Here is a 461,373-nt window from a genome sequence, read left to right as displayed (position 1 = left end):
CCGTGGCCGCCATGAAAAAGGTGTATAAAGACCACCAGTACCTGATGGACCCGCACGGGGCCGTAGGGTATCTTGGATTGAAAAAATATTTGCAGCAGCATCCCGGCGCAACCGGCATTTTCCTTGAAACAGCCCACCCGGTGAAGTTTGCCAACACCATGCCGCAGGAATTGCAGGAAGCCATTGCCGTGCCTGAACGCGTGCAGCAAATGAACGGCCACCGCAAAGAGTCCGTGCTGATGGACGCCGATTACGCGGACATGAAGGCCTGGCTGATGCAATAAAAATTCCCTATGTTTGGGACTATGAAACTTTTATATGTGTTATGCATACCGGTGTTTTTTGCCGCCTGCCAGCAAAGCGGCACGGAGCAGAAAACACCGGCGGTAACAGATTCCATCAGCGTGGCAATAGACAATATGCGGAAGGATCTGCAGATAAGACCAGGAGACGCCGCCACCCGTATCTACCTCGCCAACGCCCTCATCCAGCAGGGGAATTACAATGCGGCAGACAGCCAGGCCGCCGTTCTCGAAAAGCACCCGGCCACTCTTCCCAACGCCCTTTACATTTACGGCCTTACGTCCCTCAACAGGAAAGACACTGCCGCCGCCATTTCACATCTCACCAAAGCCATCGGCATAAGAAAAGACAGCAGCGAATATGAAGCCGTGATGCTCACGGCTGACCTTCTTCTTGGTAAAAAGGACTACCCCCGGGCGCTTTCATTATACACACTCGCCTCATCGATAGATTCACTTTCCGCGGAAGCCAGTTACGCCGCCGGCGAAGTGTACAACCTCCAGGGAAAAGAAGCGCAGGCCAGGCAGAAATATGTGTATGCCCTTCAGCTGGACCCGGCGTACAGCCAGGCTTACATTGGCCTGGGCAATTTATTGTCGAGGTACGGGAAGTGGAAAGAGGCCCTGCCGCATTATAATATGGCGGCCAAGGCAGACCCTACCAATGCCGATGCGTTCTACCTCCGCGGGCGCGCGCTGCTCACACTGGGCAACAGGCCCGCCGGTATAGACGATCTCACCAAAGCCCTCTCCTTCCGGAAGAACTTCCCGGAAGCCAGGCAGCTCCTCGATTCCGTTAAAAATCAGTAGGTTTGTAATCTTTAAAAATCATCCCGCTTGGAAAAGAAAACACCGCTCATCGCTCCCTCCTTACTGGCCGCCAATTTCCTGGAAATAGGAAAAGACGTGAACATGATCAATCACAGCGAGGCCGACTGGCTTCACCTGGACGTGATGGACGGGCGTTTTGTGCCCAATATCAGCTTTGGCCTGCCGGTGATAGCCGCTGTTGCCAAAGTGAGCACCAAAATAAACGATGTGCACCTGATGATCGAAGAGCCGGAGAAATATGCGGAAGCCTTTGCCAAGGCGGGCGCCGAAATACTGACCGTTCACATCGAGGCCTGCCGCCACCTGCACCGGAACATCCAGCAGATCAAAGGCCTGGGCATGAAGGCGGGCGTGGCCCTTAACCCGCACACTTCCGTGAGCCAGCTCGAAAATATCATTACAGAGGTTGACGTGGTATTGATCATGAGCGTGAACCCCGGCTTCGGCGGCCAGCATTTTATTGAGCATACCTACGAAAAGATCAGGCAGGCGAAAGAAATGATCACGCGTTCGGGATCGGAAGCGTTGATTGAAGTGGATGGCGGCGTAGCGCTGAATAATTGCGAAGCGATCGTGGCAGCTGGTGCGGACGTGCTGGTGGCCGGCAACACCGTGTTCTCGGCGAAAGACCCCGTGGAAATGATCCGCGCGCTGAAGCATAATGCCTGAGCGCAGCCACTGTGGGACATTTCAAAGCAAAAAAACGTACTTCCAGGCAAGGCTTGCCTGGAATTTTCATGTAGAAAAACACCTAACGCGCCAGCCCCAGGATGATATCGTTGGTAAGCGGCTTGGTGAGGTACCCCGCCACAAAATCGAAACTACTCACCCGCTGGCGGTCCCTTTCGTCGATGGAAGAAGTCAGCACATAAACTTTCACAGGCTTGGGCAGCGTGCCGCGTAAAACGGAGAAGGCTTCCAGGAATTCCCACCCGTCCATCACAGGCATGTTCAGGTCCAGCAGGATGATATCCGGCAGGGAAGCGGGCTCGGCAATGTTCAGGCGGATGTGATCCAGTACGTCCTGCGCATCGGAGAATTTTTTTACGTCGTTGGTAACACGTAAACGATCCAGCATGATCTCGGTGATCTGCTGGTGTATAGGATCATCGTCTACTATAAAGATCGATCGTAGCGGCTCCATAGATTAGCTATTCGGGGCTGAAGGTAATGATAAATTTGGTTCCTGCGCCAGGCTGGCTCTCAGCGTGTATGCTTCCACCCATCGCTTCGATCTGGCTCTTTGTTATAAATAGTCCTATTCCTTTGGCATCCTTGTTCTTATGAAATGTCTTCCTGAACCCGAAAAGTTTCGCTCCGTACCGTTCCATGTCTATCCCTATCCCGTTATCTTCCGCCGTGAGCATCACCCCGCCGTCTACCAGCCGGCTTTGCAGCATGAGCCTCGGCCTCCGGTCTGCCGCCCTGTATTTGATCGCATTCGTGAGCAGGTTCTGCAAAATGCTGTCCAGGTAAATGCGCGGGTACTCAATGTACGGCGCTTCACTGAAGTCTGTGATCAGTTCTATACCGCTGGTCTCGATATCCACGAACAGGATATCCTTCACCTTCTGCAGCCGTTCGGAAAACACCAGCCGTTCCCGTTCCACGTTCAGATCTTTCCTGATCTGCACTACTTCAATGAGGTCGTTCAGCGTTTCGTCTATATTCCGGATCACTTCCTGGAACATGCCGCGGTACAGCGCTTTTTCCTGCTCTTCGTCCGTATCGTTCATGATCTGCATCAGCGCCTTCAGGTTGGCGATGGGCGCGCGCAGGTTATGGGAGGTAATGTGCGCGAAGTCTTCCAGCTGCTTGTTCTGGTTCACGAGGTATTTGTTGAGCGAGGAAAGCTGCTCGTTGGCCTTCCGCAGTTCCCGCTGCATCTTTTTGCTGTCGGTAATATTGCGGGTGAAGATGGAGATATTGCCGTCCTGCATGGGGGCCAGCAGGAACTCGTACCACTTGTCCGTGGCCGGCAGGTAGTTGGAGAAGGAAACCGGGGCCTGCAGGGCCATGCACTGCTGAACGCGGGCATGAAAGGTGGAACCCACGAGGGTGGGGAATACTTCGAAGATATTCCGCCCGATCACTTTCCCATGATCCACGATCTCCTGCGCCTTCCGGTTGATGAAGTTCACCTTGCCTTCTTTATCCATGACGGCGTAACCCATGTCTATCGTGTCAAAGAAAAGCCGCATCAGCTCAGCGTTCCGCGTCAGCTGGTTGCGTATCTTGAATTGTTCGGTCACATCCTGTATCACGCCGTAGATGCGCACGATCCGGCCGTTGCGGTATTCGGGCTTGCCGATGATGCGGCATTGCAGCACGTTGTTCCGCGCGGTATGCACGGTGATCTGCAGGTCGAAGGCCTTACCCCGCTGCATGCAGGCGCTCACCGCCAGCTCCACCCGGCTGCGGGAGTCTTCCGTAAAAAAGGACATGGACTTTTCATACGTCATATGCGTGAAAGGCGGCAGTTCGTGGATCTTATAGGTCTGGGCGCCCCAGCGCATCTGCCGGGTGGTCATGTCCACCTCCCAGCCGCCGATCTTGCCGATCTCGCCGGTTTGTATGAGGAACTCGTGCGTCTTGATGTTCTCCAGCTCCTGGCGTTTCTTCCCGGTGATGTCGTTCACCAGCGCCACCACGATCTGGTCCTTATCCACCGGGTCTTCCACCGGGAACATGGTAAGGTCGAGGAACACTTCGCGGTCGGTTTTACCGCCGTTGCTGTGCACCTGGAACTCCAGCTTCTTTTCCAGCCTGAGCATTTTGCCTTTCTGCAGTACCTGCATAAAAAGCTTGTCGAGTTCGAAGAGCTTGGCGAAGGGGTCCTGGACGAGGTTGCCGTCCGGCCGTTCTTCCAGGCCGGTGCCGGCAAAGAAGCGCCGCTGCGTCTGGTTCACCCGGCGGATGAACCCGAAGCTGTCGAACTGGATATACCCCACCGGCAGGTGCTCCACGATGGTGTGCAGCAGGCGCTCGCTTTTTTCGAGGCTGAGCACGGCGAGTTTCTTTTCCGTGATCTCGCTGAGGATGATGAACAGGTAGGCGATCTTCCCTTCCAGGTCCAGCACGGGAAAGCCCGTTACGTCGTAATACAGCGGCTGGATGCGGGTCACGTTCCCGTCATGCTGTTCGCTGTATTGCAGCAGCATTTCTTTTTTGACGGGGCCTTTGCGGTGCTTCACTTCGTTCAGCAGGGCGGCAAGGCCGTTGAGACGGTTGAAGTCGTCGCTGAACACATTGTAAGGTTCGTGGTTGGCCGGGTGGTCTTCGCCGAGTATCTGCTTTTGGGCGGTGTTCATATTGCGGTGCCAGCCGTCGGGCGTAAATTCCTGAAGGCCTACGGGCAGGTTTTCCAGCACGCTGCGGAAGAAACGTTCGTTGCGGCGGGCTTCGCTTTCCTGTTCCACATTGCGGATCACCATCATTACCTGCACCGTATTGTTGTTATCGCTGTAAAGGGGGCTGTAGCTGATCTTGAAATGAACGGGGGGCTGCCCGAAGGGCACGACGTAGCTGAAGCGTTCGCCGCTGAGGGCGCGCTGCCAGTGCTCGATCGCGTCGTCTTTGATGTGCGGAGCGGCATCACAAAGGCGCAACATACTGTCCCCTGCCTTGAGCGTTACAGCCAGGTATTTTTCAGTCTCCCCGATAAAGGCACCATTCATGGTAACCAGCCGCAATTGTGCGTCAAACACCGCTACGGGGTCCGGCAGTGCCTCCACTACCTGGCTCAGCAGGGCAATGTTCATGGAATTGTTCAATTTGGCATAGGCGGTTGGGATGGGCCAAATGTAGGGATTATATTATACAAATTCATGCTATTAATATGTGATAAAGGCAGTTACGCGTGTTTTCAAAAAATTCACAGGGAGTTTCTACGGTGGGCTCCTTACTTTTAAATATCTTTGGGCAGGAAACAATAGTTCCGATTTTACGTTAAACTATAGCAGATTAATATTCAAACATCAGGATGAAAGTTTTAATTATCATGGGCTCTGAAAGCGATAAGCCTGTAATGCAGGAATCGCAGAATTATCTCCAGTATTTTGGCATTGAAAGTGAAATGATCGTGGCATCGGCCCACCGGAATCCGGACAAGGTGCGCGAAATAGTCATCAATGCCCAGCCACAGGGTTATGGTGTGATTATTGCAGCAGCTGGCATGGCGGCTGCTTTGCCGGGTGTGGTATCAGCGTATACTTCCCTCCCGGTGCTGGGGGTTCCCCTGGAAGGCGGCCTGCCCGGCGGTGTGGACGCCCTGTATTCCATTGTGCAGATGCCCGCGGGGCTGCCGGTAGGCACCCTGGCGGTAGGTAAAGCAGGCGCAAGGAATGCGGCGGTACTGGCAGCAAGGATCATCGCCCTGAGCGACAAAAAAACAGCCGAACGCGTAGAAGCGTTCAAACAGAACGGATACCGGGTCTAGCTCAGTTATTGCAGGATGCGCAGGCCCCATGGCTTACGCATCCTGTTCTTCCAGTCCAGATCCGAAATGCAGACATCTAAATTGAACCGCACTTGACAGAATCGATCATTAACCTGGACAGCGTAAATCCCATTGAGTTTTTCGGAGTGAATAACGGAAAGCTGGACTTATTAAAAAAGAAGTTCCCCTTATTGAAGATCCTTAGCCGCGGCACACAGCTCAAGCTATCCGGCGCGCCGGAAGAAGTGGCCACCGCGAAGGAAAAGATCGGGCAGATCGTGAGCTACCTTGAACGTAACGGGCACCTGAGCGAGAATTATTTCGAGCAGATACTGGGCGAAGAGGAAGGCACCGGCGTCGATCACTTTAAGGACCGGAACCCTAACGAAGTGCTGGTATTCGGCCCCAACGGGCGCACGATCCGCGCTAAGACCGCCAACCAGAAGAAAATGGTGGCGCTGGCAGACAAGAACGACATCGTGTTTGCCATCGGCCCGGCGGGTACCGGGAAAACCTATACTGCTGTAGCCCTCGCCGTAAGAGCGCTGAAGAACAAGGCGGTACGCAAGATCATCCTCACCCGCCCTGCCGTGGAAGCAGGGGAAAGCCTGGGTTTCCTGCCCGGCGACCTGAAGGAAAAGATCGACCCATACCTGCGCCCGCTGTACGATGCGCTGGACGATATGATCCCGCCGGATAAGCTCAGTTATTTCATGACCAACAGGATCATCGAGATCGCACCCCTGGCCTACATGCGCGGCCGTACGCTGGACAATGCCTTTATCCTCCTCGATGAAGCGCAGAACTCCACGGACCTGCAGATGAAAATGTTCCTTACCCGTATCGGTTCCTCCGCCAAGGCGATCATCACGGGCGACCTTACCCAGATAGACCTTCCCAAGAACCAGAAGAGCGGTCTTGGCAGGGCTACCCGCATCCTCCGTAATATAGACGGCATCGGGTACCTAGAACTGGATGAGGAAGACGTGGTTCGTCACAGGCTGGTGAAGGCCATCATCAAGGCTTACGACGCGGCAAGCGATGAGCATGGCTTTGAGAAACGGGTGGACAATTAACACGGTTTTAACAGCCATTTATCGTAGTTTGCGCAATTGAATGATTCCTGTTAATTTTGTTAATGACATTATAACTTTAACCTATCAACCACATGAGCTATTACAGGCGAATTGTTTATTTGATGTGTGTCTCGGGAATATTTTTAACTAGCTGTAAAAAAAGACCTGAACCGCAGGAGGTTGCCCTGGAATTTATGCACGCCATACAGGAATCCAACTTCGAGCGCGCTAAAGAATTTGCTACCAAAGAATCACAACAGGTAATACTGCTCTACTCCATTTTTGACGGGAAACGCAATGAGAACGAGCGTGAAAAGATCAAAAATGCCAAGCTGGAAGTAGTGAACCACCAGGAAGACGGAGATAAAGCAACGGTCACCATCCTCAATTCTTCCGCCAGCCAGCAGGAAACCCTGCAGCTGGTAAAGGAAAGCGGTCAATGGAAAATATCCCTGACACTTGAAAGCATCCTCCCTACCTACGTAGCTCCCGGCACCATGGATATGAACTCAATGGCCCCGCAGACAACGGATTCTTCTACAGCACACTGATTCCTTCCATTATTTTATAGTATTTCGCGGTTTGTTCCTTAATTTTGCGCCCACAAACCGGCAGATCACTGATATTCAGGCTCCTGGAACGCTTAACGCTCCACCGGGCCGCCCGGGTATCAGGGATACCTGTTTCAGGCCATAATGGCCGCAGAAAACCCCTGCCGGCATTAGACGCACATACTAATTTTTTAAAAGAATCATTGAATGACGACAACGAATCCATGGCACAGCGTAAGCCCCGGCGATAAGGTGCCCCACACAGTAACCGGAATTATTGAGATCCCGAAAGGCTCCCGCGCCAAATACGAACTGGATAAGGAAAGCGGCCTGCTGAAGTTGGACCGCGTGCTGTACTCTTCCGTATATTACCCGGCCAATTACGGCTTCATCCCTAAAACATATTGTGACGATAATGACCCGCTGGACATCCTCATCCTCTCCCAGATCGACTGCGTGCCCCTATGCATCGTAGACGCGAAGGTGATAGGCGTGATGCAGATGATAGACGGCGGCGAGGCGGACGATAAGATCATTGCCGTGGCCGCGCACGATATGAGCGTGAACCACATCAACGATATCAGCGAGCTTCCCCCGCACCTGCTGGAGGAGATCCGCCACTTCTTCGAAGAATACAAGAAGCTGGAGAACAAGACCGTGAAAGTGGAAGAATTCCAGAACAAAGAGAAAGCAGAACAGATCATCAACGACGCGTTTGACCTGTACAATAAAACGTTCGGACAACAAAACTAAACACATATGCCGTTACCCCTCGTCTTCGGTTTGATCCTGCTGGGCCTTGTGGCCGGTATTTTCTCCGGCGTGGTGGGCATTGGTGGTGGCATCATCCTTATTCCCGCGCTGGTGTATTTCTTTGGCCTCAGCCAGCACGAAGCGCAAGGCACCTCGCTGGGTATGCTGATGCTGCCCGTAGGTTTCCTGGCGGTGCTCCAGTATTACAAGCAGGGCTTCGTGGATTACAAGCTGGTCCTGTTCATCGCCCTGGGCTTTGTAGCAGGTGGGTTTATCGGCGGCAGGCTGGCAGTGACCCTCCCTGAAACGCTGGTAAAAAAGGTGTTCGCGCTGTTTATGATCGCGGTAGCGGTGAAGATGTTGTTTTTTGATAAGGCCTGAATAAAGGCATTCATCTGAAAGGTGACTGAAAGGCAGGCTTTGCTTTTCAGTCACTTTTTTATTTAACGCCGGTCAAAGAAAAAACCTGTCAATTCTGGCGCCATCGTAATGCAATGGCACGTTCACAGTATGGATGCCGTATAGTAAAAGCGTTCATGACCCGGGGTAAAGGCGTCGAACGGAATGTATCTCCGTCAGAACATCCTCCTGATCAGCCTGAGCTTATGCGTCCTCACCCCTGTATCCGCATTTACGATCCCCTGGTGGTCGATAGGATCGATGCGCACCTTGCCGGAAGCGTGGATGATCTCCTGGTCGCTGAGCAGCAGGCCCACATGGGTGATCTTACCGGCTTCGTTATCGAAAAAAGCGAGATCGCCGGGCTTTGCCTCCTGGATAAGCGACACCGTCTCCCCTTCCGTTGCCTGCTGGTAAGCGTCCCTCAGCAGGGGAATACCGAGGATTTTATACACGGTTTGTGTAAACCCGGAGCAATCCGTTCCGAAAACCGTTTTTCCGCCCCATAAATAAGCCGTATTCAGGAAAGTGTGGGCAATGGGCCGCCATGCAAGGTGAGGTAATTTAGCAGGCGCAAAAGGCTCGATCCCGGACTCTGCGGATACTTTCACATTTCCCCATTGCGATGCGCTCAGTTTCAGCAAACTGCCGTAAGGAATGTATACCGGCTGGCCATTCAGGCTGAGGCGGGCTGCCCACTGCGTGGCAATATGCGTGTAAGGCGCGTTGTAGAGGTCTAACGTAATGGTTTCCAAATGTGATTGCGTTACCCAGCCCTCGTACCCGTCGTACTGTAAACGCACTTTCACCCAACCATCTGCATTAACTGTTTCTGTTTCAACACATTCCCCGAAAATTGCCTGGGAGATCATTTCGCTTTTGTGAGAGGGTTCGGCGCGCAGCGGCATCACCGGCACGATAGTAATGGCAAGTGGCATGTTAATTGTTTAAAATATGTGGGCTGGGTGAACTTTTGACCCGGTTTTGCGTAAATATAATAATAAGCATATGCACCTTCAGCTAAATAACCTGAACGACAAGGAATTGCTGCTTCGCATGCGAAAGTTGCAGGACCGGGAAGCCGCCGGTGTTCTGCTGGACCGATACAGTCACCTCCTGGTGGCGGTGTGCCTTCCGAAGCTTTCACAGGAGAAGCCGGCTGAAACCGTATTTCCCGCATTGATCCGCCAACTGTCCACTCAACTCTCCTCCTCATTCGGTAAATTAAACGAAACAGTATATGCAATAGTTCAAAGTTATTTCGTGAGGGGCAACAAAACAACAGCCCATTATATCGCCCCGCACACCCAACCCATACAGCGGCTGGAAACCCAGGTGGAACACGCCGGCAATAACCCGATAGCGAGAACAACGCTCACTGCCCGCATAGAACAGGCGCTGAGCGGGCTGAACAAAGAAGAAGAAGCGCTCATCACCGGTTTTTACCTCGAACACCAGACGCTGCAGGAACTTGCACAACAGCACCGCACAACGGCGGACAAAGTAAGGAACTCCCTGAAAGGCATCAGGAAGAAAATAGCAACACAACTGAAGGACGTGGCTTATGAATAACGACTCTCCAAGGCAAGAACGGATCCTTAAGATCTTCACCCCTGTACGCTGCATCAACAGGGACCAATTGCTCCGTTACCACCGCGGCAGTATGACAGCTGTGGAAAAACATCTGATCGAGCAACATATTGTAGACTGCGATCTTTGCCATGACGCGCTGCTCGCCATGAGCGATCATCATCTGCATGAACAATACGGGCATCTCACCCATGAGCTGAGCCAGTTCATCCACCGCGAGTTCAGCCCGCCGCCGCAACCCGATAAAAAGCAGCAACAGCGCCAGATCCGGCAGCACAGGACTGCAGAAAGCCTGCTGTCTTATTTCTGGGCCATCATGTTCGTCGCCATAGGCGGCGGCAGCGTATTCCTGCTGCAACAGCACCTGAAGAACAGGCCCGCCCTCGCTGCATTGCCCGCCCGTACGGCGAACGCACTGGTCATCCCCGCGCCCGCGGCGCCCGCGGCCGCCGTCGACCCCAATTATCCATCCACACAAACAGGCGCCGGGAAACCGCTGGTGATACATACCCAATACAACTCCAGCGCCCGCGATTCCATCAATAAAACCGGCAACGCCATCAGCGCCGCCAGTATCACGCCCGTAAAACCAGCGCCCAAAGATTCCGCTTCCCTCAAAAGGAAAGCACTAAAAGACAGCACGCCCAAAACGGCCACCGCAGATACAAACGCCCGCCTGGCAGTCAATACACCGGCAACACTGAAAGAAGATCCGAAAAAACAGGAATCAAAAGAAGCAAAAGACCAGAAGTATACTGCTGACGAAAGCGAAAAAACACCCGCACAATCTGAAGCTGAAAAGAACAGCCCTGCCAACAATACCACCACCGCAGCTCCCAACAGCTCGAACAAATCCAACAAAGAAGAATCCAAAGCGCCCGCCTCCGGCGACGAATCCCTCTTCCGCGCCGCTATGCAATACCAGCAGCAGGGCGACATGAACGAAGCGATCAACCAGTTCAAAAAACTTTCCGGTAACGAAAGATACTCCGAAAGAGCCAAGTACCAGCTGGCCATGATCTACAAGAACAAAGGCCAGAACGGCAAAGCCAGAAGGCTTTTCAAAGAAATCATCAAAATGGAAGGGAATATGAAGTCGCTGGCACAAGCGCAACTCAACAACATGAACTAGCTCAGGGGGCCCCGGATTTTTACCTAAAAAAATTTATAAAAAGAACTGGGGCTTGGTTGTTCCGGGGCTGCGGGCTCAGCTTTTTATAAATTTTTTTAGGTAAAAATCCTCCCCTTCGTAACCCGTAAAAATATAGTGAGGGATAGCTGATCACGGTTTGTCGGTGCATGTTAACGGTGCCGGGCATACGTACTTTTTTTTTCTTTGTCTGGTGCTCGTTCTTTTTCTTCGTCTGCGCTTTCGTTTGTTTATCTGGCTTATGCATTTCTCCGCTCGCTTTCTCTACGCTGCCCTCTATGCCTTCGCTATTCTTCTCTATTCTGCTTTACTCTATTCCTTTACTCTACTCTGCTTTACTTTACTCTGCTTTACTTACTCTGCTTTACTTTACTCCGCTTCCCTCTACGCTGCTCTGCATCACATTTTTAAAACCAATGCCCGGGGTAGCGCTGTGGGGGAAGGATTTTACCTTTTTATTTTTTTAAATGACTGAGCCCACAGCCCCGGAACAACTCTGCCCAGTTTCATTTAAAAAAATAAAAAGGTAAAATCCGGTAAAATTTTATGGAAATGGGAGAAGACGTTATCTTAAGGGGGTGAATCCCTCCGAACAACATCAGAACCTGGGCGATCAGGAATTGTTACAGCGGTACAAAGCCGATGGGAATGGCGACTGGATAGGCATTCTGTTCGACCGCTATGCCCTGCTGCTGCTTGGCCTTTGTATGAAGTACCTGAAAAATGAAGAAGACGCCCGGGACAGCGTGCAGCAGATCTTTTTGAAAGTGCTGTCAGACATCCATAAGCACGACGTGGTCTACTTCAAGGCCTGGATCTACCAGGTGGCTCGGAATCATTGCCTGATGCAGCTGCGGCATCATAAGGAACTGGAGCTGAAGGAAGATTATATGCCCGGGGCCGCACAGCAGGAGGATATTTCCACGGAGGTATACGTACAGAAAGATACCATGCTGGAACATATGGGACGGGCGCTGGGTGAACTGAACAAAGAACAGGCCACCTGCGTGAGAATGTTTTACCTTGAAAAGAAATCGTACCAGGAAATAACAGACGAGACGGGATTCAGCCTGCTGCAGGTTAAAAGTTACATACAGAATGGAAAAAGGAACCTCAAAATATTATTGGAAAAGTACAGTAAAAATAAACGCTAACTTGCAATTAAATGCAGTAGCGATCATCTGCCTTATATGAACGAACATTTTGCCGACATATTCACTCAAACCGCTTGTCCCAGCCAGGACCAGCTGTTGGCGTACGTTAAGGGGGAACTGAGTGCGGAAGAACGTCATGAAGTGGAACTTCACCTGCAGGACTGCGAAATGTGCAGCGAAGCGGTAGAAGGTTTGACGGCGATCTCCCGGAAAGACCAGATCCCCGGATGGCTGCGGCAGGCCAAATACAACGTGCTGCAAAAGCTCCGCAAAAGAACACATCGGAGAAGAAAGACCGATTTTTACCTTTATATCGCCATCGTTACGCTGGTAGTAATATTCCTGCTGCTGGGCTTCTACTGGATCTTCCACTTCGTAACGGCCCGCTGATCAGTATAATTTTTTATTCTCCAGACGGTCCCACTCACGGAATACTTCCCTGGCGGCTTCATGCGGGAAAGGAATGAAAGGAATTTTTTTCTGCCCGTGCGGCAAATCAATTTCCCTGTAAATAAAAGAATCATCGAAGTGGATAGCCGCGGCTTCTTCTTTGGTATTGGCGAAGAACACCCTTTGCGGGCGTGCCCAGTAAATGGCGCCCAGGCACATGGGGCAGGGTTCGCAGGAAGTGTAGATCTCACAGTCGGTCAGCTGGAATGTGCCAAGGTTGTGGCAGGCGTTGCGAATCGCTACCACTTCGGCATGCGCGGTTGGATCGTTGTGGGTTAACACCTGGTTCCAGCCCTCTCCCACCACTTCATCGCCCCTCACTACAATGGAACCGAAAGGCCCGCCGTCACCGTTCCGCATGCCTTTCCGGGACAATTCTATGGCCAGTGCCATGAATTTCTTTTCTCTTTCTCCGATCTGGTACATATACGTTCTGTTTTCCGGGTTAATAACCCAAATGTACGGAAAATCAAGGCGTTCCGTAAACCGTACAGGGGAAGGCGCAGGGCTCTGCGCCCTTCCTGTAGGCCTTTTAACCCTCATCATCCTAACAACACGTTCTTGTTACGCCGGCCCGGCCGTGCGTAAAGTTCTTGCCGAATGAATGCGGGCAGTAACGTATGCGTACTTCACACAATATAGTCATGTATGTTAGATTAAACAAATTTTTAATTTGATGTATTTACTAATGTATTCGCCCTGATATCATTGGGGCATAAAAAAAACCCGGGCGAAGATTCACCCGGGTATTACCTGTAACTGTATATCGTCGTATTAGAATAGACTTTTTAAGTATTCCTGATCACTACCACTCCGTCGAACACATCCACAAGTACCGGTCTGCTCTTATCGATCTCGCCGGCGAGGATCTTTTTACTGAGGAGATTGACGATCTCCTTCTGGATCAGGCGTTTCAGTGGCCTGGCGCCGAACTGCGGGTCGAAGCCCTGTTCTGCCAGGTAGTCAAGCGCATACTCAGAGAATTCCAATATCATGCCATTTTTACTTACCAGCTCGCGCAGTTGTTGTAATTGTATGTTAATAATACCTCTTACTTCAGAGCGCAGCAGCGGCTGGAACATGATCACTTCATCCACACGGTTCAGGAACTCGGGCCTGATGGTCTGTTTCAGCAGGCCCATCACCTCATCTTTCGTTTTATCCACTATCTCGTCGCGGTTGCCTTCGTTGATCTTTTCGAAGTTCTCCTGGATGATGTGGCTGCCCATGTTGCTGGTCATGATAATGATTGTGTTCTTGAAATTCACCAACCGGCCTTTGTTATCCGTCAGGCGGCCGTCGTCCAGCACCTGGAGCAGGATGTTGAAGGTATCGGGATGGGCTTTTTCGATCTCGTCGAGCAGCACCACGCTATATGGTTTACGTCGAACGGCCTCAGTTAGTTGCCCGCCCTCGTCATAACCGACATAACCCGGAGGCGCGCCCACCAGCCTGCTCACGGCATGTTTTTCCTGGTATTCGCTCATGTCTATGCGCGTCATCATGCTTTCATCGTCGAACAGGAAATCTGCCAGCGCCTTGGCCAGCTCCGTTTTACCGACGCCGGTGGTGCCCAGGAAAATAAAGGAACCGATCGGCCGCTTCGGGTCGTTCAGGCCGGCGCGGCTCCTGCGGATGGCGTCCGCCACGGCCACGATCGCTTCGTCCTGCCCTACTACCCTTTTATGCAACTCGTCTTCTAGCTGAAGGAGCTTGTCTTTTTCGCTTTGCAGCATTCTGGTGACGGGAATGCCGGTGGCTTTCGCAACGTTCTCGGCGATGTCTTCCGCATCCACCTCTTCCTTCAGCAGTCTTTTATGGTTGGTAGATAACTCGTTCAGTTCCCGGGTAAGATCGGCGGCCAATTTTTCCTGATCTTTGATCTTCCCGTAGCGGATCTCGGCCACTTTACCGAAGTCGCCGTTCCTTTCTGCCTGCTCGGCTTCCAGCTTCAGGTCTTCGATGGCGGCTTTGGCATTCTGCACTTTGTCTACCAGCTCTTTTTCCTGCTGCCATTTGGACTTGAAGGTATTACGCTCTTCGCTCAGGCGCGCTATTTCAGCGCCCAGCTCGTTCAGCTTTTCTTTGTCGTTCTCGCGTTTGATCGCTTCGCGCTCGATCTCCAGCTGGCGGATGCGGCGTTCCAGCTCGTCCAGCTCTTCGGGCATGGAATTCATTTCCAGCCGAAGCTTGGCCGCGCTTTCATCTATCAGGTCGATCGCCTTGTCCGGCAAAAAGCGGTCTGTTACATACCGGTGCGAAAGCTCAACCGCGGCGATGATCGCTTCGTCTTTAATCAGCACATGGTGGTGGTTTTCGTACCTTTCTTTCAGGCCGCGGAGGATGGAGATCGCGTCTTCCACGCTGGGCTCGTCTATGAGCACTTTCTGGAAGCGGCGTTCGAGCGCTTTATCTTTTTCGAAATATTTCTGGTATTCGTTCAGCGTGGTAGCGCCGATGGCCCTGAGCTCGCCGCGGGCAAGCGCGGGTTTCAGGATGTTGGCAGCGTCCATCGCACCTTCCATGGCGCCTGCGCCAATGAGGGTATGAATTTCGTCGATGAACAGGATAATGCCGCCGTTGCTTTCCGCCACTTCTTTTACCACTGCTTTTAGCCTTTCTTCAAATTCGCCGCGGTATTTGGCGCCGGCCATCAGCGCGCCCATGTCCAGCGCGTAGATGATCTTGTTGTGCAGGTTATCCGGCACGTCGCCGTTGATGATCCGGTGCGCGAGCCCTTCCGCGATGGCGGTTTTACCAACGCCGGGCTCGCCCACGAGTATCGGGTTGTTCTTGGAGCGGCGGGAAAGGATATGCAGCGTTCTGCGGATCTCTTCATCGCGGCCGATCACAGGATCCAGCTTACCGGCGCGGGCCAGTTCGTTGAGGTTCTTGGCGTATTTTTCGAGACTGTTATATTGTGCGTCCGCCGTTTGGGAGTTCACGGTGCCTCCTTTACGGAGCTCCGTGATGGCGGATTTCAGGCCCTTCTCGGTGAGGCCCGCGTCTTTTAATAGTTTGGACGTATCGTCGCTGCCGCCAAGAAGGCCCAGCAGCAAATGTTCCACGCTCACGAATTCATCTTTGAATTCCTTAATGCTGGAACCCGCACGGAGAATGGCGTTGTTGGCATCCCTGCTCAGCACCTGCCCGCCTTCGCCGTTGCCGATCACGGCGTATTTCTGGACCTGCTCGTTGAGCTTCGTATCCAGGAACCCCGTATTCACGTCGTTCTTTTTCAGCAGGTATTCAATACTGTTATCTTCATCCTGCAGCAACGCCTTCAGGATGTGGCCGGTTTCAATCGCCGAATTGCGGTGATTGAAGGCCAGCTGTTGCGCAGCCTGCAGCGTTTCCTGCGATTTGATGGTAAAGTTATTTAAGTTCATATCTGTTATATCTACTTTAAGGTTAACGGTTGGTTTGAATGATTTGTTTATGCCTGATCAAATGTTGATCCAAGGTATTTTCACCGGTTATTTTGACAGCATCCGGATGTTTAAACTGCTTTAATTTCAGTTTATCCGCATATGGACTGTTATTTTGTCTATCCCCTTCATTATTAACTCCTTACAGCAATACCTGCATTAAATCAACCTTTATATTGAACTGTATGGAATTTAACCTGTTATAGAACAGTTACCACGTACTAACCCTAAGGACCGCGAGCATCTATTTCGTTCACCACCAAAACTTTTATTTTATGGCTTTCGATCTCATTGACACCCTGAAAAACCTTTTCAACAATGATTTTAGTAATAAAGCCGCCGCACAGTTAGGCGAAAATGAATCCAGCGTACAGAAGGCCCTTGGGGGCATCATCCCGGCCGTATTGACCGGTTTGCTCAATAAAGCCGGCTCCGGCGACACGGGCGGGCTGATCGGTATGATCAAAGACGCCGCGGGAGCGAACCTTTCCCAGCTGGGCAACCTCGGCAGCGGGCTGCCGGCGGGATTGCTGGCAAAGGGGGCAGACATCCTGCGGTCCTTGTTCGGCAGCAAAGCCGGTGACCTTACCGGCGCAATTGCCAGTTATGCGGGCATTAAAGTACAGTCCGCCGAAACCCTTCTTCAAACAGCCGCGCCTGCGTCGCTGGGCGTAATCGGGCAGCAGGCCGCCGCGCAGAACCTCAGCCCCTCCGGCATCCTGGATATACTCAACAGCCAGAAAGACAAGATACTGGCAGCCATTCCCCCGGGCCTGGGCCTTGCCAGCCTGCTGGGCGTAAGCAGCCTGGGCGATATCGGCAACAAGCTCACGGGCATTACCAACTCCCTGAAACATACCACGGACAGTGTGGGCCACTCCGTTACCAACACCGGCGGCAACCGCTGGGTTACCTGGCTCATTATTGCCATTGCGCTGATATTATTGCTCTGGTGGCTGCTGAAAGGCTGCGGCGGGCAGCATACCACTCCCGTTACCGATTCTGTGGCCGTTTCGCATATGGAAGATACCGCAGTGGGCGCCGTTAGCACCGCTCCTGTTGCGACCCGCGAGGCGATCAAGGTGACCCTGCCGGACGGCGTTGTGCTGGAAGCGTATAAAGGCGGTATTGAAGACCAGCTGGTGGCCTTCCTGCAAGATCCGAACACCAAAGGCGGCAAAGACCAGTGGTTCGATTTCGATAACCTGAACTTCAAGACCGGCAGCGCGGAGCTTACGGAAGAAAGCAATGTGCAGATCAGCAACCTGGCGGCCATCCTTAATGCTTTCCCCAAGGCGAAGATCAAGATCGGCGGGTATACGGACGCTACCGGCGACGCCAAAGCCAACCAGAAGCTGTCGCAGGAACGTGCGGAAGCCGTGCACCACGCCCTCAGCGGGAAGAATGTAAAACCGGTGCAGTTGATGGGCGCGGAAGGTTATGGCTCAGCGTTCGCAAAAGCCGCGGCGGACGCGCCGGATGAAGAACGTAAGAAAGACAGGAGAATATCTGTAGGGGTACGTGAGAAATAATTCCATTCAAACTGCGATATCAATACAATGAAAGAGAGGGCTTTTTGCGGCCCTCTCTTTTTTATGCTTCCTTTTTTACCAGGATGACCCGGTTCCTGTCAGTTTTGTAGATCGTGCTGAAGAACTCCTCCAGTGCCTTGTAGTCCTTTGCAGGGTATTGCCCCGCCTTCAGCTCGCAGGTCCGGATGTAAGTGATCCTGTTGCCTTCCACTTTCACGCTGGCCTGGTATTTCCCGAACGGTGTTTCCAGCATTACCGGCGGAAACATGGCTTCGGGCGTATAGCCGTCAGGGATAGTGATCTCTACTGTGTCCACATCGCGGGAGGACGTGCGCAGCCAGATGTCGGACCTGCGCGCATCGTCCTGCGTGAGCTTGGTCGTGTTGCGATTGAGCACATTGGGTACGATGAAGAGCCTTTTGCCGCTCAGCACCGCGTAATTGGTTACGGTAAGCTCCAGGTCTTCCGTCATTTCCGGAACGGGCCTGGCCCGTGGATGCGGCGTGTATTGAAATTTACGGATATCATAACTGGGGAGGTTCAGTTTTTCCTTGAGTATTTCCAGCTGCTTTTCCGCCGAAACGCTGGTAACGAGGGCATGATACCAGTCCTGCTGCAGGCCGGTGAGCCTGGTGGCAGAGGTGGCGCTTAGGTTGCCATCCACGTCAAGCACGGCTTTGAGGTGGCGCAGCTGGAGGTTCTGCTCCAGGGTGTAAGATGGGGTACGCACCAGCTTGCCGCCGCTCTCGGTAACCAGCAGCACGGGGCGGTCGTTCGTAAAGTCGCCGAGGTAGCCGGCCGGCATGGTCTGGTTGGTACATTCCAGCCATACGGTATCTTTCGCCATGGGCACGCAAAGGATGATGTGGTTGAACTGGTCCACCGCGAAATCCTCTATCAGGTCCGTTTCTCCTTCGCCGGCTTTCACCAGCGTGTAATGCGAGCGGATGCCGGCTTCTTTCAGTAGGGAATACATGTAGTTCGATAAGGCTTTACAGTCCCCGTAACGTTTGGTGGCCACGTACGCCGCATCGAAAGGCTGCCAGCCGCCAATGCCCAGCTGGATGCTGATGTAGCGGGTGTTCTGCTGCATGTATTCGTAGAGCAGGCGGACCTTTTCGCGCGGGTCCTGCACATTGTCCGTAAGCTGGTGAACGGTGGCTTTGATATTGTCCGGCAGCACATCGCGGCCTTCGTTGAGCGTGCGCTGGAACTTACCGAAGTCGTCCCAGGAGGACATTTTACCGGTATAGTCGCCGAAAGCGAAATCGCTGGGAGCGAGATATACCATTACGGAACGCATTCTCCAGGGCCCCGCGAGCGGCTCTTCTTTTTGCGCGGCGATGTTCTTCACTTCCCATACAAAGGTCTTATCTCCTTTTCCGGGTATTTTAACGGGCTCGCCATTGTAGTTGAACTGTTTGTAACGCAGGTCGTATTCAGCAGGCACGGTCACGGATAAACGGCTTTGCTCCACTGCGTAATTATCCGTGCCCTGGGGCGTCCAGGAGCGGAAGCCGGCGGTGCTGCGGAAGCGTGTTTCCACTTCGTATTCGATGGTGTAAGGATATACTTTATAGTAGAAGTCGTGCGACTTGATGCGGCTGTCGTCTATCAGGTTGTTGTCGCTCACGCCGCTGCGGTCGCTCACCTCGCTTTGTTTGAGCTTGCGGAGCTGCTTGCCGGACGCGTCGTACAGGGCGCCGCGGAAGCCGGTGATCTCGCGGTATTTGTCGTACCAGGAGCTGAAACCGGAATATCTATCGCCTTTTTCATTCAGGATGGTGAGCACGATCTTATGCGTCACCCGCATGTCCCTGAGGTCATTCAGCTTCATGGTCACTTCTTCCACGCGCTGCACCACATCCGCATTTTTCAGCAGGGCTTCGGGGATAGCGCTCACGGGGTACTGCGGGTCCGCGGCAAAGGCCGTGATGCTGCACAGTAATAAAAATGCGGTCAGTCTCATGATTTTTTCTTTAAAACGATCTGTTCGCCGTGTTTTTTCACCACGAAATCAAAAAACTCCCGGAGGCCGTCATATTCGTCCGGCGCATACAGGGCGCGGCTGAGCCTGATGCGGGAGCGCAGCTGGATCAGGTTGCCCTGCTGCTGCGCGACGTACTGGAACACGCCTTCGCCGTCGTTGTATTTCACGATGGCGGATTTCGGTATTTCTTCCACGGTGTAGCTATCAGGCACCTGGAAGCTGAGGGTAAAGTTGACGTCGCTTACAGACGGCATTTCCACGGGATAGGTACGCACAGCGGATTTGAAAGGATTGCTGCGCAGCGATTCGGAGAACATGGGGTGCAGGTAAAGCATGCCGCCCTCGTCTGTTCCCTTCAGCTTAAAATCATATTCCACCACCGCCTGTTCGCTGTAATCTTTCAGGTTCCTGATCGTGCCGTTCTTCAGCTCAATGTCTGTCATAAAACCTTTCGCCACTTCCTTAAAATATTCGTCCTCTCCTTTTTCCTTGATGCGCGAGCGCAGGTCGTACGATTCAAAATAAGTGAGCTGGCGCTGGTAATGGCCGGTGAATTCGCCTTTTTCGTCCGGTGAAATGAAGATGCCTGTTACCGTGGCTTCCCGCAGCGAATCCGCTTCAAAGCTGAGCGGCGTGGCTTCCGGGTTTATTTTGCGGGCATGGCCGTTGTATACGGACGCATGCAGCTTGCCGAAGCCCAGGTACGGGCGGGTGGCGTCCATAAAATATTCTGCGCCGTCCACATCCAGGCAAACCACGGTATAGTTCAGCTTGGAATGGATGGGATAGATCGGGTAGGTTTTGCCGTGAGAGCGTGTGCTGAGCATCACCGGCGCCGCATTCAGCCCGGCTTTGAGCAGCATGGCGGTGAGCAGGAGATTGATGTCCGCCACATTCCCGTTCCGTTTGGTGAACGTGGTTTTCAGCCCCTGTGTGCCAACGATGGAAGAGTAATCTGTGCAGGTATAGTTGTCACGCACGAAACTGTATATCTTTTCCGCTTTTTCTTTCGGCCCGGCCGCGCCTTTCGTCAATTCCTCCACCTGGTCTGACAGGAAGCCGTTGTTTTTGCTGAGGTCTTCGCCATAATAAGGGTGCTTCAACAACTCTTCCGTGAATTTCGGCCAGGTGCTCATGATCTGGCGCACCGGCGATTCGGGGAAGCGGATGGCGGAGAGCTGGAATTCTATTGAGGCAACGTGGTTACTGAGCGTGGTCACGTAATTCTCTTCTTTCAACGCCGGCACATCCTTCATCACCCAGCGGTGGCGGGTAATGCCGGGGCTGACGGTAACGTTCTGCGAACGCGTGCCGCTGTTGCCGCCGTAGCCATCGTTTTCAGGCACCCGGAAGCTGAAGGTCTTGCGGGAATTCTCGCTGTCTTTGATATGAAAAGGATGATACCCCTGGCTGAGGAAGATGTATTCATAATATTCCGGCAGCGTTACTTCGTATTCGCTCCAGAGCACGGGCGCTTCGGTAGACTGGAACGACCAGGACCGCAGGTCGCGCGGGAATTCCGAGTTGATCGTATAAGTGTATTCGATGATAGAGCCTTCTTTCACCGCGGGCAGCGTGAATTTTTTGAGGCTGTAGGTTTTATCCAGCTTTTCGGTGAACACGGATTTGCTTTCCAGCTTCGTTTCCACGACTTTGCCGTTTTCCAGGTTGTAGGTCACCGCTCTGAGGTTCACCACCCTTTCTTCCTTGGTTCCTTCCGTGCGGATCGGGATGGTGATATTGGCGCGGTCGTACCCGTTCTTATTGAGGATATGAATGCGCTGGTAGATCTTAAATACCTGCATAAAGTCTTCCTGCCCCGATTCGAATGAGCTGGAGCCCACGTCCGCTATCACGACCGCGCTGGCGGATGAATCGATCTGGTAGGGTGCTTTGCTGAAGTCTTCCGGTTTGATCTTCCCGAAAGAAGCGGGTGGTTTGTCCTGCGCGCTGGTTGAACAAACGGCAAGGAACATTCCAAATAGCAATAGGATGGGTTTAGGAGACATTACTAAGATTGATTAGGTAAAGGGTGTATATACAGCCGTAAAAGTATATATTTTTTTGATTTGGCCATAATTCACGCGGGCGGGGCGAATATTGTAACTTGCGGCAGAAATGCGCACACCGGAGCAAAATACCCTGCTGATCAAGCAGAAAGCCCGTTCCCTCGGGTTTGACCATTGCGGCATTGCCAAAGCAGAGCAGCTTACCGAAGATGCTTACCGGCTGGAGCAGTGGCTGCAACGGGGTATGCACGGCAGTATGCAGTATATGGAAAATTACTTCGACAAGCGGATCGACCCGCGTTTGCTGGTAGACGGGGCGCAGTCTGTGATCACGCTGCTGCTGAACTATTTCCCCGGGCAAATGCAGCAGCCCGAAGCCCCGAAAGTCGCCAAATACGCATATGGCAGGGATTACCATGATGTGATCAGGGAGAAGCTGAACACCCTGCTGGCGGAGCTGCGGGCGGAGATCGGGGATATACAGGGCCGCGGGTTCGTGGATTCCGCGCCAGTGCTGGAGCGGAGCTGGGCGCAGCGGAGCGGGCTGGGCTGGATCGGCAAGAACGGCAACCTGATCCATAAGCAGGCCGGCAGCTTTTTCTTTATTGCCACCCTGATCGTGGACATCCCGCTGGTGTACGACGGCCCCACGGGTGACTACTGCGGCAGCTGCACCCGCTGCCTGGACGCCTGCCCCACCGGGGCGTTGGTTTCGCCTACCGTGGTAGACGGGAGCCGGTGTATTTCCTATTATACCATCGAGCTGAAGGACATGCTCATTCCTTCCGATATGCAGGGCAAATTTGAGAACTGGATGTTCGGCTGCGACATCTGCCAGGACGTATGCCCCTGGAACCGTTTTTCCCGGCCCAATACTGAGTTTACGCCCATTCCCGAGATACTGAACTTCAGCACCGCGCAGTGGGAGGAGATGACCGAGGAAGAGTTCCGGCGGGTATTTGCCAAATCGCCCCTGAAACGCAGGAAATACGCGGGGATACGCAGGAACCTGAAGTTCCTCAAGTCCTGACCCCTCTGTATTTGTCATACAATTGTATCAAACCGCTTCCCGCTTTCGTTTCATTCCTTCCTGCCTGACACGCCAATGTCATATTAAAACGGCGCGCAATACGAATAATACCGGGAAATGTTAGCTTAACGGGACGTGTGATAAGCAACCGTGTAATTCGTTTTACCACCAAAATCAACCCAATGCGTACTTATTTGCTACTCTTCCTGGCAACAGCTTGCTGTTGCCTGCTGGCGCCGCCGTTGAAGGCGCAGACCAGCAATGCCGCTCCTTCCCAGCATCTTGTTTTTAGTTTCCCGGCAGATGCTTCGCTGAAAATGATGAAAGTGAAGATCACCCAGACGGCGTATACGTCGTATTTCTCCGTTTTCAACTGGACAGGTGGTTATGCCGGCCTGCAACACACGCCGGACAGCTCGTCCGGCTCTTCCAAGATCCTCATCGCCTCCCAGTGGGACCCGAACACCGCGGGCGGCGTATTCGCCCGGCAGGCATACCTCGGGGCCGGCACTATCTACAGCCGCTTCGGTGGCGAGGGTGATGGCGCCAAGACCATCAATCCCTACAACTGGACGCTCAACACCTGGTACAATTTCGTGATCAGGGCCTGGAAGCTGAACGGCGAGCTGTTCATCGGCACTTTCGTGCAGAATCTGAGCAACAATCAATGGTTTCACACTTCCACCCTGGCCATTCCCACCCGCACTACCTTCCTGGGTTCCGGTTCCGGCGCTTTCCTGGAGAACTGGCATGGCAGCGATCCCCGCTTCGACGGGCGTTTTGTGCGGAAAGCGTATTTCAAGGACTGCTGGAACCGCACTGATGCCGGCGTATGGCAGAAATCCACCAACCGCTATTTCAGCTGCAATGCCAATGATGCTAACCGCAATGGTATTTACGACTGGGCTTTCAACGCCGGTTTTGACGCCGGGGAAGATGCCTACTTCATGGAGCATGGCGGTAATGTAACGCCGAGCGCGGCTTTCAACGGAGGGCGTGTGCTGGACCTGCCTGTTCAAACCAACCAGGCCAGCAGCCCGTCGCTTACCACCGGCGAGGTGAGCACTGTGAGTGCCTCGTACAGCGCGGGCACGGTGACCGTAAACTGGACAAATAATAACACAAGGAGCCCGCAGTTTTCTTCTACCGTGGAGATATTGAACGCTTCCAATACCGTGGTGGGCACGGTGACGGAAACGCTGCCCCAGAAGCGCAGCGCCGTGATCTCCGGCACGCTGGCAGCGGGCACTTATACTGCACGTGTAACCATTACCGATATATTCGGCGGTGTGTCCGCCGCCAAAACCGTGGCGTTTACAGCGGGTTCCGGCGGTGTGAGCGGCAACTGGTATAAGATCAAAAACGTTTATAGCGGGAAGTACCTGGGGATAGAGAACAGCAGCACGGCCAACCTGGCCTACATTGCCCAGTATACGAACGGCAGCAGCAACAACCTGCAATGGAAGCTGGTGGCCCAGGGAGGGAACTATGTGCTGGTGAACCGCAACAGCGGCAAGGCGATAGACATTGCCAACAGCGATCAGAGCGCCGGCGTGCAGCTCATCCAGTACAGCGTTACAAACGGCCTGAACCAGCAATGGCAGCTTGTTTCAGCCGGTTCCGGCGCTTACCTTATCCGCACCGCCATGAGCAGCGGGAATATTATTGACAATCCCGGCAGCAGCACGGCAGACGGTACGAAGATGATCCTGTACGGAGCTAACGGCGCTACGGGCACGCCCAACCAGCAATGGGTGCTGGAAGACCAGGGCGTGCCGGCTACTTTGCAGGGGCTTTCTTATGCTTCACCTTCTTCGCCGTTAGAAGAAAGCGGCGTTTTGCGCGTTTCTCCCAACCCTGCGTCTTCCTACGTTTACGTGGATCTGCCGGTGAAAGGCACTGAGATCAGGGTATTCAACATGAGCGGGGCGCAGGTGAAGGCAGTGAAGGGTGATTTGTCCGGGAAGGTGCGGGTGGATATTTCCGGGTTGGGGGTTGGGATGTATGTGGTGCGGTTCGAGGGAAGGCAGGCGCGGTTTATTAAGCAGTGAGGCGGCTTTCTTTGTTTATGGGCTTGGGATTGGGACGCCCGGATAAAATTTATTTTTGATTTTTGACGGCAAAGAGTAAATTTGCAGCCCATTCGGGATGTAGCGCAGCCCGGTAGCGCGCTTCGTTCGGGACGAAGAGGCCGCTGGTTCGAATCCAGTCATCCCGACGAAATTTAAAACCGCCTTTAATTGGTAATTAGAGGCGGTTTTTTTATGCCTGGCATTGACGTCTATTTGCTTCGCCCGGGCAACCGTCATTTTTTTCATAACCGCACATTTTATCTTGCCGCATAATAATCTTGCCAAGGGGTATAATCTATATAAATGCCGGATATAAGAGTTGAAGTTTTTTTGCTCGTTTACCAAATGCGGGGGATATCACCATAAAGCAGCAATTTCAGTACATCCGAATCTCTCAGATGCCAGCTACCCCAGGACATGGGGGAATCGCCATTGGCATCCTTTACAGATCGATCAGCTCCTGCTTCTATCAGTAACTTAATAATGCGCTCGTTGCCATAAGCAGCTGCCCGGTGAAGCGGCGTTTCAGCTTTTAAGAAAGCATCTCTCATGAAACAAAGGGTTTCTGCCCCCTTAATTGTTTTTTTATTTACATCGGTACCAGCGTCCACCAACGACTTTACGATTTCAGTTCTTTCATCTATTTCACTGGATTTGCAAATAGTATAATGCAAGGCATTCTCACCGGTTTTCTTAAAACTAAAATTGGGATCCGCTCCTTTTTCTAATAACCATTTTACAGACGCCACTTGCCCATTAAAAGCAGCATTGCAAAGTGGGTTATTGTCTTCCAATTCTATCAAAGCGCCTAAACTGTAATACAGATCCAAGGCTTTAATATTGCCTTCCCAGGCCGCAGAAAACACCGCGCAATTTCCCCGGGGATCAGTATAATTAATGTCCGCTCCCTGCCAAACCAGTTTTTCTACCGCGTCCAGATCATTTTTTATCGCTGCGTTAAGCAATAGTTGGTTTAAACTTTCCATACGCTTTACAACCTTTACAAATTGTACCTAATAAAAGTAACGATTATCAAATGAATTTCCTAATAGCATATACGGACAGTAATTACAATTTAATAAACTGTCTTACAATTAGATACGATTGTAAGACTTTTAAAATATTCCAGAAAATAGTTCGAAAATTGTACAGCCAGGGCGACAAAAAGACGCTATCACAAAGCGTATTTTCAGTCCATTCATTGAGATGCCTTTGAGATAGCCTCTTTTTATTTTGAGGGATTTAATACCGGTAACCGCTGGATAGCTCCAATCCGGAAGGGTCCGTTAAAATCCCCGCTTCTGACAAAAAATAAATAATGTTGAAATCTTACATCTATATTGCCCTGATTAAACAAGGCTACTTTCATCCCTGAAATCTCAATAAAAAAAGCAACAAAAAAGCGGATCCCATCTACCAAATCATACTGGACCACTGATAGTTTCCAGAAAGAATTGAAACAATTCTGCACCGAAAATAAAAATGCACTGGAGAAACATTCACTTACAACACTTCTAATTGAAAAGAACAGATCGGAACTATATCATGCCTCACAAAAATTTGGAGGATTAAATAAACTGAATGAACAATTTGACCTGGGATTAAAGCTACGACGGAAAAACTATTGGAATGAAGAAAAAATACTGGAAGAGCTATGGTTCCTTTACAATGCAGGAAATAAAATAACGGATCAAACATTAAGGGTACTCAGCCGGAATGACCTGTCCTGTGCAATATCTGCGAGGGGTTCAATAGCCTACTTCAAAAAAAGATGGGACTCGTCAAAGAGAAAGAGAACTGCACAGTTATCTAAACACGGACCTCTACACAGTTAAGTTAACAGTTTCAAAAGGTTATCAGCAACGCTGGTCGTTTTAAGTTCGAAGTATTCTTGATTAAAGCTCTGCATTTTTACATAATGCCGTGTTCTTCCCTTGTATGAAAAAGTCTAGCGGCCAACAGTTTTTGCGTTTAGATGAATCGTCTTGCTACTAAGGATTTTGTGCTCAACAGATCATCAACAACCTATTCTCCCCCGGTTTTTCATCCGGCGCACGGTGAAGGCAGGGAGGCACCTGACTCCCAGGATGATCAACCGCCAACCGCCACAGGTTACCAAGACCTAAGCTTACCGGACGTGCATCAGGTGCAGCCTGGTAATGCAGATCAAAGAAATGTTCACTTAAGAATGATTCAAAACCCTCATCTGGTCCATCATATAGTTTTTTGAGCTTTTCACGTATTTCCGGAATGAGTACTTTCTTTGTGCCTTGTGCATTTGGCAATATTTCACTCGCCTCGCCATAGTAGGTACATAAAAAAGTGTCGGTTGGTATGGGAGAGCGGTCTACATGAAAAGAATAAACATCGGTTGGAAAAAACGGGTAGGTATCGTCCCGGTCATAGTGTTTGATCACATTCAGGACGGGCGATGCGCCGTAAGCTTTTAATATCTCCAGGTCATTTAAAAGGATTTCACGGGCAAGTTGTCCTTGTTCACTCAACTGAAGTTCACAAAGTTCCTCTTGTTCAATTACCGTTATATTCCCGCTTAACGCTACCTTTTTAACAATCTCGGAAAAATCTCCCGCTAGTGTACGGGTCCAGCAAATTGCATTCATTTCTCCAACAAATGGCGTAGAAACCAGGTCCTGAAAATTCGTAACGCAATGAATATGTTTCTCAGCATGAGATAAATCTATCATGATGTAAAATATAATAAAGTACGGGAATGTAAGGATGTTATAACAGATCGCCATAAATCAGACCGGTGAAATGGGAAGAATTTGCCCCTCCGCCCAGGCAGAGTATTGGCCGACCTGCACTTATTGCCTATATTTAGATAACTCAAAGAAAATACCATGAAATGTTTGCTAATGGTTGGTTATCTGTTTGTGTCCATGCATTCAGTAGCTCAAACCGCCCCTAATTTTTATCTCCATGGTGCGATGGATGCTGATTATACAGGTAAAATATTCCTTAGTTATGCTCAAAATGATAGCAGCCATGTTTTGGATAGTATGGTGGTCAAAAATGGAGGGTTCAGGTTCAATGGATTTATTGACGGCCCGCGGGAAGCCATGCTGTATTTGGGCGAAGGCACCGCCACGGGGTGGGTTTACCTCGATACCGGAACCATCGTGCTAACCGCTAAGCGGTTTTCTGCCGTACAAAACGGCAAAACTATTACCGGGCTGGAGGTAATGCATGTAACAGGCTCTTTTAGCGACAGCCTGAAAAAAGCCTTCAGTAAAAGGTGGCAGGCAATAATGGGGGCTGCCATTACCGACTCGATAAAGGCCCAACAGCTTTTCAAGGCGATGAGTGATTTTGTAAATAAATACCCGGAACACGACTTGTCGTCTTCTTTTTTGAGTGAGGCAGCCATGCTTGGCCAGTTCAACTATCAGCAGGCCCTGGGGATATTTGAATTACTGGGTCAACGGCAGCGGGCAAAAGCAGGAATGAACGGCGTGGAAACAGGCCTTGCGATGCGTAATAAAACAGGTATCGGAGTTCCCTATGCCTTCATTCCGCAGCCCGATACATTGGGCAAAATGATAAGTGGCCGGGAATTGACCTACGACTATCTCTTAATTGACTTTTGGGCGAGTTGGTGCAAGCCATGCCGGGCAGAGCATCCTAAGCTGGTATTGTTATATGATAAATATAGAGACCGCAAGCTGGAGATTATGAGTGTTTCCCTCGATGATAACAGGATTGAATGGCTAAAAGCCATCAAAAAGGATAAGCTTACCTGGGTACAGGTTTCTGATCTTAAGGGCGCAGCACAGAATGAGCTGGCGAAATACTATAATATCGGGTTTATTCCTTTTAATATCCTCATCAATAAAGAAGGAAAGATACTGGGCACCAATATAAAGAGCGACGCATTACCAGGTTATTTACAATAATTAAATTCCTTCCAGGTTCCGGCAACAATATAAATGTCTTTACAATGCCTGTTCCCATAGCAAATAACCCCTGATGCACCGCCGAACCGTCGCATTATTACCTGCCCTTATAATCCCCCGAAAGCCCGTCCACACACAATAATTCCCCTTTTTCAAAAAAAAGTATAAAAATCCGAAATACCATATTACATTTGTCTACAAATCCTGTAGACTATATAGCCTATTAGATTAAAACTCAACCAATATTGTAATGATCATGAAAAAAGTACTACCTCTCCTTTTCTTCTCCGTCCTCCTGGGCACCGCCGCGTTTGCGCAAAAAGTGATCACAGGCGTGGTCAAAGGGGAAAAAGGATCTCCTGTACCCGGCGCCACCATTAGCTTAAGAGGCTCCACTAACCACGCCATTGCAGATGGCAGAGGCCAGTTCAGCCTGCGCACCTATGCCCCCTTTCCCCTCACCCTTGCCGTTAGCTCCGTCGGCTTTGCCACCCGCGAAGTGGAAGTGACCGAACAAAACCAGAATTCCGTGGAAGTTGTGCTGACCGTAGACAACCGCCAGCTCAATGAAATATCCGTTACCGCACGCCGCCGTAACGAAAAGATCCAGAACGTGCCCATCGCCATTTCCGTTGTGCGCGGCAGCGTTATCGAAGACGCCGGCGCTTTCAACGTAAACCGCGTGAAAGAACTGATCCCCACCGTTCAGCTCTATTCATCCAACCCGCGTAACACCACCCTCAATATCCGCGGCCTCGGCTCCACCTTTGGCCTTACCAACGACGGTATCGATCCTGGTGTTGGTTTTTACCTGGATGGTGTATACTACGCCCGCCCCGCCGCTACCACGCTCGATTTTGTGGACATAGAGCAGATCGAAGTGCTGCGCGGCCCCCAGGGTACGCTGTTCGGCAAGAACACGACCGCGGGCGCGCTGAATATCACCACCCGTAAACCTTCCTTCTCTCCCGGCGCCTCCGCTGAAGTGAGCTATGGTAACTATGGCTACATCCAGGCGAAAGCGTCCGTTACCGGCGCCATCACCAGCAAGCTCGCGGGCAGGATCGCCTTTTCCGGCACCCAGCGCGACGGCACCATTTATAACATTTCTTCTGAAAAATATGTGAACGATATCAATAACATCGGCGGAAGGGCCCAGCTGCTGTACAAACCCAGCGAAAATGTGAGCATCACGCTCACCGGCGACGCGTCCAAACAACGCCCTGAAGGTTATGCCCAGGTGGTTGCCGGCGTGGTGCAAACCAAACGCGCGGCCTACAGGCAGTTTGAGAGCATCATCGCGGACCTCAACTACCAGCTGCCCAGCCGTAATGCTTTCGACCGCCGGATCGACCATAACACCACCTGGCGCTCCGGCAACGATCTCGGCGGCGTATCGCTGAACGTGGACGCCAAGATCGGTAACGGCACGCTTACCTCCACCTCGGCCTGGCGTTACTGGAACTGGGATCCGTCCAACGACCGCGATTTTACAGGACTGGCGGTACTTTCGCTGTCGCAGGCCACTTCCAAACACCAGCAATGGTCGCAGGAAGTAAGGTATGCCGGTAACTTTTCTTCCAAGCTGAGCGGCGTGATCGGCGCTTTTGTGATCGGGCAGGACCTGAAAACCGATCCCGTGCATATCGAAGAATCCGGCGACGCGCAATGGCGTTTTTCACAAAGCACCACCAGCGAATTATGGAAAACGCCCGGCCTGCTAGACGGTTACGGCATCCGCACCACTTCCCGCCTGCAAACGCTGAGCGCCGCGGTGTTCGGCCAGCTGGACTGGGCCATCACCGACCGCCTGCACGTATTGCCCGGCCTGCGTTACAACTACGATGATAAAAAAGTGGACTTCAACCGTAAAACATACGGCGGCCTCGAAACCACCGACCCCGCGCTGCTGGCGCTGAAAGCCATTGTGTATACAGACCAGGTGTTCAACACGAAGACGGACGACACCAATTTCTCCGGTCAGCTGACCGTTTCATTCAAAGCCAGCAACAACATCAATACCTACGCCACCTTTTCTTCCAGCTACAAACCCGTAGGCCTCAACCTGGGAGGCCTTCCCACTGCCAGCGGCCAGCCGATGCTTGAACTGGCGGTGATCAAACCGGAAAAAGTGCAGCACTACGAAGTAGGCATCAAAACCACGCCCACAGCATCTTCCACCCTCAACCTGGCCGTTTATAACACGGACATCAGGGATTTCCAGACGCAGGTGCAAACCGCTGAGCTGGGCGTGAACCGCGGCTACCTTGCTAATGCGGAAAAAGTGCAGGTGCGCGGGGCTGAGCTGGACGGCAACATCCGGTTCAACAACAACTTCTCCCTCTTTGGCGCAGTAGCATATACAGACGGCAAATACAAATCCTTCAAAAACGCGCCTGTACCGCTGGAAGAAACCGGCGGCCCCAGCGCGTTCAAAGACATTTCAGGCGGCAGGCTGCCCGGCATCTCCAAATGGACGGCCACCCTGGGCGGCGAAGCATCCACCGGCGGCAAATTCCTCGGCCAGGGCGGAAGGTACTTCCTCGCACTGGACGGCTACTACCGCTCGGAATTCTCATCCAGCCCCTCTCCTTCTCCCTACCTGAACGTAGACGGCTACGCGCTGTTCAACGGCAGGCTGGGCTTCCGCGCCACAAAAGGCGTGTCTGTATTCGTATGGGGACGGAACCTCTTCAACAAAGATTATTACGAACAATTACTGGTAGCCGCGGGCAACGCCGGGCACTATGCCGCGGTACTCGGCGATCCCAGGACGTATGGGATCACGCTGCGGTATGTTTTCGCTCCTGCTAATTAAGGGAAACTATATTATGATAGCCGGCGTATGCTCATGAAGCGTGCGCCGGCTTTTTATTTTATTTTTCAACCGTAACACCCACAAAAAACACCACAAACCCCTTTAAAACCTCCATCATCCACCGCAGGCAATTCCGTACCTTTACAAAAAATACAACCATGGACACCCGGCAAACCCTCCCTCCCAAAGGTTCTTTCCAGGGCATACTGGAAGAGCTCTTCCGGAATAAACAGGAAGCAGGCATCCTGTACGAAGACAATGGCGTAACCCGCGCCAACGGCCTCATTACATCGCTGTATGAGAAAGACGGCAAACAATGGATGCAGCTGGATGCTAAAGAAGGGAAGATCGACATCTCCATAGACAAACTGTACGCAGTGAACGGCACCTTCACGTCTGATTATTCAGAATGCTGAGAACAGTTTTCCCATTAATATGGACCTAAAAAAAACGGCCCTGCAATGCAGGACCGTCTTACTATAAAAAATTGAGAGCTTCTCAGAACTTAAATGTCGCGTTGGCTGAAAACCTGCGCGGCATTTGTTTTTCCACGGTGGTCCAGCCGCCGAAGTATTCCTTGTCGGCGATGTTATCCAGCTTCAGGGCGAGCCTGAATGCCTTCACCTGGTAGAAAACCGTAGCGTTGAACACTGTGTAGGAAGGCAGCGTAAAGATGCCGGTACGCTCATCGTTGGTGATCACGTTGTCGCTGGCGTAGTTGCCGCCCGCGCCGGCGCCGAGGCCGCGCAGGTTGCCGCCCTGCAGGGTGTAGCTGATCCAGAAGTTGGCCAGGTGCTCAGGACCCGCGCTCACAGGCCGTCTGCCTTTGGTGAACCGGTCGGCCTCTTCCATTTTGCTGTCGTTGTAAGCATAGCCCGCCACAATATTCAGCCCGCTAACGGGAGAAGCGTTCAGGTCGGCTTCAATGCCTTTACTGCGCTGGGTACCGTTCTGCACGGAATAGTTATAGGTCGTGCCTTCTTTTTCGATGGAAGCGGGCATGGTCATGTTATCCACTTTCAGGTCGTAGTAGCTGAGGGTAAAGTTGAGGCGGTTCTTCAGTACGTTCAGCTTCACACCGCCTTCGTACTGGTTGGCATGCTGGGGCTTGAAGTTGCCGTCCAGCTCCGGCAGCGGCTGCGTTACAGGCGCCACGTTCTTGAAACCGTTCATGTAGTTGGCAAACACGCCCACTTTGTCTTTCACCACCTGGTACACCAGCCCGAACTTGGGCGATACCGAAGTCTGGTTATAGTTGCCGGTCTTGGTGCCGTTCAGGTAATTGAAAGTGCCTTTGTTATCAAAATAATCCACCCGCACACTGGCCATCGCGATCAATTGCCCGGTGATGTTGAGCACATCGGAGATGTATGCGCTGTAGGAATAGTTTTTGGTAGCGTTTCTCGTTTGCCCGGTTGTAAGCTGCGCCAGTCGGGCATCTACAGCCGCACGGTTGAGCTGTGAATACCGCGGGTCCTTTACGTTCACGGAGCTTACGGAATCGAAACGGAGATAAGGCGAATGATTGTTGGTGGTTTCCATGCCCAGGAAGTCCAGGCCGATCACCACCCTGTTGCGCAGGGAACCGATCTTGAAGTCGCCGATGAAGTTCTGCTGGATGCCCGTGGTATTGGAAATACTGTTCTGCGTATAAGCAAAGCGGCTCAGCAAAGTGTCGTTGGGCTTAGTGGCGCCCTGGTCCAGGAACATTACGTAGCTGTAATATCCTTCACTCTTGCGGTTGCTGCGGGTGAGGTTCGTCTGGGAGGTCCATTTATCCGAGATCTTATAGTTCACCTGGCCATACAGGTTCACCGTGGGTGTACGGTTGGTGAGGTCGTTGCTGGTAAAGGAACGGTTGAAATCGATACCCAGCTCTGCCGGTGTGCGGTAGATCAGCTGGCGGCCCCTGTTGAGGAATACCATCAGCGGGTTGGTGCCTTCGCCGTTGTAGAATTCAGCGTTGATATTAAAGGAAAGGCGGCTGTTCACCTGGTAAGAGAAACTGGGCGCAAGGAATACTGATTTGCGGAACCCGGCATCCTGGAAGGAATTTTCGTTGTGGTAAGCGCCGTTCACACGGAGCAGGGCGGTTTTATCTTCATTCAGGGGCGCGTTGAGGTCCGCCGTGATGCGGGTAAGGCCAAAGCCGCCGCCGGTATAGGACAGTTCGCCGCCGAAGTGCTCGTACGGTTTTTTGGTCACGATATTGATCAGCCCGCCGAAAGAGATCAGGCTGCTGCCGAACAATGTGCCGGAAGGGCCTTTGATGGTTTCGATGTGTTCGATATTGGCAGGGTCTATGGAACCATTGGTAAGACCCGCAATACCGTTGATCATGGAGGGCTGTACGGCAAACCCGCGCATGGCGAAGAAACCCGCGCCATCGCCGGGGCGGCCGGTGGAGGTCCAGAGTTTGGCAACACCTGGCGCATTCCTCATCGCATCATCGAAGGTGGAGATCACCTGTTCCTTCATCAGCTCCTGCCCTACCGTGTTATATACCTGGGGATTCTCCAGGTTCCTGATGGGCAGGCGGGCGATATAGTCGCTTTCCCTTTTGCCTTTCAGTTGGGTGCCTTTGATGGTCACTTCTTCCAGCTGCGTGTTGGACAGCTTTAAGCTGATAGCGATCTCCGCGGTACTGTTAGCTGAAACCTCCACTGTCTGCTCAGTGGTTTCGAAGCCCAGCAGGGATACCTGGAGTGTATAGGAGCCTGGTTGCAGGCGGCGGATGCTGAATTCGCCTTTCACATCGGTCACCGCGCCGCGGTTCTTGTTTTTGATCTGTACGCTTACCATAGGGGCGGGCTGGCCGTCGTTGGTAGACACAGCGCCTTTAATATTCCCTGTATTGGCCTGGGCATGCGCAGCGCCGGAGAAAGCTGCGATCATGGCCATCATCATCAGTAAATGTTTCATCTTATGAGTTTAAATACAAGCATTATCGTATCCCGACACAAAAAAAGGCCCTTGCGGGAAACAAAGGGCCAATACCGGGTGCGGGAATCCGCCGCAAAGTTCCGGCGCGGAGAACGGTAATTCATGTCGGAACGGGAAAACCATTTACGCAATCGGGAAAAAATACGGGCATGGAGACGTCATACGTTTCCGCTTACACTTCTTCATAAATAAATAATTTTCAGTAATTTAGAAAGATAATGGCCTGCCCCGGCTGTATCGTTCATCATCATTGTCAGTACTCCTATGAGGCATCTTTACACATTCCTGGTAACACTCCTGGCCTTACCCGCCAGCCTCTCCGCACAGGACGCGAATTACTGGTCTTCCAGCTACGGCCCCGCCGGTTTTTTTATGCCGGGCTCCGTGATCGCCCAGAACAGGGACACCGGCGTGATGTTCTACAACCCCGCGCTGCTCGTGAACACGCAAGGCAGTACCACTTCGCTGAGCGGCACCGTTTACCAGTGGCAGTCCATCCTGTTCAAAAACGGACTGGGTACCGGGCTGAACCTCCGCTCGCAGGGCGCCAGCATTGTTCCCATGGTGGCTTCGCATGCGGTTCCTATCCTCAAAAAAAGGCTGCCCTTCACGCTCGCCTACGCGATCGTACATACTCCTGTCATAGATTACGGCGTTACGCAGCAGAAAGACGTCACGCAGGATGTGCTGGACAACTCGTACAGCCCCGGCGCCGAAACTTTTATCGGGCAGTACAAAGCGGCGAACAGGATCGACCAGACCTCCCTTCAGCTGGCAGCAGGCATGCGGCTGGGAAAAAAGACGGCCCTCGGCGTTACGGCGGAAGGCATTCTTCAAAAACAATCCATGACGGTAGACTTCACTGCCCGGGCCATGATGAACCCGGCCGGACCGGACACCATACTGGCGCCCATCACCACCGTATCGGAAGATTATACCGCCAGCTTCAGGCAGGCAGGCGTACGGGCGAAGATCGGGATGGCGTGGGAGCTGACGGACAATCATCATATGGGCCTTTTGGTCACAACGCCCGTTTTGAGGCTGGGAGGAAAAGGCACCGTGTTTTCCAATATCGAGGTCAGCAACTTATACCTTGGCGGAGCAGCCATCAACCTGCTGGCAAGCAGCCGGCAAACCGGCCTGCGGTCCGCCTGGAAAAACCCGCTGAGCATTGCTGCCGGTTACACTTATCTCCATAAAAGAGGCCAGGTATATATCGTAGCTGAATATTTTGCGCCCGTCAAAGCATATGATATCCTCACCCCGAAACCCACGGCCTTCATCAGGCCTGACACGGGCAGCAACAGCGCTTCCTCCGGCTTCCTGCGGCTTAGCGACGAGCGGCGCGGCGTGTTGAACGCAGGCATCGGCGCCAGTTACAGGATGTCGTCCTCCCTGATGCTATTCGCTTCTTTCCGGACGGATTTTACGTACGATAAAGGAGAAGGCCGTTCCCTCACTGAAGGATATAAGGTCAACATTACAGACTGGAACCTGTACCACGCACAATTTGGTGTGAACATGCGGCAGCGGCGGTACAACATCCGTACGGGGCTGCTGCTGGCTTACGGCGGCACGAACGACTATCCGCAAAGCATCAATCTCGACCATCCGGACGAGAGCAATTATCTTCTCGGCGATACCGGCACCAGCAAAGGGCGTACCCTGCATGCGGGTTTGCTGGTTTCGTATATCCATAACTTTTAGAGGAAAGGCATTGCCATTGAATTCCAGTCCATGAACCCGCTATTTTTAAAGCCCGGCTGATAGCGGCGGCAGAAAATACTGTTGGCGGTATCTGTTGTATTTCTTCCGGTAAGCGCGGTTCCGTTTTAAACCTATTGCAGACATCACGCCGCTTTTTTGCGTAATGATCCAGTAATTAAAAATGAATTTTTCGCGGTTCCGTTCCGTAAAAATGAACGACGGGCGGGTGATGCGCGAAGGAAGCAGCAGATTGGCCAGCCAGGTTTCCAACGCGGGCAGCGGGCGCCATTTGCCGGGGTGATATTTGTCGCTGATGCGCAGCCGCAGGTTGCTGTAATAGAAGTGCATCTGGCCGTAAGCCGCGTAGGTATTGCCTTTCCAGGTGCTGAAAACGGTATCGATATCCCCTTCCGTGATCCGGATATGCCCCTGCGGCATGGCATTGCGGCCCAGCTCGGGCAGGTGAAGGGGCGATACATCCAGGCGGGCGGTAAAGCCGGAAAGACTGTCGCCATACGATTCCCGGTATGCGAGCCGGCGGATGCTGCCGTTGAACACGTTGCCGGAAGCGAATACCAGCAGAGAATCTTCTTTGTTGAAACGATTGCCAAGGTTCAGGATGGTGCCTTCCACATTTTTCACCGGTATCTCATTCCAGTGGTCCGTTTTGGCAGGGCGCTCCGCATAGGTGACCGTGCTGTTCGAAATGGATACCGTATCGATCCGGAACGGAACTGAAATATTCTTTAGCAGCGCTGTCGGCATTTCCTTCGTGACGCCGTGCTGCAAAGGCATGTGTTTGTCCCGCGAAACGGTCATTGCCAGGCCGTTGAGCATTACTTTAGCGGCATGCGGTATGGTGTCGCCCATGCGGGCAGGGTCAAAGCCGGTGAGTGTTATCGTTCCGCCGTTGACAGTGATGTAATCCTGTTGCCATTTTTCTTTCCGGAAGGTTTCCTCGCGGCTGAGCCGGGGTTGCATGAATATGTCCCCGATGCGGAGCGCGTTACCGGTCCAATGAAAACTGCCGGCGCCGGCGTGGAGTTGTTCATTGCTGAAATTCATCTTCCCTCCTTCCGTGGTCATGAGGGCCAGCAGGCTTTTCCAATTGAATTTTTCATTGTGATGGAGCTTGATAGCGGTGGAAGGCAGGCTCCCGGCAAACTGTTCCACCGAAACCACCGCCGCGTCTTTCTCCCGCTTAAACCTGCCGCCCTTCCAGGAAAGCGCGGCCAGTGCAGAAACCGTCCTGTTATTTATTTCGGCTACCGATAATTGGAACCGGGTGTATGGCAATGCCATGCTTAATCCTGGCCGGCTAAACCGGCTATCCTCCAGCAAAATATCTGCATCGGCGAATCCCAGGCCTTCATCCCGCGTCCTCACATCTTTTACTTTCACCTGTAAACGGGTTTGAAGCCGCATGCTATCCTCCGGTCCAATGCCTGTGTAAGCAATATTTGCATTCTTCATATTCACTTCCCCGATATGCAGGGCCAGCGGTGTCTTCATGACGGGAGGCGAAGATCTTTTCGCCGTATTCCCGGTTTTCGAAAGCAGTTCCACCTCCGCATCATTTGCATCCAGGTATGGTATTTCAATCCTGCTGACATCAGTAGAATAAACCGGTAGCCTGAAATGCAAAGCCGGCAAGGCGAGCTTCGTTGAACCCGAAACCAGCCGGACGTTAGTGATCTCACTTTCTTTCCCGCTGAAAATCGCCGCAGCGTCAGTTTCCAGCGAAAAACCGGGCTTCTTCACCTGTACAGAGGAAAGCTTCAGCTGTGCATCTTTCCAGGCGAAGAAATGTTCCCGTGTATGCAACTGCCCGATCAGCAACCCGCCTCCTCTTGCCTGCACATTGCCGCCTGGCGCTGTTTGGAAGAATGTGAACTGATCCGCTTCCAGCTTCGCCACACGGATAACAGGCAGCGGATGTCTGGGGTTATGCTGTTCTTCTTTTTTATTTTTCCCGGGTAAATTCAGGCTGATGCTGCCCGCCCTGAAATAATCCACCTGTATGGCATGCGTTTGCTGGAACACGTCCCAGTCGAACACTTCCCAATAAATATTATCCGCCCGCAATTGTGCGCCATTGGGCAGCTGCATGTCCAGCCGCTCGTTCCAGCTGCGCCGCATTACGCCATCGAAGCGGTAATTGTGGGCGGTTATTTTTGTTCCTTTCGACAAAAGGTGCAAGCTGCCGACGCGCAGGTCGGGAATAGCATGCTTAATGTCCACCAGCGAATCGCTCAGGAAAAGCTTATCCAGTAAAATATGCGCTTCGATCGATCCCGCTTTCAGCTCCGAGCCATGCTCCCCGCCCGCCTTATAGTTCAGCTCGCCGTTGCGCAGGCGGAAATGCTCCACATGCACCATTTCCCTGATACCATGCAGCGTCTCGTAAAAAACGTCCAGGTTTTTGGGAAGCCCTTTAACCGAAGCAGTACGTGCTGGCTGGCTGTGTTGCCGGTGCACCGTGATCACGGGATGGATCAGCTCGGCTTCACCGGCCCTGAGATGCTTGCGCATCAGCGATTCCAGGTCTACATTCTTCAGCCGCAGCGCCGGCGCGGTGGCCGTCACCGTCTTCCCGGCATGATTTTTTTCCGTGGGCATATAGGTAACACCTTTGAATAAAATGCCGTCCCGTTCAATGGCGAACTCGTCGATGCGCATCTGGTAAAGGCTGTCCCGCGAATAAAATACCATCTCCCGGAGATCCATGCGCACGCTGTCTATACTCAGCGGGCGTTGTGCCTGCGGGTTCACCTTAAGATTATAAATGCGGAGGTTACTGTTGCGGCTTGCAGCCTGGCGTCCCTGGAGGTGCACATCCGCGCTCACCACGTTGATGAACCCGACCTGCAAAAAACCGAAAGGCATGCGGTTGCCCGCCAGCAGTGTATCCTGCCTTCCGCCGCTTCGCCGCCCGGGCGGGATGGTCAATACGGGGTTCAGGCAGGTGAGCGTGTCTATCAGCAGCCGGTTGTGCTGGTATACCGCGGGCAGGTGGCGGGAGTTGAAAAATATTTTATACGCCTGGAAACTAAGCCCGGCGCGGCCTGCCGAATCCTGCTCCGTATAATTGACGCTGTCCACTTCCAGCCGCTGCCCCCGGCTGTCGAACCGCAGGGCGCTAAAACTTATATCCTGCTTGCGTTTGGGCAATATCCAGCGCTGGCGGCCCAAGGAAAACACTACCCTGTCCGATCCGAAAAGATGATCATCTTTATTATTGATCTCTGTAAAGTTCTGTACGTAAAGGTTGATATCGTTCACATGCAACATCATACTATCTTCCACGAGGTAATCATACGAACCGTTGCGCATGCTGAAGGAATGCGCATTAAAATGCGTGAGGGTCTTTTGCAGGATGTCCAGGATGTCCGTTCCCTTGAAGCGGGCGCGTTGCTTTGCCGAAGACTGCAGCCTGGCGTTCATTTTCACGTGCGGGGATATAAAGGCCAGGCTGTCTACGATGATCTTCCGGTTCATCAGCAGGTCTTTCCAGGAAGCGAGCGAGAAATACATTTCCGGCATCTCGATACTATAAGCTGTAGGCGAATGCTGCCGGTCCATGCAGTGTACCGAGGAATGCCGCAGGATAATGGCCCTTTTTCCGAAAGACACTTCGGCGCTGCCCGCATCAAACGCGTACTGCCCTTTGGTCTGCATTTTCACCGCATACCGCAGGCTTTCCTTGAACCGGTAAGTGATAAGGTAATACAGCAGGGCCATGCATACCAGCACAGCCGCCACCAGGAAGATCAGTATCCGTTTGAAGGCTTTTTTCAAAACATATGATTTACATGAACTCACCCGCGCCCGGTTCCGGGGACAGTTTGGGCTGATCTTTCCGTGCCAGCCAGGAGTTGAAGACCGTATAGAAAACAGCAAGGATAATAGCGCCTTTGAACATGCCCGTAAAACCCCAGGCCGCAAGCCCGCCGATCACGCCGATGAACAGCACGAGAAAAGGAAGCCGTCCCCCGCTTTTAGCGATCAGCACAGGTTTCAGCACCGCATCGATCAGCAGCACGAAGAGCCCGTACGCCGCGGCAAAAACCGCTGTGCCGGTATGACCCTGCACGGCGAGGATCACCACCAGCGGCAGCCATACCAGCAAAGGCCCGACTTGTATGAGCACGAGGAAGAACACCAGCGCGCACAGCAATATCTTAAAATGCAATCCCGCGATCACGAACCCGATCCATGAAATAAAGGCCGCGATAAAAGCCGTGCCCATCACCCCGATGGAAACGCCTTTGATGGCGTGAGTGGTGGCGTCCAGCAGGGCCAGGCCATCGCGGCGGCCCAGCAGGTGCTGCAGGGTGGTTTTGACCGGTCTCATCACCTTTTCCCCGCCTGCCAGCAGGATGGCCGAGATGATAATGCCAAGCACGAACTGCAGCGCGGTGCCCAATACGCCCGCCCCGCCGGTCAGAACACGGTGCAGCACATGGCGGATCTGATGTTCGTATCCCATGAGGGCCTCCCGCGGGTTCTGCTGCAAATGCTGCCAGAACGAAGCCACCGGATCTCCCACAAAGGGCATCTGCGTGACCTGCTGCGGCAAAGGGGGCAGGCCGTTGGCCTGGATGTCCGCATAAAATTTCAGGATATCCTTCATGTGCCTGCCCATGGCGCTCACAATGTACACGACCGGCAGCGCCACGATGAAGATGAGGATCACTGCGTACAGTGTGGAAGCGAGCTTCCGTCTTGCTCCCATTACGTTTACCAGCCTTTCGTAAGGCGCGGCGAAAGACACGGAAAAGATCAATGCGAACGTGAATACGCCGAAGAACACCTTCAATACGTCGTACAACGCGAAGAGCAGGGCCAGCAGGAGCAGCAGCACCAGGATCGTTTCGATGATGCCGCGGGAATTGGGGAGGGTAATGCGCATGCGGTAAGGATTCTTAACTAAATATAATGAATTTTGGGGGACACACTGCGAAGACGAGGCCCGTTATCCGGCATTAAGGAATAAAAAAAGCTTCCCGGGAATAACTTCCGGGAAGCTTTCCATGAGAGATACTTCTCTATAATTTTGCAATCAGCGTTTGCAGCGCTTCTTTCACTGTTGGGATAGATGTGCATACCCGTGGGTCCATGATGTTTCCCCCGAAACTGTTCTGTTCTTCAGAAGCGGAGGTTTCCGTTTTCCGCAGCAGGTCTTTCAATTCCGCCGGGTGATATTCCGCCAGCGTCCAAACGCATATGACCTGCAGAAATGTATTCTGCCCGGGAGTGTTGATGATCTTCAACAGTGCCTGTTTGCTGGTTGGGGTACCGGATGCGGCTAAGGCCCTGGCTGCTGAAATATTATTATGGAAATTTTCCGGGTCGTTGAGGAACGGCAGCAGCAGGTTTTCGTCTACCTTCAGGCGGAGATGGTAAACGCATTCCATGGCCACGTGCTGCAAAAAGAAAGTGTCGATCTCTTCTTCATCGAAGCCAGCGGGTGCTTTGCTTAATTGTTCATTGATGAATTTCGAGAGGTATTCTTTATCGTAAGGTAAGCTATGGTAATGGTTAAAGACGGCCGTCATGGATTTTTCGTAAACGTCGAAAGGTACCAGAGCCTGGTGGTAGCTGTGCCTGTAGGTGGCTTTCACTTTCCCTTGGTGCACGTAATCGAAGCCGGTAGAAGGTGTGGCGATACAATATTTCCCGTCTTTATCCTGGCTGATGAAAAAGAAACAGCTATCTGCCTCGTTCACGCGGAACTCCGGGCCGTGGCCGCCTGAAGTGCTGCAAACTTCCAGCAAAGAGAAACCGGTGATCTCCAGGCTGTCTTTTAATTCTTTCCCGCTGATGGTGCGGATCACCCTGATCTTTACGCCTTCTTCCGGTTCCGAGGAAATAACTTTGGCAAGCACGAAGGAGGTGGATGATCGGATCACTTTATCCGCCCATGGTTCATTCCAGGTGGTGGCATAAGCGCGGGCAACGGTGAAGGTAATAGAGAGCAGTAGTAGGGATAATGACTTTCTCATGAAGTATTTTATTTATATAAATATACATTTTTCCGGTGGCGGTCATTGTATATTCACTAAATCTCCTCCTCACTTACAGGAAAGATGCGCGAAATAATTCATCACGCTAGTCAATTCCGTTTCTGCAAAGCGCGCCCGCTCCATCGTTCCACCAGCAGGAATCCTTTGATGCTGATATAGATCGCCGGGGCGAATAAGAGCGCTATCAAAATATGCTGCCAGAAATGCGGGAAAAGGCGGAATAAATAGAACAGCCCGCCTACCATTGCGAGACTAACCGCGCCCCAGGCGTAATTCATGGCTTTAAAGCGGCCGGGCGTTTTCACCAGGCCGATGTTGCCGGGTTGCATGCGGGCTTCCGGAAAATTGCGGTAGAACAAGGAGGAGGCAGCAAACAATCTGCCGCTGGTCCCATCCCAGCCCGATGTTTCGGGAATGTTCCTTTCAAATGCAGGCCGGAGTTGCGCCACGTCATCATAAAACGCTGCCAGGCGGTTCAGGAACTCGTCGGGCGTTTCATAAAAACCGGCTAGCTGTATGAGGTCAATGAAAAGTGTATCGTCTTCGCTGGGCTGCCTTTTCAGATAAGCCAGCCATTCATCATAATAATCCAGCAGATCAGGGTATACCTGCGCGATGTAATCCCTTCTTCCCCGGGCATTTTCAATAGCCTGGGCCTGGCCGACCCTGATGTCCGTATCTATTTCCGCATCCTCGTTTTCCGGCTGGTAAATTTCCCGGTACACGCTGCGCACGCTTTCGACATCATCTTTTTGCAGCAACAGCAGCCAGAAATGCGCCAGGGAGTTATTTCCTTCGAAAAGGACTTGCCACCGTTCGCCCGGTTTATTGATGCTGAGATATGATCTGTTTCCCATGTAAAAGGCCGAAATATTTTTTGCTTAAAACTGCCACCATTTTTTCTTCTGCACCGGTGCAGGCTCTTCTTTCCGGCTATCCGGCGAAGGCGGCGGTTCCACAGGGCGTTCAGGCGTGCCGGGAGGGTCGCCATGGAGCATGTCGTAAGGATAGTAGGGGTTGCCTTTCAGCTTTGCATCGTCCAGGTTCATCACTTTGGCGATAGCAGCGCTTTCAAAGCTCCAGTAACCTGTATACGACCTGTCCGCTCTTTTGTGGGCGTTGTAATCATCTTCCAGGTTATCGCGGGTATAATAGGTCTTCTGAAGATATTCATACAACCCGGCAGCGGCTTCAGCTTTGCCGGATTTCGTTATTTCCATGAGCTTCCGGCAGCTTTCGTCCTCCGGCCAGAGCAGGGTTTCGGGCAATTCATAATTGGGATCGGCATAACGGAGCAGGTAATTCATAAGGTAATCCTTATACCCTACGCGTGCCAGCTTATTGCCAAGATTGCGCAATTCTGCTTTGGTATCCAGCAGCACACCCATGGCAACCATGCTAAGAAGCTGTGAATAGATGAGGCCGCCGCCGTCGGAATAGTCAGTATCTGTGTCAATGCAATTGGTATATGCATCCAGCATTTCCCGGCAGGGCGCTACCAGGCTTTTTACACTGAGGCCCAGTGAATAGGCCAGTGAAATATATACACTCAGCCCGTCGGCAAATGTATAATATTCATTGCGGTATGGCTGGGGCTTGGAAAGCAGTTCCTGCCTAACCCTGTCTAATGTTGCTTTTAACCTGCCCGCAGATTCCCCGAAATACTGTTCATTTTTGAAATGATCCCTGAACATATCCTGATTTTTATTTAAAACAAGCTTCCGATCCATCCTCCAACACTACTGCCCGCAATACCGCCGATAATCCCGCCTACAACCCCTCCGACGATTATCCCGACCGGGCCTCCCAACGCACCTACGGCGGCGCCTATCTTCGCGCCGACCAAAGCCCCGCCCAGTGCGCCCACAGCCGAACCGGTGGCCTCTTTTGTCTTTTCCCCGAAATGCCCTTCTTCCTGGTAAGCGGAATAAACATTGTACCCTTCCATCACGATCCCCACCACGATGGCCCCGCGCCCCACTACCTTGCCCACTTTGCTGACGGTGGAAGCATTCCGCACCAGGAAATCGTTCGCGGCGCTCACCGCCTTATTTCCCTGGATGCTGGCGGAAATACCGTTGATAGCGTTGGCAGCTTTGGAGCTGCCTCTTACCACGTTCGCGGGTTCCAGCGTTACCTTGTTGCCCACTTTGCCATTCCGATCCACCTCATGATACGCAATTTTTCCTTCCGGGTCAACCCCTGCCGCCAACCGTTTCAGGCTCGGGTCGTTGGAATTGACTTTATTCAGCACACGGGCCGCATCGTCTGGCGGCAGCGATCTTTGCACCCTGCTGTCGCCGGTATGCTGACCTTTGGACAGCCATTGATCGCTTAACTGTGTGCCGCTTCTTTTGGTGCCTGCCAGCTTGGGTTTCCCGCCGCGGCTGGCGAATTTTCCGTCTGAAACAATGTCTGTATTGCCTTTTACATCCTTCGCGCTGATGTCCAGCCCATTCTGGCCACGGCCCATATCCGTGGAGTTGATCACATATCCTTTGGCCTTCAGGTCCATCTTCACCCGTTCTTCCCCGTATACGCGCTTGGATTCGTAGTTCCTGTCTGCGGCGATCTCATCGACCGTCTTTCCCCTGAAAGATTCTCTTTCGATGTCTTTCAGGGTTTTTGAAGCTTCCGCAAAATTCTCTCCAAGATAATTACCAGCGTTGTTCATCCCGAAACCCAGCCCTGTAAGGGCAGCAGCGCTTGTCCCCCCGCCTGAAGGCGCGTCAAAATCCACCTTCACCTTGCCGCCCTGCTTGCAAAGCAGGCATGCATCCTCAAACACCAGCTTGTAGCCGTTAACCTTCACGCCTTCATTGCATTTATCCCAGTAAATGGGATCCGGCCGGCAGGAGCCGCCGGTTACGGAGCAGGAGCCCATCGGGAAAATGTTCTCTCCCGGTACCATGTCCATTTCACTGGCCAGGTTCTCCCCGTAGATGCGGGTATTGTTATGATGGGTCACCAGCAGGCGGGAAGGGGCGCTCCCTTTGTCGCAGGTGAGCCAGCTGTTTGCAGGAATGTATTTTTTTGAGCCCATGTTTGAAAATTTTGATCAGGTCAGGCTTCAGCCTCCGCCTGGAATAATTTTTCCGGATGCCGCGCTTCCGCCTCCGATACCTGTGCCAGGGTATGCGCGCCGATGATGCCGTACCAGTCAGACACTTTCGTTTCCAGGAACATCTCCGCATGCGTAAGCCAATGCGCGCCGTTATAGTGGAACTGCTCTTCCATGGACACTTCCAGGTCTGCACTGATATTAAACACCCCCGTAAGGTCTTTCAGCATCCGGGCGAAAGCCTTCCGGTCGAACTGCGCGGCATCCAGCATTGCATTGTTCTCCAGGCTGTAGCGGTGATGGTGGAGCTCATATTCTTCCTCCCACCGCGATTCCATCAGCAGGGGCAGATCCACCGTCCCGAAGTATTGTTTAAGCACAAACGGCTTTCGTTCCAATGGTTTCTTTTCCGCGTAATTGTCCCGGAAAAAGAAACGCCATGCGCTATAGCCTTCAAATGCCTGCATAAACCGCTGCTTGTCTTTCAGCAGCTTCGCCGTCTCGGCGATCATATTATCCGCCGCCTCTTTGAGGTGTTTGTATTTTTTCTGCATCCTGGCCGCGAAAAAATCGGCCCATTTCTGCTGCAGGGTGGCGAAGTTGCGGATGTCCTTCAGCTGCCCGCTATTATCCAGCGCCAGTATGAGCGGCGATTGCAGCTCATCCATATCCGCCGCCCATTCGTGGATCTGTATGGTGCCCTGCATCTGCTGGGCCAGCAGCGTGTATTCCAGCAGCAGCTCCTCCCCGTCCCTTTCCAGCGCCCGCAGCTTCACGAGCTTATGCTGCACGAACTGCATCACATGCGAACCGATCGCCGTTTTGTTGGCGCTGGTGATATGATAATGAACATACGAACCGGGCGAAGGCCTGTCTGCGTTGAATTGCATGGCGTTTAACATTGATTGATCTCCACTTCGTTCGCGATGATATTGGCAATGGCTCCGCCGTTTGCCGTGAATTTGTCCGCCGCCGTAAAAGTGATCTCTTTTGAATCCAGCGTACAGGTACCTGCTGAGGATTTGATCTCCACATTTTTCGCGGTAGCGGTAAGGGAAATGCTTTCCGTGTCCGCCGTGCCTGAAATACTTTTCTTCGCGCTGATGGCCACCGTTCCTTCGCCGCCTCCCTGTTCGCCCGGCTGGGCATTGATAGCGATGCTGTTGCTGGAATTCACGATAAAGTCTTTCGTATTGATCGTAAAGCTCTTCGGCGCACTCAGTGTGATAGAACCATCGCCATGCATGGTGAGCACATTACCGCTGGGGTCTTTCACCACCACGCTGCCCTTGCTGTCGTCCAGCATAACGGTGGCCCCGCTGCGGGTGCTCAGGCTTTTCACGGCATTGGATGCCCCGCCGCCACCACCGCTCATGCCATGGTATACGCTGCCCAGCACAAGGGGCCGCGCGATATTCCCTTCCTCGAAGGCCACCACCACCTGGTCGCCTTTTTCAGGCACAAAGGTGAAGCCCCGGTTCTTGCTCACTTTATCCGAACTGCCCGCATTCGGCGATACGACGCGCAGCCATTCGCTCACATCGTTGCAGTTGCATTCCCATTTGAATTTCACTTTCACACGCCCCTGCCCTTTCGGGTCTTCATTATCCTCCACCATTGCCAGCTGCATGTCTGCCAGCGGCTTGTCGTATTCCTTCACGGGTATGCGTTCTGAATCGGCCAGTATGGCTTCGAAAGTGTGATAATAATGTCCCACGCCGTCCAGGTGATGATAGATGCCCGTTACCAGGAAGCGGCCCAGCTGCTGAAGCGTAAAGTTGAGCGATTCTTTCACGCTCATGCTCACATCCACGATCTTCCCCAGCCCCACCTGCGGATTGTCGCCGCTGGCCGTTACCTGCAGCAGGTCCGCCATATTGGCTTTCTCCTCGTTCTGCACATAGGAATCGATTTCTTTTTTTGAATCGATGCGTACCTGCAGCGGCTGCGAATAGATCTTGCTGTATAATTCGTTGGAAGCGTTCACTGCATGCGCCAGGTCCGGCTGGCCGCCAGGGGCTGCTTTTGCTTCGGATTTGAAAAGCTGGTCTTCTTTCGGGTTGTAGGCGAACTTACGGCTCCTGAGGGGCGCCACCTGCATAGCGTATTGCAGGCTGTGCAGGTCGCGGCCGTATACCAGCTTTACCTCTTCCTGTTCGTCCGGCTTGCCGAAATGCAGCTTTACGCCGTCGTAAAAAAACCATTCATGGTATTCGGCAGACAGGCGGTTGAGGAATTCATAATCGCTTTCGCGGTATTGAATAAGGTAATCCACCGGCTCTTTGCGGGAAGGGTTGAGCTGGATATTGAGGTCGTTCTCCGGCGCGTCTTCCGTAGCTTTCCGGATCACGGCGGTAAGGTCCTTATTGAGATAGGATCCCAGGTCCGGTCCGCGGTCTATCAATATGCTGGGACTATAACCGCTCACGATCAGCGTGCCGTGGTAGCCATGACTTTGAGAGAGCTCCACACGCGTCACTTTGCCGGTGAAAAGCTGCTCCTGCCCGGCGGTTTTACCGAACTGCACGGTAATGCTCTTGCCCATAAAACTGCGCGATTTCTCCAGCGATATAATGCCGGGCGCGCCCATTTCATCGTGGTTGAAGCGCAGCTCGAAGTAATGATGTGCGTTGAAACGCTGTTCGAGCGTGAAGGATGAAAAATGAAGGATAGGTGTATCCTCTATATTGATCTGTACATTCAGTTTTCCTTCCATCGGTTAACTTATTAGCTTGATTGTAAAATATCAGCCTTTCGCGGGCCATTTGGCGTAATAGCCAATTACTTTGTATTGTCCTTTTACCCGGCCGAACACGAAGGCGAAATAACTCTCCGCCGTCCCGTTCTTCTCCGGGTACTGCATATATACTTCATACATTTTCGTGGCTTTGTCCGTACACCTGCGCAAAACCCTGTAGTAGTCTTCCGGGCTCTGTGCGTCGATCTCAGACAGCTCTTCCTCCTTTGCCTTCGGCAACAGGCGGATCACATCCGGGGTGAAGATATTTTTATGGTAGCTGCTGAATTCGTTGCGGCTCACCTTGCCGGACTCCTTGTCCACATCCATATTTTTAAGGTCTTCGTTGGTCCATTGCTGCGCCGTTTGCAGCGGGAAGTACAGTAATGTTGCCAGCTGGCCGGGGTTATCCTGCTGCACTGCTTTCTGGAAAACGGCGAAGAAACGGCGGAACGCTTGTTCCTCGGGGTCGGTGGATAATTGTTTTACTGCCAGGGCAGCCGCTGCCAGCTGCCGGCCGGTTGCAGATACGGGAGCCGTTGCACCGCCCGATGATGGCGAGGAAGCCGGTGCGGCGGTGGACGGCGCAGCGGAATTGACTGCTGCGGCCGGTGTGTCTGTTCTTGCGGAAGCAGCCGCGGCGCCTTGCGGGCTGCCGGCGTTATGGCAGGCTTGCGTGCCGGTAACAAGGCAGCAACATAAGAATGTGATATATAGCCGGTATGGTCCCATACTAAAACCTTGAAATATAGATCAGCCCTCTCTCCTCCATCCTTTTCAGGATCACGGCGGCGCCCATTTGCTGGGAAACCGCCTCCGCGTCGAACTTCCCGTCCTTCACATACTTCCCTTTGGTATAGTGGCCGGAGAAGCTCCAGAGATAAGGCGAATTGATCTTCTTATATTTAAAATAGCCGAAGCCGTTATAGGCTTCCAGCTTGCGAAGCACGAAAGGCAATATCCAGTTCCGCACTTTGTCGAAATTCATGTACCGCAGCGCGTCTACCGCGCTTTCTTCGAAAGTGAACGGCGGCGGATGCCCTACCTTGGGCCTTCCTGACGGCACCTGCACCGTATACCCGGTGAGCGGGTCGCCGTTATGCAAATGTTTATTAAAGCTGAAGCTGCACTCCAGGTAATGCACGCAGGCGATAAAAAACCAGGGGATGCGGCCGGAGTTCATCGAAAGGAAATCCGGCAAACCGTCGTTAAAACCCAGGTTAAAAGGATTGACCCTGCCCCCCTGTGCCGCGTTGCTGCCCAACAGGCCGGGCAGCCGGAAAGGCTTAAAGGAAAGGTCAGGCAGCTGTATATCTTCCGGCTGCATCAGGCTCCGGGCATACCGGAGCGGCTGGAATGCCGGCGCTTTACTGTTGAACGCCCCGCCGGGCAGACCGAAATTTACGGCCGGCCCCTGCACCAGGTGCGATATCTGTTCATAACGCGAACGGTTGGCCAGCACCTTTTCGTCGATCACCCTGTCCACCTGTGCCACTTTTTCTTTCGCGATCACGCAGGTATCGAACAGGTTGAGATATTCGAGGTCCGAGGGAGTGGAAGGCACAGCAGCCTTCGCGGCCCGGGACTTCGTTTTGATCTTCGGTTTGGCCTTGGGTTGAACAGTGGCTGAAATATGTGTTTTCTTCTTCATTTCCTCCTGATGCTGGAATATAGTGAGGTGTGCTGCCCGCATGGAGCAACACACCTGCTTAGTGTATTACAGATAGTGATTTACTTCGGCCAGTCGTTCACATGCTCCGCATTGCCCAGCTTCAGGCTTTGCGCAGAGATCACGAAACTGAGCGTCATCGGGTGGTTACCCACCACGTTGATGCCTTCATTGTACTGGATGATGTACCCGTTGCTGAAGAACAGCTCCTTCATCTTGGCGTCTTCCTCGGTCTTTTTGATGATAACCTTACCGGAGAAGGGCTTGAACTGGCTGTTCACCATCGACTCGATCACGGATGTATCTTCTGTTGATTCCACTTCCACGTGAATGGTGCCTCCGTAAACGCCGGATGAAGGACGGCCTTTGGCGTCCACATCGCGGTTGAGCGAAAAACTGCATTGCAGTACATCATATTCCTTGCTGCCCAGTTGCAGCGTTGCTTTAAATGCCATAGTGTTTCAGAATTTAAATACTGGTGAAAAAGATAGGTTTCACCGGCCTTTATGCATAACCGGGCATCACATGCAATGATGTGAACGCGGCGGATGATACATACAGGTAACGGGAAAATTCAGATAGGAGGACTAGGCTTTTGCGTCCGGCCAGTCGTTCACGTGCTCTGCATTGCCCAGCTTCATCTTGCGGGCGGAGATCGTGAATTTGAGTTTCATCGGATCAGAACCGATCACGTTGATGCCTTCCGTGTATTTGACGATGTAAGCACCTTCAAATGTCACTTCTTTCATCTTGGCGTCTTCTTCTGTCTTTTTGATGAGCACAGTGCCGGAGAATGGCTTGAACTGGCTGTTTACCATCGCTTCGATGATAGACGTGTCTTCAGTGGATTCCACTTCGACGTCGATAGTGCCGCCGTAAACGCCTGAGGAAGGGCGGCCCTTGTGGTCAACATCCCTGTTGAGGGTGTAGCTGCAGCTCAGTACATCGTACTGCTTACCTGCCATGTTTAATCTTGCATTGAATGCCATGTTAATTAAAATTTATAGGTCAACGAAAAAAAATGAATATGGTTACTATTGATGGTTTCCGATGATTTCCATGGTTTCTTCCGGCAGTTGTTGAGCTACAATTCAGGAGGTTCTTCCGAGTTTCAAACAATTTATCTGTTGGCTAAAAATAAGCTAAAATATCACAGCACGAGTTTTAAAGGCGTTAAATTTTACATGAATTTTTGACCGAACGCATGCATCTTTCCTATCCATTTCTTTGCATATTCATTCTCCGGCGAATGCACATACCCGATCGTGCACGTACGCACCGGCATGATCCTGCAACGCTCCATCACATTGCGTTTGATGGAATGGTACGTAGGCTGCTTGTTCAGCTGCCATTCCCGCCAGCTTTCTTCATCGAGCACAGAAACGATCCGTGCCGACTTGCCCGGGTACCATCCCGGCCCTGAAGAATTTCCAGCGCTCATTCCCTGCGGCGGCAGAAAAAGCCGGTCGAAGAATCCGGACAACTTTGCCGGTATCGAATCATGATTCACCGTGCAGAAAAGCACCAGGTGCGTAGCCCATCGTATCTTTTCCAGCGCAGCCTGCAGATCTGGTTCCAGCGGTGTGATCTGGTTGGAGAATTGTTTATTGCTGTTGAACTTGAGGTCCATAATATACAACTCCTTCACCATCGCCCCCGCCTCTTCAGCACCCTGCCGGTATGCTTTGGCAAATTCATGGTTGATGCCTGCCTTGTCCGTATCGCCGTGTAAAATTAACAGTTGCTTCATGTTATACCTTGCAAATATAACATTCAGCGGTTCATATCAAAGCAGGCCTACGCCTGGGCCGCATACTCCGTATTCCAGGTCGTATGCTCGTCTTCCCCTTTATGCCCGTCCAGCTTTACCACAAAGCTTTTTGCCGGGAAATAAGGCGTGATATGTATATCCAGGTGAATACGGTCTTTCTGTATCTCGTCCCGCTCAAAACGCATGATCTTGAACCGTTCGATCAACCGGTCCGGCCCCTGGATGCTGTCCAGGAAACGTACGATCTGCTGGCGCAGGTCGCTCTCGGTCTTCGTATTCCAGTTCTCAAAAGCGCGGCGGTTCAGGAAATCGAACAACACTTTCGTGATGTAATCGAACACACGCACCACTGAATAGGTCTGCAACCCGATATTATCCCCGTTGAACAGGGTTTTCGCCGAGAAGGCCATCACCTTTCCATACTCATTCACCATCGGCACCAGGCCCAGCCTTTCCAGCTGGGAGATCTCGCTTTTCTTCAGGTCGAACCGCACCCCGTCCGCCTCGTTCATGCCGCCGTGTTTTTTACCTGCGGTTACCTGGCTCATGAGCGTGTAATACATTTTACCCGCCAGCGCCGCGGAACCGGGCACATGCAGATCGTCCTCCTCTCCCGCTTCGTCCACCTTACCACGGCCTACCAGCCAGTTGCAGGTCATGATCACGTTGGAACGGAAGGCGTCGCCGCCGGTAAGATTAGCGGCTGTAAAGAGATCGATCACATCATCCGGCTGGTCCAGGTTCACGAAATCCGTTACCAGCATGGTTTTGTTGGCATGCGCGATTTTCCCCCAACGCTCCAGCACCTTGTTGGAACCAAGATAGCCGGGGATCACCAGCAGCGAATAGTTGTCCCGCAGGTCCAGCCGGTCGTAATTCTGTTTCAGCTCCGCCGCCACATGCTCAATGAAGCGCGGATTGTCCAGATCCGCCAGCTGATCCATGGATGCGTTCAGGATGGCTACATTGACCAGCTTATCGCTTTCCGTGTTCTTGTAAAAAAGATGCACGGTGCGGTAAGCCTGCTCCAGGTTGCGCGTAGCATCCAAAGCCCGGCCGATGTTCTTTTTCAGCAGACTGTCCGACTCATCCGCCTTTTGCTGGCATTCATCTTTCAGCTCGCTGAGGGAACCCTGCTTTTGCAGCAGCTCCTGCCATATTTGAATTTTTTTAAGCAACTCTTTTCTTTCCGCGGCCTTGTCCTGGTCCGTCAGGAATATCTTTTTCCGGGCCTTGCGTTCGGGGTTGAGGTTCTGCAAACCGTCAAGAATGGCTTCCAGGAAGTCGAACCCTCCTGCCTTGACCAGCTTCTGCAAACTGTCGTCGAGCGATAATGCGGTGGTTTCCGTGGGAACGGCATGCTGCAGCGCGGGCTGGTCCTGCCTGGTTTCCTGCGTTCTTTCGTTAGATGCTGACATGAAGTACGGTTTAAGCTGTCCAGCAGCGGAGCAGCGGGTATTAATTATTGAAAGCAAATCACAACTATATGGTCCTTTCCTGAAAGGTCAAAAACAATCGTCGTTCTGTATCAGGTATGCTGCTGTAGTTCTTTAGCAAGGTTTTCCAGCGCTGCCGCGAATGCCTGGCGGGTTTCCGGGTTTTCGAGCGTTGCTTTCAGCGTTTTATTGGTTTTCAGCTGGCGTATGATGTTCAGGTACATATCACTTTCCACTTTGAGATTGCGAAGCGTATCGCTTTGCTGCACCAGGTTCTTCACGGAAAAATCACCGAGGTGCTCAAACCGTAAAGTTTCATCTTTTGCTGAACCGTCGTTACTCTCAAAATTTACGCCCACACTGGGTTTGAAGTGCCTGAACACTTCATCTTCCGTTTTGAGCCCCTCCACTATTTCGGGCTTTACAGGGTCGTTGTCGGTTAACTGCTGAATAAATAAAGTCTTGTTGGGGGATATGTCTACGAATGCTTCCGATGCATCCACTTTGCGTTCGTTTCCGCCGATTTCATAATTGAACATATCTGAACTTTTTTGAGATAATAGATTAACAAAATTTACGGGTCTATATAAAAATAAGTTTTTTGTTTCAAAACATTTTCAAAACGGCATTAATTTTTTAAGATGACTCGATCTTCCATTCCAGCTCCTCACTTCCTTCCATCAACCCTACTTTTATTTTTTTCCCCGCACCCAGTTCGCCTGCGATAATATGCCGCGAAATAGGTCTTCTCAGCTTATTCCTGATCACGCCGGATATCTGCCGCGCACCGTACCGGGGCGTGAAACCGCTTAATGCCAGGGCTTTCCCGGCCTCTTCGGTGATCTCCAGGGAAATGTGCTGCCGCGCCAATGCGTCCAGCAGGCTCTTCAACTGTATATGAAAAATTTTCACCACGTTTTCTTCGGTGATCGGGCTGAATGGAACGATCTCCGATAACCTCGCCAGGAATTCAGGCCTGAAATGACGTGTCATTAATTCCATTAATTGCGTACCAGTGGGAATGTTATTGTTGTTAAACTGTTCTGTTACCCACTCGCTGCCGATGTTGGATGTGAACAGGATCAGCGCATTGCTGAAGTCGCCTTCCTTCCCCAAACGGTCATGGATAATGCCTTCGTCCATGATCTGCAGGAAAATATCGAATACGGAAGGATGGGCCTTTTCAATTTCATCAAACAACAGTACGGCGTACGGCTGTTGACGGATCTTGTTCACCAGCAGGCCGCCTTCCTCATATCCTACGTAACCTGGCGGCGCGCCATACAGCAACGCGGCGGAATGTTCTTCCTTGAACTCGCTCATATCGAACCGGATCATTGCTTTTTCATCGTTGAACAAAAACTCCGCGATAGACTTGGCCAGTTCCGTTTTGCCGGTACCGGTAGGCCCCAGTAAAAAGAAGGAACCGATAGGCTGGCCTTTCTTTCCTAACCCGCTGCGCGATTCGAGGATAGCGGCAGACAGCGCTTTGAGCGCATGGTCCTGCCCCACGACCCGTTGTTTCAGATGGGTCTCCATGTTCATCAGCTTCTCTTTTTCTCCTGCCTGTATCTTGCCGATGGGAATACCCGTCTTAAAAGCCACCACTGCTGCAACGTCCTGTGGACCGGTACTCTCAGTAGGGGTAGCCGCAAAGCCGTCCAAAGCATCCAGCATTTCAGCGAGGTAGTGCTTATCAGGCTCCCCATCCGGGGGCACCGCATCATGGCGGCCCAGCAGCACGGGACTGAGGCGGCGGCGTATATCCGTATATACTTTCGCCGTGTCAGCCTCTTCCTCCAGCAACAGCCGTAGTTGTTCCAGTTCCTGCCCGGATGTTTCGTTCATCATCTTGATGGCAGCCATCGTTCTGTCCAGCAGATCGAACGCAGCGTCCGGCAGGCGGCGGTCTTTCATATACCTGCGCGCCAGGCGCACGCATTCCGCTACGGTCCCTTCATCCACCTTTAGCTGGTGGTGCTGCTCATAGAGTGGCAGCTGGCATTCCAGCATACGCATGGCTGTGGCGTCGTCAGGCTCAGCCACCTGCACGATCTCGAAGCGGCGGCTGAAAGCTTTTTCAGGCTCTATCAGTTTCCTGAACTCCTCGATCGTGGTAGCGCCGATCACCGTGATTTCCCCGCGCGCCAGTTCAGGCTTGAGCAGGTTGCCCGCCCCGCTGCCGATGGAACCTTTCGGGTCCAGCAGGCTGTGTATCTCGTCGATGAAGAGGATCACTTTGCCGGAGCGTTTGATCTCCGCGATGATGCTCTTCAGCCGGTCTTCTATTTCTCCTTTGTAAGCCGCTCCTGCGATCAGGCTGCCGGTATCCAGCTCCATGACGGTGGCTTCTTTCAGCGCTTCCGGCACATGGCCGTTCACGATCTGCTGCGCAAGGCCGTCCACCAGCGCGGTTTTGCCAACACCTGCGTCGCCGGTGATGATCATATTGGGTTTGGTACGGCGGCATAATATTTCCATCACCATACGCAGTTCCGCATCACGGCCGATGATCGGGTCGCGGTGACCGCGGCGGGCCTCCGCTGTTCTGTCTATACAATATTTGGCCAGCGCGCCGGCGGGAGCTGCTTCGGGTTCAGGCATCGCGGTCCCGTTCACGGCCGGAGCGGCATCGTCCAGGTAATTGCTGATCAGCTCGCGTTCTTTGAGCGGGTACGATTTCATCTGTTCCGCCGGGAAGCCGGTGTTGGGCTTGCTGATAGCGGCCAGCACGCAAATGGGCGTGATCAGGTCCAACCCCATGCGGAGCCTTACATCGTCCGCCTCTTCCAGCACATTGGACACTTCCGGCGTGCCTTTTACGTCGGAGGAAAGCGTTTGTGCGTTCGGATATTCGTCCATGCGCACTTCCGCCCATTCCTGCAGGTAACCCGCATCTTTATTGATAGCCTGCAGGAAAGGCCGCAGTCCGGTTTCCCGGTGCAGCAGCCCTGCCAGCAGGTGTGGCGGGCCATAGCTGGCATGCTTCCTTTCCCGGGCCAGGCTCTGGGCCACATGCACGGCATGTTTCACGGATTCGCTGAGGTTCAGAAAGTTCATGGTCATTCGTTTTCTTTTGCGGCGGCCACAGACACCGGTTCTTTGCTGCCATATTTCCAATCCTGCTGCACTACGTAGAAGTAAGGCCTTCCATTGGAAATAAAATAATCGCCGGTTTGCAGCTGCACTTTCAGCACCTGGTTGCATTTGCGGAGGTAGGTCACCAGCTGCTCGAACTCTTCGCTACTCATACCGTTCTTAATGCTCTTCACGGTGAAGCCGCTCAATGCGCCTGCATCCACCGGCATGCCGGTCGCTTTTTCTATATATACCGGCAGCTTCATATTCCTTACCAGCGACCTGGTGGTGTTTCCTTTCCACTGGCTGCTGCCGTAGCCAACGTAGGTACGGTACAGCATCTTGCGGAACGCCTTGCTGTCCTGCTCCAGGTTATCGCCGGCCAGCCGCGAAAGCAGGTCCGTCAGCTGCAGCATTTCATCGTGGCTCAGCAGGATGGCGAACTGCACGGGCGCATTTTTCGCCACGATCCCTTCTTTTGCCTTCACGTCAAAATAATATTTGAAGGCGTTATGCGGCAGCTGTTCCCCGAAATCCCGCGGCAGGTTTAAGCCCGGCTGGTTGATGCTGTTCATCACGGGTTCCGGTATCTTTTCACGGAGGCGGCCGGAGGTCATGAACACACTGTCCAGCGAAGTGATGATCTGCCGGTTGTCTGTATATACTTCTCCCAGGAAACGGTCGAGCGCGATCATCATTTCACGGTTCGTTTTCACTTCGCCCCTGGCGGGGAACACGATGGCGCCGGGAATGAGGCTGCCTTCGGGATAATTGAGGTAATAAGACACGGAATCGGTGTAGGAAGTATTGAACTGTTGGGTCACCGCTAAGCCCTCGCCTTTCACCATGCGCAGCTTTTTATTATCCGCCTGCTGCTGGGCGGCCCTTTCCAGCAACTGCCGCGATTCCAGCACGAAGTTGTTAAACGAGGGATCGAACTTGTTATATACCTGGAAAATAAGCATGCGCGCGTCTGTTTCTGCGAGCCCGCGCACCAGCTGCTCTTCCGTGCTCACGCCTTTGAGGTTTCCGGTGCTGCCCGCCACGATGATCAGGTTCGTTTGCATCGGGTATTTCTTCAGCACGTTGATGGCCTGTTGCAGGCCTTCATAATAAGGCTGGTCGGTAATGGTGCTGCTGCACTGCTGTGTGATCGCGGCCTGCTGGTTGATGAAGTCCACGATCCTGCTGTAATTGCCGGTGGGCTCGAAGGTGTTCATCCCTTTACCCTGGTAACAGCCTTCACTGCCGCGGTACACCACCGCGCCGAAGCGGTATTCGTAGCCGGCGTATGCCTTTTTGCCGAAGATGTCCGCAAAGTTCTGGATGGTATTGGTGATGCCGGGAAGGTAATTTTTCATGCTGCTGCCGCCGTCCACTACAAACATCACGTTCACGCGGTTGCCGAACCGGCGCAGGCGGAGGTAATTGTTGTAATCGATGCGCGTGCCTTTGATATTGATCACGGTGTTGCTGGATTTGTCGAACACATTGCCGGCGACGGAGGATGGAAAAGCATGGCTCGTAACGCCCAGCCCCTTGTGCTGCATAACAGGAATGGAGCGGAAGATGGGGTTGCCGGGCGGCAGCAGCGGATCGTATTCAAAATTGCCGCCGCTGGGTTTGACGGGCGTAAGCCGGCTGCTGAAATACCGCGCCGCGGTGGAGTCTTCGTCGTAGGTGGACACGCGTTCGTTGCCCACATACAACCTGCTGCCCCAGAGGTGCACCACGTCCGCGGAAACCCAGCCTGCCACGGAAGCGGCCGCACTGTCTGCCGTCAGCTGGCTGGTATGCCCTACCAGTGCCTTGCGCCCGTCTTCGGAAAATTTATAGATATACACGAGGTCGTGCAGTTTGAGTTTTTCCGATGCTTTCGCCTGCAATTCAGGCGAGTTGAACACGATCACGGAATCGTGCGCGAAGTAGAACTTCGGGCGGGCGATGGGGTCGCCGCTGCTGATGATGGTAACGGCTTTGATGGGGAACCCGCTGCGTTCGTCCGTGAGCGCTTTTTGCCACATCAGCACTTTATGCCGCGGGATCCAGCCGAAACTCACGGCTTTGCGTTTATCTTTCAGCTTGGTGCCTTTCAGCACGGAAGGGTCGTATTTCACCAGGCGCAGGTATCCTTCTTTTTCATCGCTGACAAAAAAAGGCTGCATAAAGGCGAGCTTCTTGAACACCAGCGAGCCGCCGGGCGTGGTGGTGGTGTAATTGTCTTCACGGTCCGAAAACACGATCCAGGCGGTGGGCGCCGCTTTGCCCGACGGGTCCTTTGTTTCGGGCGTGGGGTTGCGGAAATTCCCCGGCATGCGCGTGATCCGTTTGCCGGCGTAGAACTGTGCCTGCACGTCAAGGCAGCATATAACGGTTAATACAAAAAGGATACCTCTCATTGCTTACTGGCAGTTTTTATACAATCTGAAATATCATGACCGGCGATGTTGTTTCACCTGCACCAGGCTCACGCATTTGGAAGGCGAAAGGGTGAGGCTTACTTCATCTATCACCACGTTCTTGCTGAACGTGAGGCCGATGCAATAGGAATAAAAATCCGTGTTCTTTTTTCCTGTTTCGTCCTGCGCCTGTGCGGTCGTCTTTTCCCCGTTGCACAGGTATTTGCGGACGAGATAATAATAATGCGTATTAAAATTGGCGCCGTTGGCAATAGCCTGGAGCCTTGTTTTAAAATCGTCGTTGAGCGCCTGCCCGCCTGCATTCGGATCTACCAGGCCAATGTCCGTAAGCGGCTCGGTGATGGTGAGCACGGTGTATACGGGAACGGGACTTTTATCTGTCTGCAGCGCCACCGTATACCTGCCGGGTGAGCGGTAGGTGTAATAAGCGTTGCGGCCTTTTGCATCCACGCGGCCGGTTTCCCCGAAAGACCATTCGAAGATATTGGCGTCGCCTTCCGCTTCCAGCCGCAGCTGCATGCCGGTAACGCCCGCGGTGGGCCCTGATATCCGGATGCTGTCCGTAAGCGCCAGCGGCACGGTATCTTTTACGACCACGGCGAACTGCTGCTGCAATTTCCCGTCTACCGTGAGCCGCACGAGGTAAGTGCCTGATTCCTGGAAGCGGTAATACCCGCTCTGTTCCTTCGATTTGCTGCCATCGCCGAACTCCCATTTCCATTCGGATGCGCCGGGCGTATTGTCTGTATACACGAGGTTTTCGTTCAGGAAGATCTCGTTGCGCAGCAGGTGCGCATTGATCTCCCGGTTGCCCATCAGCAGTTTGATAAGCAGGAAAACGACGGCCAGCAGCAGCACTGCGAGGATGATATAAAGATAGATCCGGTTCCGGTTGTCTGTTTGTACGGCCTTATGCTTCGTAGTTCCTTCCATTGCGTTGTATCAGTTGGGTTGTTGGCGGTTTCGGTTGATGAACGCTTCCTGGAGGCCGCGCTGGGAGAGCTTGCACTGCTCCAGGTCCTGCTCCAGCTTTTGGATATTCCGGTAGTTGCCTCTCAGTTCTTTTTTGTCGTAGAAGAGGATCTCCAGCAGCTGCGCTTCCTGGTGGAAGGTCTTGTATTTCAGGTCGTGCGCCTTCCGCTGGTAAGCCGCTTTGATGCCCGCGATGGAATTGAGGATATCCGATTCGAGGAACAGCGCGGTAACGGCCGGATCGAACTCCATGATCCTTTTGTAGGTGGAATCCACGGCCGGCTGCACTTCGGCTACTGCCCGGGCAAATTGTTCTTCTTCCTGTATGCGTTGCGACAATTTTTCTTTCATGGCGCCGCCGCTGTGCGCGCCGGTGCCGAACAGGAGCCAGGCCAGCAGCCCGGTGGTCAGGATGGTAAGGATGAGCAGGAAGATGAATTGTTCCTGTCTTTCTTTGATGCTCAGATGCGCCATTTCGGACGATGCTTAGGGTAATGAATGAAGATCAATAACGGTTTAATTTCTTAATGGCGCTTTTCGTGGCTGCGCCGCATGCATCCAGCTGCTGCCGCAGGCTTTCGGAGCTGAAGCGGGTTTGCGAAAGAGAGTCCTTCAGGCTTGCAAGCACCACCACCTGCCGGGTCATTTTCCCATACAGCTCATAACCCGGCGCGCCCGCTTCGTGGTTAGCTTCCAGCAGCCCGCGCACGCGGTTGTTCTCCACCTGCATGCCGTTGATCAGCAGCGCCTGGTTGCTCAGCTCGCGGGCGTCGGCATTTACATACTGGCTGAGCGCGCGGAGCTTATGCAACACCTGGTCGAAGCGGGCGGTGAGCTCTTCACGCTGATAAGCCTGCTGGTCGTACATCCGCGCCTGCGCCGAAAGCAGCTTCAGCTCCTGGCGGGCGGTGATGAAATAACAGGCGGTGCAGGCCACTACAAACAGGATCAGTACTACAAAATGAATGATGAAGTTGAAATATCCCTTATTCAGTTCATGCTGATTGACAGGTTTCATAATTCATGGTTTCAGGCTTTCGGATTACGGCCAATGTTTGGGTAACCGGGTTATACACTATTGACGCTGGCGCTTGGCTCTATTCTTATATGGTCTGTTTCGCTTGGTCTTTCTTCGCGCGTAACGGGATTCTCATATTAAGGTTAACTAATATGCAATGATTCCCCGTGTGTCCGAAGATACAAACAAATATTATGCTGGAAAATGAATTTATCGCGAATTTATTTAGATTTGAATGAAGTAAGCTGTTAACCGCATGAGTGCCATATTTTATAAAAGACCTTTCGATCTCCGCCGGCTGTATACCCATCAGCCCCTCGAAACCTGCGATGCCGGCGTATCCATCAGCCAGCATATAGAACTGATCATTTTCTCCCGCTTTGGCGAGCACCGTTTCAATCCTGATTTCGGCTGCGAGATATGGGAACTTGATTTTGAGCTGATCGTAAACGAATCCATGTGGGAAGAGAAAATGGCGCAAAGCATCAAACGCAGCGTACGCGAGCAGGAGAAGCGCCTCACCGGCGTTGACGCATTTTTGAAAGTAGAAGATGTGGAAAAGGTATTCCCTTTGCGGCGCATCACCGAGATCAAGAAAAAGGCGGAAGTGACGGTTACAGGGAAGCTGGTTGACACGGGGGAAAATTACGTATTCACCACGGCTCTTTTTTTGAGCCCGCTCTCATCTGAATAAACATGCAGTTCCCATTACATTATACATCCAGGGAAGACATCCGGGCCCGCATGCTGCAAAGCGCGGCGGAGTTCTGGGGCATCCGCTCGGCGGCCGAGCTGGACCCGATGGTGCGCCTCCTCATTGAAGCGCTCAGCGCGGAGCTGTACAATCTCGCCAACGACCTCCGCAATACCGAGCAGCGGCTGCTGGGCAAGCTGGCTTCGCTGCTCACGCCGGACCTGCTCACCGCACCCCTGCCCGCACATGCGCTGATGCAGGCCGTTCCGCCCGATGCTTCCGAAACCCTGCCCGATCATACGCATTTCGTGTACGGCCCGCGCAAACAGGGCACAGTCAGCCCGCAGGATGTGTATTTCACGCCGGCGGTACCCGCGCGCATATACGACGCACAGGTGCAGTACCTGGCAACAGGCAACCGGTTGTACCAATACGACCTCAAAAAGGGGAAAATATTGCAGGCCGCTGGTTCCGGTTTTCTCCCCGCCCGCACCATCTGGCTGGGCATCCGCGCCAATAGTGGCATCACGGGGGAAGAAGCGTTCCCGCTTTATTTCAACTGGCCGCATTTTTCATTCGATCACGAATATTATAAACTGCTGGCGCTCAGCGAATGTTCCGTTAACGGGGCGGCGCTGCGGCAGGAAGCAGGCTTTCCTCATAACGAGGAAGAGCTGTTCAACGCCCGCGGCCTGCTGAATAAAACCATCGCGTTCGATACCATGCCCGTGATCATCCGCGATGTGCTGGAATATTACAAAGACCATTTCCTCACCCTTCATATCAATTTCCAGGAACACGAACCGCTGAAATACCCCGCCGCATTTGAGCAGGTGTTCAACGGCAACGACCTTGGCAAGCTGCAGGACCCGCTTACCTGGCTGTGCATCGCCGTGCCCGCCGCCCTGCAGCAACCGCTGCTGGATAACATGGACGTGTCGCTGAACACCTTTCCCGTGCTGAACCGCAGGCTGCATAAGATCAAGCACCGCTTCCGGGGCGTTGGCAGCATCATTCCCATCAAGCCGGAGCCGAATGAATATTTTTTCAGCGTCCGCCAGCTGACGGACAGCCGGGGCAAACAATACCATCCCGTTTCGTACAACGACGGTGCAACGCAGGAAGAAGATTCCTACTCCGTGCGGTTAGGCGGCGCCGAGCGCTTCGACAGCCGGAATGCCCGCGAAATGATCGATTACCTGTTCGAGCTGCTGCGCGACGAAAGCGCCGCGTTCTCCGCCTATGGCTATGATTTCCTGACGGATGTGCTCCGCAACCTGCGGCAGAACATTGCCCTCGTGGAACAGAAGGCTAAGCACAGCTTGACGGATATGACGGAATCTACCCGTTACGTGATCGTAAAACCGCAGCAGGCGGTGGAAGTGATGTACCTGGAATACTGGACCACCCAGAGCGAAGCGGCGCACCAGCTGAGAAGCGGCCTGCCTTTGATACAGTTTGAAGGAGCGGGCACCCGCGCCGATTCCCTGCAGCTTATCAGCCGGCCCACGGGCGGGCGGAAAGCGGCGGACCAGGGTAATTTGCTGCAGGCTTACAAATATGCGCTGATGACGCGGGACAGGATCGTTACTGAAGACGATATCCGCAATTTCTGCCGGCATGAGCTGGGCCAGCGGATGGCTTCGGTGCAGGTTAAACGTGGCGTGATGGTATCCGTTCACCCTAAAGAAGGCCTCAAAAAAACAACGGACATCCACATCACCCAGGCGCCCAACCATCCGTATACACAGGAGGAATGGGACCTTGCGGGCAAGCAGCTTTTGCACAAGCTGAACACCCGCAGCGGGATACATACCAGTTACCGTATTTTTCTGGATTAATCCAGCAACGTCCAGGAGCTGCGCACGCGGGTTTGCTCTACCTGCTTCTGTTCCGCCACCACGATATTTTCTTTCCGCTGGCCGATGAATTCCAGACTGGCCAGTTTGTTCCAAAGCGCCGCCAGCACCTGCATGCAGCCGTTCACCTGTTCCATGGACTGGCGGATGTTATAATGATCATACACCACATCGATGGTACGCATGAGCAGGTCTTCGAAGTTGCCGGGCGTCACGTCTTTCCATTCGTAGAAATATTTCAGCATCTCCTCCTTTTCCCTGCCCCCGGGGTAGTGTAACGACGTGTGGAAGATATGCGCGAGATTGGAAAAGCAGTTCACCAGCATAATAGGCGGCTGCTGATGCACCATATTACGGTAAGAGAAAAATACCTGTGCAACGTAATCCAGCAAACGCTCCGCCAGCATTTTGATGTTCACGGCCAGTGGCGTCCGGCTGTCGCGCGCGGAAACTTTTTCGATGATGCGCAGGCTGCTGATCTGTATTTCGTTGAGCAGGATGCTGAAGCGTTCATAATATTGAATAAGCCCAGGATGGCTGATGATAGCGGCTGAGGGCGGGATGTAGAGATCATTTACCGTCGTGCGGCCGTTCTGCCTTATAAGCTGCCCGATCACCAGGTGATGCAGGCCCATTTCCGCCGCTTCCACCTGCGCCACCGGCAGCATATTCAGCTCGTATTGATGCACGGCATACGGGTGGCGGGGAGGCGTTTCTTCCGGGTCCGGCACGCCCGCCGGCACACGTTCGTAAGGATTCATGGCCAGCACGATGCTGTATTGAACGGCCACGCCTTCCGCTTCATCTTCCCCGGAAAAAGTGAATTGTTTCACCAGCTGGTGATCATATTCTTCCGGCATAAAATGGAACCGCACACCGCCGGATGTGATGGCGTTGCAATGCCGAAGGCGCACTTCCACCTGGCCGGCCATCCGCTCCGTGATCTCGAAATCGCAGGACAGGCGCCGGCCGCGGTAAGGCGGCAGCAAACCGAAATCGTAGCTGCGGAGAAAAACGGACGCCTGGTCGCGCAGGGAATCCGTAACGTGGTTCCCGGTATCAACAAACTGGCGGCGTGAGATCTTCATTCCGTCCACCCAGTTTACAGCATGGTGCTTAACAGGATATAACATAACAATTCGGTCTTAATCTTTATCGGTAAATGCGTTTAGAGTATCACCACGCGGTCTTCCCCCGCCGCCTCGTGCTGCAGGCGGGTCACCCTCCTCGCGAAAATCGTGTACTTCTCTTTCACCAGGTTCTTCTCCATGGTGAGCGACGGGTCTATGAACTGTTTCCTTTTAAAGAAGGAAGGCTTCAGGTAAAAGATCCACCCGTAGGCTTCGCCTTCTTCCGAACGGTAATGGATGCCGTTGCGGGGAAACTTCAGGTTATAATCGTCTATGAATTTTTTGAACCATACACCGAAATTCATATCGGGCGGGGCTTTTACTTTCACTTTCAGCGGCGAGGGGTCCGCCGCCCCTTTGAACAGTTCCACCTCCAGCACCTTCAGCTTGTCCAGGTCCACGTCGTACATGTCCAGCTGGGGCGCTTTTTCAGGGTAATACCATACAGAGTAGATCTCCGAAGGAATGTCCGTCATAGCGATATACGCCCACCAGAACACCGGCGGAACGAAGAACACGAGCACGGAAGTGCCGGCCAGCCAGCCGTAATCCAGTCCGTTGAAGATCCTGAACACCAGCTGGAACAGGTAAACGCCCAGCAGTCCGACGATCAGCCCGAGCAGTATCAGCATGCCCTTGCGTTCGGTGAGCGCTTCGGGCATGTGCCGGCTGAGCAGGATAACAGCAGTAATACCCAGCAACAGGTATGCCATTTGCGCGAGAATGTAACCCCAGGGCATAAATTGCAGGCCCAGGGCGCCTAAAAAACCGGGGAGGCCCAGTACCAGGCCGGTTAATAACAGGGTAACCACCAGCCGGCGGCTGCCCATGATACGGTTTTTCCTGTTCAGCACCACCATTACCGCAGCCATGATAACAGCAATAAGCGGGAACAAAATGTAGCTGACGAAGGTCGATTTTACATCCATAAGATTGGTCAACAAATTATAACAGGAAAATACGGAATAAAAGCAAACATATTCCTGTAAAGGGTTAATTTTCCGGTAAGTTTACCGGCAGCATCTACCGATGCAGACTACAAATGTAAGGTTATGGAGAACAAAACGGCGTTTAATCTCAATAATTTTGAAACGGATTATAAAGCGTCCGTACTCGCTGCGGAGCTGGTGGAAGCGGGTTACAGCCTGGAAGACATCTTTATCTGGCCCTCAGGCAACAGCCGCCGCAACTTTGCGAAAGATGTGCTGAGCGTGGACTGGTTCACGCCCGCCGGCGGCAACAAACAATTGCTCTGCATCAGGAGCAGCCGCGAAGGATTGTACGACATGCTGCCCGAAGGACTCTTCCACAAACAGGTTCCCTACTCCTCCACGCGCACCACCGATGAGATCATCGACCAGATCAAAAGGCATAAGCAGGAAGAAAAGGACGCGCGTAAATTCTTCCTCCCGCTGGAAGCAGAGATCAACCTGTTCCGCATCCTCATTGAGCTGCGCGAGAACAAGATCGACAAGAAAAATATCTACGACGACCTCATCCGCATATTCCAGCCCGCCTGGGAGGTATTTGACCTGCTGGACCAGCAGCAGGCCAACATTTTCCTGCACATGATCCCCTACCTGCAAAACACCCGCGGCGATATCAGCAAGCTGGCGAATATCACTTCCCTCCTGCTCCAGATGCCTGCGGAGGTGCAGGTACAACCCGCCCGTTCCCGTAATGCCGCGGCTTACCTGGCAGGCAACCGCGCGGGCGAATGCACGCTTGGCGTGGATATGATCTGCGGCGATTCATTCCTGGAAGGAGACGAGGAAATACTGATCACCGTAGGTCCCGTTTCAGCGCTGGAAGCGCTCCAGCTGCTGCCCGGCAGCCGCCTCGATAAGATCGTGCAATGGCTGGTGGCCTATTTTGTACCGGCGGACATGGAGGTACGGCTCGAATCAGTGATCAGGGAAGAAGAAAGAACGATGGTGCTGGGAAGCGAAAACCCGCTTGGATATGCCATGCACCTGGCCGGGTAAACTATTCCACCGAAATGATCGTAGCCTGCCTCGCCGTCATTTTCCAGCTTCCTTCGCCGAACACCCACACATTCATATACCGCCTGGTTACCCGTTTGCCCGCATGATCGCTCTGACCTTGCGGCGCCAGCACCTCTTTACCCATAGCCACGGCCATATTCCCATCCAGCTTAATCAGTTCGGTGATGCGCTCAAAAGAGGCGTAGTTCAGCTTGCCGCCGCGGAGCGCGGCCTTGGTGCCTTCCACCGTACCAACGCGGTTGGCGGGGGTGTTCACCACCATTCCCGGGGACCAGTAGCGGTTGAACAATGCGTTGGAATCCGCCTGCAGCACCGCCTGTCTTTCCAGGTCTTCCAGTTTCCTGATATCATCTTCTGTGTGCTGCGCCGAAAGTATGTTGCAGGAAAAAAGCATTACAAAAAGCAGGAGCCATTTCATGATGAGGGGGTTTAAAGGGGAACAAATATTATCCTGCAATTTACATACAAAGAGACATATCTTTAACTACATCAAATCCGTTGCCCGTTATGGCCCTCTCCCGCAGAAATTTCCTCACACTGCTGCCCGCTGCATTGGGCGCCGGCACCTGGCTCAAAGCCGCTGCGTACGGCGAATTCACGGTCATGACCGTTACCGGGCCGGTAAACCCGTTCGGGCTCGGACCTGTATTGCCGCATGAGCATGTAATGGTGGACTTTATCGGGGCGGATAAGATACAGCCCGGCAGGTACAACCAGGACGAAGTATTCAACACCGTGCTCCCCTATCTGAAAAACCTGAAAGCAGCCGGCTGCAATGCGATGGGCGAATGCACCCCGGACTTCCTGGGCCGCGACCCTTTGCTGCTGAAGCGCCTTTCCGAAACAACGGGCCTGAAGATCATCACCAATACCGGGCTCTACGGAGCCGCCGCACATAAGTATCTCCCTGCCTACGTGGAAACCTCCGGCCCGGAACAGCTGGCCGAAAGATGGATCGGGGAATTCAGGAACGGCATCGGCGATACCGGCATCAGGCCGGGGTTCATCAAAAGCGGTGTGGATAAGGGGCCGCTCAGCAACCTGCAAAAAAAGATCGTGCGGGCTGCGGCATTGACCAGCAAAGAAACCGGCCTGCCTGTGTGGATCCATACCGGCGACGGCGCGGCCGCGCTTGAAGAAGCGGCGATACTAAAATCGGAAGGCGTTTTTCTCGGGAAATATACCTGGGTGCATGCGCAGAATGAAAAAGATCTTTCTATCCATGAACAGCTTGCAAAAGCGGGCGCTTTCATTTCGCTGGACGGGCTCAATAAAAATTCCGCGGAGGATTATATTTCGCGGCTGACCTTTTTAAAGGAAAAAGGCCTGCTGCAACAGGTGCTGCTCTCCCACGATGCAGGCTGGTATCACGTTGGCGAGCCGGGCGGCGGCAATTTCCGGGATTATAATTTCCTCTGGACCACCTTCATTCCCATGCTGAAAGAAAAAGGATTCACGGAGCAGGATATACGAAAATTAACAGTGAGCAATCCCGCCCGGGCGCTTACCATTTCTCCGCCCAATCCCAGGCGGCTGACCTGATGCAGTTACTTAACCACCACCAGCTCCTTCCCCGGGATATCCACGGTAATGCGCGAGCCCAGCCAGTTGATCCACATAATGCCGTCATAGATCAGCCCGTCCACAAACTGCGCGCGGAAATTGGTGATCTGTACCGAAGGCACATTGGCTACGGCCAGCTTTGCTACGTTTGCACGGTACGTTTTGGAGGCAAACGCCGTATTGATCTCGCTTTTACGCACGGTGGAATCCAGCGCTTTCAGGCCCAGCCTTTTCAGGTATTTTGAATTGAAACGGTATACGTCTTTGCCTGCGCCACTGTCCAGGCAAAGCTGCAGCGTCAGCGAATCGTTCACCCGGAAATACGCAAAGATATCCAGCGCTTTGCCGTGGGATTGCGCCAGCTGAAGGGGAATGCGCTCGCCGGCCATGCGGGCGTTGGAAAGGGAACGTTCCGTTTCCAGCACCAGTTCTTTTTTTACGAGGTCTATCGTGAAAGGCTGCTGCTCGAAGAGTTTCAGCGACAGGATGCCATCCAGCCCGCCGAGATCGATATCGAGGAAACTTACTTCATCCTCCGACTTGTGCAGGGCGTCCAGCTGGAAATTATACACTTTATACAGGTCGATATCCAGCCGCTCGCCCGTGGCGCGGAAAGCGGTAAAACCTCCGTCTACCGCAACCTTATGCGGGATCTTTTCAAAGAAGGATTTGGTGAACACCGTGAGGCCGGCGCCCGTGTCCAATATAAAATTCCCTTCCACACCGTCTACCTTCGCTTTTACGGTGATATGGCCCGATTCCATCACCTGGATAGGCACCTGGCTGTGAGCCGCCAGCATGGCGATGATCATGAAGCTGGCAAGGATAATGATCTTTTGAAGCATGGTTTGATCCGTTTCAATAAAGATAAATAACAAAATAATAACCTGCGCTTCACACAATGTTCATATCCCTTTTCTACTCTTGCCCCATCTAAAAACCTATATGAATCGCGTATGAAATTAAAATTCATGTTACCGCTCGTGGCGATGACCGCATTTGCCGCCTGTTCCAAAGACGATACCAAGAACCCCGAAAACAAGGAAGACGCTTCCACCTTTGAAGAGATCGGCAGTATAGACATCGGCGACAAGGGCGCGGCCGAGATCAGCGCTTACGACGCCAGCACAAAACGCCTTTTCGTTGTAAAAAACGACGGCGTCAACATGATCAAGGTGCTGGACCTTTCCGATCCCGCAAAAATAGTTGCCGTACATGAGATACCCACCAACAGCGGCGCAGTGAATAGCCTCTCCGTTTTTGACGGCAAACTTGCCGCGGCCATTGAAGCGACCAATAAAACATTACCTGGCCGGGTGGATGTATACAACACCAGTACCTATACCCTCATCAAAACCATTCCCACCGGCGCTTTGCCGGACATGGTAACGTTCTCGCCTGATGGAAAATTCATCCTCACCGCCAACGAAGGCGAACCGGCTGCCGATTATTCCGCAGACCCCGTAGGTTCTGTTTCCGTGATCAGCGTGGACAACAACTACAGCGTGACGAACATCGATTTCGGCAGCTTTGAAGGCCAGAAAGACGCCCTCCTGCAGAAAGGTTTCCGCATATTTGGTCCCAACGCCAGCTTCGCGCAGGACATAGAGCCGGAATACATCACTATTTCCCCCGATTCCAAAACGGCCTGGGTCACCCTCCAGGAAAACAATGCCATCGCGAAGATCGACCTGGCCACCAAGACCGCTACCGACATCTTTCCCCTCGGTTTCAAGGATTATAATACCGACGCCAATGCCGTGGACCTTTCCGATAAAGACAATGGCATTACTTTTTCAAAATCCCCGGTGAAAGGCATGTACCAGCCTGACGGTATTGCCGTGCTGCAAAACGGCGGTGGCATCCCCCACCTGTTTACCGTGAACGAAGGCGATGTGCGCGAGTGGGACGCCTATAAAGAAAACGTGCGCGTCAAAGACCTCCAGCTGGACCCCACCGCGTTCCCGAACGCCGCCGCGCTGAAGGCAGAGGCAGCCCTGGGCCGCCTCACCGTCACCAAGACCCTTGGTGACCTCAATGCCGACGGTCTTTACGAATCACTGTACTCCTTCGGCGCCCGCTCCTTCTCCGTTTGGAACGGCAGCACCGGCGCCCTGCTGTTCGACAGCAAAAACGAGCTGGACGTCAAAGCCAAAGAAGCCGGTATTTACGACGACGGCCGCAGTGACGACAAGAGCGTTGAACCCGAAGGCATCGCCCTCGGTACAGTGGGCGGCAAAACCATCGTATTTGTAGGCCTGGAAAGAGTGGACGCCGTTGCTCTCTACGACGTGACCAATCCCACCGCTCCCGTTTTCCTGAAGCTCCTGAAATGCGGCGACGCGCCTGAAGGCGTGCTGTTCGTGGATGCAAAGAACAGTCCCAATAAAAAGAGCCTGCTGATCGTGAGCAGCGAAGACGATGGTGTGGTGAAGATCTATGCACCGAAAAATTAATGATCCGTATATTTATTGATTAAACCGGCTTCGCGTAGCTGCGAAGCCGGTTTTTCTTTTGGATTTTTGATTACTTTAGCGGCACACCCGTTCAGCATGCAAAAACTGTTTTTCATCTTACTGCTTGCCTTTTCGACGGCCGTTTCCGCACAATACAACGTCCGCCCGCTGGATTCGCTCATCAACAAAGAAGAGCCGGCCTGGCCTGTTATAAAGGGCTGGATAGATTCCGCCACCAACAAGGTGCAGGTGCTGCCGGTGGATACCGCCAAAGCGAAAACAGCGCTGTACGACACGCAGGTAACTACCCGTTCACCCATGGGCGCCGTTATTTATGAAACCGGCGGCATCCTGGTGGATAACGGCTGGATACGCATACTGGGATCCGGCCATGCGAAGCTCAACCGCTCCGTGCCGGCCTGGAACAAAGGCAAATCGTTCCGCGAGATCGGGGAAAGGCCCTTGTTCCTGCTGGTGGCAGACGATGCCATCGGTGGCTTCTTCGCTATCAACGGCGGCAAATTCGGCTTCAACCAGGGCAATGTATTTTATCTTGCGCCGGATAACCTGCAATGGGAAGACCTGGAGATCAACTACACCGACTTCCTCCTGTTCTGCTTCAGCGGCGACGTGGAAGGGTTCTATGAAGGCCAGCGCTGGAAAGGCTGGGAAAAGGACGTGCCGAAACTCAGCGCAGACAAGTCGTTCCTGTTCACGCCCGCCCTGTGGGTAAGGCCGGAGCGCGCGGAAGGGCAACGCGCCAGGAAGGCTATTCCTGTAGAGGAACAATATAAGGTGATGATGGATATGCGGAAACAATTAAAACTGGAGTAAGCTTCTCCGGAAATATTTTTTTTCAACCCAACATTTACTGCTGACATACCGCTGTCACTCCCCCATATTTTCTTTGTACCATTAAAACCTACAACATGCAACATGCAACCTCTCAATCTATGGTCTATTTAATGCAGAATTATGTGAATTACAACCTCTGGGCCAATGAACGCCTGGTAAACTGGCTGCGTACCAAGCCCGAAGAGGTGGTGAAGCGGGAAGTGCCGTCCAGCTTTCCCAGCATCCAGAAAACGCTGGTACATATCTGGCAGACGCAGCGTTACTGGCTCTCCATCCTCCGCAAAGAAGAAATGCCGCAATCCAATGATGAATACACCGGTGACCTGGAAGATACCTACGCCGGCATACTGGCGCAATCCAAAGAGCTGGCGGATTTTGTAAGCGCCATGACCGATAAGGACGTTCACGACACCACGCTCATCGTGAGCCCCTGGTTCCAGTCTGATTTCCAGAATTTCGAGTACATCATTCACGCGGTTACCCACAGCACCTACCACCGCGGCCAGATCACGACGATCGGGCGGAATCTTGGGTTTACGGATGCGCCTATGACGGATTATAACTTCTACAATGTGAATGGAAAAGTAAATGCTTAACTAATTGTCACCTTAAAAAAAAGGGATAACTGCAATGTTAATTCTTGATAATTATTCAAAACAAATAGAAGATTTCATTACAACCTCGATAATGAAATTTACCGCTGAAAACAGCTTACCGGTGTCAACCGGCATTTATTGCTGCCCCTGGGCCGGATGGATGACCACCAACTTCAATCTCGTTAAAACAGCGGGCGAAGTGAACTACAATTGCCCCGATTTTGAATTTGTTGAATTTGATTTTCTCGATCTGGAACCATGGAAGGAAGAATACGAAACAGACTCACCGGCATATAAAATTTCAGAAACGGTTATCATCCATCGTCATGAGCTTGGCGATGAAAAAATAAATGAACCTTTTTTTTCATTCCTGGAACAGATTGCAGCTAAAATAAAACAGTCACACCAGCAGGAAATTCTTTTGCAGATGCTGGATAGCGCCTGCTTCAAGGTTATTTAAGCGAAGCGGCCTTCGCCGCCTGGCCGTTCATCGGGAAGTGATGGCGTACGGACAAATCCTTTTCATCATTTTCCAATACCTATCGGCATCTCCCTTCATTTCAACCCGGATCAAATCCCGAACTTGCGGCCATGAATATCACGCGGTACACATCTGCCCACCGCCAGGCCTGCCTGGAAATTTTCGAAAGCAACCAGCCCCGTTACTTTGCGGAAGAAGAGAAATCCGGCTTCCTGGAATGGCTGGACGATCACACGGACGAGAATCCTTACTTCGTGGTGAAGGACAACGATGAGACAGTAGCCTGCGGCGGCATTTTCCTGGATGCGGAACGCAACGAAGCCGGGCTCGCCTGGGGCATGGTGCATGGCCGCCATCATAAAAAGGGGTATGGAAAACAATTTACTTTATACCGGCTGGCGCTGCTCCGCGAAACCTGGCCGGACGTGATACATAAGATCGAGACCTCGCAGCATACAGAAGGGTTCTACGCAAAGATGGGCTTCCACACCATTAAAATGGACAAGGACGGCTTTGCAGACGGCATTGATAAATACACTATGCACTTGCCTCCAAAGCCTTTGTAGATAATTCAGGTATAAATACGCGGGCCCGTCCGGGATAATTGAGGGAAATTTGGATAAACGTTAATCCCAGGTTATGATATCCCTCCAATCGATCAAGTTCAACCACAACAGTGGTTCCTGCAGCACGGATGCGCTCACGATCCGCAGGAATGCCTCCCAGACGGTGAATGTACCGGAATGGGTGGACGGGGTAAGCGTAAACCCCGAAGACAGTCCCGCCGCATACAGCATTGCGGACACGAACGGGAACACCATCACTATCCAGGCAAGGCTCCGGAGCACCAACCCTGAAATAACGCGCATACAGGTACGCGCGCTGGACCCCGTTACAGACCCGCCCGGCGAAACCGGCTGTGCAGGCTTCATTGCGAAGCTCATCCGTCGTTTCATTAAAGCCGTTGCCGGCAACGTGCTCGGGGAAGTGCAGGAACGCTGGGTAGACCTGGCGGCAGGCGATTCAGGCTTCGTTTCCTTCAACCTTATCAACACCAACCTCGCCAACGCACGCGTCAGTAAACGTACTACCGAATGGCGCTGGCAATACCGGCTGAACGCCGGTGATCCCTGGCAGGAACTGCGCCACACCCTCCACCGCATTTACGTGGTACTGGGCACGCCCACCCTGCCTTGGGTACAAACCGCCGGCAGCACCCAACTACCCTGGACCGAAGTGCTGGACTATGCCTGCGACTGGGGTATATTGGCCAACACAACAGACGAGGCCGGCGCCAAAGTGACCGAACGTGTTTACGCGCTGGGGCCCGGCACCATGGCTTATGATTGTCCCGGCGGCGGCGCCACGCATTATGCGCTGGGCAGCTTCGACTGCACCAAGTTCCTGGAGCTGCTTCGCGGAGGGCCCGGCAATGGCGACCTTGTGAACTGCACCGATTGTGCCACCATTCTTTCTACCTTCGCCAATATACTCGGCTGCGACCTTTGGCAAAGCCGCATGCAATCCGGTTTTAAGCTCAACCCGTTCATCGCCATCGGCTACAACGCCTGGTATCCCGGGTGCAGCAACTGGCTGGGCACATCCTTCTCCTACCACGAAGTGGCCTGGAAAGGCGGCTGCACCGCCTCGGACGCTGTGTTCGACGCATGCCTGCAACTGGATGCGGACGCCACGCCCGACAGTGCGCCGCATACGCCCATGCTGGCCACCAACATGGTATTCGGCGACTGCAGCAGCCTGGGATACCGGCTGCGCCTCTCGCCCAACGTGGCGGGCGGATGCAGCAATTGCAACCCCGCGCCGGGATCACGGCAGAGAAGAGCGCTCATTTAATTTCTAAACCCGTACATCATGGCACAAACATATCAACCCGAAAAATGGGACGTCTCCAAAAACCTTTTTATCTGGCAGTTCAGGCTGAGCGGCAAAGAGCTGCCCGGATGGACGCTGGCTGAAATGAAAGCCAACCAGCATTTCCGGGACCATGCCGTCCAGGAATATTACTGGCATCAGCAGGAGAAAAACATAATGATCAAAACAGACGTGATCGCCGCTGCTTCCTGGAAAGAAGCGCAGGCCATTTTCCGGAGTCTGCTGGAGGAGCACATGATCGTGCAGCTGCCCACCGTTCCCGATAAGCTGGCCCTGCTGGGCGACGTGGCTTACACCGGGCCCGCGGAAGACATCCGCAATATGCTTTTTTTACGCGCCAACATGATCGTGCGGCTGAACAGCATCGGCCGCGAAACCGTGAAGGTGGACCGGTTTGCTTTTGACATAGACGGTCTCTTCACACGCGGCGGCGAACCCGGGGAAAGAAAGACCAGGCCGGAGATCAGGAGCTTTGAAGCCGAAAAAGGAGAAGCGCGGGCCGGGGAAACCATAACGCTGAACCTCCGCGCGGAAGACCCGCTGCAGCGGCCCCTGTGGTACCGGTTCACGACAGACAACGGGGAAATTTCACAGCAGCAGGACCGTATCCTGTTCACCGGCGAAAAACCAGGGGATTCGAAAGTGACCGTGCAGGCGGTGAATGCAGAAGGAGATACGGAGGAGAAAAGTGTCAGTATCAAAATAAACTGATAACCGAAACTTATCGGACAGCGCATAAAAAAAGGCCGGCATACGCCCGGCCTTTTCGTTTATCGCAATACAGCAAATGAACCCGTGTATCTGTTAATGCGTGCACTCATGGAAACCGTCGCTGGCCGGGTAGCTGAACAGGTTCACCAGTCGCCAGCGCGCTTTGTACAGGCCCAGCGAAGTGTTTTTGTAGACCACTGCACCGGCAATGCTGATGACCTGGTCTGTTCTCCAGGTTTCACCGCCAACGCCGGTTGCGCGGGCAAGAATGGTTGCGTAGCCTGAAGGCCCGGAAGAAACGGACTTCACCGCGGTCTGGGTTTTCTGCAAAGTGAACGCCCCGGTCACCACGTTGAATTTGTAAATATGTCCGGAGTTCGTCAGCCAGAGATCCGTGGTGCTGCCGTGCACGGGGAAAAGATCGTGCGCATTGCCTTCGGGCATGGTCCAGGTTTTTTTGAGCGTGAGGGCCGGGCTTCGGCAGCTGTTGTTGTAGGAATACACACGAATGATGTTTTTACCCGCGGCATATAGCTGCTGCCGCGCATGGTCCCATACTACATTGTGCACGTCCGGGAAAGCGATGGGGCCGGTCTGGGCCGACTCGTCGTTGATATAAGTATCCGTTACGAATATTTTCAGGAAACCGCCGGTGCTCGAAGCAGTCACGATATTGCCGTTGGGCAGCAGTTCGGCCGAGTGGGTATTGCCGCCGGCATAATCATACCAGATCGCTTTTTTGGAGCTGATATTGATAAGGGCAACCCCGCCGCCGGATGCGGTGGCGAGGATGTAATTGTTATTGTACACGAGTTTGGCTTCGCTGAGGTTTGAAAACCAGCCCTGCGCGCCGCTGCGGATCATGGCGTAGGCAGCGGTGGCCTTCCATTCCCAGGTAATGGCATTGCCATTGGCAACGTCTACCATAATAATGCGGGCATTTTTCTGGTCGCAGATAATGATCTCCTGCTTAGCCGCGGCTTCGGCTTCAACAACTGCTTTTGTATCAATCTTTTCAGTGGAGGGTGTTACTGGCTGGCTGTCCCTTTTACAGGATAACGCCATCAAAAGAGCGGTAACAACAAATAGTGATCTCATGGGTGGAATGGTTTAGGGTGGAAACATTTAATGGTAAAAATTGAGGCGGTCTGCTGCATTACGGGAACAAGTGAATTTACAGAATTTAATCTAATGAAATCAAATATTAATTAATTGTAACCTTATTTGAAATATTTTATAATTCGATTTGTTTCATTTCAGCAAGATCCGCCTCCGTAGAAAAAAATAGCTTCCGTTGGTGATTACCAGTATTTCCGTTAAAAAAAGCCCTACAGCGAACGACAAATCATCGAATAAAAAAAGGCCATCCCTTACAGGACAGCCTTTGGATATATCAATGCAATAAAACTACTTCTCCAATACCTTCTTCAGGTTCTGTAAACTTTCATCAAAATCCTTTCCGATCATTTTGTCCATGTTCATGAACAGCAGCATGAGGTTCATCGGGTATTTCATGCGGCTGGCGGCCGTCCAGGTCACTTTTGTACTGTCTGCCCCGGCAGCGTTCGTATACAGGCTGGAATGCAGTACGCCTTCGAAAGGTTTGATGAACACCACTTCGTAATCGATCCTTTCGTTGTTCACGATCTGTTTGATCTCCTGGCTGCCTTTGCCGACGCTTTTATGCTCGCTGTCCCAGTGATATTTGAAACCCGGCGTGGCGTCCGTACCCACGAATTCCTTTTTCATGCCCGGGTCCATCATCACGTACTTGAAATAATTTTCCTGGTTCTTCAGGTACTTCACATAATCAAATACAACAGGCACCGGTTTGTTGATAACCACTTCCCGGGAAATGGCATAATCCTTACGGGAAAAGAGGCCGATGACCAGCAGCAGGACAATAAGGCCCGCGAGGATGAGCAGGATGGTGATAAGGATATTCATTTGGTGTAACTGTTTTCATGAATGTACGAATTTGCTTTCACCTGCCCGTATCTCTTCCAGAAAAAATACGACACGGACATGATCGCCAGCACGATCAGCGGGAAGATGACAAAGAACGGCTCTGCTCCCACAAATGACCAGGAAACGGCAGCGCCGATGCACTGAAATGCAAAGCCCGCATACGCCCATTCTTTAACGGTATGGTATCTTGTTTGCAGGATGCCGATGGCGCCCAGCAATTTCGCCACGCCCCCGATCGTGAGGAAATAAACTGGATAGCCCAGCATGTTCATCGCATCAATGCCGGCCTGCTGGCGCGTTACGCCGCCAATGCCATCCGCAATGGCGAACAGGGCAAAAAATACAGTGGAGATCCAGTACGCAGTTTTAATTGTTTTCGGTTTCATAAGTTGAAGTGTTTTGTTACTGCAAGTTTAGGACGAATTCCGCTGGCAGGTGATGTGCGATTAAGACAAAAAGAGGGTTGAATACGACACCTTCCGGTTGCATTGCTATTAATCCGCCTGCGTATCCCCGGTAAAGATGAACATCCCGGCCAGTATCATCGCCGTAAGGATAGCCGCAATGGTACGCACGGTGTTGAGCATGTTCCATGGTTTTTCGAATGAAGCGCGCCAGCTGCTCAGCTGTTCCGCCGAAGCGCTATCCAGCTTCATCGCATCCAGCGCATTGTTCAGCGGTACGTTGCCTGCAACGGTCACGCCGAAAACGCCCGCAACATACATCACCGACGCTGCCAGCAACCACCAGAAACGCACATTGTTCCGGCTGTAATGCATCCAGGTGCTGGCCGGCAACAGGAACACCGCGCCCATGAAGCTCAGGAAAAACAAAGGGTTCAGGATGGCGCGGTTGATGGATTGCATAGACTGGAGATACACGGTGTCTGACAAACGGCCAAGCCCCGGGTTGACGGACACAGCATACGAGTAGAAAAGCCCTGCCGCGAGCACAGCGGCCATGGTAGCCAGGAAGAGAGTGATATTGACGATCATGGTGTGGATTGTTTACAGCAAAGCTAGGCTGCCTGGGCGCCGGAAAATAGAACAAAACCGCCAACACCTCAAAATCCTGCGGGTCGTAATGGCTTACCGGTTTATCGCGGCAAAATTCTCCATTACCTCGGGCGCTTTTTTACTGAACTGGAAAGGCGATACGCCGGCAAATTCCTTGAAGGAACGGATAAAATGGCTCTGGTCCGCATATTCGTTACCAAAAGCCACATCCGACAGTTTTTCATATTTCAGTTTGCGCAGCTGGCTCAATGAAGCCTGGAACTGCGAAATACGGGAGAACATTTTTGGCGGCAACCCTACGATCTGCTTGAATTTACGCTCGAAGCTCCTTTCAGACAGCTGCAGTTCGTCACGCAGGTCTTTAAGGGAAATAATGCCATCGGAATGCCAGATGCGGGAAAGTGCGTGCTCCATGCTTTTGTCCACCTCCTTCGCATTGCGGCTTACCAGGTTGGCCACATAATCGGTAAGCAATTGCACCCGCGCTTCCAGGCCGGGAGCTTCGATCAGCTGCTGCGTAAAGGAAGGGGCAATGTCCGCCAGGGGAAGGCAGCCATTGGTGAGCTCGTCCGCCCGCATGCCGAATACGGACCGGAGGCCGCTGGGACTGAAATAAATACCGATGGTGCTGAACATCCCCTCCACCCTCACTTCCGCATGAGAAGTGGCTTGCCCGTACAGCAAAGCGCCGGGCAACTCTTTGGCGTTCTTGAACATCACTCCCTTATCCGCATCCTGCAATATCAGGCCGGGGCAACCGTCCGTCATCGTCCTGAAAGTACGGTCACCGCTCGGGTGCTCGCTTTCCAGTATCCAGAAATGCCGGATATAATTTTGTAAATGCGGTGGAGGAACCAGTTGCCGGTATTTCATATACCAAAAGTTAGGTATAACAAATATACTATTTTTTGATGGCAGCAGGAGGTGTAAAAAAGCCATTCAAGGGGGTTGATCGCGACAAGGGCTTGCGGTAATTTTAGGGTATGAAACACATATCCATCCTCGTGCCCCAGGGCCATACCAGCGTAGTGAACATTGAAGGATCGCTCCAGATCCTCTCCGAAGTGAACGGCTTTTTGGCCCATCTCGGCAGGCCGCCGCTTTTTACCATCGAGCTGGTGGGCATCGCCAGGGATAACACCCAGCGCAACGGGCTCTTTTCCATCCGGCCTGACAAGCTGGTGAAGGAAGTTACAAAAACGGACCTGATCATTATCCCCGCCATGCATGGCGACCAGCACCAGGCCCTGGAGCAGAACAAGGATTTCATTCCCTGGATCGTGGACCAGTACAACCGCGGCGCCGAGCTGGCGGCCTTTTGCATTGGCGCGTTCTTCCTCGCCGGCACCGGTCTCATGAAAGGCAAACAATGCGCCACCCACTGGAAGCTGGCCAACGAATTCCGCAGCATGTTCCCGGATGTGAACCTGGTGGATGATAAGATCATGACCGGGGAAGACGGCATTTATACCAGCGGCGGCGCTTATTCCTGGCTGAACCTCACCCTTTACCTTATTGAAAAATACGCCGGGCGCGAAGTGGCCATCCTTGCATCCAAGGCTTACATGATCGATATAGACCGCACCAGCCAGAGCCCTTTCATTATGTTCGAAGGGCAGAAAACGCATGAGGACGAGCCCATCAAAAAAGCACAGGAATACATCGAACAGAACTTCGAGGAAAAGATCACTGTAGACCGGCTGGCGGCTATGTTCGCCCTGGGCCGGCGCAACCTCGAAAGGCGCTTCAAAAAAGCAACTTCCAACACCGTGGTGGAATACATCCAGCGGGTGAAGATAGAGGTCGCCAAAAAAGGACTGGAAACCAGCCGCAAAAGCGTGAACGAGCTCATGTACGATGTGGGCTACAACGACACCAAGGCTTTCCGCACCGTGTTCAAACGCGTAACAGGGCTCTCCCCCATCGAATACCGCAACAAATACAACAAGCATGCAATCTTGGCACAGGAGGCCTGAAATATGTCGTAATTACCCCTTTAATTTGTCGGGAAAGCATCCCGCCGTTTAGCGCAAACCCCTCTACCTTTACATGAGTAATCAGGCACGAATCACGGTGCGGCGCAAGCTGCCGGCGATTTCCTGCATCAAACCCAAACGAGCTCATGTCAAAACACTATAAACTCCTCCTCTATTCCCTCGGGATCAACGACAGGCAGCTGCACGCGCTCAACCGGCTGGTAGGCAAAGAGCCTGCCGCCATCAAGCTCGCTTTTATTGAGAACGCGGCAGACGTGATTCCGCAGTCTGAAGGCTGGGTAAAGGCCGTCCGTGATTCATTCAGGCGTAAAGGTTACCAGGTGGAACCCATAGATCTCAGGCTGTTCCGCAACCGGAGCCAGCAGCTGAGGGACAAGCTTTCCGGCAAGGACGTGATCTGGCTGGGTGGCGGCAACACCTTTTACCTCCGCTGGATACTGCGCGCCAGCGGCGCCGACGAGATCATCAGAACACTGGTCAGCCAGGGCAAAGTATTTTCCGGGTGGAGCGCCGGCGCTATCGTGGCCGGGCCCACCATCGAGTACTTCGACAGTATGGACGACCCGGACGATGCGCCCGAAGTGATCCTGGAAGGACTGAACCTCACCAATATCATCGTGATACCTCATATCGACAATGCCGATTTCATAGAAGGCGCGCATCATACCAACATGGCTTTACAGGCCGCCGGATATAATACGCTGCCGCTGGGAGACGAAGAAGTGCTGGTGATATCCGGCGATGATCAGCGGATCATCGAATAAGTCATATACAACACCTGCCGGCCGCCTATTTGAGAATTTTGCGGTAATTTCCCTTTTTATTCCAATCGGGGATGACCATTACTACCATGACAGATTCTATTCAACTCAGGCCGGTGAACGTGACCCGGTACGTGACCCCGCTGCGGGAAGGCGGAAGCCTGCCGGCCATTGCAGAGGCGGACGACGGATTTTTGTATGTGCTTAAGTTCCGGGGCGCCGGCCAGGGTATCAAAGCATTGATCGCAGAGCTGATCGGCGGGGAAACAGCGCGCCTGCTGGGCCTGAAAGTGCCTGAGCTGGTATTCGCCACGCTGGACGAAGCATTCGGCCGCACCGAACCCGACGAAGAGATACAGGACCTGCTGAAAGCCAGCACTGGTCTCAATCTCGGACTGCATTATCTTTCAGGCGCCATTACCTTCGACCCTACCACTGCCACCGTAGACCCGCTCACCGCTTCGCGCATCGTGTGGCTGGACAGCCTGCTGACCAATGTGGACCGGACCGCCCGCAATACCAATATGCTGCTCTGGAACAGGGAACTGTGGCTGATCGACCACGGCGCTGCCCTTTACTTCCATCACTCCTGGGACAATTGGGAAGAACAATCCAAAAAACCTTTCATCCAGGTGAAGGAACATGTGCTGCTGCCCTATGCCAGCGAGCTGGCCGCTGTGGACGAAGCATACCGCGCTCTCCTAACGCCAGCGCATATACGCAGCATTGTCAACCTGATTCCCGACGAATGGCTGGTTACCCATGGCGAATCGCCCGAAGCATCGAGGGATGTATATTATAACTTCCTCACCACACGTTTGCAGCATTCCCACATCTTTTTAAACGAAGCACAACATGCCAGACAATCACTTATATGAATATGCGGTGATCCGTGTTGTGCCGCGGGTGGAGAGGGAAGAATTCCTGAACATCGGCGTGATCGTTTTTTGCAAACAAAAAAAGTTCCTGCAAACCATGATCACCATCAACGAAGAGAAACTGCGGGCGTTCAGCCCCGGGCTGGATATTGAAGCGCTGAAAGAATATGCGGCCGCCTTCGAAAAGGTGGCCCGCGGCCAAGGCCCTATCGGCCAGCTGGACCTGGCCAGCCGCTTCCGCTGGCTCACGGCTATGCGCAGCTCCATCCTCCAAACTTCGCGGGTACACCCCGGCCTTTGCGGCCACCCGGAAGAAACGGTGAAAAGGCTGCACGCGGAGCTGGTACTTTAACCAAAATAAATAAGAGCGGAGAGCTTGCGCCGCTCCCCGCTCTTCCTAACGTCCACCTGGTTCCAAACTGTCTTTTGCATGCGTTCCCGTGCAATACGTTTCTTTTCCGTAACCATTATGTAGTTAAGCTGCGTCCCGCAAAGCTTTCACTTCGTCGTGCGAAGCACGGAGGGACTGCATCTGGGAAGTAAGCACTCCCTGGAGGTATGAAGGGATGCCCTCTTCCTTCAGGGCCATCCTGTAAGCGTTCTGCGCGGCGTCCTCCCCGGCTTCGCAATTGGCCAGTACCGTTTTGCGGTCGTTGCCGGTAAATGCCGCCCTTACATCCATCCAGGCGCGGTAGATCTTACCGCTGGTGGTGGTCCCTGTTTCAATTTCACCGCCTGCAGCGCGAACTTCGGCTGCCAGCGTTTCCCTGATGTCCTGGCTTTCACTGATCATCTCTGTAAACAATCTTTCGAGATCGGCATCTTCTGCTTTCAATTCCTTCAGGGCCGTCTGGTACCCTGCAATGCGATCATTATGAATAGCGATCAGGTCGTTCAGGATGCCTGCTGTTTCTTGTTGTTCCTTCATAAAAAATGGGTTTTAGCTATTAAAGAAGGTGCCATAAGTATGCCACCCGCCTAAACCGCCCGTTTCAGGCTTGTTTCGCCCTGTTTTGCCCACTATGTAGATATCCGTCCATGGCGCTCCCTACGCATTTCGGGGGCAATCTGCCAAATAATAGCTAGCTTTGCACGTTTTTATCTAGATAATCAATTCATGAAGACATATTTCAGGCTTTTATCATTTGCTAAACCGATTGGAAAATATGCGATTCCTTATATCTTCTTTACGCTGATTTCCGTGGTGTTCGGCACGCTGAACCTTGCGCTGGTAGCTCCTTTGCTGACCACGCTGTTCGGTATCAACCAGAACCCGGATGCCCCCGCTGCAGTGCCCGTTAAGCCGGACAGCTACTTCGACGTATTTAAGACCATGAATTATTACGCGGCAAAGGCCAATGCTACGGTCGGGCTGCAAACAACACTGCTGTGGGTATGCGGGGTCATCGTACTGTCTGTGCTGATCAGCAATATCTTTAAATATCTCTCTGAAAAGACCATGGAGAACCTCCGGATCCACACCCTGCTGAATCTCCGGAAATCCGTATTCGACAACGTGATGAACCTGGACCTGTCTTATTTCAACAATGAAAGGAAGGGGGACATTATGTCCAAGGTATCTTCGGACGTGCAAACCGTGCAATTTTCCGTGACCGGCACCCTCCAGGTAATTTTTAAGGAACCTTTAACATTGCTTACCTACCTGGTAATGTTGTTCCTGATCTCTTATAAGCTGACCCTGTTTTCCATGCTGGTGATCCCGGTTGCGGGCTGGCTGATATCCCGGATCGTGAAGCGCCTCAAACAGCAGGCCACCGAAAGCCATGAGACCTACGGGAATATGATCAGCTACCTGGACGAGGCCCTTTCCGGCATCCGCATCATCAAAGCATTCAACGCCACCCCGTATATCAAGGAGCGTTTTAATAGCGAGAACAAAACTTACAGCCGTATCATCCGCTCCATGGCCAAAAGGATACAGCTGGCCTCGCCGGTGTCCGAATTTATGGGCGTGCTGATGGTGGCCGGCATCGTTTATTATGGCGGTACCCTGATCGCCGGGGATCCCAAAAACGCGGAGCTGAACCCTGCCGAATTCATCGCCTATATTGCGATCTTTTCCCAGATCATGCGCCCGGCCAAGGCCATTTCACAGTCGTTCTCCAGCATCCACTCCGGTATTGCGGCCGGCGAACGCGTGCTGAACCTGATAGACACCAAACCCTCCATCGTGAACGCCCCCGATGCAAAGCCCATCAAAGAATTCAGGGACCAGATCGAATTCCGCGACGTGACCTTCGGATACCAGGAACGCACCGTGCTGGACCGGGTAAATTTCAGCATCCCGAAAGGCAAGAGCGTGGCGCTGGTAGGCCCTTCCGGCGGCGGCAAAAGCACGCTGATGGACCTCATCCCCCGGTTTATCGAGCCCCGGAGCGGGGAAATAAGGATAGACGGGCATAATATCAAGGAATACACCATGGAATCCGTCCGCGATCTTATGGGAATAGTCAACCAGGATACCATTTTATTCAACGATACAATTTTTAACAATATCGCATTCGGCAACCTGGCCGCCACGCAGGAAGAAGTAGAGGCGGCGGCCCGCATCGCCAACGCCCACGAGTTTATTTTAGCGTCGGACAATGGCTACCAGACCCGGATTGGCGACCGCGGGGTGAAACTTTCCGGCGGCCAGCGCCAGCGTATCTGCATCGCCCGGGCCGTATTGCGCAACCCGCCCCTAATGCTGTTGGATGAGGCTACTTCCGCGCTGGACACGGAATCCGAGCGCCTGGTACAGGACGCCCTCAACAACCTGATGAAAAACCGGACCTCCGTGATCATCGCCCACCGTTTAAGCACTATTCAGAGTGCTGATTTAATTATCGTCCTGGAGCAGGGCCGGATCGTGGAAACTGGCACCCATATTGAGTTATTGGCAAAGAATGGTCTATACAGGAAGTTGATAGAAATGCAGACTTTTAGCGGTAATTGAGAAAAAATAAATATATACTCTTTTTTCATAACTTATATTTTCATATTTTTAAGCGCGTGCTGTAACATTTCTGGTTTATCCCCGTTATAAAAGGAACAGGGGATGCCGAAATCCTGACTATCAACTATCGACCAAAGATGGTCTGCGAACGACCAATCTTTTGTAAAACCTGAATAATAATCCTTGAATGGAAAGAAAAACGTTCAAAGTAGGATTGCTGATTTCAACCTACAACTGGCCAAAAGCGCTCGAGACTATTTTTGCCAGCATCCAAGACCAAACGAGAATGCCGGACGAGATCATCGTAGCAGATGATGGTTCCGGACCCGCCACAGCGGAGGTGATCCGCCGTTGGGAAAATATTCTTCAGATCCCCTTCAAACATGCCTGGCATGAAGATGATGGGTTCAGGAAAAGCATTATCCTGAACAAGGCCGTTAAATTATCAGAAGTAGATTATATCATTGAAATAGACGGGGACATTTTGCTGCATCCCCGGTTCGTGGAAGACCATGTTCGCCATGCACGCCGCGGCCAGTTCATCCAGGGCGCGCGTACCATGATCAGCGAGAGCAGAACCGGCGACATCCTTTCACAGGGTTATTCAGGCCCGCTGCATTTCTTCAGCACGGGCATCGGCAGCAGGATCAATTCCCTGCGTTTGCCCTGGTTATCTTTCATCTTCAAGATCACCAAACAAAAATCCACCAACACCAAAGGCTGCAACCTTGCTTTCTGGAAAGAGGACTTCATTGCCATCAACGGGTACAACAATACCTTCAACGGCTGGGGCTCTGAAGACAATGAGTTTGCAGCGCGGCTGATCAATGCCGGCATCCTCAAAAAACGCCTCAAGATGGCCGCGGTGTGTTACCACCTTCACCACAAGTGCAATTCAAAATCCGAAGTGATTGCGAATGAGTACCGCTACATGGAAACGATCCGTTACAAGATCATTTCCTGCCTGAACGGCTACGCGGAAGTGTAACGCCAGATGAGGACGATCAGCAGGGGGTAAAGCACCCACTTCACCAGTTTGTAAGTATTGGAACGGTAGAACTGTACCTTCCTGGCAACGCCGTTGTAATTGAAACGCTCGGTGATGCCCTGGATGCGCCCCCTTGAGATATTCCCCCAGAACATCCCGGCTTCCTGGATCAGCCTGAGCGCCAGCAGGTAATAATACACAGCAACGTCGGGCTTGGCTTTTCTTTTGGCGGACTGCACAGCCCCGGCAATTACTTCTATCACCACCGCCCCTGCAATGAACCAGCCGATAGCCGGCAGCAGCGAAGGTTTTACGATGGCGGCCACGATGCCTGCCAGCAGCGCGAGGAATATGGTTTCGATCGTATTGGGAAAATCGTGGTAGGCGTACCGGGGATTGCGCTCCGGCAGCCGGCTGTTGCCAATGCCGTAACGGAAAGGCCGTTTAAAATTCACCGCTTCATTGTTCCACCAGGGATGCTCTACAGCTGCTTCCGGTAAAGAACGGAAGTCCGCATAATTATTCCGTTCGCGGATATTGATAAAAAAATCCACATCCTCTCCTCCTCCCGCTTTCGGGAATATTTCAGAGAAACGCACCTCTCCCATCGCTTTGCGGCTGATCATCATATTGGCGGTGGCGCCCCATGCAAAACCTTCCCTGTCTTTCGCGATCCTGAAAATATCCATGCTGCCGCTGGCCACAATGGCATGCGAAAATGCCTTCACAGGCGGCGGCATATTCACCAGCCCGATGAAACCGATCTCCCGCGGGTGTTTATGAATAGCGTCCGCATAAATTTCAAGAAGGTTGGGCGGAACAGTGATATCGTCGTCTAGGAATAATATCCATTCTGCGCTGCCCATTTCCATGGCTTTGTTGCGGGTGCGCGCGGCGCCGAGATTTTCAGGATTGATGGAGAGGAACACCCGCTTGTTGTCTACCAGCTGCTGAATGGCGGGCGATGGGACGATGGTGGGATTGTCTGCCACGAGGAAGAACCTGATCTCCGTATCCGCAGGTCTTTTCAGGGAAAGGATGGGCAGCAGGTAATGCTCTTCCAGCCTGAATGAAGGTATAACTACATCAATTTGAACGGACATGCGGATATGTTAAAATTTAGATCAGTAAAAATGCGGAAAGCCGCGCGCAAAGCTACTATTTATTGTGGTTTTTCTGATATATTTCAACCACCGGGCACAGGTTTTGTTATCTTCCTGTAACACGCTTCCCCATGCAAAAAATACTCGTACCGACAGACTTTTCAGACACGGCATTCAACGCCGCCCGATACGCCGTTCCTTTCGCGCGGCAGGCAAAGGCGACAGACATCGTGCTGTTCCACGCCTATGGCATTCCCGCCCAGGCCACCAGCACTGTGCTCGCCATGGTACCTACCGATACGCCTGAATTCCAGCAGGAGCTGGACCGGCAGATGGCGCAGATGAAGCAGGAACTGCAGAGCCTGCTGGTGGAGTATGTGAACATCGAAACACAGGTGAGCCCGCTTACTTTCCTCGAAGGGCTGCACGATGCGGTAAAGGATGTGAAGATATCGGCGGTAGTGATGGGCATTACCGGGAAGGGCCCTATGGGCCAGCGTTTCATCGGCAGCAACGCGCTCGATGCGGCGAATGCCGCTCCCCTTCCGCTGGTGATCGTACCGCATACGGTGGAATATGAAAAGATCCACCGCGTGCTGTTCGCCTGGAACAAAAAACAGCCTTTGCAGGAACACCAGGTAACCGCCATCCGGTCTTTCACAGCCGATCTTGACGCCACGCTGGAAGTGGTGCATGTATCCGCCGGCGAAAGCGGCGGCGAAGCGCCGGAGGAACTGCTGCGGGCATTCGACCTGCCGCACGGGGCCTATCACGAAGTACAGCATACGGACCATGCAACCGGCATACAGGAATATGCGGCAGACAGCAATGCGGACCTGCTGCTGGCCATCCCCGGCGAATATGGTTTCTTTGCTGATCTTTTCCATAAAAGCGTTACAAAAAGACTGGCTTTTAACGCCGACGTGCCGGTGGTGATCATCCGCTAAGCCTGCCTTTTATGGAATCAACGGCATCTTTACAAAAAATTCCGCATGCGCGTTCTTATCCTTCTTAGCTGCCTGTGCTGCGCACGACAGCTTTCCGCTCAAACATGGTGATCGTCATTTTAGCACAAGCGTGTAGTAAACAAATCCCTTGATTTGCAGTATCTTGCCCGGGATTAACATCCCTTACTTATGCGGAGAGCGCTGCTGCTGATCTGTTTTATAGCCTGGCATATCCCTTGCCTCAGGGCGCAATACAGCTTTCATGTATTGGAAGATACCGCGCGCACCCTCACCGCACAGCAGGCGCTGGATATGTACAAAAACGGCGGCTTCAGCAGGCTGGAATCCGCTTACCTCAATCCCGGCTTTACCACTTCCGTATTCTGGATCGCGGTGCCCGTGCAGGATACCGCCGCGGCGAAGGATCTTGTGCTGCTGGCGGACAATGCGCACATCAACCACCTGGAATGGTATGCGCTGAAAGACAGCCTGCGGCTGCTGTCCGTTACCGGCGATTTCCATCCTTTCCGGCAACGGCCCCTGGTGCACAACACCTTTGCTTTCCCGCTGGATGAAGGCGCGCAGCTCTACCTGCTGAAAGCGGATAAACATCACGAGTCCATCCAGGCCCCGCTGATCGTCCGCAGCAGGTCGCAATTGCAGGAGCAGCAGGCCGGCGAAGCCCTCGTGAACGGTATACTCACCGGCATTGTGCTGCTCATCGTACTTTTCGGCACATTCCTGTTCACCACTACCGGCGATAAGGTCTATGGCTGGTATGCACTGTATGTTTGCAGCGTGCTGCTGTGGATATGGGCGAATAAAGGATTAGGGTTCCATTACCTGTGGCCGGACTCTTATTTCTTTGCAAGCCGCTCCAGGCCTGTATTCGTATTGGCCAACCTGGTGCTCTCCCTGCAATTCCTGAAGGGCTTCACAGGTATCGGGAAAAGTCATTGGATGTATACGCCCTTCGCCGTTTTCCAGGCAATATGGCTGATCATGCTGGGCGCGACGCTCTGGCCGGTGGACTATACCAGGTTCGCACAGGCCAGCTTTTACCTGCAAAAATCGCTGCCGCTTTTTTCGCTGCTGGTCATCGGGTTTATTACGGCCGGCCTCATCGCCCAGGCGGTGAAAGGAAACCGCCCGGCCATCATTTACCTCGCCGGCACCAGCGTGTTCATCACTTGCATCATGCTCGAAAACCTGTACCACCTTGGCAAAATAAAGCTCCCCGAATTTTTTGCGCACTTCGGCATGTTCACCGGCGTGGTGCTGGAAATGATCATCATCACCTTCGGCCTGGCCGCCCGCTTCAACGCTTACCGCAAAGAAAAAGAAGCCATGCTGCTCGCCATGAACACCCAGCAGAAAGCTTTGACGGACACCATCGTGACCGTGGAAGAGAACGAGCGAAAAGCCCTGGCAGACCGTCTGCACGACGAGATCGGCTCCATGCTCTCCCTCGCCTCGCTGCAGCTGAGCGCCGTGCAGGAAAACCCGCTGGGCAGCGAAACAAAATTGCAGCATGCAGGCAATTTGCTGAAAGACATCAGTACCACCGTACGCAATATCAGCCACCAGCTCACGCCCGTAGCCATTGAAAAATACGGGCTGCTGCATGCCATCGAAGACATGGTGCAGCTGGCCAACGCTTCGGGTAAGATCCATATAGAATTGGTACTCGTGGGATTTTCCGGCGGAAACGAATACCCGCGCAACTTCCAGCATACGTTATACCGCATCGTACAGGAATTATTGCAGAATATCTTACGGCATGCAGGCGCCAGCCACGCGCTGATCCAGCTGATAGAGCACGAAGATGCCTGCTCCATCATCGTGGAAGATAACGGCAAAGGCATGGAGAACGGCGCAACGGCGCCCGGCTTCCTGCGCAGCATTCACTCCAAGGTCTCGTACCTCGAAGGCATTTTACAAATCGAGAGCGAACCCAACCAGGGCACGATGGTGAACATAGACCTTCCGTTGCCCCGCAAAAACTGAGCTTATGAAAACACTCCGCATCATTATTGCAGACGATCACCAGTTGCTGATAGACGGCCTCGTAGCCGTGTTGCAGGAAAATCATGAATGGGAGATACTGGCCCCCGTGAACAACGGCCGCCAGCTGCTGGAAAGATTGGAAAGCATGCCGGCGGACCTGGTGCTGCTGGACCTTAATATGCCGCAGCTGGACGGTATCCGCACGCTGGAGATCCTCCGGCGGCAATACCCGGCTTTGAAAATACTGGTGCTCACCAATTACAACCAGCCGCAACTGCTGAACGAGGTGCGGAAGCTGGGCGCGGACGGGTACCTGCTGAAGAATTCCCCTTCTTCGGTTTTAAAGACCGCTATCGCCACCATCGCGGAAGGCGGGTCTTTTTTTGAAGTATTGCAGCCGCAGGAAACCCATATCCCCTCTTATTTCCTGGATGAATTCATGAAAAAATACCAGCTCACCAAACGCGAAGTGGAGATCATCAGGATGGTAGGCAGCGAACTGACCAGCCGTGAGATCGGCACGCAATTATTCATCAGCGAGTTTACCGTAAATACCCACAGGAAAAATATCATGCGCAAGCTGGAACTGAAGAATACCGCTGGTTTGCTGAATTTTGCCAAACAGCATGGCATCCTATAGCCGCCGCATCACCTCAAGGCAGGCGCGGCCGTTATGATAAGGGCATTTCCAAAAGCCCACTTTGTCTTCGGGTAATTTCCGCCCATCCGCGTCTATCCCCCGGCACCATTCACCATGCTCCTTGTCCAGGATGCGGGACTGCACGAATTTCCAGGAATCTTCCGCCAGGCGGAGATATTTTTCATCATGGCTCACCTGCCAGGCGTTCACAAACCCGGCGATGGCTTCGGCCTGCGGCCACCAGTGCTTTTCAGCGGTCAATGCGTTGCCCGACGCATCCAGCTGCTGCCAGAGGCCGCCGTCGGTATCCAGTCCTTCAGCGGCGGCGTCCGCCATACGGATGGCCAGTGTACGGAATTTCTCTGTCAGCGGCTCTTCCCCTAAAGTTTCCGCCGCCAGCAGCAACAGCCAGCTTGCTGCTACATCGTGGCCGTAGCTCAGCACATCGCCCTGCGGGTTCCATTGTTCGTCAAAAAAAAGTTGCAGGTGGCCGGTCTTTTTATTTACGATCTTATCGTGGAAAATCAGCAGCAAGTCGCGCAGATGACCTTTGAGTCCCGCGTCCGGCCAAATGGAATACAGCGCCGTATAGGCTTCCAGGATATGCAGGTGCGTGCTCATGAATTTTTTAATGCCGGTATCCGTTCCGGCAGGAGGCTGCTCTTTCCAGTCGCGGGTAAACCCTTCCTGGTAGCCGCCGTAAATACAGTCGTACCCATACAGCTGGATCAGGCTGTACAGGCCAATAGCCTTTTCCCTGGCTTCTTCCAGGCCCGTTGCCTTGTAATATTCGCTGAACGCGTACAACGTGAAGGCGATGGCGTATACCTGCTTCTGCGTCTCAATAGGATGGCCGGAATAATCCACGCACCAGAGCACGCCGCCGAATTCTTTGTCTACCAGGAAAGTATTGATGTACGCGTAAGCGCGCTGCGCCATTTGCAGGTATGCAGGTTCGCGGGTGGCGTGGTAAGCAGCCGAGAAAGTCCAGAGGATGCGGGCGTTCAGCACCGATCCTTTCAATGCGAAACGGTCCGGCGTATTATCGTCCGCCAGCCGCCCGTAAAAGCCGCCGGACTGCTCATCCACGGTATGTTTCATCCAAAACTCCAGAATGTTGGCCAGTTCCTGCTGTAAAGCCGGTTTTAAATCAGTGTGCATATATATAAAAAACAAAACAACCGGCTCAATTGTTCCCGCAGGGACAGACAGCTTCCGGTGGCTGCCGTGCGGCAACCGTTACCCCAGGGAGAAGCAGCGGAGCTAAAGAGGGACGATGCAAATTTCAACAAAGCCCGTTATGGCGAGGAGCTGCAGAGCTAAAGCGGGAAGGGCGACGAAGCAACGAAAGTCGTCATTGCGAGGAGCTGCAAGGATCTCTAATGTATCCCTGGTTGCAGGCGCGTAATGGCCAGCTTGCGGTCCGTTTCCAGTTCTTTAATGAAAGGCAGCCCTCCCTGGATATACAGCCTGCTGCTCAGTTCCAGGTAATTGTCCAGCTGGAAGAACATGGCCGCGCGGTTGCTGCCCAGCAGCTTGATCATCCTGCGGTAGTAGCGGATCTGGAGCGACACGAACTCTTTATCGTTCCTGATCGTGCTTTTGGTCAGCTCGGTCATCATTTGCTCGTCTACCGTCTGGAATTTTTCGTTGTACAGCCGGAGGAGATAATTCCTTTTTTCCGTGAAAGGGGCTTTTTCAGTTTCGTATTGCGACAGTACATCGCCGAACTCCGTTTGTTCGCTTCGCGTGATGCGCAGGAAATTGGAGAAGAGGGTTTCACGCGTTTTGCCGAACAGCCGGAAAATGATATCGCCTTCCGACGTGGCGGTTTCTTCCGCCGGGGTTTCGTTCTGCGCCAAAAGGGGCGTTCCGGTTAGCTGTGCTCCTAACAAACAGATTAATAACAGATTTCTCATACTTCATATCGTTTATGGCAGTGCTTCCACCGCCTGTGGAGAGAGGCAGGTGCTGAAATATTTATGCCGGGGCGGGCGCTTCAAAGCTTTCAGGGTAATTAATTATGCCACGATGCTGGTTAAAGGTTCACCTGTTGATGCTGTTTTTTATATGCAAGAAGTCTGCCGTGTTTTACGGCCAGCCCCGCATTTAAGGGGGATCGGGCTGCGGGGGGATAACATTGTGAAAAAAGATCAACACCTGTGCCATATGCATGGTTTTTTACATGAACAGATGGGTGCTGATGCTTAAGGGCTTAATTGAAACGCCAGGGAAGCAGGAAATGTTGTGCGGGAATATTCCCTATTTTTGCTGTTGATTAAAAAAGACCAACAATGCGGAAAGGATTTATTATCAGTGCGGTCATCGGGATCATCGGCGCATTCCTTCTTGGGTATTTTGCCAGTCCCTGGTGGTACGTGCTGCTGGCACTGATCATCACGCTCTTTATTATGGGTATCAACGATATGCGGCAAACCAGCCACTCCATCATGCGCACCTACCCGGTGTTTGGCAGGATGCGGTACTGGATGGAAGCCCTCCGCCCCAAAATGTACCAGTATTTCGTAGAATCCGATATAGACGGGCGGCCTATCAACCGCATAGACCGCTCCACTATCTACCAGCGCGCCAAACGCGAAATGGACACCATGCCGTTCGGCACCCAGCTGGACGTGTATGAAGAAGGATATGAATGGATGAGCCACTCCATTTCCCCTAAAGATTTTCACAACCTGGACCATAAGCCCCGCGTGACCATCGGTAATAAAGACTGTAAGCAGCCTTATTCCGCCAGCATCTTCAACGTGTCTGCCATGAGCTTCGGCTCCCTCAGCAGCAACGCCATCGAGGCGCTGAACGCGGGCGCGAAGATCGGCAACTTCGCCCACAACACCGGCGAAGGCGGCCTGAGCCCTTATCACCTCAAACACAGCGGCGACATTATCTGGCAGATCGGCACCGGCTACTTCGGCTGCCGCGACGATGAAGGAAAATTCTCCGATGAGCTGTTCGCCAAAAACGTGGCCGCGCCGCAGATCAAAATGGTGGAACTGAAGCTGTCTCAGGGCGCCAAGCCCGGCCATGGCGGCATTCTTCCGGCCAAAAAGAACACGCCCGAGATCGCGGCCATCCGGCATGTAAAACCCGGCACCACCATTTATTCCCCGCCCTATCACAGCGCTTTCAGCAACCCGAAAGAGCTCGTGCTGTTCCTGCACCGCATGCGCCAGCTGTCCGGCGGCAAACCCGTTGGCTTCAAGCTGTGCATCGGCCGGAAAAGCGAATTCATCGGCATCTGCAAGGCCATGCTGGAGCTGGATATTTACCCGGACTTCATCACGGTAGACGGCGGCGAAGGCGGTACCGGCGCCGCTCCCCAGGAGTTCTCCAATCACGTGGGCGCCCCCCTGCTGGACGGGCTGGCATTCGTGCACAACATGCTCGTAGGTTTCAACATCCGCCAGCATATCAGGATCATCGCTTCCGGGAAGATATTGTCCGGTTTCCACCTGCTGCGCGCCATTGCCCTCGGGGCGGATGCCTGCAACAGCGCCCGCGCCATGATGATGGCCCTGGGCTGCATCCAGGCGCTGCAATGCAATTCCAACAAATGCCCAACCGGCGTAGCCACGCAGGACCCCGCGCTGTCTATCGGCCTCGTGGTAAGCGATAAAAAACAACGCGTGGCCAATTATCATGAAGACACCGTGAAAACCTTCGTGGAGCTTATGGGCGCCGCCGGCATCGACGATTATAAAAAGCTCACCCGCTCGCATATCTACCGCCGTGTATTCATGAACGAAGTGCGCACCTTCGAGGATATTTTTCCGTCGCTGGAGCCCAGCTGCATGATCAGCAACAAGATCCCGGAGAAATACAAACAGGATTACGAAATGGCCCATGCAGACCGCTGGTATTGATAAATCACCGCGCCCGCCTGCAAGCCCCCGGAGGAAGTGGTGCGAACCATGATCGCCATGCAGGCGCAGGATTATGCGCCTGCCCTGCTGAATATCAATCATTTCCCATCCTGCAAAATAACAGCAGCCCACTGCGGTAAGAATATCAAATTAAATTAATATATTTATATTAATAACGTTTGATTACGCATATGAAAGTGAACGAGCGATTCAACTGGGCAGTGGAAATGCTGCATGTGGACCCGGACGACAGGATACTGGAGATCGGGTGCGGGCATGGCATTGCAGTATCCCTCATTGCGCCGCGGTTAAAAAAAGGCTTTATTACGGCCATTGATGTTTCCCCGGCTATGATAGACAAGGCCGTCAAAAAGAACGAAGGATTAAAAGCTTCCTTCATCAACGGTTCATTGATCGATGCCCCGATAAAAGGCCGGCAGTTCGACAAGATCTTCGCCTTTAACGTGAACGTGTTCCACAAAGACGCCGAAAAAGAGCTGGATCTGATCCGGGAGTACCTGGCCCCGCTGGGCGCGCTGTACATTTTTCACCAGCCCCCGCCCACAGACGATATCGAAGTGGCCAGGTCGTTTGCCGACCGTATTGCCGGCGAACTTAAAAAAGGCGGTTACCTCGTGCGGGATGTGCTGTATAAACGTATTTCTCCCAGCCCCTGCGTTTGTATCATCTCCCAGCCCGCCGTTTTGCGGAAACAGGCATCCGCCGTAGCCTGAGACCATTCCCCTTGCTCCAGCGGGAATTTGCCTACCTTTGTACCCTTTAGTACAAGCAGCTGCGCATGAAATTTGAACAATACCGTATTTCGGAAGAATTAAAGAGAAGCCTGGAAGAACTGGGTTTTAAAAGGCCCACAGACATACAATACAAGGCCATTCCCTCCATCCTGAAGGGAGACGATGTGCTGGCCATTGCACAGACCGGCACCGGCAAAACCGCCGCTTTCGCCATTCCCGTTATCCAGCTTTTACAGCAGCAGAGCCGCTCACGCACCAAAGGCGAAGTGAAATGCCTCGTAATGGTGCCTACCCGCGAGCTTGCCATCCAGATATCCGATGTGTTCAGACAGCTCTCGAAATATACCCGCGTAGACATCATGGGCCTTTACGGCGGCGTGGAGCAGGAAGCCCAGATCAAAAAGCTGGATAAAGGCGTGGACGTGCTGATCGCTACGCCCGGCCGCATGTTCGACCTCATCAGCCAGGGCCACCTGGACCTCAGCCATGTGCAAACCCTCATCCTCGACGAAGCGGATCATATGCTGGACCTCGGCTTCATCCGCGATATCCGCGATGTGATCAAACACCTCCCCCGCCACCACCAGACCCTGTTCTTTTCCGCCACTATCGACGAAGAGATCAAGGACCTGGCTTATTCCATCGTGCGCAACGCCATCCGCATCCAGATATCGCCAGACGACCCGGTTTCCAGGAACGTGAACCACGCCGTGGCCTTCGTGGATATGGACGATAAAAGGTTCTTCCTCGAAAGGCTCGTACGCGAATTTCCCGAGAACAAGATACTCGTGTTCGTGCGCACCAAAGTAAGGGCGGAAAGGGTAGCCGCCGCCATGGAACGCGTGGAGATCAAAAGCCTGGTTATGCACGGCGGCAAAGAGCAAACAGACCGCCTGAGCGTGATGAACGAATTCAGGAAAGGCGACGTGCGCATACTGGTCACCACAGACGTGAATGCGCGCGGCATAGATATACCCAACGTGGATTACGTTGTGAATTACGACCTGCCCGAAGAACCCGAGAACTACGTTCACCGCGTGGGCCGCACCGGCCGCGGCGTACAGAAAGGCCAGGCCGTATCGTTCTGCGCCCCTGAAGAAAAACCGATGCTGGATGCGATACAGCAATACATCGGCAAAGAGATACAGGTGATGAAGATCAACAAATCCGATTACCGGGAAACCATCAGCTTCTCAGAAGAAGCGCCCAACGATAACTGGAAGCTGCTCATAGAACAGCATGAAAAAGCCATGAAAGAGGTAAAAAGAAAAAAGAAAAAGAAGTAAATGATTATTTTTATCGGAAGCTACTCCGGATAACATGATCAAAAAACTCTGGTGCTGCCTGCTGGCAGCCGCAACATTCTCCACGTATGCCAACGCACAGGAAAAAGGTACCTGGGTACCACTGTTCAACGGCACAGACATCAGCAACTGGTTCGTCAAGATCCACCATCACCCCGTCGGGGAAAATTACGGCAATACTTTCCGCGTGAAAGACAGCATGATACAGGTTCGTTATGACCAGTACGGCGATTTCAACGACCAGTTTGGCCACCTCTATTTTGAGCAGCCTTACTCCTACTACCATCTTCAGCTGGAATACCGCTTCGTGGGCGAATGGTACAAAAGCGCCCCTTCATACACCATCCTCAACAGCGGCGTGATGTTCCATTCGCAGGACCCGCGTACCATGCCGGTGGAGCAGGACTGGCCTATTTCCATCGAAATGCAGTTCCTGGCCGGCCTTGGCGACGGGCAGCCGCGGCCTACCGGCAACATGTGCTCCCCCGGCACGCACATCGTATACCAGGGCAAGCTGGACACCAGGCATTGCATCAATTCCACTTCCAAAACCTATGAAGGCGACCAGTGGGTAAAGGCGGAGCTGATCGTGCTCGGCGATTCGCTCATCACCCACATCATCAACGGTGATACGGTGCTGCAATACTCCAAACCGCAGATAGGCGGCCCGGTGGCGAACCGCTACGATCCCGCCCAGAAAAAGGACGGCAAGCTGCTCACCTCCGGCTTCATCGCCCTCCAGAGCGAAGGCCAGCCCATCGATTTCAGGAACATCAGGATCATGAACCTCGAAGGGATCGTGAATAAAAAGTAAAATTGATAACCCAGCGTTGACCATTAAAACCCGTCATTGCGAGAAGCGGCGGAGCCAAAGCGGGAGGGGCGACGAAGCAATCTCCTTCATTAAATTGATATACTCCAAATTATTGGCAGATGGCTTCGTCGTGCCTCCTGCACAAAATCCCCCGCTGCTCCTCGCAATGATGGGTCTTTGCAGTGCAAAGGGACGTAAAACGCCCGTCGCACCCGCCTTTTTGCTGTTCTTTTGGAAGCACTATTTATTTATTTTTGAAGACAGCATTCCTGCTGACATACCGCTGTCATAACCCGTTTGGAAATTTGTTTCATCAAACCTACAATTATGAAACACACCATCATTTTCCTGACTATCGCTGTTTTAACATTCACCGCAAACGCGCAACCCAAAAAACCTGACCATATGTTTAATGTAAAACCCTTTAAGATCGATGTGCAGCAACCCGTACTGGACGACCTCCAAAACCGGCTCCACCAGACCCGCTGGCCCGAAACCCCTGAAAACATCGGGTGGAAATACGGCACCGATCCCGTGTTCCTCAAAAGCCTCGTTGGTTACTGGCAAAACGGTTACGACTGGCGTAAGCAGGAAGCCGCCCTCAACAAATTCCCGCAGTTCACCGTGGAGATCGACGGCCTCACCATCCACTTCCAGCACATCAAAGGCAAAGGCTCCAACAACAAGCCCCTGCTGCTTTCTCACGGATGGCCCGATTGTTTTTACCGCTTTTATAAAGCCATTCCGTTATTGACCGAAGGAGAACAAAGTTATGACGTGGTGATCCCTTCCATTCCCGGTTTCGGCTTCTCCAGCCCGGTAGCCATGACCGATGACGGCAACGCGAAGATATTCGCTACGCTGATGAAAGATGTGCTCGGTTACAAGACCTTTTTGGCAGCCGGCGGAGACCTGGGCCAGGGCATTACCAAATCGCTCGCCAACCTTTATCCTGAAAACGTAACGGCCATCCACCTGACTGACGTGGGATATCCCGACGGATCCGAAGATTGGAGCACCATGTCTAAAGCCGAACAGGAATTCGGGCAGTTTATACAGCAATGGTGGTATAAGGAAGGCGCGTACTCCATGCTACATTCCACCAAGCCGCAAACGCAGGCCTATGGCCTGAATGATTCGCCCGCCGGCCTTGCCGCCTGGATCGTGGAAAAGTTCAATACCTGGCGCACGCAGGATGGCACTATCGAAGACCATTTCACGAAAGACGAATTGCTTACCAATATCATGATCTATTGGGTAAGCCAGACGATCAATTCCTCCATGCGCACTTACGCTGTAGATAACCCACAGCAGCTGGCTTCCAGCCGGAAGGTGAATACGCCCACCGGCGTGGCGATATTTCCCGGCGACGCGCCAACGCCGAAAGAATGGGCGGAAAGGAAAGTGAATCTGAAACGTTTTACCATGATGCAGAAAGGCGGGCATTTTGCCGCGCTGGAAGCACCTGAGCTGTGGGTAAACGAACTGAATGCGTTCTTCAGGAGCGATGCGGTAAAGTAAGCAGAACCGAACATAAATAAAAAAGGAAGGCCGTAACCAGACAGCCTTCCTTTTTTTATTCTGCGGACATTTTTATCATGCAACTTTATCCGCCACTTCCACCCGCTGCGCGGCAAAGAACTTCGCCACGTCTTCCCAGGTATCGTACCGGTTATAATCTTCGTAATTCATATTGTGCGGCGCGGTGAACAGCAGGCGTTCGCCTTCAAAATAGCGGAGGTTCTTATCATAGTCGTCGATCATGTAATCCGCTTTCACAATGGTCTTCAGGCCGCAGAATACAATATTCTTCCAGCTGATAAAGGGAAAATGCTCTTTCAGCCAGTCGATCTTTTCGGTAAGCGATTGCGGGAACTCCACTGCGGCAGACACAATGAACACTTCATAATCTTCCATCAGCGACAGGATCACTTCCTGGCTGCCGGGCATTACGGGCGCTGTTCTGAAAAAACCGGGAGTATGTAAAAAATGATGCACGATGCCTTCCTGCGGAAAACCGGTCGTTTCCGGAACACCGTTCAGCTGCTCCTTCATTACCCGTTCGCCGGTGCGTTCAAAATACCAGTCGCAGTAATGCTGGGTCAGGTCTGCCATCACACCGTCCATATCAATTGCGATTCTCTTTTTTGCCATATTCTGCTATTTGATGCAAAGTTATGCAACATTTACGAATATTCCAGCATTAAATCTGCGTTATTTTACCTAAGTTTGCAAGAAATTGCAAGATTATGCTGAAGGAAGAACGCCTGGATTATATCCTCAGGAAGCTGAAAACAGACCAGAAAGTGTTGCAAACGGAGCTGAGCACGGACCTCCAGGTGTCTGAAGATACCGTGCGCCGCGACCTGGAATCCCTCGCCCAAAACGGCCTGCTGATCAAGGTGCGGGGCGGCGCCATTCCCCATTCACCTAACCCGCTCAATTTCAAAGAACGCATCAACCTGCACTCCGACGATAAAGTGAATATGGCCCGCAAAGCGCTGTCGCTGCTGCACGACGGGCAGACCATCATACTGGACGGCGGCACATCCACTCTTTCGCTTGTGAAGCTTTTCCCGCCACAGTTGCGGCTGACCGTTATTACCAACAGCGTGCCCATCGTGATGCAATTGATAGAACATCCGGGAGTGGAAGTGATCTTCACTGGCGGGCGCATATTCAAGGAATCGCAGGTGGCCGGCGGGCTGGATACGATCCAGATGCTGAGGAGGGTACGGGCGGATATTTGTTTTCTCGGCGTATGCAGCCTGCATCCCCTGCTGGGCGTAACGGGTATGGACCTTGAAGAATCAGAGGTAAAAACGACGATGGTGGAATCGGCTCACCGCGTGGCGGCACTGGCCACCGGCGATAAAATGGGGACGGCGGAACCTTACAAAGTTTGCGGCATTACAGATATTGATATCATCGTAACAGACGATCCCACGCTGGATTCCCTGGAAACCTACCGTGAGCTGGGCTTACAGGTGTTATGATTTTTTTTCGACAACAGGCGCCTGTTTTTCAGGGATCACGCCCTTCGATTCCATCTCCACCTGTTCCACCCAAACGGCGTAATCGTTGGGATAGATACGTTCTCCTTTCTTTTGTACATACTGGCGCGTGAACTCCGCGCCGAAATAAAGAATGGCCGCGGAATAATATACCCATATCAGTAATATTACAATTGAACCCGCCGCGCCGTACGTAGTGCCGATACTGCTGTTGCCAAGATATAAGCCCATAGCGGCTTTCCCGAGCATAAACAGCACCGCGGTAGTAATAGCTCCTACCCATACATGTTTCCATCTTACTTTCGCATCCGGAAGCACTTTGAAGATCACCGCAAACAATCCCGCGATGGTGGCAAAGGTGATAACAAGATTTACGGCATATACGGCCACCACCGTCAGGTCAGGAAAGATCTCGCTTAGCCTGGAGAGCATCACTTCAATAACGCCGTGTATCACGAGGCTCACGACCAGCACGAAGCCCAGGCTCACCACCATGGAGAATGACAATAATCTCGTCAGCAATATTTTGATGAGCCCCCTTCCCTTCCGCGGCTTGGTTTTCAGCCGCCAGATGAGGTTGATGGAATCCTGTATTTCCGTGAACACGCCGGTAGCACCGATAAAAAGCGTGATAAAACCGATGATGGTGGACCAGCCCAGGTCCGATGAAAGCGCCGAGTTGCGTACGATCTCCTGCACCTGCGTGGCCGCTGCGGGCCCCAGCAATCCGTTCAGCTCGCCGTAGAGATTGCCTTCCAGCGCTTCCCTCCCCAGGAAAATATCGCTGAAGAACAGCACGATGATAAGCATCGGCGCAATGGAAAAAACGGTCGAATAAGCCAGGGAAGCACTTAATTTCAGCACCTTATCGTCGATAAAGTCCGATCCGGCGCATTTGAACAGCTCCCACCAGTGTTTCAGGAAGAACGGCTTTTTCATAGGGTAGTTAACACAAAAACGAGGCCATCCGCCTAAAAAAACAACCGTCCCCTGAAGAGGACGGTTTGTTTTTGTTCACTGTATATCAAATCAGGATTCAACTATAGATATGATCAGTTGCCCTGCCCGAAAGCCGGGCTGTTCTTATCGAACCATAAACGTTGTGTGCTGAGTGCGGGCACGCCCCTGTCTCCCGGGCTAAAACCCTGCGCCTGCTGCGCGCTCTGCCAGTTGGCATTGTTGGTGCCCAGCGGCGGTTCATCCAGCGGGTACCTGCGCGGGATGGGCTCGTTCCATGCATTGCGCGGGTAATAGGCTGAATTATTTTTCGGGTAACCGGTTCTGCGCACAAAGGTGAATGCCTCGTTCGCCAGCCGGTAGAAATTCAGGTACTGCTGGATATAAATGCGCTCCAGGTTGTTCACCCCGTTGAATTTCACGTTGGGATGCGCGAGGTAAGCCGCGATCTGCGCTTCGCCATCGCCGGTAAGCCCGACGGTGGATTCCGCTGCCAGCGCGATCTTGTTCATCGTGCGGATGGAGCTGGTAATGCCCTTGTTATACCATTGCTCGGCGGTGCCTTTTGTATCGAAACCAACGCCGTAACCTTTCTGGATAAACTCAGCGATGTAAAAGGCGGTCTCGGCTTCAGTCACCATATAATCAAGCATGCGGCCGGAAGTATTGGTGCCGTAACGCGGCGCGAAGAACTTTTTGTTGATGTTGCCGATGAGCCGCCATCTGCTCCAGTCGCTCACGTTGAAGCTGTTCTTGTACCAGTTGGCGGTGGCAGGGTCCGTCGTCCAGTCTGCCGGGCCTCCCTGGAACCTTACCAGCGGGTCGTTCGGGTTGATGAAAGCGGGAAGGGTTCTGCCATACTTCGTTAGCGTATCCCTGAAGGAGCCCACAAGATCGTTGGGACTGAAGTAGATGAGTAACCGCGGGTCGTTGGTGGATTTGAGGAAGTTGATGATGGACGATGTGCCGAAGCGCGGGCTGCGGTAATCGATATCATTCCCGATCGGGTTCCACTGTGGCCTGTCGTACACAAATTGGGCAAGATCGTTGTCGATGGGCCCGATGGGGTCTTCCATCACTTCCCTGAATACACGTTTGGCCACGTTCACGTCCGCTCTTTCGTAACGCACTGCTATACGCAGCTTGAGGGTATTGGCCAGCTTGATCCAGTTATTCCATTCGTTTCTGTAGTAGAAGTCCGCGCTGCCGAAATTCAGCTGCCCGGTGGGTGATTCGGCCAGGGAGTCGATAGCGTCGGTGAGTTCCGCCAGCCAGGTATCGAACAATACTTTCTGCTCGTCGTACACGGGCCTGAAGTTCTCTTCCGTTCTGCCTTTGATGGCTTCTGTGTACGGAATGGAACCGTTCATATCCGTGGTTTTGAGCGCTTGCAGGATGCCGGCAATATAGGTCACAGCGCGGATGTTGCGGTAACGCGGGCGTTCAGGCCGCATGTCCACCTGCCGGCGGATCTCCACGAGGTTGGGCAGTACGTTGTTGTACAACACGCGGTAGCGGGAATTGATGTTCGTGCTCAGCTCATACGGGTCTGTAGTGAGGTGCTGGCTGAAACGCAGCAGCTGCTCCAGGTTCTCCCATATCCATTCGGTGCCCTGGTAGGATTCGATATTGTCCATGGAGTAAGCGAACAGCGAATTCACATCCGGCACGGTCACCACGCTGGGATCGGTGTTCAGCTCGCCAAAATCCTTTTTACAGGAAACGGCGGCAAAAACTGTTGTGCAGATGAAGAGTGTATATATCGTTAACTTTTTCATGTTGCTTCGTTTAGTATGACCGTTAAAATCCTGCGCGGATCGTGAATACGAATGAGCGCATCATCGGCGGCACAAATCCTTCTTCTTTATTTACGCTGGTTCTGTTCGAATTATTGGAAGCCGGGTTGATGTTGTTCGGCAGTGAATTGTAGATGTAGAACAGGTCGCGGCCGATCAGGCTCACACCCAGGTTGTTCAGGTGCAGCTTTGATGCGATCGTGGAAGGCAGCGTATAATTCAGGGCCACCTGCCGCACGCTGATCCAGGAATTTTTAACGACCCAGTAATCGCCCACCGCAGTGGAGAAGGAACCGTAACGGTAATTGTACTGCGGAAGGTGCGTAGGTTCTACATATCCTTTTTCATAAGCTTCCCTGAAACTCATGCCGCTCACGTCCACATCGGTACCGTCCGGCTGCCTGATCATCTGGCCGTTGTCGAATACGCCGTCGGGAATAATGCCATCGTCGTAAGAACCGCCGTCGTCATTGTATTTGCTGGTCCATGAAATACCGCCGTGGGCTGCATCGCGGCCCTGCAGGGAAGATTTGAAGATGCCGGTGTGCGTGCCGTAGCGTAAAGTGTGCATCACCATATCCCCACCGATCTTGGCGTCTATCAATACATTCAGCGAAAGGCTCTTGTAACGGAAGGTATTGTCCCAGCTGCCACGGAAATCAGGGTTGATATCCCCCACGTCAGCCCATTCGTTGCTGCGTTTGGGGAAGGCCGCGCGTGCGTCGGAACGCCAGTCCAGCACCACTTTCCCGTTGTTCGGATGATCTACGGGTTTGCCGCTGCCGTCTACCGCCTGGTATTTTTTGGAGCTGATGCGCGTACGGATCACGCCGTAAGCGCCGCCTACCTTGGCATAAGGGATCTGGTCGTTGCCGCCGAGACCTTCTTCATCCAATGCATAATATTCAACATCACGGTAAAGTTCTATGATCTTATTACGGTTACGGGTATACGTGAAAACGGTATTCCAGTCGAAGTTCTTTCCTTTAACGGGAGTCGCGTTCAGCGCTATTTCCACACCTGAGTTCTGGATATTGCCGGCGTTGATCAGCTGGCTGTTCACACCGGATTCAGGCGCCGCGGGTATCTTGATGCCCTGGTTAAATGTATTGTCGCGGTAAATTGTCGCGTCGATGCCCAGGCGGTCGTTCAGGAAGCGGAGGTCAAGACCGCCTTCTATGGCCCGTTTCCGGAGGGGCTTGATGTCTTTGTCCACCACGAAGGTTTGCCCGTTCTCATCCACGAATGTCAGCATCGGGATGTTGCCGTTCAGCGCCTGTGTAAACCCTCTCAGCTTAAAGCCGGGGTTGATCAGGAAAGGATTGAGGCCGCCGCCCAGCCACGCGATGTTGCCGCGCAGCTTACCGAAGGAAATGAAGGACGGGAGCTTGAAGGATTCGGTGAATATCCAGGAAAGGCTCACGGCCGGGTAATTGTAGAAGTTGTTACCGGTCCCATCGGTATAAGTGAGTGCCGACGACCAGTCTCCGCGCCAGGTGGCCTGCATGAACAGCCTGTCCTTATAGGCAAGGTCCGCGCTGGCGTAAATGGAGTTGATGGTTTGTCTCGGACGCTCGCCCCCGTTCACTATCTGCGGTTTCTGCGAGTTCGCCAGGAAGTAGTTGTCAGGGAATATCAGGCCGCCATCGGTCTGCGACTGGTTGTAGCTCTGGTTATAACGCTGCGTTTCCCCGCCTACGTAGCCGTTCAGCGAAAGGTCCTTGGTCAGCTGTTTGGTCACCAGTCCCATCCACTTCAGGAAATAGCTTTTTTTGACGGCGTGGCTGAGCGAGTAGAAGCCGCCGGAAGTATTGTCTGAGCCGGTAAAGTTAAAGCCCTGCCCCAGCTCCTTGCTTTCGTTCTTGATGTTGATATTGCTGAAGTTCCCTTCCAGCTGCAGCCTCAGCCACTTGCTTAGTGTAGCCGTAACAGTAAGGCGGCCGCGGAACATCTGCTCATCCTGCAGGTAATCGTTCTCGAAAATGCGGAACCAGTAATCGGCACCGGGCACAAAGTTGGTCTCGTTTGCATCGTATACTTTCGGAACGCCTCCCAGCAGGCTGGTGTATTTGCTGCGCTGCATCCAGTATTTCGTGTCGTAGTTGCGCGGGAAGATCCAGATGAAGTTGTTCAGGCCCAGCTGCGGGGGATTTTCACCGTCAATGGACGTGTAGTCCGCTCCCGCATCCAGGGTGATAAAGCTGGTAAGGTTATGGGTGGCGCGCAGGGAGAAGGCGTTCTTCATCATCTTGTTGCGGAAGTTGATGCCTTCCGCGTCGTTGCGGGAATATGACAGGCGGAAGGTGGATTTATCCGTGGCCCCGTCTACAGACACATTGGTGAGGAAGCCCACACCGGTCTGGAACGCGTCCAGGTAGTTGTTCGGCGCGGCTTTGTATTCCGTCCAGGTGCCGTCGTAGTTCAGCACGCGCTGGTTGGCGAAGCGCGGGCCCCAGTTTTCCAGTTCTCGGTTCTTCTGGGGATCAATATATGGCTCGCCGTTGGCGTTGGTAGGAAATACCTTGGTCTGCCATCTTTCGTTGTCTTTATAGCCCGGGTCGCGGGTGTCCGTAAAAAACGCGCCCACGGTGCCGCCGCCGTATTCGTTCTGGAAATCGGGCCCGGCGTATGGTTGCTGGATGTTTACGGATTGGGAAACGGATACGCCCCATCCTTTACGGGTGCGGCCTTTTTTGGTGGTGATCAGCACTACGCCGTTGATGGCGCGGGAGCCGTACAACGCGGCGGCGGCGGAGCCTTTGAGCACGGAAACGCTTTCAAACTCTTCCATATTCAGGTTCTTCAGGTCGTTCCCGAAATCCCGGCCTTTGCCGTCGAATGCATCGTTGTCCAGGATCACCCCGTCTATCACGAAAATAGGCTGGTTGTTGGTGCTCAGCGTAGAGTTGCCGCGTATCAGGATGCGCGAGTTGCCGAAGAGGCCGCCTGAACCCTGGTCTATATTGATCCCCGCAGCCTTGCCCTGCAAAGCGTTGATCGGGTTCACCTCGTTGGTGGCCGCCAGTTCGGCGCCTTTCACTTCCGTCACAGAAAAGCCCAGCGAACGTTTTTCTTTCCGCACACCCAGCGCCGTTACCACCACTTCGGATAACTCTTTGCTGGATTCCTGCAGCACCACATCGTATACACTGCCGCTGCCTACCACCACTTCCTGCGTGGCGAAGCCAATGGCGGTGAACACAAGGGTGGCGCCTTCGTCGGCATCCAGCTCAAAACGCCCGTCCGCATTCGTAACGGCCCCTTTGGCGGTGCCTTTAACAGTTACGGTTACACCGGGAATGCTGGTACCGTCCGCCGCTTTCACCGCACCGGTCACCTTTTTGAAAAGGGCCTGGCCGATGGCGCGCGTGCTGATCACCATTTTCATCCCGTCCTTTTGGATGATGATCTGGTTGCCTACGGCTTCATAGCTCACCTGGTAAGGGGACAGCAGCACTTCCAGCACATCGCCAAGGCGTTTGTCCTTAACGTCGATGCTGACTTTGTTGTTGAGCGGGATGGTTTGCGTGGCATAGGCAAATTTGACTGCGGCGGCCTGTTCTATTTTTGCCAGCACATTCTTCAGTCCTTTGTTGGACATGGACAGCGATATTTTCTTGTCCAGCACCCCTGCTGCATAACGCCCGCCGGCGGAGGCTGGCATGCTTGCAACGAGGCATAGGAAGGACAACAACAGCGCTACCCTGATCTTTAACAAGAAGGTATTCATACGCGTACTATTTTGGTTGACAGTAAAGTAAATTCCCGAACTAAAGACCGGCCGAATTCCCACATCCCGGGCCGGTTATCCGCACAACATCTTCATCTACCTCGTATGTTGCGCTCAGCACTTTGGTCAATATGTCTAATTTATCGTACATCGATCCCTCGTCCAGGGCGATCGTGATCTTGCATTTTGAGAATTGTTCGCGGTTGTACTCAAACTCCACGCCATAGATGCGGGTGAGCACGCCGATGATCTCGTCCATGGAAGCTTCGTCGTAAAACATCGTTTCCCAGGCCGGAACGGGGTTTGCCAGCAATGCGGGCGCGGGTGCAGCGGTCTTTTCCAGCCGGTTCTGCTTCACGTTGTACACGGCCTGTTCGTTCATTTCCAGGATGCAGGTCTTCTCTTCTTTATCCTTTTCCAGTCTTACCACGGCCACTTTACCGGAGCGGACGGATACTACCACGTCGTCCTGCGCCGCCACCCTGAAGCTGGTGCCCAATACTTTTGTCACGATCCCGCCGCTCAGCACCGAAAAGGGCTTGGCTGCGTCGGGCGTTATTTCAAAGAAGGCTTCTCCTTCCAATGTTACTTCCCTTTTTCGTTTGCCCAGCAAGCTATGGTATTTTAGTTTGGCTCCCGGGTTGAGGGTGACGCGCGAACCGTCTACCAGGTAGACTGTTTTAAGCGTATTGCCCGTGTTCTGCACAGATATGTCTGCGTTCCCCGTCCGGGCCATCAGGAAGCCGTTCTCATTCACGATAGTGCTGGTTTTGTTGAGGCTGAGCGCATACCAGCCCCCGGCGAGGCCCAGCAGCACCAGAATGGCGGCTGCGGCGGCGTAACGCCTGTACCAGGGCAGGCGGGGCTGAAGCGCTTCCTGCATATCTTCCCATATCTGCTCAGCCAGGTCGTGGCTGCTCACGGCTTCATGCTCCGTTTCGTGGATCGTCCTGATCACCTCGCGGGAACGCTCTACCAGCGCCTGACGGTCAGGATGTTCGTTCATCCATTCCTGCCAGTAGGCATGGCCTTTTTCGTCTGGTTGCAGCACCCAGCGTACAAATTCATCATTCTGCAATAATGCTTCCAGTTCCTGTTGCGAATACGACATACGGACTTAAAATTATGCGCGGTTAATTACAAGTGTACCGGGGAGCGTTCCGATACTCACTTTTTGGAAATTTTTTTTCAGAATAAGCCAAACAATGTAAAGATGAGCCCGGGACCCAGCATTTCCCTTAGCTGAACAATGGCCCGGTGCAAAAGGTTCACGGCAGACTGGTAGTTCACGGCCATGATCTCCGCCGCTTCTTCCGTGGTGCAGCCGTGGTAAAACCGGAGGTTGATAATTTCCTGCTGGCGGCCGGGCAGGCGGCCGAGGGCATGGCGGATGCGTTCACGGCGCTGCTGTTCGCTTTCAGCTTCCAGGCGGTGCTGTTCGGCATTGTCAGGGTCCGCCTGGTCGGGTAGTTCGGAATAATAACGTGTTTTTACTTTGGCGTTCCGCAGCAGTTTATAACGGAGCGCCTTCAGGAGGTAGCCCCTCACTGACCGGACAGATTGTAGTTGCGTTCTGGAGCGCCATAGCTCCACGAATAGATCCTGGATCACATCTTTGACCACCTGCTGTTCGCCACTGACCCGCATTCCGTAGGCTATGAGCGGTTGTATATGCTGGTGGTACAACTGCGCAAATGCATCCCGGTCCCCTTTCCTGAAATCCTCCCAGGCCGGATCGCCGGCAGAAGGTGTTTTATCATGTTGCGGCATGCTTGTTCGGCTGCTTTCTTGCAGAAAGGTAGGGATATTTTCGCAGAACTTTAACAATAGAATGACCCGTGATAATTTGAACCTATTTAATTTTGCACAATCTAATTTACTACAATGGATCATTTAAAATTCGATCACCAGGTATGTTTCCCCCTGTACGTTCTTTCCCGGCAGGTGACCGCCCATTACAGGCCACTGCTGGAGAAACTGGACCTTACCTATCCGCAGTACCTCGTGCTGCTCCTGCTTTGGGAACACAAGCTGCAGACAGTAAAGGAACTGGGTGAAAAGCTTTGCCTGGACAGCGGTACGCTCACCCCCCTGCTGAAACGCCTGGAGAAAAAAGGCCTTCTCACCCGCTACCGTTGCAAGTCGGACGAGCGCGTGGTGGAGATCGTGGTGAGCCCCGAAGGCATGAACCTCCGCAAAAAAGCGCAGAAGATCCCCCAGCAGCTGCAAGCCAGCCTCAACCTGGACGATAAAGAACGGGAAAGCCTGCACAAACAGCTGCAACGCCTGATGGATAAAATAAAACCGCTCCAGGCGCCTGCCGGAGAAGAGTAATTTCTGATCAAATAACTAATCAAAATATCTTACCATGGTCAAAGTATTGTATACCGCCACAGCAACCGCCACCGGCGGGCGCGACGGGCAAGTGTCTACCAGCGACGGCATTCTGAATGTAAAGACCGCTACCCCCAAAGAGCTTGGCGGCCCCGGCGGAGCATTTACCAATCCCGAGCAACTGTTCGCCGCGGGCTACTCCGCCTGCTTCGACAGTGCGCTGAACCTCGTGATCCGGAAATCGAAAACAGCCACCGGCATTACCGCCGTAACCGCGCACGTGGGCCTTGGCACCAACGGCGAAGGCGGATACGGGCTCGCCGTAACGCTGGACGTACTGGTGCCCGGCACCGACCAGGCCACCGCCGAAGAGCTGGTAGCCAAAGCACACCAGGTGTGCCCATATTCCAATGCAACGAGAAATAATGTTGAAGTGACAATTAACACGCGCGTATCATGAAAAAAGTAAAACAGATCACACTGGCAGCCCGGCCCAAAGGCATGCCGGACGCATCCATTTTCCGCTTCGATGAAGTGAACCTGCCGGAAATCAAAGAAGGAGACCTGCACCTGAAAGGGCTTTATTATTCTGTAGACCCTTACATGCGCGGCAGGATGAACGATGTGAAGAGCTATGTTGCGCCCTTTAAAGTGGATCATGCGCTGGAAGGCGGCGTGGTGGCGGAAGTGCTGGAGAGTAAAGACGGCGCCTTCGCCCCCGGCGACCTGGTGCTGGGCCCATACATTCCCTGGGCTACGGAAATGGTGGTGCCCGCCTCCGCCGTTAAAAAGATAGATGCCGGCCTGGCCCCTCCCAGCTATTTCCTGGGTGTGCTGGGCATGCCGGGCTTAACGGCTTATTTCGGCCTGCTGGATATCGGTAAACCCAAACCAGGCGAAACCCTCGTCGTATCCGGCGCCGCGGGAGCGGTTGGCCTGGTGGTGGGCCAGCTGGGCAAGCAGCTGGGTTGCCGCGTGGTAGGCATTGCCGGCTCTGAAGAAAAAGTGAAGATGCTCCGGGAAGAATACGGCTTCGATGAAGCGCTCAATTACAACACCCCGGACCTTGCCGCACAGATCGCCAAAGCCTGTCCCGACGGCGTGGACATCTATTTTGACAATGTAGGCGGCGAAGTGACGGACGCGGTGGTGCCCAATCTCAACTTCTTTGCGAGGATACCGCTCTGCGGGCAGATATCGTCCTATAATAACACGGAACCGCCGGTGGGCCCGCGCATCCAGCCCACTATGCTCACGAGAAGCATCATCATGCAGGGTTTCATTGTGCGGAACTACGGCGGCCGTTACGCGGAAGGCATTCAGTACCTGGCGCCGCTGGTGAAAACAGGGAAGATCAAATTCACGGAAACCGTTACAGAAGGGTTTGAGAAGATACCCGAAGCCTTGCTGGGATTGTTTTCCGGGAAGAATACCGGGAAGATGATCGTGAAAGTATAAATAAACGAAGAGGAGGCTAAACGGCCTCCTCTTCGCTTTTAAATAGTATTCTGCCTTATTTATTTCACCCCGAACTGGTAGATCGTAGTTTGTGTATACTTCTCTCCCGGTTTCAGGATGGTGTTCGGGAACGTAGGCTGGTTGGGCGAATCAGGGAAGTGCTGGGCTTCCAGGCACAGGCCTGCATTTTTGCCGTAAACGGCTTTGTTCCGTGTGAACTGCAGCGAGCCGTCCAGGAAATTGCCGGTGTAGAACTGGATGCCGGGCTCGGAAGTGGAGACCGTCATGAGCCTGCCTGAAGCAGGATCGTATAACGTACCTACTTTCGCCAGGCCGCTTTCTTTGGCAAATACCCAGTTGTGGTCATAACCGCCTTTCACGGAGTCGATCCGGGCGCCGATGCGCGTAGGCGTGGTGAAGTCCATGGGCGTGCCTTTCACGGAGTCGATCCTTCCCAGCGGGATGAGCTGGTCATCTACGGGCGTGTAGCCCGGCGCGTCCAGCTGCAGCTCGTGATCCAGGATGGTCGGGCTTTTGCCGGCGGAAAGGTTGAAATAAGTGTGCTGGGTGAGGTTTACCGGCGTAGGCTTATCCGTAGTGGCCACGTATTCGATCTTCAGCGCGTTGTCGCTGGTGAGGGTGTAGATCACTTTGGCGTTCAGGTTGCCGGGGTAGCCTTCTTCCCCGTCTTTGCTCTGGTATTCAAGCAGCAGGCTGCTGTCTCCCGGGAGCGGCGTTACATTCCAAACCACTTTGTCGAACCCTTTCAGGCCGCCATGCAGCGCGTTGCCGTTGTTATTCACGGCAAGGTGATAAGTAGCAGTGTCGATCTTAAAGGTCGCTTTGGCGATGCGGTTGGCATAACGGCCCACCAGCGTGCCGAAGTACGGGTTGCCGGACTGGAGGTAGCCGGCCAGTGTGTCGTACGACAATACAACGTTACCGGGCGTACCATCCCGGTCCTGCGTGATGATATCCGTAATAACGCCGCCGTAATTCAGGATTTTTACCACCATCCCGTTGGCATTGGTGAGGGTGTACTGCACGATCTCCGTGCCTGAAAGATTGCCGTAAGGCTGTGATGTGAGCATAGTAGCGGTTTTCTTTTCCTCCGCCGCGTTGTTACAGGCTGAGAAAGCCAGCACTCCGCCAGCGGACAGGGCCATAAATGTGAAAAGCTTTTTCAACATGACGTGAAAATTTTTTAATGTGGGTGGATGTTGTTTTAAATATCCGGATTAAATCCCGAAAATTCCAGCTATTTTTCGGGAATGTTCTATAAATTGTCTGAGAGACATTTATTATAATTGATCCGCGTTAAACTGATACGACATTGAAAATTTCACAATATTCCGGCAAAAACAGGGTGCTGGTGGCTGTAGACTGCATCATATTTGGATTTGACGGCGTCGAAATGAAACTCCTGGTCATCAGGCGGAGCTTTGAGCCTGAAAAGGGCCGCTGGAGCCTGATGGGAGGCATTATCCGCCCCAACGAAACGCTCGATTTCGCCGCTGCCAGGGTATTAAAAGAATTGACTGGGCTGGAAAATGTATACATGGAGCAGTTGCACACTTTCGGGGAAGTGGAGCGGGACCCGGTGGAAAGAACGTTGTCTGTGGTGTATTTCAGCCTCATCGACGTCAACAAGTTCAAAAAGCAGATCAACCAGGATTATCATTCCGAATGGTTTCCCCTCAAAAAGCTTCCCTCCCTCATCTTCGATCATCGCGATATGGTGGAGCTGGCCAAGCAGAAACTCCGCTACAAAGCCGCCTTCCACCCTATTGTATTCGAAATGCTGCCGGAAAAATTCACCCTTCCCCAGCTGCAAAACCTCTATGAAGGCATATTTGACACGCTGATGGATAAACGGAACTTCTCGCGCAAAGTACTTTCCACAGGGCTGCTCATCAAACAAAAGGATAAGGAACGTTTAAGCTCCAAACGCGGTGCGTTCTATTACAAGCTGGATAAAAGGAAATACCAGACAAAGTTCAACGCTTTTCTCAATTTTATTCCGAATCCTACCAATCTCGGGTGACGGATGATCATCTTTTACAGTTCATAAAACCGCCAGCTGGTCTTGAAATCCTTCGTCAGTGGCTGCTTTAGCAATATTGCCCTTACCATTTCCACCGGCATGGCGTTTTCGGTGATGATCGCATCGTGAAACTCCTTGTAGCTCATCTTTCCACTCTCTACCAGCTCCTTTTTCAGCGCTTCAAACTGCAGCCCGCCGATCATGTAAGCCACCTGGTACAGCGGTCCGTAACCGCCGGTAAAGGAGCGCCTAACTTCGCCTTCGGCATTGGCCCGTTCAAAGTTCACGCGGTTCACCAGGAAATCGATGCATTGCTGCGGCGTCCATTTGTGGGTGTGGTAGCTTAGCGAAAAAATGATGCGGGCGCAGCGGTGCATCCGCCAGAACAGCATGCCGATGCGGTCTTCAGGGCTTTGCGGGAATTTCAGGTCCCACAGCAGCCGCTCCCAGTAAAGCGCCCAGCCTTCCGTCCAGAAAGGCGTGCCGAAGCGGCGGTAGGTACGGTAGCGGCTGTTCATGAATTGCTGCATGGCGTGGCCGGCCAGCAGCTCGTGGTGAACGGTGGCGCGGGAAAAGTGAGGGTTGTTGCCGCGCATGCTCATCATTTTGTCTTCATGCGCCATGGTATTGGTGGGGTAAGAAATAATGAACTCTTCCCCTCCGAGGAAGAACGGCGCCACCAGCTGCCTTTCCGGGCTCATCATGCTCATTCTCCAGGTCTCTTCCGCCAGTTCGGGAATAGTGATCAGCTGGTTCTTTTTTATGAATCCGAGGGATTCGTTGTATAATTTCATCATGGCTTCGGGCTGTTTGCCCACGGGCACATACGTGTTCTTCACCTTTTCCATGGCGGCTTTCCAATCGTCGCCAAAGCCCATTTCGCGGGAAGCCTTCAGCATTTCCACATCGCACCAGGCAAATTCCTTGTTGGCAATGGCAATCAGCTCGTCCGGCGTGTAGGCGATCATCTCTTCTTTTAATTGCCTGATCAGCTCTTCGTTCCCGATCGGGTTGCCAATGATGCCGCTGCCATCGTCCTTCTGGGAAACGGCATTTTTCCCTTTGCTTTGAAAGGCAGCCGCATAAATTTCCAACAGGCTGTCCAGCCGCTGGTAGGGCATTGGTATCCACCAGCTGAACAGGGGGTCGTAGCCATTATAAAAATCGTAAGCGCTTTTGAGGGAAGCCTGCAGCCCCCTTGCCACGCCCGCTGCACGGCGGCTGAGCGGCAGCGAAAGGGAACTGTCCTTTTGCAGGGCCGCTTTTTGGGCCAGCAGTTCTTTGGCAATGCTGTTCAGCTCGCCTGCCAGCTTTTCCGCGTCCGGGGCGGTACCGCGGCGGCGGTTGCGTTCTATGGCATAGATGCGCTCTGCAAACGGGAACCATTTTTCGACGGCCGCATATTCCTGTTTTTCTTCGTTCAGCCGGAACAGTTCGTCGTTCAGGTTACGGCGGAACAGGATGTAATCCACGCGGGAGCCGACAGGCAGCTTATCGAAGTTCAGCTGGCCGAGGCGCCGTAAGTAAGTATCCTGCAATACCTCCATCCTTTCGCGGCGCCCGGGCGTGTTGGGAATGGCATAGAAGCGGCCGAGCGTACCACGGTCTGCATTGTACTGCACCATGATGTTGTTCACTTCGCTGGATTGCCGGTAGAGGTCGGTATCGGGCGACTGTGCATAGGCGGCAGGCTGCAGCGCGATGAAACCGAGGCTGCAAAGAAGTTTTCTCATAAGTAAGTTTTAAAAACGTTCAGGTGCGAATGGCCGGATGTCCATACTCACCGGCTGCTCGTTGGCCAGCTCGCTCACCAGCCTGCCGGTTCCCGCGCCCAGGCTCAGGCCCAGCATGGAATGGCCGGTGGCCACGATACAATTTTCCAGGTGTTTTACCCTGCCGATGTACGGCAGGCCATCCGCCGAGCAGGGCCTGTAGCCAAACCACACCTGTTCGCGGGCGGGCATGGGAATATCGTAATCCGGCAGGAAATTTTTTACGGTGCGCAGGATGCCTTTCACACGGTTCATATTCGGCGGCGCGGTGAGCGAAGTGATCTCCATGGTGCCGCCAAAGCGGATCTTGTTGCCGTTCATGGGCGTTACGGCCACCCGCCCTTCCATCAGGATGGCGGGGTGGTTTATTTTGTACGGCCCGTCCTCGTAGGTAATGGAATACCCCCGCCCCGCCACCATGGGCAGGTTCACATGCAGGCGGGCGGCCATTTCCCGGCTCCAGGAGCCGGTGGCTACCACTACCAGGTCGGTTTCGTATATGCCTTTGCGTGTTTTTACTTTGGTGATCCTGCCGTTTGCCTGCTCCACGCCGGTCACTTCCTCGCCGGGCACCAGCTGCACGCCTTTGGAGGGCAGGTACTGACGCAGGTTATGCATCAGCTTGTTGGGGTACAGGTGCGCATCGCATTTAAAATATACGGCGCCCAGGATGTTGAGGCGGGTCTGCGGTTCCATGGCCTGCACCTGTTCCGCGCTGAGGTATTCCGTATCCAGACCAAGCTCCTGCGCCTTTTCGACGGTATGATGCGCATGCTCGGCGTTCTGTTGTGTCTGGAACATATCCAGCAGGCCTTTTTGTTCGTAGGCGAAATCGAAGCCAGGCAGCTGAAGCCATTCTTCATACATCCGTTTGCTCAGCACGGCAATATCTCGCAGGGGTATGGCGCTTCTTTCCACGTGCCTGGCGTTGGCGCTGCGGATGAATTTCATGCCCCAGTCTATCAGTTCCCTGCTCAGGCGGGGTTTGATGTAGAATGGGCTTTCAGCGTCCAGCATCCACTTAAAGCCCTGCCTGACAATGCCGGGCGTGGCCATTGGCACAAAATGGCTGGGACAAACGTACCCGGCATTGCCATAGGAACAGTTGTCCGAGAAATCCCCCTTATCCAGCACCGTTACCTCCCAGCCGCTCTGCCGGAGGTAAAGCGCGCTGGACAAGCCGATGATGCCGCCGCCGATGATTACACATTTCATCCTGTCTGTATTTAGCTTTTTGGTTGATCACAATACCTGGAAACCGTATGCATAGGGATCGTCTTCCGGGTCTATACTGATGGTGTTGTATCCGTAAACCCTTGCCCAGCCTTCAATACCGGGCCTGATGGCAGGTTTCCCCGCAACGGTCGTTTCTTCTTCTATCGTGCCGGTGAACCGCGAGCCGATGATGCTCTCGTGGAGGAAAGACTCTCCTTTCTTCAGTTTCCCTTTAGTATACCATTGTGCCATGCGCGCGGAAGTGCCGGTGCCGCAGGGCGAACGGTCTATTGCCTTATCCCCGTAAAACACCGCGTTGCGGGCGGTGGAAGCCGGGTCCAGCACGGCGCCCGTCCACATGATATGCGAGCAGCCTTTGATGGTAGCGTCGTGCGGGTGGGTGAAAGTGTACTTTTCGTTTATCCGGCTCCGTAATTCGCGCGCCCATGATATAAGCTTGTCCGCCGGGTAATGTTCCAGCCCCGCAAAATTTGCCTGCACATCCACGATCGCGTAAAAGTTGCCGCCGTAGGCCACATCGAAGGTAAGCGCTCCCAGCTCCGGGCATTCCACGGTAAGGTCCGCAGCTTCCAGCCAGGAGGGCACATTGGTGAGCTTTACCGTTTTTACTTTATTGCCGATGGTGCTGTATTTGATGTCCACCAGCCCTGCCGGGGCTTCCATCTTCACGGTGCCGTGCGTTTTGGGCAGCAGCAGCCCTTCTTCTATGGCGATGGTGATGGTGCCGATGGTGCCGTGCCCGCACATGGGCAGGCAGCCGCTGGTTTCGATGAACAGCACGGCCACATCGTTGTCCGGATTATGCGGCGGGTAAAGGATGCTGCCGCTCATCATATCGTGGCCGCGCGGTTCGAACATGAGGCCTTTGCGTATCCAGTCGAATTCTTCGAGGAAGTGAGCGCGTTTTTCGCTCATGTTATTCCCTTTCAGGGAAGGGCCGCCGCCCGCCACCAGGCGCACGGGATTGCCGCAGGTGTGGGCGTCTATACAAAAGAAGGTCTTTTTGGTGGCCTGTTTCATCAATACAAAATAAGAAAATTAACAAGATATCATGTATTTGTCCATTCATTGTTCACTGTGCGCCAGATGCGCAGCGGGTTGGCGTTTTGCAGGGCTTCGGGCAGCAGCTGGTCCGGGAAGTTCTGGTAACAAACTGGCCGTACCCAGCGCTGGATGGCGGATGTGCCCACGGAAGTAAAACGCGGATCGGATGTGGCCGGGAAAGGGCCGCCATGCACCATGCCGGCGCATACTTCCACGCCGGTGGGCACTTCGTTGATGATAACCCTCCCGGCAATACGCGTGCAGTTTTCCAGCAGGTCCGCATGCTGATGAAGATCTTCTCCAGTTGCCATGAGGGTGGCGGTGAGCTGTCCCTGCACGCTGTTCAGCACCTGCTGCATTTCTTCTGCGTCATGGCATTGCACGATCAGCGAGTAAGGGCCGAATATTTCTTCGCGAAGCAAAGTATCTTCCATGAAGTCTTTCGCTTCCACCGTTTGTATCATGGCTACATTCTCCACCACGGGGCGTACAGCGTCAAGAACGGCCACAGCGGCCGTGCGCGTTTCGTAGTTGCGCGTGATCCCTTCGTGCAGCATGGGCTGCGGTGCAAATTTCCTGATCTCGTCTGCAAGGCTGTCTTTAAACAATTCCAGCCCCTCTCCTTCCACCGCAATGATCAAACCGGGATTCGTGCAGAACTGGCCCATGCCGAGCGTAATGGAGGCCGCCAGCTTGCGGGCAAGCCCGGGCGCGTCTTCTTTCAGCTTACCGGGAAGCAATAAAACAGGATTGATGCTGCTCATTTCCGCGAACACCGGCACGGGGGCGGCTCTTTCGGACGCGTAACGCATCAGCGCGGTGCCGCCGCTGAGCGAACCTGTGAAGCCCACTGCAGCCGTGAGCGGGTGCGTCACCAGTTCTTTCCCGGTTTCGTTCCCCGGCGTTGTTACATGTTGTATGGTATGTGGAGGCAGGCCGCAGGTTTTCACGGCTTCCTGCATGGCCTCGAAAATAAGCGCTGAAGTGCGCGGATGCCCGAAATGCGCGCGCACCACTACCGTGCAGCCGGCCGCCAGTGCGCTCGCAGTGTCTCCCCCAGCGGTGGAAAAGGCGTATGGAAAATTGGACGCGCCGAATACCACCACCGGTCCCAGGGGAACGGACATTTTACGGGTATCGGGCTTGGGCGGCGTGCGCTGGGCATCGGCCGTATCTATCACTGCCGATACCCAGCTGCCTTCCCGCAGCAGGCCGGCAAACATCTTCAGCTGGCCGGTCGTGCGGGTAAGCTCTCCGTTCAGGCGCGCCGCGGGCAGGTTCGTTTCTTCATGAGTGATCGTTGTAAGCGCTTCACGCCGGGCTTCTATGGCGGCGGCAATTGTTTCCAGGAATACGGCACGCTGTGCGGCACTGGCTTTCCCATACGCTGCAAAGGCTTCGCCGGATTGCTGCATGACCTGGTGTATGTTCATAGTTCGTTTTTGTATGACTTAAGACTGTATCCGTTTCAACCGCTTCATTTCCTCGCTTAATGCCGGGTTCGAGGAAGGTACGGCATATTTGCTGAGGTCAGGGCGGGTGCTCAGCGCCTGCTCGATCGTTTGAGAAATCCGCTTCCTTTCTTCTCCCTCCAGCAAAAGCCTCGGCGCGCGCACATGCTCGGAACCCAGGCCGGTGTAGGCTTCCGCCAGCTTGATGTATTGCACCAGCTTGGGATGGATGTCCAGCTCCAGCAACGGCATGAACCAGCGGTAGAGTTCCAGCGCCTCTTTGATCTGGCCGGCTTTGATGAGGTTGTACAGCACCACCGTTTCTGCCGGGAAGGCGCAAACCAGTCCCGCTACGAGGCCATCAGCGCCGGTTACCAGCTCTTCCAGCGTCAGCGTGTCCACACCGCACAAAATGCTGAAGCGGTTACCGAAGCGGTTGCGCATGCGGATCACATTCGTGACGTCGCGCGTGGATTCCTTTACCGCCCTGATGTTTTCGCAGGCCGCCAGCTCTTCGAACATGGCGGGCGTGATCTCGATCTTATAATCCACCGGGTTGTTGTACAGCATCACAGGCAGGCTTGTTGAATCGGCCACCGTGCGGAAGTACTGCACCGTCTCCCGTTCGTCCGACTTATACCGCATGGGCGGCAGCAGCATCAGCCCTTCCGCTCCCCATTGTTCCGCCAGCGCCGTCTGTTTCACCGCTTCGCGGGTAGCGCCTTCAGCGATGTTCAATACCACCGGTATTTTGCCTTCAAGCCGCTGCACCGCAAATTGCACCAGCGCTGCTTTTTCTTCCAGGGCCAGCGTGCTGGCCTCGCCGAGCGAACCGCCGATGATAACGCCTGCCACGCCTGCGGCCAGCTGTGCGTCGAGATTTTTGCCGAACAGGTCCAGGTCCAGTTCATCCTTTGCGGTGAACTTGGTAGTGAGTGCGGGGAATACCCCTTTCCATTGTATGGCCATGGGAACTTTTTTTTTCAAAAGTAACAGGAAGCGCCGCGGCTCCCGCTACGTTTATTGATCAATATTCCTCACTTTTTAACCAGCGGATAAATTACCATTCACATAACGGTTAAATTTTGCATAATTTAAGGGCATGAAAGTTCTGCAGTTCACCATACCCGTAGCGCCGGACAAGAACATTATCGTGCAAAAGGAGCGGCTGCCCTATTTCTACCCCTACCTGCACCGCCACAGCGAAATACAGCTCACCTGGATACAGCAGGGCAGCGGCACGCTCGTTGCGGACAACAGCATGCATGCCTTCCGCCCCGGCGAGATCTACTGGCTGGCGGGCAACCAGCCGCATGTGTTCCGCAGCGACAAAGAGAAAGGCGCGTCCGCGGAATCTTTCACCCTTTTCTTCGACCCCAACGGCAAGCTCGCGCCGGTGTTTGAACTGGCAGAACTTAAGCCTATACAGGCTTTCATCGATAAATTCCCCCGCGGCTTCAAAGTGCCGGAACGCGCCGTGCCCACTGTGGCCAGCCTCATGCAGGAGCTGGACAGATCGAAGGGCGCGCTGCAATTCACCGCGTTCATCCACCTGCTGCATCATCTTCGCGGCATTGCGGATCCGGAACCGCTCGTAAGCGGTGCAATGCCCACGGCTGTTAACGAACAGGAAGGCCTGCGCATCGGCGCCATCTACGATTATATCATGAAACATTACGAGACAGACATCCCGCTGGACGACATCGCCCGCCACGCCAACATGACGCCGCAGGCATTCTGCCGTTATTTCAAGAAACATACGCGGCTCACTTTCGTGGAATTCCTGCATGAAGTGCGTGTGCACGAAGCCAGCAAGCTGCTGGCGGCCGGGACGGAAGAAAGTATCGCCGCTATCGCCTACCGCTGTGGCTTCAACAGCATCGCTACTTTCAACAGGGTGTTCAAAACCGTGACGGGCCTGGCGCCGAGGGAGTTTGCGCGGGAGATGGAGGAATAAAAAAAGAGCGTCCCAAATGGAACGCCCTCTTTCCTTTTTTATAAAAAACCTATTGTACGCTCAGTTGTTTGGATTCGGTCTTCTTTTCCACGCCAATTACGCCGGTGTTGCCGCCGCCTTTCAGCGTCAGTTCCACGGGGGCGTTGGTTTTCCAGGCGCCGCGGGTAAAGTCCGGGATGTCTACACTGGAAGAACGTTTGGAGATGGATTTTTCACTCAGCGGAACGATAGCGCTCCATGCCGCGCCGTCGTACACGTCCTGGTCCAGCGGGAGACCGTTGCGCAGGCAGTCTATCAGGCGCCAGTCCATCATAAAGTCCATACCGCCGTGGCCGCCCACCTGCTTGGCCAGCTCACCTATTTTGCGGATGATCTCGGGCGTGTATTCATCGTATAATTTCTTCAGCTCTTCAGGCTTGATCCAGCCGTGGCCGAACGCGATGCGCTCAGGGCTGGGGTATTTGGACGCGATGCCTTTGGTGCCGCTCACGAGGTGGATGCGGGAATAAGGGCGCGGCGTGGTAACGTCGTGCTGTATCATGAGGGTTTTGCCCTTGGCGGTGCGGATGGTGGTAGTGTTCATATTGCCGCGGTAGGGCTTGCCCACGAACTCGTTGTAGAAGGGATCGGAAGCGGCTTTTTCCTTCGCCATATCGCCCATCATAAAATCGTTGCTGGCCATGGATACGAGGTAATCCATTTTATCGCCGCGGTTGATATTCATGCACTGCGCAATGGGACCGAGGCCGTGCGTGGGATAGAGGTTGGCGTTGTGCGCTGCGTTCTGGCGGAGCCTCCACATGTTCTGGTAACCTTTCTTCGAGAAGTTCAGGTCACGCAGGTCGTGGATGTACGCGCCTTCGGCATGCACCAGCTCGCCGAACATGCCCTGGCGGGCCATGTTGAGGGTGAGCAGCTCAAAGAAATCATAGCAGCAGTTCTCCAGCATCATACAATGCTTTTTGGTGCGCTCTGATGCTTCCACCAGTTTCCAGCAATCTTCCAGCGTAAGCGCAATGGGCACTTCGGAGGCGGCGTGGCAGCCGTGTTCCATGGCATAAAGGGCCATGGGCGTGTGCAGGTGCCAGGGCGTGGTGATGTACACCAGGTCCAGCTTTTCCTTATCGATCATTTCCTTCCAGCCGTTTTCGCCGGAATACTCTTTAGCGGCGGGGCGGCCCGCTTTCACCACGGTGGCATTGGATTTTGACGCGCGCTCAGGGAGAAGGTCGCAGAGGGCAACGATCTCCACCCCGTCTATGAACGACATGCGCTGAACGGCGCCCGGCCCGCGCATACCCTGGCCGATGAAGCCGATACGCACTTTGTCGATCTTGGGGGCGGCATAACCGCTCATGTTGAAACGCTGCTGCTTGTTGGATTGTTCCAATGCTGCTTTAAGCTCGCGGTCGCTGGGCGCCGTGGGTTCGGTGGCAAAGGAAGGGATGCCCATTGCAAGGGCTCCGGAACCTACCGCCAGCTGGCGGAGGAAATTGCGTCGAGTAGCACTCATAATTTGTTGGTTGAGTTGTGGACTATGAAGTGGTTAAAATAGTAAAGTTTTGGGCTTTATTCATCATTTTTTGATGAACGTACGGATTCAGGTACAAAATTGCTAAATCAAGCGGGACGGGCATCTGCGCAAACGGTTGCGCAGATTTATTGCGTAAAAAAAATTCGTCATTGCGAGGAGCTGCGCGGAGATCTTGTGCGGGAGGCGCTGCTGCTCCTCGCAATGACAGGTCACGAAAATACCAGTTTCTCCCCTGCTGCCAGTTCATAAGGATCTTTACCGGGCAGGAAGATGCGCGCGCTGTGAGCGCCTTCGAGGGTTATTTCTTCCCCGTTCACCGCTATCCAGTTGCCTTCGCGCAGGCCTACCACCGGCGTATTGTTCTGCGTATGAAATTCCCTGATGCGGGTTTCCCTCGTTTCGCCCATATGTTCCAGGCCGGGCAGGGGGTCCAGGTAATGGGGATTGAGGTTGAAAGGCACGAGGCCCATGGTTCTGAAGCTGGACGGGTAAACGATGGGCATATCGTTGGTGGTTTGCATGCTCACCCCGCCGATGTTGCTGCCCGCGCTGCAACCGAGGTAAGGCTTGCCGCCGTTCACAGCCGCGGCGAGCGCATCCATGAGCCCCAGGTCGTGCAGCTGCTTCACCAGCAGGAACGTGTTGCCGCCGCCGGTAAAGAACGCCTGCGCGGTGCGGATGCCCTGCAACGGCTCGTCGAAAGTATGCAGCCCTTTTACGCGAATACCTTTCGTTTCAAACACGCCCGCGGCACGGCGGGTATAATCGTCATGGCTGATGCCGCCGGGGCGGGCATATGAGATAAAAACAATTTCGCTGATGCCGGCGAAAAGCTCCGCCATTACAGGCTCCAGGTATTCCAGGTATTGACCGTCGTACAGTGTGGATGTGCTGGCCAGTATGATCTTCTTTTGCATAGGCCAAAATTAAAGAAACTCTCCTTTTAAGGGGAGAGTTTCTGATCCACGTGTTACATCCCGGTTTCGAATGGCAGGGTTGATAAACATGGTTCCGTGGGGTTACGCTATATGAGGTAGCAACACTAAATAAACAACTCGTCATTTCCTTTTTCCGCCGCCAGCACAGCTTTTTCGAAGCGGGTAAAAAGAAGAGGTACAGGGATTTCGGACTTGCTTTCCAGCCGTTGCCGGATGGCCTGCTCCGCGAGCAGCGACACTCTGAATACCGGAACGCCCACCACCAGCACCGCCTGCTCCAGCGGATGGTACCAGCGGTACTCCAAAGGCCATTCCCGGAACCGTTCGGCGGCTACCTTAAAAAGATAAGCCCCTGCATGAACGGCCAGCCACTGCTTCCTGTCGTTGAGCAATGCGCTGTTCCGGGCTTCGGACAGCACCACGTCCAGTATTCCCAAGCTGCCCTGTTTACCATCAAGCCTGCGTCCAAATCTTTCTTCATAGAAGGCAACGAACGCTTCCGCCTGCCGGTTCACCTGGAGGGTTTGTTCGATGAAAGGCCGTTGTGTTTGCCGGAAAAAGCGGGAAAAGTGCATGCCTTCCGTTTGAATGATCAATATAACATGCTTAACAGCTCTCCTTTCTGGTTATAGGTCAGCGTAAAATCAGTTCCCCCGTTTTTCGGTTCCACATATACGGTGATCTTTAACCCGTCTTCAGGATCGTTGATGCGGCTGGGCATGGAGATAGATACCGTGTTGGCAACCAGGTCCGTCATCTTTTTTTCTTTCCCCACCTTTTCGATGGAAGCTTTTACCAGGTCAGGGATCTTTTTCAGGTCCTGCACCTGCGCCAGGGTGAACATAAAGTCTTTGGGCTTCGCGTCTCCGTCTATTTCCAGGGTCACCTCGGCTTTGTCCTGCCAGATGCCTTTTTGTTTCATTCTTTCCATCAGCTTGTTGGAATTGATGTCTCCCGTGCCCGTAGCCACGGTGCTGGTGCCGATCCCATCGTGGTAGCTCATGTTGATGCTGGTGTAGCCTGCATTTTCCCCGAATTTGTCTTTGAGTTCGCCAACGAGGGATGCGAGGTCATCGGCATTGTCGAAGGCGCGGCCGCCGCCGCCGAAATACTGGCAGGATGCCAGGAGCAGTGCTGCAAATGCTGCAACGCAAAGTTTTTTCATGTTTCCGGTTTTTAAAGGTTGTTCTTCAGGAGCGTATTCATTGCGGCACAAACATAATGGGAATACGGGGCGGGAAACGGCGGGAATACAAAAGCGCCCGGAGTTGTTTTAAATCCGGGCGCTTTTTACACAAATCCGCTTCCCAGCAAAAACCGTCATTGCGAGGAGCTGCAGGGAATTCTATGCAGCAGGAAGCGCGACGAAGCAATCTCCAAATATTGGGGATATCAATCCAATGCAGGAGATTGCTTCGTCGCCCCTCACGCTTTGGCCCTGCTGCTTCTCGCAATGACGTAAGCGGATAATTATTTTATTATGGATTGTCACGGCGGAAAGGGATATCCAGCTCCACGCGGATGCCTTCGCCATTCTCGGTCTTTTTGTCGATGATACGGAGGCTGGCCGGGCGTTTGGTCTGTTTGCTGAGCATGCTCAGCCTTTCCTGGGTGATGACGGTGGACAGGGAGGTCTTTTCTTCCTGTTTTTCGGGCTGAAGGCCGCGGCCATTGTCCTCGATCACACAATGCAGCACATGCGGGCCTCTTTCGATGCGGATGCTGATCACGCCTTTGCGTTCCAGCCGGCGCATGCCGTGCAGGATGGCGTTTTCAACGAAAGGCTGCAGTAACATGGGCGGTATCAGCAGCCCGTCTTCTTCGTATTGTTCGTATATGTCAAGACTGTATTCGAAGGAACCTTCAAAGCGCATGAGCTGCAGGCTGAGATAACTTTCCAGCGCGGTCACTTCATCTTTCAGCGGCACGAAGCTCTCACGGGCGTTTTCGAGGCTGATGCGCACCAGCTTGGCGAATTTATTGAGGTAGCGGATGGATTTTTCCCGCTCGTCGTTCCGGATAAAACTCTGCAGCACGCTGAGGGTGTTGAAAATGAAATGGGGCTCCATCTGGCTGCGCAGCAAACGCTGCCGCAGCGAGGTTTCCCGCAGCTGCTGCTCCAGCTTGCGCCTGCGGTACAGCAGGAACCCGATAGCCGCTATCAGTACCAGGCCCAGCACCATGCTGGCAATGATCACCTGCTGCTGCTGCCTGATCTTCCGGTTCACCTTGTTCTCGAATGCAAGCCGTTCTATCTCTTCATCCTTTGCTTTCACTGCGTATTGCGTTTCCAGTTCACGGGCCTGCACGGCGATGGAAGAATCCACTTCCGTTCCGAACGCGTCATAAGCGGAATCCATGAAGGTATAGGCGTCCCGGTACTGCCCGCGCGCGGCCTGGTTCTGCGCTCTTTTGCGCCAAACGGAGGTAATGGTAGCCTGATCTCCTGCTTCCTTCGCCATGGCGTAAGCGGTATCAAGATAAGCGGCTGCTTCGTTGTAGCGGCCCAGCAGGTAATAGGTATCGGCTATGCCGAATACGGACTGCCCGTCCAGCGTGCCCAGCTCTTTATTCAGCGCCAGGGCCTTCAGCTGGTACGGCAGGCCCTCGGCCGATTTGTTCTGCTTGCCCAGCAGGATGCCGAGGTTCTCATATTTCACCGCGTCGAAATAAGGATTGGAGAACAGCGTATCGTTCAGCATGGCCTTAAAAAAACTGATCGCCGAGTCCGGCTGGTTCTGGTCGTTGTAATATTTGGCGATGTTGTTGGCGAACACGGTCTTCAGTTTCGGTTGCTGCGTACGTTCGAAACCTTCGAAAAGATATTTGCGGATGGCGGCTTCGTCGCCTATTTCCATATAGATCTCCGAGAGGCGGAGGCAGATGATGGGCAGGCCGTTCGTATCGGATTTCTGGGCGAGATAATAGGCTTCACGGGCGTAGTGCAGGGCGCTGTCGTACCGGTGCTGCTCCTTCAGCAGGTCCGCCAGCTGTATTTTGGCCGCGATGATGTGTTTGCCGGTGCTGTCCTTTTCCCTGGCCAGCTGCATGGATTCATTGAGGAAGGCCCTGGCGCTGTCGTATTTTTCCTCCATAATGTACTGCACACCCCTGAAACGCAGGTAGGAACAGGTAAGCCCCACGTTGTTGAGCTTCTGAACGATGGGATAAAGACTGTCCAGCACACGGCCCGCCTCCGCGGGGCGGCGGTCATGGAAATAAGGATTGACGTCCGACTTCATGAAGGCCAGGATGGAATCGGCGCTGCCGGGGTCGCGAACGGCCCGCGGCTGCGTGCAGGCAGCCATGGCCAGCAACATCACCGCCAGCGCATAGCGGGCTGCCGCACAGGCAAAGTATTTCAGGAGGGATGAGTTCAGGCGCATAACGTGTTGTATTTTTTTACCGGTTGCCGGTGAGGTATTCAACCACATAGTCTTTCCGGCGGGTAGACACCGGTATTTCAGCATTGTTGCGGAGAATGAGGTACCCGTCTTTATGATAACGGTCAATAAAACGGTGGTTCACGAGGTACGACTGGTGGGGCCTGATGAACCAGGTTTCCGGCAGCAGCTCTTCATATTCCTTGATGGATTTGGATACCACGATCTTTCGCCCGTCTGCCAGGAAAAATGTCGTATACCCGGCATCGCTCTGGCAGTAGATGATCTCTTCAAAGGCCACAACCTGCAAATACTGCTGTGAGCGCAGCACGATGCGGTTCTGGAGGCCGCCCTGCTTCAGCTGCTGCTGCGCGAGCGAAAGCTGTTCCGGCGCGGCGGGCCTGCTGGTGGTTACACGGGCCAGCGCCTGTTGCAGCTCTTCTTCGTCCACCGGCTTCAGCAGGTAATCCAGTGCGCCGAACTTGATGGCTTTGATGGCATAATCCTGGTGGGCGGTGATGAAGATCACTTTGCAGCCTGCCGCCGCGGGCTCCCGCAGGATGTCGAAGCCGGTGCCGTCTCCCAGGGAGATGTCCAGCAGCAGAAGGTCCGGTTCGGTAGCGGGAATAATGGTGCGGGCTTCCTGTACGCTGCCGCAGGTGCCGGCAACGATAAAGCCGGGCTGCTGCTGTACAAGCGTCTGAAGGTCTTTCCGGATGGCGGGTTCATCGTCAATGATCACCACCCTCGTTACGGGAGATGGTCCGTTTTTCATACCGCTAAAGTATCGCTTTTTAGTTAACAGTGCCAGGTGAAAAGCCCCTGAAAATCCTTAACTTCGCGGGTATCATTAATACTAACGTACATGTCAATATCATCACAGGCTGAAATGCTGGGTATGCAGAAAGCCAGCGAAGCGGTGGCGCTCACGCTCAGAAGGATGCGCGAATATGCCAGATCCGGTATGAGCACGGCTGAGCTGGATGAATTCGGAAGGGATGTGCTCGCCGCTTTCGGCGCGCGTTCCGCCCCCAAGTTGACATACGGTTTCCCGGGCTGGACCTGCATCAGCGTGAACCATGAAATTGCCCACGGCATTCCCGCCAAAAAGACCATCCTCCAGGAAGGCGACCTGGTGAATGTGGACGTGAGCGCGGAGCTGGAAGGCTTCTGGGCGGACAATGGCGGGTCTTTTGTGCTGGGTGAGGACGTGCACAAGCACCAGCAGCTGGTGAATGCTTCGCGGGACATCCTGCGCATCGCCATTGCCAACATCCGCGACGGTGTGAAGATCGCGCAGGTAGGCGGTATTATCGAGGCCGAGGCCCGCAAGCGCGGCTACCGGGTGATCAAGAACCTGACAGGGCATGGCATCGGCCGCAGCCTGCACGAAGAGCCGCATTCCATTGCCAACTATTACGACAAATACAACCGGAATAAATTCAGGAAGAACTCCGTGATCGCGGTCGAAACGTTTATCTCCACCAAAGCCACCTGGGCGTACGAGAACGGCGACGGCTGGACGCTGGCTGCGCGCGACGGCAGCTATGTGGCGCAGCACGAACATACGATCGTGGTAACGGACGGCCTGCCGGTGATCCTGACCGGGGATAACGGTATCTGGAATTAAGTCTTTCTACTTACTTTTTATAAAAGCGCTCCGGCAGACGATGTCCGGAGCGCTTTGCATTTGCAGATGCCGTTTCAGCAAAGGTCCGGGCTCATATACAACATGGGGAAATAATTTATATATTGATAACAAATCCCTGACTATATATGACGCCAACGCAACGCATTGCCTCCATAGACATTACCCGGGCGCTCACCATGTTACTGATGATATTCGTAAATGACCTCTGGAGCCTTCAAAACATTCCCCGCTGGCTGGAACATACCGCCGCGCAGGAAGATGGCATGGGCCTGGCGGATGCAGTGTTTCCCGCCTTCCTGTTCATCGTGGGCATGAGCATTCCCTACGCCATCAGCAACCGCATCAAAAAAGGCGACAATACCCTGCAGCTGCTCCGCCATGTGGCGGAACGCTCCATTGCCCTGCTGGTGATGGGCCTGTTCCTCGTGAACGGCGAATACCTGAACGAGGAAGCCACCGGCATAAGCCGCGGTGTGTGGAACATCATCTGCTGTGTCTGCTTCATTTTCATATGGAACCAATATCCCGCCAAATGGCCTAAAAGCGCGCAATACATCCTGAAAGGAACCGGCATTGCCGTATTGCTGCTCATGGCGTGGATCTGCCGTGGCGGAGACGACGCGCAGCGTTTTTCCACTTACTGGTGGGGCATCCTGGGGCTGATAGGCTGGGCTTATTTAGCAAGCGCGCTCGTTTATGTGCTGGGTAAGGGGAAATTTCCGGTAGTGCTCACCGGCTGGATCGTGTTCAGCGGGCTGAGCATGGCCGCGCATGCGCATCTGCTGCCGCGCGGCACTTTTCTCTCCACCCTGCTGGGCCCGCTGGACAATGGGGCTATGCCATCGCTCGTAATGGGCGGCACGCTGGTGTCTATGATCTTCAGGAGTTATACGGCTGCCGGCAAATGGAAATCCGTGATCCCTTTGCTGCTGGGCATTGCTGTTGTGCTGGCCACCGCCGGCCTGCTCACCCGGCCCATCTGGGAAATTTCCAAGATACGCGCCACGCCCAGCTGGGTATTGATCTGCAGCGCGATCACCATCGGTTTGTTTGTTGTTACCTACTGGCTGGGCGACCTGCGGCAAAAAGCGCACTGGTTCAAAATCATCAAACCGGCGGGTACGGATACCCTTCTCTGTTACCTCATTCCTTATTTTGCATATGCTGTTCTTACCATGACAGGCGTTTTTGCGATGGAAGCGCTTTCAGGCTGGGTGGGCATTGTGAAGTCATTGTTATTTGCCGTTCTCATGATCCAGATCGCGGGGTTACTTAGTAAAGCAGGTATCCGGTTGAAACTGTAACTTTGCCGCATGATGGAAATTGCTAACGAATATATCCGGGTGCAGGTGAGCGCGCAGGGAGCAGAACTGCAAAGCATCGTACGGAAAGACAACCAGCTGGAATACCTCTGGAGCGGCGACCCCGCCTTCTGGGGCAAAAAGAGCCCCATCCTGTTTCCCATTGTGGGCGGGCTGAAAGACAATACCTACCGCCATAAAGGCCATGCCTACCAGCTCGGCCGCCACGGCTTCGCGCGCGAAATGGCGTTTAACGTGAACGAACAAACGCCGTCCGCCATTACCTTCAGCCTTTCAGACAACGATGATACCCTCGCTAAATATCCGTTCCCTTTTACCCTCGCTGTGCGTTACGCTATTCAGAATGCCACGCTCAGCGTAAAATATACTGTACAGAACACCGGCGATGAACCGATGTATTTTTCCATCGGCGCGCATCCCGCGTTTAAAGTACCGCTGGTGCAGGGCACTGCCTTCGACGATTATTCCCTGCATTTCAACCGCCCCGAAACCGCCGGCATATGGCCCTTATCCGCCGCAGGGCTCATCGAAACAGCCCCCGTTCCATACCTGGATGATGTTACGGAACTTCCCCTGCAAAAACCGATGTTCTACAAAGACGCCCTCGTTTTCAAGCACCTCGCGTCAGACGCCATTTCCATCCGCAGCAAAAAAACGCCGCACGGGCTGGAAGTGAGCTACCCGGGCTTTCCGTACATGGGCATCTGGAGCGCAAAGGACGCTGATTTTGTGTGTATCGAGCCTTGGTGCGGCATTGCCGATCATGTGGACGCCAGCGGCGAGCTCGCGGAAAAGGAAGGCAAACAAATGCTGCAGCCTGAGGCTATCTTCAAAAGAGAGTGGTCCGCGATCTTTTTCTGAGATGAATATTTTCAGTTCGTTTGTGCGTCAGCACTTCAGCGTCTTTTTCTTTTTGGGGCCGCGTTTGCGGGCGGCACCGATATATTCTTCCGCCACAGGCACTTTACAGGCCGTGTTGCCAACATTCACGGATACCAGTCCTATCCTGCGGGCCGCTTCCACGGCTTCTTCATGCAGGGCTTCAACATAGGTGCCCAGGTGGATCACGAAGTTGTTCATGGTATACCGCACCCAATTCGGGGCTTTGTGGATTTCCTTTTCAACTTTTTCAAGCAGCTTCCGCAGCTGCGGCACATCCAGCTCCGCTTCAGGTTTCAGGGAAGTAAGGCCACTGATAAGGTTCCAGCCGCTGCTGGCTACATCTTCGTTTTCATCCGCTATCCATTCCAGGCCCAGCTTCCAGGCTTCGGGGTGTTCGGCTGCCACCCACACCACGGTACTTTGGCTGATGCCGTGGGAGTTGGCTGTTCTTGCCCATTTATCCAGCTGCGCCGTGGTCATCTTCGACCCGTCCGCCATCAGGCCCGCCAGGTACTGCGCGTCGTACACACCACTATCGTAGAGCTGCAAAGCCAGTTGCTGGTCGTTCTTGATCTTTTTCAGGATCACTTTCAGGTCCGCCACCTTAGCGCCGTAAATCGGTTCTTTGGCTTCGTGGTTCATCAATATGCGCTTTATGCTATCGGTGCTTACGGCGGCGATGGCTTGGAGTGTTTCCTGCAAAGTCATGGTAGGAAGATTTATACGGAAATTACGGTTTAATCTTCAATCAGGATACCCATTTTGCCGATCTGGTAATCGCGCATGGCCTGCAATACTTCCGTTTCAGTATTCATCACGAAAGGCCCGTTGGCGGCGATCTTCTCGTTCAGCGGCCTGCCGGTCGCGATGAACAGCCGGGTGTTTTCCTCCGCGGTAAAACCGATCCCCTCCCCGTCTTCCCGGAACACCACGCAATGGAAACCGGTGTACACGCTGGCGCCTTCCACCTTCAGCTCCCCGTCCAGCAAATAAATAAAAGCGTGATGATCCTCCGGGACGGGCAGGTACATGCTGCCTCCTTTTCTGCATTCAGCGGTGAATGTATTCACCGGTGTGATGGCGGGCACGGGGCCTTTTACGCCGTTCAGCTCACCCGCCACCACGCGCACGTTCACCAGGCCGTCCGGGCTCGTCACCACGGGCGTGTCCGCTGCGTGCAGGGGGAAATAAGAAGGCTGGTCCATTTTATGGCCGGAAGGGGAATTCACCCAGACCTGGATCAGCTCCTGTATGCCGCCGGTATCATGTATATCTTCCGGCGGCCTTTCGCTGTGCACGATGCCCATGCCTGCATGCATCCACTGGGTGCCGCCCGCGCGTACCACGCTGTTGTTCCCCCGGCTGTCGCGGTGGTGAACGCCTCCTTCGAAAATGAAGGTAACGGGCGAAAAGCCCCTGTGGGGATGCGGGCCTACGCCGGCATGGCGCAGGGGAATGTCGTCGGGCACCTGCACGCGGATGTGGTGCAGCAGCAGGAACGGATCTATGCGGTCCGCATGGATGGAAGGGAACGGCTGCCGGAGAAGCATGCCGTCCATATCTTTCTGGTCTGCGTAAAGAACGTCTTTTACGCTTCGGTATTTGTTCATGGGATTGTCTCCTGCTTGTATAGGTTCATGGAGAGCCAGGGCTATTCGTCCTGTGCTTCCGGTGTTGGTTTATCTGCATTCATATAAAAGCTCAGCGCACCGGAAGGGCATTGTTTCACCTGGGCGATGATGGCTTCCGTGGCCGCGTTCTCCAGCTTTATCCAGGGGCGCTCCTTCGGCTGGAACACCATGGGCAGGCCTCTTGCGCAAATGCCCGTATGGCGGCAGATACGCGGCTGCCACACCACGGTCACTTCACCGTTGGTGTATTCTATTTTCGCTTCCATATCAGTTTGGTTTATTTGAGCAGGCTGCGTTTAAAGCCTTTGAACTCCTCGCGGAGATCGATAAAGAGCCGGTCGAAGGTATCCATATCGTCCTGCAGCTTGTTATGCAACATGTGCAGCTGCGCGTTGTCGCCGTTTTCTTCAGACATCATTTTGTCTCCCTTTATCACCTGCTGCAGCAGGTCGTTCACCACTTCCTTCTGGCGGATGAGCGAATTCTGGAAGTGCTCCACTTTCGCGGCCTGGTCGTGGCTCAGGGAATGAGCGGCCAGTTCCGTGAGCTCTTCCGTCAGGGATTTGATCTCCTTTTCATTCAATAACAGGTCTTTCTTCCATTCCTGGTGCAGGCGATGGAGCTGGTCGAAGTTTTCTACAGGCATAAAATAAAAAATGGATTAGTTACACATTGATGCCGTGCGCCAGGAGCTTTTTCCATTCCGGGTGCTTACGGATGTAGGTGGCCACGTAAGGGCAAAGGGGCACAAGCTTAAGACGGCGCTCTTCCAGGATGTTCAGTACTCTCTCCACTAGGGCGGAGGCAATTCCCTTGCCTTCCAGCGCGGGGGGAACTTCCGTATGGGTCAGGAAGATCTTGTTCCCGCCGAACATATATTCCACCTTCGCCAGATGCCCGTCTACCTTCGCCTCGAACTGGCGGGCATTCACATTATCAATAACTTCCAACAGCTTCGTTTCCATGATGTCCTTTTAGGGTTATGACCAAATCTTGTGCCGTAACAATAAAACACAAAGTTACGTAAATGGTTCCGTCCGCAAATCATTAGCATATTCATGTATGTTTTGAATTCCTCATTTCTGTTGTACGCACAATGGATTACTTTTGCCGGATGCAAAAAAGTTTAAGCGAGCGTGACCAGGCGGTGATCTGGCACCCGTATACGCAAATGCAGACCGCCCCCGCGCCGGTGGGCATTGTGCGGGGCGAAGGCGCCCTGCTGTACGACGAGCAGGGCAACAGTTACCTGGACGTAACCTCCAGCTGGTGGGTGAACATTCACGGCCACGCCCACCCGTATATCACGGAAAAACTGGCGGAACAGGCCGCCCGGCTGCATCATTCCATTTTCGCGGGTTATACGCACGAACCGGCCGTTGCCCTCGCGGAAAAACTGCTGCCCGTGCTGCCCGGCAGGCAGGCCCGGGTGTTTTATTCAGACAATGGGTCCACCGCCGTGGAAGTGGCCCTTAAAATGACGATCCAGTACTGGCAGAACAAAGGCATTGCCCGCAAAAAGATACTCGCGTTCAGGAACGCCTACCATGGGGACACGTTCGGCGCCATGAGCGTAAGCGCCCGCAGCGTGTTCACCCGCGCTTTCGACGATTACCTGTTCGAAGTCGTGTTTATTGACACGCCCACTGAAGAAAATATAGAAGGCCTGCTGGCCGAAGTCGCAGGCCTGGCGCCGGATGTGGCCGCTTTTATTTTCGAGCCGCTGGTGCAGGGCGCGGGCGGCATGCTCATGCATTCCCCCGGGCTGCTGGACAGGCTGCTGGACCTTTGCCGGGAAAGGGGCATTTTGCTGATCGCGGATGAGATCATGACCGGCTTCGGAAGGACCGGCACCAACTTCGCCATGGAGCAGGTAAAGACCGCGCCGGATATGATCACCTTGTCCAAGGGGCTGACGGGCGGCACCATGGCCATGGGCATCACTACCTGCACGCAGGAGATCTACGAGGCCTTTTTGAGCGACGACAAGCTGAAAACCCTTTTCCACGGCCACTCTTTCACCGCCAACCCGCTCACCTGCGCGGTAGCGCTGGCCAGCCTTGAGCTGTTCCTGCAACCGGAGTGCCGCGCCAACCGCGAGCGGATCAATGCGCTACACCGGCAGTTTGCGGTGGAGCTGGCGTATCACGATGATGTGAGGAATGTGCGCACACAGGGCACGATACTGGCTTTTGAGATCGAAACGGGAGAGGCGGACGGATATGTCAATAATCTCGCGGGGTTCCTTTTCCGCTTCTTCAGGGAGCGGCGCATCATGCTGCGCCCCCTGGGCAACACGCTCTATATCCTGCCCCCGTACTGCATTACAGACGAGCAGCTGGATACAGTGTACCGGTCTATCCTTGAGATGCTGGAGGAATACGGGAAGCAGTGGGCGGAATAACTATTTTAGGACGAGCCAAAGCCCGCCCAACAGCATAGCTCACCCGGGTCAAAGCCCACTCAAAGGCATGGATAAAGGAGGTACAGAAGTGATACAGGCATAACATCCCAGGCAAAGGCCAACGCTGGTTTATCCCTGGCAATACATCGATTTTACCACAAAAAAAGCCGGTCCGGCAGCGGTTGAATGCTGCCGGACCGGCGAATGATTTCTTTTGCGTATTCTTTCGTGATCCTTAGATCTTGATGGGCACTACCGCTTTGGCATCGTCCCACTCGAACACCAGTGAGCCTTTAGGCAGGCTGAAAGTCAGCTTTTCCACGGTGGAAGCCGTTTTCTGACGAGGCACCTTTACTTCTGCAACGTTCTTATCCTTGTTTTTGTCGTATTCAGAAGCGCCGGGTTGACCAGCTACGCTGTTGAGGATAAAGGTAAATTCGGTTTCACCGGGAATGATGAAGAGAGAATAAGTGCCGGCTTTAACGGGTGTTCCGCCGAAAGTTGCGTCTTTCTTAAAAGTGATGTCCGTGGATTTGTTGGCACCTGCGCGCCATACTTTTCCATAAGCTTCGAGGCCCGGGAAAATCTGGCGGCCTTTTTTAGACGGCTGGCCGTAAGCAATTTCAACGTTGTCGCCTGTGGCGGTTACCCGAGGGCTTTTGGGAGGATCCTGCGCCAGCACGGTGGTGGCGGTGAGCAGGAAGGCAAGGCCGAATAACATACTTTTCATAAAATAGGATTTGATTTGAATGAAATGGAAATTTACGCCGTTCCCCTCACAATTACCGTACCATTCAAATAAAATCATCTCCCTTCACATATATCGCGCAGCCTGTTCAGCCCTTCCTCCATGGAGGGGCCGTAGAGGCGGTCCATCAGGAAGCCGCGCAGCTTCCACCAGGGAGCGAGGCCCACTTTGGCTTCCAGGCGCCATAAAATGGCCGTGCCCTTGCCGTCTGTGGTCGGTTTCAGTTCTATATACCCTTTCACGGGTTTCATGGAAGGATCGGTCATGTTGAATGCAAGGCCTTTGGCGGGGTCGGCCGTTACGACCTCCACCCTCCCGGAAGCGGTGCTGCCGGCGGTATTGCTCCAGGTATACCATGCGCCCACGCCATTGGAAGGCTCTGAATATTGAAGGAGGATATTGCTGCGGCCGTTATAACCGGGGTTCCATGGGTTCCATTGCGGCCAGGTCTGCAGATCGCTGACCTGCGCGTATACCTTATCCAGCGGGGCATTGATGGAGCCCGAGCGTTCCATGCGGGCGGTGGAAGGGAAAGCCAGGGATAATAAAAAGACCAGTACGCCTAATACGGCCACTGCTGCCAGGAACATCTTTAAGAATCTCATAATTGTGCAAATGCGGGCCGGGGCCCAATAAAAAAGGGCTTTCCAGCCCTTTTTATAACAAAATTACCGGTTACGGGTTTTTATAATTCACTCAGTCTTTTCAGGTTGCTAAGGCCTTTTTCAAAGTCGCTGCCCACCCATTTGTCCATCAGCTTGCCCATCAGTTTGCGAACCGGGTTGTGGCCCATATCCGCTTCCATGCCCCATGTAACGAGCGTACCCGTTCCGGCCGGCCTGAACCTGAAGTAGCCTTTTGCCGGGCCCTGCTGCAGCAAGTTCATTTCATTGGCAATATACTCATTCATCCGCGATTCAGTGATCTTCAGGCTGCCCCTGCCGATGTTGCGGTTGCGGCTTTTCCAGGAGCAGGCGGCTCCGGGGCCGGTGTCTTCAGGCGAATATTCCTCTTTCATTTTCGGGTCCGCCCCATGCCACGGGCTCCATTGGGGCCAGTAGCGGAGCGTGTTCACGAAGCTGAATATCCTGCCTGCGGGGGCGCGGATGTGTAAGGATCGTTCCACTCTTACGCGGGAGGGCAAATACGTTGCAAATACAAATAATCCCAACACAATCACAGCCAAAGCCCCCAGGGTAATCATCAAGGCTTGTTGCATAACGCGTGTTTTAAGGATGGAGAAGAACGTAAAAGTTACGCAGTTTCCGTCAAAAAACCCACAATTATTCCCAGCGGAAAACTTTCACCGCCAACGCGTAAACAACAATACCCCAAATGGACAGGATCAGCACCTGCGGGCCCAGGTTCCAGAGGTGCAGCCCTTCGAAGGCCACCTTACGCAAAGCATCGTTCAGGTACGTGAGCGGCAATACTTTACATATTGGCTGCAACCAGCCCGGGAATACATCTATCGGGAAAAAGGTGCCCGCCAGCAGGAACTGCGGCAGCGTAACCATATTGGCCAGCGGCGGGATCGTACTTTCGGTTTTTGCAATGCCGCTCACCACGAACCCGAAACCCATGAACACGATGAGCCCGAAAAGGCAGAGCATCAGCATTTCCAGGAAAGTGAGGAAGCCGTGCACCAGCGTGAACCCGAAGAGGAAATACCCTACGCCGATGATGATGATGGAACCGAACGATTGGAACAGCAAACGGCTGATAGCCTCGCCCAGTATGATATACATCCTGCTTACCGGCGTGGCGAAAAAGCGCTTCAGCACGAGCGTTTGCCGCAGGCTGAAAAACAGGAAGGCCGTGCCGAACACCGCCGCGCTCAGCAGCGAAAAGCCCAGCTGGCCGGGAAGGATGAAGTCGATACGTTTATAAATGCGCCCCGGCACGGTCTCAGGAACGATCCTGGCTACGGAAGGGCGTGGAAACTCACGGTCGTTCGCGATGTTGATACCCGTGCCCAGCATATTCATCAGCATGCCGGTGTTTTCCGGCGTGCTGGCGGTGGAGGTCTTTACATGCACGGTGTAATGCGGCGCGGGGGCTTTGCCGCCCGTGTCTATCTTCAGGATGGCGGTGAGCCTGCCTTTGGAAAGATCGTCTTCCATCTGCTCCGCCGCTGCCTCCGTCACCAGCCGGATATTCCTGCTGAGCCGCAGGCCCTGGTACACAGGGTTCAATGTGTCCGACGCATGGTCCACCCCCACTTTCACGATACTTCCCCCGCCCCCGATGAAGCCGAACACCATCGTGAACATCAGGGGGAAACCAAGACTGAATACGATCGCGGAGGGGCTCCGGAACATTGCCCGGATACTTGCCCTCGTAATTGACCACATTGCCCGGCCCTGGTTATATTTCTCTGCCATGCGTTTTGCTTTTGATGGACGCAAAACTAGCAAACGCCCCGCAATTATTCACGGGAAATGGAAAGGCCCCCGCCGGGCGGGAGCCTTTCTGCTTAAAACCTGGTAAACCTCAGTGAAAAAAAGGTCGTCATTGCGAGGGGCAGCGGCGCTAAAGCGGGGGGCGACGAAGCAATCTCCTCCGCTCCCCGCAATGACCGCTTTTCTAAAATCCATCCAGCGCGGTGATCTCAGCCTGTATAGCGCTTTCCGTAGTTTCGGCCAGCGTAAGGGCCTCGTCCATGCCGTTGCTGATGGTGATATCTTTTTTCACGAAATAATATTTGCCGTCTTTAATGGAGAACGCAACCAGGCGGCCTTCCGCGCCAACGGGCATCATGTTGTCGTAGCTTTTCACGCGGTTGGCGCCGTCCGGCGTATAGAGCTGCGCTACCACGTTGGCGTTCTTTGCAATAAAAAACACAAAGGTTTCGCCGCTGAAGGCCCTGAAACTGGCCATGCTGCCGGGATTGTTGGGCACGGATACTTTCACGGTGGTTTTGGGGTTGGCCCATGACCAGAAAATGTCGCAGTTCACCCAGCCAAGCATCCCGAAATCGAAAGTGAATTTATTATTCTCCATTTTCACATCCACCTGTCCTGCGCCCTGGCGCGGCGGCTGCCATGCGAACTGGTTGCCCTGCACCGTGTCTGCCCCTACCCACAGCTGCGTGCCGCCGTCGCGTTTGGCGGGCACTTCCACCCTGATAGGTACTTTCAGCTGCTGGTCCACTTTTTCGCCATTGGCTTTTACATCGATCAGGAACGAACCGTCCGACTGCAGCGGCGCGCCGGAAATATGATTGGTATTGGCGCCGAACAGCACAATATCGCTGCGTTTGAGCAGCTCCACCGCTTCCACGCTGATGTTGCCGGTCACTGCAACGCCGTTCTTCGTGAGCGAGCCGGCGGGGAAGGTAACCTTCACGCCGCCTTTGAGGGATATTGTTTTGGGAAGATCGGATGCGGAAAAGGTGAAAGATTGCAGCTGCGGGCCGATCTTTTCCAGGAGGTCACGGGTATCCTGTACGGGATTGGCGGGCGGGGGCGCATCGTTCTTTTTACATGCGGCAAATAATGTAACGGCTATGAACAGGGCTGCTAAACTTTGCTTTTTCATGTGATATTGATTTTAGTGAGTAATAAGTTTTGTTTGTTTGGAAGGAGATCAACAACCGGGAAGGTTTGTTACCCCCGTTCGCAAAATTTTACCGGGAAAATCAATAACCGATAGTTAACAAATTTGGGGGAAAGGGGTTAGGGAACATTTGTTAAGTTGCGTGTGCATCATATCTAAACCGATCTATCAACCAACACCGGATAAAGCCGGCAGTAAATCCGACTGAGTTATGGCAGAACTAAAAAAACAACCGGCCGCCGCCGATCCCTCCATGGAGAAAATGTGCGAATGTTATGACGAGATACTGAGGCGCCTCCAGGAGTTTGAGCCTTTCAGCGCTTCGCAGATCCTTTGTAATGTGATCAACGAGCACATCAAGCGGCTCAGCAGCGTGATCCGCCATCACAACGAGATCGCGGAATCAGCGGAAAAAAGCATGGAAGCGCTGGCGGACGGGCTGCGCCGTCTGCGCATACAGGCGCAGAAAGTGGTGGACGATAATCATAACAACGTGATCAGGCTGAGCCCGGAGGAAAGGGACCCGATCTATTCACAGGAAAGCTGAGCAGGATTATTAACGGGGCACTAACATCACGAAACGGTCTGTTTCATTCATTTGCGCGTCGCGTTCCTGCAAATGGGCCACGAAAATACGCGCGTCCTTCCATTTGATCATTACCGGCCCCCAGCTTTCAGGCTGCCGCTCCTGCACAGGCGCGATCGTGTCGTTCACCATGCTGAACAGCTCGAAACCATTGGTGGTAAAGCCTGCAACAAGATCCGCATTGCTGCAGATAAACGATCTTTTGTCCGGCGACAGCTGGGGTATGCCTATCGTATGGGTTGTAACGCCATCGGATGCACGAACCAGCAGGTAATCGTAATATTCATATCCCTGCCCATACACCAGGTATGCTTTCAGCGAAGGAATGTAGTCGAGGAACACATACTCCGCATAATCGTCCCCATCCGAGTGATTCGTTCTCAATATCTCCGTTTTCCCGTTATCCAGCTTCAGTACCAGGGAATCGCCCTGGCGGGAAACCTTTTCAGCATAAGGCAGGATATTCTCTTTTTCCTTCTCCGGATCCGGCGTGTGGGCAGGCACCGCATCAAACTCAGCCCGGTCGATATCAGATATATTGTACAATACCTTCCCGATGGTAACGGTATCCCGCTCACCGATGGGCAGCGGCGGCGCGGAGGTCCACCCTTCCTTTATGGCGGCAGTATCTTGTGCGGCAGTTTGTTCTGTAACTTTTTGTGTTTGCTGGCAGGCGGTTAACATCAGCACGACCGGCAGGAACCATTGTTTCATAGGGGTATTCTTTGGAACGAATATAAAACAGAAAAGTGAGAAGCACATCGCTTCTCACTTTTCCAAATTGTTATATGATGCAGTGGAATTGGCTTATTCGATCACCATGCTGTAAGGCAGCTTCGCCTGCACTTCGCCGGTGCTAAGGGCCCGCAGCTTCTTCACCGTCTGGTAGAATGCATAATCGGCGCCCAGCTCTTCTTTCAGCATGCCGGCTTTTGTGCCGCCGATGCTTTTCATGAACCTGTCCAGGGTATTTTTCGGCCTGGGATAAGCAGAGATCTTCACCTCGGGAATGTTCGCCATTTTAGCGGCGCAATCCACGGCGGACTGTATACCGCCCAGCCTGTCTACCAGTCCCATTTTCTGCGCCTGTACGCCGGTCCATACACGGCCCTGGGAAATACTGTCCACCACGGCCTGGCTCAATTTGCGGCCGTCTACCACGCGTTGCTTGAAGGTTGCATAGATGGTATCCACCGAGCGCTGGAACAATGCTTTTTCTTTGTCCGTCAGCGGGCGGGTGGTGTTGCCGGCATCTGCAAATTCACCGGTCTTCACCCCGTCGAAAGTAATGCCGAGCTTATTGTTGAAGAAGCCCTGCATATTAGGCACGATCGCGAACACGCCGATGGAACCGGTGAGGGTATTGGGTTCTGCAAAAATGGAATCGGCCATGCAGGAAATATAATAACCGCCGGAAGCCGCGTAGTTGCCCATAGACACTACTACGGGCTTGGTTTTGCGCGCAAGGCTCAGCTCGCGCCAGATGCTCTCGGAAGCGAGCGCGCTGCCGCCGGGCGAGTTCACGCGGAACACGATGGCTTTAATGTCTTTATCCTGGCGTACTTCCCGGATCACTTTCACGTAATCTTCGCTGGCTATCTGGTCTTCGCCGTTGCTGCCGCTCACGATGTCGCCATCGGCATAAATGAGCGCGACGTTGCCGCTGCTTTCATAAAGCGGGTTGGCTGAAAAGTAGCGGTTGAGGGAAACGAAATTCACTTTCTCATCGCCGCTGAGGCCCAGGCTGCGTTTGATCTCGTCCATCACCTGGTCGTTATACTTCAGCCCGTCCACCAGCTTGTATTTATCCGCGTCTGAAGGTTCCATGATAAGGCCTTCGTTGGCATAACGGTGCAGCGTGGCAGTGTCTATCTTCCTGGCTTCGCTGATGCGCAGCAGGAAATCGGCATACAGGTCGCCCAGGAAAGCGGTGGTCTGGATGCGGTTGGCTTCCGTCATTTTGGTTTCGCGCAGCGGTTCGGTGGCGCTTTTGAATTTGCCGTTGTAGAATATCTGCGGCTGTATCTCCAGCTTTTCCAGCGTACCTTTCAGGTACATCATGGTAATGGAGAAACCGGCAAAATCGATGAAACCTTTCGGATGGAGATATACTTTATCTGCTGCGGAAGCAAGATAGTAGGCATTTTGCGTGAGGGTTTCCGCATACGCATATACGAATTTTTTGCTCTTCCTGAATTCCACGATCGCCCGGCGGATCTCCTCACTGGAAGCGTAACCGTTGCCATTGCCGTCAGCCTTCAGGTAAAGGCCTTTCACATTATCGTCGGTCGCGGCTTTGCGGATCAGGCGCACGGCGTCGAAAAGACCGGGTTCCTGTGAAGGATCGTCGCTCAGGAAAGTACGGAGCGGGTCTTCCACGCGCTGTTCACGGAGGCCCTGGCTGAGGTCCACCACCACTACGGCGTTGGAGCCCGTCACCACCTTATCGCCGGAAGAAGCCAGCCGGGCAAAGACCATGAGCATAAAGAAAAAGGCGAGAATGGAAAAAACGATCAGGGCTACAAAGGATGCCAGGAAGAATTTTAAAAAACTGCGCATGAGGATATTAGTTTAGACCTTGGTTCATTGGAGAAGCAAATATACCCTCTTCCACAGGCCCCAGGTTGCAAAAACGTCATTAATTTTCTCAAAAATAGGGAATATAGCTACTTTTGAGCCGTCAAAAATACATGAATACAGCAATATTACTTATAGGTGGCAATATGGGAGACCGCCCCGCGTACCTCCAGGAGGCAGTAAAGCTACTGCGGGAAAGGGCCGGTATGGTGACCATGGAATCCGCCATGTACGAAACCGCGCCCTGGGGCGATGTGCAGCAGCCGGACTACCTGAACCAGGCCCTGGTGCTGGAAACCCCGCTGAGCGCGCCACAGCTGCTGGAAGTGACCCTTCAGACGGAAAGGGAGATCGGGAGGATAAGAAGGGTGAAATGGGGATCGAGAGTGATCGATATCGATATTATTTTTTTCAACCAGGAGGTGATCACCCTCCCGCATCTGAAAATACCGCACCCGCAGATGCAGAACCGCCGGTTTGTGCTGGCGCCGCTCCAGGAAATACTCCCCGGCTGGATGCACCCTATTCTGCAACTGACGGTCAGCCAGCTGCTGGAAGTTTGCCCCGACCCGTTACCCGTGCATAAATACATCGCCGCCGCCCACTGAAACATGCAATACCGTTTTATAACCATAGAAGGCAATATCGGCGCCGGGAAGACCACCCTGGCGCTGAAGCTGGCAGAACACCTGCAGGCGCGCCTGATATTGGAGGAATTTGCGGACAACCCTTTCCTTCCCAAGTTCTACGCAGAGCCCGAACAATATGCTTTCCCGCTGGAACTGTTCTTCATGGCCGAACGGTATAAACAGCTGAAGGAAATGCTGGCTACCCGCGACCTGTTCACACAATATACCGTGAGCGATTACCTGTTCGTGAAAAGCCTGCTGTTCGCCAAAATGAACCTGAAAGAAGATGAATTCGGACTGTACCAGAAGTTGTTCGATATCACCAATCCGCAGCTGGCGCAGCCGGACCTGCTGATCTTCCTGAATGCGCCGGTGCCGAAGCTGCAGCAGAACATCCGCAAGCGCAACCGCAGTTACGAGCAGCAGATACCGGACAGTTACCTGCAGAACGTGCATAACATGTATATGCAGTACATCCGCCAGCACCCGATGCGCACCCTGATGGTGGACACTACGAAAATGGATTTCCTGCACCGGCCGGACGATTTCGCGGCATTGCTGCAGGCCCTGGAAAAGGATTATCCTCCCGGCGTCAGCTATCTATAATATAGCTAATATCTATAGCCTCATAAAAATAAAATAGTTTAAAACTATAGTTCGGCTTGTTATATTTGTTTAACAGCGATGTTTTTACCGCATGTTGACCAGACAGACACTATTTACAGGTTGTAATAAAGCAGAAGGGTGGCCCCATGGCCACCTTTTTCTTTTACGGGCACAAACATCCATACAGCAAAAAGGCGGCTTCCTGTCAAAGAGCCGCCCTTAAGCGATATTCACTTCCATTTGCAGTATGCTATGCAGCATCAATTACCGGGTCAACGAAAGAAGTGAGCAACCCGAAAGCCAGCGGGCCCACTAAAGGAGCCGTGGCCACAAAACCTTTTGTGAGGGAATAAAGGGCCTTGCCCAGGATGATAACATTACCGACGTAGCCACCACCGGTAATATCCTGCATAACTGCAGGGGTCAGTTCTTCGCAACCGAAAAGTCTGTTTTCCATAGACGACGTGTTTTGGTGAATAATAATAGGGGTAAAAACTAAAGTTAACCCTTCAACCCCTGTTCATTCTGTTCATTTTAAAACAGCTGTATTCAGTTTGTTCACTCCACTACAGCAGTGATACTTAAAAAAAATTGCAGGGCATATAGGGGGAGGACGCGTTTATCCGGTCATATTACCAGAAACACAAAATTCTGATATATGAAAACATTTACTTTAGCATGCGCCCTGGTCCTGACCACACTTTTTGCACAGGCGCAGCAGATGGAAACACTCTCTTCCAGCTTTAAGAACAAAGGCGGAGGGGGAAAGAAACTCAGCGCTTACGGAGCCCTCCTGGGTAAAATCTCCACCTTCGACGACCGCTTTGCCGTGCTCACCGGCGGTTATGGCGGCGTGTTCCTCAATAAAAAGATCATGATCGGCGCAGGCGCTTATTCAATGGCCAACAGCCTGAAAGTGGACAACTTTGATGACGGTCGCAAATGGAACCTCTGGTATACCGGCGGCGTGGTGGAATACGTGCATAATTCAGACAAGCTGTTCCATTGGAGCGCAGGCGCGCTGATAGGCGGCGGTGGCGTGTCGCAGCGCAGCAGTCACGACTGGGGCCGCGACCACGACCGCGACCATGTGTATGAATCCAACGGATTTTTTGTAGTGGAACCTTACATCAATGCCGAGCTGAACATTACCAGCTACCTGCGCATTGTGGCCGGCGGCACCTGGCGGCAGATCATGGGCGCGGGAGACCCAACGCTTTCGGACGGCAAAATGAGCGCTCCCGGCTTCCACCTGGGCGTGAAAGCCGGCGTGTTTTAACCGCTTATGTATTCCCCAGTTTAACCATTGTACTATTTACGCTAATTTTGGCCGCCGGGTTCTGAAAAGAAGACCCGGCGTTCGCCATGTATAAACCCTGCTCCACCTTGCTACGTGCCTGTATATTGCTGCTAGTGCTCCTCCCCTCTGGCCTCTTTGCCCAGCAACTGGGCAAAACCATTTCCGTCAGGGTGGTCCGTAAACCTGTGGACTCGGTGCTGGCCCGCATCAGCGAAGCCGGCAATTGTTCTTTTTCCTATATCGGCAAGCCTTTCCGGGCAGACAGCCTGGTGACCCTCACCGTTTCCAACAAAACCGTCCGCCAAACGCTGGACCAGCTGTTCCAGGGCCGCATGCAGTATATGGAAAGCGGCGAGCACATCATCCTCCAGCGCTCTGAGGCCGTGCGCGAACGGCATTATGTGATCAGCGGCTACATACGCGACCGAAACAACGGCCAGAGCATTGCCAATGCAAGCATCTACGACCGAACGGACCTGGCCTCCACTTTCTCCAACCAGGAGGGCTATTTCCAGCTGCGCCTCAGGGACAAAGGCCGCCAACCCTCCGTGCAGCTTACTGTCAGCAAAGAACTGTACACAGACACCAACATGTATGTAATGCCCGGCTTCGACCGGGAAGTGTCCGTTACCATCGCCCCGTCCAAACCCGTGCAGCTAAAGGAATTCATCGTCAACGACCAGGTGGAGAAAACCTGGCTGGGCAAACGCCTACTTTCCGAGGGCCTGCGCAGGCAAACAGACAATATCTCCCGCTTCTTTGCCAGCAAACCCGTGCAGTCGTCGCTGCTGCCGTCCATCGGCTCCCACGGCAAGATGTCGGGCCAGGTGGTGAACAAATTTTCCCTGAACATACTCGGCGGGTACTCGGCGGGTACTGACGGCCTGGAGATCGCCGGCGGCTTCAACATCAATAAAAAAGACGCGCAATACGTGCAGGTAGCGGGCATTTTCAATATCGTGGGTGGCAACATCAAAGGCGTGCAGGTGGGCGGCATTTTTAACCACAACCTGAAATCCGTACAAGGCGTGCAGATCGGCGGCATCGGCAATTATTCCGAAGGCTGGATGAAAGGCGCGCAGGTAGGCGGCATTTACAATATCATGGGCGATTCCGTAAGCGGGGTGCAGATCGCGGGCATCGCCAACCGTTCCAAGGGCAATGTGCGCGGCCTGCAGGTAGCGGGGATCGTGAACAGGGCCACGGGTAAAGCCTTGGGCGGGCAGATCGCGGGCCTGGCAAATGTATACGACGGCAATGTAAAAGGCATCCAGGTAGGCGGCATCGCCAATGTGAACAGGGATACGGCGGGAGGGGCACGCATCGCGGGCATTGCCAATTACGTGGAAAACGATGCATCCGGCATGCAGATCGGGGGCATAGCCAATTACACCGGGCGCAACGCCTCGGGCATGCAACTGGCCGGCATCAGCAACTTTGCAGGCCACGATGCATCGGGCATGCAGCTGGCGGGCATCACGAATATCACGATCGGCAGTTTCAAAGGCTTCCAGTTCTCTTCTCTTTTTAACTGGGCCGGGGGAAGCATGCAGGGCGCGCAATTGGGGCTGCTGGGGAATTTTACGCGCAGGCTGGAACGGGGTTTCCAGTTCGGCCTTGTGAACGTTGCAGACAGCTCAGGCGGCATCAGCATCGGCCTGCTGAATATTGTGCGGAAAAACGGGTATTACAAGCTCAGCATCTATTCCGGCGACCTGATGCCGGTGAATATATCTTTCAAAAGCGGCAGGAAACAATTCTATTCCATCCTTGCAGGCGGCATGGACGGAGACCTTCACAGCCTCGGCCTGGGTTTCGGCCGGGAATTTTCTCTCCGCAGCAGCCGATGGGCCATTACCACGGACCTGTTGCAACAGAACCTCTTCAACCGCGAATGGAAAAGCATGGGGCAGGCGTACCGTTTCATCCCGCAATTGCATTACAAGGTTACGCGATGGTTCTCCGTACAGGCGGGACCGGTAGTGTCGTATGCGGAATATGAAGAAGGGATTGCGGAGAAACCTGCGAAAGGGTATCCTTCTTTCACGTCAGGCAGCCGGAGCGCGGGCTGGCTGGGATGGCAGGCGGGGATTAGTTTCTTTTAGACCGTAGTTCCTTCCAGCTGCGCCGCGATCCACCCGCTCGTCCAGGCGTGCTGGAAGTTGAAACCGCCGGTAATGCCGTCTACATCCATAACTTCGCCTGCAAAATACAAACCTGGTAAAAGGCGGCTCTGCATGGTCTGCGGGTCTATTTCCGATAATTTTATACCTCCGCAGGTCACGAATTCCTCTTTGAAGGTGGTTTTCCCTTTTACGGGAAATTCCATGGCAGTCAGGCTGCGGATGAGCTTGTTTTGTTCTTTGGCAGGCAGTTCGGACCAGCGCACATTTTCGTGTATCCCTGCCTGTTGCAGCAGGAAATGCCAGAGGCGCTGCGGCAGGCCGAAGGGATTTTTCGCCCAGATCACCTGCCCGCCCATATCCAGCCGCCATTGCGGCCAGGCGTCGCGCAGGGAATTCTCGTTGAGATCAGGCAGCCAGTTCACCAGCAAAGTAAATGTGTATTGCTGTTCCTGCAGATATCTTGCGCCCCAGGCGGACAAGCGGAGGATGACCGGGCCGCTCATACCCCAGTGCGTGATCAGCAAAGGGCCGTTTTCCTGCAATTTGCTGCCGGCTATCTTTACCTGCGCCTGCGGCACCGACACGCCCATCAGCTCCGTGACCGGGTTTTGCGGCATATTGAAGGTGAACAACGAAGGGGCAGGCTCTTCCACGCTGTGGCCCAGCGCTGTGAGCCAGCCGAATTTCTGCGCCTGGGCAAAACCGCCGGCCGCCACGCATACATACCTGGCTTTCAGCGCAGGGCCTGAAGCCAGGTGCACCGTCCACTCCTCCCCTGTTCTTTCCAGCGAGGTAACGTCCGCATGCATACGCACATTCACCCGGTAGCGGTCCGCTTCGCGCAGCAGGCAGTCTATGATGGTCTGGGAATTATCGGTAACGGGAAACATCCGGCCATCGTCCTCCGCTTTCAGCTCCACGCCCCTGGCCGCATACCATTCGATCGTATCGGGCACGAAGAAGCGGGAGAAGGCCTTTTTCAGGAACCGTTCGCCGCGGGGGTACCGTTTGGTCATTTCCGCGATGGAATGCAGGTTGTGCGTCACATTACAGCGGCCGCCGCCGGAAACTTTTACTTTAGACAGCAGCTTGCCGGTTTTCTCCAGCACCGTCACTTCCAGCCCCGGATGCAGCCTGGCGGCATTCACCGCGCAAAAGAAACCAGCCGCGCCGCCGCCGATCACCACCAGTTTACCCGTTCCTTGTTTATCGTTTGCCATGTTATATTGATGCATCCCGCGGGCAGCCGGCGTTATACCGGCTGCGGCCGCTTCCCGCACATGCTTAAGCCCGGGCTTGTGCAGGATGGATTTGCTGCCGCGAATTTCCGCAATAATGCGCCAAAAACGAAATGTTAAAATATCCGTGGCCTTATCTACTAATTATTCGTAAATCACTATCTTGGATCATTAAACGATTAGCACTCCATGCAACGACCTTCCCTGAAAAAGCTGAGGATACTGCTTACCGCCGGCCTTATGGCCACGGCCGTGTGGGGTTCCCTGGGCTTTTCCCGACCCGATGACTGGACCGAAAGGATCATCAAGGCTTTAGAGAAATTCACCAACAACTACCCCCAGGAAAAAGTGTACCTGCATTTCGATAAAGATTATTATGCTTCCGGCGAGAACATCTGGTTTTCCGCTTACCTCACGCTGAACGACCTCCCCGCCCTCGGCGCCCGCAACCTCTACGCGGAGCTGCGCGATGCAAAAGGAGCCATTGTTCAGAAAGAGCTGCTGCTCGTGAACGAAGGAGGCGCGGCCGGCCAGTTTGCCCTCCCGGAGAACATGAAGCCCGGCCTTTACCAGATCAGGGCTTACACCGCGTGGATGCTCAACTACGACAGCACTTTCCTGTTTTATAAAAACATCCAGGTGCTGGATCCGAAAACCGGCAAAAGCGGCGATGATGCGCCGGCAGCGAAAGACTATGCCGTGCAGTTCTTCCCCGAAGGCGGCGACCTCGTTACCGATGTGAACAGCCTGGTGGCGTTCAAAGCCATCGACCAGAACGGCTACCCCATTAAAGTGGCCGGCGCTGTGCGCGACAGCAAAGACCAGCAGGTGGCCGTGATCGAAACCCTGCACGATGGCATGGGCACCTTTGAGCTGAAGCCTGTTGCAGGAGAAAGCTACAAAGCCGTGGTGGCCACCGCCGCCGGCCAGCAGAAGACCTTCAACCTTCCCGCGGTGAAATCCGGCGGCATCGCGCTGAAAGTGTATAACCGCGGCGCCAGGATATTCTATCTCACCGGCTTTAACGGGCTGGATACGAGCATGAACGAGCTGCTGCTGATCGCCACCATGCAGAACCAGGTGATCTACAAAGCCAACCTGAACATTTCCGAAGGCAAAGTGAGCGGGCTGATACCCGCCGCCAACATACCCACCGGCATTATCACCCTCACGCTGTTCGACCAGAAAGGCAATCCCCTTTCCGAGCGCCTGGTATACGTAAGGCAGAAGAACGACCAGATCGAATATTTCCTGGACCCGCAGGAACTGAACAAAGGCCCGCGCCAGCGCACCGAGCTGGTATTGCAGGTGCCCGATTCCATGCGCGGCCGCATCAGCGCGTCTGTTACCGATGCAGACCAGGTGGGCTTCGACCCCTGGGGCAACAACATCGTGAGCAATACCCTGCTCACTTCAGACATTCACGGCTACGTGCACAACCCCGCCTGGTATTTCCGGAACGACAGCGCCAGCACCTTGCAGGCGATCGATCTCGTGATGTTGACCAATGGCTGGAGAAGGTTCAGCTGGAAGCAGATATTGCAGGACAAGTACCCGCAGATCAGGTACCCTTACGAACAGGGCATCAACATCACCGGCAAAGCCCGCACCGCAGGCGGCCAGCCGGTTACAGACGGCAGTGTGAACTTCCTGATCAAGATACCGGTAGACAGCTCGTCCGCTTTCGCGTCCGCACCTGTAAGCCCCGACGGTTCGTTCCAGCTGAACAACCTGTTCTACAACGATACCGCCAATGTTTACTTCCAGGGCAGCATGACCAATAAAAAATGGAAAGATGTGGACGTGCAGTTCGACCGTCACTTCTTTGACGTATACGCCAGCGTAAAAACGCCCGTGCCCTTACTGCCTCCTCCCCCGCTGGACAACAGGATATTAAAGAACTATCTCGCCACCGTGGTGGAAAGCAATAACGTGAACCGCAGGATCAACAACCGCACCATCCAGCTGCAGGGCGTGGACATCACCGCCAAAAAACCGACAGAAGCTGAAACCACCGAAAAGAGATATGCCAATGGTATGTTCTCCGGCGGCAACGCGATGACCTTCGACCTGACGAACGAAAACGTGACATCGTTCAATGTATTCCAATATCTCCAGGCGCGGGTGCCCGGCCTCCAGATCACCGGCGACATCAGCAATCCCGTGCTCTCCTGGCGCGGCGGCGCTCCCGGCGTGTACCTGGACCAGATGCCTGTAGACATCGGCACCGTGGCCAATATCCCTATGGCGGACGTTGCGCTGATCAAAGTATTCCGTCCGCCGTTCATGGGCGGCATCGGCGGCGGCAACGGCGCCATTGCCATCTGGACGCGCCGCGGGGGCGACAGCCGGCCCGACCCCACCGTGAAAGGGCTGGAGCTGTTGAAAAAAGGCGGTTACAAGATCATCAAGGAATTCTACAGCCCTGATTATTCCGTGCGCAAACCCGTGCACGACCTGCCTGACAAACGCCTCACCCTCTACTGGAACCCCAGCCTGACGGTAGACAGCACCAACCACACCGCACGCCTGATCTTCTATAACAACGACAATACGAAGAACTTCAGGGTAGTGGTGGAAGGTATGGACCAGTACGGCAGAGTGGGCAGGATTGAGAAGAATTTTTAACAAATATTACTGCAATAAAAAAGCCCCGTCCTGGTTAAACCGGACGGGGCTTTTTCGTGCTATGACTGTTATTAATCCTTCAGTTTATTCAGGTAGTAGCTGAGCTTATACAACAGCTCATCCTGCAAACCGGCGCGCAGCTTGGCTTCCTCTTCGGTAATACCGAGCCTGCGCAGGCGCTGGTAATATACGTATGAGCCGCCGATCAGTTCCAGGCACTCCTGGATCTTCGTTTTCACTTCCGCTTCCTTGCTGCGCTTCTCGAATTCTTTTTTGGACAGGATCTTGTCCACGAAATAGAACGCGTCCTTATCTTCCGTCCATTTGCCGTTCTCCTGGTGCTGCGGCTTGTATACTTCCAGGTAGCAGTTGTCCAGCTTCAGCGGCTCGCCGAATTCCGCTTTGATGTCTATCACCAGCGGTTTGGCCACCGCGGGGTTGGAAAGGCGTTTTTTGACGGCGTTCGCAATTTCCACACCCAGTTCGCCACTACTCATGAGCAGCTGGTTCAGCTCCGAAAATTCGAGGCTGATAGTGATGCGGGTGTAACGGCTGCCGGATTTGATCTTGCCGAACAGGCTGGGCGTGGTCTTATCGTCGAACACGATGTCTTCCACCTGCACTTTCGAAATGGTTTTGTAATTGGGCTTATAGCCTTCCTCCGCCGGCGTGAGGCGTTTGTTCTGCGGGCGCGTCACTTCCTGGCGGTGCTGGTGCTGCACGAAGTCGTCCACGAAACGAAGCTCGAATTTCTTCAATTTCGTATACAGCTCATGGCTGGAATAATTACTGATCTTGCTGAGCATCAGCAGGTCTTCCCAGCTGTTGTGCTTATGTGCGCGCTGCAATTCGTCCAGCACATCCTGCGCGCTCATATTGCGTCGGTACAGCAGTTCCCCTATCAGGAAAACAGCATATTCATGCGCAGGATACCCGATCTCCGGCAATACGTCGAAGGGGTTCCGCTTTTGGTCGCGGGCCTGGGTGAGTTGTTCCAAATCGCTCATAACCGGTGCGAGTAAATATTTCCTGGCAGCGGTGCGCAATTTCTTGCTCACATAATCCAGCAACTGGTCGTTTACCTGGCCTTGATTGACAAAATCGTGCAATATCTGTACAAACCTTTTGGATACCGGGAGCCCGAACTGTGTAAGGATATCATTCTCCAGATCCTGAACCGAGTCCTTCCCCGTTTCCTGTGCCTCTTTCTTCGGCAGTTTGTCCTGCTTCCGGTACCGCTGATAATACTCCTGTAATTTCAATTTTAGCTGATCCATATGCATAGTTAGTTGTATGTCAACTTTTTATATAATTTTTTCCTGGTTAATAAAAACAAAAAGCCCAGCACTTCGCATGCTGGGCTAGTAAGTTTCGGGGGATTTGCGAATGGCAAAGATACGCGTTTTTTTGTGGAAATCATGTGCATAACCGGGTCCTGAAAACAGATTTCCATTCGCTATATGTTAGAGGCAACAACATCAGGCGGTTATCCGGAAACAGCAATTTTGATTTTTTGTAAAAGATTTCCGCCCCAACATTTGGAAATTGAATACGAAAAATATTACCTTTGCACTCCATAAAACACACATGGTGGTTGTAGCTCAGTTGGTTAGAGCATCAGATTGTGGTTCTGAGGGTCGGGGGTTCGAGCCCCCTCATCCACCCGTTACAAGTAAAAATGGCTTCTGAATTCCAGGAGCCATTTTTCATTTCAGCCGCTATTATTAAGCTATTATTACGCCATCTGTAGTGTTAATTAATGTTAATACCTTCCGGCCCTGTTTTCCCGTCATTCGTGTTGCAATTCCCTCCCTTTATCCCTTTCCGCCGGCCGCGCGCAGAATAGCCATTAATTTTGCAAAGGCTTTATTTTCCAATACCGTAAATGGCCGTCATAAAAACAACGTCTAAAATCCGAGTCCATTCAAAGTTCATTAAGATGAAAAAATTGTACGCATTGTTCCTGGGTCTGATCGTAATGCAATCGTATGCGGCAGCGCAGGTGAGCCCCCAGGGAGGCACACGACCCGCAGGAGCACCCAACGGCCAACGCCCCGGCGGCGGGCAAATGCCGCAGATCGGCCATATTTACGGCAAACTGGTAGACGCACAAACCCGCCAACCCGTAGAGTACGCTTCCGTAGCGCTGCTCCGCCAGAAAGATTCCAGCCTGGTGACCGGCATGCTGAGCCAGGGCAACGGGGATTTCAGCCTGGAGCAGCTGCCTTTCGGCCCCTTCCTTCTCCGCATCAATTTCATGGGTTATAAGACCATCTTCAAAAAAGTAACGGTAACACCCCAGGCTATGTCGCAGGACCTAGGCAACATCCGCCTGGAAGCCAATGCCAAAGCCCTTTCCGAAGTGGAAGTGACCGGTCAGCGCTCCGCCTTCCAGATGAACATCGACAAAAAAGTGTTCAATGTGGACCGTAACCTTACCAGCGCAGGCGGCACCGCGGCAGACGTGCTGAAAAGCGTTCCTTCCGTGAACGTGGACATAGACGGCAACGTCAAAGTGCGCAACTCCTCCCCCAATATTTTTGTGGACGGCAAACCCAGCACGCTGACCATCGACCAGATACCGGCAGACGCGATCGAGAGCGTGGAGCTGATCACCAACCCCTCCGCCAAATACGACGCGGAAGGCATGAGCGGCATCATCAACATCGTGCTGAAGAAAAATAAAAAAGCAGGTTTCAACGGTATGATACAGGGCGGCATCGGCACGGGCGACAAATACAACGCGGGCGGCAACATTGCCGTGCGCCAGGGTAAATGGAACGTGAGCGCCAACTATAACTACAACGCCAACCGCAACTGGGGCAACGGCACAACTGACCGTACCAATTTCGCCACCAGCGTAACGGACCAGAATTATATCTTCCAGGAAAGCGACAGCCGCAGCGGCGGCAACTTCCAGTTCGGCCGCATCGGCGTGGATTATTTCATGGATAACCGGAATACCATTTCGCTTTCACAAAATATCGTGAACGGCACTTTCAAGAACTACGAAGAGCTGGGAAGCACCTACAGCGACGCCAAGCTGGACGCATTCCGCCGCAACACCCGGTATACAGACAGCAAGTTCGGCTTCCGCAACTACTCTACCACGCTGGGTTTCAAGCACCTGTTTGCCGAGCCCAACAAAGAACTCACTGCCGATGTGTCCATGAACCTGAACAGCAACGACCGCAGCGGCGCCTTCCGCATGCAGCAGCAGTCGCTGGCAGGCCAGCCTTCCGGTGATCCCTACATCCAGAGCAACCGGGGCGACGGTAAAACAAACTTCTATTCCTTCCAGGCCGATTACGTGGACCCGATGGGTAAGACCGGTAAGTTCGAGACAGGTATCAAAGGCACCATCCGCAGCTTCAGCAGCACTTACGAAGTAGGCGAAGGGCTGAACGTGAATGTGCCGATAGACAGCCTGAGCAACGACTACAAATACAAAGAAGAGATCTACGCGGCATACGCCAACTATTCCAATACCATCAAGAACTTTGGTTACCAGGTAGGCCTGCGCGCGGAACAATACATTTACTCCGGCGAAATACCAAGCGAAGGCAAAACCTTCAAGCCCACCAAAGCCGTACCCGGCCTGTTTCCCAGCGTGTACCTGAGCTACAAGCTGCAAAAAGAACAGGAGCTGCAGCTGAACTATTCGCGCCGGGTGAACCGCCCGAACTTCTTCCAGCTGGTGCCCTACCGCGATTTCAGCGACCCGCTGAACCACCGCGAAGGCAACCCGAACCTCCGGCCTGAGTTCACCAACAGCCTGGAATTCTCTTACATGAAAACCTGGAAGAAACACAACTTCCTCGGTTCAATTTACTACCGCAATACCAACAACCTGATCAGCACGCTGAACACCCCGGTAGCTCCCGGCAGCGATACCCTGCTCACCACCTTCATCAACGCCAACAAGAGCTTTTCCTATGGCGCCGAACTAACGATGAAAAACCAGATCATCCAGGGCTGGGACATCACGACCAACGTGAACCTCTACCAGCAGGAGCTGCAGGTGCGCAACGACAAGGAAAACTTTACCAACCGCGGTTTCAGCTGGCTGGCGAAGATCAATTCCGAAACCAAGCTGCCCTGGAACATGACCTTCCAGGTAACCGCCAACTACCAGGCGCCTACCATCACTATTCCTACCGGAGGCGGAGGCGGCCGTGGCGGCGGAGGCGGCGGTTTCATGATGATACCCACTTCTGCACAGGGCCGCATCAAAGGCCTGAGCTCGGTAGACGTGGCGCTGCGGAAAGACTTCCTGAAGAGCAAAGCCCTCACCGCCACCCTCGGCCTCAGCGACGTGTTCAACACCCGCGAGTTCGGCATGGAACAGGAATCCGCTTTCTTCACGCAGGACATGGTGCGCAAGCGCGAAAGCCGCATCCTGCGCCTGAACCTCAGCTACCGCTTCGGCAAATTTGATTCGCAGCTCTTCAAGCGCAGGAACAACCGCTCCAGCTCAGAAGGCGTGCAGATGGAAGGCCAGGGCGGATTTTAAATACGAGATTAATCCCTATCTTAGTGAGAACAAGCCGCACCCGGACCCTCCGGGGCGGCTTTTCAAAGCAAAAAAGTATTGCTTCCCGGAAAATATCATAAAAAAAAGCGGCCGCCTTTTTACAAGACGGCCGCTTTTCTTTTAATGCGTTCTTATCCTTTCTTTCCCGCCAGCATGGGCACAAATGAAAAATCGTCGAAGATCTCCTGTTCATAATCATCTTCGCCGGTTTTGGTGATGCGCAGCATGCGCTGAACGTCGCCGCCGCCCACGGGTATCACCATTTTGCCACCCGGCTTCAGCTGCTTCAGCAGCTTTTCAGGAATTTGCGGCGCCGCTGCGGTCACCAGCACTTTGTCGAAAGGAGCATAGGTGGGCAGCCCCTCATACCCGTCTCCATAAAAGAACCGGATAGTGGGGTACTTTGCCTTGAAAGGGAATGATTTTACCTGGTCGAACAGCTTCTTCTGCCGCTCGATGGTGTAGACATTTGCTTTCAGCTCGCCGAGCACACAGGCCTGGTAGGCGCTTCCCGTGCCGATCTCAAGGACCTTCTCAAATGGTTTAACTTCCAGCAACTGCGTTTGGTATGCCACCGTATAGGGCTGCGAAATAGTTTGCCCCTCCCCGATCGGGAAAGCCCTGTCTTCATAGGCGATCCCTTCAAAAGCCGTGTCCAGGAAATAATGCCGGGGGATGTTGTTGATGGCTGCCAGTACGTTCTCGTCCGTAATACCTTTCTGCCTGATGTTGTCTACCAATTGTTTGCGTAATCCTTTTTGCTTATAATTATCTTCGTACCGCCTCATGGGCGCAAAAATAACCATTACGGGCGATTTTTATAGCAAAACGCGCGGAATGCGCCGCGGCGGGGAAATACGGCTTGAAATTTGCCGTCGCAGGCGGCAGTATTTCAAACCATTTTGACTGAAAACCTTTTTCTCATTATTTTACAGTCCATTTGATCACATCAAGGCCCTGTAAAAAGTAATTCAACACATGGACGCAAACATTCTCAGCAAAGCAGAGCAATGGCTCAACGGAGGCTATGACCCGGAAACCGTGGCAACAGTACAGCAACTCCTCAAAGAAAACCCTGACGAGATCACGGACGCATTTTACCGTAACCTGGAATTCGGCACCGGCGGCCTTCGCGGCGTGATGGGCGTGGGCACCAACCGTATGAACAAATACACGGTGGGCGTAGCCACGCAGGGTTTCGCCAACTACCTGAAGAAATCTTTCCAGGGTGAGATCAAAATAGCCATTGCGCACGACAGCCGGAACAATTCCCGCTTCTTTGCCGAGGTAGCCGCCAATGTAATGGCCGCCAACGGCATCAAAGTATTCCTTTTCGAAGCCCTCCGCCCCACTCCCGAGCTTTCTTTCGCGATCCGCCACCTGCAATGCCAGGGCGGCCTGGTGCTTACCGCCAGCCACAACCCCCGTGAATACAACGGCTACAAGGCCTACTGGGACGATGGCGCGCAGCTGGTGCCGCCGCACGACAAGAACGTGATCCTCGAAGTGGAAAAGATCGGCGGCATCGGGGAAGTGAAATGGACCGGCTGGGAACAGAACATCACCCTCATCGGGAAAGACATGGACGAGGCGTACCTCTCCATGCTCAAAAGCCTGAGCGTGTACCCCGAAGTGGTGGCCAAACAGCATGACCTGAAGATCGTATACACTCCTATTCACGGCACCGGCATTACCCTCGTGCCTGAAATACTCAAACGTTTCGGTTTCACCAATGTGCACATCGTGGAAGAACAGGCTACGCCCGACGGGAACTTCCCGACCGTGGTGTATCCCAACCCGGAGGAATCCGAAGCCATGAGCATCGGCCTGAAAAAGGCCGCTGCGCTGGATGCGGACATCCTGCTGGGAACAGACCCCGACTCCGATCGTGTAGGCATTGCCGTGAAAGACCATACCGGCAAATGGATATTGCTGAACGGCAACCAGACCGCCGTGCTGCTTTTCAACTACATCGTGGAAGCGCGCAAACGTAAAGGTCTTGCCCAGCCCAACGACTACATCTGCAAAACGGTGGTGACCAGCGACCTGATAGACGTGTTCGCCGCCAGCAACAATATTACCTGCTACAACACCCTCACCGGTTTCAAGTGGATCGCTGACCTGATACGCCGCAAGGAAGCCACCGAAAATTTCATCTGCGGCGGCGAGGAATCGTACGGTTATATGATCGGGGATAATGTGCGCGATAAGGACGCCATTGCTTCCGTAGCCATGATCTGCGAAATGGCGGCTTACGCCAAAAATGAAGGCAGAACGCTGTACGAGCAGCTGATCGACATCTATGTACGGTATGGTTTCTACAAGGAGTCCCTCATTTCCATCACCAAAAAAGGCATGAAAGGCGCCGAGGAAATTGCGGAGATGATGAGCAGCTACCGCCAGAACCCGCCGGCATCCATCAACGGTTCGCCCGTGGTGAAGATATTCGACTACCAGCTGTCTCACGTCACCACGCTGGCCACCGGCGAGCAAACGCCTATCGACCTTCCGAAATCCAATGTGCTGCAGTTCCTGACTGCGGACGGCAGCCGGATCTCCGCGCGCCCTTCCGGCACGGAACCCAAGATCAAGTTCTATTTCAGCGTGCATGAACCGCTGGAAAGCCCGGCCGACCTGGAAAGAGTGGAACAGGCGCTGGATGCGAAAGTGGCGGGTATTATTCACGACATGCAACTCGGATGATCCGATACATCAAGACCTTCTGTAAAAAGGCTGCGGGCAGTATCTGCTGTACCGGCAGCCTTTTTGCTTTATGGATGTTGCCCGTGAAAGTGAACGCCGTGCCTGTGCCCGCAGGCCATGAAATATCCTTTCCTGGTTTGCACATCAGCCGGTTGAACGATACCGCGTGCGGTGAAGCAGCTACACCCGTGCAGGACACCTCTTTCAAGCCGGCAGCCACTTCTGAACGCGTGAAGGACACTTTCCCCCATGTAAAAGACTCCGCTCCTTATATCGGCTTCTTCGACATTCCCGACAGGCCCGTGAAAGGCCGTGTATGGGCGCTCAGCGGCATCACTGTGGCTGCTTACGCCAATTCGCTGCTGGTGCTGAACCAGTTCTGGTACAGCGGTTACTCGCAGCGCAGCTTCCATACATTCAACGACAGCGGCGAATGGCTGCAGATGGATAAGGCCGGGCATATCTTCAGCGCCTACCTGCTCTCCAAATACAGCCGCGAGATCTGGCGCTGGACGGGCCTTCCGCGCAAGCAGCAGATATGGATCGGGGGTATGAGCGGGCTCGCTTACCAAAGCGTGATAGAACTGCTCGATGCGCATTCCGAGAACTGGGGCTGGTCGTGGAGCGACATGGCCGCCAACGCCCTCGGGGTGGCCGTGATGATGAGCCAGGAGCTGGCCTGGAACGAACAGCGCTTCCAGCTGAAGTTCTCCTCCTTCCCCGTCCGCTACAACGACCCCGTGCTGAAAGCCCGCGCCATCGACCAGTTCGGGCATACCTGGGCTGAAAGGACGCTCAAAGACTACAACTCCCAAACCTACTGGCTGAGCCTCAACCTCAAAAGCGTGATGCCCGAAAGCCGGCTGCCGCGATGGCTCAACATTGCCGTGGGTTACAGCGCGGACAATATGTTCGACGATTATTCCAACCACTGGACAGATGCCGGGGGCGTATACCGCAATTACACCTGGCTCAAACGCAAACGGCAACTGATCTTGTCGCCGGACCTTGACCTTACAAAGATCAGGACGAAGCACAAAGGCGTGAAGGTATTGTTCCAGGTGCTGAATATGATAAAAATCCCCGCGCCCGCGCTGGAACTGGACCTCAACGGACGGCTAAAGATGCACGCCCTTTATTTTTGATTTAATTGGTAAGATACGCGGAGGAGATCTTTTCGCCGGAAACGTCCACCATCACCATGTCCTGCAGGGTGGTGGCCAGGCTGTAGCCCACGAAGTCCACGGAGAGCGGGAAGGATTTATGCCGGCGGTCTACCAGTACGGCTGTTTGTATCTTTTTGGGAAGGAATTGCAGGAAGGGTTTGAGCGCGTAGAGCATGGTGCGGCCGGAGTTGGCCACATCGTCGATCACGACGATCACTTTGCCGGTGAAATCCAGCTGGTGGGAGAGTTCCACTTCAGCCGGCTTTTGTTTGTCCAGCTTTATTTCCATGACCTCTACTTTGAAAGGCGCTATGCGTTGCAGGTGCGCGGCGATCTTCTGGGTGAGGATGGATCCGCGGTCCCAGATGCCCGCCAGTATGATAGATGGTTCGTCGTAATTATGTTCGTATATTTCATACGCAATCCGTTCGATCTTCTTTTCTATCGCCTCCTGCGTCAGGATAACATTCTTATTTTCCATATCGCAATTTTGTACAGCCGTAAAAATACATAAATTGCAACTAACAACCGGTCAAATCAAGGATATGCAAATTGTTTCTCAACTACTTTTCCTGGTAGCACTTGCAGCTGCCGTTTACTACTTCTCCCGCAGGGCAATGGGTATACGGCGGAATATTCTGCTGGGAAGGGACATCACCCTGAACGACCAGCCCGCGCTGCGCTGGAAGAACCTGCTGCTGCTTGCTTTCGGCCAGAAAAAGATGTTCCGCAACCCGCTGGTGGCGGTGCTGCACTTCTTCGTGTATGCCGGGTTCATTATCATCAACCTGGAGATCCTGGAGATCGTCATAGACGGGCTGGCGGGCACCCATCGTATATTCGCGCCCGTGCTGGGGCCGGTGTACGGCGTACTGATCGGCTGTTTCGAGATACTGGCGGTGCTGGTGGCCGTTTCCTGCGCCATCTTCCTGGTGCGCCGCAACATCCTCAAGCTCAGGCGCTTTATCAGTAAAGACCTGGACGGGTGGCCGCGTTCCGACGCCAATTGCATCCTGATCACCGAAATTGTGCTCATGCTGCTGTTCCTCACCATGAACACGGCAGACGGTATCCTTCAGAGCCGCGGCGTACCGCATTACCCCGTCGCCGATCCTTTCTGGATCACACAGCATTTTGCAGGTCTGTTCAACGGCCTGTCCGACTCCGCGCTCGTTGCCGTTGAAAGAACGGCCTGGTGGCTGCACATCCTCGGCGTGCTCGCGTTCCTGAACTACCTGCCCTGGTCCAAGCACCTGCACATCATTCTCGCTTTCCCGAATGCATATTATACCCGTTTGAAGCCCAAAGGCAAAATGGACAATATGCCCGAAATACAACAGGAAGTGCTGTATGCCATGCAGCCCGAACTGGCCGCCAACGCTGCTCCGGCCGATACGCCGCCTAAGTTCGGCGCAAAGGACGTGCAGGACCTCACCTGGAAGAACCTGCTGGATGCCTTTGCCTGCACGGAATGCGGCCGCTGCTCCGCCGCCTGCCCCGCCACGCAAACGGGCAAGGCCCTCTCTCCCCGCCTCATTATGATGAAAACCCGCGACCGCGCGGAAGAAGTCGGCAGGCTAAACGGAGAGGCCGGCGACAAAACGCTTTTGCGCGATTACATCACCGAAGAGGAGCTGCGCGCCTGCACCAGCTGCAACGCCTGCGTGGAAGAATGCCCCGTGAGCATCAACCCGCTGGACATCATCCTGCAAATGAGGCGGCACCTGATCATGGAAGAAAGCAGCGCCCCGCAGGAATGGAACATGATGTTCTCCAACATAGAAAATAATATGGCGCCCTGGAAATTCAGTCCGGACGACCGTGATGCCTGGATCAACAGTTAAAACAAGAATGTATGCAAGTGAAAACAATGGCCGAATATTTTGCCAATGGGGAAACGCCCGAAGTGCTCTTCTGGGTGGGATGCGCGGGCAGCTTTGACCAGCGCGCGCAGAAGATCACCCGGGCATTCGCGGAGATACTGACCAAAACCGGGATACCATTTGCCGTGCTGGGCAAGGAAGAAGCCTGCACCGGCGACCCGGCGCGCAGGGCGGGCAACGAGTTCCTCTTCCAGATGATGGCGTACAACAACATCCAGGTATTGAATAATTACGGCGTGAAGAAGATCGTGACGGCCTGCCCCCACTGCTTCAACACCATCAAAAACGAATACCCCGAGCTGGGCGGAAGCTACGAAGTGATCCATCACACCACCTTCCTGCAGCAGCTTATCGACGAAGGCCGCATCAAAATAAAAGAAGGCGGATCGTTTAAAGGCAAAAAGATCACTTACCACGACAGCTGCTACCTTGGCCGGGCCAACAATATCTACGAAGCCCCGCGCGCAGTGCTGGAAACGCTGGATGCGGACCTGGTGGAAATGAAACGCTGCAAAAGCAAAGGCCTCTGCTGCGGCGCAGGCGGCGCGCAGATGTTCAAGGAAGAAGAAAAAGGCACTACCCGCGTGAACTTCGAAAGAGGCCGCGAAGCCGTAGCCACCGGCGCTTCCGTGATCGCCGCCAACTGCCCCTTCTGCATGACGATGCTCACCGACGGCGTGAAAGAGGCAGGGAAAGAGGATACGGTGAAGGTGCTGGACATTGCGGAGATCATCGCCGGAGAAATGCAGTAGCGGCGGGCGTATCCCCGTGCGTATTGCTCTTTTTATTTCCTCTCCAGGTCCGTGATCAATAAAGGGTTGCTTTGCTGCAAGCTGGTTATTAATTCTTTTACGGCTTCGGTGGTAGGGTTTTGTTTGATCTGTTCCAATTCTGCGCTGGTAATACCCACTAACTGAAGAAAACTAACTTCGCCGTGAGGCGTGTCTATTTTGCCCAGTTCTGGATCAAGGGCAATTACAAAACCTGTGATTTCCGTTTCCGTATTGAGCCTTATAGGGCCGTTGGCGGGGATGAACTGGTTCTCTTCAAACCATCTTCCACTTGAAAATACATACCGGGCCAGGTTATTCATTACGTGTATGGCCCATATAGGATCATTTTCATCCTCTTTAAAAGGTGCCAGCCTGAAGCTGAATTCAAACCCCCATTTGCTGAATGTGCCGCCGGCCTTTTCTTCATTGTAATAAAGCTCGCTCATTCCGTAGCTGACGATATGCCGGTGAAATACCTGGCGATTACTATCGTAAATACTCGCCCCATCTATGGGATCCGTTCCTCCCGCGGCATAATGAAGCCCGCACAGCGGCGGATAATGCCGGGGTTCGGTGCTGCCGTACACTTTTCCCAGCTGCTGATCGATAGCCTGCCAGCCGGGCGTATCCTCTTCCGTAAATTGTTTTTTATATTCTTCCGCTGTCATAAATATGGATCGTTTTATACTTTAAATTCTCAAACCGGATGCTGATCCTGTTCTTAAGATCAGCTGCTTTCCAGTGTTACAAAAACATTGCTGAAATCTTTCTTTGCCAGGTCGCTTTTATGGATGACAAAAAACAGGTCGCCTGCATCACCCCATTGAAAATCCCCGGCAGATGAGACTTTCAGCAAAATGATCCAGTCTTCGGGATTGCCTTTCTGCTTAAGGGAAGCCTGCAGTTCCGGGGATTCATGTTGCGTAAAACCATATGCGTTCATAGCATAAGCGTAAGGTTTGCTGTTGGCGCCGGTTTCATACAGGTTGCCCAATGTATCGTCCAGCAGCTCCTCTTTATCCTGCAGGGCTTTGGCAGCGCCTTTAAAAAGATAACTGTTCTGGTAGCTGGCATAAAAAGACGGGAACGACATTTCTTTGGCCGCATGGACGCTATATGCGGCGTATGCCGGGTCGTACATTTCAAAATAGTCGTCAGCGGAGAAATTGAAGCGGCTACCGGAAGAAAGGGCGGAAGTATCTTCCGCATAAATAACTTTACAGGGATTGCCTTTCGTGCTGCCATACAGGTTATGAATGGTTTCGAAGAAAAAAAACAATATGCCTTTACGCGGCAGATAATCCTGCAGGCCGGCAATTGCCCCGCAGTTTACCTGGCCAATGAATTCGTACAGGTATTCCTTCTCCCCGTCTTCCCTTTTCTCTATGAACTTTGGATAGTCCATATCCGCCGGCAGGTCCGGCATGCCGCCAAAGCGGTGATTGCCGATGATTGTATAATCTTCATCGCCAGCATGCGAGAATGCAATGCTCTTTTTTGCCAGCGACCCTATCGCTTCCCGGTATTCTGCCGCGTTGTATTCCCTGATAAGGGCCTCTATCCGCGTATCCAGGTCCGGATCGCCTGCTGCGTAAAATGCCCGGTCGTTCCATGAAATAACACCCGTTCCATCAGCTCCTTTATACGTAAAATCCATCAAACGCATTTTATCCTCAATAGAGAGCTCTACATCTGCAATCTGATTAATGGATGCGGGCAATATTTCCAGGGGATTGTTCTTAATATCGACCCGTTTCAGCTTCGGTTGCTGCAATAACGTTTCCGGGAGCGTTTTTAGCTGGTTACCGGAGAGGTCTATTGTCTTTATTTCGGGAAGGTGTGCTTGTTGCGGCAATGCTTCAAGCTGGTGGCGGGAGAGTACCAGGTACTCCAGTTTTGGCAGCTGCAGCAGGCCTTCAGGTATGGTCTTTAACTGCCCGTTATTGAAATAGAACCGGGTCAGGTTCGTAAGCTGCCCTATACTTTCTGGTAAAGATTCAACATGAACACCGTTTACAGAAACCTGCTCCAGCATTTGCAAGCTGCCGATCTTTGCGGGAAACGATCTTAGTGGCAGTTTTTCCAAAGGCCACTTGCAGATGATCCCCAGCTCTTTAAGCCGGCTGAAGGAGAACAGCCTTTCGGGGAACTCTTCAAACTCAGGGTTGGCCATATCCAGGTAACAGACCACTTCCGCGGGGGCCTGCAATGTTTCTTCATAAGAAGTAAACTTATAGTTACTCCAATCCAGGGTATCCGCATTGAATTGCTTGTATATTTTTACCGGGAAACAGGGAACATCGTCGTAAGGACGCTTCAGATAACCGTTATAGGCCACCCAATTGTCTTTGAAAGTAATGGTACCGAAGAAATCGAGACCGTACTCAAAGCCTTCTTTGCGCACGTAGGCATAGGTGGCTTCGCATTTGTCTCCTGTAATTTCAAAACTGCCTTCCGGTATCCCGTTACCGTATATGCCAATGCCGGGGAAATCGATATGTACCGTTGCTTCGTCCCCTTCTGTATATTCTTCCAGCAATCTGGCTTCCACCGCTTTTTTCACCTTGCCCGTTCTGGCTACAATGTGGGTATTGAGCTCTTTGCTAAAGCCTGGTATTTCCCATTTCGACTCTTCTTCGATAATATCGAAGGAAATACCGCCAATCTCAAATACCTCCTTACCGCCGGCGGGTATTTCAAAGGGAAGAACCTCAGGCACCGCTGCCGTTCCCTCTGCCGCTTCATCTTCGTTGATCTCCAGCCGCTCCTCCATCGCCTTCAGTGTAGCGGCCACCGCATCTTCCTGCTCCTGCAGGCTTTGCTTTAAAGCGTCCGCATCATTGTTCCACTGCAGCGACAGCCAGGCCTCGTTTATTAAAGGCTCAATTCCGGCGCGTACATTTTCTTCAGCCTCGCCTATAAACTCAAGGCAGTATTCATCATTAATTAAAATACAACCAACAAAATAAAATAGATGATAATGCTGTTCGTTAAAGACAACATCGGTTTTTCCATGAACGATATAACAAGGGCTGCCATTGAAAAGCGTTTCTGTGGTGTTAACCACCACGGCCTTGAAACGCCTTTGCGGTAAGGCATTAAAAAAACGCTCTTTGAAATTGCTGCCGCCGAACACCTCGTAGGCACTTTGCAAACTAACGCTGATGGTAATACGGGGCGGCTGTATGGAATCCTCTTCTGCTTCAGCCACCGCCACAACTGAAGCGGGAAGCTGTCTCACTACGCTAAACCCTTCGGGTGACACAGCGGTAAATACGCTTGTTCCTATCTTGTTTCCGTTTACTGACATGGGCTAAAAACTATAAAGTGCTAAGATTAATGAAATTCCAAAGATCACAAAATTCTTTTTTGTTACTAAATGTTTAAGTGTTGTGAAAATGGAATTCCAGGAATAACAAACAGGCTACCGGGTCGCCTGGAGAACTATCATTCCGATATATTCTGACACAAAGGTAAGCCCATACGATGCCGGGGAAAACACCGTTTTCAATGAAAATGAATACCCTGTTTTCAGGGGGGAGCGGGTAACTGATCAGCTGTGATGTGATATTTGACTGGCTAGCCAGCTTTCGTCCCAAGCTGGCGCAAGTCTGAAGGGAGGATTATGTGCGTGAGCTGACTTGCGTCAGCTCCGGGTTCTACAAAACAACCTTGAATATCTATGTTTGAAAATCCCGGTACAAATTGCATAGTTTCTAAAGGTTACTCCTGTTAAATCCATGGAAACGGGTCGCAAATCCACCAACCATAATATACCTGACCTGTTTCTCATTCAAGGTTCTCCAAAACCTGATCAGTTCTTCATCCAAAAGATCCATTCCTTTTATTTATAAGTAATTTTCGCCTTTTTAAATAAAGCATTTACCCGTAACATTTGAGTAAAAAGATGCAGTTTCTCAATATCGGGGCGGTATATGTCACGGCGGAGCCGCTCCAGATCATTGGTGACAGCCAACTTAGCCTTAGACGTTAGCTCCTGGGAAACCTGCTTTTTTGTTGACATTGTAGTGCAATTTGTCAGAAATCAATGATGCAATTTACCAAATTCTTCTATAGCAAACAGCACCCTTGACCAAACCTCCCTACCCTCTCTTCCCAAACGGCAGTATCCTCCCGATCGTCCCTTTGATCAGGGTCTTCGCAATCCCGGTCGTGAGCTGTATCGCACCGCTCACCGCCATGTTCATCAATTGCTCGCCCGATTGTTTATCCAACCTGAAAGAAGGCGGCGGGTTGTTTTCATCCACCATGCGTGCGCCGCTCATGGTGGAGCGGTAGGCGGCCGTGCCGGGGTAATACATAGCGATGTCGTCGCTGATGTATTTTTCCAGCTTGTCAAAATCATGGCGTTCCAGCTCGTCCACCGGGCAGCAGTCCTGCCGGTCTTTCGGGCGCATGATAAGCGGGTACGGATCGCATGCCTGTATCATAAAAAGGGCCGCACGGTCTATGTATAGCTCGCTCTCCCCATTTTCCTGGTATACAGCAATGAAGCAGGTGATGCGCGGCTTTTCGGCCGTTACTCTTACGGACATATGCACCCATTCGTCCACTGCCGCGGCTTCCACCCATTTAATGTCTTCGGAAAGGGGGTTGGTGCCGCCGGTGGGGTCGATGCCGATCCTGGTCACGCCCCTGCTGCGGGTGGGCAGATGATAGAACGTGGTGAATTCGTAGTCCCAGCCTGTGTTCGCACAGATGCTCTGCCGGATGCCCGCAATCCCGGAACCTTCGATCACTATGCCCTGCGCTCGCTGGCCGTCGCGGCAAATGAATTCGTCGGGAATAAAATAGGCGGCCTTGAACGGCGGCACATTGGTGCTTTCCGGGTCCATGATGAGCACGGGCGATGCAAAGGGCTGCCATTCATTGGCCACGATCGCATCTTCCTGCGTATTGCGTGCCTCTTTCTGCGGTTTGTACCGGAAGCCGTCCTCGAAATTCGCGTTCATCAGCTCGGTAACGGTGACGAGCGAATAGGCGGTACCGGTACCGCCATCATCGTCCTGCACGGTCACCTTGGTCACGTAATTGCCTTTGCAGGTGTATACATGCGATGCGGAGGCAATGCCCACGCCCTGCGGGGATTTATTCTTCTCGCGGATGGTCGCCATTTTGATATGCCCGTCCCCGCAATCCCAGGTGCCTACATGCGAATCGCACCAGCCGGCGTCTATGAATACAGCGTCGAGCCGTACGGGCTGATTTTTGAGCACGCAGAGGCGTTTGTAGGTGTATACTTTCGGAGCAACATTCACCACGTTCACGGTCATTACGGCTTCACCCACGCCGCCGGCACTGTCCTGCACGGTGAGGCGCACGGTATAGCTGCCATTATCGCACCAGGCATGTTCCGCGCTGGCGGTGCCCTGCGCCTGGGGCTCGTTGTTGGTTTCAGTGACTACGAGCGTTTGCGGCGCGGTATTGTCGCCGAAATCGATCACGGCTTTATGGGTATCCAGCCAGTTATCGTCTGTGAAGGCGGCTTTCAGTGTTACCTTCTGCCCTTCTTCGATGGTGATCACGGGTGTTTCGAATTGTACCACCGGCGCCACGTTCTTCACATTCACACGGGTGTAGTGCCTGGTGGTGGCGCCTCCGCTTTCGTCTACCTGTATCTGCACGCGCGCCACGTATACGCCGCTCCTGCCGAAGCGGTGGGAAACATTGCGCAGGGTGAAGGATGCGCCGTCTCCCGCCAGCCAGAGGGCTTTTGAGGTGGGTTTATCCGCGCCGCCGTTGAAGTTCACGAAGGCGTTGCCGGTCACGTTGTACGGGCCGTGCGAGCGGGCCATATCTTCGGAAGTGAGCGCAAAGGTGCTGGTGATGATCATATTGCCGGCGAACACCAGCCCGCTGGGTTCAATGATCACCGGGTTCTCGAAGCGCGCCTGCACATTGCCGATCGCATCTAAACTACCCGGCCATGCGCCAATGCCGGTCACCTTGCCGGATTCATCTTTCGCCACCACGCCGCCGATCTTGGAAGCAATGCTTTCCACCACGGCCATGATGATGAGACCGATAATAAGCCCGATCACACCGAAGGTGAGGAAGCCCAGGAAAGCCACCAGCAGCCAGGCTCCGGCGCCAAGGTCCACGTCCGGGTCACCGATCAGTTCGTGCTCCAGCATCTGCGTGCCATCCGGTTTATCGGCCCATTTGAGTCCTACGCGCTGGTCGAAGCCGGCGTCGATGTCTATGCTGTCCAGCACAGCGTCTACGATCGTCACTTCGCCGTTCACGCTCAGCTCGCCGGTATGGAGGTCCAGGCCGAGACTGTTAAGCTTTACGGTCTTGCCTTCCACTTTTTCATCGAGCGTGGTGGGCAGCGAGCCGTATTGGTCGGCCACGGTCTTATTAAATTCCTGCCGCACCTTGGCTTCGCTGGTGGCAATGGCAAAGTCGCGCCCGGCGGGCACGAAGCTGGTTACCGCGCCGGGGTTGCCGCCTCCTCCGCCGTTGATGCAGAGCGCGAAGCCGTCGCTGTAAGCCTGCGGCGTTACGTCGTTGATGGTTGTGGTGCCGGTGGGGTCTTCCACTTTCCATATCTGTATCTTTTGCCGCGCCACCAGCTCATCGCGCACGCGGGCGGCGATGAAACCTTCTATCTGCGCCAGGGTGGGCACAAACACGTCCACATCGCCAAAAGCGTGCAGCGGGCCGGCGGCGGCGGCGCTGAAATTTGTTTTGATGAGGCTCTCGAGGTCGTAGCCGCCGATGGAGGCGGCATTTTTGTTGAAGGTATAATTCGCTCCTTCGGTGCCTGCCGCGGGCGTCACGTTTTCGAGCGTAACGGTAGCGGTGGAAGTTTTAACGAGGATGCGGTCCGCCGTTTCTGTGTATTCCGCCAGCATCACGGCTTTGCCGTTGACAGCCATGGGCGTGCGCAGCTCAAACCCGCCGAAGCTGCCAGTGATGTCGTAAAACCGGAGGTAGCAGGGAATGTTCACTTTCACGTGCCCGGGATCGGGCTTTTCGATGGTGATCTTGCGGGCGGGATCGTTCACATCGTCGTACAGTTCGGCATGCACTTTCATGCTGAACGGCCCGAAGGCGATGGTAGGGTCTGGCGTGATCTGCGAAGGGATGGCGCCTTCCTGGTATTTTTTATGTACAAATTCTTCGATGGCCGCGGTGGTGATGGGCGCAATAGGATCGCCGCTGGTGATGGTCACGCTCACCGCGTCGGCGGGCATGGCCGTGAAATCCGCGCCCACTTCGTGATTGGCGGGATTGGTCTCGCGGATGGGTACCCGCACGCGCACGTCCGCCGTGATATCGAACAGTTTGGCGGCGTCGATGGGCGGGTTGGCGATCTCGATGTGATTGATGGTGCCGAGTTTGATGCGGACGCCGTTTACGCCGGTGTCCATTTCAAGATCGAGCTGCTCTTTGGGGATCTGCACGTGGCCGCTGGCCACCTGGTAAGGGCCGAAGCTGATGGTGTTGGGAATGTTCACGTATTCGGGTATCACACCGGGGCCGCTGGCGTCGCCGCCTGATTTCCATGCGGCCAGCAGCAGTTGTTTCAGGGCGGGAACGGTCAGTTCCGCGATCACTTCAAAACCATGCGTGTTTGCCATTTGAAGGGGTTTTTATCGGGATTATACATGCCGCGGAATGTTGCGTCCCGCGGTTTTTGGGGTTTATGTTCCGTTCGTTATTCCATCATTTTACCTTCCCGTTCGCACGGTTCATCCTGAAGCTGATATTGCGCAAGGGCAGCTTGTCTTTTTGTTTCACCAGCGCCTCGGCAACACTCTTCTCCGCCAGCCGCGGATGCGTAGCCTCCAACCTGCGGAATTCCAGCAAAGGCACTATCACGGCATGTTTGGAGCTGAAAGCCTCCAGCGGGTCCGTCAGCTTGCCGCCCACTACTTTCACGGGTTGTTTCACGCTGTGCAGGATGGCGTCCACTTCTTCTTTGGGTAAAGCGAGCTTATCCGCACCCGTTGCTTTTGCCCTAACGGCGTCTGCTTTGGGTTTGCCGGCTTTTATATCCGGCGGTGCGGCGGCTTTGGATAATACGGCGGAAAGGTTTTGTTGCAGGGCGGAAGCATCACGCAGGTCGAACGGTTTACCGGTAGCCGCGAATATCTGCTCTTTGAGGGCTTCCACTTTCGCCGCACCTTCTTTACCGAAACGCACATGCGCTTCGATCTCGTCCCTGGCTTCCGGGCTGAAAGAATAACCTATCTTTTCCAGTGCCAGCAAAGGATTGGCGAGGGCGAGCAAAGTAAGCGAAGGATCTTTGCCATGCTGTTCGAGGATACGCGGCATCTGCTGTTGCAATTCTCTCAGGGAGGAAATCTTTCCTTTTTCCATAAGAAGTGAATTTTAATTGGGGCAATAAAAACAATACGAATACGCAGTACCTTATGCTAATGATTTGGGGCTCGGAGTAATACGCCAAATTTAAGGAAAAGCGCCGATACTGCATGTTATTTTTCGTAAATTCGGCTATAAACCTGACCCCATGAAATGGCATGTAACCCCACAGTACGATACAGACGTACTGGTCATAGGCGGCGGCCCCGCGGGCGCTTCCTGCGCTTACCACCTGGCTGCACAGGGCATTAAAGTCACGATACTCGACTATCAGCCGTTCCCGCGCGATAAAGTATGCGGCGATTTCGTAGGCCCCGTTGCCATCCGTGAGCTGGCAGGTATGGGCATCGATCAATACGAAGCTTTCCGCAAAACGAACGTCATTACCCAGGCAGCCCTTTACCTGGACGGGAAGGCTATGATCACGAAGAACATTCCAAAGGTGAACGGCATACCGGACCATGGCCGCGTGGTACCGCGCCTGGAGCTGGATGACTGGATACTGCAGGCCGCGTTAAAAAAAGGCGCGAAGCTGGTAACCGGCAGGCTGCAGGACTACCAGGTATTCAGCAACGGCGTGCTGGCGCATCATAAAAAAGGTTCGCTGTTTGCCAAGATGATCGTAGGGGCGGACGGCAGCAGCTCAACGGTAGCGCGCATACTGACGGGCAGCAAGCCGCAGGCGGAAGACCGCATACTGGCCGTGCGCGCTTATTACCGGAACGTGAAGTGCGTGGCGGACCAGGCGGAACTGTACTTCACCTCCCGCAGCTTCCCCGGTTATTACTGGTTCTTCCCCACCGGCCCCGATACCGCGAATGTGGGCATAGGCATGGTGCAGGAAAATTTCCCGCAGCAGGAAGTGAACCTGAAACAATTGCTGCTCGAGCTCATCGAAAATGATCCCGCGCTGAAAGCAAAGATCGGCGACGGCGAACTGGAAGACAAAGTAGCTGGCTGGCCGCTGGCCACCTACAACCCTTCCCATCCCAAGACCGCGGACCGGCTGGTGCTGGTGGGCGATGCGGCGGGACTGATCAACGCGCTCAATGGCGAAGGCATTCAATATGCCACGCTCAGCGGCCGTTGGGCGGCGGAGGCCATTGCGGAATGTTTCCGGCAGCAGCAGTTCCATGAAGCGGCGCTGGCCCCGTATAAAAAGAGGATCGTGGAAGAATTGGGATTTGATATGTCGCTTTCCAACACGCTGATCCAGTTCATCCGCAACCGCAACCTGAACCCGCTCTGGCTGAAGCTGCTGGACATCATTGTGCAGAAAGCGCGGAAAGACGACGAATATGCGGATATTGCCGGCGGCATACTCGCTGGCCTGAAACCAGCCAACGAGGCCATGAGCGCATCTTTCATCGGCAAAAGCATTACGCAGGGCGTGCATACGCTCGCAGCGGACGCATTTCGCGAAGCGGCTAAAGGCCCGGGAAGCATTACGCGGCTGGCCTGGGGTGGCATGGTGTTCGGCATGCAAACGGCCGGCGATGTGATGCAGCATCCGAAAGATTATATCAGCTGGGGCAAAGGGATACTCAGCAATTCATTCCAGCTGGCAGGGCATGTGTGGAAAGACATGGGAAGGTGATCAATAATCGCGGTTGATCATATACAATATCATGCTCTCGATAAACTGCTTATCCTCCGAATCAGGCATGTGCCCGAATACGGTGTAGAACTCCTTCAGCGCGGCGCCTGCCAGGTTTTGCGCGTTCTTTCTCCCGTACGCGATACAATCATATTTCTTCATCATCTTCATCACCCATTCTGTTTCATCAGGCATGCGCAGGGAGCGTTTCTTCGCGAGGTAGGTCTCCAGCTTTTGTTTTTCTTTCGGGCTGCAGGTGTTCAGCAGGTGTATCAGCATCAGCGTACGTTTGCCTTCCAGCACATCGCCGCAAATCTCTTTACCGTATTTATCCTGGTCGCCGACCAGGTTCAGCAGGTCGTCCTGTATCTGGAATGCCGCGCCGAGGTAATACCCGAAGCGGTTGAATACGTCCGGGTCCATCGCGCCGCCGGAGCCAATGATGGCGCCGATCCGCAGCGGATGGATGCAGGTGTACCAGCATGTTTTTTTGAGGATCATGCGGAGGTAATCGTCTTCTTTCAGGTCGCAGAGATTATCCTGCCGCCAGCCCAGCTCCATGGCCTGGCCTTCCACGCTTTCCAGCACCATGTGCTCTATTTCGGAGAACACCTGCCAGGTAAGGCTGGGGCCTAGCGTGAAAATGTTGTGCATGAGGGGCCTGATGCTGAGCACATTCATCGCATCGCCCACATTGATGGCGATGGGGATGCCGTGCGCAGCGTGCATGGTAGGGCTCCCGCGGCGGTCGTCGCTTTCGTCTTCTATATCGTCGTGCACCAGGAAGGCGTTATGAAAAAGTTCCAGCGCGATGGCGGAATTCATGGCTTCTCCGGTGGTGCCGCCGAAAATGTTGCAGGCGGCAAGGCATAGCCCGGGCCTGAAACCTTTACCGCCGCGTTTGGGGTAAAGCGTCACCAGGTCGTAGAGGTACTTCTTTGGTTCGCGGTCCGGGATGAGATCGATCAGGGATTTGAGGCTGAGGTCCCGGTACGCGCTCAGCCTGGTCAGGAATTGTTCCTGTATGTCTGTGGAGAGCATGCGCTTAAACTACTTTCACCAGCAGGGTGGCTTTAAGGTTCGCCACATTCTTCCCTTGTATGAAGCAGGTGTAAGAACCCGGCTTAGCCCCGTCCGGCACACGGATGGCGATCTTCACGCTGCCGTTGCTGCCGGGCTGCAGTACAAGGGGATTGGGGTTGTAGGTGATGGCCGCCGCATCGATCTGGTTGTTGGAAGCGTCCAGCAGCGCCGTGTTGGTGAACTCGATGGTCTTCACCTCGGTTTTGCTGTCGTTTTCCAGCGTGATGGGCACTTCCAGCGCCTCGCCTGCTTTCAGGTCTTTGGGCGCGTGGATCAGCGGTATCTGGACAGGGTCTTCCGCCTGCGGGGCTTCGCTTGTGCCGCCCTGTTTGATGTTGATGATGCGGGAGGTGAGGCTGCCCACGTTCTTCACGGCAATAGTGGTAAAATCGATGAGAAGGTCTATCACATCATGCGCATCCTGCCGGAAGCGGGTAAGCAGCTCTTCCTTGTTGCCGCCGCGCAGCTTTTGCACGTCGGTGAGCTTGCCTTCTATCTGTTTGGCGGCCACAATGCCGCGCGCTATCTCCTCTTCGAGGATATTGGCGGCCTTCAGCACGATTTTGGAAGCACTGTCTACGATATTGCCCAGCCCTTCGAACTGAATACCGGTGGAGGGAGCGCTTCTTTCAGGTGCAGGCGTTGCCGCAGGGGGCTCTGCCGCCTTTTGCTTCGCTTTTGCGGGCATATGGGGATGTTTTTGGGGAATGAAACGATATACTGCTAGCCTACGGGGTTGGTGGGGACGTGCGTTACAGGTCCGTCATTGGGTCTGTCGTTCGGTTTGTCGTTGTTGTCGCGGCAATTGAACAGCCGGGTCACGCCTTTGATGACGATCTCGGCAAACGGCTGCCCCAGCAGGTTGATGCCGATGCGGTAATTGCTTTCCGCGCAAATGGGCTCGCATAGCTTGATGCATAAAGGAACGGCCTGCCCCTGGTTGTGCAGCATGCTTACCTGTAATGGTTTGTCGTTGAAAAGGTGCTCCAGCCGGGCAGCTCCTTCTTTTGGCCACTCAACAATGTGGACATTGTGATCTTCTGCCATGATAGGAAATTTTGAGGTTAATGGACTTTTGGTGGTTACGCTACCAAATTTAACTAAATATTCCCATGCAAAAAACAATTGGGCGTTAATTCTTCAGGCCGGTTTTACCCGGATTACCGTAATTTTGCAGGATGAATACCGATATCACCCATATTTTACCGTCAGACTTCCCTCCCTCCAGCCGGGTTTGGATATACCAGAGCAACCGCCCGTTCTCGTCCCGGGAAGCGGCTGAAATAGAAGAACAGCTGCACCAGTTCACCGAACAATGGAACTCCCACGGAACGCCTGTTAAAGGCTGGGGCCGCCTGCTGTTCGACCAGGTGATCGTGCTGATGGCGGACGAGTCTGAAGCCGGCGTAAGCGGCTGCAGTACAGACAGCTCCGTGCGCATCATCAAAAGCATGGAAAGGCAGTACAATGTGAACCTGTTCGACCGCCTGGCGCTGGGATTCATCGTGAAAGAGAAATTGCAGCTGCTGCCCATGGCGCAGATCAACTATGCCCTGGAAAAAGGGTACATCACCACCGATACGCTTTACCTCAACAATACCGTGCAAACGAAAGGCGAACTGGAGATGCACTGGCTCGTGCCGCTGAAAAAGAGCTGGCTCGCTCCCAAGCTCGGGCTGCATGCGTATTAGAAACGACGTCCAGGCAGTTATACCTGCTTTAAAAAGGGTGCATCGGATTCCGTTGCACCCTTTTTTTTCCATGCTCTTCACGGCAAAATAATTGTTAGCGGCTTGCTGAAAGTTTTATTAATTTCGGTGATCACTCTTTATGTATCAATCAGGATCTACGAAGAAATAATATTGCGTTAATATTTGCCACCGAACAATTCTATACTTTTCCGGCATGATGAATGAGGAAGTGCTCCACCAATATTTCCGCCAGGTCTGTGACAACGGTGACCAGGATGCCTATAACGAGCTGTACAAAGGGCTCTGTTCGCGCCTGATCCACTTCTCCGCCGCCATTACAGGCAGCTGGCAGCTTGCTGAAGAGATCGTGTCTGATGTATTTATCATGCTCTGGCACAAACGCGCCCAGCTCGCCGGCGTAGCCAATCCCACCGTATATCTCTATGTATGCACGCGCAACCAAAGCATTAACGCCCTGCGCCAGCAACGCAGGCACCAGCATATGAGCCTGGACAACCTGGATACCGAAGCCTTTGCCATCAGTCCCGATACCGAGCAGAACATGCTTTCCGCGGAAGTGATCCAGAAGATAGAGTCCGCCATCCGCAGCCTCCCCGCCCGCTGCCAGCTTATATTCCGGCTGGTGAAGCAGGATGGCCTGAAATACAAGGAGGTAGGCGAGCTGCTGCAGATATCTCCCAAAACAGTAGACGCCCAGCTGGCCATTGCTGTGAAAAAGATCGCCGAAGCCATCCGCCTGGATATGACGGCAGACATGGCTCAATCCTACCTTTTCCGCTGATCTGAAAAAAAAATTTTAAATCCCTTAGGGAATTCTCCTCCCTTTAATTGTCCTGTTATTATGATGCATGATAAGATCTGGAACCTGCTGGCCAAAAAGATGGCAAACCAGTTGTCTCCCGAAGAGGAAACGGAGCTGGAACGCCTGTTGCAGCAGCATCCTGACACTTCCTATATCAAGGAAGTAATGATGCAGCCCTGGAAAGACAAACACAAGCACTTTACGCCCGAAGAAACGGACCTGGCCCTGCAACGCCACCAGAAAAGGCTGCAGGCCGCGCTGGAAAGCGGGGAAGCAGAGCCTGAGCCCCGGACCGGCCGCGTGAGGCGGATGATATTACGCATCAGCAGCGTGGCAGCGGTGCTGGCGCTGGCTCTTTATATCGGTTACGCCGTTTGGCCGCAGCAGCGCGGCGCGGCTGACGCAGAATTGCAGCAGATGGTCACCCGCCAGGGTTCCCGCTCGCAGATCAAGCTGCCCGACGGCACCAGCGTATGGCTCAATGCGGGCAGCCAGCTCGATTACCCGAAGCAGTTCACCGGGCAGAACCGTGAAGTGACCTTACTGGGAGAAGCTTTCTTTGATGTGGCGCAGGATGCGGAGCATCCTTTCATCGTCAAAACAAAAACCTTTTCCATCAGGGTATTGGGCACCACCTTCAATGTACGCGCCTACCCGCAGGAAGAGAACGCGGTCACCTCGCTCGTGAGCGGCGTGGTGGAAGTGGTGATGGATAAAAATACCATCCGCCTGATGCCCAACGAAAAGCTCAGCATATCCACGCTGCAGACTGTGGGCAGCGGAACAGCGGACGATGAAACCAGCAGCATATCATCCGGCGCCCCTGCCGTAAAATCCACCCTCACCGAAGTGAGCGACAGCGTGATGGCCGAAACGGCATGGGTGGAAAACAAGCTGGCCTTCAAGAAGCTGCCGCTCGAAAAGGTGGCCGGCATGCTGGAACAGTGGTATGGCGCGGATATCCGCTTCAAGGACGAGAAGAAGAAACAATTATATTTCACGGGCGTGTTCGAGGAAGAAGATCTCACCGAAGTATTAAAGGCGCTGGAGCTGACGGGATCGTTCCATTTCAAAAAAGACGCGGAAGGCGTTATCTGGATAGAGTAACAATCAATTCTCAATATAGTAGCAATCTCGGTAAACAGGAACTGAACTTTTAAACAGACTACCAATGGCATAGACCTGCACCAGGCAGGATCATCAAAACTAATTTTCAATTTCCAGGCAATAAAGCCATAAAAAAACGGGAAATGTTCGCACCATTCCCCGTGTAATACCGGCTAATGACATTGCTATGCTTGTACATGAACTAATCATCAATTAACCGACAATTCAAAGGTATGAAAAAATGTCTAGTGGTGAGTTGGCTTCCACCCCGGCGAAGCCTCAAAAAACTACTCCTTATTATGAAGCTCTCCGCGATCCTCATTTTTGCTGTATGCATGCAGGCTAGCGCCTCCGTACGCGGGCAGAATACGATTTCCGTCAAATTATCCCGCACAAACCTTGAAAAAGCTTTTTCGCTCATCGAGCTTACATCGGAATACCGTTTTGTGTACAACGATGACCACCTGCCGCTGAACAGCAGGGTAACGCTGGATGCGAAGAACTGGCCCATCAGCAAAGTGCTGGACCAGATGCTGAGCAACACCACCCTCAGCTACCGCCTGATGCCTAACAACCTCATTGTGATAGCCCCTGCGGGCAACGAAAAGAAAGACGTAACCGCCCGCGGCAAGGTAACCAGCCCTGCCGGAGAACCGCTGCAAATGGTGAGCGTGCGCCTCAAGAACACCACCATCGGCACTTTTACCAACGAAAAAGGCGAGTTCGAGCTGAAAGTGCCCGAAGAAGGCATCCTCGTGTTCAGCTACGTGGGCTACGAAGCGCAGGAACTGCCTGTGAACGCGGGCTCTTCCATGCAGGTGAAGCTCGAACCCACTTCCAATTCCATGGAAGAGGTGATCGTAGTGGGTTACGGCACCCAGCGCAAGATCAATGTGACCGGCGCCATAGACCAGATCGGCGGCAAGCAGCTGGCTGAAAGGCCCATTGCCAACGTGTTCCAGGGCCTGCAGGGCCTCAGCCCCGGCCTCAACATCACTTACCTCGGCGGCCAGCCCGGGCAAACGCCGAACATCAACGTGCGCGGCTTCACTTCCATCAACGGCGGCTCCCCCCTCGTGGTCATAGACGGGATCGCTTCCGCTACAGACGACCTGCTGCGCCTCAATCCCGCAGACATTGCGTCCATCTCCGTGCTCCGCGACGCCGCATCCGCCGCCATTTACGGCGCCCGCGCGGCTTATGGCGTATTGCTGGTGACCACCAAAGACGGCGCTTCCGGCGGCAGGCAGGTGTTATCGTACAGCAACTACTTCGCCATGTCGCGCCTCACCGTGCTGCCAGTGCCCGTTACAGACCCCTACATCTATTCCCGCGTGCTGGAAACCTCTACAGACAACACACCCTGGGATTACGTGAATTACAGCGACGAACATTACGCCTGGGCCAAACAGCGCTCCGAAGACCCTTCCGTTCCCGAAGTGCGAGTAGACCCCAACGATCCCAACAAATGGGCTTACATGGGCAGCAACAACTGGAACGATTATTTCTTCAGCAAAAGCAGCCCTTCACAATACCATTCCATTTCCCTCAACGGCTCCGCCGAAAACGGCCGCAAGCTGCCGGTGTCGTACCTTTTGAGCGCCGACTATACAAAAGAGAACGGCCTCAACAGGCTGACCAAAGACGACTGGGACCGCTTCGGCCTGCGCAATAAGCTGAACCTGAAGCCGCTCAAATGGCTGAGCGTGGATAACAATATCAACCTTTACCAGACGCGCAGAACGCAGCCCACGGTAAATATAACGGACATCTACTACCTGCGCCCCACCGACGTGGCCAAAAACCCTGACGGCACCTGGGCCAATACCGGCGCGGGCGACCTCGCAGCAAGGCTTACAGACGGCGGCGGCAGGCAGGATACGCGCTTCGGCTTCCAGAATATCGCCAAAGCCACCGCCACCTTCCTGGACGGCGACCTGCAGATCACCGGCGATGCCAGCTTCAAACGCGAGCTGTGGAAATATCATACCGACAGCAAAAAGTACAGCATCGGCTACGGCCCCAACGACATCCGCCAGGTGGGCGGCGCGGGCTCCGTGAGCGAAAACACCGGCACCATCAAGCACGATGTGTTCGACCTGTTCGCCAACTACAACAAAACCTTCGGCAAGCACGCCTTCAGGCTGCTGGCCGGCTATAACCAGGAAAGCTACAAATGGCTGCTGATGAACGTTTCCCGTACCGGGCTCATCTCCTCCAGCCTGCCGTATATCGGGCTTACCAGCGGCGAAAGCACCGTTACTGTGCCTTTCAACAACGACTGGAACTATGCCATCCGCAGCTACTTCGGCCGCGTGAACTACACCTTCAGCGAAAAATATATCCTTGAGCTGAACGGCCGCTACGATGGTTCGTCCCGCTTCCCCGAAAGCAACCGCTGGGGCTTTTTCCCTTCTATTTCCGCAGCCTGGATCGCCAGCGAGGAATTGTTCATCAAAAACAATATCCGCGCGCTGAGCACGCTTAAGCTGCGCGCTTCCTACGGGGACCTCGGCAACCAGAGCGTGGATTATTTCGGGTATATGCAGCTGTTCCCGAAAAGCGACCGGTCGCCTTACCTGATCGGGGGCAACACCATCCCGGTTGTCACCGGCTCTCCCACCCTGCAGGTGGACCCGCGCAGCTACACCTGGGAAAAAGTGACCACTACCAATGTGGGCGCCGATGTGGGCGTATTGCAGGATAAAATACTCGTAGGCTTCGACTATTATGTGCGCAACACCAGCGGCATGCTCACCCCCGGCCAGGCGCTGCCCGCCGTACTGGGCACGTCAGTTCCCAAACAGAACGCGGCAGACCTTGCCACCAAAGGCTGGGAGCTTTCCATCAACTACCGCGACAATGTGATCGTAGGCGGAAAATCGCTGAGCTTCTCCATCCGCGGCATCCTGTCGGACTCCCGTTCCAGGATCACCAAATTCAAGAACGACCAGAAACTGCTGAACAACACAACCTATTACGAAGCGCAGAAAGCGCCAACCGGGGCAAACTCCTATTACGAAGGCCAGGAAATAGGCGAAATATGGGGCCTCACCAACGACGGCGTGTTCCGGGACCAGGCGGAGATCAACAAGCTGGACCAGTCGGACCTCGTGCCCTGGGGCGCGATAGACGTGGTGCCGGGCTGGCCCAGGTACAAAGACTTTGACGGCAACGGCAAGATCGAAAGAGGCTTCAGTGCGAACGATCCCAAAGACCTCCGCGTGATCGGCAACAGCGCACCCCGCTATCGTTACGGCATCAACCTGGACCTGGACTGGAACGGCATAGACCTTTCCATATTCCTGCAAGGTGTAGGCAAAATGGATTATTATCCGCACCATTACCTGTACTGGGGCCCTTACCAGCAGCCCTATGCCAACGTATATCCCTGGAACCTCGATTTCTACCGCGGTGAAGCCGACAGCGACGCAGAGCGCGCCAAACATTCCGCTTCCTATATCGCAGCGGGGCTGGCGGACGCCAATCCCAACGCATTCTTCCCCGTCATGCAGTCATGGCTGGCAGACAACAATTACACCAACGCCGGCGGCAGAACCGGGCTGGACCTTCCGCAGACCAAATACCTGCTGAACGCGGCGTATCTCCGCGTGAAGAACGTGACCATCGGTTACACCCTGCCCAATTCCCTCACCAAACGCTACAAGGTGAGCCGCCTGCGCCTGTTTGTAAGCGGCGAGAACATCTTCGAGTTTTCATCCATCAAAAAATACCTGGACCCTGAATCCATCACCGACGGCTATGGCTGGGAATATCCCTACCAGCGTAAATACGCGGCCGGCCTGAACCTTGACCTGTAATGGATTTAAACCGTAAATGAAAACAACATGAAAAAATTATCAATATACCTGGTTGCGGCCCTGGCAGTGAGCACGTCCTGCAACAAGGACTTCCTGAACCGCTACCCGGAAACCGCCATCACACCCGAAGTGTTCTTTAAAACACAGGAAGACCTGGCCCTTTATATGAATGGTATGATGGACCAGCGGGGCATGAACATCTACCGCGATGCGGACCAGGGTACAGACAACATGGCCACCACCGCCGCCGTTGAAATGAAGAACATTATGACCGGCACGCCCACCGCTGTAAATATCACCGGCGGCTGGGACTGGGGGCGCCTGCGCAACCTGAACTACTTCCTGGAGAACTATGAGCGCGCCGCCACCACGCAGGAGATCAAAGATCACTACGCGGGGCTGGCAAAATATTACCGCGCCATTTTTTACTATGAAAAAGTGAAACGTTTCTCTGACGTGCCCTGGTATTCCAAACCACTGGATCCCTCGGACGCGGAACAGCTCAACAAACCCCGCGACCCGCGCAGGCTCATCGTAGACAGTGTAATGAACGACCTTGCTTTCGCCACCGCTCACGTGAAAGAACGCGGCGCGGCCGAAGTTCCATCCAATACGCCGGACAAATGGTCTGCCACGATCATACAGGCCCGTATCGCGCTGCACGAAGGCACCTTCCGCAAATACCATCCTGAGCTGAGCCTGCAAAGCACCGCCGCCGGCTTCCTCGAAAAAGCAAGGGACGCAGCGCTGCAGATCATGAACAGCGGGACGTTCCAGGTATATAACACCGGCGTTCCCGCAACAGATTACGGCGTGCTGTTCAACAGCCAGGACCTCAACGGCAACAAAGAGGTGATCCTCTCCACCGCCTACGACCAGAACAAACAAATGGGCAACAATATCAACGGCACCGTGTTCGGCGACTACGAATGCTCCCCTTCCCGCAGCCTCGTAAGCGAGTACCTGATGAAGGACGGCACCCGTTTTACCGACATTCCCGGCAGCATGCAGCAGACATTCGTGCAGGAGTTCCAGAACAGGGACGCCCGGCTGATGCATACCGTGGCCTATCCCGGCTGGAAGTTCGTAGCCGATGCCGCGCCTTACATCCAGAAGCTCAATAAAAAATTCAGCGGCTACCACCAGCTGAAAGGATATGTCAACTCAACGGACAACATCCTGGCAAACAGCGTGGACTTCCCCGTGCTCCGCTATGCCGAGGCGCTGCTGACCTATGCTGAGGCGCTGGCCGAGCTGGGCACGCTCACACAGGCGGACCTCGACAAATCGGTGAACCTGCTGCGCGCAAGGGCCGGCGTGGCGCCGATGAGCCTTGCCGCTGCCAACGCCGGTCCCGACCCCGTACTGGCTGCCGCGTATCCGCTCGTAAGCGGTGCCATGAAAGGCGCCATCCTTGAAATACGCCGTGAGCGCCGCGTGGAGTTTGCCATGGAAGGTTTCCGCTTCGACGACCTCATGCGCTGGGGCGCGGGTAATTTGCTCACGAAGATCCCGCAGGGCATGTATTTCCCCGGGCTGGGCAAATACGACATGACCGGCGACGGGCACGAAGACATCATCCTCATCGACAAAGCAGCCACCGTGCCGCCGGACGGCACCAAGGAAAAGAACGCCCTGGGCGTGCGCCTCATTTATTACAGGGCCGGCACCATCAACGACGATGCCACCCTTTACCTCAGCAACGGCACCAGCGGCTACATGGTAACGGAAACGGGCACACGCACTTTCAAGGATCCTCAATATTATTACCGCCCTGTGCCGCATAGCCAGGTATTGCTCAATCCCAACCTGAAACAAATATTCGGTTGGTAAGGAAATGACCTTTAAATTGTAACAGAAATAACAACACGGATGAAACGAAAAGGCTTATTGTTCCTGGCACTATTCATCGCCGGCGCCAGCTTTGCACAGAATAAGAAGAAAGCGGTATTTATCATTGCCGACGGCATTTCCGCCGATGTGCTGGAAATGCTGAACACGCCCAACATGGCGGAGATCTCCAAAACAGGCTCATACCTCCGCGCTTACGTTGGCGGCGAAAAGGGCGGGTATTCGCAAACGCCTACCATTTCGGCCGTAGGCTACAACAGCGTGCTTACCGGCACCTGGGTGAACAAACACAATGTATGGGACAACGATATCGCCGCGCCGAACTACCACTACTGGACTATCTTCCGCATACTCAAAGAACAGTTCCCGCAGAAGAAAACCGCCATCTACAGCAGCTGGACAGACAACCGCACCAAGCTCGTAGGCGACGGCATGCCCGCTACCGGCAATATCAAATTCGATCTCAAATATGACGGTTACGAGCTGGATACCGTGAAATTCCCGCAGGACAAGGGCCGCGACTTCATGGAAAAGATAGACGACCTTGTGGCCACCGAAGCCGCCAACAGCATCCGCAAAGATGCGCCGGACCTGAGCTGGGTGTATCTTGAATATACCGACGACATGGGCCATATGTACGGCGACAGCCCGCAGTTCCACACCGCCATCCGCAAGCTGGACGATAAGATCGGCCGCATCTGGAAAGCCATCCAGTACCGGCAGAAAGAGCATAAGGAAGACTGGCTGATCATCATCACCACAGACCATGGCCGCGACGAAGTGTCCGGCAAGGGCCATGGCGGCCAGAGCCCCCGCCAGCGTTCCGGCTGGATCGTGACCAACCAGAAAACGCTGAACAATTATGCACGGTATTATTATCCCGGCGTAGTGGATATCATGCCCACCATCGCACGTTTTATGGATCTTCGTTTGCCCCTTCACGTTAGCCGCGAGTCAGACGGCATTGCGCTTACCGGCAAAGTATCCGTTGCCCAGCCCATGCTCATCAAAGCCGGCGAAGGCGTGCTCGACGTGAGCTGGAAAGCGATGGACCCGGAAGGCACCGTCAAAATATGGCTGGCCGCCACCAACAATTATAAAGAAGGCGGCGAAGACACGTATAAACTGGTGGCTGAAGTTCCTGTAGGCCAGGAACATTACCAGGCGGACATTAAAGACATTCCTTCGGATTTCTATAAAGTAGTGCTGGAAGGCCGGTATAATACGACCAACCGGTGGTTGAAGAAAGACCAGAAGAAGTAAAAAATATCTAAATTCCTTCAAAAAGGCAATTGGTAATCAACCAGTTGCCTTTTTTATTTGGGTTTTAGCCCAAGTTGGTTTAACTTTTCATTAACAGGCAAACGTCCCGGAAATCGTATCTCCGTTAATCGGTAATACCCAAACATGAACGCGGTCTTACATCAACTCAAAAACATTATCAACCTGGGCGCCCGGGATGCGGACGCCAACGAGGCCCGGTCGATCGTGATCGTCAATATCATGGGCATTATCCCTGCCATTTTCACGGTTATCATGGCGCCTGTGCTGTACGCGGTAACCGGCGACCTGGCGATACTCATCAGTCCTTTGATCGAAGGCTGCATACTCTTTACCATCCCCTTCTGGAACGTGATGCGCCGGCACAACATTGCCAAGCTCGTCATGTATTCCACGCACAGCCTCGGCCTGCTGTATTTCGGCCTGCTCATGGGGCCGGACGCGAACATCGAGCTGATCGTTGTATTCCTGATAGGACTGTCTTTCCTCATTTACCCGAATACCGCTTCCAGGCTCATCAGCGTGGCAGCAGTAGTGGTCGTGCTCACCATACTCGGCATCAGTTTCGGTTATCACTTCGTGAAGTGGCTGGTGCTGGCGGCTACCATCCTGCTCAACGTGATGGTGTTCTATTTTTATTCCGCCCATTTTTCCGAGAGCATCGATGCGCTGGTGATGCAGAACAAGGCCAAGAGCCGCGAATTTGCGCGCACCAACCATGAAACGCGCAACCACCTGAACGTGGCGAACACCGTATGCGAGGAATATCTCCGCCACTTCCCCACCGATACCGAGAATGTGACCATACCCGTCAAAGACGCCAAGGCGCTGAGCTTCTCCATCAACCGCATCAAGGAAGTGGTGAACAACGTGCTGGATTATTCGCAGCTGGAGCACAGCCGGCCCGCCCCTGCCTACGGGAAAGTGAACATCCGGCAGTGGGTGGAAGAGCTGGTGGCCTCGTACCAGATATTTGCCGGCGAAAAGAACGTGAACATCCGGCTGGAACTGTCTCCTAACCTTCCGTATACAGTCATGGCCGACGAAAAGGCCATGACGACCATCCTTTCCAACCTGCTGTCCAACGCCATTAAATTCACTTTCAGCAACACGGCCATTACCGTGCAGCTGGATGCGGGGCGCGACAATATTATCATGCGGGTGATAGACCAGGGACCGGGGCTCACCGAGAGCCAGAGCGCGCAGCTTTTCCAGGCCTATATCTCAGACCGCAGCAACCGCTACAAAGGCACAGGGCTGGGCATGCCCATTGTGCTGGAAACCCTGAAGCTGCTCAGGGGCAGCATTGCCGTGAAGAGCAACGACGGCGTAGGCAGCGTATTTATCGTAACGATCCCGGTAACAGGTCCGGCGCAGGAATCCGCAGAGCAGCTGGCGCCGCTCGGCAAAACAGTGCTGGTGGTGGACGATAACCCTATGAACCTCCGTGCAACAGAACTGCAGCTGCAAAAAACCGGCTGCACCGCCATTAAACACATGGACGTTCATACAGCCATCCAGGCTACTTTCCTGAAATGCCCGCAGGTGATACTGCTCGATTACCAATTGAACGGCATGAACGGATTGGAAGCCATTCAGCTGATCAGGCAACACGAACATTTAAAAGACGTGCCGGTAATTATAACTTCCGGTATTACCGGCATTGATACGGATAAAGGGTTGCTGGCCGCCGGGGTCACCGGTTTTCTTAACAAACCTGTAGAGCTGCACCGCCTGTACCATTATTTACAAATGTCAGAAAGCGCTTTAACAACCGGCTGAAACGGCACAAAAAAGACACAGTGCCCGCTAGTATTAGCTGCATGCGTTCCTGAGGACAGGGAACCGTATGAAGTTCTGAAGTTTACTGCGATACTCCTATGTGCCAGTAATCCTGCGTTTGCGGCCCCGCGCTGTTATTTCGAGAATGTGCGCCGGCCTTACCCTTTCTTTTTATTCCAATCACCTAAAACCATTTGTTTATGCAAACACTCACTTTGGATCGGGCATTGTACTGCCCTTTCCCGGCGCGTATTAGCGCCATGGTTGACGCGGTAGAAGAACATACCGATCAATGGACGCTTGCTTTCGGCCTGCATCGCGGGGATTCTTTCCAGGAATATAAACGGAGCGCTTTCGGGCATATGACCTGCCGCTTCTATCCCACCGCCGGCTTCAAACGCCTGTGCATCACCAACGACCTGCTGGTGCTGCTTTTCCTGCTGGACGATATGCTCGACCACGAATCCGGAGCGGACACGCCGCCTGTCAACTTCGAACAGTTCGCCCGGCAGTTCTGCAGCGTGCTGGTGAACGACGAAACGCATACCTATAAAAGCGGCCCCGTGCTGACGGCCCTCAGCGACGTATGGCGCCGCATGCGCGAGCTGTGCGACGCGGAGCTGAAAGGGCAGCTGGTGCAGGACGTTGTGCTGCTGCTGAAAGCCATCAAATGGCAGCACCAGAACACGAAAGCCGGCATCGTCCCTTCGCTGGACGACTACAGCCACTGGCGGCCGCTCTTCGGCGGGGCCCACCTGGCGGCCACCCTGATTTTTTTTGCCGAAAACACACAAACTCCTTTGAAGACCTTCCGCAAAAAACCCCTTGACCTGTTAACGACATTATGCGGCCACCTCGGCTGCTGGGCTAACGACCTGATCTCCCTGCACAAGGAACAAGGCCATGGCGACTTCCACAACCTGGTGCCCATCCTGCAAAACGAATACGGTCTCACCGAAGATATAGCCTCCGACCGGGCCCTGCAGATCCACAACCAGGAAATGCGTGATTTCCATATGCTGTACAAGCGCCTCGATTATTACGTAGGCAAACAAAAGGACATCGGCACCTACATTACCGACCTGGCGATGATCGTAAGGGGCAACCTGGACTGGTCGTTTATTGATTCGGAGCGGTATAGTAGCCGGTTGAATCTGATGTGAGGGGTTCGAGGGGTGAAGGATATAAAGGGTGGTTGGGATTTCCTGGCCGCCCTTCCGCTTTTTTGGAGCATCAGCTTCCCAAGCCGAGGGTCATTGGAAATAAAAAAGGCCAGCTTTTGCTGACCTTTTTTGGAGCGGAAAACCGGGCTCGAACCGGCCACCCTCAGCTTGGGAAGCTGATGCTCTACCAAATGAGCTATTTCCGCTGGTGTTTAAATTCCTTCCTGGCGGTATTGACTTTTTCCGCTGGAAGGGAGACAAATATACGAATGTTTTGAATTTGGAGAGATAATACCCCTTGCCAAAAAAAAATATTTTCCCCTCACTAAGGGTACCGCCCTCATTCCATCTCTATATCCGTAGAGCGTAACCATCCACCGGTATGAAAAAAGAAAACGACATCAATTCCCTCGCGGAAAAATGGCTGAACGGTACCATTACGGAAGAAGAGAAAGAGCAATTTGAAGCCTGGTACAACAGCCAGCCGGGGTTTGATCTTCAGTGGCTGAAAGATGAGACAGAAGAAGACCTGAAAAAAAGGATCTTCCAGTCCATTATTCACCAGGTTGAAGCAGATCAGCCCCTCGTCCGCCGCATGCCCTGGAAACGCAGGCTCTCCGCCGCCGCAGCAGTATTGCTCATATTAGGCGGCACCGCATTTTATCTTTTCAACCGCCAAAACGGCCGCCAGGACCAAGGCATTTCCACCACCGCCAGCCAGGCCATCACTTCCCCGGCATCCGCCGCCACGCTTACCCTTGCAAGCGGCGCCATCATCCGCCTGGACAGTATAAAAGACGGCATCCTGGCACGACAGGGCAACGCCGCCATCCGCAAACTTCCCGACGGCGGGATCGTGTATGAAAACGGCGGGCGCGATGAAGCCGCGATGCTGAACACGCTCACCGTCCCCAGGGGTGGCACCATCCTCACCGTAACGCTGGCGGACGGCAGCAAAATATGGCTGAATGCTGAAAGCTCGGTCCGTTACCCGGCGGCGTTTGCAGACAGCAGGCAGGTAAGCGTGTCCGGCGAGGCATACTTCGAGGTGAGCCCTTCCGCTGCCAAACCATTCCGTGTGAACGCGGACGGCGTGATCACACAGGTGCTGGGCACCCACTTCAATGTAAACACCTTCGAAAAACAGCGCGGCATTTTTGTGACCCTCCTGGAAGGCTCGGTAAAGGTCAGCAACGCCTCCGCTTCCCACTTGCTGAAACCCGGCCAGCAGGCAGGCGCAACCGCCACAGGCAACATCCGCCTGAACGAAACGCCGGATATAGAAGGCGTTATGGCCTGGAAAAGCGGTATGATCAAACTTAATAATTCAGACATACATACGGTAATGCAACAACTGGAGCGGTGGTATGACGTAGATATACAAATAGAGAACGGCGCGGAAGGCAGGCGCTTCTCCGGGTCCATATCCCGGAACAACGACCTGGACACCGTGCTGGAAATGTTATCAATGACAAGGGAAATAAGTTTCAGACGCGAAGACAGGACCATCATCGTATCTCCGTACCGGTAGTTTTTTTGCAGCCACATTTAACGAGCTAACACGTAATTCCATTTTTATGAAAAGAGAAATTCCGCGCTATGGCGGCCCATGGGGCCGGCTGATTGTGCCTATCCCTTCCTTTCCTTTCCGGAAGCCTGTTTTCATGCTCCTGGTCCTGCTAAGCCTGCAGGTACAAGCCAAAACCTACAGCCAGTCGCTTACGTTCTCCTATAAGAATGTATCGCTGGAGCATATCTTTACCGAGATCAAAAAACAAAGCGGGTACCTGTTCATCTGCAGCAGCAAACAACTGGAAAACACCCGCAACGTCAGCATCTCCGTAAAGAACGCCTCGCTGCAGCAGGTGCTTGATCTTGTTTTTAAGGAGCAACCGCTCACGTACAGGATCGTAAAGAACACGATCGTTGTGATGCCCAAAGAATCCGCCGCCCCGGCCGCTTCCCTGGCGGCAGCCGCCGCAATAGAGATCAGCGGCACTGTAACAGACGAAGCCGGCGTGCCCCTGCCAGGCGTCACCATCCAGCTGAAAGGCACGTCCACCGGCACCAGCACGGATGTGAACGGGAAGTACTCCATCAGCATCCCGCAGCATGGCACACTGGTTTTTAGCTATACCGGGTTTTCCTCCCAGGAGATCGCCACCGCCGGGAAAACCGCCATCAACGTAAAAATGGCCCGGTCGGAAACGAGCCTGAACGAAGTAGTGGTAGTGGGTTACGGCACACAGCTAAAAAAAGATATCTCGGGCTCCGTTTCCGTAGTGTCTGAAAAAGATTTTAACAAAGGCGTTACGCAGACTGCCGCGGACCTGTTGCAGGGCAAAGTGGCCGGCCTCACCGTGACCACGGAAACCGGCGATGTGACCGCCAAACAGACCATCCGCCTGAGAGGTTCTTCATCCCTCACCGCATCCAGCGCGCCTTTCGTAGTGATAGACGGGGTGCCCGGCATGGATATGAATTCCGTATCGCCGCAGGACATTGAATCCATCAGTGTACTGAAAGACGCAGCCGCCACCGCCATTTACGGCTCCCGCTCCGCCAGCGGCGTGATACTCATCACCACCAAAAAAGGTAAAAGCGGGCAGGCCAAAGTACAATTCAACAACTATATCGCCGTAGACCAGGTGTCCAACAAACCGGAGCTGCTCTCTGCCTCCGAATGGCGCGCATACACCAAAGACAACGGCATGGACGTAACCGGGCTGGATGTAGGCGGGAACACGGATTGGTTCAAAGAGATCATGCGCACCGGCGTTTCGTACAACAACAACCTGTCCGTATCGGGCGGCAACGACAAAGGCAATTACCGCGCTTCGCTGAACTATCTCAACCGCGAAGGCATCATGCGCGACAATGACCTGAAAAGATTCAACGCATTGTTTTCCGTGAACCAGAAAATAATGGACGGAAGAGTGAACCTTTCGCTGGTAGCCGGCGCCATACAAAGCGACTTCTCCCCCACCAACAGCTTCAACTCCGTGCTGGCCTACACCATGCTGCCGGTATACACCATCAAAAATCCCGATGGCAGCTGGTTTGAAAAATTCGACTGGGAACAGGGAAACCCCGTGCACAACATCACCGAAAACCGCAACCTTACCAAAACCAGCCAGCTGTACGGCAATGGTAATATCAGGGCTACCCTTTTCGATGGGTTCACCACCAGCGTAAACCTTTTCAAACAGCGCAGCACGCAGGATGGCAGCCGGTATAACGCCATCACCACACAGTCCGGCAGAACGGACCATGGTTACGCCCTGCGCGAAAACAGCGTATGGGACAAAAACCTGATGGAGCTTACCGCAGAATATGACAAAACCTTCGGGCGGCATCACCTGAAAGTGCTGGGCGGATATTCTTACGAAGTGAACCTCATGCAATACATGAAAGCATCGAACCGCGGTTTTATCACCGACCAGTTCGAATATAACAACCTCGCCGCCGGCGAAAGCCTGTTCCCCAGCGACGTAGGTTCCGCCAAAGAAGAAAGCAAGCTGATCTCGTTCTTCGGGAGGCTGAACTACAGCTACGACAGCAAATACACCGTAACCGCCACACTCCGCCGCGACGGCTCTTCGAAATTCGGCAACAACAACAAATGGGGGATCTTCCCTTCCGCTTCCGCCGCATGGACCCTCACCGAAGAAACATTCCTGAAAGGCAACCCGGTGGTGAATGACCTGAAACTGAGAGTAGGGTACGGCGTGGTAGGCAACCAGGAAGGTATCGGCCCGTACAGTTCCATCGCGTTGTACGGCAGGGGCGATGAATATTACGACAACGGGCGGTGGAGAAATACCTACCGGTATGTGCAGAACGACAATCCCAACCTGAAATGGGAAGAAACCTCCACCCTGAATGCCGGCATCGACTTTGCGATACTCAACAGCCGCATTTCCGGCGCGCTGGACTATTATGTGAAAAAGACCAGCGACCTGCTCTACGTATACAATGTACCCGTGCCCCCCAACCTCTTCCCTACCACCCTTGCCAACGTTGGCGATATGACCAATACCGGTTTTGAACTGGCCATTAATACGGAAAACATCCGCACAAAAAACTTCCGCTGGAACAGTTCAGTGAACTTTGCCACCAACAAAAACGTCGTGAACAGGCTTTCGAACGAGCTGTACCAGACGGAAAGCATCAAAACCGGCGGCATAGCCCTGCGCGGCTCCGGCAATCTTACCAGCCATATCATTGAAGAAGGCAGGGAAGTAGGCACGTTTTACGGCTGGAAATCAAAAGGCCTGGACGAAAACGGCAAGTTTATCTTCGAAGACCTGAACAAGGACGGCGAGATCAACAGTCTCGACTACACCTATATCGGCCAGGCTTTGCCCCGGTTTACCTACGGCATTTTTAACTCCTTTACCTACAACCGTCTTAATCTTTCTTTTTTCCTGAGAGGCGTGTATGGCAACGACGTGCTGAACAACCCGCGGCTGCAATACGCCAACAAAAAGTGGCTGCCCGGCTCCAACGTCATGAAAGACGCGCTCACGAACGGCATCAACGACGATCCGAAATACTCCAGCTATTATATCGAAAAAGGTTCATTCCTCCGGCTGGACAACGCCAGCTTTTCCTACGATGTGCTTGAAAAGCCCTGGAAAGGCATCAAGGGGATGCGCCTTTATGTCACCGCGCAAAACCTGTTTGTGATCACGAAGTTCAAGGGGCTGGACCCCGAGGTGAACATGAGCGGGCTGGCGCCCGGCGTGCTGGAAACGGTTTTTGTCCCAAAAGCCCGGACCTACTCATTTGGTGTTGATCTTAATTTCTAAACAGCCAACAACAAACGTCATGAAAAATTTCAGATTACCGGCATTTACCATCCTGATCTTTACAGTGCTTACCCAGGCCTGTACCAACCTGGATGAAAAACTATACACCCAGGTATCCGTAGACGATTTCGGGAAGAACCAGGAGCAGATCAATGCGCTGGTAGGCTCCATATACAGCGGCCTGAAGCTGCACGGCATAGACTGGGATACCTATCTTACCATGGACGGCCTTTCTTCGGACATGATAGCCATACCCGGCTACAAAGGCGGGGACTGGAGCGAGCCCATGTACAAGGAAAGCATGCAGCACAAGTGGAACGCCAGCAGCAGCGGGTTCAACGAGTCCTATTTCGGCCCTTCCGCAAACATTGCCCTCTGCAACCAGATCTATTACCAGATAGATATCAACAAAGCCATTGCATCCGACCTCAAAGAGCAGATACTGGCGGAGATCAGGGGCGTGCGCGCTTTCTGGTACTATATCCTCTGCGACCACTACGGCAATGTGCCTATCGTAACGGACTTCCTGGACAAAAGCCAGCCAGCCACCAAAACGCGCGCGGAAGTATACAGCTTCATCGTTGCTGAACTGAACGAGATCAAGGATAAGCTCAGGAGAGACGTGGCCACGCCCGCCAGCTACGGCAAAATGACCCGTGGCGCCGCTTACACGCTGCTTGCAAAAATGTATCTCAACGCACAGGTATGGAACCCGGCGGGCGGCGCAAAGTGGCAGGAATGCGCGCAGGCTTGCGACACCGTGCTGTCCATGGCCTACCAGCTTGAAAAGTGGGATATCAATTTTGTTCCGAACAACCACATCTCCCGCGAAGCGATATTTTCAGCCGCCTTTAAATCCGGCGGAACGGGCAGGCAAAACAATATTGCGCTCAACACGCTCCATTACTTCGATCCCATCGCGCTGGGACTGAGCATCAGCCCCTGGAACGGCATTGCGGCCAACCCTGCTTATGTGAAAGAATTTGACCCGGCAGATACAAGATATGCCGCGTCTTTCCTGATCGGCCCTATGAAAGATCCTTCAGGGAACATCATCATGACGCCGCATGGCCGCCCGCTGATCCACACCGTGGATATGGTCATGAATGAGCCGGGGCCCGACGGCTGGGGATGGATCAACCAGGAAGAAGGCGCGAGGATAAAAAAATGGGAATTCGAGCCGGGGCTGAGCAACAGCATGGAAAATGATTTCCACATCTTCAGGCTGGCCGATGTATACCTGATGAAAGCCGAAGCTATCGTCCGCAATGGCGGCAACAACGGCGAAGCCACTGAGCTGGTGAACAGGATACGCGCCAGGGCCTTCGCTGACCCGTCTAAACTGTATGGCTCCGTGACGCTGGAAAACATTTATAAAGAAAGAAGGTTCGAACTGGCCTGGGAAGGTTTTACCCGCCAGGACATGATCCGCTTCGGCAAATTCCTCCAGCCCCGCCCTCCGTTCAAACCATTCACCAGCGACGCAAAATACCTGCTGTATGCCATACCGCAGGCCGCTATAGACGCCAATAACAAATTAAAACAGAACGACGGGTACTGAGCCCCCGTCCTTTCAAAACACATACATCTATTAAACTCTCTCGCATGAAGAACATGACCAGGAAAGATTTTCTAAGCAACGTAAGCGTATTGGGCGCAGCCGCCATTCTCTCTCCCTCCGCATTCGCATCCGCCGGCACACAACAGCAGCCGTTCAGGCCGCTCAACAGGAAAGTAAAAGTAGGCCTCATCGGCTGCGGCAGCGTGTCAGGCGTGTACCTTCCGCACCTCGCCACCTGCCCCTACGCGGAAGTGGTAAGTCTCTGCGACATCAAACCCGAGCGCGCGGAAAGAGCCGCCAAAAAGATCGATGGCGCCACTGCCTACCCTCATATCGATAAAATGCTGGCCGGCGTGCCTTTCGACCTGCTGGTGAACACCACCAACATGCAGGAGCATGGCCGGCTGAACAAGATCGCCATTGCCGCGGGCAAAAACGTATGGTGCGAAAAACCGCTGGCCACCACTTACCAGGAAGGTGTGGAAGTACTGGCCATGGCCAAAAAGAAAGGCGTGCAGATCTGGGGAGCGCCGGCAGTGGTGAACAGCCCGCAGTTCGCATTTATGGCCAAACAGGTGAATGAAGGCAAGCTCGGCAGGATCGCGGCGGCGCATGGCCACTACGGTCACGAAGGCCCTGGCTGGTCCGCTTTTTTCTATGAGAAAAACGGCGGCAGCCTGCCGGACCTGGGCGTGTACAACATTGCAACGCTCACCGCCCTGTTTGGCCCCGCCAAATCGGTAGTGGCCATGGTGAACGTCATCACCCCCACCCGCAAAGTGGACGACAAAGGCACAATACCGGTGGTAGCGGAAGACAATGCGCAGGTACTGTTCGATCACGGCAGCGGCGTATTGTCGCATATCCAGTGCGGCTTCAACTACTTCGATCCGTACGGCCACCAGGGCACCGGCCAGGAACGGCCTACGATCTCCGTATACGGCAACAAAGGCAATATGCACATGGTGGGGTACGACTGGAAGCCTGCCGGAGTGGATATGGCCACCCACGACAATCCTTCCACCAAACGTTTTGTAGAAGACGCAGGCACGTATGTATGGCAGGAAGGCGCTTCCGTGATCTGCGAATATCTTTCCACCGGCAAAAAACCGCTGATCAATGTAGAACATTCCCTGCATGTGCTGGAGATCATCGAAGCCGCCAATGAATCGCAGCGCACCGGCAAACGGATCCCGCTGAAGTCTTCATTCCCCTGGCCCATCGTAAGCTAATGGCAGCTATGCAACATATACTGGCAGGAAACAACCGCTTCCGGATCGTTTTCCTGTTCAGCTTTGCCTCCCTCGGCAGCTGGATGCCCAGCCTGAACCTCTGGCTGGAAGACCAGGGCATGCGCGGCAGGGAGATGGGGTATCTTTCCGCCATCCCCTGGCTGGTGATGCTGCTGGTGCAGCCGTTCTGGGGCATATTGGCAGACAGGGCGGGGAAAATGCGCTGTTTCCATTTGGCCGCCGTCGCAGCCGCCTTGTTATTCGCCCTGTTCCCCTTTATCGCAAAAGGCGCCTGGCTCACCGGCGGAATGATCTTTTTATTCTCGGTCTTCCAGACACCTGTGCTGCCGCTGCTGGACAGCATCACGCTTGATCATGCGGCACTTCACCCGCAGGTTTCCTACAGCAGCCTGCGTTTCTGGGGCGCGCCCGGTTTCGGGCTGGGCGCCTGGCTTACAGGCATGCTCACGGAAACATATGGCAGCCACGTGATGTTTTATCTCAGCGCCGCTTTTCTTTTACTGGCCTGGCTGCCTGCCATCCGGTTCGAAAAAACGGCGCCCGCCGTTTCAGCCGCGGACCTCAGTTTTAAAGAACTGGGCCGCACATTGGGCAACAAGGTGCTGCTCATTTTTTTACTGGTCGTGATGATCGTATCCATCGCGCAATCCGCCAGTTCATTTTTCCTGACCGTGTACATGCGGGAAATAGGCGCGTCCTCTTCCGTAACCGGCGCCGCCATTGGCGTACAGGCATTAAGCGAGCTGCCCTTTTATTTCATTGCCGCGTGGCTGCTGCGCAAAACCGCGCCGGGAAAGGTGCTCATCATTGCCATCTTCGGCACGGCCCTCCGCCTGCTGCTGTATTATCTCAACAGTAATCCTTACACGGTGATAGGCATCGAAAGCCTGAACGGCGTCACCTGGACGCTGCTGTGGCTTGCGTGCGTGGAATTCGTGAATGCGAAGATACCGGCGCAATGGAGAACCACCGGGCAATCCATGCTGTGGGCCATGTATTTCGGCGCGGGCGCCGTGCTGGGAAATATCCTGACAGGCAGGTTGTATGAGACCATGCCGATGCAGCAGGTGTTCGGCATATTCAGCCTGCTCGTGCTTATTACAGGCATCGCCTCGTTCCCGCTATTGGTCAGGTACTCCGGCACAAGGCCCATGCCCGCGCCGGGAACATCATCACTTTAAAAAATTCATCTTATGGAACAACTGCTCGAACAATATAAAAAAGGATGGAGCCTGCCACGCGATTTTTACATGAGCCGGCAGGTGCTGAACCGGGAAACGGAGGCCATCTGGAAACAGAACTGGCTGTTTGCGGGCTTCTCCTGCGAAATACCGGAGCCTGGCGACTATTTCACCTACGCCGTGCTGGACCAGTCTGTGATCATCATCAGGAATGAAGACGGGAAAATTTACGCCCACCACAACTCCTGCCGCCACAGGGGCTCCGCCATCTGCGTCGAGGAGCGCGGCCATGAAGACAAACTGAAATGCCCTTATCACAACTGGGTGTACGATAAAACAGGCCGGCTCAGGAATGCCCGGCTGATGCCGGATGATTTTGATAAAAGCCAATTCGGGCTTCACCCCGTACACCTCGCCGACGTGGCGGGAGCGATCTTTATTTCCCTGGCAGACGATCCGCCGGACTTCTCCCGTGAGTCTGCAGACCTGGCCCCATACCTGCAGCCTTACCAGCTGGAAAAAGCAAAGGTTGCTTACCGCGACCGTTACGAACTCGAAGCCAACTGGAAACTGATCGCTGAGAACTTCCGTGAATGTTACCACTGCGGGCCGGTACATATCGAATATTGCAGCGTGGTGGTGGGTGCAAACCTGGTGGAGAACCGCGATGCCGTGCTCCGGGACAGCATGCTCTCCTGGGCACAGCAGGGCCTGCCTTCCGCCACTATCGAAAATGTACCGGGTGCCAGTCATTACGCAACACGTTACCCCCTCCGCCCGGGCATGGAAAGTTATACGCTGGACGGCAAGCCTGCCGCCCCGCTGATGGGCCTTCACAAACAATACGACAGCGGTGTGGCCGGCCTCATCAATTATCCCAATTTCTGGATGGACGGCGTCAGCGATTATATCTGGGCCATGCGCATCACCCCGATAGACGCCACACGGTCTATGGTAGATCTTACCTGGCTGGTGGATGGCAGCGCGGAAGAAGGCGTGGATTACGAGCTGGACAGGCTTACCGAGTTCTGGAAGATCACAGGCGAGCAGGACTGGCATCTTTGTGAGAACAACCAGAAAGGCATCCGTTCGTCCCGGTACGAACCCGGCCCCATGGCGCCTTCGGAAGAAGATGTGGTTAATTTTCATACCTGGTACCTGGACAGGATGCAGGGCCTCACTAAACCCAGGTAACATGAAACGCACAACGATCGACCCGGTAAAAAAGAAGAAACTGGTGCTGATAGGCAATGGGCCGGCAGGGTTCAAGTTCTGCGAAAAATTTGTGAAGTACCGGCTGGATAAACATTACGACCTGGTAGTGTACGGAGAGGAAATACATCCAGCTTACGACCGCATCCATCTCACGGATCTATTTGCAGGCGGCCCCCCCGAAAAGCTATATTTCGCTGCACCGGCCTGGTATGCGCAACATAAAATAACATTAAGGACCGGGCAGCGGGTTACGGAAATAAACCGTTCCGAAAAACTGCTGACCAGCAATACCGGCGGCACAGAACGATACGACACGCTGGTACTGGCCACGGGTTCCGTTCCTTTTGTGCCGCAGTGGGCCGATACCGGCCGGGCGGGCGTATTCGTTTACCGCACGCTGGAAGATCTCAAAGCCATACAGGCATATATGAAAGAAGGCCAGCGCGCGGCAGTGCTGGGCGGAGGCATACTTGGGCTGGAAGCAGCCAGGGCTTTATTAACGGAAGGCCTGCACACCAGCATCGTTGAAACAGCGCCGCACCTCATGCACCGCCAGCTTGATGCAGAAGGCGCCGCCACACTCTGCCGGCAACTGGAAGCACTGGGGCTGCATATACATTGCGGTAAACAGGCACAGCGTATTTCCGGCGAAGGCATCAAATGTACAGATGGCACGCTCATTCCCGCTGACCTTGTCGTGATCTCCGCCGGCATCCGCCCGCGCGATGAACTGGCCCGTGCCTGCGGGCTGGCCGTTGGCGCGGGTGGCGGCATCGTGGTGAACAACCACAACCTTTCTTCAGACGGAAATATCTTTGCCATCGGTGAATGCGCACTTTCGGACGGGAAAATATGGGGCCTGGCCGCGCCTTGTTTTGAAATGGCGGAAGTAGTAGCAGCAAGGCTTGCAAAGATCTACAAAGTTTTCGGCGGCCATCTGCCGCTGATAAAACTGAAGGTGATAGATGTAAACGTAGCTTCCTTCGGAGATGCCTTGGGCCTTCAACCGCACACGCCGTTCGTGAGCAGCGGGGCCGGCGCTTATAAAAGGATCAACATATCGCCCGACGGATACGTGCTGGGTGGTATATTTGTAGGAGACACTACCGGCAGCGCCCGCCTCTTTCATATGCAGCGCAACCGCGTAAAGATCACCGGCGACCCGGCGGCCCTGATCGCACCAGGTGCGGGCGCCGCCGGAACAATAACCAGCATGCCAGGCGATACCGTCATCTGCTTATGCGAAGGTCTTTGCAAAGACGCAATAATAGCGGACATCCGCGAGAATAACCTCAGCAGGCTGGATGAGGTCCAAAAAACGACCGGCGCAGGCACCGGTTGCGAAAGCTGCACTTCGCTGCTGGAAGACCTCCTGAACGAAATGCTGAAGCAGCCGCAATAAACCCATGATCAACTTTTGTATGAAATATGATATCCTTTCCGTTGCCGATCTCTGCCTGGATATGATCGTGAGCAGCCCCGTGCGGCCGGAGTTCAACCAGGTGGAGCTGCTGGCCGATGATTACATGATAGACCTGGGCGGTTCCGTAGGCATATTTGCCTGCCAGTTCGCGCGGCTGGGCGGGAACATTGCGCTGATGGGCAGCACCGGGCAGGATATGGCCGGGCAGATCGTGCGGAACCGGCTGGCGGAAGCTGGTGTGGACACCAGCCTGGTCACCCTTCACCCCACGGAAAAAACGCCGATGGGATTGAATATATCCTGCCAGGGCGACCGCGCCATGCTCACCTATCTCGGCGCGATGAACAGCGCCACTCCTCACCTGCTAACCGCATCGCTGCTGGACAAAACCCGCCACTGGCATATCGGCGGTTATTTCCTGCTCCAGAACATGATCCCGGCGTGGCCGGCATGGCTTCAACAACTAAGAACCGCGGGCATCAGTATTTCACTGGATACAAACTGGGACCCTTCCGGCAACTGGGAAAATATATTGCAGCTACTGCCGCTCACAGACGTGTTCCTGCCCAATGAAGCAGAAGCCAAAGCCATCAGCGGAAAAGACGATATCATGGAAGCAGGCCGCTTCCTGGCGGCGCATTGCCCGCTCACCGTCATCAAAATGGGCGAAAATGGCGCCATGGTCTTTTCGCCTTCAGCTTCCCGGCATTACCCCATACCATCCGGCCTTACAAGCAGCCTCCGTATTGCAGACACCACCGGCGCGGGAGACAACTTCAACGCCGGTTTCATTTTCAGCTGGCTTTCCGGCACTGCGCAGGCGGATTGCATTTACAACGGCTTCCGCTGTGCGGTGGCCAGCCTGCAGGGATTGGGCGGCATAGAAAAGCAGATCGTTCAAAACGAAAACCTCACCAAATGAGCCGGTACTTAAATGATATACTCGATCAGCCAGGCCAGCTGCTGCAATCATTACAATACAGTGCGGACGCCGGTGGGCTCGCGCTGAAAAAAGCCGCCGGGCTGATCACCGGGGCAAAATATGTATTTATCACCGCCATCGGCGCCAGCTGGAATGCGGGCATCGCCATCCAGGCAGCGTTCAACGAAGCAGGCGTGCAGGCCGTTTTATGCGATGCGGCGGATTTTCTTTATTTCACCCGCATCCCGCCCGGCTCGGCGGTCATTTTCCTGTCGCGGAGCGGAAAGAGCGTGGAGCTCGTGCAGGCCCTGCCAAAATGTAAGCTGGCCAAAGCCTCCGTGATCAGTATCACCAATGCCCCTGACAGCCCGCTGGCCGAAGGCTCAGACGCCTGCCTGCTTACCAACGTAAGGTTTGACCATAGCATTTCCGTGAGCACTTATTCCTCTATTATCCTCACCGGTTTGTTGCTCACGCAGTATTTCAGGCCGCAACACCCCGGCCTGCTGATATACGACGCCCTCATGGAACCGCTCCGGGAAACAACCGGCCGGTTAACGGAATGGCGGGAAATTATTGAAACCACAGCCTGGCCCGGAGAAAATTCGCATACCTATTTCACGGCCAGGAGCGCGAGCCTGGCATCCGCCCATGAAAGCATGCTGCTGTGGGAAGAAGTGGCAAAACAACCCGCTTCAGCCCTCACTACCGGCGCTTTCAGGCATGGGCCGCAGGAAATTATCAACAACCCGCTGAACATGGGGGTGTGGCTGGAGAGTAGTATCGCGCGGGACCATGACGTGCAGCTGGTCAACGACCTTGTTGCAAAAAAAGTAAATGTGCTGACTATCGGGCAGGACCTGCCTGAAAGTCTGAAAGGGCATAAAATATCCGTTCCGCCTTGCCCCTGGCTGTTCAGCCCGGTCATCAACATTATACCCCTGCAACTGGCGGCGGAAAAGCTGGCACGCATGAAAGGGATCGACCCGGATGTGTTCTTTTACTGCAACTTTATTGTTGAATCAGAAGGAGGGCTTTGAGAAAAAAGAACAGGCGGTGCTGCATCACGGTGCGCAACAGTTTCAGCGCGCGCGTCATGTGGGCCTGTACAGTTTTTTGGGAAATGCTTAGTTTTTCAGCGATCTGTTTCTCCGAAAAGCCGCGTTCACGGCTCAGGCGGAATACAAGCCTGCACTTGTCCGGCAGGTGGCGGATGGTATCTTCCAGCTGCCGGCGGGTAGATTCATAATCCACCCACTCGGCGGTATGATTATCCTGCCTGCCGGCAACGTTGTCATAAAAATTATTGTGCGCCGCTTTCTGTTTTTTCTGCTTCACCAGCGCGGCCAGTATCTCATACTTCACACAGGACGCAACGTAGGTGTGAAAAGAATGCCGGAGATGAATGTTTTTCCGCGTTTTCCAGATATTCATAAAAACGTGCTGCACAATTTCCTCCGCGTCTTCTTCAGAACCGGTTTTGAATTTTGCCTGCACCAGCAGCTTTTCCCAATACCGGTTGTACAGGGCTTCAAACGCGGCGCTGCTATCCTCTTCCCGCACCAGGCGGAAAAGCTCACTGTCGTCATATTGCCGCAAGTCTTTCATTTATTTGATCCAGGGGCTTTGAAAGCCGAGTTTTTTCATGCCGTTCTGTATGTCCGGTATGTTCATGAACAGTTTCCAGAGCAAGCCGGTGCGGTAATTCTCGATCATTACCACGATGGGCCCCTGGTCTATCGCCAGGTGCGATTTCGCATACCAGTTATGATGGACGCTGAAGCCGTCCGTAAACCCGTATTTGCTCCATATCTTATCACCCATTTCTTCATAGAAATAACGCAGCGCCTGCATGCTTTCCTTCGGGGTAAAGGGCATGGATGAAATGGCGGCCGTGGGCTGGATGACGCCCAGGTCGGTGTCCGGGCAGTGCGCCGCATAACCTTTGTAGCTGTCTCCCGCCGTGAGGCCCCAGCATTTTTCGCTGTATCCTTTGTATTGTTTCGGATTCTCGATGCAATAAGCCCGGTTGATGAGGGTGTGAGCACGTGCCTGTTCCAGGTAATCGATGCCCAGTGAGTCTTTCAGCCCATTGGGGTCTATTCCCTGGAAAGTGTATTGTTCAAAGAACAGGGGGCCGCCCCGGTCGAAATTCCCCAGCGGCAGCTTGATGCCGTAATAAGTATTTCCATTCCTGAAGCCCTTGCTGCCCGCCCAGGAACCGTTGTACACTTCTTTTGAAATGCCGTGGCGCGGCGAAGCGGCAGCCATGATGTAAGTGATCAGGCATTCGTTCCAGCCCCAGACGGGGAAATTCATATCAAACCCGTTGTTGGGGCTCCAGTGCCAGAACAGTTTATCCTGGTTGTTGGTATGCCAGTTCCAGTTTGCCGCGCCCCACATCTGGTCTACTCTTTTGCGGAGGTATTTTTCGCGGGGAGCATCACCCTTGAAGTATTCCCTGGCGCAGAGGAAACCCATGAGCAGGTAGGAGGTTTCCACGATGTCCGCCGCATCGTCCAGCCGGTCGAACTTGATCGTTTTGCCCGTGCGGCCGTTCATAAAATGCGGGTAAATGCCATGGTAACAATCCGCGTTGATCAGGAAATCTGCGATGCGGATGAGCCTTCCCACGGCGGTATCCCGGCCTATCCAGCCTCTTTCCACGGCTACAATGGTGCTCATGATGCCAAAACCCGTGCCGCCCACGGCACCCGCATCCGGGCCGAAGGGGGTAGTGCTGAAATTGGGCTCATCCCAGGCCTCGTTGATATAATCCCAATAATGCTCCGCCAGCACGGTATTACTCCTTTCCAGCGCCAGCCCGCTCACCGGATGGGCGCCATGCCAGAAAAAACGGAAGGTCTGCCGCTGGACGGTTTCAAGCAACGCCTCGTCGCTGAGACCCTTTATGACGCCCACCGGCGCAATGGAATGTGGCTGTTTTTTTGTTTGAGCTGTTGCGGCAACGCTTAATGCGGTTGCCAGTACCAGGATCATCTTTTGTATCATGTCTGCGTGCTGTTTTGGCTTCGGTGGATAATTGAACGTGGCATATGATCCTACGTGGAGGGAGAACGGCAACGGATGGTGCGGTATATGAACAAAGCTAAATACCCCGTCACTTCAAAACCACCATTTTCAGCAGTAAATCCTATACTTTTATAGCAAAATCCGGCAAATAAGCGCTAACTTATAAACATAATACAATCGTTATGAAGCCGGCGCTGGAGCATTTGCCAAAGGAACAGAACCATTCTTTCGTCGTAAAGGATTTCGACTACAGCTACTATCCCACTCCCTGGCATTATCATCCTGAATACGAGATCGTGCTGGTGACGGAAAGTACCGGGAAACGTTTCATCGGCGACCATCTGTCCGATTTTCAGCCCGGCAACCTGGCTTTTATCGGGCCGAACCTGCCGCATCATTACAGGAACGACGACAAATATTTCGAAGAAGGCTCCTCGCTGCGGGCGCGCTCCATCGTCATACACTTCACAGAAGCCTCGCTGGGAGAGGATTTTATTGCCCTCCCGGAAACGAAGCGCATCCGCAAACTGTTTGAACGCGCCGTATGCGGGCTGGATGTGAGCGGCGCCACCCAGCGTAAAGTGAGCCGGAAAATGCACGACATTGTGCATCTTACCGGGATGCGCCGCTGGCTGTGCCTGGTGGATATGTTGCAGGACATGGCGGAGTCAAAAAACCTCAGCGCCATCACCCAGGCTCCCTTCGTAGGGCATAACCAGAAAGAATCCAACCGCCTGAGCAATGTGTTCGACTGGATACATGCCAACTTTGAAAGCAACATCCGGCTTAGCGAAGCAGCCGCCATCGCGGATATGAACGAAAATGCGTTCTCGCGTTTTTTTTCTTTGCGCACGCGCAAAACATTCTCAGGGTTCGTGCAGGAACTGCGTTTGCAGAAAGCTGCGCGGCTGCTGGAGGAAAATGAGCTTTCCGTTACAGAAGTATGTTATGATTGCGGTTACAATAATATTTCTAACTTCAACCGGCAATTTCTGCATCATTATCATATGAGCCCGCTGCAATACCGGCGCTCTCTGCTCCGCGAAAAATAAAACGTTATGATCAACATCAATTCCACAGGAAAAGAAGAAAATACTTTCGACGCCATCGTGATCGGCTCCGGCATCAGCGGCGGCTGGGCAGCCAAAGAGCTTTGCGGTCACGGTTTAAAAACGCTCGTGCTGGAAAGAGGCAGAAATGTGGAGCACAACAAAGATTATCCCACCGCCACCAAATCGCCCTGGGAATTCAAACACCGGGGGCAGATGACGAAAGAATTCCTGCTGGCGAACCCGCTGATCAGCAAAGCGGCGGGATTTGGGGAAGACAATGCGCATTTTTTCATAGAAGATAAAGACCATCCGTACATACAGGACAAACCGTTCGATTGGATACGGGGCTACCAGGTAGGCGGCAAATCGCTCACCTGGGGCCGGGCCTGCCAGCGCTGGAGCCCGTTTGAGTTCACCGCCCCGCAGCGGTTCGGGTATGGCGCAGGCTGGCCTATCGGGTATGCAGACGTTGCCCCGTGGTATTCCCATGTAGAAAAATTCATCGGCGTGTGCGGCACCCGCGACGGTATAGAAGCAATGCCCGACGGCGAGTTCCTGCCGCCGTTCGATCTGAACTGCGCGGAAGCGCATATCCAGCGGAAGATCTCCGCCCATTACAAAGACCGGCACCTTGTACATGCCCGCTGGGCGCATCTTACCTCTCCCCAGCCCATTCACATCGAACAGGGCCGGGCCAAATGCCAGGCAAGGAACCTCTGCATGCGCGGATGCCCGTTTGGCGGGTATTTCAGCAGTGTGTCCTCCACGCTTCCATGGGCCGCCAAAACCGGCAATCTTACTGTGAGGCCTCATTCCGTCGTTCATTCCATCATTTACGACGAACAAAAAGGCAAAGCCGCCGGCGTAAGGGTCATAGACGCCAACACCAAACAAACCACGGACTTTTTTGCACGGATCATATTTGTGAACGCCTCCGCGCTGAACAGCAATCTGGTGCTGCTGAACTCAACTTCCGGCCGCTTCCCTAACGGGCTGGGCAACGACAGCGGCCTGCTCGGGAAATACGTGGCCTTTCACAACTACAGGGCTTCCGTGAGCGCGTCGCTCGATGGCATGGAAGACAAATATTATTACGGCCGCAATCCCACCGAGCCGATCATTGCCAATTACAGGAATCTTCACAAACAGGACACAGATTACGTAGGCGGCTTCACCACCTTTATGGGCGCCCGCCGGGCCAACAAGGTTTACAAGGACCTGCCGGGTGTGGGCGCAACATTGAAGGACGCCGTGACCGAACCTGGCGGATGGGAAACGTATATGTATATGCAGGGGGAAACGATCCCCAAAGAAACCAACCGGGTTGAGCTGAGCAAAGACCGGAAAGATCAGTTCGGCATGCCGCTGCTGAAGATATCGGTAGACTATGACGAGAACGACGAACGGATGATCCGCGACTTCCTCACGCAAAGCGCCGAGATGCTGGACAAGGCCGGCTGCAAGAACATCGGGCAATACGACAACCACCAGCCACCGGGCCTGGACATTCATGAAATGGGCGGATGCAGGATGGGCAGCGACCCGAAAACGTCGTTGCTGAACGAATGGAACCAGCTGCACCATTGCAAAAACGTATTTGTAACGGATGGCGCTGCGATGGCGAGCACAGGCAACCAAAGCCCGTCCATTTTATACATGGCGCTTACCGCCAGGGCAGCTGATCATACGGTGAGCGAGATGAAAAAGGGGAATTTGTAGACGGTGGGACATCCTTCTTCTTAACACGCCGCCGCTCCCGCCTTCAACTTCGACAAATAAGCGCTGGGCGTTTCCCCTGTGATCTTTTTAAAATAAGTATTGAAGGAAGATTTCGCCTTGAAGCCGCATTCAAAGGCGATCATGAGAATGTTCACCGGCAGGTTCTTCTGGTGGATGGATGTCATAATCTCCATCGCGCGGGAGATGCGGTATTCGTTGATGTATTGGTAGAACGATTTCCCGGCATACATGTTCAGGGCCTCGGACACGTGGTATTTACTTTCACCGATGGCCGCGGAGAGTTTGTCCAGCCCGAGATCGGGGTCCAGGTATAATTTGGTGGAGGTAAGGTGCTGGTCCAGGTGCTGCAATATTTTTTTATGCGCTGTTTCGCTGAGCTGTATTTTTTTCGGGGCGGGGGCTTCTGTGTGGTCTTCTTTTGCAAGAATGATATCTGTGCTGCCCTCTTCTCGGGTATGAATAAGGGAAGCCGGAGGTGCAGCCGTTCGCCCGCTTACAATACCGGCGTATTTGAAACGCAGGATGTCTATACAGATCAGCGAGAGCAATATGTACACGATATTCCTGCAAAGCAGCATACTCTCCACAGAAGGCCCGGTGAAAAAGCCGATGATCCTGAAGACGGCCCCCACCACTGCTACCGCCAGCATCAATGCGCTGATGTGCAATACCAGCTGCCGTTCTTCTTTTGCTTTGATGTACCGCAGCTTCCTGAAAATGACCAGCGGGAAAGCCGCGCCGAAAGCGATGAACAGCCAGGTGGAAAAATCGTTGTAGACCTGCAACGCGCGGTGCCCCACCGGCACGTCAGCCAGCAGCAAACAAAACACCGTCAGATACCCGATGGCCGCCAGCACAAACGGGATGAAAAGATACATGCGGGTGGCGGGGATAAATTTATCGTCCAGCAGCTTGAGCACATATAAATAAGCCAGGGGGCCGTAACACAGGCCGATGAAGGTATTCATCTGCGTGCGTATATGCAGGTCTTCCACGAAAGCATAAATATAGAACTTGATGCCCAGGTGCGTGGCAATGCAGCACAACAGCACGATCAGCAAAGCGTCCGCCTTATTGCGGAATTTATTCTTCCACAACAGCAGAACGGCTATCAATGCCTGGAATGCGCCTATTGAAATAACGTATAACATACCCGGAATCCCTGCCTTAAAAATAGCGCAGCTGTATTATGCGAATGTTAACTCACCCGTTTCCCGCTCCTTTTACGGCATTGGTAATAATTTGGTAACAGCCTCTAATTAACTGGTTCCCAACATGCAGGCGTACTATTGCATCGGAATGGACCGTCCCGGGTACAGGTACATCCAACCGGTCGCCCGGCTGCCGCCGGTTGTGGACTTTTGCACAAAATATATCAACTATGATCGCTGGTCTTAAACAAATCCCTATCACAGTTTTAATGCTCATACTTATTGCTTCCGCTGCGCAGGCACAAACCATCAAAGGAGTGGTAAGCGGTAAGGACGGACAATTGCCCGGGGCAACCGTTCAGTCGCCCGCGACAGGACAAGGCACTACCACCGACCTCAACGGGAGCTTTACGCTCAACGCCCGGGCAACCGGTAAAATAAAGATCATTGTCACGTATATCGGCCACGAATCCCGCACGATAGAGCTGGAGGTGAAAAAAGGCCTCAACGACGCCGGCATTATCCAGCTGGAGCCCGGCGGCCAGATAAGGGAAGTGCTGGTGAAAGGCACCATGGCGCCTTCGCAGCTGAAAGCCCTGAACATCAAGAAAAATTCCCTCGCCATTATGGACGTGATCGCCGCGGACGCCATCGGCAAGCTCCCCGACCGCAATGCCGCCGAAGCCGTACAACGCGTGCAGGGTGTAGCCGTGGCCCGTTACCATGGAGAGGCGGACGCCGCTACCGTAAGGGGCACACCATTCGCCTGGACCTCCATCCTCTTCAACGGCAACCGCCTGCCCAGCGCCAACGTGATGGGCAGCCGCAACTCTGTGCTGGATGCCGTGCCTTCTGAAATGATCCAGTATGTGCAGGTGGCGAAGGCCATTACCCCCGATATGGAAGGCGACGCCATTGGCGGCTCCATCAATTTCATTACCCGCACCTCGCCGGCCAAAAGACAATTAAACGTGAGCGCCGCAGCAGGGTATAATACTTTTTCGAAAGACGGCACCTACAACGGCTCCATCGTATATGGCGACCGCTTCTTTTCAAACAAGCTGGGCGTAATGGTGGCTGCCGCCATCTGGAACCGCCAATGGGGCACCGATGCGTTCGACGTTACCTATAACACCGGCCTGGCCGATGTAAAACAGAAAAATTCCATCAGCACCGTGATGCTGAAACGGTATATGGGGCAGCGACAGACTTACGGGGCCAACCTGGGACTGGATTATACCTTCAACGCCGGACACAAGATATTCGTGCGCGGCCTCATGGACAAGTTCAACGATATCCGGCCCGTATACGAATCCTACATTGATTATAACAACAGCCAGTACCAATACAACTACCGTTATTCCCACTACCAGACCGTGCTGAACGGCGCGGAACTGGGCGGTGAGCACCAGCTGGGGGCCAAGCTGAAAGTAGATTGGACGCTGAGCAATTATTACACGAAATACTTCCTGGAAACGCCGCCCACCAATGCCAACAAAGGCCTGCCCATCTCCACTTTCCGGCAAAAGATCAACGGCGGCTTCAGCAACCTGTCATCGGACGGAAAACGTTACTGGAGCTTCGATTCGCCGGACGGCAAAGGCGGCGCGCCGCAATCATTCGATCCCGGGCTGCGGGACAAGGGGGAAGTGATGGACGCTTCCAAACTGCTGCTGCAACAGCTGGTGATCGCACAGCTGGACACACGCGAAGAAGATAAAACGGCGCAGGTCAATTTCCGGTTCAACCTCAACAGCAAAGTACACCTGAAAGCCGGCATGAAATACCGCCACAAAGACCGCAGCGGCATGTACGGCTCCAGCATCGTCTACCTTGCCGGCGCTTCCCTTGGTATCCCGCAATCGCCTGCCCTGCTCCCGCTGAGCCAGCTGCAACGCACGGACTTCCCGATGCGCGGCGGGTTCTTCAAAGGCCTGGATGGCAACTATGACGCCTACGCCATCAACCCGCTCACCAAACAGCAGCTCTTCGACCTGCTGGATACAGCAACCCTGCGGAAGAACGGGTTCATGAACGTAACGCCGAAAACCAATCCCACCAATATCTACAACGGCACCGAGGCAGTGACCGCGGGTTATTTCATGGCCGAGATCGATGCGAGCGAACGTTTCAAGATCGTGGCCGGCGTGCGCAATGAATACACCACTTTCACCTTACACGGCACCAAAGCGGTAACAACGGCCGGTACACCCGCTACTGTTGCGCTCAGCCCTGTATCGGTGAATAATACTTACAATGCCCTGCTGCCCATGGTGCACCTGAAGTACAGCATCAGTCCGCAGGCAAACCTGCGCGCCGCATATACCCGCACTTTCGTGCGCCCCAACTTCTCAGACCTCACACCGGGCGAATCGGTGGACAATACGAAAAACCCCATCACGATCACAAAAGGGAACGTAGACCTGAAACCTACGTTCGCCAATAACTTCGACCTGATGGGCGAATATTATTTCAAGAACATCGGCCTGCTGTCCGGCGGCGTGTTCTACAAAAAAATAAAAAACGTCATCTTCTCCAACCGCGTGAATTACCAGCAGGAAGGCCTGAACTACACGCTTACACAGGCGCAGAACCTCAGCGACGCCTGGCTGATAGGTATGGAAGCGGGTATCAATAAAAGGATGGACTTCCTTCCGGGTTTCCTTTCAGGGCTGGGCGTGGAGCTGAACTATACTTTCATCAATTCCGAAGTGAAGCCTACCGGCACCTACACCACTACCCTGCCCAACCAGAGCAAACACCTGTTCAACAGCATCCTGTTCTACGAACGGAAAGGCGTAATGATCCGCCTGGCGGGCAATTACCGCGGCGCTTCCGTAGAATCCATCAACCAGCAGCTGGGCAGGGATTTTTATACCTACACAGACAAGAACTTCACGGTAGACGCATCTGCCACTGTGAACATCACTTCTTCCATCCGCGCATTCGTGGAACTGAACAATCTTACCAACGAACCGCTGAAAGTATACATGGGCAGCCGCAACAGGGTGGTGAGCAACGAATGGTACGGCAGCCGCGGCCAGGCGGGCATCCGTTGGGACATTATCAAATAACCAAGCAAACGAACAGCATATGAAAAAATGGATCTTAGCATTTACCCTGATGGCGCCGGTAATGGCCAGCGCGCAGCTGGCAGACAGCACACAGCGGCTGGTGCGCATGCAGGGCACGGTCAATTTCCGCGATGTGGGCGGCTATAAAACGAGCAACGGCAAAACCGTGGCCACCGGCCGCGTGTTCCGCTCCGCCGACGTGAGCCGTCTTACCGACCAGGACCTGCAAACACTTGAAGCAAAACATATCCATACCGTATTTGATTTCCGCGGGAAAAAAGAAGCCGCCGCCGCGCCGGACCGCATATTGCCCGGCAGCCGTTACACCCTTTGCCCGGCCGGCAGCGACAGCCTGCCCACCCCCGCCATGATGGCCGATTACATCAAACAGGGCGGTTTCCTTGAAAAGTTCTACGGCAACATCACCCCGCTGGGCGAGCGTTACAAACCGCTTTTCCAGGAACTGCTGGTACTGCCCGCGAACGAATCTGTGATGTACCACTGCACCGGCGGCCGCGACCGTACCGGCATGGCCACCGCATTGTTCCTCTACGCCCTGCAGGTGCCGCAGGAGGTGATTGAGGCGGACTTTACCGCCAGCAACGTATACCTCGCTCCTATGAACGCACGTATGTTCCAGGGGCTGCAGCAGATGACGGGGATGAGCAAGGAACAGATCAGCGATGCGATGGCGTTGAAGCCGGAGTACCTACGCATTATGTTCAACTCGCTGAAGCAGACTTACGGTTCGGTAGAGAACTTTTTTGCGAAGGAACTGGGGATTGGGGAGAAGGAGATGATTGTGTTGCGGGAGAAGTATACGATGTGAATATAATGATGGGAAACCCGCCGCACTTGTTTTGGCAGGTGCGGCGGTTTTGCATTTGTATTTATTCGTCAGTTAAACTACCTGGTCGGTAAAACCGATATGCTGCTCGATAACCAAACGAATACAGGAAGTATCCAAAATGCCCGAGGCTGAGCGCAGCCAATGAAGATTCAAGGGGTATTGTAAATATCTTTCAGTCATAAAATAAGCGAAGCCCGCGCGGATCGCGCGGGCTTCGCTTATTTTCATTTTGTATTCTCCCTTCTTTTTTTTCTCCAGGCATCCCACTGCTTATAATCATTCAAAGAAAATAAGATCTTCCCTACATAAGACCCTCCAGCGTCTGTAGCGCGTATCTTAGTAAGTATTTCTACTTTCTTAATCAAGACAGCATTACAATTAAACATTGTATCGAATGGTCTTGATTTAACAATCGAATCCAGCTCTATAAAGACGCTATCGATAATAATATCCTCTCTTGATTTTAACGATTTTTGTTGCTGGGCATGAAGATTGTCGGACAAACCGAATACTATCAATATAAAAGTTATTATCCTCATTTACTTACAGATTTAATACGCTCAACGTTAATAATATTCCCTGTATAAATATTGAAATTGAGTTTTAGCCGATCACGTCGCCCACCCTCCCCGTGAATTTTAAAATACCTGTTTGTGTTCCCATAATTTAAGTTTTTGATTAAAGGTAAGTCAACGGGAAAAGGTCATCCCGGACAGCCATTTGAGAATTACGAACATGTGTCGAAGTGTGTTTAGTCACTTTCGAATATTGATCCGACAGGGAGTAGCGAATATCTAATGCGGGTTTTACCGGGGTTAAATGTTTTCGAAAAATACAAGGCGGCCCGGCACCGGCTTGTTTATCATTCCGTTAAACCACCTTCCGTCCAACATATTCCTGTCATTCTGTCATTTTTTTATGTATTTTTGCTGTCCTAAAAACGAAGTCAGGATCATGCTGGAAACAGTACAGAAAATACACGACGAGAACCGCCAGGGCGAGGCTATTGCCCCGGCCAGTGAGGACACGCACACTTATACAAAAAAATTCTATATAGAAAGCTATGGTTGCCAGATGAATTTCAATGATTCTGAGATCGTAGCTTCCATCCTCAACCAGGAAGGTTTCGGCGCCACCCGCAACGTGGAGGAGGCCGACCTCGTGCTGCTGAACACCTGCTCCATCCGTGAAAAGGCGGAACAGACCGTCCGCCAGCGGCTCACCGAGTTCAAAAAGACCAAGAAAAACAAGCCCGGCTTCCTCGTAGGCGTGCTCGGCTGCATGGCGGAACGCCTCAAAGCGAAGTTCCTCGAAGAAGAAAAGCTGGTAGACCTCGTGGTAGGCCCTGACGCTTACCGCACCCTCCCCGCCCTCATCGAAGAGGCAGGCACCGGCCAGAAGGCCATCAACGTGCTGCTGAGCCGCGAAGAGACCTATGGGGACATCAGCCCGGTGAGGCTGGACAGCAATGGCGTAACCGCTTTTGTATCCATCATGCGGGGCTGCAACAACATGTGCTCCTTCTGCGTGGTGCCCTTCACCCGTGGCCGCGAACGCAGCCGCGACCCGTATTCCATCATCGCCGAAGCAACTGATCTTTTTGAAAGAGGCTACCGTGAAGTGACCCTCCTGGGCCAGAATGTAGATTCCTATTATTTTGTGGACGAGGCAAAGGACGAAACCGTCACCTTTGCCCTGCTGCTGGAAAAAGTAGCCGCCATCAGCCCGCTGCTGCGCGTGCGCTTCTCCACCTCCCACCCGAAAGATATCACCGACGAAGTGCTGTTTGCCATGGCCCGCCATGAGAACATCTGCAACTACATCCACCTGCCCGTGCAAAGCGGCAGCAACCGCATCCTCCAGCTCATGAACCGCACCTACACCCGGGAATGGTACATGAAGAAGATAGACCGCATCCGCGAAATACTGCCGGACTGCGCACTGTCTACCGACGTGATCACCGGCTTCTGCACGGAAACGGAAGAAGACCACCAGGATACCATGGCCATTATGGAATACGCGAAATACGAGCTCGCTTATATGTTCGCTTACTCCGAAAGGCCCGGCACGCTGGCGGCACGCCGTTACCAGGACGATGTGCCTGAAGACGTGAAAAAACGCCGCCTGGCCGAAGTGGTGGCCCTTCACCGGCAGCATTCGCTGGAAGGCATGCGGAAAGAAGTGGGCAAAACCTGCAAAGTGCTCGTCGAAGGCGTTTCCAAACGTTCGGATGCACATTATTTCGGAAGGAACGATCAGAATAAAGTAGTGGTTTTCCCGAAGGAGAATTTCCGGAAGGGAGACTATGTGATGGTTAAAATAGATGACTGTACGGCCGGTACACTGATCGGTACGATCGTGCCGGGGCCGTACCAAAACTAACGGACATGGACAATATTCAAAGCATCAAGAACCGCTTCGGCATCATCGGCAATTCGCAGGCGCTCAATTACGCCCTGCAGGTGGGCGCCCAGGTGGCCAACACCGACCTCACGGTGCTGATATCCGGCGAAAGCGGTGTTGGTAAAGAAGTATTCTCACAGATCATACACGCGCTCAGCGCCCGCAAACATAATCCTTTCATTGCCGTGAACTGCGGCGCCATCCCCGAAGGCACCATCGATTCCGAACTTTTCGGCCACGAAAAAGGCTCCTTCACCGGCGCGGTAGACAACCGGAAAGGTTATTTCGAAACCGTGAACGGCGGCACCATTTTCCTGGACGAGATCGGGGAAATGCCGCTGGGCACCCAGGCCCGCCTGCTGCGTGTGCTGGAAACCGGCGAATACATCCGCGTAGGTTCCTCCAAAGTGCAGAAAACGGACGTGCGCGTGATTGCCGCCACCAACCGCGATCTGCTGGAACGCACCGAACAGGGCAAGTTCAGGGAAGACCTGTACTACCGCCTCAACACCGTGCCCATCCGCGTGCCTTCCCTGCGCGACCGCAAGGAAGACATTCCCATGCTGTTCCGCAAATTCTGTGTGGACTTCGCCGAACGCTACAAGACCACTTCCATCCAGCTGGACGATGAGGCGCGAGACCTGCTGGTGAGCTATCCCTGGCCCGGCAACGTGCGCGAACTAAAGAACATCGCCGAGCAGATCTCCGTGCTGGCTCCCGAGAAGCTGGTGCACGCTGCGGACCTTCGCCGCTTTTTGCCTGAGCAGCCCACTATGAACCGCCTTCCGGCCGTCATTCCCAATGCGCATAACGGCGTAGGTGGCGGGGATTTTTCCAGCGAGCGCGACATCCTCTACAAACTATTCTTCGACATGAAGAAAGATGTGACCGAGCTTAAGAAAATGTTCTTCGACGTGCTGCAGAACCCCGGCATGACGCATGGGGCCTCTTTCCAGGAATCCGCTCCCATACACAACTTCCAGCCTTCCGAAACACCGGCTACACCTAACATCATTGCATCTCCGGCACAGCCGCTGATCATACACGACAATAAAATAGACCATCACGAGGAAGTGGAAGAGACCCTGTCTATCGCCGACAAGGAAAAAGAGCTGATCGAGAAGGCGCTGAAGAAACACAAGGGAAAAAGGAAGGACGCCGCGCTGGATCTGGGCATTTCGGAACGGACTTTGTACAGGAAACTGAAGGAATACAACATCAATGAGTAAATACCCTATGTCAAAATACTTTTACCTGGCCGCCTGCCTTGGCCTCTGGATGGCCCTGGGTGCCTGTACCGTCAAATATTCCGCCAACGGGGCGAGTATAGACCCGGAAGCGAAAACCGTGATGGTAAGGTTCATCGAGAACCGCGCGCCGCAGAACAACCCGCAGTTGAGCCAGCAGATCACTGAAAAGCTGCGCCAGAAGATACTTGCGCAAACCCGCCTCACCCAAACCAACGAGCAGAACGCGGATTATGAGTTCAAAGGCACGATCACGGGTTATTCCGTTTCCAACGCCGCGGTAACGGACATCGACAAGCCGGCGACGGCGAGGCTTACCATTACACTGAGCATTACTTTCATCAACCGCATACCGGGCAAAAAAGGATTTGCCAACCAGTCGTTCTCCCGTTCCGCGGACTTCAACGCTACTCAAACGCTGAATGATGCGGAGTCGCGCCTGCTGGCGGAGATCGTTCCCAACCTGGTGGACGATGTGTTCAACCGGGCATTTGCCAACTGGTAGGGCGGTTTATTTGATTTAAGTATTATTTTCATATTTTAGCACCCATGACCGCTAACAGGATCATTCACCATATTTTTAACCAACCGGACCTCCGGGACGTTGACCAGGCAAGCCTGGAGCGGCTGGTGGAATCGTATCCCTACTTTGCGGCGGCCAGGGTATTGCTGGCACAGAAACAATTCTCCCGCATCCCGGATCACAATTCGCCTGTTTTCAAGAAAGCACAGTTATATACGAGCACGCCTCAATACCTTTACCAGCTTACCGTAGCGGGCGAAAAGCCTGCCGAGCAGGAGCCTGTCAGGACGCAGGAATACACCAATGGATTTGCGTCTTCAGAGAACGGGCACGAAGCCGTTCACGCTGAAAACGATATCGTGGCGAAGCTGGAAGCGGAAGCCGAGGCCAGCTTAACTGCCGGCGCAGCGCCCGATCCTGATGCGCTGATGGAAACCGTTGTGGCGGAAGAACCCTCCCCCATCGTTCCCGGCCCGCTCACTGCGGAAGAGGAAATAGCCCTCGAAGACGAGGTCAGCGCGGAAGACCAGGCCATCCTGGACGCGCTGGAAGCGGAAGACCATGCCGCCGCCACAGCCAAGGCTGAAGCCGCAGCACAGAAAGCCGCAGAGGAAGCGGAAGCGAAAAGAATAGCTGAAGAAGAGGCTGCCGCGAAAGCCGCAGCTGAAGCCGAAGCAAAGAAAATAGCCGAAGAAGAAGCCGCCGCAAAAGCTGCTGCTGAAGCCGAAGCGCAAAGAATAGCCGAGGAAGAAGCTGCCGCAAAAGCCACCGCTGAAGCTGAAGCAAAGAGAATAGCCGAGGAAGAAGCTGCTGCCGAAGCTGAAGCAAAGAGAATTGCCGAGGAAGAAGCTGCCGCAAAAGCCGCTGCTGAAGCGGAAGCCCAAAGAATAGCCGAGGAAGAAGCTGCCGCAAAAGCCACCGCTGAAGCCGAAGCAAAGAGAATTGCCGAAGAAGAAGCTGCCGCAAAAGCCGCTGCCGAAGCCGAAGCAAAGAGAATTGCCGAGGAAGAAGCCGCCGCAAAAGCCGCCGCCGAGGCCGAAGCAAAGAGAATTGCCGAGGAAGAAGCTGCCGCAAAAGCCGCTGCTGAAGCCGAAGCCCAAAGAATAGCCGAGGAAGAAGCTGCCGCAAAAGCCGCCGCCGAAGCGGAAGCCCAAAGAATAGCCGAAGAAGAAGCTGCCGCAAAAGCCGCTGCCGAAGCCGAAGCAAAGAGAATTGCCGAGGAAGAAGCTGCCGCAAAAGCCGCCGCCGAAGCGGAGAAGGATGAAGTCGTGGCCGTCGATTATGAAGCCGTTGAAGCCGAGATCGCCCGCACTTCCACCGAAGATGAAATAATTGCCGTCGACTACGAAGCCGCCGAAGCTGAGATCGCCCGTATTTCCACGGAAGATGAGATCGTAGCCATCGACTACGACGCGCTGAAGCCGGAAGAACCTTCGCAATACGAACCCGAAGTAGAGGAAGAGGAGATCGTGGTGCCCTCCGAAACAGAGCCCGAAGGCACAGGCCTCACCCTGCCCAAAGCAGACCCGGAAATTCCCCTGGAAAAAGTGGCCACAGACGACGATATTGAAGAGACTGAAGAGCCCCGGACCGCCGAGGAAGAAGAAACGCCCATCCGCATTCACCCGATGGACACTCCGGTGGAAGAAACGGTGCTGACCTTCCAGCCCCTCTACACGGAAGATTATTTTGCCTATAAAAAGTTGAAAGACCCGAACGTTGCAGATAAGATGACTGAGAAAGCCGCCGCCGAGATGAGAAGTTTTACAGACTGGCTCCGCGAACTGAAAGACAATTTTTCAGGTAAAGCCCAGAAAGACTGGTATCATCAGCAATTGCACAAGCTGTATGAAGACGATGACCCGGAAGTGACCGAAAGGGTGGAAAAGATGGCCATGCAGTCCATCACCCTGAACGACGACATCGTGTCCGAGACCCTGGCCGAGATCTGGGTACGCCAGCACCAGCCTGAAAAAGCGATTGCCATATATCAAAAATTAAGTTTGCTTAATCCCGGTAAAAACGCTTATTTTGCGCAAAAGATAAACGAACTTAAACAACTCAGACAATAATAAATTACGATTAGTATGTTGATTTTCTTTGGAGTATTGATTGTGGTGGCCTGTGTTTTACTGGGCTTCTTCGTGCTGGTACAGAACCCTAAAGGCGGCGGGCTCTCCGGCTCCTTCGGCGGTTTCGGCAACCAGGTGATGGGTGTTCGGCAGACCACCGACGTACTGGAAAAAGGTACCTGGATACTCGCAGCAGCCATTGCTGTTCTCTGCCTCACCTCTACCATGTTCGTCGGCAGAGGCGGCGCTACCGGCCCCGTAAGAGGCAACAGCGCCATCGAAAAATCAGCAGGATCAGGCCCGGCAGCTACCCCGCCCGCAACGCTCCCGCTGAACAACCAGCAAGCTCCCCCGGCCCAGCCTGTGGACACAAACAAGAAGTAATATTATTTGCCAATATAATATTTGAAAGGACCTCGCCGTTAAAAGCGGGGTTTTTTATTGAATTACCGCCACTATTCCATGAAACCGAGCATGAGAAGATTTCTCACACAGGGGAATGTTAATGCGAGGTTCCATCCGGCCTTGAAAAGACAAATATTAACGGATGAAACAAAAGACCAAAAAAAATAATTCCCCCTGGGTTCGCCGTATTGCCGTGATCGCTGCCTGCCTGCTGGCCGGCGCCCTCGTTGCGGGAGGTTACCTCCTGATGGGCCCCAACACCCGCTCCTTCGGCGATAAAAAATACTTTTACATACCTACCGGCAGCAAATATGCAGACGTGCTCCAGGGCCTGAAAGACCAGGAGATCGTCAACTCCCCCGCCACCTTCAACCTCGTTGCCCGCCAGCTGGATTACCCGGCCCGTGTGAAAGCCGGCCGCTACGAGATCAAAAAAGGCATGGGCAACCTGGAGATCGTGCGCATCCTGCGTTCCGGCAGGCAGTCGCCCGTGAAGCTCGTGATCAATAAGCTGCGGCTGAAAGAAGACTTCATACGCCTGGTATCTTCTCAGCTGGAAGCCGATTCCACCGCCCTGCGCGCTATTATGGACGACCGTGTGTACCTCCGCCAGTTCGGGCTGGACACGCAGACCGTGATGTGCGCCGTAATGCCCAACACCTACGAATTCTACTGGAATACCACCGCCGGCAAAGTGTTCGAAAAGCTGGAAGAAAGCTACGCCCGCTTCTGGACGGACGAACGCAAAGCCAAAGCCGCGGCCCTCGGGCTGAGCCCTGCCGAAGTAGTGACCCTCGCTTCCATCGTGGAAGAAGAAACGAACCGCCACGACGAAAAGCCGAGCATCGCCAGCGTATATCTCAACCGGCTCAAAAAAGGCATGCGCCTCGGGGCGGATCCTACCGTGAAATTCGCCATGAAGAATTTCGCGCTGAGGCGTATCTGGGGCTCACATCTCGAATACGATTCTCCGTATAACACTTACCGTTATGCCGGCCTGCCGCCCGGCCCCATCTGCACGCCTTCCGCGAAATCCATCGAAGCAGTGCTGGAACCGGCGGACACGGAATACCTTTATTTCTGTGCAAAGGCCGACGGCAGCGGCTATCACGCCTTCGCCGCCACTTTTAAGGAACATCTTGAGAACGCGCGCAACTACCAGAAGGAATTGAATGCAAGGGGAATTAAATAACCCTTTCTTCGTACTTTTACAACGGTCCAACAAAATCCCCGGATGATCGATGTAGAAAAAATCATTCTCAGTTCCAAACCTGTTCGCTGGGTGATCCATAAAAGCAAGTCGCTGGTGTTGCCGGGGTTCGACCGTGCGCCGCTGTACGACGTGATCGTGTTTTTCCTCAAAGAAACCGCCAGGGAAAGCCTCACCGAACGCGCCGCCGCCATTTCTTTCAACTTTTTGCTGGCCATACCGCCTTTTTTCATCTTCCTGTTCACCCTTGTGCCCTTCATTCCCCTGCAGAACGTGGAGCCAACGCTGTATGATCTCGCGGAAAGCCTCACCCCCAACTACAGCAGCTACATCATTGTGCGCGACATGATCCACGACTTCCTGTACACGCAGCGTAATACATTACTTTCCTTCGCATTTATACTCAGCTTTTATTATTCCTCCAACGGCGTAATGGGCATGCTCCGCTCGTTCGATAAGCTGCTGCCCGGTTTCACGCAGCGCACCTGGTGGCAAACCCGGCTTACCGCGCTCATGCTCACCATATTTCTCGTAGTGCTGCTGCTGCTAACCGTTGCGCTCATTATTATGCAGGGCGCCATCCTGAAAATGATCCTGCAGAAACTGAATATTGCAGACGCCGTTTCGCAGTTTTCCATCGGCCTGGTGCGCTGGGCGCTCATCGTGCTGCTGTTCTTTTCTATTATCTCCGTGATCTACCGCTGGGGGCCGGCTACCAAAAAGAAATGGAAGTTCATTTCCGCGGGTTCTACCTTCGCCAGCATTTCCATGGTCGTGGTAACACTGGGATTCTCTTTCTGGGTGACGAATTTTGCGCAATACAACCAGATCTACGGTTCTATCGGTACCATTCTCGTGCTGATGCTCGTGGTATATTTTAATTCATTTATACTGCTGATCGGCTTCGAATTGAACACCAGCATCAGCACGCTGCGCGAAATAGCCGCAGAACGGGAAATGGAGGAAGCGCCTGAATTACAGGGACTTTCATGACCTCTCCGTTAATATCATATCAATTTACCGCTGAAGATTTTCTAAATTGGGATAGACGGCTTTTTATTCCCTGCGAAATGCTGTAATTTCATGTTGAACCAAATCAGGGAGCCTATGAAAAAGCAAATTCTTTTACTGCTTTTAGCAGTGTTTTCGCTTGTGGCATTCCGTTTTCCCGATTCGCTGGATATCGGGGCGAAGCTGCCGAAGGCTGACATTAAAATGAAAGACATTTCCGGCAGGGAATTCTCGCTCAACGACGTAAAAAAGGCCAACGGCCTGCTGGTGATGTTCAGTTGCAACACCTGCCCCTACGTAAAACGCAACCAGGACCGCACCCGCGAAATATGCCAGTTTGCACTGAAAAACAACATCGGCGTGATACTGGTCAATTCCAACGAAGCGGAACGCACCGGCGGCGACTCTTACGAAGCCATGCAGAGCTACGGCAAAGGGCAGCGCTACAGCTGGCCCTACGTGGTGGATAAGGACAATGCCATTGCGGACGCCTTTGCGGCAGACCGCACACCGGAATGTTACCTCTTCAACAAAGACGCGATGCTCGTGTACAAAGGCGCGATAGACGACAACCCCGGCAGCGCCGAAAGCGTGCAGACCAAATACCTGCACAACGCCATCGCCGCCATGATCAGCGGCAAACCCGTACCGGTCACCAGCACCGCTTCGGTAGGCTGCGGCATCAAACGTAAAATGTAAGACCAGTTCATAATAAAAAAGAGGCTGTATCATAAATCATGATCAGCCTCTTTTTCATTCCTTGATTTGCTTACAAGCTTCAGGGGTTTGCATACATGCGCGCGATTTGGCTTACCGACCTTTGGATCATGGAAATAAAACAAATTGCATTGGGCAGCCAGGGTTTGGTTGTGCCGGTGATCGGCCTGGGCTGTATGGGTATGACGGGCTTTGAAGAAGCACATATGTACGGCCCCGCGGATGAGCAGGAAGCCATCGCGACGATTCACCGTTCGCTCGAGCTGGGTGGAAATTTTTTGGATACTGCCGATCTGTATGGTCCGCTGAAAAATGAGCAGCTCATTGCGAAAGCAATCAGCGGTAAACGCGATCAGTATATTTTGGCCACCAAGTTTGGCTGGGAAATCGATGACAACAATAAAGTGACCTGGGCCATCAATGGTAAAAAGGACTATGTAAAAAAATCTTTAGAGCGTTCGCTAAAGAATCTCAATACCGATTACATCGATCTGTATTACCTGCACCGCCTGGATAAAAATACGCCGATCGAGGAAACAGTTGAAGCCATGGCAGAGCTGGTTAAAGAAGGTAAAGTAGGTTATATCGGTCTGTCGGAAGTATCGTCTGAAACGGCTAAGCGGGCGCATGCCGTACACCCGGTCACCGCAGTACAAAGCGAGTATTCTTTATTTGAACGAACGGTGGAAGAACGCGGGGTGTTAGCAACATTAAATGAACTGGGTATCGGGTTTGTAGCTTACTCACCATTGGGCCGCGGTTTTTTATCGGGACAGATCAAAAGCATCGATGACCTGCCGGAGAACGATTTCCGCAGGGCGATCCCGCGTTTCCAGGGCGAAATGTTTAATAAGAACATTGAATTGGTCAAGGCAATTGAAGCCATGGCTGAAGCAAAGAACGTCACTTCTTCGCAGCTGGCTTTGGCCTGGATCATGAGCAAGGGGATTTTACCGATCCCGGGAACGAAACGCAGAAAGTACCTGGAGCAAAACCTCGCGGCGACTACCATTGAGTTGACGGAGGCGGATCTTTCACAACTGGAAAGCATCGTGCCTTTGGGTACGGACACGGGCGCACCTTATGATGAGTTCAGTATGGGCTTAATTGATTAATTTTGTTTATGCACGCCATTAACTCCATATCAGAATTTCACCGGTTGCTGTCATTGCCCGAACCTCGCCACCCGCTGGTGAGCGTGATCAATCTGGCGGAAAGTGTTTTTTTGGAAGACGAGATCTGGAAAAGTTTCGTTAACCGCTTTTACTGCGTGGCGCTCAAACGCGAAGCCAAAGGCAAGACCAGGTACGGACAGCAGCATTATGATTACGATAAAGGAGTATTGAGTTTTACCGCGCCTAACCAGGTGCAACAACTGGACCTGCAAAATATCGAATGCGGGTCCGGTTATCTCCTGATCTTTCACCCGGACTTCCTGTTGCAGCATACGCTGGCGAGCAGCATTCATCACTACGGTTTTTTCGATTACGCGGTTAACGAAGCGCTGCACCTGTCTGCCGGGGAAGAAGATGACCTGATCACGATCCTCCATAAAATTGATAAGGAGTGCCAGCATATCGATAAGCATACCCACGAGATCATTCTGACGCAGATCGAGAGTCTGCTAAAATACTCCAACCGTTTTTATGAGCGGCAGTTTTTGACCCGCAAGAATAATAATTCAGCTCTGCTGACCAGGTTCGAGCAGTTGATCGATGACTACTTTAACAGCGACGTACAGGGTTTGCTCACGGTACAATATATTGCTGCGCAGATGAACCTGTCGCCGAACTACCTGAGTGACCTGCTTCGGGTTCATACCGGGCAGAACACACAGCAGCATATTCATGAAAAACTGATCGCGAAAGCCAAAGAAAAACTTTCCACGACCAGTCTTTCGGTCAGCGAGATCGCCTATGCCCTGGGCTTTGAGCACGCGCAATCCTTTAGCACGCTTTTCAAAAAGAAGACGAATTTATCGCCGCTGGAATTTCGTCAGTCTTTTAACTGAAGTCCGTCATTTCCGTCATTGCCCCACCATAAACACCGCGTTGCCGAACAGCAGCTTCCCATTCTCCCAGAAGCTCCTGAACAGCGGGTTATCCAGCAGCAGCACCACTTCCCCCTGCCCCACTTCCTTCACGCCGAACAGCAGGCCGTCGTTCAGGCGGAGCTTGGTTTGCGCGCCCACAAAACCGGTGAGGTAATCGTTCTTTTTCAGCACGCCCACATTCCAGCCGTCTGATTCGATATAGGAAACCAGCTTATCGCTTTGTTTGAGCGTGTAATAATAGTCGGGATAACCGAATGCCAGCGGATGCGTTCTGTCCATATGCACCTTATAGATAGCCCCGGGAATGAATTGCGAAACGCTTTCGCGCTCACGGTTGGCGTAAGGTTTCAGCGGGATGTACGGATCTTTTTTCTCTCCTTCTTTTTTATCCTTATCCTCTTCTTCTTTTTTGAGTTTAAAGCCCCATTCTCCCTGTGCAAGCTGCGCAACGGCGTCTTCCACCGCAATGAGCCTGCCGCCGGCGCTCACCCAGTCTTTCAGACGCTCTGCGGCCTGCTTGTCTGCCAGCGCGGGGTAATAACCATCCGGCAGGATGAGCACGTCGAGATCGCGCCAGCCGGGGTTGCTGAGCGACGACGCTGGAATAACGGTGAGCGGGTATTCGATCTGCTGCTCGAAGAAATGCCATATTTCGCCCATGCCGAGGGAAGACACGCCCTCTCCCGCCACCACGGCCACTTTCGGCTTGCGGATGTACCGGATCTTGTCGGACCCGAAGTCCGCCCCTTTATCCACGAAGCCGGTCGGCACTTTCACCAGCGACACTTCCATTTTTGCGGCGATGGCCGTAACCGCATCCAGCGAGGCATTGCCCGCTTTGGTGATGATGAGCGTGCCTTCGGGATACGTTTTTCCCGCAATGGTGAAGGGCGCTTCGGAATAACGCACTTTGATGTTCCTGTTCAGCAATGCCGCGAGGAACTTCAGGTCTTTAGCACTGTTCCAGGGCGCCAGGAAAGCGTAAGTATTGCCCTCCGCGGGCGCGTTAACAGCCTTTTCGGGCTGCGCGCTTACTGCCGGATCGATCTTACCGGCAACAGCATATGCAGGCAGGCCATAGGCGTAAGGAAGCGCCCAGGCGGTGATGTCGTAGGTCACGGAATCGGTGAGGCGCGCCACCGGTTCGAACAATACCCTCACGAGGTTGGAACGCGGCTGGTAAGCGCTTATCACCAGGTCGCCTTTTTCGATATTGAATTTTTCCGTTTTACCCGTGAAATAATTGAAGCCCGTGCCCGCGCTGCCGCCGGTGGCAAAGCCGGTCACAATATCGTTGCGGCGCAGGGTCTCGGCGAGGGTCTGCAGTTTTTCCATGTTGCCCGCACCTTTCACCACATAGGTTTTATAATCGCCGGAAGGTTTGCTCCGCGCGTCCGTGAAGTAGCGGGTGAATTCCTGCACCAGCTTGTCCGCATTGGCGGAAGATACTTCCACGGTGGCGATGCCGGTAGTGAAATGATGTTCTATCCTGTCTTTCAGCGTAAGCGTATCTCCCTGGCGGGTGGTGATGGCCAGGCCCGCGCGGCCGCTCCCGCCCTGCTCGTAGGTCATACCGATGGAGCCGTTGTAGGTGGGATAAGTATCGCCGTAGCTGGGATAGAACAGGTCGAACTGCTCGCGCGTGAAATACAGCCAGCCTTTGGCATCGAAATAAGTGGCGTTGTGTTTGCCGATCTGCACCTGGAAAGCGCGCTGCCATTCGGTGATCGCATCGTGCAGCGGCTCTGCCGCGGGCGCGAAATAATACGGCGCGTCCACGCCCTGCTCATGGAAATCCACATGCACCTGCGGCATCCAGCGGTTGTATTGCAGCACGCGCTGCCGCGATTCGGTCTGCGTTTGCCAGGCCCAGTCGCGGTTCAGGTCGAAATAATAATGATTGCTGCGCCCGCCCGGCCAGGGCTCGTTGTGCTCCCTTGCGTACGGCGTGGCGTCGGCATTTTTGCCGCGGGTGGAATTATAGAAGTTCACATAACGCTCGCGGCCGTCGGGGTTCAGGCAGGGATCGATGATGATCACGGTATTCTTCAGCAGGTCCTGCCGTTCGGCGTGCAGCGTGTAAAGCGTTTTCATAGCGGCTTCCGTGCTCACGGCCTCGTTGCCGTGCACGTTGTAGCTGAGCCAGATGATAACGGGCTGCGCGCCCTGTGCATTGCCCGATACGAGGCCCATATTATGCGCGCGGATCTCTTCCAGGCGGGCCATATTTTCAGGGCTGGAAATAATGGCCATCATCAGCGGGCGGCCTTCATAGGTTTCGCCATAGGTTTCCAGCTTCACATTCTTTGCCGTAGCGGCCACCTCGCGGAAATATTCCGTCACTTTAAAGTGCGGCGTGAACCGCGTTCCCAGCGGGTATTTCAGATATGTTTCCGGGGAAGGCTGCGCCTGCGACGTGGTCATGGCGCCTAACACAGCCAGTACTAAAAATATATACTTCATAGTTGGATTGTATCCCCCTAAGATAGGGGAAATTGCGGCGTGGATTCGCTGGAAAATAATATTAATTTAGCTGGAAATGATGCCATTAATGATGCGTTCCCTTATTTTCCTCTTATGCACCCTTTCCCTGGATGTTCTCGGCCAGCAAACCGGCCCGGAACAATACACCGTCACCAAACGCATAGAAGCCCGCAAATATGCCGTGGCATCCGCCCATCCGCTGGCCAGCGGGGCCGGCACGGAAGTGATGAAAGCAGGCGGGAACGCATTTGACGCGGCCATTGCCACACAGCTCGCGCTGGCCGTTGTATACCCGGAAGCGGGCAACCTCGGCGGTGGCGGCTTTCTCGTAGCCAGCATGCCCGATGGCAAAACGGTCGCCATCAACTACCGCGAAATGGCGCCCGGCAAGGCCCACCGCGACATGTACCTGGACGGTGCGGGCAACCCCATCGTCAAAAAAAGCCTGGAAGGCCACCTGGCAGCGGGCGTACCCGGTACGGTGGCGGGGCTCATCGCTACGCATGCCTATGCAAAACTTCCGTTCGCCAGGCTGGTGGCGCCGGCCATCCGTCTTGCCGAACACGGTTATATTATCACAGCCGCGGAAGCGCGCGGGCTCAACCGCCACCGCGATAATTTTTTGCGGCTGAACACCAGGCCCGTGGCTTTTGTAAAAGATACACCCTGGAGAGAAGGTGATACGCTGGTGCAGAAAGACCTCGCCCGTACCCTGCGGCTGATCGCTGAAAAAGGCGCGGCCGGGTTTTATGCAGGAGAGACCGCGCAAAAGATCGCGGAAGAAATGCAGCGCGGCGGTGGCATTATTTCCGCTGAAGACCTGCAAAACTACCGCGCTGAAGTGTTGCAGCCCCTCCGCTTCAAATTCCGCGGCCATGATATATTGACCATGCCCCTGCCCAGCAGCGGCGGCATCTGCCTGCAACAGATGCTCGGCATGGTGGAAAAACACCCGATGGAAGACTGGGGCTTTCACAATCCCAAAAGCGTGCAGCTGATGATAGAAGCGGAACGCAGGGCGTATTCGGACAGGGCGGAATACCTCGGCGATCCGCATTTCGTGAAGGTGCCCGTTAAAACCCTCACCGATCCCGCTTACCTGCAGCGCCGCATGGCAGACTTCACGCCCGGCCTCGCTTCTCTCAGCGCGCGTGTGCCCGCCGGCGTTATCAAAGAAAGCGAGCAGACCACCCACCTCAGCGTGGTAGACGCCCAGGGCAATGCCGTGGCAGTGACCACCACCCTCAACGGCGGTTATGGCTGCGACGTAGTGGTAGGCGGCGCAGGTTTCCTGCTCAACAACGAAATGGACGATTTTTCCGTAAAACCCGGATCACCCAATATGTATGGCCTGCTGGGCAACGAAGCAAACGCCATCGCTCCCGGCAAACGCATGCTCAGTTCCATGACGCCCACCATTGTGCTGAAAAACACACAGCCCCTGCTGGTAACGGGCACCCCCGGCGGCTCCACCATCATCACTTCCATGTTCCAGACGCTGGTGAACTCCCTGGTGTTCGGCCTGGATGCGGACCAGACCGTAAACGCACCGAAGTTCCACCACCAATGGCTGCCCGACGTCGTGTATATCGAAAGAGGATTCCCCGAACCGGTGAAACATTCGCTGGAACGGATGGGCTACAAGCTCACGCCCCGCGAATCCATCGGGCGGACGGAGCTGATAAAGATCCATGGCATAGGCAAACTGGAAGCCGTGGCCGATAACCGGGGCGACGACAGCGCTGCCGGAGAATAATTGTACATTCGGTATATAAAAAACAGACCGGTTATGAGTATTTACCTGGACAGCCTGAAGAAACGCCTGCTTTTTTACAGGGAACTTGCAGAAAAAACATTCGCCCAGCTGAACGACGAACAGATACACTGGCAGCCCGCCGGCGAGCCCAACAATATCTACATTATCGTGAAACATATGAGCGGCAACATGCTCAGCCGCTTTACCGACTTCCTCAGCACAGACGGCGAAAAACCCTGGCGCGAGCGCGACGCCGAGTTCGAGGACAATGAGCCCGGCGCCACCAAAGCGGATATGACAGCCACCTGGAACAAAGGCTGGGACTGCCTGCTGCAAACGCTGGACAGTCTTACCGACGCCGACCTTACGAAGATCATCCACATCAGGACCGAACCTTTGATCGTGATAGACGCCCTCAACCGGCAGCTTGCCCATTACCCCTACCACGTAGGCCAGATCGTATATCTGGGCAAAATGATGAAGGCGGATAACTGGCAGAGCCTTTCCATTCCCAAAGGCAATTCAAAACAATTCAACGAGCAAAAAGCAGCAGGCAAATGAAATACCTGATCTATACCTGCTGCCTTGCGGCAGTATTCGCTTCATGCGGCAGCGGAAAGACCAATAGCCTGCTGCAGCACAAAAAATGGAAAGTGTACGACGTGGCCGTGCCTTCCTCCGACCCGTACAACAACGTGCAGATCACGCAGGCGCGCGACCTGAAAGACGGTTATTATTCAGACGCCTATTACCAGTTCCTGGACAACGGCCTGTTCATCGCCACCATTGCCGGCGTGCCTGACAGCGGGAAGTACGAGCTGCTCAGCAACGGGAAGATCATTTCCATTACCAGCTCCACCGGTTCCCGCAATGCGGAGCACCTGGTGGAAGTGGAGAAGCTGGACGAAAATAATTTCGATATGAAAGTTGCCTCGGGCGACTATCATTTTATTTTACGCACCCGGAAACAATAATATGTTCAGCATTACAGACAGCACGCCCGGCAGAACGGCACAGATCGAAGGCAGGACCTGCCTTTTCTTTTCGGGTTTCGCCTACCTGGGCATGCATGTTTCCCATACCTTCCGCGACATGCTGGCCGAAGGCCTGGCACGTTTCGGCAGCGTATACCCTTCTTCCCGCATCGGCAACCTGCAGCTGCGGCTGTACGAAGAGCTGGAACATTCGCTGGCTGCGCAGCTTCACCAGCAAAGCGCCGTTTGTTTTTCCTCCGGCTACCTCGCCGCGCAGGCCGCTGTAACCTATGCCGTGAGTAAAGGCGAAGCCCTCTATTCGCCCGGCGCCCATCCTGCCATCCGCTTTCCCGGCGCGCAGGCGCCCGCCGGCAGCTGGGCGTCATGGATGGAAACCGTGGTGGAAAAGATCAATAAAGGAGAAGATCACCAGTACGTGATCGTCGCCGATGCGGTGAACCCGCTCACTGCCATCATCAACGACTTCAGCGCGCTGAAAGCATTACAGCGCAAAACGCTGGTGCTGGTGGACGACAGTCATGGCCTGGGCGTGCTCGGTCCCGAAGGCGAAGGCATTATTTCGCTGTTACCCGCCAACGAGGCTATTCACTATCTGATCACCGCTTCGCTGGCCAAGGCCTACAGCCTGGAAGGCGGCATGGTGGCCGGTCATGCCGCGGATATAGCCGCCATCCGCAAGCTGCCGCTGTTTACCGCCAGCACGGCCATGGTACCGGCTTACGCCTATGCCTTTTTGCAGGCGCAAAGTTCTTTTGCCAACGCGCGTAAAAGATTGCAGAAAAACATCCTCACCATGGAAGGGCTCACAGCAGGCATCGCCGCCATCAGCCACCAGCCCGGCCTTCCGGTGTTCGTGCTGGAAGACCGTGAAGAAGATGTGAACGACTACCTGCTGGGCCGCGATGTCCTTATCTCTTCCTTCGCCTACCCTGACCCCCAGGGGCCGAAGGTCCACCGGGCGGTGCTTTCAGCGCTGCATACCCGCGCGGACATTGAGATACTGATGGTGCAGCTCGTTCAATTTTACACCCAATTATAACCCTTGTATATGATCAAAAGAACCTTTGCCACACTGGCCGTCCTTTGCCTGCTTTTACCCGCCTTCGCCCAGCAATCGCTGCTGTACAAGGTTTCCGGCAAGGGTCTCAAACAGCCTTCATATGTTTACGGCACCATCCACCTCATTTGCCCGGATGATTTTTTCCTTCCCCCGCACCTTCAGAAAGCATTCGACCAGTCCAAGTCCATTTACCTGGAAATAGATATGGACGACCCCGCCATGATGGCCACCATGCTGGGGCGCCTGCAGGAAACGGACGAGCAGTATTCCCTGGAAAAGGCCTTCCGGCCCGACGACTACCGCAAGCTCGGCAAATACCTGAAAGACAGCATGAACATGGATGTGACCATATTCAAAAAAATGAAGCCCCTGGTGATCCTTTCCATGATATTGCCAAAGATGCTGAACTGCCCCACCGCCGTAGCCTACGAAACCAAATTCGTCAGCATGGCCAAAGAGCAGCAAAAACCCGTGCTGGGCCTGGAAGGGCTGGACGACCAGATAGACGTGTTCGACGCATTTCCCGATACCCTGGAAGCGCGCATGATCATGGATTACATCAACGACCTGCCCAAACAGAAAGCCATCTACAGCCGCATGGTGGCCGCGTATAAGAAGCAGGACATCCAGCAGCTGCACAACTTCCTCGGCGAATCGCCGGAGTTTGCAGGGTATGAGGACAAGCTGGTGTATGACCGCAACCGCAACTGGATACCCGTGATGGAAAAGGCCATGCAGCAGGAAACCGTGCTGTTCGGCTGCGGCGCCATGCACCTGGGCGGGGACCAGGGCGTGGTGGAGCTTTTGCGTAAAAGAGGTTATAAAGTGGAACCGGTCACGAAATAGGGCCGCCCATGGCGCTGACAGATATTGGCAAGGCCGTCCCGCGGGGCGGCCTTGCTTTTTGTACCTGGAAAAACCGGGTTCGTGTATGACCAATCCGGTTGATCCTTTAAATTGACCTGTTGGTGTATCAAATTTTCAAGCCGCCCGGCCGCGCAATAAGTTTGCATCATCAAAATTACCTGTATGCGAACACTTTTTACCTCTCTCCTTTCCGCCGCTATGCTTATGACCGCTGTAACGGGCAGCGCACAGCAAAAAGACACCGTTCCCGCTCCTTCCGCTAAAAAGGACAGCATCCCTGCCCCCTCCGTTAAACAGTTAAAAGAAGTGAACGTGACCAGCAGCGCCCCGCAGATCACCATGCAGGGCGGCACCATGGTGGTGAACGTTTCGAAGTCCGCCACCGCGGCGGGTTCCAATGCCTGGGAGATCGTTTCCAAATCTCCCGGCGTAACCGCGGACAATTCCAATACCCTCCAGCTGAACGGCAAAAATGTATCCGTTTACATCGACGGGCGGCCGAGCCGTCTCAGCGGGGAAGACCTGAAGAACCTGCTGAACAGCACGCCCGGCAGCAACATCGAAAAGCTGGAGCTGATGAGCAACCCTTCCGCCAAATACGACGCGCAGGACGGCGCCATCATCAATATCAAAATGCTGAAAAGCAAGGATATGGGCACCAACGGTTCCCTGACCCTGGGTGGCGGCTTTGGCCGTTATGCCCGCGGCAACAGCGGCCTCACCCTCAACCACCGCACCAAAAAAGCGACCCTGTACGGCGGCTACGATTATATTTACGCCAAACAGTTCACCCATACCACCGCCGAGCGCTTCTTTCCCGGCAATTATATCCTGGAAGACAGCGACTACAACCGCGAAGAGCGCAACAGCCACAACCTGAAGGCCGGCGCGGATATCGACTTTTCCAAATCCACCACCGCGGGTTTCCTGGTGAAAAGCATGTTCAACAACCGCCACCGCAACAACGATAACCAGACCACCCTGCCCGATTCCCTTTTCCGACAGACCGCCACCGGCCGACAGACCCTGGTGAACCCCAGCGTGAACGTGTATTTCAAGACCGGCAGCGAAAAGCACAAGAACGAACTGAGCATCAACGCCGATTATTTTAATCACGGCAAAGACTGGAACGACGATTTCAACGGCCACTACTTCACCGTCAAAGAAGTGCCGACCGGCGACCCCACCAATATCCGCAACAATACCGAATCCCGCATCAACCTGTATTCTTTCAGCGCAGACTACACCCAGCAGCTGAAGTTCGCCAAGCTGGAGGCCGGCCTCAAAACCACCTTCACCGAAACAGACAATGATACCCGTTGGGAGAACCAGTTGAACGGAAAATGGGAAAATGACGCCGGCAAAACCAATCACTTCATCTACAAGGAAAACGTAAACGCCGCCTACGCCGGCCTTACAAAGACCATCAAGAAATACACCATCCAGGCCATGCTGCGCGCCGAGCATACGCACGCTACCGGCAACAGCCTGACCATGGACCAGAAATTCGAGCGCGATTACGTGCAGCTGTTCCCCAGTGCGAGCGTGAGCTACATGAAAAGCGCCAAAGACCAGTTCAGCTTCAGCTACCGCAGGAGCATCACCCGCTTCGGGTTCGACATAGTGAACCCCTTCGTGACCTACCAGAACGCATACAGCTACCGCCAGGGCAACCCGAACATCAAACCCGTGCTGTCGCAGACCATCCAAGGCACCTGGAGCCACAATTACTCCCTGTTCACCACCCTGGGCTTCAACCGTGTGAAAGACAACCTGAGCATGATCTTCAACCAGGACCCGGACACCAAGGTGCAGGTAACCAGCTTCGACAACCAGACGGACTTCAACGTAGCCTACCTGAACGTGGTGTGGGTGAAACCGATCACCCCGAAGATCCGCACCACCTGGACCGTTACCGGTCTCTGGCTGGACATCAACACCAATATGAACGGCATCGCCTACCAAAAGAGCAGCGTGACCGGCATGGTGAACATGCAAAACACCTTCACCCTGCCCAAAGGCTTTACCGCTGAGCTGAACGGCAACTTCCGCGGGCCTTTCATGGCCGGTTACGCCATCATGAAAACCGCGGGCGGGCTGGATTTCGGGGTGACCAAGAACGTACTGAAGAACAAAGGTTCACTCAAGCTCGGCATCGTGGACATTTTCAACACCCAGCCGATGCGCTTTGAAGTGAAATACGCCAACGTTCACAACCTTGCAAAAATCAATAACGACACCCGCGTGGTGAACCTGACCTTTAACTACAGATTCGGCAGCAGCACTGTGAAAGCGGCCAAAACCCGTAAGAACGCCATTGAAAGCGAAGCGGGAAGGACCAACGCACAGCAGGGGCTGTAACAGCAACCCAAAGGAAGCTTTCCGGCACAAGGCGGAAGGCTTCCTTTTTTATTTTATTATATTTGGATAAACACAGCAAAAACCACCATGTTACTGGAACAAACAGGAAATTTCTTCAAAACGGAATGGAAACGGATACTGATACTGGCGCTCATTGCGGCGGTGTTTTTTGCCTTCTTCTACGGCTTTATCTATACGCTCGACCCGCAGGCCACTACCAGGGCGTACGAAAAACACGGCGGGTTCATACTTATCACGCTGAAGTCCATCGCCGAATTTACCATCACCTATTACGCGCTCATCTTCCTGGCCTGCCTTCCTTACCTGCGCGACCGGAAGCTGGGAAAATTCATTTTGATGATCCTGCTGGTGTTCGGGGCGAAACTTGCCTACACCTTCCTGTTCGAATATGAGCAAACCGACTTCAACGCGAACAGTAATTCGGAGAACGTCCGGAACCTGATGGTTCACAATAAGCTGCTGTTTTACTGGGTCATCACTATATTCTCCTACCTGTTCCATTTCTTTGTCTGCTTCGTGGTAGCCATTTTTATCGACTACAACAACCGCAACAAACGGGAGGACGAGCTGCAGAAACAGAAGATGGACGCAGAGCTGAGCGCCATCAAATACCAGATCAACCCGCATTTCCTCTTCAATTCCTTAAGCTTTATCTACAGCAAAACCGTGCCGCTGAGCGGGGAGGTGAGCAACGCCGTGCTCCTGCTGTCAGACATCATGCGGTATGCATTGGGGAAAGAAGAGGACGCGGAAGGGAAAGTAGCCCTGTTCAAGGAAATAACGCATATGAAGAACGTGATCGAGATCAACCAGATGCGGTTCAACAACAAGCTGAGCATCCAATACAGCGAGCAGGTAGACAACCCGAATGCGCGCATTACCCCGCTGATACTCATTACGCTCGTAGAGAACGCCTTCAAGCACGGCGACCTGCTGGACCCCGCCAACCCGCTGGTGGTGAGAACAGAATCGGACCAGCAGAAGATCCGTTTTTATATCAGCAACAAAAAGAAAGCGGGCCCCAAAGAGCTGAGCACCGGCATCGGGCTGAACAATGTAAGGCAGCGCCTGCAGCTGATGTACGCCAGCAAACATACCTTTACCGTGACCGAGAACGAACATTTTTATACCTCCGAACTCATCATAAACCTCTAGTATATGATCAATTGTATTGTGATAGACGACGAACAGCACGCCATAGACCTGCTGGCCCATCACATCAAACAGACGCCCTTCCTGAACCTGCTCTACTCCACCACCGACCCGCTGGAAGGCCTCCAGCTGCTGCACCAGCACAAAGTGGACCTCATTTTCCTGGACGTGCAGATGCCGTCTATGACCGGCATCGATTTCATAAAGGCCATCAACGGGAAATGTAAAGTGATACTTACCACCGCTTACAGCGAATACGCCATGGAAGGGTTCGAAAATGAAGTGGTGGATTACCTGCTGAAGCCCATCTCCTTTGCCCGCTTCATCAAAGGCGCGCAACGCGCTCTTTCGCTCATTCAGCCCGTTACCCCCGGTACCAAAGAAGAGAACGATTTTATTTTCGTGAAAACGGAGCAGAAAGGGAAGCTGATCAAGATCAATATCAAAGATATCGTGCTGATAGAAGGACTGAAGAACTATGTGAAGATACATACCCGGCTGGGCGAGAAGATCATTGCGCTGCTGAATATGAAAGACCTGGAAGAACGCCTGCCCGCCAGCGAGTTCGCCCGCACCCACAAATCGTTCCTGCTGGCCACGGGCTTTATCAGGATGATAGAAGGCAACCTCGTGTACCTGGAGCATACGGAAGAGGCCGTGCCTGTGGGAGATACCTACCGGGAAGGGTTCATGAACCAGATGAAGGAAAAGATCATGACGAATAAAAAATAAAAAGAAACGCTCCATAAAGGAGCGTTTCTTTTTACTATTGATTTAACAATTCCACTTTCCAGGTGATATCCCAGGTTCCCTGCCGGAAAATCCTGAATTTGAGCGCGGCGAACAGATCGTACCGGTCATTTTTCCCGAAGGTAGATCCGGGCACCCACCATTCGTACTCGCGGTAAGCGGTATTAAAAGGATAGGCGCAGTCGTATTCCAGCCGGTCGTCGTATTTGCGGTAAGCGAACACGTAATCTTCCAGGCGTTTGCCCTTCTGCTTGCTGCCTTCGGGGAATACTTTCGGGTTGATCACGTTGCCGTTCTGGTCTTTGAAGCGCCATACCATCTTACTGCCTCCCGCGGTATACTTAAAGCTTTCGATCCGGATGTTCACCGAATCAAAATAAGGAGAGCAGTTGTCCCAGTCCGTATCCGCACAAACGATCCACGCATAGTCGTTCTCGTATTCATACTCCGCTCCTACTGCCACTTTCACTTCCACCGCATTTTTGATGATGCGGGAACCGGCGCTGTTGGATACTTTTACGTCGATGAAATAAGTAGCGGAATCCATACCATAGCTCTCCTTGCGGAAGATCAGGCGGCCATCGGCCCGGTTGATCTCAAACACGGGGCGTTTTACGACATGTTGTTTTGCCAGCAGCTCTTCGATGCTTTTTTCCTGGCCGGTCTTCTCCTCTTTCCATTCAATGGCGTCCACCTCCTTCAGCATTTCAGGCGCTGGCTTGCCGTCCCAGCGGCGGATGTCTACCAGTTCAACGGCAATAGGTGTGTTGGACCGGTCGATGATCAGGTCGCCTTTTAATACGTCGCGGCCGGTTTCGAGGGTAATGATCTTGTCCTTATACCGGATATTTTCCCCGAAGTAACCATCCTGCAGGTCCACCTTACGGCAACCGTACATGGTTCCGCCGATCAGGGCGGCGCCCAGCGCTGCAATTGCGATATTCTTAATTTTCATGGTTCAGTTATTTTTAATTCCGTCATGGAAACGGCAGGTCATTTAAAAGGGAATCCGAAGGTGTGCGTTCCGTTGAGCACCTGTATCACCCCGTTGGTGGCCTGGAGATCGCTGGTGATGATATTCCCGCTGCTCACCCAGGGATTGTAGAGTTTGGGCGGATTGGTACTGTTGTCTGCATTTTCAGGCCAGGTAGCTGCCGCATTGAACCTCCTGGAGCGGGTATATGCGAAACCATTGGGATCCCAGAGGCGGATAAATTTCGGCCCCGCCTGCGGTACGCCATTGTAGTCTTCCCGCAGCGGGGAATCCACCAGCATGGAATCGTTCAGAACGGTTTTGATATACACCCCGCCGCCGTCTGTATTGTTCAGGAAGGGCACCTCATCGCGCCACACCTTTACGTTCGGGAAAATGTATTTGCTCATCGCCTTTCTCAGCACTTCCACGCTGAGCGTATCCAGTTTGGCGCCGCCTCTTCTGTTCAGGAAGTTCACCACGCACAGGTCTTTCGGCGCAAAAAAAGTGATGTTGTTCTTTTTCACTTCTTCCGCCAGCCCGGTTTTATCCAGTATCCAAACGATGGTATCAAATTCGAAAGGCCGCGACTTGAGGAAGTCGTACACGTTCATATCCAGCTTGCCGCTGTGAACGCCCCCGTCCGTATAATGTTCTTTTTTGCAGGCGGCAGCCAGTGTAACGAGAGCCGCAAGCATCAGCATGTATTTCACTTTGAATATTTTCATCACGGTAGTTTTTAAGATTAATAACGCTGCCAGTAACGCATTTGCTCCATATTCGGATTGTCCACGAAAGCTTTGTTGGATACCGGCCAGGTCCACGCGCCATCAGTAAAGTCCGCCTGGTTGATCGTAGGCCTGGTAGGCACTTTGGTGTAGTCCGGATCGGTGAGGAAGCCGGTTCTTACCAGGTCGTAGAAATAATGGCCTTCACCCAGCAGCTCGCGGCTGCGTTCTTTGAAGATCTCCAGGTACAGATCGGCATCGGCGCCGGTGTAAGGAGGCAGCCATACTCTTTTGCGGATGGTGTTCAGGTCTTCCCTCGCGGCGGCATAATTCAGCAATCTCGCATTACATTCCGCACGCAGCAATACCAGGTCTGCCACGCGGAAAACGATAATGTTCGCATCGTACAGGAACCTGGTAGGATCTACCACAGACGCATATTTAACGAACACGGAGTCGTTGGGCTTCACCGAGCTGTTAGACCTGGTGAAAAGCACCCTGTACCGTTCGTCTTTCTGATATTCGGGGAACATCATCGTCAGGTTGGTCATGCGGGTGATGGTGCGGTTGGCGCTGGTATAGCTGATCGCCCACAGCGGTTCCTGTCTTGCGGCCCATTGCGTGCCGAATAAAGTGAGGTTGGCCATGGAAGTGTTCCGGCCAAATTCGCCGGTGGCCGCGTCGAAATCAATTTCGAAGATACCTTCGGTGCTTCTGCCTTTGAAAATATTCGGATATTGAAGGTACCCCATCGGTTTGGTGGGATCGGGCACGGAGTCTCCCAGCATTTTATATACACCGCCGGTGATCACCTGGGTGGCGTAGGTCACGGCTTCCGCGTCTTTATGGCGCCATGCCAGGGTATGCGCAAGCGTGGCCTGGGCGGTACCCTTGGTAGCCCTGAAAGCATTTTTACCTGATGCGGAGTAGCTGTTGGGAAGTTCCGGCATGGCCTCTTTCAGTTCTTTTTCCACGAAATCGAGCACGGCATTCATATCTGTTCTGCCCAGCTTTTCTGTTGTACGCGTTTTGGTTACTAACGGCACATTTCCCCACACACGAACCATGTAGAAATAGGTGAATGCCCGCAGGAAACGCGCTTCAGCCACATATTGCGCACGGGTATTGCCGACGAAGAACTGGTTGTCGGGCACGCGGTGCGCATTTTCGATCACAATATTGCATTGTTCAATGATCTGGTAAAAAGGGGCCCAGTTGAAAAGGATATCGTCCCACTGGCGGGTGCCTCCCCATTCAGTGCGCAGCCTGTTCTTCTGAATAGCGGCGTCTGTACCGTCGCGGATCTGGTCCCTGGTGTAAGACTGCCAGATCAGCCCTCTCCTGTCTCCATACATATAAAAACGGGGATGGTAGCCATTATCATCATTGGAGTTCTTCGGGCTTTCCACGAGCGTTTTGCGCAGCAGTGCATAACCGCCGGCCACAGCTCCGTCCAGGTCGCGCTCGGTGGACCAGAACTTGGCATCGGGGATCTGGTCTATCGGGTCTATATCCAGCTGTTTATTGCAGGATACTGCTGTGAACACCGCGAGGCAAAGCATCACATAATATATTCCTCTTTTCATACAATTTCGTTTAATGGATTAAAATGTCAGGTTTAACCCGAGCGTTATTTTGCGGGACAATGGATAGTTCCTGCCACGGTCGTACCCCGAAGGGAATTCGATAGCTTCCGGATCGCGGCCGGCGTATTTGGTGAGGATGAATACATTCTCTGTATTACCATATACCATCAGGCGTTCCAGGCCGAACCGCTTAAGGAAAACGGGCGACACGTTGTAGCTGAGCATCACGTTCTTCAGGCGCACGAATGATGCGTCTTCAACAAACGCGCTTTTGTAATCGTAGATGTTCCAAAAGGTCTGTATGGAACCTGTCCAGTAATCGAGCGTGGGGAAACGTGCGTCCACACCGCCGCGGTCGCCGGGGGCGAAGCCGTAGATGTCGTATTCGCCCAGCGGGGGAATGCCGCCCCAGTCCTGCGAGTTGCCATTGAAATAATCAAACTTGGTGTAGTTGGGGAACTGGCCGCCGCCGCCGGTTACTTTCACAGAGTTCCAGTAACGCTGCAATGCGGAGTTCACCACTTTTACGCCGAACCTGAAGTTGAACATCATGTCCAGTGTAAAACCTTTCCAGCTGACAGTATTCACCCAGCCGCCGTCTACTTTGGCGGTAGGGTCGCCTACCCAAACGCGGTCGTTCACTTCACGCGTGCCGTCGCCGTTCAGGTCGTTGATCTTAAAGTCGCCGTTCAGGTCCAGGAAGCGGGGAGAACCTTCGCGGTAAGGCAGGTATCCGTAGTCGAAGTACAACTTGTTACCGGTGAAAGGATCCACGGGCACTTCGCCGTTGCTTTGCCATACGCCGTCGTTCACCATGAACACATAACCGTAGGGCGCGGAACCAACCTTCACCATGGTGAGGTTATCCACGAAGAACGGGCGGTTGTTGTTGGGCAGCTTGGCCACTTTGGTGGTATTGTTGGAAAACATGAAACGGGTGGTCCAGCCCACGGGGCTTTTATCGCCCAGCACGTTCACGCTCAGGGTCAGTTCATAACCGGTATTGAGCATGTCTATCCCGTTCCTTTTGATGATGGTATACCCGGCACTGGTGGGCAGCAATTCATCGTAGGTGCCGCCTTCTGTATAACGCTGGTATAGATCGCCCACGAGGCTTACGCGGCCTTTGAATGCGCTCAGTTCAATGCCGAGGTTGGTCTGGTCAGAATATTCCCATTGCAGGTCAGGGTTCTGCATCTGCGCGAAGTTCTGGATGGCCACGGGCGTACCGCCGTAAGTGCTCACATAGTTTTCAGCCGGCTCGTTGAAACCACCCGCATTGGCGTTCAGCGAGCTTACGCTGGCGAAATTCTCCACGTACTGGTTAGCTGTTTTACCCCAGCTCAGGCGCACCTTCGCTTCGTTCAGCCAGGGCAGGCTGTTCTTCACGAAAGGCTCTTCCGCAATACGCCATGCAGCCGAAACGGTAGGGAAATAGCCCCATCTTTTGTCGGGCGCAAGCTTGGAAGAACCGTCCGCGCGCAGCGATGCGTCTACCAGGTATTTTTCACGGTAACCATAGTTGATCTTACCCAGCACGGAAGAAGTGGCATTGGCGCCGTATCCTGTTCTGGTAGTGGTTCTGCCCGGGCTGAAACCAGACACCACCTGGATGTTGTCCGATGGGCCTCTTTTACCGTCTATCTGCGTGGTTTCGAGGGTATTTTTATTGAACTCCTGCACCAGGAAGGCGCCGAAATTGTGATCGTTATTGGGCGTGAAATAATTGTAAGACAGCTGGTTGGTCCAGGTATAGGCGTTGCTCACGGCATTGTACTGACCCGCGTCTGAGAAACCATTGTTTGCCACCGCTGCAAAGAAATAATCACGTTTGTCCGTCGCGTTGCTCAATGATGCGGTGGAAGTGAAAAGCAGGTTCGGGATCACCTGGTACATCAGCTGGAGGCTGGTGTTGATGGTATTGGTATAGTTCTTATCCCTGTTCTTGCTGTATGCATCGAGCATGCCGCCGCCATAGGGACTTTTATCCGGCACCATGTACACGGAGGAAGGAATGCTCCAGATGCCCTGCGAGTTGATGCCCTGGCCGTTTTTGCTGTTACCGCGCGAACGGTCTGTACGGCCCAGGTAGGTCTGCATCACGATCGTGGTCTTTTTGTTGGGCAGCAGGCGGCCGGTGAAGTTGGCCGTGTAACGTTTGAAGCCGGTGTTGATCACGATCCCGTCTTCGCTGTAATAACCGCCGCCGATGCGGTAGTTGCCCATCTCGTTGCCTGCCTGTATGCTCGCGTCGTAGTTCTGGATCCTGCCGGTGCGGAAATACATGCTCTGCCAGTCGGTAGAGTTATTAAAGAAAGGATTCAGGGAATCGGTCATCTGGATAGGCATGCCGCTCATTCTCTGGTCGTAGGGCGCAAACCGGGTCCAGATATCGACCTTGGCTTCGCGCTCTGCCTTGCCGCCGAGGATCGGGAAAAGAGAAGGCGTAAAGCTGATACCGTTGTAAGCGCGCACATCGATCTTCGGCTTGCCGGTCTTTGCGGTTTTGGTTTTGATGATGATAACCCCGTTGGCTCCGCGGGAACCATATACGGCCGCGGCGGCCGCGTCTTTTAATACGTCGATGGATTCAATGTCGTTAGGGTTCAGCCACGAGATCGGGCTGTTGCCGGAACCAAAGGCATTCACGTTGAAACCTTTGGCGGACGCGCGATCCGCCGGCACCTGGATGCCGTCCACGACAAACAACGGATCGGAAAAAATACGGTCGTCGTTGAAGCTGGAAGCTACACTGGCGTTACCCCTGATGAACACGGGAGCGCCGACGCCGGGCGAACCGGCATTGTTTACAACAGCCAGACCGGCCACGCGGCCCTGCAGCAGGTTCACCACGCTGGCCGCGGGAATGTTCTGGATCTCTTCAGCGTCCAGGCGGGTCACGGCGGTGGTCAGCGTTTTGCGCTTCTTCTGCTCGTAACCGGTGATCACCACGTCTTTCAGCTGCTGCGCATCCGACTGCAGCACTACGGTATAGGTGGCGCGGCCGTCTGCTTTGATCGTGGTTTTGGCATAACCCATAAAGGTGAATTCTAGCACCGGGTTTGTACCTTTTAATGTGAGCGTGAACTTACCGGTCTCGTCGGACGCGGTGCCGTTGGAAGTTCCGGCTTCCCGGACAGATACGCCTGGCAGCGCATCGCCCTTACTGTCCTTAACAGTGCCGGATACTTTTCGATCCTGTGCCATGGCAGCGGAATACACCATCCCCATGAGGATGACCAACAAAAAGAGTAGCTTTCTGGTCATAGAAATTGAATTGATAAAAATATAAACGTTGGTTGATCTAGTCCCTGTCCAATTAAAAAGAGTCGCTTATCATTACAAACTATCAAACGAAAGGTATAAACTCTAAAAATTTGTTAAAACTGCAGTGCAGTAATCGTGATAATCTGCAGACAATTACGGAAGCTGGTTCTCATATGATAAAAAAGCAGCAGGGGCGCCATGCTATATCATAGCTATCAATTGCTTATGCAGTAAGGATTTTAGCAAATATCCGGCGTACCATTATTCACAATAAAATCCTACTGGTTTGAGTTAATTTAACACCTGTTAAACGGATGAACCATGACATTACGATGACAATACAGGAAGACGGGATTTTTTGAACCATGATAAATGTTTGCCGGAACTGCGGAGAAGGAACTCACGGTGCAGGCTATACTAAACTGAAACGCACGATCAACGCTGCTTTACGCGGCAATGCCAGATTCAATTGGCAAACATTTTGCGAATGACTATTTTTGTCGGATTAAATAACGCTGTTCCCTGAGAAAAGTACGTAAAATATTGACCATCACCCTGCTGACCCTGCTGGGACTGGTACTGTTGGTCAGTATCCTCATCAATATCCCCGCTGTACAAAACCTGCTCGTGCGGGAAGTGACCGCGCGCCTTTCAAAGCAGCTGCAAACACGCGTGGAGATCAAACACGTCAATTTCCGCCTCTTCAACAGCATGCGCCTCGAAGGCGCCCTCATCGAAGACCGCCACAAAGACACCATTTTATACGCCGGGGCGCTGCAGGTGCGCATTACAGACTGGTTCTTCATACAGGACAAGCCCGTGCTGAAGTTCATCGGCCTTGAGGATGCACAGATCAACCTCGTGCGCCCGCGCAACGATTCCCTCTGGAATTACCAGTTCATCGTGGATGAATTCGGCGGAAGCCCCTCCCCTCAGCCAGCTACAAAAAAACAGTCCGGCATCTCCCTCGATCTCAAACGGGCGGACCTGCGCCGGGTGAAATTCAATATCATCGACGCATGGGTAGGCGAAGACATGCAGGTGGCCGCAAGCCGTATTTTCCTCGATGCAGACAGGCTGGACCTCCGCGCGCACGATGTGCATATCAACGAGCTGCTGCTGGACAGGCCGGAGTTCATCATCTCCAGCTACGCCGCCAGCCCGCTGCGTAAAAGAAGAGCCCCTTCCGTGGCTATTCCCAAAGTGCCCGCCGATTCCCTCAAACCCGTTCCCCTGCGCTGGAATGCGGACAACTGGAAGCTGGTCGTGAAGTCCATGAGCATCAAAGACGGCGTGCTGGGCGTGAACAATCTCAGCGATACCGTGCCCAGCACGCCCGGGGAGTTCGACCCCTCGCGCATCCGCTTCGGCAATATCAACCTCAGCATCACCAACAGCAGCCTGGTAAAAGACAGCATCTTCGCGGACCTTGCGCTCACTACCAAAGAGCGCAGCGGGTTCGAAGTGAAATCACTGAAGAGCCGGTTCAAAATGAGCCCCGTGGAAATGGAATTCAGCAACCTGGACCTTCTCACCAACAACAGCCGCATCCGCGATTACTACACCATGCAATATGAAGACCTCAGCGATATGAACGACTACGTGAACAACGTGATCATGCGCGCAAGGTTTAAAGATACCCGCCTGGCTTCCGAAGACATTGCGTATTTCGCCCCTGCCCTTTCTTCCTGGGATACGGAACTGAAGATCAACGGCCGGGTAGACGGCCCGGTCAGCAATCTCTCAGGAGACAGCCTCGACATTAAAGGCGGCAACCACACCCGCCTGAAAGGCACGGCAGACATGCGCGGCCTGCCAGACATCGACGAAACGTTCATCGATTTCACCGCGAAAGAACTGGTGACCAGCGGGCAGGACCTCCGGCAGTTTTTCCCCATGCTGAAAGACATCCCGCAGGTGCGCACAGACCTCATCACCAGCCTCGCCTTCCAGGGATCATTCTCCGGGTTCGTGAACGACTTCGTGGCCTACGGGAAATTCCAGACCAATCTCGGCAACCTCGATTCCGACCTGAACTTCAAGACCAGCAAAGACGTGCCCGTTTACTCCGGGAACCTGACCACCTATAACTTCCAGCTCGGCACCCTGCTAAACACCGACCTGGTGACCACCGCCAGCATGAAAGCAAAAGTGAAAGGCGAAGGCTTTAATTTCAAAACCCTTAAAGCCGCCGTGGATGCGGACATCCAGAAGATCGGGCTGTACGGGTACGATTACCAGAACCTGAAAGCCGCCGGGGAAATGAGCCGCAAGTTCTTCAACGGCTCGCTCACCGCCAATGATCCCAACCTGGATATGGATTTTGCCGGTACCATCGACTTCAACAGCCGCCTGCCTATATTCAACTTCTATTCCGAGGTTCGCTACAGCGATCTCAAGGCCCTGCGCCTAACGGAAGACTCCATTACCCTTCAGGCCAAGGCTGACCTGAATTTCGCCGGCAGCAACATCGATAACTTCGACGGTACCGCCCGCCTGTACGATGTATCGCTGTTCAAGAACAAAAGCCGCGTGGAATTCGACTCACTGTCCGTTTCCACCCGCACCGAAAACAACCTGAAAACGCTGCGTATACAGGGTAACGAGGTGAACGGTTACGTACAGGGCGCCTACAGCTTCATGGAACTCCCCAATGCTTTCAGGCTGTTCCTCAACAAATATTACCCGAGCTATTTCAAAAGCCCGCCTGCGGCCAATGCCGGGCAGGACTTCACCTTCTCCTTCGAGTTCGGCCAGGTGGATAAGCTCATACGCGCCTTTACCGACGATGTGAAAGGGCTGAACGGCACCCAGGTGTCCGGCGCGCTGAACACGCTCAGCGGGCAGGTAACGCTCAACGCGGCCGTGCCATATGCCGCCTACAACGAATTCGGCGTGCGCAACCTGCTGCTGAAAGCAAACGGCGATTTCGAGAAGATCAACGTAAGCACCAGTATTGGCAACGTACTGTACAACGACAGCACCATATTCACCAATCCCCTCATCGTAGCCAGTTCCGGCAGGGACACGTCTTACATCAAGCTGGACCTGAAAGCGGAAGACACGACTGAACTCGACGGGTTCTACGCCCGCGTGATCACCGTGGGAGACGGCGTGAAGGTCAATTTCCTGAACAGCAGCTTTACCGTGAACGGCAAGCAGTGGAGCATGACGCCCGGCAACGAAGTGTACTGGAGCACCCACTTCCTGACGGTGAACAACCTGCGCATTTCCCGGAACGACCAGAGCATTACCATCAGCACCAACGAGTTCAACCCTGATGAATCCACATTCCGCATTGCGCTCAAAGACCTGAACCTGGCGGACATCATACCTGCCGGGCTTACCCATACCCTCATTGAAGGCCTTGCCAACGGCACTATCAATGTGCATGATCCGTTCAACAACCTGCAGGTGGATGCGGACATCAACACCACGCAACTGCGTATAGACAACGATTCCCTCGGTCTTGTAAGCCTCAAAGGCGACTACGACAGCCGCATCGGCGAAGTGCAGTTCGATGTACAGTCAGACAACTCGCTGGCCAGCTTCAACGCCAAAGGCACCGTGGGCATAAGCGACAGCAACCGCGTAGTGAGTGCGTCCACCAATCTCAACAATGCTTCCATCAGCCTGCTGGATAAATACCTCGGCGATTATGTCAGCGAGCTGACAGGTACCGCCACCGGCCAGCTGACCGTGACCGGCACCACCGACAAACCCTCCTTCCGCGGGAATGTGAAGGTGCAGAACATCGGCATGAAAGTGAATTACCTGGGCACGTATTATAAGATCCCCCTGCTGCATGTGCATCACATGGACGACAACCTGATAGAAATGTACCCCTTTACGCTGGTCGATAAGTTTAAGAACCAGGCAACCGTGAACGGGTTTATCAGTCACCAGAACTTCTCGAAGATGAACTTCGAGTTCGACGTGCAGTCGCAGAAATTCCTCTTCCTCAATACCGGCGCGGCAGACAACAACCTTTATTACGGCGACGTGATCGCCCAGGGCAGGGTGTACTTCACAGGGCCTATGGACAACCTGCAGCTTCGCGTGCTGGCCCGCCCGCTGAGCGGCACACACTTCTACCTCCCGCTGTCTGACAGTAAAGACATTGGCAAACACGAATACATCACCTTCAAACAATACGGGAAAGTAGTAGAAGAACCAAAGAAAAAAAGCAATGTAAAGCTGAACGTGAAAATGGACATCGCCGCCAATCCGGATGCGCAGATAGACGTGATCATCAACGCCGCCACCAACGACGTCATTTCCGCGAACGGTACCGGCGCGCTCACCATCAATGTGAACCTGGACGGGGATTTCACGATGTACGGCAACTATACTATCAACACCGGGACGTATAACTTCAGCTTCCAGCGCCTTGCCAGCTGGAAATTCGATATCGACAAGAACAGCACCATCACCTGGAATGGCGACCCCGTGGATGCCAAGGTGAACATCACCGCCAAATACAGCCTGCCCAAGGTGAGCCTTTACAACCTTAGCACCGCCGCGGTGACGGGCAATACCAATGCCAGCAACCAGGATGTGCTGAGCCGTTCGGAACGGGTAGATATCCTGCTGTACCTGCGCAATTCCCTCATGCAGCCCACCATCACTTACGAGATCACCTTGCCGGAAGTAGGTTCCCTGGCTTATGAGAGCGGTATTGCCAGCCAGCTGAAAGAGATCAACCAGGACCAGAACAAGGCCCTGTACCAGATCAGTTACCTGCTGGCCACCGGCCAGTTCCAGCCGCCTGACGGTTCCGCCAACGTGGCCATTACCGGCAAAAACAGCGTGGGCCAGGCTTTGAGCGCACAGGCTTCCGCTATTCTGAACAACTTCTCCAACACGTTCCTGAAGAACGCCGGCATCGGCTTCAACGTGAACTATACGGCTTACAACTTCAACAACAGCGCCAGCAGCAGCTACGACAGGAACCTGGTGAGCACCGGCATCACGAAAACCTTCTACAACAACCGCATCCGCGTGTACGTGGGAGGTGATTACGACTGGGGAAGGGTGAGCGCCACTTCGTCGTCGCAGAACTTTGCGGGGGACTTCAGGGTAGAATACCTGCTGAGCCCCGACGGCCGCATCCGCATCAACGCGTTCAGCAAAACGGACTACGACGCTTACAGCTTCAACAACCGCACCCGCAGCGGCCTGGGCCTTTCTTATGTGCGCGATTACAATAAACTTTCCGAACTGTTCAGCGACAGGCGCATCCGCCGCATTGCGGACAGCACCAACCGCGCCGCGGCAGCACGGCGGGCAAGGGAGGATAGTTTGAATGCGGCGCCGGCGGATACGGGGCGCAAACCATAATAAAAAAGCCGCTCCCAACCAGGAAGCGGCTTTCGCATATCATTAAAAAGAGCGTTTATCCTTTCAGTATCTCATGCCCCAGCTTGTCGCGTTTGGTTTTGAGGTAGAACTCGTTGTGCGGGTTGGGCGATACCTCGATGGCCACATTTTCCACCACTTCCAGGCCATAGCCTTTCAGGCCGGCGCGTTTGCGCGGGTTGTTGGTGATCAGGCGCATCTTGGTCACGTTCAGGTGGCGGAGGATCTGTGCGCCAACGCCGTAGTCCCGCTCGTCCATGCCGAAACCCAGTTCCAGGTTCGCTTCCACCGTGTCTTTCCCTTCTTCCTGGAGCTTATAGGCTTTTAACTTGTTCATGAGCCCGATGCCGCGGCCTTCCTGGTTCATATACAGGATAAGGCCCTTGCCTTCTTTTTCCACCATCTGCATGGCGGCCTGGAGCTGCTCGCCGCAGTCGCAGCGGAGGGAATGCAGGATGTCGCCGGTAAAACAGCTGGAGTGAACGCGCACCAGCACCGGGTCTCCCTGGTTCCAGTCGCCTTTTTTGAGCGCCATGTGCATGTCGCCGGAATTCACCTGCTTGAAGGCTATCAGCTCAAAATTGCCGTATTTGGTGGGCATTTGCACCCGTACTTCCTCTTCAATGAGCGATTCCGTGCGGAGGCGGTATTCTATCAGATCCTTAATGGAGATCAGTTTCAGGTTGAATTTGCGGGCTATTTCGCGGAGTTCGGGGAGGCGGGCCATAGATCCGTCCTCGTTCATGATCTCCACCAGCACCCCCGCAGGTTCGAAGCCTGCCAGGCGGGCAAGGTCTATCGTGGCTTCGGTGTGGCCGGTACGGCGCAGCACCCCGCCTTTTTTCGCTTTCAGCGGGAAAATGTGCCCGGGCTTGCCCAGTTCTTCGGGCCGGGTATCGGGATTGATCAGCGCCTGGATGGTTTTGGCGCGGTCGTGGGCGGAAATGCCCGTGGTGCAGCCGTGACCCAGGAGGTCCACCGAAATGGTGAAGGGCGTTTGATGCAGTGCGGTATTGTCCCTTACCATGAGTTCCAGGCCCAGTTCCTCGCAGCGTTCCTCTACGAGGGGAGCGCAAATGAGGCCTCTGCCGTGCGTGCTCATGAAATTGATGATCTCCGGTGTAACGTTGCGTGCAGCCGTGATAAAATCCCCCTCGTTTTCGCGGTCTTCATCATCCACTACAATAACCAGTTTCCCCTGTTTTATATCCTCAATGGCGGATTCGATGGTATCCAGCATAATTTGTTCCTCGGTTAGTATAAAAGATGTGCAAAGTTAGCATATAAAGTTGAGGATTTGGGGAACGGCCGTTAGCCGCTACCCTTTGGGTAACTGTGGATAACTCACCATATTATATTTATTTTAATTCGAATTATTGAAAATTCTACTGTTAATGATAAACATTTCAGGCCTGAAATCAGTTATTATGAGGAAGAAATCAAAATCTAACGGCACATAACTGCGATTCAGTTAACATGTAACAATTTGTTAATTTCAAGTTAAAGTTCGAAAAGCATATTTCGTCATCTTTGCAGGATCATCAAATAGTTTGTTATGGGATTTAAAAAGTTACTCACTACATGCCTATGCATGCTGGGAATCGCCGTTGCTTCAGCGCAGGTGACCACCAGCGGTTTGAACGGAACCATTAAAGACGCAACACAGGGCCTTCCGGGCGCAACCGTTAAGGCGACCCACCTTCCTTCAGGAACTGTTTACGGCACCACTACGCAGCCGGACGGCCGTTATACCATCCCAAATATGAGGGCTGGCGGTCCATACCGCGTGGAGGTATCTTTTATCGGTTATTCAGCGCAAACATTTAATGACATCCAGCTGAAACTGGGCGTTTTCTATAAACTGGATGCCACCCTCGAAAGCGGCTCACAACAGCTCCAGGAAGTGACTGTTTCAGGCCAGCGGGGCGGCATCATCAACCCCAATAACAGCGGTACCGCGGTGAACATATCCCGCACCCAGATCGAGAACCTGCCTACGGTTACCCGCAGCGTACAGGATTTTGCCCGTCTCAGCGCGCAGGCCAGCACTTACACCAGCGGCTCAGATGGTTCTCCTCTCGGTATCTCCTTCGGCGGCCAGAATAACCGCTACAACCAATTCGCAGTAGACGGCGCAATGGCCAACGACGTGTTCGGCCTTGCGGCTTCCGGTACCAACGGCGGCCAGGCAAGCGGCAACCCCATCTCCATCGAAGCGATCGAGCAGATACAGATTGTGCTCAACCCTTATGACGTAAAACAAAGCGGCTTCGCAGGCGGTGGCATCAACGCCATCACGAAAAGTGGTACCAACGATTTTCATGGCGCCGCTTATTTCCTGTACCAGAACAGGAACTTTGTTGGTGAAAGCCCCAACGCCGCCAAGTTGAAATACGGCAAATTCAGCAGTAATACTTACGGTATCGGCCTCGGCGGTCCGATTATCAAGAACAAATTGTTCTTTTACCTGAACGCGGAAAGAGTGGAGCGTACTTCACCGATCGATTTCAACCCGGCTGACCCCGGCACCGGTACCACCAACTATACCGAAACCCAGCTGAAAGCGATTTCCGACAAGGTGAAAAACACCTGGGGCGTGGACCTCGGCGGTTATACCGCACAGGAAAGGGAGTTCTCCAACACGAACATTCTCGGCCGTATAGACTGGAACATCAGCAACGTGCATAAACTGACCCTGCGCCACAGCTACAGCGAGGCATCGAACGTAGCGGGCACCAGCCGGGCGAGGGACAATGCATTTTTTTACAATAGCTATTACAGCTTCCCTTCCAAAACCAATTCCACCACGCTGGAACTGAACTCCATCTTTTCCAACAGGCTGAGCAACGAGCTGCGTATCGGTCTGAATATTGTAAGGGATAACCGCAAATACAACGGCGATCCTTTCACCAATGTGCGCATCAACGATCCGGGCACTACCTACAACGTGGGCAGTGAATTCAGTTCACAGGTGAACGCCCTGAAACAGAATATCATTACCATCACGGATAATGTGACTCTCTACAGGGGCAAACACACGATCACCATCGGTACCAGCAACGACATCTACAACATGAAGAATGACTTCATGCAGGGTGCATTCGGCGCTTACACCTTTGGTTCGCTGAATGACTTCCTGAACGATGGCAAGCCTACCCAATACCAGATCACCTATACCACCAACGATACCCTGGCCCGCGACGGCGTTACTTTTAAAGCCGCGCAGCTTGGCCTGTACGCACAGGACGAATGGGACGTGGCGCCTAACTTCCGCCTGACCTACGGCCTGCGTGTTGACATGCCGATATTCCCCACAGACCCGTCGAAGAACGAGACGTTTGCGAAAGAATTCCCCGGCTATTCTACAGACGTGCTGCCCAAATCCAAACTGCTCTGGGCTCCTCGCGTAGGTTTTAACTGGGATGTAATGAACAACGGGAAAACACAGATCCGTGGCGGTGTAGGCATTTTTACCAGCCGCGTGCCTTTCGTGTGGATATCTAACCAGTATAACAACACCGGTAACCTTTATACCGTTGTAAACCTGAATAACGCCGCATTACCCGCCAGCTTCCGTATGCGCTTTGATAAAAACGATCCGTTCTACGGACAATACAGCGTAAAAAACCTGCAGGCCCTGGGAATTACGGTATCTCAACGCGCTTCTGCGATCAATCTCACAGACGAGAACTTCAAATTCCCGCAGACCTTCAAAACAAACCTGGCACTCGATCAGCAGCTGCCCTGGGGCGTGATCGGTACACTGGAACTGAACTACTCCAAGACCATCAATAATGTGATCTGGACAAACCTCGCCACCGAGCTCACCGGCAATACCATGACCCTTGGCGGCCAGGATACAAGGCCTACCTGGAGGAAAAAGACCACCCCTTCCGGTTTTGAGCAGGTTCTGCTGCTGGAGAACACCAGCGAGGGATACACTTACAATCTTTCCGCAGAATTCACCAAAACCACTTCCAACGGCCTGTTCGCCAAAGTTGGTTACTCTTTCGGCGAAGCCAAGTCCCTCAACGACGGTACTTCCTCTACCGCCAACTCCAACTGGCGCTTCCCACCGAACGTAAACGGCCTGAACAACCTGGACCTCGGTTACTCCAAATACCGTATGGGTCACCGTGTATTCGGCGCCGTTACAAAGGCTTTCCGTTACGGCAAGCAGAAACAGTGGGCTACTTCAGTAGGCCTGTTCTACAACGGCCAGTCCGGCACACCTTACACATGGGTTTACTTCAACACGGTTGACCCCACTGGCGACGATCTCGGCAGCAGCGGCAACAACGACCTGGTATACATTCCCACTGCGGCTGAAGTATCCACCATGCGTTTTGACGTGATCACCAAAAGGAACGCCATCACCGGCGCGGTAGAATATACCCGCAGCGAAGCTGAACAACGCACTGACCTGGAAGAGCTGATCAAAAGCGACAAATACCTGAACTCACACAGGGGCCAGCGCGCGGATAAATATGCCGTAAGAACACCCTTCGAGCATGTGTTCGACTTCAAACTGGTGCAGACCATTCCCATCATCAAATCACACAAGGTGGATATCACTTTCGATATCATGAACGTTGGCAATCTGCTGAACAACAAATGGGGCCGCTCCTACTTCATCACGAACAACGTGGCCACCCCCATCACCTTCAGGAACAACAATGCCGGTCCTGTGTTCCAATACGACAAAACCCGCCTGAACGATACAGACGGCAAGATGACGCCTTACTTCACCAATAACTTTACCGCCCGCTGGCGTGGCCAGCTGGGTGTGAGGTATAGCTTCTAAACGAACCAGCATAGTCTAAAAGGAAAAGCCGGCCAAATGGCCGGCTTTTCCTTTTTATGATATATGGGGATCAAAACTTCACCGCCACACTCGCCAAAAAGTTCAGCGTCTTCTGCGGGGTACCGGTTGAGTTCCAGTATTCTTCATTCAGCAAATTATTCCCTTTCAGGGAAATGCGGAATTTCGGTTGATCGTAATACAACGCCGCATTCAGCAAAGTGTAGCCGGGCAATACCATCAGGTTGGCGGCTTCAAACCAGGAATCGGATACGTAGTTGCCGCCGATGCCAACGCCAACGCCTTTTATCTTTCCTCGGGTGATGAAATAGCTCGCCCAGAGATTCGCCACGCTATTGGGGCTGGCCGTCAGCATCTTGCCCTGTACTGCGGGGCTCGCTTTTTTATAAGTGTTCTCATTGTATGCATAACCGGCTACAAGGTTCAGACCGGAAACAGGGTTGGCGATCACTTCCGCCTCAAAGCCCCGGCTGAGCTGCGTTCCGTCCTGCACGCTATAGGTCTTATTATCAGCCCTTACTTCGTTGCGGATGGAATTGGTCACATCAATATTGTAATAATTCAGGGTGGCATTCAGCTTGTTGCTGAACACGTCCAGTTTCACGCCGCCCTCCCATTGGTTGGCGTATTGCGGCTTCAGTTCCAGGATGCTGCCGTCAGGCTGCGTGGCGGGCGCGAAGTTCGCGTAGCCGTTCATGTAATTGGCGAATAACGACACTTTGTCTTTCACCACCTGGTACACCAGTCCCAGCTTGGGTGATAATGCATTTTGATTGTAAGCGCCGGTATACTTCCCATCGGCCAGCGCATAAGTGCCGTCTGTTGTAAAATGCTCCGCGCGGAGGCTCAGCATGGCCATCAGCGTGGGCGTAATGTTGAACACATCGGAGATATAAGCGGCGTAGCTATGCGTTTTGGTGGCAGTGCCCCTGAAACCCGCGGCATAAGACCGGTCGTCGATCCTTTGAGCGCTCATATCGGGAATGTTCTTGCGGAGATCTACCGTATCGTAGTTAAATATCGCGCGGTACAACTCGTTGTAGTTATAGTTGTAATCCAGGCCGATCACTACCCTGTTGCGGAAAGAACCGATCTTGAAATCACCGATGAAATTCTGCTGCAGCTGGATGTTCCCGAAAGTCTCTGGGGTTTGGTTGCGCATGCCGCGCACCAGGGAATCTTCACCCATGAAGGTGAGCGTGGTCCACAGCAGCGATTTATAGAACCCTTCGGAATAAAGATAGTTGGTTTCCGACCGCCACTTGTCCGAAAACTTGTACTGGAACTGCGCCTGCACGTTATTAATGCCATTGGCTACGTCCACCCCGTTGTTGATGAGCGATTGTTTATACGGGAGATGCAGGTCCCTGAAGTTGCGCGACTTCATTTTGTTCTGCAATGCGGCGGCGTTGAAGGCAATAGAAGTAGTGGTATAGTTCCCCCTCGTCAGTTCCGCCTCCACGCTCAGTTTTGCCCGGTCGTTGATCTGGTAGGTGAAGCTGGGCGCGATCGTGTAGTTCTTATTATATCCCTGGTCCTGGAAAGAGCCTTCGGACTGGAAGGCGGTATTGAGGCGGAACAGCATTGTTTTTTCCTTGTTGACGGGCGTGTTGATATCGGCCGTGATCCTCGCAAATTTGAAGCTTCCTCCGGTGAAAGTTACCTCGCCGCCAAAATCCTCATAAGGCTTCTTCGTCACGTAGTTGAACACACCGCCGAAAGAAGTGTTGCGGTTGCTGCCGAACAGCGTGCCGGAAGGGCCTTTGATGGCTTCCACGCGCTCGAGGATGACCGGGTTAAGCGGAACGATGGCGCTGGTAGCCATGCCGTTGCGCATCCCGATAGTGCCGGCAAAGCCGCGCATGCTGAGGCCCTGGGAACCGCCGGCGGAAAAGTTCGGCACGGCGCCGGAAATGTTGCGGTAAATATCGGTACGCTCTATCACTACCTGCTCTTTCATCACGATCTGGCCCACAGTATGGTATACCTGCGGGTTTTCGAGATTTTTGATCGGCAGGCGGGCGATCTGCTCACTTTCCTTGGTCACAAATTTATTGGAAACGCCGCCGGTGATGGTGAACTCTTTCAGCTGGGTGCTGGATACCTGCAATTGCAGGCTTACGGCGGCGGTTTGGCCTTTTTCCACTGTTACGTCGTGGCGGAGCGTCTCATATCCTACCAGCGACACTTCCAGCTGGTATTTGCCCACGGGCACGCGGTTGATGTAAAATTTACCGTCTTCGCTGGTAATAGCATGTTTCCCGGCGCCTTTCACCACTACGGTCACAGCTATTGCCGGCCTTCCTTCATTCGTCTGTATGGTTCCTTTGATAGACCCGTATTCCGGTTCGTTGCTCCCGTTGAACGCAAAAGCGGCAAGGGGAAGAAGTAGGAACAGGGATTGTATAAGCTTCTTCATCGTTCGTAAATAATTTCCGCAAAGGTTGCCATAACGGCAATGGCTAGTTTTAACATTCGGGAAATTCTTTTACGCAAAAGGGAAATTGACCCCGGCGTGACAATGGGGCCATTTGAAATTTGAGACGACGGGGGATATTCAGCTCTTTACCACCCATTCCAGGAACCCCGGCATTACGCCCGCCCAGGTGGCCATGTCGTGCCTGCCGCCCTGCACCAGCTCGTACCGGATGTGTTTCCCCTGCTCATATCCTTTTTCTTCAAGGAGATGCACCAGGTCTTCGGTATCATCCACCGCATCTACCACGCCGTTCACATTGCGATCGGATTCTTCGTCCTGCGTGCCTGCTTCAAAAAAGAAACGGAGGTCCGGGTGAAAACGCCCCTCCTGCACCTGGCGGTGCATGATGCGCTGAGCGGGATTATTATCGGAACTGCGCCACCAGAGCGAGCCGGAGAATACGCCTGCTTTGTGGAACTGGTTCGGGTTGTTCCACACGATGTCCAGCGCGGAAAGGCCGCCCATGGAAAAACCGGCAAACGCTTTATCAGGGAAATGCCGGTGATAGCGGTTTTCCAGGAAAGGCAGCAGTTCTTTCATGATAAACCGTGTGTAAAGCGCCGCTTTACAGCCGCGGCCCTGGTAGTCTATATGCCGGGCCGTACCGTATTCCTGCATGCGTTGCGGGCCTGCATGCACGGCCACTACCCAGAGGGAAGGGTGGCTGGTGTCCTGCAGATGTTCCAGCATAGCCGGAAAGCCCAGCTGGTCAAGATCCTGACCATCGTTCATCAGCAGCAGGTGCGGCGTATCTTTCGTATTGCCGGGCAGATATACGTCGAAAGTGACCTCCCTTTGCAGGAAAAGGGAGTATTGTCCGAAGGATTCTTTTCTGGGAAGCATATGCGGCGGGTTTCATTACTAAGTTAAGGAAATACCACCAGAAATGTTATTTTACAGGACTGAAAACTGTATTATGAAATTGTTCCATATCCGCATATTGCCTCTGCTATTGCTGTTCCAGCCTGCCTTTAGCCAGAAGGCCCCCGCGCCGAAGTACGAAGCGGACCGCTCGCTGAAAGCCTCCGCGCCGGATGCGGCTTATCCTTTCCTGCTGGTGACAGACCTGACCATTCCCGGCTGCAAACCCGGCGCTGAATTGTCCGAAACGCAAGCGTCCATCGCGGATGCCGCGGGCACGCAGCTGCGGATGCTGGTGAGCAGCATACACGCCGGCGCTGTGTTGCAGGAATGCCGCCGCACGGATTATTACTACGTGAAGGATACGGCGGACATGCGGACAGTGATGGAAACCTTTTACCAGGACAACTTTTCCGGCTACCAGCGCAACATCGCCATCCGGCCCGACCCCGCCTGGAAAACTTACCTGGACACCCTGCTGCCTGCCACCAGGTAGCCCCCTGCCTGCCGTTCAAATAATTCCTGTACCACCTTTGAGAACCCGCAAATTTTCATGAAATTCGTATCATATCCTTCGCCATACAGGCGTGTATCCATAAAACCCGAGCCGTTGACTGAAAACTTCCATACCTGGCAATCCGCACACCTGGGCCGTGAATTCGAAATGCTGGTATTCGGCGATGCCGGTTACCCGCTGATCCTTTTCCCTACGTCCATGGGCCGTTATTACGAAGGGAAAGACCGGGGACTGATAGAATCAGTAGCCTGGTTCGTCAGGAACGGAAGGGTGAAGATCTATTGTCCTGACGGGATAGACACACACAGCTGGTACAACAAACAGATACATCCCGCCGGACGGGCGCATAACCACACATTGTACGACGCCACTATCCTCAACGAATTACTGCCCCGCATTGAGGCCGAAACAGGCCATAGCCGTGTAGCCGTGGCCGGTTGCAGCTTCGGGGGCTACCATGCGGCCAACTTTGCCTTCAGGCACCCGGAAAAAGTAGCTTACCTTTTCTCCATGAGCGGCCTGCTGGACATCCGGAGCAGAACGGACGGGCATTACGACGACAATATCTACTTCAACAATCCCATGGATTATATGCCGGATAATGCGCATCCCGACCTTTGGCGGATGGGCATTGTGCTGGGAGCGGCCGAACGGGACGTTACCCGCGGGCAGAACGAACAGTTTTCGGGCATCCTGCAGACCAAATCCATACAGCACTGGCTGGACGTGAGGCCCGATATGGAGCACGACTGGCCTGCGTGGAGGCAGATGCTGCCGCATTATTTGTCTTTACTAAAGCACTGAGCGTGAAAAAGATCGGGATCCTTTACGGGCAGGAGAACACGTTTCCGCAGGCGTTTATAGCCCGTGTAAACCGGTACTGCGGCGCCGGCCTCATAGCGGAACCCGTACAGATCAGCAAAGCGTTACAAGGCGGCCCTCCGGAATACGCCGTGGTGATAGACCGCATTTCGCACGATGTGCCTTTTTACCGCGCCTGGCTGAAGAATGCTGCCCTGCAGGGCTCCGCGGTGATCAACAACCCTTTCTGGTGGAGCGCGGACGAAAAGTTTTTTAACAACGCCATCGCATTGCATACAGGCGTGCCCGTGCCCGCCACTGCGCTGCTGCCCAGCTTTGAATTGCCGGACGACACCACCGGGAACAGCTTCCGCAACCTGAGCTATCCGCTGGACTGGGAGGCTATTTTCGCCGAAACCGGTTTTCCCGCCTACATGAAACCCTTTGCAGGCGGCGGCTGGAAAAACGTATATCGCATCAAGGACCGGGAAGAGTTTTTCGAGGTCCATGCACAAACGGGCCGGCACGTGATGCTGTTGCAGGAAGAGATCGTTTTTCAATCCTACTTCCGCTGTTACTGCATCGGCGGCAAATACGTGCACATTATGCCCTATGAGCCCCGCAATACGCCGGACAAGCGGTACGATGCGGATTTCCTGCCGGATGAAAGACTGAAAAACACCATCACCCAATATACCCTGATGCTGAACCGGGCGCTGGGCTATGATTTTAATACCGTTGAATTTGCCGTGAGAGACGGCGTTCCCTACGCCATCGACTTTTGTAACCCCGCACCCGACGCAGACCTTCATTCCGTTGGCGAAGCCAATTTTGAATGGGTGGTGGAGCATGCCGCCCGGTATGCCATAGAAAGGGCTACGGAACAGGAAAACGGTAAAGACAACCTCACCTGGGGCAGCTGGCTGAAGCAGGCCGTGCAGCAGGATCACAAATAATTACGAACTTCACCGCAGAAACGCATGATAAGACATGAATTACGGAGCCTTTACACTCGGAATTGAAGAAGAATACATGGTAATGGACCCGCAAACGCGGGAACTGCGTTCGCACGAGCAAAGAATCGTGGAGCATGCGCAGAAAGTGATCAAAGATAAGGTGAAAGCGGAAATGCACCAGGCTGTGGTGGAAGTGGGCACACAGATATGCGCCAACATCGAGGAAGCCTGGGAGGACGTGCTGCTGCTGCGCAAAACCATCACGCAGATCGCGGGAGAGCTGGGATTCAGCATCGGTGCGGCCGGCACGCATCCTTTCTCCAAATGGGAAAAACAGCTCATCACCGACCACCCAAGGTATTTTGCGCTGGTCAATGAAATGCAGGACGCCGCGCGATCCAACCTCATTTTCGGCCTGCATGTACATGTGGGCATGGAGAACCGCGAAATGGCGCTCCACATTGCCAACAGCGTGCGTTATTTCCTGCCGCACGTCTTCGCGCTCAGCACCAACTCCCCTTTCTGGGAAGGCCGCAACACCGGCTTCAAATCCTTCCGCACCAAGGTGTTCGACAAATTCCCCCGCACCGGCATCCCCGATTATTTCACGAGCATCGAAGAATACGACAACTTCATCAAGCTGCTGGTGAAAACGAACTGCATAGACAATGCGAAAAAAGTGTGGTGGGACCTCCGCGTGCATCCTTTCTTCAACACCGTGGAATTCCGCATTTGTGATGTGCCGCTCACCCTCCAGGAAACCATCACGCTCACAGCACTGTTCCAGTCCATCTGCGTAAAGATCTATAAGCTGCGCACGCAGAACCTCAACTTCATTATTTACAACCGCGCGCTGGTGAACGAGAACAAATGGCGGGCATCGCGCTATGGTATAGACGGGAACCTGATCGATTTCGGGAAGGAAATGGAAGTGAACACCCGCGCGCTGATCTACGAGCTGCTCGACTTCGTGGACGATGTGCTGGACGACCTTGGTACCCGCTCCACCGTGGTGGACGGCGTGAACCGCATCCTGGCGGAAGGCACGGGGGCGGATAAGCAACTGAAAGTATTCGAAGAAACCGGCGACCTGGTGAAAGTGGTGGATTATATACAATCGCAGTTTCTGCCGTAATTTTGTGGTGGAACTCGTCATTGCGAGAAGCAGCGCGGGGGATTTGTGCAGGAGGGCGACGAAGCAATCTCCAAATATGGGGCTTGTCACTTCAACGGAGGAGATTGCTTCGTCACCCCTCCCGCTTTGGCGCTGCTGCTCCTCGCAATGACGTAGACCATTGAAAAGACTTAATGAACGAATGAGATCGAAGATCCCATTTGGCAAATAGAAAAGACGAAATGAACAAATGAGATCGAAGATCCCATTCGACAACTTAAAAGACTTAATGAACAAATGAGATCGAAGATCCCATTCGACAACTTAAAAGACTTAATGAACGAATGAGATCGAAGATCCCATTTGGCAAATAGAAAAGACTTAATGAACGAATGAAAATTGCGATACTAGATATGTACGACGGCGTTCCCAACGAGGGCATGCGCTGCATCCGGGACCTGCTGATGCAATTTGCGGAAGCGGCGCAGGTGCCTTTGCAGATCAACGAATTCGATGTGCGCGGGCAACAGCAGGTACCGGACCTGCAATACGACGTATATATCTCTACCGGCGGGCCCGGCAGCCCTGTGGACAGCGAAGGCAGCGAATGGGAAAAGGCGTATTTCCGCTGGTTGAACAGCGTGCTGGACTGGAATGAAAAACCAGGCAGCCGGAAAAAACACGTCTTCCTTATTTGCCATTCCTTCCAGGTGGTGTGCCGGCATTTCCAGCTGGGAACGGTTTGCCGCCGCAGGTCTCCCGCCTTTGGCGTGTTCCCCGTTCACAAAACAAAAGCAGGCGAAACAGAGCCCGTTTTCAACGGCCTGCCCGAACCATATTTTATCGTGGACAGCCGCAACTGGCAGGTGATCCAGCCCAACGAAGCAAAGCTCACCGCCATGGGCGCCGAAGTGCTTGCTATCGAAAAAGAAAGGCCGCATGTGCCGCTCGAAAGAGCTACCATGGCCATCCGCTTCAATCCGTATATGATGGGCACACAGTTTCACCCCGAAGCCGATGCGCCCGGCATGCGCAAATACCTGCTCACACCCGCTAAAAAACAACGCATCGTGGAAGAGCACGGGCGCGAAAAATTTGATAACATGCTGGAACTGCTCACTGAGCCGGACAAGATCCTGCTCACGCATAATACGCTGCTGCCCAACTTCCTGGAAGAGGCGCTGGCGTACCAGTTTTCCCAAACCAGACCAACATGATCCCGGAAATACGCCAGGCTTATAACCAGCAATTCTCATCCGCCAGGTATGCGGACCTCCTGGCAAGCCTGACCGTGGAAACCGGTGTCACGCCTGCTTTCAGGGTGGCTGAAACGCCGGTGTTCGTTCCGAAAAAATTGCAGGAACAACTCCTTGCCGCAGGTGATGCGGTGATAACAACCCTCCTCCGGCCGGACCTGCTTAGCATTACCGAAACCGCCATCCCGGCGGGGCTGCTGGTGCCGAAAGAAAACCATCACCCGCAGTTCATCATCATCGACTTTGCTGTAACCCGCAACGAAGCCGGCAAACTGACCCCGCAGCTCATAGAGCTGCAGGGCTTTCCCAGCCTGTTCGGTTTCCAGGAGCTGCTGGCTCGGCAATACCGCCAATATATGCCCGTGCCCGGAACATTTTCCACTTTCGGACCGGGGCTGGACCGCCAGGGTTACGTGGAGCTGCTGCGCCGTTGCATACTCGGCACGCATCAGCCTGCCAATGTGATATTACTGGAAGTGCTGCCGCAGGAACAGAAAACGCTGATCGATTTTGTGTGCACCGAGGCCTTGCTGGGCATCCCGGCCGTTTGCGTGTCTGAACTGATCCAGGAAGGGAAGAAGCTCTTTTACCTTAAAGACGGCGAAAAGGTGCGCGTACAGCGGATCTACAACCGCATGATTTTTGAAGACCTGGCGAAATATAAAGAGCAACTGGGCACGGTGATCAATTTCCAGCATGAGCTGGAAGTGGAATGGGCCACGCACCCTAACTGGTATTACCGCGTCAGCAAGTTCCTGTTACCCTATATCCATGGCCCGTTTGCGCCCAAAGCCTGGTTCCTGCACGAGCTGCCTGTGCTGCCGCAGGACCTGGAGAATTATGTGCTGAAGCCCCTGTTCTCCTTTGCGGGCCAGGGCGTGATCATAGACCCCACGCCGGCGGATGTGGAGAAAATTGAAGACCCGGAGAACTGGATATTGCAGCAGAAAGTGCAATACGCTCCCGCCGTCGAAACGCCTACCGGCCCCGCCAAATGCGAGATACGCCTGATGTACTGCTGGCCCGACGATGCCGCTGCGCCCGTGCTGGCGCAAAACCTCGCCAGGCTCAGCAAAGGAAAGATGATCGGCGTGAACTTTAACCGCGACCTTGATTGGGTGGGCGGCAGCAGTTGTTTTTTCGAACCTTAAATACACAACATATGCAAAGGCTAAACATCAGTTCAGGCGCTCCCTGGGAGGCCAAGGTAGGCTATTCCCGCGCAGTGCGGATCGGCAATGTGGTGGAAGTTTCAGGCACCGTATCGCAGGACGGCGATAAGGTGATCGGCATCGGCAGCGCATACGAACAAACCAAACATGCGCTGGCCAAGATCGAAGCGGCGCTGGTCAAAGCAGGCGCCTCCCTGCACGACGTGGTTCGTACGCGCATGTACGTTACCGATATTTCAAAATGGGAAGAGGTGGGCCGCGCGCACGGGGAATTCTTCCAGGCCATCAGGCCCTGCACCACCATGGTGGAGGTCAGCAATCTCATCGGCCCCGAACTGCTCGTGGAAATTGAGGCAACCGCGGTAGTGCCATCCAAAGGGTAATCTCCCGGAAGGCACCATAGAAAAAGCCACCCCTGTGAAGGATGGCTTTATGTTGCGTGCGATTGTAATCGTTTATTGACCCACTTTCTCCTGCCAGGCCAGCATGCCGCCGGTGAGGTTCACGAGGTTGGTGAAGCCCATGGTCTCAAGAACCATGCATGCCTGCCCGCTGCGGTTGCCGCTTCTGCAATACACGACCAGTTCCTTGTCCTTATAATCTTCCAGCTCGTCTACCTGCATGGCGCGGATGTCTCCCAGCGGAACATGTATCCCGCCGATATTGTACTCCTCTCTTTCATGCGGCTCGCGCACGTCTACCAGTATAACGTCTTCCCCGCTGTCCAGGCGTTTTTTCAGTTCTTCGGGTGTGATTGTCTGCATGATGCGAAATTTTTTACAAATGTAAAGATTCTATTGTTCCACCGGCTGGTTTTGCACCGGGGCCGCTGAGTCTTTCACGGGCCTGGTGGCGCTCAGCCAAAGATCCACGCTTTCTCCGGCGCGTATCAGGTTCAGCTCGCCCAGCTCATTCCTGCGCGGGGGGCTCTGCCTGAACACGAATGCGCCCAGCGTATCCGTCACGCCGCCGTCTATCAGCACGGTGCCGATGTTCAGGTTGCTGGCAGCCAGCACTTCGCGGGCTTCCATATAGGTCATGCCCACCGTCTCCGGCACAGGATTTTCCATGCTGCCGGTGCCGCTGCTCAATACCAGCGTAATATTGCTGCCTTCGGGTATTTCCTTGCCCGGTTTGATGGGCTTGCCGTTGAGCAATTGCTGCAAAACAGTGTTGGTGGCAAAGTCCGGCTTATAAATGGTATCCCCGATGTTCAGCCTGCGGGCGCGCAGCGTCATTTCGGCGCTGCGGTAGGTAAGCCCTTCCAGGTCCGGCATGGGTACCATGGGCGGCACTACTTTGTTGACCGTGAGGTAAATGGTGCGGTGGCTTTTCACAACGTCGCCGCGTTCGGGCGTTTGCTCGTATACCAGCAGGGCCGGCATGGTATCAATGTAGATGGAATCGCGCACTTCCACTTCAAAGCCAAGCCCCTCCAGTGTGGCCGTAGCGTCTTTGATGCTTTTGCCGCGAATGTCCGGCACGGTCACTTCTTCGCCATGGCGGGTGAGGAAACCGAGAGACATGAAGAAAAGTATTCCCAGCAGCACTATCAGCCCCAAGATCACGAGAATATTGAAGCCGAAGGAACGCTTTGTGATATTGTGAAACATTTTCATATTAGCAAAGTATACTTAATTTTTAACAGCCGCAAGGCATTCTTCAATAAGCATGCCGTAAAAGGCCGTCAGCGTAAGGCCCGCCGCCCGCACCTGTTGCGGCACGAGGCTGTTCTCGCTCTGCCCGGGCATGGTGTTCACTTCCAGGAAATATACTTTGCCGGTGCCTTCTTCGAGGATAAAATCCGCCCGCACAATGCCCTTGCAGTTCAGCCTGTTATATAATTCCTGCGCGGCCGCCCGGATCGTGTCCGCCGCCGCGGGCGCTATTTCTGCCGGGGTCACCTCGTTGGTGATGCCGGGGGTGTATTTGGCTTCGTAGTCGAAGAACTCTTTCGTGCTGCGGATCTCCGTAAGAGGCAGCACGGTCAGCTTACCCTGTGTGCGGAACAGCCCGCAGGTCACTTCCGTGCCTTTGATGAACTCCTCGATCAGCACCTGGCTGTCTTCGTTGAAAGCCTTCAGGATGGCGGGTTCCAGCTCCTCCGCTGTATTCACCTTGCTCATGCCGATGCTGCTGCCGCCTTCGGCGGGTTTTACGAAAACGGGAAGGCGCAGCTGGCCGAGGATCTCCGCGGCGTTGTAAGGCTGGTCCCGGAAAATATGCACGGAACGGCTCACGTTCACCACGTTCAGGGCCGCCACTACTTTGTTGCAATAGCTTTTGTTGAAGGTGAGCGCGGAGGTCACCATACCGCAGCTGGTATAAGGGATGCCCAGCATCTCGAAATATCCCTGCAGGCGCCCGTCTTCACCCGGCGTGCCGTGAATGCCGATAAATACGGCGTCGAAGCTGATCTTCCGGCCGTTCAGGCTGAGCGTGAAGTCGTTTTTGTCCACCGGCACGGCGGCGCCTTCAGGCGGCGTGTAGGTCCAGCTTTCTTTGGTGATGATGATCTTGTAAACGTCGTACAACGCGGGATCGATGTTCTTTTCGATGACTGCTGCGCTTTGCACGGAGATCACGTATTCTCCGGAGTATCCGCCGGCTACCAGGGCTATATTCTTCTTCATAGATGGCAAAATAACAAAAAAGGAAGGCCCAACATACCGCTGGTACTTCCTTTTCGGTGAATTATTTCAATTTTTGAACTGTATTTGCTGGTTAGATATGCAAGTGAGCTTTCTTCGCCAGCAGCTCGTCCACGGTTTCCTGGTACATTTCATCGGGCACACAGCAGTCTACCGGGCATACGGCCGCACATTGAGGCTCTTCGTGGAAGCCCTGGCATTCGGTACATTTGTTGGGCACGATATAATATGTATCAACGCTGATGGGGGCGTTGCGCTGGTCCGCGTCCATCTGGCTGCCGTCCATCAGGGTAAATGTTCCTTTTACAGTGGTTCCGTCTGCAATTGCCCACTCTACACCACCTTCGTAAATCGCATTGTTGGGGCACTCAGGTTCACAAGCTCCGCAGTTTATACATTCGTCTGTTATCTTAATTGCCATATTGTAAACTTTTTGTTTAGGATGTAAGCCATTAATTTTGCTTCAAAAATAGAATTTCTACAATTTAAATACTCAAAATATTTTTCGGGGATATGATGGAATTATCGCAAAAATTAGCAGTACTGGGCCGGCTGGAGGCGTATTTGGGCGGGAAAGGCACGGAAGAGGAGCAGGAAAGCCTCCGTTTGGCAAAGCAGCTTGCTTTTGCGCATAACGGCTGGTTCACCCCCGAATTCGTTGACCTTTCGCTGCAAAACATCTGTAAATACTACCTGGCCCCTGAAAAACTGGAGGCCTGGGTGGCGCAATATCCCGGCTTCGGCAGGCCGGCAAGCCGGAAAAAAGTAGGGATCGTTGCGGCGGGGAATATTCCCCTCGTAGGGTTCCACGACTGGCTCACGGGCTTTCTGAGCGGGCATGAGATCAGGATCAAATTGTCGTCCAAGGACAATATCCTGCTGCCGCATATTTTCGAAAAGATCGCGGAATGGGCGCCGGAAGCCGCGCAAGACACCGTGGTGGCGGATATGCTCAGGGACTGCGATGCGTACATCGCCACCGGGAGCAATAATTCCGCGCGTTATTTCAATTATTACTTCGCTAAATACCCTCATATCATCCGCCGCAACCGTACTTCCGCGGCGGTGCTCACCGGCGCCGAAAGCCCGGAAGAGCTGGATGCATTGGCAGATGATGTGATGCTCTACTTCGGGCTGGGTTGCCGGAACGTTACGAAAGTATATGTGCCGGAAGGTTATGATTTTGAACCCTTGCTCACCGCGCTGAAAAAATACGACCGCCTGGCGGACCATCACAAGTACAAGAACAATTACGATTACAACCTCGCTTTGTACCTGCTGAACCTCAGTCCGTACCAAACGAACGGCAGCCTGCTGCTGCATGAGAGCGAATCGCTCTTCAGCCCGCTCAGCGTGCTGCACTACGGCTTCTACCGCAACCGGCAGGAGCTGGAGGCGCAGCTGCGGGAAAGCCAGGACCTGCAATGCCTCGTGGCTGCAGACGCTGTCCCTTTCGGCCAGGCGCAATATCCTTCGCTTACAGACTATGCCGATGGCGTGGATACCGCCGCCTTCCTGGCTTCGCTCTAGCCGGGCGGATTAACAAAATGTCATTCACCTTGTTATCTTGACAGGCATTGCCATACTTTTGGCAGTGCCTGTGCCGTTTAATTAAGGAGCTTTTAACGATTGGCATAAAAATCTGTTAAATACTTCCGTGTTACAACTTACATCCTCTTATCTCCGTTAAATTTGTAAGGAAAGGCATGTAAATTGATCTTAGGTTGTCTGAGAACTTTTTCTATCAACCCTTTAAAAAACCAGTGCAAATATGAAAATTTCGCAAGTTGCGGGTACTATCCTGATAAGCGCGGCCACTGCGTTTGGGAGCATATTTGTTTACAGTAAGTACTTTCAGAAGGAGCAGCAGGGTATTTTCCAGAACGGCTCCGATACTATCCCTGTAAATTATGCCAGTTACATGCCCGGCGCCACCGGTAACACCAATCTGACCCCTCCTACTGATTTCCAGCAGGCGGCGAAGATCGGTACCCCGGGAGTGGTTCATATAAAAACGAAGATCAACCCCAAGCAGCTGGGGAATAACCTCCAGAAAAGGAGAAGCCTCCTGGAAGAATTTTTCGGGGAGGATTTCGACGAAGGGGATGGCGGCCGCCGGTATTACACGCCGGGCCAGATGGCTTCCGGCTCCGGGGTGCTGATCTCGGACGACGGGTATATCGTTACCAACAATCACGTGGTGGACGATGCGGATGAGATCTCCGTGACCCTGAGCAATAACAGATCTTTCACAGCCAGCGTGGTGGGAACAGATCCCAGTACGGACCTGGCGCTGATCAAAATAAAGGCCTCCGGCCTCCCCTACCTCCTGTACGGTAATTCAGACGATGTGCAGGTGGGCCAGTGGGTGCTGGCGGTAGGTTACCCGCTTAACCTGGAAACCACCGTTACAGCAGGCATCGTGAGCGCCAAAAGCCGCGCCATCGGTATCAACCGCCGCAACAGCCGCACCGCGATCGAATCGTTCATACAAACGGACGCCGCGGTGAACCAGGGCAACAGTGGCGGCGCGCTGATCAACACTGCTGGCGAGCTGATTGGCATCAACTCGGCCATTGCTTCCCCTACCGGGGCTTACGCAGGATATTCCTACGCCATCCCGGTGAACCTTGTGAAGAAAGTGGTGAACGACCTGATGAAATTCGGCAACGTGCAGCGCGCCTACCTGGGAATCGAATATAAAGATCCCAGCACAATGACAGAAGGAGAGCTCAAATCCCTGAATATGAGCCGCGATATGGCCGGCATCAAGGTATTGGGCGCACCGTCTACAGGCGCAGCCGCGCAGGCGGGCATTAAAGAAGGAGACGTCATAACCAAGATAAATGGTGTAAATACTTCATCAATTCCGGAGTTGATGGAACAGATCAGCCGATACAAACCAGGTGATAAAGTCAGCGTTAACTACTTACGCGGCAGTAAAGAGTATACCGCTAACGCAATTCTGAAGAACCTCGACGGGAATACGGATATTGTAAAGCTGGGTGTACTCGATTACCTGGGGGCTGATTTCAGATCGCTGCCCAAAGAACTTTCAGAGAGCTATGGCATTGACGGGGGCGTACTGGTGCAAGGCATCGGCAGCGGGCTGATCAAAAAACAAACGAACATGAAGCCCGAGTTCATTATCCTGAAAGCGGGCGAAACCAAGGTGAGGAACCTGGAGGAACTGAAGAAAGCCCTTAATGGTAAAAAGCAGACCAGGCTGGAAGGTTTCTACGCGCGTGACCGGTACGCGAACATCTACTACTACGATCTGAACTTCGCCAACAGCGCTGAGTTCTGACGCAGTTAAATATTACAGACATTAACATGTGTTTTCATATAGGTTTTATAGGTTAGGATTAAAGGGCTCTTGTTTCCAGGAGCCCTTTTTTATTGATCTTATGGAATCTTGTAAAAATAAAGGCCCCGGCATACGCCGGGGCCTCATTATGGCCATTATTGTAAAGGCTCACAAGAATGACCATATATCCTATGAAAACCCTATACTAAATTTAGTATTATATGTAATAACCGTATTCCGCGAATTGGTAAACGCACAGAAATGGCTCGTTAACGATCGTAAAGCTGCGGTAAATGATAACCGGGAGAAAGGTAAAAGGGCTGAAACCGGGGGTTACAGATTGATCACACCTTTGAGTTGTGTGAAGAACTCATCCTTTTTGCGGGAGGAAATAGGGATATTCTTCTGGTCGCTCATGATCACGGCGGTGCCTAAGCCCTTGATGATCTTGACAATATGGTGGATATTGATCAGGAAAGACTTGTGCACGCGGTAAAAACCCTTGTCGGAGAGCATTTCCTCGTATTCTTTGAGGGATTTGGAGATCAGGTGGGAAACGTTGTTGATCAGCTGGATCTTGGTATAGCTGTCAAAAGCTTCACAGTAGATAATATCTTTAAGGTCAATGACATTATACCCATCGTTGACGGGTATTACGATCTTGGAGAACGCATTATCATTGTTTTTAACGTAATCTTTAAGGATGGAGGCCAGTTCGTTCAGCCGGCCTTTTTTGCTGCGCTTCACTTTCTCCAATGCATCCTCCACCTCGCTCACCTTGATAGGCTTGAGGAGGTAATCCAGCGCGGCGAATTTGATCGCCTGGAGCGCATATTCCTGGAAAGCAGTAATGAAAATCACCTCAAAGTTAAGGACAGGGAACATTTCCAGTAACTGAAAACCGTTGTGTGGGGGCATCTCAATATCCAGAAACAAAACATCAATAGGGTTATTCTTGATCATCTCCGCGGCCTCATGGATATTTTGTGCTTCGCCTATCACCTTAACATCCTTGCAGTAATTTTCTAAAATGTTTCGCAGGATATGAATGTTGCGGACCTCGTCGTCAACAATGGCAGCTTTTATAATACTCATAACATCTTTACAATGGGAATCAGGATTTCAACCAAGGTACCTTCCTTGTTGCCGAATCCAGACTTAAATTTATCAATAATTTCTAACTTTCCAACGCTTCCATTAAAAGATTTAATAATCTGGAGCCTTTCCTTTATAACACTAAGTGCCGTAGATTCATGCTTGGCAAGCCTTCCGGTCTTAATACTGTTCGCATGTTCCCAGCCTATCCCGTCATCATCCACTGCGCAATACAGCAGGTCTCCCTGCATTTCCAGGCGCACCAGCAGGTGCCCGCTCCCGTTCTTGGGGGCCAGCCCGTGCTTGACGGCGTTCTCAAGTATCGGCTGTATCAGCATGGGCGGGATATAAACGGTATATTCCTTCAATTCCTGGCTTAACTCGAACCGGTATACGAAAGAATTGGCAAAACGGATCTTTTCCAGCTCCAGGTACCTGGCCAGGAAAGCGATCTCCTCTTCCAGCGAAATATAGCTTTTCCGGCTATTGTTCAGCATCTGCCGCATCAGCGTCGCGAAATCGGCTAAGAAGTTCAGCGCCTGCTTTTCTTCCTTCTCCAGGATAAGATGCTGCACGGAATTGAGCGAGTTGAAGATGAAATGCGGGTTCATCTGGTTGGTGAGCGCCTTCGCCTCCAGCTCCGCGATCCGCCGGTTGTATTCCGTTTTGCGCTTCTCCCCTCCCTTCACGCGGTTGATGATATAGCGGAGAATGAGCAGGATGGCCATCAGCGCCAGCAGCACAAGAATGCCCCTTGCCCACCATTCCTGGTACCATTGCGGCAGGATGTTGACCCGCAGGGCTATGGGCCTGCTCCAGTCGCTTTTGTACTTGCGCGCCCTTATCAGCAGGGTATAATCGCCGGGCTGCAGCTTGGGATACGGCACGATGTTGCTCATGGTGGTCACCCAGCCGGAAGCGGTATCGTTGGAAAAATTGTATTGGTACTCCACCAGCTCCGGCAGGTCGTAGGCAATAGCGCCGAATTCCACCTCGAAGGAGCTGCCGCGCTGGTAAATATGCTGAAAGTAAGCCCTGGGCAGGTAATTGCTGTCGCCATAACGGATGGCGTTGAGATAAACCGTCGGCGGCACGGTATCTACCGGAATATGGTCGCGGGAGAAATAACAGAGGCCGTTGGAAGTGGCGATATACAGGGTATCTCCCGCATGGCTCAGGCCGCGGATATCGTCGCTCATGAGCCCGTCGTTGGAAGTAAGGTTGCGCAGCAGCACGCGTTTGCGTGTATCTATGACCGATACGCCGCGGTTGGTGGCCACATAAAGACGGCCGTTGCCGTCGTAATAAAGCTGCTGGCAGATATCGCTCACGAGATTATCCGCCGTCCTGAAATGGCGGACCACCTGGTTGTTCTTCAATACAAAAACTCCCTGGTCGCTGGTGCCGATCCAGAGGAAACCATCTATCCACTGCAGGTCCTTGATGCTCTGGCTCAGCCGGGGATCGTCCTGCACGGGAATGGGCTGGTGGTTCCCTTCGCTGTAAAAAAGCCCCGTGCCGGTACCGAGGTAATAGGACGTATCGTTTATGCAGGCAATGGAGGATACCTGCGTTTCGAGGTTGCTGAGGTCCATAGGGCGGGCATCCAGGCCGTTCACCAGCCTGTTCCTCGCCACTACCCTCACCTTGCCTGAAGGAGTTACATCCAGGTCCTTGATGCTGCGCATCCTGAGCGCTTCCCGCGGCCGGGGCATGCCGGGAGCGTATTCGTAAATGGCATTGTCTGTACCGATCACGACGCCGCCCTTTGGCATGGGCAATATGCTGAGCACGCTGTTGCGCCCGCCGGTAGAGTCCAGCGGGTAACGCCTGATGTGGCCCGCGGGGTCCATGATGTTCAGCATGCCGGCATTCTCGCCAATGTAGAGCAGGCCGTTGCGGCGGTCTTTAAACACGCTGTAAATGGAATGCGAATAAAGCCCGTTCGTATTGTCGAGGTAGGAGAAATAGAAATTCTTGAAAGGAATGTAGTACACCCCGTCCCCATAGGTGGTGATCCAGATATTACCGTCGCGGTCGTTGAGGATGGAGGTGACGAAGTGATTATTCAACAGCCTGTTGAGCTTGCGCTCGCCTTTAAAGAAATCCTTGATGTAGTACAGCGAACGCGGGGTGCCTATCCATAGGTCATCCTTGTCTATGCTCATGCAGCTGATCTCTTCGGTAATCCCCCATTCCGGCCCTTTAAAAAAAGGAATGACGTCGCCGGGGGTAAAAGAATACAGGGTATTGTTCACGATCACCACGGGGTTGCGGCGGATGCGCGCGCTAAAATTTTCGTCCTGCACGGAAAATGCGGGGGTGAGAAATATCTTCCGGAATTCGTTGGTGCTGTCTTTTACGCTGGGAAGGTGAAAGTATTTCTGCAGCGGCTGAAATATCGAATCCTTGCTGAGCAGCCCCATAACGTCCATGGGCATGTCTCCCAGCCTGTAGACGGATTGCCGGCCGTTGTAATATACCACAAGACCGGCGGTGTTGAGAAACCAGATATTCCGCGTAGTATCCTCGAAGGCATACAGCATGTAATGGCTCCGGCTGGTATATACCAGGCTGGTATCGTTCTCATCATTGTGGAGAACATGCCGGTAGTAGTAGGAAAGGCGGCCGTTGTTGGTGAAGAACCAGATCCTGCCGCGGGAATCGGCGGCGAGTTTGATCACGTCGTTATCTGTAAGCCCGTCTTTTTTGGTGTAGTTGCGGAAGCGTTTGCCGTCGAACTTACTGACGCCGGTGGGCGTGGCAAACCAGATGAAACCTTCCCGGTCCTGCACGGCGCTGTATACCGTAGCGTTGGCAAGCCCATCCTTTACGTTATAATTGCGTATTACCAGGCCCTGCGCAGTTGCGGAACGGGACAAAACCAGGCAAAAGAGCAAAAATGCTATGTAACGGATGGCTTGCATCAACAGCTGATGGCTTAAATATGCTTGATTAATACGCTCTTGCAAACAATACCCTTTCCCTGGAAGGTTTACCTGTCAGGATGCAGCTGCCTGCTTCCTGGGGATTGTCCAGGGGAATACAGCGGATCGTTGCCTTGGTGCGTTCTTTGATGGCTGCTTCCGTTTCCTCGGTACCGTCCCAGTGAGCGGAAATGAACCCGCCCTTTTCGTCCAGCAGCTTTTCAAATTCTTCCCAGGTGTTTGCCGGCGTGATATGTTCTTCGCGGTATGCTTTCGCTTTGTTGAACATTCCCTGCTGTATCTCTTCCAGCAGCGCAATAATATGCTGTGCGATGCCGTCGAGCGATACGCTGGATTTTGTTTTGGTGTCTCTGCGCGCTACCTCGGCCACATTGTTTTCGAGGTCGCGGGCGCCTATGGCGAGGCGTACGGGCACGCCTTTCAATTCATATTCCGCGAATTTCCAGCCGGGGCGGGAATTGTCGGAGTCGTCGTATTTTACCCGGATGCCTGCTGCTTTCAGTTCCTTCACGATGCCCTGTACTTTTTCGTCTATCAGGCCTTTCTGGTCATTTCCTTTGTAGATAGGCACGATCACTACCTGGAGGGGAGCGATGCGGGGGGGAAGGATGAGCCCGTCGTCGTCGCTGTGCGCCATTACGAGCGCGCCCACGAGGCGGGTGGATACGCCCCAGGAGGTGGCCCAGACGTATTCCAGCTTGTTCTCTTTGTTGGAGAACTGCACGTCGAATGCTTTGGCAAAGTTCTGCCCCAGGAAGTGGGAAGTGCCTGCCTGGAGGGCTTTACCATCCTGCATGAGCGCTTCGATGCAGTAGGTATCTACCGCGCCTGCAAAGCGTTCGGAGGGTGATTTTACGCCTTTGATGACGGGCATTGCCATGTAGTTTTCCGCGAAATCGGCGTACACATCCAGCATCTGCCGGGTTTCGGCGATGGCTTCCTCTGCGGTGGCGTGGGCGGTGTGCCCTTCCTGCCAGAGGAATTCGGCGGTACGGAGGAAAAGGCGGGTGCGCATTTCCCAGCGCACAACGTTGGCCCACTGGTTGATGAGCAGGGGCAGGTCGCGGTAGGACTGGATCCAGTCCTTGTAAGTATTCCAGATGATCGTTTCCGAGGTGGGGCGAACGATCAGTTCTTCTTCGAGCTTGGCTTCCGGGTCTACCACCACGCCGCCGCCGTTGGGATCGTTTTTAAGGCGGTAGTGGGTCACCACGGCGCATTCTTTGGCGAAACCTTCCACGTGGGCGGCTTCTTTGCTGAGAAAACTTTTAGGGATAAAAAGGGGGAAATAAGCGTTCTGGTGGCCTGTTTCTTTGAATTTGGCGTCCAGCACGTCGCGCATATTTTCCCAGAGGGCAAAACCGTAGGGTTTGATCACCATGCAACCGCGCACGGCAGAATAGTCGGCCAGACCGCCTTTCAGAACAAGGTCATTGTACCATTGCGCATAATCCTGTGACCGGCTAGTAATCTCTTTACTCATATTAGACTTTTTCTTTTTCCGTTTTCCCCGGGTAAGTTGAATTTTCAAGTACCTGCAAAACAATCGTTTAGCGGGAGGTCTTTTCCGTTCATCCGTTACAGTTGCCATTCACCAGAAACCCTTTATTTACAGGGGTTCCAGCACAATTTATTGGCGTAATATTTGTTCTATTAATAAACGGAAACGACACAAACCTACGTTGAAAACAGCAAACCCCGTCAACCGGGTGTGCGAAGATAATAAAACGCTTTGTGGTGTAACCCTTTAACGATAAATTTCGTTTAAATTGAGTAAATTTACATTGTTAATCAAATATCATCAGATGAAACCTATGATATATAGTGCAGTAGCCGCCCTGCTTGTGTTCAGCAGCTGCTCTACCGCATATCAAACCGCACAGACGCCGGATGATGTTTACCACTCTCCGGTGACACAACGAACTGTGTATGCCAGCAACACTGCCAGAAATACGCAATCCGCATCCAATGTAGAAGAAACGTACGATGACAATGGCGACACCTATGTGACCTATGAGGACGAAGACGACGAGCGTTATGATTACGCGCGCCGTATTGACCGTTTCAGCAGGGGCTATAATGGCAGCTACTGGGATGGTTATTACTTCGACAGTTTTTATGGCAGTCCGTATATGAGCAATTACTACGGCGGTGGCTTCGGCTCTCCGTGGTATGGTTCGTACTGGGGCCCTTCCCTGACGATCGGTCTGGGCTGGGGCGGCGGCTGGGGTTACAACCCCTGGCGCTATAATGGCTGGTATGGTCCGTCTTACGGCGGATGGTACGGCGGCCATGGCTGGTATGGCAGCGGATGGTACGGCGGAGGCTGGTACGGAGGCTACCCCGGCGGGTATTATCCCGGCGGCGGATGGCATGGCGGCGGCGGTTATTACACCCGTCCTTCCAACTCCTGGGGCCCGAGAGGTTCTTCCAGTTCCCGTGTGTTCAATTCCCGCGACAGCTACACTACTCCGAGACCGAACACCCAGGGCCGTTCAGTTCCCCGCAGGAGCTTCAACGGCAACGGTACCGAAGTGCCCGCAGGAAACTATAACAACAACGGCGGACGTACAAGCAACGCCAATAATAGTAATTCTCCGAGAAGAGTGTTCCAGCGTTCCGCTACCGAACGCCCGGTGACCCAGCCCAGCAACAGCAGGCCGCAGCCGGAACGTTCCAGCAGAACTTACGAACGTAATTACGAAAGGAGCACTCCTCAACGTTCAGAACCTGTTTACAGGGCGCCCGAACCGCAGAGAAGCTCGCCCGCACCCAGCTCACCGTCCAGCACGCCATCCAGGACATTCCGTCCCAGAGGCGGCAGGTAAGATCATATCTTAACAATCACGTATTATCACTGCATAATACGTGATTGTTAATTCTTATATTTGCTCTCGCAATATTTTTCACCAGACTTATTAAGATGAATAAAAGGATCGCATTTCTTTTGATAGCCATAGGTGTATCCAGCCAGGTCATGGCGCAGGATGAAGGGGATGCCCTGCGGTACAGCCGCCTCGCCCCGGCGGGCTCGGCCCGTACACAGGCCATCGGCGGCGCGGCGGGTTCCCTTGGAGGCGATATCTCCGCCACCCATGTGAACCCGGCAGGCCTCGGCTTTTTCAAAACGAGTGAAGTGAACATTTCGCCCGGTTTTTACTTCCGCAACAACAACTATAACTACATGGGAAGCGCCACGGATGCAGACAAAAGCGGCGCCCTGCTCAGCAACGCCGGTATTGTTTTCGGCCTGCCCAACCGGCGCAACCCGAACTCGCTGTGGAAAAACTTCGCCTTTTCGCTGGATTACAGCAGGATGGCGAATTTCAATAACAAAACTTATATCGCCGGCGTGAACAACACCACCAGCTATTCAGACCGCTGGGTGGAAACGCTGAACAATGGCGGAAACCCGGTTAGCCTGGATGATGCCGAATATGCATATCCCCTCGGCGCCAGCCTTGGTTACTGGGGCTTTTTGCTGAACAGCGACCGTGATCCCGATGGTAACCCGACGAATTATTATACCGTCGTGAATCCCACCAATCCCGGGGGCATCGACCAGCAGGACGTTGTGAAGGAAAAAGGCGGCCTCGACGAGTTTTCTCTCGGCTTCGGCGGCAATTTCAACGATCAGTTCTACATGGGGATCTCTGTGAACTTCCCCACTATCCACTACGAGCGCACCAGAACTTTCGCTGAAGACGACCTGTCCAACGACAACGATAACGACTTTTCCTTCTTCGAACATACCGAGAACCTCACAACGGATGCGGTGGGCTTCAATTCCAAGCTGGGTATCATTTATGCGCCCATGCCCAGCCTCCGCCTGGGTCTTGCATACCATACGCCTACCTGGTACAATATGCGCGACGCTTCTACGGCCAGCCTGTTGCTGAACACCGAAAACCTGCCTGCGGACGGCCAGTCGGAGCGTTATGTGACTACGGAGAACAATGTGACGGATGGTTTCCCGGTAGAATATGAATACAGCCTGCGCACTCCTTCCAGGGCCATGGCCAGCGTATCCTATATTTTCGGCACCAGTGCGGATGTGAAGCAGCAGCATGGTTTTATTACCGCGGATGTGGAATATGTCAACTACGGCGGCACGAAATTCAAATACAACAAGGGAGCGGCCGAAGACCAGCAGATCGCAGACCGGCTGAACAACGTAATAGACAACTCATACAAAGGCGCGGTGAACCTGCGTCTCGGCGGTGAAATGAAGTTCAACGTATTTGCAGTGAGGGCCGGTTTCTCCTACTACGGCAACCCGTACAACTCCGACTATTCTGATGTGGACGCGAGCATCAAAAAAGTGAGCGGCGGCGTTGGGTACCGCAACAGGGGCTTCTTTGCCGACCTGACTTATATTCATACGCTTCCCACGGAAGATATTTACGTTCCCTACACCCTCAGCGAAATGCCCGTTTCTGCGGCTTCAGCGGACCTGAAGGGCGGGAACGTGGTGATGACCGTAGGTTTCAAGTTCTGATCATATAAATTCCGGATACAAAAGGAGGAAGGGCTTGGCTCTTCCTTTTTTTATGCCTTCAATTGCTGCATCACAGCGGTTTCGATGGCATCTCCTTCCCGCGCGTCGAACCACTGCATGGCAGCGTCGCGGCGGAACCAGGTGAGCTGGCGTTTGGCGTATTGGCGGGTGTGGGTCTTGATCCCGTCTATGGCTTCCGGGAGCGTTATTTTGCCGTCGAAGTGATCGAAGATCTCAGAGTAACCGACGGTCTGGAGCGCGTTGTGGCTGCGGAAGGCTTCCACGCTGCGCACTTCATCCACGAGGCCGGCGGCCATCATGCGGTCCACGCGCAGGTGAATATTCTGGTGCAGCAGCTCTTTCGGCAACTGCAAACCTATTTTGATCACCTTAAAATCACGCTGCTGCTGCCTGCCGGAACGGAAGGCGGCGATAGACCGCCCTGTGGCTTCAAGCACTTCCAGGGCGCGGAGGAGGCGGTGGGGATTGTGTATTTCGGCGTTGGCGTAAAAGCCGGGATCTTTCCGCTGCAACGTTTCCTGCAGCCATGGCAGGCCTTTCTGCTCGTATTCATCACGCAGCGACTGCCGGACCTCTTCCGGGATGGCCGGCATCTGGTCCATCCCTTCCAGGAAAGCGCGGATATAAAGCCCGGTGCCACCGGTGACGATGGCGAAAGGCTGGCGGGAAAAGATCTCGTCCGCATACCCCAGCGCAAGCTGCTCATACATGGCGGCATTCACTTCTTCCGTAATAGAATGTGAGTTGATGAAATAGTGCGGCACAGCCTGCAATTCAGCACTATCGGGCTTTGCGGTGCCGATGGTCAGCTCGCGGTAGCACTGGCGGGAATCCGCAGAGATGATCTCGGTTCCCAGCCGTTCTGCCAAGCGTATAGCCATAGCCGTTTTACCTACTGCGGTAGGCCCGGCGAGTACCACAACCGTATTTTTCATATGAAAGCAGGCATCGTTTGGAAAAAATGCCGGATTGAATTTATTCAGGGCAGCTTTCCATTCAGCAGATGCTGATGTTTGGACTTATTTTATAACAGTAACCGGGCCGGAACCCGGTACAGGCGGTGGTTTTAGAACATGGTCTCTTCTTCGCCGCCGGTCTCTTCCAGGCCGTCGTCTTCCCCTTCGGTTTCTTCCCCTTCTTCGCCAAAACCGTCTTCAGACATCCCTTCGCGGTTCAGGTCATATTTTTCTTCCATTTCCACGAGTTTGTCGCCAATGAGCCCCTTGGTGCCGTACTGGCTGGGCGCCAGGCCTTCCTTGCGCACGCAGACCGGATAGTTCAGCTTGGTATTCTCCTCTTTGGCCACACTGATCAACTCCACAAGGAATGTCCAGTTTTTGGCGTAGTCGTAGAGATAGATGAATTTCTGGTTAGGATCTCTTACCATGGCGCCGATAGGCGTGTCCGACATCAGCAGCGGCTCCACTTTACGGGGCTGGGCGTCTTTTTCGAGGAGGATCTCGCGGCCTCTCTGCCAGTTATCGTTGCTACGGAAAAAAGTAGCCTTATGCTTGGAGTCAAACTCATATGCGGTTAATATGGCTTGATGGAACTGCAAAAAATTCTGGCTAGGCTTTACCGCAATGTCTCTGTAGACACTCTCATCTTCCTCCCAGTAAACTCGGAACTTCAATACCGGCATATGAATTACATTAAGCGTAAGGCAAAAATACCAAATTATTTAACAGGGGTCAAGTCTAGTTCTTTGGCTTTCTGCAACATATACTGGTATGCTGCGTCGAAAGAATTGGGTATCTCCCCGTCCAGTATGGCTTCCCGGATGGCGTTTTTGAGGTCTCCCACTACCCTTCCCGGCTTCAGATTGAACGTTTCCATGATCATTTCGCCGGTAATAGGCGGCTGCCAGTTGCGGATGCGGTCGCTTTCCTCCACTTCCTTCAGGCGCTCGCGCACCAGCTCGAAATTCTCCAGGTAACGTTTCACTTTGGCCTTGTTCTTGGAGGTGATGTCCGCTTCACACAGCATCATCAGCGCATCCAGGTCCTCACCCGCATCGAACAGCAGGCGGCGTATAGCCGAATCCGTTATATTTTCCTTCGTGAGGCTGATAGGCCGCAGATGCAGTTCCACCAGCTTTTTCACCAGCCGCATGCTTTCGTGCTGCGGCAGCTTGAGGCGCGCAAAAATACGCGGCACCATTTTGCCGCCTACCGCATCGTGACCATGAAAGGTCCAGCCATGGCCTTCTTCGAAGCGTTTGGTGGCGGGCTTGCCGATGTCGTGCATGAGGGCGGCCCAGCGCAGCCAGAGGTCGCGGGTATGGCGGGAAATATTGTCGATCACCTGCAGGGTGTGGTAAAAATTATCTTTATGCCCTTTGCCTTCCACGGTTTCAACGCCCACGAGGTCCACCATCTGCGGGAAAATAATTTTCAGCAGGCCGCCCTGGTACAGCAGATCGAGGCCGATGGAGGGTTTGGACGACAGCATGATCTTGTTGAACTCATCCGTGATCCGCTCCTGGGTGATGATCTTAATACGTTCCGCATTGTCTTTAATAGCCTGGAAGGTTTCAGGGTGTATCTTAAAATGCAGCTGCGACGCAAAGCGGATGCCCCGCATCATACGCAGGGGATCGTCGCTGAATGTGCGGGCGGGGTCCAGCGGGGTGCGGATGATCTTGTCCGCCAGGTCCTGCTGCCCGTTGAAAGGATCGAGCAGCCGGCCGTAATCGGCTTCGTTGAGGCTGATTGCCAGTGCGTTGATGGTAAAATCGCGGCGCAGCTGATCGTCTTCCAGCGTGCCGGGCGCCACTTCGGGGTTGCGGCTGTTTTCGCTGTAGCTTTCCTTGCGGGCGCCAACGAATTCAATTTCAATATCTTTAAACCTGATCTGGGCAGTGCCGTAGGTCTTGAAATAGTTGACTTTAATGGCCGGGTCGAGCAGTGAAGCCACCCGGTGCGCGAGCGCGATGCCATCGCCCACGCAAACGATATCCATGTCTTTGGTACTGCGGTTCAGCAGTTTATCCCTCACAAAACCGCCAATGAGATAACAGGGTACGCCAATCTGGCGCGCCGCCTGTGCCACGCTTCCGAACAACTCCTTTTCCCGTGCTGTACAGGGAATCTGCATATACTTTCTACTTGTTTAAGGCGCAAAAGTACTCAATTACGGATGATTTCCAGTGCGCCATCTTTCCCGATGCGCACAATACGCGAAGGCTGGGCAGGCGTAGCGTCCTGCTGCCGGTACTTCACGGTATAGTCCACTCCCTGCCTGATGGCTTCGCTCACCTCGCTGAAAACGGCAGGTGAAGGCTCCCCGCTCAGGTTGGCAGAGGTGGACACGAGCGGCTTGCGCAGCCGTTTGATAAGATGCCTGCAAAATTCGTCCTGTACAATGCGGATGGCAATGGACCCGTCCTGGTTCACGACGCTGGGCGCCAGGTGCAGCGCGCCTTCGTAGATGACGGTGGTGGGCCGGGTGAATGTTCTGAGCGTTTGCTCAATATCGGGAGGCGGATGCGCGAGGTACCGCACCAGGTCTTTTACATCGGCCATAAGTATTACGAGACTTTTGGCTTCGCTGCGCTGTTTGAGCGCGTAGATGCGCTTTACGGCCTGCTCGTCCGTAGCGTCGCAGCCAACGCCCCAGATAGTATCGGTGGGGTAAAGTATGATGCCGCCGTTGCGAAGCGCGGCAAGGCTTTGGGTGATATCGTCTTCAAATTCCGTCATGCTTAAATGTTTTCATACACGTTCATCACTGCGGCAGCGCATTTATCCAGTGTGAAAAGCTGCGCGTGGAGAATGCCTTTCTGCTGCATGTCGGCCCTGAGCACTTCATCTGCCACTACCTGTTCCATCGCATTGGCAATGGCCGCGGGCTGGAAGGGATCCACGTAGAGCGCGGCGTTGCCGCCGGTTTCAGCAAAACAGCTGCCGTTGGATGTAATAACGGGCGTGCGGCTCCAGAGGGCTTCCAGGATGGGAATGCCGAAACCTTCGAACATGGAAGGGTACAGCAGCGCCAATGCGCCCTGGTAAAGGGCGGGCAGGTCCGCAAATGCGAATTTATGCGTTTCGTTGAGCCAGATCACCTGCTGTTCCAGGCCTTCCTTGCGGAGGTATTCCTTCACTTCCTTTTTATAGCCGGTACCATCGCCAAGCACCACCAAAGGAAGGTCCAGCTTGCCTTTCAGGGACCGGAGGGCCTGCGCGATGCCCATCAGGTTCTTCCGTTCTATAACGGAGCCCACGTACAGGAAGTAATCCTGCGGCAGCATGTACTTCGTTTTCATTTGCTTCACATCGTCCGCCGTGTGCTGCCGCTGAAAGGATGGGTCGCAGCCCTGGTAACACACGCTGATGCGCTCTTCCGGCACGCGGTAGAACTCCATGAGGTCCGCTTTGGTCTGCCCGCTGATGGCGATCACGCGGCTGGCTTCGCGGCAGGCGTACACAGCCTTGCGGCGGTACGTGTATACGTCGATGGGATTGTATTGTTTCGGGTAGCGCTCAAAGATCAGGTCGTGCATGGTGACCACGCTTTTGACCCCGCTGTTGTGGATGCCGAAAGGCAGCTCGGCGCTGAGCCCGTGGTAAATGTTGATGTGATGATGCCGGAGATCGTTCACCACCCAGCGGCTGCGCCATACCGGCTTCAGCCAGCGGTGATGCGGCTTTTGGGGCAGAACGGTGCGCATGCCCGCGGCCGGCTTGAAAAGCGGTTTGGATTTGGGGGCGAACAGGAAATAATGATGCTGCGGATAATACGCCGCCAGCGACGTCACGAGGGTACGGCTGTAATTTCCCAGGCCAGTGCGGTTCTGAAAGGCCCGCTTAGCGTCGAAACCGATGTTCAAAGCAAATAGTTTGATTCGCGGGCAAAATACTGAATTTGATTTTTTTAATTCCTGTAAAAATGCTAATTTAATTGTCCGCTTATAATCACGGGAACTTTAGCATCGGACAATTTCTTCCTGTATCGTGTGTTGTGATTTACTTTCAAATTTCTAAAATTAACACTGTATGCAACCCGAAGTAAGCCGTAACCATATTTCTTCCATTTAAACCAAAAACGTTAACAAGTATGAAGCCCAATGAACAGGTACTAAAGCCGTTCTTTGCACAATTCCTTGAGTCGCAGCAAAAGATCGCGCTTCCCAAACAACTACAGACAATCGAAAATAACTGGACCAGCAAGCTGGCCGATGTTCCCGATCAGACGCATAAATATCCTTCTGACGGGGACGAGGAATGGTGGCTGTTATAAATTCCACCAACATTCATTCATCATTGCAAGCAATGGCTCCGGCCGTTGCTTGTTTTTATTTGCCCGCTTCATGATTCTTTGCATTACGCATTCGCAGGATACCTACACCATTGACCTTGTGCAGCAGCGGCTGCACCAGTTGGGTTATACCGCTTTCCGTTTTAATTCAGATGAATTCGGTACCCGTTACCGCCTGCGCTACCGGCTAACTACTTCAGGCCCTCGATACCAGCTGCAATGCGGCAGCCAGGTGATAGACGCGCAGGACATACAGGGTGTGTGGTACCGCAAGCTCTGGGCATTGCAGGTGCCTCCTTCGCTGGACCCTGCTTATGTTCCCGCATTCCTCAAAGAATACAACACTTCCCTCAATATATTCCTCGACGCGCTGGACGTGCCCTGGATCAACCGGCTGGACCTGGACCATGCCGTGGGCGGCAACAAACTGCTGCAGCTTTCCGCCGCACAGGCCACCGGGCTGCATGTTCCCCAAACGCTTTTCAGCAATCACGCCGAAGATGCGATCCGGTTTTACGACGACCACCAGGGCGAAGTAGTGGTGAAGCTGCATGGCGCACTGTCCAAGACCATGGATGGCCGCGGCGAGTTCTTCCCTACCACCCGCCTCCGCAAAGAGGACGTGCCCATGCTGGAGTCGCTTTCCGCCTGCCCGATGATCCTTCAGGAATATATCCCCAAAGACCGCGAGCTGCGCGTTGTGTATATCGACGGCGATTTTTATACCGGCAGCCTGCGCGCGCCCGAGCTGACCGACTGGCGGACCGGCAGCACGACCCTCATTCAATGGGAAGCGCACGAGCTGCCCGGACATATCGAAGAAAAGATAGACGAGATGATGCGCTTGCTGGGCCTGCAATTCGGCGCCATAGACATGATCCTTCAACCCGATGGCGAATATGTATTCCTGGAAGTAAACCCACAGGGCGAATGGGGCATGCTGGAAAAATACCTCGGCTTCCCGATATCCGCCACCATAGCGGAAAAGCTCGTCAACCGCATCACCCATGAATAAAGTCCTGATCATTACCCATACGGCGGACAACGAAGCGCTGACCTCCGTTATGCAGCATATCAAAAACCTCGGCGGCGAAAGCATCCGGTTCGATGTGGACCGCTACCCCATGGCCGCCCGGCTCACCACCCAATATGCCGGCGGCCGCTGGCAGCTTTGGCTGGAAGACGAGAACGGCAGCCACTCCCTGGATGATATTACAGCAGTATGGTACCGCCGGAGCTACAACATCGGCAAGGGCCTGGAAACTGTGCTGGACAAGGAGTTCCTCCCCTCTTCCATCGGCGAGGTGCGGCGCACGCTGTTCGGCATGCTCGAAGGGCTGCCCTGCTTCCAGCTGGAACGTTACAGTGTATACCGCCGGCTGGACAGTAAAGAAGAACAGCTGCGGATCGCGGCGGGCTGCGGGCTGGAAGTGCCGGCCACGTGCATCACCAATTCCCCCGAAAAGCTGCAGGCGTTTATGAAAGCCTCCGGGAAGCCCATTGTTGCGAAAATGCAGAGCTCTTTCGCGATTTACCGCGAAGGGCGCGAACACGTGGTGTTTACCAGCGAGATCAGCGACAATCACCTTGAACAGCTGCAACAGCTCACCTACTGCCCCATGACCTTCCAGGAAAAGCTGCCCAAGGCGCTGGAGCTGCGGGTAACGGTGGTGGGAAAAGAAATATTCGCTTTTTCGATAGACAGTCAGCAGCTGCCCGAAGCGCAGACCGACTGGCGCAAGGAAGGCGCCGCGCTGGTAGAGGATTGGAGGCCCTTTACCCTGCCGGAGGCAGTAAGCGCCGGGCTTTTGAAGATGATGGACGTTTACGGCCTTAATTACGGCGCCATAGACCTGATACTTACGCCCGAGGGAAAATATTATTTCCTGGAACTGAATGCGGCGGGGGAATTCTTCTGGCTGGACAGGCTTTGCGGGCATTCCATTTCCCGGCAGCTGGCGGCGGTGTTGCTGCAACAGGCAGAAAGAAGAGAATAAGGGAGAACAACTGTGCGGTATTATATTATTTTTGCGGAAATTAATTATTAGACAATGGACGTACAGCAACAAATACTGGCTGCATGGAATGACCGCAGCCTGTTACAGCAAACACAGTATTCCGATGCCGTGAGAGCAGTGATTGAGGCCGTGGATAAAGGAAAACTCCGTGTAGCGGAACCGGGAGAGAACGGATGGAAAGTGAACGAATGGGTAAAACAGGCCATCCTGATGTATTTCGCGATACAGCCGATGGAAACCATGGAGCTGCCTCCTTTTGAGTTCTATGACAAAATGAAGCTCAAGACCAACTATAAGGAGCTGGGCGTGCGCGTGGTGCCCCATGCGGTGGCCCGTTATGGCGCATTTATCGCCAAAGGCGCCATCCTGATGCCTTCTTATGTAAATATCGGCGCATATGTAGATGAGGGCACGATGGTGGATACCTGGGCTACGGTGGGTTCCTGCGCGCAGATCGGCAAGCACGTGCACCTGAGCGGCGGCGTGGGCATCGGCGGCGTACTGGAGCCTTTGCAGGCCAGCCCGGTGATCATTGAAGATGGCGTGTTCGTAGGTTCCCGCTGCATTGTGGTAGAAGGCGTGCATGTAGAGAAAGAAGCGGTACTGGGCGCCAACGTGGTGCTGACGCAATCTACCAAGATCATCGACGTGAGCGGCCCTGAGCCGGTTGAGTACAAAGGCCGTGTGCCGGCGCGCAGCGTGGTGATACCCGGTACTTATGCCAAGAAATTCCCGGCGGGCGAATACCAGGTGAGCTGCGCCCTGATCATCGGTCAGCGTAAAGCCAGCACAGACCTGAAGACGAGCCTGAACGACACCCTGCGCGAGTTCAACATTGCCGTATAAATATTTTCCAATATATTTTTGAAAGCCGTGTTATGCGCGGCTTTCATTTTTTTACGGCAGTTTTTTGCCGAAAAAAGTATCGCCGGAATTTGGAAATAATCAGAAAGTACGTACTTTTGCAATCCCTAACACGGAAAAAGATGCCCAGATGGCGAAATTGGTAGACGCACTGTGTTCAGGTCGCAGCGCCGGCAACGGTGTGCTGGTTCGAATCCAGTTCTGGGCACCTTAGTGGACAAATCGGAATACTTCTGGTTTGTCCACTTTCATTTTAAGCAAACCCGTGAAATTGGCTCCGGCCATAACTCAATATTTTATTACCTTTGTGCCTCATGACACACCAATCACCATATTACCTCCAGTCGATCATTGTCGCCTAACGCAGGCCCACAAAGCATTCCCGCTTTAATACTCCCCGGCTACCTGCGTTGAAAGTCATCAATTAATTTATTGAAACCGGCTTGCTATGCTTATCCGCATACGCAAGACAGAATTGTTATACCATGTCGGCACTACAGTCGTACGGATGGAATGAACATTTTATGCGTCATTTCGAAATAAACACATCTCAGAACCTCGAAGCTGCGAGAGTCCTGTCCATTCAAGGATTTAAACATCTGCTGATCACCGGAACAGGCAGCGTGGAAGCACAACTCGCCGGCGCACTTATCAATAGCCGCGAACCGGAAGCCTATCCCAAAGTAGGCGATTGGGTGCTGGTGAAACGTTACGATGAGGAGGGCATCATCATCGATACACTGCCGCGCATCAACGAACTCAGCCGCAAAGCACCAGGTACGCAAAGCACGCGGCAGGTGCTTGCTGCCAACATCGATGCGGCGTTTATCGTGCAGGGGCTCGACCGTGACTACAATCTTATGCGTTTGCAACGTTACCTGCAGCAGGTCGTGCAGTGCAATATTCAGCCTGTCGTCATTCTAAATAAGGCAGACCTCATACCCGATCCGGAAACTTACCGGCATGAGGTACAGGAACTGGGATACCATTGCCCGGTGGTGCTCACCAGTGCGCTGAATCAGACGCAGCAAGAAGAGTGGACGAGTCAATACCTCCTGCCCCGGCACACTTACATCCTGCTGGGATCGTCAGGCGTAGGCAAAAGCACACTGCTCAACAGCCTGCTGGGTTACAGGCTACAGGAAGAAGGCGCTACCAGCACTGCTAACAGCAAGGGAAAACATACCACTACCGCCAGGCATCTCATCATGCTTCCCAATGGCAGCATGATCATCGACGCGCCGGGAATGCGCGAGTTCGGCATTACGGGAGAGAGCGGAAGTGAAGGCGTACACCACCCGCTGATAGATGAACTGGCACCGCAATGCCGGTTTGGCGATTGCACCCATCAGCATGAGCCCGATTGCGCCATCATAGCAGCTGTCCACAACGGTACATTGCCTGAGCTGGTATACCGCAGCTACCTGAAACTATTGCGGGAGCAATACCATTTCCAAGCCAGCGAAGCGGATAAGAAGCGAAATGAAAAGCAGTTCACTAAAATGGCTAAGCAGGTATTCAGGCACCGCAAAAACAGTAAGTATTAAAACCGGTGATTAATGAGAACAAAGCGGCCTGTGAGTACACAGGCCGCTCTCATCAGGATCAAGCAGAACTGGCCGACACCAGGCTTCTGTATCATTTTCCCAAAAACTTCCACAATCTTCTGGTTTTAGAAAGTGAGTCACCCATCGCCACATGCAACCAACAAAAAGGTAGCCCTAAAGAGCTACCTTTTTTATTGCCGGTTATCCGTTTGTATTACTTTCCATATGCGTAAACCTCCGCCACGCTGATGAACGGCGGCCGGTTACTGTCGGGCAGGTAAATTTTCAGGTACCTCCCGGTCACTTTGGTTGCATTGTCGACGTTCAGCATATCCCCGGATCCAAAAACGCCTTCACCCGCCAAAGCCCATGTGCCGTTGGGGTCGCTGCTGTCACCAAGGTAAAACTGTACGGTTTTCGCATCCGTATTGCCACCGCGCCTGTAAATGCTGAAATAGGCGATGTTCTTCACCGCAGCCATGTCGATGATGGCCCAGTGCGGGGAAGGAAGGTCAGGCCCCCACTGGGAATGCCAGTATGTACCCAGGTCTCCATCCACCAATGTGCCTTTGCCGCCGCCATCGCTGGCCTTTTCATCAGACACTGACAGCACTTCCCAGTCCGCACGGTCGATCGAGTAAAAATCAGGCAGCTTATCCGTTGCCCAGGCCGTGGCGAAGGTGTCGATGGACTCCGGCTCAGGAATGTACAGCGAACGGTAATGGAACTCAGTACTACCCGGAGCGTCGATCCCGAAGCTGAACGATGCCGCGGGGAAACGTACGGTAGTGTCGGTTCCGCGGCGGTTGACAAACTTCACTTCATTCAGGATCATGCCTTCCGCGGGTGCAAACCATTCGATCGATCCGGCGGTTTCCGACAACGAGATGGCCTTGATCCGGCGGTTCTGAAGGGATGCGGCGTAAGTAGGGCCATAGGTGGAACCGAACTGCGTGTAGGTAAGCGAACGGTGCCCGAAATTATCCATGGTGTATATGTTAAAAGAATAGGATTTTTCCCCGAGCCCGTTGAGCAGCACCTCGATGCTGTCCCTGCCGGGCTTCAACGCCAGCGGCAGGATCATAGAGTCCTGCCCGCCGTTCCAGGATACGATCACCTCTTTGATGTTCTGTGCGTTTTCCATCCACAGCCGCATCATCAGCCTTTCCTTACCGGCGATGAAGACCACTGAATCCGGTTTCACGGCATAAATAATTTCCCCGCCTTTTATGTATTCCTTGTGAACATCCGTGAATTTATCGCATGAGGCAACCACCGTCAGGATGCACAGGTACGAGAAAACATGCAGTATATATTTCATGTGCTTGTCAGTTTAGGTTGATGTTTATTTCCGTTCGCCGTATACGTCGATTTCCGCCGGATGGGTAAACGTGGTGCTTCCCCAGGTGGAGCGGACAACGATGCGGATATATCGTACCGGTTCCTGGGAAAGGTCGAAGGTGAATTCGTGCCCGTTTTCGCCTGCGCGGAGGTCGTCGTCCGTAACCGTACTGCCATTGCCGGAAGGTTTGATGATCTCCGTTTCCATGATCTTCTTCCATTCGCTCCAGTCGCCGCTTTGCGAAGGCGTGGTCACTTTCACATAGACGTCGAACTGCCTGGGATTGCCCCAATTATAATAGCTGTCGCTGAACTTACGCTGAAAAAGTACGATGCGGCTCACTTTCGCCGTTACCCCCAGGTCAAGCGTAAAGGGTGCGGGCATCGAGGAAGATGGCGAATGGCCGAAGGAGGTCAGGTCGTCGTCGATCATCTTCTGGTCCGAACCTTCCCAGTTGGTGAAGTTCTGGTCGTTGCCCAGCTTCATGATCTTCATGGCGGCCTTCGGAAGGCGTTCCTCGAACAGCGGCGTGAGTTGCCGGCCCGGCGGGAAGATGGTATCGGAGCGGTTGCCGAAGTTGTCTTTCACTACCAGCCCGAACACCCGCGATACCGGCGGATAGCCGCGCAGGGCCTGAATGCCTTCCTCAATCTGCGAGCTGATGATGCGGACCAGGGTCATACGCCCCAGGGAATCCGGCGTGTACATCTCAAAAGCGAGCGGCGATTTGAGCTCGTTCATCCAGCTGAAACGCGCCCCGCCAAAATCGCTCTGGATCTGCACAGTGGCAGCCGTCAGCCTGAGCGGCGATTTCATCGGCTTAATCGTGCACTTCACCGGGTCAGACACTTCCTGTGCCCGGTTGACCGTATACAGCAGCACCTCGTGCTCGTTTTCATCGTTGAAGCCCATAACGGTCACCTTATTGGAGTACATGGACGAAACGGACTCGTACTGCTTCCCGGTAGACAGCGTGTATACGGCTTTCACGCTGATCACTTCCGCCTGTTTGGGAATACGGTAGGTGATCGTGGCGCCGCCTGGCAAGTTCGTCACCGCTACTTCCGTTACCTGATCCGGTTTCCCGGTGGCAGGCGAGATCGGTTCATTTGTCTTTTTGGTACAGGCCTGCATTGCGCCTGTAAAAACGATGACCAGTAAAAACAATTTTTTCATAACCTGATATTTTGACCTTACCACCCGGGATTTTGGATGAGCAGGGGATTTTTAATCAATTCTGTCTGCGGGATCGGCGCGAAATAATCCCTGTAGGTGAAGCGCTGGAAATATACCGTCGTAACGGAATAGTAATCTTCCGCTTCCCTGCCGTTAACATTCCATCCCTGGATGGGGCGGTTCCTTTCCTTCATGGCTGTTTTCCAGCGGTTGCTGTCCCACATGTAAACGCCTTCGGCTGCAAGCTCTATCTTTCTTTCCTGCTGGATGATCTGCCGCATACCTTCCTTAGACAGCGGCTTGCCGGGCTGGTTGGAATACTGCCTCCAGCTTTCGAGCACACCCTTCAGACCGGCACGGGCCCGTACTGAATCGATGTACTGGTATACTTCTGCGTCAGGCGCGCCCTTCGTTTCGTTAAGCGCTTCCGCGAAGAGGAGCAGCAGGTCCGCAAAACGCATTTCGGGATAAGGATAACTTTCTTCGGAAACGCTGTTGGCGTCGCGCCAGGTAGTGTTCATGGAAACCAGCTTCTTCGGCCAGTACCCGGTGGCATTGTATTCGCCGGGGTTGAACACGGAGGAATACTCGCCGAAACGGTTTTTGGGGAAAGGGATGTCCTTTTCGTCTACCGGCTTGTAGAAGTTGCCATACCAGCGGCCCCGGTCGAAACCGAATGTGGAATAGAAACGCATTTCACGATCGAAGTTGAGCGCGGCCGTTTTTTCACCGGAGGCGATGAACAGGTTGTGCGCCTCGTCTCCCACCCGGATATTGTACCGGCTGGCGTAGGGATACGACACGTCTTCGTTGATGGGCACGCCGTTATTGGAATAGAACAACTCTACGGTAGACAAAGGCACACTCAGTATCCCGGTATTGCCGGAAGGCGTGGACGTGCCGGCTTCCATCCGCGCGAGGGCCGTGATCTGGTAGTCCCAGTTGGCCGGGTAGGAAGAGTTCGCCCAGACGATCTCAGGGTTCCAGCGCTGGGTAACTGCGCTCCGGAGGGTATTGATGAGTAAAGTGGTATCGGAAATATTCTTGCTGTTCACAGCCCTGAAGTCTGCAGGCGTATACAAACGGTGGCCTGCAGACCGGCAGACATCTATCGCCGCTCTGCAGGCGCTGACGGCACTGTCCCACCGCGAGGCGGCGAATTGCTGGTTGAAGAAGGGAACGCCTTCATGGTTTTTAAACCCGCTATAATCGCTGTTGCCGTTGAAAAGCGGGCTGGCCCAGTACATGAGCACCTTGGCTTTTAGAAAATAGGCCACAGGGCGCGAGAACCGGCCCAGCTCTGTGCTTTTGCCTTCGATGATCAGCGGCAATGCATCGGACTTTATCACCTCGTCCAGGAGCTCCAGCACGTACTTGAAACATTCGTCGATCGTTTCGCGGTACACGCGGATGCCGGAAGTGGATTCGGTCAGCGGGGTATTTTTCCTGAGCGGCGTGATGGGGCCGTAATACTGGATCAGGTAAAAATTCAGGTAAGCCTTGATCAGCTTGACCTCCGCCTTCATCCGCGCTTTTTCGTACTGGTTGATGTCCTGCACACCGTCTATATTTTCCAGGAAGGTGTTGCAATCGCGCATACCGGCGTAGAGCGAGCGTACCATGGTGCCGCCGGAGCTCCAGTAATTGGTGATGGCCAGCACCGCGCTGTTTTCCCCGAGGGCGAACTGCATGCCGCCCTGGGTACGGCGGTCGCGGTTGAAGATCAGCTCCATGGCGCCGAGCATCGCGGGATTTTCATTCCAGCCGGCCGATTTGGGAATGCCCCAATAACAGGTCGCCAGGAATTTCATGGCGTTGTACCGGTCCGAAAAAGCGTTCTCGATCGTCGGGATGTTATCGGGCACTACGTCGAGGAATTTGTTGCAGGAGACCGCTCCCGTTAAAACGCTGCAAAAGACAGCTATCTTAAAAAATACTTTCTTCATAAATGATCTTTTACAGGCCAATGTTAATTCCTACGTTATACACTTTCTGCAGGGGGTAATCGAACCCGGAGCCCGCCATTTCGGCGTCCCAGAGCTTGAACGCGCTCCACAGCGCCAGGTTTGAACCGCTGGCATAGATCCGCAGGTTGCTCACTTTATATCTTTTCAGCCAGTCTTTGGGAAAGGTGTAACCGACGTCTACAGACTTCAGCCGCAGGAAGGCGCCGTTCTGCATGAACCAGGTGCTGTGCTGCCGGTTGTTATCGATCCGGTAGTTGGCGAGCCGGGGCCAGAATGCGTAAGGATCCCGGTCGGACTCAGACCAGTAGTCGTCTGCAATGACCTGCATCACGGCATTCTGCCCTACCCTGCCATCGTCGTTGTCCCCGTCGATGAACGGCGTCACATTGTCCTGGTTGAGCCAGAAAGATTCCCTGGCCAGGCCCTGGAAAAAGAAGTTGAAGTCGAGCTGTTTCCAGGCTACAGACAAACCGAAGCCATAGATGATCTCCGGAGTGGTTGGATGGCCGATAGGAACGAAGTCGAGGTTGTCTACTTTGCCGTCGCCATTGATGTCGCGGTATTTGATGTCGCCCCCGATATAATTGCCGAATTCCTGCTTGGGGGAGTTCTTCACTTCGGCTTCATCCACGAAGAGCCTTTCTGCGATCAGCCCCCATGTTTGCCCGAGGTTGGTGCCCACGCGCGACAGCCAGCGGTTGGCGCCATAATCCGGCTCCTCCCATTTGATGACCCTGCTGGTGCTGTAGGTGAAGGTGCCGCGGCCAGTGAGCTGCAGGTTTTTACCAAAGCTCTTGTCGTAGTTCAGCTCGATGTCGATGCCTTTGCCTTCAGCTTCGCCAAGATTGGCTTTCACCGCGGGCAGAATGCCCATGGTGGCGGGGATGATCCTGTCCTGCAGGATGTTCTTCCTTCTTTCTTTATACACTTCTATAATGGACGAAAGGCCGTTGACGAGGTTAAACTCCAGCACCAGGTTGGATTTATAAGAGCGTTCCCATCCTATCTGGTCGTTCGCGTACCGGCTCACATTGATACCGCCAGGGTTCTCGTTCATATTGATCCCCCAGTTCACATTGTAAGGCGCATTGAGGTCCACTTCGGAAAGATAGAAGAAACGTTCCGACGCGCTGCCGATCGCTTCGTTCCCGGCAATACCGTAAGAACCCCGGATCTTCAGCTGGCGGAAGGTGGAAGTAAGGGATTCGAAGAACGGCTCGTTGGAAATCACCCAGCCCGCGCCGAAAGAAGGGAAAAAGCCCCAGCGGTTATCCCTGGAAAACCGTTCCGACGCGTTGTATCCAAACGCGAACTCCGCAAGATACCGGGAGTCGTAGTTATACGAAAAACGGCCGGACAGGCTGAGGTTGCGGGTAGGCAGCGAAAGCTGGATCGTGTTGGGTGCGCCCTGCTTGAACTGGCGCGCGGTGAACACCAGCAGGCCGCTCACCGTGTTCTTGCCGAAATTATTGTTATACTGGCTTGCGCCTTCGAAATAAAAACTGTTGGAAATGGTGCGGCTGGTATTGTTGGCGTCATAGTCCAGCGTTTCGCGGCCGGTCCTGGGATTGAGCCGTACGAGCCGGTAAGAATCGTCCTTCAGGTCGAAGGCGGAAATATTGTAGTAAAAAGGTACGTAGGCGCGGGAGATCTGGTACTCAGACCGCCGGTCGAAGTTCACCAGGGCCCGCATCATCAGGCCTTTTACGAATTGATCCAGGTTTTGTTTCAGCTCCACTGTAGTAAGCATGTTGCTCCGGCTATAGTCGCGGTAGCCGCGCAGCGCTTCGGCGTAAGGGTTGAGGTAGTTTCCCGTTTCGAAGTTCCCGAACAGGATGTGTTTTGCATAGGAGAACGCGGAGTCGGGCTGGTAATAAGGCTTAAAGCGCACCGGGTTCGCCTGCATCACTTTCCGGTACATAGACGAGCCTCCGTCTATAGGACCGGTGTAGTCGTCGAAATTCGCCACGAACCGGGTGGACATTTCGGTGGTCTTCGTCAGGTTGATGTTGACGTTGGAGCGGATGGAATATTTGTAGAGGTCGATGTTCGAATTGAAATCATTTTTTTGGTCGACGCGCATATTCCCTTTATCCCTGGTTACGGCGCCCGCCACATAATACCTGGCCACGCTCCCGCCGCCGGTGAAGCTGAGGTTGATCCGGTTGTTGACCGCCACGTCTTTGAACATGGCTTCCTGCCAGTCTGTAGCGGGATAAATGTCCCGGTGCAGCCCCATTTCGGTGAAGGTGATCTTCTCGTCGGTGTAAAGCGTCTGGCCGATGGGGTCGCGGGTCTTCACCGATTCGTTGTGCATTTTCATGAAGGTGACAGGGTCGGCGGTCTTGATCCGTTCGGTGGGCATGGAGAAGGAGTTCTCGATACGCACATCCACGTTCATCTTTCCTTCCTTCCCTTCCTTGGTGGTAACGAGGATAACGCCATTGGCGCCCCTTGCGCCATAGAGGGCGGTGGCAAGCGCATCCTTCATGATGCTGAAGCTGGCGATATCGTCCGGGTTCAGCCGGGCCAGGTCGCTGGTGTTCAGCTCAATGCCATCGATGAGGATGAGCGGGTCCTTTTTGGCGGAGGCGCCGAAAGAAGTGATGCCCCGTATGAAGAAGGCGGTATTGTCCTGCCCGGGTTCCCCGCTTCGCTGGTAGGCGACCACGCCGGCCAGGCGTCCGGCCAGGGCGTTAGTGAGGTTACTGCTGGGTATCCGCAGCTCGCCCGGTTTGATGGTGGTCACGGAAGCCACCATGCTGGATTTTTTCTGACGGGAATATCCCACCACCGCTACTTCGTTCAGGCTGCCCTCCTGTGCGTCCAGTACGATGATCAGTGTACGGCTGTCGCTGATGAAAACCGTCTGCGGCTTATAGCCCACGAATGAAAAAACGAGGCTGTCGTACTGGTTAGCCTTGATCGTGAACTCTCCTTTTTCGTTGGTCATCGTGCCGGTCTGCGTTCCTTTGATGTAAACGGATACATGCGGCATCAGGCCGCCCGCCTTGTCTTTCACCACCCCTTTGACGGAGACCGGCGGCTGCGTGGACGTGCGGACCTCCGGCGCCTGCCGGTTCAGGATGACGATGACGTTGTTCTCCAGTTTTTTGTAAGACAGCTGCGTGTTCCGGAGCAGCTGGGTCATTACGGAATCGATGGACGCATCTTTGGTATTAATGTTGATCTCAGTGCCCGGCGGAATCGCCTCGGACTGAAACACGAAGGAATACCTGCTCTGCGCCTGGATTGTCCGCAGAACACGCTCGAAGGGCGCACCGCTGAATTTCAGGGTAATTTTGTCCTGCCCCGCAAGGTCGTTCGCCAACAAGGAAGACCCGGTAAAAAGCGCAAGAAAAAATAAAATTTTCATTGCAACCAATTGCTTAAACATATAGCCTCGGCTATAGCGGTACGTGTTCATCATATCTTAAAAATTCGATTGAAAATCAACCGGCATTGCTCGGCCGAAGTTTGTTGATTGTTTACAGCAGGGCACGTGGAGGCCCTCCGATTTCAGCATAAATCTGGGATCGTTAACTAATCATATGCAACGTGAATTTGGTTTAAGGCGCTATCAAAATTGTGTCGTTCTTCATTTTGTAATTGAAACCGCCGGCTACCTGCAGTGATTCCATAACGCTTTGGATATTTTGGTTTTCGAAAATGCCCGTATAACGCCGGGCTTTCATGTCGGCATCTCCCTGCACGATAACGCTCACGCCATACCAGCTCGATAAAATATTGGCTACTTCATGGAGCGGTTGGTTGAGAAAGACCAGTTTGTTTTTGATCCATTGCGCTTCGGCAGGAATAGAGTCTGTTTTTATTATTTTGATTTTGGTTATATTTTCCTGGAGTTTTCCCTCTTTCGGGCGCTTATCATTCATTTCTTCGGGCAGGCCGGAATCGTTACTCACAATGAGTTTTTCGTCCGGCGACAGCATATAGCTCAGTTGTTTTTTGTGGTTGACAGAAACCTGTACTTTCCCCTTCACCAGCGTTGTGGCGGTCGTCTTTTCCTCGGGGTAGGCACGTACGTTGAAGGCGGTTCCCAGCACCTTGATGGTGACGGTGGCCGTCCTGATGATCATCGGGTGGTTAGGGTCTCCCGCCACGTCGAAATACGCTTCTCCAGTGAGGGTCAGTTCCCGGCTGTTTTTGCCGAAACTGGCGCCGTAGGAGATGCGGCTGTCGCCGTTCAGCCAAACCCGCGACCCGTCGGGCAATGTCAGTTTGGAGCGCGACCCTTTTTCAGTCCCGACGATATTCTGGCGCGTCCGGGCCTCTTTCCCGACGGAATGCCAATACCAGGTTCCCGCCACGCACAGCAGAACAACGGAAGCGACCGACAACGGGATAATGCGGCGCCATGTAAAGATCCGGCGTACCTTCGGCACAGGCGGCCCGCCGCCGTTTTCCGAATGCATGGACCTCACGATGCGGTTCCAGCTTTTCTCCCTGCCCTTCCGGTCTTCATCCGTCCGTTCCGGCCCATATTCCAGGCCGAACAATTCGTCTATCCTGCCGGCAAGATCCTTGTCGTCCTCGTTTCCCTGCAGCCATTTCGACAATTCAAATTGTTCTTTGAGGGAAATGCTCCCTGCTTTCTTTTTTGCGAGCAATTCAATTAAACGGCTTCTATGCATGGCCTTGACGATAAGTTCTTCTTTTGTATGACAACCGGACAGGCCGATTTACGTAGTCGCACAAAAAAAAAATTCCGGAATTCCCGGAAAAAACCCGGGTACCGGGCATCTGGTAGTATTTATCAGGAGGAAATACGGGTAAAGGGGGTTAGTTAGCGGCTGCTCCGCCGCGGCAGGATCACCTGGCTTTCTTCCAGGACGGCGGCGATCTTTTTCAGGGAATGGTAAAGCTGGGTTTCCACCGTGCGGATGGAAGAATTCAGGATCTTGGCAACTTCCCGGCAGTTCAGCCCTTTTTCTTTCACGAGGTAAAACACGAGCTTCAGCTTAGGCGGCAGCTGGTTGATGGCCTTCTCGATCGTGCGGATCTCTTCTTTCCCGATCATGGACGATTCAGGGGTGGTAAAGGAAAAGAGGCTGCTGTCGTCCAGGTCTTCGATAGCCACGTCGCTGACGTTCTTGCGGGCTTTAAGGTAATTGATCGAGGCGTATTTAATGGCGGTGTAAAGGTAAGCGGAGAGGTTGTTGATATTGCCCAGCGTCTTGCGGTTCTGCCAAAGCCGGATGAACACGTTTTCCACGATGTCTTCCGAAGCCTGCTCATCCGCAATGATCTTCCGGGAAAAGGCAATCAGGTCGAAATAGAACAGATCGAAGACCTCCCTGAATGCATTTTCATCGTCGTTCTCGATCCGTTTGGATATTTCAGACAATCGCATATTTTCCAATTGCAGTGATTTATATGAAAGACGACAATATCAGTACGATGTGGGGATCAAGTTATTGGATTTTTTTGATTTTTTTATTTTTTTTCAGAATTAGGGAAGAAGGGTTATCCATCCTCCTTCCCCGTCATAAATTTTAAAATGTAATTTCCTGCTGCTATATTAGCGACCGGCCATGACTTATTCCTTTTAAGAAATATTCAAAAATGAAACGACCCATAAAGATCTTAACCGGGGCTTCCACCCTGCTGATGTTATTCCTGAATACCACCGCGTTGCGTGCACAGTCCGCAACCGGGCGCACCTTTCAGAACCCCCTGCCGGTGGAATTCGGCGACCCGTATGTGCTGCATGTAAAGGACAAATATTATATGTACGGGACCGGCGGCGGCGCCAAAAACGGATTTGCCGCCTACTCCTCCACCGACCTGGTGAACTGGAAAAACGAAGGCCAGGTATACTTTGCAGGCAACAAAAATGGCTGGAGCGACTCTGCTGCCGCATGGAACGGGGCATACTGGGCGCCTGAAGTGTATGAATACAAAGGCAGATTCTACATGTTCTACAGCGCGCAGTGGAAAGACAATCCCAATAAGGAACTTGAGAACTTCCGCATTGGCGTGGCCGTGGCAGACCATCCCACAGGCCCGTTCACCGACGTCAGCAACAAGCCGGTCTTCGACCCCGGCTACCCTGTGATCGATGCCAATGTGCTTTTTGACAAAAATGGCAAAGTCTACCTTTATTATTCCCGCTGCTGCTACAAACATCCCGTGGAAAGCGAAGTGGCCGCCTGGGCCAAACAAAAGGGCTGGTTCGATACAATCGAGGAAAGCTGGGTGTATGGGGTTGAGCTGAAACCTGATTTCAGCGGTGTGACGGGAGAACCTGTCATGTTATTGCGCCCTCCTGTAAAAATGGACGACAAGCAGGCGGAATGGGAAAGCCGTTCGGTTACGTCCAAAGAAGTGAACCGGCGGTGGACGGAAGGTTCCGTTGCATTCAAAAAAGGAGACACCTACTATATGATGTACTCCGCGAATTATTTCGGCGGCAGGAACTACGCGGTGGGATATGCCACTTCAAAAAGCCCGCTGGGCCCGTTCACCAAGGCGGCTAATAATCCCGTTTTGCAGAAGAACGTTGAAAAGGGAGGCGTCGTGACCGGAACAGGACATAACAGCATTACCTATTCGCCGGATGGCAAAGAGATGTTCTGCGTATATCATGCGCGGACGTCAGCTACAGGAGACCAGCGCGTTGTTTTTATCGACCGGATGAAGATCCTGAAAGACGGGAAGCTTGTTGTGGAAGGCCCTACTACCGCACCGCAGGCTGTACCTGCAAGCAAATAACAGTCAAAAATACATCCCAATAAAAAAACAGCCGGCAAAGAACCGGCTGTTTCTTATTTAATGAACTTATAGCCATCCTATCTCCTTTTCCTGTACAGCAACAGCGCCGTTGCAAAGATCAGGAGCGCTCCCGGTATCACGCCGAAGAAAATTACCCGCATGGTAATAATGCCTTTATCATCGGTATCGATCCTGTCTTTCGATTTGATGGCGCCGGTATTTACCGGGAAGGTGCCATAGGTGAACCAGCGGAATATCTCCGTGATCAGGGGCTGGTTCCATATATACGGTTTGCGCCGTGCCAGTTCGCCCGAGCTCATAAAATCTGCATCACCGGTAACAACGATCCGCTGCGTTCTGCTCCCTACCTTTCTTTCCGCTGCAACAGCCAGCGCTTCATTGTTTTTTGCCACCAGCAGCGGAGTGGTTTGAAAGCCATGCCCTCCCCCATATCGAAGGCTTACTGCGCCCACCATGGATACCACGGCACGATCGGCCCTGTATGCCGAAAGCCTGGGGGCAATGTTCCCGGCGCTGTCGGAAAAGCGGGCGAGGATAAAATCGGGCGCATAATCCCGGCTTTCTTCCTGCAGCGGCGCTTCGCCCGGCTGCACGTCCAGCTGCTGCAGCAAGGGCTTCAGTACTTCCTGCGACCCCGGTTCTGTGATCACAAAGAGGTTTCTGCCGCCGGCTATATATTCATCCAGCTTTTTTTGGACCGCCGGAGAGAAGGCTGTTTTCGGATCCGCTATCACCAGCACGGAAGTATTTGCGGAGATGTCCTCATTGTCGAGATTAACGGTGTCTACATTGAATCCCTGGTTGATCAGCGCGCCCCTGAAGGTAAGCTCGTTCACAAACATCCTGAAGGCCGCATCTCCCGCTTTTGTGATGCTTCTTTCCCCGTTACCCCTGAGAAAAGTGATAACAGGTATTTCAGATGGCGTAACCAGCCGTTTCAGCGCAGCGGTGAATTCCTGCTCGCCGGGATATATCCGGATGTCGTTGTAGTACCGGAGGAAGGTCTTTTTATCGCCATATTGCAGGAGCCGTACGAGACGGTTCTCTTCCGGGCCGAGGTCTACCATTTTTTTGATCTTTTCGGGCGGCAGCACTTTTTTGTGATCCAGGTCCTGTATGTCCGCTACTTTTTTTGCGATGGCGGCATCGCTTTCGCCGGGGTAATTTTTGTAAAGGCCTTCGTTGTTGGAAAAATCATAATAATACACGTAATCCATTTCCAGGTCCGGCATAAACCGGCGGTACGGCGTGAGTATCCGTTCATCTGCGCTTTTTTTCTCCGGTGCGCCGAGATAATAATTATTGTCGAGGATGTTTACATAGGTGGTGATCTTCAGCGGCTTATCCATTTTTGTGATCAGTTCGCGGCTTTGCGGGCCGAGCGTATGCATTTTCGTGGCCGTCATATCGATATAACCCGTGAAAGCCGGCAGGGAACTGACATAGCCGGTAAGGAAACACACCGCTATCAGCCCGAGGTACCTGGCGGTGCGGATGTAGGGAGATTTTGCCTCCCGCTGATCCTGTAACCGCATAGCAGTAATGGCCAGGAAAAACCCGATCACGAGGAAAAAATAAAAAGCATCCTGCGAGCTGATCAGCCCGAAAATAAACTGTTCCGTTCTGCCCGCGATGGACATAAAATAAGTGATGTGCCGCACGGTATCGTTGCCCTGGAACAGGCCGCCGACGAAGTTGAGGCCTGCCAGTACCGCCAGTGTGCTGATGGCCGCTACTACCTGGTAAGTGGTGAGCGAGGACATAAATAACCCGATGGCCGCGTAAGCGCAGATGAGCAGGTAGAGCCCCAGTGCGCCGGAAGCCAGCAGCGTCCAGTCGATATGCTCAATAAAAAAAGAGCCCGAGATGCCGTACAAACAAATGATGACGAGCAACAGCGCGCCATATCCCATCATGGCGACATATTTTCCCAGTACGATATCCCTTACCTTGATCGGCGAGGATAACAGCAGCTTAATGGAACCGCTGTGCGTTTCCCGGCTGATGAGCCCCATTGTGAGCAGCGGGATGTAGAAATACAGCGTGTTCTTTACGCCCGGGTAAAATCCTTCCTGCAGGCCGGCAAAGACCATGGAGGTAACATCGGAAAAGTGATTGCCCATCCGCTGCGCCCTTCCTATCATCTGGAGATAATAAATAAAATTGACCCCGATCTGTATGGGAAACACGATCAATATGAGCCAGGCTACCGGTGAATGGAACAGGAGGCTCAGTTCCTGCCGGGCTATTCTGATAATTAATTTCATGGTTGTGCGGCGGGTTTAGTTTTTTTATTGGATAACTGTGCGAAGATGGCGTCGAGCGAGCTTTTCTCCAGCGTGATTTCCTTCAGGCGCCATTTCCGGTGAACGCTCGTTTCGATGAGGTTCTCCGCTATATCGGCGGCAGGCTCGAATCGTACCCGGATCGTTTTCTCCGTCAGGAACTCCACTTCCTTAATGCCTTTGATAGCTCTTAATTCTGCTTCCGGCGGCGGATTTTCCAGCGTGGCGATGAGGCTGTCCGGTTCGATATAGTTGTTGAAAGATTCCATCGTGTCTTTGAACACGATCTTGCCGCCTTCGATCATGATGATATCCTGGCAGGTAGCCTGTATTTCCGAGAGAATGTGCGAAGAAAAGATCACCGCGCGGTCGGCGGCTATTTCTTTGATGAGCTGCCTTACTTCCAGTATCTGGTTGGGATCAAGGCCATTGGTAGGCTCGTCCAGCACAACCAGCAGCGGCGTATGGATAAGCGCCTGCGCAATGCCCACCCGCTGGCGGTAGCCGCCGGAGAGGTTGCCGATAAGCCTTTTGCTGAAATGCGCCACGCCGCATCTTTCCTTCACCATATCCACTGCGGCCTTTATCCGGCGTTTTTCTATCAGCCGGATATGCGCGCAGAAAGTGAGGTATTCATCTACGGTTTGCTCGAGATGGAGCGGCGCGTTCTGCGGGAGGAAGCCGATCCTTTTTTTGGCCTCTTCAGGGTGCGTTCTCATATCGATGCCCTCGATCAGCACGCGGCCCTCGGTCTGGCTTAACACTCCGCAAAGGATGTTCATGGTGGTGGACTTGCCGGCGCCATTGGAGCCAAGCAGCCCCACGATGCCGTTCCTATTGATCCCGAAGCTGACATCTTTCACCGCCCAGTCTTTACTGTAGCGGTGCGACAGCCCTTCAATTGTTACGATATTTTCTTGCATGTGCGATTGGTTTAAACAACAGGAATTGATGGCGCCGGCAATTGCCAGCGCCCTCAATGGAACAGGGAAGAAGAGGAAAAAATTATGGATTCAGCGGCCAGTCCGGGTTGAACACAGTGGCATTGGGCCACAGCTGCCGCAGGTACTTGTCGCTGCCGGGCAGCAACTCGTAGTCAACGCCTTCGGCGGTATGTTTGATGGTCTTCCGGAAACGCGCTTCTTTATTCAAACGTTTCAGATCGATGACGCGCATACCGGTGAAGACCAGTTCGCGCCTTCTTTCTTCCAGTACAAAACGAAGAACGTTTTCATTATTATTACCGAAGTCCGCCAGTGTAAAGGCTTTATACGCGGCGGGCGTGATCCTGTTCAGCCGAAGCTTGTTGATATCGGCCAGGGCATCCGCCGCCTTACCTTCCCGGGCAAGGCATTCCGCGCGCACGAGGTACATTTCCGGAACGTTGAGATAGTTGCTGTAATAGTCCCCGCGCAGGAAGATCTTCACCCCGTACCGGCTCATATAGTTGAACGGTGGAGCGGGCGGCCAGCCGTCGGCGAAATACAGCGTCCAGCGCTTATCGTCGTTGGTGAAAAGCGCCGTCAGTTCAGGGGAGGCACAAACGTCCATCCCCAGCCCGAAAGGGCGCAGGAAATGACGGGCCACGATGGTTTCGGGGTTGAGCTGCGCGTCAGGGATATTGGTCCAGCCCAGCGGCGCGCCGGGAATATTGGGAAATGGCCCGGGGATGATGACGTTGTAGGTGTTCATGTCTTTCAGCTCACCCTGTAAGGAAAGCGCGAGGTCCGCATTTTTGCGGGCATTGACATAATCGCCCATAAACAGGTAGGTTCTGGCGAGTAAGGCGTAGCCTCCGGCTTTGGAGGCCCTGAACTTCGTCAGCTTATTCTTCACCGGGAGGTCGGCCACGGCGGCATGCGCATCGCTTAGTATCTGTTCGTACACCTCTTTTACCGAGTTCCTGACAAACTTCGCATTGATATCTGCTATCAGTGCGATAGGAATGCCGGGCGCCGTCGCTGCCGTGGCTTCGTCATAATGATGCGCGTAAACGTTCACCAGCTGCAGGTGCTCCATGGCACGGCCAAGATAGGCCTCCGCGCGTACGCTTCTCCGGTTGGCGTCCGTACCTTCCGTAGCCTCCATGATATTATTGATGATCGTGTTGCAGTAAAATATCCGCTTGTAACCTTCGCTCCACAGGAAGTCGTTGCCCCCCTGGTCGTAGGGCGAGGTATTGAACGTATAGATCAGCCTGCCATAAGGCTGCTGTTTCGTATACAGGTTGCCGGGCTGCCCTTCCGGCAGGAAAGCATCGTCCGACATAAGATCCCAGTACTGGTCCCCGAAATTGACCATGGTACCGGAGTTGAGCATATTTTCAAAATCGGTCACCGTGATAGGGATGAACTTATCTTTCGGTTTTATGTCCAGGAACTTGTCGCAACCGGATAACGCTATGATGAAAATGATATACAGATGTAATTTCTTCATGATTCCTCGTTTTAGAATGTGATGTCAATTCCGGCCATGTACACAGGCATCACCGGCAGCCTCCTGTTGGCATAGGTGCTGGCAAGCTCGTACGCTTCGGGGTCAATGCCCGCATCGTTATTGTACCAGCTGAAAGGATTTTGTACCTGCAGGGTCAGCTTGGCGGACGACAGCTTTTTGATGCGCGGCAGCATCGGCGCGAAGTTGTAAGACAGTGCGATATCCCTTACTTTGATATAGTCCGCCTTCAGCACGTTCCGGTCGTTGGCGAACCAGATGAGGTTGTAATACTCGCGGCCGTTGTTAGCCAGATCGGGCGCGGGCAACATTCCCGGTACATTTTCGTCGCCCGGCTTACGCCAGAAATTCATCATCCTGGCGTCTACGTTCTTTCCACCGAAATTGCTCTGGATAGGACTTACCACATCCCTCATCACGTTCCCGCCGTTGGCGATGATCATGATGCTGAGTGAAAGCTGTTTGTACGTAAAGCTGTTGGTCAGGCCCATGGTATATTTGGGCCGGAGCGTACCGCTGTATGCCAGGCCGTTGACATCGGTCATATTCGCCACGATGGTGCCGGACTGATCATAGTTCTTTACCACTTTACCTGCGGCATCGTATACCATCACAGAGCCGTTGGTGGGGTCTAGCCCGGCGTATTTGAAGCTGAACAGCGCATCCATCGGGTAGCCGATGCGGTTGACGCCGTAGCCCTGTGTGAGCATGTCATATCTCATGTCGCGGAGATTGATGTCCGTCATCTGGTTCTTGTTAAGGCTGAGAGCCAGCGTGCTGCTCCAGGAAAAATGTTTTCCATCGATGTTCCGGGAATTGAGCGCCATTTCGAAGCCTTTGTTTTTCATGCTTCCGTAATTGATCAGGGCGAAAGGAAAGGCATTGGTGGGATCTGTCAGCTTCTCACCCAGCAGATCGGTGGATTTGCGGATGTAATAATCCAGCGATCCGGAAATGCGGTTGTTCAGCACGGCAAAATCAATCCCGATATTGGTAGTGGCCGTTTTCTCCCATCTCAGGGATTTGTTGGGCGGATAGAGGATATTGGTGCCGGTGGCTCTTGTTTCGTTGACGAAATCGGAGCTAGCCTGCAGGAAGGGGCCGACCGACCTGGCCACGTTGCCGCCCAGCCCGTAGGTGGAGCGGACGCTCAGGCTGCTCAGCCAGGGGATGTCCTTCATGAAATCTTCCTCCGTCAGGCGCCAGCTCGCACCTACCGACCACAGGGGCAGGTAACGGTACCGTGGATCGGTACCGAAAAGGTTGGAGTTGTCGACCCGCACGCTGCCGGTCAGGTTGTACCTGCCGTTGAAGGTATATCCCGCATTGGCATACGCCGAAATGTAGCGTTCTTCCTGGTACCTGAAATTGGTACTGTTGTTGAAGCTCCAGAAAAAGGTACTGCTCAGCGATTGTGTCCCCTTCAGGCTGCCGAGCGCATATTCGTCCACGGGCTGGAACTGGAGGTTGTTATCGTTGTACCCCATTTTGAACAGCGAGGTGGTGGCATTCGAGATGGCCCGGCGCTCCACGCCTGCCAATGCCGTCAGGCGGTGCCGGGATGCGATTTCCCGGTCGAAGTTGAGTTGCGCGCGGGCGGTATATGATTTGGAATTCCCTCTCGTTTCGTAGACCTGTCCGCCGTCGGGCACGTTGTACACGATCTCACCCTGCGGGTCGATCTGCGCCGCATCGTTGATGAGGTTCTTGGCGTAGTAGGAATCGGATTTGAAATACTGTTTCTGATAGCTGGTACCGCGTTCCGTCTGGTATTTGAGATCGAGGGTAAGTCCGCGCATGATCTTTACCGTGAACCCGCCCTGGAGCCGGAAGTAATTCGACCAGTACGACAGCTCGGCCTTATCCAGCTCATCCAGCGGGTTAAAGGTTTCATCGTGCAGCCCCAGTGCCTTCAGCCTTTCGATCTCATAAGGGGATTTAAGCAGGGTGAACGGAGCGGAGCTGCCGTCCGCATTCCTGAGAATTTCGTACGGCATGTTCAGATAGTATTTTTCCGGGTCGTCGCGCTGGTATTTTCCATTGCGGAGATTGGTGGTCACGCCGACTTCTGCATCCAGCCATTTGAACACTTTTACATAGTCCCGCAGGCCCACGTTTACATCCTCGTTGCGGGTGCGTAATCCATACCCGCTGTTGCCGGTATAGTTCATGAAAACGTTATACCGGTGGATATCATTGCCGCCGCTGGCGGAAAAGCTCTGGCGGTGTTTGATACGGTTGCGCATGTACAGGTCTTCCAGCTGGCTTTGCCCGTCGTAGCTGCGCAGGCGGTTCAGGATACCGTCCAGTTCTGTTTCACTGATAAGGCCCTGTTCGTGGTTATACAGCGCTTCCAGCGCCTTGCTCTTGCCTTCGCGCCTGATACCGTCGTTGAAGGAAGGATGCCATTTATTAAAAAGTTCCTGTTGCATATCCACCATCTGCGAGGAATTGAGCAGGTTCAGATAACCTGCGTCTGGTTTGGCGGTGAGGAACGCGGTGCTGCTGAAATTGACGGTCAGTTTACCGCCGCCCTGGCGGGTGGTGATGGAGATCACGCCATTGGCGGCCCTTGTGCCGTAGATAGAGGCTGCCGCCGCATCTTTCATCAAGGTCACATTCACCACGTCGGCAGGATTGATATAACCCAGGTCGCCTTCATACGGGAAGCCGTCCACCACGTACAGCGGCGCCTGGTTGCCGTAAAGCGTGGAGAGCCCGCGGATGGTGGGAACCCCGTTCTGCATAAAAAGGCCTGGCACCGTGCCTTCCAGCCGGTCCATAATATTGGTTTCCATCCTGGCGCCCAGTGTTTTTTCCGTGATCACGCTGAAAGACCCGGTAGCGCGTTCTTTGGGGATGGATTGATACCCTGTGTTGGCGGTAACATTCAGCTCAGTGAGGTTGGAAGAAACGACAGACAGCGAGATATTACCGAGGCGGCCGGCTTGCAGCACGGAAGCGGTAATTGTTATTTCTTTGGTTTTATACCCGATGAAACTGATGCGGAGTACATTCCCGGCTGTAACAGGCAGCGTGAAGCTTCCTTCCGTGTCGGTAATGGCGGACCGGTTGCCGCCGATGACCGTCACCGTGGCGCCGATCAGGGGAACGCCTGTGCTGTCTGTTACCCGGCCGGTAACCGGCAATTCCGGTGGCGGCATCGTTTCACCTCCCGCTGTACGGGTGGGTTTGCTGTATAAAAGAATGGTATTGTCTGCTATTTTATAGTTAAACGGCTGGTCTTTCGTGATCAGGTCCAGGAAGCTGGTAAGCGGCATGTTCTGGACGGATACCGATACCGCGCCCGCTTTCTGCAGGAGTTCTGATTTGCCCCAAACCACGAAACCGGTTTGTTTTTTAATGGCGGCGAACACCTTTTTCAGCGAAACATCCCTTCCGGAGAAAGTAACGGATTGCGAAAATGAGCTGGCTGATACATGTAAACAAATGGCGAGAAGGAGAACACTGGTAAATCTCATGATCCGGAGCATTTTGGTTGGGAGCCGGCACGGCAAGTCCCAACGGCTCCAGTAAGCAGTTTTTTGCATAGATTTGCAACGTTTGGTTGTTAAAAATGGAGGTCTCGAAACCCGTTTTAGTCAACCGGCAATTTTAGCCGGAAGTGTTAGCCGCACTTCCGGTTTTCTTTTTGCCGGGTTGACCGTCTTTAGTTGATTTATGATCTCACGTATAATGTTTCATGTTTAAGGCATCACGACCAGCCTGCGCCCTTCTTCGAGGCGGAAATGCACGTCGGACCTTTCCAGGCCGGCCAATACATCAGAGAGTTTCAGCGTTCTGCTCATCTCCCCGAAGAACCGGACATCCGGCACATTTCCTTCATATACCACTTCCAGGTCGTACCAGCGTTCCAGCTGCCGCATCATTTCGCGCAGGCCCATCCCTTCAAAATTAAAGAGGCCGTTCTTCCAGGCTGTGGCCTGTTCCACGTTGGCGTTGCGCGTCACTTCCATGCCCGCGCCTCCCGCCTGGAGCTGTTCGCCTGGCTTCAATACCACCGTGCCGCCGGTTCTGCCGGTAAGGGATATCCTGACCGCTCCTTCCACCAGTGTAGTGTAGCTATTACTTTCATTCGTATAGGCGTTTACATTAAATACCGTACCCAGCACTTCGAGGTCTATTTTCCCGGGCACTTTCAACCTGAAAGGCTGCGCGGCATTTTTAGCCACTTCAAAATAAGCTTCGCCCGAAAACTCCACCATCCTTTCTTTCGCATTAAAAGCAACAGGGAACCGCAGGTAGCTGGCCGCGTTGAGCCAGACCTTTGTGCCATCCGGCAACACAACCCTGAACTGCCGGCCTTTAGAGGTGGTAACGGTGTTATATTTCATTTCGCCGGTGCCCGCATCTTCAGGCGAGTATTGCAGCCCGTCATTTTTCAGTATTACGGTGGTGCCGTTCTGCCGGGTGATGACGCCGTTGCCGGCACTGTCCAGCACCATTTGCGATCCGTCGGCCAGTGTAAGGACGGCGCCATTTCTCCCGGGGTCCACATCCGGCGGCTGGCTTCCGGCCACCATGGGCGCCGGCTGCGGCTGATGATACTGGTTGAAATACCAGGCGCCGGCGGCAACCAGCACTATCACAGCGGCGGCCCATCCCCACCTGTGCAGGAAATGCACCCGCTGCACCGGTTTGGCAACCGGGTCGCCGGCCAGCTTATCCGACTTCAATATCAGGCCCGCCACTTCCATCCAGTGCTGCCCGTCGTAGGCCGGCAGCGGCTGCTGCCCGTGCTCCTGCAACCAGCTTTCCACCTCTTCGATGGTAGCGCCGGGTTCGCCCAGGTCCACCAATGCGGTGAGCTCGTTCAGTTCTTCCTCCGTGGCGTCATGCGCCGCCAGGCGTGCCAGTAAATATGTTAATCGGGCGTTATGTTCCATTCAGGTGGTAATACAGGTAAACGAAGACTTTTTATGCCCCCTCATCTATACCAGACAATTGAGGGGAAGAATGGTACCGAAAAAAAGTAAAGTTTTTTTTCCCGGCAGGTGCATATTCAGATAAGGATATCTATTAAAATCAGCAGGAACAGCGGGTAACCGGCCTTTTGCAGGGAGGCCCGGATATTTTTAAGGGCCATTACCAGCAGGTTTTTCACGGTGCTGACGGCCAGGTCCATGTGTTGGGCTATTTCACTGGTGCTCAGCGCCTGTTCCCGGCTCAGGCGGTAGATCTGCCGTTGCTTTTCCGGCAGTTGCCGGACGGCTTCGTTCACCAGGGTCAGCAGCTGCCGGAACTCGATCATTTCCGCAACGGGCAAGGCTTTGCCGGCGTCTTCCCCTTCAAGCCCGACGGTATGCATCACTTTGTCGCGGATGGTTTGGCGGCGCACGTAGTTCACGGCCAGGAAAAAACAGATCTTCTTGATCCAGGCGGCCGGTTGGGCAACTTCCGTAAGCTGGTCGCGGGCTACCCATATTTTAAGAAAGGTATCCTGCACCAGGTCGTCCGCCACGGCCATCGATCCCGTAATGCGCGCCGCCATGGCCAGCAGCCGCGGGGCGTAGATCTCGAAAAGCTTCCTGAACGCAGATTCATCGCCGGCGGCAATCTGTTTATAAAGGTCAGGAACATCAATAAAATGACCGTCGTTCAATGAAGCGATATTAATGATTAATGTAATGCGCTATTGAATGGTGAAAACGAATGGTATGAAAAGATCCTGGTTGAAATCCTGTTACCGGGCAGTAGCGACCCCGGTAAATATGTCAAATCTGGGGCGAATTTCGCCAAATTCTGCCGGATATGCAATAATGCGCCTGGTCGAGATATGGCCGAAGGGCTGAAACCGCCCGCCCTGCCGGGATGGAACTGGCAGACATGCCCTCTTGTCCCGGGGGTGGAGATAACAGGATAAACTATAGCATAATTAACCGACCATTCAATTTATTGTGCTGTCAGCTAACCGCTCCGTACAGGTTCGAATCCTGCCCCTACAGCAAAAAAGACCGGAACAATGCCGGTCTTTTTTTATTTTCCTTTTCTTCGGATACCTCCCAAATAAAGTAAGGGCTGTTCCATGGTTTTTATTATTCCTTCAAACTTCTTTTTGCGCGCTCAGGACTTCTCCCGGGCGATCTCAATCATGGCAGACAGCTCTTCCACGGCTATCTCGTTCAGCCCGCCGAAGCCGGCAACGTTAAACCGGATGTTACCCTGAGGGTCTACAATGATTTTGGTAGGAATGGCCTTTACGCCATACAAATCAGCCACCGCGCATTGCCCGGTAGTTTTATCCCTCAGGTCCATCAGCACGCGGAAAGTAAAATGGTTATCTGTAACGTACTTCTTTGCCGCCGCGGCAGGATCGGCTTCGCCTTTATCCATTGTGTGCAGGAAAACGAAGGCAACGCCCGGATCATTTTTGTATTTGTCCACCGCCATTTGCATGGAAGGGAACGAAGCCTTGCAGGGGCCGCACCAGGTAGCCCAGAAGTCCATTACCACCACTTTCCCTTTCATGTCGGACAGGGACACTGATTTCCCGTCCGCATCTTTCAGCGTAAAGCCGGCCGCGGGCTGGTGAACGGCTTTCTTCATCACATCATTCCTGATCTTCAGCCGTATGTCTTTCAACAGGCTGTCCTTTCTCCGTTCAAATCCTTCTTCAGAGGCGTTTACGGCAATGTATGCCTGACGGTAATTGTCGTTCGCCTGGCGGTCGGCGAAATTCGCACGCAAGGCGTTTTCGATCAGCGGAAATGCGTCCTTCAGTCTTTTAGTAGCGACCAGGGCGCTCAAATATGACGACTGCACACCGCGGTTGGCGCCATCGTTATATTGGGATTTGATGAAAGTATACGCTTCTTCAGCCTGGCCCAATTTAATGAGTACGTTAGTATAACTGGAAGCCGCCAGGTTCAGCATGCTGCCGGTCTGAAGCAGGCTGCGTTGCGCCTGCCTGCCCGTATCCCCCTGCTTTAAAAGCGCATGATATTGGTTATCCAGCGAATCCACCACCGGCTTCAGCCGGATCCTGAGTTGCTTCGGGTCGATAGGAGGCACTTGCAACAAGGTGTATTCATACAACCCGGAATGATTTTCCTTTTTCAACAGATCGAGGTAATACCACATTTTTACGGCGTTCCGTTTTTCGCCAAAATGTAGTACCAGCGTGTTTATCGTAAAGCCGGGCGCCGGCTTCCCGGGGAACTCTTTTGCCAGCTTCAGGTACATGTCTTCAAGCTGTCCGCCATCCCTTATCCCCTGCAATTCGCCCGCCATGCGGTTATAGGCCAGGTCTCCCTTTGGAAACTTTTTCACGCCCCGTTCCAGTACAGCTTCTGCCATATCGTTTTTCCGGTTCACGGCATAATAGGTGTACGCAAGCATCCAATCCTTTTCAGCGCTGCTTTCCAGCAGCGATTGCAATTTGGCGTTCCGTACCGTCGTGTCTTTTATATCCGCCAACTCCTGTGCTTTTTTTCTCGTTTCCGCCCAGCTGTTCTGCGACTTCGCTTCATGAGCCACGAACAGGCCCACCATCAACACCAGTATTTTACCTATTTTCATGATTGTCTTTTTTTTGATTGAGTGTTCTTTGTATTAATCCCTGTAAAAAAGATGGGCGATCTCCCCGAAGCCCGAAAAAGTGTCGGTGGCAGTATTCCCCACAACATCGCCCAGGTTGTCGAGATCGAAATAGTACACTTTACCTTCTGCGCCTTCGTTAGCCGCCACCACCAATCGTTTGCTCGTGGAGCGAAACAGCTTCACGTCCGCGATCTGCACGCCTGTGGGGAATGAGAATACCTGCCTGGAGCTGTTGGCAAGCATATCGTACAGGTAGATATTGTTGCCAGCGGCGTAATAAAGGTGCTTGGCCACGCTGGAAGTGGCGAACGCGGTGGCCTGCTCAATGCCGGGACTGTTCCCGATCTTCTGGTTTATACCGGGTGTAGTATTGGACAAAGAAAGAATGTACCGGCCGTCGGCTCCCTGCATTACAAAATAATATTCGTCGCTCATCGCGCCCATTACGCCATAATCGGATGCGAGCATGGTCATACCAACGTTGCCCATATTGAAAGCTGCTGCATCGCTTCCGGAAGCGACCGTCAGCTCGCGGTCCAGGTAGCTTGCCTGCATGAAGCGTTTGTGCCTGTTGTCGTAAAAGAAAGTAGCGTACTGCGAGGAACTGATAATGGCGGGGAACAGATCGTAATCACCGGGCAGCCTGTCCGAAAAAGGCTTTAAAACCTCCGCTGGAAAAAAGACCGGGCCCAGCCCTACATGCAGGCCTCCGTTGGCGATGATGTACTGGTCTATCACAGATTTGCCCACGGCATAGCAGGGCTTGGAAACAAACTGCTTGCCCTCGGGAAAAATGTCCGTAGTGGAGCCGTTCTGCACGAGGTCGTTCGCATTGAAACGATAAACGCCCTGGTCGGTAAAGAAATTGATCAGCGCGATACTGCCAAAGGGGTCAGTAGCCGCGAATGCGCCCAGCGCCTTGCCGGGATAAGTGGTATTATTGATAATCTCGGCAGGGTTCAGGAACTGTTCGCCGTCTTCGCGGATAAACGACAGCAGGGCTTTGCCGTTCCTGTTGTTCGAAACCAGCCAGCCTTCATAAAATCCTCCGTTTACGGTGAGGCGGTAAATCATGAAAGAGACGATGCCTGTCCGGGTATTGGCCACCTTGTATTCCAGTTCGTATCTACCCGGCTCAAGCACGATGCTAACATCCAGGTCTTTGTTACGGGAGAGAATAATGGTATCGCCCCCTACCTGCCAGGCTTTCCACTGGTAGGTGTAGCCATCCCTGGACGGGATGGATTCCGTCAATACCGTAGCTACCTTTAAAGTTTCGAACTGGGTTACGGTAAAGGTAGAATCTGCGGTTTTGATGGACACCGTGTTCTGCTTTTCAAAATGATAATCCTGCTTATCTTTCTGGCAGGCGGTGAAAAGCATGATGAAACTTATGAATAGAAAAATGTGTCTGGTCATGTCTGCCGTTTTTTCAATTAAAATGTTACGCGGTTACCATTTTCGTCGATCAGGGGACCGTTGGCGGCTTCGTGTTCCAGCAACGCGTTCCGCAAACGGACCGGCAGGTTATAAATGCCGCTGGTGCCCAGCGCCTCGTAAGAAAAATCCGAGAGGCCAGTCACCTGTATCATAAACCGGAACTTCACCGCGCTGAACGTTCCAAAAGCGCTTTCCACATCGGGCCAATAGGTGGGCTCCACGATCCTGCCGGTGATCTTCACCAGCATCTTTGACAGGTTGTAGCTGCCGCCTATCTCCTGTCCAACGGCTCCCGGAGTAAAGTCCTTGCTTTCGGCTACTTCGGCTACGAGCCTGAACTCGCTGTCCGCCATTTCGGGGCTGTTGATCACAATAACGGGATAGTCCACGGTAAGGGCGCCAGCGGGAAGGGTATGTTGCGGCAGGATAAAGTCCACATTCTGGCGCGCTGTAGTGCCTGCTCCGGCTTTCACCGCGATGGTCCTGGGATAGTCTTTCGCCCCGCCCACCACGCGCATCTTCAGGTAAATGGTATCCTTGGCTGCCGGCGCCGGCGAGAAAGCGAACGAATAGCTGACGCTGTCGATCTCATATTCGCCCAGGTAAAAGGCAATGCCGTCCCCCCCGCTGTAGTCCATCAGCTCATCTTTCTGGCAGGAACAGGCAAGCGCTGCAATACACAGTATGATAAAATATCTCATGGTCGGTTTTTTAATTGTAATTGGGATTGAATTCCAGTTCCGGATCAGGGATAGGCAGTACATACTTCGCCAGCGATACGTCGGTGGACATGAACTGCATCCGGGTGATTTTCCGGCGTTTGTAATAAAAGAACAACTGTCCTTCGGCATAAAATTCCTTCTGGTATTCCTTCGTGATCTCATTGCGCAGGGCGGTAGCCGTAATGGTGCCGGCATTCAGTTCGGCGATGCCCCTGCCCTTGCGGACAACGTTCAGATAAGCGGCTCCCTCGGCCGGCGTAGCTGCGCACTCGGCCATGATGTAATACATCTCCGACAGGCGGATGGCGGGCACGTACTGGTCGAGCCGGTTGGAATCCAGGGTATTGTTGGAAGCAGTATAGGTTTGCCAGTACTTCGAAGGGAAGGACGAACCGCCGTCCTGCTCGATACGGTAGAGGTACCTGAAGTCGGTACCGCCGCCGGAAGACGTTTCATAAAGTGTCTGGAAGTTTCCACTGGACCGGGTAAGGCGCATATTGGCATTGCCGTAGAACCGGAAATACTCGTTGTTGACCCAGTTCAGCATATCGCGCACGCGGATGCAGAAGACCTGCTCCGTGAGGTACAACCGGTCCCTGGAAGCCGGCGCCGCCGAAGCGCGGGCGAAGGTAATGAGGGGAAACCTGGCCGAATTCACCACCACTTCCGCCGCATTGAACGCGCTTTGCATATCTCCCGCATACAGGCGGATGCGGGCTTCCAGCGCTTTCAGGGCATAGTAGTTCATTTTGATGCGCCTGTTCGCAGACCCGGTAAATACCGGATCATAGTCCTTCAGCAGGTCTTGCGCTTCGGCCAGGTCCTGCAGCGCCAGGTTCACCACCTCTTCGGTAACAGAAGGCACTACCGGATTTTGGTCTACCGTTTTTTTATACGGTACGGCCTTCTTCCCTGCGCCGGCAGTATATTCCTGGCCGAAAATCCGGAGCATGTCGAAATGCAGCAGCGCTCTCAGGCCCAGGGCCTCCGCCCGTATGGTAGCGTAACCGGCCGCGCTGAGCACATCCCGCTTCGATTCCGTATTCAGGATCACCTTGTTGGCGCCGGCGATAGCGGAATAGGCTGTGCTCCAGATGGCGCCGGTATAGCCGGTCACTTCGCCCGAAGCATAATTCAAAGCCCGGGTTTCCAGAAAAGGCGCGCCAACGCCGGAAACAGAATAGTTCTGCGCCAGCGCCGACATAAAGCCCATGGTGAGGTTATCGCCGTACAGCGCACGGCTGGCCAGCTGGGAATATACGCCCGTGAGCGCCTGCTGGAAGCCGACTTCCGACTGGAACAATTCCTCCTCCGACAAAGTGGATTTGGGCGCAACGTCCAGGTATTTGCTGCAGCCCGCGAGCACGGCGGCAAGCAATATACAAGAGATATATCTGAAAAGATTCTGCATGTCATTCGTTTTATAAACCAACTCTTAAGGAAAGGGAATACGTCCGGGCAAAAGGGTTGCTGGTGCCCCGCTCGATCTCGATCGTGCTCAGCCGGAAAAGGTCGTTCGTGATGGCCGTAACCTGCAGGCTCCTGAACCCGAGCCGCCTGACGAAAGCGCTCCTGTAAAAGTTATACCCGAACGATGCGGAGGTCAGCGTCAGGTTGTTATCGTCCTGCACGAAGCGCGAGGTAAGCCTGGTGGGCCTGGTAGACACCCCGATGCGGGTATATTTGCTATGATCGCCCGGGCCCGACCAGCCCAGGTCGTACGCCCGCCGGTCCACATTCCAGCTGGGGTCCACGGATTCCACCCGGTCTATCAGCGTCTGGTTATACAATTGCCCGCCGAACTGGTAGTTGAATATGAGGTTCATCTCGAAGCCTTGATAAAGCAGGTTCGTCCCGAAGTTGCCGTTCCATTCCGGGATGCTTACGCCATAAGCCACTTTATCCGCCGCGTTCCATTCATAGGTCTTTTCCCCGTTGCGCTTCAGGAACACTTCCGAGCCCGTGGCAGGATCCACGCCCAGCGAACGGACCACATAAATGGCGTTGATGGACTGCCCTTCCTCGAACAACACGTTCGGCGCCTGTTGCTCCTCGTTGCCCGCGTTCAGCTTGTCGTTGGACGCCTTCAGTTTGTTGGAGAGTTTCTTCAGGATGTTCCTGTTCGAAAAACCGTTCACGTTCACCGACCACAACAGTCCTTTCGATTTATTTTCTATCAGCTTCATGCGCGCGGAAAACTCGATACCGGTGTTCTCGATCTCGCCAAGGTTTTCGCTGAAGCTGGAAAAGCCGGTAGACGGAGCAAGCGTGATCTGTGTAAGGGCGTTTTTGGTGTTTTCCTTATAGAGGTCCACCCGGATATCCAGCCGTTCAATGAACAACACCGCGTCGAGGCCCACATTAGCTTTATGCACGTTCTGCCAGCTCAGGAAGTCGTTGCCGAGCCCGATGAGCGTGGCACCCAGCTCGCCGTAGTAGCTGGTGCCTACGCCAAAGCTGTACCTGGACCTGGCGCTGTATGCCGGGATGTTCAGCGAACCGGTAGTACCGTAGCTGGCGCGTACTTTCAGCCGGTTCACTATATCGCTGGTGCTGAACCAGTTTTCGTTATGCAGGTTCCAGCCTGCGCCCGCAGACCAGAAGGCGCCATACCGCTTGTCCGCCCCGTATTGGGAAGAACCGTCGCGGCGTGCGGAGAGGTCCAGCAAAAAGCGGTTGTCGTAGCTGTAGCTGCCACTGAATACCACGCCCAGCCTCCGCACCGTGCTTTCGTCGCCCGTGGGCCGGCCGTTGGCTTCGTACTGGGCGGCAAACAACAGGTTATCGAGCTGGTCGTACGGAAAGCCCTGGGTGACCATGGAATAGTACTTGTTGGTGGAACTGGAGAAATTGAGGCCCAACGTGGAAAACAGCTGATGCCTGCCCGTGGTGAGGTTGTAGTTCGCCGTGGTAAGGCTTTCGTAACTATGACTATCTTCATCGCGCACGATGTAGGAGCCTTTCTGGTTCAGATCGGTAACGGCGTCGAAGCGGCTGTCCTGCGCACTGAAAAACTGGTCGGCCCCGGCGCTCTGCTTGTTGAGGCTGAAGCTGGATTCGATATAGAAATCCGGTGTTGGCATGTACCGTACCTGGAAGTTGTTGGAGATCCCGAAATATTCTGAACTGTTCACGGAATTGAGGGTGGCATCATACAGCGGGCTGGGTATCCTGCTGTAAGTATTGTTCAGCCGGTGGATCAGCACATCTTCCAGCAGCTTTTTAGGCCTGCCGTTCTCATCATAAGGCGCCCAGTAGGGGTTCAGCCGCACGTACTCGCTGAATTCGCCGTAGGGCGATTCATTGGCCTTATTCTGGAACAGGCGGATGGAATTTTTGAACTGCACTTTTTTCATCAGGTAGCTCAGATCGAACTGGCCGGAATAATTCTTCCGGTCCTGCCCTTTCATGACGCCGTTCTGCAAATCCGCCATTATCTGGATGCCATATCGGATGGACTGGTCGCCGCCCTGCAGGTATAACGAGCTGCGGTTGCTGTAGCCATTCTGTACGGGGATAGACAGCCAGTCGGTATTAACGCCGCTTTTCATGGCTTTGTACCGCTCGTTGTACAGCACGTCGCGCGCATGTTGCGTTTGTGCGCTTTCGGAGGTATAAACTCCCGCCCGTTTCTCAAAGTCCAGCTTCTCTTGCGTGTTCAGGAGGTTGTACACGGAAAGGTCGGGTGTGGTGAAGCGGAAATCGTTGTTGAAGGTGACCTGGATCTTCCCCGGCTTGGGCGTGATGGTGGTCACGACCATCACGCCGTTGGCGCCGCGGGAGCCGTAGATCGCCGTGGCGGAAGCGTCTTTCAGCAGGGTGATGCTGTTGATCAGGTTCATATCGAGGTCCACGATGCGCTGGAGGCTCACTTCGAAACCGTCGAGGATGAAGAGCGGCGCATTGGGATTGTTGGAAAGCTCGCCGCTGAGATTGGGAAACGAGTTCTGGCCGCGCATCTGGATTTCAGGCAGCTGGTTGATGCTGCCGCCCGTCACGTTGTTGGGAACAATGCGGAAAGACGGGTCCAGCGCGGAGATCGCAGCAAATACATTATTGGCGCTCACTTTCTTCGCCTCTGCGCCTGAGATGGTTTTGGACGCGCCGGTGAAGTTGCTGGCAGAGCGCTGGAACAAACCTGTCACCACTACGGTCTCGATATTCCTGATCAGGCGCGCCAGCCTCACGGTAATGGTACCGTCTCCATTGACAACCAGGCTGCTCTTGCCGTTGCCTTCCGTTTCTTCCGGCCGCCCGTTCACCTGCACCGTCATTTGTTCGAAAACCGGCGTTGTTCCGCGCATCCTGACACCGGCGGGTGAATAACCCACCGAGGAAAATACCACGAGGTCCCCGTCCTGCACGTTGTCTATTTTAAAGCGGCCCTGCCTGTCCGCCATTTGGCCAGAAGGCTTGCTCATGATGGAAACGGAAGCAGCGTCCAGGGGGTTGCCTTCCAGGTCCGTCACCCGCCCGGATATTGCCAGGGTGGGCGTGGGAGCGTTCTGTGCAGGAAGCTGCGGAAGTTTGCCCGGCGTGATATTGATGGTATTGTCGCTGATCTCGAAATTCATTCCCTGGCCCTGTAGCAGCTTGCCCAGGAAATCGTGCAGCGGCATGTTTTCCGCCCGGACGGACACTTCGCGCGTCTCCGCAGCCTGGACGATGGATTTTGAACTGAAGAAAACGAAATAACCGGTTTGCCGTTGCACATCCCGTAATACCTTCCTGATGGTAGTTTTCTGTCCGTTGAACGTGACGCTTTGCGCGACGGCTGCTGCCTTTACCTGGAAAAGCGCGGCTAGTAGCAGGGCTGCTGTTAGCTTCATCACTAATATGATTTTGGTTAATCGCCGGTTCCGGACAGGCTGCCATCGTGGCCATACCTTCCCAAAACCATGCTCCGAAGCGGTTTTTTGCATAACTTGCATCAAGTTTGGTTGATAAATAATTAGTGGTCTACATCGCTAAAAAAATCAGCTGAAAACATCCGGGAGTGGTCTCAACACTTCCGGTTTTTCATTTTTGGCATTTACATTCGGAAGATCCGGGCGTATTCCTTTACACCCGTACCTGAAGTGACATACTATTTAGAGATAATCAGTTTATTTCCATTTTCGATCCTGAATTTCAGGTCCGTTTTTTCGAACAGCCGGATGAGATTGTTCAGGCTCATTTTGCGGCTTACCTGCCCGTAGAACGGTGCATCCACGGGTACGCCGCTTTCGATCACCACGGTGATGTCGTACCAGCGTTCTATCTGGCGCATAGCTTCGGCGAGGGTCACGTCTTCAAAATCGAACGCCGCGTTCTTCCATGCCAGGGCCTTTTCGGAGTCTACGTTCACCACTTTCAGGCTACCACTACCCGACTGCGACTGCTGCCCGGGCTGCAGCACCTTCTGTTCATTGCCTGCATGCACGCGCACCGAGCCTTCCAGCAGCGTGGTATACACCTGTGATTCGTTATCGTAAGCATTGATGTTGAATTTTGTGCCCAGAACAACGACTTCATCTCCTTTCCTGAGCATAACGATGAAGGGACGTTGCACATCCTGGCTGATCTCAAAGTATGCCTCGCCGGAAACCTCCACCCGGCGCTCGTTCCCGGCAAATGCGGTGGGGAAGCGGATGGAGCTGCCGGCATTCAGCCATACCTTCGACCCATCGGGCAAAGCGATCTGAAACTGCTGGCCCTTGGGTGTGGCGATCGTATTGAAACTGCCGGCATGCTGCCCTTTGGCACCCTCTTCGTAGCGGAGCTGCCCGTTGTTCAACATGAGACTGGAGCCGTTCTGCTGCGCTACCATACCATTGTGCAGGCTGTCCAGCGGTACCTGCGTACCATCGGCAAGGGTGAGCATCGTGACGCCCGCGGCTGGCATGATGTGAACGGAATCCATGGAAGCCATGCCAGCAGGCTTTCCCACAGGCGTTCTCAGGAGAAAATACCCGCCCAGGCAAACAAGCACGGCCGCAACGGCTGCGGCCCAGCCCCAGTGGCGCAAGAAGAATATACGGCCAATAAGAGGCTCCCGGCCGGCGCGGATCGCCTGCAGCACAGCCGCCGGTTGCAGCGGAGCGGCGGGCACCTCGCGGGTACTCACCTGGTCGTACAATATAGACAAAAGCTCTTTGGCCTCCAGCTCATTGGCAGGATCGCTGAGCCATAACATGAGCTCGTTCTCCTCTTCCGGAGTGCAGGTGTTGGCGGCATATTTGCCCCATAAAATTTGCAGGTGTGCTGACGTCATAAAATTCCCCCCTGTATTAAAAAGACAATTGGCCTTTCCCTGCGGGTAGGCCGATGCAAAAAAAATTCCCGAGATCTTATATATGCATATTTTCAAACCCTATCCGGCTGAATTCCAGCATATTTAGCAGAGATCACGACATACAATAAATGGCAATGGCGAGGGCCAGCAAGTGTGCGTCCAGGTAAGTACGGATACCCTGCAAAGCCTGTTTCATGTGGTATTTGACAGTATTGATGGAGATTCCCAACGTGTCGGCGATCTGCTGATAGCTCATGTCATGCCCGCGGGACAGCTGATAAACGGCGCGCTGCTGCTCCGGCAAACGGGCGATCGCCTTTGCAACAAGGGCATGATATTCCTTCCATTCCAGGGATGTAGCGGTGGAATCATCGCCATCCTGCATATTTTCCGCCATCCGGTTAAGGATCACCTTTTCCATGGCAAGCCGTTTAAGATAGTTATAGGCTTCGTTGCGGGCAACGGTTTTCATCCATGCGGGGAAAGAATCCAATTCATGAAGGACCCGGCGTTGCTGCCAGATCTTAACGAATACGTTCTGGGTGATCTCTTCGGAGAGGAACTCGGACTTTGTAACAGCCAGGGCGTAATAGTAAATATTATCTTTATGATAATTGAAAAGCTGGGCGAAAGCTTGTTCGTTACCTTTACTTACCTGCAAAAGCAAATCCCACTCACTATTTCCTTGGGTGACCGGCAATTAGTTAAATAAATTTTATACGTATTAAAGAGAGGATATACCGAAACGAGTCCTTAGCAGGCGTAAATATAGTCGATTTAGGAATTAAGTAAGAATTCCATATTAATCTGATGGAAAGTTGAAAAGCGTTGATGAAGGAACGGACATATACCAGAAAACCGGTAGAAGATAATTCCCGGTTATTGTGTAGTAGCATGAGAGGAGCTATACCCTAACTTTGACAGATAAAACCTGGCTCCCAGGGGGTATAAAACCGCCGGATACAGGAGGTTGAAGGTCTTTAAACGTTAAAAACAAATCGTAATACACCAACATGATCATCAAAAACCAAAAGCATTCCCGGATATCATTTGTTTTCCATACGCTGCTATTTCTTGCTGCTACCCTGTTCTGCCAGGCGCAGACAGCTTTAAAGCCGGGAGACAATTCCTTCGATAAAAAATGGCTGAAAAGCGGGAAGTATGAAATGGCCTGTTTCTCCCTGGACGGCGGGATGAATAAAACAGAGATCAGCTCGTTTGTAATTGAGATCAATTCAGGCAGCGGGCCCCTGGCTATTTATACTACTTTGAAAGTACCCGGTTCAGAGGACCATTGGAGGGACACCAGCATAGTTGACGGGAATACTTTCAGGCCGGTCTATCGCTCCTCCTTCAACAGGAACAGGGAAATGGTCCTGAAATACGATAAAGAGGTTACCGGGCATTACTACGACAAACAAACCAAAAAAAGAAGCGCCATTAAGGAACCTGTAAAAGAAGCTTTTTTCGACAGCTACAGCTACCCGTATTTGCTGGCGCTGCTCCCGCTTGCATCGGGTTATAATGCCGATATGACCGTATACGATTATAAACCGGGGAATGCCACCAACATCAAAAAAACGCTTATCGAGGAAGTGAAGAACAGCCTGTATGTCAGTGACCTTACCGGCGAGCACAAAAGCTGGCAGGTAAGCGTGTATGAGCAGGCCACCAACGAAAAGTATGAGTATTATATTGATAAGGAAACACGAAGATTATGGAAGGTGGAGGTTTTCTCCAAGGGCCAGCATATCCTGATGGTTGATAAAGAACTGGATTATAATCCTTTTAAAACCACTTTCGATAAGGTGGCCACATTAAAGATGCTGAAATCCGGCAGCGCTGTGATCAGCGGGGAAGCCTTTGCAAGGGATAACCAGAATGAAGGGGCGCTTGGGGGAATAGCCGTACTCAATGTCAATAAGAAACAATATGCAAGGGCCGGTACAAAGATCGTCCTGATACCGTATACAGCTTTCTTCAAGGAATGGATGAAGGTGAACGAGGCCTCCAGGAAAAAAGGAAGGGCTATTCCGCTTCCGGCGGAAGTGGCGGAGTGCATGAAAGTAACCACCGTTTATGACGACAAGGGGCATTTTGAATTCGTAAACCTGATGCCCGGGGAATATTTGCTTTATACGGAGTTCGGCTATACGCATACTTCCATACGGACGGAGGTGACTGGCTATTCTGATAAATACATCAACGGCCTGTACCAGAGCACATACACCCATACTACCACCAACGCTTACGACGTCAATGCTTCGGCCGGTATTAAAAAGGTGGTGACCATAAAAAAAGAAGGTGAAAAAGTGGAGGTGAAGTTGAGGAAGACCTTGTAGAAAAAATTGACTGTTAAAGACGCCAGGAAAAGGACAAACCGGAAATTACGGTTTGTCCTTTCCTTTTTGTGGACGATCCTATTCGTTGCTGTTCCGATCCGGCGGCGTTACCCCCAGCAGGTGCTGTACAAAAAAGTCGCGGCGCCTGATGCGGCCGTAAAGCCCGCCATCGGTATGCCCTACGCCTGGTATCGGGAGGAATTCGAAAGTTTTGCCGCTATTGATCAGGGCGTTGATCACCCGGTAAGTGGATTCCGGCGGCACATTGGTGTCTGCCTCGCCCACCATCAGTAAAAGTTTGCCTTTCAGCTTACCCGCATTGGTAATGTTGGACTGCTCGTCATAATGCCGGCCCACAGGGTATCCCATCCATTGCTCGTTCCACCATTGTTTATCAACGCGGTTATCGTGGCAGCCACAGGAAGACACGGCCGCTTTGTAAAACTCCGGATGGAAGAGCAGGCCCCCGAGCGCGTTCTGCCCGCCGGCGGAAGTGCCGTACAGCCCTACCCTGGCGGTATCCACAAAGGAATATTTTCCGGCAAGGGCTTTGATCCACAGAATGCGGTCGGGAAAGCCGGCATCCGCGAGGTTTTTCCAGCATACGTCATGGAACGCCTTGGAGCGGTTGGCGGTGCCCATGCCGTCTATCTGCACTACTACAAAACCCAGGTCCGCCAGGCTTTGCATCTCTGTATAATAACTCATGAAGCTCTTCGGCACAAAAGCGTCGTGCGGCCCTGCGTAGATGTTTTCGATCACGGGGTACAGCTTGCTGCTGTCGTAATCCGAAGGGCGGCACATGATACCCCATATATCCGTTTTCCCATCCCTGCCCTTTGCCATGAAAGGAACCGGGAAAGGCACGCCCGTGGCCTGCCAGGCGCTTACGTCGGCTTTTTCGAACACTGAAATGAGCTTCGCGTCCGCCGTACGGCGCAGTTCATGAACAGGCGGTACATTCACCTGCGAGTATTTATCGATGTAATATTTCCTGTCGGGCGAAAAGAACAGCTGGTGATTGCCTGTTGCCGGCGTGAGCTCCACCAGCTTGTTGCCGTCCAGGTTGATGCGGAAGTAGTGCACATAATAGGGATCTTCGCCTGGCTGCATTCCCCCGGCGCGGAACCATATTTCTCTTTTCTTCGCATCCACACTGTCGATGCTGCGCACCACCCATTCGCCTTTGGTGACCTGTTTCTTTACCGAGCCGGTAAGCGTATTGACCAGGTAGATGTGGCGCCAGCCATCTTTTTCGGAGGTCCATACCATTTCGTTGGTCTCCGGGAGGTAGTGGGTGTAGATGCGGGACTCATAAATAAATGTAGATGTTTGCTCATCCAGTATGTTCCGCGTAGCGCCGGTAAAAGCATCCACTTCGATCACGCGGAAACGCTGGTGGCCGCGGTCCACCTTTTCATATAAAAAATAGCGGGGATCTTTGTGCCGCCAGTGCAGGACCGGCGGGCCAAAGAAATCGAGCGGTTCCGCATTTACCTTCACCGCCTTTTTATCCGCTACGGAAAAGATATGCATCTCATATGCGGGGAAAGAATCCCCCGGCTGCTTGTAAGGATGTGAGCGCAGCTGCCCGCGGGTAGTGCCGGGAACGTCCGTGAGCACATAATGGACCGCGGAATCCTTTACCGGGCGCGTACGATAGCCGATGAAATATTTGCTGTCCGGCGACCAGGCGAGCGCTTCATAACGCGCCGCTTCGCTTGTGCTGTCGGAACCGTTAGTGGTAAGCTGCAGCAGCGCGCTGTCTTTAGCGGATTGAATAAATACGTTGCCGCGGATGGTCCTGGCGATCCATTGCCTGTCCGGCGACATTGAACCAGTCGAAAAGTTCCTCCAGCGCGACGGCCCCCGTTGCAGCACCTGCGATTGCGGCCTGGCGGTTGCCCGCATTTGGGCCAGCACAGCAGTGTCTTTTATTTCCTCTTTGCGGCCGGAAGAGGCCTGCACCAGGTAATATATCTTTGAAGAGTCTTTATTGCTGCCCACCTCGTACCAGAATTTTTCTCCACCGGGAAGCCAGTTGGCTTCCACATTATGCCGGACGATCTTTCTCCGGGTAATGCTGTCCAGTAGCTGCACTTGGCGATACCGTTGCATGATATCTTCATGGGCGGGGCGGTAAGGCGTCCGCGCAATCTGCTGTGCCAGCAGCGTTCCGCCGGAAAGGCAGCACCAAATAAAGAATCCCAGAAATTTGCTGTATTTCATAAATATATCCTGTGCGGTCAAATTAAAAACTGAATAGCCATTTCCCCTGTTTATCATGCTCTTAAAAATACTAATCGCGGGGCTCTGTTTTCAAACGATTTTTAATCACTTCTGCTCATATCTTGACCGGTAGCAATCTGCAAGTCTCTTTGCGAGGTGCGACGAAGCAATCTTCAAACATTGCGTTATCTATATTCAGTGCGGGAGATTGCTTCGTCGCCCCACCCGCTTTGGCGCTGCTGCTCCTCGCAATGACGGACAGCCTTTGCTTCGTCATCCCACCTGCATTAGCTCTGCTGCTCCTCTCAATGACGAGCTTTACAAATTATAAAAAGATCAGGGCCATACAACATTGTATGGCCCTGATCTTTTATGCAAATCCCCCCGCTCCGCAATGACGGTTTTATTTTTTCTGCTGCGACAGGAAAGTAACCAGCGAAGCAAGCTCTTCGTAGGACAACGAATTGGCAAGGCCCGCGGGCATCATGGACGTTTTCATTTCCTTGCGGGACAGGATATCGCTTGTTTTAACAGCGTATACATTCCCGCCAATATCTCTCAGCACCACCCTGGCCGCGGTTTCTTCCGTAACGAATCCTGTGTAGCTCTTGTTGCCTTTCGCCGTGATCATCACCGTAGCAAATCCCTGCGAAATGGAAGCGTTGGGCTTCAGGATAGATTCCGTGATCTGCTCCCGGTTCATGATAGAACCGACCTGCCCCATAAAGGGGCCTTTCATTTTCTCGCCTTTGCTGATGCTGTGGCAGGCCACGCAGCCCTGGCTGGCGAAGAGCAGCTTCCCTTTGGCAGGGTCTCCCTTCAATTTATTGATGGCCAGCAAAACATCTTCGATAGACGATTTGCCTACCTGGCCTTTTTTGCTTTTTATTTTATCGAGGTCCACTTTGGGTTCTTTGGCTAAGGGGGCATCAGCTTTTTTGGGTGCTGCAAATGCGGCGATCTCCATCCTGTGGCGGGCGTCCAGGTCCACGAAGTACTGCTTTTTCGCAGTGCCTCCTTTCAGGGCTTCCGCTTTCAGGAATTTTTCGATCGCGGGCGATCCTTCCCAGCGCACGGCCTTGTAATACGGGCCATGCGAATCCGGCCTGGTGCCCCACCACCATGAAGCGTCGTATGTGTCTTCTTTTTTGTAGAGGCGCGCCAATGTAACAAGGATCTGTTTTTTCAGCTTCTCCCCTTTCGCGCGCGGATAGGCAGCTATCAAGCCGTTAACGGCTTTCATATCGTGCATATAACGCAGGGCCCAGAGTGCGAGGGCTGAGTTTTCACCGTTCACCGCCGCTACCGCGGAATCCACCGCATGAAGGTTCACCAGTGCCTGAACAGCCAGGTGAGGCAGCACAATACCCGGGTTGGGCGTAGCGTGAGGCCCTTCCACATCTTTGGCGGGCGCCGCGAATGAAGCGGGCACTTTGGTTTGAAGCAATGCCCCGGCAGCTTCAACACGGCCCAAACGGCCCAGCCCGATGATAGCGGCGGCACGTATGCGCGCTGAAGAATCTTTAAGGCCTTCCATAAAAGGTTCGCCCGGAACATCTTTCAGTATGTCTTTACGGTCTGCCAGCGCCCGCAGGGCATGTTCCCTTACCGTGGCGTCTTTGGTTAAAGCCGTTAAAGCGACAATGCCATCACGGCCTGCGGCTTGCGCATATGTATAAATGCCGGCTACCCGGGCATATAACGGCAACGTCTCATCGGAAGCTACTTTCAGCGCAGCGGCAATGGCCTGCGCATCATTGCGGGCGATCAGTTCCTGGGAAGCATTCAGGCTGGCCACTGCGCTGGATGAGCTCAGCAATTGCGCAAGCTCCTGCACCGAAGCTTTGGCCAGCTCAGGAAATGCCTTATAGGTCCAGTTCTCAGGCACCGCGCGGATCACATACCCTTTATCAGGGCTGCCGGAATAACCCGCTCCGTCCCATGCCGACAGGTAAAGCCTGCCGGAACCGTCCACATCCAGGTCCGTGATCTGGGGCAGGGCCATGAACTCTTCTTCCTTCTGGGTGAATGTAGGGCCATCGGGCGTTACGCGGTGCATGTACAGCATGCTCCGCCCCCAATCCGCCATCATGGGCACGTTATTATATTTCTCCGGCCAGCCGGGCTCCGCCATAAACAGGGCGCCTGTGCCCGAGCCGCCGCCAACGTCTACGAGCGCCGGTAATATTTCATCTGTGAAATGCTGGAACAATACCGGGTAACCGTATTCTCCGCTCTGTATATGATGCGAGAACCGCACGTTCCATCCGCCGCCGTCGTTGGTATTTTCCCTTGTAAAAACATTCATGTAAGGATCAATGGCCACATCGTATACGTTGCGGGTACCATGGGTGAATATTTCCATTTCCGTTCCGTCAGGCCGCACCCTTACGATGCCGCCGCCCAGCATGGTCAGCTTTTTACCGGAACGGTCCGTTGCGTTGTGAAACCCGAAATCGCCCACGGCAATATAGATCCAGCCGTCAATACCCATCCTGATGCCGTTCGTGGCATGGTCGGTACCACGCTCCTGGATGTACCGGGTATTGCTGAGGTTTTCGATAAGCGGCTGGGAAGGCCCGTCTGCCTTGCCGTCGCCATCCTTATCCTCGAACACTACCAGGGCCATGCCCGTAGCTTTGCCGGTCTCTTTGGAGAACGTGGTGTGCAATACGTACACCTTACTGCCGAGCACCAGGATGCCGCGGGGATTATCCACCACCGCGAATTCTGTATGTTCGTCCATTTTGCCGTCATTATCCTTGTCTACCAGCTTGAGGATGCGGCCTTTCCCGGGGTCTTTCCCCAACGAGCCGATCATGTCTACCCCCACGAACACCTCACCGGTAGGCGCAACCGCCAGGCAGGCGGGGCTGGGCGTTATATCCGGGCCGGCGAACCTTGTGGTCGTTAACCCCGGGGGATCGGGGAAAGCGGGCTGTGCGTCTCCAAAGAATTGTTTTGCGCCGATCAGCAACGTAAAGGACGAGACCAGGGCAAGAGGAAGTTTGATCATTTGTATCTGCTATTATTTTAATATGCTTACCAAAAAGAGTGGGGCAATATTAAAAAAATAAAAAATTTCCGGGGGAATTATTTGAGGGGCGGTGTACATCGCTCTAAAAAAAAACCCACCAGGCAAAGCCCGGCAGGTCATGTATGGTTGGTCAAGATCGAAAAAAAATTACAACATATCCAGTATCCCTTCATTCTCAATAATGATCATCCCCTGCCTGTCCGTCGTAATGCCTTCCTGCAGCTTATATGTATATCTCGGCACATGGCCTTCCATCACCGTGGGCAGGAATACGAAGCGGACAGAGGGTATCTCACGCAATGCTTCCCCCACTTCAAAGATATGGGTGGAGATGATGAAAAAACATTCAGCGAAACCCGCAAATGCGGCGGTAACGGACAATGTAGCGTCGTAAGCGTCTTTTACATTCGTGCCTTTGAACAGCTCATCGAAGATGATGAACAGTCTTTTTCCTTCGCTCACTTCTTCCGCTACTTTTTTCACCCGCAGCACTTCCGCGTAAAAATGGCTATAGCCTTTATTGAGATCGTCCGGCACATTTACGGAGGAATAGATGCCGTCGAGGATGGAGAATTCCAGCTCCCGCGCCGCAACGGGGAAGCCCATATGCGCCAGGTAGAGCAGGATGCCGGATGCTTTCATGAGCGTGGATTTCCCCGCCATGTTCGCGCCGGTGAGGAACAGCACGTTACCCTCTTTGCTGAAGCCAAAGGAATTGGGTACGCCTTTATCAAGCCGGGGATGCCTCACCTCCGTTGCTTTCAGGAAGTTGGCGCTGCGCGGATGGGCTATGGCAAAGGAAAAATCCTTTTCACGCGCCACCGCGCCAACGGCGATGTACACGTCCAGCTCGTAGGTAGCGTTGATGAGCGCCAGCAGCTGTTCTTTCCAGGCGCCTGCCACCAGGTAACGCAGGCGCGCGGCCTGTGAAAGCGACAGTTCATGATCCGCCGGCATGTCCAGGAAAACAACGGCCTGCGGGTGGCGCAGCACCTGCCCCGCTCTTTCCGCCCAGGTGGCCCAGGGCGTGCCTTTATGCAAATCATCCTGTTCCACGCGGCGCAGCAGCCGGCTGCACTCGCGCAGCATCAGCAGGCAGGCATGCAGGCCTTCCTGCTCGCGTTCGTAGGTTTCATCGCGCGTGAGTGAGGCCATGGTCTTGTTTTTGGCCATCCTGATGAGCGAAAACGCGGGGCTTTGTTCCCTGTTTTCTTCCAGGTATGCTACCATAGCGGTTATTGCTTCGTTCTCAAACGGGAACTCCGCCGGATGATCGCAGAAATAACGGAAGATGGCGCTCCTGGCGTTGATGGCTTCCACGTCCGTCATCGGGCGGAGGAACATCTGGTCCAATAGCTGTAACCCGCCTTTGGTCCGCACCCGGTTGAACAGGCTGAATATAGAGCCGCTGTTGTATTTGCCCAGCAGCTGCAGGTCGTCGAGCGTTTGCTTGTCGGCAATAAAACTCATGAGGTTTTCTTTTCTGTTTTTTTCCGGGACAAAATGTCCAGGATCCCTTCGTTGTTGATGATCACCATGCCATGCCTGTCTGCCGTAATGCCTTCCCTGAGCTTATGCGTGTATACGGGCTTGCCGTTTTCCAGCAGCGTGGGCAGGTACATAAAACGGATGTTGGCGCATTTTTCCTTTAGCACCTCTCCCGCCTCTATGATGTGTGTAGACACGATGAACATGCAGTTGCGCCGCCGCGCGATGGCGGATGTAACGGCAATCGTGGCTTCGTAGGCGTCTTTTACATTCGTGCCGCGGAACAGCTCGTCGAAAATGACGAACAGGTATTTGTCGCGGCTCAGCTCCCTCGCCACGTTCTTGATGCGCAGCACCTCCGCGTAGAAGTGGCTGGCGCCCTGGCTGAGATTATCGGGCAGGTTGATGGTGGTGAAAATACCGTCTCTCACGGCAAACTCCATCCTGGAGGCTGGTACGGGAAAACCCATATGCCCCAGGTACATCGCGATGCCGAGAGATTTCATGAAGGTGGATTTACCCGCCATGTTGGCGCCTGTCAGGAAAAGCACATTGCCTTCCGGCGTGATCTCCAGTGAATTCTTCACCGGCTTTTCCAATGAAGGATGCCAGAAGTTCTCCAGCATCACCGTCTGCTGCTCCCGCGCCACCGCTTTGGGAAAAGTGTATCCCCGCTCCCGGCCTGTTTTGGCAACGGACAGGAAGGCGTCGGCGAGATAGATGCGGTCCAGCAACCGGCGCAATGTGTCCCGTTCCCGGAAGCGGAGCAGCTGGTCGTATGCGGAAAGCGTGGCAAAGGAGAACTTCTGTTTCCCGTTCTCCGCCAGCACAGGCTGTAAAGCGGGGTTTGAAAGCAGCTTCTCCATCGCGGCTATTTCTTCCCTGTAAGGTATGCCAGCCACCTGTTCGCGGGTTTCATTTATGAAAGTGCGCGTTGCCAGCAGGATGCCAACGAGGCTGGCAACGCCTTTTTCGATGGCTTTGTAGGCGGTATCGGCGGCGATGATCTGGTTGAACTTCCTGGCCAGGTTATCTTCCTGGCGGCTGAGCTGGGTGCGCTCGTCCGTGTCGGACAGGTAGTGCTCCGCGGCGTCGAACCAGTGGCTCTCGTAGGGAAAGCGCACTTCGTGCTCCGCGAAATACCGGATCACGGAACTGCGCGAATTGATGGCCTGCTCGTCGGACAGCGGGCGGCGGAACATGTCTTCCAACAGTTCCGAGCCGCCTTTTGTATGCGTGCGGTTAAACAGCGCATAGATGCCATCATTTCCTCCCTTACCAAAGAGATGGAGATCGTTGATCGTTTGTTTGTCAGTCATCAGACTCATAACGTTGCTTTTATTTTCTCCGGCGCCTGATGAGCAGGATAGTGCCGGCCAGCAGTATGGTGCCGGGCCATATCCACATCAGGATGGTTTTTGCTGTTTTTGCGCCGTTCTTCTTCATGTGTATCTGGTTGTCTGTAGGCGCAGGGCGGCTTACATCTACCGGCACATTGCCGTAAGACAGCCAGTGGAACATACCCGGGATGAGGGTGAAGTTGGAAGCGCCGTAGCGGCGGATCGGCGGGGTCATGCCCTCGTTGCTGATGCAGTCCGCATCGCCCAGCACCACGATGCGCTGCTCTTTTTTACCCACCTTGCGGGAAAGGCCCATCATGGTCACGAAAGTGGCCTGCTTCTCACCGGTGGAAGGATCGAGGCTGGCGGAGTCGTTCACGAAGTCGATCGTCTGCAACTCGTTCCAGGTCTTCATCGTATCCCTGCTGGCAATGATGGGCGTGAATTTGAATCCTTTGTCTTCCGCTTTTTCGAGCCCGGCTGAGTTCACCATGCCTACCCATTGGCCGCGCTGGTCCATGTTGTCGAATATTTCGGCCAGGGCTTTACCTTCTTTGGTCGGCACGCAGATCACCACGTTGCCCGCTACGTCCTGCTTGGGCTGCACGAGCTGGCCGGGTATGGTTCTGAGGCCGAACTGCGCGATGAAATCTTCCATTACTTTGGAGCCCGGCTTCAGCGTCACCACCAGGTTGCCGCCCGCGGCGATGTAAGCATCCAGCTTTTTGCTGACAGTGGAATCCGGCGCTTCTTTCAGGTCCGCGATCACGATGATGTCCATGTCTTTCGGGATCTGTTTATCGCCGGAAAGGTCCAGCGTTTCCACGTCGGAGCCCTGGTTGGTGAGGGCGTAGCGGAAAGTCCTTTCCGAAGAGAATAGCGTATAGTCCTTCGCGCGTTCGCCTTCCAGCTTGCGGCCGCCTTGCAGGAAGCCGATGCGGGGCAGCTTCATCACCTTGCGTTTGAACGCGGCGGTGATCTCTGCTTCGCTGGGGAACTTCATCATGTCTGCATACAGGCGCAGGTATGATTTCTGGCCGTTCTCCCTTTCTACAACACGCACAAAAGTGTTGCCTTCGGCGCTCAGGTCGATTTTCTTTTTGATCTCTTCGGGCTTGAGGAACATATCAACATCGATGTCCATCCCTTCCGCCCTTTTCTTCGCCTGCACGTCCAGCGGCTCGTCCTTCGGGTCTTTCGGGCTTCTGAAGGCGGGGTTCACAGATTTGTCGTAATAGTATACGTAACGGAATTTTGTTTCCGGCTTAAAACGCAGGTACTGGCTGAAGCGGTCCTTGTCCTCATTCACCTGCGAGGGCAGGCCGTTGAAGGCCTCACGGTCCAGCAGGTTCACGTAAGTGGTGATGGTGAGCCCGCCGGTCATTTTACGCACCACGTCCTGGCTGGCGGGTGTGAGCGTGTTCCTTTTCGTTTCGGTGGCGTCGTAATAGCTCATCATTTTCGGCCGGGAAGTGATATATCCCAGCGTGAGCGCCGCGGCCAGCGCCAGCGAATATTTTCCCCATACGGATGCAAAGGAGGAATGCGCGCGGCTGGCCTGCAGCCTGAGCACGGCCAGGCCGAGGAACAGGCCGATGATGATCATGAAATACAATACGTCTTCAGAACCGATCAATCCCCTGATCATCGTACCGGTGCGGCCGGAGATAGACAGCCAGTAGGTGAGGTCGCGCACGAATTCGATATCCTGCCATACTTTGCCGATATAGCTCAGCAGGCCGAGCAGCACGAGTGTGCCCAATGCCGCTACCACCTGGTAACCGGTGAGGCATGACATAAAAAGGCCGATGGCCGAATAGGCGCACATCAGCAGGTAAAGGCCCAGCAGCCCGGAAGATGCTTCCTGCCAGCTGAAGTTATCTATTTTGATCCCGCCGATCAGGACGTATACCAGCAACATGGCGATCATCACCAGGCTGTAGAGCATCATGGCGAGGAATTTCCCGGAAATGATCTGCGAGGAAGTGAGCGGCGAGGAATACAAAAGTTTCACGGAACCGCTGCTCAGCTCGCGGCTCATGAGGCCCATGGTGAGCAGTGGCATGTAGAGGTAAAGGTAGCCCTGTACAGCCGGGAACAGCGACAGCTGCCCGCCGAACAATCCGTAAGTGCCGGCTCCGATGCCGTCTACCAGTTCCTGGTAACGCACCAGCTCCTGCAATACGCCGCTGAATACGAAAGCCGTCTGGAAAGCGAATATCACGAGGATCATCCAGGCAATGGGCGAATAAAATAATGTATAGAGTTCCGCTTTTGCGATCTTATATATTTGTCTCATTTAATGACGTCTTTTTTAGGTGCATTATTTACCGGCCTTCCCGGACAGTCTTGCGAATACCGCATCCAGCGAGCTTTTCTCTACTACCAGTTCCATCAGCCCCCAGCCGCGTTCCACGCTGGTGGCGGCTACGCGCCGGGTGGTGCTTTTCTCGCCGTCGTACCCGACGCGGAAACGGTAAGGTCCGATCTGCTCTACGGAGCGCACGCCTTCCAGCTGCAGCAGCTCGTCTCCCGCGGGCGGCTCGTCCAGCGACAGGATGAGGCTGTTGGGTTCGATGTAGTTGTCGAACATATCCATAGTGCCTGAAAACACCAGCTGCCCCTGGTCTATCATCTTGATCTCCTGGCAGGTGGCCTGCACTTCGGAGAGGATGTGGGTGGACAGCAGTACGGAGCGGTCTTTCGCGATCTCGCGGATGAGGTGGCGCACTTCCACGATCTGGTTGGGATCGAGCCCGTTCGTGGGTTCGTCCAGCACCACGAAGCGCGGGCTGTGCACAATGGCCTGGGCAATGCCCACCCGTTGCTGGTAACCGCCGGAGAGGTTGCGCAGCAGGCGGTCCCTGAAATGCAGCACGCCGCATCTTTCAGCAGCTTCGGCCACCGCTTTTTTCACCTGCGATTTATCCACCAGGCGGAGGTCCGCACAGTAGGTCAGGAATTCTTCCACCGTGAAATCAAGGTGAAGCGGCAGCTTTTGCGGCATAAAGCCGATGTTCCGTTTGGCGGCTACAGGGTTCTTATCCAGGTCTGTACCGTTGATGAACACTTTACCCTTGGTTTGCTTCAGCACGCCGCAGATAATGTTCATCGTGGTGGATTTACCGGCCCCGTTGGAGCCCAGCAGCCCCACCACTCCCTGGCTGCGTATCTCGAAACTGATGTCGCGCACCGCCCATTGAGCGGTGTAGCGGTGAGAGAGATTTTCTACTTTTACGATGGCGTTTTCCATTCAGTTTTGTTTACTTAATTGTTTGAAGGCAATGCTGAAACAACCAACTCCTTCCCTTCTACCTGTCTTCATCCCGATTATTGATGAAAGGTAAATGCAGCCCACGGACGGCCCGGGAATTGCGAAACAGGAAACCCCGATAAACATCGGGGCTCTGCTTGATGCTTATGAAGAGGACATTATTTGCCTGATTCTTTACCCTTTTGCGGAATTTATTAAAGACACATCTCTCCCGGACGGATCGGCTGCTTATATTGGCGGAAGGAGCAAAAGGCAGTGTTGCATTTTTTCCGCCCGGGCGATGAAATGGCCGCCCTCCGCCGGTTTGCCGGAGAGCAGCCATGAACAGGGATCAATAGGTCGCGTTAGCGATGGCTCTTACGTCAATACCGTATTTATCCTTATAGTGTTTGACGAGGATATCGAATTTTTGTTTGATCAGCGGATAGTTGTCAAGGAACGGCGCCATCTGGGCATCCGTGCGCTGGGTGATGTGCATCAGGAAAGAACTGATGTCGTTGCTTTTATTCGAGGTCCAGCTAAAGTCGCTGAAGCCGAGCCATTCAAGCGGGTTGCCGTTAGGAAGATAAGAAGAAGGCAGGAAGCCCATTTGCCGGTATGCCTCGAGGTTAGCCGGGTTGGCGGCGTTCACGGGAATGGCGGGCTTAGGCGCGGTGTAATTGCTCACGCCATAGAACGCCGTGGGAACATCTATGACCCCATTGCTCTGGTAATAGCTCCACATCACGCCAAAGACCAGGTTCCTTTTCGCCACTTTCTGTTCGGGCGTCAGGGTACGCAGGGAGGCGTTCATGCCGGCGAATGTAACAGACTTGCCGACCACTTTGTAATCGAAGTAGAGATATTCCCTGCCTGGCGGAAAACCAACGCGGTACTGGCGGATGCTGTCTGTTATGAGCACCCGGTAAGGAATGCCGCCCTTTTTTTTGAAGTCTTCCGGCAGGAACTTCAGCCATACGTCCTCCAGCAGTGCCAGCATATCGCCGGCATAGGCAGGGTTGCCCAGCACAGCGGTATCGATCTTGCTGGCGCTGGAACCGGCGGATTGGGTCCATTCAAAATCCTTCTGGGTGAAGTTGTACAGGAAATACGAACCGTATGTATCGTACAGCTGCTGTATCTTATCATTCGCTTCTTTCGGTGCATTGCCCTGCGGCAGCACGTAATCCGGTTTTATTTCTATCGGCGGCCCGATAGCTACGTCTTTTTTACAGGCGGCCAGCAACAGGCTGCTTATAAACGCGAGGAAGAAAATGTATTTCATGTGAATGCGTGTCATGAGTTCAAAAATTTATTGTCCGATCCGCTCCGGCATGGTAGCAGAGGGATTCTGTGTGAGCTTGGGATTACGCAACAGCAGTCCTGAAGGGAAAGGCAGCGTGTATGCCGGGTCTTTCTCCGTAAGGGAATATTGCAGGATGGGCTCGGCGACGTCGTGCTGATAACGATGGCTGATAGCCGGCCTGCCGTAGCGGCGCAGGTCAAACCAGCGGAAACCTTCATAGCAGAACTCCTTCCGGCGCTCGTTGCGGATCTCTGTGAGCAGCGCGGCTTTGTCGCTGATGCTCACGTCTGCATAACCGATAATACGGCGGCGGCGCAGGTCGTTGAGATCATTCAGCGCATCGCCCAGCTTGTTTAGCTGCAGATACGCTTCTGCGCGGTTCAGCAGCGCTTCGGAAGTGCGGACGGCCTGCACGATCACGTTCGGGCCGTTGGATATGAGCTTGTTCAGCAGCACGGTGCCGCCCGATTGTCCGAGGAAACCGTATTTGGCTCGGACGTCGTTCGCACTGAAGCCCGACAGGAATTCCGGGGCGGGCCTGTATTCAGTCTGGCTATACTCCTGGAACGTGCCGCCATACATCCATTCAACTTCCGCGTTGTCGTAGTTTATCCAGGGACCGGTCGTGATGCCGGTGAGATTCGGGATAGTGGCGCCAAATTCAAAGGCTTTGTTCGCTTCTGCTGCACAGTCCGCCCATTTATCCATATGGAGGTACACCCTGGAAAGCAGGATATGGATCGCGGGCTGGTTGATATGGAAATCCTTACGCACTACAGGCAGCGGGTCCATCAGGCGGGCGGCTTCGTTCAGGTCTTTGAGCACAGCTTCATACACTTCCGCTACCGTATTGCGCGCGGGGAACTCAGCGTCTACAGTAGAGTTCATTTTCAGCGGCACAGCCGGCCCGGCCGGGTTCTGGTTGTAAGGATCGCCGTAAAGATTGGCCAGGGTGAAGTAGTGAAACGCACGGAGGGCAAGTGCTTCCGCCTTTACCCGGTCCTTTTCCTGCTGTGTGCCGATGGCATCGTCCACATAATCCAGCACGGCGTTGCAGCCTTTGATGCGTTCATACAGGGCGTAATATGAAGAGCTGGTAGCAATGTCGCCGATACGGTCGCCCAGGCCGTTTTGCTCCGCCTGGCGCGGCTGCCAGGTATAAAGCAGGAAATTGGTCTTTACCCCGTCCGTGCCAACAATAGGAAAACCGAAGTCCTTACCATATTCAACGAAAAGGTCCACATCATCGTCCATGAGATAGACGGCGCTTGCCGGCTGATCCGCCCCGGGATAACCGGACCCCAGCAGCAGCTCGCGGAAGTCCACTACGGTTTTAGGCACTACGTCGCTCTGGGATTTTTCCTCCAGGAACTTGGAGCACCCGCCCAGCGCGAGGGCGGCGGCGATCATCGGTATTGCAAATAATTTATTTTTCATGCGCGTCATTGTTAGAAGGTCATGTTAAATGATACAGAAGTCACCCGGCGAGCAGGCCATCCGGCGGTTTCAGGATCGTATCCCCTCCAGTCTTTATCGAAAGCGATAAAGAAAGGATTAGTGAGACTGAAGGAGGAAGACAGGTTCCTGACATGCAGTGTTCTCAGCACAGCCGGGCCGAACTGGTAATTGAGAGCCAGCTGGCGGCAGCGGATGAAACCAGCATTGGCCACCATGATATCAGAGTTGTTATACAGGTCGTAAGGAGAAACGAAATTGCCCGAGCCCGGCGTGAGCAATGGCAGCGCCACATAAAACCTGTTCGGGTTGCCCGGCGGAACGGCCGGAATGTTCGTGTACTGCTCGTCTCCCGGCTTCTTCCAACGCTGGTCAAGTATCCGCGGCGCGTTCTGCTCCGGCGTGGGCGCTCCGGAAGGATTATAATACACGGGCAGGCGTTTGTCCGCACCGAATGCAAAAGAGAACATGGCCGAGAACGAGAAGTTCCTATAGCGCAGCGAGGTGCTGAGTCCGCCCGTAAAGTCCGGCTCAAGCTTGCCGGTTTCCACCAGGAAGTTCCTGTAATCGTCGCTCAGCTTGCCATCCAGGTAATTGAACCTCGGCACGCCGGTGTTATGGTTCAGGCCAGCGAAGGAATAGGAATAAAAGGTGGAGTATGGTTTTCCGCTCAGCACGGCGCTGCCGTTCAGGTAATCATTCAGCAGGTTGATCTTCTGGTTATCCTTTACCACGTTGCGCGTACGGCCGCTGTTGATGGCCAGCTGCCAGGTAAAGTCTTTTGTGCGTATAGGCATCACATTCACGATGAAGTCGTAGCCATAGTTCTCCATCTGCGAGCCGAACACGATCGCCGCATCCATCCCGTTTTCCACCGGCACTTCCCTGGGAGACAGCACATTGCTCACCTTCCTGAAGTAGTTGGCCGCGGCGCTCACCCTGCCGTTGAACAGTGAGAGGTCCAGGCCAAGATTCCAGGATTTGGTTTTTTCCCAGCCCAGGTCAAAGTAAGGCAGCGACTTAATATTGAGGACATACTGGTTGTAAAGATTGCTCAGGCCGCCATCGGTAGCGATGAGATAAGGAGATACCTCCTCCACCGCGTTACCCTGGAAGCCGTACGTAGCGGAAAGGTCCAGGTTATTCAGCCAGGCCAGGTTCCCGAACCATTTTTCGTTCGCTACGCGCCATTTGCCGCCCACGGACCAGGTAGGCTGGAACCGTTTATTCTTATCCTGGCCGAAGCGGTTGGAAGCGTCCACACGTGCGTTAAAATTGAACACATAACGCTGATCGTAACCGTAGAATAAGGATACATATTCGCTCAGGTAATTACTTTCCTGTGTTGTAATGCGGGAGTTGAGACGCATGGCCTCATGCAGGTCCTCCCGGTTGCCGCTGATGAGCACGGGCTTCTGCGGCACGGGCGCATAACTTTCGCCGCGGTACCGCAGGTAACCGTAGCGGGTGGCCAGGTCGCTTTCCATATCTGAGGAACGCGCTTCTATACCACCCTGCGCCGTTACGGAATGCACTTTGTTAAATGTACGGTTATATACGAGGCTGTTCCGTAGGGTATAGCTCCTGTTGGAAGAGTTCTGGAACGCTGCCAGCCCGCCGAAAGGCAGGCGGCTGCTTTTTTCCTCGGCGGAGTTGGAAGGCACACTGCCGAAATCGTAGCCGCGCTCGTTTGTGATATACCAGGAAAGCTCAGTGGCATATGATTTTTGCCGGGTAGTGGCAGAAGAATAAGACAGCAGGCCCTGGTACTCCAGCCCTTTCGCCAGCTGCAAACGCACGTCTGCAGTGGTACTGAGCGTACTGTTCGTATTATCGGCGCCGGTGTTGTCAATTTCGTTCTGTATGTTATAGAGGTAGCTGTTCTTACCGGGAATGGAGGTACTGCCGGCGCCGCGTTTTTCGTGGTAAAACAAGGTGCCGTCCTCATTATACATCGGTATCGTGCGGGAGGTGTTATAAGCATAATCGAAAGGGCTTACGCCGTAAGCAAAACCTTCGGTATTATTCACGCTTCCGTTCAGCATCAGGTTTACGGTGAGGCGGCTGCCCAGGCGGAGCGTGGTGTTGGAGGAAGCCGAGAAAGAACGGAGGCTGTTGCCTTTCGCCTCGCCCACCTGCCGCTGCATATTCAGGGAAGTGCGGTTCATCAGCTTTTCCGTACCGCCGGAGATGCTCAGGCTGTGGTTCTGGCTGAATGCGTTGCGGAAAAGATGTTTAAACCAGTCCGTATTCTGGTTTTCCAGCTTACGGAACCCCGTCATATATTCATCATAGCTGATCTCCTTGTTTTGCAGTTGCTGGATGAGCGCGCCATAACCAATGGGCATCACGCTCTGGGTATAGGAATCCCGGCCTTCGTACACTTCTTTAGAGAACTTCATGAGCTCCTGCGAGTTCATAAGATCATATTGTGCATATTTCGGACGCTGGCCGAGGGAGAAGCTGGTGCTGTAAGACACGGCTATTTGCCCCGGACGGCCTTTTTTGGTCGTCAGCACGATCACACCGTTAGCCGCCTGCGAGCCGTAAATGGCGGTAGCGGAGGCGTCTTTCAATACGGTGATCGTCTCGATATCGTTCGGATTCAGCCACGAAATGGCGTTGGAAGCGATGAGGCGCAGGTCGTTCAGGTCGCCCGCCAGGCTGCCGCTGTTGGGCGGCAAGGGCAGCGGATCGCGCTGGATGATGCCGTCTACCACCCATACCGGTTCCTGGTTACCCAGGATGGTGGAAGTACCACGGATGCGGATCTTGGGCGTAGACCCTACCTGGCCGGATTGTACCATCACGTTCATACCGGGCACCACGCCTTGCAGCATCTGGTCGATGCTGGTTTCGCCGGCTATTTTTATATCATCGGCGCGCACGCTGTAAATGGAGCCTACGTAATTGCCTTTGTTGATGCTGGAATATCCGTTCACCACTACATCGTTAATGGAAAGGTCGCGGGTGCGCATGGTGATCAGCAGTACGGGAGCGCCGCTTTCCGTGGATTTCAGCAGGCCAGCCTGCTCACGTTTGATGGTAAAGGCGGCGAACCCGTTGACCGTCTGGCGGAATCCGATCTCCACGGGCTCATAGCCCAGCATGGAGATCACCACCACGGCATTGTCAGGAATATTGACGAGTGAAAAGTTCCCGTTGATTGCGGAGATGGTGCCGATATTGGTGCCTTTTATGCGGATAGACACGCCCGGCAGGGGTTCCCCAGATGCAGACCGGATACTGCCGCTGGCAGAGCCCGGCGGAGGCGCAGGTTGCGCCGCGGGCGCCGCTTTGCGGGACAATGCGATCGTCTTGCCCTTGATCATGTAAGTGACCGGCAAGTCTTTCAGCACCAGGTCCATCAGTTCCTCCAGCGGCATATCTTTTACAGACAGCGTAACGTTGTGATTCTCGTCGATGGTGCTGGCGTTGCTGAACACCACATAGCCGGTTTGCGCCTTTATGGCGGCAAATACGTTCTTTAAAGGTATAGTCCTGGCAGACAAGGTAACGGTCTGTGCGTGGCCGGAGGCAGAGGCCTGGAAAATTGCGGCCACCAGTAGGATCGCAGTCAGTTTCATCACTTTTATCAATTTTACACTGGCATGATGGGATCTCCCTTCGGTCGGTCTCATAGCCAGGATGATTTTGGTCGGGCCGTGGTTTTCCCGGTTACCGGGCGGCCAATAGCATTTTTTTTGCATAAATTGCAAGCGATTTGGTTGTTAATAAATGAGAATAGCAAGTCCGTTTAAGCCTCAACCGGATCATGTGAGACCGTCACGGCTGCAATCCGTGACGGTTCTTTGTTTGGCTGGTTCTTAATCTGATATTTTTTTACCCCTTTGTTCTGCCGTTGTATGCTAGTTGTTCAGCACGATCAATGTGCGTCCTTCGATCCTGAATCCCACGTCTGTTCTTCTTAATATTTCCAACAGATCGGGCAATGCGATCTGCCTGTTTATTTCCCCCAGGAATGTAATGTCCGGTATACCATTTTCATATACGACGCTGATGTCGTACCAGCGTTCCAGCTGGCGCATCACGTCTTCGATGCTGGCTCCTTCGAAATTGAAGAGGCCGTTCTTCCAGGCCATGGTTTTATCCAGGTCTGCGCCAAGTACCTGTATGCGGCCGTCAGCACGGCTCACGCCGGCCTGCTGGCCCGGTTTCAGCACCGGCTCTTTGCCGGCATCTCCCGGCGTGGCCACTTTCACAACACCGGTGAGCAGCGTTGTGGTGATATTTTTTTCATTCTCGTAAGCATTCACGTTGAAGGACGTGCCCAGTACGGCGATGGTAGCTTTGTTCGCCGCGTTCACGAGGAAAGGCTTCGAAGCGTCTTTGGCTACTTCAAAATACACCTCCCCGGTAATCTCCACTTTGCGCTCGTTGCCTGTAAAAACAACGGGATAACGTACGGAACTGGCTGCATTCAGCCAGGCCTTTGTGCCGTCAGGAAGCGTAACCCTGAACTGGCGGCCGCGGGGCGTGGTCATTGTATTGTAAGCGATGGCGGTGGCATCGCTGCCGGCATCATTATAAGTCAGTTGTCCGTTAGCAAGCACCACATCTGTGCCGTGCTGCTGCGCGATCACGCCGTTGGCCAGGCTGTCCAGCACTACCTTGCGGCCGTCGGACAGGGTGAGGATAGCGCCTTCGCGGCCTGGCGGTATTTCCGCCGGCGTTGAGGCCACATGGGGCTGACCGGCTTTCTGCTGCGCGGCCCAGTACCAGGCGCCGGCGCCGAGGAACAATACGGCAGCGGCCGCCCATCCCCAGCGGCGCAGAAAATGCAGGCGGTGCACCGGTGCGGGCGCGGGAGCGGCAAAGGCCGGTATTTCTGCTGTGATTTTTTGGGAAATGCGGTTTGCGTCGTAGGCATAAAAACGGCGCAGCCCCTGGGCTACCAGCTGCGGGTCGGTCAGTTCCCGGAGCAGCCTGCGGTTGTCCTCAGCGGCGTTCAGCCATTCGTCTAATGTACGTTGCTCATCTTCATCCAGGCTGGTTTCCAGGTATTTACCAATCAGCCGGACGATCTGGTCATTGTTTTCTGTCATGCCCATATACCCCTAAAACAACTAACGCGTCAAAATCTACCGGCCGCTCTAAAAAAAAAATTCAGGTTCGCAGCAGCGAAAGAGCTGCGATGAGCACGGGCAGGGAAATGAGTTCATTTTTCAGCAGGGCGACGCGCAACAGCCCTACTCCTTTTGCTTTCTGGTTTAGAACCGTCTGATAGGCCATATTCAGCTCCGTGGCGATCTCCTGGGCGCTTTTACCGTCTATGACGGCCAGGCGCACCACGTCGCGGCAGCGGGGCGGCAGCTTTTCGACCTCTGAAAAGATCAGCTGCATGACTTCTGTCTTGATGTATGCTTTTTCCACGTCCGTATCCAGCCGCTCCGCGGCCTTTTCCAGCGAGTGATGAACATCACCATGCCGTTTCTGCGCCTTCAGGTGGTTGAGCGCGGCATTACGGGCGGACGTATATAAAAATGATTTCAGGTGCGCAATGGAGGGGAAATCTTCCTTTCTTTTGAAAGCCTGGATGAAACATTCAGAAACGATGTCTTCCGATGCCATGGTATTTTCCACCATCTGGTCGATGAAATAGCAGAGCGGCCGCATAAAACGTTCATAGACCGCATGCAGGGCTACCCGTTCGCCCCGCTGAAATAAAATGATCAGTTCGGCGTCTTCGTATGACAGATCGGTTGACAAATTCGTTGATTCCAATGACGGGTAAATGTAAACAATCTGGGAGAATTTTAAAAGGCGGGCTGTAATGGCCCGCCAGCGCGGGTAACATGCGAGGCAACGTCCGCCCGTGCTCCGGGATAACCAAGCGGAAATGACAGGCTTTCAGTTCTGCCGTGAACGCTCCCCGGTCACCGGTCAGGATTTCTCCACGATCTTTTTCCGGTGCTGCTCACCCCATTTTTGCATGGAGCCTAATACGTCGGAAAGCGTTTCGCTGTAAGGCGTCAACGCATACTCCACCGTCACAGGCTTCGTATCGCGAACGGTGCGGCTCACGAGGCCGTTCATCTCCAGCTCCTGCAGCTCTTTCGATAATATACGCGGCGAAATGCCGGCTTCCCTCGACAGCTCCCGGAACCTGTATTTGCCGCCCCTCAGGATGGCCAGCAGCACCAGCTTCCACTTTCCACCTACTACATCCAGCGTATCCTGGACGGCCATCCTGGTCCTGGCGCAGGCCTCGGGATCGAGTTTGCAGGAATGTTTCTTGTTCATCGCTTTAATTTTTGCCGGTATCCTTTATGTAACCGGTATCCTAATTGTAACAGGTAACAAATCTATATCATTCCCCGGTAATTTTGATTTCAGAAAAAAAGCAATGCCAACAGCAGTAAATTTTCAAGCCGGCGAAAGGCTGTCTTCATTAAAAACAACATCAAAATGAAACTATTCGAAAAACTAACATTAGGAAAACAAACGGTTAAGAACCGCATGGCGATGGCACCAATGACACGCAGCCGGGCCACTACTGACGGGGTGGTGAGCGATCTGACCACGGTATACTATACACAAAGGGCCAGTGCGGGACTGATTATTACGGAAGGTATTAATATTTCAACGCAGGCCCTGGGCAGCGCCTGGACGCCCGGCATATTCACCCCGGAACAGATAGACGCCTGGAAAAAAGTAACCACATCTGTTCATGATAACGGCGGCGTTATTTACGCCCAGCTCTGGCACACAGGCCGCGTCGGGCATTCTGTGGATAGACAGGGAAACCTTCCTGTTGCGCCGTCGGCCATTGCCATCAAAGGGCAGCAGCATTTTACCGCGCAGGGGCCAAAAGATTATGAAACACCCCGGGAACTGACGGTCAGCGAGATCAGGCAAACCGTAAAGGATTACGGCCAGGCTGCGAAGAACGCCATAGCAGCGGGGTTCGACGGCGTTGAACTGCACGGCGCGTTCGGATACCTGCCGAACCAGTTCCTGTCGGAAAGCGCCAACCGCAGAACCGACAGCTATGGGGGAAGCATTGAGAACAGGAACCGTTTTGTGCTGGAAGTAATGGAGGAGTTGGCGGAAGCCGCAGGCAGCGGCAAAGCCGGCATCAAACTATCGCCCACCAACGCTTACAACAACATAGAGAACAGCGATCCTGTTGCGCAGTTCACGCCACTGATCGGGGCATTGAACAAAATTCCATTGGCATATATTCATTTGATGCACCCGATGTATCCTTTAGATAATTACCCGCATTACCCGAAAGATGTAATGGAAACATTCGGTCCTCTCAGCAAACACCCCGTGATCGCGAATACCGGTTATACTAAAGAAACAGGAGAAGCCGAATTGGCGAAAGGAATCGCCAGGATGATCTCCTATGGCGCATTATACCTGGCTAACCCGGATCTGCCCAAAAGGTTTGAGCTAAATGCAGCGTTGAATGAGCCGGATAGAGCAACTTTTTTTGGCGGCGGGGAAAAGGGATATACCGATTACCCGTTCCTGACCAATTGATCTTAACCACAAACCAGCGGCGGGTCCTTTTTAAAGGATCTGCCGCCGGTTTTGCATGCAAGCTATACTTTAAGCATGCCGTCCAGATCCATCCCGCCCAGCCAATCCCTGACCAGGGAAGCCGGCAGCACCACCGTAGCTGTTCTGCTGAACCGCGCGATCACAATACCGCACCACCTGCCATCCGGGCCATATACCGGCGCGCCGCATTCAGCTGACCTCACATGCGCATCGCAAAGCCAGGCTTCTTTAAAACCATCCCTTATCCTGCTTTTGCCGCCTTCATATAATTCGGAAGCATGCGTTGGCTGCTGCACCGGGCGCTCTCCCAGGGCCACTTCCTTGTATATAAGACTGTCGCCCCTCTCCAGCCCGATCTTTATCGTTTGCATCGGCGGATACTTTAACAGCTCGTTGCTAAACCCTGTTGCATCTTCCGGCCTGGCTTCATTGATACAGACAAAAACATCTCCCCGCCGTATACCCGCCTTGCCTGCGGGGCCGTTCGGATCAAGGAACTCCACGGTTGCGGCATCGCTTTTATCTATCAGCATCAACCCGAGGTAACCCGCTGTGCTTCGCGGAGGCATGTTGGTTGCGGCAGTGCTCACCACTCCCCTCTTTTGTTGCCCGGAAGGCAGCGGCACATAAATGAAACTGCCCAGGGCAGGAACTTCAGCCTGAACATCCCGGCTGATGTCATCATTACGGTCCGTGATCCTTTCAGCGGAGAACAATAACACGAGGTCGTTTTCCTTATGGCGGGCCAGCACCTTCAACGGAACACTTTTGCCTTTGGCGGAACGGAGCACAGGCGATTCACCCAGGTCGGAACTTTTACCAATGATCCAGGTTCCTTTGCGGCTGGCTTTCCAGATGGTGCCGGCAGTCTCCTTTTCTTTGTTGTTCAATCGGCTGATGATATTAACCGGTAAACGGCTCTTCTCAATTTCCAGCGATGGCAGCGGCCGTTCGGGCATAAGCGCGGCATGTGCGGAAACAGCCCCGGCGCTGTCTTCTGCGGGGTATTGGGTATAATTCTGCTGCTTCAGCAGGGAGGTCCAGTGTTTTTTGTATTCATCCACCGGTACATGGTAGTTGATCCCTTCTCCGGCCTCACAGCGGCTGTTCAATCCTATGACCTTTCCTTCCAGGTCGAATACCGGTCCGCCGGAATCGCCCACCTCCATGGTACAATCCGATACCACGAACCTGTTCTTATCAAGGGGATCGGTGACATACCCGAAGCGGACATTCGGCAGCGGCATGCCTGTAGATTCCGGGTAAGCTAACATCAGGCAGGGAGTGCCTTTTGTGAGGCCTGCTGAAGAGCCCATTTCCGCAAAGGGCCAGGCGCCCGCATCCAGTATCTTCATCACAGCAATATCCGGCAGGGTTTCTTCGGCATTCAGGTCTATTCTCCCCTGCCCCTGCGCGATGGCGGTCCTTCCGTCCGGGAAAAATATTTTGTAGGTCATGCCGGGCCGCACTGCATGCGCCACCGAGAGCATATATCCATCCGCTGTAACGACCACCGCGCTGAAAGGCCCGCCGGCCTGGGCGCGCTTCAGGGTATCATACGCGAATGCCTTTACGGAAGCACCCCATGACTTTTTGATCGCCTGCTGAATAGCCGTTTCTGTCGCGTTTTTTTGTTGCGCAAGTACTCCCGCACCAACGAACAGCAACACTATAAGCGCCGCCCCTGTTTTTATCTTGTCGAATTTCATATGAATTTTGAATGGTACTATCGGATGTTCCTGCAAAAAACGTCTCCGCTACGGGAACGGCTTTGCATCTTTCCAGATAGGGATAGATAATTTGATCCGGTTGGTTATAGTCCGCAAATTAGTTGGAACAGGAATAAAAAACAGACAAGTATGGTACAGAAGGTAAAATGCATTTTGGGGCGGCATCCGGGGAGATGAGCAATAACATATATCCTGTTGGCGGGATATTTGCGGCCGGGTAACATAAACACTGCAAAAGCAGTTTCATGTTAAAACCCGGAACCCATGTTTGAAGCGTTTACCCACAAAAAGATAACGGTCGCTGATTGCCACATCGACCTGGTAATGGCTGGAGAAGGCCCGCCATTGCTGCTATTGCACGGCTTTCCTGAAACAAAGGCCGCCTGGCATCAGATCGCGCCGCAACTGGCTGCATCTTATACAGTCATACTGCCGGACCTGCCCGGCTACGGCGATTCTACAGGGCCGGTTCCCAATGCGGATAACAGCAATTACACCAAACGCAGCATGGGCAATATCCTGGTGCAGCTGATGCGACAGCTGGGCTTCAGCACTTTCGCGCTGGCGGGCCACGACAGGGGCGGGCGTGTTGCCTATCGCATGGCGCTCGACCATCCGGATGAAATATCCCGGCTTGCTGTACTGAATATCATTCCCACGCTGGAAATGATGGACAGGTTTACTTATGATATGGCGGTGAAGATGGGGAACTGGATATTCCTGGCACAGCCGGCCCCGCTGCCTGAAAGGCTTTTACAGGAGAACGCTGAGTTCTATCTCGATTATGTATTGGATGACTGGTCCGTAACACCGGGGCTCATTTCCCCGGAAGCAAGAGCCGCATACCTGCGCTGCTTTAAAAAGAAAGAAGTAATAGCAGCCATGTGCGCGGAATACAGGGCTTCAGTTCTCGATGCTGCTTATGACCAGGAAGACCGTGCAAATCACCGGCGTATACGCTGCCCTGTTCTGGCACTGTGGTCGGAAAAAGATTTCTCCGGACCGGAAGGGCCGTTGCCGGTGTGGAAGAACTGGGCAGACCAGTTATCGGGCGCGGCTTTGCCGGGAGGGCATTTTTTGATGGAAGAATGTCCTGATGGGGTTTTGGAGCAGTTCCTCCGTTTCTTTAAAGTGTAAAGTGAAGTTATTAATGCAGAAACCAGTTCCTGAATAATAAGGACAGGCCGGAAAAATTCCCGGCCTGTCCTTTTATTTTGTTCAACTACTACCCAACCCAACCAGGCAGAAGATTAAACTATTTTTACTTCCTGGCCATCTCTATCATCGCCGAAACTTCTTCCACCGCGATATCGTCGGTACTGCCGGCGCCGGTGAACTTAAAACGGATATTCCCGCTCTTGTCGATCACGAATTTCGTCGGTATGCCAGTCACCTTATAATCTTTCACCACCTTGTTCTCCTCCGTTGCCGGATCTTTCAAATCCATCAGCACTTCAAAAGGATAGTTATTCTCCGTCACATATTGCTTTGCTTTCTCAGCAGCATTCTCTTCTTTTTCCCATGTATGGATAAAGAGGAAACGGACATCCGGATCATCCCTGAATTTCTCCATCGCCATTTTCATACCGGGGAAAGACTTTTTGCAGGGCCCGCACCAGGTAGCCCAGAAGTCCAGCACCACGATCTTCCCTTTCAAATCCGCCAGGGAAACAGTTTTCCCGTTCACATCGGATAATGTGAACGTGGGAGCGGGAGTATTGATGATCTGCTTGGCCAGGTCTTTCCTGACCTTTTCAGCTATCTTTTTATTCAGCGCATCCATGTATTCCTCATAACCCGCTGTGCTTCCCTTTACTTTTACATACAGTTCCTGGAGGGTTTTCTTCATGTCCGCATTCACCAGGCCGGCCGCTGCTGTTTCGTTAAGAAGGTCGAATGCCTCACGGTTCCTGCCCAGTGCGGTAAGGACATTAGCGTAGGTGGCATTTACATTAGGCCTGATCCTGTCAGAACTGTCGTGCGCTGCTGTGATGTACTTCAGCGCCTCGTCGTATTTTTTCTCCTTATATAGAATATCCGCGAGCATGGCACTGGTGTATACATAGGCTGATTTAACAAAGCCGTTCGCTCCCTGGTCGCCACTTTTCGTGGCCAGGTAGCTAAGCGCCTGCGCCCGGGCTTTCCGGCATAATTCGGCGGCTTCCCTGGTGTGCCCTTTTCTCAGCAGTCTTTCGGACAGGCCTGCCAGGCCTTCGGGCTTCCAGATGGGCGATTGCAGCTTATCCGCATACAACATCATTTTTTTCAGGTCGCCGGTTTCCAGGTAGGCTCCTGCAACAGCATGGGCGGCATAGTCATATGGGATGTTGTCTGTCCATGGTTTTGTTGGCGGGAATTTCGCTACCCAGTTTTTATAGGCTTGTTCTTTTTTCACGGCATCCTTTTCGTTGTATACGGCCGTCGCTTCCTCGTTCCTCACCACTTCTCCCAATGGGAACAGGGTCTTTAACCTGTTCGTGATCGAATCGCTTACTTTCTGTTTGTTCAGCATGTAGAAGAAACGGCGGGCCAGCAGCCAGTCCTTTTCCTGGTTGCTGCTTTGCAGCAGCGCATACAATTTCGTTTCCAGCGTGCTTTTATCAGCTTCGTTTGCAGAACGGGCGAGCCTGGTGTAATACCGTTCTGTTGTATCCGATCCCCGGTTTCCCGATTGTGCGGATGCATGGTTGGCACAGGCCAGCGTAATTAAAAGACACGGCAGCAGAAAGACCTTTCTCATATTTTACGTTTTGAGTTGTTGATTAGTATTCATTGTTATCATCCCCTGGCCATACCGATCATGGCGTCCATTTCTTCGAGGAATGCATCTTCTCCCCCGGCGCTGTTCCCTACGGTGCTGAAACGGATATTCCCCGCCCCGTCGATGATGATCTTGCATGGAATTGCATTGACCATATAGTTCGTTGCAGCAGGGTTCTTTTTGGTGGCCGGGTCTTTAAAGTCCATCAGTACATTGAACGTGTATTTCATATCCCTGATATAATCCCCCGCTGCTTTGGCCGCATCGGGAGCCCTTTCCATGGTGTGGATAAACAGGAACACCACATCTTTCTCATTTTTATACCGGTTCACCGCTTCCTGCATCCTGGGGAAAGACGCTTTACAGGGGCCGCACCAGGTAGCCCAAAAATCAAGCACCACCACTTTGCCTTTAAATTCGCTCAGCTTAACCGTTTTGCCGGTAAGGTCTTTCAGCTCGAAGTTATAAGCCGGCTTACTGATCATTTTCTTTGCTACTTCTTCCCTTGTTTTTTCCTTAAACTCTTTATTGATGTTCGTAACAAGATCAGCAAAACCGGTTTCAGAGCCGTTAACAGCCACATACGCCGCCTTGAACCGCTCCTTTATCAAAGGGGTGGCGTTGCCGCTTTTCAGCAGCTGCACCATCTCGGGATAAGCTTCGTTGTACCTGTTCAATTGAATGAGATAGTTGAGATAGGTGGCTTTCAGTTGTGGAACGCCCACCGCGGTCTTCCGTGACCGTTTGTCGTATATCCGCCTGGCGTGAGGAAATCCTTCTTCGTATTTCCCGTTGGCATACATCAGCTCGCTGAAGATCCTTGAAAACTCGTCCATCCCCTCGTGAGTGGTATCCCCGTTGAGGTCGGCAAAAGTCTTCCGGATCAATGTTTCCCCCAGCCGGTAATCCTTCGCCGCGATGGATTCGCGTGCCGCATAGGAGAAAGCGCTTGTTTTATAAGTGCTGTTCCGGATCATGTTCAGGTACTCCATTACTTTCTCCGGCTTGTTTTTGCCCAGGAAGGTAACGGCCACGAAATACCTTGAGCCGTCCAGGTTGAAGCCCGGCTGCGATCCGAACCGTGTTACCATCTCCTTGTAATTCTTTTCATTCACCGCGGGATCGCGCTCGGCATAGATGCGTTCTCCCAGTTCGTTAAAAGCCGTTCTGCCATTCGGGAAACGCCGCCGGATCAGCCCTTCCGTTTGTTCGCTTTTATCTGCATTACGGGTAGCGTTGTAGTAGCTCAGCAGCAGCTGAAGCTCGCTTTCATTTTTGCTGCCTTCCAATGCAGCAAGGGTATCCTGCAAAGCCGCAGTGTCCTTCATGGCCATTATGGCGGTAAGCCTGGGATTGGCGGGGCCGCGTTGCGCAACACTGGTTAATGCCAGCAGTGAGCATAGTAACAGGGAAAGTAGTTTCATGGTTTCGTGATTTATAACACCGATGGTTGCAAATGGCAACGGAGCGGGTAAATGACCGCCCGCTCCGTTGGGTGTGCGGTTAATATTCCGGGTTATCCTCCAGGTTTGGATTGGCATTCAGGTCCTGCGTGGGAAGCGGATACAATTGCTGGAACGGCTTCCAGGCGGGCTTGATCAGGCTTAGCACCGTGGTGGCCCTGTTCAGCCTTTTTAGGTTGAACCACCTGTCTGCCTCGGTGAATAATTCCACCCACTTCTCATGCTCTACGGCAGCCAGCAGCTGCTCTTTCGTGGTAGTAAGCAGCAGCGGAAGTATCTGTGCGCGTTGCCGCACTTCGTTGATATCCTTCACGCCGTCTTCCACTTTTTCCTGGTTGGCCCTGGCTTCCGCCCTGGTGAGATACATTTCCGCCAGCCTGATCATTACCGGGTATTCGTTGCCGGCAGTGGCTGTGCTGAGTTTGTACTTATAAGGATACCAGTATTCTTTTCCCGCATAGGTCATGGATCTTGTCCAGGAAACCTTGCGCTGGTCGTTGGCTTCGAAAGTGTTGGCCAGCGTGTCGTATAAAACAAACCTGGGCGTGGTGGCAGAGGGCAGAAATTCGGAGCCCATGATCGTTGCCGGCGTGGAAGTGCCTGCCAGGGAGATCTGCCAGATGGTCTCGTTGCTGTTCATCAGGAACACCTTATCCAGGTCGGTCACCAGGCTGTATACGCCGCTGTTGATCACTTCTGTAGCCTCGGCTTCCGCACCGGCCCAGTTGGACTGGTACAGGTATACCCTGGCGAGGAAAGCGGAGGTTACATACCGGTTGATCCTCGCCCTTTCGCCGGAAGGATATACGGGGCTCAGCAATTGCTTTGCCTCCGTGAGGTCTGCGATGATCTGCCTGTATACGTCCGCTACTTCCGACCTTGGCAGCTGGCTGGTGCGCAGGGCGTCTGTAGTGGTTACCAGCGGTACTTCCCCGAAATAATTGACCAGCTGGAAATAGCACCAGGCCCTCCAGAACCTGGCCTCGCCGAGTAATTGATTCTTTAAGGTGGCGGAAAGAGAGGGGGCGGCAATAAGGCCTTCGATCGCGAAGTTGGCCCTGCCTATTCTCCTGAACAGGTTGCCGTAATGCCCGGTAGTTTCACCGCCTGCGGCCAGGGTGTTATTCTTAAAATTGTCGAAGGAAGTATTGGTAAGATAATATCCTTCGTCGGAACTCATGGCCCCGTACCTGATGGAACTTAAAACAACTGATTCGAACCCGCTGGCGATGCCGCTGTAAATGCCCATCACAACGCCGGTGGCGGTGGATGAATCGGCAAAGGCATTACCCGAGCCGATAGCATTGGGCGGCGTGTTAATATCGACGTATTTTTCGCAGGAGTAAAGACCGGTCGCGAATGCAAGGGAAACGAGCCCCAGGCAACTATTCTTTATATTTAATAATCTCGATTTCATGCTGGTAATTTTAAAGTGTAACATTAATCCCGGCCGTGATCACCCGGAGCGGGGGCATGGCTGTGCCCGTTTCCGGATCGTAAACATATTTCTGTTTGGAGGTCCACCAGAGGTTCTGGCCCTGCAGGTACACCCGCAGGTTGTCCGCTTTCAGGCGCCCTGCTAACTGCTTGGGGAACGCGTATGAAAGGTTCACATTTCTCAGGCGCAGCAGGGAAGCATTCCCGAATACGGCGTCGGAGCTGCCGTAAGCGGAATAGACACTGGAAACGCTGGTATATCTCGGCACAGCCGTAACATCACCCGGCTTCTGCCAGCGGTTCAGCCAGAACGTAGGCTGGTTGCCGGTGCTCAGCACGCCTGGTGCGGAAGTAGGGAGAATGTTGCCGTCCTGCACGGTATACTGGAAGAAAAAGCTGAGGTCGAAGTTTTTATAGGTGATAACGTTATTCAGCCCACCATAGGCCTTGGGCGCCGTATAACCGGCCACTGCCCTGTCGTTGTTAAAATTAGGCGTGAACGTGAGGCTGTCCTTCCCCGCATCCCGGTACATGGGTTTCCCCGTAGCGGGGTCTACGCCACGGTACTGATAACGCATGACGTAGCTCAGCTGCTGCCCGATGGCTTTGGCGTTATAAAAGAAGTAACTCTTGCTGGCGTCTACGACTTTCGTTCTCGGGATGGTTATATTAAATGAAGTGCTCCATTTGAAATCTTTCTTGCGGATATTGACCGTATTCAGTTCAAGTTCGAAACCGGTGTTCTGTATCAATGCATCGAAGTTGGCATTGTAAGAATTGAACCCGGCCTGCGAAGCCATGGTCAGGAAGCCCAGCTGGTTGGGCGTACGGTTCCTGTAATAATTCGCGGTCATTTGCACGGCATTCCTGAAAAAGCCCAGTTCCATGCCGAATTCCATCTTGTAAGTGGTTTGCCATTGCAGCGTTGGATTGTCTACCCTGCTGGGCACCAGTGCTGCCACGCCCTGGTATGCCGAGGCCGGGTTGTACAGGTTGCGGTACTGATAATCACCGATCTGATCGTTGCCCGTAACGCCATAGCTGGCCCTCAGTTTACCGAAAGAGAGCCATGAGAATGATTTAGCGAATTCTTCGTTGGAAAATATCCATCCGCCGCCAACAGACCAGAAGGTACCGAAGCGGTTGTTGGGGCCGAAGCGCGATGAACCGTCCCTTCTTACTACTGCATTGATCACGTATTTCGAATCCCAGTCGTAGTTTACCCGGCCAAACAACGAGTTATACCTGTACAATGTATAACCTATGCCGGGCGTGCCGTACGTGCCCGCGCCCGCAGGGGTTCCGAGTAAAGCCGGCGTGCTGTAGTTACCGGCGAAGATGGACAGTGATTCATTCAGGCTGTGCTGAAAGGTAGCGCCCAGCAAGGCAGAGAGCCGGCCCTTGGCAACGGTAGTGTTGTAGGTGATCTGCGGCTCGAATATATAGGATTTCTGGCCCAGCGCCTGGAAAGTAGCAGAGTCTGTTGCCGGCCCCACAAGGGGATTTTTAGACAAGGCGGGAAACTGGTTGTTCTGATCCAGTGATATGTTGTTATAACCAAAAGAAGTTTTCACGTCCAGCCCCGGCAGAATGGTATACCGCAATACCGTGTTGGCCATCAGGTTATTGGTTTTGCCGATGTATTTCACCAGCAGGAAAGATTCCGGGTTCGTGAAATTACCTGTCCAGGCCAGGGAACCATTTGTGTTATACAGCGGAAGGTTCGGCGGGAGGAGGTAGAGCGTGCTCATGTCCTGCCGCAGCAGATCGCTTTCCCCGTAAGAATAATTCACGGCAACGCTTGCATGGAATTTTTTGTTCAGCGAGGTATGCTCCGCATTCAGCCTGGTGGAGATGCGGTAGTCATTATAATCGCCGGGGAATACGGTGGTCTCTTTATGGTAACCGGCATTCAGCAGGAAACGGTTACGCTGGTCGCCGCCGGATACGGTGGCCTGGGCGTCTGTAGTGCTGGCGGTGCCGCCCAGGTATTTTTTCTGCCAGTCGGTATTCGTGTTCTGATCCCAGAGGAGCAGGTCGGGCGCGTTGGCGGCGGTGGGCGTAATGCCATCGTTGGCATAAGCTTCTTTGCGCATCTGCAGGTATTGCTCCGTATTCATCATGGGGATGAAATGGCCTACTTTCCCCGCGCCGCGGTATACGTTGATGTCCAGCTTGGTTTTACCGGCCTGGCCTTTTTTGGTGGTGATAAGCACTACGCCGTTGGCCCCGCGTGTACCGTAGATGGCGGTGGCGTCTGCATCCTTCAGGATGTCTATCCTTTCTATTTCGGCGGGATTGATGATGCTGAAGGGGCTGATGCCGCCGTTGGCAGCAAAGGATCCGCGGCCGTTGAGGTCGTTGGAAACGGGGACGATGCCATCTTGTATATTGAAGGGCACCCCGTCTATGATATATAAAGGCTGCGAACCCGCGCCGGTAGCGTCCAGCGTGTTGAGGCCACGCACCACGATGGTCACACGGGAGCCGGGAAGGCCGTTGGATTGGGTGACTAGTGCGCCCGCTACCCTGCCCTGCAGGGCGTTCAGCGGGTTGGCCACGGGTTGTTTGGCAATTTCATCCGCGGTAATAGAGCTGATGCTGCCCGTGTTCTTCGCCCTTGTAGTGGTGCCGTAGCCGATCACCACCGTCTCGTTCAGCCCGCTTACGCTCATCTTCAGCGCCACGTTGATCTCTTCCCTTCCGGAAATTTTGAAACGCTGCGTTTCAAATCCTATATAGGAAACGACCAGCTCCGCATTCTCCGGCACATTCCGGAGAATGTAAGTACCATCGGGTTCCGTATGTGTGCCGAAAGGCGTTCCGGGAACAACGATGGAAACTGCCGGCATCGGGTACCCCTTTTCATCGGTCACTTTTCCTTTGATGGTAATGTTGTCGCGCACCTGAGGTTCTTCAGCCGCAACGGGCACCGGCGAAGGGGCGGGCGCTTTCCAGGAAAGCACGATGGTTTTACCCTGGATCACATATTCCAGCGGCTGATCTTTGAGCAATGCATTGAGGAAGTCCTGCAACGGCATGTTCTCTGCTTTTACAGATACCGGTCCGGCTGCTTTGAAAAATTGTTCATTGGCAAAAACCACGTAGCCGGTCTGTTTTTCGACGGCGGAGAAAGCCTGCTTCAGGCTCGCTCCCCTGGCTGAATAAGAAACTTTCTGTGCTGTTCCGGAGGCATAGGAATGAACAAGTGCAACAGTCAATAAAAAAGCGGTCAGTCTCATGATCCTCACGATTTTGGTTAGGCGATGGCATCTGGCCGGGCTTCCCGGCCGCCAATGGCAGTTTTTTTGCATAAATTGCAAGAGATTTGGTTGTTAATTAAATGGTTTGTCAGACCGGTTTGATTCAATTGAGTCCTGCCGTCATGGGGCCAACCATGGCGGCTTCTTTTTAAAATTTAATGGTTGATCTTACATCATTCGAATTACTCATGTCTTATTATAGGTGATTAGTCTTTAAGGCAATATGATCAGCCTGCGCCCTTCGAGCCTGAAATGCACATTCGATTTTTGCAGCACCACCAGCAGGCCCGACAAGGGAATGTCCCTCGTCATTTTCCCCCAGAAAGTAATATCAGGCACGCCTTTTTCATATTCAACCTCTATATCGTACCATCTTTCCACCTGCCGCATAAACTGCTCCAGCGTTGCGCCTTCAAAATTGAAAATGCCGTTCTTCCAGGCCATCACTTTATCAATATCCACATCGTCCGCCACCTTTATGCCGTCCCGTATCTGCGCCTGCTGACCGGGTTTCAGCAGCGCGCCCCGTCCGCTGTTTATTACCCGCAAACTACCTTCCAGCAAAGTGGTATGAATAGCCTGCTCGTTTGTATAAGCATTTATATTAAAGTGCGTACCCAGCACTTCTACCTCAGTGGCATTATTCACCACTACGCGGAAAGGCCTGTCTTTGTTCTTCGCCACTTCAAAATAGGCCTCCCCTGTTACTTCCACCCTCCGCTCTTTCCCGGTGAATGCCGTGGGATACCGCAGGGAGCTGGCTGCGTTCAGCCATACTTTGGTATCGTCAGGCAGCGTTATCCTGAACTGCCGGCCGCGGGGCGTGACCATGGTATTAAAAGCCGTTCCCGCCGGTTCCCCGGTTTCATCATACACCACCTGACCGTTCTGCAACCGTACTTTCGCGCCGTTCTGCGTGGCAATAACGCCGTTGCCCAGGCTGTCCAGCTCCACCTGCGAGCCGTCCGCCAGCGTGAGCACCGCACCGGTTTTGCCCGGGGCGATATCTTTTGTACCGGCAGCCGCCACAGCAGGCTCCGGACTTTTTTCACGGACACTGAGCAGGTAAGCGCCCAGTCCCAGGGCAAGAACAGCCACAGCGGCCGCCCAGCCCCATCTTCTCATAAAATGGATGCGGTGTACGGGCACGGGCGGAATCTCCTCCCCCGCACTCACCTGTTCCATCAGGCGGGCATACACTTCCTCCTGCCAGCGGGCCAGCACAGGCTCGTCTGCGCTGAATTCGCCCGTAGCCTCCAGTTCCGCTTCCCAGGCCTCTACCAGCAGCTTTTCTTCAGCCGTGCAGTTGCCCTGGTTGTAGCGTTCAATCAGTTCCCTGGCTTTAATTGCGTCCATATAAATCAACGTGGTTCATTAAATAGTCGGGCGGGAATATCAAACCGGGTATTAAAAAGAAAAAAAATTACCCGGCCAGATCTGCAAGTGCCATGATAACGGCTACACCGGTGTATCCGAGGGTGTTTTTGATCAGCAGCAACGCCTGCTGCACCTGTTTCCTGGCCGTTTCAGGGGAAGTGCCCATTTTTTCTGCGATCTCGGCATAACTGAGGTGCTGCCCCCGCCTGAGCAGGTAAGCCTCCCGCATGCGGGCGGGCATTTTTGATACGGTAGCCTGGATGGCCTGCTGAACTTCTTTCAGTTCCAGCCGGAGTTGTGAAGACGGGGGAAGGGTATTAACAGCAGTATCGGTGAGCAGCGCCAGGTAATCGCGGCGGGTGATGTTTTTGGCGATATAATCCCGCACCTTGTAGCGCACGCTGCTGTGCAGGTAGGCGGCGAGAGAACCTTGTATATCCAGCTCTGCCCGGCGCTGCCATAATGAAAGGAACACATCCTGGAGCACGTCTGCCGCTTCTTCTTCTCCTCTCAGCATCCTGGCTGCCAGAGTAAACAGGTCTTTCCAGTAGCGGTCATACAACAGCCTGAAGGCGTCAGCATCCCCCTGCGCTATCCGCGAAAGCAGCTCCCTTTCCACATGTGTATGTTCGGTTGACAATAATTCTTTGATTTAGCAGCCGGTTGCAAACTATAATAAAAATGGCAGAAAACGATCATATTCGTCGTAATTGCGTGGTAGCTAAATGGTTTGACCTGTTACAAAAAATGAAGGCCGGAATTACTTCCAGCCTTTATTCTTCCCGGTCTACGGGCATATTTATCTTTTCTCCAGCTTCAGCACTACGCTCGTCCTCGCACCGGATATTTCCGGGTTGAAGCCCACCTGCATCAGGAATTCGCCGGAATACTGCCTGCTTTCATCGATAGCTGATTTTGTACCGGGATAAAGGCTGATCTCTTTCAGCCGGTAAAGCGCCGCGGGGTCCAGGCCCTTTAAGCGGATGGGGTTAGCACTGCCTTCGCCGTAGCGATTGCTGACGAGATAATTGAAAATAACGCCCTCCGAACGGTCTTTCGCAACATACGAAACGGAAGCCACCGCGCCCTTCCGCGGATCGGCCAGCCGGTATTGGTCGCCCCGCCATACAAGATGCCTGAATGAATTGTATTCACCGATGGCCTGCCGGCAGTAAGCCAGGTCTTTTTCTCCCAGCTCGCTCACCACGATATCGAATCCCAGCTTGCCCATCATGGCCACATCGGTCCTGAACTTTATGGGTTGCTTCCCCCAGTCCGTTACGTGGTTAGCTGTGGCAATGGCAGGGTAGAAATAGGAATATTCCCATTGGATGAAGATGCGTTCCAGCGGATCGGTATTGTCGCTGGGCCAGTATTCGGTGAAATATTTCAGCGCTTCATAATCCACACGGCCGCCGCCGCCTGAACAAAGCATCATGGGCACATCAGGATATTTGGTGCGGATGCGTTTCAGCACATTGTACAACCCGCGCATGTATTCGATGTAGAAATGGGACTGGTTGCCGCCGAGATAAGCGGAATGCGCGTTAAATATCACTGCGTTGCAGTCCCATTTAATATAGGCCAGGCCCGGGTTACGGGTGAAAAGATCATCCACCGTACTGTATACGAAATCCTGCACGGCGGGGTTACTGAGGTCCAGCACCAGCTGGTTGCGGAAATAATGCTCGTTGCGCGCAGGTTGCCTGATCACCCAGTCCGGGTGCTTTTCGTACAATTCGCTTTTCGGGTTCACCATTTCCGGTTCCACCCATATCCCGAACTTCACTTCATTTTTTTCAGCTTCCTTCACCAGGCTGGCGATCCCGTTGGGCAGCTTGCTTTTGTTTTCCTGCCAGTCGCCCAGGCCGGCCTTGTCGCTGTTGCGGGGATATTTGTTGGCAAACCATCCATCGTCCAGCAGGAAAAGGTCCACGCCGAGTTTTTTAGCATCGCGCAGGAGGCCTTTCAGCTTGTTTTCATTAAAATCGAAATAAGTGGCTTCCCAGTTGTTGAGCAGGCTGAGCCGGTTGCCTTTCCCGTCCAGGATGCGGTAGTTCCTGGCCCAGTCGTGCAGCTGGCGGCTGGCGTATCCTTTTCCTTTGTCAGAAAGGATGTACAAAAACGCGGGCGTTGCAAATTCTTCTCCAGGCTTGAGCGCATAAGGAGACGCATAATTATTGATGCCGGAGATCAGCCGGAGGTTATCCTGATAGTCGACCTCAATATCGGTCCTGAAATTGCCGCTGTATTCCAATGCGCCGTACAGCACCGTTCCTTCGTCTTCGGCGGCAGGTTTGTCCAGCGAGATCATAAACACGGAAGGCTGGAAAAGATTAGCCCTGGTACCCAGTTTTGAATCCAGCGTTTTGATGCCGTGCGTGATCTTCGATTCCTCGGGCTGCATTTCCCGCGCCCAATCGCCATGGTACTGGTTCAGCCAAAAGCCCTGCGCTTTCAGGTACAGGTTGGCGGAAGCGAATTTCTCCAGCACCACGTTCCCCTTTTCCCGGTGGCTGATCGCGGACCATTGTTCGATCACGTCCTGCCGGGGGTATACTTTGTAATGCAGCACCACTTCAAAATCATACACCGGGTCTTTCAGGGTTATTGAAAAAAGAGAGATGCTGTCGCCCAGCTGTTTGTGCTCATGCTTTACATATTGTAAGTCCAGCGAGCGGTTGCCATCGGCATGCACCACGGAGATGGCCGGTTCCAGCAGGTTGCGGGAGCCCGACGGCGTATATGCCGCATTCAGCAGCCCGGTATAATCCGTGGTCTGTTTATATACGGAAGGCGCCAGCTTATATTCCTGTCCATTCGCCAGCTTCCTGCCGAAATAGATGACCGACAGGTCTTTTCCTTTGCCGGCTTCCAGCACCAGCGCATTGTTCCGCGTTTCGATGGGGATGATGATATCCTGGGCATGCAGATTGGCGCCCGCGCCGAAAAACATCCATATGGCCCAGCAAACAGCTTGCCTGACCTTATACTTTCCTTTCCTCCTGCAATTCATACGTATTCTATTCTGTTGTAAAATATTGAGTGTATTCAAATTCCTTCCCATCATTGCTGCGGGCCCTTATACCGGTTGTTGACGGTGATACCCGGCCAGTTATCCGTTCTGAAAGGCCCTGCGGGCAAACCTTCTTTATTGCAGAGATTGGCGTTTCCTGCATCGTCCGCCCAGGCATACCTCACCGCCACAGGCTTTGCCACCTGGCTGCTCTGCACCGTCACCCCGTTGCCGGCGATGGTTGCTTCTGCGGGATAAAATTTCCTGTCCTCCCCTGCTACTTCAAAACCGCTCAGCACAGCCGATCCCGGGCGTATAGCCAGGCCCGTGCCCGTTGAAGAAAAACGGATGCGGATGCGGCCGCCTTCGGTTGCGGATGACTGGTACACCGGCCCTGAAGCGGTCACCGCTTTGCCGTAAGTATCGCGTAACGCCAGCGCTGCCAGCCGCTCACCCACGTCTTTTTTATTGCGGGGATGAATATCTTTTGCCTCGCCCACATCGATGGTAACGGCCATGCCTGTACGAGGCAGGCTCAAGGCAGCGGCCTGCGATTCGCGTATCTCGGCCCAGGCGCTGCCATTGTTGCTGTTGCCGTTATTCGCGTTGAAGCTGGTGAGCTGTACGAAATAGAAGGGCATTTCCCGGTTCCTGAAAAGATTTCGCCAGTCGTTGATAAGCAATGGCAGGGCGTACCTGTATTCATACGCGGTAGATGCATTGGCTTCTCCCTGGTACCATATCACGCCTTTTATGTTCAGTCCGCCGAAGGGATGCACCATGCCGTTGTACAGCACGGAAGGATAGTCGTTGGGTCCTATCCCCGTCCTGATCTGCAATACTTCCTGTATGCCATATGCCCAGTTGCCCGCCAGCGAATAATGATGACCGTTCACTGTCATGGACAATTCACTGCTGTCGCCCCATATGCCGCCGCCCCCGCCGGTATCCTCTACCTTTACGGCGATCACGTTTTTTCCTGCTTTCAGCTGGCCTGCGCCGATGGTATAATGACGGTCCACATTCCATCCCCTGCCCGTTCCCAGCGGCAAGCCGTTCAGGAAAGTCTGGTCGCTGTCGTCTATCTTTCCCAGCTGCATCGCAGCGGGCAAACCGGCGTCTTCATCGCGGATGAAAACTGTTTTCCTGAACCATACCACACCGTCCAGCCGCGATAAGGGTGGCTGTGTTTCCCATAAGCCGGGCAGGCGCATCTCCGGCCATTTGCCGTGATCATAGTCCGCCGATTTCCATGCGGCGCTGTCCGCAACATCCGGCATGTATTGTTGCAGCTGGCGGAGGTATTCATCTTCTTTCTGTTTCCTTGCCGCGGCCAGCTGCTCCATGCTCCGTTCGGGTATTGCCTGCATCAATGTTTTATAATGATCATCCTGCGCCAGCGCGGCATGACTGATCCATGATTCTATCTGCGTACCGCCCCAGGAGGAATGGATCAGGCCGATGGGCACATTCAGTTCCTGCTGAAGGCGGCGGCCGAAGAAATAGGCAACGGCGGAAAAAGATGGTATACTCGCGGGTGAGCAGCTTTTCCAGCTTGCTTCATCCGATTGCGGGGAAGGCAATGCAGCTACATTCCGGGGAACGGTATAAAGCCTTATCTGCGGGTGCAAAGCTTTACTGACCACTTCATCAGCACCCGGCACACCGCTCCAGCCTTTCACGGGAAACTCCATGTTCGACTGGCCGGAGCAGAACCAGATATCGCCCGTCAGCACACCGCGTAAAACGATCGTTTCTCTGCCCGCCACCGCGAGGTCATACGGCCCGCCGGCTTTCTCCGGGGCCAATGTCACCTGCCAGTTCCCGGTTCCGCCGGCGCGGGTTGTTTTTTTCTGGTGATGCAGCCTCACTGTGACCTGCTCCCCGGGGCTTGCCGTGCCCCAGATCCTAAGCGGAACGTTGCGCTGCAGCACCATACTGTCTCCGAATATCTCCGGCAGCCTGGGTTGCGCTTTTGCATTTGCCACAGAAAGCATGCAACACAGCCAAACAAATATTATCTGCTGAACGGGTTTCATCGCTGGTACTACTGTTAAATACATAGCTTTATTTTGAACGACCTTCTGCTGAGTTACTGTTACCTCCCGGTATTCACCGTTTTTAATTCCCCGTTCACTTTCAGCTTCACCTGTTTCCGCGTGGGCGATGAAATGTTGTAACGGGTCACCACACCGTCTTTCCATTCAAAATCAACGGTGCAGTTGCCTCTTGCCTTCAGCCCTTTCACTTTGCCCGCGGGTTTCCACAGATCGGGAATAGCAGGCAGGAGCTCTATATAACCGGCATGGCTTTGCAGGAACATTTCCATGATCGCCGCGGCGGCGCCGAAGTTGCCGTCTATCTGGAAAGGCGGGCCTGCAGAGAACAGGTTGGGATACACGCCGCCACCCGCGCCATAGTTGATGTCCGTACGGAGCGTGGGTTTCAGCAGTTCGCGCAGGAGCTTGAAGGCGCGGTTGCCATCGAGCAGCCTGGCCCAGAAGAGTTGTTTATAGGCAATGGCCCAGCTGGGACCATCGTCGCCTCTTATTTCCAAAGATTTTTTTGCAGCGGCCGCCAGTTCAGGCGTGCCGTTGGCCGTGATCAGGTTTGCAGGATACAGCCCGTACAAATGGGAAATATGCCGGTGCTGCGGATCGGTTTCTTTGTAATCTTCCAGCCATTCCTGGATACGCCCGCTGGCAGAGATGATACCCGCGGGAGGAAGCTGCCGCAGCTGCGCGCGCAGATCGTCCGCAAAGGTTTTATCCCGCTTCAGTTTCTCCGCGGCTTCGATCACGTTGGTGTACAGTTCACGGATGATCTGGTTGTCTATCGTTGCGCCCACGCAGATGCTGGCATGGTTGCCGTTCGGCAGCAGGAAAGAGTTTTCAGGGGAAGACGAAGGCGAGGTAACGAGCCATCCTGTTTTTTCATCTTTCACCAGGATGCTTTTATAAAATAACGCAGAACCTTTCAGGATCGGGTAGATGCTTTCCAGGTAAGCAACATCGTCTGTATACACATAATGTTCCCATAAATTGTTGCACAGCCAGCCCGAGCCGGATTTGGTAACGCCCCAGGATGCGCTTTCGCCGGGCTCTGTGAAACCCCATACGTTGGTGATCACATGCGCCACCCATCCTTCGGCATTGTAGTAGGCTTTGGCGGTTCTTTCGCCGGGCTTCACCAGCCCGCGTACCAGTTCGGTGAGCGGGAGGTTCAGTTCGGAAAGATTGGCCATTTCCACGGGCCAGTGGTTCATCTGAACGTTCACATCCAGGTGGTAGTCGCCATTCCAGGGCGTGCGCACCTGGTTGGCCCAAAGGCCCTGCAGGTTCGGCGGCAGAAGCCCCACCCTGGTGCTGCTGATGCTCAGGTACCTGCCAAATTGCAGGAAGAGCACGGGCAGGGACCTGTCTTCTTCCGGGTGTTTATAATAGGCCGCCAGCCTTTTATCAGTGGTCAGACTTTCCGCCGGGCCGCTCCCGATGTCTACGGCAACGCGGCCGAATAGCCGGCTGAAATTGCGGAGGTGCAGCTGCTGCTGCACGGCATATTTTTTTTGCAGGGCGGCATTCATATTTTTTTCTACAAGCTCCTTGTAATCCGGGCGGCGGAAATCCGTAGCCGTGGAAATAAAGATCAGCGCTTCATCCGCGCCTTCCACCACCAGCTCATTTCCTTTTACGAGCTGTTTCCCGCCAGTATTCACGATCCTCACGCGGGTGAGGTATTGCATGCCTTTGCCGTCTGTGCCGTTATCGAGCTGGCCGGCCAGCGCCAATACCTGCCCGTCGATGGAAGCGGTTCCTTTTTCCGGGCGGCTGATACCGGCGGAAAAACTGATCTTCCCTTTTGCGCTGGCGCTAAGCCTTATCACGTCCACATCGTCGCCGAAGCTGGTGAAATATTCGCGGCGGTATTGCACACCGTTGATGCTGAAGGCGGTATGGGCAATGGCGCTGTCCAGCGAAAGCCAGCGGCGGTAATTTTCGTAAAGAGCGGCAGCGCCATCGTAACGGTAAGTCAGCGACAGGTCCGCGAGCATCTGGAAACATCCCCATTGCGGGCCTCCGGAGCCCGGGCCCAGGCACACAAAGTTTTTATCGATCAGCTTTTGCGCTTCATCGTTCTTTCCTTCGGACAGTAGTCTCCTTATTTCCGGGAGCTGCCGGTACGCCTCGTAGTTATTGGCATCCTGCGGGCTGCCGGACCAGAGCGTGATATCGTTCAACACCACTTTTTCCTTCTCCACGCCTCCATCGGGCGTCATACCCAGGCGGCCGTTCCCCAGCGGCAGCGTTGCTTCCCACTGCATGGCGGGCTGGTCGAACCAGAGCTGCAGGGGGCGCTGCTGTGCGGACAGTGTGAAGGAGCATAAAAGCAGGCAAATGCCGATCGTTACTTTCATTTGTATATCCTTTGTTTATTCAGTTCTGTTTATTTTTTATATCCCGGCGTCAGCTCGCTCAGGTTGCTGGAAGCGCTTTCGCCGCTGGCCACTCTTTTCACCCTTACCCGGATGTAGCGGATGCGGGGTGTTTCGGCAGAGAAATTCACTGTGTACGGGCCTTTCCCGTCATCAGACCGGCTCACTTCTTTCAGGAGGATCCAGCCTTTGGCCAGCGCATCATCTTTCCAGCCTGCATCGTTGCCCGGCACGGAAGTGGCTGCATTGGTAATATCGGCAATCCCCCATATTTCGTATTCTACCGGGTTATGGCAGCAATCGCGGCCGGTCACTTCCATCGTTCTCAGGCTGTCGTACGCTTTTCCCATATCGAAAGTAAAATGATGGGGCAAGGGACTGCTGCCGTCCGAATGGAAAATATTCGGGTAGCCCTGCGGCCCCACCGAACCGTCCCAGAGTTTTGAAACGCTTGTCTGCCCTTCATACGGCTGCACGTCATACGGCAGGCTCACTTCCCGGAAGAGAGACTTATCGCACTTCACGATCCCAAATTCTATCACCGGGAAAGTATCAACGAGGCTTGCTGAAAACGTGTCCAGCGCCATGCGGTCCGGTGTGTAGTACGACTGGTAAGCCACTTTGGTGCCGTATTTGAAATCGTTCAGCGTAATGGAATTCTGGTCAGGAGGCAGCGGCACTTGTTTTTGTTCACCAGCTGTATTAACGTAACGAATATACGTAATTGTGTTCGTTGAATCCGGCGCCAGGAAATTGAGCGTGATCTCGTTGCCGTTATCGTTCAGCAGCTTGTAGGGATCCGTGAGATTGACCGGCCGGTTCATCAGGCTGTTCCTGTATGTACCGCCATACACCCTTGCATTTTGTATCTCTATGGGGATGGAGCGGTTGCCGTTCTTGTCGAATGAATGGACGAAAAATGAATAGGTGTATTCCTGCAGGCCGTTGATGACCGTAAAGACCGTATCGGAAGGGTTATGCGTTGAAGCAGCCACTTCCGTGGAATCCGCATAATTGTTCCAGTATATCCGGTACTTCGTAACGGAAGGATCGGGGCTGGGCTTCCAGCCGATGCCGAGGCGGAGATTGCCGGCCCTGGTGAAGGTTTGCGTGATGGCGCCCGGGTATTTGAGCTCCTGTCCGTTGAGGAAGTCTTTGAAATCATCCGGCTTCTGCGTGCAGGATGCCAGCAGGCAAACCAGGCCAGTGATCCAAAGAAGGGATGAATTTTTTATACACATATACGCTCTTTTATGGATTACCTGGGGTCGCCCCAGAATGTCAGTTCAGCTACGTTAAAAAAGTTATTGGTCAGCGATGCATTTTCCAGGCACTGGAAGCGGATGTATCTCACTTTCGGCAGCTCAAGCGAAAAGCCGAAGCTGAAGCCGGCGTTCCAGGTATCGAGGTCTGCATTGGTGTATTGCGGGTTAGGCAGGCCAGATGGTTTTGCCGGAAGGCGGAAAGTACCGAGGTTGATCCACCCGTTGGCCGATATTTCTCCCACACCAGGCGCGCCGGGGCCACTGGGCAATGTTTCATCCACCGGATCCGATGCGCGGCCCCACAGCGTCCAGGTGAGCGGCGCGCCGGCCTGCCAGAGCCAGTTGCCGCTTCCGTCTATTCCGCGGTTCCAGATCGTATACCGGCTTAGCTTAGCCGCCTGCCCCATGTCGAACGTGATCACGGCCGGCCATACCAGCGGCTGGATAGGCTGCTCGGTATGATAACCCGGCGAGCCGGTATTGCCGTTCCACAGGTTTTGTATCTCCCAGCCAAAACCCGTACGGACGTCGGATGGCAGCACATAGCCGTTGAATTTTGATTTATCCATCTGCACTTCATAGATCGGTTTCACCGTCGTGAAGAGCGTGTCTGATATATTTCCCCACTGGTCCGTAATATATATGCCGAACTGTTTGGGAATGGTGTCGTAACCTCGCAGGCTATACGAAATCGTATCGCGGTTGGTATAGTTCTGGTTGATGATCTCCAGCTGGTTGGTGCGCGGGTCGCGGCTGATCGTGATGATGCCCAGGTTGGCCTTTGAACGGTTCAGCACGTTGATGTTGATCCCGCCGAAATCCGCTTTCGTTCCGATGGTGGGAAAAGCTTCCAGGTAGGCCGGGGTGCCGGGATGCACGGTCACTTCCACCGGGTCGGACATTACGTTGGCGCGGCTTACTGTATGCAGCGTCACTTTATAATCCTGGCTCTTTTCAAAACCGCCCACATGGATCGTATCGGAATAAAACGACGACTTGGTCTGCCGGCTCGCGCTGCCATTGATCATATAGCTGGCCTGCACATACAGCACGTTTTCGGAAGCCGGCAAATCGTAGGTAATGATGGCGGAACCGGCTTCGTTCTTCACCTGCACATTGGTGACAGACCCCGGCTTCGTTTTATCGGCAGACACGACGTCTTTGTAATCGGCCACCTTGCTGCAGGAAAATATCGCCGCCGCTATCAGTACCGGCAGCAGGCGCCACAACATTCTTTTATTTCGGTTTGTCATAATCATATTTTGAACGATTCGCGAAGAGGTTTACCAGTATGGAGTTTGAACCAGGTTGGGATTGGTGATCAGGTCGTATTCCTGGATCGGGAATAAATAATCCTTCAACCCGAACGCGGGCTGGTATACGGTGCTCAGCTGGTAATAACCGGCAACCGTCCTGTTGAACACGCTCCATCCCTGGAAGGGGGTAGACAGTACGAATTGCAGCTCTTTCCAGCGGCGGAGGTCCCAGCCGGCCTGGCCTTCGAATGCCAGCTCGATCCTTCTTTCCTGGTGGATGATCTGCCGCAAGCCTTCTTTGGTGGAGGGTTTGGAGGGATTGCGGGAGTATTGCGACCAGGAAGCCAGTACACCCGGCAGGCCTGCTCTTTGCCTTACCTTATCGATCCAGGAATACACTTCCGCACCCGGGCCATTCACTTCATTGAGGCATTCCGCGTACAGCAGCCACAGGCCCGAAAGCCGGATGAAGGTCCAGGGATAGGTCTGCCATACGGTGTTCTGGCCGGGCACAGACTGGTAATGCACCAGTTTCTTAGGCCAATAGCCGGTAGCGTTGTACCGCGTACGGTCCGGCGGGGAAGCGTAGCCGTTCACGGCATTCACGAAATTGGGATTGTTGTCGTTCGTATTGCCTGAGCCGAACCAGGTGGCGCCGTCGAAGGATACGCTGGAATAATAACGCGGCTCGCGGTTGAAGTTACCCTTCACGGTCGTATAATCCTGTTTGATATAATAACGGTGCGCTTCATCCCCGGCCTGCAACTGGTAACGGTTCACGTAATCCCAGGTTTTGTCTTCATTGATCGGCACGCCGTTCTTTGAATAGAATATTTCAGATTGTGAAACAGGCACAGAGAAATTCGAATAAACGGCGAACACATTGGCAGCGGCCTCGGCGGTAACCCTTGGCATGGACATATACTGCCATCCGTAGTGCGGGTTGAGCGTCCACACCTGCTCAGGGTTCCAGCCGTCCACGAAAGCGCCCTGCAAGGTGAGCAGCTGCCGGGTTTGATCGGACATGCTCACGATATTACCCTGTATCCTCAGCTCGTAAGGCTTGGCGCCGGCCGCCACAGCCGCATCGATGGCCGCTTTACAGGCATCGGCCGCGCGTTGCCATTTTGAAGGGTTTGCCGTTGCGGGAAATAAACTTTGTCCTTCCTTACCTTTAAACGACGCATAATCGGGATTGCCGTTAAAAAGCGGGCTGGCCTGCGTGGCGAGCACTTCGGCCTTTACCGCGAGCGCAATCGTGGCCGTAACGCGCCCCGCTTCAGCAGCCGCATTCTGGATAGCGGGCGGCAGGTCAACGATCGCCTCGTCCAGCGTTTTCACCACGTAATTGAAGCAGGAGTCCAGCGTTTGCTGTTTCTGCCGCACTTCCTCCGAACTGGCGTTGATGGGAATGGCTTTATCCGCAATGGGAATAGGGCCGTACATCCTGAGCAGCCAGTAATGGTAATAAGCCTTCAGGAATTTTGCTTCAGCCGCCCATCTTCTCCTGTCGTAGGGTTGCACGTCCAGCGGCAGGTGGATGTTGTCCAGGAAAATATTACACATGCGGATGGATTCCCAGAGCTTGAGGCCCATGTTATACCCGTCCCAGTAATTATGCAGCGGATTAAGACTGTTCTGCAGCCCGCGCATGAGGTTGAAGCCGCCGTCGCCGCCCTGGCCGCCAAGCGTGGTCTGGTCCTGCATGTTGATAGGGAACAGCACTTCGCCGGAAGCGGTAAAGCCTGCGTTCCTTCTTACGTCCGACAAGCTCTGCAGGTTGGAATAACAGCCGAAGAGGTAAGCCTGCGCTTCGTTGGCGTTGCCGAACGAGCTGGCCAGCGTGGCCACATTGTCGGGCGTCACATCAAGGTATTGTTTGCATCCGGGCAAAGCCGCCAGGGTACAAACAGCCAGGAATATTCTGATCAATATTTTCATATCCTCTTTTTTAGAATTCGAATTTTAAGCCGAGGTTATATACTTTCTGTATCGGGTATGCAAAGCCGTTGCCGGCCAGTTCCGGATCCCAGAGTTTGAATTTGCTGAATGTAAACAGGTTCAGCCCGCTGAAATAAATGCGCATGCTGTTCATATGGATCGGCCTGCTCCATTTTTTGGGAAGCGTGTAACCGCCTTCCACGGACTTGAGGCGCAGGAAGCTGCCGTCGCGCAGCCACCAGGTGCTGGTTTGCTGGTTGTTGGGAATTTCGTATGTGGACAACCTGGGCCAGAGTGCATACAGGTTCTGATTTTCTTCAGACCAATGGTCGTTCGCATACGCTTCCAGTATCTGTGCGTCCTTGGCGAATGGCGCCGTGCCGAATACGCCGTCGTCGAAGTTTGTAGTGGCAGTGGGATTGATAAAGAACGAGGACCTGGCCGAACCCTGGAAGAATGCGCTGAGGTCAAAATTCTTATACCCGACAGAGAAGCCGAAACCATAAATGATCTGCGGTGTGGAAGGCAGGCCGATGGGCACCTGGTCGTCCTGGTCTATCACGCCGTCCTGGTTCACGTCGCGGTATTTAATATCGCCGCCCATGGGCAGGTAATCGCCGAATACCTGTCGGGGTGAATTGAGGGCTTCTTTATCGTCCACGAAAAGCCTTTCCGCGATATACCCGAAGGGCTGGCTGATCATCCTGCCGGTGCGGAAGCTCCATGGGTTGGGATATTCAGGCTCTTCAAGATGGATCACCTTGTTGCGCGTAAGGGTAAGGTTGCCCAGCGCCGAAGCCCACAGGCCCGAATTGAAGTCCTTCCGGTAGTTGAGGTTCAGATCGATCCCTTCAGAAAGGGCTTTACCCAGGTTGGAGCGGAGATTTCCGAGGGCGGAATTTTCTATCCCAACGGTAACAGGAATGTACCCACGCTGTATGAGTATGTTGTACCTGTTCTCGCGGTACACCTCCGCGGTTACATTCAGGTTGTCGAAGAACGTGATCTCCGCCGCCAGGTTCGTTTTGCGGGAAGTTTCCCAGGTTACGTCGGGATTGGGATAAGCGTAGATCACCGTTCCTTTCATGGTCACCGAATTATTGGTGCCGAAATAAGCGCTGCCGCCGGAATTGGGCGCTACGTTAGACAAATAGAAGAAACGCTGCGTTCTGGGATCGCCGATGGCGTCGTTGCCCACCAGGCCAATGCTGCCGCGCAGCTTGAGCCGCGTGATCACATTTTTTATCCAGCCGCTCCAGAAATCTTCGCTGGATACCACCCAGCCCGCGCCGATCGTGGGAAAGAAACCAAAACGGTGCGCCGGCGCAAATTTTTCCGAGCCGTTGTAGCCGAAATTGAATTCCGCGAAATACCTGCTGGCAAAGGAATAGCTTGCCCTGCCTGAAACGCCGAGGTTTCGGTTGGGCAGCGACGCCTGGAGATTGCCCGCATTGCCGTTCAGCGTCTGCTGGCGTGTGCCGATAAGGGATGCGCCGATGGTATGCCTGCCGAGCGCGCGGCTGTAATCGATCCTTCCCAGCATGTACAAATAAGTGTTCAGGTATTTGGGCCCTTCGTTGTACCCGAGGTATTCCCTTGCAGCGCCGGGCTGCGGGTTGAGCCAGCGGAGCTTATAATCGCCGCTCTGCTCGTCATAGCTCTGTACGTCGTAATAAAAAGGAAGGTAGTTGCGGCTTACATCAAAATACGAATAGCGGTTGGTGCTGAACAGGCCGAAGAACGTTAAACCAGGCGTAATGAACTTCAGGTTCTGGTTCAGCTCAAACTGTGCGGACATCCGCGATTCGGAAAAACTTTTATACCCGTACATCAGCGAAGCATAGGGGTTCGACTGGAGATTGCCGGTCTGGTTGATCGCATTGCCAAAAAGGATGTGCTGGGTATTGCGGTTGGCGCTGTCCGGTTCAAAAAAAGCCGGGAAGGCAACCGGATTGGAATGCAGCGCCTGCGAATAGAGGTCCGTGGCAAAACCGCCGCCCTGGTTGCTGATGGGGCCGGTATATTCATTGAAATTACCCCAGAGGCGCACACCCACTTCCGTGGTGGAAGTGGCTTTAATGCTGGTGTTGGCCCTCAGCTGGTAGTTTTCAAAACGCATGCCTGAGTTGAAGTTGTTGACGGGGTTCACCTGCAGGATGCCATTGTCTCTCGAATAAGATCCCGCCACATAATATTTTGCAAGATCGTTGCCGCCGCTCACGCTGAAATTCGCGCGGGAGGTACTGGTGCGCTCCTTGAATATCTCGTCTATCCAGTCTGTCGCGGGATAGATATAAGGATAAAGCCCGCCTTCCCCGTTCAGTGTTTTTTGTGTGCCGATGATCTTGTTCGGGCTGTAGAAAGGCGTGGCCAGCGGATCCCTGGTGGTCAGCGCTTCGTTGTATGTGCGCATATAAGTAATAGGGTCTGCGAGCTTAATGCTTTTGGTAGGGGAAGAGATGGCGGATTCAACCCTCAGCTCCACTTTGGCTTTGCCCGCTTTACCTTCCTTGGTGGTAACGAGTATCACGCCGTTGGCGCCCCTGGCGCCGTATAACGCGGCGGCGCTGGCGTCTTTCAGGATGGAGAAGCTCGCGATGTCATCTACCTGCAACCTGGCCAGGTCGCTGGCGGTCAGCTCGATGTTGTCCACCAGAATAAGCGGGCTGTTGCTGTAACCGAGCGTGGTAACGCCGCGGATAAAAAAAGAAGAATTGTCCAGCCCCGGCTGCCCTCCCCTTTGAAATGAAATAACGCCCGCGACCCTTCCCGCCAGTGCGTTGGTGAGGTTGCTGGCGGGTATCTTCAGTTCCCCCGGTTGTATGGAAGTAACAGAGCCTACCACCGCTTCACGCCTTTCACGACGGCCGAATGCGGTGATCACTACTGCGCCCACGGTGTCTACCGCCATGGACAGGTAAACCGTTACCGGCCGGCCTTTCTGCACCACCAGTTCCCTGGACTGGTAACCGACACAGGAAAATTCAAGAACGGCCTGGTTGCCGGAAACATCCAGCGCAAAGCCGCCCGACCGGTCTGTGCTGGTTCCCTGCCTGGTTCCTTTAATGACCACCGATGCACGGTCTATCGGGAGCCGCGTCAGGCTGTCTACCACATGGCCGCTGATGGAGCCGGCGTTTTGCGCGGAAGAATCCGGTGAAAAGATAAGCAGGGAAATAAGCAGGAGCAGCACTGCCGGCATGCGGCAACGCAAACACTCCCGGCTGCTGAAGCAAGAAGATCTGATGTTCATATTCTGGCGATTGTAAATTGATTGGCACCTGACTATGCTAAAGCCTCTAATACATAGTGGTTGAATCTATTGGCTGATACATAACGTGTATAACATAACGTGCTGACGCATAACGTGATTAGAGCAATTTTTCATTGCCATAGGCATTGTACTGTAACGTAGCGCATTGTGCTGTACTATACTATACTATATCGCTAAGTTATTACAATATTCCGATCTTCCAAAAAAATTGGTGGTTAAACACAAAGAAGTTTTCAAGTAAGCTTTGCCGTGGAATAAAGCGGCGGTTATTTTTCGCGTGAGATCTCGAAGATGCATGCGTCCGCGGGCGGCACGGAGAGCTGCTTTTGCCCGTTCAGCAAACGGGTGTCACCGGAAAAGAGCTCTTTTATTTTCCAGCGGATATTCTTCCCGTTGCCCAGTAATTTAGCAGGGATGGTCATGGATTGTTCCGTGGTGCTATAATTGAATAAGGCGATGTAAAGCCTGCCGCCGTCCTGCCGGTAAAGCTGCTCCACTCCCCTGTTGCCGGTGTTGGCCAGCAGGGGACGAAAACTTTTCCCTTTGGCGGCCAGTGCCAACAGATCGCGGTTCTGCAAAAGTTTCCTGGCGGTCCAGGTCCATTTGCCGGGGGTGGAAAAATCGTCGCCGGTAATGATGGAACCTGTTACCACCGCGGCTGCCAGCCTGGCCCTGTTCACGCCGTCGCTTTCGCTGGCAAACACGATATGGTCGGCGTCCACATAATCGTACAGGTACGACTGCCACCATCCGTAGCCGGTGCTGTTCATGGTATACTCGGTATTATCCAGGCTGCTGAATGCATCGCAGGCAATGCGGCGTACATGCACATAGCGGGCGGTGGCCAGGTTGGGGGAGATAGCCGCGTACACCAGCATTTTGTTGCCCAGCACGCTGTCCAGGAAATGCATACCTTTTTTGAATGCCTGCATACCGGTGGTAACGGCGGGGTCGGAGAAACGGTCTGATTCCTGCGCGCCATGGCCGAGGAAGTCTATTTTGATCATTTCAAAACCCAGTGATCTCATGCGGTTGATAGTATGAACGATCCTTTGCTGTGTGGCCGGGTGGGTGGGATCCATTGCCCTTCCGCCGTCTATATCCAGCATGCGGCCGTTTTGCGTGGTCCATGTTTCTTTGTAGGAGTAACCGGCAGCGCCTTCTACCTTGCGGTCGGATTTTCCCCAGTCTGCAAAAGGCGTCCAGTATATACCGGGCTTTAATCCTTTCTGTTTGCAATGGGCCACAAATTCGCTGAGCTTGCTCACATCGCCGTCTATGCCGCCGGGCGTCATGTTATCCCAGAATGCATCGAGGTCTATGAACAGCGTATGGTCCGCCGTCCTGAAGCCTTTGAGGCTGTCGGCGAAAAAGTCCACCACTTTCATTGCCTGGTCGAACCGGATCTTTTCGCGCAGCACGCCCCAGCTGTTCCAGCCCATCGGCGTGGAGCCTTTCCAGTCGGCGATAGACCGGGGATGCAGCTGCCTGTTCTCTTTCGCAAATATTTCCATTCCTTCCCGCCAGTCCGCAAAAAAACCGATCATCATCTTCGGGGAAGAAATCCAGCCATCAACGGGCAGCACTTTGCCGTGCGCTACCACATCATGCGTGATGGTACTGTCCGTGAAACCCGCCAGCAGCGCAACGCCTGCCGTTCTGCCGGTTTCGTTCCCTTTCAGCAAAAATCCCGTTTTCCAGCTGTCCTGCTCCAGCGAACCCATTACCAGGCCTGCATTATCTTTCACATTATACACCGCGCCCACCTCGCTTCCTTTAAAAGTGGCCCCGGCAAAAGGCATGGCATTATACCTCGCCCACATGTCGTTGTCGAAAGGCACGTACAGCGCCCGGTTGTCGCCCGGCCTGTTCCACAACAGGCTGTCTGTGGCCAGCGGCGTCATGGAAGCAGCAGCAGCCGTATGTTGTAACCGCAATTGGGTAATAAAACTGTTATTGCCGCGCAAAATATAGAACAGCTGCTGCAACGATGTGTCGCCTTCGAAAGAAATAGTATACAACCTGGCCTTGCCGAGGCTGGTATGCACATCGCTCACCTTATAAGCTGCCTTCCCCGCTTTCCGGCTGTCGCCGGGCCTTGCCGCCTGGTAAGCGGCATAGGCTTCTTTGATCATTATTTTCCCGTTCCAGGTAATATTGTACTGCCCCCTGTCCAGGTCATACACGATCCTGCTTTTATTCCCCAGGGGAATGACCAGTTCTGCCTGCTGCGCTATGGCAGGTGCGGCGCACAATAAACAAAATGAAAATATCATGGCGGTCAGGTTCCTGTAGCACATAGCAGTTGTATTATAAAGATGATCCAAATATAGTCTATTGTTTCCCCGCGATCCCCGCCGGGGAAAAAAGAATGAACATTCCTACCATGATCATCAGCAGTAATCCATAGTACAGGTAGCGGCTCTTCCAGGGCACAATATTCACCGCGGCCTCGCGGGGAAGCGTATATACCTCTTCCATTGGCTTCAGCCGGCCGATCAGCAGCATCATGGCCGAAACGACCACGAATAATATGGCCAGTACGTGCAGGTAATGCAGCCCGGTATCGAACAGGAATTGCGTAGCGGTATACACGGCCACAAAAAATATGATCCCGGCCTTGGCGGCCAGGGGCGGCACTTTTTTGGTCAGCAGCCCCACCACCATGATCGTGAAAACAGGTACGCTGAAGAAGCTGCTCACCTTTTGCAGGTAATTGTAAAAACCGCCGTCGAAATACATGATGTACGGGGAAAAAAAGATCGCCGCGATGGTAACGCCCGTTTGCAGGACCTTCCCGCTGCGCAGCAGCCGGCGTTCGCTGGCGGGTTCGCCGTTCCGCTCCAGCCAGGGTTTGTACAGGTTCATGATAAATAATGTGCCGGTGCTGTTGAGCCCTGCATTGAATGTGCTGAGCGCTCCGCCGAAAACCACCGCAGCCACCAGGCCGATGAACACCGGCGGCAGGATGTCGCTCACCAGGCGCGGGAAAGCCGTGGCCGTGTTTTCCAGGCTGGGATACAGGTGCACGGCTATCAGCCCGGGCACATTCAGCAACAGCGGAGCGAACAGTTTTCCCACGCAGGCAAGGGCAATGCCCTTTTGGCTTTCTTTCAGGTTTTTGGAGGCCAGCGCTTCCTGCACGATATACTGCTCCATACCCCAGTAATAGATATTAATGAGCAGCATACCGGTAAAGATCGTTCCGAACGGCAGCACATCGCCCGGCCCGCCGATCGCATCCAGGTGCTCCCGGTGAGACAGGGTAAGGGTTTCAACGCCGCGCCAGATGTCGCCGCCGCCCAGGTAACGGAATCCGTAATACACGATCATCGCCCCTCCTATCAGCATACCAATGCCCTGCACCACGTCCGTGATCGTTATGGCACGAAGCCCGCCGAGCACGTTGTACAGCAGGCCTATCGTGCCTACCACGAGCACGATAATGCGGATGGCGGAAAAATAGCTGATGCCCAGCCATTGATCGATGTGGAAGATGCCGTTGACCGCTACCGCGCAGCCATATAAAACAGTCGGGATCAGATTGACGAAATAACCCAGGAGAAAAACAATGGAAACGATCCGTTGCGTTTGCGCGTCGAAGCGCTTGGCCAGGAAGTCCGGCGTGGTAACCGCGCCTATGCGCAGGTACATCGGCATCAGGAACTCCGCCACTACCAGCATGGCCAGCACAGAGCTCATGCCCCATGCCATTACCGACATGTTGGTGGTGTATACGAATTCGTTCTCCCCGATGAACTGGTTGGCGCTCATGTTCGTCAGGAACATGGAGCTGCCGATCATCCAGAAGCCCAGGCTGCGGTTGCCCAGGTAAAAGCTGACGGGCGTTTGCTGCGTTTTTTTGCGCGTGGCATAGAACGAAACAGCGGCAGCCGCCACCGTTACGAAAAGGAAGCTCAGAAGTATAGTAGGACTCATAAAAAAGCAATCATAATGACCCCCTGCGCAGGAGAATGGTCGGTATTACTTCCTGTATTTTTTCACGCTTCAGCACAAACTCAGCGGCCTTCTCGGCCATTTTTGAAAAATCCGTGGAATAGGTGGTGATGCCGTCAAAAATGATCTCTTTCACCACTTCGTCGTTATGCGAAAGGATGCCCACATCCTTCCCCAGCCTGAAACCCTTTGCCTTCGCGTCTTTCAGCATCTGCCAAAGCTCCGCATTGTTGATGGTAAAATAAACATATCCTTTTTCGATGGAGCCGGGAATATATTCGGTGCGGATCAGGCTTTTGATCTTAAAATCTTTCACGAACTTTTTATAAGCCTCAATGATCTCGATCGGCGTATCAGAAGCGGGCCGGTGATAATGGATCATCCCGCGGAATTTACGTATCGCGGGCGCCAGCTGTGAGAAAGCGGCGTAAGAGGATTTCCCGAACTCCTGCACTACATAGGAAAAATCGCCCTCCATCGCCTGGTAGCGGTCTATCATCAGGAATTTGTTCAGGGGCAGCGTAGCCAGTATGCCGGCCGTGCGCTTATGCGGGATGGGCGCCACCACGTACATGCCGTAGCGGCCGCGGACGTTGGCAATGATGCTTTCCAGTACGTCTATATTGTTATGATGGAAATAGATATCGATCGTGGCAGGTGTGCCAAGGCTGTCGCGGAAGGTTTTGAAGAACACCTCCTGGAAACTGTCGAACGCAAAAATGACCAGCGCGATCCGCAGGTTGTTCTCCGTATTTTCCGTCGATACATAAAAACCGATCCGGTTCTTCGATTCCACGATGCCGCGGCTGACCAGTTCTTTGTAACCCTTTGCAATGGTTTCCCGCGCAAAGCCCAGCTCTTTGATCAGGTTATTGACCGAAGGGAGCATATCCCCGCGCTGGATCAGCTTATCGTTGATGGCATTGATAATACCCTGTACCAGCTGCTCGTGTTTGGACAATCCCTGGATGTTTTCCAGCTCCCTGATCTGTTCGTATATATCCTGCATTGCAAATAATTGGTTAACAGCTGTTTATAGCTATACTATTCTATCCTACAATGTAAATATATTCAACAGTTTTGAAAAATCAAATTATAACGCGACGGGAGTTACCGCCCTTTTTTGCATTTGATCAAGTAGAACGGATAATTCTCTGTGACTTCCGTGATCTCAAATAACCCTGCGTTACCGAACTCAGCATGGATCGATTCTTTATCGTAGAAAAACATTCTAACACCGCCGAACATTTCATAACGGTCTTTACTGATCAATTCACCCTGCCCGTAAGTATGCGCATCTTTCGAAATGACCGTAAAAACCATGTAGCCATTTTCAGCAAGCTGATCATAGCAGTCGCGGATCAGTTTCGCCCTTTCGCTTTCGTCCAGCAGATGTATCAGCGCATAACAAAATACACCGTCGTATTTGTTGTTATCAAAAGGCATATCTGTTACGGATCCATGATGTATGACCATCGCTGTGCCGTAATGTTTCCTCGCCATTTCAATCGCAGTTTTTGAAATCTCAATGCCTGTTACAGCCATTCCGTTGTCTATGAAGATCTGCGCATTCCGCCCATAACCAATACCAGGAACCAAAATGTTTTTTACGGATTCCCGGACAAAAAGATCCTTCGTCAATACGGCTGATCTAGATGGCTCGAAGCCCCACATCTCGTGTTTTTCGTTGAAGGCTGATTCCCAGAACTCCGGTTTACCGGTTTCATTTGACATGTTTAGTTTTATGATGAAGTTACATTATCTACGGCTGTTCATGTTAGCACGTACTATATTATTTTTTTGCCGCCACGCAACCTTTATTAATATGCTGCCGTAATATTTATTATCCCAAAAATTATTCTCTACAGCTGTTATTCACAGCAACTTCCCTGCTGCCTATTATGATTTTTTTAATCCATTTATGATTATTAACAATCTAAAATTGTGATTGCTATGAAAATCAATTCCACACAGGCTGCCGGTCTTACGCTCCGCATCACCGGCACATTTGCAGCGGCGCTGTTTGGCGCGCTGCTGCTGCATGGCTGTAAAAAATTCGACGACAAACCCAACAAAGCAGTAACCCTTCAACTCATCGCAGACAATCTTGTTTCTCCCCTCGGCGCCACCGAATCGCCGGACAACACCGGGCGGCTGTTCATCCTCGACCAGGTTGGAAAGATCTGGATCGTGGATAAGGACGGCAATAAGCTGCCCGCTCCTTTCATCGACGTTACCGGCATCATGGTGCCGCTGAACGCGGGCTACGACGAACGCGGGCTGCTGGGCTTCGCTTTCCATCCGGATTACAAGCAGAACGGGAAATTTTACATCTACTACAACCGCCCTCGGCGCGAAGGTACCAGCTTCAACAACCTTAGCCGCATCGCGGAATTTAAGGTTTCTGCAAATCCCAACATGGCAGACATGGCCTCAGAAAAAGTACTGCTGGACCTGGATGATCCACAGGGCAACCACAACGGCGGCACGCTTGCCTTCGGGCCGGACGGTTATCTCTACATCGCTATTGGCGACGGCGGTGGCGCGAACGACGTAGCGCCGGGGCACGTCATGGATTGGTACCTGCCCAACGCAGGCGGCAACGGGCAGGACATCGATTCCAACCTGTTCGGCAACATCCTCCGGATAGATGTGAACAGCGGCAGCCCCTACAGCATTCCCGCCAGCAATCCCTTTGTGGGCAAGGCCGGGAAAGATGAGATATGGGCTTACGGTTTCCGCAACCCTTTCCGTTTTTCGTTCGATATGGGCGGCAACCACTGGCTGTATGCCGGCGATGCGGGCCAGGTGCTGTATGAAGAAATTGATGTGGTAACGAAAGGCGGAAATTACGGATGGAACGTGAAAGAAGGCACCCATTGCTTCAACGCGGCCAACAACAGCGTAGAGCTGCCCGGATGTCCCAATGTGGACGTGTTCGGCGCAAACCTCATCGACCCGGTGATAGAGATCAACAACAGTAATAACCCGGCGGGCGGCAGGATGACCACCGTTATCGGCGGCAATGTTTACCGCGGCAACAAGATCCCGGAATTCAGGGGCAAATACCTGTTCGGCAGTTTTTCCCAGCCAGGCAATGTTCCCAATGGCGAGCTGTTTATTTCCAGCCCGCGCAGCGGGGACGGGTTATGGTCTTACACCGAAGTAACGCTGAAAGACAAACCTTCCGATCTTGGCTATTACCTCAAAGGTTTCGGGCAGGATATGGAAGGGGAAGTATACCTGACCGTTTCCAGCATGGCCGGGCCTTCCGGCAATACCGGCAAAGTATTTAAACTCGTGAAGGAAAAAGGCCACGGGCACGACGACGATGACGACGACAATCGCGGCCATGGCGGAAAAAGATAAACATACTGCCATAAATTGAGAGAAGGCTCGTTCCGGTTACGCCGGGACGGCCTTTTTTTATCGAAAAAACTTTCCCCTCCGCTACTACCATTCCCCGTTTCAATTGTCTCATAGTAATAAAAGCGCATCCCGGCAGGGTAATTGTTGCCGGAACGTCAACCAAAAGGCCGATGTCCCTTTATGAACATACCGCTCCGGCTGGAGAACGCAAACACACTATGAACAACATGAAACAGATAAGCGGCTTTTGCTGGTCCCTTGCGGCAGGTGTGATAATTCTGTCTGCCATGCAGGCAAAGGCCCAGAAAACCCAGGACCTGGATGTAACGGGCGCCTGGATGCAATATAGCGATGCACCGAACTCATTGTACCATCATCTGGCGGCTGAAGCTTTCGGTTACCTGGACAAACGGGCGAAGGAAGTGGCGGCCCTGCATTCGCTCCCCGAATGGCAGCAGCGGCAGCAATGGCTGCGGCGCAACTTGCAGGAAGCCGTGGGCGCCTTCCCTGAAAAAACCCCGCTGAACGTGAAAGTAACCGGCGTTCACCGTAAAGCCGGTTACCGGGTGGAAAACATTATTTACGAATCCATGCCCGGGCTGTATGTAACAGGCTCCCTGTTCATACCCGGCGGCCTGAAGAAAGGCGAAAAAGCCCCTGCGGTCGTATATTGCAGCGGCCATTCCGCTAACGGCTACCGTTCGCCCGCATACCAGCGGGTGATGCTGAACCTGGTGAAAAAAGGATTCATCGTGTTCGCCTTTGATCCCGTGGGGCAGGGCGAGCGGCTGGAATATTATGACACCGCCTCCCGCAAGTCGCGGCACAAATGGCCGTCGAACGAGCACTCCTACCCCGGCGTGCAGGTATTCATGACCGGCAACACGCTGGCCATGTACATGATCTGGGACGGCATCCGCGCGGTAGATCTCCTGCTCACCCGCAAAGAAACAGATCCTGCGCGGATCGCCATCACCGGGCGCTCCGGGGGCGGCACGCAAAGCGCTTACATCGCTGCTTTCGACGACAGGATCAAAGCAGTGGCGCCGGAAAATTACATCACGAACTTCAGCCGCCTTTTCCAGTCCATCGGTCCGCAGGACGCTGAGCAGAACTTCCTCAACGGCATTGCCCGCGGCCTGGACATGAACGACCTGCTGATGGTGCGCGCGCCCAAACCCGCACTGATGATCACCACCACGAGAGACATGTTCTCCATCCAGGGTTCCACCGAGGCCGCCGCGGAAGTATCCGCCATGTATGCGGCGTATGGCAAGAAGGAAGATTTTATGATGGTGACTGACGATGCACCTCATGTATCCACTAAAAAGAACAGGGAAGCCTTGTATGCTTTCCTGCAAAAACATCTCAGCCAGCCAGGCTCTCCGCTGGACGAAGAAGTACAGCCGCTGAGCGCGCAGGAATTGCAGGTTACGCCAACCGGCCAGGTGCATACCTCCATGAAAGGAGAAACCATTTTCAGCCTCAACCTTAAAACAGCGCAAAAGAAACACGAAACACTGCTGGCTGCACGGAAACAAATGCCGGCCTATCGTCCCGCCATGCTGGATGCTGCCCAGAGAATCTCCGGCTACCACGCTCCCCGAACGGATAAAGCGCCTGTATTCACTGGCCGCCTGCAAAGGGACGGTTACGTGATCGAGAAGTTTTTTATGGAAGGCGAGGGCAACTATGTGATCCCTTACCTGCTGATGAAGCCGGATCATGCCGTGAACAAAGCGATCCTCTGGCTGAGGCCCGCAGGCAAAGCTGCAGATGCTGCACTGGGCGGAGAAATGGAAAGGCTGGTGAAAAACGGATTCACCGTGCTGGCGCCTGATCTTCTGGGCACCGGCGAAACCGGCCCCGGGAAATTCATCGGCGACTCGTACATCGACAGTATTTCCTACAACCTCTGGTTCGCTTCGATCCAAACCGCCCGAAGCATCACCGGCATCCGCGCGGGCGATGTGGTGCGGCTCTCTCGTTGGCTCGGCAAAACCGGCATCACCGAAGTGTACGGCGTTGCGCTGGGTGAAATGGCGCCTGTGCTGCTGCATGCCGCGGCCTTCGATAAAAGCATTGCACGCGTGGCGCTACTCCGGCCCTGTATTTCCTGGCACTCCATCGTTTCCAGCCGCATTTACCAGTCCCGCTTTGTGCAGGGCGCAGTGGCCGGCGCCGGCGGCGTGTACGACTTACCCGATCTTGCTGCCAGCCTTGCGCCGCGCAAATTATTGATAGCAGGAGCTGTGGCCGGCAACGGCGGGCCCGTTGCCGGCGAAACGCAGGACCAGGCATTGATAGCAACAGCTTACCGCCGCGCGGCAGACCAGCTGAAAACCGCGCCGGCAGACAATATACAGGATGCGCTTACCTGGTGGCTGAAAGACTGATGTATGAATAATTAAATCCAGCAATTTATGACGAAAAAGATATGGTTCCTCTGGCTTTGTTTAACGGCACAGCACGCCATGGCGAAAGATTACCCCATCACCGCATTCGGCGCGAAGCCTGGTACGGTCAACACCGTGTCCATCAATAAAGCCGTGCAGCAATGCCATGCGGACGGCGGGGGCCGGGTGATCGTTCCCGCAGGCGTTTTCAGCTCCGGCACGATCGTGATGAAAGACAATGTGGAGCTGCACCTGCAAATGGGCGCCGTGCTGCAGGCGAGCGCCAGGCCGGAGGATTTTCCCGCGCAGCCCCAGCCTGCATACCGCTCCCAGAAAGACCCGGGCGGCTGGCATGCGCTGATCTATGCCAACGAAGCCACCAACATCGCCATCACCGGCCCCGGCACGATCGACGGCAATGGCGCCAAACACCCCGGCAATCCGAAGAACAAGCTGGGCAGCGATATGGACGGAAGGCCGCGCAACGTTCTCTTCATCTCCTGCCGCAACGTAAAAGTGGAACAGGTGAGCATGCTGAATGCAGCCATCTGGAACCAGCATTACCTGGATTGTGAAGACGTGGTGGTAGACCACGTGAACGTATACAACCACGCCAACCGAAACAACGACGGCATCGACATAGACGGCTGCCGGCGGTTCCTCCTTTCCAACTCCGTATTCGATACAGACGATGATGCGATCGTGCTGAAAAGCACCGGCGCCGCGCCCTGCGAAGATGTGGTGATCACCAACTGCATCGTTTCCAGCTTCTGCAATGCCATCAAAGCCGGCACCGAATCTACCGGCGGCTTCAGGAATATATCCGTTTCCAACTGCGTGATAAAACCCAGCCGCAACGAACACCCTCCCATCTACGGCACCCGGCGCGGCATTGCGGGTCTTTCCCTTGAAATTGTGGACGGCGGCAGGATGGAAGGCGTCAGCATCAGCAACATCACGATCAGCGGAACTGATTGCCCGTTGTTCGTAAGGCTGGGCAACCGCGCGAGGAAACATACCGCCGCCGCTGAAAACCCGCCCGTCGGCACCATGAAAAATATCGTAATCAGCAATGTGACAGCTTATGGCACAGGCAATTATTGTTCTTCCATCACGGCCATCCCCGGGCATTACGTGGAAAATGTCTCCCTGGCCAACATCCAGTTCTTTAACCGTGGCGGCCTTCAGCCCGGTAGCTATCTTCCGGGCTTCGAAGCGGTAAAGGAAGATGAAAAGGGTTACCCGCAACCAACAGCATGGAAAGAACTCCCCTCTTCCGGCCTTTTTATCAGGCATGCTAAAAACGTACAGGTAAACGGCCTCATGCTCGGCGCTTCCGCAACAGACCCGCGCACGCCGGTCATGGCGGAGGATGTGGAAGGCTTGCAGGTAGCGCAGATCGCAAGATTGACCAACTGCACGGCAGACATATTCTTCAAAGGGAAAAATGTACGCCTGGTAAAAATTGAAACGCCTTTAGGCTGGGAAAAAGAAGTAACAAAGATGGATTAGTGCCGTCATTGCGAGGAGCAGCAGAGCTACAGCGGGGGTGCGACGAAGCAATCTCCTCCGTTGAATTGAGATGGCCCAATATTCGTAGATTGCTTCGTCGCGCCTTCTGCACAAAGCCCCGCGCTGCTCCTCGCAATGACGATCACCGGTACAAACAAACGGACAATTATCCTGTGCCATAAAAAAACGGAAGAGCCGAAGCCCTTCCGTACATCTATGTCAGTTTTGGTTTAGTCTATACGCTATTTCCATAGCGGGTTTTGTTCTATCGCTTTGTTCAGCGACATTTCCAGGCTGGGTATCGGCAACAGGTTATGTTTTTCTGAAACGTTGTTGTACCCGCGGGTAGCATACCTTAGGTTGGCCGGTGCATTCAGCCCGTGATCCGCGCCCACGGCTTTCATTACGGGTACAAAAATACCCCAGCGGATAAGGTCGTGTTTCCGGAGTGACTCGAAAGTAAGTTCCCTGGCCCGTTCCTGCCGTAATACCTCAGTGAAAGCTTCCTTGTTCAGGCCGGCCAGGTCCGCTTCGGTAATATTGGTAGCATCGGGCAGCAGCTTGCCGTAACCGCGCCTGCGCACCTGGTTGATGGCGTCGTACGCGGCGGCAGAGGGGCCTCCGTTCACTTCATTGTCCGCCTCGGCAAACATCAGCAGCACATCGGAATAGCGGATGACGGGGAAATTGGTTGGGCCGTAGTCTGTACTTCTCGGCAGCACGGTTTCGTATTTCCGCCGCCACTTGGCGCAGCTCCTGGTATAAATATCCGTTGCGGCCTTGGGCACTTCTTCCGTACCACTGCTGCCACGAAAGCTGTAAGGCGCTATGTTCCAGTCGCGGCGCAGGTCGCCGGCGGCATACATTCTATACAGCGTTCCGGTGGCGCCGATCCTTTCATAGGCGTAACCCGCCACGTTATCACGGTTGAGCGTGGAAGCATAGTTCACAAACCTGCCGCCCATTTTGAGCGTGCCGGTGCTGTTGCCGTAAAATTCTATTTCCCACATCACTTCATTGTTCTGCACATCATACAGGTCCGCGGTTTCGTTGATGAACACCTGCTTGTAGTCCGGATTCAGCCGGTGAATGCCGGATTGTATCACGCTGTCTGCCCACGCGCGTGCTTCTTCATATTTGCTCACGTCCTTCAGCGGCTCGCCGGCCATTTTCAGGCATACCCTTGCCATTACGCCCATGATGGCGGTTTTAGAGATATGTACGGGTTTTCCCGTCACGGTATAGCTGTTCACCAGGTCCTTCGCGGTTTTCATATCGCTCAATATCTGGCGGAACACTTCAGCGGAGGGAGTCCTGGGATTGTCGGTATTCCGGCTGTCGTCGGTAGGGTTCAGCAGCAGCGGCACATCGCCCCACAGGCTCACCAGGTGGAAGTACATGAACGCCCTGAGGAAAAGCGCTTCGCCTTTGATCACGTTGCGCGCTTCTTCATTCATCACGGGCTTGCTGATATTGGCCAGCAGGTAATTGGCGCGGTTGATGCCCTTGTAAAGGTCGCGCCACACGGCATCTACGTATACGTCAGCGGTATTGTGGTCGTAGGCCATGGCATTGGCCGTGGCGGTGTTCTGCTTGTAAAACGCTTCGTCGCTGCCATGCGCCAGGAAAAGCGAAAGGTACAGGCCGTAGGTGGCGTCTATGGCCAGTGCATTGTATACGCCCGCCAGGGCGTCATTCAGCTCCTGCTCGGTGCTGTAATATTGTTCGGGTGAGGAAAAATCCTGCGGCCTGGTGGCCAGGAACTTTTTGCAGGAAGTGCCGGCCAGCAGTGTGATCGTAATTAACAGGACGGTTGTCTTTTTCATGTTCCTTCTTTTATAATGTCATGTTAAGGCCAAAGGTGATGGTTCTGGCGCGTGGATATACAGAGTAGTCGAAACCGGGTGTGAGCGCGGAATCGAAGGCGGACACCTCGGGGTCGAAGCCTGAATAACGCGTCCAGGTAAGCAGGTTTTGCGCGGATACATACAGGCGCAGGCTGCTCAGGCCGGCTCTTTTGATCATGGTCACCGGGAAGTTGTACCCCAGCGCCATCGTTTTCAGGCGGAGGTACGAACCGTCTTCCACCACGCGGCTGGAGTACCCAAAGTCCACCGGGCCCTGGCCGTTGGTGCGGTAATAGGTATTGTTCTGGTTCTCCGGCGTCCAGCGGTCTTTGTAAGTAGCGAACATATTCTGATGCATCCTGCCGCCGCCTTCAAATATGATGCGGTTGGCGTTGAATATCTCCTGGCCCGCAGCGAACTGGAAAAATATATTCAGGTCAAACCCTTTCCAGGAAAAGTTATTGGTGAAGCCGCCGGTGTAATCGGGATTGGGATTGCCTATCACGGTACGGTCGTCTGTATTGATCTTGCCGTCTCCATTGATGTCTTTGTATTTGATAAACCCCGGCTGCGTGGTGGCGCGGTTGGTATGATAGGTAGCCACGCCGTCTTTCAGCATATATGTACCAGGACTGGTTTCATCGAAATCGTTATACTGGTAATTGCCTTCCCAGATGTAGCCATAATATTGCGCAATAGGCGCTCCCACTTCGGCGGTGTACAGCGGCACTTTACTGAAATCGAGGTTCCAGAGAAGGATAGACAGCAGTTCACGCTGCCCTTCCGCCAGCTGCCGCACTTTGTTCCTGTTGAAAGAAATATTGAAACCCGCATTCCATTTGAGCGCCGTTTTATCCAGGATATCGCCGTTCAGCGTAAATTCCAGGCCCGAGTTCTCCACTTCGCCAATGTTCTTGAACGCATTGGAAAAGCCCATGGACGTGGGCACTTTCGCATCCAGCAACAGGTCGGAGGTTATTTTCCTGTAGGCATCCGCTTCCAGCGTCAGTCGCTGGTTGAAGAAGCCGAGGTCGAGGCCGATATTGGTCTGGCGCGTGCTTTCCCATCGCAGGCTTTTAGTGCCCAGTTCTGAAAGAATGGAAGCTTTTACCGGCTGGTTGTTGAAGCTGTATGCAGTGGCCGCGGGAAGCGTAATGGCGGAGAGATACGCGAAGTCGGACACACGGTTATTGCCCGTTACCCCATAACTTACTCGCAGCTTCGCGTTGGAGATAAATTCCAGCGGCTTCATAAATTCTTCCTCATTGATCCTCCAGGCCACGGAACCGGAAGGAAAAAAGCTCCATTTGTTGCCGTCGGAGAAACGGGAAGAGCCGTCTGCGCGGAAAGAAGCCGTCAATAAATATCTATCCCGGAAAGTATAATTGACCCTGCCGAGAAAGGAAGCGAGCGCGGACGATGAAGCGCCTGAGTTCACCGTCACGGGCGTGCCTTCGCGCAGGCCTGCTATACCCAATGCCTCGTTCGGCACCATGTTGGCCGCGTACCCGCCCAGCGAGCTTTTATTGGTTTGCACGGTAAACCCTGCCACTGCATTGAGCCGGTGAAAGCGGTTCAGTTCCTTGTTGAAGGTGAGGGTATTCTCATTCAGGTAACTGCTCCTTTCCACGAAATTCACCGAACCGTTCACCCCGTAGTTTTTGCCTGACAGTGTGTTCGGGCTGCCCTGGGCGGTTTTGCTGTTGTTGAAGGCTTCCGTTTTGATCTTTTCTTTCGTCATGCCGCCGGTAACGCGCAGCGTAAGGTATTTCCCGAACAGGTATTCGGCATACGCATTCACCATCGTGATGTCGGAGATCGTTTTCCGGTGCTCGTTCTGAACGGAGTACAGGGGATTGAACCGCATGTCCGCCAGGCCATTCACCAATTCGTCCACTTCTTCGTCTATCAGCGTTGAGCCGGAGTTGCCGGTTACAGGCCTGAAGCCCCATACGCTGTACATGAGGTTGGTGGAGAACACAGTTTCGCGGCCCACAGCGGGCATGGTACCGAATTTATCGAGGTGGCTGAGGTTGGCATTCACACCTACTTTGAAATTGCTGCTGATGGCCGTTTCCAGGTTCATGCGGCCCTGGAACCGGTCGTAGCCGGTGTTGATGATCACGCCATCCTGGTTCAGGTAGGAACCGGAGATGGAATATTTTGTTGTTTTGGTGCCTCCGCTAATGGAGATGTAATGGTTCTGCATAGGGCGTACTTTGAATATCTCGTCCTGGAGATCGAGGCCGGGCACGTTCCTGTAATCTTCAATGCTTTTGCCGTTGGCGAGATAGGCGGGATTGGCCAGTGAGCTGTCGCGCTCCACCTGGTATTTTACGAATTCATAAGGATCCATCAGTTCCATTCTCCGGATATTCTGCTGGATGCCATAGTAGCCGTTGTAAGTGACAACGGGCGGACCTTCGCGGCCTTTGCGGGTGGTGATCATCACCACGCCGTTGGCGCCCCTGGCGCCGTAGATGGCAGTGGCAGAGGCGTCTTTCAATACTTCTATGCTTACGATTTCCGCGGGATTGATCGCGTTGTTGTCCGAGTTTTCCATCGGGAAGCCGTCTACCACGTACAGCGGCGAATTGTCCTGCGTTACAGAATTGTTCCCCCTGATCACCACTTTCATTTCCGCGCCCGGCTGGCCGTCCACCGAACTCACCTGCACGCCTGCCACACGGCCTGCAAGCGCTTCTTCGAAGGAACGTACGGGCGCTTTGTGAAAATCGGCCATCTTAACAGACGAAATGGAACCGGTGAGATCGCGCCGGCGCACTTCACCGTAGCCGGTCACTACCACTTCCCGCATGGATTCCGTAGTGGCTGAAATCCTCACCACGATTTCGGGCCCGTTCACCGCTGTTTCTTTTTTTTCGTACCCAACATAGCTCACTACTATCACCGCGCCTTTCGATGCGGCGATGCGGAAGCTGCCGTTGGCGTCCGTTACGGCGCGGGCGCCGGAACCCTTTACCATCACGGAAGCGCCGATCACTTTTTCACCGCTTTTTTCATCCACTACGGTGCCGGTAATGGTACTGTCTGCCCGCTGCTGCTCAGGTGTTTCTTTTTTGCGGATAATGATCATCCGGTCGTCTATATAAAAACTGAGCGGCAACCCGGAGAGGCATTGCTGCATAGCCTGCTGAACGGTTACATTCTTTACCTGCAGGTTGATCTTGTCGATCTTGCTGATAAGGTCTTTATCGTACATAAAATCGAAGCCGCTCTGTGTGCGGATAAGCTTCAGTATCTTTTCCAGCGGCGCATTCTTTTCGTTGATGGTGATGTTCTGCGCGTAACCGGGACCGGTAGCGGCCTGCAAGGCAACGGAGATCAGCAGCCCCAGGGTAAATTTCATAAACAGCGGAAACTTTAAGGCATAGCGCAGCCGCTTACCTTTTCCGGTAATCTTTTTGAACATTCAATTGCGGTATTTTAGTTGATAAATGCCCCGGCCTTTTAATTACTGCCTTCCCGGCCGGAGCGCATCCGGTTATATATCCTGCTTACCTGATCACTTTGATCGTCCTGCCTTCCAGCTTAAACTTCACTCCTCCTGTTACTTCCAGCATTTTTAATACTTCGGCAATGCTCCTGCTCCTGGACACTTCGCCGCCTATGCGGAACGGCTTCGGGTCGTATTCATATACCACATCCACATCGTACCAGCGGGAGATGGTGCGCATGACGGTTTTAAAATCCTGCCCGTTGAAAATGAACTCCCCGTTCTTCCAGGCGGTCTCCATGTCTGTCTCGGCATTCCTGATGCTGAGCCTGCCATTCGCCAGCACAGACTGCTGGCCCGGCCGGAGCATGCTGCCGTTCACCCGCACCGCGCCTTCCAGCAGCGTGGTCTTGATATCCGGCTCGTCGTTGTAAGCGTTGATATTAAAATGTGTTCCCAATACTTCCACGGTATGGGCGTTGCTGATCACTTTAAAAGGTTTGCCCGCGTCTTTGGCCACTTCAAAATAGGCTTCGCCTGTCAGCTGCACGCTGCGTTCATCCAGCCCTGCGAAGGAAGCCGGGAACACAAGCGACGATGCGGCATTGAGCCATACGCGCGTGCCATCCGGCAGGTCTATGCGGTACTGCCCGCCGCGCGGGGTGCGGATGGTATTACGTTTCGCCGTTCCGCCGGCTGCGCCGTTCTCCGGTTCGTACAACAATTGACCGTCCTTCGTTTTGGAGATGCGGGTATCGCCCTGCCTCGCCAGCTCCCCGTCCGCAGCGTCCGTCAGCGATATCTGGTCGCCATTGCCAAGGGTTAGGATAGCCTTATTGCTGCCCGGCAGTATCTGCGGCTTTACCGCCACGGTTTCCGCCGCACCGGGGGCGGATGGTTTTTTATTGTTCAGGTAGAACATCACGCCTGTTGAAAGCAACAACAGCACTGCTGCCGCGGCGGCAGCCCTGTAGGCGGTAAACATCTTCCTGCGCACCGGTGCCGGCTGCGGGAGCCCCGCCTGCTGAAGCGTACCGGCCCAAAGCTCCGCGTCCAGGTGCTCAAACAACTGGCTGTCGTCCAGCTTCCGTTTAGCGGCTTCGGATTCATACCAGCGGTCTACCACAGCCCGCTCTGTATCGCTGGCCGTGCCCTGGATGTATCTCGTCAAAAGTTCTTCTGCCTGTTGTCGGTTCACAGTATTGGTATTAAGCCCGGAGGGCTGCTTTAATAATAAGACAATCGGAAATGAGGAAGGTAGTATCCCGGGGAGAAAAAAATTTTACCGCATGCAGGCCAGCAAAACGATCGCCACAGCACCGGAGTCTTTCAGGTTCAGCCTGATCTGTTGCAGCGATTTATGCATTTGTTTTTTTACAGTTTTATCGGATATGCCCAGGCGTCCGGCAATTTCTTTGTAGCTGAGATTTTCTTTCCTGCTGAGCTCGAATATTTCCTTCATCCTTGGCGGCAGTGCCTGTATCTCCCTTTCGATGGCGGCGGCCAGGTCTTTTTCGTCCAGCCGCTCGATGGTGGCGGTGCTGCATTCGCTGGCGAAGCTGCCCAGCGCGTCGAGATAGGCGCTGTGGAATTTGTTTTTGCGGATAAGGTTGATCACTTTATGCCTGGCGGATACATACAAATAGCCGGCGAGATTGGAATATTGCTGTTCCCGTTTTATCCATATTTCGCTGAAAACTTCCTGGATCACGTCTTTTGCTTCTTCCTCGTCCAGCAGCATTTTATAAACATGCCCGTAAATGACGCGCCAGTAACGTTCATAGATCTGCGCAAAGGCAAGCTGGTTGCCAGCCTTCAGCAAGCCGGCCAGTTCCGCGTCTGATAGTTGGCTGTATGCATGATCCATAATGTGGTTGATAAAACGCTTTAAGTAGACGGTACCCGTTTACAATATTAAAAAATTGTTTTGGTTCATTCGTCATATTTCGGCGGGGACGGCGTAACGGGGTTTGATGTCATTGCTGTTTAAACGGCTGGTCATTGCAAAATGCCCGTTGTTGCGGAGCAACGGGGGTTTGTGCAGTAGGCGCGACGAAGCAATCATTGGCTTATCACGCTCCAGGCGCTGTTTCCGCCATGGTCTTATTGGTTTCCGGCTTCGCCGGCTGGTGCTGTTGTTCCTGTTTTACCAGCCACCGCGTTGCTTTGTATTTCGGCAACACGTCGTTCATTTTTTTCTTCAGCCATTTGGATACAAGCTCGAATACAATGAACCCGATCATGATAGACACCACCCATTCCATTTTAGTGTAGGTATGTTTGTCCACCACCGTTTTGTGCGCGGTAAGGCCCCATAAATTACGGATGCTGCGGGTGGTGAAGAAGTGGGACACCAGGCGTGTGGACGCCATCCCTATTACAAATCCCAAAAAATTACCGACGTAATTATTATAAATGTATTCAACGAATTTCCGGATGACCCCGTTCATATAAATGAATTTTAACATACTAATATAATCCCTATATCCGGATTATACCAGCCTGCCGCATAAAATTCATATTGATCCCCGGATGCCGGAAGTGAGCTGATAAAAAAATGGCAGCCCCGTTAACCTGCCGGCGCTATGAACTCCGGGGTTAACGGGCTGCTCCCTTCTCACGATTGAACCATTCTTTATCTTTCTTTGCCCAGCCATTTCCTGCTGCTGACGATCAGCCTGTTCCTCCGTCTTTTTACAGAAATGGCCTGCTGGTATTGTTCCCCGGCATTGCGGTGCTTGCGGTATGCGGCAAACACCTGCGAGGCCGTCAGTATTCCCACTATCTTTAATTTATTATCTCTCTGCACTACCGGCAGGTATTCCAACCCGTAGCGGTCCATGAGCTGGATCGCTGTATCAAGGCTGCTTTCGGGGTATATCCATGTTTTGGCGGGCAGTACCAGCGAAGCGATATTGTCCGTGTCGTGCGCCTGGTACAGCTGCTGCAGGCTTACGATGCCAACAAAGCGGCGCTCGCCGTCTTCCACTACCAGCGGCAGCTGCGGGTCGCCCTCCGTGCTGAGGCGCGCTTTTACCTGCGTGGTATTTTCTTCCGGCAATGCGCTCATGAAGTTAAACGCCATACCATCCGCCACTCGCAGGTGCTGCAGCATGTCCGGCTCGTAAGCCTGCGGCGTGCTGATGCCACGGCGGCGGATCTTTTCCGTCATGATAGAGCCTTTCATCATAAAGAACGACACGAAATATGAAGCCGTGCAGGCGCCCAGCAAAGGCAGCAGCCCGTGAGCCTGCATGGTGGTTTCCAGCGCAAATACGATAGCGGTGAGCAATGCCCTTGCCGCGCCCGCAAACATGGCTGCCATGCCGATCAGCGCACAGGTAGGCAGGTTGATGCCGCTTTGCGGGAAGAAATGCATTACCAGCATGCCCAAACCCAGTCCTGCCGCGCCCCCGATCGTGAGCAGCGGCGCCAGCGTCCCCCCTGAAGTGCCGCTGCCGAGGGATACAGACCATGAGATGAATTTCAGGAAACACAATCCCAGCACCAATTGCAGCGAAACGGAACCGGTGAGCAGGTCGGTGATATTGTTATATCCAACGCCCAGCGTGTACGGCGCAAAATAACCTGTAACGCCGATAGCCACCGCGCCGATAGCGGGCCACCACATCCAGTGAACTGGCAGGTGCTCGAAGAGATCCTCGATCAGGTAAATGCTTTTGGAGATCAACGCGGAAGCCACGCCTATCACCGCTCCCATGCCGGTATACCAGATGAGCGCGCCATAAGTGGGCGCCTGTATTTCAGGCATCGCAAATACGGGTGCGGTGCCGAAGAGCAGCAGGTGCATGGCCGCGCCTGTTGCGCAGGCCAGCGCCACCGGTATAATGGAGCGGGGAGAAAATTCGAACAGTAATAATTCTATTGCCAGCAGCACAGCGGCCACCGGCGTTCCGAAAATGGCGGACATACCCGCTGTGGCGCCCGCCGTTAGCATCACTTTCCGTTCATTCGGCGAAATGCGCATGATCTGGCCTGCAAAAGAACCGAATGCGCCGCCCGTGGAAATGATAGGCCCTTCCGCCCCGAACGGGCCGCCGGTACCGATGGAAATAGCCGCGGAAAGCGGTTTCAGCAGGGTGATGATGGGTTTGATGCGGCTCTCGTTCGTGAGCACCTGCTCCATGGCTTCAGGTATGCCATGCCCGCGGATGGCCGGGGAGCCGAGCCGGGCCATCAGCCCTACGATCAGCCCGCCAACGATGGGTATGGCCAGCACCGAGATGCCTAACGCGTTGTGCGCCGGACTGGTTTCATGAAAGGAGATTTCGCCATAGAAGGCCAGGTTCGTGATCAGGCTGATCAACGCCACCAGCAGCTTTGCAATGAAACCGATGATCACGGCGTTCAGCACCGCCTGTATGCTTAAAAAAAGTACCCTGCGGGAAACGGGCCTTTCCTGCCCGGGTTGTTGCCCTTCATTCAACAAGTCGTCCAGCGAAGGTGCAACCGGTATTTTGCTCATCTTAAATCGGGATATTTCCTGCAAATATATTGCCTTGGCAATATTTTATCATAAATTTTATTTTAAACGGCACGAATAGTATTGCAATAGCAATTAATTAATTTGTTCTAATTTAGCGCCTATGAATCATCACCCGCATTGTTTCCTGCATCAGCATTGCCTGCCTGAATGGAAGGCCGCCATCGCCGCCAGTGCGCGGCTGGTGAGCTTTAAGAAAGGCGCGGTCATATTCCGCGAGGGCGACCCGGTGGAAGGTTTTTATTTCCTTCACAGTGGCAAAGTGAAGGTGCATAAACAATGGGGCGAGGAAGGCAAAGACCTGATCATCAAATTTGCCGGGGAAGGCAATATGCTGGGGCACCGCGGCCTGGTGTCCGGCGAAGTGTATCCTGTTTCGGCTACTGCCGTGGATGCGGTGGAAGCCTGTTTTATCACGCCTGAATTCTTCCGCAGCACCATGCTGGTGAATCACCAGCTGGCCTACAGCATGATACTGCTGTATGCGGATGAATTACAGCAGGCGGAACAGTCCATGCGCGACATGGTGCATATGAATGTAAAAAGCCGCATCGCCAAAAGCCTGCTGAAGCTGGAAGAGATCTTCGGAAAAGATGAAGATGGATATATCAACGGGCATCTCAGCCGGCAGGACGTGGCTTCTTTCGCCGGCACCACTTACGAAACCCTTTTCAAGACGATCAATGAATGGACGGCAGACGGGCTGGTGGCGGCATCCGGCAAACAACTGGCCATCCTCAACAAAAAGAAACTGCGGAACATCGTGCAATAAAAATATCCCGCCTGGACAGGCGGGACCTTCATTCCACATTTTTATATGACTAAGTTCCTTTGATGCAAAAACAAGCTGAGTCTGCCACCGTTCTATCTTTCCCGGACCAGGGCTGAAATTAAAGTCGTATACGTACCGGTTTCAAGGCTGAATACAGCAGTACCGTTCTTCACCGTCACCGGCCCCTCTTCTTTCATATTCTTATGCTTACCGGTTACCCACATTTTCAGCGAGCGGACTTCCGCCGGTAATCCTTCCAGCGTTACCTGCCGCGTGGTTCCGTTGTTCACCAGGTGGATAGCGTAGGTTCCCTTTGCGGGATCACCGAGGGCAGCGATGGAAATATCCTTTTTCCCGGAAACGGCTTCCAATGCTTTGAGGCCCGGCGGTGTGGATGCAAGCTGCTTCAGGTTCCAGAACCGTTGCGTGGGGCGCAGCGGGGAATTGTCGCCGAAAATGCCGCCGCCCGCCATCGGGGAATAATCCGCCGTGAGCTGCCATTGCAGGATAGATGCGGGCTGGCAGATATTGAGCAGGCGGGTATAAAGATTGATCTCTTCCCGTGCATAGGTTTCTTCTTCAAACACCTGCGGGTAACCCCATGCCTGCGCATCGATGCTGCCTTCGCCGACGATCAGCGGGAGGTTCAGCCTGGTAGCCGCTTCCGCCCATTTCTCCAGCGTAGGCTGGTCCCAGCCGCGCCAGCTATGGAATGATACTGCGCCGATGTAAGGCCGTGCCGCGGTATCCTGCATGGCGGGATCAATAAATGAATAAGTGGTGGCGTCTGAATTATCGCCCAGCAGCATTTTTGTTGCCAGGCCGCGCTGCTGCAAATGCGCGCCGAGGCCTTTGATGAATGCGGCGTGCTCCTCCCCGGTCTGCCGGATGTTGATGCCAAGGTCCGATTCGTTGAAGGAGAACATGCTGATCTTAACCCCGTATTGTTCGTCCAGGCACTGGATATAATCGCCGATGGACCGGTAGATCTCCTGTATGCTGGCGTAATCCAGCGGGTTGCCCCAAACGCCCTCCGGTGTTGGCGTGAAGCGTGGCGTGCCCACTACGGCCCATGCCGGGCCGGACCATGCGGACAATATCACCGGCATGCCCAGCTTATCCAGCCGCTGCGCCATTTCCATGGCATTTTTCACATGGGGATGCAGCCGGCCTTTGCGCGCGGAATCCAGCGGGTTGTCTGTTTTCCTGACCTGCCAGAAGCGCCAGGGCATCTCCACCCTGCCCCAGGCAATGCGCATATTACGAAGGCAATAATCGATCACTTTCGGGTCTGTTCCCGGGTTCTGCAGCCTGAAGTTCCCGCCGAAGCCGTCGAACACCCGGCCGGGACCGGCGGTGCCGATCTGCAATTTCACCGGCTGCGTGTCTGTTGTGCCGGAAGCTTCCAGTGTGAATGAACTTTTCGCGGTTTCGCCGTTGGCGAGCTTCCCGGTATGAACGGGTATGTATAGTTCAAAGTCGCCGTGGCGGTTTTGTTTCAGCTGCCATGCGCCGGGCGCCGGTAAGCTGACAATGAGCTTGCGTTCAGGCGCGTTAACAACGACACGGCTGGCACTGCCCCGGTTTCCGGCGCGCAGCGGTTGGGCCGCGGCGCTGTTTGTTTGCAGGGAGGCGAGGCCGTACCATTCTTTGGGAAGCCGGATGCAAAAATAGATCCCTTCCGCAGGCACATCCGCATTGGCTTTCACCTCAACCTGTACGCCGGCCGAACCGGCTTTAATATCCTGCACCGTTTCTGTAAAGGTCAAAGAGCCGATAGCAGTGGTTACTACCTGCTGTTTCCCTTTCCGTTCATATTTCGGGCGTTGCCTTTCCTTTCCGGTGGATATCTCCGCTTTATTTTCCGTTACCAGCCGGAGGGAAGTTTCAAATTCCATTAGCTGGCCGCTTATCCTGATGCCCCTGATATTGCCCCAGGGCGCCAGTTCTGCTTGTGCGGCGGCCGTGCCGGCACAGCAGATTAACAGGCTTATAAAACCCAGTATCCTGATCATCATATTTTATCGGGCCGTTTTGTTGGGCAGCCGTATAAAAATAAGCGGAAAAACACCTGCACAGGGTATTGTTTTGTTAAAGAATAGGTAGCGGAATGTTCTGTTTTAAACACAAAAAAGGCGGTATGCCCGTACCGCCTTCCTGTTTGCGTCAACGCTGCGCACCGTTTTAATCCCAGGCCATGAAACCTTTGTACGCAAAATAGAGGATGCCGAGGTAAACGGTGTATTTGACCAGCTTCTTTGCGATGGTATAAGCCAGCGCCAGGCGCTGATCTGTTTGTGTGGTGTTTCCCATATGCTACATCATTTTTGTAATGTAAAATTAGTCAGGCATGGGATGGCGGTATTGTACAAAAACGAACTTGCTCCGGGCAAATTCATGGATATTGTTAATAGGCAAAAATAACACGCTCGTATTAGCCATAGAAATGCTTAAAGGAATATATTTACTATCGTAACCCGTAGGCAAACAATATTCAAAGAACCAAAACAACACCCGATACCGTAAACAGTAACCGATCCTTGGCAATCTAAACCGTCTCAGCACTCTTTTTTTCTCATCTAAACACACCTGCATGAAACATTTCATTCTGGCGGCAGGATTGCTTTTTCTTAGCTCTATCGCGTCCGCACAATTAAAGGTCGGCTCCAACCCCAGCCAGATCAACAGATCTTCCATCCTTGAACTGGAAAGCACCCGACAAGGGCTTTTACTGCCCCGGATACCCGGCAGCAACCTGACCCTTGCACCGCTGAGCACCGCTCCCGACGGCATGATCATTTACGTGTCTGATTCGGCCAGCTTGTTTATCCGCAAAAACAATTTATGGCAACGGATGTCTGCAGACAGTGTGGGCAACGCCTCCAACTGGAACATCCTGGGAAACGCCGGGCTCGATTCCGCCGTTAATTTCCTTGGAAGCACCAGCCAGCAGCCGGTGATCTTCAGGACCAACAATGCGGAACGCATGAGGCTTACCGGCGGCGGCAACATCACCGTCGGCATGAATGTGATCCCCGCAGGCACCAACCAGGTACAGGTGATGGTGATAGACCAGACCACAGGCATGCTCATGCAAAGAACCATGTCTGAAGCGGCTTTCAGCAACGCTATCGTTTCGCTCAACGGCCAGCGCGATTCCGTGCAAACATTCCGTACAGACAGTGCCGTTACCACCGACCTTACCATTTCTTCCGCCGCAGGCGTGCATACCTTCAACGTTCCCACGCAGGATGGCAGCGGCTCGGTTTCCCGAGGTTTCCTTTCGTATGCGGACTGGCTGCGTTTCGACTCCTCTGCACGGTCGCAGATACTGGCAACGGCGTTCTCCAACACCGTCTCTCCCACCGGCCTCAGCCTTAGCGGCGATTCCATCAGGCTGCATGCCGCCGATGCCACCAATCCCGGCGGCGTATCTGTTACTTCGCAAACTTTCGGCGGGGCCAAGAATTTCAGGGACACGCTGAGTGTTGGCCTTGCACAAGGCACGGCAGCCAATTCCACCTTCCAGCTGAACGGCTCTATGTCTGCCAACATCACCAAAACAAATACCAATTACCCCGTTACCGAAACAGACAACACCATCCTGGCCGATGCCACCAGCGGGGCATTGACCATCACCCTGCCGCCAGTTACCAATATCAGCGGGAGGATCTATACCATCAAAAAAGTAGGAACGGGCGGGATAGACAATGCCGTCACCATTTCACCCACCGGCGGCACAATAGACGGAGGCACGAATTACATCATCTACAACGACTGGACGTTTGTAACGCTTCAAACAGACGGCACCGACTGGTATGTGATCAAAAAATAATGCCTCATCAAACAAAGTCTATGAACATACGGCCTCCCGGATGGATCGTATTGCTGTTGCTTGCCTGTTGGCATCCCGTTGCTCTCAAAGCGCAACTTAAGCTGGGCGCTAATCCCGCCAGCATCAGCAAATCTTCCATATTAGAACTTGAAAGCAGCAGGCAGGGCCTTTTGCTGCCCCGCGTGCCAGATACCGCCGTGACTACGCTGGCCGCAGCTCCAGACGGTACCATTATATATTTCACGCCGGCAAACAGCATCCTCGTGCGCAAGGAAGGAGCATGGCGGCAGATGACGGACGCCTCCACGCCCGGCTGGCTGCTGAACGGGAATACGCTCGCCGGCACGGTCACGCTCGGCACGGTGAATAATTTCGCGCTGCCTTTCATTACCAACAACCAGGAAAGGATGCGTATTGCGGCCAATGGCGCCGTGGGCATCGGGAATGCAGCGCCATCCACCAAGCTGCATATCACTACCGGCACTGCGAACGACGGCGGGTTGAGAATGGAGAATCTTACTTCTTCATCGGCGATCACGACGGGCAGCGCTGTTGGCGCATTGGGAATGGACGCAACAGGGAAAGTAGTGAGGGCGCAAAGACCCGTTATTTACAGCGGCGGCGCGGGCGCTAATGGCGCGGCAGGCGGCACGGCCACTGCGGATGCGGTCACCAAAGTATGGATAGCCAATGTAAATAATACCGCGACAGGCACTCAAACCATCAACTTCCCCACCAATGTGACCTTTACAAACATACTGAGCATACAGGCAATAGCCGTGGGAGGAACGGGAACGGCAGACGCGCCGGTCGTATCCATCACAAGCAATACGCTCAGCTCAATGGTCATCAGGGTGCTGGAAAGCTCGACGGTCGTATTGGCCAATGAGGCGCTGACGCTTCACACGAACACCGGCACCAGGATCTATATCAGGGTAGAAGGCAACTAAACGTCAAAAAAACATATTGCGGTTTCCAACACACATATTATCCTTTCTGAAACTGCTGCTTCCGGCACTGGCTTTCATCTGTCCTGCGGTGCATGCCCAATCCGGCATATTCATCCCGCCCGGGGCGGATATCATGGCTTATAAAGCAGACACCGTTTCGATCTTCGGCAACATGGACAACCGGGGGCGCTTCGGCTCTGCTGTTGGCTCTGTGGTACTCTTCTACGGTCAGCAGTGGAGCAATACCGAAGGGGCGTCATTGCCGGACGAACGGTTTTACCATCCGTCAGCACCCGCTAACGGCGGCATTTTCCGGTTCATGCAGCCGCAGGATACCAGCGCTACTACGCAATATGTTTTCGGCGGCTACAGCGCCTCCGGCAATGCAGGCGCCAGCTTTCCCAACCTCAGCATCAACAATACCGCGAACGTGCAGCTGGCAGACCTGAGCGATATCAGCATCCGCCACAACCTTCATTTCGAAAGCGGCCATATTATCCTCAATGGCTGGAATATTTCCGTAGGCGACGATTCCCCGGGCAGTATCACAGGCTATTCGCACCAGCGTTTCATCGTTACCGGCAGCACGCCTTACGGCGGGTACCTTTACCGCAAACAGGCGAGCGCGGCAAACGGCCAGCTTGTTTTCCCCGTAGGCAGCGGCGCGGGCAGCTACACACCGCTGGCCCTGCGTTACAGCGGCACAACAGCGGATAATTTCGCGGCCAGGGTTTTCGACAATGTGCTTTCCCATGCGCAGACCGGCAGCATCCTGCAAAGCAACCGTGTGCTGAAAACCTGGCATGTGCGGCAGGCGCGCCCGCAAAGCGGCGCCGAAACCATCGTATGGCTGCAGCATAATCCACCCGAACAGGATGCAGGCTTCGCCCAAAACACCGACAGCAGCTTTATCACCCGCTTTATCGTTCCCACCGGCTGGGATACCGTGAGCCCCGCAGGATTTACGCGCCCCGGCAACTTCACCACCGGCATGCCGCTCACGGAAGCGTTGGTACATACCCGTAGTTTTACGGGGTCGGGCCATCTTTTCCTTTCCCTGCTCACCTACAGCAAACCACCGGCACCAAGGTTCCAGGTATCCCTTATCTTCGATGCTTTCCGGAAAGACATCCGCTGGGTGCAGACCAGCTGGCTCACCCTGCGTGAACAGAACGTGCAGCATTTTGAGCTGGAACGCCGCCGCGAGAACGAAAGCAGCTTCCGCACCGTGGCGGTCATTCCTTCACAAACGCCCACGGGCAACAGCCAGGTGAACCGCAGCTACCAACACGTGGATGATAATTATTATGACAACTGGAGCTATTACCGGTTGAAGACCGTCAGCCGGAACGGCGACAGCGCCTATTCTCCCATCCGCGCCGTGCCGAACTATTACCAGATCACCGTTTCTCCCAACCCCAACCGGGGAACGTTTAACGTGAGTTTATTCGGCATCCGGAACCTGCTCAGGATCGAAATGTACGACATGAGCGGCAGGCTGGCCGCCAGGCAGCAGATCGCCGGCAACAACACACCGGTGTCCGTACCCAACCTGGCGGCGGGTATGTATATTCTCGTCTTTTATGATACCGACAACAATCATCTCATCATCGACCGTCAGAAAATAGAGATCATTAAATGACGAAAGGCCGCACGCTTTCGCGTACGGCCCGGTCACGAAACAGGGTTCCAGGTTATTTGATAAGAACGGCCAATTGTTTCTCGAGATTCTCCCCTCTCAGGTTTCTCGCCAGTATTTTGCCTTCCGGTGATATCAGGAGGTTAGCAGGTACGCCGCGGATATTATACATCTTAGCCACTGCATTGTCCCAGTATTTGAGATCGGACACATGGGTGAACGATTCCAGCCCGTCTTTTTTAATAGCGGCCAGCCACAGGTCTTTTTTCCCCGGCTGGTCCAGCGACACGCTCAGCACCTCGAAGTTCTTCGCCTTGTATGCTTTATGCGCAGCCACCACGTACGGATTTTCCGCGCGGCAGGGCCCGCACCAGGACGCCCAGAAATCCAGCAGCACGTATTTGCCTTTGAAGTCGGACAGCTTTACGGGTTTCCCGTTCACATCGTTCTGCGTGAAATCCGGGGCAAGGCCGCCGATCACCAGCTGGCGTTCCATGTCCATCATCTTCCGGAAATTCTTTCCTTCGCGGGTTTCGCGCACTTCCTTGTCCAGGGCGGCAAACATGGGCTCCAGTTCCTCCAGGTTCATGTTGTTCGCAACAGACAGTTCTTTCATCGCCACGATGCTGAAGAAAGACTTCGGGTTGGTCTGGATGAACTCGCGCTGCTTGTTTTTCCGGAGATCTATCGCCTGGCGGAAACGACCGTCCAGCCATTTCATGAAAGTCGTATCGTTGCGCTGCACTTCCGAAGAACCGCCATAGATTCGGTTGATGGAAGCCATCGCGGAATCGTAGCCGGAGATGAACAGCTTATACTTTGCGAACTCCATGTTCAGCGGCGAGCCGGTGATAACGGCTTTGCTGAGCAGGTCGGCGCTGGTGATGCTGATCTCGCCTTTGTCCAGGTAAAACAGCAGGCGGTCCGGCTCGGTGCCGGGTTGGGCGATCAGCATCATCATGGCCATGTCCGTGTATTCCACTTCGCCTTTGAACTCAAAAGCGCCGTTGACCAGATCCGCTGAATCCACTACAGGACTATCACCTTTTTGCCAGTTCAGGTATACTTTGGCGGGCGCGTTGTAACTGCCCACTTTTCCTTTCAGAACATATTTGACTTGTGCGAAACCCATTACAGGGCATACCACAGCGGCCAGTAACAACCATTTTTTCATTATCGGTGCTTTAGTTTGAATATTTTTTAGTTCTCCCGTATCATAATATCCACAGGTTCCCCGGGAATGCCTTCTGTTTTGCTTACAATGACGCCGTTGTTGCCGGTGCTGGTGTTCAGATAATACACCGCTCCTTCCACGCCGGCTATCAGCTGGTTGCCGTTATTCGTCATTCTCAGCATGGTAATGCGTTTGCCGCCGAAGCTGGCATCCAGCGCTTTTACTTCCTTGTTGAGGGGATTGTAGCGGTAGATCTTGTCATTGGAGGTAAAAAAGAAGACGCCGACGGGAGAGCTTTGCCACAATGTGCCTGCCGTGAGCAGGGCCGCACCGGGAAACTCGCGTTTGCCCAACGCGCCAAAGCGGCTGCGGTCCTCCGACCAGTCGACGCTGAACCGCAGCTCGATCTTTTTACCTACGCTGTCCACAAACGCGTAAATGGAATTGTCGCTGAAACGTTCCATGTACAGCAGGTCCATCCCCAGTTTTTTAGGATTGAACAAGGAATCGGTCACGGTGTAGGTGGTATCGTAAAAGTTGGAAAGGCTGAAGCGCACGAACTGCTTTTTCCGTTTTTCAAATCCCAGGTAATAACCGGCATTAGGCTGTTCGTACGCATTGGTGATGATGCGCGGATGCAGCTGGTAATCGCCGCCGATGGGCTCGCCCCAGAAGCCATAGTAAGGCCAGAAGGGAGCGGTTTCTGTGGCGCCCAGGAAAAGTTTTCCGTTAATGATGGCGGTGGTGACGCCGGCGGGCATGTTCAGGAAAGTGCTTACTTCACGGGCTGGCGGCGCAGTGTAGAAGTTCTCTTCCAGGGTTTTGGCTTTCAGCAGCGTATTGGCATCCACCTGTATTGCGCCGGTGCCTTCGCCGCTGTAGGTAACCCAGAAATAATTCAGCTGGTTCATATAGAACTGGTTCCTGACGGGCACTATCTGCATGGCTCCGCCGGGAATGCCGGAGTTGTTGATAGCCGTATAAATATCGGGCTGCAAAGTGCCGTCAGGCTTTACGAAGCTGAGCACCGTGCGGTTATTGTCGTTGCTCAGTACCAGCGTTCCGCGGGTGAACTGCGTTTGCCCTTTTACAACGAACTCGTAATAGTATTTCTGTTTGGTATTGTTGTCCGTCACGATCAGCAGCGCATTGTAACGGTTGGCACCCAGCCCGAACACGATGCGCAGCTGCTGCCCTTCGTAGTCCACAGACATGGCCCGCTCGGGCACGCTTATTTTCCAGGTGCAGGAATAATCGTTCTTTCCCGATCTAAGGGTGATAACAGGCGCAATGATCAGGCTGTCGCCCGAAGTGGCGTTATACGCGGTATCCAGCCCGCTGATCACGGGATCGGGTACGGAGATGTAGTCGTAATTCCCTTTGTCTTTGGAACATGCGGCCAGCACCAGGATGCCGCCAAGTATGTATAAAAGATGATTTCTCATGTTTCGCTGTTTGGCATTAAACAATCCGTGCGCCGGTTTCGTCTGTGAAATAATATCTGTTATCCGCCGGGTTCAGCTCCAGCAGGTATTTCTTTTCAGGGTTGGCAACGCTGAAGAAGTTGTACTTGCCGGCGCCCGCGGGCTCCAGTGTATATCCTGCCTGCGGGTTTTCCGCCACCCAGCTGATGGGGCTGGCCAGGAAGTTCTTGAAGCGGCGGGTAGAATACAATACCTTGGGCAGCACCTGTGCATCGAATGCAGCCGGCAACTCGGTAACGCCGGTGGCGCGGATGAACAGCTCGTGCTTCACACGCGAGTAATTGCCCAGCTCCATCTGCCAGGTAGCCCACCAGACGGGCTTTTCGAGCCGGTTGGAAAAGATCACCTTCGCGGAATCGTACGCGGGATTGGTAACGGTAAAGTCTTCCGACGGCACCAGTCGCAGCTTCAGCCGCACGGTTTTTCCCGTGAGCGCAGGATCGGCGGCAAACAGGATAATGGGCACTTTAGTGCCCCCGCTGTCCGCAGGTATGAGGTATTCTTTTTCAAGGGATTTGTAATGTTTGTCCGCCTCGGCTGTGGTATTTTTCTCATCCACCGCAATGCGGAAGCTGCGCGCCTCGCTCCTGCGCATGCCCGCGATCTTTACAGGCAGCCACACGGTGTCCACGGATTTTTCGGGATACAGCGCGAATGAGTACATCACGCTGTCCGTCCGCTGGTTGTTGCGGGCGGGATCGTTGAAATCGAAATAAATATTGTCGGGCGCGGTATAGAGCTGCTCTTCTGTTTTTTTACAGGCGGAAAAACAGGCGCTTCCTATGATGATATATGTCAGAAGTTTTTTCATCGCTGTTGTTTTTATCGGTTACCGTATGCGATCTCATCGTCGGGGAAGGGGAATACGTAGATAGCGTTCCCGCCGCCGATCGTGCTGCCGGAAGGGCCGGGTATATTCGCGTTCAGCCGTTTGTACATGTAGAACATCTGGCCCTCGGAGAAGAACTCTTTCCGTGCTTCTTTCTTCAGTTCGGTCATGAACACGGTTTTGGAAGGATCGCTCAAACGCACGCCGATACCGCGGTTGAGGCGGACGGTATTGAAATAGTCCCAGGCGGCGGCAGGGTTCCTGTCGAACGTGCACTCCGCGGCGATATAATACATTTCGCTCAGGCGGATGGCCGGCAGCATAAGCGCATGCAGGTTGCGGTCTCCGTCGCGGGCGTATTTCATCACGCGCAGGTAAGAGCCGGAAGAAGCCGATCTGCCTTCGAACCACTGCTTGTACCGGTAATCTTCCGCGCCAACGCCGCCCACTTCATAAATGTTGCTGCATTCCGCCGGAGACACATACAGGGCGGTCACCCCGTTGTCTATCACATCGCGGATCGTTCCGTTGGCGTTGTTGGCATAAATGCCGAAGATCAGTTCTTTATAAAGGATGCGGTCTTTCTTCTCATCATCCGGATTAAGAAAGTCCGTGGCTTTGGTGAAAGGGAATTTGGCGGAATTGATCACTTCCAGCGCATGGCTCAGCGCCAGGTCCTGCTCGCCTTTGCTGAGGTACACCCGTGCCAGCTCGCCGCAAACTGCGTAGTAATTCAGGCGGTGGCGGCGCTCCTGGAGGAACAGGTCCGGGGCATCGGCTTCGGTGGTGGTATCGCCGCCCGGGTAACCGACCTTGTAACCGGGGCTGAGGATCGGATCCGCCGCGCGCAGCAGTTCTTTCGCTTCCAGCAGGTCTTTGATCATGAGGTTCAATGCGTCTTCCACTTTAAACAGCTCCGGTGTTGCGTTGCTGAACTTCGTTACGTAAGGAATGCCCTTGCCGTTTTTATTCACGGCATACGATTCGGCGAACAGCCGCAATGCATCGAAGTGGCAAAAGGCGCGCATCGCAAGGGCCTCTCCTTTCACAAGCCCGTAATTGGCGCCGGTGAAAAGGTCCTTCTTCGCATCCACGTTCTCCAGTATCAGGTTGGCATTGGCCACCACGTTGTAAAGACCTTTCCACATCTCATCCCTGCGGCTCATGAAATATTGGTCCTTGTAGTTGAAACGCATGGTTGGCCCATACATCCAGGGATCAGTGAGGTCTACGGTGTAATTCTGCGCCAGCGCGTCCAGGGTGCCAACGGAGAGCTCCCGGCCGAAAAGGTCTTCTTTGGTGAGCCTGCCATACAGGCCGTTGATGGCTTCCTTGAACCCGTCTTCGGTGCTGAACAGCGCGTCTTTACTTACTTCGGAAGCCGGCGTCACATCCAGCCACTTGCTGCAGGAAGCCAGTAAACATATGGTGAGGATCGATATCAGGTATTGCTTCATGTCTTCAGTTTTAGAATCTGGTGGCTAATGAGAAAGTGAAGCTGCGCGCAAAGGGATAATCTATGCCGCGTTCTATCTGCAGGCTGGACCAGTATGCGAGGTCGTTCAGGTTAAGCGCCAGGCGCAGGCTTTTCATCTTCAGCCGCTTGTAGAGACTGGCGGGCGCTTCCCACGAAGCGTATACGCTTTTGAACTCCAGCCTGTTCTCCTGCTGCACAAACCTGCTCGTAGCCTTGGTAGTGGTGAGGTCCGCAATATTTTTGTAGAAGGTGCGGTCTCCCGGTTTCCGCCATCGTTCGGCCAGCACGCGGCTGTCCACGTTATATTTCGGATCGGCATTCTCCACGCGGTCTATCAGCGTCTGGTTATAGATGTCCCCGCCTACTTTGGCGTAGAAGCTGAATTCCACCATGAAGTTGCGGTATACGATGCTGCCACCGAAGTACCCGTCGAAATCGGGCGTCATATCGCCTACCGCCACGGTGTTGCGCACGTCATAATCGTAAGTGGTGGTGCCGTCGGGGCGCTGGAATATCTCGCGGCCGTTCTCCGGGTCTATGCCAAGGCTGCGCACGGCGTAGATGGTGTTGAGGCTCTGCCCTTCCTGGAAACGCAGCAGGGGCTTGGTCCTGAGCGCGGAATCCTCACGCTGGTTCTTGTCCACCTGTTCGTTATAGCTTTTCAGGGAGTTGGAGATCTTCGTGATGATATTGGTGTTGCTGCCGATGTTGGCGTTCAGGTTTACGGACCAGTCCTTGCCGCGCAGCACGTTGGCGCGGAAATATACTTCATATCCCTTGTTCACCATTTCGCCAAGGTTATCCTTATACTGGCTGAAGCCGGTGCTGGGCGCCACGTTCACGTCGGTCAGCAGGTCTTTGGTGAGCTTGCGGTAATAACGCGGCGAAATGTACAACCGGTCTTTGAACATGGAGATCTCCATGCTCAGGTCGTAGTTGCGGGTGCGCTGCCATTTCAGCTTCGAGTTGCCGTAACCTGCAAACACGGCGCCTACGCCGGTGGAATACCAGTCTGCCGTATAATAATTATAAGTGGTATTGGAAAGATAAGCCGGGAACGATACATCGCCGGTGAGGCCGGTGGTGGCTTTGAGACGCAGCTGGTTAAAGATGGTGTTGCGCATGAACTTTTCGTTGTGCAGGTTCCAGCCGATGCCGTAGCTCCAGAAAGGCGCCATGCGCGATTCGGAACCGAACTTGGACGATCCGTCCACCCGCACGGTACCGTCCATCAGGAAGCGGTTCTGGTAGGAATAGTTCATGGAAAGGAAGGCGCCGATCAGCCTTTGTTCTGTAACAGAACCTACCGGCGCTTTGTCTTTCTCATAACCGCGCGCGAAAGACACGTCCGTAAAGCGGTCGTTGGTAAAGCCCTGCGCCACGAATTCGCGGCCGGTATATTTCGTAGACTGAATATTGGTACCCAGCGAGAAATTGAGGAAGTGCGAGCCCTGCAGCACTTTGTTATAGTTCGCGGTCAGGCTTCCGTCCACCTGCGTTTCCTGGATGGTCTTGTAATAATAACGGCCGCGGTCTTTCAGTGCATCGCCTTTATCGTAATAGAAGGTATTGCTGAGCGGGGACACGAAGCGGTCGTCTGTGCTTTTCCGCTTGGTAAGACTGATATTCCCGTTGATCCTCCATGCCGGGGAAGGATTGTATTCAATCGCGAAGTTGTCGATGAACTCCGTGTATTCCGTTTTGTAAAAACCGCCTGTAGTGGCTTCGTACAGCGGGTTGAACACCGGCGCCAGCACGCGGTCGCCGCTTATGCGGTCCTCGTTGCTGAGGTAGTTCCACTGATCCACGGTAGGCATGATCCTGCCGGCGGAATCTGTGCGCGGGTAATAGGGGTTCATGCGCACGTAGTTGGCAAATGAACCGTATGGAGATTCCGTTCCGTTCACCTGCGAAATGGTGAAGCTGTTGCGGAACAGGAGCTTATTATCTTTCAGGTTGTAAGAAAGGCTGTTGGCCAGGCTGTACCGGTCTCTGCCGGAACCTTTCATCACGCCGTTGTTTGTCTGGTAACGGGCGTCCACGCCATAGCGGATGGTGGGGCTGCCGCCCTGCAGGCTGATGGAATGTTTCTGCCCGAAATCGGTGCTGACGGGCTGGCTGAGCCAGTAAGTGTTCACGCCGCTGAGTACATTCTTCCTTTTCGCGTAATATTTCTGTGCCAGCTCATCCTCTGAATCGATACCTCCGTTGGAGGTGTATAATCCCGCCAGGCGTTCATATTCCAGCTTCTCTTCCGCGTTCAGCACGCTGTAGGCTGTGAGGTCCGGAGTGGTCACGTTCAGCTCGTAGTTGTAATACACTTCCAGGCTGCCTTCCTTCGGCGTTTTGGTTTGTATCACCACCACGCCGTTAGACGCCCGCGAGCCGTAGATGGCTGTAGCGGCGGCATCTTTCAGCAGGGTGATCATTTCAATACGGTTCACGTCCAGGTCGTAAATGGTTTGGATACCCACCTGGTAACCATCCAGCATGAACATCGGGAGGTTGGTGATGGTGGCGAGCGAGCTGCGGGTGAGCAGTTTGGGGTCGCCCGCGGGAACGGCCGTGGCCCCTCTTACGTTGATATTGGGCAGCTGGTTCGGGTTGGAACCGGCGAGGTTGTTTTCCACGATGCGGAACGAAGGATCGTAGGCCTGGATGCTGGCCAGGATGTTCTGCGGGTTGAAGCGCTTGATCTCTTCGCCGGTGATAACGATGGCGGAACCGGTGTAGCTTTCTTTCTTGAGTTTCTGGTAACCATTCACCACGAAGTCTTTCATAGACTGTACATCCGTCAGCAGCTTCACGTCCAGCGAGCTGCGGCCGTTCACTTTTATTTCCTGGGTTTTGTAGCCCAGGTAGCTGAACACCAGCACTGCGTCTTTCGGTACGTTGCTGAGGGCGTAGCGGCCTTTCTCGTTGGTTTTGGCGCCGTTGAAAGTGCCCTTCACCACGACTGTAACGCCGGGAAGCGGCATGCCCGATTCCTCGGTTACCTGGCCTGATATACCCGCCTGCTGCTGCACAACGGCTTCCAGCTGGAGCGGTTGCGGCGCGGTGGTCCCCGCATTGCCGGCTTCAGTTTTGGGACGGGCTGGTTTTTGATTTTCTTTGATGTAAACGATGAACTGCCCTGTTGCGGCTTGTTCCGCTTCAAGGCCAAGCGGCCGCAGGAACTGGTTCAGGTAGGCGTCCATTTTTTCAGCCGGCTTTTTGGAAGCGGGCTTTGAGAGGGAAATGCCCTGGATGGTAGCGCCGATGTAATTGATCCGTACTTTGTACTCTTTTTCTATCTGCAGCAGCACGTCCTTTAATGGCAGCGGCTTCCCGTCTGCCGGCTGCTGCACCGCAAAATACCCGGGCGAAGCCTTTGCCGTACCGGCGCCCCCGCTTACGGCCGACAAGGGCAGCAGCAATGCAAGGGCCAGGCTTTTAAACGATCTCCCGGCGTAAAATTCTACCATAACAATAGATTTTTGGTTGGTTGTATAATGATTTTGATTCCCCCATTCCAGGCATAACAATGCCTGTTCCCGATCTTAACGGGAATTATTCTGTGACATAGCTCCCGGCTTTACCGGGAAGACCTCGTAATGAATGTGCTTAGTTCTGCTTGCTGATCTTGTATACGTTCGTTCCTGTTTCTTCTATCTGTACGTTAAAGGTGCGGGATATTGTCTTAAAGAAAATCCCTATATCGTCTAATGGTATGCTTCCTGTGAATGTCTGGTCGCCGAGGCCGGCATCTTCCGGTTCTATGATCACACTGGTATTTTCCTGCAAGGCGCGCACCACATCCCTGATCGGCGCATCGGTAAAATGAAGCACCTTCGTGCGCCATGAGCAATAGTTTTCAGGGTTCACCTGTTTGTTCACCAGCGAATCTTTCAGGGATGAATAGGCGATCATGTCTCCCGGCTGCATGGTGATAGGTGCGGAAGCTTTATTCTTCAGTTCCAGCTGTACCTTGCCATTGCTCAGTACCACCTGCGTTTGCCCGCGGCGGGTGTTTACATTAAAAGACGTGCCCAGCACGCGTACCGCCATATCGTTGGTGAGCACGATGAACGGCTCCGCGCCGGGTTGCTGTTTAATATTAAAAAATGCTTCCCCGCCCAGCAACACTGTCCTTTCTTTACCTTTTCCCCACCCGGTTTTCAGCGACAGGCTTGAATTGCCGTTCAATCTTACCTCCGAGCCGTCAGGCAGCAGGATCGTTCTTACCTCCAATTGACTGGTTTGGTAATGAATGTATTCTTCCTTATTAAAAAGCCAGAAAGATACCGCAACGACCAACACCGCTACTGCAGCGGCATACCCGATCCAGCGGCGGCTCCGGCGTTTGCCAGCCACGGGCATATGCACCACCTTGGCGTCATCTGCTGCGCTTTCCATGCTGCGCACGATGCGGTCCCAGGTTTCATCTTCCGCCCCGGGAGGCGGTGTATGCGCCTGGCTATGCAGGGCCAGCAGTATCTCTTTCGCTTCCAGCAACTCGCTCTCCTGCCCGGGATGACTGTCCAGCCAGGTTTCCCAGAACGCGGCTGCGGTCTCATCCTGCTCAAGCACCCATTTCCGGAACCCGGGATGCTGCAAAAGGTCTTGCGTCGTGAAATTGCTCATTATCGATACTTATATGGTAAAGCAGGAAACGGGTAAAATCTTAGCGCGTTTTCCCACTTTTTTTTGAAAAAAAATTAACTGATTACAAATGAACCAGTTGTATTGCCAGCAACAGGACGCATTTCAGCCCGCCGCTGTGTTTTTTAAGGAAACTGAGGGCTTTGGACAGGAGCACGTAAGACGAATTCAGGCTCAGGTCCATCAGGTCGGCGGTTTCCTGCGGGCTGAACCCTTCATAAAAGCGGAGGTGCAGTATTTCCTGCTGGCGCGGCGGCAGCTGGTCCATGATCTTCACCAGCTTCAGCCGCAGTTCCTGGCTGGATTGCGCTTTGATGATGACGTCTTCCGGGGAAGCGGCCGCGGCAATGGTTTCTGGCACTTCCCCGATGTGCACGGCGCTTTTCTGTACCTGTGCGGTGATCCTTCTTTTGAGGCTGGCCAGTAAATAAAATTTGATGGAATCTGTGGCGGAAAGCCTTTCCCGGCTTAGCCAGATGGTTACAAACAGGTCGTGGATACAGTCCTTTACCAGGCTTTCATCCGCCTGGAGCTTCATGCCGTATCTGAATAAAGCGGGAAACCAGGTGCGGTATATGAAGGCAAGCGCCTCCTTATCTCCTTCCGTCACCTTACCCCATAGTGCTTTATCATTCAGGCTGGCGTACAACTCGCGCGTGTTTTAGATTTTGATGGACTGTGATACCGGATAAAGATATGTATGGGAAAGTTAGGATGCAAGGTGATTTTAGTGGGAAATATAGCAGTCCGCCCCGGCGGCCGTGGCTGCTATATCGATTTTTCACGCTCCCGGCATAGCGGGCATGCGGCTCATTCCGCCTTCAGGCTTTTCACCGGGTTCATGATGGCGGCTTTCACGGCCTGGTAGCTCACGGTTGCCAGCGTGATCACCAAAGCGCCGGTAGCGGCCATTACAAATACCCACCACGACAGCTGCGTGCGGTATTCATATTGCTGCAGCCATTGGTGTAGCGCATACCAGGCCAGCGGGACGGCGATGGCGCAGGAAATGAATACCAGCATCACAAAGTCCTTCGACAACATCTGCCATAGATTGAATACGGATGCGCCCATCACTTTACGGATGCCTATTTCCTTGGTGCGTTTTTCCGCCACGAAAGATGCCAGCCCAAACAGGCCCAGGCAGGAAATAAAGATGGCCAGCACGGCAAAAAAAGTGGTGAGGTTGCCGATACGTTGTTCGTCACTGAATTTTTTCGCATACTCATCGTCTGTAAACTTGTACACGAAAGGACTTCCGGGGTTATATTTTTTGAATACAGGTTCTATTTTCGCCAGGCCTTCCTGCATGGGCACACCGGGTTTTATCCGCACAGTGATCAGGCGGGCCCAGCTAGGCTGCAGGTGGAAAATAACGGGCCGTATGGGCTGGTAGGGCGATTCCATCACCATATCCTTCACCACGCCGATGATCACATGATCCTGGTCCAGCCAGCGGATCACCTGCCCCACCGGCTCTTTGAAACCCACCAGCTTTGCAGCGGATTCATTCAAAATGAAAGCGCCGGTATCTGAAGGAAAATTCCTTGAAAAGTCGCGGCCTTCTTTGATCGTCCATCCAACGGTGCTGCCAAAGTCGTGCGAAACGGCGATCGTACCGGGGCTTACCTTCAGGCCCGGGTCTTTACCCTTCCATTCTACAACATTGTTGGACCACACTTCAGTGGGCGCGCTGTTGGACTGTGCCATATCAGTCACCGCGCCCGTCTGCAGCAGGTCGTTCCTGATGGCGTCGTAATGCCCTAAAAAATCCGGCGTATTTATATCTACCGTGATCAATCCTTCCCGGGTATACCCCACAGGCCGGTTGCGGGCATGCTGCACCTGCCGGTACACGATAAGCGTGCCGATGATGAGGGTAACGGATACGGTGAACTGTACCACTACCAATACCTTGCGGGGAAGCGCGGAAAAGCGCCCTGCCCTGAAAGTTCCCTTCAGCACTTTCACCGGCTCAAAGCCGGAAAGATATAAAGCGGGATAACTGCCGGAAACAAGCCCGGCAATAACCGTAAATCCAAGTATCAGCGCCCAGAACAAAGGGTAAGCCCAGGGAATGGACATTGTTTTATCAGACAGCCCGTTAAAGAAAGGCAGCGACAGTTGCACCAGCAGCAAAGCCAGTACCAGCGCCAGGAAGGTCACTATCAGCGATTCGCTGAAGAACTGGCCGATCAGCTGCCCGCGCAGGGAACCGATGGCTTTCCGGATGCCCACTTCCCTGCTGCGTTTTTCGCTTCTTGCGGTGGAAAGGTTCATGAAATTGATACACGCCAGCAGCAGCACAAATACGCCGATGATACCGAAAAGCCACACGAGCCTGATGCGGCCGCCAACCTGCCGGCCATTCTCGAACTGGTTGTACAGGTGCCATTTTTTCATCGGGTGCAGCAGCAGCTCTTCCCTGGCGTGTTTCACATGCGGAGTGGGAAGATTCCTGATCTTCGCGCTTAATTTATCGATATCCGCGCCGGGACCCACTTCCACATACAGCCGGCACATATGGTTGTCCCACTGCGTTTGGGCAGCTTTGATCCAGTATTCTGTATCGTTTACATACCGTTCCCAGGGAAGCAGTATTTTCAGTTCGCCGTAAGTTGTGTTATAAGCCAGGTCTTCAAATACGCCTGCAACGGTCATGTCGAACTTGTTATCGACGCGCACGATTTTATCGACCGGGTCTGTATCCCCGAAAAGCGCCTTTGCAGCGGATTGCGCCAGCAATACGGAATTCGGATCTTTCAGCGCGTCCTGGTGGCCGCCCAGCATTTTTAAAGTGAACATGCGCGGAAAAGCTTCCTGCGCCCAAATACCCATTTGTGATATTTTTTTGTCACCGGCGGCGAGTATGTGGGCTTGTGTAAACGAAGCAAGGGATATGTTCGGGAAATCGGCTTTATACTGGTCACGGAGACTGTACCCCATTGGAATGGAAGTGGTCGGACCGGTGTACGTGGCATCCGTCATATCGACATTCACCATTACCTGCGCCAGCCGGTCGTATTTTTTATGGGAGGTATCAAAAGATACTTCATCCCATATCCACAATCCAATCAGCAATGCCACAGCCATACCTGTGGCAAGCCCCACAATATTTACCCCCGAATACATTTTGTTGTTCAGCAGGTTACGCCAGGCTACCTTGAGATAGTTTTTCAACATAACAGGAAAGGATTTGCCCTGAGGCCGCCAAGAAAATGCCAGAGTTTTCTGCCGGTACTACCCAGCAGCGTATACATTATATTATTTTAGTAATTGTCCGGTTTTGATACACGGGCTGTCCGGGTATGGTAAAACGATAAAAAAGCCGCACCAACTCAGTCGGGGCGGCTTTTTCAAACAATGAAATTCCATTTATTTACTCGATCAGCCCCAGTTCTTTTAGTTGCGCAGCCGCTTCGATCAGCATGGCGCCGCTTAGTTGCGTGCTCAGGTCTGTGGTCGTCACAATGCTTGTCCATTTGCTGCCGAAGAGAATGGAAGGCCGGTAGGTGCCTTGCTGCCACAATGTTTCCGCGTTCAGCTTCAGGAAGTTCACGAACTTCGTTTTGTCTGTCGCGCTGATGTTCCCGTCTGTGATCAGCAGCATCAGGTTGCGTACCAGTATGCCTTTGAACAGGCCGCCATCTCCGCCGCCTTCGTCCTTCATAATATTGCCTTGTGTAAAATCCCCGGTAAGCGCGTTGTTCGCCGTTTTGAGCGCATCGTTCAGGTATACGGCCTCGCCGGTGATCTTGTACAGTTCCACGCCGGAGCCAATGTATACACCCTGGTTGTAGGTGAACTTCCAGGCTTTGTTGGTACCGGTGCCATCCAGCCCGTCCCATACCAGGCCGGTAGCTGGATCTACCAGGTTGGCCTTTTGCCATTGATAGATCTTTTTGGCCCAGGCCAGGTCGTCGGGCTGCTGGTTCAGCTGGTAGATCCTTGCCGCAATGATGCAGGCGGGCGCATTGGCGGGCGTGTTCTTGTTCTTCCGCTCCTTGTTCCAATAGATACCGCCGCCCCAGGTTTCATCCCAGCCGGTTTTAATGTCGGTCCACAGCAGCTCGGCGGTGGTTTTATATTTCGCGTCGCTGGTGGCTTCGTAGGCACGGAGGCAGGCCAGGGCCAGCCACTCCATATCATCGTAAAAATGATTGATGTAGGTATTGCCGTTCTTCACGCGCATGCCTTCCAGCAGCTCGTCCATGCGGGTTTTCACCTGCGGGTCGTTGGTGCGGATGAAGGCGTCCAGCAGTACATCCAGCGCGTGAGCGTTGCGCCAGTAGTGAAAGTCCTGTTTGCCGGCGCTGTTTTCGTTGTAATATTTACCGGTCTGGTTATAGAAGTTGCCCAACAGGGAAACGTAAGTTGAATCGGCATTTTTTTCCCAGTTGAAAACGGTGGTCTTTTTCCCGGCGCCCGGTCCCGGACCCTCGTCCACCGGCTCTTTGAGGCAGGCGCTCAGGGACGTGATCAGCAGGGCGCAGGCAAATAATCTGATCGGTATGTTCATAAAGCGTCTTATTTAATGATGATTTCGTGCGTGTAGTTCTTATCCCTGTAAAAGAACAGGTTCACATCGCAGTTTCGGGTATCCACTTCGGTCCTGAACTTGTAACAGTAGTTCCAGCGGTCGTTGTTGGTGATCGGGCGCAGTTCCCAGAAAGAAGGCGGCGTATTGGCGGTGGGACGGTTATTGTCCGCATTGGAGCTGCCGATCCATTCATCGCTTTCCACACCGGCCGCGTTCTTCACTCGGATGCGGAACTTGTACCGTTCGTCGCGGCCCCAGGATTCCTGCCTGAAGGTAATGTTCTTGTCTGCCGCGCTCCATGTGCCGTTGCCGGCATAAGCGGTCTCGAAGAGGAACTTGTCATCCGGCGCAAACCACAGGCCGATGCTGAGTATTTCGGTGGCCGTAGCGGTGGCATTGTTGAAATCGAGACGGATGCGGTATGCCTTGGTGCCGGTGGCATGGGTACTTTCGCCTTTTTCTTTCAGCAGCTCGCCATCCATATAAAAGTTATTGGGCGTGCCGCTTTTACGGTCTATGAACTGGAATTTGCCGTCTTTCAGCGAAGTGTATATTTCAAATACGCCGGCGGTGATCATTTTCATCTGCAGGGCATTGGCGGCATCGCCTCCCGCTTCTGTGGCGGTACCGGTGAGGAATATGTCCACGGGTATTTCAGCAAACCCTGCGGGCCTTTCCACTTCGATGGTCCTTGTTTCGGAAGAAGGCTGAATATTAAAACCCTTGCTGGCGGAAACGTTCCACTTCAGCTTACCGGTGCCCAGCGCGGGAATGCCTGCTTTGGCGGCCAGCGTGTTCAGGTCCTTGTGGCTGAGGGTGAGTTTGTTCTGTATCCCCCCGCCGTCTGAAGCGATGCGGCCAAGCGGCGCGCTGAAGTCGCCGGATTCTTTGTCGAACACTACTTCGTAGAGCACGAGCGAACCGTCTTCCGCACGGGCCTGCTCCCACTCGAAGCTTAACGCCGCGCTGGTAGCGGGTTGCAGCTTGGTGAACTTATTATTGACCGGCGCGCTCAGCTTTTCGACGGGCTTGAGATTGGTGTTCAGCTCGTAGTCGTTCTTTTTACAGGCCATGAATAGGATGGCCGTCAGGAAAAATGTTATCGGGAAATATCTTTTCATAACATGAGTTTATAATGTTGTGATTTTTACCATCCGGTATTTTGGCCAAGGTTCTTGTTCTGGTCGGTTTCGAAAGTAGGTACGGGCCAGAGGTAATGTTTCGGATTAGTGAAGGCCCTGTTCTCCACAATAATATACCCCTTCGGATCCCGGTTGAAGGCGCCGCTGCTCACTTTGATGCCTCTCACGGGCCTGTTCAGCACCGTCTCCGCGATCTTCCAGCGGCGGATATCAAAAATACGCAGGCCTTCAAACGCCAGCTCTGCCCTTCTTTCGCGGCGAACGATGTCGCGCAGCTGTTCTTTGGCGCCGCCCGGGAATTCGGTGGCGGCTGCTTCCGTAAACCCTGCACGTACGCGCAGCAGGCGGATGCTGCGGTTCCAGGCTGCGGCATCCAGCGTGCCCAGTTCGTTGAGCGCTTCTGCATACATCAGCAGCACGTCCGCATAACGGATAACGGGCAGGTTGAGGGTGGAATTATAGTTGGAGGCGGTGCGGTCGTAAAACTTGCGGAAGTAATAACCGGTGGGCGAAGCCCCCTGGTCGTCCACGCTGTTGGTGGCCGGCACGGAGCCCGGCTGTGTAAGGATGGTCTGCACCCTGCCCTCAAAATCGGTGATGGTAGCGCCGTGGTGGATAATTGTAGCGGTAAAGCGCGGGTCGCGGTTCACATACGGGTTGTTCTCGTTGTAACCTGAACCGGCTTCGTTGATCGCTTTGCCGTTGAGCATGATGTAATCGTCCACCAGGTCCTGCGTGGGCACCAGGGTGCTGCGCAGCAAGGCTACTGTTTGCGGGAGAAAACTGCGTTGTGTGCCGAAGGTTCTGCCGCCGCCGTATTGTATATCCAGGATGGTTTCGCTGTTGAATTCATAGGCGGGCAGGAACAGGTTGCCGTAATTGCCCAGCAGCGAATAAGTGCCGTTCTGCGTGGAATTAATCAGCAGCTCGCATTCTTTCCGCGCTTCATCCCACTCGCCGTTGAACAGCCTCACTCTTGTGCTCATCGCTATGGCGGCCCCACGGGTAATACGGCCGCGGTCTTTTTCGGCATAGGCGGTATTCACGGGCAGATCGTTCCTGATCGCCGCCAGCTCGTCCAGCACAAAACGGATGATCTCTGCTTTGGAAGTACGCGAGATCGTTTTTGATTCTTCAACGGAGATGAGGTTGGTGAAGAACGGCGCGTCGCCGAACCAGAACGCCATCTCGAAGTAAGAATATGCGCGGATGAAACGGGCTTCGGCAAGGATGCGCTGTTTCAACGCGGCGTCCATCGAGGGCACCCGGTCTATGTTCAGTATCACGTTGTTGCATTTGCGGATGGCGCTGTAACGGTAGCTCCACTCTCCTCTCACCCTGCCAATGGAAGGATCGTAGCTGCCGGAGGCAATGAGCGACACGCCGTTGAAACCGCCGCCGGACACAAATGCATTGTCGCTGAGGGCTTCATCTCCAAAGAAATGCCCGTCGTCGGACATATTCTCGTAGCAGCTGGCCAGCGCATCGAGCGCATCCTGCGCATCGCGCCAGTAGGCTTCGTCTGTGAATTCCCGCGTGTTAGGCTGGTCCAGCTTCCGGCAGCCAAACAGCGAGGCGGTGAATAACAGTATGAACAATATCTTTTGCATAATTAAACCTGTTTAGAATTTGATGTCCAGCCCGAATGCGAACGTTGCGGCATTGGGATAGTTGCGGCCCGCAATGGCGTTGTAGTTGGAAAAGCCCAGCTTGTCGTCGTACTGTGTGAACTCGGGGTCCACACCCAGTTCCCTGAACCTCTTCGGCATAAATGTGACCAGGTTCTGGCTGGTGAAGTACAGGCGCGCGCTTTGCAGCTTCACGATGCCGGTCACGGATTTCGGCAGGGTGTAGCCCAGTTGCAGGTTCTTCAGCCGCAGGTATTTGGTATCAAACATCCAGTAGTCGGAATACGCGAAGTTGTTGGCGTTGGCGGTACCGATGGTAAGCCTGGGATAGGAAGCGCCGGGATTGGTGGGCGTCCAGCGGTCTATGTGCTGCACGTACGCATGGTCTTCGTTGTTGTGGAAAGCCTCCACGATGTCTCCTCTCAGGAACTGCGAACGCCTGCCCACGCCCTGCCAGAACATGGTGAAATCCCAGTTCTTCCATGCAGCGTTATAAGTAAACCCGAACGTATACCGCGGGAAAGGATTGCCGAACACGTAACGGTCGTCCGCATCTATCACGCCGTCCTCATTGCGGTCTATGTACCGTATATCGCCCGGCTGCACCTGCTGGTTGTAGGCAAACGGCACTTTCGGCGCGTTCTTGATATCGTCCAGATTCTGGTAAAGGCCGTTGGAACGGTAACCGAAATAGGATGCAATAGGGAAACCTTCGCGGATGATATAAGCGTAGTCCGCCCCACGGATGGATTCCTGGCCGAAGCGGATCACGCGGTTCAGGTTATCGGAAAGGTTGGCGGCGATGGTATGGTTTACGGGACCGGTTTTGCCCCTGTAGCTCACCGTCAGTTCCCAGCCTTTGTTCTCCACTTCGCCCACGTTCTGCAGGCTGCTGCCGATGCCGGCGGTGCCGGGCACTTCCTGGGTGAGGTAAATGCCGGTGGTGCGTTTGTTGAAGAAGTCGAAGCTGGCGCTGAGCTTGTTATTGAAGAAATCAGCATCCACGCCGTAGTTGCTCATGGTGGAGATCTCCCATTCCAGCAGCTCGTTGTAGGGCGTAAAATCCGCGCCGGGATTGGCGGTGTTGTTGAACGGGTATTTGTTGGGATTGATGTTCACACGCGCCTGGTAGTTGAACCCGCCGATGTTGGAGTTGCCCACCTGGCCCCAGGAGTACCTGAATTTCACATTGCCGAATCGGTCGCGGAAGCCGTCCAGGAAGGCTTCATCCGTTACGCGCCAGCCGAGGGAGAAGGCGGGGAAAAACTGCCAGCGGTGGCCGGGCGCCAGTTTGCTGGAGCCGTCGTACCGCCAGGTGAATTCCGCCAGGTACCTGTCTTTGTACACGTAGTTAAAACGCCCGAAAAGGGAATTCAGCGCAAACAGGTTGGGATTGGTGATATCATTGTACATGCCGATGGTCGCGTAATCCAGCGTACCGTCGGGTTTTGGTATGTAACCTCCGCCGATGGTCCATTCCTCGTCGAGATTGGTGCCTGCGAAGCGGGTGGCACGGAATCCGTAAAATTCATTCACAGCATCGCTGCGCGCACCCACCTGGCCTTTTACGTAATGTTTGCCAAAGGTGTTTTCGTATTCGGCGGTGGCATATACGTTCGTGGCCATGTCTTTATATTCGGACACGGTCATCTGATTATTCACCGGCGGGTTGGCAGTGGTATAATAAGGCGCATAGCTGTATTTGTTGACGCGGTTCCGGTAATTTTTGATGGAATAGGTACCGGAAGCGTTGAAGTTCAGGGTGAAGTGGTTAACGGGCGTGATGGTGATGTTCAGGCCGCCCAGCAGGTTGTCCCACTCTTCGCGGTTATACCCGCCCTGCGCCAGCTGCGCGATCACGTTGTTGCTGTTCAGCGCGGGCACTACGAAATTACCCAGCGAATCTTTCACGGGATAAATGCGCGGGGTGCGGATGGCATCACGGATGAGCAGCCCGATGTCCGGCTGCTGTTTGTTGTAATACGATTTCGTATAGGCGAGGTTCATGTCCACCTTCACGTATTTGCTTACGTCCACGGAAATATTGGCGCGGGCGTTATAGCGTTTGTAGTTGAAATCGATATCGGAAGGGATGTATTTGTTCTGGAGCATATTGCCCTGGTTCACATACCCCAGCGAAAGCAGGTAGCTGGAGCTTTTGCCGCCGCCGGTGAGGCTGAGGCTGTGGTTCTGCTGCGGGGTGTATTCGCGCAGCATTTCGTCCACATAAGCGGGCTCTGAACCCCTGTTTTTCCAGTGTGCGATCTGTTCGGGCGTGAACTGCGGGGTTTTGCCGGAGTTCACCAGCGCTTCGTTCTTCAGCGTCATGTATTCCCATCCTTCCACCTGGCGGGTCATGGTGGTGGGCGACTGCCAGCCATACATGCCGTTATACATCACGGCGGGCTTATCGTCCTTCTTCCCTTTTTTGGTGGTGATGTAAATAACGCCGTTGGCGGCCTGTGAGCCGTAGATCGCGGAAGAGGCGGCGTCTTTCAAAACGGAAATGCTTTCCACATCATACGGGTTCAGGTTGCGCAGGCCTTCGTTGCCAGCCTGCACGCCGTCTATGATAATGAGCGGGCCGTTCCCGGTAAGACTGCCCACCCCGCGGATATTCAGCACCATCGCGGCTCCCGGCTCAGCGGTATTCTGCTGAAGGGTAAGGTTGGGCGCCGTGCCCTGCAAAGCCTGGAACATGTTGGATACGGGCCTGCTTTCGATATCTTTCGTGGAAATGGTGCTGATGGCGGCGGTCACCTGCTTCTTCCGCTGTGAGCCGTATGCGGTGATCACCACTTCGCCCAGCTCTTTCGAATCGGCGCTGAGCACGATGGTGATGCTGGTGCGCCGGCTGATGGGCACAATGGCCGGATTGAATCCCACGAAGGTGCATACCAGCGTGCCGTCCATGGCAGAAGCGGGGAGCTTTAATGTAAAATAACCTTGTTCGTTGGTGACGGCGCCAATGTTCTGGGCGCTTTGCAGGCGAACGTTCACACCGGGAATCCCCTCACCGTTATCACTCACCACCCGACCGGAGATGGTCACGTCGTCCTGCTGTGAATTTACGGTGGTGGCGGCGTTTCCCTGTTTCAGGATGATCTTGTTGCTGATCAGCTCGTAGCGGATGGCCAGCGGGGAGCAGATCATTTCGAGCACTTCTTCGAGCCGCTTGTCCTTTACGTTCAGCGTGATCTTCCGGGCTGCCGGTATTTCGTCGTTCGAGAAAACGAATACGTAAGCCGTCTGCTGTTCGATCTTTTCGAGCACTTCGGTGAGCCGGGTGTCTTTCACCTGCAGGCTGATGCGCTTGTCCAGCGGTTTCCGGGTATCCTTTGCCTGTTGTTCCCCTGCGGTGCCGGCGGCGGCGAAAGTATGCTGCGCCTGGAGGCCGGGCAGGCCCATCAGCGTAAGGCATAAGAATAGCATCAGGAACAACGAACGGAAAGGCCCCACGTTAGGTTGTGGTCTTTCTTTCATAACGTTAGCGAAATTGTTTAGCGAAATTGATTTATAAACTACTTTGATTGACGTGATCATTCACTGATCAGCAGGGTGCTGTCTGTGACGCTGTATTTGAATGTCCTGGACCGGGCCAGGTAATATAAAATGTCCTGTAAATTGTTGTTCTGGAACGAACCTGTCATACGGTAATGGCGCGGCGCCTCTGATATGAAGATCACTTTCTTGCCGAAGCTGCGCTCCAGCTCGTGGCCTATCTCTTCCAGCGATGCGTCGCGGAAAATGAGACGGCCTTCGGTCCATGCTTTTTCATCCGCGCCGGAAGTGGCCTCTTTTACAATATCCTCGCTGGTCTGTCGGTAGGTTACTTTTTCGTCGGGAGTGATGTAGAACGTATCCGGCGGAAGGTTGCCCTTGCCGTATTTGGGAATGAAAGCCACTTTGCCCGTGGTAACGGAGGTTTGCACCGGCTCATTGTCGTATGCGCGCACATTGAAGGAGGTACCCAGCACCTTCACGGTGCCTTTGGCGAGGTGGACAATGAAAGGCCGTTCCTGGTCTTTCGTTACATCAAAAAAAGCTTCCCCGCTGAGATATACTTCGCGGCTGGTGCGGGAAAAAACTTCCGGGTAAGAAAGCCTGCTTTCTGCATTGAGCCATATTTTGCTGCCGTCCGCCAGTTCTATCACCGCGCGGGTGGCTTTACCGTTCTGGCGGTTGAGCCATTGCGCAGTGTCCTGCATGGCCCGGGCAACCGGAATGGATGCATCCGGAAGCTCCTGCCGGGTGTAGAGAAAAACTGCGATCAGCAAAGCCACGGCAGCGGCGGCGGCGGTGTACAAAGGCCACCTGCGCCGGCGGGCGGTCAGTTCTTCTGCAAACATCGTTTCTTCCTGCCTGAACCCGTTCATCTGTGCAGCGGCTTCGTCACGGTCAGGAAAAGAAGCAGCTGCCATCCCCTCCTTTCCGTTACGGATCCTGCTGAGCGTTCTTTCCAGCGCCTGTTCTGTTTCCGCGGAAGACAAACCTTCGTGCGCGGAGAAATATTGCTGGAGGAGGTGATAGCGTTCCTTCAGGTCGTCCTGTTGCAACAGCCCTTCCAGTTCTGTCAATTCAGCCGCTGTGGCTTGCCCTGCCAGCTTCCTGGCCAGCAGTTCTATGAATTGTTCTTCGTTGATCATCTTTCTGTTGAGCTGTTGTAGTTATTAGGACAGGCGGATTGCCGGAATTACGTACAGGGGATCAAAAAATATTTATGATCAGCAGCAGCCACAGCATAGCGGGCGGTTCTTTCCGTTTTTTACCGGGCTTCGCGGAAAGAAATGGCGCGATGGCCTCGTTCAGCCGGCGGATGGCGCGGAACAGCTGGGTTTCCACCGTCCTGGGACTGATGTTGAGGATCACAGCCACGTCTTTATAACGGAAGCCTTCGTCGCGGATGAGCCGGAATACTTTTCGGCACTGGTCAGGCAGGCGGTTCACCTCCTGGTCCAGCCGGTGGTTCATTTCCTTCCATTCCATTTCCTTTTCGGGATCGGTCGGGGCGCTGAGCTGCGCCAGGCCATCGTCCAGCGGGGCAATGCGGAAGGTGGAGAATTGTTCGAGGTAATTGAGGGAATGGTTCTTTACCGCCACAAAGAGGTATACTTCCAGGTTGGCCACGGTTTCCAGCTCCTGGCGGCGGTTCCAGAGCTTCACGAATACGTCGGACACGATCTCTTCCGCCGCTTCGCGGGAATTCACATATTGAATACAGAAACGGAGAAGGCGGTCATACAACAGCCTGAACAAGGCGGCGAATGCCTGTTCATTTTCGCAACGTGCAATTTGGAGCTGCAACTCCCTGATTTTGGCGTGGATGGCTGTCATGTCACTTAAACCCTCTGTTCCGGCTGCTCCTGTTTTATGGCGCAAATCACCGGTTTGTTATGATAGGACAGGTATTTTTGGAAAAATACGTACAAACCGTGAAAAAAATCCGGGAGAGGGGTTATTATTCCGTCCTAAGGCTCTTTACCGGGTTCATGACGGCCGCCTTTACGGCCTGGAAGCTCACCGTTGCCAGTGTCAGCGCCACCATCCCGCCGGCGGCAAGCAGGAACACATCCGGCCCCAGACCAACATGATAAGCAAAACCATCCAGCCAGCGGGCCATCAGCCACCAGGCCACCGGAACCGCCAGGCATATGGCCGCCATCACGGCGGTCATAAAGTCTTTCGACAGCATCAGCACCACATTGCTGACCGTAGCGCCGAGCACCTTCCTGATACCGATCTCTTTCCTTTTCTTTTCCGCGGTATAAGCCGCCAGCCCAAACAGGCCGAGGCAGGAGATGATCGCGGCCAGCGCCGCTGCATACCGGGAAAGTGCCCCCACCCTGCGCTCCGCGATGTATTGCGCCTGGTAAGTGCCGTCCAGGTAGGAATAATTGAAGGCAAAACCGGGATTAAAACTTTTATACAGCGCTTCTGCCTGTGCGAGCGCCTTCTTTTCCATGCCTTCTTTCATTTTTACCATCACGGTGCCGCCATGGTTTTCCAGCTGGAAGAACAGCGGCTTGATATCTTCATGCAACGACTGGAAATGAAAATTGCGGGTCACGCCAATGACCTTCACCTGCTGGCCGCCGAAGTCAATGATCTTGCCCACCGGGTCTTTCAGGCCCATGGCTTTCACCGCCGCTTCGTTGAAGATGATCCCGGACCTGTCTTTATCCAGCTCACGGGAAAACGTACGGCCTGCCGCCATGCGGATGTCCAGCAATTCCAGCATATCATAGCTGAGCAGGAAGGGACGGAACAGGAGCGTGTCCTTTTGCCATACCTTGCCAACGGAAGGCGCCCCCATCACGTTGCCCACCATTACAGACGCGTTGGCCACGCCGGGGATATTTTTCATCGACGCCAGGAAGGTTTCCATCTGTTCCGGCACCCGGCCTTCCGCGTCAAAATAAATTACATGGTCTTTATCATATCCCAGGTTGTGCGACTGCATAAAACCGATCTGCCGGTATACCACCATCACTGCCACGATGAACACGACCGAAAGCGCAAACTGGAACACCACCAGGCCTTTCCTGGCCCATAAAGCACCCGCGCCGGTTTGCAGGTTGCCTTTCAATACCGTTACAGGCCTGAACCCGGAAAGATAGAACGCGGGATAGATCCCTGCTGCAATACCTGTAAAGAGGGTAATCCCCGCAAGGCCTCCGATAATGGCCGCATCAGGTTTTAATGCCAGCTCTTTGCCTGTAATACCATTAAACGCCGGCAGCAGCAGCCACACCAATATCAACCCGAATACCAGCGCAAGCAGCGTCATCAGCAGCGACTCGCCCATATACTGCCCGATCAGCGCCAGGCGGTTCGCGCCTACGGATTTGCGGATGCCCATTTCTTTCATTCTCGCGGCGGACTTTGCAGTGGAAAGGTTCACAAAATTGATACAGGCGATCAGCAAAATAAATATAGCGATGAGCGAAAATAATTTCACATATCCTATCCTGCCGCCGGACTGCTGCCCGTTCACATAATTGCCATACAAATAGCTGCCCGAATAAGAACGGAGGAATATGTCGCGGCCGTTTCCCATAAACCGGCTGAGCTTTTCGTTAAAGGCGGATACTGGCGCCTTGTCATTCAGTACAACATACGTAAGGAACGGCCCACGGGCGGCCATAGGGGCCTGTATGCCGAGCATTTCCTTAAATGCGCCGAAAGGCAGCAGGAAATCGAATTGTAAGGAAGATGCGGCAGGCACATTCTTTAATACGCCGGTGATGATGCTGGTCCTTTTAAACTGGTCGATCTGCCAGCTGATCATTTTTCCCGTGACATTTTCAGTGGTATGAAACAGGCGCCTTGCCAGCTTTTCAGTGATCACGATACCGTCCTTGCCATCCAGTGCCGAAGAGGCGCTGCCTTGCAGTAACGGGAACGTAAATACGTCCAGGTATTCTTTCCCGGCAAACAGGCCGGCTGCTTTCACATGTTTATCTGCCACCGTCAGCGGTACCTGCGGGAACCAGTCCGGCGGCGTAATTACGGTGGCTGCTTTGAGCTCCGGCATTTGCGCGCGCATGGTTTCCGCCATCAGCGCGGGCGTTCCGGGCGCAGTATGAATGCCGTCTGCAAACGGCGCCCGCTCCATCACCTGATAAAGGTTTGGATCGTTTGCGTGAAATTTATCGAAACGCAGCTCATCGTTCACCCATAAAAAGATCAGCACTGCGCAGGCCATACCGGTAGAGAGCCCTGCGAGGTTCAGCAGTGTGAACTGCCGGTGCTTCATCATTTGCCGGAAGGCGGTTTTCAGATAATTTTTAAACATAACCCGGGTTTAATTTTCGTACGGCCTTTATAGTTACCCGTATCCAATGGAATGCCATAATCAATCAGTGATCAATCTCAATATATTACATATTGTTTTCCAAATCTACTTGTTCGCTTTTGAAACAGGCGGCGTCCGTTCCCGGAAGATACCAAACGACGCAGATATCGTAGTTGTACAGCATACAGCGCAGATGCCACGCGCGTCGCAGTCACCGGTGTATCGGGGCCAATGCTGACGGGCGGTTTGATAAAAAAAGGGCCGGTCTTTCAACCCGCCCTTTCACTGTTTTTCAAAAATGCCCGTTATTTAGAAGGTTCTACATTCTTTTCCTGTTTGATATTCCTGCTCTTCTCCCCTTCCACTTTCACAAAAGAAGCGGCCCGGCCTTTTGCGGTCACCGCCGTGATGTCCGCCCCTTCTACATTCTCCAGTCTAATGATGGATTCGGCGCCGGTGGTTTCGGGAAGTTTCCAGTTCTGGAGGGTGATGTCCTGCCCGTCCTCACAAACAAAAGCCGGCCTTTGGTCATTGGCGTCCAGCCTGAACACGATGTTCTTCAGCTTCAGGCCTTTCACATGCCGCGCCCAGATGCCGTATGCGGGGATGGTGGGGCCGAAGGTCTTCACTTCAGGGTATTTATCGATCGCCTCGGGCACTGCGTGGCGGGCGTTCTCAAGCGTACCGCCGCCGGCCAGGCTGATGTCGATATTTTCCAGCGTAAGGCCGGTAATGTAATGCCCGGGAACGCCGGTGATCAGAATGCCGGAAGGCGGGGTGAGCTGTGTGATCTTTGAAGAGACGGCTTTCACATTCCGGACGGTTACATTGGTGAGCGTGCCGGTGGGCTGCTGCGTGTCTTTTCCTTTTCGGAACACGCTGAGGCGTGAACCCAGGCGGAAGAGCATGGGCGTTTTTACGTTCTCCATGGTGATGTCGCTGATGTCCACATTGCGCAGGTGCGCGCCGTCTACCGTCAGCAGCTTGATGCCGCCGTTGTTCGTATCGTAGATGTGGCAGCGGGAGATCCTGATGTTCTCGAAAGGCGCCATGGATTCCGTGCCCATTTTGATAGCGCCGTGGCCGCTTTTCAGCCGCATGTCCGTCACAGTGATATTGCGGCAGGCCATGATGCTGGAAGTTGTCTTGAAACAAAGCGCATCATCGCCGCTTTGTATGTCGCAACGCGCGATCTGCACGTCCTGGCATCCATCGATGTCGATGCCGTCGTTGTGCGCCACGCCGTGGCTGAGGATCTTCACATCCTCTATTTTTACGTTCTTACATTGAAAGTAGTGGGAAGTCCATGCGGCGGCAAATTGCAGGCTCACGCAGCTCACTTTTACGCCGTTGCAGCGCACGATCCTCACCAGGAAGGGGCGGCGGCCCCAGCGCAGGGATTCGGAGCGCGTGTCCGTTTCTATCTGCCGGGCCTTAAGCGCGGAGCCCTGGCCGTTGATCGCGCCTTTGCCTTCGATAGCCACATTCCGCGCATCCACAGCAGCCAGCAGCGCCCAGCCAACATCTATGCCCAGGCCGTCGGTAAAGGGATCAGGATTCGTATAGTCGTCCACATTAGTGCTGCCCAGCAATACGGCATTTTCTTCAAGATGGAGCGCGACGTTATTTTTCAGGACAACCGTACCGGAAAGGAATTTCCCGGCGGGGACGATCACTTTACCGCCGCCGCTTTGGCTGCAGTCGTCGATAGCCTGCTGGATGATCTTTGTATTGAGGGTTTGCCCGTCACCCACGGCGCCGCGGGAGGCAATATTGATGTCCTTCGCCGAAGCCCGGGCGCCAAGGAGGAGAAACATCGCAACCAGCAGACCGGCTGCGGGTTTGCGGGAAAAGACATTGGTAATCATAACTGGTGGAATGCTGTTTCCTGCAATTTAACAAAGCGGCTTCCGAACTCCAAAGGAGCTGAAAATATGCATACATCCCGCGCAAAAAACACCAGTATTCAATGGCCCGGGCGGGTAAAATGCACGGTCTCCCCCCCTTTCCCCATGATCACTTCCGCCGCAAGATCAATGAAAAGCCCGTGGGCCACAAGGCCGGTGATATGATCCAGTTCCCGCGCCAGTGCAGCCGGGTCGGCGATCAGCCCGAAATCCGCGTCCAGCACCTGGTTGCCTTCGTCTGTTGTAAACCCTTCGCGCAGGATGCAGGTGGCGCCCAGCTTTTCCAGCTGCCGCTGCACGAAGCCGCGCGCAAAAGGGATCGTTTCGATGGGCAGCCTGAATGCGCCCAGTTGGGCTACCAGCTTGCTGCTGTCTGCAATGATCACTTCCCGCCGCGTTTTTTCCGCCACGATCTTTTCACGGAGGAACGCGCCGCCACCGCCCTTGAGCAATTGCAGTTTCGGCGTGAATTCATCGGCGCCGTCTATCGTGATATCGATCTCTTCAACGGAATTTATATCGACCAGCGGGATGCCGAGCATCAAAGCCAGGCGGGCGGTTCTTACGGAGGTGGGAACGCCGCTGATGCGGAGGCCGCGGAGGGCGATCTCATGGATAACGAATTCGGCGGTGGAGCCGGTACCCAGGCCTACCACCTGGCCGTCTTGAATGAGCTTTACGGCCGCCATGGCTGCGGCGTGTTTTTCGTTGTTCAGTTGCGCGGTCATTCTACAATTTACGCAGGCGCAGAGATTCTAAAAAATTAATGTAGATTTAGAATGATGAAATTCCACGCTACCTTATGCCTGGCCCTGCTTTTCTGCACCGGGGCGCTTGCGCAGCGCCCTTTTAAGGTGATCGCTTTTTTCACGGGCAAAAACGACCAGGCACATATCAGTTTTGTGCGCGAAGCCCATCAATGGTTCCCCGCCATGGGCGCGAAGTATCATTTCACTTACGACTCCACCAGCAACTGGGATAACCTGAACACCGCTTTCCTGGCTGATTACAACGTAGTGATCTTCCTGGACACGCGGCCCGAAAAACCCGCCCAACGGGAAGCTTTCCGTGCATACATGGAAAAAGGCGGCGCCTGGATGGGTTTCCACTTCTCCGCGTTTGCGCTCACGCCTTCGCAATTCCCGCAGAACTGGGACTGGTACCACAATACTTTCCTCGGCTCAGGCTCTTATGGCAGCAACACCTGGCGCCCCACTTCCGCGGTGCTGCGGGTGGAAGATTCCACACATCCCGCCATGAAAGGGCTGCCCCGAACCTTTACTGCTTCTCCGAACGAATGGTATCGCTGGAGCAACGACCTCCGCAAAAATCCCGACATCCGCATCCTCCTGTCCATAGACCCGGCCAGCTTCCCGCTCGGCACCGGCCCCAAGCAGCATGAGATATGGACCAGCGGCTATTACCCGGTTGTGTGGAGCAATAAAAATTATAAGATGGTGTACCTGAACATGGGCCACAATGATATCGATTACGAGAACAGGACCAATAAAACGCTGTCTTATACCTTTGATAATCCTGTGCAGAACCAGCTGATCATTAACAGCCTGCTGTGGCTGGGCGGGGCTGTGCAATAAAATCAGAAACTACTCCCCGTCAATAAGATCAAATTATTTTGCTTTTCTTCCCGCGCCAGCAGCTTCCGCACATCCATCTCCGGGTAATGCGGCGCAGCCAGGCGGGCCAGCTCAAAAAAACCTTTCACATCACGCGGCTTGATCTGCTGATAGGTCCAGGTACTGGCCGGGTCCGCATGCGCCAGCATCCAGCCGAACGCTTTCCTGAGACTTTTGCCGCCAGGCGTTTCCATTGTCCATAGGTTGAGCTGTACATTTTCCGCGAGACGCGCCAGTTCAAAAAATCCTTTCAGGTTCATCTGCGAATAATTCCAGGAAAGGGTGCGTGCCAGCTCGTGCGGCTGGCTGCCGTCTTCCTTCAGCTGGCTTTCGATGCGGGGTATGGTTTGCTCCCGCAATATTTTCCGGGCCAGCGCCGTATCGCCCAGGAAAAGGGAGATAGACACTGTTTGCACGTCGTACCAGGTACCGTGGTTATTATGTTCGTCCGCTTCGTCCGTCCCGATGGGGCTGGTGCGCATCCATTGCAGGAAGCTGCCGTACCACTGGCGGATAACGGTACTTTCATCCGCGTTCAATACATTGGAACCTTTTAATAACATCACGCCGTCCAGCAGCTTGGCAAGACTTCTCGTGTCTATCAATCCAATGCCGCGGCCCTTCGTGATGCCGGGAATGGACTGCCCGAAATCCAGGTTCGGATTCATGCGCGTGGCGGGATCGATGAACCAGGCACGGAGCAAACGCGCCGCATGGGCCGCATAATCCTGCCTGCCGGTGTAATACCATGCAATGCTCAGCAGGTAAACGTCGCGGCAGAGCGCGTTATGGTATTCCGCATCACGGATGGAAAAACGTTCCGGGTTCACCTGCCCGTCTTTCCGGATATAGGGCAGGCCGTCCTTTTTGGATGAATCAGGCCACCAGTAAGGGCCTACGCTCATATAATCATGCTTATCCCCACTGGGCGGCATTTTATCTTTGAACACCACGGAGTACGGTCCGTTGTGCAGGGCCTTATCTGCTTCCTGTAAAATATCCGTAAGCGCTTTCACCGCGGCCGTGTCGCCCTGCTGTACAAGCTGTTTACCTTTTATCAGCGCGTCGGGACGCATCAGGAAAGTGCGCGGCGTGTCCGCAGCGAGGCCGTTCAGGCTGAACGCCAGGCAAAGCAGGAGTTTACTCCATGACAATATATTTTTCATTGCTGATCTTTTGTTGGGAGGATGTGTTGCCATTGCCGCCGAAGAGATTGTTTTCCTGCTTCAGCTGCGCCGTGGCATAGGATTCCAGGCCGAAGCCGTTGTTGTAGCCTGCCGCGGACTGATCGAGGCCGGGATGTTTGAATTGTGCCATGGCGGTTCCGGAGAGGAACAGCGCGAGGAGCAGGATAAATCTTTTCATAGTTTCCCGTGGAATGAACAAAAAAGAAACGGGGACTTGTTGGCCAGCCCCCGTTCGTTGCATTACTTCATTGTATAGCGTTTGATGCTGATCACCGCTGTTTTGTTGGGATTGCTCGCGGAATTGACGAAGACATACGCCCGGTATTTCCCGTCGGCAGTTTCCAGCCACACGCCATAGTCCTTCGCCAGGCCAAGTGTGTAGTTCACGCCTTCGCCGAGGTCCAGCTTCTGGAAATCGAGGTCGTCAATAAAAATACCAAACTGGTCGCGTGACAGTTGCTGGTCGCGCAGCTGCCATACTTTCATCAGTTTTGTGTTCCTGTTCGCGCCCGCCGGCAGGGTAATACCGGGCAGGTACTGCGGGTCGGCGGCCGGCGCCACCAGCGCGTGGCCGAAAGATGAAGGCGTGGTGCGGTGCAGGTATACCAGGTCGATCTTATCCGCATTCGCAGCGGCATCGGCCTGGTTGTAAGCCGCCATATCGGCGATGGAAATATACCTGGCCCCGGCGTCTGCCACGGGTATGTCCAGCTTCATTTCCATATTGGCCACTTTGAAAGGGCCAAGGTCGTAGCTCACGGTTTGCCCGTTGCTGGCGGTGGCGGTGAATTTAAAGCTCACTTCCTTTCCCCTGGCCTCTTCGCCGGGAACATAATAATACCGGAGGGTGGCGGCCATCGTGTCTTTTGTGAAGGTCACGGAGGTGATGTTCCCCTTGTTCTCGGAAGGATTGGCTACCACTACGCCGGTATCCTGGCCGCCGCCATTCGTGAAAAACGAGCGGTGCTCCAGGTAAGTGGCGGGAGCGCCTGCAATAGACGCTTCCACCTGCGCTGAAACAAGCTTGCCTTTACTGGCGGGGAGCGCAATAGCGTATGCGAACTCCATCCTGACGCCAACGAGGGACGGACCGATACTGCGTTTGATGGCGTCGTTCTGCAGCTCGTTCTTGGGCTGCGGCACCTCGTAATCCTTATCGCTGCACGATGCGAACATCAGTACCGCTGCCGCAAGCGCTGTTGTATATTGAAAGATTTTTCCTGTCATGATTCATTGTTTTAAGAGGACAATTATTTGTCAACCGATACAAACACTTTGTAGGTCTTTTTTACCTGCCTGTTGCCGGATATCACGGTCCAGGACCTTTGCGTGGTCGTGTCCGAAAAGTCCACCCAGGTGGTGATCTTCGGATCCAGCTTGCAATCCTGCGCCAGGCCGAAGCGGGGCCAGATCTTTTTGAGGTCTGTTCCGAATTTCACATTCATTTTGATCGTCTGCGCAACGGTGTCGATCACTGCCTGCTTGCTGTGCACCACCAGGTGGTCCGTACCCAGCATCTCGAAGCTGCTCACAAAACATTCTGCACGGGTGGTGATAAGGAGTCCGTCTTCATCTACAGGATTGTCTTTTTTACAACCCATCCAGATCATCGCGGAAAACATTACCAGGAAAATTGCTGAAATATATTTTTTCATCTCTTCGGATTTTTAAATTATAACCATGGTGTGTTCTGTGTGAGCTTGGGATTGCGTTCCCTTTCTCCCAGCGGTATCCTGAAAATGTACACGCGCTGGTATGCTCTTTCCTGCTGGTTCTGAAACACGCCTCTTGTGGTGATCTCGCCATGGGTATCGCGGAAATCGCGGCCAGGGCCGCCGGTAGGACCAAATACCCTTTCTATTGCCCTCCAGCGGCGGAGGTCCCAGAAACGATGGCCTTCGGCGAACAGCTCCACGATGCGCTCCTGTTCAATGGCGTTGAAGAATGCTTCCTTGCTGGCGGTTTTATCAGCTCCCAAAGGAGGCAGGTTACCACGGCGGCGTATCTTGTTCAGCAACTCAATAGCTTCCGCATTCGGTCCGCCAATGGCGTTGGATGCTTCCGCATACATCAGGTACACATCTGCCAGGCGTATCCAGGGATAGGTGTAGTTACCATCGCTGCGGCCCAGGCCGGCGGTATTGCGGAGGAATTTGCGGAAAACGTAGCCTGTGTTGCAACCGTCAGTGTTATATACATTATCGTACCGGATGCCATTCACCACGATGTTAGGCGAGTTCCAGGTGTTGTAGATGAAAGGAATGAAACCGGTCGACTTCAGGGAGTTGAAGGCGATGCTCAGCTCATAGTCCCACATGATGGAAGACTTCATGCGGTAGTCCCTGTTGGCGTAGCTCAGCGGGTTCAGCGCGGAGTTGGGCCGGGTTCTTGCATCGGCCACGCTGGGTTTCAGCGGGATCAGCGGCGGCGCGAAATCGCCGGTGGTGGTCAGCTGGTAGCGGTCGGCAATTTCAAAGCGCGGGGTCATCCAGCACTGTGAGCCTTCGTGGGAACGGCCGGCCACATCGCGCATCAGCTCCTCTCCCTGGCCGGTGTTGATGCCGCCATGGGTAAATGCCAGCACAAATTCCGTGTTATTGTCGTTCGCCACCGGTGTGAAGAGGTAATAATAGTTCGGTAATATTTCCGCTTTGCCGAGTGTGTCGATCTCACCGGGATCGCCATTCCTCCAGAGATTGAGGCCCATTCCCAGGGACACCGTCCTGAGGTCGGCGGCGGCCTTCGTATAGGCGTCGGTGGCTTCAGCCGGGCTGGGCTGAAAAGTTTCCAACTCAGGCCATCCATACTCGTTCCAGCTTGCCCAGTACAACATCAGCTTTCCCCTGAGCGCAAGCGCGGAGGCTTTGGTAAAACGGCCCTGTTCGGAAGAGGCCTGCGGCAGCTTTTCGAAAGCATACGTAAGATCGGCGTAAATGGAATCCTTGATCTGCTTGATCGGCGTACGCGTGATCTGGGCTATCTCATACTGGTTGCCTGGGTTGATCACCTGCGTAAAGTAAGGCACATCGCCCCACATCGTGATCAGCCTGAAATACACCAGGCCCCTCAGCAGGCGCGCTTCGCCCATGATCCTTTCCAGTTCGGGAATGGCTGTGTTGCCTACTTTCGGGATGAGCGTCTTAACATTCTCTATCACATAATTCGTTCTGTTCACGCCGCCGTACAGGTAACGGAACATCCTGTCGTAACGGTCGCCGCCACCGGAAGGTGAAGCCGGGTTCCAGTTGCCGGTGGGATAAGCGCCGCCTTTTTGCAGCGAACCGCTGTTGAGGTCGTCGTTCACGGTAGAACTGGTGCCTCTCACGCGCTGGAATTCGGCCAGCCCGTCGAAATAATATTCACGGTCAAAAAGCGGGCGGACGTCTGCATACGCGCCCATCACGGCTACTTTTGCATCTTTTTCCGATTTCCAGAACTGGGATTCAGGAAGTTCCGTGGTAGGCTCCTGGTCCAGCAGGTCCTTCACGCAGGATGTAGCCAGTACACACCATCCTGCCGCTATCGCCAATAATTGTATATGAATGCGTTGTCTTTTCATTTTCGTACTTTTTAAAGGCCTACGTTAATACCGAAGGAATATGACTTGTTTAACGGGTAAGCATTACTCCTGTTGCCGGTCAGTTCCGGGTCGAGGCCGCGGAATTTGGTAATGGTGCCAAGGTTTTCAGCAGAACCGAATATCCTGAAGCTGTATAATCCCAGTCTTTTCAGAAGGTCGGCGGGAATGGAATATCCTACCTGCACATTCTTGAAACGGATATAGTTCAGGTTGTCCAGCCAGAATGAAGTTTCTGAACGGTTATTGCCAGAGCCGCCAAGGCGGGGCCACTCTCCGTCGGGATTGTCGTGGTTCCAGGGAAGGTTCCACTGGTTCCAGCCCCATGCATAACGCGCGGCGGACGGGTTTACGTTGTTGTAGTTATTGATCCAGTAATCTTTACGGCCGGTGGCGGCGGTGATAAGGAAAGCCACGTCAATGCCTTTCCAGGCAACATTGCCGCTGAAGGAAAAGTTAGAGGTAGGCCTGTCGCGCTGAACATTCGGATAGGCTTTTTTATCGTCGTCGGTGATCTGTCCGTCGCCGTTCAGGTCCTTGCGGAGCAGGTCGCCGGGAGATGCGCTCTGCGGGGTATTGTTATAAATGTCCTGCCAGGTTCTCGCAATACCAATGTCCTCGAAAGTGAGCAGGTAGTGGTAAGGCATATCCAGGAATACCCAGCCTTTCGGCAGGAACTCGTTCCATTTTTCGAGATTGGTCCTGTTGTAGGACGCGTTGAAGTTCACGCCGTAATTGAACTGCCCCACCCTGTCGGCCCAGGTCAGGTTTGCTTCCACGCCGCGGTTGCGCAGCTCGCCGATGTTCTGGCGGGGTGCAACGTATGCGCCGGACAGCAGCAGGGAAAGGTCCGAGGGCCTTAACATGTCCGTGGTCAGACGGTCATAATAATCCAGCTCAGCGGTGAGCCTTCCTTCAAAGAAACCAAGGTCCAGGCCAAGGTTGAGCACCGTGGAGGTTTCCCAGGTAAGGTCCGGGTTCACCAGCTTGCGGTAAACAAAACCCTTCATCATATCCTGTCCCAGCATGTAGTGGCTGGTAGATAAAGTGGACATTTGCTCGAAACGGTCAATACCACTGTTATTGCCGAGGCTTCCGTAAGAAGCTCTCAGTTTACCGCTGCTGAGTATCTTGCCGGTGATGGGTTTGATGAAGTTCTCTTCGGTAAAGCGCCAGCCTACTGCCACTGAAGGGAAGAAACCGTAGCGGCTGCCTGGCAGGAACTTGGAAGAACCATCATAGCGGAAGTTTGCTTCCAGCAGGTATTTCTCAAAGGCGGTATAATTGATACGGCCGATGTAAGAACGCAGCCCCTCAGTGCTGGAGTTGCCGGACGCGCTCTGGATAGCCGGGAGCGCCGCATCCACTTCATGAAGGTCAGGATGTATCCTGTCGTTGCGGCTGCTGTTCTGTATGCGGGTATTCCAGTACTCTTCGCTGTATACGCCCAGCACCGAAATTTCGTGGTTGTCCGCGATGGTACGGTTGTAGCTGATGCGGCCCGTCAGCATGGTTTTGTAACCGGTGGTGGTGAAGTTGCCGATGCCGGCGTTCTCTCCAACATATACACGGCTGCCGGGTGAATTGGACTGGAAGTTCCAGGCCTGGTTGGGAATGTTGGCGTTGTAACGGAACTGGTTGTTGTAGTTCAGGGAATAGTCTATCCTGCCGGTCAACCCTTCAATCGGCGACCAGTCGAAATACACCTGGCCATTGGCTTCCTGGCGGTTCTGGCGGTTCAGCGTGTTCTGGTACACGGTGTAAGGATTATACGCCTGTGCGTCTTCGCCATATGCCATTACGCCGCCGTACCGGTTGGTAACGGGATCGTAAGGCGTAATGCCCGCGATCGCATACTGCATGTCGAACCCGGCGGTATTGGTGGAATTATCGTCCGTGAAACCGTCTTCCAGCGCATATACCATTTTGGACCAGTTGCCGTTGAATTTTACACCGGCATTCATGTTCTTGCGCACTTTATAGTCGTAGCTGAAGCGGGCGTTATATTGTTTGTAGTCGTTGTTGATCTGGAGGCCTTTTTCATCCAGTACGCCAACGGACATAAAGAAATTTGACTGTTCATTGCCGCCTGATGCGGAGATATTATAGTTCTGTATCTGGCCGTCGCGGATAATAACGTCCCACCAGTCTGTATTCGGGTACTTCAGCGGGTCGATCATGCCGAGGGCCATCCACTGGTCGATGGTGCCGTCTTTAAACAGCCACTGGGAGCGGGTAGTGCCTACTGAAGCCTGGCGCTGGTGCAGGGTGAGTGCACGCGGATAGTTGGCCATGAAATCGTATGCGCGGGTGGGCTTCTGTACACCGAAGGTGCCGTTGAAGTTAATGGCGGTCCTTTTCTGGCCTTTGCCGGATTTGGTGGTGATGAGGATAACACCGTTGGCCGCGCGGGAACCATACACAGAGGCGGAGGTCGCATCTTTCAACACCGAAATGCTTTCGATGTCATTCATGTTAAGACGGTTGATGTCCACGTCGGGCATACCGTCTACCACTACCAGCGGGTTGGCATTGTTCACCGTGCCGAGGCCGCGGATGATGAGGGCGGCGCTGTTGCGGCCAGCCATGCCGCTGCCCTGGGAAACTGCCAGGCCGGGTACCAGGCCGGAGAGTGCGGAGGACGCGTTGGGCAGTGAACGGTTGGTGATCTTTTCGTCTACCTTCACGGCAGACACTGCGCCTACCAGGTTCACTTTCTTTTGCGTGCCGTAACCCACTACCACCACTTCGCCGAGCGCTTTCTGGTCGGTTTTGAGCGTTACCAGCACTGCTGTGCCCGAAGTGTAGGGCACTTCCTGCGTGGCGTAGCCGATGTAAGTGATCACCAGGATGCCGGAGGAATTCGGTGCATTCTTAATGTTGAAATTGCCACTGGCATCAGTGGCTGCGCCGGCGGAGGTGCCTTTCACGGCCACGCTCACGCCCGGGAGCGGAGCCTTCTGATCGTCTGTTACGCGGCCGGTAATGGCATAGTTTTGCTGTGCCCGGGCTGCGTTTGCCACGAATACTGCCGCGAGCAGCAACATGCAGAAACGGCTAAAGGAACGCCTGCGTAAAAAAGGAGGTGAATGTTTGAACATAACGCTTAGTTTGAGAATGTATCAGCAATAAAAATGATAAGGCCCGACTGCTTAGCGGACATTACGGACAAATGCCGTCAGGATAATGCAAACGTTTGCATTTCTTTACATATGAAACAGTTTTTGTGTTGATTGCATACGTGGAAACTGATTTGATTTTGTGATTTAAGTTTAGTCTCTTGTTTGGTGTGTAGGTCAGATTTTGGCAATATCCTACTCCTGCTTTAACAAATGTATAAAAAACAATCGATTGAAATAAAAAATTCCAAGCATTTTACCGATTCATGGTGTTTTCTTGTTGGAGTTATGAACAAACATGCATAGAAACCCGCTACGGTAGCTTGTTTCAGCTATCAAAAATGGAACGGAAAATATCAATTTTTGTCATTATATTATGTGAAATTTTACCCGCCCATGCTTGCAAATTATCTCCGGATCGCCCTGCGCAATCTCTGGCAACATAAATTATATACGTTCATTAATGCCATAGGGCTGGCCGCCGGTCTTGCCTGTATGTTGCTCGCGGTATTATTTATGCTGGATGAGCAAAGGTTTGACAAATTCCACCTTCATCATTCCGACCTTTATCGCATCAATACCACGCTGGTGGCCGATGCGGGCGCTCCACTGCGCACCACGGGCGGCACTGGGCAGGTACAGGGACCGGCTTTCAAGGCGCAGATACCGGAAATAAAACAATTCACACGCGTCATGGGCGGTGATATTTATGGCGACATGCATACAGGCAGCAAGGCTTTGCGCCTGCAGCAGCTGTTCGTTGACCCGAACTTCCTGGAGACGTTTACATTCCCCCTCATCACCGGCGATGTAGCCACGGCCCTGCAGGAAACGGATGCGGCCGTTATCACGGAAAGCACTGCCATGAAGCTTTTCGGCAGAACGGACGTCACCGGCCAGCCTTTATACCTGGATGCGGACCCGTCGGCGCAAAAGCTGGGCAAACCGCTTACCATACGGGGCGTAGTGCAGGATCCGCCGCCGCATTCTTCCATCCGGTTCGACGTACTGATGAACTTCCGCTTCCTGCAGCTTTCCTTTACGGACGAAGCATGGCTGAACGCTTACCTCGGTACTTTCATTATACTGCAACCCGGCGCCAGCCTGAAGGCGGTGGAGGATAAAATGAACCGCATCTACCAGTCTGCCGCCACCGAGCAGCGCAGCAACCATCCTTTCGACCCGCAGATAAGCTACAGCCTGCAAAAACTTACAGACGTGCACCTGAACCCTTTGCAGGCGGAGAAAAGCAGTACGGAAAACGGCATCGTGAACGGCAGCGATCCTGTGTATTCCAGGCTGTTCCTGGGTATTGCGGCCTTTATCCTTTTAATGGCGGTGATCAATTTTGTGCATATCACGAATGCAGGCGCCCTCAAACGCTCGAAAGAAGTGGCTGTACGCAAGCTAAATGGCGGCAGCCGGGGCCAAATTATCCTTCAATTCCTCCTGGAATCAGCAATCGTTTGCATTATTTCGTTTATCCTTGCGGGTGTTTTTACCCTGATAGCCTTGCCAGTATTCAATGAGCTAAGCGGCAAACATTTGCAGGTTACTGATGCGCCGGGACTGGCAGGTTACGCGGTATTATTACAGCTGGGCATCATTTTCCTCGCGGGAATATACCCGGCTTACGTCTTGTCAGGATTCAAACCCGCTTTGGTACTGTACCGCAAACCTAAGCTCAGCGGTAAAGGCTGGTTCGGTAAAAGCCTTGTCGTGCTGCAATTCTCGCTGGCCGTATTCTTGCTCATCGCTTCGCTCAGCTATTACCGGCAGATGGAATTCATCCGCACCAAAAGCCTCGGTTATAATCCCCACCAGGTGATCCGCTCGCACATCGCGGGCAACCGTGATCCCAAACCGGCTCAGCAATTCCTGCGTTCGGAGCTGCTGCGTGAGCCCGGCATCCTGTCTGTCACCTTCGGCGGCGACGCCGGGGCCATGACTGCCAAAACCGGAGAACGCAACATCGAAGCAGTGCATATGGTGATCGACGAAGCGTATCTCTCCACGATGGAGATCCCGCTGAAAGCAGGGCGCAACGTATCCGCCGCGGAACCTTACGGCATCCTCGTCAATGAAGCTTTCGTGAAGGCCGCGGGCTGGGCGCAGCCTATCGGCCAGACCATCGCTGCCAATGAATACTTCGACAAGATCCCGCGTACCGTTACGGGCGTGGTGAAAGACTTCCACAATGGTTCGCTGCATCACCGCCTGCAACCGATGATCATGTTCCGGCATGAGTGGCACAATGGCGGCTTCTGGGTGAGGTACGACAAAAACCGCCAGCAGCAGGCTCTTGCGGCATTAGAAAAAACCTATAAAACGATCATGCCCACAGCCGTGTTCGGCTACCAGTTCATGGATGAGCTGAATGCAAAAGCTTACCAGCAGGAGCTTCGCTGGAAAAAGATCATCACCGCCGCTACCGTATTGTCTGTGCTTATCTGCTGCCTGGGCCTCTTCGGCATCGCGCACCTCTCCACGCACCAGCGGATCAAAGAAATTGGGATACGGAAAGTATTGGGTGCCGGCGTTCCGGGGCTGGCGGTATTAATGGGCAGACAATTCCTGCAACCTGTGGCGATTGCGCTGCTGGTGGCTTCGCCGCCCGCGGCATGGGTGATGCAGCGCTGGCTGCAGCAGTTTGCCTACAGCATCCAGGTAAATGGCTGGACCTTTGCGCTCACGGCCGCGATCATTCTTTGCCTGGCATTGGCGACGGTGGCCTGGCATACCATGGCGGCCGCGTTAACGAATCCCGCCAAAAGCATAAAAGCGGAATAAGACGGATCAGTCTACGTTCAGGATAGTTACATGAAGAAATGCTCGGAAATGATCTTCCCGTCCTTCACCGTATACACGCACAATTCCTCCCATTTCGCGCGGCCTCTGCCCTTCATGGTCAAGTCCATACCCGATACAAAAGCAATGATGTTGCCGGTAATAACAGGTTCATTTACATAGATCTCATGTACTTCCTCGATCATGGAATTGAACTTTTCACCTTTTTTGATGATGTTGTCCAACCCCTTTTCTTCTTTTGGAAAATCAGGCGTTTCGTAGGGTTCAACGCTCACCACATCATCAGCGAAAAGTTCTTTCTGCGCCGCTTCGAAATCGCCTTTGCGGCAATATTCCACCAGACGTTGTGCAATTTGTTCAGTAGTCATAACCGTAGTTTTTTGGTAGGTTAAATATCCGTTTTTTATCCTTGCCGGCAGCCGGCTTCACGCAAATAATCATGCATGAAAAATAGTTTTCACGCCCTGACAATTGCAGTTTTTTTGCTGTAGTTTTGATAGCCCGCATTAAAAACCTGCGCATCTGTTAATCATGAACCGTTTACCCGTCCTGGTGATCTGCTGCCTCATCAGCCTTTCCTCTTTTGCCCAGTCAGCTTTGGATTCCGTACTTCAGCTCAAATCTTTCAGCGGCGTAGTGGCCGTGTCACAAAAAGGGAAGATGCAGTACCTGAAAAGCCATGGATCCGCCAATCTTGAAACCAATACGTCTTTACAGACGGGCGACCAGTTCATCATCGGTTCCGTCAGCAAACAGATCACCGCCGTACTGGTGCTGCTGGCCGCGGAAAAAGGGCTTGTACAGCTACAGACCCCCATCCGCCGGTACCTGCCGGATTACCCGGATACATGGGCGGACAGCGTTACATTGCATCAAATATTGAACCATACCTCCGGCATCGTGATGTGGGGAAAGCCGCTGGCTTTCAAACCGGGCAGCAAATTCCAGTATGCGACCATTTCCTTCAGCGTAGCGGCCGATGTGCTGGAAAAAACAAGCGGCAAAACCTACGGCGAACTTGCGGCCGAATTGTTCGAACGCTGCGGCATGCGCCACAGCACGGCTACTACAACAGGTATAAAGCGCCTGGTTACGCCTTATGAAAAAGGCAAGCCCGTCACATTCGACTATACACGTTTACCCATACCGGGCGGCGGCATTGTTTCCACCGCGGAGGACCTTACCCGCTGGAATCAGCAGCTGCATACCGGAAGGATATTGAAGGACAGCAGCTACCGCCTCATGATCACCCCGTCCTCTACCCGGCCCCCGCACCGCTGGGGAACTGCGGGTTACGGTTACGGCATTCAGATCATGGACGGCGAGCTGAGCCATAACGGTTATATGGGCGGCTTTCATTCCACCTGCATCTGGTACCCGCAGCAGCAGCTGAGCCTGGTGATATTAGAGAACATCACCCCCAACCCGGACGATATGGACGATGCCTACCGGCTCCAGGATAAGATCCGCGAAATAATCCACCCTTAATACAAAACGCCCTCCAGTAGGGCGTTTTTCCATTCCGGCCACCGCTGCCCCGCGTCTTTTGCCACTGGTATAATATTCCCCGCTCCCAATAAATTTTATTCCATTTTTGCGTTTTTAATCCCCGTATCGTTCACCATGGCTCGAACCACCCCTGATAACAGGCCGTCTTTCTTTCACCGTAAAGTTTTTATGGGTGTTACCTGGCTGGAGATGATCCTCTATTTTCTGGTATTCGCATGCCAGGGACTGATTCTGGCGGTGCCGACGGCGCTCTCCAGGAAAGTGGCTCCGACGTGGCTGATATCCGTGGCGGTGGACTCGGCGTCTATGGGCCTGGCCTGCCTGCCAGGGTGGTGGCTGATCTTCCGCCGGTACAGGGACCGCCCGCTGAAGAAACGCTTCCTGCTTCACCTGTATGCAGCCCCGGTATACATCATCGCATGGCTCGTGATGATGGACGTATACCACCTGATCATCGGCCACCCGGTGATCTCGCTGAAAGATTTTGCGCTGACCTTTTTCCCGACCCTCGTTTTTTATGTCCAGGTGTTTGCCATGCTGCATGTCTATCATTTTTACCGTGAGCGGGAATCGCAGCTGCAAAAGGAAAAGGAACTCTCAGCCCTGGCTTTCAACAGCGAGATCAACGCGCTGAAAGCACAGATACAACCGCATTTCCTTTTCAACACCCTCAACTCCATCAGCGCCAGCGTGCCGGCGGAACAGGAATCCACGCGGGAACTGATCGCCCGGCTGGCGGATACTTTCCGTTATTCGCTGTATTGTACCGAGCACGAGTGGGTGCCGTTGCAGGAAGAGATCCGCTTCATCCGCACCATGCTGGAAGTGGAGCACTCGCGTTTTAAAGACCGGCTGCAGTTCGACATTTCGCCCCTGAACGGGGCCGCCAATATCCTGGTACCGTCCATGCTGCTGCAGCCTGTGGTGGAAAACGCCGTCAGGCACGGGATTGCACCAAGCATAGACGGCGGGCGCATCAGCATTGCGGTGGAACAGCTCCCCGGGAAACTGAAGATCATCATCAGCGATACCGGCGTGGGTTATGCCGGCAATCCGCAGGACCTGCTGGCTTCGCCCGGCGTAGGCTTGAAGAATACCCGCCAGCGGCTTGAACTGTTATTTTCGGAAACCATACATATCACCCGCAACCAGCCTTCGGGCCTGGTATTTACGTTCTACATTCATACCAATGCCCATGCAACGGAAAACAGCATTGATCATAGACGATGAGGAAGCATCCCGTTTCCTGATCAGGGAATACCTGGCGGACTTCCCCGAGATCGCCGTCTCAGGCGAATGCCGCAACGGTGCCGAGGCCATCCGGGATATTAACGCCATCCAACCGGACCTCGTATTCCTGGATATCCAGATGCCCGCCATCAACGGCTTCCAGGTGTTGCAGGAGATCACGCACATACCGCTCATCGTGTTCACCACGGCTTACGACCAGTTTGCCATCCGCGCGTTTGAGCTGAATGCGCTGGATTACCTGCTGAAACCCTATACCAGGGAGCGCTTCAGCCTGGCTATGGAAAGAGTGCGCAGGAACACGCAGGGCCAGAACCTTCACTTCCTCGCGGAAACCAATACCATCAACTATCCCAGCCGCATACTCGTTGAAAAAGGCAACCGCCTGAAGAATATCGCGGTGGACGATATCCTGTACCTGAAAGCGGAAAAGGATTACACCCAGATACATACGGAAGGGCAGTCGTACCTCAGCTCACAAGGCATCGGTACGCTGGAAAAGCGGCTGGACCCGGAAAAGTTCATCCGCATCCACCGCTCGCATATCGTGAATATCCTCCACGTTAAAGAAGCATACCGGGACATCAGCAAAATGTTCGTCGTGATGCAAAACGATACGGAGCTGAGCATCGGGCGCAATTACACGGAGAATCTCAGGAAACTTATCTACTGAATTCCGTCGCCCGGCGCCGCAGTTGGTCCGGCTTACCGGCAGTTGGTCGATACGGACGCGGGGACATTTATATCGTCTGTATTTTCCTGTTATAAATAAACAGCATGGCAAGGTTGATCATTTTCATACGCAGGTATTTGCTGCTGCTGCCCGGCAGAGGCCGCCCGCGCGTGCGGATACAGGCAGGCAGGAACCGTTTGCGGGTGTAGGGGGATGCGCGTTCTGCCCATTACGGCTGCGCGGCCCAGCTAATAGCGTTCCTGAACAGGGCCGTGTAGTCTGCATTGCGGAAAAGGTCCGGTGAATGGCCCATGAAAATGTAGACGTTCTTTCCCGGCATACGCGGGTTGCTCCAGATCACGGGATGGTCGCCCATCTTTTTAGCGGTACCGGGGGAATAAGTATTTTCATCCACGCTGGCGATCACATGCACGTTGAAGCGCGGGCTCCTGTCGTAGGTATACCATTCTTCCTTTTCTATCCAGAAAGCATTTTTAATTCCTTTCATGACAGGATGCGCCGCGTCTTCCACCACCACTTTCCCTTTCGCAAAATCCGCGATATAATCTTTGAAACGGATGCCGCCCATGAAGTCCGAAAACCACTGCCACATAGGAAAACCGTCGAACTCGCCGAGCAGCGTGGCGTGATGGAAACCGATCCAGCCGCCTTTCCCTGAGCGGATATAGTCCTCGAAAGCCTTTTCGGCTGCAGGCTTCCAGGCATAAGGCGGGTAGTCCAGCTGGATGAACAGCTGGAAATCCTCCAGGAAATCTTCATTGATCAGGTCTGTGTTCTGTATGTATTGAATGCTGAAGTTGCTGTCTGCCGCCAGCTGGTCCAGCCAGGGCTTTGCCGCTCGTGTGTAAGCGATATGATGGCCGCCGGGCTCCGCCAGCGCCAGTACTTTGAAGCGCGGCGTTTTTGCCGGTTGCACAATTTCGCCGGAAAGAAGGCAGGTAACAGGGCCGGAACTTTTAGCGGAGGGAACGATCACCGAAGTATCGGGCCGGAGCATGGACAGGCTGAAACCGGCCAGCAACACCAGGACTATTACCGTTTTCGAAAATTTGCGCATGAAAGCAGGGCGTTTACGTGGAAGTTCAATACACGCAATCTACAGATAGTCCCTGTTATTTACAATACTCCTCCAGCTTTGCCCCGGCGTACTCCGCGCCCAGGTCTTTCGCTTTTTTCCAGTCGCTGCAGGCGCCGGCCTGGTCGCCGAGGTGCTGCCGGGTGTTGCCCCGGTTGAAATACACGATGGGGTTGAGCGCATCCAGCTCGATGGCTTTGTTGTAGTCCTGCAGGGCGGCTTCATATTCGCCGGCGTCGTCCTTGTTCACCGCGCGGTTGATGTATGCTTCTTTGAATTCGGGGGAAAGCGAGATGGCCTTATCGTAATCTTCGCGGGCTTTGGCGCCCAGCAGTATTTCCTCTTTGGCGATGGCCCTGGAATACCAGGAATTCGCATTCTCCGGGAAAATGCGGATGGCCGTTGTAAAGTTGATCACGGCCGCGCCAAAGTTCCGCTGCCGGTACGATTCCATGGCCAGCTCGAAATAATGGGCCAGCCGGCCGGTGGATTCATCCTGGAATTCCTTGCTGTCCGCCCCGGCAAAGGTGCCGTAGCCATCCAGCCTGCAGTCGTGCTCATACCCTTTGATTGCCAGGTCTATGGCCCAGCACAGCAGGTTATCCGCGTCCACCGGGAACTTCGGGGAAAGCGTTTCCAGCTCCCATTGGCCGTTCTGCTGGCTGATGGATTTCGTTTTCATCCCGTAAACTGCCGTAAGGAAGGCGGCCAGCTTTTCCAGCTTCTCCTGCGCGTCCGATATAAAATACACGTCAAATTCCGCCAGCGCGTATTCAGGAAAGCCGCTGCCGGTCATCCTGTTATATACGTCCGCCGCAAGGATCACTTCTTCGGGGAATTTGGCGATAAACTGCTGCCGGGTGAAATACCTGTCTGCCATCCTGGTCAATTTTTCAAGAGGCAAATGTACAGGTTTATGCGGAAACGTTACCTGCTGTAGGCGCGGGATGTTTATCTTTGCGCCTATGCCGGCTTTATCCCAGCTACCGTTCAGCAGTTTACTCAGGCGCATTGCCAATATTGGCGTGCGGCAGGGAATGCCTTTTATTGAAGCCAGGCGTACGCGGCTGCTGAACCTGCTGGCCCTTCCCTGGGTGCCGCTGATGTCCCTTTTCTGTATTCTTAACGCAATTCAGGGCAGGTATCTGTTAAGCTGCCTCAACGGGCTGAACGTGGCGGGCAGCCTTGCCGTGCTCTGGCTTCACCAGCGGCAGCGTTACCTCAGCGCGCGGATGCTGCTGATCGTTTACAGCATTGTGCTGTACAGCATTACCGCCCTCGTTTACCGCAACGGCGCGGAATATTTCCTGCTGAACATCCTCATTGTCACCATCCTGGTGTACGATAACATCTGGTTGATCGGCTGCCTTTCATTGATCACCATTTCGTCCTTCCTCGCCATTCACTTCACCGGCGGGGACCTGCCCGGCCTGGTACCTGTTCCCCGCATCGTGTTCAACGTGGTCTGCGCCCTCATGTTCCCCATCCTTGCGCTAAGCTATTTCAAGCAGGTGCATGCCGATTACCAGCAGGAACTGGAGACCAGGCGCCAGGCCCTCGCCGCGCTGAACCGCGACAAGGAAAAACTGTTCTCCGTGATCGCGCACGACATCCGGGGGCCGCTTGCCACGCTGGAACTGCTGCTGGACATGTTCCGCAAAGGCGAATACAACGAAAGCAATATGCTTGAAGCTTCCGAAGAGCTGTACAAAAAAGTGCACCATCTCGGCGGGTCGATCGACAATATGCTGCGCTGGAGCATGGGGCAGATGCGCGGCATCAGAACGGCGCCCGAACACTTCCCTCCCGCCCCGCTGACCGATGAGATAATACAGATGTTCCAGCCGGGCATCGAAGGAAAGTCTTTGCAGGTAACGCAGGAAATTCAGGGAGATATTTTTGTGTATGCAGACCGGGAGCAGGTAGCCGTTATTCTCCGCAATCTCGTCAGCAATGCCATCAAATTCAGCCACCCCGGCGGCCATATTCACGTTGCGGCCGGTCAGGAGAATGGAACCGTCACCTTTACCGTGCACGACGAAGGCATCGGCATTCCACCGGAGAAGATGGGCGAGCTGTTCTCCTTAAAAACCATTCCTTCCTACGGCACCGGCGGCGAAAGGGGCAGCGGCCTGGGGCTCTTGCTCTGCCAGGAATTCACCCATCTCAACAACGGGCAATTGCTCGTAAAAAGCAAGCCCGGCGCGGGCACCCTCTTCACCGTGATGCTCCCTGCCGGCTCCGCGGATGCACGTTCAAAGGAGGAAGAGGAGGACGAGAACGATTTTACCTGAAATATTAAAAATGCCCGCCTGTGAGATCACGGGCGGGCTTTCATTTGATATCACGTTACTACTTAAAAAATTTAGCGGGCGATGATGAGCTTTTTCACGATAAACTTCCCGTTCTTCTCCACGCGCAGGTAATAGATACCGGCGGGATATTGCTGCACCGGCAGTTCCGTTCTGCTGGAAGTGGCCTGTTGCCGTAAAAGGCTCTTCCCTTCTGCATTCAGCAGCTCCATCCTTTCGCTGCCGTTCCAGTTTTGAATGCTCACGGTGGCGTTTTTCGCCGCGGGCTGCGGGAAGATCTTCACCAGGCTTTCTTCTTCGCTCATCATCTTGAAAGCGGCGGGCGCAAAAGCCTGCGCGGTATCTTTTATCACGATGTCGTCTATATAGGTTTTGAACGCACCCACATCCGCCCCGCGGTCGTATGCGATCATGATCCTGTCGATCGTTTTGCCGTTGAGCCAGTTGCCGATGTAACAGGTCTGCTTCTGCCATGCGTTCACCGTTCCGCGCCCTGCGCCGGGATGCATAGACACGCCGTTGATATCCGTTGCGCCCGCATCGCGCAGGTTGCTGCCGTCCGTCATCACCAGGTCCACGCTCACGTAGCGCGACAGGTTGTTGGTGGGATACGCAAGCCAGGTAAGCCGCGTGCCGGCATTTACCGGGATGTTCACATCAAAAACGCGGAAGTAATGATAAGATCCGCCGCTGGACGCATTGTCTGTTCCCCCTATCCTCAGCGATGCATTCCCGGTGAAGCTCGTTTCTCCCGTAACAACGCCGCAGAGCGGGCTCAGCACGCTTTTCGGAACGGAACTGGGATCGGGGCTGTCCGTCCAGGAAGGCATGGCGTCGTAGCCGGGTTGTACGCTGGTGCGGAACCAGAGCGGCGCCACGGAAAACGGGATGTTCACATTCGTGCTGAGCAGCGTATTGCCTTTCAATACGTTCGTGGCCTGGCCGGCGAGGCGTAGGTAGAAGTCGGAGCTAAGGTACGAGCCGTCTGCACTGGAGGTGAGGAAATATTGGTTATGCGGCACATCAAAATAACTGTCCGCCATTTTCATGATATTGGTAGCCTCGTCGTATTCGTCGAACATGGCGATGTAAGCGGTGTTGAAGCCCATGTTCTTCAGGTTGTACACCTGCCGCCAGAAGAACTCGCCTTTTGCACGCGATATTTCGTTCACCGGGCCGCCGTTCCAGTTGCTCCATGCAAAACCGGGAAAGATCACCGGCTGGTAATCGATGCCGTTGGTATTGCAATAAGCCAGGTCCGGCACCAGGTGATTGTTCTTAAAATTGTCCGCGCCCGCGATGCTGTTAAAGCGGCCGACGGACCAGGGAGACAGCATGTCGAAACTATCGTACACCGCGCTGTATCCGGGATGACTATCGCCGCTGCTGGTACGCCAGTGGGTAGGCACTCCTCCGATCACGTAATACCCTTTTGCTTTCAGCCAGTTGATGATCGCGATGCTGTGCGCGGGCACATTGGGGCGGCCGGTGAAACCGAAACCCCAGAGGCAGATCACGGGTTTACCGTCCTGGTGCGCATAGTAAGGTGAATTCACCACACCGAGGTTATTCTCGATGTGCAGCCAGTCGTTCTTGAAATAAGTGGTATCGTCCGCGCTCATGTCGTACATGATGTAAAAGCTGCGCTGGTATTGCTCTGCGGCGCGGCGCAGGCGTACGGTGACGCTGTCGCGGTTGCTTTTGAACACGCCGTCGCGGGTTTCGCCGAGAAAGCGCTGTAGGGCAGCGCCGTCTATGCCATGCTGCTGCATCCATGAGAAGTGCAGGTTGATCGTTTGCTGCTGCCAGGAAGTGAACAGTTTGGCGGGGTTGCCGATGTGGGTGTTGCCCAGGTTGGTCTGGAACATGACTGCCGCGGGATACTCTTTCACATCTGGGTAAGCTTCAAAAGAGATAGCGCCCGGCGCGGGACTACCATTGTTGGAATTGTACTGGCCTGCGCTCCAGTGGCGCCACCTGGCTACGGGGGAACCGTCTCCGTAGGCGTTAAACCATGCCTGGTAACCGCAGATCACTCTTCCTTTGACAGACTGCGCCACAGGCGCTACCTGGGCTAACGCGGGTAAGCAACACACTAACAGCAAATTGAGTACGTGGAATTTTTTCAGCATTGGATGAAATTTTTAGGGTGAAGGAATGATGTTTACATAGTCCCCCAGCTTTTGTTTGGCTTGGGGCCCATTTCCAGTTCAAGGGTGCCGCCGCTTACCAGTTGCTCATGTGTAAATACCGGCTTCAGCAAAGGCTGGCCGTTGAACTTCGCGCTTTGAATGTATTTGTTGACCACAGACGCATTGTGCGCCAGTATGGTGAATTGTTTGTTACCTGCCAGCCGGATGCTTACTTTTTCGAACAGCGGACTGCCGATGCTGTATTCAGGAATGCCGGGCGTTACGGGATAAAAACCCATGGAAGAAAAGACTACGAAGGCGCTCATCCCGCCGCCGTCTTCGTCGCCGGGGATGCCGAAAATGTTGTCTTTGAACCATACATCCAGCAAAAAGCGGATGCGCTTCTGCGTCTTCCATGGGCTGCCCGTGAAGTTGTAGAGATACGGAATATGAAAACTGGGCTCGTTGCCCATTGAATATTGCCCGGTGAGGCCGGTAGCATCCGGGAAAATGCTCCAGAACTCGTACTTGCTGCGCCCAAGCCCTTCACGGTACAGCTGGTCCAGCGCGGCTTCCATTTCTTTGGCGCCGCCGAAAAGATCGCGGAGACCGCTGATATCGTGCTGTACCTGCCATTGATAGGTGTAGCCGTTATTTTCGTCGTAGAACTCGCGGCCGCCCATGCCGCCGTCTATCTTCGGATCTATTTTGATCCAGTTGCCCCGGCCGTCTTTTGGCATGAACATTTTTGCCTGCGGCTGCCAGAGGTTCTTGTAATTCAGCGCGCGTTTTGCAAAAGCGGCCCCGTCGTTTTTCTTCTTCAGCTCGCCGGCCAGCTGGCCCAGCGCCCAGTCGTCGTACGCGCCGCCCAGCGTTACCGCTACCGCCTGCCGCTTTTCGAAGCCGTGCACCATGGGGTCTGTTTCCTTTTCCCCTTTGGGTAAGGCAGGAAAAAAGCCTTTGGTGAGATAAACATCGTCCAGCGCACCTTTCGGGCCATTGCGCCAGGGCAGCATGGTAGCCTGGTTCGCATTTTTCTTCATGCCTTCGTAAGCCTTTTCCACATCAAAATTGCGGAGGCCCTTGCGGTATGCATCCAGGAAGGTAACGGAGGAATGGAAGCCGTTCATGCAGGCATGATCGCCGAAGAGCACCGGGAAGGTGGGCATCCAGCCGCTTTGTTCGTACATGTTCACATACGACTGCAGCATATCTTCTTCCTGCTGCGGGTTGAGGATGGTGCGGAGCGGGTGATGGGCGAGATAGGTATCCCAGCTCCAGTCGTCCACGTAGAACGGGCGGGTGGCGCCGGTGTGCACTTTTTTATCGTAGCCGGAGTAATAAGACCCGTCTTCCGTGATATCCACCATGCGTTCGTAGCAGCGGTACAGGGCCGTGTAAAAAGACCTGCGCTGCGCGTCCGTGCCGCCGGTTACCTGCACCTGGTTGATCACCCCGGCCCAGGCTGCTTCGCCTTTCTTTTCCAGCGCATCGAAGGTGACGCCGTTGCCGACTTCTTTCCCGAAATTCTTCCGCGCCTGCTCCGCGCTCACGAAAGACACGGCGTACCGCAATTCTATGGCTTCCGGAGAGCCGGCACCGAAGCTGATCTGCTGCCTGCCGGTAGTACCGGGTGAGCTGAATTCGCCGTAGAGGAATACTTTCACATCGTCGTGCCAGGTTTCCACCGCGGCCACCCGCTGGTTGTCCAGCCATTTCCATTCAAAGAAACCCTGGTTACAGGGATTGAACTGAAGGTGCTTCGGTTTGCCCGCGGGGAAAGTGAAACGGAAAATACCCGCTTTTTCGCCGGGCGTGTAGCGTACCGTGATATCATCGTCTACCAGGTAGGTTTCGTACACCCAGGGGCGGGTCACTTCCAGGTCGTGATCGTAAGCCATGGCCTGGGGCGCAGTGGCGCCGGTATAGGGTTTTACGGCAAACACTTCGCCAAGGCGGTGGGAAACCACCAGCAGCGGGAAGCTTTTGATCTGGTCGTCGATATAATCCGCCCTTACCGGGTGCATGCGCATCATTTGGTTAGGCAGCTGCACCGTGGGGCGGGTAGGCTGCAGCAGGTGGCCGACGTTCCCGATCTTCGGGTCCACATAAGGCAGGAAATCCTGCGCGAAACCCTGGTGCATGAATAATAACAAAACACCTGTCCATTTTAAACATTGTTTGAGCATAAAGTATATCCGTTAATTACTTTGGAAATTGTTGACAATCGATATGCAGTCCCGGGCGGTATCCCCCTTCATCGTCGCCCGGAGGGCCGACGCGGGAACAGGCAAACAGGGCAGCCGGGAAATGTGAACAGGGAGGAATGGCCATAAACCGTGATCTGTTTTCATCGTGGAAACGTTGGGTGGAAAATATCAGATCACAAAGTAAATTCCGGGGGCTTAACAGGAAGTATAATAAACGATTAACAGACCCATTAATTTCCGCGCATTACCGGAATTAATCCGTTAATGGGGATGTTGCTGCTGGAAAACGCCCTTAAGCGGGAACAAAACGATGGGCATTCGTTCCATTGGCTGCGTTGGGAAGATAATTGTTTTTTAATAGCCCCGTAGAGACCGGAAAGTAAATATTATTATTTATCTTTATGTAAATATTTATTGATAACCTGGATAAGGACGATAAAACCCGGTCTTTATCCACTTAAACGATATTGAAGGAACCCTTACCTATGAGGCCTCTTGCTTTAGCTGTAACGGCGGCTATCTTATTCACTCTTTCGCTGCCCGCAAGAGGTCAGTTGCTTTCGCGCACCCCACCGCCAGATACGGTAAAATACCAGATGAAGGACGGGGCGTTCCTGGCTTTCAGGCAGGTGAACCTGAGCATGGGGGAGATCGGGTTCGAGATCGTGGTGAGCAGTAATATCAAAAGCAAGAACGGGCCGAAACTGGAATTCAGGATAGACCGGCCGAAGGGTAAAAAGATCGGTTCGCTGAAGATCCCTGATACGGCGGACACGACTTTCACGATCAAACTGACCGGCCAGCTGCGGAATGCATTCGGCATTCATGATCTTTTCCTGGTGGCCAAGGGGGAAGGCGAGTTCGAGATCTCCGGCTTCGGGTTCATTCACAATTATTTCGCGGAACGGTAGCAGGCTTTCGGTACAGGGGGTTTATTTTTTTGTATTTTTCAGGGATGAAGCGACTTATTTGTATGGCTGCCGCGGCCATTTTAACCATTCACGTCTCAGCACAGGAAAAAAAAGCGGGCAACCCGGTGTTCCCGGGTTGGTATGCGGACCCTGAAGGGATCATCTTCGGGAAAAAGTACTGGATCTATCCCACCTTTTCAGCTCCTTACGGCAAACAGGTGTTCCTGGATGCGTTTTCGAGCCCGGACCTCGTTAACTGGACCAAACATCCGCACATACTGGACACGAATGCCGTCCGCTGGGCTAAGCGGGCCGTGTGGGCGCCGTCTGTTATAGAAAAGAAAGGAAAATATTACCTGTTCTTCGGGGCCAACGATATCCAGAACGACCAGCAATTAGGCGGCATCGGCGTTGCGGTGGCGGACCGTCCGCAGGGGCCGTTCAAAGATCACCTGGGTAAGCCCTTGGTCGATAAATTCCATAACGGCGCCCAGCCTATCGACCAGTTTGTGTTCCATGACAGCAGCGGACAGTACTACCTGATCTATGGCGGATGGCGGCATTGCAATATTGCGCGGCTGAAGGAAGATTTCACAGGCTTTGAGCCTTTCCCTGACGGTACGGTCTTCAAGGAGATCACGCCGGATAAGTATGTAGAGGGGCCGTTCATGTTCCAGCGCAAGGGTAAATATTATTTTATGTGGTCCGAAGGCGGCTGGACGGGGCCTGATTACAGTGTGGCGTATGCCATTGCGGATTCTCCGCTGGGGCCCTTCAGGCGTATCGGGAAAATATTGCAGCAGAACCCTGCCATTGCAAAAGGCGCGGGCCATCACTCGGTGATAAAGGTTCCGGGCGAGGAGAGCTGGTATATCGTTTATCACCGCCGCCCGCTGACGGAAACGGATGCGAACAGCCGCGAGGTGTGTATAGACAAGATGGAATTTGATGAAGAGGGAATGATAAAACCAGTAGAGATCACGGTGGAAGGAGTGAAAGCGAAGAAGTTGAAATAAGAATAATAAAAGAGGTTGTTTCAATATGAGGCAACCTCTTTCATTTATCTTAAGAATTTTCTTCCCCCTCTTCTATCTCTCTTTTCTCCTGTCGCTTCATTGCATTATAAGCAGATAAAGCATCTAATTCCATCATAAACCTGTCGGCTTCCTCCTGGCTGCGAATAACTCTTGACAGGTTGTTGTCGATGACGCGAACGTTCGACGGCCTTGCTGGCCTTTTGGGCGCCGGCGCTGTGGCCATCCTGGCCATCTCTTCAAGTTTTTTTTCTACGATTGGATTCATACAATAAATTTATAGTTCTTTTCTCTGTCTTATCTCGGGATAACCTAAATACATAGTATCTATACAGATCTTTGAGCGACCTCCGATAGTTGAAATTTTCGGATTTAGGCTTAAGGAAGATTTGCCCATTTTCGTCAGTTTCAAAATCACCGTTCCTCAGTTGCCTTAAATACCAATCCACGCCAAATGTCTCAAAATATTCATCCAGATAATCCTTATTGGTGATAAACATACGATGGTACAAATAAGCTCTCGGATCATCCGAGCCATCCAACCCAATCTGAAAATCAGCATTATTCCGAAGAAATAAAAGGCAAAACAACAAAATAGTAGAGAATACCTTGTCAGGATTGTCGTGAAAGACTCTCGCAGTATCATCAATATTTCCTGCGTCGTCCATGGGACCGAACGCGAGATTGTACGTGTTCGGCAACATCGGATCGTTTAATGCTTCAATACTCACTTTCAACAGCACTTCCCCGCCCTCCTTTAACGGTGCATAAAAAGTCATAAACGAAAAATCTTTCGATAACTCCTCCTGTTCAAATGTATCCTCAAGGTTAACTCTAATCATCCCAAAACTCATTTCAAAGATCAGACTTGTAATTTAAAAATTTGTTGCACACAGCAACGAAAAAAACGAAAATGAACAGGGAATGAACAGAAATATGGTCCTGGCTGTTTCATTATGAGAGAAGGCTGATCAAGGTCATCATTCCCGGTGATCCTTCTCATTCCCTCATTTCTCCAAACCACCGAAATTTACAGCATGAAAAAGATCATCGTAGCCCTGGATGGCCTCAAACTCTCGCTCTCAAGTATCAAAACCGCCATACATCTCACTAAACAGGAAAATGCACATCTCGTCGGCGTTTTCCTGGACGACTTTACGCGCAACAGCTTCAGCATGGAAGAAGCCATTCATCATAACAACCTGAAAGAACTTTCCGAAAAAGACCAGCACCAGCGGAATATCGCGGTCAAGGAATTTGAATCCCACTGCCGCGAAGCAGGCATCAACCATGCAGTGCACCGCGACAAATCATTCGCCCTGCCCGACCTGATGCGTGAAAGCATTTATGCGGACCTGCTGGTGATATCCGCCGACGAAACTTTCACCCGTTTCACCGAAGCGCCCCCCACCCGCTTCATCCGCGACCTGCTGAGCGGCGTGCAATGCCCCATGCTGATCGTGCCGGTGGAATACAAAACGCTGGAAAAAGTGGTGATGCTGTACGACGGCGCGCCTTCTTCCGTATTCGCCATTAAAATGTTCACCGGCACACTCCCGGAGATCAATAAACTGCCCACGGAAGTGATCACAGTAAAAGAGGAAGACCTTCACCTCCCCGAAAATAAACTGATGAAGGAATTCATGAAACGTCATAATCCCCGCGCGCAATACACGGTGCTGAACGGGGAGCCGGAAGCCGCCATCCTGGACCGTTTGCGGCAGGAAGGAGAGTCCACCCTCGTGGTGCTGGGAGCTTACCAGCGAAGCACGGTAAGCCGCTGGTTCCGCAGCAGCATGGCGGACACGATACAAAAACACCTCAAATGCCCACTGTTTATCTCACACAATTAATATTGCCCGGCTGACATGAATCACTAATTTTGTTTAAAATTCCCGAGTAATGCCCCTGCGTGAAGCCACTACAGAAGATATCCCGGCCCTGCATACCATCCGCATGGCGGTGCGCGAAAACGTGCTCCGAAATCCCGGGCTGGTGACCACCGCCGATTATATACGCTACCTTACTACCGACGGTAAAGGCTGGCTGTTTGAAGAAAACGGTGAAATAAAAGGATTTGCCATCGTGAACACACGCGCCCATGAAGTCTGGGCGCTGTTCGTGCACCCCGATGCGGAAGGCCGCGGCATCGGCCGCCGCCTGCACGACGCTATGCTGGAATGGTATTTTGAATACTTCGAAGAAACGCTGCGCCTGGGTACAGCGCCCAACACCAGGGCGGAAAAATTCTACATCGGGAAAGGCTGGAAGAACCAGGGCATCAGGCTGAACGGCGAAATAAAATTCACCATGTCTGTTACGGACTACGAAAAAATGTAAGCCTATGCCTGCGCTTTGGGTTTGGAAAAGCCCCGGCGCGTCATTTCGCCCCAGGCTTTCCGTTTCCTGAAAAAGTCGAAATACCCCCTGATGCCCGCCCATACTACAAAGGGATGGAAAAAGAACGGTTCCGACAAGGCGGCCAATATCAGCTTGAATATCTCTTTCCGGCGCCGGTACTGGTTGTAGGTGAACACCTCCATGTAAATGGCGAATATGGAATTGAGATACCCGAAAAAGATGATGAACAGCAGGAAAGCAAAGAACATATGCCAGTTGATCAATCCCCAGAAGGCCATCAGCAGGAACACGATGAAACCGATGAATTCTATCAGCGGCGCCAGCATTTCAAAGAAAAGCCAGTAAGGATAGCTGATCACGCCCAGCAGGTCGTAGCGGGGATTGAGGAATATCTTCCTGTGAAAACGCAGGGTCTCTATCGTACCTCTCGTCCAGCGGTTGCGCTGGCGGTTTAGAATGGTACCGGTTTCCGGCGCCTCCGTCCAGCAAAGCGGGTCGGGGATGTAGGTTACTTTATAGGGAATATCCTGCTCGTGCATATAACGGCGCATGCGCACCACGAGTTCCATATCTTCCCCTACGGTATCTATATTATAACCGCCGCAGCGGATGGCTATTTCTTTATCGAATGCGCCGAATGCGCCGGAAATGAGCAGCAGCCCGTCCAGCCGCGCCCAGGCCATGCGCCCGAGCAGGAAAGCGCGGATATACTCCAGCGCCTGCATCCGCGCGAGATAATTCTCCGGAAGATATACCCTCGTCAGCCGCCCGTTCGTGATCTCGCAGGAATTGGCGATCCTTATCACGCCGCCGGATGCGATCACTTTGGCTTCGCCTTCCTCCAGGAACGGCTTTACCATTTTAAGGATAGCGTCATGCTCCAGGATGCAATCCGCATCTATACAAATAATGTAATCGTTGCTGGCGATATTAATGCCCACATTCAGCGCATCGGCCTTGCCGCCGTTCACTTTATCCACCACCACCAGCTTGTTGTAAGCCGGGTGCTTCGTTTTATACACCGCCTTCACTTCCTGCGTGGGAATGCGGTAGTTCACGTAAAACTCCACTTTCTCCAGCTGGTAAGCGTCTATCAGCTTCTGCAGGCTGTCGTCCTTACTGCCGTCGTTGATCACGACCAGCTCCAGCTTGTTATAGTACAACGACAACAATGACCTTACGTTCTCCACGATGGTAGCCCCTTCATTATAAGCCGGGGCCAGGATGCTCACTGTAGGCGCATGCGGCGATGCGGCCAGCAGCCTGTAATCCGTGATCTCGTTCTTATTGAGGTACTCCCTTGTTTCATTGATGGAATTGATGCCGATGAAAACGTAAAAACAGATCAGCGTAACGGAATACACGAAAATGCCTGTTACAACGATATACACTAATATTTCCGCAAGATCTTTCATCGCGTCATTTCGCTTTTGATGTGGAGATATATTTTTTCATACGGATCGCGGAGGGCGGCGGCCTTGTGCTGCAGGATGCCCATTCCCCCGCTCACATTGCGGGCAATCGCCCTGGCTGCGCGCAATTTCACGGCGGGGTCGTCGTTTTCCAGCTCCCGTTCCAGGAAAGGCAGCACCTCGTCATTCGCGATATGCTCCAGCGCTTCGAGGATCAGCGTACGGTTATGTTCGGTTTCCCAGAGATACCGGTCTTGCAGCACCGCTGGCGTTGCATCGTCGCCGATGCGCACCAGCGCTTGTATGGCCTGCCCCCGCACTTTCGGGTTATCGTGTTTCAGGCAGGCAATGGCTTCTTCTTTCACCTGCATCTGCTGGTAGATCTCCGCCAGCTTCAGCGCAAAGATCACCACGCTGTCGTTTGCCGAAACAAGCCAGGACGGCAATGCTTCGAAATGCCCCGGATCCAGCGGCTGCAGCTGTTCCAGCAGCTTTACCTGCTGCCATGCGTTCATCGGGTATTTCAGCGTACTGAGGAAACTCAGCCCTTTAAAGCCGGAGAAGGCAAGCAAGGCGGTTTGCGCTTCGGTGCGCACGTATTCGTTGCTGCTGTTGGTAAATGGATGGATGAGCGGCTGCATGTCCTGCTGCTCCATCATGTACAGCTCGTAGATCCCTTTCGCCTTTTTATACCAGAGCCGGCTGTGAAATTTTTTCAGCGAACTTTTCTTCAGCCCCAGTTTTTCATATAAATAGATCACATTGCGTGACGCAAGGCCAATAAGGTTCTTCTTGGTATTGATCAGCTGGTTGATGGCGTATTGTCGGCCCACGCGGTATTTCCGGCGGTCCTGCAATTCTTCCGGTATCTCTATCTCGTCGTCTTCCGAAAATTCGCCCAGCAGCATCTGCCCCAGCCACTGGTCAAAGAATGCCTGCACGTTCTTTTCTATCAGGAAACGGCGTTTACGCGTGCCCAGGTAGATACGCGTGAAAATGAGGATCAGCAGGATGATGGCTGCAAAGAACGCCGTATAGGCATACAGCGTGTGCTCAGGTATGGTAGTAGGTTTGATCAAAATTGTTATTTGGAATTCAGGAGCTTTTTTACGCGGATAGAAAGTTCGGTCAGGCTGAAAGGTTTGGTCATATAATCATCCGCGCCGAGTTTGAAGGCCTCTTCCACAATATTCTCCTGGCCCATGGTAGATAATACGATCACCTTCATCTGCTTGCCCCCGGATTGTTTTACGGCGCTCACGATCTCCAGCCCGGACACTGCCGGCAGCATAATGTCCGTCAGCACCACATCAGGCTGCTCCGTTCTGATGGAATCCAGCGCGGACGCGCCTTCGGAACAGGATATGACTTCGTAGCCTTCTTTCGCGAGTTTGATCTCAATGGTTTTCCGGATCAGGTTATCATCCTCAGCAATTAGTACTTTCATAACAGTAGGTTGTCTCAGTTACATAAATATATAATATTCCGCTGAATTGTAAGAAGTCCTATCTTTATTGATATTTAAAACACCGAACCTACTGAATATGCGGTTTTTCTTGCTGATGACTGTAAGCCTGTTTGCATCCCTGCTGGCTGTTGGTCAGGATTCCGATCAATTATTCCAGGAAGCCCGGAAAGCGGCTTTCGACCGAAAAGACTACCCTGAAGCCATCCGCCTTTGCCGGCTGGCGCTTGCTAAGAGCCCTGATTATGCGGACATCAGGGTGTTCCTCGGCCGTGTATACACGTGGAGCGACAAAACAGACAGCGCCCGTGCTGAATTCCAGTATATCCTGCAACGGCAGCCCGAGTACGAAGACGTATACGTAGCTATTGCCGATCTCGAATACTGGAACGACCGGCCACAGGACGCGTTGCAATATGTGGACAAAGGGCTGGGCTACCATCCTCAAAGCGAAGAACTGCTGTTGCGCAAAGCGCGTATCCTTGGTTTTATGAAACAGCTGCACGCTTCCGCGGAATACGCGAATAAAGTGCTCGCCATCAACCCCGGCAACGCCGCCGCACGGTCGTTGCTGAACGGCATCAAGGACCAGGTAAGGAAAAACAAGCTGGACCTTAGCTACGACTATACGTATTTCGATAAGCGGTTCGATCAGGCCTGGCACATGGCCAGCATCAGCTATGGGCGACAGACCAATTATGGTTCTGTTATCGGCCGGGTGAACTATGCCAATAAGTTCGGGGAAAGCGGCGTACAAGGCGAAATAGAGGCGTATCCGCGCTTTTCGAACACCTTTTATTCGTACGTAGGGTTCGGTTATTCCAACAGCGACATCTTCCCGAAATACCGCGCGGGCTTTTCGCTGTATGCCAACCTGCCAAAGAGTTTCGAGGCTGAGCTCGGCTTCCGTTACCTCTATTTTTCCAGCAATACCTGGGTGTATACAGCATCCATCGGGAAATATTACCGCAATCTCTGGTTCAACTTCCGTACGTTCTTAACGCCCGGGGAAGACAACCTGAGCAAATCCTTCCACCTCACCTCCCGCCTGTATACCGCCGGGGCAGACGATTACTGGACCTTCGGCCTCGGCACCGGCATTTCGCCCGACGATCAGCGGAACAACATCAACTACGAGATCAATACCAGCCTCATGAGCTACAAAGCGTTACTGGGCTGGCAAAAAACATTCCTCAAACAAAATATCATCGGCCTTTACGGCACCTGGTACTATGAAGAATACAGGCCGGGCACCTACGGCAACCAGGTGAACCTGCAGGTAAGCCTCATGCGCCGGTTCTGATCACCTGTTCACATATTTCCTGTACAGCGAATCGGGCAACAGCTGCTTCGTTTGAACCAGCTGGTTGTTCTTTTTCCGGTAATGCCCGAAACCTGCATCCAGCTTGCCTGCTGTGTCTTCGTCGCTGTCGGGTTCAAGATCCATATTGGGTAATATTTTGAAAAGGCTGCCGCCGTTGAGCAGGTAAGTGCCGGCCACGTAGTCGGACAGGTCGCTTTTAGTCTGCATCAGCGGGTATTGGTGCACGTTACGGAAAGCCCTGGCCGTATCCAGCCCGCTGCCCACCCAGGTTACGTAAGGCGGGGCTGCAAAGCCGTACTGCGCCTGCAACAGGGCGGTGACAGAAGGTGCCACATCAAGGTGAGAGGAAATGGAAGAGAATTTTGCGGAACGCTGTATCAGCGGCGAATGCACCAGCAACAGGGTATGATACCGGTCGAGCTTGGAGCGCATGGGTATCTCCGGCAGCCGGTGGTCGCCTGTAACGAGCACGATCGTGTTGGCGTAATCCGGCCGCTGTTGCAGCTGCTGGAAGAAACCGCGCAGCGATTCATCCATGTATAAAATAGACGCGTATACGGCCTTATATTGAAGATGCGCGGCCTGTTCCTCCGCCGTCAGCCCAAGGGAACGGATGCGCTGTTCCGCCATGGCATCGTAGCGGGCCTGGTCCGGTATTTTGAAAGGGGAATGGGTGGAAACGGTGAGCATCACGTCCAGCCGCGGCTGGAGAGAATCTACGGGTGTTGCATCCAGGTATTTGCGGAACAGCGCGTTATCGGAATAACCCCAGGTGAAACCGCCGCTGTTGACGGGCAACAGCTCGTATCCGCCGCCAAAGTTGTTCTTATCGATAATCGTATCCACTCCCTGGTTCTTCACGAACTGGTCCATTTTGTCAAACCCCGCTTCGCCGGCGTACATGAACCGCGTACGGTAACCGTTGTGTTTGGCAAGGTTCATCAGCGTAAGCGCATTGGGCAGTTCGGGCGCCATCTCCGCAAAACCGTTTTGGGCAAAAGGCAGGGAACCTAAAATGGAAGGCAGCACTGCGAATGTGCGCCCGCCGCCGCTTAAAAAGTTCTCCCAGTATAAACTACGGCCGGCAAGCGAATCCAGGAAAGGCGTGAAGCTGCCAAGGTATGCGCCCTGCCCCGAAAATGCTCGGCCCAGCCCTTCTACCAGCACGATCACGACGTTCGGCGGCCGGTCGCCTTTACGGAAATAAGGCAGCAGGGTATTACCCGCCGGCGTATGCAGAAAAGGATATTTGTCAGGCTGTACGTATTGCACGCGGAACATTGAATCCGCCGCCATTTCTTCACCCAAACCATCCCCGTCGTCTTCAGACGGGAAAAAATACTGCTGGCTCCGCGTCAGGAAATACCCGGTTTTGTTCAGGATGATGTTCCCTGCGTATTCAGAACGGACGCCGCTGCGGGTAAGCGCTTTGGAAACCGGTATCCAAAAGAAAAACACTGCCAGCAACACAAACCAGAACCCTCTTCTGTCCCCGTTTATTTTTTTCCTGTACAGCAATATCATCGGCACTACCGCTGCAATGAGCGCCGCTGCCAGCCCGATAACAGTGACCATCGGCAAGCCGCCTCCCGCGGCCGCGCCCACGGTCTGCCGGATGTCTTGCAGGGAATAACCGTACAGGTCGGCGCCCAGCGGAACATTGGTTTGCTGGAAGTAAAGGTTCAGCGCGAAGCTGATGATGGCATACAGGCTGATGAGCGTGAGATAAAAGACGTCTCCCGCCCTTTTGCTGACAAACATGTACAACAAGAGGTAGGGTATTACGATCCAGCGGATGATGCTGAAGAACGTCAGTACGTCTGCCCACAAGGCACGCGGGATAATAACGGCCGGTGAAGCCGGGAACCCGATCATAGCGAGATCTATTGCCCTGATGAGCACTATCAGCAACAGCAGCAACAGCGATAACAACAGGAAGCGGTTGAATGCCGGTATCCAGAAATGCAGTTTGGGCACTTTCATATGGTTCTGTCTATTCTTTGCTGAATAAGCCCCGTCACCAGCGCTACTTCCGCCGAAGTCTCCTCCAGCAGCGCATACACATTGTCGGGGTTAAATGTTGTCATCCTGTCAAATTCAAGGGCAAGCCGGCCCAGCTCTCCCAATCCTGTGCTGGACGTGGTTCCGCGGAGCTTATGGCCGATAGCGTTGAGCCCTGCCAGGTTCTCCTCTTTCGCAAACTGCTGCATCGTCTCCACGGCCTTTTGCAGCTCAGACCGGATCAGGGCGAGAATTTCCTTCCCCACGTTATCTTCTCCCAGGTATTCTTTCAGTACGCTTTCATCAAAATGTTTCGACATGTCTCTTTCTATAATGGTCTCGTCCGGCTGCCGTTCTGTGTCACCCAACAGCCATTTGCGCAATTTTTCAGACAACGACGCCTCCACGATCGGCTTGGACAGGAAATCGTCCATTCCCGCGGCCATCGATTTTTCCCTTTCGCCGCTGATGTTGCCGGCTGTAAGCGCAATGATGGGCACGCGCCCCTTGCGCTCCATTTCCCGTATCTTAAAAGTGGCTTCATAGCCGTTCAGCTCCGGTATCTGGATGTCCATGAGGATCATATCCGGCATGCGGTGGCGGCAGATCTTCACTGCGTCCAGCCCGTTGCCGGCCTCGATGATGGCGGCGCGCGGCATGAGCTTATGGATGATGGTCTTGGTGAGCAGCATGTTCACGGAATTATCTTCCACCACCAGTATGCTCGCGTTGGTCTTCCGTAGTTTCTGCGCGGCGTCTTCGGAGAGTTTGGTGTTTGCCTGCGCCGTTTCGCCTGTGAAAGTATGGTCCGCCTGCAATTTGAGATAAAAATAAAAAATACTGCCCGAACCGGGATAGCTGATCAGCTGCAGCTTACTGCCCATCAGCGCAAGTATCTTGTTGGAAATGGCCAGGCCAATGCCCGTACCGCCGTAACGTTTGGTGGTAGAAGCATCTTCCTGCGCAAAGGCCTCAAATATCTTTTCCTGTTTGTCCGGCCGTATGCCAATGCCCGTATCCCGCACTTCGAACTTAAACGTGATATCATCTTCTTTCGGGCTGGTAAGGGCCGAAATGCGCAGCTTGACGGAACCTTTTTCCGTGAACTTCACCGCGTTGCCCAACAGGTTCACCAGCACCTGCTTCAGCCGGAGCGAATCGGCAAATATGAAGTGCGGCAGCTCTTCCGAAATGTCGAGCACAGCTTCGAGGCCTTTGGTGGTGGCCTGGAACGACACGATATCCATCGCTTCGCGGCCCATTTCAAACAGGTCCGTCCGTTCTACGTTCAGGTCCAGCTTACCGGCTTCTATCTTTGAAAGGTCAAGTATGTCGTTGATGATGCTCAGCAGCACATTGGCAGACTGGTGAACGATGGAGAGATATTGTTTCTGCGTCTCGTCCAGTTTGGTTTTCATCACCAGGTCCGTGAACCCGATGATGCCGTTCAGCGGCGTGCGGATCTCGTGGCTCATATTGGCCAGGAATTCCGACTTGGCGCTGCTCATCTGCTCCGCCTGCTGTTTGGCGGCGATGAGCGCCTGCTCCATCCGCTTGCGTTTGGTAACGTCTGTAGCAATACCGAGATAACCGATAATGTTGTTCCTGAAGTCGCGTATGGCCGTCATTACGAGCGATACCACGCAGCGGGAACCGTCTTTTTTTACGTATATCCATTCCCGTTGCTCGGAACCTTCTTTTTCGGTTTTGTATACGAAAGCCCGCAGGCCTTTGATCTCCTCTCCTGCTTCGCGGGAAAGCTCCCGCGCCCTTTCCTCCAGTTCTTCCAGGTCGTGCACGACCGAGGCGGGCTGTTTCCCGATCATTTCGTCTGCGGAATAACCGAGCATGCGTTCGGCCCCTTTATTGAACAGGGTGATGATGCCGTTCGTATCCGTGGCGATCATGCTTACTTCGGAAGCGGACTGCAGCACTTCCTGCAACAGTTTCCTGGAATTGGCCACTTCCAGCTGGGCGAGTTTTTTCTCGTTGATGTCCTGATAAGAGCCGTACAACCTCCTGCACACGCCATCCTCGAACTCGGCATGGCCCTGTACGCGCATCCAGCGCTCCTGGCCTTGCATAGTGACTATCTGCACTTCCATGTCCCAGCTTTTGCCGGTACGCATGGCACGGTTGATGGCGCGCATAACCGCGGCCTGGCTTTCGCCTTTTTTGAAGAAACCCACGGCAGACGGCAGGTCTGGCTCGTAAGAGTAAGGCACGCCGTGCAATTCCTTGGTCACATTGGTCCAATAGATCTTTTCCTTCGCGGTTTCCGCCACCCATCCGCCTACACGGGCCACCTGGTTCGTTTGTTCCAGCATTTCCGTGGTGCGCGCCAGGTCTTTTTCCAGCAGGTAGCGGTCGGTGATATCAATGGCATTGGCGATGATAAACGGTTCTTCGTTCAGCGCCTGTTCCAGGTAATTGCTGTACATCCAGATGCGGCGGGTGCCGTTGCGGTGAATGGTGGTCATCTGTCCTGAAGCGCGGCCTTTGGTGATGATCTCTTCAAGATACAGCTGGAACGAGGGGTGATGGCTGGGCGGCATGATGTCGCGGAGGTTCTTGCCCACCATTTCTTCGGTGCTGTAGCCCAGCAGGTTGGCTCCCGCGGCGTTCACGGACAGGAAGTTGCCTTCCACGTCGTGCGTGCTCATGAGGCCCTGGCTATGCTCAAAAAAGGCGCTTAGTTTCTGTTGGCTCTTCTCCAGCATTTCTTCCTGTTTCCTTTCTTCGGTAACGTCCCGGCCGATGGCGAAGATGTTGCCGCTGGAAGGCTCCGGGTTCACCGCCCAGTGTATGACGCGGTACCCCCCGGTTGTTGTGCGCATGCGCCTGGTAAACCTGACGGTGGAGTTACCATCGGCGAGGGCGATCAGGCTTTCGCGGGCCGCCTCCAGGTCGTCCGGGTGAACGAGGTCCAGTATGGGCATGCTCAGCAGCTCATCCACGCTCCAGCCCAGCATACGGCTGAAAGCGGGGTTCACCCGCCGGAAATATCCGTCCAGCCCGGCAATACAGATCAGGTCGTTGGAGAGTTCGAAAAGGTTTTCGAAGTGTTGCAGCTCTTCATTCTTCCGCCTTTCAGCAATAAGCGCAATAACGGTTTCGGCAAGAAGCTTCATTCCTTCCTGCTGGCGTTTGTCCAGGCCATTAGGTTTATAATCGCAAACGCAAAGCGCGCCCAGCGCGAAGCCGTTCTTGTCTATCAGCGGGTAGCCTGCGTAAAAACGGATATGCTCCTTTCCTGTCACGGCCGGCAAAGCGGAAACCCTGCTGTCTTTCGTGGTATCCGGTATTTCCAGCAACCCGTTCCCAAGAATGGTCAGGCTGGAGATGGACCGGCTCCGCGGCGTTTCATGAATAGGCATGCCCGTGGCCGCTTTGGTCCAGGTACGTTCTTCATCGATCAGTGAAATAAGTGAAACGGGCACACCGCAGATGCGGGAAGCCAGCTCAGTGAGTTTATCGTATTCTTCCTCCCGCGCAGTGTCCAGGATATGGTAACTATGCAGCGCGGCGAGCCGTTCTTTTTCATTCGGCGGAACAGGCGGTGTATTCATATTGCTGCTATCCTCAGGGATATTGGTTGTCCTCTCTCTTATATAAATGTATGCAAAAAAATTACGCAAAAATAAGAAAAAAAGCGCCGTAGAAGAATCTCCGGCGCTATACTAACGTATCTTATGAAAAACACTAAAATTGCTTAGAATACAGCAAAGATCGGCTGTTGCGCCGCTTAGGGAACTGACCTGCGTCATGCCAGGACATGATCTTTGTTAGGCATCCTACTGTTGTTTGCCATTCGCCGCCAGTGCCAGTGCCTGCTGCAGCAGCCCGTCAAGATCAGCCAGGGGCAGGGGTTCCTCCAGGAAAAATATCTTCATGCGTGCGCGGCCCTCCTGCAATAACCGCGGATGTTCCAGCTGCCGGCCCTCCACAAAACCAATGTACGGCTGATGCAGGTCCCGGTGCACCCAGAGGTAACAGAACATTTTGCCCTTGTAACAGAAAAAAGGCATCCGGTACTTCCAGGCCTCGGCAACATTGGGCCCGAGGGCGAGGATACGCTCCCGCATGCACAGGAACATACTTTTTACCGGCTCTTCCTTGTAGTGAAAATATTCATCGTTGGGCGTCATGCAAGCATCTTTTATGTAAGATACCAACCGGCATCGACAATCCTACGCCAGCATCGCTTCTTTCAGATAGCCGGAAGCGTAAGGCGACTGAAGTACCTGGTCGCGGAACGCCGGCTTGCTCACCTCGGCTTCCACCGCGGCGGGATCGCTGAGGTCCAGGCGGGAGAACAGCGGGAAGAACTGCGGGTCCGTTTGCAGCAGGTGCAGCAGTTCCATGGCCAGGGCTTCCGGCTCCGGCTTGGGTTCCGCGCTGCGGAACAGTTTCCGGCGCTTGAAGAACGAACCGATGGTTTCCACCACGCCAAATAAAGTGCTTTCCGCGGAAGGCGCCTCGGTGAGCGTACTTTCGTCCGCCACCGGTACCTGCAATGCGTCCCAGGCTTTCAGGATGCCATTGCCGTAGTATTTCTGCCATTCGGGAAACAGGTTGTCCTTCGCGGCGGCAGTGTACAAGGCATGCCGCACCGCTTCCACCTTCAGCCATTTGCGGCCTTCCTGGTAATAGCCTTTCTGCTCCATTTCTTCGCGGTGAAACGCAATGTAGAGCGCGGCGGCCGCGGCTACCTGCGGGGTGGCGGACGAAGTGCCCCCGCCGCTGCGCAGGAATTTATGTTTCGTGGAAGCCCAGGGCGTATTGGGCGTATAGGCGGCCAGCGCCTTGGTCATACGGGAAGCGGGGCCCCAGGAGCCCTGCATATATTGCGTGCTGATAGCGCGTTCGCTGCCCGGCTGCAGAAAATCCACGTCATATGGCTGATGGTTGTACATCGCGCCGGTGGCGGCAATTACGCGTTCGAACGCCGCGGGATACATGACGCATTTGGGCAGCAGGTTGCCCGTGCCCTTGTACCAGCAGTTGCTGGCGGCAGACACGATCACGATACCCGCCTCGTACGCCTTATTCACCGCCCTGGCCATACGGTTGCTGGGTTTGCCCGCCATGCTCATGGTCACTACTTCGCAGCCGGTTTCTATGGCGTAGGAAAGCGCCTCGCTGAAATTCTTGTCGTTCATGATCACCACGGATTCCGAGATACGCATGGGCACCACTTCCGCAAGCGGCGCACCGCCAATGAATCCTTCGTATTCTTCGAAAGTATCCGTCAACGTTACCTTGTTGCCGGCCAGCAGCACCATGGTACCCAGGCCATGACCGTCCTGCCCCGATTCCGGCTTGTCTATCGCCTGCGAAGGATCTTCTTTTTTTACAAAGCTGCGTTGCCGGGCCACGTCCAGCTTTGCCGGCAGAGCGGGATGGCCGGCGACGTACCCGGTATCAAGATGGGCGATGCGTACATGCGCGCCGGGTTTGGCACTCACGGCTTCGCCTGCTTTTTTTAACTGGGAGTGTTCATCGTCCAGGTGCCAGCCGATCTTTCCTTCGGGATGCGCGGGCGGCCATTCGCGGATAAAATCGGGATTGTTGGCGTCGCCTTCGCGTGTGGCCCGTTTATCCTGCGCGGGATTCACGCTCAATACGGGCTCTACCGTTGCTTTCCAGCCCTTCGCCAGCAGTTCCTGCTGCAGCGCATGGGCCGCGCTCCAGGCGTGCTCATGGGGCGTATTTTTAAGCTCTGCCAGCAGGCTGTTGCCATCCTGTTCCAGCACCTCAATGTCTTTGCCGCCGGTGAGGTCCGCATCGGGTTTTTCTTCGAATTCGATCAGCAGCTGCGCATTTTTTTTCACTTTCACATTATCCCATTGCTCTTCCAGGGAAATATCGCGGCGGATGGGCTCCGGGCGGAGGTCCGGTGAACGGACGCCTTTGACTTTGGCGGCATCAGGGATACCGATGGTGAAAGGAAACGCGGCATCGAAGGACGGGATGATACTGCCGTATTGGAAGAAGTTGGGGCGGGGGAAATAATATTTTTCGCGGATCTCGTCTATCAGTATTTCAGCAGTGGCCTTTTTCATGGAAGGCTGTTCGAACAGCTGTATAAATGCTTCGGTGAAAATACCGTTGGTTTCACCGTCGTAGGTGGTCTGGTCGTCCTGGCAGGCGGCCATTAGCTTCACCGCCGCTTTTACGTTCGCAGCCTGCGCCGTTTTGCGGTATTTTTTCTGCAAAGGTTCGTACACGCTTTCGGCAAACCGCGCCATCACGTCCTGCTCCGCTTCCAGCGGCAGCTTGCGGGAACGGAGGCCCCTCGTATCCGCGCTCCTGTTCAGGCCCGATTCCAGCAGGGCGCTCAGGTCCGTTTCGTCAGGCAGGGCGCGTACCATGGTGCCGGAATGGCAACTGTCCGACACTACCAGGATGCGGGTGCCTTCGCGGAAATTGCGGAAAGCCTCAAACAGCTCGTCGTCCAGCAGTTCCCGGTCATAAAGGCACCAGGTCTGGTCGTTCCTTTCCTGGTCGAACCCTTCCGCTTTTTCGTTCCGTATCTGGCTGCCGTGGCCGGCGTAAGTGAGCAGCAGGATGTCTCCCGGTTCCAATTTCTGCGCATGCGAATGGAGCGCGTCCAGCACGGCGGCGCTGGTGGCGGCGGTATCGTGCAGGGAATGCGGTTCGTAACCCAGCCCGCGGGCATAGGATTCCCAGAAAACAGCATCGTTGACGGCGGCTTTCAGTACAGGCACATCGGGATAGTGTGCGGTATCGAGCTTGTTGAGCCCGATGTGCAGGGAATAACCATTAGACATATCGTTGGGGTTTTAAGTGTGGTGAATCAGGTTCATTAACGCGTTCATGCTGGCCGGTTCGCGGAAGTAGGAAAGGTGGTTGCTGGCCACTTCCTGCACCTGCGTTCCCTTATCCAGCGCGGGTATGGCGAACATGCTCTTCAGGGTAACAGCCATGTCGTTGGCTTCTTTGTCGTACAACGCGAAAGACAGTCCCGGATACACGACCTTTTTCGTTACCACCGCCGCCACTTTGCGCAGGAAAAAATCATCGCCTGAATAATTTTCCAGCAAAGCCGTGTTCCCCGCAATGATGTGGTATTCCACGCCGGGTTTCATGGGTGAAAGGGCAAGGTCCTGCAGCAGCGGCGAGCCGGGCGACAGTTCCTTCAGCGTTGTGCCGGGGTTCAGCTTCAGGTGTTTGAGCAGGTAAGCCAGCCCGGTAATGGCATATTTCACCGGCCCGGTGATGTTCAGCGCCTGGGTGAGCAGGTCCGTTGCCGTGCCGCTCAGCCCCGCCATTTCCGAGCCGGAGCAGGGGGAACCGACGAGGATTAGTTTTTTTATGTAGCCGGTATCTTTCACTTTTTCCGTCAGCCAGCGGGCTACCAGCCCACCCATGGAATGCGCCACGATGGTGAGCTCCGGCATGCCGGGCTGGCCCATCCAGGCGTCTTTCAGCGCTTTGTCGAGCAGGGCGGCAGTGGTGGCCACGGGGGTGGAAAGGTTTTCGTAATCGTAAGTGAGCAGGTAGTCCGGCGGCGAATCCTGCGCCATAAAAACTTCTTTCATATATTTTGTATCGCCGATGATGCCGTGTACCAGGAGCGTGGCTTTTGCCCCGGGCTTTATATGATCCACCTGCTTCCAGCCGCCCTCGCCTGAAGCGTAAATTGCCAGCGTATTCACTTGTTTGGGGCGGAACACTTTCTTGAAATACAGTTTCACGGCGGATGCAAGGCTGCGGGAAGTAACGGGTGAAGAGGGCAGCTTTTCGACATAGATATTCCCTTCATCATCCGCGTATCCCAGCGGCACGTACAGTTGCAGCTCATGGTCGTAGCCGAACGGCACGATCACTTCTTCCCGGTCTTCCTCATCCAGCGAACGCATGGCCGCGCGGGGAGGCGCCTGCTGTATCACCAGCGGAGAGCCGGGTTCCAGCGTCTGATCCGTATACAGCTCTATGGCGGCAACACTGCCGTTCAACCCGTTATCTGTCAATTCAGTTCCCCAGATATCCGGCGAAGGCGTATCGGTCATATCACGTGTATTCGCCTCCGTTAGTGCCACCGCTTTCGCGGAAAAACCTTTCGGCGCGGTAATAGTGAACGCCCCGAAATCGGCCGTTCCGCCCGCCGGCAGCTGCTGTTCATTCGTTTCCG

Annotated in this window: 350 protein-coding genes and 4 tRNA genes (2 of these 354 running past the window's edge); 149 read left to right on the top strand and 205 right to left on the bottom strand. The window is 53.6% G+C overall.

The genetic code is table 11. The features are described from left to right. The 3 genes in view from thrC to rpe are tightly spaced (at most 27 nt apart) and all read left to right on the top strand, a layout consistent with a single transcriptional unit that may run on beyond the window. On the top strand, positions 1 to 284 hold the 3' end of the coding sequence (thrC, locus tag ACTJIK_RS21505) for a threonine synthase (protein ID WP_440649600.1). It extends 1,012 nt beyond the left edge of the window; the window shows 284 of its 1,296 coding nt (coding positions 1,013-1,296); its start codon lies off the left edge, out of view; its stop codon occupies positions 282 to 284. A 21-nt stretch (positions 285 to 305) separates the two neighbouring features. After that, the gene (locus ACTJIK_RS21500) at positions 306 to 1,112 is read left to right on the top strand and encodes a tetratricopeptide repeat protein (protein ID WP_440649599.1); all 807 of its coding nucleotides are present in this window, start codon (positions 306 to 308) and stop codon (positions 1,110 to 1,112) included. Between the two features lie 27 nt (positions 1,113 to 1,139). Continuing rightward, positions 1,140 to 1,802: a ribulose-phosphate 3-epimerase gene (gene rpe, locus ACTJIK_RS21495; RefSeq protein ID WP_440649598.1), complete on the top strand. Its 663-nt coding sequence runs from the start codon at positions 1,140 to 1,142 to the stop codon at positions 1,800 to 1,802. Positions 1,803 to 1,884: 82 nt separating this feature from the next. Here rpe and ACTJIK_RS21490 read toward each other — a convergent pair whose 3' ends face one another. Together ACTJIK_RS21490 and ACTJIK_RS21485 are read right to left on the bottom strand one after the other, a co-directional pair. After that, the gene (locus tag ACTJIK_RS21490) at positions 1,885 to 2,277 is read right to left on the bottom strand and encodes a response regulator (RefSeq protein WP_440649597.1); all 393 of its coding nucleotides are present in this window, start codon (positions 2,275 to 2,277) and stop codon (positions 1,885 to 1,887) included. A 7-nt stretch (positions 2,278 to 2,284) separates the two neighbouring features. Beyond that, positions 2,285 to 4,894, bottom strand: coding sequence for a PAS domain-containing protein (locus tag ACTJIK_RS21485; RefSeq protein ID WP_440649596.1), 2,610 nt, complete (start codon positions 4,892 to 4,894; stop codon positions 2,285 to 2,287). Between the two features lie 221 nt (positions 4,895 to 5,115). Here ACTJIK_RS21485 and purE point away from each other — a divergent pair, with 221 nt between their 5' ends. The 5 genes from purE to ACTJIK_RS21460 all read left to right on the top strand — a co-directional run bounded on the left by purE (position 5,116) and on the right by ACTJIK_RS21460 (position 8,332). Then, positions 5,116 to 5,571: a 5-(carboxyamino)imidazole ribonucleotide mutase gene (gene purE, locus ACTJIK_RS21480; RefSeq protein ID WP_440649595.1), complete on the top strand. Its 456-nt coding sequence runs from the start codon at positions 5,116 to 5,118 to the stop codon at positions 5,569 to 5,571. Between the two features lie 92 nt (positions 5,572 to 5,663). Beyond that, the gene (locus ACTJIK_RS21475; protein WP_440649594.1) at positions 5,664 to 6,647 is read left to right on the top strand and encodes a PhoH family protein; all 984 of its coding nucleotides are present in this window, start codon (positions 5,664 to 5,666) and stop codon (positions 6,645 to 6,647) included. 194 nt (positions 6,648 to 6,841) lie between these two features. Further along, positions 6,842 to 7,198, top strand: coding sequence for a hypothetical protein (locus tag ACTJIK_RS21470; RefSeq protein ID WP_346320293.1), 357 nt, complete (start codon positions 6,842 to 6,844; stop codon positions 7,196 to 7,198). Positions 7,199 to 7,405: 207 nt separating this feature from the next. Further along, positions 7,406 to 7,951: an inorganic diphosphatase gene (locus ACTJIK_RS21465; RefSeq protein WP_440649593.1), complete on the top strand. Its 546-nt coding sequence runs from the start codon at positions 7,406 to 7,408 to the stop codon at positions 7,949 to 7,951. A gap of 6 nt (positions 7,952 to 7,957) precedes the next feature. Further along, positions 7,958 to 8,332: a TSUP family transporter gene (locus ACTJIK_RS21460; RefSeq protein ID WP_440649592.1), complete on the top strand. Its 375-nt coding sequence runs from the start codon at positions 7,958 to 7,960 to the stop codon at positions 8,330 to 8,332. A 194-nt stretch (positions 8,333 to 8,526) separates the two neighbouring features. Here the strand turns inward: ACTJIK_RS21460 and ACTJIK_RS21455 are convergent, their stop codons facing one another. Then, on the bottom strand, positions 8,527 to 9,288 hold the full coding sequence (locus ACTJIK_RS21455; RefSeq protein ID WP_440649591.1) for a C40 family peptidase: 762 nt from the start codon (positions 9,286 to 9,288) through the stop codon (positions 8,527 to 8,529). Between the two features lie 70 nt (positions 9,289 to 9,358). Between ACTJIK_RS21455 and ACTJIK_RS21450 the strand changes: the two genes are divergently transcribed. The 4 genes from ACTJIK_RS21450 to ACTJIK_RS21435 all read left to right on the top strand — a co-directional run bounded on the left by ACTJIK_RS21450 (position 9,359) and on the right by ACTJIK_RS21435 (position 12,634). Beyond that, positions 9,359 to 9,922 (top strand): hypothetical protein, encoded by a 564-nt coding sequence (locus ACTJIK_RS21450; RefSeq protein WP_440649590.1) that lies wholly within the window; start codon positions 9,359 to 9,361, stop codon positions 9,920 to 9,922. Further along, complete coding sequence (locus tag ACTJIK_RS21445; protein ID WP_440649589.1) at positions 9,915 to 11,072, top strand: tetratricopeptide repeat protein; 1,158 nt, start codon at positions 9,915 to 9,917, stop codon at positions 11,070 to 11,072. The genes ACTJIK_RS21450 and ACTJIK_RS21445 overlap by 8 nt, the downstream gene beginning before the upstream one ends. A gap of 596 nt (positions 11,073 to 11,668) precedes the next feature. Further along, the gene (locus tag ACTJIK_RS21440; protein ID WP_440649588.1) at positions 11,669 to 12,244 is read left to right on the top strand and encodes an RNA polymerase sigma factor; all 576 of its coding nucleotides are present in this window, start codon (positions 11,669 to 11,671) and stop codon (positions 12,242 to 12,244) included. A gap of 36 nt (positions 12,245 to 12,280) precedes the next feature. Beyond that, positions 12,281 to 12,634 (top strand): anti-sigma factor family protein, encoded by a 354-nt coding sequence (locus ACTJIK_RS21435; protein ID WP_440649587.1) that lies wholly within the window; start codon positions 12,281 to 12,283, stop codon positions 12,632 to 12,634. On the opposite strand, the gene ACTJIK_RS21430 is transcribed toward ACTJIK_RS21435, so the two are convergent. Together ACTJIK_RS21430 and clpB are read right to left on the bottom strand one after the other, a co-directional pair. Then, a complete protein-coding gene (locus tag ACTJIK_RS21430) occupies positions 12,635 to 13,120 on the bottom strand; it encodes a nucleoside deaminase (RefSeq protein ID WP_440649586.1) in 486 nt (161 codons plus the stop codon). A gap of 362 nt (positions 13,121 to 13,482) precedes the next feature. Next, positions 13,483 to 16,083: an ATP-dependent chaperone ClpB gene (gene clpB, locus ACTJIK_RS21425; protein ID WP_440649585.1), complete on the bottom strand. Its 2,601-nt coding sequence runs from the start codon at positions 16,081 to 16,083 to the stop codon at positions 13,483 to 13,485. Positions 16,084 to 16,397: 314 nt separating this feature from the next. Between clpB and ACTJIK_RS21420 the strand changes: the two genes are divergently transcribed. After that, a complete protein-coding gene (locus ACTJIK_RS21420; protein WP_440649584.1) occupies positions 16,398 to 17,654 on the top strand; it encodes a DUF937 domain-containing protein in 1,257 nt (418 codons plus the stop codon). A 61-nt stretch (positions 17,655 to 17,715) separates the two neighbouring features. On the opposite strand, the gene ACTJIK_RS21415 is transcribed toward ACTJIK_RS21420, so the two are convergent. After that, complete coding sequence (locus ACTJIK_RS21415; RefSeq protein ID WP_440649583.1) at positions 17,716 to 19,623, bottom strand: DUF3857 domain-containing protein; 1,908 nt, start codon at positions 19,621 to 19,623, stop codon at positions 17,716 to 17,718. Next, on the bottom strand, positions 19,620 to 21,632 hold the full coding sequence (locus tag ACTJIK_RS21410) for a DUF3857 domain-containing protein (protein WP_440649582.1): 2,013 nt from the start codon (positions 21,630 to 21,632) through the stop codon (positions 19,620 to 19,622). Before ACTJIK_RS21410 ends, ACTJIK_RS21415 begins: the two co-directional genes overlap by 4 nt. Before the next feature lie 130 nt (positions 21,633 to 21,762). On the opposite strand from ACTJIK_RS21410, the gene queG reads away from it, so the two are divergent. The 3 genes from queG to ACTJIK_RS21395 all read left to right on the top strand — a co-directional run bounded on the left by queG (position 21,763) and on the right by ACTJIK_RS21395 (position 24,901). After that, positions 21,763 to 22,683 carry a tRNA epoxyqueuosine(34) reductase QueG gene (gene queG, locus ACTJIK_RS21405; protein WP_440649581.1) on the top strand — a complete coding sequence of 307 codons (921 nt, stop codon included), beginning with the start codon at positions 21,763 to 21,765 and terminating at the stop codon, positions 22,681 to 22,683. Between the two features lie 182 nt (positions 22,684 to 22,865). Next, entirely contained in the window at positions 22,866 to 24,734 is a 1,869-nt protein-coding gene (locus ACTJIK_RS21400) for a DUF3472 domain-containing protein (RefSeq protein WP_440649580.1), read from the top strand. A 93-nt stretch (positions 24,735 to 24,827) separates the two neighbouring features. Beyond that, positions 24,828 to 24,901, top strand: a tRNA-Pro gene (locus ACTJIK_RS21395). A 192-nt stretch (positions 24,902 to 25,093) separates the two neighbouring features. Here ACTJIK_RS21395 and ACTJIK_RS21390 read toward each other — a convergent pair. Beyond that, on the bottom strand, positions 25,094 to 25,741 hold the full coding sequence (locus ACTJIK_RS21390) for an ankyrin repeat domain-containing protein (RefSeq protein ID WP_440649579.1): 648 nt from the start codon (positions 25,739 to 25,741) through the stop codon (positions 25,094 to 25,096). 1,020 nt (positions 25,742 to 26,761) lie between these two features. Further along, a complete protein-coding gene (locus ACTJIK_RS21385; protein ID WP_440649578.1) occupies positions 26,762 to 27,460 on the bottom strand; it encodes a hypothetical protein in 699 nt (232 codons plus the stop codon). Positions 27,461 to 27,616: 156 nt separating this feature from the next. On the opposite strand from ACTJIK_RS21385, the gene ACTJIK_RS21380 reads away from it, so the two are divergent. The 3 genes from ACTJIK_RS21380 to ACTJIK_RS21370 all read left to right on the top strand — a co-directional run bounded on the left by ACTJIK_RS21380 (position 27,617) and on the right by ACTJIK_RS21370 (position 31,903). Further along, positions 27,617 to 28,669 carry a thioredoxin-like domain-containing protein gene (locus tag ACTJIK_RS21380; protein ID WP_440649577.1) on the top strand — a complete coding sequence of 351 codons (1,053 nt, stop codon included), beginning with the start codon at positions 27,617 to 27,619 and terminating at the stop codon, positions 28,667 to 28,669. A 256-nt stretch (positions 28,670 to 28,925) separates the two neighbouring features. Then, positions 28,926 to 31,487, top strand: a complete 2,562-nt coding sequence (locus ACTJIK_RS21375) for a TonB-dependent receptor (protein WP_440649576.1) — start codon at positions 28,926 to 28,928, stop codon at positions 31,485 to 31,487. A 158-nt stretch (positions 31,488 to 31,645) separates the two neighbouring features. After that, entirely contained in the window at positions 31,646 to 31,903 is a 258-nt protein-coding gene (locus ACTJIK_RS21370) for a hypothetical protein (RefSeq protein ID WP_440649575.1), read from the top strand. An 82-nt stretch (positions 31,904 to 31,985) separates the two neighbouring features. Here the strand turns inward: ACTJIK_RS21370 and ACTJIK_RS21365 are convergent, their stop codons facing one another. Beyond that, entirely contained in the window at positions 31,986 to 34,409 is a 2,424-nt protein-coding gene (locus ACTJIK_RS21365) for a TonB-dependent siderophore receptor (RefSeq protein ID WP_440649574.1), read from the bottom strand. 285 nt (positions 34,410 to 34,694) lie between these two features. Here ACTJIK_RS21365 and ACTJIK_RS21360 point away from each other — a divergent pair, with 285 nt between their 5' ends. Further along, positions 34,695 to 36,137, top strand: a complete 1,443-nt coding sequence (locus ACTJIK_RS21360; RefSeq protein ID WP_440649573.1) for a hypothetical protein — start codon at positions 34,695 to 34,697, stop codon at positions 36,135 to 36,137. 45 nt (positions 36,138 to 36,182) lie between these two features. On the opposite strand, the gene ACTJIK_RS21355 is transcribed toward ACTJIK_RS21360, so the two are convergent. The 20 genes from ACTJIK_RS21355 to ACTJIK_RS21260 all read right to left on the bottom strand — a co-directional run bounded on the left by ACTJIK_RS21355 (position 36,183) and on the right by ACTJIK_RS21260 (position 60,325). Further along, a complete protein-coding gene (locus tag ACTJIK_RS21355; RefSeq protein ID WP_440649572.1) occupies positions 36,183 to 39,935 on the bottom strand; it encodes a hypothetical protein in 3,753 nt (1,250 codons plus the stop codon). A gap of 10 nt (positions 39,936 to 39,945) precedes the next feature. Next, positions 39,946 to 41,049 carry an AI-2E family transporter gene (locus tag ACTJIK_RS21350; protein WP_440649571.1) on the bottom strand — a complete coding sequence of 368 codons (1,104 nt, stop codon included), beginning with the start codon at positions 41,047 to 41,049 and terminating at the stop codon, positions 39,946 to 39,948. Between the two features lie 136 nt (positions 41,050 to 41,185). Further along, positions 41,186 to 42,142, bottom strand: a complete 957-nt coding sequence (locus tag ACTJIK_RS21345) for a hypothetical protein (RefSeq protein WP_440649570.1) — start codon at positions 42,140 to 42,142, stop codon at positions 41,186 to 41,188. Positions 42,143 to 42,252: 110 nt separating this feature from the next. After that, the gene (locus ACTJIK_RS21340; RefSeq protein WP_440649569.1) at positions 42,253 to 43,020 is read right to left on the bottom strand and encodes a hypothetical protein; all 768 of its coding nucleotides are present in this window, start codon (positions 43,018 to 43,020) and stop codon (positions 42,253 to 42,255) included. A 24-nt stretch (positions 43,021 to 43,044) separates the two neighbouring features. Continuing rightward, positions 43,045 to 43,857, bottom strand: a complete 813-nt coding sequence (locus ACTJIK_RS21335; RefSeq protein ID WP_440649568.1) for a PoNe immunity protein domain-containing protein — start codon at positions 43,855 to 43,857, stop codon at positions 43,045 to 43,047. Positions 43,858 to 43,871: 14 nt separating this feature from the next. Further along, positions 43,872 to 45,206, bottom strand: a complete 1,335-nt coding sequence (locus tag ACTJIK_RS21330) for a PAAR-like protein (RefSeq protein ID WP_440649567.1) — start codon at positions 45,204 to 45,206, stop codon at positions 43,872 to 43,874. Between the two features lie 20 nt (positions 45,207 to 45,226). Further along, positions 45,227 to 46,114, bottom strand: a complete 888-nt coding sequence (locus ACTJIK_RS21325) for a hypothetical protein (RefSeq protein WP_440649566.1) — start codon at positions 46,112 to 46,114, stop codon at positions 45,227 to 45,229. Positions 46,115 to 46,119: 5 nt separating this feature from the next. Next, the gene (locus ACTJIK_RS21320; RefSeq protein WP_440649565.1) at positions 46,120 to 47,940 is read right to left on the bottom strand and encodes a type VI secretion system Vgr family protein; all 1,821 of its coding nucleotides are present in this window, start codon (positions 47,938 to 47,940) and stop codon (positions 46,120 to 46,122) included. Between the two features lie 30 nt (positions 47,941 to 47,970). After that, positions 47,971 to 48,693: a hypothetical protein gene (locus ACTJIK_RS21315; protein ID WP_440649564.1), complete on the bottom strand. Its 723-nt coding sequence runs from the start codon at positions 48,691 to 48,693 to the stop codon at positions 47,971 to 47,973. Between the two features lies 1 nt (position 48,694). Continuing rightward, positions 48,695 to 49,612 carry a hypothetical protein gene (locus ACTJIK_RS21310; protein ID WP_440649563.1) on the bottom strand — a complete coding sequence of 306 codons (918 nt, stop codon included), beginning with the start codon at positions 49,610 to 49,612 and terminating at the stop codon, positions 48,695 to 48,697. An 80-nt stretch (positions 49,613 to 49,692) separates the two neighbouring features. Continuing rightward, on the bottom strand, positions 49,693 to 50,085 hold the full coding sequence (tssD, locus tag ACTJIK_RS21305; protein ID WP_346319699.1) for a type VI secretion system tube protein TssD: 393 nt from the start codon (positions 50,083 to 50,085) through the stop codon (positions 49,693 to 49,695). Between the two features lie 132 nt (positions 50,086 to 50,217). After that, a complete protein-coding gene (gene tssD / locus ACTJIK_RS21300) occupies positions 50,218 to 50,619 on the bottom strand; it encodes a type VI secretion system tube protein TssD (protein ID WP_440649562.1) in 402 nt (133 codons plus the stop codon). Positions 50,620 to 50,810: 191 nt separating this feature from the next. Next, a complete protein-coding gene (locus ACTJIK_RS21295) occupies positions 50,811 to 51,380 on the bottom strand; it encodes an NAD(P)H-dependent oxidoreductase (protein ID WP_440649561.1) in 570 nt (189 codons plus the stop codon). A gap of 47 nt (positions 51,381 to 51,427) precedes the next feature. Next, positions 51,428 to 52,819, bottom strand: a complete 1,392-nt coding sequence (locus ACTJIK_RS21290) for a DUF5458 family protein (protein WP_440649560.1) — start codon at positions 52,817 to 52,819, stop codon at positions 51,428 to 51,430. Positions 52,820 to 52,929: 110 nt separating this feature from the next. After that, a complete protein-coding gene (locus ACTJIK_RS21285) occupies positions 52,930 to 53,376 on the bottom strand; it encodes a hypothetical protein (protein ID WP_440649559.1) in 447 nt (148 codons plus the stop codon). 97 nt (positions 53,377 to 53,473) lie between these two features. Beyond that, on the bottom strand, positions 53,474 to 55,903 hold the full coding sequence (locus tag ACTJIK_RS21280) for an ATP-dependent Clp protease ATP-binding subunit (protein WP_440649558.1): 2,430 nt from the start codon (positions 55,901 to 55,903) through the stop codon (positions 53,474 to 53,476). After that, a complete protein-coding gene (gene tssR, locus ACTJIK_RS21275) occupies positions 55,900 to 58,314 on the bottom strand; it encodes a type VI secretion system protein TssR domain-containing protein (protein WP_440649557.1) in 2,415 nt (804 codons plus the stop codon). The genes ACTJIK_RS21280 and tssR overlap by 4 nt, the downstream gene beginning before the upstream one ends. A gap of 33 nt (positions 58,315 to 58,347) precedes the next feature. Continuing rightward, on the bottom strand, positions 58,348 to 59,268 hold the full coding sequence (locus ACTJIK_RS21270; protein ID WP_440649556.1) for a PKD domain-containing protein: 921 nt from the start codon (positions 59,266 to 59,268) through the stop codon (positions 58,348 to 58,350). A gap of 9 nt (positions 59,269 to 59,277) precedes the next feature. Then, the gene (gene tssO / locus ACTJIK_RS21265) at positions 59,278 to 59,781 is read right to left on the bottom strand and encodes a type VI secretion system TssO (RefSeq protein WP_440649555.1); all 504 of its coding nucleotides are present in this window, start codon (positions 59,779 to 59,781) and stop codon (positions 59,278 to 59,280) included. Positions 59,782 to 59,812: 31 nt separating this feature from the next. Then, complete coding sequence (locus ACTJIK_RS21260; RefSeq protein WP_440649554.1) at positions 59,813 to 60,325, bottom strand: hypothetical protein; 513 nt, start codon at positions 60,323 to 60,325, stop codon at positions 59,813 to 59,815. 256 nt (positions 60,326 to 60,581) lie between these two features. Here ACTJIK_RS21260 and ACTJIK_RS21255 point away from each other — a divergent pair, with 256 nt between their 5' ends. Further along, on the top strand, positions 60,582 to 61,019 hold the full coding sequence (locus ACTJIK_RS21255) for a GPW/gp25 family protein (RefSeq protein ID WP_440649553.1): 438 nt from the start codon (positions 60,582 to 60,584) through the stop codon (positions 61,017 to 61,019). Between the two features lie 2 nt (positions 61,020 to 61,021). Beyond that, the gene (locus ACTJIK_RS21250; protein ID WP_440649552.1) at positions 61,022 to 62,860 is read left to right on the top strand and encodes a type VI secretion system baseplate subunit TssF; all 1,839 of its coding nucleotides are present in this window, start codon (positions 61,022 to 61,024) and stop codon (positions 62,858 to 62,860) included. Here ACTJIK_RS21250 and ACTJIK_RS21245 read toward each other — a convergent pair. Both ACTJIK_RS21245 and ACTJIK_RS21240 read right to left on the bottom strand, forming a co-directional pair. Then, positions 62,857 to 63,966, bottom strand: coding sequence for a hypothetical protein (locus ACTJIK_RS21245; RefSeq protein WP_440649551.1), 1,110 nt, complete (start codon positions 63,964 to 63,966; stop codon positions 62,857 to 62,859). The genes ACTJIK_RS21250 and ACTJIK_RS21245 overlap by 4 nt on opposite strands. An 80-nt stretch (positions 63,967 to 64,046) precedes the next feature. Then, complete coding sequence (locus ACTJIK_RS21240; protein ID WP_440649550.1) at positions 64,047 to 64,937, bottom strand: TssN family type VI secretion system protein; 891 nt, start codon at positions 64,935 to 64,937, stop codon at positions 64,047 to 64,049. Between the two features lie 123 nt (positions 64,938 to 65,060). Here ACTJIK_RS21240 and ACTJIK_RS21235 point away from each other — a divergent pair, with 123 nt between their 5' ends. Then, positions 65,061 to 65,993 (top strand): type VI secretion system baseplate subunit TssG, encoded by a 933-nt coding sequence (locus tag ACTJIK_RS21235; RefSeq protein ID WP_440649549.1) that lies wholly within the window; start codon positions 65,061 to 65,063, stop codon positions 65,991 to 65,993. A gap of 1 nt (position 65,994) precedes the next feature. On the opposite strand, the gene ACTJIK_RS21230 is transcribed toward ACTJIK_RS21235, so the two are convergent. Then, the gene (locus ACTJIK_RS21230) at positions 65,995 to 66,432 is read right to left on the bottom strand and encodes a nuclear transport factor 2 family protein (RefSeq protein ID WP_440649548.1); all 438 of its coding nucleotides are present in this window, start codon (positions 66,430 to 66,432) and stop codon (positions 65,995 to 65,997) included. Between the two features lie 89 nt (positions 66,433 to 66,521). Here ACTJIK_RS21230 and ACTJIK_RS21225 point away from each other — a divergent pair, with 89 nt between their 5' ends. Then, positions 66,522 to 67,556: a phosphotriesterase family protein gene (locus tag ACTJIK_RS21225; RefSeq protein ID WP_440649547.1), complete on the top strand. Its 1,035-nt coding sequence runs from the start codon at positions 66,522 to 66,524 to the stop codon at positions 67,554 to 67,556. A 5-nt stretch (positions 67,557 to 67,561) separates the two neighbouring features. Here ACTJIK_RS21225 and ACTJIK_RS21220 read toward each other — a convergent pair whose 3' ends face one another. Further along, entirely contained in the window at positions 67,562 to 68,422 is an 861-nt protein-coding gene (locus ACTJIK_RS21220) for a retropepsin-like aspartic protease (RefSeq protein WP_440649546.1), read from the bottom strand. A 111-nt stretch (positions 68,423 to 68,533) separates the two neighbouring features. Between ACTJIK_RS21220 and ACTJIK_RS21215 the strand changes: the two genes are divergently transcribed. The 7 genes from ACTJIK_RS21215 to ACTJIK_RS21185 all read left to right on the top strand — a co-directional run bounded on the left by ACTJIK_RS21215 (position 68,534) and on the right by ACTJIK_RS21185 (position 74,569). Next, a complete protein-coding gene (locus ACTJIK_RS21215; protein WP_440649545.1) occupies positions 68,534 to 70,033 on the top strand; it encodes a choice-of-anchor I family protein in 1,500 nt (499 codons plus the stop codon). A gap of 96 nt (positions 70,034 to 70,129) precedes the next feature. Then, positions 70,130 to 70,867 carry a DUF2625 domain-containing protein gene (locus tag ACTJIK_RS21210; RefSeq protein ID WP_440649544.1) on the top strand — a complete coding sequence of 246 codons (738 nt, stop codon included), beginning with the start codon at positions 70,130 to 70,132 and terminating at the stop codon, positions 70,865 to 70,867. A gap of 95 nt (positions 70,868 to 70,962) precedes the next feature. After that, positions 70,963 to 71,484, top strand: a complete 522-nt coding sequence (locus ACTJIK_RS21205) for a DinB family protein (RefSeq protein WP_440649543.1) — start codon at positions 70,963 to 70,965, stop codon at positions 71,482 to 71,484. A 34-nt stretch (positions 71,485 to 71,518) separates the two neighbouring features. Beyond that, complete coding sequence (locus ACTJIK_RS21200) at positions 71,519 to 71,944, top strand: hypothetical protein (RefSeq protein WP_440649542.1); 426 nt, start codon at positions 71,519 to 71,521, stop codon at positions 71,942 to 71,944. Positions 71,945 to 72,075: 131 nt separating this feature from the next. After that, positions 72,076 to 72,531, top strand: coding sequence for a GNAT family N-acetyltransferase (locus ACTJIK_RS21195; protein ID WP_440649541.1), 456 nt, complete (start codon positions 72,076 to 72,078; stop codon positions 72,529 to 72,531). Between the two features lie 73 nt (positions 72,532 to 72,604). Further along, positions 72,605 to 73,819 carry a hypothetical protein gene (locus tag ACTJIK_RS21190; protein WP_440649539.1) on the top strand — a complete coding sequence of 405 codons (1,215 nt, stop codon included), beginning with the start codon at positions 72,605 to 72,607 and terminating at the stop codon, positions 73,817 to 73,819. An 18-nt stretch (positions 73,820 to 73,837) separates the two neighbouring features. Next, complete coding sequence (locus ACTJIK_RS21185) at positions 73,838 to 74,569, top strand: hypothetical protein (protein WP_440649538.1); 732 nt, start codon at positions 73,838 to 73,840, stop codon at positions 74,567 to 74,569. Positions 74,570 to 74,662: 93 nt separating this feature from the next. Here the strand turns inward: ACTJIK_RS21185 and ACTJIK_RS21180 are convergent, their stop codons facing one another. The 5 genes from ACTJIK_RS21180 to ACTJIK_RS21160 all read right to left on the bottom strand — a co-directional run bounded on the left by ACTJIK_RS21180 (position 74,663) and on the right by ACTJIK_RS21160 (position 78,426). After that, entirely contained in the window at positions 74,663 to 75,667 is a 1,005-nt protein-coding gene (locus tag ACTJIK_RS21180) for a DUF6528 family protein (RefSeq protein WP_440649537.1), read from the bottom strand. 309 nt (positions 75,668 to 75,976) lie between these two features. Continuing rightward, positions 75,977 to 76,516, bottom strand: coding sequence for an SRPBCC family protein (locus ACTJIK_RS21175; RefSeq protein ID WP_440649536.1), 540 nt, complete (start codon positions 76,514 to 76,516; stop codon positions 75,977 to 75,979). Next, positions 76,513 to 76,923, bottom strand: coding sequence for a DoxX family protein (locus ACTJIK_RS21170; RefSeq protein ID WP_440649535.1), 411 nt, complete (start codon positions 76,921 to 76,923; stop codon positions 76,513 to 76,515). The genes ACTJIK_RS21175 and ACTJIK_RS21170 overlap by 4 nt, the downstream gene beginning before the upstream one ends. Positions 76,924 to 77,031: 108 nt before the next feature. After that, positions 77,032 to 77,532, bottom strand: a complete 501-nt coding sequence (locus ACTJIK_RS21165) for an anthrone oxygenase family protein (protein ID WP_440649534.1) — start codon at positions 77,530 to 77,532, stop codon at positions 77,032 to 77,034. Between the two features lie 93 nt (positions 77,533 to 77,625). Beyond that, the gene (locus tag ACTJIK_RS21160) at positions 77,626 to 78,426 is read right to left on the bottom strand and encodes a DUF6597 domain-containing transcriptional factor (RefSeq protein ID WP_440649533.1); all 801 of its coding nucleotides are present in this window, start codon (positions 78,424 to 78,426) and stop codon (positions 77,626 to 77,628) included. A gap of 110 nt (positions 78,427 to 78,536) precedes the next feature. Between ACTJIK_RS21160 and ACTJIK_RS21155 the strand changes: the two genes are divergently transcribed. The 4 genes from ACTJIK_RS21155 (at position 78,537) to ACTJIK_RS21140 (ending at position 81,541) form a co-directional block, all read left to right on the top strand. Beyond that, on the top strand, positions 78,537 to 79,529 hold the full coding sequence (locus ACTJIK_RS21155) for a GlxA family transcriptional regulator (protein WP_440649532.1): 993 nt from the start codon (positions 78,537 to 78,539) through the stop codon (positions 79,527 to 79,529). A gap of 146 nt (positions 79,530 to 79,675) precedes the next feature. Continuing rightward, entirely contained in the window at positions 79,676 to 80,314 is a 639-nt protein-coding gene (locus ACTJIK_RS21150) for a Type 1 glutamine amidotransferase-like domain-containing protein (RefSeq protein ID WP_440649531.1), read from the top strand. A 71-nt stretch (positions 80,315 to 80,385) separates the two neighbouring features. Continuing rightward, a complete protein-coding gene (locus ACTJIK_RS21145) occupies positions 80,386 to 81,189 on the top strand; it encodes a HipA family kinase (RefSeq protein WP_440649530.1) in 804 nt (267 codons plus the stop codon). Further along, positions 81,167 to 81,541, top strand: coding sequence for a DUF3037 domain-containing protein (locus ACTJIK_RS21140; protein ID WP_440649529.1), 375 nt, complete (start codon positions 81,167 to 81,169; stop codon positions 81,539 to 81,541). Before ACTJIK_RS21145 ends, ACTJIK_RS21140 begins: the two co-directional genes overlap by 23 nt. 123 nt (positions 81,542 to 81,664) lie before the next feature. Here ACTJIK_RS21140 and ACTJIK_RS21135 read toward each other — a convergent pair whose 3' ends face one another. Next, positions 81,665 to 82,117 (bottom strand): PA2169 family four-helix-bundle protein, encoded by a 453-nt coding sequence (locus ACTJIK_RS21135; RefSeq protein ID WP_440649528.1) that lies wholly within the window; start codon positions 82,115 to 82,117, stop codon positions 81,665 to 81,667. A gap of 189 nt (positions 82,118 to 82,306) precedes the next feature. Between ACTJIK_RS21135 and ACTJIK_RS21130 the strand changes: the two genes are divergently transcribed. Both ACTJIK_RS21130 and ACTJIK_RS21125 read left to right on the top strand, forming a co-directional pair. Continuing rightward, on the top strand, positions 82,307 to 84,148 hold the full coding sequence (locus ACTJIK_RS21130; protein WP_440649527.1) for an ABC transporter ATP-binding protein: 1,842 nt from the start codon (positions 82,307 to 82,309) through the stop codon (positions 84,146 to 84,148). 187 nt (positions 84,149 to 84,335) lie between these two features. After that, a complete protein-coding gene (locus tag ACTJIK_RS21125) occupies positions 84,336 to 85,136 on the top strand; it encodes a glycosyltransferase family 2 protein (protein ID WP_440649526.1) in 801 nt (266 codons plus the stop codon). Here ACTJIK_RS21125 and ACTJIK_RS21120 read toward each other — a convergent pair. After that, positions 85,121 to 86,239: a glycosyltransferase family 2 protein gene (locus tag ACTJIK_RS21120; protein ID WP_440649525.1), complete on the bottom strand. Its 1,119-nt coding sequence runs from the start codon at positions 86,237 to 86,239 to the stop codon at positions 85,121 to 85,123. The two genes, ACTJIK_RS21125 and ACTJIK_RS21120, sit on opposite strands and share 16 nt — an antisense overlap. Positions 86,240 to 86,370: 131 nt before the next feature. On the opposite strand from ACTJIK_RS21120, the gene ACTJIK_RS21115 reads away from it, so the two are divergent. The 3 genes from ACTJIK_RS21115 (at position 86,371) to ACTJIK_RS21105 (ending at position 89,833) form a co-directional block, all read left to right on the top strand. Next, positions 86,371 to 87,186, top strand: a complete 816-nt coding sequence (locus tag ACTJIK_RS21115) for a universal stress protein (protein WP_440649524.1) — start codon at positions 86,371 to 86,373, stop codon at positions 87,184 to 87,186. Between the two features lie 189 nt (positions 87,187 to 87,375). Then, positions 87,376 to 89,193: a sensor histidine kinase gene (locus ACTJIK_RS21110; protein ID WP_440649523.1), complete on the top strand. Its 1,818-nt coding sequence runs from the start codon at positions 87,376 to 87,378 to the stop codon at positions 89,191 to 89,193. Between the two features lie 4 nt (positions 89,194 to 89,197). Beyond that, positions 89,198 to 89,833 carry a response regulator gene (locus tag ACTJIK_RS21105; RefSeq protein WP_440649522.1) on the top strand — a complete coding sequence of 212 codons (636 nt, stop codon included), beginning with the start codon at positions 89,198 to 89,200 and terminating at the stop codon, positions 89,831 to 89,833. On the opposite strand, the gene ACTJIK_RS21100 is transcribed toward ACTJIK_RS21105, so the two are convergent. Continuing rightward, the gene (locus tag ACTJIK_RS21100; RefSeq protein ID WP_440649521.1) at positions 89,828 to 90,994 is read right to left on the bottom strand and encodes an AGE family epimerase/isomerase; all 1,167 of its coding nucleotides are present in this window, start codon (positions 90,992 to 90,994) and stop codon (positions 89,828 to 89,830) included. The two genes, ACTJIK_RS21105 and ACTJIK_RS21100, sit on opposite strands and share 6 nt — an antisense overlap. A 218-nt stretch (positions 90,995 to 91,212) precedes the next feature. Next, the gene (locus tag ACTJIK_RS21095) at positions 91,213 to 91,695 is read right to left on the bottom strand and encodes a hypothetical protein (protein WP_440649520.1); all 483 of its coding nucleotides are present in this window, start codon (positions 91,693 to 91,695) and stop codon (positions 91,213 to 91,215) included. A gap of 432 nt (positions 91,696 to 92,127) precedes the next feature. Here ACTJIK_RS21095 and ACTJIK_RS21090 point away from each other — a divergent pair, with 432 nt between their 5' ends. From ACTJIK_RS21090 to ACTJIK_RS21065, 6 genes are all read left to right on the top strand, one after another. Then, positions 92,128 to 93,714 carry an FMN-binding glutamate synthase family protein gene (locus ACTJIK_RS21090; protein ID WP_440649519.1) on the top strand — a complete coding sequence of 529 codons (1,587 nt, stop codon included), beginning with the start codon at positions 92,128 to 92,130 and terminating at the stop codon, positions 93,712 to 93,714. A gap of 191 nt (positions 93,715 to 93,905) precedes the next feature. Further along, a complete protein-coding gene (locus ACTJIK_RS21085; protein WP_440649518.1) occupies positions 93,906 to 94,448 on the top strand; it encodes a class I SAM-dependent methyltransferase in 543 nt (180 codons plus the stop codon). 65 nt (positions 94,449 to 94,513) lie between these two features. After that, positions 94,514 to 95,755 (top strand): DEAD/DEAH box helicase, encoded by a 1,242-nt coding sequence (locus ACTJIK_RS21080; RefSeq protein ID WP_440649517.1) that lies wholly within the window; start codon positions 94,514 to 94,516, stop codon positions 95,753 to 95,755. A 34-nt stretch (positions 95,756 to 95,789) separates the two neighbouring features. Next, positions 95,790 to 96,587, top strand: a complete 798-nt coding sequence (locus ACTJIK_RS21075) for a 3-keto-disaccharide hydrolase (RefSeq protein WP_440649516.1) — start codon at positions 95,790 to 95,792, stop codon at positions 96,585 to 96,587. A 16-nt stretch (positions 96,588 to 96,603) separates the two neighbouring features. Next, positions 96,604 to 96,879, top strand: coding sequence for a hypothetical protein (locus ACTJIK_RS21070; protein WP_440649515.1), 276 nt, complete (start codon positions 96,604 to 96,606; stop codon positions 96,877 to 96,879). Between the two features lie 35 nt (positions 96,880 to 96,914). Beyond that, positions 96,915 to 98,108 carry an epoxide hydrolase family protein gene (locus ACTJIK_RS21065; protein ID WP_440649514.1) on the top strand — a complete coding sequence of 398 codons (1,194 nt, stop codon included), beginning with the start codon at positions 96,915 to 96,917 and terminating at the stop codon, positions 98,106 to 98,108. Positions 98,109 to 98,183: 75 nt separating this feature from the next. Here ACTJIK_RS21065 and ACTJIK_RS21060 read toward each other — a convergent pair whose 3' ends face one another. Then, a complete protein-coding gene (locus ACTJIK_RS21060) occupies positions 98,184 to 98,741 on the bottom strand; it encodes a 5' nucleotidase, NT5C type (protein ID WP_440649513.1) in 558 nt (185 codons plus the stop codon). Positions 98,742 to 98,836: 95 nt separating this feature from the next. Between ACTJIK_RS21060 and ACTJIK_RS21055 the strand changes: the two genes are divergently transcribed. Then, complete coding sequence (locus ACTJIK_RS21055; RefSeq protein WP_440649512.1) at positions 98,837 to 99,583, top strand: DeoR/GlpR family DNA-binding transcription regulator; 747 nt, start codon at positions 98,837 to 98,839, stop codon at positions 99,581 to 99,583. Here the strand turns inward: ACTJIK_RS21055 and ACTJIK_RS21050 are convergent. From ACTJIK_RS21050 to ACTJIK_RS21030, 5 genes are all read right to left on the bottom strand, one after another. Beyond that, positions 99,578 to 100,540: a YihY/virulence factor BrkB family protein gene (locus ACTJIK_RS21050; protein WP_440649511.1), complete on the bottom strand. Its 963-nt coding sequence runs from the start codon at positions 100,538 to 100,540 to the stop codon at positions 99,578 to 99,580. The genes ACTJIK_RS21055 and ACTJIK_RS21050 overlap by 6 nt on opposite strands. 113 nt (positions 100,541 to 100,653) lie before the next feature. Then, entirely contained in the window at positions 100,654 to 102,336 is a 1,683-nt protein-coding gene (locus ACTJIK_RS21045; RefSeq protein WP_440649510.1) for a SusD/RagB family nutrient-binding outer membrane lipoprotein, read from the bottom strand. A gap of 22 nt (positions 102,337 to 102,358) precedes the next feature. Beyond that, positions 102,359 to 106,084 (bottom strand): SusC/RagA family TonB-linked outer membrane protein, encoded by a 3,726-nt coding sequence (locus tag ACTJIK_RS21040; RefSeq protein WP_440649509.1) that lies wholly within the window; start codon positions 106,082 to 106,084, stop codon positions 102,359 to 102,361. Positions 106,085 to 106,124: 40 nt separating this feature from the next. Further along, on the bottom strand, positions 106,125 to 107,195 hold the full coding sequence (locus ACTJIK_RS21035) for a FecR family protein (RefSeq protein ID WP_440649508.1): 1,071 nt from the start codon (positions 107,193 to 107,195) through the stop codon (positions 106,125 to 106,127). Positions 107,196 to 107,272: 77 nt separating this feature from the next. Then, positions 107,273 to 107,854 (bottom strand): RNA polymerase sigma factor, encoded by a 582-nt coding sequence (locus tag ACTJIK_RS21030; RefSeq protein WP_440649507.1) that lies wholly within the window; start codon positions 107,852 to 107,854, stop codon positions 107,273 to 107,275. A 114-nt stretch (positions 107,855 to 107,968) separates the two neighbouring features. Here ACTJIK_RS21030 and ACTJIK_RS21025 point away from each other — a divergent pair, with 114 nt between their 5' ends. The 3 genes from ACTJIK_RS21025 to ACTJIK_RS21015 are packed head-to-tail and all read left to right on the top strand — an operon-like array spanning position 107,969 to position 109,876. Next, positions 107,969 to 108,418, top strand: a complete 450-nt coding sequence (locus ACTJIK_RS21025) for a MarR family winged helix-turn-helix transcriptional regulator (protein WP_440649506.1) — start codon at positions 107,969 to 107,971, stop codon at positions 108,416 to 108,418. Between the two features lie 34 nt (positions 108,419 to 108,452). Continuing rightward, positions 108,453 to 108,878, top strand: coding sequence for an organic hydroperoxide resistance protein (locus tag ACTJIK_RS21020; RefSeq protein WP_440649505.1), 426 nt, complete (start codon positions 108,453 to 108,455; stop codon positions 108,876 to 108,878). Next, positions 108,875 to 109,876, top strand: coding sequence for an NADP-dependent oxidoreductase (locus ACTJIK_RS21015; protein WP_440649504.1), 1,002 nt, complete (start codon positions 108,875 to 108,877; stop codon positions 109,874 to 109,876). Before ACTJIK_RS21020 ends, ACTJIK_RS21015 begins: the two co-directional genes overlap by 4 nt. Positions 109,877 to 109,935: 59 nt before the next feature. Here ACTJIK_RS21015 and ACTJIK_RS21010 read toward each other — a convergent pair whose 3' ends face one another. Further along, positions 109,936 to 111,066: an aldose epimerase family protein gene (locus ACTJIK_RS21010; protein WP_440649503.1), complete on the bottom strand. Its 1,131-nt coding sequence runs from the start codon at positions 111,064 to 111,066 to the stop codon at positions 109,936 to 109,938. Between the two features lie 143 nt (positions 111,067 to 111,209). Between ACTJIK_RS21010 and ACTJIK_RS21005 the strand changes: the two genes are divergently transcribed. Next, the gene (locus ACTJIK_RS21005) at positions 111,210 to 111,920 is read left to right on the top strand and encodes an NUDIX hydrolase (RefSeq protein WP_440649502.1); all 711 of its coding nucleotides are present in this window, start codon (positions 111,210 to 111,212) and stop codon (positions 111,918 to 111,920) included. Positions 111,921 to 111,934: 14 nt separating this feature from the next. On the opposite strand, the gene ACTJIK_RS21000 is transcribed toward ACTJIK_RS21005, so the two are convergent. From ACTJIK_RS21000 to ACTJIK_RS20980, 5 genes are read right to left on the bottom strand one after another with little or no spacing between them, the layout of a single operon-like run. Continuing rightward, positions 111,935 to 113,653, bottom strand: coding sequence for a DUF885 family protein (locus ACTJIK_RS21000; protein WP_440649501.1), 1,719 nt, complete (start codon positions 113,651 to 113,653; stop codon positions 111,935 to 111,937). Positions 113,654 to 113,662: 9 nt separating this feature from the next. Continuing rightward, complete coding sequence (locus ACTJIK_RS20995) at positions 113,663 to 114,907, bottom strand: NAD(P)/FAD-dependent oxidoreductase (protein ID WP_440649500.1); 1,245 nt, start codon at positions 114,905 to 114,907, stop codon at positions 113,663 to 113,665. Positions 114,908 to 114,934: 27 nt separating this feature from the next. Next, positions 114,935 to 115,948, bottom strand: coding sequence for a 4-hydroxyproline epimerase (locus ACTJIK_RS20990; protein WP_440649499.1), 1,014 nt, complete (start codon positions 115,946 to 115,948; stop codon positions 114,935 to 114,937). A 29-nt stretch (positions 115,949 to 115,977) separates the two neighbouring features. Next, positions 115,978 to 117,405, bottom strand: a complete 1,428-nt coding sequence (locus ACTJIK_RS20985) for an aldehyde dehydrogenase (NADP(+)) (protein WP_440649498.1) — start codon at positions 117,403 to 117,405, stop codon at positions 115,978 to 115,980. 18 nt (positions 117,406 to 117,423) lie between these two features. Next, on the bottom strand, positions 117,424 to 118,392 hold the full coding sequence (locus ACTJIK_RS20980) for a dihydrodipicolinate synthase family protein (RefSeq protein WP_440649497.1): 969 nt from the start codon (positions 118,390 to 118,392) through the stop codon (positions 117,424 to 117,426). A gap of 133 nt (positions 118,393 to 118,525) precedes the next feature. Between ACTJIK_RS20980 and ACTJIK_RS20975 the strand changes: the two genes are divergently transcribed. Next, a complete protein-coding gene (locus ACTJIK_RS20975) occupies positions 118,526 to 119,380 on the top strand; it encodes an AraC family transcriptional regulator (protein WP_440649496.1) in 855 nt (284 codons plus the stop codon). 49 nt (positions 119,381 to 119,429) lie between these two features. Here the strand turns inward: ACTJIK_RS20975 and ACTJIK_RS20970 are convergent, their stop codons facing one another. The 6 genes from ACTJIK_RS20970 to ACTJIK_RS20945 all read right to left on the bottom strand — a co-directional run bounded on the left by ACTJIK_RS20970 (position 119,430) and on the right by ACTJIK_RS20945 (position 126,010). Then, a complete protein-coding gene (locus ACTJIK_RS20970; RefSeq protein WP_440649495.1) occupies positions 119,430 to 120,893 on the bottom strand; it encodes a Gfo/Idh/MocA family protein in 1,464 nt (487 codons plus the stop codon). A gap of 230 nt (positions 120,894 to 121,123) precedes the next feature. Then, positions 121,124 to 121,831, bottom strand: coding sequence for a dipeptidase PepE (gene pepE / locus ACTJIK_RS20965; RefSeq protein ID WP_440649494.1), 708 nt, complete (start codon positions 121,829 to 121,831; stop codon positions 121,124 to 121,126). A 125-nt stretch (positions 121,832 to 121,956) separates the two neighbouring features. After that, on the bottom strand, positions 121,957 to 122,448 hold the full coding sequence (locus ACTJIK_RS20960) for a hypothetical protein (RefSeq protein WP_440649493.1): 492 nt from the start codon (positions 122,446 to 122,448) through the stop codon (positions 121,957 to 121,959). Beyond that, positions 122,445 to 123,017 (bottom strand): hypothetical protein, encoded by a 573-nt coding sequence (locus ACTJIK_RS20955; RefSeq protein WP_440649492.1) that lies wholly within the window; start codon positions 123,015 to 123,017, stop codon positions 122,445 to 122,447. Before ACTJIK_RS20955 ends, ACTJIK_RS20960 begins: the two co-directional genes overlap by 4 nt. A gap of 313 nt (positions 123,018 to 123,330) precedes the next feature. Further along, the gene (locus ACTJIK_RS20950; RefSeq protein WP_440649491.1) at positions 123,331 to 125,238 is read right to left on the bottom strand and encodes a tetratricopeptide repeat-containing sensor histidine kinase; all 1,908 of its coding nucleotides are present in this window, start codon (positions 125,236 to 125,238) and stop codon (positions 123,331 to 123,333) included. Positions 125,239 to 125,254: 16 nt separating this feature from the next. Next, positions 125,255 to 126,010: a LytR/AlgR family response regulator transcription factor gene (locus ACTJIK_RS20945; protein WP_440649490.1), complete on the bottom strand. Its 756-nt coding sequence runs from the start codon at positions 126,008 to 126,010 to the stop codon at positions 125,255 to 125,257. 90 nt (positions 126,011 to 126,100) lie between these two features. On the opposite strand from ACTJIK_RS20945, the gene map reads away from it, so the two are divergent. The 3 genes from map (at position 126,101) to ACTJIK_RS20930 (ending at position 129,069) form a co-directional block, all read left to right on the top strand. Continuing rightward, entirely contained in the window at positions 126,101 to 126,865 is a 765-nt protein-coding gene (map, locus tag ACTJIK_RS20940) for a type I methionyl aminopeptidase (protein ID WP_440649489.1), read from the top strand. A gap of 146 nt (positions 126,866 to 127,011) precedes the next feature. Next, complete coding sequence (locus tag ACTJIK_RS20935) at positions 127,012 to 128,190, top strand: DUF5009 domain-containing protein (RefSeq protein ID WP_440649488.1); 1,179 nt, start codon at positions 127,012 to 127,014, stop codon at positions 128,188 to 128,190. Positions 128,191 to 128,199: 9 nt separating this feature from the next. Further along, positions 128,200 to 129,069 carry an aldose 1-epimerase family protein gene (locus tag ACTJIK_RS20930; protein WP_440649487.1) on the top strand — a complete coding sequence of 290 codons (870 nt, stop codon included), beginning with the start codon at positions 128,200 to 128,202 and terminating at the stop codon, positions 129,067 to 129,069. Between the two features lie 27 nt (positions 129,070 to 129,096). On the opposite strand, the gene ACTJIK_RS20925 is transcribed toward ACTJIK_RS20930, so the two are convergent. From ACTJIK_RS20925 to ACTJIK_RS20905, 5 genes are read right to left on the bottom strand one after another with little or no spacing between them, the layout of a single operon-like run. After that, positions 129,097 to 129,798 carry a DNA alkylation repair protein gene (locus tag ACTJIK_RS20925; RefSeq protein ID WP_440649486.1) on the bottom strand — a complete coding sequence of 234 codons (702 nt, stop codon included), beginning with the start codon at positions 129,796 to 129,798 and terminating at the stop codon, positions 129,097 to 129,099. A 29-nt stretch (positions 129,799 to 129,827) separates the two neighbouring features. Next, positions 129,828 to 130,700: a pirin family protein gene (locus tag ACTJIK_RS20920; RefSeq protein ID WP_440649485.1), complete on the bottom strand. Its 873-nt coding sequence runs from the start codon at positions 130,698 to 130,700 to the stop codon at positions 129,828 to 129,830. Between the two features lie 41 nt (positions 130,701 to 130,741). Then, positions 130,742 to 130,987: a (4Fe-4S)-binding protein gene (locus tag ACTJIK_RS20915; RefSeq protein WP_440649484.1), complete on the bottom strand. Its 246-nt coding sequence runs from the start codon at positions 130,985 to 130,987 to the stop codon at positions 130,742 to 130,744. Positions 130,988 to 130,998: 11 nt separating this feature from the next. Then, the gene (locus ACTJIK_RS20910; protein WP_440649483.1) at positions 130,999 to 131,367 is read right to left on the bottom strand and encodes a hypothetical protein; all 369 of its coding nucleotides are present in this window, start codon (positions 131,365 to 131,367) and stop codon (positions 130,999 to 131,001) included. Positions 131,368 to 131,386: 19 nt separating this feature from the next. Next, positions 131,387 to 131,686 carry a GNAT family N-acetyltransferase gene (locus ACTJIK_RS20905; RefSeq protein ID WP_440649482.1) on the bottom strand — a complete coding sequence of 100 codons (300 nt, stop codon included), beginning with the start codon at positions 131,684 to 131,686 and terminating at the stop codon, positions 131,387 to 131,389. 149 nt (positions 131,687 to 131,835) lie between these two features. On the opposite strand from ACTJIK_RS20905, the gene bioA reads away from it, so the two are divergent. Continuing rightward, entirely contained in the window at positions 131,836 to 133,125 is a 1,290-nt protein-coding gene (gene bioA / locus ACTJIK_RS20900) for an adenosylmethionine--8-amino-7-oxononanoate transaminase (RefSeq protein WP_440649481.1), read from the top strand. Positions 133,126 to 133,360: 235 nt separating this feature from the next. Here the strand turns inward: bioA and ACTJIK_RS20895 are convergent, their stop codons facing one another. From ACTJIK_RS20895 to ACTJIK_RS20875, 5 genes are all read right to left on the bottom strand, one after another. Next, positions 133,361 to 133,855: a DUF2911 domain-containing protein gene (locus ACTJIK_RS20895; RefSeq protein WP_440649480.1), complete on the bottom strand. Its 495-nt coding sequence runs from the start codon at positions 133,853 to 133,855 to the stop codon at positions 133,361 to 133,363. A gap of 74 nt (positions 133,856 to 133,929) precedes the next feature. Then, the gene (locus tag ACTJIK_RS20890; protein WP_440649479.1) at positions 133,930 to 134,478 is read right to left on the bottom strand and encodes an SRPBCC family protein; all 549 of its coding nucleotides are present in this window, start codon (positions 134,476 to 134,478) and stop codon (positions 133,930 to 133,932) included. An 80-nt stretch (positions 134,479 to 134,558) separates the two neighbouring features. Beyond that, complete coding sequence (locus ACTJIK_RS20885; RefSeq protein WP_440649478.1) at positions 134,559 to 135,092, bottom strand: SRPBCC family protein; 534 nt, start codon at positions 135,090 to 135,092, stop codon at positions 134,559 to 134,561. A gap of 64 nt (positions 135,093 to 135,156) precedes the next feature. Beyond that, entirely contained in the window at positions 135,157 to 136,257 is a 1,101-nt protein-coding gene (locus ACTJIK_RS20880) for an ABC transporter permease (protein WP_440649477.1), read from the bottom strand. 202 nt (positions 136,258 to 136,459) lie between these two features. Further along, complete coding sequence (locus ACTJIK_RS20875; RefSeq protein ID WP_440649476.1) at positions 136,460 to 137,413, bottom strand: hypothetical protein; 954 nt, start codon at positions 137,411 to 137,413, stop codon at positions 136,460 to 136,462. Positions 137,414 to 137,642: 229 nt separating this feature from the next. Between ACTJIK_RS20875 and ACTJIK_RS20870 the strand changes: the two genes are divergently transcribed. Beyond that, complete coding sequence (locus ACTJIK_RS20870; protein WP_440649475.1) at positions 137,643 to 137,978, top strand: hypothetical protein; 336 nt, start codon at positions 137,643 to 137,645, stop codon at positions 137,976 to 137,978. Between the two features lie 9 nt (positions 137,979 to 137,987). On the opposite strand, the gene ACTJIK_RS20865 is transcribed toward ACTJIK_RS20870, so the two are convergent. Both ACTJIK_RS20865 and sppA read right to left on the bottom strand, forming a co-directional pair. Continuing rightward, positions 137,988 to 138,731: a hypothetical protein gene (locus tag ACTJIK_RS20865; RefSeq protein WP_440649474.1), complete on the bottom strand. Its 744-nt coding sequence runs from the start codon at positions 138,729 to 138,731 to the stop codon at positions 137,988 to 137,990. A 93-nt stretch (positions 138,732 to 138,824) separates the two neighbouring features. Continuing rightward, positions 138,825 to 140,576 (bottom strand): signal peptide peptidase SppA, encoded by a 1,752-nt coding sequence (sppA, locus tag ACTJIK_RS20860; protein ID WP_440649473.1) that lies wholly within the window; start codon positions 140,574 to 140,576, stop codon positions 138,825 to 138,827. Positions 140,577 to 140,707: 131 nt separating this feature from the next. Between sppA and folK the strand changes: the two genes are divergently transcribed. Continuing rightward, the gene (gene folK, locus ACTJIK_RS20855; protein WP_440649472.1) at positions 140,708 to 141,202 is read left to right on the top strand and encodes a 2-amino-4-hydroxy-6-hydroxymethyldihydropteridine diphosphokinase; all 495 of its coding nucleotides are present in this window, start codon (positions 140,708 to 140,710) and stop codon (positions 141,200 to 141,202) included. Positions 141,203 to 141,205: 3 nt separating this feature from the next. Beyond that, a complete protein-coding gene (locus ACTJIK_RS20850) occupies positions 141,206 to 141,829 on the top strand; it encodes a deoxynucleoside kinase (RefSeq protein ID WP_440649471.1) in 624 nt (207 codons plus the stop codon). A 250-nt stretch (positions 141,830 to 142,079) separates the two neighbouring features. On the opposite strand, the gene ACTJIK_RS20845 is transcribed toward ACTJIK_RS20850, so the two are convergent. Beyond that, a complete protein-coding gene (locus tag ACTJIK_RS20845) occupies positions 142,080 to 142,286 on the bottom strand; it encodes a hypothetical protein (protein ID WP_440649470.1) in 207 nt (68 codons plus the stop codon). Positions 142,287 to 142,487: 201 nt separating this feature from the next. Between ACTJIK_RS20845 and ACTJIK_RS20840 the strand changes: the two genes are divergently transcribed. Together ACTJIK_RS20840 and ACTJIK_RS20835 are read left to right on the top strand one after the other, a co-directional pair. Further along, positions 142,488 to 143,108 (top strand): hypothetical protein, encoded by a 621-nt coding sequence (locus ACTJIK_RS20840; RefSeq protein ID WP_440649469.1) that lies wholly within the window; start codon positions 142,488 to 142,490, stop codon positions 143,106 to 143,108. 134 nt (positions 143,109 to 143,242) lie between these two features. Then, positions 143,243 to 145,234, top strand: a complete 1,992-nt coding sequence (locus ACTJIK_RS20835; RefSeq protein ID WP_440649468.1) for a hypothetical protein — start codon at positions 143,243 to 143,245, stop codon at positions 145,232 to 145,234. On the opposite strand, the gene ACTJIK_RS20830 is transcribed toward ACTJIK_RS20835, so the two are convergent. Continuing rightward, positions 145,231 to 146,475: an NAD(P)/FAD-dependent oxidoreductase gene (locus ACTJIK_RS20830; RefSeq protein ID WP_440649467.1), complete on the bottom strand. Its 1,245-nt coding sequence runs from the start codon at positions 146,473 to 146,475 to the stop codon at positions 145,231 to 145,233. The genes ACTJIK_RS20835 and ACTJIK_RS20830 overlap by 4 nt on opposite strands. A gap of 207 nt (positions 146,476 to 146,682) precedes the next feature. On the opposite strand from ACTJIK_RS20830, the gene ACTJIK_RS20825 reads away from it, so the two are divergent. Continuing rightward, on the top strand, positions 146,683 to 149,121 hold the full coding sequence (locus ACTJIK_RS20825) for an MG2 domain-containing protein (RefSeq protein ID WP_440649466.1): 2,439 nt from the start codon (positions 146,683 to 146,685) through the stop codon (positions 149,119 to 149,121). A gap of 71 nt (positions 149,122 to 149,192) precedes the next feature. On the opposite strand, the gene ACTJIK_RS20820 is transcribed toward ACTJIK_RS20825, so the two are convergent. Further along, positions 149,193 to 150,398, bottom strand: a complete 1,206-nt coding sequence (locus ACTJIK_RS20820) for a hypothetical protein (protein WP_440649465.1) — start codon at positions 150,396 to 150,398, stop codon at positions 149,193 to 149,195. A 313-nt stretch (positions 150,399 to 150,711) separates the two neighbouring features. On the opposite strand from ACTJIK_RS20820, the gene ACTJIK_RS20815 reads away from it, so the two are divergent. Both ACTJIK_RS20815 and ACTJIK_RS20810 read left to right on the top strand, forming a co-directional pair. Beyond that, a tRNA-His gene (locus ACTJIK_RS20815) sits at positions 150,712 to 150,785 on the top strand. A gap of 275 nt (positions 150,786 to 151,060) precedes the next feature. After that, positions 151,061 to 153,634 (top strand): TonB-dependent receptor domain-containing protein, encoded by a 2,574-nt coding sequence (locus ACTJIK_RS20810; RefSeq protein ID WP_440649464.1) that lies wholly within the window; start codon positions 151,061 to 151,063, stop codon positions 153,632 to 153,634. 152 nt (positions 153,635 to 153,786) lie between these two features. On the opposite strand, the gene ACTJIK_RS20805 is transcribed toward ACTJIK_RS20810, so the two are convergent. Continuing rightward, positions 153,787 to 154,461 carry a protein-L-isoaspartate(D-aspartate) O-methyltransferase gene (locus ACTJIK_RS20805; protein WP_440649463.1) on the bottom strand — a complete coding sequence of 225 codons (675 nt, stop codon included), beginning with the start codon at positions 154,459 to 154,461 and terminating at the stop codon, positions 153,787 to 153,789. Positions 154,462 to 154,633: 172 nt separating this feature from the next. Here ACTJIK_RS20805 and ACTJIK_RS20800 point away from each other — a divergent pair, with 172 nt between their 5' ends. Further along, positions 154,634 to 156,358 (top strand): phospho-sugar mutase, encoded by a 1,725-nt coding sequence (locus ACTJIK_RS20800; RefSeq protein ID WP_440649462.1) that lies wholly within the window; start codon positions 154,634 to 154,636, stop codon positions 156,356 to 156,358. Then, positions 156,355 to 157,503, top strand: a complete 1,149-nt coding sequence (locus tag ACTJIK_RS20795; RefSeq protein ID WP_440649461.1) for a DUF2279 domain-containing protein — start codon at positions 156,355 to 156,357, stop codon at positions 157,501 to 157,503. The genes ACTJIK_RS20800 and ACTJIK_RS20795 overlap by 4 nt, the downstream gene beginning before the upstream one ends. Position 157,504: 1 nt before the next feature. Here ACTJIK_RS20795 and ACTJIK_RS20790 read toward each other — a convergent pair whose 3' ends face one another. Continuing rightward, positions 157,505 to 158,005: a phosphoribosyltransferase family protein gene (locus tag ACTJIK_RS20790; protein WP_440649460.1), complete on the bottom strand. Its 501-nt coding sequence runs from the start codon at positions 158,003 to 158,005 to the stop codon at positions 157,505 to 157,507. A 64-nt stretch (positions 158,006 to 158,069) separates the two neighbouring features. Here ACTJIK_RS20790 and ACTJIK_RS20785 point away from each other — a divergent pair, with 64 nt between their 5' ends. Continuing rightward, positions 158,070 to 159,368, top strand: a complete 1,299-nt coding sequence (locus ACTJIK_RS20785) for a 4Fe-4S dicluster domain-containing protein (RefSeq protein ID WP_440649459.1) — start codon at positions 158,070 to 158,072, stop codon at positions 159,366 to 159,368. An 11-nt stretch (positions 159,369 to 159,379) separates the two neighbouring features. Then, positions 159,380 to 160,159 carry a (Fe-S)-binding protein gene (locus ACTJIK_RS20780; protein WP_440649458.1) on the top strand — a complete coding sequence of 260 codons (780 nt, stop codon included), beginning with the start codon at positions 159,380 to 159,382 and terminating at the stop codon, positions 160,157 to 160,159. A gap of 32 nt (positions 160,160 to 160,191) precedes the next feature. On the opposite strand, the gene ACTJIK_RS20775 is transcribed toward ACTJIK_RS20780, so the two are convergent. The 4 genes from ACTJIK_RS20775 to ACTJIK_RS20760 form a co-directional block, all read right to left on the bottom strand. Next, positions 160,192 to 160,848, bottom strand: coding sequence for a suppressor of fused domain protein (locus tag ACTJIK_RS20775; protein ID WP_440649457.1), 657 nt, complete (start codon positions 160,846 to 160,848; stop codon positions 160,192 to 160,194). Between the two features lie 59 nt (positions 160,849 to 160,907). Beyond that, positions 160,908 to 163,490: a DUF1963 domain-containing protein gene (locus tag ACTJIK_RS20770; RefSeq protein ID WP_440649456.1), complete on the bottom strand. Its 2,583-nt coding sequence runs from the start codon at positions 163,488 to 163,490 to the stop codon at positions 160,908 to 160,910. A 793-nt stretch (positions 163,491 to 164,283) separates the two neighbouring features. Then, on the bottom strand, positions 164,284 to 167,787 hold the full coding sequence (locus ACTJIK_RS20765) for a PKD domain-containing protein (RefSeq protein ID WP_440649455.1): 3,504 nt from the start codon (positions 167,785 to 167,787) through the stop codon (positions 164,284 to 164,286). An 85-nt stretch (positions 167,788 to 167,872) separates the two neighbouring features. Continuing rightward, positions 167,873 to 168,529 carry a hypothetical protein gene (locus tag ACTJIK_RS20760; protein ID WP_440649454.1) on the bottom strand — a complete coding sequence of 219 codons (657 nt, stop codon included), beginning with the start codon at positions 168,527 to 168,529 and terminating at the stop codon, positions 167,873 to 167,875. 151 nt (positions 168,530 to 168,680) lie between these two features. Here ACTJIK_RS20760 and ACTJIK_RS20755 point away from each other — a divergent pair, with 151 nt between their 5' ends. Beyond that, on the top strand, positions 168,681 to 170,129 hold the full coding sequence (locus ACTJIK_RS20755; RefSeq protein ID WP_440649453.1) for an NAD(P)/FAD-dependent oxidoreductase: 1,449 nt from the start codon (positions 168,681 to 168,683) through the stop codon (positions 170,127 to 170,129). On the opposite strand, the gene ACTJIK_RS20750 is transcribed toward ACTJIK_RS20755, so the two are convergent. Genes ACTJIK_RS20750 through ACTJIK_RS20740 form a run of 3 tightly spaced genes read right to left on the bottom strand, consistent with a single transcriptional unit; the run spans position 170,130 to position 172,259 of the window. After that, positions 170,130 to 171,170, bottom strand: a complete 1,041-nt coding sequence (locus ACTJIK_RS20750) for a polyprenyl synthetase family protein (protein WP_440649452.1) — start codon at positions 171,168 to 171,170, stop codon at positions 170,130 to 170,132. A gap of 4 nt (positions 171,171 to 171,174) precedes the next feature. Continuing rightward, positions 171,175 to 171,900, bottom strand: a complete 726-nt coding sequence (locus ACTJIK_RS20745) for a COG1470 family protein (protein WP_440649451.1) — start codon at positions 171,898 to 171,900, stop codon at positions 171,175 to 171,177. 35 nt (positions 171,901 to 171,935) lie between these two features. After that, complete coding sequence (locus ACTJIK_RS20740; protein ID WP_440649450.1) at positions 171,936 to 172,259, bottom strand: hypothetical protein; 324 nt, start codon at positions 172,257 to 172,259, stop codon at positions 171,936 to 171,938. Between the two features lie 131 nt (positions 172,260 to 172,390). On the opposite strand from ACTJIK_RS20740, the gene ACTJIK_RS20735 reads away from it, so the two are divergent. The 8 genes from ACTJIK_RS20735 (at position 172,391) to ACTJIK_RS20700 (ending at position 184,731) form a co-directional block, all read left to right on the top strand. Further along, positions 172,391 to 172,903: a hypothetical protein gene (locus tag ACTJIK_RS20735; RefSeq protein WP_440649449.1), complete on the top strand. Its 513-nt coding sequence runs from the start codon at positions 172,391 to 172,393 to the stop codon at positions 172,901 to 172,903. A 214-nt stretch (positions 172,904 to 173,117) separates the two neighbouring features. After that, complete coding sequence (locus ACTJIK_RS20730) at positions 173,118 to 173,705, top strand: RNA polymerase sigma factor (protein ID WP_440649448.1); 588 nt, start codon at positions 173,118 to 173,120, stop codon at positions 173,703 to 173,705. Positions 173,706 to 173,765: 60 nt separating this feature from the next. Further along, complete coding sequence (locus tag ACTJIK_RS20725) at positions 173,766 to 174,833, top strand: FecR family protein (RefSeq protein WP_440649447.1); 1,068 nt, start codon at positions 173,766 to 173,768, stop codon at positions 174,831 to 174,833. A 299-nt stretch (positions 174,834 to 175,132) separates the two neighbouring features. Further along, positions 175,133 to 178,654 carry a SusC/RagA family TonB-linked outer membrane protein gene (locus ACTJIK_RS20720; protein WP_440649446.1) on the top strand — a complete coding sequence of 1,174 codons (3,522 nt, stop codon included), beginning with the start codon at positions 175,133 to 175,135 and terminating at the stop codon, positions 178,652 to 178,654. A gap of 27 nt (positions 178,655 to 178,681) precedes the next feature. Continuing rightward, on the top strand, positions 178,682 to 180,487 hold the full coding sequence (locus tag ACTJIK_RS20715; protein WP_440649445.1) for a RagB/SusD family nutrient uptake outer membrane protein: 1,806 nt from the start codon (positions 178,682 to 178,684) through the stop codon (positions 180,485 to 180,487). 39 nt (positions 180,488 to 180,526) lie between these two features. Continuing rightward, on the top strand, positions 180,527 to 181,768 hold the full coding sequence (locus ACTJIK_RS20710) for an alkaline phosphatase family protein (protein ID WP_440649444.1): 1,242 nt from the start codon (positions 180,527 to 180,529) through the stop codon (positions 181,766 to 181,768). Between the two features lie 144 nt (positions 181,769 to 181,912). After that, on the top strand, positions 181,913 to 183,568 hold the full coding sequence (locus ACTJIK_RS20705) for an ATP-binding response regulator (protein ID WP_440649443.1): 1,656 nt from the start codon (positions 181,913 to 181,915) through the stop codon (positions 183,566 to 183,568). Between the two features lie 200 nt (positions 183,569 to 183,768). Beyond that, positions 183,769 to 184,731, top strand: coding sequence for a terpene synthase family protein (locus ACTJIK_RS20700; RefSeq protein WP_440649442.1), 963 nt, complete (start codon positions 183,769 to 183,771; stop codon positions 184,729 to 184,731). A gap of 130 nt (positions 184,732 to 184,861) precedes the next feature. Here the strand turns inward: ACTJIK_RS20700 and ACTJIK_RS20695 are convergent. Beyond that, positions 184,862 to 184,937, bottom strand: a tRNA-Gly gene (locus ACTJIK_RS20695). Between the two features lie 176 nt (positions 184,938 to 185,113). Here ACTJIK_RS20695 and ACTJIK_RS20690 point away from each other — a divergent pair. The 9 genes from ACTJIK_RS20690 to ACTJIK_RS20650 are packed head-to-tail and all read left to right on the top strand — an operon-like array spanning position 185,114 to position 198,137. Beyond that, positions 185,114 to 186,262: a FecR domain-containing protein gene (locus ACTJIK_RS20690; protein ID WP_440649441.1), complete on the top strand. Its 1,149-nt coding sequence runs from the start codon at positions 185,114 to 185,116 to the stop codon at positions 186,260 to 186,262. Positions 186,263 to 186,308: 46 nt separating this feature from the next. Further along, positions 186,309 to 189,542 (top strand): TonB-dependent receptor, encoded by a 3,234-nt coding sequence (locus ACTJIK_RS20685; RefSeq protein WP_440649440.1) that lies wholly within the window; start codon positions 186,309 to 186,311, stop codon positions 189,540 to 189,542. Positions 189,543 to 189,561: 19 nt separating this feature from the next. Further along, the gene (locus ACTJIK_RS20680) at positions 189,562 to 191,103 is read left to right on the top strand and encodes a RagB/SusD family nutrient uptake outer membrane protein (protein WP_440649439.1); all 1,542 of its coding nucleotides are present in this window, start codon (positions 189,562 to 189,564) and stop codon (positions 191,101 to 191,103) included. A 44-nt stretch (positions 191,104 to 191,147) separates the two neighbouring features. Continuing rightward, positions 191,148 to 192,335: a Gfo/Idh/MocA family protein gene (locus ACTJIK_RS20675; protein ID WP_440649438.1), complete on the top strand. Its 1,188-nt coding sequence runs from the start codon at positions 191,148 to 191,150 to the stop codon at positions 192,333 to 192,335. Positions 192,336 to 192,343: 8 nt separating this feature from the next. Further along, the gene (locus ACTJIK_RS20670) at positions 192,344 to 193,537 is read left to right on the top strand and encodes an MFS transporter (protein WP_440649437.1); all 1,194 of its coding nucleotides are present in this window, start codon (positions 192,344 to 192,346) and stop codon (positions 193,535 to 193,537) included. Between the two features lie 12 nt (positions 193,538 to 193,549). Beyond that, complete coding sequence (locus tag ACTJIK_RS20665; protein ID WP_440649436.1) at positions 193,550 to 194,731, top strand: aromatic ring-hydroxylating oxygenase subunit alpha; 1,182 nt, start codon at positions 193,550 to 193,552, stop codon at positions 194,729 to 194,731. A gap of 1 nt (position 194,732) precedes the next feature. Then, on the top strand, positions 194,733 to 196,154 hold the full coding sequence (locus ACTJIK_RS20660; RefSeq protein ID WP_440649435.1) for an FAD-dependent oxidoreductase: 1,422 nt from the start codon (positions 194,733 to 194,735) through the stop codon (positions 196,152 to 196,154). A 19-nt stretch (positions 196,155 to 196,173) separates the two neighbouring features. After that, positions 196,174 to 197,097: a carbohydrate kinase family protein gene (locus ACTJIK_RS20655; protein WP_440649434.1), complete on the top strand. Its 924-nt coding sequence runs from the start codon at positions 196,174 to 196,176 to the stop codon at positions 197,095 to 197,097. Then, on the top strand, positions 197,094 to 198,137 hold the full coding sequence (locus ACTJIK_RS20650) for an SIS domain-containing protein (protein ID WP_440649433.1): 1,044 nt from the start codon (positions 197,094 to 197,096) through the stop codon (positions 198,135 to 198,137). Before ACTJIK_RS20655 ends, ACTJIK_RS20650 begins: the two co-directional genes overlap by 4 nt. Here the strand turns inward: ACTJIK_RS20650 and ACTJIK_RS20645 are convergent. Both ACTJIK_RS20645 and ACTJIK_RS20640 read right to left on the bottom strand, forming a co-directional pair. Continuing rightward, complete coding sequence (locus ACTJIK_RS20645) at positions 198,109 to 198,705, bottom strand: RNA polymerase sigma-70 factor (protein ID WP_440649432.1); 597 nt, start codon at positions 198,703 to 198,705, stop codon at positions 198,109 to 198,111. The genes ACTJIK_RS20650 and ACTJIK_RS20645 overlap by 29 nt on opposite strands. Continuing rightward, positions 198,706 to 200,109: a glucoamylase family protein gene (locus ACTJIK_RS20640; protein WP_440649431.1), complete on the bottom strand. Its 1,404-nt coding sequence runs from the start codon at positions 200,107 to 200,109 to the stop codon at positions 198,706 to 198,708. Between the two features lie 203 nt (positions 200,110 to 200,312). Here ACTJIK_RS20640 and ACTJIK_RS20635 point away from each other — a divergent pair, with 203 nt between their 5' ends. Then, the gene (locus ACTJIK_RS20635; RefSeq protein WP_440649430.1) at positions 200,313 to 201,182 is read left to right on the top strand and encodes a helix-turn-helix domain-containing protein; all 870 of its coding nucleotides are present in this window, start codon (positions 200,313 to 200,315) and stop codon (positions 201,180 to 201,182) included. A 6-nt stretch (positions 201,183 to 201,188) separates the two neighbouring features. Continuing rightward, positions 201,189 to 202,901: a GMC oxidoreductase gene (locus ACTJIK_RS20630; protein WP_440649429.1), complete on the top strand. Its 1,713-nt coding sequence runs from the start codon at positions 201,189 to 201,191 to the stop codon at positions 202,899 to 202,901. A 20-nt stretch (positions 202,902 to 202,921) separates the two neighbouring features. Here ACTJIK_RS20630 and ACTJIK_RS20625 read toward each other — a convergent pair whose 3' ends face one another. Next, on the bottom strand, positions 202,922 to 204,073 hold the full coding sequence (locus ACTJIK_RS20625; protein WP_440649428.1) for a helix-turn-helix domain-containing protein: 1,152 nt from the start codon (positions 204,071 to 204,073) through the stop codon (positions 202,922 to 202,924). A gap of 269 nt (positions 204,074 to 204,342) precedes the next feature. Here ACTJIK_RS20625 and ACTJIK_RS20620 point away from each other — a divergent pair, with 269 nt between their 5' ends. Both ACTJIK_RS20620 and ACTJIK_RS20615 read left to right on the top strand, forming a co-directional pair. After that, the gene (locus ACTJIK_RS20620; protein ID WP_440649427.1) at positions 204,343 to 207,147 is read left to right on the top strand and encodes a TonB-dependent receptor; all 2,805 of its coding nucleotides are present in this window, start codon (positions 204,343 to 204,345) and stop codon (positions 207,145 to 207,147) included. A 19-nt stretch (positions 207,148 to 207,166) separates the two neighbouring features. Next, positions 207,167 to 207,976 carry a tyrosine-protein phosphatase gene (locus ACTJIK_RS20615; RefSeq protein ID WP_440649426.1) on the top strand — a complete coding sequence of 270 codons (810 nt, stop codon included), beginning with the start codon at positions 207,167 to 207,169 and terminating at the stop codon, positions 207,974 to 207,976. 245 nt (positions 207,977 to 208,221) lie between these two features. Here the strand turns inward: ACTJIK_RS20615 and ACTJIK_RS20610 are convergent, their stop codons facing one another. Beyond that, a complete protein-coding gene (locus ACTJIK_RS20610) occupies positions 208,222 to 208,536 on the bottom strand; it encodes a hypothetical protein (protein ID WP_440649425.1) in 315 nt (104 codons plus the stop codon). 415 nt (positions 208,537 to 208,951) lie between these two features. Between ACTJIK_RS20610 and miaB the strand changes: the two genes are divergently transcribed. The 10 genes from miaB to ACTJIK_RS20560 all read left to right on the top strand — a co-directional run bounded on the left by miaB (position 208,952) and on the right by ACTJIK_RS20560 (position 219,596). Further along, the gene (miaB, locus tag ACTJIK_RS20605) at positions 208,952 to 210,379 is read left to right on the top strand and encodes a tRNA (N6-isopentenyl adenosine(37)-C2)-methylthiotransferase MiaB (RefSeq protein WP_440649424.1); all 1,428 of its coding nucleotides are present in this window, start codon (positions 208,952 to 208,954) and stop codon (positions 210,377 to 210,379) included. Positions 210,380 to 210,384: 5 nt separating this feature from the next. Beyond that, a complete protein-coding gene (locus ACTJIK_RS20600; RefSeq protein ID WP_440649423.1) occupies positions 210,385 to 211,629 on the top strand; it encodes a sigma-54 interaction domain-containing protein in 1,245 nt (414 codons plus the stop codon). 7 nt (positions 211,630 to 211,636) lie between these two features. Then, positions 211,637 to 212,152 (top strand): LptE family protein, encoded by a 516-nt coding sequence (locus ACTJIK_RS20595; protein ID WP_440649422.1) that lies wholly within the window; start codon positions 211,637 to 211,639, stop codon positions 212,150 to 212,152. Positions 212,153 to 212,196: 44 nt separating this feature from the next. Continuing rightward, complete coding sequence (locus ACTJIK_RS20590; RefSeq protein WP_440649421.1) at positions 212,197 to 214,242, top strand: hypothetical protein; 2,046 nt, start codon at positions 212,197 to 212,199, stop codon at positions 214,240 to 214,242. A 15-nt stretch (positions 214,243 to 214,257) separates the two neighbouring features. After that, entirely contained in the window at positions 214,258 to 214,626 is a 369-nt protein-coding gene (secG, locus tag ACTJIK_RS20585; protein WP_440649420.1) for a preprotein translocase subunit SecG, read from the top strand. A gap of 163 nt (positions 214,627 to 214,789) precedes the next feature. Beyond that, a complete protein-coding gene (gene mltG / locus ACTJIK_RS20580) occupies positions 214,790 to 215,839 on the top strand; it encodes an endolytic transglycosylase MltG (protein ID WP_440649419.1) in 1,050 nt (349 codons plus the stop codon). A 42-nt stretch (positions 215,840 to 215,881) separates the two neighbouring features. After that, entirely contained in the window at positions 215,882 to 216,850 is a 969-nt protein-coding gene (locus ACTJIK_RS20575; protein WP_440649418.1) for a YihY/virulence factor BrkB family protein, read from the top strand. Between the two features lie 114 nt (positions 216,851 to 216,964). Next, on the top strand, positions 216,965 to 217,567 hold the full coding sequence (locus ACTJIK_RS20570; RefSeq protein WP_440649417.1) for a thioredoxin family protein: 603 nt from the start codon (positions 216,965 to 216,967) through the stop codon (positions 217,565 to 217,567). Positions 217,568 to 217,695: 128 nt separating this feature from the next. Next, on the top strand, positions 217,696 to 218,700 hold the full coding sequence (locus tag ACTJIK_RS20565; protein WP_440649416.1) for an aldo/keto reductase: 1,005 nt from the start codon (positions 217,696 to 217,698) through the stop codon (positions 218,698 to 218,700). 8 nt (positions 218,701 to 218,708) lie between these two features. Further along, positions 218,709 to 219,596, top strand: coding sequence for a helix-turn-helix domain-containing protein (locus ACTJIK_RS20560; protein WP_440649415.1), 888 nt, complete (start codon positions 218,709 to 218,711; stop codon positions 219,594 to 219,596). A 15-nt stretch (positions 219,597 to 219,611) separates the two neighbouring features. On the opposite strand, the gene ACTJIK_RS20555 is transcribed toward ACTJIK_RS20560, so the two are convergent. Beyond that, positions 219,612 to 222,101 (bottom strand): M14 family metallopeptidase, encoded by a 2,490-nt coding sequence (locus tag ACTJIK_RS20555; protein WP_440649414.1) that lies wholly within the window; start codon positions 222,099 to 222,101, stop codon positions 219,612 to 219,614. A 76-nt stretch (positions 222,102 to 222,177) separates the two neighbouring features. Between ACTJIK_RS20555 and ggt the strand changes: the two genes are divergently transcribed. From ggt to ACTJIK_RS20515, 8 genes are all read left to right on the top strand, one after another. After that, entirely contained in the window at positions 222,178 to 223,878 is a 1,701-nt protein-coding gene (gene ggt, locus ACTJIK_RS20550; protein WP_440649413.1) for a gamma-glutamyltransferase, read from the top strand. Between the two features lie 33 nt (positions 223,879 to 223,911). Then, positions 223,912 to 224,439, top strand: a complete 528-nt coding sequence (locus ACTJIK_RS20545) for a DUF1572 family protein (protein ID WP_440649412.1) — start codon at positions 223,912 to 223,914, stop codon at positions 224,437 to 224,439. Further along, positions 224,436 to 224,852: a hypothetical protein gene (locus ACTJIK_RS20540; RefSeq protein WP_440649411.1), complete on the top strand. Its 417-nt coding sequence runs from the start codon at positions 224,436 to 224,438 to the stop codon at positions 224,850 to 224,852. Before ACTJIK_RS20545 ends, ACTJIK_RS20540 begins: the two co-directional genes overlap by 4 nt. A gap of 1 nt (position 224,853) precedes the next feature. Next, complete coding sequence (locus tag ACTJIK_RS20535) at positions 224,854 to 225,912, top strand: aminotransferase class I/II-fold pyridoxal phosphate-dependent enzyme (protein ID WP_440649410.1); 1,059 nt, start codon at positions 224,854 to 224,856, stop codon at positions 225,910 to 225,912. Positions 225,913 to 225,921: 9 nt separating this feature from the next. Continuing rightward, positions 225,922 to 226,779 (top strand): TraB/GumN family protein, encoded by an 858-nt coding sequence (locus tag ACTJIK_RS20530; RefSeq protein WP_440649409.1) that lies wholly within the window; start codon positions 225,922 to 225,924, stop codon positions 226,777 to 226,779. 183 nt (positions 226,780 to 226,962) lie between these two features. Beyond that, positions 226,963 to 229,161, top strand: a complete 2,199-nt coding sequence (locus tag ACTJIK_RS20525; RefSeq protein ID WP_440649408.1) for an outer membrane beta-barrel protein — start codon at positions 226,963 to 226,965, stop codon at positions 229,159 to 229,161. 87 nt (positions 229,162 to 229,248) lie between these two features. After that, positions 229,249 to 230,337, top strand: a complete 1,089-nt coding sequence (locus ACTJIK_RS20520; protein ID WP_440649407.1) for a sensor histidine kinase — start codon at positions 229,249 to 229,251, stop codon at positions 230,335 to 230,337. A 3-nt stretch (positions 230,338 to 230,340) separates the two neighbouring features. Beyond that, positions 230,341 to 231,066, top strand: a complete 726-nt coding sequence (locus ACTJIK_RS20515; RefSeq protein ID WP_440649406.1) for a LytR/AlgR family response regulator transcription factor — start codon at positions 230,341 to 230,343, stop codon at positions 231,064 to 231,066. A 34-nt stretch (positions 231,067 to 231,100) separates the two neighbouring features. Here the strand turns inward: ACTJIK_RS20515 and ACTJIK_RS20510 are convergent, their stop codons facing one another. From ACTJIK_RS20510 to ACTJIK_RS20495, 4 genes are read right to left on the bottom strand one after another with little or no spacing between them, the layout of a single operon-like run. Next, positions 231,101 to 232,039: a DUF5007 domain-containing protein gene (locus tag ACTJIK_RS20510; protein ID WP_440649405.1), complete on the bottom strand. Its 939-nt coding sequence runs from the start codon at positions 232,037 to 232,039 to the stop codon at positions 231,101 to 231,103. Positions 232,040 to 232,077: 38 nt separating this feature from the next. Then, positions 232,078 to 232,785 (bottom strand): hypothetical protein, encoded by a 708-nt coding sequence (locus ACTJIK_RS20505; RefSeq protein ID WP_440649404.1) that lies wholly within the window; start codon positions 232,783 to 232,785, stop codon positions 232,078 to 232,080. 17 nt (positions 232,786 to 232,802) lie between these two features. Then, positions 232,803 to 234,371 carry a RagB/SusD family nutrient uptake outer membrane protein gene (locus ACTJIK_RS20500; protein ID WP_440649403.1) on the bottom strand — a complete coding sequence of 523 codons (1,569 nt, stop codon included), beginning with the start codon at positions 234,369 to 234,371 and terminating at the stop codon, positions 232,803 to 232,805. Positions 234,372 to 234,389: 18 nt separating this feature from the next. Next, positions 234,390 to 237,638 (bottom strand): SusC/RagA family TonB-linked outer membrane protein, encoded by a 3,249-nt coding sequence (locus ACTJIK_RS20495; RefSeq protein WP_440649402.1) that lies wholly within the window; start codon positions 237,636 to 237,638, stop codon positions 234,390 to 234,392. A 543-nt stretch (positions 237,639 to 238,181) separates the two neighbouring features. Here ACTJIK_RS20495 and ACTJIK_RS20490 point away from each other — a divergent pair. Further along, positions 238,182 to 242,978, top strand: a complete 4,797-nt coding sequence (locus tag ACTJIK_RS20490; RefSeq protein ID WP_440649401.1) for a translocation/assembly module TamB domain-containing protein — start codon at positions 238,182 to 238,184, stop codon at positions 242,976 to 242,978. Between the two features lie 55 nt (positions 242,979 to 243,033). Here ACTJIK_RS20490 and ACTJIK_RS20485 read toward each other — a convergent pair whose 3' ends face one another. Continuing rightward, positions 243,034 to 244,236, bottom strand: coding sequence for a bifunctional 3,4-dihydroxy-2-butanone-4-phosphate synthase/GTP cyclohydrolase II (locus ACTJIK_RS20485; protein ID WP_440649400.1), 1,203 nt, complete (start codon positions 244,234 to 244,236; stop codon positions 243,034 to 243,036). 351 nt (positions 244,237 to 244,587) lie between these two features. Here ACTJIK_RS20485 and ACTJIK_RS20480 point away from each other — a divergent pair, with 351 nt between their 5' ends. After that, positions 244,588 to 247,800, top strand: coding sequence for a TonB-dependent receptor (locus ACTJIK_RS20480; protein ID WP_440649399.1), 3,213 nt, complete (start codon positions 244,588 to 244,590; stop codon positions 247,798 to 247,800). A 70-nt stretch (positions 247,801 to 247,870) separates the two neighbouring features. On the opposite strand, the gene ACTJIK_RS20475 is transcribed toward ACTJIK_RS20480, so the two are convergent. Together ACTJIK_RS20475 and ACTJIK_RS20470 are read right to left on the bottom strand one after the other, a co-directional pair. Then, positions 247,871 to 250,237, bottom strand: a complete 2,367-nt coding sequence (locus ACTJIK_RS20475; RefSeq protein ID WP_440649398.1) for a TonB-dependent siderophore receptor — start codon at positions 250,235 to 250,237, stop codon at positions 247,871 to 247,873. A 138-nt stretch (positions 250,238 to 250,375) separates the two neighbouring features. Continuing rightward, a complete protein-coding gene (locus ACTJIK_RS20470) occupies positions 250,376 to 251,140 on the bottom strand; it encodes an alpha/beta hydrolase (protein WP_440649397.1) in 765 nt (254 codons plus the stop codon). A 73-nt stretch (positions 251,141 to 251,213) separates the two neighbouring features. Between ACTJIK_RS20470 and ACTJIK_RS20465 the strand changes: the two genes are divergently transcribed. From ACTJIK_RS20465 to ACTJIK_RS20435, 7 genes are all read left to right on the top strand, one after another. Beyond that, a complete protein-coding gene (locus ACTJIK_RS20465) occupies positions 251,214 to 251,654 on the top strand; it encodes a DUF695 domain-containing protein (protein WP_440649396.1) in 441 nt (146 codons plus the stop codon). 57 nt (positions 251,655 to 251,711) lie between these two features. Further along, entirely contained in the window at positions 251,712 to 252,479 is a 768-nt protein-coding gene (locus ACTJIK_RS20460; protein ID WP_440649395.1) for an esterase family protein, read from the top strand. Positions 252,480 to 252,481: 2 nt separating this feature from the next. Continuing rightward, complete coding sequence (locus tag ACTJIK_RS20455) at positions 252,482 to 253,432, top strand: ATP-grasp domain-containing protein (RefSeq protein ID WP_440649394.1); 951 nt, start codon at positions 252,482 to 252,484, stop codon at positions 253,430 to 253,432. A 34-nt stretch (positions 253,433 to 253,466) separates the two neighbouring features. Beyond that, the gene (locus ACTJIK_RS20450; protein ID WP_440649393.1) at positions 253,467 to 254,567 is read left to right on the top strand and encodes a carboxylate-amine ligase; all 1,101 of its coding nucleotides are present in this window, start codon (positions 253,467 to 253,469) and stop codon (positions 254,565 to 254,567) included. Positions 254,568 to 254,938: 371 nt separating this feature from the next. After that, on the top strand, positions 254,939 to 255,763 hold the full coding sequence (locus ACTJIK_RS20445) for a type 1 glutamine amidotransferase (protein WP_440649392.1): 825 nt from the start codon (positions 254,939 to 254,941) through the stop codon (positions 255,761 to 255,763). Next, the gene (locus tag ACTJIK_RS20440) at positions 255,760 to 256,953 is read left to right on the top strand and encodes a hypothetical protein (protein ID WP_440649391.1); all 1,194 of its coding nucleotides are present in this window, start codon (positions 255,760 to 255,762) and stop codon (positions 256,951 to 256,953) included. Before ACTJIK_RS20445 ends, ACTJIK_RS20440 begins: the two co-directional genes overlap by 4 nt. A gap of 11 nt (positions 256,954 to 256,964) precedes the next feature. Continuing rightward, on the top strand, positions 256,965 to 257,357 hold the full coding sequence (locus ACTJIK_RS20435) for a RidA family protein (protein WP_440649390.1): 393 nt from the start codon (positions 256,965 to 256,967) through the stop codon (positions 257,355 to 257,357). 72 nt (positions 257,358 to 257,429) lie between these two features. Here the strand turns inward: ACTJIK_RS20435 and ACTJIK_RS20430 are convergent, their stop codons facing one another. The 4 genes from ACTJIK_RS20430 to ACTJIK_RS20415 form a co-directional block, all read right to left on the bottom strand. Continuing rightward, on the bottom strand, positions 257,430 to 257,738 hold the full coding sequence (locus ACTJIK_RS20430) for a rhodanese-like domain-containing protein (RefSeq protein ID WP_440649389.1): 309 nt from the start codon (positions 257,736 to 257,738) through the stop codon (positions 257,430 to 257,432). Between the two features lie 30 nt (positions 257,739 to 257,768). Further along, positions 257,769 to 258,593: a PASTA domain-containing protein gene (locus tag ACTJIK_RS20425; protein ID WP_440649388.1), complete on the bottom strand. Its 825-nt coding sequence runs from the start codon at positions 258,591 to 258,593 to the stop codon at positions 257,769 to 257,771. Positions 258,594 to 258,608: 15 nt separating this feature from the next. Continuing rightward, positions 258,609 to 259,607: a D-alanine--D-alanine ligase gene (locus tag ACTJIK_RS20420; RefSeq protein ID WP_440649387.1), complete on the bottom strand. Its 999-nt coding sequence runs from the start codon at positions 259,605 to 259,607 to the stop codon at positions 258,609 to 258,611. Positions 259,608 to 259,698: 91 nt separating this feature from the next. Beyond that, a complete protein-coding gene (locus tag ACTJIK_RS20415; RefSeq protein ID WP_440649386.1) occupies positions 259,699 to 260,046 on the bottom strand; it encodes a 4Fe-4S dicluster domain-containing protein in 348 nt (115 codons plus the stop codon). Positions 260,047 to 260,138: 92 nt separating this feature from the next. Between ACTJIK_RS20415 and ACTJIK_RS20410 the strand changes: the two genes are divergently transcribed. Beyond that, on the top strand, positions 260,139 to 261,155 hold the full coding sequence (locus tag ACTJIK_RS20410) for an acyl-CoA reductase (RefSeq protein WP_440649385.1): 1,017 nt from the start codon (positions 260,139 to 260,141) through the stop codon (positions 261,153 to 261,155). Positions 261,156 to 261,396: 241 nt separating this feature from the next. After that, positions 261,397 to 262,932 carry a S1C family serine protease gene (locus ACTJIK_RS20405; protein WP_440649384.1) on the top strand — a complete coding sequence of 512 codons (1,536 nt, stop codon included), beginning with the start codon at positions 261,397 to 261,399 and terminating at the stop codon, positions 262,930 to 262,932. Positions 262,933 to 263,265: 333 nt separating this feature from the next. Here the strand turns inward: ACTJIK_RS20405 and ACTJIK_RS20400 are convergent, their stop codons facing one another. The 3 genes from ACTJIK_RS20400 to proS all read right to left on the bottom strand — a co-directional run bounded on the left by ACTJIK_RS20400 (position 263,266) and on the right by proS (position 268,458). Next, entirely contained in the window at positions 263,266 to 264,027 is a 762-nt protein-coding gene (locus ACTJIK_RS20400) for a LytR/AlgR family response regulator transcription factor (RefSeq protein ID WP_074237512.1), read from the bottom strand. Beyond that, the gene (locus tag ACTJIK_RS20395) at positions 264,024 to 266,909 is read right to left on the bottom strand and encodes a histidine kinase (RefSeq protein ID WP_440649383.1); all 2,886 of its coding nucleotides are present in this window, start codon (positions 266,907 to 266,909) and stop codon (positions 264,024 to 264,026) included. The genes ACTJIK_RS20400 and ACTJIK_RS20395 overlap by 4 nt, the downstream gene beginning before the upstream one ends. Before the next feature lie 73 nt (positions 266,910 to 266,982). Further along, on the bottom strand, positions 266,983 to 268,458 hold the full coding sequence (gene proS / locus ACTJIK_RS20390; protein WP_440649382.1) for a proline--tRNA ligase: 1,476 nt from the start codon (positions 268,456 to 268,458) through the stop codon (positions 266,983 to 266,985). A 322-nt stretch (positions 268,459 to 268,780) separates the two neighbouring features. Here proS and ACTJIK_RS20385 point away from each other — a divergent pair, with 322 nt between their 5' ends. Together ACTJIK_RS20385 and ACTJIK_RS20380 are read left to right on the top strand one after the other, a co-directional pair. Beyond that, positions 268,781 to 269,803: a hypothetical protein gene (locus ACTJIK_RS20385; protein WP_440649381.1), complete on the top strand. Its 1,023-nt coding sequence runs from the start codon at positions 268,781 to 268,783 to the stop codon at positions 269,801 to 269,803. A gap of 95 nt (positions 269,804 to 269,898) precedes the next feature. After that, positions 269,899 to 271,473: an OmpP1/FadL family transporter gene (locus tag ACTJIK_RS20380; protein WP_440649380.1), complete on the top strand. Its 1,575-nt coding sequence runs from the start codon at positions 269,899 to 269,901 to the stop codon at positions 271,471 to 271,473. Positions 271,474 to 271,523: 50 nt separating this feature from the next. Here ACTJIK_RS20380 and miaA read toward each other — a convergent pair whose 3' ends face one another. From miaA to ACTJIK_RS20355, 5 genes are all read right to left on the bottom strand, one after another. Continuing rightward, positions 271,524 to 272,429 (bottom strand): tRNA (adenosine(37)-N6)-dimethylallyltransferase MiaA, encoded by a 906-nt coding sequence (gene miaA, locus ACTJIK_RS20375; protein ID WP_440649379.1) that lies wholly within the window; start codon positions 272,427 to 272,429, stop codon positions 271,524 to 271,526. A 131-nt stretch (positions 272,430 to 272,560) separates the two neighbouring features. Next, complete coding sequence (locus ACTJIK_RS20370; protein WP_440649378.1) at positions 272,561 to 273,136, bottom strand: IS1096 element passenger TnpR family protein; 576 nt, start codon at positions 273,134 to 273,136, stop codon at positions 272,561 to 272,563. A 35-nt stretch (positions 273,137 to 273,171) separates the two neighbouring features. Then, the gene (locus ACTJIK_RS20365; protein WP_440649377.1) at positions 273,172 to 274,590 is read right to left on the bottom strand and encodes a CCA tRNA nucleotidyltransferase; all 1,419 of its coding nucleotides are present in this window, start codon (positions 274,588 to 274,590) and stop codon (positions 273,172 to 273,174) included. Between the two features lie 32 nt (positions 274,591 to 274,622). Next, positions 274,623 to 275,195, bottom strand: a complete 573-nt coding sequence (locus ACTJIK_RS20360; RefSeq protein ID WP_440649376.1) for an L-threonylcarbamoyladenylate synthase — start codon at positions 275,193 to 275,195, stop codon at positions 274,623 to 274,625. A 2-nt stretch (positions 275,196 to 275,197) separates the two neighbouring features. Beyond that, positions 275,198 to 276,322: a glycosyltransferase family 4 protein gene (locus ACTJIK_RS20355; RefSeq protein ID WP_440649375.1), complete on the bottom strand. Its 1,125-nt coding sequence runs from the start codon at positions 276,320 to 276,322 to the stop codon at positions 275,198 to 275,200. A gap of 227 nt (positions 276,323 to 276,549) precedes the next feature. On the opposite strand from ACTJIK_RS20355, the gene ACTJIK_RS20350 reads away from it, so the two are divergent. The 6 genes from ACTJIK_RS20350 to rsgA all read left to right on the top strand — a co-directional run bounded on the left by ACTJIK_RS20350 (position 276,550) and on the right by rsgA (position 281,179). Then, positions 276,550 to 276,732, top strand: a complete 183-nt coding sequence (locus ACTJIK_RS20350; protein ID WP_440649374.1) for a microviridin/marinostatin family tricyclic proteinase inhibitor — start codon at positions 276,550 to 276,552, stop codon at positions 276,730 to 276,732. A gap of 70 nt (positions 276,733 to 276,802) precedes the next feature. Beyond that, the gene (locus ACTJIK_RS20345; protein WP_440649373.1) at positions 276,803 to 277,765 is read left to right on the top strand and encodes an MvdC/MvdD family ATP grasp protein; all 963 of its coding nucleotides are present in this window, start codon (positions 276,803 to 276,805) and stop codon (positions 277,763 to 277,765) included. Next, the gene (locus ACTJIK_RS20340; RefSeq protein ID WP_440649372.1) at positions 277,758 to 278,747 is read left to right on the top strand and encodes an MvdC/MvdD family ATP grasp protein; all 990 of its coding nucleotides are present in this window, start codon (positions 277,758 to 277,760) and stop codon (positions 278,745 to 278,747) included. Before ACTJIK_RS20345 ends, ACTJIK_RS20340 begins: the two co-directional genes overlap by 8 nt. Positions 278,748 to 278,801: 54 nt before the next feature. Next, positions 278,802 to 279,614 carry a 2,3,4,5-tetrahydropyridine-2,6-dicarboxylate N-succinyltransferase gene (locus tag ACTJIK_RS20335; RefSeq protein ID WP_440649371.1) on the top strand — a complete coding sequence of 271 codons (813 nt, stop codon included), beginning with the start codon at positions 278,802 to 278,804 and terminating at the stop codon, positions 279,612 to 279,614. A 142-nt stretch (positions 279,615 to 279,756) separates the two neighbouring features. After that, positions 279,757 to 279,840 (top strand) — tRNA-Leu (locus tag ACTJIK_RS20330). Positions 279,841 to 280,117: 277 nt separating this feature from the next. Further along, positions 280,118 to 281,179 carry a ribosome small subunit-dependent GTPase A gene (gene rsgA / locus ACTJIK_RS20325; RefSeq protein ID WP_440649370.1) on the top strand — a complete coding sequence of 354 codons (1,062 nt, stop codon included), beginning with the start codon at positions 280,118 to 280,120 and terminating at the stop codon, positions 281,177 to 281,179. Between the two features lie 214 nt (positions 281,180 to 281,393). Here the strand turns inward: rsgA and ACTJIK_RS20320 are convergent, their stop codons facing one another. From ACTJIK_RS20320 to ACTJIK_RS20295, 6 genes are all read right to left on the bottom strand, one after another. Then, positions 281,394 to 282,500, bottom strand: a complete 1,107-nt coding sequence (locus ACTJIK_RS20320; RefSeq protein ID WP_440649369.1) for a DUF4998 domain-containing protein — start codon at positions 282,498 to 282,500, stop codon at positions 281,394 to 281,396. 24 nt (positions 282,501 to 282,524) lie between these two features. Further along, positions 282,525 to 283,697, bottom strand: coding sequence for a DUF5000 domain-containing lipoprotein (locus ACTJIK_RS20315; protein ID WP_440649368.1), 1,173 nt, complete (start codon positions 283,695 to 283,697; stop codon positions 282,525 to 282,527). A 17-nt stretch (positions 283,698 to 283,714) separates the two neighbouring features. Next, positions 283,715 to 285,643 carry a RagB/SusD family nutrient uptake outer membrane protein gene (locus ACTJIK_RS20310; RefSeq protein WP_440649367.1) on the bottom strand — a complete coding sequence of 643 codons (1,929 nt, stop codon included), beginning with the start codon at positions 285,641 to 285,643 and terminating at the stop codon, positions 283,715 to 283,717. A gap of 10 nt (positions 285,644 to 285,653) precedes the next feature. Continuing rightward, on the bottom strand, positions 285,654 to 289,040 hold the full coding sequence (locus ACTJIK_RS20305) for a SusC/RagA family TonB-linked outer membrane protein (RefSeq protein ID WP_440649366.1): 3,387 nt from the start codon (positions 289,038 to 289,040) through the stop codon (positions 285,654 to 285,656). 193 nt (positions 289,041 to 289,233) lie between these two features. Beyond that, positions 289,234 to 290,316 carry a FecR family protein gene (locus ACTJIK_RS20300; protein ID WP_440649365.1) on the bottom strand — a complete coding sequence of 361 codons (1,083 nt, stop codon included), beginning with the start codon at positions 290,314 to 290,316 and terminating at the stop codon, positions 289,234 to 289,236. A 152-nt stretch (positions 290,317 to 290,468) separates the two neighbouring features. Next, positions 290,469 to 291,035: an RNA polymerase sigma factor gene (locus ACTJIK_RS20295; protein WP_440649826.1), complete on the bottom strand. Its 567-nt coding sequence runs from the start codon at positions 291,033 to 291,035 to the stop codon at positions 290,469 to 290,471. Positions 291,036 to 291,247: 212 nt separating this feature from the next. Between ACTJIK_RS20295 and ACTJIK_RS20290 the strand changes: the two genes are divergently transcribed. Further along, positions 291,248 to 292,396, top strand: coding sequence for a glycoside hydrolase family 43 protein (locus tag ACTJIK_RS20290; protein ID WP_440649364.1), 1,149 nt, complete (start codon positions 291,248 to 291,250; stop codon positions 292,394 to 292,396). Positions 292,397 to 292,473: 77 nt separating this feature from the next. On the opposite strand, the gene ACTJIK_RS20285 is transcribed toward ACTJIK_RS20290, so the two are convergent. The 13 genes from ACTJIK_RS20285 to ACTJIK_RS20225 all read right to left on the bottom strand — a co-directional run bounded on the left by ACTJIK_RS20285 (position 292,474) and on the right by ACTJIK_RS20225 (position 313,819). Continuing rightward, positions 292,474 to 294,684 (bottom strand): Gldg family protein, encoded by a 2,211-nt coding sequence (locus ACTJIK_RS20285; RefSeq protein WP_440649363.1) that lies wholly within the window; start codon positions 294,682 to 294,684, stop codon positions 292,474 to 292,476. Then, positions 294,681 to 295,625, bottom strand: a complete 945-nt coding sequence (locus ACTJIK_RS20280; protein WP_440649362.1) for an ABC transporter ATP-binding protein — start codon at positions 295,623 to 295,625, stop codon at positions 294,681 to 294,683. The genes ACTJIK_RS20285 and ACTJIK_RS20280 overlap by 4 nt, the downstream gene beginning before the upstream one ends. 82 nt (positions 295,626 to 295,707) lie before the next feature. After that, a complete protein-coding gene (locus ACTJIK_RS20275) occupies positions 295,708 to 297,138 on the bottom strand; it encodes a RagB/SusD family nutrient uptake outer membrane protein (protein WP_440649361.1) in 1,431 nt (476 codons plus the stop codon). Positions 297,139 to 297,149: 11 nt separating this feature from the next. After that, positions 297,150 to 300,638 (bottom strand): SusC/RagA family TonB-linked outer membrane protein, encoded by a 3,489-nt coding sequence (locus tag ACTJIK_RS20270; RefSeq protein ID WP_440649360.1) that lies wholly within the window; start codon positions 300,636 to 300,638, stop codon positions 297,150 to 297,152. 225 nt (positions 300,639 to 300,863) lie between these two features. Next, a complete protein-coding gene (locus ACTJIK_RS20265) occupies positions 300,864 to 302,063 on the bottom strand; it encodes a FecR family protein (RefSeq protein ID WP_440649359.1) in 1,200 nt (399 codons plus the stop codon). Positions 302,064 to 302,179: 116 nt separating this feature from the next. Further along, positions 302,180 to 302,779, bottom strand: a complete 600-nt coding sequence (locus tag ACTJIK_RS20260; protein ID WP_440649358.1) for an RNA polymerase sigma factor — start codon at positions 302,777 to 302,779, stop codon at positions 302,180 to 302,182. A 461-nt stretch (positions 302,780 to 303,240) separates the two neighbouring features. Continuing rightward, on the bottom strand, positions 303,241 to 304,695 hold the full coding sequence (locus ACTJIK_RS20255) for a redoxin domain-containing protein (RefSeq protein ID WP_440649357.1): 1,455 nt from the start codon (positions 304,693 to 304,695) through the stop codon (positions 303,241 to 303,243). Between the two features lie 33 nt (positions 304,696 to 304,728). After that, the gene (locus ACTJIK_RS20250) at positions 304,729 to 306,135 is read right to left on the bottom strand and encodes a PKD-like family lipoprotein (protein WP_440649356.1); all 1,407 of its coding nucleotides are present in this window, start codon (positions 306,133 to 306,135) and stop codon (positions 304,729 to 304,731) included. 17 nt (positions 306,136 to 306,152) lie between these two features. Further along, on the bottom strand, positions 306,153 to 306,857 hold the full coding sequence (locus ACTJIK_RS20245; RefSeq protein ID WP_440649355.1) for a DUF4843 domain-containing protein: 705 nt from the start codon (positions 306,855 to 306,857) through the stop codon (positions 306,153 to 306,155). A gap of 10 nt (positions 306,858 to 306,867) precedes the next feature. After that, complete coding sequence (locus ACTJIK_RS20240) at positions 306,868 to 308,289, bottom strand: RagB/SusD family nutrient uptake outer membrane protein (RefSeq protein WP_440649354.1); 1,422 nt, start codon at positions 308,287 to 308,289, stop codon at positions 306,868 to 306,870. A gap of 10 nt (positions 308,290 to 308,299) precedes the next feature. Beyond that, positions 308,300 to 311,707 (bottom strand): SusC/RagA family TonB-linked outer membrane protein, encoded by a 3,408-nt coding sequence (locus ACTJIK_RS20235; protein ID WP_440649353.1) that lies wholly within the window; start codon positions 311,705 to 311,707, stop codon positions 308,300 to 308,302. A gap of 257 nt (positions 311,708 to 311,964) precedes the next feature. Further along, positions 311,965 to 313,131, bottom strand: a complete 1,167-nt coding sequence (locus ACTJIK_RS20230; protein ID WP_440649352.1) for a FecR family protein — start codon at positions 313,129 to 313,131, stop codon at positions 311,965 to 311,967. 133 nt (positions 313,132 to 313,264) lie between these two features. After that, positions 313,265 to 313,819, bottom strand: a complete 555-nt coding sequence (locus tag ACTJIK_RS20225) for an RNA polymerase sigma factor (RefSeq protein WP_440649351.1) — start codon at positions 313,817 to 313,819, stop codon at positions 313,265 to 313,267. Positions 313,820 to 314,165: 346 nt separating this feature from the next. Here ACTJIK_RS20225 and ACTJIK_RS20220 point away from each other — a divergent pair, with 346 nt between their 5' ends. Further along, entirely contained in the window at positions 314,166 to 315,494 is a 1,329-nt protein-coding gene (locus tag ACTJIK_RS20220; protein ID WP_440649350.1) for a DUF3108 domain-containing protein, read from the top strand. Between the two features lie 78 nt (positions 315,495 to 315,572). Here the strand turns inward: ACTJIK_RS20220 and ACTJIK_RS20215 are convergent, their stop codons facing one another. The 12 genes from ACTJIK_RS20215 to ACTJIK_RS20160 all read right to left on the bottom strand — a co-directional run bounded on the left by ACTJIK_RS20215 (position 315,573) and on the right by ACTJIK_RS20160 (position 335,866). Next, complete coding sequence (locus ACTJIK_RS20215; RefSeq protein WP_440649349.1) at positions 315,573 to 317,723, bottom strand: DPP IV N-terminal domain-containing protein; 2,151 nt, start codon at positions 317,721 to 317,723, stop codon at positions 315,573 to 315,575. Between the two features lie 403 nt (positions 317,724 to 318,126). Next, on the bottom strand, positions 318,127 to 320,739 hold the full coding sequence (locus ACTJIK_RS20210; protein WP_440649348.1) for a DUF7133 domain-containing protein: 2,613 nt from the start codon (positions 320,737 to 320,739) through the stop codon (positions 318,127 to 318,129). A gap of 168 nt (positions 320,740 to 320,907) precedes the next feature. Continuing rightward, positions 320,908 to 322,230 carry a MutS-related protein gene (locus ACTJIK_RS20205; RefSeq protein ID WP_440649347.1) on the bottom strand — a complete coding sequence of 441 codons (1,323 nt, stop codon included), beginning with the start codon at positions 322,228 to 322,230 and terminating at the stop codon, positions 320,908 to 320,910. Next, positions 322,227 to 323,576, bottom strand: a complete 1,350-nt coding sequence (locus tag ACTJIK_RS20200; RefSeq protein WP_440649346.1) for a MutS-related protein — start codon at positions 323,574 to 323,576, stop codon at positions 322,227 to 322,229. Before ACTJIK_RS20200 ends, ACTJIK_RS20205 begins: the two co-directional genes overlap by 4 nt. Before the next feature lie 10 nt (positions 323,577 to 323,586). Further along, positions 323,587 to 325,887: a Gldg family protein gene (locus tag ACTJIK_RS20195; protein ID WP_440649345.1), complete on the bottom strand. Its 2,301-nt coding sequence runs from the start codon at positions 325,885 to 325,887 to the stop codon at positions 323,587 to 323,589. Positions 325,888 to 325,911: 24 nt separating this feature from the next. Then, positions 325,912 to 326,841: an ABC transporter ATP-binding protein gene (locus ACTJIK_RS20190; protein WP_440649344.1), complete on the bottom strand. Its 930-nt coding sequence runs from the start codon at positions 326,839 to 326,841 to the stop codon at positions 325,912 to 325,914. A 352-nt stretch (positions 326,842 to 327,193) separates the two neighbouring features. Continuing rightward, entirely contained in the window at positions 327,194 to 328,141 is a 948-nt protein-coding gene (locus ACTJIK_RS20185) for a hypothetical protein (protein WP_440649343.1), read from the bottom strand. A 12-nt stretch (positions 328,142 to 328,153) separates the two neighbouring features. Further along, on the bottom strand, positions 328,154 to 329,584 hold the full coding sequence (locus tag ACTJIK_RS20180; RefSeq protein ID WP_440649342.1) for a RagB/SusD family nutrient uptake outer membrane protein: 1,431 nt from the start codon (positions 329,582 to 329,584) through the stop codon (positions 328,154 to 328,156). Positions 329,585 to 329,595: 11 nt separating this feature from the next. Continuing rightward, positions 329,596 to 333,243 (bottom strand): SusC/RagA family TonB-linked outer membrane protein, encoded by a 3,648-nt coding sequence (locus tag ACTJIK_RS20175; protein WP_440649341.1) that lies wholly within the window; start codon positions 333,241 to 333,243, stop codon positions 329,596 to 329,598. Positions 333,244 to 333,471: 228 nt separating this feature from the next. After that, a complete protein-coding gene (locus tag ACTJIK_RS20170; RefSeq protein WP_440649340.1) occupies positions 333,472 to 334,668 on the bottom strand; it encodes a FecR family protein in 1,197 nt (398 codons plus the stop codon). 61 nt (positions 334,669 to 334,729) lie between these two features. Beyond that, on the bottom strand, positions 334,730 to 335,332 hold the full coding sequence (locus ACTJIK_RS20165; RefSeq protein WP_440649339.1) for an RNA polymerase sigma factor: 603 nt from the start codon (positions 335,330 to 335,332) through the stop codon (positions 334,730 to 334,732). A gap of 174 nt (positions 335,333 to 335,506) precedes the next feature. Continuing rightward, the gene (locus ACTJIK_RS20160; RefSeq protein WP_440649338.1) at positions 335,507 to 335,866 is read right to left on the bottom strand and encodes a winged helix-turn-helix transcriptional regulator; all 360 of its coding nucleotides are present in this window, start codon (positions 335,864 to 335,866) and stop codon (positions 335,507 to 335,509) included. Positions 335,867 to 336,031: 165 nt separating this feature from the next. Between ACTJIK_RS20160 and ACTJIK_RS20155 the strand changes: the two genes are divergently transcribed. After that, positions 336,032 to 337,111 (top strand): alkene reductase, encoded by a 1,080-nt coding sequence (locus ACTJIK_RS20155; protein WP_440649337.1) that lies wholly within the window; start codon positions 336,032 to 336,034, stop codon positions 337,109 to 337,111. Positions 337,112 to 337,173: 62 nt separating this feature from the next. On the opposite strand, the gene ACTJIK_RS20150 is transcribed toward ACTJIK_RS20155, so the two are convergent. Then, entirely contained in the window at positions 337,174 to 338,841 is a 1,668-nt protein-coding gene (locus ACTJIK_RS20150; protein ID WP_440649336.1) for a trypsin-like peptidase domain-containing protein, read from the bottom strand. Between the two features lie 285 nt (positions 338,842 to 339,126). Between ACTJIK_RS20150 and ACTJIK_RS20145 the strand changes: the two genes are divergently transcribed. Further along, the gene (locus ACTJIK_RS20145; protein ID WP_440649335.1) at positions 339,127 to 339,999 is read left to right on the top strand and encodes an alpha/beta fold hydrolase; all 873 of its coding nucleotides are present in this window, start codon (positions 339,127 to 339,129) and stop codon (positions 339,997 to 339,999) included. Positions 340,000 to 340,123: 124 nt separating this feature from the next. Here ACTJIK_RS20145 and ACTJIK_RS20140 read toward each other — a convergent pair whose 3' ends face one another. The 17 genes from ACTJIK_RS20140 to ACTJIK_RS20060 form a co-directional block, all read right to left on the bottom strand. Beyond that, positions 340,124 to 341,602 carry a redoxin domain-containing protein gene (locus ACTJIK_RS20140; protein WP_440649334.1) on the bottom strand — a complete coding sequence of 493 codons (1,479 nt, stop codon included), beginning with the start codon at positions 341,600 to 341,602 and terminating at the stop codon, positions 340,124 to 340,126. A 38-nt stretch (positions 341,603 to 341,640) separates the two neighbouring features. Continuing rightward, entirely contained in the window at positions 341,641 to 343,047 is a 1,407-nt protein-coding gene (locus tag ACTJIK_RS20135; RefSeq protein WP_440649333.1) for a TlpA family protein disulfide reductase, read from the bottom strand. 79 nt (positions 343,048 to 343,126) lie between these two features. Further along, on the bottom strand, positions 343,127 to 344,503 hold the full coding sequence (locus ACTJIK_RS20130) for a RagB/SusD family nutrient uptake outer membrane protein (protein WP_440649332.1): 1,377 nt from the start codon (positions 344,501 to 344,503) through the stop codon (positions 343,127 to 343,129). Between the two features lie 10 nt (positions 344,504 to 344,513). Beyond that, positions 344,514 to 347,765 carry a SusC/RagA family TonB-linked outer membrane protein gene (locus ACTJIK_RS20125; RefSeq protein WP_440649331.1) on the bottom strand — a complete coding sequence of 1,084 codons (3,252 nt, stop codon included), beginning with the start codon at positions 347,763 to 347,765 and terminating at the stop codon, positions 344,514 to 344,516. A 234-nt stretch (positions 347,766 to 347,999) separates the two neighbouring features. After that, positions 348,000 to 349,142 (bottom strand): FecR family protein, encoded by a 1,143-nt coding sequence (locus ACTJIK_RS20120; protein ID WP_440649330.1) that lies wholly within the window; start codon positions 349,140 to 349,142, stop codon positions 348,000 to 348,002. Between the two features lie 67 nt (positions 349,143 to 349,209). Then, positions 349,210 to 349,803: an RNA polymerase sigma factor gene (locus ACTJIK_RS20115; RefSeq protein WP_440649329.1), complete on the bottom strand. Its 594-nt coding sequence runs from the start codon at positions 349,801 to 349,803 to the stop codon at positions 349,210 to 349,212. Positions 349,804 to 349,962: 159 nt separating this feature from the next. Beyond that, a complete protein-coding gene (locus tag ACTJIK_RS20110) occupies positions 349,963 to 352,179 on the bottom strand; it encodes an alpha-galactosidase (protein WP_440649328.1) in 2,217 nt (738 codons plus the stop codon). Positions 352,180 to 352,229: 50 nt separating this feature from the next. Beyond that, complete coding sequence (locus tag ACTJIK_RS20105) at positions 352,230 to 354,242, bottom strand: sialate O-acetylesterase (protein WP_440649327.1); 2,013 nt, start codon at positions 354,240 to 354,242, stop codon at positions 352,230 to 352,232. 35 nt (positions 354,243 to 354,277) lie between these two features. After that, positions 354,278 to 356,593 (bottom strand): glycoside hydrolase family 95 protein, encoded by a 2,316-nt coding sequence (locus tag ACTJIK_RS20100; protein WP_440649326.1) that lies wholly within the window; start codon positions 356,591 to 356,593, stop codon positions 354,278 to 354,280. 29 nt (positions 356,594 to 356,622) lie between these two features. Further along, positions 356,623 to 357,852: a DUF4998 domain-containing protein gene (locus tag ACTJIK_RS20095; protein ID WP_440649325.1), complete on the bottom strand. Its 1,230-nt coding sequence runs from the start codon at positions 357,850 to 357,852 to the stop codon at positions 356,623 to 356,625. A gap of 17 nt (positions 357,853 to 357,869) precedes the next feature. Continuing rightward, the gene (locus ACTJIK_RS20090) at positions 357,870 to 359,129 is read right to left on the bottom strand and encodes a DUF4959 domain-containing protein (protein WP_440649324.1); all 1,260 of its coding nucleotides are present in this window, start codon (positions 359,127 to 359,129) and stop codon (positions 357,870 to 357,872) included. A gap of 30 nt (positions 359,130 to 359,159) precedes the next feature. Then, entirely contained in the window at positions 359,160 to 361,073 is a 1,914-nt protein-coding gene (locus tag ACTJIK_RS20085) for a RagB/SusD family nutrient uptake outer membrane protein (RefSeq protein WP_440649323.1), read from the bottom strand. 10 nt (positions 361,074 to 361,083) lie between these two features. Continuing rightward, positions 361,084 to 364,326, bottom strand: coding sequence for a SusC/RagA family TonB-linked outer membrane protein (locus ACTJIK_RS20080; RefSeq protein WP_440649322.1), 3,243 nt, complete (start codon positions 364,324 to 364,326; stop codon positions 361,084 to 361,086). A 287-nt stretch (positions 364,327 to 364,613) separates the two neighbouring features. Beyond that, positions 364,614 to 366,647, bottom strand: a complete 2,034-nt coding sequence (locus tag ACTJIK_RS20075; protein WP_440649321.1) for an alpha-galactosidase — start codon at positions 366,645 to 366,647, stop codon at positions 364,614 to 364,616. A gap of 34 nt (positions 366,648 to 366,681) precedes the next feature. Beyond that, positions 366,682 to 368,286, bottom strand: a complete 1,605-nt coding sequence (locus ACTJIK_RS20070) for a solute:sodium symporter family transporter (protein WP_440649320.1) — start codon at positions 368,284 to 368,286, stop codon at positions 366,682 to 366,684. Positions 368,287 to 368,296: 10 nt separating this feature from the next. Then, positions 368,297 to 369,313: a GntR family transcriptional regulator gene (locus tag ACTJIK_RS20065; RefSeq protein WP_440649319.1), complete on the bottom strand. Its 1,017-nt coding sequence runs from the start codon at positions 369,311 to 369,313 to the stop codon at positions 368,297 to 368,299. Positions 369,314 to 369,414: 101 nt separating this feature from the next. After that, entirely contained in the window at positions 369,415 to 370,038 is a 624-nt protein-coding gene (locus tag ACTJIK_RS20060; RefSeq protein ID WP_440649318.1) for a class I SAM-dependent methyltransferase, read from the bottom strand. Positions 370,039 to 370,257: 219 nt separating this feature from the next. On the opposite strand from ACTJIK_RS20060, the gene ACTJIK_RS20055 reads away from it, so the two are divergent. The 3 genes from ACTJIK_RS20055 to ACTJIK_RS20045 all read left to right on the top strand — a co-directional run bounded on the left by ACTJIK_RS20055 (position 370,258) and on the right by ACTJIK_RS20045 (position 375,581). After that, on the top strand, positions 370,258 to 371,673 hold the full coding sequence (locus ACTJIK_RS20055) for a PQQ-dependent sugar dehydrogenase (RefSeq protein WP_440649317.1): 1,416 nt from the start codon (positions 370,258 to 370,260) through the stop codon (positions 371,671 to 371,673). Between the two features lie 227 nt (positions 371,674 to 371,900). Beyond that, positions 371,901 to 374,069 (top strand): alpha/beta hydrolase, encoded by a 2,169-nt coding sequence (locus tag ACTJIK_RS20050; protein WP_440649316.1) that lies wholly within the window; start codon positions 371,901 to 371,903, stop codon positions 374,067 to 374,069. A 27-nt stretch (positions 374,070 to 374,096) separates the two neighbouring features. Beyond that, a complete protein-coding gene (locus ACTJIK_RS20045) occupies positions 374,097 to 375,581 on the top strand; it encodes a glycoside hydrolase family 28 protein (RefSeq protein ID WP_440649315.1) in 1,485 nt (494 codons plus the stop codon). A 242-nt stretch (positions 375,582 to 375,823) separates the two neighbouring features. On the opposite strand, the gene ACTJIK_RS20040 is transcribed toward ACTJIK_RS20045, so the two are convergent. The 6 genes from ACTJIK_RS20040 to ACTJIK_RS20015 form a co-directional block, all read right to left on the bottom strand. Continuing rightward, on the bottom strand, positions 375,824 to 377,407 hold the full coding sequence (locus tag ACTJIK_RS20040; RefSeq protein ID WP_440649314.1) for a RagB/SusD family nutrient uptake outer membrane protein: 1,584 nt from the start codon (positions 377,405 to 377,407) through the stop codon (positions 375,824 to 375,826). 10 nt (positions 377,408 to 377,417) lie between these two features. Further along, the gene (locus ACTJIK_RS20035) at positions 377,418 to 380,798 is read right to left on the bottom strand and encodes a TonB-dependent receptor (RefSeq protein ID WP_440649313.1); all 3,381 of its coding nucleotides are present in this window, start codon (positions 380,796 to 380,798) and stop codon (positions 377,418 to 377,420) included. Between the two features lie 148 nt (positions 380,799 to 380,946). Then, the gene (locus ACTJIK_RS20030; RefSeq protein WP_440649312.1) at positions 380,947 to 382,083 is read right to left on the bottom strand and encodes a FecR family protein; all 1,137 of its coding nucleotides are present in this window, start codon (positions 382,081 to 382,083) and stop codon (positions 380,947 to 380,949) included. An 84-nt stretch (positions 382,084 to 382,167) separates the two neighbouring features. Beyond that, positions 382,168 to 382,752: an RNA polymerase sigma factor gene (locus tag ACTJIK_RS20025; RefSeq protein WP_440649311.1), complete on the bottom strand. Its 585-nt coding sequence runs from the start codon at positions 382,750 to 382,752 to the stop codon at positions 382,168 to 382,170. Positions 382,753 to 382,957: 205 nt separating this feature from the next. Further along, positions 382,958 to 383,335, bottom strand: coding sequence for a hypothetical protein (locus tag ACTJIK_RS20020; RefSeq protein WP_440649310.1), 378 nt, complete (start codon positions 383,333 to 383,335; stop codon positions 382,958 to 382,960). Between the two features lie 185 nt (positions 383,336 to 383,520). After that, a complete protein-coding gene (locus ACTJIK_RS20015; RefSeq protein ID WP_440649309.1) occupies positions 383,521 to 385,371 on the bottom strand; it encodes a chloride channel protein in 1,851 nt (616 codons plus the stop codon). A gap of 121 nt (positions 385,372 to 385,492) precedes the next feature. On the opposite strand from ACTJIK_RS20015, the gene ACTJIK_RS20010 reads away from it, so the two are divergent. Then, on the top strand, positions 385,493 to 386,161 hold the full coding sequence (locus tag ACTJIK_RS20010) for a Crp/Fnr family transcriptional regulator (protein WP_440649308.1): 669 nt from the start codon (positions 385,493 to 385,495) through the stop codon (positions 386,159 to 386,161). Between the two features lie 92 nt (positions 386,162 to 386,253). Here ACTJIK_RS20010 and ACTJIK_RS20005 read toward each other — a convergent pair whose 3' ends face one another. Together ACTJIK_RS20005 and ACTJIK_RS20000 are read right to left on the bottom strand one after the other, a co-directional pair. After that, positions 386,254 to 388,179 (bottom strand): hypothetical protein, encoded by a 1,926-nt coding sequence (locus tag ACTJIK_RS20005; protein WP_440649307.1) that lies wholly within the window; start codon positions 388,177 to 388,179, stop codon positions 386,254 to 386,256. Positions 388,180 to 388,345: 166 nt separating this feature from the next. Then, the gene (locus tag ACTJIK_RS20000) at positions 388,346 to 388,474 is read right to left on the bottom strand and encodes a hypothetical protein (RefSeq protein WP_440649306.1); all 129 of its coding nucleotides are present in this window, start codon (positions 388,472 to 388,474) and stop codon (positions 388,346 to 388,348) included. 280 nt (positions 388,475 to 388,754) lie between these two features. Here ACTJIK_RS20000 and ACTJIK_RS19995 point away from each other — a divergent pair, with 280 nt between their 5' ends. From ACTJIK_RS19995 to ACTJIK_RS19985, 3 genes are all read left to right on the top strand, one after another. After that, the gene (locus ACTJIK_RS19995; protein ID WP_440649305.1) at positions 388,755 to 389,996 is read left to right on the top strand and encodes a hypothetical protein; all 1,242 of its coding nucleotides are present in this window, start codon (positions 388,755 to 388,757) and stop codon (positions 389,994 to 389,996) included. 20 nt (positions 389,997 to 390,016) lie between these two features. Continuing rightward, positions 390,017 to 390,946, top strand: coding sequence for a hypothetical protein (locus ACTJIK_RS19990; protein WP_440649304.1), 930 nt, complete (start codon positions 390,017 to 390,019; stop codon positions 390,944 to 390,946). 88 nt (positions 390,947 to 391,034) lie between these two features. Beyond that, on the top strand, positions 391,035 to 392,588 hold the full coding sequence (locus ACTJIK_RS19985) for a T9SS type A sorting domain-containing protein (protein ID WP_440649303.1): 1,554 nt from the start codon (positions 391,035 to 391,037) through the stop codon (positions 392,586 to 392,588). A gap of 52 nt (positions 392,589 to 392,640) precedes the next feature. Here the strand turns inward: ACTJIK_RS19985 and ACTJIK_RS19980 are convergent, their stop codons facing one another. The 17 genes from ACTJIK_RS19980 to rpiA form a co-directional block, all read right to left on the bottom strand. Continuing rightward, the gene (locus tag ACTJIK_RS19980; protein ID WP_440649302.1) at positions 392,641 to 393,759 is read right to left on the bottom strand and encodes a redoxin domain-containing protein; all 1,119 of its coding nucleotides are present in this window, start codon (positions 393,757 to 393,759) and stop codon (positions 392,641 to 392,643) included. A 26-nt stretch (positions 393,760 to 393,785) separates the two neighbouring features. After that, positions 393,786 to 395,204, bottom strand: coding sequence for a PKD-like family lipoprotein (locus tag ACTJIK_RS19975; protein ID WP_440649301.1), 1,419 nt, complete (start codon positions 395,202 to 395,204; stop codon positions 393,786 to 393,788). Between the two features lie 16 nt (positions 395,205 to 395,220). After that, positions 395,221 to 396,054 (bottom strand): DUF4843 domain-containing protein, encoded by an 834-nt coding sequence (locus ACTJIK_RS19970; protein ID WP_440649300.1) that lies wholly within the window; start codon positions 396,052 to 396,054, stop codon positions 395,221 to 395,223. 11 nt (positions 396,055 to 396,065) lie between these two features. Beyond that, positions 396,066 to 397,529 (bottom strand): RagB/SusD family nutrient uptake outer membrane protein, encoded by a 1,464-nt coding sequence (locus tag ACTJIK_RS19965; RefSeq protein WP_440649299.1) that lies wholly within the window; start codon positions 397,527 to 397,529, stop codon positions 396,066 to 396,068. 10 nt (positions 397,530 to 397,539) lie between these two features. Then, positions 397,540 to 401,013: a SusC/RagA family TonB-linked outer membrane protein gene (locus ACTJIK_RS19960; RefSeq protein WP_440649298.1), complete on the bottom strand. Its 3,474-nt coding sequence runs from the start codon at positions 401,011 to 401,013 to the stop codon at positions 397,540 to 397,542. A 139-nt stretch (positions 401,014 to 401,152) separates the two neighbouring features. Next, positions 401,153 to 402,172, bottom strand: coding sequence for a FecR family protein (locus tag ACTJIK_RS19955; protein ID WP_440649297.1), 1,020 nt, complete (start codon positions 402,170 to 402,172; stop codon positions 401,153 to 401,155). A gap of 82 nt (positions 402,173 to 402,254) precedes the next feature. Beyond that, the gene (locus ACTJIK_RS19950) at positions 402,255 to 402,839 is read right to left on the bottom strand and encodes an RNA polymerase sigma factor (protein ID WP_440649296.1); all 585 of its coding nucleotides are present in this window, start codon (positions 402,837 to 402,839) and stop codon (positions 402,255 to 402,257) included. A 161-nt stretch (positions 402,840 to 403,000) separates the two neighbouring features. Further along, a complete protein-coding gene (locus ACTJIK_RS19945; protein ID WP_440649295.1) occupies positions 403,001 to 405,373 on the bottom strand; it encodes an ABC transporter permease in 2,373 nt (790 codons plus the stop codon). A gap of 196 nt (positions 405,374 to 405,569) precedes the next feature. Beyond that, positions 405,570 to 406,709 (bottom strand): glycoside hydrolase family 76 protein, encoded by a 1,140-nt coding sequence (locus ACTJIK_RS19940; RefSeq protein WP_440649294.1) that lies wholly within the window; start codon positions 406,707 to 406,709, stop codon positions 405,570 to 405,572. A gap of 8 nt (positions 406,710 to 406,717) precedes the next feature. Next, the gene (locus ACTJIK_RS19935) at positions 406,718 to 407,851 is read right to left on the bottom strand and encodes a SusE domain-containing protein (protein ID WP_440649293.1); all 1,134 of its coding nucleotides are present in this window, start codon (positions 407,849 to 407,851) and stop codon (positions 406,718 to 406,720) included. A 26-nt stretch (positions 407,852 to 407,877) separates the two neighbouring features. Further along, positions 407,878 to 409,482 carry a RagB/SusD family nutrient uptake outer membrane protein gene (locus ACTJIK_RS19930; RefSeq protein WP_440649292.1) on the bottom strand — a complete coding sequence of 535 codons (1,605 nt, stop codon included), beginning with the start codon at positions 409,480 to 409,482 and terminating at the stop codon, positions 407,878 to 407,880. 12 nt (positions 409,483 to 409,494) lie between these two features. Then, positions 409,495 to 412,983, bottom strand: a complete 3,489-nt coding sequence (locus ACTJIK_RS19925; protein ID WP_440649291.1) for a SusC/RagA family TonB-linked outer membrane protein — start codon at positions 412,981 to 412,983, stop codon at positions 409,495 to 409,497. Between the two features lie 56 nt (positions 412,984 to 413,039). Continuing rightward, positions 413,040 to 414,146, bottom strand: a complete 1,107-nt coding sequence (locus ACTJIK_RS19920) for a FecR family protein (protein WP_440649290.1) — start codon at positions 414,144 to 414,146, stop codon at positions 413,040 to 413,042. A 61-nt stretch (positions 414,147 to 414,207) separates the two neighbouring features. Beyond that, the gene (locus tag ACTJIK_RS19915) at positions 414,208 to 414,804 is read right to left on the bottom strand and encodes an RNA polymerase sigma-70 factor (protein WP_440649289.1); all 597 of its coding nucleotides are present in this window, start codon (positions 414,802 to 414,804) and stop codon (positions 414,208 to 414,210) included. A 154-nt stretch (positions 414,805 to 414,958) separates the two neighbouring features. Next, positions 414,959 to 417,295 (bottom strand): ABC transporter permease, encoded by a 2,337-nt coding sequence (locus ACTJIK_RS19910; protein WP_440649288.1) that lies wholly within the window; start codon positions 417,293 to 417,295, stop codon positions 414,959 to 414,961. A gap of 305 nt (positions 417,296 to 417,600) precedes the next feature. After that, complete coding sequence (locus ACTJIK_RS19905; RefSeq protein ID WP_440649287.1) at positions 417,601 to 419,163, bottom strand: glycoside hydrolase family 28 protein; 1,563 nt, start codon at positions 419,161 to 419,163, stop codon at positions 417,601 to 417,603. A gap of 98 nt (positions 419,164 to 419,261) precedes the next feature. Further along, a complete protein-coding gene (gene rpiA, locus ACTJIK_RS19900) occupies positions 419,262 to 419,930 on the bottom strand; it encodes a ribose-5-phosphate isomerase RpiA (RefSeq protein WP_440649286.1) in 669 nt (222 codons plus the stop codon). Positions 419,931 to 419,981: 51 nt separating this feature from the next. Here rpiA and ACTJIK_RS19895 point away from each other — a divergent pair, with 51 nt between their 5' ends. Beyond that, complete coding sequence (locus ACTJIK_RS19895) at positions 419,982 to 420,797, top strand: ThuA domain-containing protein (protein ID WP_440649285.1); 816 nt, start codon at positions 419,982 to 419,984, stop codon at positions 420,795 to 420,797. Positions 420,798 to 420,799: 2 nt separating this feature from the next. On the opposite strand, the gene ACTJIK_RS19890 is transcribed toward ACTJIK_RS19895, so the two are convergent. The 6 genes from ACTJIK_RS19890 to ACTJIK_RS19865 form a co-directional block, all read right to left on the bottom strand. Further along, complete coding sequence (locus tag ACTJIK_RS19890) at positions 420,800 to 422,002, bottom strand: alginate lyase family protein (protein ID WP_440649284.1); 1,203 nt, start codon at positions 422,000 to 422,002, stop codon at positions 420,800 to 420,802. Then, the gene (locus tag ACTJIK_RS19885; protein WP_440649283.1) at positions 421,977 to 422,201 is read right to left on the bottom strand and encodes a hypothetical protein; all 225 of its coding nucleotides are present in this window, start codon (positions 422,199 to 422,201) and stop codon (positions 421,977 to 421,979) included. Before ACTJIK_RS19885 ends, ACTJIK_RS19890 begins: the two co-directional genes overlap by 26 nt. Before the next feature lie 62 nt (positions 422,202 to 422,263). Continuing rightward, positions 422,264 to 423,250, bottom strand: coding sequence for a DUF4466 family protein (locus ACTJIK_RS19880; RefSeq protein ID WP_440649282.1), 987 nt, complete (start codon positions 423,248 to 423,250; stop codon positions 422,264 to 422,266). A 23-nt stretch (positions 423,251 to 423,273) separates the two neighbouring features. Further along, entirely contained in the window at positions 423,274 to 423,678 is a 405-nt protein-coding gene (locus ACTJIK_RS19875; protein ID WP_440649281.1) for a hypothetical protein, read from the bottom strand. A 17-nt stretch (positions 423,679 to 423,695) separates the two neighbouring features. Beyond that, positions 423,696 to 425,582: a RagB/SusD family nutrient uptake outer membrane protein gene (locus ACTJIK_RS19870; protein ID WP_440649280.1), complete on the bottom strand. Its 1,887-nt coding sequence runs from the start codon at positions 425,580 to 425,582 to the stop codon at positions 423,696 to 423,698. Positions 425,583 to 425,593: 11 nt separating this feature from the next. Beyond that, a complete protein-coding gene (locus tag ACTJIK_RS19865) occupies positions 425,594 to 428,701 on the bottom strand; it encodes a SusC/RagA family TonB-linked outer membrane protein (protein ID WP_440649279.1) in 3,108 nt (1,035 codons plus the stop codon). A 414-nt stretch (positions 428,702 to 429,115) separates the two neighbouring features. Between ACTJIK_RS19865 and ACTJIK_RS19860 the strand changes: the two genes are divergently transcribed. Continuing rightward, on the top strand, positions 429,116 to 431,509 hold the full coding sequence (locus ACTJIK_RS19860; protein ID WP_440649278.1) for an ABC transporter permease: 2,394 nt from the start codon (positions 429,116 to 429,118) through the stop codon (positions 431,507 to 431,509). A gap of 26 nt (positions 431,510 to 431,535) precedes the next feature. On the opposite strand, the gene ACTJIK_RS19855 is transcribed toward ACTJIK_RS19860, so the two are convergent. Beyond that, entirely contained in the window at positions 431,536 to 431,895 is a 360-nt protein-coding gene (locus ACTJIK_RS19855) for a SnoaL-like domain-containing protein (protein WP_440649277.1), read from the bottom strand. 163 nt (positions 431,896 to 432,058) lie between these two features. Here ACTJIK_RS19855 and ACTJIK_RS19850 point away from each other — a divergent pair, with 163 nt between their 5' ends. The 3 genes from ACTJIK_RS19850 to ACTJIK_RS19840 all read left to right on the top strand — a co-directional run bounded on the left by ACTJIK_RS19850 (position 432,059) and on the right by ACTJIK_RS19840 (position 434,957). Continuing rightward, on the top strand, positions 432,059 to 433,015 hold the full coding sequence (locus ACTJIK_RS19850; RefSeq protein ID WP_440649276.1) for a serine hydrolase domain-containing protein: 957 nt from the start codon (positions 432,059 to 432,061) through the stop codon (positions 433,013 to 433,015). Positions 433,016 to 433,150: 135 nt separating this feature from the next. After that, a complete protein-coding gene (locus ACTJIK_RS19845) occupies positions 433,151 to 434,266 on the top strand; it encodes a sensor histidine kinase (protein ID WP_440649275.1) in 1,116 nt (371 codons plus the stop codon). Next, complete coding sequence (locus tag ACTJIK_RS19840; protein WP_440649274.1) at positions 434,232 to 434,957, top strand: LytR/AlgR family response regulator transcription factor; 726 nt, start codon at positions 434,232 to 434,234, stop codon at positions 434,955 to 434,957. Before ACTJIK_RS19845 ends, ACTJIK_RS19840 begins: the two co-directional genes overlap by 35 nt. A 229-nt stretch (positions 434,958 to 435,186) precedes the next feature. On the opposite strand, the gene ACTJIK_RS19835 is transcribed toward ACTJIK_RS19840, so the two are convergent. Continuing rightward, a complete protein-coding gene (locus ACTJIK_RS19835) occupies positions 435,187 to 436,035 on the bottom strand; it encodes a ThuA domain-containing protein (protein WP_440649273.1) in 849 nt (282 codons plus the stop codon). Between the two features lie 55 nt (positions 436,036 to 436,090). Then, positions 436,091 to 436,933, bottom strand: a complete 843-nt coding sequence (locus ACTJIK_RS19830; protein WP_440649272.1) for a tetratricopeptide repeat protein — start codon at positions 436,931 to 436,933, stop codon at positions 436,091 to 436,093. A gap of 85 nt (positions 436,934 to 437,018) precedes the next feature. Between ACTJIK_RS19830 and ACTJIK_RS19825 the strand changes: the two genes are divergently transcribed. Further along, on the top strand, positions 437,019 to 438,347 hold the full coding sequence (locus ACTJIK_RS19825; protein WP_440649271.1) for a sensor histidine kinase: 1,329 nt from the start codon (positions 437,019 to 437,021) through the stop codon (positions 438,345 to 438,347). A gap of 71 nt (positions 438,348 to 438,418) precedes the next feature. Here the strand turns inward: ACTJIK_RS19825 and ACTJIK_RS19820 are convergent, their stop codons facing one another. Together ACTJIK_RS19820 and ACTJIK_RS19815 are read right to left on the bottom strand one after the other, a co-directional pair. Beyond that, positions 438,419 to 440,497 (bottom strand): T9SS type A sorting domain-containing protein, encoded by a 2,079-nt coding sequence (locus tag ACTJIK_RS19820; protein WP_440649270.1) that lies wholly within the window; start codon positions 440,495 to 440,497, stop codon positions 438,419 to 438,421. A gap of 32 nt (positions 440,498 to 440,529) precedes the next feature. Beyond that, a complete protein-coding gene (locus ACTJIK_RS19815; RefSeq protein WP_440649269.1) occupies positions 440,530 to 442,653 on the bottom strand; it encodes a GH92 family glycosyl hydrolase in 2,124 nt (707 codons plus the stop codon). Between the two features lie 539 nt (positions 442,654 to 443,192). On the opposite strand from ACTJIK_RS19815, the gene ACTJIK_RS19810 reads away from it, so the two are divergent. Both ACTJIK_RS19810 and ACTJIK_RS19805 read left to right on the top strand, forming a co-directional pair. Continuing rightward, positions 443,193 to 443,618, top strand: a complete 426-nt coding sequence (locus ACTJIK_RS19810) for a carbohydrate-binding protein (RefSeq protein ID WP_440649268.1) — start codon at positions 443,193 to 443,195, stop codon at positions 443,616 to 443,618. 44 nt (positions 443,619 to 443,662) lie between these two features. Next, positions 443,663 to 444,634: a glycoside hydrolase family 43 protein gene (locus ACTJIK_RS19805; protein ID WP_440649267.1), complete on the top strand. Its 972-nt coding sequence runs from the start codon at positions 443,663 to 443,665 to the stop codon at positions 444,632 to 444,634. A 49-nt stretch (positions 444,635 to 444,683) separates the two neighbouring features. On the opposite strand, the gene ACTJIK_RS19800 is transcribed toward ACTJIK_RS19805, so the two are convergent. Both ACTJIK_RS19800 and ACTJIK_RS19795 read right to left on the bottom strand, forming a co-directional pair. Then, positions 444,684 to 444,920 carry a hypothetical protein gene (locus ACTJIK_RS19800; RefSeq protein ID WP_440649266.1) on the bottom strand — a complete coding sequence of 79 codons (237 nt, stop codon included), beginning with the start codon at positions 444,918 to 444,920 and terminating at the stop codon, positions 444,684 to 444,686. Beyond that, positions 444,892 to 445,494 (bottom strand): DUF6934 family protein, encoded by a 603-nt coding sequence (locus ACTJIK_RS19795; protein WP_440649265.1) that lies wholly within the window; start codon positions 445,492 to 445,494, stop codon positions 444,892 to 444,894. The genes ACTJIK_RS19800 and ACTJIK_RS19795 overlap by 29 nt, the downstream gene beginning before the upstream one ends. A gap of 195 nt (positions 445,495 to 445,689) precedes the next feature. On the opposite strand from ACTJIK_RS19795, the gene ACTJIK_RS19790 reads away from it, so the two are divergent. Next, positions 445,690 to 446,505, top strand: a complete 816-nt coding sequence (locus ACTJIK_RS19790; protein ID WP_440649264.1) for a universal stress protein — start codon at positions 445,690 to 445,692, stop codon at positions 446,503 to 446,505. 49 nt (positions 446,506 to 446,554) lie between these two features. Continuing rightward, positions 446,555 to 446,992: a GNAT family N-acetyltransferase gene (locus tag ACTJIK_RS19785; RefSeq protein WP_440649263.1), complete on the top strand. Its 438-nt coding sequence runs from the start codon at positions 446,555 to 446,557 to the stop codon at positions 446,990 to 446,992. Between the two features lie 2 nt (positions 446,993 to 446,994). On the opposite strand, the gene ACTJIK_RS19780 is transcribed toward ACTJIK_RS19785, so the two are convergent. The 3 genes from ACTJIK_RS19780 to ACTJIK_RS19770 are packed head-to-tail and all read right to left on the bottom strand — an operon-like array spanning position 446,995 to position 449,872. Beyond that, positions 446,995 to 448,428, bottom strand: a complete 1,434-nt coding sequence (locus ACTJIK_RS19780) for a glycosyltransferase family 2 protein (RefSeq protein WP_440649262.1) — start codon at positions 448,426 to 448,428, stop codon at positions 446,995 to 446,997. Beyond that, positions 448,425 to 449,504, bottom strand: a complete 1,080-nt coding sequence (locus ACTJIK_RS19775) for a HEAT repeat domain-containing protein (protein WP_440649261.1) — start codon at positions 449,502 to 449,504, stop codon at positions 448,425 to 448,427. The genes ACTJIK_RS19780 and ACTJIK_RS19775 overlap by 4 nt, the downstream gene beginning before the upstream one ends. A 5-nt stretch (positions 449,505 to 449,509) precedes the next feature. After that, positions 449,510 to 449,872 carry a response regulator transcription factor gene (locus ACTJIK_RS19770; RefSeq protein ID WP_440649260.1) on the bottom strand — a complete coding sequence of 121 codons (363 nt, stop codon included), beginning with the start codon at positions 449,870 to 449,872 and terminating at the stop codon, positions 449,510 to 449,512. A 97-nt stretch (positions 449,873 to 449,969) separates the two neighbouring features. On the opposite strand from ACTJIK_RS19770, the gene ACTJIK_RS19765 reads away from it, so the two are divergent. Further along, the gene (locus ACTJIK_RS19765) at positions 449,970 to 451,193 is read left to right on the top strand and encodes a YaiO family outer membrane beta-barrel protein (RefSeq protein WP_440649259.1); all 1,224 of its coding nucleotides are present in this window, start codon (positions 449,970 to 449,972) and stop codon (positions 451,191 to 451,193) included. On the opposite strand, the gene ACTJIK_RS19760 is transcribed toward ACTJIK_RS19765, so the two are convergent. The 5 genes from ACTJIK_RS19760 to ACTJIK_RS19740 all read right to left on the bottom strand — a co-directional run. Further along, positions 451,194 to 453,197, bottom strand: a complete 2,004-nt coding sequence (locus ACTJIK_RS19760) for an LTA synthase family protein (protein WP_440649258.1) — start codon at positions 453,195 to 453,197, stop codon at positions 451,194 to 451,196. Beyond that, positions 453,194 to 456,784, bottom strand: coding sequence for a PAS domain S-box protein (locus ACTJIK_RS19755; protein ID WP_440649257.1), 3,591 nt, complete (start codon positions 456,782 to 456,784; stop codon positions 453,194 to 453,196). Before ACTJIK_RS19755 ends, ACTJIK_RS19760 begins: the two co-directional genes overlap by 4 nt. A gap of 225 nt (positions 456,785 to 457,009) precedes the next feature. Beyond that, entirely contained in the window at positions 457,010 to 457,363 is a 354-nt protein-coding gene (locus tag ACTJIK_RS19750; RefSeq protein WP_440649256.1) for a DUF1801 domain-containing protein, read from the bottom strand. 42 nt (positions 457,364 to 457,405) lie between these two features. Then, entirely contained in the window at positions 457,406 to 460,009 is a 2,604-nt protein-coding gene (locus ACTJIK_RS19745) for a S8 family serine peptidase (protein ID WP_440649255.1), read from the bottom strand. Positions 460,010 to 460,021: 12 nt separating this feature from the next. Then, positions 460,022 to 461,373 carry the 3' end of a caspase family protein gene (locus tag ACTJIK_RS19740; protein ID WP_440649254.1) on the bottom strand. The gene runs 1,957 nt beyond the window's last position, so 1,352 of the gene's 3,309 nt are visible here — the last part of the coding sequence; its start codon lies beyond the right edge, outside the window — the gene reads right to left on this strand; its stop codon occupies positions 460,022 to 460,024.

Origin of the sequence: Chitinophaga sp. 22620 (assembly GCF_052044405.1) — a bacterium.
Classification (GTDB): domain Bacteria; phylum Bacteroidota; class Bacteroidia; order Chitinophagales; family Chitinophagaceae; genus Chitinophaga.
The sequence above is the reverse complement of the archived record's forward strand: the minus strand, read 5'-3'. Positions and strand labels throughout refer to the sequence as shown.

Bases quoted from the DNA above. Each gene is read 5' to 3' on its own strand.
- ACTJIK_RS21500 (WP_440649599.1), top strand. From the start codon at position 306: ATGAAACTTTTATATGTGTTATGCATACCGGTGTTTTTTGCCGCCTGC.
- ACTJIK_RS21490 (WP_440649597.1), bottom strand. From the start codon at position 2,277: ATGGAGCCGCTACGATCGATCTTTATAGTAGACGATGATCCTATACAC.
- ACTJIK_RS21485 (WP_440649596.1), bottom strand. From the start codon at position 4,894: ATGAACATTGCCCTGCTGAGCCAGGTAGTGGAGGCACTGCCGGACCCC.
- purE (WP_440649595.1), top strand. From the start codon at position 5,116: ATGAAAGTTTTAATTATCATGGGCTCTGAAAGCGATAAGCCTGTAATG.
- ACTJIK_RS21470 (WP_346320293.1), top strand. From the start codon at position 6,842: ATGCACGCCATACAGGAATCCAACTTCGAGCGCGCTAAAGAATTTGCT.
- ACTJIK_RS21465 (WP_440649593.1), top strand. From the start codon at position 7,406: ATGACGACAACGAATCCATGGCACAGCGTAAGCCCCGGCGATAAGGTG.
- ACTJIK_RS21460 (WP_440649592.1), top strand. From the start codon at position 7,958: ATGCCGTTACCCCTCGTCTTCGGTTTGATCCTGCTGGGCCTTGTGGCC.
- ACTJIK_RS21455 (WP_440649591.1), bottom strand. From the start codon at position 9,288: ATGCCACTTGCCATTACTATCGTGCCGGTGATGCCGCTGCGCGCCGAA.
- ACTJIK_RS21450 (WP_440649590.1), top strand. From the start codon at position 9,359: ATGCACCTTCAGCTAAATAACCTGAACGACAAGGAATTGCTGCTTCGC.
- ACTJIK_RS21445 (WP_440649589.1), top strand. From the start codon at position 9,915: ATGAATAACGACTCTCCAAGGCAAGAACGGATCCTTAAGATCTTCACC.
- ACTJIK_RS21435 (WP_440649587.1), top strand. From the start codon at position 12,281: ATGAACGAACATTTTGCCGACATATTCACTCAAACCGCTTGTCCCAGC.
- ACTJIK_RS21430 (WP_440649586.1), bottom strand. From the start codon at position 13,120: ATGTACCAGATCGGAGAAAGAGAAAAGAAATTCATGGCACTGGCCATA.
- clpB (WP_440649585.1), bottom strand. From the start codon at position 16,083: ATGAACTTAAATAACTTTACCATCAAATCGCAGGAAACGCTGCAGGCT.
- ACTJIK_RS21420 (WP_440649584.1), top strand. From the start codon at position 16,398: ATGGCTTTCGATCTCATTGACACCCTGAAAAACCTTTTCAACAATGAT.
- ACTJIK_RS21415 (WP_440649583.1), bottom strand. From the start codon at position 19,623: ATGAGACTGACCGCATTTTTATTACTGTGCAGCATCACGGCCTTTGCC.
- queG (WP_440649581.1), top strand. From the start codon at position 21,763: ATGCGCACACCGGAGCAAAATACCCTGCTGATCAAGCAGAAAGCCCGT.
- ACTJIK_RS21400 (WP_440649580.1), top strand. From the start codon at position 22,866: ATGCGTACTTATTTGCTACTCTTCCTGGCAACAGCTTGCTGTTGCCTG.
- ACTJIK_RS21390 (WP_440649579.1), bottom strand. From the start codon at position 25,741: ATGGAAAGTTTAAACCAACTATTGCTTAACGCAGCGATAAAAAATGAT.
- ACTJIK_RS21385 (WP_440649578.1), bottom strand. From the start codon at position 27,460: ATGATAGATTTATCTCATGCTGAGAAACATATTCATTGCGTTACGAAT.
- ACTJIK_RS21380 (WP_440649577.1), top strand. From the start codon at position 27,617: ATGAAATGTTTGCTAATGGTTGGTTATCTGTTTGTGTCCATGCATTCA.
- ACTJIK_RS21375 (WP_440649576.1), top strand. From the start codon at position 28,926: ATGAAAAAAGTACTACCTCTCCTTTTCTTCTCCGTCCTCCTGGGCACC.
- ACTJIK_RS21370 (WP_440649575.1), top strand. From the start codon at position 31,646: ATGGACACCCGGCAAACCCTCCCTCCCAAAGGTTCTTTCCAGGGCATA.
- ACTJIK_RS21365 (WP_440649574.1), bottom strand. From the start codon at position 34,409: ATGAAACATTTACTGATGATGATGGCCATGATCGCAGCTTTCTCCGGC.
- ACTJIK_RS21360 (WP_440649573.1), top strand. From the start codon at position 34,695: ATGAGGCATCTTTACACATTCCTGGTAACACTCCTGGCCTTACCCGCC.
- ACTJIK_RS21350 (WP_440649571.1), bottom strand. From the start codon at position 41,049: ATGCGCATTACCCTCCCCAATTCCCGCGGCATCATCGAAACGATCCTG.
- ACTJIK_RS21345 (WP_440649570.1), bottom strand. From the start codon at position 42,142: ATGAGAAAGTCATTATCCCTACTACTGCTCTCTATTACCTTCACCGTT.
- ACTJIK_RS21340 (WP_440649569.1), bottom strand. From the start codon at position 43,020: ATGGGAAACAGATCATATCTCAGCATCAATAAACCGGGCGAACGGTGG.
- ACTJIK_RS21335 (WP_440649568.1), bottom strand. From the start codon at position 43,857: ATGTTCAGGGATCATTTCAAAAATGAACAGTATTTCGGGGAATCTGCG.
- ACTJIK_RS21330 (WP_440649567.1), bottom strand. From the start codon at position 45,206: ATGGGCTCAAAAAAATACATTCCTGCAAACAGCTGGCTCACCTGCGAC.
- ACTJIK_RS21325 (WP_440649566.1), bottom strand. From the start codon at position 46,114: ATGCAATTCAACGCAGACAGGCCTTCGCCCGGTTCGTATGTTCATTAT.
- ACTJIK_RS21320 (WP_440649565.1), bottom strand. From the start codon at position 47,940: ATGGAAGGAAAACTGAATGTACAGATCAATATAGAGGATACACCTATC.
- ACTJIK_RS21315 (WP_440649564.1), bottom strand. From the start codon at position 48,693: ATGGGACCATACCGGCTATATATCACATTCTTATGTTGCTGCCTTGTT.
- ACTJIK_RS21310 (WP_440649563.1), bottom strand. From the start codon at position 49,612: ATGAAGAAGAAAACACATATTTCAGCCACTGTTCAACCCAAGGCCAAA.
- tssD (WP_346319699.1), bottom strand. From the start codon at position 50,085: ATGGCATTTAAAGCAACGCTGCAACTGGGCAGCAAGGAATATGATGTA.
- tssD (WP_440649562.1), bottom strand. From the start codon at position 50,619: ATGGCATTCAATGCAAGATTAAACATGGCAGGTAAGCAGTACGATGTA.
- ACTJIK_RS21295 (WP_440649561.1), bottom strand. From the start codon at position 51,380: ATGAAGCAACTGTTAATTTTACACGGCGATACGGACAAGGCAGGCATC.
- ACTJIK_RS21290 (WP_440649560.1), bottom strand. From the start codon at position 52,819: ATGTCAGCATCTAACGAAAGAACGCAGGAAACCAGGCAGGACCAGCCC.
- ACTJIK_RS21285 (WP_440649559.1), bottom strand. From the start codon at position 53,376: ATGTTCAATTATGAAATCGGCGGAAACGAACGCAAAGTGGATGCATCG.
- ACTJIK_RS21280 (WP_440649558.1), bottom strand. From the start codon at position 55,903: ATGACCATGAACTTTCTGAACCTCAGCGAATCCGTGAAACATGCCGTG.
- tssR (WP_440649557.1), bottom strand. From the start codon at position 58,314: ATGAGAGGTATCCTTTTTGTATTAACCGTTATATGCTGCCTTGACGTG.
- ACTJIK_RS21270 (WP_440649556.1), bottom strand. From the start codon at position 59,268: ATGGAAGGAACTACGAAGCATAAGGCCGTACAAACAGACAACCGGAAC.
- tssO (WP_440649555.1), bottom strand. From the start codon at position 59,781: ATGGCGCATCTGAGCATCAAAGAAAGACAGGAACAATTCATCTTCCTG.
- ACTJIK_RS21260 (WP_440649554.1), bottom strand. From the start codon at position 60,325: ATGAAACCTGTCAATCAGCATGAACTGAATAAGGGATATTTCAACTTC.
- ACTJIK_RS21255 (WP_440649553.1), top strand. From the start codon at position 60,582: ATGAGTGCCATATTTTATAAAAGACCTTTCGATCTCCGCCGGCTGTAT.
- ACTJIK_RS21250 (WP_440649552.1), top strand. From the start codon at position 61,022: ATGCAGTTCCCATTACATTATACATCCAGGGAAGACATCCGGGCCCGC.
- ACTJIK_RS21245 (WP_440649551.1), bottom strand. From the start codon at position 63,966: ATGAAGATCTCACGCCGCCAGTTTGTTGATACCGGGAACCACGTTACG.
- ACTJIK_RS21240 (WP_440649550.1), bottom strand. From the start codon at position 64,937: ATGGATGTAAAATCGACCTTCGTCAGCTACATTTTGTTCCCGCTTATT.
- ACTJIK_RS21235 (WP_440649549.1), top strand. From the start codon at position 65,061: ATGGAGAACAAAACGGCGTTTAATCTCAATAATTTTGAAACGGATTAT.
- ACTJIK_RS21230 (WP_440649548.1), bottom strand. From the start codon at position 66,432: ATGAAATGGCTCCTGCTTTTTGTAATGCTTTTTTCCTGCAACATACTT.
- ACTJIK_RS21225 (WP_440649547.1), top strand. From the start codon at position 66,522: ATGGCCCTCTCCCGCAGAAATTTCCTCACACTGCTGCCCGCTGCATTG.
- ACTJIK_RS21220 (WP_440649546.1), bottom strand. From the start codon at position 68,422: ATGCTTCAAAAGATCATTATCCTTGCCAGCTTCATGATCATCGCCATG.
- ACTJIK_RS21215 (WP_440649545.1), top strand. From the start codon at position 68,534: ATGAAATTAAAATTCATGTTACCGCTCGTGGCGATGACCGCATTTGCC.
- ACTJIK_RS21210 (WP_440649544.1), top strand. From the start codon at position 70,130: ATGCAAAAACTGTTTTTCATCTTACTGCTTGCCTTTTCGACGGCCGTT.
- ACTJIK_RS21205 (WP_440649543.1), top strand. From the start codon at position 70,963: ATGCAACATGCAACCTCTCAATCTATGGTCTATTTAATGCAGAATTAT.
- ACTJIK_RS21200 (WP_440649542.1), top strand. From the start codon at position 71,519: ATGTTAATTCTTGATAATTATTCAAAACAAATAGAAGATTTCATTACA.
- ACTJIK_RS21195 (WP_440649541.1), top strand. From the start codon at position 72,076: ATGAATATCACGCGGTACACATCTGCCCACCGCCAGGCCTGCCTGGAA.
- ACTJIK_RS21190 (WP_440649539.1), top strand. From the start codon at position 72,605: ATGATATCCCTCCAATCGATCAAGTTCAACCACAACAGTGGTTCCTGC.
- ACTJIK_RS21185 (WP_440649538.1), top strand. From the start codon at position 73,838: ATGGCACAAACATATCAACCCGAAAAATGGGACGTCTCCAAAAACCTT.
- ACTJIK_RS21180 (WP_440649537.1), bottom strand. From the start codon at position 75,667: ATGAGATCACTATTTGTTGTTACCGCTCTTTTGATGGCGTTATCCTGT.
- ACTJIK_RS21175 (WP_440649536.1), bottom strand. From the start codon at position 76,516: ATGAATATCCTTATCACCATCCTGCTCATCCTCGCGGGCCTTATTGTC.
- ACTJIK_RS21170 (WP_440649535.1), bottom strand. From the start codon at position 76,923: ATGAAACCGAAAACAATTAAAACTGCGTACTGGATCTCCACTGTATTT.
- ACTJIK_RS21165 (WP_440649534.1), bottom strand. From the start codon at position 77,532: ATGATCGTCAATATCACTCTCTTCCTGGCTACCATGGCCGCTGTGCTC.
- ACTJIK_RS21160 (WP_440649533.1), bottom strand. From the start codon at position 78,426: ATGAAATACCGGCAACTGGTTCCTCCACCGCATTTACAAAATTATATC.
- ACTJIK_RS21155 (WP_440649532.1), top strand. From the start codon at position 78,537: ATGAAACACATATCCATCCTCGTGCCCCAGGGCCATACCAGCGTAGTG.
- ACTJIK_RS21150 (WP_440649531.1), top strand. From the start codon at position 79,676: ATGTCAAAACACTATAAACTCCTCCTCTATTCCCTCGGGATCAACGAC.
- ACTJIK_RS21145 (WP_440649530.1), top strand. From the start codon at position 80,386: ATGACCATTACTACCATGACAGATTCTATTCAACTCAGGCCGGTGAAC.
- ACTJIK_RS21140 (WP_440649529.1), top strand. From the start codon at position 81,167: ATGCCAGACAATCACTTATATGAATATGCGGTGATCCGTGTTGTGCCG.
- ACTJIK_RS21135 (WP_440649528.1), bottom strand. From the start codon at position 82,117: ATGAAGGAACAACAAGAAACAGCAGGCATCCTGAACGACCTGATCGCT.
- ACTJIK_RS21130 (WP_440649527.1), top strand. From the start codon at position 82,307: ATGAAGACATATTTCAGGCTTTTATCATTTGCTAAACCGATTGGAAAA.
- ACTJIK_RS21125 (WP_440649526.1), top strand. From the start codon at position 84,336: ATGGAAAGAAAAACGTTCAAAGTAGGATTGCTGATTTCAACCTACAAC.
- ACTJIK_RS21120 (WP_440649525.1), bottom strand. From the start codon at position 86,239: ATGTCCGTTCAAATTGATGTAGTTATACCTTCATTCAGGCTGGAAGAG.
- ACTJIK_RS21115 (WP_440649524.1), top strand. From the start codon at position 86,371: ATGCAAAAAATACTCGTACCGACAGACTTTTCAGACACGGCATTCAAC.
- ACTJIK_RS21110 (WP_440649523.1), top strand. From the start codon at position 87,376: ATGCGGAGAGCGCTGCTGCTGATCTGTTTTATAGCCTGGCATATCCCT.
- ACTJIK_RS21105 (WP_440649522.1), top strand. From the start codon at position 89,198: ATGAAAACACTCCGCATCATTATTGCAGACGATCACCAGTTGCTGATA.
- ACTJIK_RS21100 (WP_440649521.1), bottom strand. From the start codon at position 90,994: ATGCACACTGATTTAAAACCGGCTTTACAGCAGGAACTGGCCAACATT.
- ACTJIK_RS21090 (WP_440649519.1), top strand. From the start codon at position 92,128: ATGCGGAAAGGATTTATTATCAGTGCGGTCATCGGGATCATCGGCGCA.
- ACTJIK_RS21085 (WP_440649518.1), top strand. From the start codon at position 93,906: ATGAAAGTGAACGAGCGATTCAACTGGGCAGTGGAAATGCTGCATGTG.
- ACTJIK_RS21080 (WP_440649517.1), top strand. From the start codon at position 94,514: ATGAAATTTGAACAATACCGTATTTCGGAAGAATTAAAGAGAAGCCTG.
- ACTJIK_RS21075 (WP_440649516.1), top strand. From the start codon at position 95,790: ATGATCAAAAAACTCTGGTGCTGCCTGCTGGCAGCCGCAACATTCTCC.
- ACTJIK_RS21065 (WP_440649514.1), top strand. From the start codon at position 96,915: ATGAAACACACCATCATTTTCCTGACTATCGCTGTTTTAACATTCACC.
- ACTJIK_RS21060 (WP_440649513.1), bottom strand. From the start codon at position 98,741: ATGGCAAAAAAGAGAATCGCAATTGATATGGACGGTGTGATGGCAGAC.
- ACTJIK_RS21055 (WP_440649512.1), top strand. From the start codon at position 98,837: ATGCTGAAGGAAGAACGCCTGGATTATATCCTCAGGAAGCTGAAAACA.
- ACTJIK_RS21050 (WP_440649511.1), bottom strand. From the start codon at position 100,540: ATGAAAAAGCCGTTCTTCCTGAAACACTGGTGGGAGCTGTTCAAATGC.
- ACTJIK_RS21045 (WP_440649510.1), bottom strand. From the start codon at position 102,336: ATGAAAAAGTTAACGATATATACACTCTTCATCTGCACAACAGTTTTT.
- ACTJIK_RS21040 (WP_440649509.1), bottom strand. From the start codon at position 106,084: ATGAATACCTTCTTGTTAAAGATCAGGGTAGCGCTGTTGTTGTCCTTC.
- ACTJIK_RS21035 (WP_440649508.1), bottom strand. From the start codon at position 107,195: ATGTCGTATTCGCAACAGGAACTGGAAGCATTATTGCAGAATGATGAA.
- ACTJIK_RS21030 (WP_440649507.1), bottom strand. From the start codon at position 107,854: ATGCCGCAACATGATAAAACACCTTCTGCCGGCGATCCGGCCTGGGAG.
- ACTJIK_RS21025 (WP_440649506.1), top strand. From the start codon at position 107,969: ATGGATCATTTAAAATTCGATCACCAGGTATGTTTCCCCCTGTACGTT.
- ACTJIK_RS21020 (WP_440649505.1), top strand. From the start codon at position 108,453: ATGGTCAAAGTATTGTATACCGCCACAGCAACCGCCACCGGCGGGCGC.
- ACTJIK_RS21015 (WP_440649504.1), top strand. From the start codon at position 108,875: ATGAAAAAAGTAAAACAGATCACACTGGCAGCCCGGCCCAAAGGCATG.
- ACTJIK_RS21010 (WP_440649503.1), bottom strand. From the start codon at position 111,066: ATGTTGAAAAAGCTTTTCACATTTATGGCCCTGTCCGCTGGCGGAGTG.
- ACTJIK_RS21000 (WP_440649501.1), bottom strand. From the start codon at position 113,653: ATGAGAAAACTTCTTTGCAGCCTCGGTTTCATCGCGCTGCAGCCTGCC.
- ACTJIK_RS20995 (WP_440649500.1), bottom strand. From the start codon at position 114,907: ATGAAATGTGTAATCATCGGCGGCGGCATCATCGGCTTGTCCAGCGCG.
- ACTJIK_RS20990 (WP_440649499.1), bottom strand. From the start codon at position 115,948: ATGAAACAGGCCACCAAAAAGACCTTCTTTTGTATAGACGCCCACACC.
- ACTJIK_RS20985 (WP_440649498.1), bottom strand. From the start codon at position 117,405: ATGAACATACACCAGGTCATGCAGCAATCCGGCGAAGCCTTTGCAGCG.
- ACTJIK_RS20980 (WP_440649497.1), bottom strand. From the start codon at position 118,392: ATGGCCATACAATGGAAAGGGGTATTCCCCGCACTCACTACCAAGTTC.
- ACTJIK_RS20975 (WP_440649496.1), top strand. From the start codon at position 118,526: ATGAAAGTTCTGCAGTTCACCATACCCGTAGCGCCGGACAAGAACATT.
- ACTJIK_RS20970 (WP_440649495.1), bottom strand. From the start codon at position 120,893: ATGAGTGCTACTCGACGCAATTTCCTCCGCCAGCTGGCGGTAGGTTCC.
- pepE (WP_440649494.1), bottom strand. From the start codon at position 121,831: ATGCAAAAGAAGATCATACTGGCCAGCACATCCACACTGTACGACGGT.
- ACTJIK_RS20955 (WP_440649492.1), bottom strand. From the start codon at position 123,017: ATGAAAAAACTTTGCGTTGCAGCATTTGCAGCACTGCTCCTGGCATCC.
- ACTJIK_RS20950 (WP_440649491.1), bottom strand. From the start codon at position 125,238: ATGCGCCTGAACTCATCCCTCCTGAAATACTTTGCCTGTGCGGCAGCC.
- ACTJIK_RS20945 (WP_440649490.1), bottom strand. From the start codon at position 126,010: ATGAAAAACGGACCATCTCCCGTAACGAGGGTGGTGATCATTGACGAT.
- map (WP_440649489.1), top strand. From the start codon at position 126,101: ATGTCAATATCATCACAGGCTGAAATGCTGGGTATGCAGAAAGCCAGC.
- ACTJIK_RS20935 (WP_440649488.1), top strand. From the start codon at position 127,012: ATGACGCCAACGCAACGCATTGCCTCCATAGACATTACCCGGGCGCTC.
- ACTJIK_RS20930 (WP_440649487.1), top strand. From the start codon at position 128,200: ATGATGGAAATTGCTAACGAATATATCCGGGTGCAGGTGAGCGCGCAG.
- ACTJIK_RS20925 (WP_440649486.1), bottom strand. From the start codon at position 129,798: ATGACTTTGCAGGAAACACTCCAAGCCATCGCCGCCGTAAGCACCGAT.
- ACTJIK_RS20920 (WP_440649485.1), bottom strand. From the start codon at position 130,700: ATGAACAAATACCGAAGCGTAAAAGACGTTCTTTACGCAGACCAGAAA.
- ACTJIK_RS20915 (WP_440649484.1), bottom strand. From the start codon at position 130,987: ATGGAAGCGAAAATAGAATACACCAACGGTGAAGTGACCGTGGTGTGG.
- ACTJIK_RS20910 (WP_440649483.1), bottom strand. From the start codon at position 131,367: ATGCCTGTAGAAAACTTCGACCAGCTCCATCGCCTGCACCAGGAATGG.
- ACTJIK_RS20905 (WP_440649482.1), bottom strand. From the start codon at position 131,686: ATGGAAACGAAGCTGTTGGAAGTTATTGATAATGTGAATGCCCGCCAG.
- bioA (WP_440649481.1), top strand. From the start codon at position 131,836: ATGCAAAAAAGTTTAAGCGAGCGTGACCAGGCGGTGATCTGGCACCCG.
- ACTJIK_RS20895 (WP_440649480.1), bottom strand. From the start codon at position 133,855: ATGAAAAGTATGTTATTCGGCCTTGCCTTCCTGCTCACCGCCACCACC.
- ACTJIK_RS20890 (WP_440649479.1), bottom strand. From the start codon at position 134,478: ATGAGATTCTTAAAGATGTTCCTGGCAGCAGTGGCCGTATTAGGCGTA.
- ACTJIK_RS20885 (WP_440649478.1), bottom strand. From the start codon at position 135,092: ATGCAACAAGCCTTGATGATTACCCTGGGGGCTTTGGCTGTGATTGTG.
- ACTJIK_RS20880 (WP_440649477.1), bottom strand. From the start codon at position 136,257: ATGGCAGAGAAATATAACCAGGGCCGGGCAATGTGGTCAATTACGAGG.
- ACTJIK_RS20875 (WP_440649476.1), bottom strand. From the start codon at position 137,413: ATGAAAAAGCAAAGTTTAGCAGCCCTGTTCATAGCCGTTACATTATTT.
- ACTJIK_RS20870 (WP_440649475.1), top strand. From the start codon at position 137,643: ATGGCAGAACTAAAAAAACAACCGGCCGCCGCCGATCCCTCCATGGAG.
- ACTJIK_RS20865 (WP_440649474.1), bottom strand. From the start codon at position 138,731: ATGAAACAATGGTTCCTGCCGGTCGTGCTGATGTTAACCGCCTGCCAG.
- sppA (WP_440649473.1), bottom strand. From the start codon at position 140,576: ATGCGCAGTTTTTTAAAATTCTTCCTGGCATCCTTTGTAGCCCTGATC.
- folK (WP_440649472.1), top strand. From the start codon at position 140,708: ATGAATACAGCAATATTACTTATAGGTGGCAATATGGGAGACCGCCCC.
- ACTJIK_RS20850 (WP_440649471.1), top strand. From the start codon at position 141,206: ATGCAATACCGTTTTATAACCATAGAAGGCAATATCGGCGCCGGGAAG.
- ACTJIK_RS20845 (WP_440649470.1), bottom strand. From the start codon at position 142,286: ATGGAAAACAGACTTTTCGGTTGCGAAGAACTGACCCCTGCAGTTATG.
- ACTJIK_RS20840 (WP_440649469.1), top strand. From the start codon at position 142,488: ATGAAAACATTTACTTTAGCATGCGCCCTGGTCCTGACCACACTTTTT.
- ACTJIK_RS20830 (WP_440649467.1), bottom strand. From the start codon at position 146,475: ATGGCAAACGATAAACAAGGAACGGGTAAACTGGTGGTGATCGGCGGC.
- ACTJIK_RS20825 (WP_440649466.1), top strand. From the start codon at position 146,683: ATGCAACGACCTTCCCTGAAAAAGCTGAGGATACTGCTTACCGCCGGC.
- ACTJIK_RS20820 (WP_440649465.1), bottom strand. From the start codon at position 150,398: ATGGATCAGCTAAAATTGAAATTACAGGAGTATTATCAGCGGTACCGG.
- ACTJIK_RS20810 (WP_440649464.1), top strand. From the start codon at position 151,061: ATGAAAAAATTGTACGCATTGTTCCTGGGTCTGATCGTAATGCAATCG.
- ACTJIK_RS20805 (WP_440649463.1), bottom strand. From the start codon at position 154,461: ATGGTTATTTTTGCGCCCATGAGGCGGTACGAAGATAATTATAAGCAA.
- ACTJIK_RS20800 (WP_440649462.1), top strand. From the start codon at position 154,634: ATGGACGCAAACATTCTCAGCAAAGCAGAGCAATGGCTCAACGGAGGC.
- ACTJIK_RS20795 (WP_440649461.1), top strand. From the start codon at position 156,355: ATGATCCGATACATCAAGACCTTCTGTAAAAAGGCTGCGGGCAGTATC.
- ACTJIK_RS20790 (WP_440649460.1), bottom strand. From the start codon at position 158,005: ATGGAAAATAAGAATGTTATCCTGACGCAGGAGGCGATAGAAAAGAAG.
- ACTJIK_RS20785 (WP_440649459.1), top strand. From the start codon at position 158,070: ATGCAAATTGTTTCTCAACTACTTTTCCTGGTAGCACTTGCAGCTGCC.
- ACTJIK_RS20780 (WP_440649458.1), top strand. From the start codon at position 159,380: ATGCAAGTGAAAACAATGGCCGAATATTTTGCCAATGGGGAAACGCCC.
- ACTJIK_RS20775 (WP_440649457.1), bottom strand. From the start codon at position 160,848: ATGACAGCGGAAGAATATAAAAAACAATTTACGGAAGAGGATACGCCC.
- ACTJIK_RS20770 (WP_440649456.1), bottom strand. From the start codon at position 163,490: ATGTCAGTAAACGGAAACAAGATAGGAACAAGCGTATTTACCGCTGTG.
- ACTJIK_RS20765 (WP_440649455.1), bottom strand. From the start codon at position 167,787: ATGGCAAACACGCATGGTTTTGAAGTGATCGCGGAACTGACCGTTCCC.
- ACTJIK_RS20760 (WP_440649454.1), bottom strand. From the start codon at position 168,529: ATGGAAAAAGGAAAGATTTCCTCCCTGAGAGAATTGCAACAGCAGATG.
- ACTJIK_RS20755 (WP_440649453.1), top strand. From the start codon at position 168,681: ATGAAATGGCATGTAACCCCACAGTACGATACAGACGTACTGGTCATA.
- ACTJIK_RS20750 (WP_440649452.1), bottom strand. From the start codon at position 171,170: ATGCTCTCCACAGACATACAGGAACAATTCCTGACCAGGCTGAGCGCG.
- ACTJIK_RS20745 (WP_440649451.1), bottom strand. From the start codon at position 171,900: ATGCCCGCAAAAGCGAAGCAAAAGGCGGCAGAGCCCCCTGCGGCAACG.
- ACTJIK_RS20740 (WP_440649450.1), bottom strand. From the start codon at position 172,259: ATGGCAGAAGATCACAATGTCCACATTGTTGAGTGGCCAAAAGAAGGA.
- ACTJIK_RS20735 (WP_440649449.1), top strand. From the start codon at position 172,391: ATGAATACCGATATCACCCATATTTTACCGTCAGACTTCCCTCCCTCC.
- ACTJIK_RS20730 (WP_440649448.1), top strand. From the start codon at position 173,118: ATGATGAATGAGGAAGTGCTCCACCAATATTTCCGCCAGGTCTGTGAC.
- ACTJIK_RS20725 (WP_440649447.1), top strand. From the start codon at position 173,766: ATGATGCATGATAAGATCTGGAACCTGCTGGCCAAAAAGATGGCAAAC.
- ACTJIK_RS20720 (WP_440649446.1), top strand. From the start codon at position 175,133: ATGAAGCTCTCCGCGATCCTCATTTTTGCTGTATGCATGCAGGCTAGC.
- ACTJIK_RS20715 (WP_440649445.1), top strand. From the start codon at position 178,682: ATGAAAAAATTATCAATATACCTGGTTGCGGCCCTGGCAGTGAGCACG.
- ACTJIK_RS20710 (WP_440649444.1), top strand. From the start codon at position 180,527: ATGAAACGAAAAGGCTTATTGTTCCTGGCACTATTCATCGCCGGCGCC.
- ACTJIK_RS20705 (WP_440649443.1), top strand. From the start codon at position 181,913: ATGAACGCGGTCTTACATCAACTCAAAAACATTATCAACCTGGGCGCC.
- ACTJIK_RS20700 (WP_440649442.1), top strand. From the start codon at position 183,769: ATGCAAACACTCACTTTGGATCGGGCATTGTACTGCCCTTTCCCGGCG.
- ACTJIK_RS20690 (WP_440649441.1), top strand. From the start codon at position 185,114: ATGAAAAAAGAAAACGACATCAATTCCCTCGCGGAAAAATGGCTGAAC.
- ACTJIK_RS20685 (WP_440649440.1), top strand. From the start codon at position 186,309: ATGAAAAGAGAAATTCCGCGCTATGGCGGCCCATGGGGCCGGCTGATT.
- ACTJIK_RS20680 (WP_440649439.1), top strand. From the start codon at position 189,562: ATGAAAAATTTCAGATTACCGGCATTTACCATCCTGATCTTTACAGTG.
- ACTJIK_RS20675 (WP_440649438.1), top strand. From the start codon at position 191,148: ATGAAGAACATGACCAGGAAAGATTTTCTAAGCAACGTAAGCGTATTG.
- ACTJIK_RS20670 (WP_440649437.1), top strand. From the start codon at position 192,344: ATGCAACATATACTGGCAGGAAACAACCGCTTCCGGATCGTTTTCCTG.
- ACTJIK_RS20665 (WP_440649436.1), top strand. From the start codon at position 193,550: ATGGAACAACTGCTCGAACAATATAAAAAAGGATGGAGCCTGCCACGC.
- ACTJIK_RS20660 (WP_440649435.1), top strand. From the start codon at position 194,733: ATGAAACGCACAACGATCGACCCGGTAAAAAAGAAGAAACTGGTGCTG.
- ACTJIK_RS20655 (WP_440649434.1), top strand. From the start codon at position 196,174: ATGAAATATGATATCCTTTCCGTTGCCGATCTCTGCCTGGATATGATC.
- ACTJIK_RS20650 (WP_440649433.1), top strand. From the start codon at position 197,094: ATGAGCCGGTACTTAAATGATATACTCGATCAGCCAGGCCAGCTGCTG.
- ACTJIK_RS20645 (WP_440649432.1), bottom strand. From the start codon at position 198,705: ATGAAAGACTTGCGGCAATATGACGACAGTGAGCTTTTCCGCCTGGTG.
- ACTJIK_RS20640 (WP_440649431.1), bottom strand. From the start codon at position 200,109: ATGATACAAAAGATGATCCTGGTACTGGCAACCGCATTAAGCGTTGCC.
- ACTJIK_RS20635 (WP_440649430.1), top strand. From the start codon at position 200,313: ATGAAGCCGGCGCTGGAGCATTTGCCAAAGGAACAGAACCATTCTTTC.
- ACTJIK_RS20630 (WP_440649429.1), top strand. From the start codon at position 201,189: ATGATCAACATCAATTCCACAGGAAAAGAAGAAAATACTTTCGACGCC.
- ACTJIK_RS20625 (WP_440649428.1), bottom strand. From the start codon at position 204,073: ATGTTATACGTTATTTCAATAGGCGCATTCCAGGCATTGATAGCCGTT.
- ACTJIK_RS20620 (WP_440649427.1), top strand. From the start codon at position 204,343: ATGCTCATACTTATTGCTTCCGCTGCGCAGGCACAAACCATCAAAGGA.
- ACTJIK_RS20615 (WP_440649426.1), top strand. From the start codon at position 207,167: ATGAAAAAATGGATCTTAGCATTTACCCTGATGGCGCCGGTAATGGCC.
- ACTJIK_RS20610 (WP_440649425.1), bottom strand. From the start codon at position 208,536: ATGAGGATAATAACTTTTATATTGATAGTATTCGGTTTGTCCGACAAT.
- miaB (WP_440649424.1), top strand. From the start codon at position 208,952: ATGCTGGAAACAGTACAGAAAATACACGACGAGAACCGCCAGGGCGAG.
- ACTJIK_RS20600 (WP_440649423.1), top strand. From the start codon at position 210,385: ATGGACAATATTCAAAGCATCAAGAACCGCTTCGGCATCATCGGCAAT.
- ACTJIK_RS20595 (WP_440649422.1), top strand. From the start codon at position 211,637: ATGTCAAAATACTTTTACCTGGCCGCCTGCCTTGGCCTCTGGATGGCC.
- ACTJIK_RS20590 (WP_440649421.1), top strand. From the start codon at position 212,197: ATGACCGCTAACAGGATCATTCACCATATTTTTAACCAACCGGACCTC.
- secG (WP_440649420.1), top strand. From the start codon at position 214,258: ATGTTGATTTTCTTTGGAGTATTGATTGTGGTGGCCTGTGTTTTACTG.
- mltG (WP_440649419.1), top strand. From the start codon at position 214,790: ATGAAACAAAAGACCAAAAAAAATAATTCCCCCTGGGTTCGCCGTATT.
- ACTJIK_RS20575 (WP_440649418.1), top strand. From the start codon at position 215,882: ATGATCGATGTAGAAAAAATCATTCTCAGTTCCAAACCTGTTCGCTGG.
- ACTJIK_RS20570 (WP_440649417.1), top strand. From the start codon at position 216,965: ATGAAAAAGCAAATTCTTTTACTGCTTTTAGCAGTGTTTTCGCTTGTG.
- ACTJIK_RS20565 (WP_440649416.1), top strand. From the start codon at position 217,696: ATGGAAATAAAACAAATTGCATTGGGCAGCCAGGGTTTGGTTGTGCCG.
- ACTJIK_RS20560 (WP_440649415.1), top strand. From the start codon at position 218,709: ATGCACGCCATTAACTCCATATCAGAATTTCACCGGTTGCTGTCATTG.
- ACTJIK_RS20555 (WP_440649414.1), bottom strand. From the start codon at position 222,101: ATGAAGTATATATTTTTAGTACTGGCTGTGTTAGGCGCCATGACCACG.
- ggt (WP_440649413.1), top strand. From the start codon at position 222,178: ATGATGCCATTAATGATGCGTTCCCTTATTTTCCTCTTATGCACCCTT.
- ACTJIK_RS20545 (WP_440649412.1), top strand. From the start codon at position 223,912: ATGAGTATTTACCTGGACAGCCTGAAGAAACGCCTGCTTTTTTACAGG.
- ACTJIK_RS20540 (WP_440649411.1), top strand. From the start codon at position 224,436: ATGAAATACCTGATCTATACCTGCTGCCTTGCGGCAGTATTCGCTTCA.
- ACTJIK_RS20535 (WP_440649410.1), top strand. From the start codon at position 224,854: ATGTTCAGCATTACAGACAGCACGCCCGGCAGAACGGCACAGATCGAA.
- ACTJIK_RS20530 (WP_440649409.1), top strand. From the start codon at position 225,922: ATGATCAAAAGAACCTTTGCCACACTGGCCGTCCTTTGCCTGCTTTTA.
- ACTJIK_RS20525 (WP_440649408.1), top strand. From the start codon at position 226,963: ATGCGAACACTTTTTACCTCTCTCCTTTCCGCCGCTATGCTTATGACC.
- ACTJIK_RS20520 (WP_440649407.1), top strand. From the start codon at position 229,249: ATGTTACTGGAACAAACAGGAAATTTCTTCAAAACGGAATGGAAACGG.
- ACTJIK_RS20515 (WP_440649406.1), top strand. From the start codon at position 230,341: ATGATCAATTGTATTGTGATAGACGACGAACAGCACGCCATAGACCTG.
- ACTJIK_RS20510 (WP_440649405.1), bottom strand. From the start codon at position 232,039: ATGAAAATTAAGAATATCGCAATTGCAGCGCTGGGCGCCGCCCTGATC.
- ACTJIK_RS20505 (WP_440649404.1), bottom strand. From the start codon at position 232,785: ATGAAAATATTCAAAGTGAAATACATGCTGATGCTTGCGGCTCTCGTT.
- ACTJIK_RS20500 (WP_440649403.1), bottom strand. From the start codon at position 234,371: ATGAAAAGAGGAATATATTATGTGATGCTTTGCCTCGCGGTGTTCACA.
- ACTJIK_RS20495 (WP_440649402.1), bottom strand. From the start codon at position 237,638: ATGACCAGAAAGCTACTCTTTTTGTTGGTCATCCTCATGGGGATGGTG.
- ACTJIK_RS20485 (WP_440649400.1), bottom strand. From the start codon at position 244,236: ATGCTGGATACCATCGAATCCGCCATTGAGGATATAAAACAGGGGAAA.
- ACTJIK_RS20480 (WP_440649399.1), top strand. From the start codon at position 244,588: ATGCTGGGAATCGCCGTTGCTTCAGCGCAGGTGACCACCAGCGGTTTG.
- ACTJIK_RS20475 (WP_440649398.1), bottom strand. From the start codon at position 250,237: ATGAAGAAGCTTATACAATCCCTGTTCCTACTTCTTCCCCTTGCCGCT.
- ACTJIK_RS20470 (WP_440649397.1), bottom strand. From the start codon at position 251,140: ATGCTTCCCAGAAAAGAATCCTTCGGACAATACTCCCTTTTCCTGCAA.
- ACTJIK_RS20465 (WP_440649396.1), top strand. From the start codon at position 251,214: ATGAAATTGTTCCATATCCGCATATTGCCTCTGCTATTGCTGTTCCAG.
- ACTJIK_RS20460 (WP_440649395.1), top strand. From the start codon at position 251,712: ATGAAATTCGTATCATATCCTTCGCCATACAGGCGTGTATCCATAAAA.
- ACTJIK_RS20450 (WP_440649393.1), top strand. From the start codon at position 253,467: ATGAATTACGGAGCCTTTACACTCGGAATTGAAGAAGAATACATGGTA.
- ACTJIK_RS20445 (WP_440649392.1), top strand. From the start codon at position 254,939: ATGAAAATTGCGATACTAGATATGTACGACGGCGTTCCCAACGAGGGC.
- ACTJIK_RS20440 (WP_440649391.1), top strand. From the start codon at position 255,760: ATGATCCCGGAAATACGCCAGGCTTATAACCAGCAATTCTCATCCGCC.
- ACTJIK_RS20435 (WP_440649390.1), top strand. From the start codon at position 256,965: ATGCAAAGGCTAAACATCAGTTCAGGCGCTCCCTGGGAGGCCAAGGTA.
- ACTJIK_RS20430 (WP_440649389.1), bottom strand. From the start codon at position 257,738: ATGCAGACAATCACACCCGAAGAACTGAAAAAACGCCTGGACAGCGGG.
- ACTJIK_RS20425 (WP_440649388.1), bottom strand. From the start codon at position 258,593: ATGAAAATGTTTCACAATATCACAAAGCGTTCCTTCGGCTTCAATATT.
- ACTJIK_RS20420 (WP_440649387.1), bottom strand. From the start codon at position 259,607: ATGAAGAAGAATATAGCCCTGGTAGCCGGCGGATACTCCGGAGAATAC.
- ACTJIK_RS20415 (WP_440649386.1), bottom strand. From the start codon at position 260,046: ATGGCAATTAAGATAACAGACGAATGTATAAACTGCGGAGCTTGTGAA.
- ACTJIK_RS20410 (WP_440649385.1), top strand. From the start codon at position 260,139: ATGATGGAATTATCGCAAAAATTAGCAGTACTGGGCCGGCTGGAGGCG.
- ACTJIK_RS20405 (WP_440649384.1), top strand. From the start codon at position 261,397: ATGAAAATTTCGCAAGTTGCGGGTACTATCCTGATAAGCGCGGCCACT.
- ACTJIK_RS20400 (WP_074237512.1), bottom strand. From the start codon at position 264,027: ATGAGTATTATAAAAGCTGCCATTGTTGACGACGAGGTCCGCAACATT.
- proS (WP_440649382.1), bottom strand. From the start codon at position 268,458: ATGAGTAAAGAGATTACTAGCCGGTCACAGGATTATGCGCAATGGTAC.
- ACTJIK_RS20385 (WP_440649381.1), top strand. From the start codon at position 268,781: ATGAAACCTATGATATATAGTGCAGTAGCCGCCCTGCTTGTGTTCAGC.
- ACTJIK_RS20380 (WP_440649380.1), top strand. From the start codon at position 269,899: ATGAATAAAAGGATCGCATTTCTTTTGATAGCCATAGGTGTATCCAGC.
- miaA (WP_440649379.1), bottom strand. From the start codon at position 272,429: ATGAAAAATACGGTTGTGGTACTCGCCGGGCCTACCGCAGTAGGTAAA.
- ACTJIK_RS20370 (WP_440649378.1), bottom strand. From the start codon at position 273,136: ATGCCGGTATTGAAGTTCCGAGTTTACTGGGAGGAAGATGAGAGTGTC.
- ACTJIK_RS20365 (WP_440649377.1), bottom strand. From the start codon at position 274,590: ATGCAGATTCCCTGTACAGCACGGGAAAAGGAGTTGTTCGGAAGCGTG.
- ACTJIK_RS20360 (WP_440649376.1), bottom strand. From the start codon at position 275,195: ATGACGGAATTTGAAGACGATATCACCCAAAGCCTTGCCGCGCTTCGC.
- ACTJIK_RS20350 (WP_440649374.1), top strand. From the start codon at position 276,550: ATGAAGCCCAATGAACAGGTACTAAAGCCGTTCTTTGCACAATTCCTT.
- ACTJIK_RS20345 (WP_440649373.1), top strand. From the start codon at position 276,803: ATGATTCTTTGCATTACGCATTCGCAGGATACCTACACCATTGACCTT.
- ACTJIK_RS20340 (WP_440649372.1), top strand. From the start codon at position 277,758: ATGAATAAAGTCCTGATCATTACCCATACGGCGGACAACGAAGCGCTG.
- ACTJIK_RS20335 (WP_440649371.1), top strand. From the start codon at position 278,802: ATGGACGTACAGCAACAAATACTGGCTGCATGGAATGACCGCAGCCTG.
- rsgA (WP_440649370.1), top strand. From the start codon at position 280,118: ATGTCGGCACTACAGTCGTACGGATGGAATGAACATTTTATGCGTCAT.
- ACTJIK_RS20320 (WP_440649369.1), bottom strand. From the start codon at position 282,500: ATGAAATATATACTGCATGTTTTCTCGTACCTGTGCATCCTGACGGTG.
- ACTJIK_RS20315 (WP_440649368.1), bottom strand. From the start codon at position 283,697: ATGAAAAAATTGTTTTTACTGGTCATCGTTTTTACAGGCGCAATGCAG.
- ACTJIK_RS20310 (WP_440649367.1), bottom strand. From the start codon at position 285,643: ATGAAGAAAGTATTTTTTAAGATAGCTGTCTTTTGCAGCGTTTTAACG.
- ACTJIK_RS20305 (WP_440649366.1), bottom strand. From the start codon at position 289,040: ATGAAAATTTTATTTTTTCTTGCGCTTTTTACCGGGTCTTCCTTGTTG.
- ACTJIK_RS20300 (WP_440649365.1), bottom strand. From the start codon at position 290,316: ATGCATAGAAGCCGTTTAATTGAATTGCTCGCAAAAAAGAAAGCAGGG.
- ACTJIK_RS20295 (WP_440649826.1), bottom strand. From the start codon at position 291,035: ATGCGATTGTCTGAAATATCCAAACGGATCGAGAACGACGATGAAAAT.
- ACTJIK_RS20290 (WP_440649364.1), top strand. From the start codon at position 291,248: ATGAAACGACCCATAAAGATCTTAACCGGGGCTTCCACCCTGCTGATG.
- ACTJIK_RS20285 (WP_440649363.1), bottom strand. From the start codon at position 294,684: ATGAAATTAATTATCAGAATAGCCCGGCAGGAACTGAGCCTCCTGTTC.
- ACTJIK_RS20280 (WP_440649362.1), bottom strand. From the start codon at position 295,625: ATGCAAGAAAATATCGTAACAATTGAAGGGCTGTCGCACCGCTACAGT.
- ACTJIK_RS20275 (WP_440649361.1), bottom strand. From the start codon at position 297,138: ATGAAGAAATTACATCTGTATATCATTTTCATCATAGCGTTATCCGGT.
- ACTJIK_RS20270 (WP_440649360.1), bottom strand. From the start codon at position 300,638: ATGAGATTTACCAGTGTTCTCCTTCTCGCCATTTGTTTACATGTATCA.
- ACTJIK_RS20265 (WP_440649359.1), bottom strand. From the start codon at position 302,063: ATGGAACATAACGCCCGATTAACATATTTACTGGCACGCCTGGCGGCG.
- ACTJIK_RS20255 (WP_440649357.1), bottom strand. From the start codon at position 304,695: ATGAAAATAGGTAAAATACTGGTGTTGATGGTGGGCCTGTTCGTGGCT.
- ACTJIK_RS20250 (WP_440649356.1), bottom strand. From the start codon at position 306,135: ATGACCAGACACATTTTTCTATTCATAAGTTTCATCATGCTTTTCACC.
- ACTJIK_RS20245 (WP_440649355.1), bottom strand. From the start codon at position 306,857: ATGAGATATTTTATCATACTGTGTATTGCAGCGCTTGCCTGTTCCTGC.
- ACTJIK_RS20240 (WP_440649354.1), bottom strand. From the start codon at position 308,289: ATGCAGAATCTTTTCAGATATATCTCTTGTATATTGCTTGCCGCCGTG.
- ACTJIK_RS20235 (WP_440649353.1), bottom strand. From the start codon at position 311,707: ATGAAGCTAACAGCAGCCCTGCTACTAGCCGCGCTTTTCCAGGTAAAG.
- ACTJIK_RS20230 (WP_440649352.1), bottom strand. From the start codon at position 313,131: ATGACGTCAGCACACCTGCAAATTTTATGGGGCAAATATGCCGCCAAC.
- ACTJIK_RS20220 (WP_440649350.1), top strand. From the start codon at position 314,166: ATGATCATCAAAAACCAAAAGCATTCCCGGATATCATTTGTTTTCCAT.
- ACTJIK_RS20215 (WP_440649349.1), bottom strand. From the start codon at position 317,723: ATGAAATACAGCAAATTTCTGGGATTCTTTATTTGGTGCTGCCTTTCC.
- ACTJIK_RS20210 (WP_440649348.1), bottom strand. From the start codon at position 320,739: ATGATCAAACTTCCTCTTGCCCTGGTCTCGTCCTTTACGTTGCTGATC.
- ACTJIK_RS20205 (WP_440649347.1), bottom strand. From the start codon at position 322,230: ATGAGTTTTATTGCCGACAAGCAAACGCTCGACGACCTGCAGCTGCTG.
- ACTJIK_RS20200 (WP_440649346.1), bottom strand. From the start codon at position 323,576: ATGAGTCTGATGACTGACAAACAAACGATCAACGATCTCCATCTCTTT.
- ACTJIK_RS20195 (WP_440649345.1), bottom strand. From the start codon at position 325,887: ATGAGACAAATATATAAGATCGCAAAAGCGGAACTCTATACATTATTT.
- ACTJIK_RS20190 (WP_440649344.1), bottom strand. From the start codon at position 326,841: ATGGAAAACGCCATCGTAAAAGTAGAAAATCTCTCTCACCGCTACACC.
- ACTJIK_RS20185 (WP_440649343.1), bottom strand. From the start codon at position 328,141: ATGACACGCATTCACATGAAATACATTTTCTTCCTCGCGTTTATAAGC.
- ACTJIK_RS20180 (WP_440649342.1), bottom strand. From the start codon at position 329,584: ATGAAAAATAAATTATTTGCAATACCGATGATCGCCGCCGCCCTCGCG.
- ACTJIK_RS20175 (WP_440649341.1), bottom strand. From the start codon at position 333,243: ATGAGACCGACCGAAGGGAGATCCCATCATGCCAGTGTAAAATTGATA.
- ACTJIK_RS20170 (WP_440649340.1), bottom strand. From the start codon at position 334,668: ATGACAGAAAACAATGACCAGATCGTCCGGCTGATTGGTAAATACCTG.
- ACTJIK_RS20160 (WP_440649338.1), bottom strand. From the start codon at position 335,866: ATGAACAAGAAACATTCCTGCAAACTCGATCCCGAGGCCTGCGCCAGG.
- ACTJIK_RS20155 (WP_440649337.1), top strand. From the start codon at position 336,032: ATGAAACTATTCGAAAAACTAACATTAGGAAAACAAACGGTTAAGAAC.
- ACTJIK_RS20150 (WP_440649336.1), bottom strand. From the start codon at position 338,841: ATGAAATTCGACAAGATAAAAACAGGGGCGGCGCTTATAGTGTTGCTG.
- ACTJIK_RS20145 (WP_440649335.1), top strand. From the start codon at position 339,127: ATGTTTGAAGCGTTTACCCACAAAAAGATAACGGTCGCTGATTGCCAC.
- ACTJIK_RS20140 (WP_440649334.1), bottom strand. From the start codon at position 341,602: ATGAGAAAGGTCTTTCTGCTGCCGTGTCTTTTAATTACGCTGGCCTGT.
- ACTJIK_RS20135 (WP_440649333.1), bottom strand. From the start codon at position 343,047: ATGAAACTACTTTCCCTGTTACTATGCTCACTGCTGGCATTAACCAGT.
- ACTJIK_RS20130 (WP_440649332.1), bottom strand. From the start codon at position 344,503: ATGAAATCGAGATTATTAAATATAAAGAATAGTTGCCTGGGGCTCGTT.
- ACTJIK_RS20125 (WP_440649331.1), bottom strand. From the start codon at position 347,765: ATGAGACTGACCGCTTTTTTATTGACTGTTGCACTTGTTCATTCCTAT.
- ACTJIK_RS20120 (WP_440649330.1), bottom strand. From the start codon at position 349,142: ATGGACGCAATTAAAGCCAGGGAACTGATTGAACGCTACAACCAGGGC.
- ACTJIK_RS20110 (WP_440649328.1), bottom strand. From the start codon at position 352,179: ATGAATTGCAGGAGGAAAGGAAAGTATAAGGTCAGGCAAGCTGTTTGC.
- ACTJIK_RS20105 (WP_440649327.1), bottom strand. From the start codon at position 354,242: ATGTATTTAACAGTAGTACCAGCGATGAAACCCGTTCAGCAGATAATA.
- ACTJIK_RS20100 (WP_440649326.1), bottom strand. From the start codon at position 356,593: ATGAAAGTAACGATCGGCATTTGCCTGCTTTTATGCTCCTTCACACTG.
- ACTJIK_RS20095 (WP_440649325.1), bottom strand. From the start codon at position 357,852: ATGTGTATAAAAAATTCATCCCTTCTTTGGATCACTGGCCTGGTTTGC.
- ACTJIK_RS20090 (WP_440649324.1), bottom strand. From the start codon at position 359,129: ATGACAAACCGAAATAAAAGAATGTTGTGGCGCCTGCTGCCGGTACTG.
- ACTJIK_RS20085 (WP_440649323.1), bottom strand. From the start codon at position 361,073: ATGAAAATATTGATCAGAATATTCCTGGCTGTTTGTACCCTGGCGGCT.
- ACTJIK_RS20080 (WP_440649322.1), bottom strand. From the start codon at position 364,326: ATGAACATCAGATCTTCTTGCTTCAGCAGCCGGGAGTGTTTGCGTTGC.
- ACTJIK_RS20075 (WP_440649321.1), bottom strand. From the start codon at position 366,647: ATGTGCTACAGGAACCTGACCGCCATGATATTTTCATTTTGTTTATTG.
- ACTJIK_RS20070 (WP_440649320.1), bottom strand. From the start codon at position 368,286: ATGAGTCCTACTATACTTCTGAGCTTCCTTTTCGTAACGGTGGCGGCT.
- ACTJIK_RS20065 (WP_440649319.1), bottom strand. From the start codon at position 369,313: ATGCAGGATATATACGAACAGATCAGGGAGCTGGAAAACATCCAGGGA.
- ACTJIK_RS20060 (WP_440649318.1), bottom strand. From the start codon at position 370,038: ATGTCAAATGAAACCGGTAAACCGGAGTTCTGGGAATCAGCCTTCAAC.
- ACTJIK_RS20055 (WP_440649317.1), top strand. From the start codon at position 370,258: ATGAAAATCAATTCCACACAGGCTGCCGGTCTTACGCTCCGCATCACC.
- ACTJIK_RS20050 (WP_440649316.1), top strand. From the start codon at position 371,901: ATGAAACAGATAAGCGGCTTTTGCTGGTCCCTTGCGGCAGGTGTGATA.
- ACTJIK_RS20045 (WP_440649315.1), top strand. From the start codon at position 374,097: ATGACGAAAAAGATATGGTTCCTCTGGCTTTGTTTAACGGCACAGCAC.
- ACTJIK_RS20040 (WP_440649314.1), bottom strand. From the start codon at position 377,407: ATGAAAAAGACAACCGTCCTGTTAATTACGATCACACTGCTGGCCGGC.
- ACTJIK_RS20035 (WP_440649313.1), bottom strand. From the start codon at position 380,798: ATGAAATTTACCCTGGGGCTGCTGATCTCCGTTGCCTTGCAGGCCGCT.
- ACTJIK_RS20025 (WP_440649311.1), bottom strand. From the start codon at position 382,752: ATGGATCATGCATACAGCCAACTATCAGACGCGGAACTGGCCGGCTTG.
- ACTJIK_RS20020 (WP_440649310.1), bottom strand. From the start codon at position 383,335: ATGAACGGGGTCATCCGGAAATTCGTTGAATACATTTATAATAATTAC.
- ACTJIK_RS20015 (WP_440649309.1), bottom strand. From the start codon at position 385,371: ATGAGCAAAATACCGGTTGCACCTTCGCTGGACGACTTGTTGAATGAA.
- ACTJIK_RS20010 (WP_440649308.1), top strand. From the start codon at position 385,493: ATGAATCATCACCCGCATTGTTTCCTGCATCAGCATTGCCTGCCTGAA.
- ACTJIK_RS20005 (WP_440649307.1), bottom strand. From the start codon at position 388,179: ATGATGATCAGGATACTGGGTTTTATAAGCCTGTTAATCTGCTGTGCC.
- ACTJIK_RS20000 (WP_440649306.1), bottom strand. From the start codon at position 388,474: ATGGGAAACACCACACAAACAGATCAGCGCCTGGCGCTGGCTTATACC.
- ACTJIK_RS19995 (WP_440649305.1), top strand. From the start codon at position 388,755: ATGAAACATTTCATTCTGGCGGCAGGATTGCTTTTTCTTAGCTCTATC.
- ACTJIK_RS19990 (WP_440649304.1), top strand. From the start codon at position 390,017: ATGAACATACGGCCTCCCGGATGGATCGTATTGCTGTTGCTTGCCTGT.
- ACTJIK_RS19980 (WP_440649302.1), bottom strand. From the start codon at position 393,759: ATGAAAAAATGGTTGTTACTGGCCGCTGTGGTATGCCCTGTAATGGGT.
- ACTJIK_RS19975 (WP_440649301.1), bottom strand. From the start codon at position 395,204: ATGAGAAATCATCTTTTATACATACTTGGCGGCATCCTGGTGCTGGCC.
- ACTJIK_RS19970 (WP_440649300.1), bottom strand. From the start codon at position 396,054: ATGAAAAAACTTCTGACATATATCATCATAGGAAGCGCCTGTTTTTCC.
- ACTJIK_RS19965 (WP_440649299.1), bottom strand. From the start codon at position 397,529: ATGAAGCAATACCTGATATCGATCCTCACCATATGTTTACTGGCTTCC.
- ACTJIK_RS19960 (WP_440649298.1), bottom strand. From the start codon at position 401,013: ATGGTAGAATTTTACGCCGGGAGATCGTTTAAAAGCCTGGCCCTTGCA.
- ACTJIK_RS19955 (WP_440649297.1), bottom strand. From the start codon at position 402,172: ATGAGCAATTTCACGACGCAAGACCTTTTGCAGCATCCCGGGTTCCGG.
- ACTJIK_RS19945 (WP_440649295.1), bottom strand. From the start codon at position 405,373: ATGTTGAAAAACTATCTCAAGGTAGCCTGGCGTAACCTGCTGAACAAC.
- ACTJIK_RS19940 (WP_440649294.1), bottom strand. From the start codon at position 406,709: ATGAACATACCGATCAGATTATTTGCCTGCGCCCTGCTGATCACGTCC.
- ACTJIK_RS19935 (WP_440649293.1), bottom strand. From the start codon at position 407,851: ATGAAAAGATATTTCCCGATAACATTTTTCCTGACGGCCATCCTATTC.
- ACTJIK_RS19930 (WP_440649292.1), bottom strand. From the start codon at position 409,482: ATGCAAAAGATATTGTTCATACTGTTATTCACCGCCTCGCTGTTTGGC.
- ACTJIK_RS19925 (WP_440649291.1), bottom strand. From the start codon at position 412,983: ATGAAAGAAAGACCACAACCTAACGTGGGGCCTTTCCGTTCGTTGTTC.
- ACTJIK_RS19920 (WP_440649290.1), bottom strand. From the start codon at position 414,146: ATGATCAACGAAGAACAATTCATAGAACTGCTGGCCAGGAAGCTGGCA.
- ACTJIK_RS19910 (WP_440649288.1), bottom strand. From the start codon at position 417,295: ATGTTTAAAAATTATCTGAAAACCGCCTTCCGGCAAATGATGAAGCAC.
- ACTJIK_RS19905 (WP_440649287.1), bottom strand. From the start codon at position 419,163: ATGATTACCAATGTCTTTTCCCGCAAACCCGCAGCCGGTCTGCTGGTT.
- rpiA (WP_440649286.1), bottom strand. From the start codon at position 419,930: ATGACCGCGCAACTGAACAACGAAAAACACGCCGCAGCCATGGCGGCC.
- ACTJIK_RS19895 (WP_440649285.1), top strand. From the start codon at position 419,982: ATGATGAAATTCCACGCTACCTTATGCCTGGCCCTGCTTTTCTGCACC.
- ACTJIK_RS19890 (WP_440649284.1), bottom strand. From the start codon at position 422,002: ATGAAAAATATATTGTCATGGAGTAAACTCCTGCTTTGCCTGGCGTTC.
- ACTJIK_RS19885 (WP_440649283.1), bottom strand. From the start codon at position 422,201: ATGAAAAGATTTATCCTGCTCCTCGCGCTGTTCCTCTCCGGAACCGCC.
- ACTJIK_RS19880 (WP_440649282.1), bottom strand. From the start codon at position 423,250: ATGACAGGAAAAATCTTTCAATATACAACAGCGCTTGCGGCAGCGGTA.
- ACTJIK_RS19875 (WP_440649281.1), bottom strand. From the start codon at position 423,678: ATGAAAAAATATATTTCAGCAATTTTCCTGGTAATGTTTTCCGCGATG.
- ACTJIK_RS19870 (WP_440649280.1), bottom strand. From the start codon at position 425,582: ATGAAAAGACAACGCATTCATATACAATTATTGGCGATAGCGGCAGGA.
- ACTJIK_RS19865 (WP_440649279.1), bottom strand. From the start codon at position 428,701: ATGTTCAAACATTCACCTCCTTTTTTACGCAGGCGTTCCTTTAGCCGT.
- ACTJIK_RS19860 (WP_440649278.1), top strand. From the start codon at position 429,116: ATGCTTGCAAATTATCTCCGGATCGCCCTGCGCAATCTCTGGCAACAT.
- ACTJIK_RS19855 (WP_440649277.1), bottom strand. From the start codon at position 431,895: ATGACTACTGAACAAATTGCACAACGTCTGGTGGAATATTGCCGCAAA.
- ACTJIK_RS19850 (WP_440649276.1), top strand. From the start codon at position 432,059: ATGAACCGTTTACCCGTCCTGGTGATCTGCTGCCTCATCAGCCTTTCC.
- ACTJIK_RS19845 (WP_440649275.1), top strand. From the start codon at position 433,151: ATGGCTCGAACCACCCCTGATAACAGGCCGTCTTTCTTTCACCGTAAA.
- ACTJIK_RS19840 (WP_440649274.1), top strand. From the start codon at position 434,232: ATGCAACGGAAAACAGCATTGATCATAGACGATGAGGAAGCATCCCGT.
- ACTJIK_RS19835 (WP_440649273.1), bottom strand. From the start codon at position 436,035: ATGCGCAAATTTTCGAAAACGGTAATAGTCCTGGTGTTGCTGGCCGGT.
- ACTJIK_RS19830 (WP_440649272.1), bottom strand. From the start codon at position 436,933: ATGGCAGACAGGTATTTCACCCGGCAGCAGTTTATCGCCAAATTCCCC.
- ACTJIK_RS19825 (WP_440649271.1), top strand. From the start codon at position 437,019: ATGCCGGCTTTATCCCAGCTACCGTTCAGCAGTTTACTCAGGCGCATT.
- ACTJIK_RS19820 (WP_440649270.1), bottom strand. From the start codon at position 440,497: ATGCTGAAAAAATTCCACGTACTCAATTTGCTGTTAGTGTGTTGCTTA.
- ACTJIK_RS19810 (WP_440649268.1), top strand. From the start codon at position 443,193: ATGAGGCCTCTTGCTTTAGCTGTAACGGCGGCTATCTTATTCACTCTT.
- ACTJIK_RS19805 (WP_440649267.1), top strand. From the start codon at position 443,663: ATGAAGCGACTTATTTGTATGGCTGCCGCGGCCATTTTAACCATTCAC.
- ACTJIK_RS19800 (WP_440649266.1), bottom strand. From the start codon at position 444,920: ATGAATCCAATCGTAGAAAAAAAACTTGAAGAGATGGCCAGGATGGCC.
- ACTJIK_RS19795 (WP_440649265.1), bottom strand. From the start codon at position 445,494: ATGATTAGAGTTAACCTTGAGGATACATTTGAACAGGAGGAGTTATCG.
- ACTJIK_RS19790 (WP_440649264.1), top strand. From the start codon at position 445,690: ATGAAAAAGATCATCGTAGCCCTGGATGGCCTCAAACTCTCGCTCTCA.
- ACTJIK_RS19785 (WP_440649263.1), top strand. From the start codon at position 446,555: ATGCCCCTGCGTGAAGCCACTACAGAAGATATCCCGGCCCTGCATACC.
- ACTJIK_RS19780 (WP_440649262.1), bottom strand. From the start codon at position 448,428: ATGAAAGATCTTGCGGAAATATTAGTGTATATCGTTGTAACAGGCATT.
- ACTJIK_RS19770 (WP_440649260.1), bottom strand. From the start codon at position 449,872: ATGAAAGTACTAATTGCTGAGGATGATAACCTGATCCGGAAAACCATT.
- ACTJIK_RS19765 (WP_440649259.1), top strand. From the start codon at position 449,970: ATGCGGTTTTTCTTGCTGATGACTGTAAGCCTGTTTGCATCCCTGCTG.
- ACTJIK_RS19760 (WP_440649258.1), bottom strand. From the start codon at position 453,197: ATGAAAGTGCCCAAACTGCATTTCTGGATACCGGCATTCAACCGCTTC.
- ACTJIK_RS19755 (WP_440649257.1), bottom strand. From the start codon at position 456,784: ATGAATACACCGCCTGTTCCGCCGAATGAAAAAGAACGGCTCGCCGCG.
- ACTJIK_RS19750 (WP_440649256.1), bottom strand. From the start codon at position 457,363: ATGACGCCCAACGATGAATATTTTCACTACAAGGAAGAGCCGGTAAAA.
- ACTJIK_RS19745 (WP_440649255.1), bottom strand. From the start codon at position 460,009: ATGTCTAATGGTTATTCCCTGCACATCGGGCTCAACAAGCTCGATACC.